Here is a 461,373-nt window from a genome sequence, read left to right on the forward strand (position 1 = left end):
TGCCGATGATCATGTTTCCCGGCCGGACCTGATCCGCATACTCGGGGCCAGGTGCCGTTTGGACGACAGGAGCCTCCAGTCCGAGATCACGAGCGGAAAGTGAGGAGGCGGCGAGGGAGAGGAGGAGTGGCAGGAACTTATGCATGCGGCAGAAAACATGGAACGCCGAACATTCAACACCGAACATGGCCTAGTGGGCAGGGCTACGCGGCTCACGCACCAAAACTCTACGCTCCATCTCAAGACAGAGAACAGATGATCTCCAGCAGATTCAGTTTTCGATTTCATGCGTAAGCCCTGGCAGAGCTACGCGGCTGATGAACCAAACGGATGTTCTGGATGTGCGCCAAAGCTTATCGAGACGTCGTTCCGCCTCTTTGGCGGCTTTGAGGCCGACTTTGGTTTCGGGCGTGGCGCAGCCATCGGCCACGTCTTCGGCGAGTGGCTGGGGGAGAAAAAGCTGCCCAAAAGGCCCTTGGGAGGCCAAAAACCGCCTCCGGCTATCAAAAATGCGATAAAACGATGCGCCGGAGCATCCCGGTGCCAGCGCTTGACCGCTGATAGGTGGACCGGAGCTGCTCCGTCTGTGCGATGGACGGCCGCGCGGTAGGCCTGGGCTTCTCCGGCTGGGCGATGGACCACCATTTGGTAAGACGGAGCTGCCCGCCTTCTCCAGAATGCGACAAAACGCTGCCCCAGAGATGCTCCGAGCCTGCGATGGGCCGTCGTTTGCTGCCACCGAGCTGCCCGTTGCCAGGTAAAAACCGTCCAGCGCAGCCTTTTTGAAGAAAAACGTGAGCAAGCAAGCCTGCGGAACTAGATACGATTGGCGCAACTTCCCCTTCGATCATGCGTTCATTAGCCTCCCCAAAGTAAACTCATGACTGCTTCCACTCTCCTGCTCCCTGCACCTGATGCCGCTTGGCGTGTCTGGAGGCCGCGTGCGAGCACGAGCAGTGGCAATGTGGACTCCCCCGTGGACGCAGCTCATTTGGCAAAGCCGCTGGTGATCGGCTTGCCCGCATCTGCCTGCCGCAGCATCGGACTCACCATCCCCCAGGCTGATCCAGATGTGATGGAGCAGCTCATCGTCACCAATCTGGAGCGCCGTGGCCTGCGCCTCGATTCCGCGAAGGGTGGAAAAAACTACCGCTGGCACCTCCTGGGCCAAGCTGCCGGACAGGCGATCATCTCTGTCGATGTACTGGCGGACCCCTTTCCTGAAAACTTAGCTGCGGAGCACGCGGGAGATTACACCGCCGCGCTACGGCTGCTGGAGCTGCCCGCAGGCCAGCTCGTCATCACGGAAGAGCAGGGGAATCTCGTCCTCGCAGCCGGCCATCAGGGGAAGCTCTTCCACAGCCATATTTTTGCCCAAAGCGGTGCCCCAGACGATGCGCTGGCACTGGAGCTCACGCTCGCACGTTTGGCGCTGGAGGCAGATCTGGGCGCAGGCAGCATCACGGGCGTGATTTTGGCTGGAAACAGCTTTGAGAGCCGCTTGGCAGATCGTCTGTCCAAGGCGCTGGATCTCCCCGTGCGGGCCGTGGCCGAGCTCTCGCCGAAAAAGGACTCAGATACCAAAAACTGGCTCAAAATGCTCCCCGCCAGCGTGCGTGAGGCACAGGCCGCACGGGCCAGCCGGAGCAAAATGCTGCGCTGGATCCTACTCGGCAGCGGATTGGCCCTTTCGCTCATCTTTTTAGGCTACGCCTATCTCGTCTCCCAGCAGCGCCGGGTGGATGAGCTGGAGCGTGAGGTGGAGCTCATCCGCGAGCCCGCCACAGCGGTGAAGGAGACGGCTGCACGCTGGAAATCCTTTGCCCCTGCGGTGGATACACAGCGCTATCCGATGTTTCTCCTCGCAGAGATCACGCGGCTCATGCCGGGCACGGGCATCGTGATCCGTGATTTTGAGTTCAAGGGCAGCTCCATCGAGCTGCGGGGTGAGGCGCGGGATGCGCAGATCGCCTTCCAGTTCATCGAAGACTTCAAAAAGAACAAAATCCTCTCCCGCTACACCTGGACCAGCCCTAGCCCCGAAGTGAAAGGCACCACCGCCACCTTCCGCGCCCAAGGCAAACTCCAGTGATACCAGATTTCTCACTCCGCAGCCTCTCACATGCCCCTCGCTCTCACCCAACGTGAAAAAAAGCTCCTCCTCGCCTGCGTGGGCTCGCTGGTGCTCGTCGGCGGCATGCTCGGTGCCAATGAGTTCCTCAATCGCCGCCGTGCCGTGCTGGAAAAGATCACCGCATTGGAGAGTGAGCTCGAAGAGCATCGCAGTTGGTTCACAGACCGCGATTTCTGGGAAAAGCGCTCCGAGTGGCTCCAGAAAAACATGCCCACCACCGAGAGCCTGGGCCAAGCCTCCGCCGTGCTGCTGGAGGATGTGGAGAACGACGCCCTCGATCTGGAATTCCAAGTCCTCAAAAAGCGCCTCGTCGAAGCTGTCAGCAATGAAAACTACAGCGAAGTCGCCGTGGAGGTCACTCTGCGTGGTGATCAGACGAATCTGCTCAGTTGGCTAGCCACGCTCCAGAGCCCCGAGCGCTTCCAAGCCATCAAAGTGCTGGAATTCGACCTCGATACGCGGGCCAAAGAAAAGACGCCTCAAGGCATCTGCAACCTCACCCTAGCCCGCTGGTTCAAACCAGCAGGCGGACTCTAAAAACTTCGCTCCTCATCTCCAGGACCCGCCACCCCACCACACTATGAAGCACCTCCTCACGCTCCTCCTCGCTTCATCGCTCTCCGCACTCGCCCAGCAGCCTGCGGCTCCCGCAGCACCTGCGCCTGCGCCAGTTCCTGCCGAGCAAGAAGCACCGCTCACCACGGCAGAGCTCTTTGGGGACGATCCTCTCGCACCAGCAGAGTCTGAGTTCGGCTCCGCCACTTCTGCCATCGGCGCACGGCCTACGGGGCCTGTCGATCCCGATTTGCCACAGCCCTTTGACCCGAGCGTGCTCACCCAGCTCGTCGATCACAGCCCTTTCACACGACTGGTCAGTGTCTCGGACTCACTCGTGCTCACGGGGGTGGCCTATGTGGATGGCAAGCCGGTCGTCACCCTCTTTGATAAAGACAAAAAGGAGTCTCTCGTCGTCACCAGCGAGCCGAACATGAAAGGCTGGACCCTGATCGAGGCCACCCAGTCCATCGACATCAAACGAGCCAGCGCCAAGATCAACATCGGCGGCGAACCCGTCAGCATCCGCTACGATGCCGCTGCACTCACGCCCGAGGCCATGAAAAAGGACAAAAAAGGTGATCGCGGTGACCGTGGTCCGCCTCCCGGTGGCCCGCCAGGCGGCGGAGATAAGTTCAGCCGCGGTGGACGCGGACCAAGCGAAGAAGACCGTAAAAAATTCGAATCCCTCTCTGAGAGTGCGAAGGATAAATTCCGCAACGGCATGCGTGAAATGTTCAACAACGACAAATTCCGCAACGCCAGCGAAGACGACCGCCGTAACGCCATCCGCAGCATGTTCGACAAGATCCAAAAAGAGGATCAGAAGCGCTAAACCGACCTATTTTCATGTCACGCCACTCCCTGTTCCTCACGACGATACTCCTTCCCGGCCTCCTGCTAGCCCAGGATGCCCCCAAGGCACCTTCGGCTCCTGTAGCACCTACACCCGCACCGGCTGCGCCTGCATCCCCAGAGGCCGCACCCGTGCCTGGCGGCCCACCCAGCGGTCCCGGCAGCTTCGGTGGTCGTGGTGGCCGCAGAGGTGGCTTCGGTGGTGGATTCGGCCCTGGTGGTGGCGAAGGTGCCGCTGGCGAAGGCGAGGCCTTCCAGATCACCGGTGAGGAAGTCATGATGCAGTTCGTGAACAATCCCGTCAGTGACATCCTCGCCATCTACGAGCGTTTGACGGGCTTTACCCTCATCAAAGACACCAGCATTCTCGAAGGAGCCACCATCAGCCTCGTCACCCCCAAGCCCGTGGCCAAAGCAGAGGCCATCAAGCTCATCGAGGCCTCCCTGATCACCAATGGCTATGCCATCATCACCGAGCCCGGCGGCAAGAGTGCCAAAATCCTCCCAGCCCGCAGCCAGAGTGCCCAGGGGGTGCAGTTCAGCCATGGTGTGAAGTTTTATACCAGCCCGCAGGACCTCCCCGATGGCGAGAGCATCATCACCTACTTCATGAAGCTGGATAATCTCTTGCCCGAAGACGCGGCAGAGATGTTCAGCGGCCATGTCGGACTCGGAGCCTACGGACGCATCACCGCCGTCACCACTCCGCCCGGCGTCCTCATCACCGAGACCGCCACTGTCGTAAAGCAGCTCATCTCCATCCGCGATACCATCGACATCGGAGACAATGGAGCCTCCCTGGTCACGAAATTCATCCCGGTTCAATACGGAGACGCAGCCACCATCGCCCAGATCATCACCGCAACACTCACCGCCCAGGCCCAGGAAAAGGAAACCAAAGGCATCAACACCATCCGTGGCAACGTCAGTGGCAATGACCGGGATCGTGACCGCAATAACAACAACGATAACAACAGCCCCAAGGTCGTTTACGTGAATGGAGCGCAGCCTCCGCAGAGCAAGCTGCCCCAGCCCAGCGCCCAAGTCGTCGCCGATACACGCCTGAATCAACTCCTCGTCGTCGCCTCGCCCGCAGATTACACCTACATCTCCAGCCTCATTGCGGAATTTGATAAACCCGTCGAGATCGAAGAGCCCTATGAGCGCAAGCTCAAATACGCCGCTGCACTTGATGTGCTCAGCGCCCTCACCGATCTGCTCCAAGATCCCGCCGCAGGCACTGTCCAGCTCCCCGGCGGTGGCACCATCCAGCAGCAGCAGCAGCGTGCCCTCGCCAGCAGCACCACCCAGCTCCTCGGTGGACGGAACACCCTCAACAGCCGTGGCGGCCAAGTCGGCAGCACCGCAGCCGCTGCTGCCACAGATGATGCCGCATCCACCACCACCAGCACGGGCTCCCGCGCAGACGTCATCAGTGGCCCCACCGTCGATAACGCACCCGTCTCCGTCCTCGTCGGCAAAACCCGCGTCATCGGTGATCCCATGGCGAACTCCATCATCGTCATCGGGCCAAAGGAGAGCATCGACAAAGCCACCATGCTCCTCGATCGCCTCGATCAGCGGCCCTCCCAGGTCTATCTCGCCACCGTCATCGGCCAGCTCACGCTCAATGATGGGCTAACCACCGGCGTGGACTATCTCAGCGGCCTCTCACGTGCTGGAGACGGCAACAATTTCAGCGCCAGCGGCATGACCGGCAGAACAGACTTCCTCGGTGGTGCCAATGGTGCCGGACGCCTCGTCAATGATCTGCGCACCAACGCCGTCACCACAGCCTTCGGCCCCTCAGCCGGACTCGGCCTCTACGGAGCCATCGGCGACAGCTTAGAGGTCTTCGTCACCGCTTTGGAGACACGGCGGAACTTCAAAGTGCTCTCCCGTCCCAGCGTCTTCGCTTTGAACAACCGCAAAGCCGTCATCACCTCTGGCAAACGTGTGCCATACCCCAACTCGACCACCAGCAACGTCAACAACCAGAACCTCGGCACCATCATCTCCACCACGAGCTACTTGGATGTCGTGCTGAAGCTCGAAGTCGTCCCCCTCATCAATCCGGACGGCGAGGTCAATCTCACCATCTCCCAGGTGAATGACACCATCATCGACGAACGCGTCATCGCTCCGAACAGCGTCCCCGTCATCGGCACCGAGCAGCTCGTCACCTCCGTCAATGTGCCAGATCGCAACACCATCGTCCTCGGCGGCCTCATTTCCGAGTCCAAGACCAAAGACACCGAAGGCCTGCCCTTCCTCGGCCGCATCCCCGGTCTCGGGAAGCTATTCCGCAACGACAGCGATGCCACTGAGCGCAAAGAGCTCATCATCTTCATCCAGCCGAAAGTCGTCAATGACAACGCCATGCTCCGTGAAGCCTCCATCCGAGAGGACATCCGCACCAAAGTCGGCTCAGACCTCTCCCAGCGCTTCCCCGAGCAGCCGCGTGAAGAGCCTGCTCCATCCAGCGTCGAGGAGCAGAAGAAAAAATGGTGGCAAGGCCTCTTCCACCGCCAAAACCAGCCCTGATCACTGCGAACAGGGAGCTTGCCCCCGCATCCGCCCTGTTCTATCGCCGCTGATGCTCGTCCTTCTCACCAATGACGACGGCATCGACGCTCCTGGGCTCGCGGCGGCTGAACAGGCCGTCCGCTCACTCGGGTGGCGTGCCGTCATCGTCGCTCCAGACACAGAAAAATCCATGTGTGGCCATCGCGTCACCACGCACAGCCCCCTCAGCGTCGAGACGCGTGCGGCGGACCGTTTTGCCGTGCAGGGCACCCCAGCCGACTGCGTGCGCATCGCCCTCTTCGCGCTCGATCTGCGGCCCGATCTCGTTTTGAGCGGCATCAATGCCGGCGGCAATATGGGGCAGGACCTCGTCATCTCCGGCACCGTCGCCGCAGCACGCGAGGCCGCCTACCATGGCCTGCCCAGCATCGCGCTCTCGCATTATCTGAAGCGCGGCCTTGAGGTCGATTGGCCGCGCACCGCCACATGGGCCGCGACCATCCTGGGCGAGCTGCATCATGCCACCAAGGCCCCACGCAGCTTCTGGAACATCAATTTCCCCCACCTCCCAGCCGGAGAGGCCGCCCTACCACCGCGCATCCGCTGTGAGCCCGCCAAATCGCCGCTCAATGTCTCCTTCGCACGTCGGGAAGACACGGGAGGCCTCTCCTTTGACTACACCGCATCCTATGCTGAGAGGCCGCGTGATCCCGGCTCCGATGTGCAGGCCTGCTTTGCCGATCAAGTCGCCATCTCGCTGATCAGCATCTGATCAAATCATGCCGCAGCACGCTGACAACGCACGCCTCTTCATCTGGTTCCGCGTGTTTTTTAACTGCCGGTTCTACTACCCGGTCTTCACGGTGCTGTTTCTCGATCTCGGACTCAGTCTGGGGGAATTCGCCGCGCTCAATGTCGTGTGGGCACTCACCAGCGTCATCCTGGAGGTGCCCAGCGGAGCCCTGGCAGATCGCTTTGGCCGTAGGCCGCTCGTCATCGCCGCCGCCGTGCTCATGCTGCTGGAAATGACTGTGCTCATGCTCATGCCAGCAGGTCGGCATGATCTCATCTGGTGGCTCTTTGTGCTCAATCGCATCCTCAGTGGCGCTGCGGAGGCCTGCGCCAGCGGCGCTGATGAAGCCCTGGCCTACGACTCACTGCCAGAGGCAGAGCGAGAGTCCCGCTGGCCGAGCATCATGTCCCATCTCTCACGGGCGATGGCTCTGGGCTTCGTCGTCAGCTCCATCACTGGCTCTGTGCTCTATGATCACATCCATCTCAGCGCCTGGATCGGTCACGCCGTGCCAAAGGAGCTCTCCATGAAGCTGCCCGTGCTGCTCTGCCTATGCAGCGCCATCGCCTGCCTCATCACCTCACTCCGCATGTCAGAGCACTGGATAGTACCTGCCAAAGCACCGCTCATGGCCTCCATCCGCCAGACATGGGGCTCGATCTGGCAGGCTGGCAGTTGGGTATGGCGCACGCAGACCGTCTTCGCCCTCATCCTCATCGGCATCGTCTTTGACAGCATCATCCGCCTCTTTTTGACCGTCACGAGCAACTTTTACCGCCTCGTCGGCATCGAGGAATATTGGTTTGGCATCATCAGCACCGCCGTCTCGCTTCTCGGGCTCCTTTCCGCCTCGTGGATGGAAAAAAGCACCCGCAGCTTCTCCATGCGGACCAATTTCACCGCACTCGCGCTCGTCGTCCTCGGTGGCCTATTCGCCGTCGCACATCCATCGCAGGGCTGGCTCGGTGTTTTGTTCGCCGTGCCGCTGCTCATGAGCATCCGCTTCCTGCACTTCTTTCTCTCGCATTATCTCAATGCCGCCGTGGACAGTGCTCGCCGCGCCACGGTGCTGAGTTTTCGCGGATTGGCCATCAATCTGGCCTACGGCGGCCTCACGCTGCTTTTTGGCTGGCACATCGGCCACCTCGCTCGCGAGAAAAATCTCCATGCAGACGATTTAGCCGTCTTTTCCGCCTCGCTGCGTTTTTGGCCCTGGTGGTTCGCAGGCACCCTCGCCGCCGCATTGGCCTTTCTGTGGCTGAAACCGAAAAAAGGCCTCAATACGCCACCAGCGCCGTGATCAGCATCAGCGCTCCGTAGCCGATCCCCGCATACACCGCCGCATTCCAGCGTGCTGGCTTTGCGCTGAGCCAGTTCACCCAATCACGCATCAAAAAGGGCATCCCCACAAAGTACATGCCCACAATGATCCACACATAGGCCAGGATCGGCAGCAATAGGCGACTCGTCTGCGGCTGCAAAAAGGCCGCATAAAGCACCGGGCTAGCCGCCAGCAGCATCAGGCAGCCCAGCGCACGCACCGCCAGGAACTCCTGCACATACACGATCATCCCGATGGTCCCCACCGCCACGATCAGCATGAACCACTTCCGCATGTTATAAAACTCCCCCATGTCCATGTTCGAGAGCAAGAACAGCGCCCACAGCAGACTCGCAGACATCAGGAGCACACCCCACTTAAAGGTACGCGGAAAAGCCTTCAGAAAAGCCTGCGTCTTCGGCCCATTCAGCATCACCCACGCGTGCGAAGCGATCAGCACCAGTCCCAGCACGATACCCGTGCCCTTCAGCGGAATGCCACCGGTGGGAGCGTCGTGGTAGAGGTAATCGTAGAGGTCGTTGAGCATGAGTTTAAAAAAGGCGCAGAAAGGGCCGGATGAGTGGCGCAAAGCCGCGCCCGGCGCAAACGCGATGTTTTCGCGGTTGCTCACTCCCTGACATGCGGCAAGTCTGCCCCTTCGTTACAGCCAGAAATACATGCTCTTTCCCTCTGAACCCGCTTGGTACGTCGTTCATTCACGCCCGAAATGCGAACACATCGCCGCCGCGCTCATGGGTGGCCTAGAGGGCGTGCAGACCTATTGCCCGCGCATTCGCTTTCAAAAAAGTACCCGCCGGGGGAAGGTCTGGTTCGTGGAGGCACTCTTCCCCAGCTACTTTTTCGCCCGCTTTAACCCCATGGAGATGCTCCGGGCCGTCAAGCACTCCCAGAGCGTCATCCGCGTCGTCTCCTTTGGTGAATCCCTCGCCCGCGTCGATGATGAGGTCATCGACTATCTCAAACAGGAGATGGCCGATGAAGATGTGTGCGTCGTGGAGGTCGGTATCCAGGTAGGCGACATCGTCGAGCTCACGGAGGGGCCCATGCGTGGCCTCAAAGGCATCGTGAATGCCAAACTCAGCGGAGCCGACCGCGTACGAGTCCTCCTCGAGTTCCTAGGCCGAGAAAACGCCGTCGAAGTCCCCGCCTCCAAGCTCCTCACCGAGCACCAGCCGCGAGTCATCATGTCCCAGAAGCGGGGCTGAGGAGACTTTCCTGCCATTGCATACGGCGCTGGATGCACTACCTCCTCCGCCCCCATGCTCACCCTACGCAACGTCACCAAGACCTTCAACGCCCGCACCCTCTTCAGCGGAGCGAACATGACGATCAACCACGGCGACCGTGTCGCCCTCGTCGGGCCAAACGGCGCAGGTAAATCCACGCTCTTCTCCCTCATCCTCAAAAGCGACACCTCAGATTCCGGTGAAGTCACCCGGGATGAATGGACCACCGTCGGCTTTCTGCCCCAGGAGTGCGAGCCCGTCGGCGAAGAGACCGTCCTAGAAGTCTCCACCGGCAAAGCGGGCGAAATCGAGCTCCTGGAGAAGCAGCTCAGCGACTTCGAGGCCGCAGGCGACGTCTCCAGCCCCGAGTACTTCGAAGCGCACGCCAAGCACGATGCCCTCCAGGACCCCCAAGCCGAAGCAAAGGCCAAACGCATCCTCAAAGGCCTAGGCTACCTGGAAAGCGACTTCAGCAGACCTGCACGCGAGTTCAGCGGCGGCTGGATCATGCGTGCCCACATGGCGCGGCTGCTCGTGATGGAGCCAGATCTGCTCCTGCTCGATGAGCCGACGAACCATCTCGACCTCATGTCCCTCATGTGGTTCCGCAATTACCTCAAAAACTACGCCGGAGCCATCCTCATGATCTCCCATGACCGCGACTTCATGGATGAGCTGGTGCAAAATGTGTACGAGATCGAAGAGAGCAAACTCATCGAATACCAGGGCAACTACAGCGACTACCTGCGCCAGCGTGAAGAGAACTACGAGCGTGCCATGGTGACCTGGAAGAACCAGCAGAAGGAAATCGAGGCCATGCAGGAGTTCATCGACCGCTTCCGCTCCGTCGCATCAAAGGCGGCGCAGGCCCAGAGCCGCGAGCGCCAGCTCGAAAAGATGGAGAAGCTCGATAAACCGCGTCCTTTGCGCAAAGGCTTCCGCTTCAACTTCCCGCAGCCGCAGCGTAGTGGACAGCGCATCATCACCCTGAGCAATATCGACCAAGCCTACGGCACCAAGCAGGTGTACAGCGGCCTGGATCTCGAAATCGAGCGCGGAGACCGCACCGTGCTCGTCGGCCCGAACGGCGCCGGCAAATCCACCCTCATCAAGCTCCTCGCTGGCGAGATTCCCTTTCAGAAAGGTGAGCGCAAACTCGGCACCAATCTCAAATTCGGCTACTTCTCCCAGCACCGCGCAGACACGCTCGACCCCGATTGCAGCGTCTTGGATGAACTCAAACGCGTCTCACCGGAAATCCGCGAGGATGAGGCCCGCAGCATCCTCGGCAGCTTTTTGTTCAAGCGTGAAGACGTGCACAAGAAGTGCAAAGTGCTCTCCGGTGGTGAAAAAAGCCGCCTCAACCTCGTGAAGTTCCTCGTCGATCCGCCGAATCTTCTGCTCATGGACGAGCCCACCACCCATCTCGACATCTGGGCCATCGAGGGCCTCATCCTCGCCCTCCAGAAGTATGAAGGCACCCTCGTCTTCATCAGTCACGACGTGCACTTCATCCGCAGCCTCGCCACCAAGGTCATCCACATCAATTCTGGCAAGCTCATCACCTACAGCGGCGACTACGACTACTACCTCGAAAAAACCGGTGCTGAAGAAAACGCCCGCGCCGCAGTCATCGCGGGATAACTTGCCGCTACGACGAGCACGCGGGCGTCAGAAAGCCTCTGGGGGCCTTATTTCAGCTCCTGGATGCGGATATTCCGCCACATCACCTCTTTGCCCACGGCCTCGGCTTTTTTGCCAATGCCATGCACCTGTAGCGCGATCACGCCCTCAGCCGTCAAATCATCCGTGAAGTCAGCCGCAGGCACACCATTGACGAAAGTCTTGATGCTGCTGCCACGGCACTCAATGCGGGCCGTGTTCCATTCTCCCTGCTTGAACGCCTTCCGAGCAGCCTCGTTATCTTTGAGGTCTTTCAGCCAGCCACGGCGGCCCTCGTCATACACGCCACCCGTATAGGCACGAGCACTCGGGTCGATCTCAAACTGATAGCCATGCACACGGTCCGCAGGAAATATCTTCATCTTGCCCGCGATCTCCACCTCCGTCTCCTGCGTGTAATAATTGCTACGGAACTGGATGCCCGAGTTCATCGACGCATCGACCTTGAACTCCACCTCCAGGATGAAATTCGAGTACTTCTTCGCCGTGCAGAGGAATGAATTGCCCGTATTCGGCACCGTTTTCCCCACGATGGCACCATCCTGCACGCGATACTCCGCCGTCCCGCTATGCTGCTCCCAGCCCGTTAGTGTTTTGCCATCAAAGAGAGTCGTCCAAGCCTCTTCAGCATGGGAGGTGAGGCAGAACGAGAAAAGAGCAGCAGAGAAAAGAAGCGTAGATTTCATAGGGCGCACTTCAACGCAGCACCGCCCCCGCCTGTTGCATGTCTTTGAGCGTCCGTTCCACATCACCCACTGTCAGATTTACGCCAGAACACCTGAACGCAAGTGGGCTTGATTGTAGGACCGAGAGAACCTTTTGAGTGTATCCACAGATTGCGCAGATTTCACAGATTGAAGCCCATCTGCGTAATCTGAGAAATCTGTGGATAAAAAATTCAGGGTATTCGGGAGCATCCAGCGTGGTGAATCAATACGGCGGCAGTAGGCGGCGGAAGCCATGCGTCAGGACGAGGGCGAGGAAACACACATTTCGCAGCAGCACGAAAGGCCAAAAGACCTTCGGCATTGGCTTGGAGGCGTCCGCCAGTGCTGCCGCGACCTCGCGGATATGCGACACACTCCGAGGCCAGTCGCAGATGCCGTCGATCCATGCATCTGAGATTCCTTCCGGGCCGGTTTCTGCTCCGCAGATGCCTCCGGTGATGGCAGCGACGGTATCGGTGTCACCTCCGCATTCGATGACAGTCCGCAAGGCTGATTGGAAATCACCGCGATGCCTCAACCACGCGTAAAGTGCCACCGCGACGGTGTTTGGCGCAAAACCGCTCACGCCGCGTCCGCAGCCGATGGACGCCGCATAATCCAGAACGGTCGTTTTTGCCTCCAAACCGCGTTTGAGAGCCTCAAAGCGGCTTTTCATCTCCGCGCTCGTAATGAGAGATTCCAGCGCGGAAATCACCCCGTCACTCGGAAGGCCATTGGCCGCCATCGCTGCGGCTTCAGCGACCAAAAGCGCGGATTCCTCTGCTCGCGGATCGGTATGCGTGATGCGGCAGGCGGCGAGAGCGAACTCTCGCCTTCTCGCCTCGTCATTAGCCCAAAAGGCACCCACGATGGCGCTGCGCATCGCCGCGCCGTTCCCGGCCGAACGCACGCCGGACTTGTGTGGCGGAAAACCGATCCAGAGCCGCAAAATCGCCTTCGCCGTGCTCAGCCCCACCCCTGCGGGCAGCCCCAGCAACCACCATCGCAGTTTCCATGCAAAAGCACGCTGAAAAGCCGCTAAGTCATTGCTGTGTGCCTTCAATGCCGCTGCCAGCATCAGCGTGTGCTCTGTGTCATCGCTGAACATGCCACGCCCCAGCACCAGCCGATGCCGGATCGCGCCAAAGACACGCACGCGGCTACGCGACAGGCCCTCATATGGAAGTCCCAACGAATCGCCGACAGCGGTGCCGAGCAGGGAGCCGAGGATGGAAAGGGAAGTCATGAGGAGTTGAGAATGAGTGAGTGGTGAATCAGTGATTTCTCCGATCAGCCCCAACGGGGCAAGGCAACAAAGCCCAGGGCAAGCGAGCGAATGCGAGCGCCGCCCTGGGGATGCCGCACGCCACAAACAGAGCCCTGAAAGGGCGAGACATCGAACGCCTCAAATCGTGATGAAGGTCAATCCCACACATAAGCCTCGTTGTAGTTGATTTGGTAGTGCTCCAGGAGCTTCCGAAACTCATCTTGAAACGTCTTTGTCCTGTGATGCTCCGCTTGGTTGCGGATGTAGTGCGTCACCGTCTCCACCTGTGACGCACTCACTGAAAAAGCACCATAACCGCCCTGCCAGGCGAAATGCGGCTCGCCGCCTTCCTGCTTCATCCATTTGGAGGACTCCACCTTCGCGGCCTTTACCGCATCCGCGAGTGTTACGGTGCGGGACAAACGAAATAGCACATGCACATGATCCGGCATGCCGCCAACGACCAGCGCTGGACAGTCGATAGCATTCAGAGTTCCTGCGAGGTATGCGTGAAGTCGAGGTTGGACCTCAGCAGATAGGCATGGTGTCCGATCCTTTGTGGAAAAGACCAGATGAAGGTAATTTTGGGCGAGCGATTGCGGCATGGTGAACTGGGCGTGTGGAGGAGGGGCGTTCGGTGTGTTGTCTCGCCCTTTCAGGGCTCATTCATCGGGTGGCGGATTACCCAGGGCGGCGCTCGCTACGCGGGCTTGCCCTGGGCTTTGTTGTGATGCCCCTTTGGGGCTGAGGCTGTCGCATGCGCATTCCAAATTAAGGTTTTCACGCGAGGCCAACCACTCGGCCGGAATGCCGGCGCGGCCGGTGGCGAGGGCGACGAGGCTGCCGATTATGGCGCAGTTGGTGTCCATATCGCCGTGGACGCTGACGGCCTGCCACAGGGCCTCGGGGTAGTCGTTGAGATGGCGGCTGGCACACCAAAGGCAGAAGGGCACGGTATCGGATGACACGACCTGCGAGCCGTTTCCGAGGATGAGTGCCGCTGTCTTAGGCGACAACTCAAGCGGGAGTGTGAGGGCCTTTTTGAGCCGCCAATACGTTTCTGTTTGCGGCAGGTTCGCGAGCACGAATTCGATCAGGCGCATGCCGGAAGCCTTGGCGGCATCGAATTGATCCACGATCCAGGCGGCTGCCAGGGCGACGGCGATGGCTCCGGTTTGCCCGTCTTCATGAGCATGAGTCACAGCGGCGGATTTCCGGGCCTCGGCGATGAGTTTTTGAAGGTCATCGGCAAAGTAAGCGCCGATGGGAGCCGCACGCATCGCGCCGCCGTTGCCGCAGGAGCCTTCGCCATCGAAAACGCGGCCCGCAGCCTCCTGCCAGGGAACGCCCTCGCCAATGGCCTGCAAGATGCCGCGTGCCGTGCCGCCATAGCCTCGATCTGTTTCACGGCGATACTCCTCGGCGAAAGCCTGGGCCAGCCACTCGCACTGGATGGACTGATGAGCATTCAGACTGCGCACGATGGATTTCGCCATGACAGTGTCGTCCGTGTAGAACCATGGCGGTGGCGGGATGAATCGTCCCTCCAGCCGCTGATCGGCGGTTACTGGCGTCACAAAGAAAAAGCTCTGCCCGAACGCATCTCCGACGGAAAGGCCGTCTAGGGATAACAAGGCTCGCTGGAGTCTCTCATTGGTTGGAGATGGATTCATGGGAATCGTTGGGTGACCTCGATGAGGCCGATGATGTGTTGATTGAACTCTTCGAGTTCTTCCGCAGGCACCCAGAGCTCTCGGTGCATGGCTCCACCCACGACTTGCTCGGTAAAGCGGCTGAGGTAGTCGGCATCGACCTCGAAACGGGTGACGAAGCCAGAGCCAGAGGCCGCCACATTCCAGTCGCGGGCGATCTGGATGGCGTAGTCCTCATTCATCACCGGATAAAAGATCGGCTGGTCGGGCAGGCGTGGTGGAAAGGCTTTCCAGCCGCTTTGCTCGATCAAGGCGAGTTCTGTGGGACCGACAGGGCGGTAGAGAGTGGTTGTTTTCATATCTCAAACAGGAAGCCCTTCTTCTTCAGCTTTTCATACTTCACGGGATCGAAGCGAAAGAGCTGCGCGGGGCGGTGGGGGCCTTCTTGATGCTTTTCTTTGAGGGGGATGAGGAGGTCGTAGCTGAGGGCTTTTTTGCGGAAGTTGCGTTTGTCGAGTTCTTGGCCGAGCACGGCCTCGTAGAGGCGCTGGAGCTGGGTGAGGGTGAATTTCGGGGGCAGGAGTTCGAAGCCAATGGGCTGGTAGGTGAGCTTGCCGCGCAGGCGGGTGAGGGCGGTGGCGAGGATGTCGGCGTGGTCGAAGGCGAGGGGCGGGAGGTCGCTGATGGGGAACCATTTGGCCTCGGCGGCATTGGTGGCGGCGGTGACGATGCTGGGTTTGACGAGGGCGAAGTAGGCGACGCTGACGACGCGTTCTCGCGGATCACGCTTCACGGTGCCGAAGGTGTAGAGCTGCTCCAAGAAGTCGGTTTTGAGGCCTGTCTCCTCCTCCAGCTCGCGGCGGGCGGCGTCATCGAGCGTTTCCTCGACGCGGACAAAGCCGCCAGGCAGCGCCCACTTGTCTTTGAAGGGCGGAAGGCCGCGACGGATGAGGAGGGCCTGCAATTCACCACCGTCGAAGCCGAAGACAACGCAATCAACGGTGAGTGCGGCGCGTGGGTATTGGTAAGTGTGAGACATACACTATTAAAGTGTGCATTTTACACGAAGGCAAGGGGGATTTTGGAGAGTTCGCGGAGAGAGGGAGATTAAGAGCGCGAGCAGGAGCAAGAATCGGGAGGCGAGGGGGAGTAAATGGATCGAGGCGGAGGCGGAGGCGGAGTAGGAGGCGGAGTAGGGGTAGGCGGCTGGAAAAGCAGGGGGTTGACGAAGGGAAGGGGATGAGGTCTGGGGAGAGGGATGAAGTTCACGATCCAGAGGTTCCGATTTTATGTGCTGCCGATGCGGACGCGTTTTCCATTTAAATATGGGATCGCGAGTATGACGGCGCTGCCGCATGTGTTTGTGAATGCGGAGATGGTGGTGGATGGCCGTGAGGTGACGGGGGTGAGTAGCGAGGGGCTGCCGCCAAAGTGGTTCACGAAAGATCCGCTGACGCCGTTCGAGCTGGATTTGGCGGAGATGGTGGCGGTGTTGCAGAATGCGTCACGCATCGGGCGACTGGCGGCGGAGCGGGAGACGGATTTTTTTGCGTGGTGGCGTGATTTGTATGCAGAGCAGCGGAGCTGGGCGGCGGTGCGGCAGTGTGCGGGGCTGCTGGCGAATCTGGGGGTGAGTATGGTGGAGCGGGCGGTGCTGGATGGGCTGTGCAAGGCGGCGCAGAGGCCGCTGCATGCGCTGATGCGTGCTGGGGAGCTGCGGATCGACCTAGGGGCGGTGCGCGGTGAGCTGAGCGGGATGCAGGTGACGGATGTGATCGAGAGGGTGCCGCTGGCGGTGGTGCAGGCGCGGCACACGATCGGGCTGGGTGATCCGCTGCGGGCCTGTGAGGTGCCGGAGGCGGAAAAAATGGCCGATGGACTGCCGCATGGGCTGGATGAGTCGATCCGGACCTATGGTTTGCGCTTTTTTAAGATCAAGGTGTGTGGTCGGCCGGAGGTGGATTTACCAAGGTTGAGGCAAATTGCGGCGATTTTGACGGAGGAGTGCCGTGAGGGCTTTTCGGCGACTTTGGATGGAAATGAGCAATTTGAGGATCTGGCGGCTTTTCGTGAGTTTTATGCGGTTTTGAGCGCGGAGGCAGCTTTGAGGCCGTTGTTCGCGAATCTGCTGTTCATCGAGCAGCCGCTGCATCGGTCGGTGGCGCTGCGGGATGATGTGGCGGCGCTGCGGGAGTGGCGTGATGGGCCAGGGGTGATCATTGATGAGAGTGATGGCTCTCTGGATGATTTACCGCGTGCGCTGGAGCTGGGCTATCGCGGTACGAGCCATAAGAACTGCAAAGGCGTCGTGAAAGGTCTGGCGAATGCGGCGCTGCTGAAGCGGCATGCGGGCTGCGTGCTGAGTGGCGAGGATCTGGCGAATCAGGGGCCAGTGGCGCTGCTGCAGGATCTGGCGGTGATGGCGCTGCTGGGTGTGCGGCATGTGGAGCGCAATGGGCACCACTATTTCCGCGGGCTGAGTATGTTTGCGCCGGAGGTGCAGGCGGCCGTTTTGGAGTCGCATGCGGGGCTGTATGGCCGACATGCGGAGGGTTTTCCCGTGCTGCGTATCGAAAAGGGTGCGCTGGATCTGCGGTCGGTGAATGCGGCTCCGTTTGGCTGCGGCTTTCCGCTTTCGATGGAGGGGTTTGAGCCGCTGGATGGGTGGATCAAGCGTGGGGGGATGGGGGAGGTGTGAGTTCGCGGTTCCCAGTTCGCGGTTCACTGTTCTCAGTTTCCTGTTGGTTGTCGATTTCGATCTCGGGGCTTGGTTCTTGGGGGATGGGGGCGGTGGCGAGGACGAAGCGGGGGATGCCGACGAGGTCGGTGGCGCTGTGGGCATCGCGGTAGCCGAGGGATTGGGCTTTGGCGATGACGGCGGGGGCTTGGTCGTGGGCGAGCTCGAGGGCGAGGAGGGCATCGGCTTCGAGATGCGCTGGGGCGGTCTCTAGGAAGCGGAAGACGATTTCGGTGCCGATGGGGCCGCCATCGAGGGCGAGGTGAGGATCACGCCGGACTTCGGGGCTGAGGGTGCGGATCTCGGCGTGGGGGATGTAGGGCAGATTGGCGATGAGCAGGTCATAGCGCCCGGTGATTTTCTCAAAGAGATCACTGCGCACGGCCTGGATGCTGTGGGTGGGAGCGAGGCGACTGACATTGAGCCGGGCGAGGTCGAGTGCGTCTTCGCTGACATCGGCGAGGGTGGTGGGAGAGCCGGTGGCGAGTGCGAGGGAGATGCCGATGCAGCCGGAGCCGGTGCCCATGTCGAGGATGCGCTGGGGGCGGCGGCCGGAGAGGGCCTTCAAGACGAGCTCGCAGAGGGTATCGGTCTCTGGGCGTGGGATGAGGGCACGGTGATCGCAGATGAAGTCATGCCCCTGGAACTCGACACTGCCGAGGAGGTGCTGGAGGGGCTCGCCCTCGCCGCGGCGGCGGAGTAGATCCCGCAGGGTGGTGAGGCTGGGCTCTGCGAGCGATTCACCAAAGCGGAGGTAGAGATCGAGCCTGCGGCATTCGAGCACATGGGCGAGGAGGTGCTCCATATTGAGCCGTGCTTCGTCGATGCCGCGCTTGGTGAGGTAGGCGGTGCCAGTCTGGAGGATTTCGAGGAGTGATTTGGCTGGGGCGGCGGCGGACACAAGGGGCTTTTCGTGTCTGTCGCAGGGGTCGTCATGCGAAATGTTTGGCCATGTGCAGGGTGGGGAGGGGGGAAGACTGCGAGAATGTGATAACGTTCTTGCGCAGCGTGTACTGTGCTCTACTATCGGCACGGCTTCGCCTAACTACCCCGTGGTGTAATGGTAACACAGGAGATTTTGATTCTCTCGTTTAAGGTTCGAGTCCTTACGGGGTAACCACAACCGCTCAAAGAGTGGATGATGAAACACCAAGTCGCAGCCTAGAGTGCTCTCACTGGCCGAGATAGCCCATGGAGCGCATCCATTCTGCGACGCGGTCGAGCCAGTCATTGACGGGCAGGTTGTTTTTCTTCATGCCAAAGCCGTGTCCGCCTTTGGCATAGATGTGGAGTTCGCAGGGGAGGCCTTGTTTTTTATACTCGATGTAGAGCAGTGCACTGGCGCTGGCGCTCCAGGAGTCGTCGTGTGCGTGGATGAGGCACATGGGTGGGGATTTTTTCGTGACAGGAAATCCGGGTAGCAGGGCATAGGGGGCATCTTTCTCGACGAGGTAGGCGGGATAGACGGGGATGGCGAAGTTCGGGGTGGCGTCCTCGACATCGAGCGCGGGATCAGCGGTGTAGGTGCGGTCATTGGCATGCAGACTGAGCATGACACTGAGGTGCCCACCTGCGGAGAAGCCGAGGACGCCGATGCGGGCGGGGTCGATGCCCCACTCGGCGGCGCGGTGGCGGAGGATGCCCATGGCACGCTGCGCATCCTGGAGGGGCTCGCGGGAAGGGTCTGCGGGATCACGGCGGGGGACGCGGTATTTGAGCAGGACACCGGTGACGCCGATGCGCTGGAGGTATTCACAGACCTGGGAGCCTTCATGCTCATAGGCCAGGATGCTGTAGCCACCACCGGGGCAGACGAGCACGGCGGCACCATTGGGCTTCTCTGGCTTGAAGAGGGTGATCATGGGCTCAGAGACATTGGTGAGCCGGACGACGCCGTCGGAGGGCTCTTTGACGATGGTTTTCTCCGGTTCGATTTTGAAGCCTGGTTTCTCTGGGGCACCTGCGGGCCAGAGTTTGACCGAAACAGGCTGCGCATTCGCTACGGCGATAGTGAGGGTGAAAAAGAGGAGGATGCGTGTCATGGCGGTGTGATTGGAGCGGAAATCGAGACGAAGCGCAACGGGTGGATTGCGCAGAATGCAGCAGAGCGGATGGCGATGGCGACTTTGTGATCAGCGACTGAGATCTTCCTGCATGAGCACTTTGAAGCCGCTTTTGCTGAGGACTTTGTGCGCGAAGTCGGGGCTATCGAGTCGGAGGATGAGCACTGGGCGGTCGCTGGGGCGGACGAGCAGCGGGTAGCTGAAGGCCACATTCACCTCGGCACTGAGGAGCGTGGCGAGGACTTGGGAAAGGGAGGTGGAGGTCTCTTGTAGCTCGACGGCGGTGACGGTGGTCACGGCGTGGGCGATGCCTTTTTCGATGCAGACCATCTGCGCATCCTCTGGTGAGCTGAGGATGAGCCGCACGAGTGCTAGCTCGGTGGTCTCCTGCATGGAGAGACCGAGTACGGCGATCTGGTGGTCACCGAGGAGCTTTACCAGTGCGAGCAGTGCGCCGACGCGATTTTCGAGGAAGACAGAGATCTGCCGCACGGGTGTGCCCTCTGGCGCGGAGGTGGCAGGCTGGAGCTGAGTCTGGGGAGCGGGCTGCATAGCGTTACCGGCTTATTAGCGCAGAAATGAGGGTTTTGCCTGCTCAAAGTGCGGCTTGGGGTGTGCCACGGACGATTTCCATCGTGGCGCGGCAGGAGCGCTCGATCTCTGGGAAGTTGCTGGCGCGGATGGAGTCGCGTTTGGCCATCCAGGTGCCACCGCAGGCGGTGACGACGGCAGAGCCGAGGAAAGTGGCCAGATTGGTGAAATTGATGCCGCCTGTGGGTAGGAAGCGCATCTCTGGAAAGGGGCCACTGAGGGCCTCGATGGCCGGTAGGCCGCCGTAGATGTTGCTGGGGAAGAATTTCACATGCCGGAGGCCGAGATTCTGAGCACGCATGATCTCTGTAGGAGTGACGGCACCGGGAATGATGAAAAGATCACGCTGCTGGCAGTGGCGGATGATTTCATCATCGAGTCCCGGTGTGACGATGAACTGCGCTCCGGCGTCGATGGCCTGCTGGAGCTGCGTCATGTTCGTGACGGTGCCTGCACCGACGAGGAGGCCTTCGATTTTCGCGAGGGAGCGGATGGCATCGAGCGCGGCGGGGGTGCGCAGAGTGACCTCGATGCAGGGGAGTCCGCCATGCTTCATGGCGAGGCCGAGCATGGTGGCCTGTGCCGCATCGTCGATGACGACAGCAGGGACGACGCGGAGATCGGAGATGATGGAGAGAGCGTTCATGGAGGTGTGTAGCATGACGTGGAATGCCCATGTCGGCGAGAAAATTGCAAATGGCAGGTTGCAAAGCACCTCGCATTCTCTAAAGGCCGCGCCGTCCAACACGAATGCCTCCGTAGCTCAGTTGGTAGAGCAGTTGACTCTTAATCAATTGGTCGAAGGTTCGAGTCCTTCCGGGGGTACCATTCCAGGCGATGCAAAGATCAGCGCCTGGAGGAGGAGACGAGAGCGGCTTCTTCGACGGTGAGTTGTCTCCATTCGCCCGGTGCGAGCTGGAGCTCACTCAAGGCTAGTCTGCCGATGCAGACGCGGATCAGGCGCAAGGTGGGGAATCCGGCAGCGGCGGTCATTTTCCTGACCTGGCGGTTTTTTCCTTCGGTGAGCGTGAGTGCGAGCCAGGAGGTGGGGATGCTGGCACGGTAGCGCACAGGCGGGATGCGTGGAGCGTGCTCGGGCGGGGGCTCCAGCCGCTGCGCCTGACAGGGGAGGGCGCGGTAGTCCTTGAGCGCGATGCCAGAGCGCAGTTTCGCCAGTGCGGCGTCGCTGATGAGGCCCTCTACTTGAGCGTGATAGGTGCGTGGGTGGCCGTGGCGCGGATGGAGCAGTAGATCCGTCCATCTGGCCTCATCGCTGAGGAGGATCAGCCCCTCCGAGTCGCGATCCAGTCGCCCGATGGGATAGACCTGCGGCGGAAAGCGGAACTCCGCCAGTGTGCGATGTGTGGGCAGCTCCTGAGTGAACTGTGAGAGGACATCAAAGGGCTTGTGAAAGGCGAGGAGCATCGTTTTCGATTTTTTCAGTCCTGCACTCCGGCTCGCAGTGTCTCCTCCAGCTTGGCGCGGTACAGCTCGAACTCTTCCTCTGTCATGCGACGTGGCACATGCACGGGTTTGTCGAAGATGAAGCTCGCTTTGGCAAAAGGCAGGGGCAGGAGGAACTCATCCCAGGTGCTGAAGCGGTATGCGCGGCTGTAATTCACATGCACAGGGATGATCGGCACGCCGGTGAGCTGCGCCAGCTTGACGATGCCGGGCTGCACGCGGTGCAGGGGGCCGCGTGGGCCGTCTGGCGTGATGCCGATCTCGAATCCCTCGCGTGCCTTTGCGGCGAGGGCGATGAGCGCACTCATGCCTTTTTCCGGCCTAGAGCTGGAGCCACGCTCTGCCTCGATGCCGAAACTGGCGCAGACATCGGCGATGATCTGCCCATCGCCACTAGGACTGGTCAAAATGGTGCCCGGCACGTGGCTGAACCACTGATCGTGCACATAGGGGATGAGGAACATGCGATTGTGCCAGAAGGCCCAGATGCAGCCCTTGCGTGATGCATCAAAGAGCGCCGCTCGGTCCTCGACTTCAAATTTCAGCGTCGCGGCGATGCCGCGCATGAGCCACGCGACGAGTTTGCCGAGATTTTTGATGCGGATGCGTGCCATCAGAGAGTCTATTTACGCTCACGCAGCCATGCGACAGCACCTGCGGCTACGGCTTGGCCACCGAGCTTGGCGAGGGTGTATTTCACGCCTTTGGCCAGCTCTGGGATGGCATAGCGCTCTACTTCTTCTTTGAGGAGCTGCAAATAGAGGCCGGGCAGCTCCTCCACGAGTCCACCACCGAGCGTGATCTGGTCTGGGGCGAAAAGATTGACCACCATGGCCACTCCCATGCCGAGGTAGCGCACGGAATTGCGGAAAAGCACCATCGTGGCCTCTTCGCCACTGCGGAAGGAGCCCGCGAGTGCTTTGCTGCGAATCTCACGCAGCGCACCCTGGGTCTTGCGGTCGAGCTCTGGAGCCTGGCCACGGTAGCAGGCCACGCCAGCGCCGGAGGCTAGGGCGAGGCGGCTGGTGAGATCTTCCAGGATGACGGTGCCGAACTCGACACTGCCAATGTGAGTGCCGGGGAGCATGACATTGCCCAGCTCCATGGCGGAGATGGTTTTGCCCATCACGAGCTTGCCATCATAGACGAAGCCTGCGCCCACTCCGGTGCCAGGGAAGACACCGAGCAGGGAGCGTGCTCCCTTGCCAGCTCCGAGCACGAATTCGCCATACGTTCCGGCATCGACATCGTTGAGGACGGCCACGGGCTTCTTGAACTCGGTTTCGAGCATTTTGCGCAGGGGCATGTTTTTCCAGCCTAAGTTCGGCGCGATGATGAGGGTGCCTTTTTCTGGATTTACCAGCCCAGGGCAGCCGATGCCGATGCCTTGCAGTCCCTTTGGATTGACGCCTGCAACCGCGATGGCCTCATGGATGGCATTGAGGATTTTTTTTCCGCCTTTGGCCTGTCCATCGCTGCCATGGGTGGATTTGCGGGCACTACCGAGCACTTTGTAGTTTTTATCGAGCACGCAGGCCATCATCTTAGTGCCTCCTAGATCGAATCCGATCCAGAAGGGCACATCGAGGACTTTTTTCTTCTTCACGGCCTGTGCGGCTTTTGCGGGAGCTTTTTTATCTGCCATGCCATAAGACACACGGGCTTGGTGAAATCGGCAAGTGACAATGTGGATTACGCTCTTTCTTCCATGCGCTCATTCTTGCCTGTCAGACGATGCAGTGGTGCGCTGCTGAGTGGAGTGTTGCTGGGGCGTGTGATTGGGCACTTGCGCGGCGGTGCATCGGCGTATTTCCTGCCAGCACCATGAAACTGAAAACTAATCTTGATGATTTCCGCGTGACCTCTGGCTCCTTCCGTATCGGAAAGGCAAAAACGAAGGTAAAGGATCTCTACAAAGATGATGCGCATTACGAAGCGCTGATCGCAGAGTTCCGCACGGAGCTCGATGAGCTCCAACAGAAAATGTATGCCCATGATCGCTATGGCATGCTGCTGGTGTTTCAGGCCATGGATGCGGCTGGGAAGGATGGCACGATCAAGCATGTCATGAGTGGCATCAATCCGCAGGGCGTGGAAGTGCATGCTTTTAAGCGTCCGAGTGAGGATGAGCTGGACCACGACTTTCTGTGGCGCACCTCCCAGAAGATGCCGCCGCGTGGTAGGGTGGGCATTTTTAACCGCAGCTACTATGAGGAGGTGCTGGTGTGTCGAGTGCACCCAGAGATCGTCACGAAGTATCAGCGTCTGCCAGCAGAGAGTACCAAGAACATGGAGAAGCTCTTTGAGAAACGGCTGGAGGATATGCGGCAGTTTGAGGCCTACAATCACCGCAACGGCATCCGTGTGGTGAAATTCTTCCTGCATGTGTCGAAGGAGGAGCAGAAGCAGCGTTTTCTGGACCGGATCAATGACCCGGCGAAGAACTGGAAATTCAATGAGGCAGATGTGAAGGAGCGTGCCTGCTGGAAGGACTACATGGCGGCCTATGAAGAGGCGATCCGCGCTACGGCAGACGAGGACCGGCCGTGGTATGTGATCCCTGCGGATGATAAGAAAAACATGCGCCTGATCGTCAGCGCGGCGATCTTGCACGAGATGCAGCGCATGGAGCTGGAGTGGCCGAAACTGCCGCCTGACCAGCTCGCGGGCCTCGCACGGTGCAAAAAAGCACTGATGGCAGAGAAGTGAGTGCCATCATGACTTGAGCGGCAGCTCTGCCTGCGCCAAAGTTCTGCCGTTCATTTAATCTCTCCCTTACTCACTCCCGTATGGATGCAGCCTGGATCGTCATTGGTCTCTTAGTCTTCGCCGTCGTCGCCTTTGCTACGGAAAAAATATCCGTGGATCTGGTCACGCTGGTGATGCTCTGCGCCCTAGTGCTGACGGGGGTGCTGCGGGTGGATCAGGCCTTCGGCGGCTTTGGTGACCGGGTGATCATCCTGCTGGCATCCATCTTTGTCATCGGTGCGGCGCTGAGGGAGACGGGCGTGCTCGATTCACTAGGGAGTGTGCTCGCTAGCAGCGTAGGCAGTGGCCGCCCGCGCTGGATGATGGCGGTGCTCATGGCGGTGGTGGCGGCCATCTCCGCTTTCATGAATAACACCACCGTGACGGCGGTGTTTTTAGGGCCGGTGATCGGTCTGGCGCGGAAGGTAGGGCTGGCTCCCTCTCGGCTGCTGATGCCGCTGGCTTTTGCCTCCATCCTAGGCGGCACCTGCACGCTCATCGGCACCTCCACGAATGTCGCGGTGAGCGGTGCCATGACAAAGCTGGGCATGAAGCCGCTAACCATGTTTGAGTTCTCAGAAATCGGCCTGGTGATCGTGGTCTCAGGCATTCTTTACATGGTCTTTATTGGTTCAAGGATGGTGCCAGAGCGTGATCGCGCAGCATCAGGGGAAGGCGATGTCCTTCGTCAATATTTGGCGGAGGTGGTGATCCTGGCGGATTCACCGCTGATCGGGCAGCGGGCCTTTGACTCAGATTTTTCTGCACTGGAGTTCCAGGTGCTGAAAATCCGCCGTAAAGGCCTCACATTGGAGGCTGGGGCTCATGATCGCTTCCAGGAGGGGGATGTGGTGCTGGTGGCCGGCAAGGTGCATAACCTCATGAAGGTGAAAAAAATCGAGGGCATCGACATCCTGGAAGATGCGAATCTACGCAGCTCGGGTGTGGCACGCAAGAATGCGCAGGTCGCAGAGGTGATCCTCACCCCGAAAAGCAGCCTCGTGGGCAAATCGGTGCGTGAGAGCGGCTTCCGCCAGCGCACGGGGCTCTCGGTGCTGGCGCTGATGCGTGGAGATAGCAGTGTGATGCATCACATGGCCGATGAGGAGCTGCAAGCTGGTGATTTGCTGCTGCTACAGGGGCCGCCAGAGAGCTTCCGTGGCTATGAGGAATCCGGTGAGATGGTGATGATGGACCGGCATCAGTTCAGCGCGGAGTTGCGGCGCAGAGGCTTCTTATTGCTGGCCTTTTTCGTGCTGGCGGTGCTCACCAGCACCCTTTGGCCAGAGCGAGTGCCGGAGACGATCGCCTTTGTCGTGGTGGCGCTGGCGGCGGTCTTCATGCGCTGCATCAGGCTGGACACAGCCTATGGGAACATCGACTGGCGGCTGCTGATCCTCATCGGCGGCATGATGGCCTTTGGGGAGGCGATGCGTAGCTCTGGTGCGGCGGATATGATCGCCACGGGGATCACCAAGAGCATGCAGGCTTATGGCGTGTATGCTGTTTTTGCGGGTTTTTGCCTTCTCACGGTTTTGCTGACACAGCCGATGTCGAATGCGGCAGCCGCGCTGGTCGTGCTGCCGGTGGCGCTCCAAACTGCGGCTGCTCTGGGGGCGAATCAGCGCACCTTTGCCATCGGGATCATGCTGAGTGCCTCTGTGAGCGTGCTGACGCCTTTTGAGCCGAGTTGCATTTTGGTCTATGGACCGGGGAAATACCGGTTTTCCGACTTTATCAAAGTGGGAGGCGGATTGACGGCGGTGATGCTGCTCGTCGTTCTGGTGATGGTGCCGATGTATTGGCCGCTAAAGTGAGCGGGAGGCCTCAATAGCCACCTGCGCCGATTTTGCCACCTGCGCCATCGAGAGAGCCTGCGGCCTCACGGCGGCGATAGTCATCCATCATGGCAGCGGTGGCTGTGGCACCGCAGCGGGTGCCACCCAGCTCACGCACGCGGATGAGACCATCGAGATCACGCACACCACCAGCGGCCTTCACTTGCACCTGGGGGCCACAACTGGCCCGCATAAGCGCCAAATCGTGCTCCGTAGCTCCTTTGTAATTGTAGCTGCCATCCGCTTGCTTCACAAAGCCGTAGCCGGTGCTGGTTTTCACCCAGTCTGCACCTGCACGCTCGCAGAGCTGGCAGAGCTTGCGCTTGAAATCATCACTGCTGAGGCCCGCGCCACCCTGGGTGAGGTAGTCGTTTTCAAAAATCACCTTCACCTTCGCACCGTGGCGATGCGCTTCATCGCAGACGACTTTCACATCTGCCTCCACGTAGTCCCAGTCGCCGCTGAGTGCCTTGCCGATATTGATGACCATGTCGATCTCTGCTGCGCCGTCTTTGCAGGCGAGCTCGGTCTCATAGCGCTTGGATTCCGATGTGCTATTGCCATGGGGGAAGCCGATCACGCAGCCGACGAGCACGCCGCTGCCTTGTAGCCACGCCACGGCTTGCTTCACGGCGTAGGGTTTGATGCAGACGGAGGCTGCTTGGTATTGCGCGGCGAGTTTGCACCCAGCCTCCAGGTCAGCATCTGTCATCGTCGGATGCAGCAGGCTATGGTCGATCATTTTGGAGAGGTCGGAGTAGCTGTATTTCATGGTGGCGGCTTACTAGCGGGCAAGTGAGCTCGATCAAGGAATCGCTGGCACCTTTGTCATTCGTCATTACATCCATGACCTGTATCCCCATGGTCCCACTCCTCGACGTCAACGCCCAGAACCACCCGCTCGAATCTGAACTCCAGGCTGCCTTTACCCAGGTGCTGAAGCATGGCCGCTTCATCATGGGGCCGGAGATGGAGACTTTTGAAAAAGAAATCGCCACCATGACGGGGGCGAAGCACGCTCTCGCCGTCTCCTCCGGCACGGATGCGCTGCTGCTGGCGCTCATGGCGCTGGACATCCGGCCTGGGGATGAGGTGCTGTGCCCTGCATTCACCTTTTTTGCCACCGCAGGTGCCGTCTCCCGCCTGGGGGCCGTGCCGGTCTTCACGGACATTTGCCCGATCTGCTTCAACATGGATGTGAATGATGCACGGGCAAAAATCACCGCCAAAACAAAGGCTCTCATCCCAGTGCATCTCTTTGGCCAATGCGCTGACATGGACCCCATCCTCGCCCTCGCCCAGGAGCATGGCCTGAAAGTCGTCGAGGACGCAGCGCAGTCCATCGGCGCAGCCTACAAAGGCCGTCAAAGCGGCACCATGGGCCACTTTGGCACGTACAGCTTCTTCCCCAGCAAAAACCTGGGCGGTTTCGGTGACGGCGGCATGCTGGTGACGAGCGACGATGAGCTCGCGGAGTTCGCCCGTGTGCTGCGGGTGCATGGCAGCAAGCCCAAGTACTATCATCACTACGTAGGCGGCAATTTCCGCATGGACACGCTGCAATGCGCCCTCCTGAGCGTGAAAGTGAAGCGCTACGCCCAATACACCGCTGATCGCCAGCGCAATGCCGCGCACTACACGGCAGCGCTCTCAAAGCTCCCCGGCGTGGTCTCCGCAGATCCTGCCCACTGCAAATGCGCTGCTGCGCAAAACGCCGCTCTAGCCGCACAAAATGCCAAGCTGGTGCTGCCCACCAGTTACAGCCACAACACACACATCTGGAATCAATTCACCCTGCGTGTCCTCGGCGGTAGGCGTGATTCCTTGCGCGATCATCTGGTGGCGAAGAAAATCGGCTGTGACATCTACTACCCGGTCACGCTGGATCAGCAGCAATGCTTTGCCAATCTGCCATCCAGCAGCCGCCAGGGCTGCGATGTGAGCCACCAACTCGCTGCTGAAGTGCTGAGCATCCCGATCTACGGCGAACTCAGTGAAGCCCAACGCGAGGAAGTCATCTCCGCCATCGCCGAGTGGCTGTGATGGGTGGGGAGCGGTGTGATTCCGCGCCGTTTTTCAGCCTCCAGAGCAAGCCAGCCCATGAAGATTCCGACGAGTCCGATAAAGATATAGCCAAGTCAAAACAGAGACGCTGTATTTACGGTTACACGGGCATCAAGCCTTCGAGTTGCTCTCGAGCTTGTCACCAAGGCATCTTGGACCAGCACCACATGGCCAGCAGGACCAAAAGTCCGCTTGAGAGGACGAGGCCTGCGATGCCGAAGGCGACTTCGAAGAACATCTGCAACCCCTCCACCCGGCTCTCGCCATTCACGGTGCTTTTTCAGTCGGAAGCTCCGGCTGAACACATAGCGCCAGCCGCCGATCACCATCTCGGCAAGGTCCGCGCCATTGATCAAATCATCGAGTGGCATAGGCAGTGAGTGTCGATGTTCCAAGTGATTGCCTCTTTCTCCTGTTTCTCGACTGACTTCTTGAGCGAATGAAGCCAGAAAACACCCGCCGCCATCAACAGCACTCCGAGAAGGATGTAAGCGGGCCGGAGATTGGTGGGGTCCATGTAGCCGACCGTATGCTCGATGAGTGTTGCGGAGACAGCTCCAGCAATGAACAAGACCACGCAGTAGCTCCAGGCCTTGTTGACGCGTGCGGCGGAGTGGAATCCATTCGCGGGGACGTTTGGTGCCCGAAAGCCACCAAAAAACGCAAAGCCGCCCAGCAGCAATGCCAGGAGCAAAAGACGCCGAAGATCGAAATCAAACTCCATCGGGTGTCGGTGCTTTGAATCGAGGAGTGCCCTTGTGAGCGCTGAAATCGATGTGTTTCATCTGGGCGAGCATCAGAATCTCACGTTCCTGCCCCGGATAGTCGTTGATGGACTGCCATTTGTTCGCCTGCCGGAGGATGCCGAGCGTGGAATGAAGCTTTTGCTCCAATCCCGTCTCGCTGGGGAGAAGCTGCTGGAAGTGACGGTAACCTCTCAAGGCGAACAAAGGCCCACCCAGGAAGATCTGGCTGAGCACATAGGCTGGGGCATTGATCCTGTGTGTTTGCGAATCAATGATTTCGCCAGCTGCTGGGCCCGTCCAGCGAGGAAGGCTCATGAAAAAGGCTGAATCCAAATAACTCTGAAAGCCTTGTCCACGCTTCCAAGTGTGAAAACCACTCCAAGTGATGCCAAGCAATCCGATAACGCCGAGCCAGATCGCCCATTCGGTCGAATAACCGAAGGAATCGAGCACCAGTGCGGTGGCGTATCGGAAGAACAACCACGCTAGCACATAGCACACAAGGCTACCCAGTAGGCAAAAGACGCCACGGATGATTTTGGAGCGATTGTAGGCGGCGATCATGCGGGAGAGGTGATCAATAATAGAACTGAAAGTCAACGTGCAGATACTTCGAGGATCCAAGCCTGCCACGCCACGAGCACAAAGGGAAACGCGAGCCACCGCAATGACAATTCAACAGGCAAGGCGGCCCAAAACAGTCCGAGCAGCCGATTGGAAGATTTCCAACGGGCTGCTCGGCGTGGTCATTTGTGAAAGTGTTAGCGGTTACACATGAATCGGATGCCCTTTGGCCACTTCGGTGGCTTCTTTGACCATCTCGCTCAGGGTGGGGTGGGCGTGGATGGTGGCTTCGATCTCGTCCCAGGTGGCTTCTAGGTTCATGGCGAGGCCGATTTCGGCGATCATCTCGGTGCTCTCGCTGCCGATGATGTGGGCACCGATGATTTCACCGTGGGGCTCGCCGTAGATGATTTTGACGAAGCCTTCGGGCTCGCCAGCGGCGAGTGCTTTGCCGCTGGCCTGGTAGGGGAATTTGCCGATCTTGAATTTGAGGCCTTTTTCCTTCGCGGCACGCTCGGTGAGGCCGATGCTGGCGACCTGCGGGTGGCAGTAGGTGCAGCCGGGGAAGACGCCGACTTTTTTGGGCTTATGCTTGGTGAACATGCCTTCGACGGCCTGCACGGCTTCGTAGCTGGCGACGTGGGCGAGCCAGGGCGGCCCGATGATGTCACCCGCGCCGTAGATGCCTTTGACGCTGGTCTGATAGCGGTCGTCGGTTTGGAGCCAGCCGCGCTCGGTGAGCTTCAAGTCGATGCCTGCGGGCAAGACGGGCTTCACGCCGATGGCGACGAGGCAGATGTCTGCTTCGAGTGTTTCATTGGCGGCACCTTCGACGGTGATTTTGACGCCTTTGCCGTCTTCGCTGGTCTTGCTGACCTTGGTGTTGGTCAAAATGCGGATTCCGGCCTTGGTGAGGCTTTTTTCCAGGGTTTTGCTCACTTCGGTGTCTTCGACGGGAAGGATGTCTGGGAGCATTTCGACGACGGTGACCTTGGTGCCGTAGGCGTTGAAGAAATAGGCGAATTCGATGCCGATAGCGCCTGCGCCGATGACGATGATGCTTTTGGGCTGTTTTTCCAAAGTCATGGCTTCTTTGCTGCCGATGACGGTTTTGCCATTGAAGGGAAATCCTGGCATGTCGCGGCTTTTGGCGCCGGTGGCGATGAGGATGTTCGCGGCGTCATGGGTCTCATGTTTGCCATCTGCGGCGGTGACTTCCACTTTGCCAGCGGCGGGGATGCTGGCGGTGCCTTTGAGGTAATCGACCTTGTTCTTCTTGAAGAGGAATTCGATGCCTTTGTTGAGCTTGTCGCTGACGCCACGGCTGCGGCCGATGACTTTGGACCAATCGTATTCGATGCTGCCGATCTTGAGACCGAACTCCTCTGCGCGGTGGGTGAGGGTGTGATAAAGCTCGGCGTTTTTGAGAAGGGCTTTGGTGGGGATGCAGCCCCAGTTGAGGCAGGTGCCGCCAGCGCGGTCGTTTTCGACGCAGGCGACTTTTTTGCCGAGTTGGGTTGCGCGAATGGCGCCGACGTAGCCCGCCGGTCCGCCGCCGATGACGATGAGGTCGTAGTTCATGAGAAAGTGGTGTTTTTTGAGATGACGAAAGGAGGGGGAGGGGATGGAAGCGCAGGCTAGAGGGGGATTCAACCTGCACGGGGCCTAATTCTCGGTGAACTGACCGAGGGCGCGGAATTTCTGGTAGCGGCCTTCGAGGAGCTGCGGGGTCTTCAATTTGGAAAGTTCCGTGATGGAGGCGAGAATGGCGCTTTTCAGTGCCTCAGCGGCAGCTGCGGGGTCATTGTGTGCGCCACCGAGGGGCTCTGGGATGACGCCGTCGATGATGCCGAGCTCTTTGAGGTCTGGGGCGCTGAGTTTGAGCGCGGTGGCGGCCTCTGGGGCGTGCTTGCGGTCTTTCCAGAGGATAGCGGCGCAGCCTTCTGGGCTGATGACGGAGTAGTAGGCGTTCTCCATCATGAGGACACGGTCTGCGATGCCGATGCCGAGTGCGCCGCCACTGCCGCCTTCACCGATGACGATGGCGATGATGGGGGTCTTGATGGTCATCATCTCTCGGAGGTTGAAGGCGATGGCTTCGGCGATGTTGCGCTCCTCTGCGCCGATGCCTGGGAAGGCACCAGGGGTGTCGATGAGGGTGATGATGGGTAGGCCGAATTTTTCTGCCATGCGCATGACGCGGAGAGCTTTGCGGTAGCCCTCTGGATGGGCGCTGCCGAAATTCCGCAGGAGGTTTTCTTTGGTATCGCGGCCTTTTTGATGGCCGAGGATGGCGACTCGCTGTCCGCCGATGGTGGCAAAGCCTGCGGGCATGGCATTGTCGTCGCCGATGTGGCGGTCGCCGTGGAGCTCGACGAATTCATCGCAGATGTGCTTCACGTAATCGAGCATGAAGGGGCGATTGAGGTGGCGGCTGATCTGCACACGCTGCCAGGGATTGAGATTGGCGTGGGTTTCGCGCTGGAGCTTGTCGAGCTTGGCCTCCAGGTCGGCGACTTGGCTAGTGAGCTTGTCACTGGGCTTGGCAGCGAGCTTTTCCTTCACGGTGTCGATTTCGTCGCGGAGCTTCTGGATGGGTTTTTCGAATTCGAGGAGCTGTTTCATAAAAGATTCCTAATTTTAGATTTTTGATTCCTGATTTGGGATGGCTCACCGCGCAACGTCGATCTTCGAGCCTTTGCGAAGCAGGGAATAGATTTCCTCTAGGTCGGCGCGGGCGAGGAAGATGCCGGTCTCGGGTGGTGGAGCAGGGACGGGGGCTGGTGCTGGGGCATTGGGGGCCACGGAGGGGGGCTGTGGAGCTGGCTCTGGTTTGGGTGGTAGCGGCACACGGAGGGAGAAGCTGCTGCCGGTGGCGTTCGGGCGGTGGGCGGGTACCCATTTGTCGGCCTGTAAGTAGCGTGGATCGGTGCTGGGGATGGCTTTCCCATCGAGCTGGGCGGATTTGGTGCCGACCTCGAAGGTGGCTGGCAGTTTCATGCTTGAGGGAAGCTGGACATCCTGCGCGGTGTAGAATTTAAAGGGGTAACTCTGCCCATCGACGACGCGGAAGAGGATGAGCTGCTTTTTACCGATGACGATGCCGAGATTGAAGTCCACGGGGGCGACCATGAGCCGGTCTCCTGGCTGGAGGGTGGTGCTCATGAGGCCGTTCAGGCGGACGATGAAGTCCACGTTGGTTAGGTGCTTGTCGGCGATGCGACCGAGGTTGTCACCGGGCTGCACGATGTATTCTTTTTTCCCGGCGGTGTATGCGGGGGAGAAGAGCTGGTCCATGTTGATCTCGCCGATGATGCGGCGAGCTTCTTCGCAGGTGGGAGACTCGGGGAATTGCTTGATGAGGGCGTAGAGGGCGTCACGTCCGGGGACGAGGCTGTCACCACGGATGAGGTCGATGGCGGCATCGAAGCGGCGTGCGCCGGGGTCGATGCGGGGGCGGTCTTTGCCCTTCATGGAGGCGAGCTCTTGTTCGACGCGTTGCTCATTGAGGTAGATGTTTTTGTAGAGCCACCATCCGCTGGCGAGGACTCCTGCAAAGAGGCCTGTCACGATGAGAAAGAGCAGGAGCTTGAACTGAGCGCGGGCCATCTAATTTTAGATTTTAGATTTCTGATTTTAGATTCAGCCGATGAGGCCGCGACGCTTGAAGTCGAAGATGTTGATCTTGGCGGATTTTTCGATCATCTCGACGGTGAATTTGAGGAGGCAGATTTCCCAGGTGTCATCCACGCCGTGGATGATGGCGAGTGCGGGGTTGCCATTGGCGCGGGCTTCTGCTTTGAGCTTGCCGCAGACTTCCTCCATGCCTTCGTGGACGAGTTGCTCCTGGATGTCGGTTTTGCGGAAATTGAAGCCGTATTTGAGGAAGGCGAGCTTGTCGATGTTCTGACGCAGGAATTCGCCAAAGGCCTCTGCCTCGGGGCTCCAGCCTTCAAAGCCAAAGTCACGCTCCATGTCGGGGCGGAGGATGAGGGGCTTTTCTGCGACGATTTTGCCTTCTCGCACACGGACGACTCCCACGCTGTCCATCGGCTCGGTGATGAGCTGGAACTGGAACTGCGTGCTGCCAAAGGTGTCGATGCGGCGGTCCGGCTCGTGGAGGACGCGGGTATTCTCCATGGCGTATTGAAAGTCGAATTCGGTAGGCATCTGGGGGCGCTGCGAGAGTAGGTGGATGCGCTCTGAGAGCTAGCTTTTTTCTGTGAGAGCGATGTAGAGAGTTTTTTGGGGGAAGAGAGGGGTTTGCGTGGCTGGGGAGCTGTTGTATGCCTGCGGCCCATTTTCTCTACTTATGCCCCGCTGGCTTCCTTTGCTGCTTTTATTCATTTTGGTGGGCTACATCGTCTATCTGGCAGATACGCGGTCTTTTCCGCTGTGGTTCTACCGGATGCAGATGGACTGGGGGGTGGATAAAATAGGCCATTTTGCCCTGATGGGTGGTCTGGCGTGGTGTGCGAATGATGCGCTGGGCTGGCGGCAGTGGCAGGTGGGCTCCATGGCGCTCTGGACGGGCTCCTGGGTCATTTTCGTGCTGGTAGCGCTGGAGGAGGCTAGTCAGCACTGGATTCCTGGCCGCAACTGCGACTGGAGGGACCTGCTCGCAGATTTTTTGGGCATCCTGGTGGCTGGGCGGCTTGCTCCCCGGAGTGTGGGGGCGTCATGATGCTGACTGGGCGGCGGCGGGGTGATCGAGCTGCCCTTCGCTGACTGTCCAGCCGCCATCGACGGCGAGGACTTGGCCGGTGATGAAGCTCGATCCTGCGGAGAGCAGCAGCAGTGCGGCGGCATCACAGTCCTGTGGGTGGCCGACACGCCCGCCATCGAGCGGTTGCTTGGTGGAGATGAAGCGCATGATCTCGCTGTCCGAGACGGCTCGCTGGGACATGGGGGTCTCGACCAAGGCTGGGGCGATGACGTTGACGCGGATGTTTTGAGCCGCGTAGTAGGCGGCGATGCTTTTGCTAAAGCCGATGATGCCTGCTTTTGCTGCTGCATAGGCATGCGAGGCGAAGAATGCGGGAGAGGGCGACCAGGCGAGCACGCTGGCCATATTCAGGATCACACCGCCGCTGCCCTGGAGGAGGAATTGCCGGATCGCGGCCCGATTGGAGTAAATGACGGAGTTTAAATTGAGATCGAGGGTGTAGCGGAGGCCTGCATCGGTCATTTCATGCAGAGGACCATCTCCGTGCCGGCGTCCACTGCCTCCAGCGACATGGTAGAGGGCATCGAGCCTGCCAAAGTGCTCTACGGCGAGGCGTACACCCTCTTCCGCTGCCTCGGGTGTGGAGGCATCTGCTGCGAATCCCCGTGCCTGAGGGCCGAGCGCTGCGAGTGCGGCGTCCACGTTCTCCTGCGAGCGGCTGGTGACGATGACGCGGGCACCGGCGGCGATGAGTTTATGCGCGGCGGAGAGCCCGAGGCCTGTCGTGCCGCCCATGATGAGGATGCTGCTACCGTGGAGTGAGGACATGGGGATCAGCGGCTGACTTTGATGAGCGGTGTGGGGAGGTGCTCGCTGGTGAGCCAGAGCGTGCGGCTGTCCGCGTCGTAGCAGACAGCTTCGAGCTGGCGGAGGAGATCTGGGACGATGCGGATGGGTTTTTCAGCAAGGGACTCTGCGAGGCTCTTTCCCGGCGATAAAGTCCACTCGTAGAGGCTGCTGTAGGTGCTGACGATGAGGTGGCGGCTATCGGGTGAAAAGTCTGCGGCGGTACACATGCGGTCGTCGATGACTCGCTTGCCGGTGTGCGGCTGGCCGGGGAAGAGCAAATCGGTGATTTTTTCGAGCATGATGGGCTCTTTTTGGCTAGTGGGGATTTTTTCTGGGAAGGCGTAGAGGGTGCTTTTGCCGTCATCACTTTTGGTGAGGATGTGGATGCGGTGGGTCTGAGGGTGAAAGAGTAAAGACTCAGCATTTTGTGCGCCACCAGGGTAGGTGGCATGCCAATGGTGGGACTCCACGGTGGTCTCGGTGACGGGCTGGCCTGCGGGGGAGATGTCTGGCTCTGGGATGTGGTAGATCTGGATGCTGCGGCGGATGAGGAGATTATCGCCGATGTCGCCGATGAAGAGGGTGGGGCGCTTTGCTTCATCGTAACCGGAGGTCATGTCTTCCCAGTCGAAGTTCACAGCCTCGCGGAGGCGGACTTTGGCGCGGGTGCGGCCCTGGAGGTCGATGGCAAATAGGCAGGGCTCACCACCGGAGTCGTTGTGCGTCCAAAAGATGCCTTCATGCCGCAGGCTGCGTGCGAGTCCGCTGCTTTCCTTGATCCGCGTGTCGGCGAGGATGGCGATGCGCTCGCTTTTCGATGGAGTGGTGCCTTCTTCCGCGATGACGGGCGTGCTCAGCAGTAGGAGGCAAAGGAGGCGCAGCATGGGGGCAGAGTCAGCTCAACCGAGCGGTGTGGCAGGGGTGCCGTTGAGGCGATTGAAGTGCATGTGGACGCGGCCTTTGAACCAGTTCCAGGTGGCACCTGGGCGACCATGGTCGAGGAGGAAGTGGGGGCAGTCTTTGTGCGCGGGATTTTGGCCCGCACGCGGCCAGTGATAGTGTGGGACGACGTGGCTGAGTGGGATGTTGTAAGCACGCATCAGATAGGCCGCGAGGCGTGCGGTGCGGTCAATGGTGGTGGCGAGGTCATTGCCACGGTGCTCGCACATTTCGATGCCGATGCTGTAGTTGTTCCCAGGGCCATCGAAGTCGGCGTGCTCACCCTGCTCGCGGCAGGGGAGGTGCTGGATGGCGATGTTGTCCTGCACGGTGAAGTGCCAGGTGAGGAAGCCGATGCGGTTCCCACCGGGGCGGCGTGTCGCACGGAGGGCACCGCGCTTGAGGGCCGTGGCGTGATTGTAGGCATCCCCCGAGTAGTTCTGTGTGCTGTGGATGGTGATGTAGCGCACATTCATCGGGCGGAAGTAGCGCCTGCCTACGGTGCCTGGGGGGATGAGGTCGATTTTGACCTGGCACTCGGCGAGAAGCTGATCTGGCGAGATGTTTTGACGCAGATCTGCATCGCTGAAGCGTGCCTCCCAGCGGCGGATGCGTGCGGCATCATGAGGCGTCCCGCATGCAGCGAGGATGATGCCGATGAGCAGCGCAAGTGGCAGGAAAAGAGGGGCGTGTTTCCGCATGGCTTACACACTAGTGCAGCGTTTGCGTGCTGGCAATGATCGGTGTGCGTTGTGATTTGTCGCGGTGTGTGAGGTGGCTGGCCTCACATCGGCTTGCTGGGCAGATCGACGAGCATCTGCGCATTGCTCGGGTAGCGCTCGGTCAGCGTGAGAATGCGCTGGATGGCATCGATGGGCTTCGACCCGGCGAGTCCGCGGCGGAGCATGTGTACTTTATCGAGCTGGAAGGACTGCATGAGCAGCTCTTCACGCCGGGTGCCGGATTTGAAGATGTTCACGGCTGGGTAGTAGAATTGCTCGGCGATTTTGCGGTCGAGCACGAGCTCCATGTTTCCAGTGCCTTTGAATTCCAGGAAGATGAGCTCATCCATTTTGCTGCCAGTCTCGATGAGGGCGGTGGCCAGGATGGTGAGACTGCCTGCGGTGCGGGTATTGCGTGCAGCGGCGAAAAGGCGACGCGGGATCTCCAGCGCTCCGACGCCGACACCACCGGACATGGTGGCGTTGGTCTTGGAGGTGTTGTTGAAGGCGCGGGCCATGCGGGTGATGCTGTCCATGAGCATGAAGACATGCTCCCCGCACTCGACGAGGCGCTTTGCTCGCTCTATGGCGAACTGGGCGATGCGGGTGTGGCTTTTGACGTCTTGGTCGTTGCTGCTGGCGAAGATTTCTGCGTTCGGAAGCGCACGCTTGAATTCGGTGACTTCTTCTGGCCGCTCATCGACGAGCAAGACCATGAGGTGCATGCCGGGATGATTGGTGGTGACGGCTTCGGCGATGTGCTGGAGCAGCGTGGTCTTGCCAGCACGCGGTGGGGCGACGATGAGGCCACGCTGGCCGCGTCCGACGGGCGTGAGCATGTCGATGATGCGAGTGGTGAGGCGGTCTTTATTGGTCTCCAGCTGGATGCGCTTGTTCGGATTGATGGCTTTGAGCTCCTCAAAGAGCGGGAGGTCGCGCATGGCCTCTGGGGCGCGGTTATTGACCTCGGTCATCTCGGTGAGCTGCGGGCCGCGTGGGCCTTTGCGCTGGACGCCGACGATGTGCATGCCCTCACGCAGGCCGAACTGGCGGATCATGTCCTGACTGACCCAGCAGTCCTGCGGGTGCTGTGCATAGGCACGATCACGCTGGCGCAGATTGCCGTAGCCTTTCGGATTGAGCTCCAAAATGCCGTTTGCGGGCTCTGGTGGGCCCAGTTCGATTTCTTTGGCTGGTTGTGGCTCGTTGTCTTGATTGCGGTCACGATCCCTGTCGCGGTCGCGATCACGGTTTTGTGGATTGGAGCCGTTGTTTTGGTATTGGCCATTGCTGCCGTTGCCTCCTTGGCCGTTCTGACGGGCTTGCTGGCGCTCCAGGGCACGCTGGCGCTGTTTTTCTTTCCAACGCTCGAATTTGGATTTCCGCTTCTCATGAGAGGTCATGGGGCGGGGCTGCGCTTCCTGATTGGGGGCGGCTGAGTCCTGATTTTGGGCCGGAGCGGGCGCAGGTGCTGGAGCTGGTGCCTCAGCCTGCACGGCAGGAGCGGGCGCTGGTGCCTCGATGACGACTGGTGCTTCGATCTGGGCTGCTGGGGCCGGAGCGGGCGTTTTTTCTTCCAGTGGCAGCTCGGGAGAGATTTCTGCAGTGGGGGCCTTTTTCTTCCGTGGAGCAGCTTTTTTGGCTGCGGGTGCCTTGGGGGCTTTTGGAGCCTTTTCGGGCTCAGGAGCAGCGACAGGAGCCGGAGCAGCGACGGGAGCAGGTGCAGGGGCCTTGGAGGGGGCTTTTTTGGCCGCTGCCTTTTTGGCCACTGGTTTCTTCACAGCGGCTTTTTTGGCGGCGGGTTTGCGCTTGGGCTTGGTTTCGGCTTCAGCGGCGGCCTGGGTGTCTTCTTCGGGCATGGTTTTGTTGGGGAAAGGGGCTTTAGTCGAGCTGATCTGCGATGGAGTCGTCGATTTCAAAATTGGCGTGGACGTTTTGGGAGTCGTCGTATTCGTCGAGCAAGTCGTAGAGATGGATGAGCGACTTGGCAGTGGCTGCATCGGTGATGGTGACGGTGGTCTGCGGTTGGTAGATGAGCTTCTGGCTTCGGGAAGTGATGTTTTTGTCACGCAGCACGTTGGAGACCTGAAAGAGCTTGTCCGTGGGGGTGTAAACGACCCAGTCGTCGCCTTCGTCCTGGATGTCATCGGCTCCAGCTTCGAGAGCATGCTCGATGAGCTGGTCCTCTGTGGCGGCAGATTTATCGAGGCGGACTTCTCCGCGGCGCAGGAACATGTAGGCGACGCTGCCGCTGTCTGCGAAGGTGCCGTTGTTTTTGGAAAGGAGGGCGCGGATGTCGTTGGCGCTGCGGTTGCGATTATCGGTGACGATTTCGATCATCATGGCGACGCCGCCGGGGCCGTAGGCTTCGTAGAGGATTTCTTCCAGCGCGGCGCTGGCCAGCTCTCCGGTGCCTTTTTTGACAGCGCGGTCGATGTTGTCATTGGGCATGTTGACGGCCTTGGCGGCATTGATGGCGCTGCGCAGGCGGGCATTCATGTCAGGGCTGCCGCCGCCGGATTTTGCGGCGAGGGTGATTTCTTTGGCGAGCTTGCTAAAGACGTTGCCGCGCTTGGCGTCGATGACCGCCTTGGTGCGCTTGATCTTGGACCATTTATTGTGGCCAGCCATTGGGGGGTGCGTTTGTCGGTGAGTTCAAAGCGGCGCGGGAAATAGCCATGAGGGCGTATCTGCCGCGTGCCTGCGGGATTTGAGGGGGAAGGAGAAAACGAAGAAGCGGCCTAGCCGCGATGCCTCCAGGAGGAATGCACATGCGCATGGGGGAAAATGCGCAGGACGTTTCAGTGACGCTCAGGTCAATAAAACAGCGGCAAACCTGCCGGTGGAACACCAGTGCCCGCATCTCCATCCAGGAGAAGTGCGAACGAGGCCGACTCTGAGGGCGGCACCGCGATCTGGCAAGAGCTTTTTCACCTGCGGGGGAGATTGCTCCCTGCCTCACACCCCACGGCGGCGCAGCCCGATGACGACCAGGACCAGCCCCAGCAGGAAATGCACCCCAAGCATGATCATGGAGATGGAGGGTGTGGCGAACCAAGTCTTGATCAGCGTGGTGATGGCTGGAAAGAGCGGATCATCATGCAGGCTGTCCAGGATGCCGGACCAGCCGTAGTGTGCGGTGATGAAGGGATGCACCAGATGCCCCAGCATGCGCGGCAGGCCCAGGATGGCGCCGCAGAAGAGCACATTGGCACAGAGGACCGTGAGGCAGAGGCTATGCGCACGCTCGGCGGCGCGGCTGTTTGCAGAGATGCCGAGGCAGATCGCGGTAAAGGCCACGCCCGTGAGTGCTGGCAGGAGCAAGCGCAGCCCGCCATTGCCAGGGAGCCCACCGGTGACCATTTCCAGGAAGATGCCCATCCAAAAGCTCTGGAGCAGGATGATGGGGAGCACAAAAACCAGCGCAGAGAGCAGTACCGCACCACGGCGCACGCCGCTGATCAGCTCGCGGTCGATGGTGGGCCGCCGTGCGGCGATCTCCCGCGCTCCGAGCCGCAGTGCCATGAACATGATGAGGAGGATTTGTACCGCGTAGATCGCCGCAGTCGTGTGCGCGGCGGGGAGCCGTGCGGAGTCATCGGTCGCTGTAGCTAGCGCTTTCAGATGTGGCAAAGAGGGCTGCGCGAGGAGCCAGACCACCACGGGGGCACCGACTAGCAAGGCGAGGTGTACCATCCACTCACGCCGTGTGCGGCGCAGCAGCGTCCATCGGCGTAGGATGAGGTGCTTCGCCTGGGCAAAGAGACCGGGTAGGCGCAGGACGGGCCGGGCGTCGGTCTCGGTGGGCTTTTCTTCTTTTGGTTCGGAGGCTTCTGCTGCTTTTTGTTTTACCAGGATGGTTTGCTCGGTGTCGCCATTTTCCTCCTCCGCAGCAGCCAGTTCCTCGGCCGTGAGGCCTAGCTTGAAGGCCGCGTAGTAGGAGTCACGGTGCCGCATCCAGGAGTCACCCCAGCGCTGTGCGGGGCGCTTGGAGAGGCGTGTATAGACCTCATCATAGGTCGGCACGGTGAAGTAGTGCGGGAGGGCCTTTGCGGGGCCGTGGTAGGCCACATAGCCCTCATGCAGCACGACGGTGGTGTCATAAGCAGCGAGGTTCGACAGGCTGTCCGTGGCGTGGATGATGATGCGGCCAGCCTGATCATTCGCGGCGAGCTTCAGCAGTGCCTCCATCTCACGCTCCGAGCGCACATCGAGCCCGGCAGTGAAATCATCGCACAAAACCACGATCGGATCTGCCACTAGGGCCAGCCCAAGCTTCAAGCGCCGCCGCTGGGCCAGTGCCAGCGTGCTGACACGCTCACTGGCGATGTTTTCCAGTCCCACGACGACCAGGATGTGTGAGACCTTGGAAACGATCTGCTCCTTGGTCAGTGCCGCGCCGCGTAGCATGAGCGCACTCATCAGGTTTTCCCGGATGGTGAGGCTTTCGTGCAGGGAGTCATCCTGCGCAGGCACCCAGCCGAGCTCATTGGGGAGGAGCGGCTTTTTGATCAAATCGCGGCCCTTCAGCGTGATGCTACCACTTTCTGCCTCATCGAGTCCGGCGATGATGCGCAGGAGCGTGGTTTTGCCACTGGCCGTCGGCCCGATCACCGCGAGCAAGTGCCCACCAGGAATCGTGAAGCTGACCTGCTCCAGCACATGGAGCGGCTCTTTGCCCTTTCGGGCGACGATATGGGCAAGGGAGTGGACTTCGAGCATGAGAGTCCAAGTAAAGCGCAGGTCGGGGCCTGCCGTCAAGGAAGCAAGCGGGTAGGCGGGATGGGCCAACATGGCCTCTGTGAGGCTTGATCGAAATTAACTGTTTACACCTGTAATCAGTTGTGTTTACATTCGTAAACATGAGCCGTTCACGACCTGCCAAAAAGCCCGAGGAAGAGTCCATCGCCATCACGGAGGCGGAGTGGCAGGTCATGGAGCTGCTATGGGAACGATCCCCACGGACATCACAGGACATTGCTGGGGAGCTGGAGGTGCAGCGCGGGTGGAAGCGTGCGACCGTGATGACGCTGCTCTCCAGATTAACCGCAAAGGGAGCAGTAGGCACGGAGCCGGAGGGGGAATCGCTTCTTATTTTCACCGCTGATCGAGCGCTCAGCCTGTGTGGCGGAGGAAACACGGAGTTTCCTGGATCGGCTCTTCGGCGGTGCTCTCCAGCCACTGGTGGCACATGTGGTGGAGCAGCAAACACTCACCCAAAAGGATGTCGCTGAACTGCGAGCCCTGCTGGATCAGATCAAACCCCAATCATGACCTCACACGATGAATACGATGCTCGAAACGCTAGAGTCTTCACTACGTGCGCTGCTGCTGCTCTCATGGAAAGGCTCCCTGTTGGCGCTGGCAGCTCTTCTTTTGCTGTGGCTGTTTCGTAGGCGTGTGGCACCAGCGTGGCGGCATGCGCTGTGGCTTTTGGTGCTACTACGCTTTGTGGTGCCAGACCTCGGAGAGAGTCGTTTTTCACTGAATCGTGCAGAGGAAGCACCCGCAGTGCCCCAAGTGGCGATTTTTCCAGAAACAGAGCGCACGGAGCCTGTAGCTGAAATGCCCCGCGAAGTGACGGATGAGCCAGTTGGGCAAGAAATACTGCCAGATCTGGCTGCGCAGACGGATGTGGCCCCAGAAGTCGTAGAGCTGCCGTGGTCGCTTTGGCAGTGGATGAGTGTGTTTTGGCTATGTGGGGTGCTGGGTATGTTGGGGACGGTTTTTGGCATGCATTTGAGGTTCCTACTCCGGCTGCGGCAGGCGGAGATCGCTCGACCGGAGGTGGAGGAAGCTTTTGCGCATGCGTGTGTGGTTGCGGGTTTGCGGCGTAGGCCGCGCCTGATGTTGACGGATGCGGTTCGCACACCTGCGGTCGCGGGGCTTTGGCGGTCCGTCGTTCTGCTCCCACGTGATCTGGCAGTGGAAGCAGATTTGGAGGCCCTGCACTTGGTGTTTATGCATGAGCTGGCGCATTTGCGGCGCGGGGACATCTGGGCGCAACTCGCGGCGACGGTCATCACCGCGCTGCATTGGTTTAATCCGCTCGTCTGGGTGTCCATGCGCTGCCTGCGCCTAGAGGCGGAGCAAGCAGCGGATGCCCGTGCTCTCTGCGGTGGGGATGCCCATCAGACGCACCAGTTTGGGGAGTTGCTGCTGCGCTTGGCGAACCATACGGCAACAGGCTGGCTGCTATGGATGGGTTCAGGCTTGAATATGGGCATCGCAGAGGGCAAAACAGACCTCCGCAAGCGGATCGAAAACCTGATGGACCAAGCTCGCGATCATCGTGCTCGCTGGGCAGCGGGCATGGCGCTTTTCATGGTTTTAGCGGTCAGTGGCCTCACCCGTGCTCCGGCACAGGAGAGCGAAAAAATGCCGCCCACTGTGAAAACGGAGCCGAAGATACCCGCAGCACCCAAACCAGGCACCGTGCGAATCACTGGCCGAGTCGTGAATGAAAACCAAAAACCGATCCCCGGTGCTAAGTGCAACCTCTCTGATGCGGAGATGATCAGGGCTGATGTCTCCAAATTCATCAAAGTGGAGCCCGTTCTGAGCGATGCCGAAGGCCGTTTTGTCTTTGAAGACGTGCCTGCTCCGCACCTCTACAGGTTGTTTGCAGAACACGAACTCCACCTACAGCCGAAGGGCGTCAAGATAGAGAAATTTAACAGTGAGCTGGTTCAGGAGCATCTGATTATTCTTCAAACCGCCAATTCCTGGCTCACAGGCAAGGTGACGAGCAAGGTAGATGGAAAACCGATCAAAGGTGCCCAAGTCTTCGTGGTGAGAGATTATACTCTCACAGATGCACTTCGGAAGAACATGCTGGCTGATTACCGCAGAACGGCGGCTCGGCAGGCGGTGACAGATGATCAGGGCACCTTTCGCGTGGCAAGTTGGAGTTCTGCTCCAAAAACGATTCAGATCATCGTCGATGCACCGGGGATGGCCTATTCAGCCACGAAGTTGAATTGGGTAGAAGATAACATCAACACGCACATCGTTTTGGAGCCCTACGATGCTCTCAGCGGCATCGTAGTGGATTCGGAAGGGAAGCCGGTGAAGGGCGCATGGATGGTGCTGACGAATCGGTTTACATTTCTGGGAGATGACAGCTTTTCTTCAAAAGAAAAGCACTGGTTGAACAACATCTGGACCGGTGTGCCAGTGACGGACGAGCACGGGCGCTTTCACGGGACTGCCTTGCTCGACAAAGGCCGTGATGAGTGGCTGCTGGCCGTCGATCCCTTACTCGGCGTGTCAAAAGCCGTGCGCTTTCAGGACTGGAAGGCAGGCGGCACGCTCAAGCTCGTACGCTGGAACAAACTGCACGGCATTTTATACGATGAAAAGGGCCGAGCAGTGCCAAATGCGAAACTGAAGATGATGGAGATGAACCACGAGAGAACCGAAGAAGCGCAGTTTTCCTTCGGTTTATCCAATACCATAGAAACGGTCACGGATTCGCAGGGGCGCTATGTATTTGGGCGCTGTCTGCCATACGGTGGGAAATGCGCTTTCTGGGTGAATGAAAAGATTTCCGGCTACCGCCACATTTTGCTGGGAGAAGGAGAATCACGTGAGCTGGACCTACACATGAGGCCGGAATCGTCACGATCACCGCCAGGGCCACAGACTCGGCAGGTAACTGGCCGGATCGATCTGCCTGAGGGGCTACAACTAAAAAATGCCGACTACAAAATGACGGTGAGCATCAGGCCCGAGGACGAGAGCGACAATCGCAGCCACACACGCTGGACAGGCAGCACGCGGGGGAATTTCACTTCGGCACCGCTAGAGCCAGGAGATTACCGCCTGCGCATATCTGTTTCACCGACTTCGCCGCAGCTTCGCTCCGCACCGGATGAAGGTCTGACGATGCGTTTCAGACTGGAGGCGGATCAAAAGTTATCACGAATGCACCTGGGGAACTTCACTTTAAAGGCAGCGGATTTTGAATTCTCTCCCTCCACTCCAAAGGTGAAACCTCTCTCAACACCCCAGGTCAAAAAGATGGACGTGAATCTGATGCGTGCAGCGGATTATGCCTCTTGGACCGCAGGTGGAGCGGGTTGGACCCTGCCTGAGGCTCCGGTGCCTGTGCACGGGCAACTCAGCGGAGAATTGCAAGTGGGCACATCAGGACTCTTTGCCATACGAGCGATGAAGACGGATGGAACGCGGCATTTTTCTTCTGCGCTACGCAGTGAGGATCGCCAAGTCAGCCTCACCCCTGGCGTGAGCCTAAAAGGCAGGCTGAAAAACCTACCTGCGAACTATGCGGGGGACGGCTGGATCATCGCGGCACCGATTCTCGAAGTGCTGCCGTCATCGGGTGAAGCCGTCCGCGGAACCATCCCGCGCATGCACTGGCACACCTGGACTCCGGTGGAGAAGGATGGATCGTTCCGTTTTGTGTCCCTGCCACGCGGTCAGGTGGAGTTGTTTGGCTTTGGGGATGGATGGATTACCGCCGGGGAGAACGAGTATATCGTCACGAGTTTTCGAATCCGACTCACAGGCGAAGAGGCGCAGGCGCAAGTGGAGATCGGCACTCGTCTTTCGCTGGAAAAGAAGCTGCGGGTGCTGCTGCCTGACGGAACACCTGCGGCGGGGGTGAAGCTGCGCATCCTGACGGAGCCGAAAGGCACGGTGGATCGTGCTCTCGGACGCTGGAGCTGCTCGCACGAGCCAGAGGACTCGGAAGCCTACCAGCACTATTACAAAACGCCCCTTCCTGGTCACCGTGCGACGACGGACTCCGAAGGACACGCCACACTGCGGAATTTACTCAGTTCCCGCATGAATTGTGAATTTGCATGGACCGATCCCGCGAGCGGGAATGAGCAAAAGATGCAGGGCTTCGTGGACCTGAACCGCGGTGGCGTGCAGGAAGTAAAGCTATTGCCAAACAAGTAACTCCTCGGCTTAGCCCAGCACCGCGAGCACCTTCGCGACGCAGTCTTCGGCGGTGAGGCCGTGTTTTTTGCGGAGGATGGGGATGGTGCCGTGCTCGACGAATTCATCTGGCCAACCAATGCGCACGACGGGTGTGCGGATGCCGGCGCTGCTGAGGTGCTCGATGACGCCACAGCCGAAGCCGTTCATGAGGACGTGGTCTTCGAGGGTGCAGACGACTTTGACCTTTTTGGCATAGGATTCGATGCAGGCACCATCGAGCGGCTTGATCCAGCGTGGGTTGATGAGGGCGACGGAGAGTCCTTTGGCCTCTAGGACGGCTTTGGCAGCCTCTGCGACGGGGAACATGTCGCCGAGGGCGATGAGGGCCACGTCGCTGCCATCGGCGACGACTTCGGCTTTGCCGATTTCGAGGAGTTGGGGCTTTTCCTTCGGGCTGATGCCTGGACCGTTGCCACGCGGGTAGCGGATGGCGATGGGGCCTTTGTTGTAGTTCGCCATGGTCCAGAGCATATCGACGAATTCATCCTCATGGCGGGGCTGCATGTGGATGAGGTCTGGCACGCCGCGTAGGTAGGCGATGTCGAATAGTCCGTGGTGAGTGGGGCCGTCGTCACCGCTGAGGCCGCCGCGGTCCATGCAGAGGCGGACGGGGAGTTTTTGCAGGGCCATGTCATGCACGATCATGTCAAAGGCACGCTGCATGAAGGTGGAGTAGATGGTGAGGAAGGGCTTCAGACCACTGGTGGCCATACCGCAGGCAAAGAGGGCCGCGTGCTCCTCTGCGATGCCGACGTCGAAGTAGCGCTCGGGGATTTCTTTCTTAAAGACACTCAAGCCGGTGCCGCCGGGCATTGCGCCGGTGATGGCAACGATTTTTTTGTCTTCTTTGGCAAAGTCGGTGACGGTGCGTGCATAGACCTGGCTGTAGGTGGGCTTGTTGAGCACGGGTGTCTCGCCGGTCTCGATGTTGTATTTGCCCAGGCCGTGGAATTTACCCGGATCTTCGAGGGCGGGTTTGTAGCCTTTGCCTTTTTCCGTGATGATGTGGAGGATGACGGGCTCGTCCTGGGTTTTGAGGAATTCAAAGGTCTGGATGAGCAGCGGGATGTTGTGCCCGTCGATGGGGCCGTAGTAGCGGATGCCGAATTCGTCAAAAAGCAGGCTGCGATTCGCCGGAGTGGAGCTCTGAGGCAGGATCATGCCTTTGGCGTGGTCCTCAGCCTTTTTGGCGAGTTTGAGGGCATCTTGGCCGAGGATGAATTCGACGAACTTGGCGGCCTTTTGGTGCAAATTGGCGAATCCAGGGTGTGTGGCGATGCTGGTGAAGTATTTCGCGATGGCTCCGACATTGCGATCAATGGACCACTCGTTGTCATTGAGCACGATGATGAGCTTTTTGGTGTGCGCGGCGACGTTGTTCATCGCCTCAAACACGGGGCCGCAGGTGAAGGCTGCATCACCCGCGACGCAGACGACGTGCTCATCGGTGCCATTGAGATCGCGTGCTGTGGCCATGCCGAGCGCGGCACCCAGGGCGGTGCCGGCGTGGCCTGCGCCATAGCAGTCGTGCTCGCTCTCAGTGCGGAGGCAGAAGCCATTGAGGCCTTCGTATTGGCGGATGGTGCCGATCTTGTCCCAGCGGCCTGTGAGCATCTTATGGACGTAGGCCTGGTGAGCGACGTCGAAGACGAAGCGGTCCTTAGGCGTGTTAAACACCCGGTGCATGGCGATGGAGAGCTCCACCACGCCCAGATTCGGTCCGAGATGGCCGCCCGTTTCGCTGAGGGTCGCGATGAGCGTGCGGCGGATTTTTTCAGCGAGGGTAGGCAGGAGCTCTACTGGCAGCGCTTTGAGATCGGCAGGAGAGTGAATGGCGGGGATGTCGGTTTCCACAGGATGAGTAGCAGGGAGCAGAGGGCTAAGGGCGGCGTGTCAGATAAATAGGAGCGATAGGTCAAAAAAGGCGGATTTCCTCGTCTGTCGCCGTTTTGCGGCGCTTCGGTGGAGATTGGCGGGGGCTGGCTTCATCCGCGTCGGGTGTTTCGTCGGCGGAATCTCCTCCAAAGGGCCGTGTCGTGGCCTTTCCGGCATCTAAATCCGCAGAGATCAGCTCCACGCGGTGGCGTGCCACCTCGATATGCTGGCGGCAGACTTTCAGTAGCTGCATGCCCTCGGAGTAGCTCTGGATCATCTCTGCCAGCGGCATGCGGTCATCCTCCATCGCTGAGATGATTTCATTCAGGCGCTGCATCGCATCCTCGAAGGAGGATTCTTCATCGGGCTGGCGCACGGGTTTGCTCATAGGGGCGGTTTGGGGGCGGGGGAGATGTCCGCCGGGGCGGAAGGGCGGCCAGTATCAAAACATCGCATCCTGCCGCAAGCACGAAAACCACTCTGGTGACAGGTTTTGCACCTCCATGCCCCCGATAGTCTCCTTACTCTTTGCTTCTTGAACTCTTTGCTCTCTACCGCTAGAAGCTCGCCGCCATGAAATTGCATCCTTCCATCATCCTCCGCTCCCTCACTCTCGCCGCCGCCGCTTTGGCGCTCAGTAGCTGTGCTGCCGTCAAAAAAGGTGGCACCATGTACGGACATGACTTCGATCCGCCCATGACAAAGCCTTCCAGCATCAGCAATGTGAAGGTGAAGGTCAGCACCGGCGCGGGCCGCATCTATGTCACCGAAGGGAATAAAGTCCTCCTCGCCTCTCCGTGCTCTGTCGGCACTGGCGGCAGCACTGGCCAGGGTAGCTACCGCATCCAGTTCAAGCAGGCGCAGAAGCGCCGCGTCAGCAATCCCGACGCTGGCTATCCTATGGCCTACTGGCAGGAGTGGAAGTCCGCCTACGGCCTCCACTGGGGTTTTGTGAAGCCTTATCCTTGCACCCACGGCTGCATCCGCCTGCCGATGAATACCGCCCGCAAGATCTTCTCCATGACCCAGGTCGGCACCCCGCTCATCATCAGCCCTTCGCACCCAGAGGATGCCACCATCGGCAAGACTCTGCCTACCATCGACGACGGCCCATTGCCTAATCCAGATCGCGGCTACCTCATGAGCAACTCCTTCTTTGAAGACGCTGCTGCAGGTCGCAAACTGCGCCTCTGATCGTCCCGCCGCCCCGCTACGCTCCTAATTTCCGGTTATCTAGCTTTCGCCCATGCCTCCACCTGCCCAACGCGTCAATGTCCGCACCCCCGAGGTCATGGAACGCGTGCAGGCGGAGGTCGAGACGCACTACCGCAGCACCATCGTCGAGCAAATCCGTGCCCGTGGCAGCATGCTGCGCATCGGCAGCACCACGGTGCGACTGGCGCGGGATTTCGGCTTCTGCTACGGCGTGGAGCGGGCCATCGACCTGGCTTACGCTGCGCGGAAGGTGTTTGCTGACCGCAAGGTCTATCTCCTCGGTGAAATCATCCACAACCAGGAGGTCAACCGCCAGCTCACCGAGATGGGCATCATCAGCATCCCCATCTCTGAGCATGAGAGCACCCTCGCCACTCTCACAGCCGAAGACGTCGTCATCGTCCCTGCCTTTGGGGCAGAGACACGGCTCATGAAGCTCATCGCCGAGCGCGGCTGCCTCACGGTGGATACCACCTGCGGCGATGTCATGAGTGTCTGGAAGCGTGTCCGCCAGTACTCCAAGACCGGCTTCACCTCCATCATCCACGGCAAAGCCACGCATGAGGAGACCCGCGCCACCTCCTCCCGCGCCATGGGGGACGATGGGATGGGAAACTACCTCGTCATCCTCACCCTCGCAGATGTGGACTACGTCTGTGACTACATCCGCCACGGCGGCGACCGCGCTGCCTTCCTCAGCCGCTTTCCTCAGTCCGCACGCTCCGTCGGCTTCGATCCAGACCTACACCTCACCCGCATCGGTGTCGCCAATCAGACGACCATGCTCAAGTCCGAGACAGAAGAAGTGCAGCGCCGCCTCCGCCAAGCCGTCATCGACCGGAATGCCGGCGACTCTGTCCCTGACGCCAATTTCCAGGTATTCGACACCATCTGCGGAGCCACCCAAGAGCGCCAAGACAGCCTCTTCGGCCTGCTCCAATTCCCGCTCGATGTGCTGCTCGTCGTCGGCGGCTACAACAGCTCCAATACCACCCACCTGGTGGAAATCGGTGAGCAGCAGCTCCCCACCTTCTTCATCCGCACGGCGGACTGTCTCACCTCCCTGGAGCAGATCGTCCATTTTGACATTCATCAAAAGACAGAGACCCAGAGCTACTCCACCAAGCTGGCCAGCAGTGAGCCCGTCACCGTCGGCATCACCGCTGGGGCCTCCTGTCCGAACAATCTCATCGAAGACACAGTGCTGCGCATCTTTTCCCTACGCGGCATCGACCCCGCGAGCGTCCGCGCCGCACTAGCCTAGCGGAAGTGGCGATCCCAGACTCGCAGGCAGGCCATGAAGCACTGCCACACACTAGATCTCGCAAAGAAGAGTGCAGCACTCACTCGCCGAGGAGCTTTTTCACGGTCGGCTCGATGGCCTCTGCCCAGATGCGGTAGCCTTTTTCGTTCGGGTGCAGGTAATCGGGCATGATGTCCTTGGTGATCAGGCCTTCTGCCGTGAGGAATTTTGACCCGATGTCGAGAAAGGTCGCGTTTTGCTGCCCGTCGAGCTTGGCGATGAGTTGATTGACGGCGGAGAGCTTTTCCCGCTGCGGGCCGGGCTTCTCACCACGGGGGAAGATGCCCAGTAGCAAGGTTTTCGACTGCGGGAGACGCTGATGCAGCTCCTGGACGATAGCGGTGATGCCCGCAGCGATTTCAGGGGCAGAGCAGTTGGCGCTATTGTTCGTGCCGATCATGAGGACGACGAGTTTCGGCGAAATACCGTCCAATGCGCCGTGCTGGAGCCGCCAGAGCACATTCTCCGTCTTGTCCCAGCCGAAGCCCAGATTCCCGGCCTTCCGCGGCGCATAAAATTCGCCCCAGGTCTGCTGTCCGCGCAGGGCATAGCTGTCGAACTGCTCGCCACCGAAAAAGTGCGTGATGGAGTCGCCGATGAAGAGGATCTGCGGCTGGATTTTTTTCACAGCGGCGCTGGTCAGTGCGTGGCGCTTTGCCCAGTCATACTGTGGCCAGCTCCGGTCCTGTGGGATGGGTACGACGGTGCTGGGTTGCGCTTTTTGACCCGACAGCGGCTCGAAGACACTCTGCACGACTTTGGCATGGGCAGTGCGGTCCTTGGTGAAGAGTGTGGCCTTCACGGTGCCGCCTCCAGGCAGGGCAAACGGTGCCAAGTAGGGGGCCGACTTCGCGGTGGGCTCCGTACCATCGAGCGTGTAAAGAATGGTGCTCTCTTTGGAAGGCAGCTTGAAGGTGATGAGGCCGCTCTGATCCCGCTCCATCGACAGTGGCGCTGGCGGTGCCTTGGTGGTCGTCTGGGCGAGGAGCGAGGAAGCTGTCAGCAGGGTGAGGAGGAGCGGGCGCATGGTGGAAAAAAGGGTCAGAGCATACCGATGGTGGAGAGGATGTCTTGCGGCGAGTAGCCAGCGAGGTGCATGCTTTCTACCGAGCGGTCATTGTCACGCTTGGCGAGCCGGCGGCCCGTTTCGTCCGTGATCAGGCGGTGATGCTGCCACAGCGGCACGGGCAGGCCCAGGAGATGCTGCAGCAGCCGGTGCAAATGCGTGGCTGGCAGCAAGTCCTCCCCGCGTGTGACCAGGGTGATGCCCTGCCGTGCATCATCGACGACGACCGCGAGATGGTAGCTGCCTGGGGTGTCCTTCCGTGCCAGCACCACATCACCAAAGACGTCTGGTTTTGCCTCCTGCGTGCCATGCGTGAGATCGGTGAAAAAAAGGGGCGCAGCGAGCTGCCGACATGCTTTTCCTACATCCAGCCGCAGGGCATAGGCCGCGCCGCTGTCCATCCGCTGGCGGCGCTGGTCGGCACTGAGACTGCGGCAGGTGCCAGGATAAAGCGGCCCATCTGGCCCCTGCGGCGCATCTCCTGCACGAGCGATCTCATCCTGTATCTCACGCCGCGTGCAAAAGCAGGGATAGAGCAAGCCGCGTGCCTCCAGCGTATCCAGAGCAGCGCGATAGTCGTGTAGGTGATCACTCTGCCGCAGCACCGGCTGCTCCCAGGTGAGCCCCAGCCATGCCAAGTCATCAAAAATGGCCGCCTCAAAATCTGGGCGTGCCCGCGTGGCATCAATATCCTCGATGCGAATGAGAAAGCGTCCTCCCAGAGCAATATGTGCTGCCCGGTGAGCGAACAGCGCCGCAAAGACATGCCCCAGATGCAGCCGCCCGGTAGGACTGGGTGCAAAGCGTGTCGTATGCGCGGTGGGCGGTGTGGACATCATTTCCATTCTTTCAGCCGCAGGGGGAAGGGGCAGTCTGCGCAGGCACTATCGTCCTCGAGGCAGAAATCCTCATAAATCTGCAACAGCCCCTGGTGATGGTGCAGCATGGTCTGGAAGTCAGCGGCGCGTGGACTCCCATCCCCAAAGAGGCGCTGTGTGGCACGGCGGACTTTTTGATTATCCAGCAGGGCAGGTAACTCCAGATACTCAGCCCATAGGCGTGTGCGTTCTGGGACGAGGAGAGGGTAGGCCACATTCGCCAGCATCTCCTGCACACGGCTCTCGCCGATCATCGCGATGGGCCGTGCAGCAGGCTCCGCCATGAGTGTGTAGTGCGTGGACCAGAAATCATGCCGCAGGGAGGTCAGTGCCGCTCGCCACGCGGGCTGTGTCCAACGTGTGGCATCTGCCAGTGGCTCGCAGATACGCTCCCAGTGCGAGAGCATCGCCGCGAGGGCTCCGAGACGCCGCTGTGGGTGATTCCCCGGTCGTGTCGCAGCCAGATTCCAGCGCGGGAGCTGTGGCGGCTCCATCCAGCGTGCGCAGGCATCACGCTGCTTCCACCATTCGGACCAGAGCTGGCGCAAATAGCCCCTGGTAGCCCCCTCGGTGTCTTCGAGCCGGATTTTTGCCAAGAAGCCACTCACACCAAAAAGCAGCGCCTCGCGCTCCGCAGCGTTTTGCTTCAAAAGCCGCTTCAAAGGCAATCGCTGGCTCAAAATGACGAATGGCACCTGATTGTTTCGGTATCCGAGTGTCTGCGCTAGAGCCTGAAAAATGGCCTGTTCGCGTCCCTGGGCCGCGACGATGCGGTGGAGCCGTGCAGACTTCTTTTCTAGGCGGAATTGAGCCGCCGCCTCGATCATCGACTGCACTCGCTGCGTCTCCATTTCCGCCAGGGGCGTGGCGCAGCGGCCCAGGCGAGCCGCAGCTAGCCCACGTTGCGGCTTGGCATCGCTAGCGAGCATCTGCGGCTGGAGCAGGATCTGTGGCACCGCTCGGTGCTGGCTCGTGCGGGTGAAAAAACGCTGCTCCGGCATGCGCAGCACCAGATGGAGCACCACACGGTCATAATCGGCATTCGCTCCGTGGTGGTGGTGCTCCCAGTCGCGTGCATCTGTATCCAGCTCGATGTCTCCACGCAGCGAAGCGCCATTCAGCGTGACCGCGCAACCCGTGAAATCAGGCCCAGGGCCAGAGTTCCAAGTGCCGAAGTCGCTGATCGTCACCTTTTCTCCATCCACTGTCACAAATTCACTGCCAAAAGCCCCCGCAAACCAAAGGCTCTGCCAGTCCAGCTCCGAAAACGCCGCATCAAAGCCCTGCAACGCCGTTTCCCCCACATGGTCGCCAAACACCTCCTCACGAAAACGTGAGTACCGATGCGCAAGCGGGAGAGGGGACGGGGCGGACATGCATCAATAGGATCAAATGACTTCCAGTGGCTTCATGGATGGTTGCCAGAGCATCAAGGGGACATCAATGGCGACAAATGCACCATCCTCAGTCGCTAACACATTTCCACCATGGGTGTCAGAGGCGATAATGCGGTCTTCCGGGCGATACCATACGACGCTATGACCCAAACGCCGCCGCTCAAACCCGGAGCTTTTAAAGAAGTAAGCAATCTCGTCCGGTTCAGCTGGCTTACCGTCCACGGCTGGCTGCTCTGTAACGACGCGAATGACCCCAGGTCGAATTTCTTCGACGCCCAAGAAAAGGATATGATCACCAAACACTTCGTTACAGAGGATCAAGCGATGCAGATAGCCTGTAGGAGAGGCTTCGCTCCCATCTGGAAGGTGTCCAAAGCAGTTTCCATAAGTTGCCTTGATCACACATTGAGGTCTTGAGTCACCTGTCCCAAACCATACCTCATGCTCATAACCGAAAGCATCTGGCGATGTCGGTAATGAGGAGAAAGATTTTAACCAGCCTGATTGAGCGGCCCACTGGCGTAGGGCCTCGCTTTCGGCCGCAAGTTGTGTTGTGCTAAAAATGCCTCCACTTCGGCGAATTGTCTCAGCGCCCGTTCGCGTGTGCGTAAGGGCGAGTTCAAGCGTGCTTGGCGCATCCGGTCGGCGAAAGTCTTCGGGTCCATCTGGCATTCTAAGGCTGGTTCCGGCTCAGTTTACTGCGCTATCCAGTAATTTGCCAAGGTTTGTTTTCGTGTGATCACGCTTGCCGTATCTCGTGAGGCATTAACAAAGGCTTTGCTCGGCCGATTTGGTTGCCCAGAAAGCCCCTTGGTTCGGCTCTATCATTTCCGCTTTCACAGCATCTTTCCACTAGCCCAAGCAAAGAGCCTGCGTGAGTTTTTCACCGCATGACTCCTGAAGAATATAATCCCTACGCCCCTCCGCAGGCTGATCTCATCCAGCGCCCGCCTAGCACAGATAGGCTGGAGCCGATCCTGGGAAATGTGGCATGGCCGCTGACGTTTCATTTCAAGTTCCTGACTTTCGCACCGAAGGTCTATGTGCGTGATGCGAATGGCCAAGAGGTCATGTTTGTGCGCCAGCGGCTCTTTAAGTTCCGTGAGCATGTGGAGCTCTTCACCGATAGCTCCAGGCAGACCAAGCTGGGTGACATCCGTGCGGATCGCATCATCGACTGGTCAGCTCGTTACTCCTTCACCGACTCTGCGGGCGAGGCGATCGGTTCCGTGGGCCGCAAGGGCTGGCGCTCCATCTGGCGGGCGCATTACGAGGTCTTTAATCCCGGTGATCAGATCGCGGACTTTCAGGTGCGGGAGGAAAACCCCATGGCGAAGGTGCTCGATGCCATCTTTGGCCAGATCCCCTTCATCGGAATGGCCACACTATGGCTCTTTCATCCGCGCTACATCGCCAACGCAGCGGAGAATGCACCTGCGATGCGTCTAACCAAGCTGCCTGCCTTTCTAGAGGGCCGCTTCAGGCTGGATCTGCTCACGCCGCTGCCCGTGCGGCAGCAGATGAACCTCATCCTCTCCTATTTCATGCTCGCACTGCTGGAGCGGCGCAGAGGGTGATCATCACTCACTTCGCCGAGATGGTGAACGCGTGGTCATCCGCGCTGATCTTCAAATCCATGAGTCCCGCCGCGTAGCGAAGCATCTCAGAGGCGCGGATGTGCCGCACATCGAGACTGCATGCGGCCTGGAGGTCTGTTCCGGGGGCGATGATGATGTTGATGCCATTTTTCGCTGGGTCGGCCTCGGCAGACTTGATTCGCACAAAGGTGGCCACTTCCTCCAGCGTGGCGTTTTGAAATTGTGCGAGAGGGAGGATGATTTTGTCTGCGCGGAGCTTTTCCGTCGCTTTGCCGAGTAGCTCGATTTTGCCGAGATCATCCTCTCTCTGGCTCAGCAGCACAGCTTCCGCCTGATAACGCAAATGGAGACCTGATAGCTCGGCGATGTAGCGGAGTGCTTCTGATTGAGGAATGTTCTTCAAATCGAGCGATAACTGGCGCTTCGAGAAAGGATCTGGAGCTTTCAGGACGATGTTGGGCATGGGCCGAGGCGGATCGACATCGCTGCGTTTCAGGCGCATGTATTCGCAGGCCTCCTCTGGGCTGGCTTTTTGAAATTGGACACTTGGAAGCAAGATGTTTTGGGCTTGGGCCTCGATCCCATGTGTGGCGATCAGTCTCGGTGGTGGATTGGTACTCTTGAAGTTCTTTCCTCCGATGACGATGGCGTATGGCTCGACGATGTAGCCCCTTCCGGTCAGCTCGGTGATGTAGCGCAGGGCTTCGCTGACCGGCGTGTTTTTGAGCTGGAGGGAGAGTTTGGCTTTGCTGCGTCCGAGGAGGACGATGTTGATGCCGCGCTTGGAGGGATCTGCTGTCGAATCGATTTGGGCGCATTTGAGGCGGAGGAACTCGATCGCCTCTTCCAGGGTGGCGTCTTGGAATGTGAGCTCCGGCAGGATGAGGGTGCGGAGCTTTTGACTGAGTGCCGCAGCACGCTGGGCAGGCAGCGGAATCTGTGCGGAGGCGGTTAGGGAGCCTAGTAGTAGAAGAGGGAGACAACAAAAGCGGATGAAGGCCTTCATGGGCAGAGTTTACCAAATTCGGAGTTACGATGTGAAGTTTTTTTTGGGTATAGTTCGTGCTGGGAGAGTCCAGCTTCTCACTGGTGGGCTGGTGGCGAGCTTGTGGCGGCCTAGTTCCTGCTTGCCGTCCAGGGTTGAAAGGCCCCGCGGCTGCGGTAGGTCTGCAGCCCTCTAAAATCCTAACATCCAAAAAAAGCACACACTATGGTCAAAATCGGCATCAATGGTTTCTGGCGCATCGGCCGCCTGGTTTTTCGCGCAATCTGTGATCAAGGCCTTCTGGGCAAAGAGATCCAGGTCGTCGCCGTGAATGACCTCGTTCCTGCGGACAATCTCGCTTACCTCGTCAAATACGACTCCACACAGGGCAAGGCGAAGGAAGAAGTGTTCTCCAAGAAAAGCAGCCCCGACGTGGCTGAAGACGACATCCTCGTGGTCGATGGCCATGAGATCAAATGCCTCGCCGTCCGCGCAGGTCCATCCGCCCTCCCTTGGAAGGAACTGGGCGTGGACATCGTGATCGAGTCCACCGGTCTCTTCACCGAGCGTAGCAAGGCCCAGGGCCACATCGACGCTGGTGCCAAGAAAGTCATCATCTCCGCTCCTGGTAAAGAAGAGGACATCACCATCGTCATGGGCGTGAACCATGAGAAATACGATGCCAGCAAGCACCACGTCATTTCCAATGCCTCCTGCACCACGAACTGCTTCGCCCCAGTCGTGCACGTGCTGCTCAAAGAGGGTTTCGGCGTCGCCGAAGGCCTCATGACCACCATCCACAGCTACACCGCCACGCAGAAGACCGTGGACGGCCCTAGCGCCAAGGATTGGAAAGGTGGCCGCAGCGCTGCCATCAACATCATCCCCAGCAGCACCGGTGCTGCAAAGGCCGTCGGTCTGGCCATCCCAGAAGTGAAGGGCAAGCTCACCGGCATGTCCTTCCGCGTGCCGACTCCGACCGTTTCCGTGGTCGATCTCACCGTGAAGACGGAAAAAGAGACCAGCTACAAAGAAATCTCCGCCGCGATGAAGAAGGCTAGCGAGACCTACCTCAAAGGCATCCTCGGCTGGACCAGCGACGAAGTCGTCAGCACCGACTTCATCCACGACAGCAGCAGCTCCGTCTTTGACGCGGGCAGCGGCATCGAGCTGAACAACAAGTTCTTCAAGCTCGTGAGCTGGTACGACAATGAGTGGGGCTACTCCAACCGCGTCGTCGATCTGGTGAAATACATCGTGAGCAAAGGCCTGTAATCCGAAACGAACACAGGAACCTTCCCAAAAACTCTGCTGGCCGACTCACACGAGTCGGCCCGCTTTGCATCCATCGGAATCGCCATTCGACATTCTGCATTCGTCATTCACACTCCGCGCCCTGCCATGTTCACCCCTCCCCATGTCTTTGATCAGCCACCGCCTGCATTTGATGTCGATGCCATCGACACACCCGCCTATGTCGTGGACTTGGGCTTGCTGAAAAAGAATCTGGAAAAGCTCGCCTTCGTGCAGCGTGAAGCCGGGGTGAAGGTGCTGCTGGCGCTGAAAGGTTTCTCCATGTTCAGCACCTTTGATTTGGTGCGGCAGTATCTCAGTGGTTGCTGCGCCAGCGGCCTGCATGAGGCACTGCTGGCCCGGCATGAGTTTGATAAAGAGGTCCACGTCTATGCGCCTGCCTTCAAGCCGCATGAGATGGAGCAGATCATCCCCATCGCCGATCACCTGAGCTTCAACTCCCTGGCCCAGTGGCGTAAATTCCGCCCCATGCTCGATGCGAACCGCGCTGCGGGTCTGCACACACCCAGCCCCGGCATCCGCGTCAATCCAGAGCACAGCGAGGTGGAGGTCTCTCTCTACGATCCGTGCTCACCTGGTTGCAGGCTCGGAATCCGCGCGGATTCGCTGGAAGGCGAGGACTTGAGCGGCATCGAGGGCCTGCATTTTCATGCGCTATGCGAGCAGGGCAGCGATGTGCTGGAACGCGTCGTCGGAGCCGTCGAAAAACGCTTCCCGAAGCTGCTGGAGCAGGTGAAATGGGTAAACATGGGCGGCGGCCACCACATTAGCCGCAACGACTACGACCTCGAGCGTCTCATCCGCCTGCTGCGCACCTTCAAAGCCCGCTGGGGCAAAGAACACGTCTATCTCGAGCCCGGCGAAGCCGTAGGCCTCAATACCGGCTACCTCATCGCTGAGGTGCAAGACATCGTCGGAGCACGCAAAACGACGGTTGGGGCATCCTGCGACATTCTCCCCACTGCCATCCTCGACCTATCGGCGAATGCGCACATGCCTGACACGATGGAGATGCCGTATCGACCGCATATTTTCGGTGGTGGTAGGCCTGGGGAGTTCCCGCATGAATACAAAGTCGGCGGGATGACCTGTCTGGCAGGGGATGTGTTGAGTGGCTTCTCATTCCCAGAACCATTGCAGATCGGGCAGAGGCTCGTTTTTGCAGATATGGCGCATTACACGATGGTGAAGACCACCACCTTCAATGGCGTGCATCATCCTGACATCGTCATTTATGACCCAGAGACGAAAAAAGACCCGAGTGGTGAAGAAATTCGGCTACGAGCACTTTCGCGACAAGTTGTCCTGATGGTGGATGCCATGGACTGTCTGCAAAACGAGCCTAACGCTCCTCCCACCGAGCTAGCAGCCACAGAACATCACTGAGACGGTTCAAAAAGCGCATCACCTCGCGGTTCGGCACCGCCTCGGGGGTGCCATCGAGGTCTGCGATGCAGCGCTCTGCGCGGCGTGCAGCGACGCGGGCCAGATCGGCATGCGCTCCTGCCATCACGCCTGCTTCGCCGGGCAGTGCCCAGCCTTTGAATTGGAGTGCGCCGCTGGCCTCCAGTATGGTGACGCATTCATCCAGCCAGAGGAGGTCTTGATCGGCAATAAGATCGCTATGGGTGGCTGAGTAGCGCTCTTCGAGGCCGGGCGGAGTCGCTAGTTCGCCCATGAGGCTGATGAGCCTGCGCTGGAGGCGTGGGAGGAAGTCCTGGGTCTCCTTTTTGGCCGCGCTGATGCGTAGGGGGCCGAGTGCGGCGTTGAGCTCATCCACCGCGCCGAGTGCGTGGATGCGAGGATGAGATTTAGCAGCGCGGATGCCGAAAAGCAGGTCGGTGCTGCCTTGATCGCCTTTGCGGGTGGTGATGGACATGGGGATAATTATTCTTCGGGTTGGGTCTCTGGGGCGACTGGGGCCACGCGGGGCGGGGGGTGTGTATCCGGGATGGTGCTGCAACCACGCACCCATAGCCCCAGCAGTAACGTGGCGAGCACGAAAAGGCCCGCGATGAGCGGAGATGGATTACGCATGGTCTTTTCCGCCCTGCTTCAGTTTTTCACTGGCTTGGCTGAGGAGCGTTTTTTCTTCAGAAGTGAGGCTATCCATGCCGTGGGCAGATATTTTTTCCAAAATGGCATCCACCAGCTCTGCGAGAGGGGACTCGGGTGGCACTGCGGCAGGCGGGGATTTGCTCTTGAGGGCGGGGGAGGGGCTCGATGGCACTTTACGGATGGCAGCGGCCTCTAGGTCCACCTCCACACGGGCATGAGCACGCGTGAGTGCGGTGCTTTTTCGCACTGTGGCTGGTTGCCACTGGCTGGCATAGGTCATGGGTTGGCCGCCATAGCCCAGCGCACGGGCATAGAACCACCCAGCGGCAGCTCCGCCGATGTGGGCGAAGTAGGCGACCCCTACGCCATACGAACGGGAGGAATGGAAGAGCACTTCATACACGCCGAGAGCGAGATTGCCGATGAAGAGCCACTTGGCCACAGTCCAGAGCCGCATCGGGATCGGGATGATAAAGAAGACGATGGCGTCCACGGGCTCATCCGGCACGAGCACGGCATAGGTCATCAAAAGGCCGAAAATGGCTGCGGAGGCACCCATCATGAGTGTGGCCTTGTCATTGAAGATGAAGGCATTCACCGCCATCTGCGCCGCCGCACCGACGAGCGCTGAGAGGATGAAAATCCGTGTGAAATGCCTGCTGCCCACCAAGCCCTGCACTCCACGGCCGACGAACCAGTAAAGTGCGATATTGAGCACGAAATGCAGCAGCCCACCATGCACCAGCATGTGTGCGGCCAGTGTCCACACATGACCAGCGGCTAGTTCCTGGATGGAAACAGCTCCCCAGGGCACGTAGCCCAGTCCTGGCACATTCTCCCCACCCAAGTGCAGGACATGCTGCATGAAGAAAATGCCCGCCATCAGCACCAAGAACACTTTGAAGGCCTGCACGCTCTGCAAGCGCCGCTGCCACGAGCCAGGTGGCGGCTGCGGAGGCTGGGGGGCGCTATCATCGCGCATGTATTCGCGGTCAGAGACTGACATGAGGCTGGAGACGGACAGGGAGGCGGAAATCTGCGACGGCACGGCGCTGGACGCGAGTTTTTTCTCTCCCCGTGATGGCAAAGCGCGGCAGCATGCGCCATTCTGGCTGCTGTTTTGCTGTTGGCTATCTTATGAGTGACTCCTCCACCGCTTCCTTGCTCGATCAGGTGCGCACTAGCGCACCTCTGGAGGCTGCCGATGCGCTAGAAGCCGCACCTGATGCTGAAGCCGCAGCCGTATTGCAGCAGCTCAATCCGATGGTGGCCCAGCAGGTGCTGCATGAATTGGGAGATGAGCGACGCTGCGCTATCCTCGCTGCTGCACCGATCGAAAAAGCTCGGCAGTGGATGCTCAATCGCGATTACCCAGAGGACAGCGTCGGCTGGCTCATGGAGCCACCAGCAGCCGTCTTTCGCCCGGCGATGAAGGTGCGTGATACCATCGAGGCGCTGCGCCGCATCACGCGGAAGGTCTTCATCACCTACGGCTATGTCACGGATGCGGCCAATAAGCTCCTCGGTGTGCTGGTAATGCGTGATCTCATGCTCGCCGCACCTGAGGCCACGCTGGCGGAGGTCATGCTGCGAGATGCATTCACTCTGCGTCCTGAGATGCCGCTGACAGAGGCCATGCGTATCGCCGTGAATCGCCACTATCCGGTCTATCCTGTGTGTGATGAAGCTGGGCTGCTGCTGGGCCTCGTGCGCGGTCAGTCTCTCTTTGAGGCACGGGCCATCGAGATCAGTGCGCAGGCGGGTAGCATGGTCGGTGTGGAGAAGGAGGAGCGGCTCGCTACGCCTGTGATGCGCAGCCTGCGCTCACGCCATCCGTGGCTTCAGATCAATCTCATCACCTGTTTCGTCGCGGCTGCCGTGGTGGCCTTTTTTCAGCACACGCTGGACCGGCTCGTCATCCTGGCCGCCTTCCTACCCGTGCTCGCAGGCCAGTCGGGTAACACTGGGTGCCAGACGCTCGCCGTCACGCTGCGGGGCATCACGCTGGGGGATCTGAAAAGCGGCAGCGAGCGTGCCCTGGTGCTCAAAGAGGGGCTACTGGGCCTTTTCAATGGCATGCTCGTCGGGCTCACGGCTGGCGCGGGCATGTACATCTATGCGCGGCTCTCTGGCAGTGGGGATGCCTTCTCACTGGCCTGCGTGGTGTGGCTTTCGATGGTGGCGAGTTGTTTCACCAGCGGCCTATGCGGAGCTCTCATCCCGCTGACGCTGCGGCGCTTCGGGGCAGACCCCGCGACGGCCTCCAGCATCTTTTTGACCACCGCCACGGATGTGGTGAGTATGGGTGTCTTTCTCGGTCTCGCGACGATCTTGGTGTGATGATTTGGACACGACAGCAATGGCATGCACGCCGGGATGCGCATCTGGAGCGCACCACAGCGCTCGCTCGTGCCTTCATGCAGCGGCGCAGTCATGGGAAAAAGCATCCGGTGGAGGATTTTCTCTTCACCTACTACCGGGTGCCGCCGACACGGCTGATGCAGTGGTCGCCACCTCTCGGTATCCGCATTGAAGTGAGCGCAGAGGACCTGCTGGCAGCTCCTTGGTTCACCGAGCCGCCTTTTCATCACGCAGATGGCTTTTGCTCTCTCGATGCCACGCAGTTGCAGCCACGCACGCGTGATCTCGCCGCATGGATCGCCCAGCTCGGGGAAAACATCCTGCAACGCCCACCTCGCCTGCGCTGCTACGGATTGCATGAGTGGGCGATGGTGTACCGCCAGACGGAGGAGCAGATCCGCCATCAGGGTTACGAGCTGCGCCTGCCGCCGGACGAGCTGGCACGCTTCGTCGATTCACAGGCCGTCTGCTGCTCGCATTACGACGCGTATCGCTTTTTTACGCCCGAGGCACGCCCTCTGAATGCCTTTGAGCCCACCTTGGAGGCGAGGCTGGAGATGGAGCAATGCGGATGCCTGCATGCGAACATGGATCTCTATAAATGGGCGGCCAAACTGATGCCCTGGATCGGCTCTGATCTGGTGGGTGAGTGTTTTGCCCTGGCCTGGGAAGGGCGGCAGCTCGATATGCGTGCCAGTCCGTATGATCTAGCCGCTCTAGGATACGACCCTGTGCGTATCGAGACGCCAGAGGGCCGTGCTGATTACGAGCAGCAGCAGCGTCACCTCGCGGAGCGCTCCACCGTGCTACGCCGCCGACTCACCGAGCAGGGGCTAGCCATCAAGCTGGCGTAAGGCGGGCTGACCGCATAAAAAAACCGCCGTGGTGCGAAGTCGCGACCACGGCGGTGTGTAAGCAGTTGCTAGATGTAGAGAACTCGAAGACTCCGAGATCAGAACTTCACAGCGATGCCGGAACTGAGGATGAAGTCGTTCTTCTTGAAGCCAGCAGCGGGCTGATTGTCGTAGTTGTTGGTGATTCCGAGGCGGAAGCTGAGGTTGTCACCCAATGCGGTGTCGAGGAACGCGGTGGCGATGAGGTAGGAGTCGCTCCAGTCGCTGACAGCGGCATTGTAATAGAGTGATTGGCCGATGGTGAAGGTGTCATTGATCTTCCAGGAGAGTTTTTCTCCGGCTTGGAAGGCGAAGTAGGAGCGGCTTTGGCCACCCTGGTTCTCAAACACGCCAGCAGGGCCAGCTTCGACACTGAGCTTCACACGGTCGTTGCGGATGAAGTAAACGCCGAGGTTCAAGCCGGGTGTGAAGCGGTAGGCGAGGTCCGCAGGCTCATTGTGCATGAAGCCGAGGGAGGCACCTGCGTACCAGCGCTCGTTGAGGAGGTGATTGTAGGCACTGTTGAGGAGGAGGGACTGCGTATTGGTCGTGCCATTGGCCTGGCCATAGATACCGATGAGGCCAAAGAGGAACTCGTCCGTGGCGGAGCGCCAGGCGGTGTCATAGTTGACCGTGAGCGCGAGGTTATCCGCATTGCCTTTGGCCATGGTGAAGCCGACAGCAGCGCTTGAGGTCCAGCCCAGTGCTGGAGCAGCGGGGAGGGCGATGGAGGGCTTCAGCGTGCGGCGTGCAGCTGGGGGCTCTGGGGCGAAGCCACCAGGTGCCCAGGTGATGCTGGAGATCAGAGCCATGTCATTGGCCTGACGACCGGCGGCTGGAGTGCTGTCATACATGTCGCGGAAGAAGACCTTCAGCGCGAGGTGGTTCGTCAGCAGGGCCTGGACGCCGATTTCGCCGACGAGGAGGTAGTTCCCGAAGTCGCCTGCCTCTGGCATGTAGCTGAGGGATTGCCAGAATTTCACGCGCTCGCTGATCTGGTTCTCATAGCGCTGGCCGAACCACAGGGCGGCGTATTCATCACGGATGCCCTGCTGCTGCCAGATGTAGGCGGGACCGAAGTCAAAGGTGAGCTTCGAGCGATCCGTCTTGAAGGCGACAAGGCCCAGCTTCGGAGCGAGGCTGAAGCGGTAGTCGATGTTCGCGATGCTGTCGGTCAGGTACTCAGCACCCAGACCCCAATACCAGCGGTCATTGATCATGTGCTTGTAGTCACCAAAGACACGGAAGAGATTGGTGTTCTTCACATTGGCGGCTTCACCGTAAAAGTAATCCGCACCGATATACGCATCCGTCTCAGGAGTGACATAGGTGGCCAGGAATTGCAGGCTATACGTGAGGCTGTTGATATTCCCGCGTGAGAAGGCCATGCCGCCCGCTGCCGTGTATTCCCAGGGGGTGGTAGGCTGTGGTGCAGGAGTGAGCGTGGCACCAGCAGCGGTGGAGGCGGCGGCTGGTTTTCCAGGTTCGAGGTTTGGCAGCACCTTAGTATCTGCGGCCATGAGGCCGGTAGAGACCAGAGCGAGGCTGGCCAGTATGCGATTGGAGCAGGATCGGAGCATGTAGTGTTGGTTGCTTGTGTGTTTAAGAATAAAAAGGCCGGGCAGTTCTCACTGCCAGGCGCGGCCATTAGAGGCACACCAGCCGCTTTTGATCAATCTTTGATTCGACGAAATCACACCCTGCGGGCTTGAGCAGGCGGCGCGGCAGTGTAAGGGAACCGCCCTCTCGCCATGATCCTGCCCATCGTCCGCTATCCAGAGCCCGTCCTCCGCGCCAAATGCCGCCCCATCACGGTCGTCACGCCCGAGGTGCAAAAACTCGCCTCCGACATGCTGGAGACGATGAAAGAGGCAAACGGCGTCGGCCTCGCGGCCCCCCAGGTGGCCGTGGACCAGCACCTCGCCGTCATCGACGTCTCGCACAACCCGCAGTGCATCTCTTTCCTCAAAATCGACGGCCAAGATGCCGATGTGATGCAGCACATGCCCATCGTCTTCATGAACGCCAAGCTCGATCTCGGTGGTGCGAAGGAAACCGGTGAGGAGGGCTGCCTCAGCTTCCCCGGCCTGCGTGGCGACATCCGCCGCTCTTCTGCGATCAAAGTGACCTTCATGGACCTCGCTGGCAAAACCCAGACCTGGGAGACCGATGGCCTGCTCGCCCGTGCTTTTCAGCATGAAATCGATCACCTCAATGGCGTCCTCTTCATCGACCGCATGTCTGCCGCTGCCAAAGTGGGGCTGAAGCGCAAGCTCTCCCGCCTCATGGCCGAGTGGGAAGAAGAGGATGAGAGCTGAGTCTCTCCTTCTGCTAAAAGCCAGGTGCCAAAGCCACACGGAGCGTATAAGATCAGGCCATGAACCCTGGTAGCACAACCCTCAGCATCCAGCGCCGCCGTGGCTTCACGCTGCTGGAGATGGCGCTGACGCTGCTACTGGTGTCCCTGCTGGTCGGTGCCGTGTTTGGTATCCTCCAGAGCTCCCTCCAGCTCGCTGATGCCATCAAAGGCGAGGCAGATCGAGAGCTGCGCCTCCAGCGCTTCATCGAGCTCTTGGAAAATACGCTCAATCGCCTCCCGCCCGATGCCGTGATCAGCATCCGCCCCTCACAGGGTCTCAGCGGTGGCTCGCAGATCATCGAGATCGCCAATGCGCGGTCGCCCTTCGATGCCGCGACGCCTGGCGTGCTCACACTCGGCACCGCGCAGGCGAAAGACGGTACCACCACGGTGGTGATGAAGTTCGAGGAGATTCCGCTGAATTTTTCGCCATCAAAGCGGCTGGATACCGCACGACCGATCGAGCTGGCACTGCTGGGCGAGATCAGCGGCATGCTCTGGCGTGTCTATGATCCCACCACCCAAAAGTGGATCGACAAATGGAATGAAAAAGTCATCGCCGCAGATTTGATCAAGAGCGGAGCACTCAATCAGACATCCCCCGCACCCATGCAGGGTGCTGGAGCCGCAGCGCAGGGGCAGAATATCCAGCTCACCACGCCAGAGGCCACTGCCGCAGCGGGGCCGGCCGGCGGGCAGACCACCAATCCGGTGCCAAACTTGACCAGCTCACTCTACCCGCGTCCACCCATGCTAGAGCTCCAAATCCAGGAGGGCAGCGTCGAGCCGCGTCCGTGGATCTTCTGGGTGCCGCCTTCGGTCGTTCCAGCAGGCGGAGCGCAGTAGATTTCTGTGATTGTCACGGCGGAGTGCCGCGCTACTCCTCCACTGCGCGGACTTCCACCGATGGGAGTCCTAGCTTTCTCGATTACGAACTCATTTTTACCCTCAAAGGCATGTTTCAACTCCCGGTGGTGCAGATAGGTCAGGTACGTATGGACGGCGCAGAGCCCGTCTTCATGCTCGGTCCGTGCGTGATCGAGAGTGAAGATTTCATCTGGGGCGTCGCGGAGCAGCTCGCTGCCATGGCCCGCCAGCATGGCTGGCGCTGGATTTTTAAAGCCTCTTATGACAAGGCCAATCGCAGCGCCATCTCCTCCTATCGTGGCCTGGGCTGTGCAGATGGGTGCAAGCTGCTCGCTCAAATCGGTGCGAAGCTCGGCGTGCCTGTCACGACCGACATCCACACTGCGGAAGAGGCACGGCTCGCCGCTGAGCACATCGACCTGCTGCAGATCCCCGCATTCCTCTGTCGTCAGACCGATCTCATCCTCGCCGCAGGCGAGACTGGCCGCGCAGTGAATGTCAAAAAAGGTCAATTCCTCGCCCCCTGGGATGTGAAGAACATCGCCGACAAGTTGGTCACCGCTGGCTGCCAGAACTTCATGTTCACCGAGCGTGGCACCACCTTCGGTTACAACAATCTCGTGGCCGACATGCGCTCACTCTACTGGATGCGGGAGCTCGGCTACCGCAGCGTCATGGATGCCACCCACAGCGTGCAGCGGCCCGGTGGACTGGGCAGTGCCACAGGTGGGGATGGCAAGCTCGCCCCCGTGCTCGCACGGGCCGCCGTCGCCGCAGGCTGCGATGGTGTTTTCATGGAGACACATCCAGATCCCGCCAAAGCACTCTCGGATGGCCCCAACCAGATCCCGCTATCACAAATCGCCTCCGTGGTCGAAAAACTCCGCAGCATCCATGCCCTCGTCCGTGACATCGACTGATCGTAGCCGCCTCCGCAGCCGATCCGTGCTCATTCTCGGCCTCTTTTTAGCCGTGAGTGGGCTGGGCTGTGCCTGGATACTCGCCCAGGAATCGAGCAACACAGACCTCGCCTCCATGCTGGCCTCCTCACTGCCCCTAGGTGTCGAGAATAAAGAGCTGCTCCTGCCGCAGTTCGATGCCCAGGGGCGCCGCAGCTCACTCCTGACTGCCGATGTCGTGCGGCGAGTCGATGACGAGCGCCTCTACGCCGAAGTTTTCTCCTGGCAGCAATTTGCCGATACAGAAGCACGCAGCCTGCGCATCGAAATGCCGACCGCCTATTTTAATCTGAAGACCAGCACCCTACGCGGCACCAGCGGCGGAAAGGTCAGCCGCAGCGACTTCCAGATCGAAGGCGAACGCATGATCTACGACACACGCACAGGGCAGGGGATGATGGAAGGAAACATCCGCATGGTCATCTTTGACACCACTGCCAAAAGAGACGACAAACCCACCGCCCCCAAGCCATGAAACGCCTCTCCCGCACCCTCATCTGCCTGCTCATCTGCGTAGGCACCGGCATGCATGCGCAAGACGCGGCCAGTGAGCCGAAAAAAAGCGGCGGAAACCTGCTCGATACGGCTAAACGCCTCCTCCAGGGCAATAAAGACCGCGTCAGTGATGAAACCCGTAAAAAGGCCGAAGAAGCCGCCCGGGCCGCCATGAATGCGGTACCGGATGACATCAAAAATAAGGCCCAAGAGCTCGTCAAAGGCCAAGGAGCCGAAGAAGCACGCAAAAAGGCCATCCAGACCGTCCAAGGCTTGGTGAAGGGGAAAAGCCAAGAGTCGCCCAATCCAGCACCCGTCACCGAAACCGTCGCAGTAGCCCGTCCGGCCAATCCGGCCGTCGCAGCCGCCGTGGGACCACAGCCGCAGAGACTCCAGCCACTCGTCTTTGAAGATCCACAGATCGCCACTCCCGCAGCTCCGACCGGCCAGACCGTCATCACCGCCACACAATCCGGCATCTTTGATGCCAATAGCAGCACCGCCATCTACCGAGGCAGCGTGAAAGCCCTCAGCCCAGACTTCAACATCGCCTGCGATGAACTGGAGATCCACATGAAGAAAAATGCCAGCGGCAACATCAATGGCAAGCCCAAGACTGCCAGTGATGCCGACATCCTCGCCACCCGTGCCGAAAAGAAAGCGACCGGCCAGCTTGGTCGTGGCTTGCCAAAGGACAGCCCCATCGACATGGCCTACGCACGCGGCACCATGGTCACCATCGAGAAAAATGATCCCGTAGGTGAACTCCAGATCGCCCATTGCAATGAAGTCGCCATCTTCGACGGCAAAACCGGCGTTTTCACCCTACGTGGTTGGCCGAGCGTGCAAAAGGGAGATACCATCATGGAAGCCACTGATCCGCGCTGCTTCATCATCATTGATTCCAATGGCAAGCTCACCGCTGACGGCGGCGCTTTCCGCACCACCCGCGCGGCCACCCCACAGGCCGCGCCACCCTCCACCTCCACGCAGCAGCAGTGAGTGTGATGCCTGAAGTGATCGACCCAACTCTCCAATTTGCGCCAGGAGCCCTCCAACAGGGTGAAAGCGATGTGCTTCTCCACACCGAGCAACTCGTCAAAATCTACGACGGCCGCACTGTCGTCAGTGGCGTCGATATCGAGGTGAAAAAGGGCGAAATCGTCGGCCTGCTCGGTCCCAATGGTGCCGGCAAGACCACCACCTTCTACATGATCGTCGGCCTCGTACGGCCAGATGGCGGAAAAGTCATGTTTGAAGGCCATGATGCCACCCATCACCCCATGTACATGCGTGCACGGCTCGGCATGGGCTACCTTCCGCAGGAGGAGAGCATCTTTCGCCGCCTCACCGTGCGGGAGAACATCCTCGGCGTCATGGAGACACAGGGCTACTCTAAAAAAGAATGCGCCGAGCAGACTCAGGCCCTCATGGAAAAATTCGGCATTGACCACGTCGCCAATAACCTCGCCATCACGCTCTCCGGTGGTGAAAAACGCCGCCTCACCATCGCCCGCAGTCTCGTCACCTCACCGAAGCTGCTCATGCTCGATGAGCCCTTCAGCGGTGTCGATCCCATCGCCGTCGGAGAGATCCAGGACATCATCCGCATGCTCCGAGAGGCCGGCCTCGCCATTCTCATCACCGATCACAACGTCCGCGAGACTCTGAACATCGTGGACCGCGCCTACCTCATCTTTGAAGGTAAAATCCTCCGCCACGGTAGCAAGGATTTCCTCGTCAATGATGAAGAGGCCCGCCGCCTCTACCTCGGCAGTAATTTCAGCATGTAACCGCGCCTTGAACTTCCAGTATTGAACGCCGAACATTCCACATCGAACCAAAGCACAGAAGCGAGAACCATCATCCCCAACACACCATGCAAGTACACAACGTCAACCTCCCCGTCGTCGTCACAGGCCGCCACATCGAGATCACCGATGCCATCCGTGAATACGCACACAAAAAGATCGACAGCCTCCACCTCGACTACCCGCGCATCATCGAGGCAAAGGTCATCTTAGACATCCAAGGGCACCACCGCCAGATGGCTGAAATCATCCTCTTCTGCGCCAATCACATCGTCATCGAAGTGAAGTCCACCACCGAGGACATCTACGCCAGCATTGACGAGAGCATCAGCAAAATCGCCCGTCGCATGCGGAAGTACAAAACCCGCCTTCTCAAGAGCCACCGCCCCCGCAAAAACGGCTCCATCCGCCACATCCAGGAGCACGTCATTCACGAAGAGTCCGTTCATCGCGAAGACGAGCACGTCACGCCAGCCTACGTACATGAAGAGTCCTATAAAATCAGACCGCTCTTCCCGGATGAAGCCATCGTCGATCTGGAAATCAGTCAGCGTCCTTTCGTGGTCTTCCACGATCAGCAGAATCATAAGCTCGCCATCCTTTTCCGTCGCAAGGACGGCGACTACAGCCTTATCCACCCAGAGGACACCGCCGCCGCGAAGTAATCGCACACGCCTGCGCATGACTCCCGCGACTCTCACACCATCTGAGCCCGCCCGGCAGCACCGGGCGGGTTTCTTCTTCCTCAAAAGCCTCGCTGCGCTCCTAGCACTCACATTGGCTGCCTGTACCTCGCCGCCCGCGCCTGTCGTGGCACCGCAGAAGCCTACACCCGCAGTCATCGCCACTCAGCATGGCATGGCCTCCATCTACACCGATCACCGCACCGCCAGCGGCGAGCCCTTCCGCGTCTCCGCTCTGGCCGCAGCGCATAAGACCTGGCCCCTGCGCTGTTTGGCACGATGCACGAACCTGCACAATGGCCGCTCCGTCATCGTGCGCATCAATGACCGCGGCCCCTACATCCGTGGTCGTGTCATCGACCTCACCCCCGCTGCCGCCAATGCCATCGGCCTCGGCAAGCGCCAGGGCATCTGCCCTGTCAAAATCGAGCGCTTGAAGTGACCGCCATCCTCAGGTCGCAGCGGTGGCTTGAGTGAGCGTCGGATACGCAGTCTTCATTCTTTATGTCACGCATCCTCGCCATCGACCACGGCACTGTCCGCATCGGGCTCGCCATCAGTGACGAGATGGAAATCATCGCCAGCCCGTTCAAGACGCTCGATGCCCATCAGCAACCAGAGCGGGCCATCGCCCAGATCGTGCGGGATCGCCAAATCGCGAAAATCGTGCTCGGTATGCCCTTTCGCATGAGCGGAGAAAAAGGCAGCGCCGCAGAGCGAGTGGAAAAATTCGCCACCAGTCTCGGCAAAGAACTGCAACATTCAGTGCCCATCGAATTCGTCGATGAACGGCTCTCCAGCGTCGAGGCAGAGGCCTCCCTCGCTCGTAGCGGCGTCACGGGGAACCAGGAGCGCAAAGCCGTCGTCGATCAGCTCGCCGCCGTCGTCATCCTCCAAGATTACCTGAACTCCCAGCGCGGGCCAGAAGGCTTCCTCCTGCCAGATGAGAGCTACGATCTGAGCTGGAGTGATGAAAAAACGCGGCGGCGACGGTGAGCGTCGGCCTCACGGCACCGGTAGTCCGCTGGGCACGCTTTTGGGCACATGCTGATCATACGCATCGCTATTCAGAGCCTCCAGAAAGGCCTGAATAGGTGCTTGATCTTGCGGGAGCATGTTCAGGTGGCGTAGCAGGGGATCGAGCGGCGGCAGAGTCGCCTGATCACCACCATCGAGAGTTTCCGCCACCTGATCCATCAGCCGATCATAAAAGAACAGCACCTCTTCCAGAGTCACATTGCCGCCGTGGTGCATGTAGGGCGCTGTGTAGCGTAAATTACGCAATGTAGGCGTGCGGAACATCTGCTGCTGCGTGCTCGCATCACTCAGGCCGATGGCATGCAGCTTGAAATCACTGAGCATGGGGCCGTTGTGACATAGGGCGCAGCCCGCCCGCTGGAAAACCTCCATGCCATGCCGCTGTGCGGGAGTCATCGCCTGCGCATCCCCGCGCATGAAGCGATCAAATGGCGTGTCCGGTGTGATGAGGGTGCGCTCATACGCAGCGATGGCCTGTGTCACTTTTTCTACACTTATGTCCTGCTCAAAGAGCCGCTGGTATTCAGGAATGGCCTTTAAGCGTGCGATCATCCCCGCAGCGGCTTCAGCCTCCGTACAGGCATCACCACGCATTTCTTCGCGAGCACGGATGGGAGCCAAAACCTGCTTTTCGAGGCCAAAAACGCGATTGTCCCAAAACATCGGTGCCTGGGCAGGATCATGTTTTTTAGCCACTTCCAGGCCGTTGAAGGCCACATTCAGGATCGTCGGCGTATTCCTCCGTGTCGGCATGAATTCGGCCCCTGGCAGCAATTTCCGCTCTGGACCGATTCCGCTGGCATGCACGCCCAGAGGCGTCGGGCGAGCATCTGCCCAGCCGAAGCGCGGATGATGGCAGCTCGCGCAGGCGACCTCTCGCGTGGCGGAGAGAATCGGGTCAAAAAACAGCAAACGGCCCAATTCCACCCGCTCTGGAGTATCGCCCGACAGCGCCGCTGTGCGTGGGAGCGCGGCCAGCTCCGTGCTCGGCAGCGGATCAGCAGCGAGGGCGCTGCTGATGAGTAGCGTGAGAGATGCGAGGAGCCATTTCATGCCTTCGGAGTGGCCCAGTGCTCGCGGTACTCGCGGCGCAGCAGTTTGGTGCTGTCTGCATCGCCCGTGAATGTCTCGCTAGCGGCATCAAAGACGAGGGCGCGGCGTGTGCGTGCGGCGATATTGCCCAGATGGCACAAAGCTGTGCTGAGGTGATTGATCGTGATGTCTGCATTCAGCGCTGCTCCAGTGCGGATGGAGTCGAAAAAGTTCGCATGATGCGCGGCTAGGTCTGGGCCTGTGCCAGCATTGAGCTCCTCGATGAGCTTGTTTTTCTCGCCGTAAATCTGCCAGCTTCCCTTGGCTTTGCCGCCTACGATCATGCCTTTTGTGCCATACCAGGCGCAGCCATTCTCGTGACTTTCCTGCACATAGGGTGACCAATCACGCTGCTCGTAGATGAGCTGCTTCGTTCTGCCGCCGATGTCGTATTCAAAGGCGCAATAAAGTGTATCTGGCCACTCTTGATCGTCATCGAAGAAGAGCTTGCTGCCTTGGCCGATGATGCGCTGCGGATGCTGCTCCACGCCGAGTCCCCAGCGTGCGATGTCGATGTCGTGCACCCCATCATTGCCGAAGTCGCCTGCTCCGAAATGGTGAAACCAGCGCCAATGTGACGGATGGTAGGTGCTTTTAAATGGCACTGGAGGCACAGGACCGAGCCATAGCTCATAGTCCAGCTCTGCGGGCGGTTGGGAGGTGGGCTGATGGCCGTGGTTTTTGCGCAGTTGGCTGTTCCATGCCTTGGCGCATAAGACCTCGCCAATGATGCCGCTGCGTAGTTTTTCGATGACTTGAGCGGTGCTAGCAGTGCTGCGGCTCTGGGTGCCGACTTGCATGCGCACTTTGTTGCGTGCGGCGGCCTCGATCATGAGTCGGCCTTCACGCAGATTATGCGAGCAGGGCTTTTCCACATAGACGTGCTTGCCTGCCTCCGCGGCGAGGATGGCACCAGGAGCATGCCAATGATCTGGCGTGGCCATCAGCACGGCCTGCACCGCTTTGTCCTCAAAGACGCGGCGCATATCTGTGGCGATCCGTGGAGTCTGCCCCGTGAGCTCCTGCACCAGGCGTGCGGCGGTCTCTGCCCGGCGGCGATCTGCATCACAGACCCAGGAAAAAACCACGTCGTCACGCTTACACATGGTCTTGATATGATTCGTTCCCATCCCACCAGGGCCGATGAAGGCCAGATGGATCTTCTCCACGCTGGTATTCGCGGCCCGGAGGATGGCTGGCGCGGCGAGGCTGGTCTTCAGAATAAAACGGCGGCGGCTAATCGTGTTCATAGCGAGTGCATAAGGAACGCTGCGAGCCCCGTACTTCACGCATGCACCCACGCATCCTGATCGCCGCCCTTTTATCCTTCGCCACCGGCTCCATGGCGGAGACGCCACTACCACTCACACTCCAGAGCCGCTCCATCACGGGGCGGACCACACTGGTGAAGGAGGCCTGGCTGCCATCACGCACCGCCGTCATCGTCTGCGACATGTGGGACCTGCATCACTGCAAAAACGCCGTCGTGCGAGAGGGCGAGATGGCTCCCCGCATGAATCAGGTGCTCGAAAAAGCCCGTGCTGCCGGTGTACTCATCATCCATGCACCGAGTAGCTGCATGAAGCCCTACGCGGGCACGCCAGCCCGTGGTCGTGCGCAGACCGCCCCGCCTGCCGCTCGACTGCCAGATCAGATCGGCGACTGGTGCAAACAAATCCCCGCCGAAGAGCACGCCATCTATCCGCTCGATCAAAGCGATGGCGGTGAAGATGATGAACCCGCTGCACACACGAAGTGGGCCGCAGAGCTCACCGCCAAAGGGCTGAACCCGCGTGCACCGTGGACTCGGCAGATCGACGTCCTGCGCATGGATCAGGAAAAAGACGCCATCAGCGACAGTGGCGTGGAGATTTGGAATCTGCTGGAAGCACGCGGCATCGAAAACGTCATCCTCATGGGCGTGCACACGAATATGTGCGTCGCGGGCCGTCCCTTTGGCCTGCGCCAGATGGCGAAAAACGGCAAGCACGTCGTCCTCATGCGTGACATGACCGATACGATGTACAATCCCGCTCGCTGGCCCTTCGTCAGCCACCCACGCGGCACGGAGTTGTTCGTCGCCCATGTCGAAAAGCACATCTGCCCGACCATTACCTCCGATCAGCTCCTCGGTGATGGGAAGCCCTTCGCCTTCACTGCCGCCACCGCAGGCCCACGCCGCGTGCAGATCCTCCTCCTCGGCGATAGCACCACAGAGGCCAGCATTCCGAAAAAGCTCGCCCCCGACGAGCCGCAGTTCGAGGACACACTGCGCGGCCTCCTCGCCTGTGAAGAGGGCTTGCCCCCCTGCGACGTTTATAATGAGGGCGTCAGTGGCGAGTACATCCGCCGCCTGCTCGATACTCGCTACGACAAAGCCGTGAAGACCAAGCCACAGGCCGACTACATCATCATCCGCTACGGCATCAATGACTCCGCCAAGCGTGAAAAATTCGCCGAGAACTTCCCCAAAGACTTCCACGAGCTGCTGGAGCGTCTGCGCAAAGATCACCCGAAGGCCGAACTCATCGCCATGACCAGCATCCCCTACTACACTGGCAAAGACCGCGAGGATGTGAACAGCCTCATCAAAAAAATCGCCGAGACGGAAAAGCTCCCGCTCTTTGACATCGCGCCGCGTTATCTCGCCGAGTTGGCCAAAGGCGGTGACATGCTCAACTACCGCCGCTTTGCTCTCTCCAAAGTGCCGGAGAAACTGCGACCCTTTGCCGCACCGTATGTACAGCCCGGCACCGATCCGCAGATCGTCGTGCTCGATAACCGGCTCGATGCCATTTTCGGCCATTTGCCCGGTTGGTTCAGTGATCGCCATCCGAACATGGCCGGATACAACGTCATCGCCCACGAGTCGGCCAAATGGCTCACTCCACGCATTCGCACACGGTATGCCCGCCCATGATTCGCATCACGGCCATCGCCCTCCTGCTCCAGGTGACTGCCCATGCGCAGCACTGGGCCTTCCAGCCGCTGAAGCCCGGCAGGGCAAAGAGCATTGACGCCTATCTCCAAACATCTTCCGCCACACAGGCCGATGCCCATACACTCATTCGCCGCGCCCACTTCGATCTCACCGGCCTCCCGCCTTATGAGTCCTATTCGTCCCATGAGAGCTATGAAGCGCTCATCGACCGCCTCCTCGCCTCTCCTCACTACGGTGAGCAATGGGCACGCCACTGGCTGGATGTGGCCCGCTACTCCGACACCAAAGGCTACGTCTATGCCCGCGAGGAAAAGAACTGGGTCCACGCCTCCGCTTACCGTGACTGGGTCGTCCGCGCTCTCAATACCGACATGCCCTACGACCGATTTTTGCTGCTGCAAATCGCCGCAGATCAAATCGTGCCGCCAAACTCGCCGGATCTCGCCGCGATGGGCTTTCTCACGCTTGGGCGGCGCTTCCTTGGCGTCACGCATGACATTATTGATGACCGTATCGACGTCGTCATGCGCGGCACGCTCGGCCTCAGCGTCGCCTGTGCACGCTGTCATGATCACAAATTCGATCCCATTCCCACCCGTGACTACTATGCGCTCTACGGCGTCTTCCAGAGCTGCGCAGAGGCGCTCGTGCCCTGCGCCAGCGGCGAAAATGCCGAGCTCACCGAGCTAAAGCAGAAAAACCGCGCTCTCATGGCCAAACGCCGTGAGGAGCAGATGAAGCGCACCCGCGACCGCGTCGCCGACTACCTCGCCGCGACTCGTGAGCTCGATAAATACCCGGAGGAGGTCTTTGGCCAGATACTCGAAGAGAAAGACCTCAATCCATTCATCGTGCATCGCTTCATCGCATGGCAGCAAAAACACCCCGGCACCGAATTGACTGAAAAAGGGCTCCTCCAGCCTGATTCGCCCGCCTTCGTGCCCGACGAGCATATCGCCAACATCGAGATGTACTTCCCCACTGGCGTCACCACTGAGCTGTGGAAGGCGCAAGCAGAGGTGGACCGCTTTCTTCTCAAAAACAGCACCGCACCAGTCCACGCCACCATTTTGACCGACCGCCCGCTGCCGAGCACGCCGCGTGTGTTCAATCGCGGCAATCCGCTCATGAAGGGGGATGCCGTGCCGCGTCAGTTTTTGAGCCTCTTCGGCCCGCAGCAGCCTTTTACGAAAGGGAGTGGCCGTCTGGAGCTCGCACAGGCCATCACCGACCCGCAAAATCCGCTCACTGCCCGCGTGATGGTCAATCGCCTCTGGCAGCACCACTTCGGACGTGGCCTTGTCGCCACACCGAGTGATTTTGGCAAGCAAGGCAGCCCACCCACGCATCCAGAGCTGCTCGACTTCCTCGCCACCGAATTCATCCGCAGCGGCTGGAGCATGAAGCAAATGCACCGGCTCATCATGCTTTCAGCAGCGTATCGCGGCTCCAGCATCACGCCCCACCGTTTGAGCTTTGAAGAAGCCCGTGATGCCTGGCTCACTGCCGCAGGCCGACTCAATCCGCGCATCGGCGGCCGTCCTGAGCCCCTCTTCGCCGCCAGCAACACACGCCGCACGCTCTATGCCTTCATCGACCGCGAAAACCTGCCCGCCGTGATGCGCACCTTCGATTTCGCCAATCCAGATCTCTCCATTCCGCAACGCACCGAGACCACCGTGCCGCAACAGGCCCTTTTTGGTCTCAATCACCCCTTCCTCGTCCAGCAGGCCAAAGCGCTCGTGAACCGTGTTTCGACCGAAAAATCACCCGAAAACCGCATCGGCCTACTTTACCGCTTTTTGTTTCAAAGAAGCCCCCAAGCCGACGAACTCGCCTCCGCGCTCGCTTTCATTTCCGTCGATGAAAAAGCCGCCACGGCCCCGAAACCGCCCCTCACCTCCTGGGAGCAGCTCGCGCAAGTGCTCATGCTCTCGAACGAGTTCATGTTTGTTGATTGAGGCGACAGCAAAGTAGCCATCTCGCTCCGCGAGATGAGCACAAGACTCTCGCTAGCTCGAAGCCTCCCCCCAACTCGCTCCTTTCCGCGCAATGAAGACGCCAGGCTCATCTCGCGGAGCGAGATGGCTACTTTGCTTCGCTCCTGCGAGGTCTGGGTGAGTATAAGCGTTTCTTTCTCATGCCTCTCCCACTCACCCGCCGTGATTTCCTTGCCCGTTCCGGGATGGGCATGGCGGCGCTGGGGCTGGCGGATTTGCAGGCAGCGAAGCCGCATTTTGCGCCGAGGGCGAAGCGGGTGATCCATTTCTTCCTCAATGGTGGGCCGTCGCATGTGGATACGTTTGATCCGAAGCCGGCGCTGGCACGCTACGCGGGCAAACCGGTGCCGAGTCATCGCATCACGGAGCGGAAGACGGGCGCGGCGTTTCCTTCGCCGTTCAAGTTTCAACGCTACGGGCAGAGTGGGATCGAGGTGAGTGAGTTGTTTGCCAAGACAGCGGCGCATATCGACGACATCGCGGTGATCCGCTCGATGCAGGTGCAGGTGCCGAACCATGAGCCGTCGCTGATGCTCATGAACTGCGGTGACTCGATCCAGCCGCGTCCAAGCCTGGGTGCGTGGCTGACGTATGGCCTGGGCAGTGCGAATGAGAATCTACCGGGCTTCATCGCGATGTGTCCCGGCGGTATGCCGATCAAAGGCGCGGAGAACTGGCAGGCGGCCTTTTTGCCGGGTGCGTTTCAGGGCACCTACGTCGATTCAAAGCACGAGGCGGTGGACCGCTTGATCGAAAATATCCGCAGTCCACACGCGGACACGAGCGTGCAGCTCCGCCAACTCGAGCTGCTGCGTCGCATTAATGCCGCGCACAAGGCGGAACGCAGCGATCCGCGGCTGGAGGCCCGCATTCAGAGCTTCGAGCTGGCTTTTCGCATGCAGATGGATGCGGCGGATGCCTTTGATGTGACGAAGGAGCCGGAGCATATCCGAAAAATGTATGGCGAGGGTGTGCATGCGCGGCAGACGCTCATCGCGCGGCGGCTGCTGGAGCGTGGTGTGCGCATGGTACAGCTCTGGCATGGCGCGGGGCAGCCCTGGGACAATCACGACAACATCGAGACGAATCACCGCAAGCTGTCGAACGACATCGACCAGCCCATCGCGGCGCTTTTGAGCGATCTGAAGCAGCGCGGCATGCTGGAGGACACGCTGGTGATCTGGGGCGGCGAGTTTGGCCGTACGCCGACGGTGGAGATGAGTGGGACCAAGTCGAAACTAGGCCGAGATCACAATCACTACGGTTTTAGTGTGTGGATGGCAGGTGGTGGTATCAAAGGCGGCACGGTGCATGGCAGCACGGATGAGTTCGGCTTTGCGGCGCAGGATGATCCGGTGAGCGTGCATGATCTGCATGCCACGATCCTGCATCTGATGGGCGTGAATCATGAGGAGTTGACGTATCGCTATGCGGGCCGCGATTTCCGACTGACGGATGTTTATGGCGAGGTGATCCGCCCGGTGGTGGCGTGAAAAAGCGGTTTGGAGCAATGCTGGATGCAGATAGAAATGCAGCCATGGAGTCTGAAAAAACCAATGACCAGCCTTTCACCCCAGTGGAGCCCCCGAAACCGAGCATGGATGTTTGGCGGAGGATGGCGGCGTGGCTGAATACAAAGTCGCAGGATTACCGGCTGACGCGTTTTGTGCTGTTGAGGGTGATGGGGCTGGTGTGGTTTGTGGCTTTCCTTTCGGCGGCGCTGCAGTTTATCCCGTTGGTGGGGCATGATGGGTTACTGCCGGCGGATCTACTGGTGAAGCGTGCGGTGGAGCAGCATGGCGGGGATGCGTGGCAGGTGTTTTGGAAAGCGCCGTCGTTTTTTTGGTTTCACATCAGCGATGAGCTGATTCTGGCGGTGACGTGGACGGGGACGGTGCTGGGCCTGATCGTGATGTGCGGCTACGCGAATGCGATCATGCTTTTTTGTGCTGTGGGCGCTGTATTTGAGCCTGCTGCCGATCGGGCAGGAGTGGCTGGCGTATGGTTGGGACACGCAGATTTTGGAAACGGGCTTTTTGGCGATGATGCTGGCTCCGCTGCTGGATGGGCGGCCTTTTCCGCGCCGTGCGCCGCCGGTGGTGATCATTTGGCTTTTTCGTTGGCTGGCGTTCCGCATCATGCTGGGGGCGGGTTTGATCAAATTACGCGGCGATGAGGTGTGGAGCATGAAGGAGCTTTCCGCGCTGGTGTATCATTACGAGACGCAGCCGGTGCCGGGGCCGTTGAGCCGCTTTTTTCACTTCTTGCCGCGGTGGTTTCATCAGGCGGGATGCTTGTTCAATCACTTCGTGGAGGTGGTGGTGCCGTGGTTCGCGTTTTGGGGCCGGTGGCCGCGTCACATCGCGGGGGTGCTGATGGTGGGATTCATGGGCGTGCTCATTTTGACGGGGAATCTGTCGTTTTTGAATTGGCTGACGATCATTCCGTGCCTGGCGTGCATGGACGATTCGCTGTGGAGGCGTGTGTTGCCGCGCTTCATCACGGCGCGGGCGGAAAAGGCCGCGCAGAGTGCGGAATCGGCCTCGAAGGGGCATTGGGTGATGGTTTTGCTCTTCACGGGCTATGTGGGCTGGTGGAGTGTGGAGCCGGTGAGGAATCTGATTTCGCCCAATCAGATGATGAACACGTCTTTTGATCCGCTGCATCTGGTGGGGAGCTATGGGGCCTTTGGCAGCATCGACAAGGAGCGCTACGAGCTGGTCTTTCAGGGGGCTTATGTGGAGGTGATCGATTTGCTGACGGACTGGAAGGACTATGAGTTCAAGGCGAAGCCCACGGACGTGATGCGGCGGCCGGTGTGGATCACGCCGTATCATTACCGCCTGGACTGGGCGGCGTGGTTCCCCTGGCATCGCTATCAGGGTGGGGCGCGTAATGCCTGGGTGCCGCATTTCCTGTGGAAGCTGCTCCAGAATGACCCTGCCACGCTGGGGCTGCTGGCACAGAATCCCTTCTCGGATCATCCGCCGAAGTATGTGCGCGTGCTGGTGTATCGCTATCGCTATGCTCCAGCGGATGATCCTTCCGGTGCGTGGTGGACGCGTGAGCGAGTGGAGACGCTGGTCCCGGCGGTGTCCCTGGAGCATGCGCAACTGCGCCAGATCATGCGAGAAAATGGCTGGATGCGGGAGGAATCTCGCTGAATCGTGCCGCTCATCATGCCTTCGAGCGATTTTCCATCGGGCCCGTGGACGGGCTATTACCAATATCCGAGCAAGGAGCGCGGAGGGCAGGATTTATGGCTGACTTTTCAGGGCGGCCAGATGAGCGGCCATGGAAATGATGAAGCAGGCACCTTTCAGGTCAGCGGAAACTACAATGAGGAGGAAAAGGAGGCCGAGTGGACCAAAAGCTATCCAGATGGGCATCGCGTCCACTACCGGGGTTTCCGCGAGGGGGCGGTGCCGGGCATCTGGGGCACCTGGAGCATCCCTGGTGACTCGTCGGGCGGTTTTCACATCTGGCCACTGCCAGGCACCGAGGTGCCGGAGGCGGTGGAGGAGCGGGAAACCATCCAAAATCCGGTTCGCCGCCGGGAGCCTGCCATGATGCCAGGATGAGGCTTTTAGACCAGGGAAGGGCAGGAGAGCAGTGGGAGTTATGCGGAGAATTGTTCACATCTTCACAATTCGGATTGTGAAGATGTTTAAGTTTCGTTAATTATTAACCTGTCATGGGCAAGAAAAACCAGCGCCGACACCGAATCGAAGCCACTACTCGTCCAGCGGGTATCAATAACCGTGCCGATGCGCAGGGAGAGGCAGCGCTACTCTTCCTCAAGCGGGTCATCGGGGCTGTGTTGCTCTTCCCCCTGGCGCTGATCACAGCCATCACGCTCTGCGTCATGCTCTGGCGGGCCTGCCGTGATCTGGAGTTCTGGCGTAGTGCGGAGCTGGTCTTTTTCGCCCTCGGTGGCCTGAGCTGGTGGGCGATCTGGCTCTGTGGCATCCGGCCCGTGACGACCTATGTTTTTGGTCACGAGATGAGCCACTACTTTGTCGCGAAGCTCTTCGGCGGAGTGATCTTTGACTGGAAGGTCGGTGCCGATGGTGGCTACGTCGAGACGAACAAATCAAACACCTGGATCACGCTCGCGCCGTATCTCTTGCCGTTTTATACCATCATCGTACTGGGGCTCTTTGGCGTGGTTGGCATCTTTCTGGATCTGCACAGCCCTGTGCGGCTAGGGCCGGTGAAAATGGTGCCCGCGCTAGTGTTTTATTACCTCGTCGGACTGACCTGGTGGTTCCACGCGACCTACACTGCACGGACCGTGCGCATCGAGCAGGGGGACCTGCGGCGCAATGGCGAGTTCTTCTCCATGATGCTCATCTTCCTGGTGAATGTGGCCCTGCTCATGCTGATGCTGCTCGCGGCATCTCCCTCGCCCGCACTGGGCCTGGGTGAAGTGGTGCGCTGCTGGTGTGGCGTGGCGGCGGAGTTCTTAGACTTCCTGCTGCCTGGGTGAGGGCTGGCTCCATCCATTGGTGGCAGAGGGGAGATTTGAACTCCCGACCAAAGGCTTATGAGTCCTCTGCTCTACCCCTGAGCTACTCTGCCGTAGATGGCTCCTGAGGTAGGGTTCGAACCTACGACCTAGTGGTTAACAGCCACCCGCTCTACCGCTGAGCTACTCAGGAATCACTTTCCCTTCCGGGGAAGGGGCGGGATGTTTAGCCGCTCTCGCTTTTGGCGCAAGCATTTTGTCTTCATTGAATGCAGCGAAAATTTTGGCAGCAATCCGGGTCCGGGGGCGATGAGCATCATCGAGTGCTATTCCGCTTTGATTCGCACAGAGGTCCGCTTTATCAGCGATCCACACACCCCATGTCCGCCGCCACCTCCAGCTCCGGCTTCTTGCTCTCCTTCGAAGGCTCTGAAGGCTGCGGCAAATCCACACAAATACGCCTGCTCCAAGCTCGACTTGAGCAGCAAGGGCACCGCGTCGTAGTCCTACGCGAGCCCGGCGGCACCGAGGTGGGTGAGAGCATCCGTCATCTCCTCCAGCATGCCAAAGAAGGGGCAGAAATGACGCCAGAGGCCGAGCTACTCCTCTTCGCTGCCAGCCGTGCACAGATCGTGCGGGAAAAAATCCGGCCGCTACTCGCTGCGGGAGTTTTTGTCATCCTGGACCGCTTTCTCGACTCCACCACCGTCTATCAGGGTCATGCACGCGGCCTGCCGCTGGAGAGCGTGCGAGCCATCAATCATTTCGCCATCGGCGGCACATTGCCCCATCTCACCGTCGTGCTGGATCTGGACACCGCTACCGCCTGGCAGCGCATCCACGCCACTGGCCGCGAACTCGATCGCATGGAGAGCCAGCCGCCCGAGTTCTTTGAAAAAGTCCGCCAAGGCTACCTCTCCCTCGCCGCCGCAGAACCAAAGCGCATGCGTGTTCTCGATGCCTCCGCAGAGCCTAGCGTCGTGCATGAAGAGGTCTGGTCACTCCTCCCCAGCCATCTTACCCACGAAAAGATGGTCGATGCGCAGTAGGTGACCGTGTTTCTCATTTGGTAGCTGGGCTCCGTAGCGAAAACTTGCTAGGCGGGCGCTTTCAGGCACCTTTGTGACGATGACATCCACTCTTTCTCGTCGCACCTTTCTTCGCTCCTCGGGGGTCTCGCTGGCGTTGCCCTTTCTCGATGCCATGTGGGGACGCAGGGTCTTGGCGGCTGAGGCGGCTCCGCCGAAGCGGCTGGTGACGATTTGTGCTTCGCTGGGCATTTATGGACCCGATTTCTTCCCGGCGACCAGTGGCGATGCTTATGCGGTCTCTCCGTATTTGAAGATGATCGAGGCGCATCAGAAGGACTTCACGGTTTTTTCCAATGTTTGCCACCCGGATCAAAATGGACGCGATGGACATGCTTCGGAGATGACTTGGCTCACTGGGGCTCGGCATCCGGGGCTCGGTGGTTTTAGGAATTCGATCTCGCTTGATCAATTCATCGCGGAGAAGATCGGCTTTGAGACTCGCTACCCCTCCCTGCAACTCAACACGGGTGGCAATAACAGCCAGAGCTACACCCGCAGCGGGGTGATGATCCCGGCGGAGTCGAAGCCTTCAAAGATTTTCGCCAAACTCTTCCTCGATGGCAGTGCCAACGAAATCTCGCAGCAGATGCGTAAGCTCCAAGAAGGTCGCAGCATCATGGATACGGTGGGTGAGGAGGCAAAGCGCCTGGAGAGGCGTTTTGGCAGTGCTGACCGGGATAAACTCGAAGAATACTTCACCAGCGTGCGTGAGATGGAGCTGCGGTTGCAAAAGGCGGAAGCCTGGGTGCAGAAACCAAAGCCCAAAGTCGATGCGCAGCCGCCGAAGGATATTCAGGATGAGAAAGACCTCATCGGACGCATGAATTTGCTCTTTGACCTGATCCCGCTCGCATTCCAGACGGATAGCACACGCCTGATCACCATGGTTGTTCAAGGGCGCGGGGATGTGCCTACTATTCCCGGCGTCAAAGCGGATCATCACAATCTCTCGCACCACGGCCAAGATCCCGAAAAGATCGCTCAACTACGGCTCATCGAAACGGCGCAGCTCAAAGCCCTGGACTCACTGATGGGGAAACTCAAAGCCAAGCGTGAGGGGGCTAAAAGTCTGCTCGACAGCACCGCGGTGCTCTATGGCAGCAACCTCGGCAATGCCAACTCGCACGACTGGCACAATCTGCCGCTGCTGCTCGCGGGTGGGGGCTTCAAACATGGTCGTCACCTCACGGGTGATGCGAAGAACAACACGCCTATGGGGAACCTCTTCGTCCGCCTCATGCAAAACATGGGTATTGAAGTGGATGCCTTTGGCTCCAGCACAGGCGTGATGACGATCTGAGGAGCTCAGGGAAGGACGAGGACGGCTTTGGTACCGCGTGCGTTTTCTCCTGGTAGGAGATCGATGGTGCAGTGTGGCGGCTTCTTTGACGAAGCAGAGACCTAGTCCGCTGCTTTTTTTGCCGGTGTCAGGGCGGGGCAGGGAGTAGAAGCGCTCGAAGACTCGCTGGCGTGCATAGTCCGGGATGCCTGGGCCTTCGTCCTCGATCTCGATGACGCAGCGCTGCTCAAAGCGGTAGGACTTGATCCGTAGCTGGCCCTCTGGCGGTGAGAAGTCGATGGCGTTCTGCATCAGATTGCAGAGTGCCAGCTCTATGAGCCAGGGATCGCCCTCGACGATGAGTTCATCAGCGAGATCCTGTTCGAGGCGGAGATTTTTCGCGGTGGCGAGTAGCGCGTGGTGATCCCAGGCACGGAGGATGACCTCACGCAGATTGACGGGCTCGCGTTTGAGCAGTGTTTTCTGTTTTTCCAGTGCGGCGAGGTGGAGTAGGCGCTCGAGCAGATCGCGCAGGCGAGCGGCTTCGGCGCCGATGTTGCCGAGGAAGCGTGTGCGCTTATCCGCAGGCACATCGCTGCCTTGGAGGATCTCGCTTGCGCCGAGGATGGCTGCCACGGGGCTTTTGAGCTCATGCGTGAGGCTCTGGACGTAGCTCTCCACGTATTCGCGTCCCTCCAGCGCATCGCGCATGTCTTCGAGTGCGCGGGCGAGGGTCTTCATCTGGTGGCCTGGCATGCGTGGTGGCGTGCTGCGCTCACCACGGCTGATGGCCAGAGCGTGCTGTGCTAGGTCATCCAGCGGGCGAGTGGCCCAGCGTGCGGAAATATAGATGCCCAGCAGCATCAGCAGGATGGTGGAGGCCACTACCCACTTCAGCCAGCGCTCTGTTTCCCAGACAAAGGCCAAGACACCGCGCTGTGGCTTTGCCACGCTGACGACGCCCAGTGTGCGTCCATCCCGCAGGATCGGTGCGGCGACATACATCACCACAGAGCGCGGATCAGCCGCATCTGTGCGGGTGCTGCGTGCACCGTATTGGCCTGCTAGAGTGAGGGTGATGTCCCGCTTGCGTGAGATGGAGCCGGGGGCCTCCAGTCCGCTCGAGTCAAAGAGCACACGGGCCTGCGGATCGGTGACGTACACCTCCAGATCGACTTTTTGCTTGGTGTGGTTGTAGATGCGGGCACTGAGCTCGCGGGAGTGAGCAGTGCGGACAGCTTGGGCGATGTCTTGAGGCTGCAAAATGCCATTTTGAGCCTGTTGGGAGAGCATTTCGGCCAAGATGTTGGCGATATCGACCAGGGGCTCCTCGGTGGCCTCCATATACTGCCGCTCCACACGCCGGATGAGCTGCGAGAAAAGGACGAAAAGCCCCACGCTGGCGACGAGCGCGAACCCGAGTAGAAAGCGTGTGGTGAGGCTCATGTGGGTGAAGAGGGGAGAGTCTCGCCTCAGAGTGACTGCGCATGGCGGAGAATCCCCGCGCAGCCATCCTCCATGAGATCGAGTACTTTTTCAAAATCCTCTGGTCCGCCGTAATAGGGATCTGGCACTTCATACATGGCATGCTCAGTGCAGAAGTCGCAGAAGAGGCGTATTTTGGATCGGTGCTGGCGCTGGCGGTCCAGGGCTTCGATGTCACGCAGGTTTTCGCGATCCATGGCGAGGATGAGGTCAAAGCGCTCGAGGTCGTCCGCGCAGATTTGGCGTGCGCAGTGATCGAGCGTGTGACCGCGCTGTTTGCCGGCTGCACGCATGCGCGGGTCTGGCAGCTTGCCACTGTGCCAGCCTGCGGTGCCTGCGGAGTCGATTTCGATTCTTTTGGACCATCCGGCCTCTGCGACGAGTGTGCGCATCACGCCATCCGCAGCGGGTGAGCGGCAAATATTGCCGAGGCAGACGAAAAGGACGCTGAAAGTGTTTTTGGCCATGGATTATAGTAGCGGGATAAAGAGTCGTGCGAAGCCGTTGCGCAGCTTTTGTGGCCATGGGGCGGCCTCTAGGCCCTCACGCGTCACTTCGCAGCTTTGGGCACGTTTTTCGGCAAAAATGGTCTTCAGTCGAGTGGCGAGCGCTGGGTCATACAGGGCCACATTGAACTCGAAATTCAGCCGCAGACTGCGTGGGTCCCAGTTCGTGCTGCCGATGAAGCTCCACACGCCGTCGATGAGGAAAACCTTCGAGTGATCGAATGGCGGGGGACTTTCAAAGATGCGCACACCGACCTGAAGGAGCTGAGGATAGAGCGTCTGCGCGGCCCAGGCGACGAAGGGGATGTTGTTGACTTGCGGCGTCACGATACGAATTTTCACACCACGGATGGCTGCGAGGCGTAGCGCGGCTAGCAGCACGGGATTGGGTAGGAAGTAGGGCGTAGCGATGAGGATTTCTTCTTTGGCTGCATTGATCGCTGCGAAAAAGGCAGCGGGCATGACCTCCATGTCCTCGTCCGGGCCATCCACGATGCCCAGGGCACTAGCGGGGCCGTTTTCGACCAAATTCGGGAACCAAGTAGCTCCATCGAGAGTCTCGCCGCAGCAAAACAGCCAGTCTTCTGCGAATACTCGTTGAATCTGTGCGACGATGGGCCCCGTGATCTCGAAGTGCAGATCCTGCACCGGGTGCTCTGGCTTGCGTGAGAGCATGTTTCCCTCGCGAATATTCATTCCGCCCGTGAAGGCACGCTCACCGTCCACCACCAAGATTTTGCGGTGGTTTCGCAGATTCATGGTGATGAGGCGCAGGAGGAAATGGTTTGGCATGAAGCGCCGTGCGGGCACGCCTGATTTTTGCAGGGAATCGACCACTGGAGGCCACGAGTACTTGGTCCCCGCATCATCCACCATCACACGCACATGCACGCCACGGCGCACGGCCGCCGTGAGCTCTGCCACAAAGTCTGCACCGATACCGAGTGCCTCGAAAATGTAGCTCGACATGGTGATGCTGGTTTTCGCTGCGCGGATGGCCGCTAGCATGCGTGGCTTTGCCTCGTCGCCATTGATGAGCACGGAGGCGGTATTGCCCTGCGTGAAGCAGAAGCGGCTGATTTTATCCAGAGTCACAGCGAGCTGCTGATGGTCGCGTGCCTCGTTGCTTTCTGGGGAGAAGGGCAGGGGATTGGCAGGCACAGGATCATGCCATGGCTCATGAATATCCCGCCGGTAGTGCTTCCCCCTCCGGCGGAGGATATTGATGCCGAGAAATAGGTAGAGCAGCGGTGCGATGAGTGGTGAGAGCACGATCAGCGCCGTCCAGAATGCCGCCGCCCGGTAGTCCCGGTGGCGGATGAGCACATGCAGGAGTGAGGCGATGCCGCCCAGCAGAGACAGGCACACAGTGAATACATTCCATTCAAAAAGGACAGCATGGGAGAGGGGGTGTATGTCGGGTTTTCTCCCCCAGGTTTCAAGTTTCCTCTTCCAGGATTAGCCCCCGAGGCCAGAAAGCACCAAGGTGAAACTTGAAACACCCTCCGCAGCCCGCTATGGCCGCGCATGCCCGCAGATACCCGTGAAATCATCCTCGAAGCTCGTGACCTCACCCGCGAGTTCGACGGCGTGCGTGCGCTGGACCGGTTTAGCTTCCAGTTGCGGCGTGGAGAGGTCCTGGGCCTGCTGGGGGCCAATGGCGCGGGCAAGACCACGGCGATGAATTGCCTACTCGGGCTCACACTGCCCACGAGTGGCGATTTGTTCGCCTTTGGCCTGCCTCTGCACCAAAACCGCATCCAGATCCTCCAACGGGCGAATTTTTCCTCCGCATACACCGCCCTGCCAGGGAATCTGCTCGTGTGGCAAAACCTGATCGTCTTTGCACGCATCTATGGCGTGGCCGATCCGAAAAAGAAGATCGCCGAGCTGATGGAGATGCTGGAGATCACTCATCTGGCGAAACGAGTCACCGGACAGCTCAGTGCGGGTGAGTCCACGCGAGTGAATCTCGTCAAAGCCTTCCTCAATGACCCCGAGCTCCTCATGCTCGATGAGCCCACGGCCTCACTCGATCCCGACATCGCGGACAAGGTGCGCAAAGTCGTCCGCCGTGTGCAGAGGGAGCGTGACATCGGCATTCTCTATACCTCGCATAACATGCGTGACATCGAGGAGGTCTGCGACCGCGTGATCTTCCTCCACCAGGGGAAAATCGTCTGCGAGGGCACTCCGACAGAAATCGTCTCGCGTAGCAGCAGTGCGACGCTGGAGGATGTCTTCATCAAAATCGCTCGCGATGGCGAGATCATCGACGAGCCGAGCAAATGCAAAGCGCCAACTGGACCCGCTTAGGCTCCTTTTTGGCCGTAGTAGGCGGAGGGGCCGTGTTTGCGGTGGTGGTGCTTTTCGAGGATGTGAGCGGGGATGGGGCTCATGGCTGGATTGAGCGATAATCCATCGAGAGCCATGCGGGCGCACATTTCCAGCGCGATGCTGTTGTGCAGGGAGTCGAGCGCATTCTTGCCAAAGGTGAACGGAGCGTGGTGGAGCTGGAGCACCGCTGGCATGTGCAGCGGATCGAGCCCCTGGCTGCGCAGGCACTGCACGATGGCGACTCCGGTGTGGTGCTCGTAATCCTCTGCGACCTCCTCTGGCGTGAGTGCCCGGACGAGCGGCACGGTGCCGTGAAAGTGATCCGCATGCGTGGTGCCGTAGCAGGGCAGATCGCGACCAGCCTGGCAGAGCGTGGTGGCAAAAGGACGGTGGGTGTGGGTGATGCCGCCGATTTGGGGGAATTCGCGGTAGAGGTGGAGATGCGTCTTGGTGTCGCTAGAGGGGCGTAGGCTGCCGGCGACGACTTTCCCCTCCAGATCGAGGAGGACGATGTCTGCGGGTGTGAGTGCCGCGTAGTCCACGCCACTGGGCTTGATGCCCCAGATGCCACTGGCGCGGTCGATGCCGCTCACATTCCCCCAGGTGAGGCGCACGAGGCCGCTGGGCACGAGTGCGCGGTTGGCTTCACAGACTTGGTGGCGGAGCTCTTCGTGGGTCATGTGGACGAGGTTGCCTTTTTGAATCAGGACTTGCCTAGGGAGCGTGCAAGGCGGGCGCGGATAGTCGCTGCGCGGTCGTTGTCATTGATCATCTCCAGCATGGCGATGTAGTCCTGGCTGGTGGCCTCAAAACTGCGTGCCTCATGCGGGAGGTGCCCCTCTAGGATGTCGAGCGCACGGTCGTAGTGCCGCAGGGCCTCCGCGTTTTCACGTAGCTCGTGACTGGCGGTGGCCAGATTGCTATGCGACTGCGCCGTGTCGCGGTGGTCTGCTCCGAGCACTTTTTCCCGCACTGCCAGAGCATCGGTGAACATGTCCTTGGCCTGATCTGGGAAGCCCGCGACGTAGTAGAGCCCCCCGAGGTTATTGAAGAGCGTGGCCACAGCTTCGGAGTCGCGGCCATGGTTTGCCTCCAGGGTATCGAGGGCGCGGAGGTAGTGCTGCTCGGCGAGGGCGTATTTTCCCATGCCTTTGTAGGACATGGCGAGGTTGTTGCGGAGCTGCGCGGCGGTTTCCTTTGTCTCGCGGGTGCCCAGGGCCTCAAAGTCGGTGATGGCGTCTTCGTAAAAGGCCGTGGCATCTCCTTCGCGGCCACTGAAGTCGAGCAGGGTCGCTAAATTCATCCGCACGGCGGCCAGGGTGCCCACGGGTAGCTCACGTCCCTCCGCGCTCGTCAGTGCCTCACGGTAGGCGGTTTCAGCGGCGGCGGGCTCGCTCTCACGCAGGGTGTCTCCCAGAATTTGGAGAGCATTCACCAGCGCAGGGAATCTGGCGGGATCGGCTGCGGCGGCTTCGCGTGCCTTTTGGGCAGTGGAACGGGCATTTTCAGGGGAGGCGGGCATGGCACTCGGAAGTCAGGCGGCCAGATAGGAACCGGAAAACGGGAAAAAGAAATCGAAAAGTAGGCGCAAGATGAGTCAGGGCCTCCTTAGCGCTGCCTGGAGTGTGCGTCAGAGGGCGAAGAGGCCTTCTTTCGACCTCAATTATTCCGGCGGCGCATTTCATCGCGACGCCCGTCTGCATAGGCGGTGAAGACGGCTTTGATCTCATCCCGCACGCGGCGGAAGACACTCATGATTTCCTCCTCGCTGCCGGTGGCGTGGGCGGGGTCGTCGAAGGGCCAGTGGTGGCGCTGGAGCTGGCCGGGATACATCGGGCAGGCCTGGTCTGCATTGCCGCAGACGGTGATGACGGTCTCCACATCGCGGACGAGGAAGTCGTTCATGTGCTTGCTCGTGTGCGCGGAGATGTCGATGCCGATTTCCGCCATCGCCTTGATGCCGAGCGGATGCACGTAGCCCGCAGGTTTCGATCCGGCGCTGGCGACTTCGAGGATGTCACCCGCGACGTGGCGCAGCAGGCCTTCGGCAAGGTGCGAGCGGCAGGAATTGCCGGTGCAGAGGATGAGAACGAGCGGTTTGTTCATGAGGGAGTGGGTTCGACAGCTTTCGCGAGCGGCACGGCAACGAATGCGCCGAGCACCGTCGCAGTTAGATATATCCAAAGGTGCTCCAGGTGGCCGGAGACGAGCGCGGGAGCCAGCGAGCGTGCGGGATTCATCGACGCTCCGCAGATAGGGCCAGCGAACATGGCCTCCAGGGCGATCACACCGCCGACTGCGATGCCTGCGGTGATGCCTTTTTCCTTCGCACCAGTGGAAACACGCAAGATCGTCAGCATGAGGATGCAAGTGAGGATGAACTCCAAAACGAAGCTCTGCATCGCCGAGCCTGCGGGGAGCGTCGCACCGAGCTTTTCGTGATTTGGGAACAAAAGTCGCAAAACGCCGCTCGCGGCCACTGCGCCAGCGATTTGGGCCAAAACATAGCCGAGCACGCTTTTCCATGCGAAACGGCCCGCGACTGCGAAACCGAGCGTCACAGCCGGATTGAGGTGCGCCCCGCTGACATCGCCAAAGGTGTAGATCATCGCCATGACCACGAGGCCGAAGGTCAGCGCGATGCCCGCGTGGCCGATCACGCCGCCGCTCACATCATTGATCACGATGGCACCAGTGCCCGCGAAGATGAGGATGAAGGTGCCGAGGAGTTCGGAGAGGAGCTTATTCATGTCAGCAGCATTTGGAGCCGGGCGTGCAGCAGGTCTGTGGCAGGATTTTCGGTGCCGGAGCACACTCGCCCGGCAGACAAATCCCGCGTGCGAGGCAATCGGTGTGCTTCCAGCCGCAGCGGAAGGTCAGCGTGCCCTCGATCACCTCAGCGCTCTCGACCGGGAACTGCGCCACGACGCCGTCTTCGTATTCGATTTCCACGGGAAGCTCGTGATGCGGCAGCACATCGCCCGCTTTGTCAAAGATGGCGGCCAGTTTGCCCGCGTGTAGGCGGTGGGCGACATCGTCATGCACCCAGGTTTGCAGCAAACAAGTCTCCAGCGTGCGCCGCGTGCCGCCGCAGTCGATGAAGCGCTTCAATACGTGGCCAACCTCAGTAATGTGGAAGTGCGCGGGGATCAGGCCACCGTCCGGCAGGATGAAAGTGAGCGGTTTGTCCGCATGCGAGCGGAGGTGAGTGAGGAGTTCAGCAATGGTCATGGGGAATTAGCAGCATTTGGTTTTTTTGCCGCCGCAGGCCAGCCGGTCCACGCAGCGGAGGAAATCGCTCAGGCAATCGCAGGCGAGCGAGTAGTAGATATTGAGTCCGCGCTTCTCGCAGTTCAGCACACCCGCCTCACGCATGAGCGTGAGATGCTTCGAGACCGTGGACATGTCCGCGCCGACGAGGTCTTTGAGGTCACAGACACACATTTCGCCCTTCATCAAAGCCTCGGCGATGAGGAGCCGCGACGGATGCCCCAGCGCCTTGATCACGGCGGCGCGGTCTTCGAGCTTTTTCTTCGTGGTGGGCATCTATTTGGCGAAATAGCCAAATAAAGCGAGCGGGCAACAAGTTTCGCTCAGTGACGGGGCTTTACTTGCTTATGAACCGGGCGAGCCTCCCTCATGAAAACCATCCAGGTCTTTGATCCGCCCATGTGCTGCTCCACCGGTATCTGCGGTCCGAATATTGATCCTGATCTCGTGAACTTCGCGGCATCGCTGTCGCAACTAGCGAACATGGGGGTCAAAATCGAGCGCCAGAACCTGGGGCAGCAGCCGATGGCCTTTGCGAAGAACGCGGCGGTGAAGGCTCTGCTGGAAAAAGAAGGCACCACCGTGCTGCCAGTCATCTTTATCGACGGCGAGGTTTATATGAAGGGCCGCTATCCGAACCATGACGAGCGTCCGGTGTTCTTCCGCACGGTGTTGGGCATCGAGGAGGCCAAATCATGAACCTGCCCACTTACCAGCCTGATGCCGCCACTTCGACACGCTTCCTCTTTTTCACCGGCAAAGGCGGCGTGGGCAAAACCTCACTCTCATGCGCCACGGCGCTGCGACTCGTCGAGGCGGGCAAACGCGTCCTTTTGGTGAGCACGGACCCGGCATCGAACCTCGATGAGGTGCTCGAAACAAAGCTCACGAACGCGCCCACGCCCATCGTGGGTGCGCCGGGCCTCGATGCGCTGAACATCAATCCCGTGGCCGCTGCGGCGGCGTATCGCGAGCGTTTGATCGGCCCCATGCGCGGCCTGCTGCCGGAGGCGGCGCTGCGCAGCATGGAGGAGCAGCTTTCCGGCTCCTGCACGGTGGAGATCGCGGCGTTTGACGAGTTCTCCGGCCTCATCGGTGATCCGAATGCCGCGAAGGCTTATGACCACGTCATCTTCGACACTGCGCCCACCGGCCACACCTTGCGGCTCATGAGCCTGGCGAAGGCCTGGGACCAGTTTCTCGACAAAAACACCAGCGGCACGTCCTGCCTCGGACCGCTGGCCGGATTGGAAAAGCAGCGCGGCATTTACGAAGCCACGGTGAACACGCTCGCCGATGCCACCGCGACCACGCTGGTGCTCGTGAGCCGTCCGCAACTCTCCGCGCTGCGTGAGGCCGAACGCACCTCGAAGGAACTGCGTGCGCTCGGCATCGCGAATCAATGCCTCGTCATCAATGGTGTGTTTGTAGGCGCAAACGCCAGTTTGCGGTCTGACGGCCCCGCGTTGCCCAAACCGCGTTCTGGCGAACGCGCCTACACGGCCGATCCCATCGCACAAGCCATGCAGCAGCGTGGTGAGGACGCCTTGAGTGCCTCGCAGCCTTTCATTGGCAGCATGCCCAGCTTTGTGGTGCCGCTGCGCTCCATCAACATCCTCGGCATCGGCGGATTGAAGGTGCTTTTGAGCGATGAAGCCGATGCGGTGGCGAATGCGGCTTTCTCATCGTGGCAGCCGCCGGAGATGCAAAGCCTCGCTGATCTCGTCAGCGGCATCGAGCAGCAAGGTCACGGCGTCATCATGACGATGGGCAAAGGCGGCGTGGGCAAAACGACCGTCGCCGCCGCCATCGCCGTGTTACTCGCGAAACGTGGTCACCGCGTGCATCTCAGCACCACCGATCCCGCCGCGCACATTGCGCAAACGCTCGCCGGACAGGTGGAGGGCCTCACGACGAGTAAAATCGATCCCGCGGCCGAAACTGCCGCCTACACTGCGGAAGTCATGGCCAATCAAGGTTCGCAAATGGATGCCGCAGGCCGCTCCTTGCTCGAAGAAGACCTGCGCTCGCCCTGCACGGAGGAGATCGCCGTGTTCCGCGCCTTTGCCCGCGAGGTGGGACAAGGCACGAAACGCTTTGTCGTGCTCGACACCGCGCCCACCGGCCACACGCTGCTGCTTCTCGATGCCAGCGAGGCCTACCAACGCGAACTTGAGCGCCAAGCCCGCAGCACACAACCCGAGGAAGTGCTGAAACTCCTCGAACACCTGCGCGATCCCGCCTTCACGCACATCCTGCTCATCACCCTGCCCGAGGCCACGCCCGTGCACGAGGCCGCCGCCCTCCAGGCCGATCTCCGCCGCGCCCGCATCGAGCCCTACGCGTGGGTCATCAATCAAAGCCTGCTCCACAGCGGCTCCTGCGATCCCTTGCTGCAACGTCGCGAGCACTCCGAGCATCGCTACATCGACGAAGTCGTCGAAAAACAAGCCACCCGCACCGCCTGGCTGCCGTGGCAGGCCGAGGAGCCCATCGGGCCGGAGGCGCTGGTGCATCTGGCAATGGCGTGCCTGCACGAAACGTCTGTTTGTTGATGCCTGCGCAGGATGACAGCAGGAAGTGACGTTTTCCTTCCGAAGCATCCACTCATCATGAACCGAATTCTTCTTTCCTACCTCGCTCTCGCCCTCCTTTTGCCTGCTTTTGCCGCTGAGCCTGTTTCGACCACACCGAAGCTCGAAATTCTGAACAAGCAGATCGAGCGTAACCCGAACGACGCCAAGGCTCATTCGAACCGCGGCTATGTGCTGGCGCTTCTTGGACGAAAAGAGGAGGCGCGGAAGGATTTAAAGAAGGCGGTCGAGTTGCAGGACGACGCACCGATGCGCAACCGCGCGGGTTGGGCGTATTTCAACATGGGCGACTACGCGGATGCGGTACGCGAGTGTGAAGCGTCAGCGAAGCTCAGCGATCACGGTGCTCATTACGACTATTACTCGCTGGTACTCGGCTACTGGGGCACGGGCGACACGAAGCGGGCGCTGGAGAACTACGCGAAGGCCGTCGAGAAAGATCCGCGCCTAGGCGAATACAAGTCACTCAACGAACGCACCGCCGAGTGGACGCCGCTGGAGCGCCAGGCTATGCACGAGACGTATGTGCTCTGGAGCAAGGCTTGGCGGCCTTGATTCATCAGCTATCCCGATGCGTCGGCGTCGGTTTGCCGGGACGGAAGTGCTCTTCGTGATCGAGCGTGGCTTTGAGGCCGAAAAATTGCGCCGCAGTCGCTTCGACGCCTGCTTTCACCGCTTCCATGAGCGACGCCGGATCTGCCTCGGCACGCAGATTGATGATGAGCTGGCCGCCAGTGCTCGGTTCGTCGAGTTCCATGCCGAGCTCGGCCACATAGTCGCTGCGCACGAGATTGATGCTCGCCAGTTCGCCCGCGATGCCATCGTCGGGGCTGAAGGTCATCTTGAAATGGGCGATCTCGATGCCTGCGAGCTGTAACCGCCCTTGAACATGCGTGGCGAGCTTTTTGAGGAAGTCGTTCGCCTCGAACTCGTCATCCGATTTCAGCGTGACGGTGGCGTTCAGCCAGCCGAGCAGCGCTTCGCCATCGGCATAGACTTCGTAATCGACGGCCATGGGATTGCGCCGCGCTTGCTCATCGGTCATGAGGCTGGCGAAAAGCTCATCGAGACCGGTTTCCTGACGTGGCGAGGCCGTGACGACCTTCGCGAGCGGGAATTCCTTCGTCAAAACGGCTCGCAGCTCCTCGCGTTGTGTGTCGTCGATGAGATCGCTTTTGCTGATGACGATGATGTCGGCCTCTTCGAGCTGCTTTTTGAAGATGTAGGCCACTTTGGAGGAGAAGGTGCCGCCATCATCGAGACCGAACACACGGCGGGCGCGGATCGGGTCCACCAGCACACTCAGCGGCGCGATGGTGAAGGCATCGCCATACATGCGGCGCAGCGGATACGTCACCGTCGCCACGAGGTCCGTGCAGCTCCCCACCGGCTCCGCGATGAAGACATCCGGCTTGGTGCTGCTCGTCAGCTTGCTGGCGGCATCGACGAGCGTGTTGAAGCGGCAGCAGAAGCAGCCGCCCGCGATTTCCTCCGTCGCATAGCCCTGGCCGCGCAGCAGCTTCGTGTCCACGAGGCCACCCGCCTGATCATTCGTGATGAGGCCGACTTTGAGGCCCTGATCGCTCAAATACCGCGCCAACCGTCCGACGGTGGTCGTTTTACCGGCTCCGAGGAAGCCTCCGATCATGATGTAGCGTGCGCGTTGGGACATGGGGTGTTTTTATTTGCCAGATGTGGCAAATAAACAAGCGCCAACCACGCATCTTGCAAAAAAATCCACCACGCTGTATTTCCGAGCCATGCCTGCCCGCAAAACCTTCGACTGCCTTAGCGCCATGCGTGCGCTGGGTGAGCCGACGCGTCTGCGCCTCGTGCGCCAACTCATCGCGGGAGCGAAGCCCGTGACCGAGCTGTGCGAAGCGCTCGAAGTCACGCCCTACAACGTTTCCAAGCACCTCCGCGTGCTGAAAGAAGCCGGACTCCTCGAAGTCGAGAAACAAGGCCAGCAGCGCATCTACGCCCTCGCCGCCGCCTTTCGTGAGAAGCTCTCGAACAACGCCAAGACGCTCGATCTCGGCTGCTGCCAGTTTCATTTCGACAAGCTGCCGGAGTAGCGAAAGCTGGCAATAATACGTTTAAAACGATGTGGTATTAAAAACATCGTATTTTACTCACAGCCATCCCATAAGGCGGCTAGGCAGAGGGGTGTGAAGTGTGCTGACTGAGGGCGAGAAGTGGTTTGATTTGGATTGCGATGTCAAAACCAAAACACACCCAAGCCACCCAGCCAGCACGCCATCACATCAACGTTCTCGGCCAGATTCTCAAGCTCATACCGCGCAGCATCATCAGCACCGCTGCCAGGGAGACCGGCGTGGACGCCAAGGCGCGGACCTTTAGTGTCATGAGCCACCTCGGCACGATGATCTTCGCCCAGGCTCGCCCACGCCCTGAGCCTCAACGACATCTGCGACTGGCTGCGGCTCAAGACCTGCGCCATCGCCGCCTTTGGCCTCACCCCGCCCTCGCGCAACAACCTCTCCCACGCCAACAAGGAGCGCGACGCTCGCTTCACCGAGCTGGTCTTCTGGCGCACGCTCGAACATCTGCATCATTGCGATGCGAGCTTTTGCTCTCAGCGGCCCGGCCGCAGTTCACGCGCTCCGCTTCACCGTTTCAAAGTGAGGATTCACGCGGTTGACTCCACTGTGATGGAACTGGTGGCCAACTGCATGGGCTGGGCCAGGCACCGCCGCCGCAAGGCCGCCGCCAAGATGCACCTGCGCCTGAGCTTGAACAGCTTCCTGCCCACCTTCGCCATCGTGGGCAGCGCCGGCGAGCATGACAACAAGCGCGCCCGTGAGCTTTGCGCCGGATTGAAAGAGGGCGAAGTGGTCGTCTTTGACAAGGCGTATGTGGACTTCGCCCACCTGCATGATCTCGATTTGCGCGGCGTGCAGTGGGTCACCCGCGCCAAGGACAACCTCCGCTACCGCGCCCTTCGCAACCTGCCGGTGGTCAAAGGCAGCGGCATTGTGAAGGATCAGATCGTCAAGCTCACCGGGACGAAGTGGAAGTCGCTCTCCGGTTGGACCGTGCGGCGGGTCGAGGCATGGGTGGAGGTCGATGGCGAGAAGCGCCTGATGGTCTTCATCACCAACAACACCCATTGGAGTCCTCGCAGCGTCTGCGACCTCTACCGCGCCCGCTGGGACATTGAGGTGTTCTTCAAACAGGTGAAGCAAACACTCCAAGCTCGGCGACTTTTTGGGGCACAACGCCAACGCGATCCGCTGGCAGGTGTGGACGGCGCTGCTGGTGTATGTGCTGCTGCGCTTCGCCGCACACATGAGCCAGTGGGGCCACAGCTTCACGCGGCTCTTTGCTGTGGCCCGCGCGTCGATGTGGGAACGGCTCGATCTGCTTGGCGTTTTACAAAGCTATGGGACAGCAGGTGGCAGTTTCAAAATACTGGGCAGTCCGCATACCTCGTGGTTGCCAGGGTTTGAGCCTGCGGGCACGCAATCTCATGGGACAGCACCCGCGTGATATGCCTGCATAACCGCGCTTTAGGCCGTAAAAACTCAACTCGCCCTGCTCCGCTTTTAAGCCGCCCTCCCTTCGCAAACCACTCGCTTGCCCGTCAGTTTCCGAGGGCTATGGGATGGCTGTGTCTCCGACATGTAATTTTGCGCAGAGGATTAGACGATCTGGATGAATCAAATTGTGACGAAGCTACGCTGGCACGGCTTATTTGTCTCGCCGAAGAAGAAGGCAATCCTTCTGATTTACTAAAACTGGCCAGAATCTACTCTTATAAGAAGGAGTGGGAAAAGCTTCTTGATGCGTTTGAAAAGTTGGTCGCATCCCGCCGAGCAACACAGGAGCAGCAAGCGACCGCAAATTTTTATGCAGGTATCGCATTTTGCGAAACTGGCAGGCTAAATGAAGCAATCTCAGCCTACAAAATATCAGTCGAGTCCACTCAACGCGAAGACCTGAAAGCCTGGGCGCACTATAATCTTGGAACCACACTCGCCCAGGCTGGCTTCACCCTTGAATCTGTCTCTGAGTTTACAAAATTGCTCGAACTGAAGTCTCCACCTCTAGATCCCTTGTATCAAGGACTGGTAAACCGAGGCAGTGCGTTGATGGACCTAGGAAGGGTGAGTGAAGCTCTGGAAGATTTTGATCGAGTGATAAATGCTGCCGATGCACCCAGAGAGCAAAAAGCGACAGCTTTAGTCAATCGCGGTGTTGTAGAAGGAACGAAGCTCGACTTGGACGCCGCCCTCAAGACTTCCTCACAGGTGCTTGCAATGCTAGGTATCCCACAGGGAATAAGGGCACGTGCAGCTTTCCTGAGTTGTATGACCTTAAATGAGTCAGGAAGGCCCAAGGAGTTTTGCAATGACCTATTTGAAGTCCTAGAAAACACGGATATGCCCACTGTCCGCGAAATCCTTGTTCCAAATCACCAAATCGTGAGCATCGCGCTGATTCGCGCTATCCATGACCAGCCAGTTCGCGCATGGCCTGTAGCGATTTCGAGAGTGATTGGCAGTTTTTCCCGCCTTGGCTATCTGCCAAGTTTAGGGCGCTCATTAATTAGCCATTTGGGCGAATTAGACTGGCTGCATCGTAGTCATGAGGCATTGGATTTCTGGATTTCGTGCTGGCGTGATGCATCTGCAAAGCTGGATGCTAGCGCCAGAGCGGTGATGGCTATCCCGTTGCGATGGCTTTCCGCAGGCATCGAATACTTGAAGGCCCACGACGAAAACATCCTCCTTTCGTTGCCCCTCGAGGAACGTCGCATCCTTCGTGCTGTCCTCAAATCCCCCCCCGAAACCCAGCCATGACCTCTGCAACTCTGCAGCGACGCCCCAGCCGCCGTTCCGTGTGCCAGATCACGCGGGAGTGGGTGCAGTTGGCGTTGGCGACGGCAGCCGGGGCTGCCTTCATCTGGCAATGCCTGCGCCCGGACTCCGACATGAGAAAATGCAGCCTCCTGCTCTTTCTCTGCCTCACCTTTTTCGGTCGCCAGACCGTATTAAGGCATCTTCTTTCATTTCTCAAGCATCGCCCCGCTGCCGTCGCACGCGAATAGCACTCTCACCCTGCAAAACCCTCGATCTCGACTGCTGCCAGTTTCATTTCGACAAGCTGCCGGAGTGATTTTTTTTGTGAACCCCAGGAAGAAAAATTTCCACAGGCGTCCCATAGAGATTTGAGTTGGAGAGTGCTGACTGAGGGCGGGAAGTGGCTTGATTTGGAGTGCGATGTCAAAATCAACACACACACACGCTACCCAGCCAGCACGTCACCACATCAATGTTCTCGGGCAGATGCTCAAGCTCATTCCGCGTGACATCATTCACAAGTCTGCCAAGGAGACTGGTGTCGATTTCAAAGCTCGCACCTACAGCGTGCTCAACCATCTCGGCACGATGATCTTTGCACAGCTGGCTCACGCTCTGAGCCTCAATGATGTGTGCGACTGGCTGCGGCTCAAGACTCGTGCCATCGCTGCCTTTGGTCTCACGCCGCCCTCGCGCACCTTCAGCATCGTGATCCAAGTTTTGGACGGCAGCGTCCCGGCGGCAGTGCCGGGCATTCGCTGCTGCATCGATTCAAAGCACGCATCCACGCCGTTGATTCGACCGTAATGGAGTTGGTTGCCAACTGCATGGATTGGGCCAAGCAAGGCCGCCGCGAAGATGCATCTGCGGCTCGGCCTCAATGGCTTTCTGCCCACCTTTGCCATCGTCGATACCGCTGGCGAGAATGACAACAAACGTGCTCGCGAGGTTTGTGCCGGGCTGGAGGAAGGCGAGATCGTCGTCTTCGACAAAGCCTATGTGGACTTCGCGCACCTGCATGATCTCGACGTGAGCGGCATGCAGTGGGTGACGCGTGCGAAGGACAACTTTTGCTACCGCACCGTGCGCAATTTTCCAGTAGAGAAGGGCGGCAAGATCGTCAAAGACCAGATGGTGAAGCTCACAGGGAGCAAATGGAAGAAGCTCGCAGGCTGGACTCTGCGCCGCGTGGAAGCCTGGGTGGAGGTCGATGATGCGGAGCGCCTGATGGTCTTCATTTGATCCGCCCCTCCGGGGGGGGGCTTCGGGCAGCCTGCGGCTTGTCTATCTCGCTCCGCTCGGTTCCAACACCACCACCTGGAGCCCAATGAGCGTGTGCGACCTCTACCGAGCCCGCTGGGACATCGAAGTGTTCTTCAAGCAAGTGAAGCAGACCCTCAAGCTCGGCGACTTCCTCGGCCACAGCGACAACGCCATCCGCTGGCAGGTATGGACGGCGCTGCTGGTGTATGTGCTGCTGCGCTTTGCCGCACACATCGGCCAGTGGGGTCACAGCTTTACGCGGCTATTCGCCGTCATGCGTGCCGCGATGTGGGTGCGGATCGACCTCGTGAGATTGCTGCGAAGTTATGGGACAGCAGGAGGCAGCTTTACGCTGCTAGGCACTCCACAAACCGCGTGGTTACCAGGGTTTGAGCCAGCACGAACGCGATCTCATGGGACAGCCCCCGCCTGATTTCGCCCACGAAGTCACGCCGTAAGACACAAAACCTCTACTCGACCCCCAGCGATTTTATCCACACTGCCTGCTCAAACCACCAGCTCGTCCTTCATTTCGGCAGGCTATGGGATGGCTGTGAAAATCATTCGAAGATGTTACGGCTAAGGTGATACTGCCGTTGCTTCCAAAAGTGGTGTCTGTGGTGCCGTCCACATTAAGGCGCGTAAGGATGGCAGGATTATTGAAGTGATTGAAAAGCGCCAGGACTTTGCCATCGGCCTGTAGAGCAGTCAGGCAGCTCGTGCGCTCCAGAACATCAAATGCCTTAATGCCTGCCAAGGCATTACCTGTGTTTAGTGATGTGTCAGGCCTGCCGTTGGCAAGATACCGTAGTACCAGTGCATTCGTATTGTATGGAGATACCTCCATGCGATTCGTCCCTGCAACCACGATCCTCCCATCTGGCATCAAGGCAAAGCTGCTTACTCTTTCATCTCCACCCAAAGCCGTAATCAGGTTCATCCGGGAAGTTGGTGCGGCATTCAAGTGCCGGTGAGTATGTCTTTTGACTCGTGGAGCGCGTAGATGCGTAGGTGGAGGAAGTCCACATCGCGGTAGCCGTAGGCTAGGCGCGTGAGGCGGCCGATTTTGTTGTTGAGGCCCTCCATGATGCCGGAGCTGATCGGATGGTCGAAGTAGCTGAGTATTTGCCGCGCGTGCGTCAGCATCGTGTTGGCGAGCTGCTTGAGCGGCCCGATGGCCGTGGCGTAGGCTTTGAGTATCCACTCTTGCAGATACTTTTGCGCTGCCTCCTTGCCCGGCTGGTTCCATAGCTGGCGTAGCTCCTCTTTGAGATAGTAGGCTTTGGAGAGCGGCTCGTTGTAGGCGAGGGCTTCCTCCAATTTCGGGCGCTTGTCCGGCGGCAGATTCTCCCTGCCGTAGAGCAGCAGGTAGCGCGTGCCTTTAATGAACTTCTGTCCGGTGAGCTCTAGTGTGCGCTGCAGACCGCGCCGTATCTCGTCGATCTTCTCGTTGGCGAGCTTGATGATGTGGAAGTGATCAAAGACAATCGCGGCGTCAGGCAGGTGCTCGTTGATGGCGCTCCAGTAAGCTCCGCTCATGTCGCAGGCCACCGCCTCAATGTGGGCACCGCTGCGCCGCAGCCGCTCCCAGAAGCCCTCCAGGGCCTCCTTGCCGCGTCCTTTGCCCACCCAAAGCACGCGTCCGCTTTCCAGATCGACCACCAGGGTGACGTATTTGGCCTTCTTGCCAAGGTAGTTTTCGTCCACGCCGATGCGCCTGACTTCGCGCATTTCCACCTTCTCAAAGCGCCGTGCCAAATCGGCCTTCACAATGCTTTTGACCGTGTCCCAACCCAGGTGTGTGAAGCGTGCCACGTCTTGCAGGCTCATGAAGCGGCTCAGGCTCGCAGACGAATCGAGCTAGGGCGCGGCTGTGGTGGCTGTAGGCGGGAGCAAAGGGGGAGTGCTCGAAGCTTTTGCCACAGCCACGACACTCGCATTTGGGCACCTCCACCACCAGCACCACTTGTTTGGGGCCGATGGGCAGGGTTTTGATGCGTCGCTGCCTTTTGCCGCGCCTCCAATACTCCCGCCCCTGGCAGTGCGGGCACTCAATGTGCTGATCCTTGACCGCTAGATGGAACTCCACCCGGCCCTCCACATACTTCGTGCTGCGATACTCGTATCCTTCGCGCACGCCAAACGCGTGATATAGCAAACTCTGGCTCATCCTGCCCTTTTGCCATCGTCACGCCCCCCTCCGCACCAACTTCCCGGATGAACCCGTAATCACCACGCCAGGTGAAAAAGTCGTATCAAACTCACCTCCTTGGCCCAGGGCAAACAAAGTGGAGCAGGCAATAATAAATCCGCACCAGCAATGGGGATTACGTCTAGACATGGTGGCTGAGTGAATAAGCCAAGACATGCTCACGGCTAGCCGAAGTTGCACACTTTTTGCCAATAATAGCGAATTTTGTCCAATAAGTAGCCCCACTAACTGCTGCTTTGGTATGACCCTGATTCCGTGAGATAATTGAGTTATCGAAGGCAGAGGTGAAAACCAGCGGGTGGACTTGGAATGCCTGATTTGAGAAGGAGATGGCTGAATTAGCTCACGGATTTGCGATGACATTAGAGCGTGAACTTCTCACACTGGCCCATGAAGGCTCGTGGATTGTCCCAGGCGACGCGTTGGATCATTTCGGGGGGCCAGCCGCGGTGGCGCATGGCTTGCATGGTCTTGGGGACGGCTAGGGGGTCGCTGATGCCCCAGTCGCAGGCGCTGTTCATCCAGATGCGCTCGGCGTGGCGGTGCTCCAGCATGTCGATGGCGCGGTGCTGGGTGCACTTGCTCTCGGGGTAGAGGGTGATGCCGGCCCAGAAGCCGTGATCGAGGACGTGATCAATGGTGTGCTCCTCGACGTGGTCGATGATGACTCGCTCGGGTTTGATCTTGGGGAAGTTTTTCAGCGCATCGACGATGAGGCGGGTGCCTTTGAGCTTGTCTTCCAGGTGCGGGGTGTGGATGAGCACGAGCTGATCGTAGTCCTGCGCCACCTGGACGTGCTGCTCGAAGATTTTGAGCTCGTTGCGGCTGTTTTTGTTGAGGCCGATCTCGCCGATGCCGAGCACGCCGGGCTTGTCGATGAACTGCGGGATGAGGGCGATGACTTCTTCGGCGAGTTTCATGTCCTCGGCCTCCTTCGGGTTGATGCAGAGCCAGCAGAAGTGCTTGATGCCGAATTTGGCGGCACGCTTGGGCTCGTACTCGGTGATCTGGCGGAAGTAGTCGTAGAAGCCGTCGGCGCTGGCGCGGTCAAAACCGGCCCAGAAGGCGGGCTCGCAGATGGCCTGGCAGCCTGCGAGTGCCATACGCTCGTAGTCGTCGGTGGTGCGGCTGACCATGTGGCCGTGGGGTTCGATGTAGTTCATGCGCTTCGCTGTTCTCGGTTCGCAGTTCTCAGTTCACGGTTTGTGAGCGCCAATGGCGCCTTGGATGGTGGCTTTGGCGATGGGGTCGGTGCTGGGATCGCTGAAGCTGAGGAGGACCTCCTTTGCACGCTGCGGTTTGTCCTGGGAGAGCAGGGCGAGGGCGTTTTTGAGGGCTTGCACGCGGAAATCGCTGTCTTGACCGGCACGTTGCACGCGGTCGAGGAAGGCGGCGAGGTCGATGAGCTTCGAGCGTGAGTCCATGAAGCCGAGATCGACCAGATTGACAGAGGATGGGGGTGTCCAATCGGGCATGAGCGCAGTTTAAGCAGCGTAAAGAGGGCCGCAACCGTCGGAATCGTTGCATGCAGGCGGGGCCGCGCCATCGTGTGGGCTGATGACAGACCTCAGTACTGACGAATTGCGCCGTTATGCGCGGCACCTCGCGATTCCCGAATTCGGGATCGAGGGGCAGCGTCGTCTGCGCGGATCGCGGGTGCTGTGCATCGGTGCAGGCGGTTTAGGCTCGCCCATCACGATGTATTTGGCGGCAGCGGGCATCGGTGGGCTAGGCCTGGTCGATCCTGATGTGGTGGAGATGAGCAATCTCCAGCGCCAGATCCTCTTCGGACAGCGTGATCTAGGTAAAAAGAAGCTGGAGGCCGCCCGCGAGCGCCTGCTGGACCTCAATCCGCATGTCGATGTGCAGCTTTACCCGGAGCGCTTCACGGCGGCCAATGCCATGCGCATCGCTGCGGACTACGATGTCATCATTGATGGCACAGACAATTTCCCCACGCGCTATCTGAGCAATGACGTGGCTGTCTGGCTGCGCAAGCCGAACGTCTATGGCAGCATCCTGCGCTTTGATGGGCAGGTGAGTGTCTTTGCTCCGCACCTGGGAGGGCCATGTTATCGCTGCATGTGTCCACAGCCGCCGCCGCCGGGTCTGGTGCCTAGTTGTGCTGAAGGGGGCGTGCTCGGGGTGCTGCCGGGTATCATCGGGAGCATGCAGGCGCTGGAGGCCATCAAGCTGCTCACCAGCACCGGCCAGCCGCTCGTGGGCAGACTGCTTCATCTCGATACTCTGAGCATGCGCACACGTGTGCTGAATCTGCGCCGTGATCCAGACTGCCCGGTCTGTGGTCAGAATCCATCCATCACCCAACCCATCGACTACGAAGGCTTTTGCGGCATTCCCAAAGTGCCTGCATCGACCTCCCCCGAACCCTCTATGACCGTTCACGAACTCAAACAGCTCCGCGATGCCGGAGACGACCATTTTCTCCTCGATGTGCGCGAGCCGCACGAGCAATCCATCTGCCGCATCGAAGGTGCCACCCTCATCCCCCTCGGAGAGCTCGATAATCGCACCGCCGAGCTGCCGAAAGGCAAGCGCATCCTCGTCCACTGCAAAAGCGGCGGACGCAGTGCCCGTGCGGTGAGCCGGCTGCGTGAGCTTGGTTTTGAAAATGTGTGGAACATCTCTGGCGGCATCATCGCCTGGGCGCGTGAGATCGACCCCAAGATGGCGGAGTATTGAATCACCGATGAACTCCACGGACTGGATCGACGACTTTCTCCCCCTCTTGCGCTGTCCTGACACGCAGCAGCCGCTACGCCGTGCTACGGCCGAGGAATGCGCCGCACAGGGCCTCCAGGCTGCTCTAGCGCGGGTAGATGGCAGTGGCTTTTTTGTCATTGATGCCGGGATTCCCATCCTACTGCCGAAAGAGCCGGTCAAAGGATGAGTTACACAGCAGCCATGCTGACCCGACTCTGCCTTTTTGCTGCTGTATTGCTCACAGTGCCGCTTTTTGCCGCGCCACCGAATGTCGTCGTGCTGCTAGCCGATGACGCAGGCTGGGGCGATTACTCCATCAACGGCAACACGAACCTCCAGACGCCGCACATCGACAAGTTGGCCCGTGGAGGGGCTAGTTTTGACCGTTTCTTCGTCTGCGCTCTGTGTGCACCGACTCGGGCGGAATTCCTCACCGGACGCTATCACAGCCGTGGTGGCGTGCTCGGTGTCTCCGAGGGCCAGGAACGACTCAATACCGATGAAAAGACCGTGGCAGACCATTTTAAGGCCAGCGGCTATGCCACGGGCATCTTCGGAAAATGGCATAATGGCAGCCAGTGGCCCTATCACCCGAACGCACGCGGTTTTGACGAATTCATCGGCTACACCAGCGGGCATTGGGGTGAGTACTTCGATCCGCCGCTGGAGAAAAATGGCACGTTGTTCAAGGCGAAGGGCTTCATCGTCGATGTGCTCGTCGAGCATGCGCTGGGCTTCTTGGAGCGGAATCGCGAGCGGCCCTTTTTTTGCTACATCCCGCTCACTACACCGCACTCGCCCTTTAGCGTGCCAGATCGGCATTGGGATAAGTTTAAAGACAGCCCTGTGAAACTGCGCGGAGCCGATGGCGATGCGGAGGACTTGCAAGTCACCCGCACCGTGCTCGCCATGCTCGACAACATCGACATGAACGTCGGTCGCGTGCTGGAAAAGCTCACGCAGCTCCAACTCACGGAAAACACCATTGTCGTGTATTTCAACGACAACGGCCCCAACAGCGCTCGCTGGAACGGCGGCATGAAGGGCAAAAAAGGCGTCACGGATGAAGGTGGCGTGCGCAGCGTTTGCTACATCCGCTGGCCCGCGAAAATCAAAGCTGGGACCCAGCTCACCCAAATCAGCGGTGCCATCGACCTGCTGCCCACGCTCACTGCCTTGGCCGGGGTGCCCGCAGAGAGTGCAAAGCCACTCGATGGCTGGGATTGGTCCCCGGAGCTGCTGGGGCTGGGCGTGCGGCGGCCCTCACGCACCATCATGAACTACAACGGCGGTCGTCTCAGTGTGCGCACGCAGTCACACCGGCTCGATGCCTCTGGGGCTCTCTTTAACATGGAGACCGATCCTTTGCAGAAGACCGACATCGCCGCTGCACAGCCTGCCATCACGGCAGAACTCAGCGCCGCAGCGACGAATTGGCACCGCGAGGTCTTTGGGCGTCCTTATGCCGCTGCACCCGCTGATGGAAAAAAGAAGGGGAAGGCCAAAGGTGGTGCCAGGATGCCCGATGACCGTCCTTATCCCGTCGGTTACGCCGAATTCCCCATCACCATGCTGCCTGCACGCGATGGCAAAGCCCACGGTGGCATCCAGCGCAGCTCAGGGGCACCGAACTGCTCCTATTTCGTGCATTGGAATTCAAAAGAGGACTCCATGACCTGGGACATCGACGTGCATACCGCTGGCGAGTACGCTGTCAGCATCGACTACGCCTGCCCAGAGGCCGATGTGGGCTCCACCATCGAGTTGAGCCTCGGAGAGGCCAAAACGAGCACTCAAGTCACTCCCGGCTGGTATCCGCCCCTGCACGACGACCAAGACCGCGTCCCGCGCAAAGGCGAAAGCATCATGCGTGACTTCAAAACGCTCACCCTACCGCCTCTGCGGCTCCCCGCAGGTCGCGGGCTGCTGACGCTGCGTGCTCTCGAGATCCCCGCTGCCAGCGTGGCGGAGATCCGCCGCGTTACACTCACGCTGAAGAAGTAGATGCAGCGCTCGATCCTGGAGAGAATAAAAATTGCGCAGCCTTGAATGTTCGATGTTCGATGTTTTAGAGAGGCTGCATGAATCACGACACACGCCTCATCCTCCCCTCCTTACTCGCCGCAGACTGGTCAAAGGTGGGAGCAGAGGTGCAGCGAGCCGAAGCTGCGGGTGCTCAGTGGCTGCACCTGGATGTCATGGATGGTAGTTTTGTCGATAACATCTCCTTTGGCCCCCAGATGGTGCAGACCGTGCGGAAAGGCACCTCCATGTATCTGGATGTGCATCTCATGATCCATCGTGCGGATCATTATCTGGAGCGCTTCCTCAAAGCTGGCGCGGATAACATCACCATCCACGTCGAGGCCGACTACGACAGCTCCGTGGCAGAGACTCTGCACCGCATCCGTGCCGCTGGGAAGCACTGCGGCATCGCCCTGCACCCCAGCACGTCTTTTGAGGCCGCGCTGCCCTTTATCCAAGACATCGACTTGCTCCTCATCATGACCGTGGTGCCAGGATTCGGCGGTCAGCCCTTCATGGAGAAGGAAACCATGCCAAAGCTCGCCGCAGCACGCGACTACCGCGCTGCACACGGCCTGAAATACCACCTGGAGGTGGATGGCGGCATCTACACTCACACAGCGCCCATCGCGCAGCAGCATGGCGCGAATCTTTTCGTCTGCGGCACATCCTCTTTTGGCCACGCAGACATGAGCACGGCTATGCGTGAGCTCGCAGCCTCCGTGGCCTGATCCACCCATCCACATGAATCTCGACCGCACCGTCAGCGAGCCCTCCAAGCTGCTCCCCCATCTCTTCACCGCCTACCCGGAGGTCCAGAAGACCAAGGTCCGCCAATGGCTGAAATTCAGTGGAGTCCACGTCAATGGACAGCCCATCACCCGTCATGATCACGAGCTGGAGAAAGGTGATCGCATCACCATCCAGCCACCTAAAGCCCCCGCGCGTGTGCAGCAGACGCCACTGCCCTCTGGCCTCAGCATCGTGCATGAGGATGATGACCTGATCGTGCTCGAAAAAGGCGCTGGATGGCTCACCATCGCCAAAGACAATGGCAAAGGCCGCAATGTGTACTCGGTGCTCACAGACTACGTGCGCTCCGTGAACCCACGGCTGAAGGTGTGGATCGTTCACCGCCTCGACCGCGATACGAGCGGCCTAATCGTCTTTGCGAAAAACGAGGAGGCCAAGCACTGGCTCCAGGACCACTGGCAGGACTTTGAAAAACGCTATCTCGCTGTCGTCGAAGGCTCCATCGCGACCCAAAGCGGCACGCTGCGCTCCTTTCTCGATGAATCGAATCCGCTCCGCGTCCGCAGTGCGCCACCTAGCGAGGAAACGCGTGAAGCCATCACTCATTACCGCGTGGTCAGGCAGTCTTCCGGCCACTCGCTCATCGAGCTGACGCTGGAAACCGGGCGCAGGCACCAGATCCGCGTGCAGCTCTCAGACGCCCGCTGCCCCGTCGTCGGGGACGAGCGCTACGGTGCGAAAAAGGACCCTCCCGCCAGCCGACTGGCCCTGCATGCCGCGCACCTGCACTTTCAGCATCCACGCGATGGTCGTGAGATGACCTTTGAGTCACCGCTGCCTGCTGAGATGGCAAAGATGATGAGTCATTAGAGGCGGAGGATTTTACTTCAGGAGTGCTTCCGCTGTCTGAATTCGACGTCTCTTTGGTGATCCATCGCGATATTGGCAGGTAGATGGCGTTTAGGACGTCTCTTCGCATGGATAGCTCTCTCCGCCCCACCCGCACCCGTCATGGCGTGATCCTTTTCGCCGTGATGCTCGGCATCATTCATTACATCGACCGCGTGTGCATCTCGAAGGCTCGGCCCTACATCCAGGAGGATCTGCGGCTCGATGACACCCAGATGGGACTCGTCTTTGCCGCCTTCACACTGGCGTATGCGCTTTTCGAGATCCCAGGAGGATGGCTGGGAGATAAATGGGGGCCACGTCGGGTGCTGCTACGCATCGTGATGTTCTGGAGCTTCTTCACCGCCGCCACTGGCTATGCGTGGAATCAGATGTCGATGATGGTGTGCCGGTTCCTCTTTGGCGCTGGGGAGGCGGGAGGCTTCCCGAATATCGCCAAGATGTTCAGCGTCTGGCTGCCAAAGCGTGAGCATGACATGGCGCAGGGCATCACCTGGCTGGCTGCACGATGGGGTGGTGCCTTCACTCCGCTGCTGGTCGTATGGGTGCTGAGCATGGTGAGCTGGCGGATGACCTTTGTGATCTTCGCCTTCCTAGGCGTGTTATGGGTGATTTTTTTCGCCCTCTGGTTCCGCGATGATCCGGCGAAACATCCGCGTGTGAATGCCGCAGAGCTCGCCTTGCTGGAGCAGTCACGGCAGAATCTGGGTGCTGGCCACGCAGCGATTCCTTGGAAGAGGCTACTGACCTCACGATCCGTGCTGCTGCTGTGGCTGTACTATTTCTGCATCAGCTATGTGTGGTACTTTTATATCACTTGGTTACCGAAGTTCATGGAGGCTGAAAACGGTCTTCACATGGACATGAAAGCCACCACCAGCTCCGTGCTCAATGGCCTGCCTCTTTTTCTAGGCGGCATCGGCTGCTTTCTCGGCGGCATACTGGCCCGGCGGCTGAGTGCTGCCACGGGACGTGTCAGCATGGCGAGGCGTGTGCTCGGCGTCACGGGCATGCTGGCGGCAGGATTGCTCATCGTGCTGGCAGCGCAGACGAAAAATGCCACCTGGGCCATGCTGGCACTGGGTATGTCGGGTTTCTTCAATGATCTGTCCATGCCCGGTGCCTGGGGTGCCTGCATGGACATCGGTGGCAAGCTCGCCGGCTCGGTCTCTGGCAGCATGAATATGATCGGGAATTTCGGCGGGGCACTGGGCAGTGTCGCGGTGCCGTGGCTGATGAAGGAATTGGGCTACGGCTGGGAAGGCGTGATGCTGGTCGCTGCCAGCACCTATCTCATCTCCGCGCTCTGCTGGGCCTTCATCGACAGTGATGAGCGATTGCAGGAATGATGCGGCATGTCCGGCCCGGTAGTTTGAGGGATGAAAGCCCTTTGTTCCTGGCAAAAAATGGTCATAGCTGCCTCATGGACGCTTTTTTTAACCAATTGGGCCGCACGGTGCTGGAGCGCTGGAAGCGTGCGAATTTTTCTCTGGAGCAGTTTCCTGCGATCGCTCAGCAAGCTCTCACCGAAAAGCCGCCGTCGAAGCATGTGAATCTCGCCACGCTGATGCGTGAATTCCTTCTCCAGGAAGAGCAGCCGCTACAGAGTCAGTCGGGCTTCGGGCAGCCAGAAATCATGGCCTACGAGCATCCGCGCTTCTACATCCAGCTACTCTTCTGGATGGATGGCACCACGGACATCCACCAGCATGAGTTCTCGGGTGCTTTCCATGTCATGCATGGCTCCAGCATCCATGCGCAGTATGGTTTTGAAAAGGCGCAGTCCATCACGCCCCATCTGCGAGTGGGAGAGGTGCGGGTGAAGAAAATCGAGCTGCTGGAGACGGGCCGCACGGTGCCGATCATCTCTGGCTCTGCCTGTATCCACGCGTTGTTTCACCTGGATACGCCCTCTGTGACCGTGGTGGTGCGCACTCAGAATGATCCGGGCACGAGGCCGCAGTTTAATTATCTGCCGCCGCACGTCGCCATTGATCCGATGCACAGTGATACACTGACGATGCGCCGGAAGCAGTTGCTCGATGTGCTAGAGCAGACAGGAGCGCCAGATTACGCCAAAATCGTGCTCCAGATGATCCGTGGCCTCGATTTTGAGCGTGGCTTTTTCATTCTGCAAAACGCCATGGCCCATCTGCATGATCTGGGGCGCTGGGAGGCTGTTTTGGCTGCTTTTAGCAAAAACATGGCTCCCTCGCTCACGGTGTGCCCGCGACCCTGCAAGAGGGTGTGCGACGTGATGTGATCAAAAATCTGCGTGGGCAGGTCACGGAGCCGGAGCACCGCTTTTTCCTGGCTTTGCTGATGAACGTGACGACGTGCAAAGACCTACTCACCCTCGTCAAACAGCGCTTTGCAGACACATCTCCCGTGGAGACGGTTTTGCGCTGGCTGGAGGAGCTAGCGATCCAGTCCGAGGACGGCGTGAGCATCCTAGACGCCTATTTCCCAGAATCCGTGCCCATCACGCCGGATGAGCAACTCAGCGTGTTGCTCGCCACCGCACGCTTCTTCATGACTGGAGGCAAAAAGATGCCTGCGCTGCTGCGCAAGATCGACCGGAGCTATATGCCCGCGCTCATTCTCACCTTCACCCGGACGAGCCTGAGCCCGCTGATGCATTCTGCCGAGTTGGCGAACCTCCAGCGAGCTCGCTGACCGTCGCATCGGTCGCACAGTGTCACGCGGCGCTGCTTTCTCCCTTGCGGGCTTGTCGCCTTGCGCGGAATGCGTGAGTGCTCCTTTCCCCCATGGCACGCGCAAAGAAGAACAATGTCCCCACGGATCAGCCCGACCTCTTTCATGAAGGGCAGGGGAATGCTGTGGCAGGGTCGCTGACACGGCGCTTCCTCGGCTGGGAGCGCTCGCTGCTGCGGGCAGTGGCGGAGCATCTCGCCGCAGAGTGGGATGGCCATGGGGCACTCGATTTGGATGGTTGGCTCATCATTGTCCCCACGCGGAATGCAGGCCGGAGACTGCGTGAGGCACTAGCCATGCTGGCGGCAGAAAAAAATGCCGCAGTGCTGCCGCCGCGAGTCGTGACGCCGGATTTCCTCACCTCGCCAGAGCGGCTGGAGGATGTGCAGACGGCTGATAGCATGCAGACCAGGCTCATCTGGGCTGCGGAGCTGCTGCGGCTGGATTTTGCGGCGCATCGCCAGCTCTTCCCGGTCGATCCGGTAGAGCGTGGCCTGAAATGGGCACTGAAAACGGCGGGCGACCTGCTGGAGCTGCGTGAGACGCTCAATGAAAAAGGCCTCTCCATGGCGGATGCTGCACGCCTCTTTGAAAACACCGCCATGGAGCCGGAGCGCTGGCTCGATCTGGCCAAAATCGAGCTCCAATGCGTGCTCGCGACTGAGCAATACGGTCTGCTAGACTGGCAAGTGGCACGCCGACGTGCTGCGGCGCTGGGAAAGCCGCCTGCGGGGCTGCGCCGTGTGGTGATGGCCGGCGTGACAGATCCCTCTGCCCTAGCGATCGAGGCGCTGCAGCGCTGGGCACGCTCCGTGCCGGTGGAGGTGCTGATCTATGCGCCAGAGGCCACGCATGGCGGATGCTATGATGCCTTTGGCAGGCCGGTGCCAGAAGTATGGCTGACACGACAAATCGTGATCCCAGAGCCCGAGTCCACTATTCACATCGCGGGCTCGCCCGTGGAGCAGGCAGATGCCGCCGCAGACATGTTACGCGGATATGATGATCCAGGCAGCATCGCCGCACTGGGTGTGGCGGATGCTGTCGTCACAGCTCCGCTGGAAAAGGCGCTGGAGGCCCGTGGCATCAACGCCTTTGATCCAGCGGGCCGTAGCATGAGCACGCATGGCATTTTTTATCTGCTGCGGCTGCTCGCACGGATCACGGACACTCGCTCCTTCCGCTCCGTGGCAGAGCTTTTGCGCTGTCCAGACATCACGGAGACGATCCGGCATCATCTCAAGAATGCAGAAGACGAAAACCCCTCGCTCTCTCGCCTTCTCGATGACTTCGACACGCTCGCAGCGGAGGCGCTGCCGGACACGCTCGATGATGCGCTGGAGCTCGCTCCGCGAGTCTTCTCTGGTCCACGCCGTGAGGGTAGCGCGGTGCCTTCGGCATTGGCGTGGATCGACTCGCGGCTGCAAAAGCTCGCTGGTGGCGATTTCGGTGCCGCATTGGCTGAATTTTTGGGTGAAATCTTCGAGCGACGCAGCTTCCGCACGGATCGGCCACAGGATGCTGTATTCGTCGAGATCGCCAAGCAGATCACCAGCGTGCTCGATACACTCGAAGGCTCTGTGGTGGAAAAAATCCCCGGTGGGCTCGATGTCGCGAGCAAGCTGGAGCTGCTCCTCCTCGCTCTGGAAGGTCAGTCCTACTATCCAGATCGTCGTGCACGAGACATCGACCTCCAAGGCTGGCTAGAGCTGCTCTGGGAGGATGCGCCGCATCTCATCATCACTGGCATGAATGATGGCAAGGCCCCCGAGTCCATACTTGGCCACGCCTTCCTACCAGACTCCGCTCGGCGTGCGCTGGGCCTACGGCACAATGACACGCGTTTCGCCCGTGATGCGGCGCTGCTCGATACACTCATCGGCAGTCGCAAAGAGCGTGGTGGGCGTGTGGATCTGCTCTTTGGTCGCACCGGTGCTGAGGACGAGCCACTGCGCCCATCTCGCCTGCTTTTCCAATGCTCCGATGCGGAGCTGGCTAGCCGCGTGCTGCATTTTTTCAAAAAGCCGCCTTCTCGTGCCGACATCGTGCCGTGGCGGCTCGCGTGGCAGCTCCAGCCGCAGCCTTTATCGGATGCGGCGTCGGTGTTTCACAAACTCAGCGTCACCAGCTTCCGCTCGTATCTCACTTGTCCATTTCGGTTCTATCTCTCGCATGGGCTGCGCATGCAGGAAGTCGGTACAGCAGGTGGCGAAATGGAGTCGATGGACTTTGGCAATCTGCTGCACGCCGTGCTGGAGGCCTTTGCCAAAGAGCCTGCTGCACGCGATTCGGAGGATGCAGAGGTCATTCGTGCAGCCTTTCATGCGCTGCTAGATCGGCATCTGCATGGCAAATACGGCGCACGCCTTACCGTGCCGGTGATGATCCAGCGTGAGGCCGCTCGGCAACGACTCGGTTGGTGGGCGGATGAAGAGGCCGCACAGCGTCGTGATGGATGGCGCATCCTAGCAGCGGAGACACCGATCAGCACCGATGAAGAGCCCTGGTTGCTCGCGGGCATGCGGATCAATGGCACGGTGGACCGCATCGAGCGGCATCCGCAGCGCGGTGTGCGCTTGATCGACTTCAAATCCTACTCGCCCTACGACGCGGTAAAGCGGACACGCCGCACCGTGGAGGAATACCACATCGCCAAACTGAAGCGTAGTGACGAACCAGCCCTCCTGCCGCCATGGCAGCTCACCACCACCTCCGAGGGCGACGCTGCACGCTGGACCGATCTGCAACTGCCGCTTTATCGTCTGGCCATGCAGCGTCGCTATGCTGGTGAGCGCCTCACCGCCGCCTACGTCACACTGGGGCGCACGCGGGCTGATTTAGGTCTCGATGAATGGCCCGCACTGGAGGGCGAGATGCTGCAAAGTGCCCAAGCCTGCGCCGAAGGCATCATCGCCGCCATCCGTGCCCGCACCTTCTGGCCACCAGCAGAAAAAATGCCCTTCAGCGACGACTTTGAGGCACTCTTCCTCGGTGATGTGCTGGCGGCCGTGGATGCCTCCGCGCTCACTTCTGTGCCCAAATGAGCTTCATCGCCTCAGCGTGAATTTTTCCGTCGAAAAGAGTCCGCAAACCACTGTTTGCAGCCGCTTTGAGGAACCAGTAAAGACACAGGCATGTCCACCGCACTCCCGAATGAAATGATCCTCGCCTCGGCGGGGTCGGGGAAGACGTGGCAGCTCACGAATCGCTTCATTGCCCTGATGGGGCAGCAGCGCATGGCTGGCGTGGATGTGACGCCGGAGCGGATCGTGGCGGTGACTTTCACGCGAAAGGCCGCTGGCGAGTTCTTTGACTCTATTTTGGTGAAGCTGGCGAAAGCGGCTGCGAGCGCAGATTTCGCCGCTGGGCTTGCTGGGGATGAAAAAGTCGATCCCGAGGCCAAAAATGATCCGTTGAGGCCCATTTTGAGAAGCCTGAGCAGCGATGATTATCGAGCGCTGCTGCGTGTCTTCATCTCGCGGATGCCACGGCTGTTTCTCGGCACGCTGGATAGTTTCTTCAGTGGCATCTTGCGCAGTTTTCCGGCGGAATTCGGCCTAGCGGGTGATTTTGAGATCCTCAGTCAGCATCAGGCCACGGTGGAGCGTGAGCGTGTGTATCAGCAGGTCTTCCAGCGAACCCTGCCGGGGCTGCAATCTCGCCCAGATGGCCTCGCGGCGCAGAAGAATTTCCTGGAGGCCTTTCGCCGCGCGACGTTCGGGCGTGAGGAGGCTGGCATCCGCTCGGTGCTGGATCAGTTTATCGAGAATCATCATGAAATCCTGCTCCACGCGGCCCGTGAGCAGTTGTGGGGCGATCCACGGGTCATCTGGCCGCAGGGCTGTCCCTGGCTGCATAGGCTCGATGACGTGGAGGCGGCTTTGGTGCGGCTTTTTGCTGAATTGGAGACTCTCAACATGGAGGAGAGTCAGCAGGCGTTCTGGGATGAATTCCGCGCAGAAGTGCCGCGCCATGTCCCAGGCTCTGCCTTGCCACGGCGGCTGCATTCCTTTCTGGAGAAGGTTTTGCCAGCCTGGAGCGAGCTGGAGGCCGGAGAGTTCACCCTCACCGTGAATCGCAAAAAGCAGAAGCTGGGCAAATCCATCTGCGCTGCCTTTTTGCCGATCCTGCGGCACATCGTGGCGGGTGAGCTCATCACACGGCTGGAGCGCACACGCGGCGTGTGGCAGGTGCTCAGTCTGTATGAGGAAAACTGGTCGCATCAGGTGCGGCGACGCGGGCGGCTGACTTTTCAGGACATGGAGCTGATCCTCGCGGGGCATGAGTTCGCAGCGGACATGCCGCGGCCCATTCTCACGCAGACTGCGGATGCAGAGGCGCGGCTGCGCATCGACTACCGGCTGGATGCACGGTATGATCATTGGCTGCTGGATGAATTCCAGGACACCAATCATGTGCAGTGGAAGGTGATCGAGAACCTGATCGACGAAGCGGTGCAGGACAGCAGTGATGAGCGCACGCTCTTCCTCGTCGGCGATGTGAAGCAGGCCATCTATGCCTGGCGCGGGGGCGATACGCGGCTGCTGGATGACATCCGTGCCCGCTACAATGCGGGAAGCCAGGATCGCATCGTCACGCGGCCACTGAACGTCTCCTGGCGCAGTGGGCATGACGTGATTGACATGGTGAACCGTGTCTTCGGTCATAATGCGGCCTTTGAGGAAGTGAAGGTTCCACTGGAGACACGCCAGCGCTGGCCATGGCGTCCTCACAGCGTCGCCGGTGTGCATGATGCGATGCCGGGCCATGCCATGCTACTGCATCCAGCGCCGCCAGAAGGCGGCAAAGTGACAGAAGAGGAGCGCTTCGCACTCACGGTGGGCATTTTGGAGGAGATCCAGCCCGTGGCACGCGGTCTGAGCTGCGCCATCCTGGTGCAGGATAATCGCACGGGCCGTGCGCTGGTCGATCACATCCGTGCACACTCGCCTTCACGCATTCCGGTGCTCTGCGAGTCGGAAATCGCCATCGCCACGGACAATGCGCTCACCTTGGCCCTACTGAGCATCATCAAAGTGGCCGCGCATCCCGGTGACACGATGGCCTGGGAGCATCTACGCATGACGCCTTTCCGTGTGGTGCTGGAGCGCATGGAGATGCCACTTGGCCGCATGGTGGATTCTGTGCTGCGGCAGATTTTTGAAGAAGGCTTCGAGGCCGTGCTACGCCGCTGGCAGCGTGAGCTGGAGAGCACGGGTGGCGTGGTGCTGGATGCCTTCAGCCTACGCCGTGCAGAGGAGCTGGCGCTGGCGGCGCGGCTCTTTGATCAGGGCGGTGGGCGTGATGCAGATGAATTCCTAGCCTATGCAGCTAGCTACACCTCGCGTGAGCCAGATACCCATGGAGCGGTGCAGATCATGACCATTCATAAGTCGAAGGGCCTCACCTTTGACTGTGTGATCCTGCCGGATGTGGAGGGGGACAAGCTCACCGATGTGCGGCGCGGCATTGGGGTGAAGCGCGGCCCCCAGCGGCAGGTGGAGTGGATCTATGATCTGCCACCTTCGGACATCGTCCGTGCTGATCCGGTGCTAAGACAATACCGCGAGGATTTGGAGGCCGAAGCTGCCTACGAGGAGCTGTGCAAATTCTACGTCGCCCTCACGCGTGCGAAGCATGCCAACTATGTCATCGCCGCTCCACGCTCTGCGACATCGAAGTCGGAAAATTTCATCAAACTCCTGGGCATCACGCTGGGTGAGGGCGGTGAAGACTGCGATGCATGCCAGTTCGGCGGAGTGGATGCCGTGATCGCGTATCAATCCGCCACGAAGGCCACTGATCCACGCTGGTTCGAGCAAGTAGCGCGTGAGTCGGCAACTCCAGAGCCCCAGGTGTCTCAAGAGATGCCCACCGTGTCTGCGCCTGGTCGCCAGCGTCCGGTGCGGCGCACGCCGAGCGGGAGCGAGAAGGCCGTCGTCACCGCCAAGCAGCTCTTCTCACGCGGTGGTGGTTTTGCGCGGGCACATGGCACGCTCGTGCATGCGCTGCTGGAGCAGATCGAGTGGCTGGATGAGATGAGTGAGGCCGATCTCGCGGCCCGCTGGGTTGCCGTGCCCTGTGCAGAGCCCAATCAGCGCCAAAGGGCGGAAGACGAGGCCCGGCGCAGCCTCTCCGTGCCTGCCATGCGTGCCGCGCTGAGTCGCCCGAGCCCGCAGGCCGTGTGCTGGCGTGAAAAGCGCTTTGAGATTCTGCTAAAGGATGAGTGGTTGAGCGGGACTTTTGACCGTGTGGTGATCGAGCCAGGCCATGCGACGATCCTGGACTTCAAAACGGATAAAACCGATTCCGATGAAGCCCTCGCCGCACGCGTAGAGGGCTACAGGCCGCAGCTTGAGACGTATCGTGAGGTGCTCAGTCGCATGACCGGCCTGTCCACCGATCAGATCGCTTGCCGCCTGCTTTTTACTCAGCGCGGCACGGTGGTGGAACTCTGAGCGGGGCTGTTTTTCAGCCGATAGAGCGTCAGATTATCACTACCGCAGACGATGTAGCATTGAGCGGCGATTTCTGGCGGAATAGGCCCATCTCCAGCACGCAAAATGTGCCGAATGCCGACATGGTGCATGAATTTCAGGCTCCACTCATGAATAGGCTCTCCTTCACGGAAGGGAACCATCTCCATCGGTAGGAAATCCATCGCTGCACGGGAGAAGCGGTTTTCAAAGTCTGCCGACTTCAGCGGCCAGAGCCGAATGCAGCGAGTATCGAGCAGCGCGGCGACGAAAGACTGCTTTGGCAGCCACCAAGCGCGATCCTTGGCGGAGAAGTAGCCGAAAGGCTCTCCCGCGAGGGCTTGTTTGATTTCGTTGAGCTGTGCGGGTGTCCATGGTGTCTTGGCCATGTCTTTTTGCTGCCGGTTCAGGGTCGTCACACCGAAGGCGGTGCATAAAACCATCGCTACAATCGCGATCCATCGCTGCCAGGCCACGCTCGCGGTAGAAAGCCGTGCGAGTCCCCAGAAGCCGATGGGCATAGCTAGGAGAGTATTGGGGAAATCGGTGAAGTGGAGCTGTTCGACGTTTTGGAAAAGATAAGTGGCCACCATGCCTCCTGTGACACCGCTGAACGCTAACCAACCGAGAAGCCGTGCACGCTGTGAAATGGCATCTTCACTGCGATTACGCACAAGTCGCAGCCATCCAGGCAGGAATAACACACACACGCCGATGCCGACGAGGGTGCTCAGACCACCATGCATGAAAGCCGTGGCAGCGTGCTTCAGGGTGATGCCTTCCTCGCCATTGCTGACGGATGTGGTGGCCCCTAGCCCTGCCTGCACGAGGATCATGGTGACTAAAATGAGTCCGACCGCCGCTGCGGCGGGCTTGTAGAGCGAGCGATCGCGCAGGAGTACACCTGCACACATCAGCACGCCCACGGCGATGCCGGCACCACCGACGAAATGTGGTGAACTGATCGTGGCGCAGACGATGAGCGCAGCCGCTAGCGCCTGCCGCCCACGCAGCCAAGAGAGCAGGATGGCGAAGACCATCACCGCCTCATAATAATAAGAGATGAAGAAGAAAAAGCTCTCTCGCGAGTGCTCCACATGCCCAAAGGGAGCGAATGCCCGCATCGCCTCCGGGTAGGGCATGGCCATCAGGGAAAGCACGGCGATGGCGAGACTGCGCAGCGGGGACCAGCCTGTGAGTGTGCGGACGATCGCTGTCACCAAAAGTAACACAATCAAGGTGGTGATGATGCCGGTAGTGACGAGCACGGCCTCGATGGAGGGCATGCCTGTGACCTTGGAGATGAGCAGGCCCATCCACATCGGCCCCCAGTGATACCAGAGGTCCTGTGAGCGGCCTGCGGCCACGGCGTGGAGCCCCGTCGTCGCGGCCCAGCCGGTGGAGACTTTTGCCTCTCCGATGCCCTTTGAAAGCATCGCGAAATATCCGTAGTCACTGTGATCGAGCCGGATCAAATCGCCCTCACCCGTCCAGTCTGCACGCCAGAGTTGATAAGCGCAGCAACCTGCGAAGGTGAGCAGCACCACGAGCCAAATACCGCGCCGCTGCTCCGCCGTTGCATGATTAGGTGCCGCCGCAGCGAACTTTCGCCGTGCCCAAAAAGCAAAGCCCAGCAACACCAGCGGCGGCATGAGATGAATGCCCGCGCGGCCAAAATAAAGCGTGATGCCGATCCCGATCGTGAAGATCATCCCGAAGACCAGATTCAGCGCTAGACGCTTCAGTGCATCTCCATCATCAAAACGCCGCGCGGTGAGCAAGTGACCGACAACAGCAAACAGGACCAAGCAGACGAGAGCCGTAAAAATGTTCGCAAATGGCTGCGCAAGGACGGTGGGATTAGAGAACATTGAGTAAGCTCGTCTCCAGAAAGGTCTTTTCAACGCATTTGGACTAAGCGGCAGCTTTGTGCTGTTTTTCTTTCCGCCACAGGCCTCGCGGCGCTCGCTCGTTCCCAATTCTGCAACCCAACAACTACAATCCTATCATGTCTGCTCCAGTTCGCTTCGCTTTCGCCGGTTTCGGCACCTGGGGAAAGTTTCAGTCTCTATCAAATCCATCCGCCAGGGAAAACCACTACCCGTGGGCGAGCTGCTGAAGTTTTAGCGCTGTTGGCCGCGTATCGTTCGCATGCGCCTCCTCGCTCTTTTTAGCATCTTCTTCATTCGGGCCGTTTTTGCGGCGGAATCTCCCACATTGCACCCGCAGGCATCTGCCCTGCATGCGGCGCATCAGGGGCCTTTTGTGACCACGGCAGATGGTGGCGTGCTCTGCATCGACTCAAAGAATGCCCTGCGCAGCGCTGATGAAGGGCGCACTTGGTCCACGAGTCCACTTTTCGCCGCTGGGGCCAAATTTGCCGTCAGCAACGAGCGGGCACTCCTGCGCACGCGTGAAGGTGTGATCATCTCTGCCTGGATGAATGGTGCAGAGAGGAAAACACCGCCCGGCTGGCACTGGGGAGAAAAAAGTGTGAAGTGGACAGATTTCATCCTGCCTACCTACAGCTGCCGCAGCACTGATGACGGAAAGACGTGGCAGACGCCAGTGAAGCTGAGTGACCCGTGGTGCGGCTGCATTCACTCAATGATCCAACTGAAGAGCGGACGCATCGTGCTTGTGGGGCAGGAAATCATCGCCCAGTGGCGTCATGCCACGGTGATGTGGGTCTCGGATGATCTCGGCCAAAGCTGGCAACGTGGTGATGTACTCGATTACGGCATCGGAGAGCATGACCACGCGGGCAGCCTCGAGGGTAGCGTGGTGGAGCGAGCCGATGGCTCACTGTATCTGCTGCTGCGCACGGAGTCTGGCTTTCTGTGGGAGGCGACCTCACGCGATGGCCTGAAGTGGGGCGGATTGAAGCAGACGGCGATCAAATCCGTTACTTGTTGCCCACAGATGGCACGCCTCTCCGATGGACGCATCGCACTGCTCTGGAATGCCTCTCCGCGCCACAATCCTAGCAGCGGCTCCAGCCGTGCGGAGCTGTCATTGGCCTTCTCCAGCGATGAGGCGGCTACTTGGAGCAAGCCCATCATCGTCGCGGCGAATTACGCCCCCGCAGGACGTGTGTCCTATCCCTATTTATATGAGAGAAAGCCCGGCGAACTATGGATCACCACCATGCAGGGCGGTCTGCGCATGCGGGTGGAGACAGCGAGCCTCAGCAAAGGCGAAATTCCCGTTTTTGTGCCCCCACCGCAGTCCGTGCCGAAGCCAGGCGGCATTTTCATGTTTGGTGACAGCACCACCGCAGCACGCGGCACTGTGAAAGTCTATGCCGAGCGTGTGAACATCATGCTCCAGAGCATCGGTTCCTCTTTGAGCGTCTATAATGCCGGGAAACCCAGCGATACCACCGCACAGGCCGTGAAGCGCCTGCAAACCGACGTTTTGGCCTACAAGCCCCGCATTGTCGTGATGCAGTTCGGTATCAATGATAGTGCGGTTGATGTGTGGAGAAAACCGCCTGCCTCCACCCCTCGCGTGAGTTTGGAGTCCTACACGTCGAATTACCGCTCGATGATTCTCGCGGCACAGAAGTCCGGGGCCAAAGTCATCCTCATGACGACCAATCCGCTGCGCTGGACCTCCAAGCTGATCGAGCTCTATGGCAAGCCGCCCTACGATCCTGAAAGTGAGGGCGGATTCGAAAAACCGCATCTGCTCGCCTACAACGATGCCGTGCGTGCCCTGGCCAAGGAACTGAAAGTCACGCTTGTCGATGTGTATGCATCTTATCCCGAGTTTACGGCGAAAAAGAAACTCACCGTCTCGGAAATGATCCCTGATGGCATGCATCCTGGTGATTCTGGGCAGGAACTCGTCTCCCAGCTCCTGCTGCCTGCGATTCGTAGCCTCCTGCGCTGAGTTTCACCCATGCAGGAAGGATCAGAGCATGCGCAGCGTTCAAAGTCCGCACTTGCAGGCCTGTTTCCGCCTGTGAATGCTCCCACTGACCATGAATCGCCGCCACTTCTTCACTACCGCCGCCGCTGCACTCGCCGCCACACGTCTCGATGCACAGAGCACCGCCAAAGCGTCTGCCGACCCTGCTTACAAGATCAAGAACAGTGGCATTAAGCACACCCTCATGGGCTGGTGCTGGAAGCCGATGGACACACTAGAGCTAGCGCGGCATGCGAAGGACATCGGTCTCATCGGTATCGAAGGCATTGATCGCAAATATTATCCCGATGTAAAGAAGCTCGGCCTCGACATCTCGCTCGTCGGTGGCCACGGCTTCGCCAATGGTCCCTGCAACCCGAAATTCCGCGATGAGGTCATCGCCAAGCTCACGGAGGGCATCGACGTGGCGAAACAGTTTGGAAGCAAAAAAGTCATCACCTTCACGGGCATGCGATTCGATGGCATGGACCGCGAAAAGGCTATCCAAGACTGTCTGGACACCTGGAAGGCCGTTCTTCCTCATGCTGAGAAAAACGGCATCACACTCGTCCTTGAGCACCTGAACTCACGAGACAGCTCCCACCCGATGAAGGGCCATCCAGGCTACTTCGGTGATGATGTGGACTTTTGCGTGGATCTCATCAAGCAGATCGGCAGCCCGAATTTCAAGCTGCTCTTCGACATTTACCATGTCAGCATCATGAATGGTGACGTCATCCGCCGACTGCGGCTGCATAAGGACTACATTGGTCACATTCACACGGCGGGCAATCCTGGGCGCTGTGAGCTCGATGAGCATCAGGAGATCAATTACCCTGCCGTCATGCACGCGCTGGTGGAGACGGGTTACCACGATTTTGTGGCTCATGAGTTCATCCCGACATGGGAGGATACGATCCTGGCCCTGCGGCATGCTGCCATGGTCTGCGATGTGTGAGCTGGCTACTTCGGCGCGTCCTTTTTCTTTACCGGATATTTGCCCGGACTTTTCTCAAAGGCGCTGAGGCAGTCCGTGCAGCAGAAAGCGACGGGACCTTCCGCTGTCTTGACGCGATAGATCGGGCGTGCTGCCTTGCCATCGACAGGGCAGACGTCATTGATCGGCCAAGCGGCGAGCACGGTAGTCGCGGCGGCGAGACTGAGGAACCAAGTGGCGAAGTGTTTCTTCATAATGTGGTGCGCAGTGGGTTGTTCGTTGGCTGCGTGTCGGAAACGTAGAAGGCCAAGCGCCTCGTAGGTCTTCGCAAGAAACGCCCTTGGATGCACAAGGAAGGGTGCCTCTGCGCTGGGCTTTCACTCCAGCGCCTAATGGATTCCATCATCAGGACGGCTCAGTTTTATGAAGGCGGCCATAGTCCACGATCACCCTGCCAGTGAAATCTTCGCAGTACGTTTTTACGAAGCGCTCTCCGAATCGGATATCCGCTGAATCGTAGCCATGCTGGCTCTGCATGGCGGCTGAGATCACTGTGTCCACACCGACCATGGATGCGACAAGGTGCATATCTGTCTTTTGGATTTCCTCCAGGGTGATGCCGTGAAGCGGGCTCGACTCATCAATCACATGCATGAGAGTGAGTGCGGAGGGGAAGAGGGGTGAGGTAGTCGAAGGTGAGCTTCAGCGAATGAAAGGTGCGGAACAAGCCGTGCTCGAGAGTCTGCTACTGGCGGTGCATCATCATGCGGAATCCGTCCCCCCCCCTGGCGGGCGTGTAGCAAACTCTTGCTGGGAGTGGCTAGCGTGGCAGGGTGAGGTATGGCCGCCACACTGCATGCTGAGACAGACTTTTCCCTGCTGGGAATGGAGACACCGATCACTCGAATCGACCGTGCCCTGAAAGCATTATGGGCGGATGACGAGGCCAAGACGCGTGCTTCGCTGATCAATCTGGTGATTTACACCGAGGACACCACACTGTTGGCCGCTGACAATGATTTACTCGGTCAAGTCGCCGCAGAGCACGCCTGCCGAGCACTGCTGGTGCTGGCGCTGCCGGATGCAGAGCCACCACGGGCACGCTCATGGATACAGGCGCTGTGCAGGCCGTATCGGGGCCGCCAGACAGTTTGCAGTGAGCAAATCAGCTTTGTGTTGGAGGGCGGGGATGCGGCCCAGGTGCAGAATGTGGTCTTTGCGCATCTGGATAGTGATCTGCCGCTGGTGGTGGCTTGGCAGTCGGACCTGACGAAGAACTTCGAGGAGCGATTCTTCAGCCGCATCGACACGCTCATCATCGACAGTAGCCGCTGGACTGATCCTGCACGCGAGCTGGATGCTCTGACGGCGATGCGAGCGGAGGGGGCAGACTTTGATCTGCGTGATCTGGCGTGGACGCGGTCGCATTTCATGCGCACAGCGCTGGCTGGCTGCTTCCAGGACGCGTCAGCTTTGCAAAAACTGCCGCTGCTTCAGGTGTTACGCATCACCTACTGCCGGGGGCAGCGCATGACGGCGCTGCTGCTGGCGGCGTGGATTCGCCAGCGGCTGAAAAATGAGCTAAAACTCGATTTGATCGAGAAAGAGGACGGCCCCGCGTTGCAAAGCATCGTGCTCGAAGGCGAAGGTGTGCGTGGGGAAGTGCGGCGTGATTGTGACTCGCGCTTTGTGCATGTTTGCACGTCTTGTGGCGGTCACTCGCACAAGGAGCTGCTGCCTGCGGATGTGGATAGCGATGCCGAGCTCATGAATGAGCAACTGAGCCGATTCGGAGGAGATACGCTGTATTCTGATATGCTGCCAGTCGTGCGTGCGATGCTGTGAGTGCTGACGAATGAATCTCTGCGTCATGAAAAACGAATCAAGTTTCTGGGCGGCGTGGCTAAAGCTGGCGCGTGTATCGAATCTGCCGACGGTTTGGACGAATGTGCTGGCCGCATGGGTGCTCTCTGGTGGCTGGTGGCGTGAGGGAGTGGTGCTAGGGCTCTTGGTAGCCGGATCATTGATGTACACGGGTGGTATGATCCTCAATGATGCTGCGGATGTGGCCTTTGATCGGCAGCACCGAGCGGGGCGGCCGATCCCGAGCGGCCAGATCAGTGCGCGTGCGGCGTGGAGTGTGGGGCTGGTGATGCTGCTGGGTGGCGCTGGTCTGGCTGTGTGGTGCGGGGCCGGGCTATGGATGACGCTGGCATTGATCGGAGCGATTTTGTTTTATGATCTGTATCACAAGCCCTGGGCTGGATCGGTGGTGGTGATGGGGGCCTGTCGCACGCTGCTGTATCTGTGTGTAGCCTCTGCGCTGGGTGGTCAGGTACTGGCGCAAAGTCTGCTGCTGGGGGTGTACATCGTGGCGCTGAGTCTGGCCGCACGCTCACGCGGTGGATGGTGGAGTGTGCTGCTATTTGCCCCGCTGGTGTGGGCGCTGGTGGTGATGGGGACGGGAGCGCTGCGGCATCTGGATGTCTTTGTGCCGGTGTGGCTGGCGCTGCTGGTGCTCGTCCTCTATGCGCTGCTGCATCTGCGAGCAGGGAAAGTCGATGACGGCGTGGGTTGGCTGCTGGCGGGCATCGTGCTGGTCGATGCGCTTTTCATCTCCAGCCGTGAGCCATGGCTGGCGCTGGCTTTTGTGGCGGTGTGTCCGCTGCTCCGTCTCTGGCAGCGCTGGGTGGCCGCGACGTGATCATTTCCAGAACACTGCCTAGAGTGGCGTTTTGGCTCCGTAGTAAGAGGGTATGTTGCGCATCTCTTTGCTCCTTTTATGCCTCTGTGGGCCAGTGCTCGCCAAGGACGCTGGTCCTAGGCCTGTGCCGTGGTCTTTCGCTCCGCTGCGGCGGACGGAGCTGCCGAGTGTGAAGAACCATGCGTGGCCACAGAGCCGCCTAGACTACTACATTTTGGCGAAAATGGAGGCCGCAGGCATGGAGCCCGCCCCGAGGGCCACAGATCGCGTCCTGCAACGCAGAATGGCCTTTGATCTCACGGGATTGCCGCCGGATGGGAGCCCGCAGTCTGCCACGGCGAATCCGCTGGAGAAATACCTCGCCTCTCCGCATTATGGTGAGCGCTGGGCGCGGCACTGGCTGGATCTAGCTCGCTACACAGACCGTACACCGGACTGGCTTGACTCGACGAAGTATGCCTACCTCTACCGCGACTGGGTGGTGAAGTCACTCAATGAAGACATGCCGTATGATCGCTTCATCCTGCGACAACTTGCGACGGATTACCTGCCGGAGTGTGGTCCTGCGGATCGCGTCGCGTTGGGTTTCATCGGCCTGAGTCCCACGTATTTTAAGGAACTGCAGCTCCCGCCAGAGATCATCAAGACCACCGTCGCAGATGAATGGGAAGAACATGTCGATGCGATCGGTCGCACGTTTTTAGGCCTCACGCTGGCCTGTGCCCGGTGTCATGATCACAAGTCCGATCCGATCTCTGCGCAGGATTATTATGCCCTGGCAGGTGTCTTCGCTTCGGTGAAGCTGGGTGAGGTGCCGACGATGGGTGATGAGATGTGGAAACCGGTCGAAAAAGCCCGCACGCAGGTCGCCGCTCTGGAAAAGCAGATCAAAGACCTCGCGAAGAAAAAGCCCCAAGATCCCGCTGCGGAAAAAAAGAGGCTAGAGGCGCAAATCGCCGCTCTGAAGGCTCAAACGCCGCACTACAACATGCTCATGGCCAATGCTGTCGAGGATGCAGCTCTCTTTGTCGTCCATAAAGAGAAGGAACATGGCTCCAAACTCGATTACAGGGCCGGTATGGCCCGCGATCTGGAAATGCAGAATCGTGGCAATCCGAACGACACCGGCGATGTGGTGCCACGGCGCTTCCTGAGCGCCTTTCCATCGAAAAGCGGGCTGCCGCGTAAGTTTTCCACCGGCAGTGGCCGATTGGAGCTGGCAAAGGCACTCATCGAAGACGCAGCGCCACTGACAGCTCGTGTGATGGTCAATCGTGTGTGGAAGCACCACTTCGGGCGGGGACTGGTCGATACACCTAGTGAGTTCGGGAATCTGGGTGAGGCACCGACGCATCCAGAACTGCTCGATGATCTGGCTGGACGCTTCATCGAGAACGGTTGGTCACTGAAATGGCTGCACCGCGAGATTTTAAATTCCGCGACGTGGCAGCAGAGCAGTGTCGCTGCGGCCTCAGAGCTGCGTGACCCCGAGAACAAGCTCTTTGCACGCATGCCGCGCCGCCGACTGGACTGGGAGGCATGGCGTGATGCCATCCTGAGTGCCACGGGCACGCTCGATCTCACTCCCGGTGGTCCCGCAGGCGACATCAGCGATCTGAAAAACCTCCGTCGCTCACTCTACGGTGCCTCAGACCGCCAGGATATGGACCCGATGCTACGCATCCATGACGTGCCAGACCCAGGTGCGCATAATCCCTGGCGTAGCGAGACGATCACGCCGCTCCAGGGCCTCTTTGCGCTCAATTCGCCCTTCATGCAGGAACAAGCTGTGGTCTTGGCCCGCTGGGCGATGAAGCGGCCATACACAGATGTTTATGCCCGCCTCTTCCAGCGTGAGCCGACTGCTATGGAGCAGCGTGTATCCCGCCAATTCCTCGCTGGTAGGGAAGGGGACATCACCGCCTGGACACACTACACACAGGCGCTGCTAGCCGGGAATGAGATGCTCTTTGTGGACTGAGTGCTCATCGCACAGCAGCTCTGCTTTGCTGAAGTGCAGCGTAGGCGGTGTCGCGCAGTAGGAGCTCGTGCTCGGTATTCCAGTTCGCGGTGCCGGTGGGATTCATGGCCCGTGCCTTCATGGCCCACAGGCAGGCCATTTCAGCCTCTTCATAGCGACGCAGGGAGTGTAGATAGATGGCCAGTGCCACACGCGGCTCCTCATACAGTGGCGCGAGGTCCATGGCGCGGTGGATGGCGGAAAGCGCCTCCTCCATGTGCCCAGTGGCACGCAGGGCATCCGATAGCGCTAGCTGGTAGAGGTATTGATGCGCATTGAGTGCGCAGGCACGGCGTAGATCCGATAGACCGGCCTCCAGCAGACGGTGGCGCTCGGATTCGCTCTTGGTCGGGCTCCACTGGTCCAGATGTGCCACGCCACGCAGGAAGAAAACCTCCGCATTATGTGGATCGATGTCTCCCGCCCGTAGCAGATGCTCCAGAGCACCTGCGGCATCTTTTTTACTCTTCAGCACCGCGGACACCCCGGCGTGGTAATCAGCTGCGCCCCAGATCAGGGAGCAAAAAACGAGCGCTAGAGATGCTGCGAGCGATGCTAGCTTCATCCCCAGTCGGGCCCATGGCATGCGCGGTCCGCGTGAGCTGTCCGCATCTGCATCGAAGCCCGGATTGGCCAAAAAACCCAGTAAAATCGCGCCCGTGACTGCCACAGCTGGGATGTGCCAGTGAAACTCCACGATCGCATGCGTGAAGGATGCTGCTAGGGCCGCTAGAGAGCCCAGAGTCAGCGCCAGTGTCGTGCCTGAGAGCTGGCCCGTGCGTATGAATTTCCGATGCGCGAACCAATGCAAAAAGCGCAGTCCTTGGATGAAATGCACTGCCACCAGTGCGGCCAGCAGTAGCAGCCCGATCCAGCCATAATCGGCGAGCATCTGAAGGTACTCATTGTGGGCAAAAAGAGCCTCTCCGTTGTAGCCCGCCATGCGTGGGTCACGGTAGCGCACACAGCCAGAGTAGAACATGCGCGAGCCCGCACCGAGGAGTGGCGCTTCTGCATTCTGCGCTACGGCAGAGGGCCAGATCACACTGCGGATGTCCTTTGTGGCGGAGTTTTCCTGGGTGCGCCGGACGAGCATCTCCTCATTCACCTTCCACAGCACTGCTGTGCCGAGTCCTAGCAGCAGCGTGCCGCCGATGAGCATCCATTTAAAGAGATGCCGCTGGGTCTGCCACACCATCCACAGCCCCAACACGCCAAAGACCGCCACCCCTGCCGCTGCACCCAGTACTGCTCCGCGGCTGACTGTCAGCGCCGTCCCCGTAGCGATGGTGAGCAGTACAAAACCCAGAAACAGCCGCATGGCCGTGCCTGCACGACCAAAGAGCATCCAGCCCGCGCACATGAATAGCACCATCGAGAGGAACGAGGCGAGGTGGTTCGCATTGTTATAAAAGCCGCCCACACGTCCAGCACCACCAGAGCCCTCAAAGCGTGCAAATCCTGGCACGATGTGGAAATCCCAATGTCCACTGAAATGAATCATGCCCACGGCCAGATTCCCCACCGTGAGTGCTAGTAGCACGTAGATCAGGCCCATGCGCACTCGCGGATGGCTGCAAGCCGTCACCGTGAGCAAATAGGCTACCAAGGCTGCGCAAAGGATGAACACATCCTCCCGCGCCCACACTGCCACAGGTGAAAAAATTGCCCGAGCCGTGATATACAGCGCAAAGAGCAGTGTCGTGGCAAGACACAGGTCCGAGGGCGGGAAGGTCAGCTTGATCCGCCACCGCACAGCCGCGAGTAGCCCCGCCAAACCCAGCAGCAGACAGCCTGGCCAGAAAAACAGCATCCGCGTCTCTGTCGCCAGCACGCCAATAACCAGCAGCGCGAAGAAAAAGAGGGCGATGATGAGTTTCGGCATGAGGGAGTTGGTTGAGTGAGCTTTGCAGTATCAAGGTGAGAAGACTCGCTGGCGGAGCATGCAGCCCACGCGCATTATCCACAATGCGGATGGCCCGCTTTTCCTGAGGTGGAGCGGTGATGGATCGGGAACATGATTTTCAATTTTCCACCTTCACCAGTGCGACACGGCGGTTTTTCGCCCGGCCTTCTTCGCTGCCATTGCTGGCGATGGGGCACTGATAGCCCACGCCGCAGGGCGTGAGTCTGGTGGCGGCAGCGGGGAGCCGCTGCGTGAGTGCGGATACCACTGCTGCTGCGCGGTTTTTAGACAGCTCGATATTGCCTTCGAATTTTCCCACGATGTCGGTATGGCCGACGACGAGCAGGCGCAGTGCGGGGTCTGATTTGAGCAGCTTCGCCACTTCATCAAGTGTGGCATCAGACTCTGGCTTCAATGTGGCGGAAGCGGTGTCGAAATGAAAGCCGTAGAGGTTTACCACACCTTGCTGGATGATCCCAGAGGCCATTTCCTCCGCTTTGACCAGCACCATCTTTTCCTCCATGTCCTTGGATTCGATCAGGTCGATAGCGATCACTGGCACTCCCGCTTTCGGTTGTAGGCTCTTGGGGTTCACGGTGCCTGCTTTGAAGTTCGCGACGAACAGCGCCAGATGGGCGCTGCCTTTCTTCGCTGCTAAATACTGGGCCCCAGGATGACTAAGGGCAAAGGTGCCACCGGGGCGATCCGCAAAAAGAGAACGAAACAGAATGCCTTTGCCAGCACTGAGTTCCTCGCCCGTGCCTGTCCATAGCGTCTCCCAGCCACCTGCGGCGAGCTCGCTCTGGTAGTTCCGAAAGACTTCCAGCGCCGTGCGATTGGGATCGTTACTGATGTAGGTGACTTTCGTCACTTTGCCCTCCAGCGCCAAACTATTGGCAAAGATGTTCACGTTCGACTTTTTCGTCAGTTTTCCCAGAGGCAGTGTGTAGCTGCCAAAGGCCTTTTCTTCAAAAAATGTTGTGCGCGTGCCCTCATAGCGTTTCAGCCCAGCGGGGTCTTTGGAGCCGGGAAGGTCCGCCGCATTTTGTGCACTCAGTAAGTGGGGGAAACTGAGGAAGAGTGAGGCAAGGACAATGAGGTTCGGTTTCATGCAATGGGATAGAGGTATGTACGAGCTGCGGTGACTGACCAGACTGACCGTCGAAGGGACTTTCACACATCCAATCCGTCAAGCATGAGTTCAAGGGCATCGCTCTAGGATTCGACCCGTGTGGCGTTTTTTGCACTGTTCAGTCAGGTGCTCTTCTTGGCGCTGCGCAAATGCAGAAAGGATTTTGCGCAACGAATGGCACCTTGGCGACGTTCTGGCCGGGCATGAATCATTCACCACCTCCGCAGCCGGGCCGTCGCCGTTTTTTAGCACTCGCGGCAGGGGCTTGTGGTGCAGCGGGGTGGTGGCGCTGGCAAGATGGGCTCAAGAAGGTCACACAGCAGTCCCAGGCACTCGGCGCTAATGTTTCGATCACGGCACTGCATGCGGATGAGGCCACCGCACAGCATGCGCTGAAAGCTGCCTTTGCCGAGCTAAAGCAGATCGAGTCGGTGATGAGCCTCTACCGGCCTGAAAGCCAGATTTGCCGACTGAATCGACATTCCGTGCTGGAAGCACCGGATGCGCAGTTTTTGGAGGTACTGCGTTTTGCGGCACAGATGGCTGAAAAGTCCGCTGGAGCCTTTGATATGACCGTACAGCCTCTTTGGGCACTGAAAGGTGCCGCAGCGGATGCGGCGGTGCTTTCCAAGGTGGGCTGGCAGCGTGTGCATATCAGCCCTGAGCGAGTGCAGATGGAAAAAGGCATGGCCATCACGCTCAATGGCATCGCCCAGGGTTACGCCACGGATGCGGCTCTGCGGGTGCTGCGGCAGCACGGCGTGCAGCATGCGCTGATCGATGCCGGCGAGCTCGCAGGCATGGGCCAGAGCCCGCGTGGTAGGCCGTGGAGCATCGGTATACAGCATCCGCGTGATCGAGCTGCCTTCGCCGCGATGGCCGAGCTGCCCGACCGTGCTCTAGCCACCTCAGGCGACTATGAGACGGCTTTCAGCGGCGATTTCAGCCGCCACCACATCATTGACCCTCACAGCGGACTGTCGCCAATGGAGCTAGCCAGTGTCTCGATTGCTGCACCGGATGCGATGACGGCAGATGCACTCTCCACGGCTATCTTTGTGCTCGGGCCACAGCGAGGGCTGGAGTTGCTGCATTCTTTTCCCGGCACGGATGCGCTATTCATCACCAAAAATGGCCGCCGCAATGCCACAGCGGGCTTTCCTTTTGCCGCCTGATCGGATGAAGACGCTCTCCATACTCCTTTTCTTAACCGTGGTGGTGGTAAGCCGTGCGGACACAATCGAGCTCATCAGTGGTGCCAAAGTAGAGGGCAAAGTGCTCGCCAATGATGCTGCTGCAAAGACCCTCACAGTGGAGTTCTTGCTCAGTGGCAAGCTGACGCAGCGCACAGTGCCGTATGCGACCGTGCGGGCCATCACCGTCGGTGGTGTGCGTAGCATGATCGGTGCAGCGGCGGCGGTCGCGGCAACTCCCACCACGCGCACTCCAGCGGAGGTGAAAGCATTCATCTCCTCAGTCGGACCCTCTGAGCCGGATTGGCTGAAATCCACAGGGCTGAATCTGCCCAAGACACTCGATCTCTCCTGGCCGGAGAAGCCACCCCAGGGCTGGAACAACCAAAAGAATGTCGGCCAATTCATCTGGGACATCATCAATCCGAACACCAACCGCTGGAAAGAAGGCGTGAAGCTCATGCACGACCTGCTCGCGACGAAGCCCGACGCTGCTCTCAAAGCCCGCGCCACCAAGGAGCTGGCGAACATGCACTTCCGCTTCTTTCAGGACTACGCCCGCGCCGCCTGGTGGTGGCAGCAGGCAGAAATCACGGCCAATGATCCGCCGGGCATCCATCTGGCCGAGTGTTATTGGCGTCTCGGTAGCAAGCAGATGGCACTCGATTTCATCGGTCGGTCGCAATATCTCACGCTCAACGCAATCAAGCTCCTCGGGGACATGCAGGAGACGGACCGCGCTCTCGAAATGGCCGATGAATATAATGACCCTGATGCATGGCTCTTAGCAGGAGATGCCTGTCGCCTCGCTGGTCGTATCCCCCAGGCGAAAGCTCTCTACGAGAAAGTGGTGAGCACTCCGCCGCCTGCGGGCCAGAAACCAGATCGCCTGAAGCGCACACAAAACCGTGCCCAGGCCAGTCTTGAGGCCCTGCGGCTCTACGAACTCTCCGACGTGTCCAAAGTGGCTGATGGCACCTACAAAGACAGCAGCCTCGGTTACGAAGGCCAAGTGGAAGTCAGTGTGAAGGTGAGTGGCAAAAAAATCGAAGGCGTCCAAATCACCCAACACAAAGAGAAGCAGTACTACTCCTCCATGCGTGATGTGCCGGAGCAGATCATCGCCAAACAAGGCGTCAAACAAGTGGATGCCACTAGCCGCGCCACTATTACCAGTGAGGCCATCATCAATGCCGTATCCAAAGCGCTCGCTCAGGAGCGAAATGAGGGGCGTTGAGCCTAGCTCATTCCCCCACATCGATCACTGTGAAATCTCCGGTTCGAGCGAGTAGGGATGGATTCGTCTCCGCTGTCAGTCGGCGCATGTGATCGAGTGCATGCTTGTCGATGATGACGCGCTGCTTCTGGAGCCCCTGCGAGATGATGGGCCCCTCGATCCAGCGTGGCTCATGGCCAAAGGGGGACTGTGAGGGAAAGTAAACGGCAGCGCGGCCTACATTCTCGTCGATGAGCTGTGAGGGGGCACCGCCAGTGAGATGGCTCACGGCGGTGATGCAGCCTAGCTCCACGGCCCGTGCGGAGGCGCAGCGGTCCACGCGCTCCACGCCCAGCAGCGTCTCGGTGGCGCTGGGCACGAGCACCACGTCCACACCGCGTCCGCGTAGCTGGGCACTGATTTCGGCGATCTCGATGTCCAAACAGATCACCACAGCGAAGCGCACTCCGCCGAAGTCAAACAGCCGCAGAGCATCTCCAGGCGTGAAAATCGACTCCCAGGGCGTGAGGTGCAGCTTGTCCTGATAAAGATCGCTTTCGTCGAGCAGGATTGGAGCACGGTTTTTCAATGCTGCGCGGTCTGCATCCCAAAAGGGAGCCGTCCCGAGGACCACGCCCTTTCCAGGCCTGCGCAGCAGGGAGCACAGGGTGGGATAGATCTCTCCCCAGAAGACACGGGCCACTCCAGCGGGCGTGGGTGGCTCCACCAGCGGCTCCAGCCCCATCCAGGTGAACTCTGGCAGCAGGACCATGTCTGCACCGCTGTCCCAAGCGGTCTCTACGCATTCCGTCACCTCCGCCGCGTAGGCTGCCGGGGATTTGGCACCGGAGCCTGGATCAAAGGTGCAAATATCGAGCGTGAGAGGCATGGGAGAGGCTCGTCAATGTGGGGGTTCGATGGCGCTATTGATCTTTTTCAGCGCTGCCCACAGGCCGGGGTCTTGCAACATGCCATTGAAGAGCACCTTGCCCTCCGGGCTCAGTAATACAGTGCGTGGCAATGTTTGGATTTCAAAGAGCTGGGTGAAGGGCCGCTCTTTGGGCTCGATGAGCCAGGGGATGTGCATGTCCTGCTCTTTGCGAATGCGCTCGGCGATGGTTTCCGCCACCTCATCATCTTTATTCATCGCGATCACTGCGATGCCGTACTTCGCCAGTTCCTCCGCCTCTTTTTTCAGGGTAGGCATGAGCTGCATGCAGGGGCCACACCACGAGGCCCAGAAGTCGATGAGCACCGCTTTTTTTCCATGCACGAGATCACCCAGCGTCGTCGTCTCTCCCATGGAGGTGACGATCGGTAGCGCCATGTCCACTTTCAGCGTGGCCATTTTGATCTCACGCCGATGCGACTCGATGGTCTGGATAAAAACGGGGGCCTGTGAGGGCTGTAGCCAGATGGCTTCGAGGATGTGTTTTTTGAATTCATCCTTGTTCCCGTCGCCCTTCGCTTTGAGTGCATGAATGTAGGCGATGAAGGACTGCACCGCCTCGGCACTAGGGATGGCCGCAGATTGAGCTGGATCGAAGTTTTTGGCCAGCACCTCCGCCTCGGGGAGGAGTTTCAGCAGATAGGGGACATTCAGGTTCCGCAGGCCATAGATCAGACGTGCTTCGATGATCTGCTGGCGTGGCACCCCCATTTTGTTCGCATCTTTGGCCAGCTTTTCGAGCTCCTCTAGGGGGATGGACGGATTAAACATCTGCTGGAGTATCTCCTGGGCGGTCTTGGTCGCCTCAGCACGGATTTGCTCGGGTGACTCGGGGGCCGACGGTGCCGTAGGTGTCTGGGCTGGAGCAGCAGGAGCGGGTGGGGCAGACGCTGGCTGTTGCGCTGGCAGATAGGAAGTCAGCGAGAGCAGCAGGTAGGCGGAAAGAGCACGGGAAGGTATTTTCATGCGTCAAAAACCTCCACGCATGGCCCCGAGGTGTCGAGAGGAAACTCTCCGCCACTCTTTCTCCTGCGGGTGAAAGATGAACACGACTTCCTCCGACTCATGCCTCGTTCTGATTCATTCCCCCATCCATGAAAACACAGCTCACCCTGCTCCTAGCTCTCGCCACGGCCTCGATTAGTGCCTTTGCGGAAAACAACACGCCTCCAGCCGGATTCACCGCCCTCTTCAATGGCAAGGACCTCGCAGGCTGGTATGGCTGGGGCACGCAAGATCCCACGGACCTCGCCAAAATGACGCCTGAGCAGCGAGCCGAATACCGGAAGCACTCCATCGAAGGCGGGCTCAAAGACGCCAAAGGCAACGACAAAGGCGACCACATCCACGCCCACTGGAAAGTCGAGAACGGCGAGCTCGTCAATGACGGCAAAGGCCTCTACCTCACCACCGACAAGGACTACGGCGACTTCGAGCTCTGGGTGGACTACAAGATGCTCCCCCTCGGCGACAGCGGCATCTACCTGCGCGGCATCCCCCAGGTGCAGATCTGGGATTTCACTGAAAAAGACGAAAAAGCACTCTCCCTGGGCAAGCAATTCGGCTCTGGCGGCCTCTGGAACAACAAGAGCCCCGAAGGCAAAAACCCGCTCAAGCTCATGGATAAGCCCATCGGCGAGTGGAACACCTTTCACGTCAAAATGATCGGCGAACGTGCCACCGTCACGCTCAATGGCGAAGTCATCGTCAAGAATGCCGTGCTGGAAAACTTCTTTGCCAATCGCAAAGCCGGCTACCTCGCCTACGGCAAAAAAGACGACAAAAAAGGAGCCGCACCCGCTGCACCTGCCAATTGGATCCCAGACCCCACCTTTGCCCGTGGCCCCATCCAGCTCCAGACCCACGGCAGCGAAATCCGCTGGCGCAACGTCTTCATCCGCGAAATCACCGCCGAAGAATCCAATACCACCCTGGGCGGCAACTGGGCGGAGGAGGGCTTCACCCGCCTCGACAACGGCATCGACCTCAGCAACTGGCAGGGAGCCGTGCAGAACTACGAAGTCGTCGATGGAGCCATCGTCTGCAAAAAAGGCAAAGGCGGCGACCTCCTCAGCAAAGAACAATACACCGACTGCATCATCCGCTTTGAAGTCCAGATCCCCGAAGGCTGCAACAACGGCATCGCCCTCCGCACCCCCGTGGGCGGGCACAGCGCCTCAGACGGCCTGGAAATCCAAGTCATCGACAACGACGGCTACAACAAAGCCCACCCCGGCAAAGAGCTGAAGGAGTATCAATACCACGGCTCCGTCTATCACCTCGTTGGAGCCAAGCCCGGCTTCCTCCGCCCCGCAGGCCAGTGGAACTTCGAAGAAATCGAAATCCGTGGCAACAAGATCAAAGTCACCCTCAACGGCACGCGTATCCTTGAGGCCGACCTCGATAAAGTCGATCTCACCGGCCACAAAGTGATCCCCAAAGGCATCGCGAACAAAACCGGCCACATCGGCTTCGCTGGCCACAACGACCCCGTCGCCTTCCGCAACTTCCGCGTGAAGCGCCTGTGACCTGACCGCCGAAAAAGCCCCCCAATCCCCCTACTTAGCCGCCGGATTCACCCCGGCGGCTTTTTGTGCCAGATTGCCTTCCGAACGACACAACGATGAAGCTGGCTCATGAATCCACCTGACTATGACATTTGGACGATCCGCCGGACGATAGGATGGCAGAGGCAGTCCAGGTCCGGCAGCGAATACCGGAAGGCATGGTGACGGCGATAACCACGCCACCCCCGAAATTTGGGAGGAAGAGCTCGCATGCCGCATGCGATGGACAAGCCGTTGCTTGCCAAAGGGAGAGCGTCTGGCTAGTCTCGGACCGGTTCGTCCGCAGATAACGGTGAACGAATCAGATCCGCCCACAGTTTATTGTGACTAAACAACGTCGGCCAACCCAAGATGATCGTAATCCATTCCAAACGTTACAGATCCCTACTCTTCGGGTGGGTATTCTCACGGGCCGCATTGGCCTTTCTTGTGCTGCGACTTTTCCTCGATCGCAACGATTTCGACCTAGCCAACTTCGCGCAGAATATCACGGGTGTCCTACTGGTTACCGGAGTGAGCGCATTTTTTGAGTGTGACTCATTGCCAAGTCGTTTTTGGTTCGAGTCAGATGTATTGTGCGTTGAGGACGCCAGCGGCAGGATTGATCGCTTTGAGAGATGGGTCATCACGAAGCCATTTGGTTTTGAGACGCTCTATGCTCAATCCTCACAGCAGAGACTTCGAATGCCTTTGTGCGGATATGTGAAAATCTCGCAGAGTTTGGAGGTCATTACAGCGAAAACCGAACAGCCAATCCAAAACGTATGAAAGCCTCTCCGATTTCGCTGCAACATTGCCCATACCAGGGCGAAATGGATACAGGCAACGGCTCGAAGGCTATCTGTCGTGTCCGCATCGTCTTGCGCTCGCCGCCGCCTGATCCGAGCCGTTAGGCCAGAAAACCACGCTACCACCAAATGATCTCAGATTCTGATAAGAAAGCCTTTTTCGATGACCATGTTCGGAGGATCGACGAGGACGGATTTTCGACCATGTCGGTAGTGGGCGATCCCCCTCAGTTTTCTTATACTACAGGTCTCTACAAGTCCTATGCTCATCCCGAGCTGATCGTATTCGGGCTTCCGCCAGCGAGAGCTGCTGGGCTACTTTCAGACATCGCCCTTAAGGCTCGTGAAGGCACGCCATTCGATCTTTCAGAACCAACCGACGAGCTTCTTGTGGACTGCGATGTCCTGTTTGTTGAGGTTCTTAGATCGACATTCGCAGAGTATTGTTTGTTAGCTATGCGATATTACGGCGAGGAAGAGTTTCCTGTCTTTCAGGTCGTATGGCCGTCTGCTTTTGATGGGTGTTATCCGTGGGATTCAGATGCCGATCCGGAGTTCGTTGCCATACAGCCCGTCCTTGGAAAGCCGAACATTAAAGCGCGGTAGCCAACCACTGTCCTCTCTTTCTTTTTTCCATGCTCACCTTAACCCGAATGATCCTCGCGCATCCACCCGCTCCCTCGGGCGACGGTGGCTACGCTTGAGTCGGCCAAGAAACAGAGTCCATTGCCGCCTGATGCACAATTTTGACGTTCAGATTGAACCTTCGATGATGAGAATCGCCTGGAGAGCGTGGTTCTTTCGCGCTCACCGTGTCGGCAGACTCGCGATAGCCTTTGGACTACTTGCCGCCGCCGTTGTTGTTGATCTTTGGTCTGGCCGATTCACCACGGTGTCGATCATCGCGCTGACGATAATGTCATTTACCATATTGATCTATGTCGGAGCCTACTTTGTAGGTCTTCGTCGTTCACAGGCTAAGTTGGCGTCGATCTCAGATGGTCGGGCCAGCTACTCACTGACAGACTCACACATTGCAGCCACAAGCCCACTCGGAACGATGTCATTGTCATGGTCTGCCATTTCAGAGTTGAGGCGCTACCGGGATCTTATGTTTATTGGATTCCGAGGATCGGCATATTCCACCATTCCATTAGCGCAAATCACTCCAGAGGCCCTAGAGTTCTTGATCGAGCGCTGTCGCTCGGCGGGTGCCAAGCTCGTTGACATATGACCCATCACCACAGACACCACGACAACAAGAGGCCGAATCGAGTGGAGTTGACAGGATTGCGCCTGTCACCCTTCCCACACCACCCTCGAAAACTTGGAAGGGAAGGCCCGCATGCCTCATGCGATGGAGAAGCCGTTGCTTGCCAAAGGAAGAGCGGCTGGCTAGTCTCGGACCGGCTCGTCCACAGATAACGGTGAAGGAATCAGATTCGCCCATAGTTTATTGTGACTAAACAACGTTAGGCCCACAAACAGTGCAATGCCCAACTATCCTGATGCAGTTGATGCCGAGAAGGTAGGTTCTTATCCTGCGACAGCGGGAGCAGGCGGTGGCTACGTTTGGGATGAGGTGCTGGAGTATCGAGTCTGGTGTCACCCTGAGCGAGGAGCACCCGACGAGGATGAAGGGAACGACTATTTCTATACCTTCGCCACCTATGAGGAAGCTTTGCAGTGCTCGGAGGCCATCACCGGGGCGGAGGAGCCATTGGTTCTCATATTGCAGCGCGAGCACATCAACGAAGTTTCTCCCGGTGAGTATGTTCATGTCACCACGGAGCGGATTGCAGAGTGGCCCGTAGAGTTCTTGAAGCGCCCACGGCGCACCCCATCGACCATCCCTGACTTTCTTGCCCCGGACGCACCACCCAATCGTCTCGACATCATCCGAGGCCATGCTACCGAGTCGCCGTAAACCGAGGGCCGAAGGCGCGGCTGGCAACCGCAGTGGCGACTTTCGCTTTTTCCATGCTTCACTCACACTTCAACCTCAACCCAGCTTCCAACGCCCTCCGCCGCCACTGCGGTGCCAGCGGTTAGTCGTTGGCCAACTAATACGCACGCCATGCTGTCAACGAAGCTCGCAACATGTTTACTGGGATTGGCATTACTGGTTCCAATCACAGTGTCTTTTTGGTTGATGATACTCTACAAGCCGCAGACCGATGCGGAGCTTCAGAACTCATTGGATGACGCTTTGGCTAGTGTGAAGGCGGACATTGATTCACAGGTTGAGCCGGGTTTTCCCGTAGCGATGGCAGCATCGGTTCAGATACACCACCAGGTTACATTGCCCATTCTTGGGCCGCGCATCTGGTTGTTGGCTCCTCGTGCGTGGGTCGGTGTTGTTGGCTTTGTTTGCTGCCTGACAATTGCCGGACTATGGATTTTCAGTTCCTTCGTTTCGTCCATCGCGGTTTCGGGTGGCTATGGCCGATCCGGCATGGATGAGGCTTCATCTCACGGGGCCAGCCCGGGCCAGATCATCATTGATGAGTCATCTGTTCCAGAGTCACGCGCCATTTACTTGGACGACCAGAAATAACACCATGGACAGCCGCCAAATCACCGCCAAGGCCCAACAAAACGGATGCAGTAAAACGGCTCGAAGGCTATCTGGCGTGTCAGCAACGTCTTGCGCTCGTCGTCGCCTGATCAGAGAGGCTATATGAGTATTGCAGTCGAGACATTTCCGGTGATGCCGACGCGTCCCTGTCACTTTTGCTTTTCTTTACAGGGCGGCAGTGTGTTCGCCGACTTCGATGCAGGCGACGAAGGATTGATTTCACTCCGGCGGATTTCCTTCGATGGCTACGGTTGCTGTCGTTTTGAGACACCTATCACGAAGATGAGTTCTGCGGATTCACGGTTACTGACTATAAACCCGGCTTATTAGTGTCGCAGAGCCCCATTTTCGAGGAAAGAGGGACTTGGAGATGGCTCTGGACGGGGGAGGCGGGCTCGAACTGGGGTCCTGGATCGCTCAGGGCATGCATTTACATGGTAGGCACAATTTTTCAGTTGAGAAGCCTGCCTCTCCATCTATAAGCCCGCCCGCGTTTCTAAGCGTCCGCTGGCTGGCGAGATTTTTTGACCCGCCACGACAGCGTGTCACTTCAACCATCTCTCCAACCCCCAAATCCCATCCAACCCCACGATCTATGATCCAGGTGAAGAATCTCCGAAAAGAGTTCGGCTCGAAGGTGGCCGTCGATGACGTGTCATTCAAAGTCGAAAAAGGCGAAGTACTCGGCTTCCTCGGCCCGAACGGCGCGGGCAAATCGACCACGATGCGTATGGTCACTGGCTATTTCCGCCCTACGGCTGGCTCGGTGAGCCTCGGTGGTATCGACATGCTGGAAGAGCCCGAGAAGGCGAAGCAAATCCTGGGCTACCTGCCGGAAAATGCGCCGCTGTACTCCGATATGACGGTTTCTAGCTTCCTGGGCTTCTGCGCGGAGCTGCGCGGCATCCACGGCGCGGCGAAGACGAAGGCCATCGACCGCGTGCTCGATCTCTGCTTCCTGGACCGCGTGCGGAATCAAAGTGTGGATACGCTTTCCAAAGGCTACCGCCACCGCACCTGCTTCGCCCAGAGCATCATCCATGACCCAGAGGTGCTCATCCTGGATGAGCCCACCGACGGCCTCGATCCAAATCAAAAGCATGAGGTGCGCAGCATGATCAAGCGCATGGGCCAGAATAAGGCCATCATCTTCTCCACCCACATCCTGGAGGAAGTCGATGCCGCCTGCTCCCGTGCGATGATCATCGACCGCGGCAAAGTGGTGGCCGATGGCACCCCCGAGCAACTCCGCAAGCTCGTCCCCGGCTGCAACAGCCTCGATGAAGTCTTCCGCAGCGTCACCCGCAGCGATACCGAGAAGAAACACGCCTGATCGTGCCTCCCTCACCGCCCACTCTTTTTTCTTTCCAACCAACCACTCCAACCCCTCGATATTCCGCTCATGACTAAACGCGACATCGACAATACCCTCGCCGTCTTCAAACGCGAGTTCCTCGGCTACTTCAATTCGCCCGTGCTCTACGTCATCGTGATCATCTTTTTGCTGACCACGATGGGCTTCACGTTCTTCTTCTCACGCATCCTCGATAGCGATGACGTCTCGCTGTCCTCCCGCTTTTTCGTGTGGCATCCGTGGATCTACACCGTGCTCGCTCCCGCTGTGGGCATGCGTTTGTGGTCGGAGGAGCATCGCCTCGGCACCATCGAGCTGCTCATGACCATGCCCGTCTCCCCCTGGCAGGCCATTTTGGGGAAATTCTTCGCGGCGGCATTTGTCTGGCTCATCGCGCTGGCCCTCACTTGCACCGTCGTGATCACCGTCTGCTGGCTCGGAGAGCCTGATACGGGCCCGATCATCAGCGGATACGTCGCCAGCTATCTGTACGCTCTGGCCTGCCTCGCAGTGACCTCCGCCATCAGCGCCATCACCCGCAGCCAGGTGGTGTGTTTCATCATCAGCGTGGCTTTCTGCCTCGGCATCGCCCTCATCGGCGATCCTGGCTTTACCCAGGCCATTGTGAACTTCGTCCCCGCTGGCTGGGAGAGTGTGGTGCGCTTCATCAGCTATTTCAGCTTCATGGATCACTTCTTTGAAATGACCAAGGGCATCTTCGTCTTCCGCGACGTGCTTTACTTCCTCTCCGTCATCATTGGTGCCCTGTTCATCACCGATCTGGGCCTCCGCTCCAAGCGTGCTTGATCGTGAACCACTCTTCGAACTTACCCTTTTTCATTCTTTAATTCTCAATCTCTCACCTGCATGAGCGCTTCCAATAAGACAGCCACTCTCGGCATCACCGCCCTGCTCGTCATCGCCGTCATCGTCGCCGTGAACTACCTCGTCGGCGGCATCGGTTTCGGAAACTTCCGCGTCGATCTCACAGAGGACGGTCTCTTCACCCTCTCCCCCGGCACAAAGAACATCCTCAGCCGCATCAATGCGGATGAGCCTGTCACCATCAAATTCTATGCGACCAATGACGACCGCGTCATGCCCAATGTGCTGAAACCCCATTCTCGCAACATCGAAGACCTGCTGCTGGAATATGAAAAACAAAGTGGCGGCAATGTCAGTCTCGAGGTCATCCACCCGAATCCAGACACGGATGATGAAGACAAGGCCAAGGAAGACGAAGTCCGTGGCATGCAGGTCAATCAAGAGGGAGATAACATCTACCTCGGCATGACCATTCAGTGCCTCGATCGGAAAGAAGTCCTCCCCTTTCTCAGCCCTGATGATGCGACCGCCCTGGAATATGAAGTCTCCCGTGCTGTCGCAAAGGTGATCAAGCCCGCCAAGACCATCGTCGGCTACATGAGTGCCATGCCCATCGGTGGCTCTCCCATGTACATGATGCAGCGCCAGCGTGGCCAAGAGCCCTGGGCCGTCATCCAGCAGCTCCGTGCCGATTACGAGGTGCGTGAGGTCCCCCTCGCCACCGACAAGGTCGACAGTGACATCACCGTCCTCATCCTCATTCACCCTGCTGACATCACGGAGAGCACCGAATACGCCATCGACCAATACCTCCTCGGCGGTGGTAACGTCATCGCCTTTGTCGATTCACAGAGTCTCCTCGCACAAGCTTACAGCGGTCAGCAGAATCCCATGACAGGTCAGCCTGGACAGATGGTCAATAACACCTCCGATTTGGCGACCCTTTTTAAAGCCTGGGGCATCAACTACAAAAAAGACCAGATCGTCGCCGACATGAACTACCGCGGCATGATCCAGGGCCGCATCAATCCTACCGCGCTCCAGATCCCCGCCAAGTCGCTGAATGCAGACGATCGCTTCACCACGGGCCTGCAATCCCTCACTCTCATGGGTGCAGGCTCCTTTGGAGTCGATAAAAAAGAAGGCATCGATGCCATCACCCTCGCCACCAGCTCGGAGACATCCGAGCTCATCGACCAAGCCGCCGCTGAAAAACTCCGCCGCGAAGATCTCACCAGCTTCACCCCCAGTGGCAAAAAGCAAATCCTAGGCGTCCGTCTCCACGGCAAATTCAAAAGCGCCTTCCCCAACGGCAAACCCGCCGCCCCCGCCGCTCCCAAAGAAACTGGCGGTGCCGAACAGGATGCTACCTCTCCTGCCGCATCCAATCCTACTCCCGCTCCGACTCCGACTCCGACTCCGACTCCGACTCCCGCTGCGGCCTCTGCTCCGGCTCCTGCAACCGCCACCACGCCCCCCGTCGCCGTTCCAGCGACATCAGCCCCAGCCGCCATCACTCCAGCTCCTGCTGCACCCGCTACACCGAAGCCCGCAGCCGCCGCCACTGAGCCTAAGAAAGACGACGGTTCCCTCAAAGAATCCAAAGACAGCGAGCGCAACGTCATCCTATTCTCCGACTCCGACATGCTCTATGATGCCTTCAGCCTGCGTCAGGGTGAGCTAGGTGTGGGACTCGTTAGCAATGGCGGCAATCTCCCCATGATTCTCAACGCCGTCGAAATCATCGCCGGTGGCGGTGACCTCGTCCAAGTCCGTAATCGCAAGTCCCCCGTCCGTCCCTTCTCCAAGCTCAAGGAAATGCGTGAGACGGTGGAAGAGAAATACCGCCCAAAACTCGTCGCACTCGAAGCGGATCGTCAAAAAATCGCCGAACAGCTCAGCAAAGCCCGTCCTCAGCTCGATCTGAAAAAAGGCCAAATCCTCATCGACAACGCCACTATGGCCAACATCAAGGAAATGGAGAAAAACTCTCGCAACATCGAGCTCGAAGTCCGCAAAATCAAAAAAGACGTCAATAAGGAAGTCGAGCAGAACAAGACCTGGCTCAAGGTGCTCAACATCATCGCTGTCCCACTTCTTTTGCTCATCATTGGTCTCCTCCTCGCCATGCAGCGCCGCGCCGCTACCGCCGCCGCCTGATCCCCAGCCAGAAGGTCCGAAAACCGAGTCACCGAGATACTCATTCCATCTCCCCCCACTCTTCGCCCTACGCCCATAGCTCTCCGCCCCCGCTTTCCGTCATGAAGAAGATACTCACCCTCCTCATCGTCCTCGCCGGCATCCTCGCCATCGCCTATTACCAGAGCAACGAGCGCAACTCACGCCTCAATCGCTCCACAGGCAGCGCCAAGCATCGCGAGCTGCTCATTGAAGAGCTCGATATCAACGGCATCAAAAAACTCCACCTCAAAGAGGACAAAAAAGAGACCACCATCGAGGTCAAAGGCGACCGCTGGGTCGTCGCCGAGCGTGGTGGCTACCCCGCCAACAAAGAGAAGCTCCAAGAGCAGCTCATGTCCCTCCGCTTTGAAAAGGTCAAAGCCGCACGTCGCGTCGGTAAAGACTCCTGGGGCAAAATCGGCGTCAACTCGCCTGGCGATGCCACAGCCTATGGTGTCGGTACACTCGTCGAGCTGCATGACGACACTGGCGGGGTGAAGCATAGCATGGTGCTCGGTGGCAAAGTCAATTCCTCCGGGGGCTCCAATGACCAAATGGCCATGTTCGGCGGTGGCCCCACTGGCAATCGCTTCATCCGCCTCAAAGACGACACAAACATCTACGAAGTCGCCAATCAATACGAAGGCCTCGCCAATGATCCCGCTGCCTGGCTTTTGAAGGACTTTGTCAACGTCGCCAATATCCAGAGCCTAGAGGTCATCGCCGCCAAACCTGAAGACTCCTGGAAAGTCTCGAAAAAGGCCGAATCCGACGCCGACTTCACCCTCGAAGGTGCCAAGGCAGGAGAGAGTCTCGACAACGGCAAAGCCTCTGTCGCCAGCTTCCTCAGTGCCCCACAGTTTGATGACGTCCAGCCGAAGGAAAAAGCCGCTGAAACCATGAAGGACTCCGTCAAAGCCGTGATCACCACCTTTGACGGCTTCACCTACACCATCCAGGCCGCCAAAAAAGCCGTCGATGGCGCGGACAAATACTTCATGATCGTCACCACCACCGCCAAGATCGCCGATAAGCGCCCCGCCGTGAAAGACGAAAAAGAAGAAGACAAAAAGAAAGCGGACGAGGCCTTCGCCAAAACCAAAAAAGAACTCGAAGACAAGCTCGCTAAAGAAAAAGGCTTCGACGGCTGGGTTTACCAAGTCAGCGAATACACCATCAATACCATCTTCAAGAAGCGCTCCGAAATCCTGACGGAGAAAAAAGACGAGTCCCCCAAAGAGCCCACCCAGCCCGTCATCCCCGGTCTCACTCCTGGTACCATTCCCGGCCTGATGCCCTCCTCTTCAGCACCACCCCCAGCGGCCCCCACTAGCTCCGTGCCGCCGCCAGCCAGCGCTACCTCCGCCCCCATCACGGTCACCACCCCGCCTGTCAGCGCCACATCCGCCGCTAATGTGATCAAGGACAAAGCCCCGCTCCCGGAGGCACCTAAAGTCGAACTCAAGCCTGCTCCTGCACCCACCTCTCCGCCCGCTGCTGAGGCGAAGAAGTAAATGCTGCCTACGATCGCATTTTTTGACTTCGTAGACTCATAGTGGGAATGGGCAGACATCGGTCATCGAGCCTTAAGATGAATCGGCGTCACTTCGCCGCGCCTCCGTCAAAAGTTCTCGATGCGGCACTTCGTGTTTCACATTAAGGCGTAGAGAAGCTGTGTTGGATGAGAAAACTGCGACCTTGTGCTCCGCACTAGGCCGCTCACACATCTCGCTTTCCGCACCACGGTTCTTCCATGCGCCTCAACCACTATCTCCCTACGCTCAAACGAGCGAAAAAGGCGGATCGCAAGCCGCCTGGGAAAGCGCGACGCATTTTAGAGCGGATCGGGCCGACGATGGCCTCCGCACCCCTACGGCGGCTGATTCAGGCGATTTGCCTCGTGACGTTCCTAGTCTCGTTTTTTTATGTATGCTGGCCCTATACGGCCAAACCAGCCTCGACAGATGAAGCGCCCGCCACTGAGTCCGCGCTGGATGCCCTGCTTGCAGGCGAAAAACCATGGCCCTCGCATTACACCGATGATTTGGCTCAAAAAGAGGCCGTACTGCCTGCAGATCTTTTTCTGCGGATCGATCCACTGGTGAGTCTGAGCACTGCCATCGCATCGCGGAGCTGGATTTACTCTCTGCTCAGTGCTGGGATCATCCTACTGGGGTGCCTAATAATCCCTCGCGGCTTTTGTGGTTACTTATGTCCATTGGGCTCGCTCATCGACTTGTTTGACTGGCTCGTCGGACGCCGCGTTCGGCGCTTTCGCGTAAAAGGGGAGGGCTGGTGGGTTCACATCAAATACTACCTCCTTTTCGGCACTCTGGTGGCAGCCGCAGGTGGTGTGCTCATCAGCGGCTTTTTTGCCGCCATTCCGGTGATCACGCGGGGCCTGCTTTTCCTCGGTGAACCATTGCAGACGGGTTTTCTACGCGGCTGGCATCTCGTGGTGCCATTTCATGCCGGGCATGGCATTTCGATTTTGCTCTTTCTCGGCGTACTCGGCTTGGGACTGCTTCGCCCGCGTTTTTGGTGCAAATACGTCTGTCCCAGCGGTGCGGTGTTTTCCGTGGCCAATCTTTTCCGTGTGACCGAGCGCAAGGTAGAGGACACCTGCATCAAATGCCGCAAATGCGTGGACATCTGCCCCTTTGACGCCATCAAGCCGGACTTCACCACACGCGTGTCCGACTGCACCCTGTGTCAGACCTGCGGCGGCGTATGCCCGAGCCTCTCGATCAAGTTCGTGGACCGCTGGGACGTGATGAACCTCAAAAATCGCAACGAACCACCCACGCACGAGACACCTCTCGGCAGACGTGGTTTTGTATCGCTCGCCACTGGCAGTGCGCTAGCCGTCACAGGCGGTGCCGCTGCAAAAGCCGCATCAGGCCTGTGGGGAGCCGATTTGGACAATCCGGCGGCGTTTCGCCCTGTGCGTCCGCCGGGCAGCGTGCCGGAAAAGGAGTTTCTGCAAATGTGCATTCGTTGTGGTGAGTGCTTCAAAGCCTGCCCGAACAACGTCCTTCACGCAGAAGGCTTCGAGCAGGGCCTGGTAGGCCTGTGGACACCCATGGTGAAGGCCGACTGGGCAGGTTGTGAGTCTAGCTGCAATGCTTGCGGCCAAGTTTGCCCCACAGGTGCCATCCAGCCACTGCCGCTAGAGGTAAAGAAGAAAACACGCATGGCTTTGGCCGAGCTGAATCTGCAAACCTGCCTGCCACATGCGGGCAAAGAGGCCTGCCAGCTCTGCGTGGACGACTGCACAGCCGCTGGCTACAACGCCATCGAGTTCGTGCAAGTCCACACCCAGATGGACGCGGCGGGCAATCCCATCGAAGACAGCGGCTTTGTCGCTCCTGTCGTCCTCGCGGACAAATGCGTGGGCTGCGGTTTATGCCAGACACGCTGCTATGGCATCAATGTCCTCGAAAAAGGCATCCTGAAGAAGTCCGCTATCAAAATCGCCGCCGGCAATGGGAAAGAGGACCGCGAAATGCCAGGTACAACTCCATCATGAAAATCACCGCCATCGAAACCCTCGTTTGCCACGCCCGGATGCGAAACTGGGTCTTCGTCAAAGTCGTCACGGATCAGCCCGGCCTCATCGGCTGGGGTGAGGCCACGCTGGAGTGGCATACGCGCAGTATTGTTGGGGCCATCGAAGACATGTCCCATCTGCTCATCGGCGAGGACCCGACTCGGGTCGAATATCTCTGGCAGGTGATGTATCGGCAGCACTTCTGGCACGGTCATGGCATCGTCCGGGCCACCGCCATCGCTGGCATCGACCTCGCGCTGTGGGACATCGTGGGCAAAGTCGCCAACATGCCACTCTCCAAGGTCTTTGGCGGTCCCGTGCGGGATTGGGTGCGCACCTATTGCCACCTCGGCGGTGGAAAGATGGAGGATTTTTACCAAACACCCGCCGACAACGCGAAACGCTTCGCCGAACTGGCACAGCAGGCCGTGGCAGATGGTTACACCGCCTTTAAAAGTATGGCCGTGCCCAGCACCATGCCCATCGAGGGCATGAAACCCATCCGCGCTGCCGCCGCAGCCGTCGCGGCCATGCGCGATGCCGTGGGGCCAGACATCGACATCATGGTCGATTGCCACGCACGACCATCACCCGCCATGGGGCTGAAGTTTGGCAAAGCGCTCGATGATTTCGGCCTCTACTTCTTCGAGGAGCCCTGCTGGCCGGAGGCGGTCGATGGTCTGGCGAAGATCAATGCCGCACTCACCACGCCCGTGGCCAGTGGCGAACGTGTGACGAACCTAGAGGCCTTCAAAGACATGTTTGAGAAGCGGGCCGTCGAGATCTGCCAGCTCGACATCACGCACTGCGGCGGCCTCAGTGCTGCGAAGCGCATCGCCGCACTCGCAGAGGCACATCGCATCGCCTTAGCCCCGCACAATCCGCAGGGGCCCGTCAGCACCGCCGCCTCTCTCGAATTCGGTTTCAGCCAGCCGAGCTACATCATCTGCGAAACCGTGCACAACGACGTGCCCTGGCGTCAGGACGTGGTCGAGGAAGGCTTCACCATCGAAAAACAAGGCCGCATTGTCCGCCCCAACACCAAACCCGGCCTCGGCATCACCATCAATGAAGCCGAGGTGAAGAAACACCCCTTCCAGCAGGAAATCGTCCTACGTGAGTTCAGCCCCGACGGTGCCGTGACGGACTGGTGAGGCCACTCAGAATCCACGGATGCTGATTTCCAAATACGCGAAATCGCTGTCACCTCGGCGCACATTCGTTTCGACAAAGCTGCCGGGCATGAAGTGCGCGTAGCCGAGAGTCGCTTCAATTTGCTGATTTACCTGCCAGCGGGCGCGGATGTCGAGCTCCTGTCCCAGGGAGCTGCCGCTAGCTCCAGTGAGATCGCGTGCATTCCGAGCACCGGGGAAGCGATCCGTCGCACTTTCCAACCAATAGGCGCTGTAACCGAAGTCGATGCGCAGATACTTACGCGGGGTGAGTTCCACTCGCAGTTTCGGTGTGCGGATGTTTTCATAGACGATGTACTCATTCGCGGACCAGGGGCGGCCAAAACCATAAAACCGCTCAAAGCGATTATCCGTGCCATCCGTGGGATCATGGTCACCCGTGGCGTGACCATAAAAAAGGCTCACTCGTGGCTTCCATGCATGCGCCCAGCTATACCCGACCTCCGCCGTCGCGGCCCAGGCCCGAATGCTTCGTGGGCCATTGCTGCCAAACTGCTGCGTGTAGCTGAAATCATAGTCGAATCCGCCCTCCAGCACTCCATAGGCCCGCAGTCCAGGGGAGTGGACGCTCCGCTCCTGCACCCCTGCATACGCAGACTGATGCAGACCGAGATAAAAGGGCTCCAGCGTCAGCTCCGGCCCAAAGCCGCGCCAGTGACCGATAGCGGCATACATCCACATCTGCTCCACGGGCCGATCCCAGTCATAAAGACTGCGTGCGAGCGGCTGCACGGCCAAAAGATCGATCTGCCAATCATTTGCCTCCTGTCCGAGTGACGCGGTGAAGCCCTGGAAGGCATTGGCAGTGTTTCGCCATTGATTGTTCCCGATCAGGCGGCGGTCCAGCAATTCAAAATTGTGAATGCCGTAGCGCAGACTCAGCGGACGCGGGTTTCCGCGTAGATCATGGCCCAGCGCCGATTTGAAATACAGCTCCACGTATAGGCGGGTGAACTCAAATTCGTTCACATCGCGGTTGTCGCGTGGATAGGCACTGCCGTAGCGGCGTGCATCCTGCATCTCCACTGCAAAGCGCAGCGGATCGATCACATCATGGACGCCCATGTATGCCCGCGTGCGGTGCAGCATCAGATCGTCCAGTCCGCCCTGTGCCCGCCGAATATCGTCATCGCGGTACTCATAGCGAAATCGGTAATCGAGGCCGAGATCCAGCCACGCTGCCTCTTTGAGCACGCCTTTTTGAGCATACTTCGGCAGATCAGGATCACGCGTCGTGCTATAGCTACGCGGCGCGGTGTAGTAGCTCTCCGCCGCGAATGCAGAAGCAGCGATAAAGATGTTTATAATCCGATAAAGGAAGGACATGTGGCCGAGCAGTCTCCACTGAACGATAAAACTGCTTTTGTCATGCTCATGGCTTGCAAAAAGGCATTCGCGGCATCGTTTGCTGCCGCCCACACATGAAACTCATTCTATCCACTCTCATCCTCAGCGCCGCAGCACTCGCGGCTGCCGATTCGAAGCCTAATACTGCTAAAGCTGCAAAAGCCGAAGATAAACCCTCCCCCATCGGCTACTCCGATACGCCCATCATTCCAGGCACGCAGTGGAAGGTGCATGACATCGATCGCCCGCGTCCCGTAGCCGTCGCTCCTGGCAAAAAAACTGGTGATGCACCCGCAGATGCCATCATCATCTTTAACGGCAAAAATAGCGACACCCTCCAAGCAAAGGAAAAAGACGCCAAAGGCAAAGAAACCGGCAAAATCATCCCATGTCCCTGGGAACTCAAAGAGGGTGAACTCCTCATCAAGGGGGGCGACTGCTGGACGAAGCAGGAATTTGCCAGTTGCCAGCTCCACCTTGAATGGATGAGCGAGCCCAACACCGCAGGCAATTCACAGAAGAAAGGCAATGCAGGCATCTTCTTCATGGACCGCTACGAGACGCAGATGCTCGACTGCCACAACAATCCCACCTACGCTGATGGCATGACCGGCGGCGTCTATGGCCAGACCCCACCGCTGGTCAATGCGGTGCGTCCCGCCGGCGAATGGCAGGTCTATGACATCATCTTCACCGCTCCGAAGCTCCAGAATGGAAAAGTCTCCGAGCCAGCCTACATCACCACCTTTGTGAACGGCATCTGTGTGCAGAACCACACCCGAATCCTAGGCCCCACCAAGCACAAACAGATCACCGATTACACCGGTGACTTCCCAGAAAAAGCCCCCATCCGCATCCAGGATCACAAAAATGAGCCCCCCGTGCGTGTGCGGAACATTTGGGTCCGTCCTATGTGAGCTAAAGTAGATCCAATAGCCATGTTCCTCACAGCTTGGCCTTTGAAACTAGGTGCCGCAGCAGAAACGCTGCGGCACTTGTCTTTTCACCCGTCTGATCCTGTATTACGATGCAGCTCACGCCATCTGCCGCGCATTCCTTAGCGATGGCACGGGCATGCTGGATGCAGTGCAGCCACTCACCGCGATTGCTCGGCGCATCGACCACCTGTGGGTTATTCAGCAGCAGAGGTGGGTCCCCCGGCGTGATCCAGCCCAGCATGTCGCACTCACGCAGGATCGCCTTGCCCTTCTCCGTCGAAAGCGCCGCGAATCCTGGCTGATGGTAAAACAAAGCTGCCTCCATCTCGCTCGTGCGGAACTCTGGCTTCGCCTTCCCGAGAAAGGTCTCCCAGCGAGTGACATCATAGGTAGCCTGCGTGGCATTGCACACCGCACAGGTGAGCCGGGAGGACTCCCGCAGCACTGGATCTGTGGCCTGTGGGTCCGCCAGATCATCCCGTGTCGCCAGCCACAGGGAGGTGCCAGCACCCGCACTACCGCCGATGGCTGCGAAGCGAGTTTTATCCAGACCCCATTCACCGGATTTGCTGCGTAGGAACTGCACCGCACGGCCGCAGTGCTTCAGGATGTCCTGGATAGGCATGTGCGTGAGGAATGGGTAATTGATCGCGGCACAGGACACTCCGCCATCCACGAGCGATGCCATGTCCCTATCCTTAGCATACTTGGACTTATCCCCATTTCGGAAGCCTCCACCGTGAATGAATACCACCACTGGCGCTGGCCCCTTGGCTGCCTTTGATGGATAAAAATCCAGTCGATCCCGCTCATGCGGTCCATACGCCACATCGGCAAATTCCGGCGTCAGAGCCGGTGCCGTCGTCGAAATAAGAAGTAGCCCGATGAGGATGCGAAAAATCATGTTCGCAATCCAACGCGGAATCACAGCAAAGGTTGTCGAAATGCCACGTTAAACCCGCATGGTCAAAACTCTCGCCCTCCTGCTCCTCAGCGCAACAGCGCTGCTCGCTGATACTCAGACACCTGCCTCCTATGTTGGAGATTTCGTCATCAAGGTGAACTACCGCTACCTCATCTCCCGCCCAGAGGGCTACGAGGCCGATCCAGCGAAAAAATGGCCCCTCATCCTCTTTTTGCACGGCTCCGGCGAGCGCGGCACCGACCTGGAGCTACTCAAAAAGCACGGCCCTCCGAAACTCATTGCCGCAGGTCAGCAGATCCCTGCCGTCATCGCCAGCCTGCAATGTGAGCCCAAGCAAATCTGGAATCCCCATGGCGTGAAAGCACTCACCGACCACCTCGTCCGCACCGAGCGCATCGACACCGCACGGATTTACCTCACAGGCCTCAGCATGGGCGGATTCGGCACCTGGGAGACCGCCTTTGAGTACCCAGATACCTACGCTGCCATCGCCCCCATCTGCGGAGGCGCAGGCGTGCGCTGGGTCATGGCAGAGCGCATCGCCCACTTGCCCTGCTGGATCTTCCACGGCGACAAAGACGCCGCCGTGCCCGTGGAGTTCAGTGTGAAAATGCACAAGGCGCTCGAAAAACTCGCAGCCCCCGTGAAGCTCACCATCTACCCCGGCGTCGGCCATGACTCCTGGACGCAGACCTATGATGACCCCGCCTTCTGGAAGTGGCTGCTTGAGCAAAAGAAACCGTGATGGTGCTCGGAGCTTTTCAATATCACACGAAAGCAGGGAATGACTCCACCCGCACCGCTGAGTGCTTGTAGCTCGGCTGGCGGCTGTGCGGATCAAAGCTGGCATGCGTCAGTTGGTTCACCCTCCCATCGTGCATCGGTAGATATACCTCACCGGGTTTCACGCACGTCGTCAATCGGGCTACGGCGTTCAATTCAGCTCGCATGGAGATCACCCGCACTTGCAGACCATCCCGAATGCACAGCTTCGCGGCATCTTCAGGGTTCAAATCCAGCATCAGCTCCTCGGGTACCATTTTCCCCAGCACCGCCGATTTCCCCGTCCGCGTCTCCGTATGCCACTGCGCACTGGTCCCTCGTCCGGTCATCAAAATCAGCGGAAACTCCGCGCTCCGCTGCTCCGGCGGCACCACCGGCTCATCAAAACAAAACTTCGCCCGCTGATCCGCCGTGTAAAACTTCCCATCCTCAAATAAACGGGACTCACGCAAAGGCGCAAAGGCGCTAAGGTTCCCAGAGCCATTCTGAACTTTGCGCCTTTGCGCCTTTGCGTGAGACTCTTCTTCAGCTTGACCACCTGAATAGGGCCATTGAATCCCACCGCTCAGGGTCACATGCGCATACCCTTCGATCCCCGTCACATCACACGGCTGTCCTTCGGAGCAGCGTTGCAGCACACGAAACACCGCCTCCGGCGTCTGCCATTCGCGAAACATCTCCCCGCAGCCCCAGTAATGCGCGATGAGCCGGAAGATGTGAAAATCCGCCAGCGCCTGCCCCGGCGCACGGCGCACCTTCGGCGAGTAACCGATGCGACGCTCCGAATTGATGAAGCAGCCTTCTTTTTCGCCACAACCCGCCGCCGGAAGCACCAGATGCGCCCGCTTCGCCGTCTCGGTGCTGCAATACATGTCCTGCACGACGAGGAAGTCGAGCTTATCGAGCACGCGGTTCATCTCGTTCTGGTCGATCCACGAGTGACTCGGATTGGTCGCCACAAACCAAATCGCCTTCACCGTACCTGCATCCGCCGCTTGGATGATCTGATCATACGCGAGGCTCGGGCGGTCTGGAATGCGTTCGACGGGGATGCCTGTCGCAGCCGCGATCTTCTCCCGATGCACCGCATTCCGAAAATCATGTCCACCGAGTAGATTCGTCGTGTTCGAGAACAACCGCGACCCCATCGCATTGCACTGGCCGGTGATCGAATTCGCTCCCGTGCCCTGTTTGCCGATGTTTCCCGTCATCAGCGCCAAATTGATGATCGCCTGCGCCGTCCGCGTGGCCTGATGCCCTTGATTCACGCCCATCGTCCACCAGAAGGACACCGCTTTGCCTTGGCGGATGGTCTTTGAAAAAAGTGCTAAGTGATCAGTGCTCATTCCGGTTTCGGCGCAGACTCGCTCCGGGGTGAAATCGGCCACAAAGCTCTCGAAAGCCTCAAAGCCATTGGTGTGAGCTTCGACGAATGCTTTATCCACTCCACCCTCACGAATGAGCAGATGCGCCAAGCCATAGAGCAGCGTCAGATCGCTCTTCGGCTTGATCGCGTAATGCTGCGTGGCCGCCATCGCGGTTTCTGTCGTGCGTGGATCAACCACGATGATCTCTGGCTGGCGTTTGTTCTTCAACACCCGCTGCCACATGATCGGATGCGCGATGCATGGATTCGCGCCCACAAAGACGAGCACATCACTCTCCTCAAAGTCCGCGTAGGTGAAGGGCGGCGCATCAAAGCCGAAGCTCTCTTTGTAAGCCGCCACCGCCGTGGCCATGCACTGACGCGTGTTGCCATCTCCATGGATCATGCCCATGCCAAACTTCGCCAGCGCCCCGAGGAAGGCCATTTCCTCAAACATGATCTGCCCCGTGCTCAAAAACGCGGCGGCCTCGGGGCCATGCTGATCGAGGATGCGCCGCATCTGATCGCAGAAGTAACGCAGCGCCGTGTCCCAATCGACCTCCTTGCCATGCAGGATCGGCATCCGTGCCCGATCCGGCGCATCCAGCACGCTCAGTGCCTCCCAGCCCTTCGGACAGGCTGCGCCGTGGTTCACTGGGTAATCTGCATCCGGCGTCAAATTGATCGCCTCGCCATCCTTGAGATGAATCGTCAATCCACAGCCCGTGGAGCAAAACCCGCAGATCGCCTTCGTCGTCGCATCCGGCACCAGCCTCTCTGGAACCTGCCCAAGTCCGAACCTCGCGGGCTCGCGCACGAGATCGGCCGTTAGCGGGCCGGTCCATTCGCGGAAGGTCAGGGCGGGTGCAGTGATCATGGTTCAGTTTCCAGGCATCTTGGAGCCTGCGGCGGCGGTGAAGAAGTAGTGACGCTCGACGAGCTGACTGGCAAACGTCAGTGCCAACGAGATGGTGAGCATCCAGGGACTTGAGGCATCTGCGGCGATTATCACAGGAATCAGCAGTCCGGTGGCGACGAGAAGCAACGCACGCAGTTCGATATGATGTGGCAGATGCTTTTGAAGAATGAGTGCGGATTTATGCCAGGGGCAGGTTTCATCCTCCAAAGCCAGACGGTAGCGCGAAATCTCCCAAATGGAGAGACTCCAGCGAAACAGCAGCGTGAATGCCATGGCCCATGAAGCGATGGCTAGCTCGGCCCAACTCCAGATGACGGCGCACAAACCAGCGCCAAGCAGCAGCATCGTGCCGAGGAACTTGCCTGCGCTAATACGCAGCGACCAGAACGGCCGGCGTGTGTCCACATACACCATCACCGAGCAAATCACGGCGGCGAAGGCGGCCAAGGCGGTGCCTGTGACGGCGAGACGCAGCCATTCCATGCTTCCCAACCACCAAGTCGCTGCAATGGCTGCTCCTCCACCAGGTAAAGCGCCGAAGGCGAGGATCTCGCGTGACAACCATGATTTTTTCCAGCCAAGAAAGGCTCGCCATGCTTTCAACGGTTGCCCGAGATGCAGAGTGCTCAAGGCGATGCCCGCCAGACCAAAAACAAGTGCTGCTGCGCTGGTAATCGCGGCCTGATTCAGCGTCAGCATGTTCATCCACATCGCTGCTGCACAGCCGATGAACGCCCCTGCGCTCATTTGCGTGAGCACGAGCATCCAAGCTAGAGGCGGATGGCCATGATCCAACTCGATACGGCCTGCATCGGCCGCTTTCGCGGCAGTGGGAATGGGCTTCGACGAGACGTACGTCGTCGTGGGGCGTGTGTAGCTCGAATCAAAGGCTCCGGTGATGATTTGGCCGTGATCCGGCACAGCGGTGAGTTTCACGACTTTGATTTTGATCGCCTCATTCGGGCAGGCTTGCACGCAGGCGGGAGCTTCGCCCTCAGCGAGGCGGCCATGGCACATGTCGCACTTACGCACGATCCCACGCTTGAGGTTAAACTTCGGTACGTCATACGGGCATTTCAGGATGCAATACGAACAGCCGATGCACTGGTCATCGAGATGCCGCACGATGCCGGTGACGGCGTCCTTATCATAGGCGAGCACCGGGCAGCCATCCGCACAGGCTGGCTCGGCGCAGTGGTGGCAGGCGGTGGTGATAGTTTGTAGGTAAGGCTGCCGCCGCGTGCCGACGAGCAGGCCCATGTCACGCCAGCTTTCGTGGTCATCGAGACCATTGAGTGAGTGACAAGCTGCCACGCAGGATTTGCAGCCCGTGCAGGCATCCAGATTGACCTCGAAGGCATACTGCTCACCAGGGTTCGGCTTGGACAGCGGGATCAGGTGTGTGAAGCGCTCCCGAACCGACGTGGCGTCGTATTCATCAGCAAACAGTGCCACGGGAGTGCGCAGTGTCTGCTGCTCACGCAGGGCCTCTGTGACGCAGTAGCTCATGAGCTGAAAGCGACTTGGAGTTCGCCCACGCTGTGTCGATTGCAAAAGCTGTGAAAGCTCTCCTCCGGCCCTTTGCGGCCTTTCAGGTAGCCTTTCAGCATGCTCTCCAGCGTTTCGCCGAGCGCTTCAAAAGCCACGCCGCTGAAGACCTGACGGCCGATCTTGCGATTCTCGCCGAAGCCGCCACCGACGGTGATGTGATAGCCTTCGCCACTTTCAGTTTTTACTTTCGTGCCGAGCAGGCCGATGTCTCCCATGAAATGCTGGGCGCAGGAATGGGCACACCCTGTGAAGTGGATGTTCACGGGCTTGTCTAGTTTCACCCGCTTGTCGAGGTACTCCATCATCGCGATGGCGTGTCCCTTCGTGTCGGTGGCTGCGAATTTGCAATACTTGTTACCGGTGCAAGCCATGAAGCCGCTCTTCAAATTCGACTGTTCACAGGGGAAGCCGAGTTTCTTCAACGACTTCGCAAGGGTGGCCGCATAGGCCGTTTTGACGTTCGGGATGATGAAATTTTGCCAAACCGTGAGCCGCACTTCACCGCTGCCATAGCTGTCCGCGAGATCGGCGATACGGTCGAGCTGATTGGCTGTCATTTGACCGACTGGAACCATGGCACCGATATACACGAGTCCTTCCTGCTTCTGCGGATAGGTGCCGACATGCGAGTGCCCTTGCTGTGAATAGGAACGATTCTCCTGAGTCGGTGAATCCGGCGCGAGTCGTGTGAGCTTAAATTTGAGATGCTTTTCAGCCTCCAGGAGCACGCCTTCGAGACCTTTGTCATCAATGACATACTTGAAGCGGGCCTTCTTGCGGTTTGTGCGATCGCCAAATTGGATGAAGACGCGGAGCAGAGCCACCATCACGTCGTTGAGTTGCTCAGGCTTGACGATGACGCCCCAATCGCTGGCGAAGGTCTGATGCCCCGTGACGCCGCCGAGTGCGATACGGAAGAAGACTTCATCGCCGATCTTCACCGCGCTGGCTCCAATGTCGTTCGTGTCTTCCACGGAGGAGATGAGGCCGCCGCCGTCGTAAGCGATGTTGAACTTGCGTGGCAGGTCGTAGAACTCCTTCGATCCGATGATGAGCGTGGCGAGTTCGTTCACCAGCGGACGCACGTCGATGAGCTCATGCGGATCATAACCCGCGCATGGGTTCATGGTGATGTTGCGGATGTTGTCAGCCCCCGCGCCTTTGGAGTGCAAGCCGCAGCCTTGGATGCGCCGGAGTACCTCTGGGCAATTCTTTGGCTCAATGAGGCGGATTTGGAAATTGTTCCGCGTGGTGATCTGGATGTAGCCGGTGGTCAGATCCCGAGCGATGGCTGCGATCTCGCGAAGCTGGTAACTCTTCACCACACCACCCGGAATGCGCAGTCGGCACATGTAGCCGTCTTTGACGGGATTCAGCCAAAACAAACCGTTCCATTTGAAGCGAAACACGGATTCCGGCTCCGGCTTCGCATTCCACCGCGCATCCATGACGAGCTGCTCGATGGCATCGAAGGGATGCAGCTCCCGTTTGATGCGCTCTTCCTTGGTTAAATCGTCGAGCGAAGGCCCTGCGGGCGCCGCAGGAGCTGGTGCGAGATCACCGAAGGTGACTCCACCTGCCGCAATGCCCGCGAAGAAGCCTTCGAGGTAACGCTTTTGCTCAGCGGAGAAGTCTTCGGTCATGGGCACCTCGGCCCTTTCTATGGCAGGAAGGGCGGCGATCATGGCTGGTGGGCGTTTTTTAGGTTCTCACGCAAAGGCGCAAAGGCACAAAGATCAGAAGGTTTGGGAACCTTTGCGGCTTTGCGCCTTTGCGTGAGACTTCTGAATGGATCTTCAATAGACATCGCGGGCATAGCGTTTGGTTTTCTTCATGTCCGCGACGTAAGCCGCAGCTTCTTCGGCACTCTTGTTGCCTTGGGTCTGGATGATCGTGTGCAGGGCTACATCGACATCCTTCGCCATGCGTTTGGCGTCGCCGCAGACGTAGAAGTGGGCGCCTTCTTGGAGCCATTGCCAGAGTTCGCTGGCGGCTTGGAGCATGCGGGTCTGGACGTAGATTTTTTCTTCCTGATCGCGGCTGAAGGCGGTGTCGAGACGGGTGAGGTGGCCGCTTTGCACCCAGGCGATGATTTGATCGTGGTAGAGGAAATCGGTGCTGCGTTTTTGGTCGCCGAAGAAGAGCCAGTTTTTGCCGGGGGCCTGGGTGGCCTCGCGTTCTTCGAGGAAGGCGCGGAACGGCGCGATGCCAGTGCCGGGGCCGACCATGATGACGGGCTTCGTGAGGTCAGGGGGAAGGCGGAAATGGTTCGCGGCGTGGAAGTAGATGCCGGTGGTCTCGCCGAGCGGCAGTCGATCCGCGAGAAAGGTGCTGGCGACGCCTTGATGCGCGATACCATCGGCGCTGTAGCGCACCGCACCAACGCAGAGATGCACTTCATCGGCATGTGCCTTGATGCTGCTGGCGATGGAGTAGAGTCGCGGCTGGAGCTTGCGCAGGTTTTCGAGGAAGGAATCGAGCGTGAGGCCAGCTTCGGGTGTTTTGCCGAGGAGATGACGGACTTCGTAATCAGTGAAAAGGGCCTCGCGAAGGGGTTTGGTGCCGACTTGGGCGTTCGGATCGAATCCATGCGCGGCGATGACGCTATCGACGACCTCCGGGCTGTTTTTCACGAAGACACCGAGGGCGTCTCCGGTTTCATAGGTGAGGCCGCTGCCAGCGAGGGAGAAAGCGATGTGGCGGGTGTCTTTGGAGCTGCCGGGGGTGTTTAGAGGAAGGTTTTGGAGGAGCTTGGCGGGGAAGGGGTTTTTCTTGGAGTAACTCAGATCCGTCTGATCAGACGGATCGGACTGATCTTTGGAGGCACCGAGGATGGTGAAAGCATTCTTCGACCACTCCTTCGCCAGCTCATCAAACTCCACATCGCAGTCCACGCGATCCACGATGCGCGTCGCGCCGAGTTCGGAGAGGCGCTCGTCGAGCTTCTTGCCGGCGAGGCAGAAGGTGTCGGCGTAGTTTTTGTCTCCGAGAGCGAGCACGCTGTACTGCACGCCGTCGAACTTGGGGCTGCTGCCGTTTTGATTGATGCTGTCCCAGAAGGACACGGCGTTGTCGGGCATGTCGCCCTCACCCCAGGTGGAGGTGATGAGGAGGACGTTCTTGTCTTGGACGAGGTCGGCTGGTTGCAGCGAGTCGAGGCCCGCAGCTCGCGCCGCGAAGCCCCGACTCGATGCTTCCCTGGCCAGCCGCTTGGCCAAACTTTCCGCGTTGCCGCTCTGACTGCCGAAGGCGATGAGCAGAGGCTTTTTCGCCGCAGACGCCGCGCTGGGTGCACTGCGTCCGAGCACTCCGGCGAGGAAGCCATTGAGCCACGCACGTTGTTCAACGTTGAACGGTGCGTTTTCGGGGATGAGCGGCGTGATCTGCATGTGAGGTGCGGTTAAAAATCGATCTGAACCTGAGCGTAACCGAAGTGTGCGTCGTCGGAGGCACCGGTCGCAGCGAGGTAGTCGCCCGCTTTGAAGTAGGAGTAACCAAACTGGAGTCCGACGTGCGGATTGAGTTTGTAGATGGCGGTGAAGTCGAGTTCCTGACCGCGGAAGGTGCTACCAGCAGCAGGTGCGATGGGGCGCACGGCGAGCACGCCATTCACACGCCGCCAGGCGTCATTGTTGGTGGCATTCCAATACAAATGGTAGTCGAGCATGATCTTGAGCTTGGCCGTGGGCGAGAAGCTCAGGTTGAGCTGCGGATTGTGCATGTTGATCCAGCCCGTGGTGTCCATGTAGCCGTAAAACAGGTGGTTCGTGGGATAGAGGTTTTGAAAGGTGCCAATGTCGCCGTCCGCCGCATTGCTGTCGCCACTGCCGTAGTTGTATTGGACGCCGAGGCGGGGCTTCCATGGATGGGTGAGCCAGTTGTAGCCGACATTCCAGTTCCCCGCGAAAGCAGCGAGGTCACGGCCAGAGACCGTGCCGGTCTGAAAGGCCATTTCGGTGCTGTAATCCCAACCGGCGAGCTTTTTGGGGTCGCCTTTCCACAGGGTGCCAAAGGTGTAGAAGTCGGTGGTCGCCGAGGCGTTAAAAAAGTCGCCGTTGCCGTCGTCACGCTTGTTATAGACGTAGAAGTCAGTGGTGAGATTGAAGGGCACGAATTGCGTGGCGAGGTAGATGCCGCTGAACATCGCGTTGAGTGACTCGTCGTTGTCGAGGAAGGGCGACTGATTCCACATGTTGTTGGTGAAGGTGACGGGCGAGGACACGAAGAAGTCGAGCGAGTACTTTTCCGCTGCGTAACGGAACTTCACGGCGTCAAAGGTGCGTGCCTGATTCAGCCATTCGAGCGGCCCGACGAGGCGCTGGTCGCCGTAACTGAGGAACTGGCGACCGATCGTCGCGCTGATGCCTTTTTTGAGATTCCCCATCTGCACATAGGCTTTGAGGATGTCGAAGACGTCGTCGCCTTCCGCGCCGAAGGTGCCGATATCGTTCGGGCGGCTGCCGCCGATCTCGCGCACGTCTTGGCCTTGCACATAAAACTTGAGCCACGGATTCACATCATAGCCGAGGCCGAGTCGGAAGCGCTGGAGCAGCCAGGAGGCGTCCTGCGGGCCATTCAGAGCGCTGTTGAAGTCGAAGTTGTTGTCGCGGATCTCGAAGCGCATCTTTTCCTGCACGTCGATGGTGAGGTTGCCATACTTGATCGGTGCATAAGGCGGTGCCGGTGGTGCGGCAGCAGCTGGCGGTGTGGTGACGGGTGTGCCAGCGAGGGCGAGGGACGAAGTCGCAAACAGAATGGGTAGCAGCCTTTTCATGGTAGTGCGGTGTTTGGGTGTGGTGTTTGGGTTTTTGGTTTTCGGCTACGCGGCGGCTGTAGGTTCCAGGGAAAGGGTGATGAAGATGACCACTGACTGAGCCAGCCCCGTGCCAAAACCCGCCTGCGGGGAAAACAACCGATTGAATCCTTTGCGTGGTTTGGATGAATTCCGTTCATGGATGAAAAACCCGATGATTGAGTGTGCGAGATTTGCTTTTGCGGCTCTCGTTAGCTGATTCATGAAGTCACTCACCCTGACCATCGACACCGCACGCCGTTTTATGCGACAGGCTACCGGACTCGACACCGCATTCGCTGATCTCGCCACTGCGCTCGATCATCTCGGCTTTGTGCAGATCGATCCCATCAACGTTTGCGGTCGCATGCACGATCACATCTTGCGCCATCGCGTGCAGGGTTATGGCGAAGGCGATCTCATGCGTCACCTGCATCGCGCAGGGCCTCGCAGCGCCTTCGAACATCATTTGCCTGACTCCAGCAACCTCGCCGCCCTGCCGCTGGATGCCTGGCCGCACCTGCAACGTGCCATGCAGGCCCGCGCCGTCAGCGAGAGCACTTGGTCAGGTAAATTGACTCCTGCGGAGAAAAAACTCGCTGCCCGCATCCTCGCCCGCATGGCGGATGAAGGACCGCTCAGCTCGCAGGACATCGAAAGCGCCCGAAAAGCCAAAACACATGCCTGGGACAGCACCACGCTCGCGAAAAGCACGCTGCATAAACTCTTCTTCCATGGTCGCGTCCTCATTGCCCGTCGCGATGGCATCCGCCGCTACTACGATCTGCCGGGTAAAGTGCTCCCCACAGCCACTTTGAATGCCTCAACGCCCTCTGCTGCCGAAACCGCCCGCTGGCTCGCTGAACTCAAACTGCGCCAACGCCGCCTCGCCATCCTCAAAAGCAGTGAAGCGCGTGCTTTGAGCGATGAAGTCGTCGCCGTGGCGATCGAGAGCCTGCCGAAGCTCAAACTGCATCTTTTGCGCCGCGATCTCTCACAGCTCGAAAAGGCTCAAAACAGCCTGCTGGGCACTTCAGAGCCGCTTTTGCTCGCCCCGCTCGATCCCATCATCTACGACCGCCGTGTCACCGAGCATCTCTGGGCCTTTGATTATCGCTGGGAAGTCTATGTGCCGCCGCAGAAGCGCCAACGCGGCTACTACGCCCTGCCGTTGCTCCACGGCACCCGCTTCACCGGCCACGCTGATCTCAAAGCCGACCGGGAGGTGGGGGAGCTACAAATCCTGTCTAGCGAAGGCCGCAGTGCTAAAACAGCCGCGAGGAGCCTGGCCTCGTTTTTGGGGCTGAAGTCAGTTTGAGTCGGCCCAGGGCAAATACTTTGTCTCACGCAAAGGCGCAAAGCCGCAAAGTTTCCCAGAGTCTCTGAAATCTTTGCGGCTTTGCGCCTTTGCGTGAGACTTGGATCGGGGGATCGAACCCGTCTGTGACGAGCGCGAACGATTCGACATCCGGTTCACGCTGCAGCAGGCATGCTGTGCGCGGCCATTTCCGCCGCCATGTCAGCGGAGGGCACGAAGGAGGCTTCGCGGCTGGGGCGGATGTGGGATTTGTCGTTGAGGAAGGTGATGAGGTGCTCGCGGAGTTCGTAGTAGCGCGGGTCTTCCATGATCTCTTTGCGGTTGCGAGGGCGCTCGAAGGGGATCTTCAAAATGTCGCCGACCTCGGCTTCGGGGCCGTCGGTCATCATGACGACGCGGTCGGAGAGGAAGATGGCCTCATCGACATCGTGCGTGACCATGAGGGTGGTGATACGATTGCGGCGCCAGAGGTCGAGGAGCACTTCTTGAAGCTCGTAGCGTGTGAGGGAGTCGAGCATGCCGAAAGGCTCGTCGAGTAGGAGCATCTTTGGCTGCAATGCGAAGGCGCGGGCGATGCCGACGCGCTGGCGCATGCCTTGGGAGAGTTCGCCGGGGTGTTTGTGCATGGCATCACCCAATCCGACGATGCTGAGGTAATACTCGGCCATCTGGCGGCGCTCGGCTTTGCTGGCGGTGAAATAGACCTGGTTCACTCCGAGCATGACGTTTTCAAAGGCGGTCATCCACGGCAGCAGGCAAGGTGATTGGAAGACGATGCCGCGATCCGGCCCCGGACCGACGGCTTCTTTGCCGGCGAGGATCATGTTTCCCTTCGAGAGATCGCTCAAACCGGCGACCATCATGAGGACGGTACTTTTACCGCATCCGCTGTGGCCGATGAGCGTGGCGAACTCGCCCTCCTTGAGCTTGAGGTTGAAGTTTTTGACGATGGTGGCTGGACCTTTGGGCGTCTCGTAGGTCTTCCAAAGACGGTCCAGTTCGAGCATGGGGAGCTTGTGCGTGCTCATGCGGCCACCTCCACTTCTTCGCGTTTTTCGGCGGTGCGGCGTTTCGGGCCGCTGCGGTTGAGGAATTGCAGGCTGTTCACGGTGGTGAGGTCTTCAGGCAGAATGTCCGGCAGCGTGAGCTTGAGGCTGGTCTTCGATTTGGTGCGGCCTTTGGCATCGAGCAGCGTGGTGATGAGCTCTGTGCGCAGTTTCTTGAATTTGGGGTCGTGATTGATCGTGCGGCGGTCGCGTGGCCGCTCGAGGTCGATGATCATCGGCTCGCCCAAGGTGGCGGGCGCGGTGGGAAGCAGCGGAATGACTTTATCCGCGACCAAAATGGCTTCATCGGGGTCGTTCGTGATCCAGATGACGGTCGTTTTGTTGTTCATCCAGATGTCGCTGATCTCGTCCTGAAGCTGCGCACGTGTGAGGGCATCGAGAGCGCTCAAAGGCTCGTCCATGAGCAGCACCTTCGGATTCATCGCCAGCGTGCGAGCGACGGAAACACGCTGCCGCATGCCGCCGGAGAGTTCTTTGGGCAGTTTGTGCGCCGCTGGCGTGAGCTTCACCATCGAGATGTATTTGGCGACGTGTGCTTTGCGCTGTTCCGACGTCCATTCTTTGAAAACCTCATCCACCGCGAGCGCGATGTTTTCTTCGACGGTGAGCCACGGAAGCAGTGAGTAGTTCTGGAAGACCAAACCACGGTCCGGGCCGGGTTCCGTGATCTTTTTGTCCTCAATGAGTGCTTCGCCCGTGTCGGGCTTCACCAAGCCGGAGATCAAATTGATGAGCGTGCTCTTTCCGGAGCCAGAATAGCCGACGATGACGACGAACTCGCCTTCTTCGACCGATAGATTGATGTCTTTGAGCACTTCGGTTCGTGAACCGTTGTAACCGAAGCCTTTGGAGGCGTTGTTGATTTGAATGAGAGACATGGCGGCGGCTTTTTTGTCTCACGCAAAGGCGCAAAGGCGCAAAGGTCTGAGGATTTGGGCTTGCGTGGTTTTGGGGTGATTGGATAGACTGGTGGAATGACGGAGAATGAAATCGCCGAGGCTGTGGTGGATGTGGCTTACAAGCTGCACACCGAACTGGGTCCAGGACTGTTGGAATCGGTCTATGAAGTGCTTCTGGAGCACGAACTGGTCAGGAGGGGTTTCCGAGTTCGTCGGCAAGTGCCGGTGCCGATCGAGTGGAATGGCGTGAAGTTCGCCGAAGGCTTCAAAGCGGACCTGATCGTGAATGATACAGTCATTGTGGAGCTGAAGTCGGTCGAATGGCTGATGCCGGTGCACTCGAAGCAGTTGCTGACCTACCTGAGGCTGATGAAGCTGCGCTTGGGGCTGCTGATCAACTTTGGCGAAGAACGTATCAAAGACGGCATCAAACGCGTCGCGAACGGCCTCCCGCAGGAAGAGGTCGATTAATTCTCTTTCTTTGCGCCTTTGCGCCTTTGCGTGAGACTTTTCTGAGTTCCTCCCGATCCAAAACTCACGCAAAGGCACAAAGGCGCAAAGCGGGGAGGCTTTGGGTGATTCTGAGGTTTGAAAGAGATTCATGACTTTGCGACTTTGCGTGAAACTCCTCAGGCTGTCTTGAAGCGGCCTTCGACGACGCTCATCAGGCGGTCGAGGATGTAGCCGATGACGCCGATGGTGAGGATGCAGAGAATGATGTGGGCGTAGCTGTTGGCGTTGTATTGCTGCCAGAGGAAGCCGCCGACGCCGGGACGGCCGGTGAGCATCTCCACAGCGACGATGACGAGCCAGGCGATGCCGAGGCTCAAACGGAAGCCGGTGAACATGTAGGGCAATGTGGCGGGCACGAGCACCTTCCAGAGCGTCTTCCACCTCGAGAGCTTGAGCACCTTGGCGACATTCAGGTAGTCCACCGGCACGGCGCGGACACCGACGGCGGTGTTCATCACGGTGGGCCACATGGCGCAGATGGCGATGGTGAAGAGCGCGGCGGCATCCGAGGCACCGAAGGTGGTGCGTCCATCCGCATCTAACACTTTGACGCCGCTAAAGAGGATCATGCCCAGCGGCAGCCAGGCGAGGGGTGAAACGGGTCGCAGCACCTGGATGATGGGATCAAAGGCCTTCGTGAACTGTTTCGAAAGGCCGAGGAAGAAACCCACGGGCGTGCCAATGATGAGCGCGATGAAATATCCCTGCGCCACGAGAACCAGCGACATCCAGGTGAAACGCAGGATGCCTTGATCGAGTTCGCCGCGCTTCGCGAAAGGTTCGACGATGTAGGGTTTGCTCGCGGTCCAGGTCTCGACGGGCGTGGGCAGATCGGCGGAGAGACCTGCTCGTTTCGTGACTTTGAATTTATCGCCGAAGTCATCGACCTTTTCTGTTACGACGGATTTTCCGGCGATGGCATACCAGAAGACGCAGGTGACGAGAATCGCCAAAAACGGTAGGAAGATGGAGTCGAGTTTGTATTTCTGGATGAGGGGATGCATGGCGGCGGCTTGGTGAGGGAAAGCGGACCGATCCGACAAATCTGACGGATCGGTCCGATGAGGAGGGTGGTTATCCTTTGATGGTTTTGACCGCGAAGGAGGCGGCGTAGGCTTCGAGGTCGGCGGTGGGGTCAAAGGTGACGCCGTCAAAGAGCGTTTCGGCCTTGGTGTCGGCACCGCCGTGGGCGTAGCCGATTTCCTTCATGGCTTCTTCGTAGATGTCGGAGCGCATGACCTGCTTCGCGACGCCTTCATAGTCGGGAGCGCCTTCGACGAAGCCCCAGCGGCGGAGCTGCGTGAGCCACCACTTGGCATACTTCGCCTGTGGGAAATTGCAGTTGCGATCGCTGAAGATCATATAGTTCGGGTCCTTGAACTTGCGGCCATCGCCCATGAGGTATTTACCCTGGAGGCGGCCGAGGATGGTTTCGGGCGGGCAGTTGATGTAGGTGGCGGCGCTGACGATATTGGCCTGCTCTTCGCGATTCTCCATTTTGTCGAGCCACACGCTGGCCTCGTGGAGGGCTTTAAGCACGGCTTTGACGGTCTTCGGATTTTTCGCGGTGAACTCCTCGGTGAAGGCGCAGACTTTTTCAGGATGATCCTTCCAGATTGCCTGCGTGGTGATGGAGGTGAAGCCGATGTCTTCAGCGATGGTTTTGGCGTTCCAAGGTTCTCCGACGCAGAAGCCGTCCATCTTGCCGACCTTCATGTTGGCGACCATTTGCGGAGGCGGCACGGTGATGAGGGAAACATCCGCGCCCGCACCAGCGGCATCGCCCGGATTGATGCCGCCCGCGGCGAGGTAATAACGAATCCACATGGCATGCGTGCCGGGCGGGAAAGTCATGGCGAAGGTCATCGGTGCTCCGGCGGCCTTTGCGGCATCGACGAAGGGTTTCAGTGCCTTCGGATCATCGGCGACCTTACCTTTGAGCGAATTCGCGAGCGTGATGGCCTGGCCGTTGCGGTTCAGGATGAAAGGAGCGACCATCGGCTTCTTCGGCGCACCGCCGAGGCCCATGGTGGAGGCGATTGGCATACCGAGAAGCATGTGAGTGGCCTGGATGTCTCCATTGGTGAGTGAATCACGAATCGCAGCCCAGCTCGCGCCTTTGCTCACGGTGGAGTTGATGCCGTATTTTTTGAAGAGACCTTTCTCGTGCGCCAGAATGATGCTGGAGCAGTCGGTGAGGGCGATGATGCCGAGTTTCACATCCGGCATCTCGGGTGAGTCATCCGCATAAGCGGAGCCGACCCAGCCGGAGGGCAGGCCGGAGAGGAGGGCGCCAAGACCAGCTTGGCGGAGGATGGAGCGACGAGTGAGGGGCGGGGCGTTGTTCATGCGTGGGCGGTTTTGAGTTTTGAGATGCGTTGCTTGGCGGATGCGGCTGGTTTTGGGGAAAGCAGTGAGCTGGTGGTCCAGCAGTGGCTCATGGCCTCGGTGGCCTCGGCGCGTTCACCGGGTGTGATGAGGCCGTGGGTGATGAATTGATCGAGCAACCAGTGCCCACGTTCTGGCGTGGGTTCATTCGCCTCGCGGCGGTAGAAGATGTGGAAGCTGGAGACGTCGAGTGACTCGCCCGTGCCGAGATCGAGTGGGCCGACGAGTGATCGAATCAGCGCCTCAGCGTGCGTGCCGTAATAGCCGGTCTTGGCCAGCAGGCGGGCGACCTCGGTGCGATTTTCCTTCGCGTCGCAAAAGGCACAGGCTTCGCGCAAAGCCGCGATGATGGCCTGAACCTCGCCAGTGTGGTGTTCGATGAAGTTTTCCGTGGTGAGCAGCACTTTTTCAGGATGCCCGGGTGCGAGCTGCTCACTGGTCGCGACGATGAAACCGAGGCCGCGAGCCACCGCGAGGCTGTTCCACGGCTCCCCGACGCAGCAGCCGTCGATGAGTGCGGCCTCGAGATTGCCCACCATCTGGGTGGGGGGCAGTACGACGATGCGAACGTCTCGATCTGGGTCTATACCGCCCGCTGTGAGCCAGGAGCGCAGGAGGAAGTAGTGTGAAGAATAGCGGGAGACTGTGCCAAAGGTGAAACGACGCCCGGCGGAGCTGCGGATGAGCTTTTTCAGGCTCGCGGCATCACGCACCCCTCTTTGAAAAAGGTCACGGCTGAGGGTAATCGCATTTCCATGCAGATTGAAGACGAATGGTGCCACCACCCGGCATGGCGGCGTGCTGAGACCTAGGCGCATGGCCAGCGCCAGACCGGCGATGGCATGGACAGCGTCCAACTGGCCATACAGCAGCTTTTCCCGGATGGTGGCCCAACCGACCTCACAACTTAATTCCACACGAACGCCATGTTTGGCGAACAACTCCAGCTCCCGCGCCACGAGCAGCGGTGCCGCATCGGTGAGCGGCTGAAAACCGATGCGCACCGGTTGGACGACTCCACCGAGAATGGTTTTTGAATGCTGGGCAGTTGGTAACATGCACCACCCACATCAGCAGCCGCAGTGCCAGCGTGCCAAAATCATCCAGAAACAACGCGCAATGTTTTTCACTCGATGTATGAATGGCATTCATGGACCACGCCATCGACTCACGCCAGCTCCGCGCCTTCATCTGCCTCGCCCGTTGCGGTAGCTTTACTCAGGCAGGCCGCGAGCTGCACCTCACGCAGAGCGCCATCAGCCATGCCATCAAGTCGCTCGAAAACGACCTCCGCACACAGCTTTTCCACCGCCAGGGCAAGAGCGTACACCTCACACATGCAGGCCGTGAGCTGCTGCCCCATGCGGAGGCCATCCTACAAAGCATGAGCGCCGCCAGGAGCATCCTCGGCACGCTCGATCAAACTCCCCGTGGCAAACTCCGCATCGGCTGCACCACCGCCGCCGCGCAGTTCATCCTGCCCACCGTCTTCCGCGAATTCAAAGAGAGCTTCCCCCTCTACGAAATCAAAGTCGTCTGCGGCGAGACCCCCGACACGATCGAGAAGCTCGAAAAAAACCAAGTCGATCTCGCCGTGAGCCTCAAACCTGCCGAGACAGCCAAACTGAGCTGCCACGCCATTTTTGATGATGAACTCGAGTTACTCGTCTCGCCATTGCATCCCTGGGCTCAAAAAGCACCGAAGCTCAAAGACGCTGCGAATGAGACCTTCATCGTCGCGAGCCGCAACAGCATGAACTTCTCACTCGTGCAGGATTATTTCATGAAGCAGGGCGTGCGGCTGATGAACTTCATCGAGCTCGGCAGCTCAGAGGCGACCAAGGAACTCGCCAAACTGGGCATTGGCGTCGCCATTGCCGCACGTTGGATCGCCAAGAATGAAATTGCTGCTGGGCAGCTCGTGCCGCTACCCCTTCCCAAAGGCAAACTGAGGCGTCGCTGGGTCGTCTCCACACTCAAAGGTCGCCCGCTGAACCTCCCGGAACGCACCTTCATCGGCCTCAGTGAGGAAGTTGGGAGAAGGATGGTGGATCCGATGCCGTAGGTGCGCTAGCTCCACCGGAAAATGAGCTGCTTTTCAATGATCAAAGTGCAAGTGCCCAAACTGGAACTCGGGGGCTCCAGGCACCTCGCCAATCCACAGTCGTTAGATCGACAATCGTCAATCGAGCGTTTCCCGCTCGTCCGCCAGCCGTGAGCATCAGTGATGAACGATTGATGGACCATCGATTGTGAGTTGCGGATGGTTGCCCGTGCTCTTCACGGATCACGCACCCAAGTGCCGCGCCATATCCTCCCGCGTCATGCGGTAGAGGAACCATTCGCTCATCCGCCTCGCACCCAGGCGCTGCTCATACACACGCTGCGCATTCACGTTCCAATCCAGCGCCGTCCACTCCATCCGGCCACAGCCTCGCTCATAGGCCAGACTCGCCGCCTTTTTCAGCAAAGCCCCGCCCACCCCAGCGCCGCGATGCTCCGGCAGCACAAACACATCCTCGATGTACAGTGTCGGAAGCGCCAGAAAGCTCGAATACGTTTCCACCAAGATCAGATAACCACACGGCACCTCCGCCCCGTCCACAAACGCCAACCACACCTCCATCCGTGGTCTTTCACTCAAAGCATCCTCCACCAGCCGCTCCTGCGCCGCCGCATCCGGCGGCACCAGCTTCTCAAACTCCGCCAAGGCGATGACGAGCTGGCAAAATGACGCCGCATGCTCGCGGGTGAGGGGCTGGAGGGAGATGGGCATGGCCCGCACATAGCCAGCATCGCCTCCAGCTCAATGCCACGGCCAATCAACCATGGACAAAATGGCAGAATCTCGGGTAAAATGCACACCATGCACCTCCTACGGCCACTTCTTCTACTGATCTGCCTCGCTGGTGGCCAAGTCGTGGCGCAGGAGTTCCAAACACGCGTTTACCATATTCCGCCAGATTTTCCCGTACCTTTCTTTGATGGGGAAATCTATGACCCTTTCACTCGTGAGCTTCCGCCTTTTCCAACCAAGGATGATTCGCAGCAGGTGCTTGAAGCAGCTGGAGTCCGTTTCCCGTCTGGATCCAGTTGTTGGTTTGATGTGATCACCGAACTGCTCACCGTTCACAACACGCGTGAGAATCTCGACCTCGTGGACAAGCATGTAGGCGTACTCATCAAGCCTCATCCACGCACGCTTCGCTGGCATTTGAGCATCGTTGAGGCACCCGTCGGCAGTATTTTGCCCAATACAGACGCCGCCGCACAGCTCTCTGCGCTGCGCAAAGCCTCTGCGCAGGCGGGCTCTGGCCTGCGCTGGCTCGCGGAAGCGTTGGTGGAGGGTAAAGGCGGCACGCGTGTGACTCATGAAGCCATCACGGAGCACGCCATCCTCACTCCGCCCCGCGCTGACAAAAAAAAGGGCGGCCATTTGGTCAGTGTGGACACGCAGCACCACGGCACCCGGCTCGAAATCGAGGGCACTGTTTCCTCGGATGGTAAAATCGTCGAAGCAGACCTCGCCGCTCAGGAAAAAGCCATTGTAGGTTTCTGTGGGCATCTGGAACCCGATGCAGACTTTTCCAAGCATTTGAAGCGGTTTGCAGCCAATCCCATCTTTCGCGGAGTGCGCTGGAGTGGCATGGCATTGAGTGATCCCTCCAAAGCGCAAGCCATACAAGCCAGTGCGCATTTGTTGGCCGATCATGGACTCCAACTCGATGTGAATGGCCCAGCGACCTCCTTGCCAGCGCTCGCAAAACTAGCGAAGGAAGTCCCCGCTCTGCGTATCGTTATCGACCATCTCGGAGCTCCTGGTGATCCGGCGTCATTGCGACCCGAGTGGAAGCCCGGCATCCTCAGCGTCGCCAAGCTCCCAAATGTTTTCATGAAGGTATCTGCACTCGTCGAGCAAGTGAAGTGTCCAGAAGGCCAGGCACCGCGTGATGCGAGCTATTACCTGCCAGTCTTGGACCACCTGTGGGAGAGCTTTGGTCCTGATCGGCTCATTTACGGGAGCAATTGGCCCGTAAGTGACAAGGGCGGGAGCTACGATGTCGTTTTCGGGATCGTGCGTGAATACTTCGGCAGCAAAGGAAGTGAAGCCTGCGAAAAATACTTTTGGAAGAACTCTCAAGGGCACCTCTGGAAACCTCCTTTCCCCAGGCAATTCATTGATCGAGAGCAACCATAGGCCATAAAAGGGGCCATGAAGCGCTACCGCAAGACAGAACGAGGCGGCGGACTGTTCTCCGCCATTGAACATGAGCAGGCCGTCGCCGCCAAAACCCTCGGCATCCTCAAGCTGCGCGACGTTATCTCTTGGGAAAGTTTCCGCCCGCTGCTCGAAGATCTCACTGGCTACGCCACCCGCGACTGGACCAAGGGCGGCAAGCCCCCGTTCGACCCCGTGCTGATGTTCAAAGTCCTTGTGCTACAGAAGTTCCACGGCCTCAGCGACGACGCCACCGAGGAGCAAATCTTTGACCGCACCAGTTTTAAAGCCTTCCTCGGCCTGCGCATCGGCGACGACATCCCTGACGCCAAAACCATCTGGGACTTTAAGCAACGCATTGAGGCAGATGGACGAGAAGGCAGTCGCAAACTCTTCGACACCTTCGGCCAGATGCTCGAAAGCAAAGGCATCGTCGCGCGAGAAGGCAGCATCGTGGACGCCAGCTTCACGGAAGCCCCACGCCAGCGCAACAGCCGCGAGGCGAACCAGCGCATCAAGCAGGGCGAACGCCCCGAAGAGTTCGACGAGAACCCCGCCGTGGGCCGCCAGAAAGACAGCGAAGCACGCTGGACGAAGAAGAACAACGAGTCGCACTACGGCTGGAAGAACCATGTGAAGGCCGACTTGAAAACCAAGATCATCATCAACTCCACCACCACGCCCGCCAGTGTCCACGACAGCCAAGTGTTTGAAGGACTGCTTGATGACAAAGATCAGGCCGTGCTCGCCGACTCGGCCTATCACAGCGCGGAGCACGAGGCGTATCTCATCAAGCTCAACGCGCAGGAGTTCCTGATGCGCAAAGCCACACGAGGTCACCCGCTGAGCGAAGCTGAAATGCAGACCAACCACACGATCAGCCGGATGCGTGTGAGGGTAGAGCACATCTTCGCGCGAATGACGCAGATGGGAGCCGATCTGTGTCGGAGCATTGGATTGAAACGAGCCACACAGCACAACCACCTCAGCAATCTGGTCTACAACATGGACCGCTATGCCTGTTTGGTTCGCTAAAGCACCCGTAAAGGGTGCTGAAAGTCAGAAAAGGCACCTGCACAGCCTCCAAAGAGCCGAATCCCAGCGCCACAAAGCGAAACAAGCCCACTGCAAAGCAAGACAGGAAGGTCGAACAATCGTTTTTTTCGCTCCCAAAAACGGACTTCAAAAAAACACCCCCTATCCAGAGGTGCCCTCAAGCTGCTTACCGCTGGGTGGAAAGGCGGGTGTAAGCTCTGACCGAATCGGACGTGCCTCCAGGAGTGCTTGAGCGCCATTACCGTAGGCGCTGGGATATCGAAAAAGAGCTTATTAATCCGGCATGAAGACAGAACATCAAATCGGCCTGTTCTCCCTGCGCGGGAGGTGCGCTATCAGTGTGCCGGATTAATAGATGCACAGTGTGTACCAGCCCATCAGCCTCGGCCCCACCATCGACGGCAAGCGCATCATCCGCAGCGGCCTCAAAGCTGGAGAAAAAATCATCATCAACGGCCAAGCCCGCCTCCCCCAGCCCGGCATGCCCGTCGCCCCCACCGCAGAGCAATGACCCTACCCTCCAGGTGTAACAATTGGCCTGGTTACTTTTTGCAAAATAAAACACAAAGTTCTTGGTTCTTCGTGCTTGGTTCTTTTCGCCCTCCAATCACCCCAAAACCGGGCCTGGCGCCTGTGAATAGCTGTTTTGGTGAACAGTGAGCGCCGGTCAGCTTCCACCACCTCGACACCCAGGTCGCCCGGCACCTCCGCCGCAGTCCATGTCACTCCCCGCACCCACTTCCCGGATGAACCGAGAAAACCGGCCCCGCCTCTGCACTCCTTTGAGAACTGGTCTAGATCTCCCGCCACCTTGATTGGTGATTCTTGGCAACAGAATGAAGACAACAGCCCACCCCTGAGGCATCAGCCGAGTCCGCGCACGCAGCGCATGAGGACCGTGCAGCCGAGAAGAGCTGCCCGCACTGCGGCAGCACACGCCTGAGCCTGGTGGATATCTACCACAAGTCGCAGCATATCCCCGCATCGCTGCTGCCCAAGCCGGTGCTGGAGGACAGCAGTTGATCCTATTAGCGATGAAGCCGTCGAAGCCATCCCTCCACCCCAGCCATGCGGCCGTGCAGACCCGCATCGAAAGTCCACATCCGCACACCCAGGCCGTGAATCAGAGAGAAGCCGAACGGCGTGAAATAACAACGGGCGCGAGCCGCGCCGCTTCCTTCGCCATGGCTTTTGCTCCCCCGAAAGCACAGCACCTCAAATCACGATACCAACCAAGGCCGAACAAAACGGATGACAGTAACGGCTCGTATAGCTATCTGTCGTGTCAGCAACGTCTTGCGCTCGTCGTCGCCTGATCCGAGACGTTGGCCACACGAGCACGCCATGAGTATTCCAGCCCTCAAACGCCTCACGGTTGCGCTCGGGGTTTTCTGCGCCGTCTTGTTTGTCGGTAGCGGCTTTCTGTTTTGGAGCTACGGATGGTCGCATGTTCAGGCGGCTTTCGCCGACGAGCAGACGCACATCTTCGATGAGATGCGGACGCGGGCACTTCAGTCCACCGCGCCACCCGACATCGCAGGCTCGCTGAAGTATGTCGTCTTTACTATCCGTCTGGCAGCAAGCAGCAGGCGGGTTCACGGCTCGACCGAGTGGTTGAGCGTCATCGCACGGCGGTTGTGCGCGACATCGTCGCGCACCTTCGCCGCACTACCGGCCAGGATTTGGGCGAGAGTCCAGAGCCTTGGATTCAGAAGTATGCACAGAGATAGACAGACCGTGTGGCCTTACCATGCACTGCTGCGAACGGCCTCTCCGCCGTCCGTTCGAGCGTCGCGGGAGTTCGTGAGCGCACCGTGCGCTCCACCCGCCCCGCCGAGGCCGTCGCCTGATCCGAGTCGTTAGGCGCATGAGCACGCTCGCCCACAAAGTACAGTTCTTCAGCGCCAAGTGCCAGGCGTGTGGTCATGGGTTTTCCATGCCCCTGCTGAGCGATTTCAGCTATGGGGAGTTCATCTTTCACGGCGAGCGCCAGTGCGTTTTTGGTTTTCTCTCGGCACAGGACGAGCCAGCGTGGGAGGATATTGAGGTGCGACTGCGAAGATCCGCACTCCTCGGCGACCGTCCTACACGACCGCAGATCGAGCGCTTGCACAGAGTCATTGCAGTCGCCGCGGATTCTATCGCCGGCCAGCGACTTGTCTCTTTCCCGGTTTGTCCTTCGTGTGGTGCGCGTTCAGTTGCTTACGGCGATTCCGATCCACAGGGCATTCACGAGATTCCGCAGGTTAGTTTTCAGCAGTATCAGTCGCTTTCCGACTCCGAGCGGTCACGGAGAGTCGAGCAGTTGTGGAGGGAGAGCAAATGCCCCTGAAGTGGAACCCAGCTTTGCCGCGATGAGCGGCGTCAACTCGGCGAAGCCAAAGCGCAGAGGCTGCGCAGCAGTAGAACCCCGGCTCTAGCTCCAGTGTGGCCTTATGCGCTGGGTGTTGCGCTGGTGGTCGCCGATTGGCTCTTGCTCTTGATCACCAATCTCTCAGCCTCTCCTCGGGTGATCTGGGGTGCAGCAGGGAGGGGGGAGGCGCGGCTTTGCGCCGGGAGTCGCTCCAACGGGCCTGTTTCCGTGCAGGTATCATCCGTTCGGCGATCTGCATGGGCTGTTGGCAACAGAGGCACTTGAGAACCGGCCTGGGCATGCAACGTGAGGCCCCGCCAAATCTTAGGTAGTCCTCATTGGAGTGTTCTAAGTGCCCGATCCGGGCCCTTGAGCAAAGGGCCAAAGGGCAGCGCCAACTCCCCTGGAAAGCACCTCGCTCCCGAACTCGGATTTGCCAAATCCGACCTCGGAAACGCCAAATCCGACCTCGGAATTCGTAAATCCGACCCCGGAATCGGCAAATCCGACCCCGGAATCGGCAAATCCGACCTCGGAAACGCTAAATCCGACCTCGGAATCGGCAAATCCGACCTCGGAACCGGTAAATCCGCCCCCGGATTGCCCACCATCCGACCCCGGATTGCCCGGTACCCGATCCCGGATTGCCCGGTACCCTACCCCGGATTGCCCGGTATCCTACCCCGGATTGCCCGGTACCCGACCCCGGATAGGCCGGTACCCGACCCCGGATTGCCCGGTATCCGACCCCGGGTTTCTCAAATCCGACCTCGAAACTGCCCTTTTCGCCCTCCAATCACCCCAAAACCGGGCTTGGAGCCTGTGAATAGCTGTTTTGGCGAACAGTAGGAGCCGATCAGCTTCCACCACCTCGGCACCCAGGTCGCCCGGCACCTCCGCCTCGGCCATATGGACTGCCGCAGCCTGCTGCCGCCGGAGTCTCCCCAGATGGACGATGAATACGGACCGTTGGCACCCATTGAGAAAGGGCTTCAGCACAGCATCCCCCATCCCATGCCCGACGGCCAGCAGGCTGGCCTCCCGAAAGCGGCAGCGGGCTGCCGCAGTCCATGTCACTACCCGCATCCACTTCCCGGATGAACCGAGCAATCGAACCGTTCGTCTGGCTGCTTAATCCCAAGACTTGACCTCTGGCGGCTTTTTCGATACAACCCGTTCATTCCTTAGAATCTTTTCTTGAACGGCCCACTTTCACCTCGCTTCACCCCTGTTATTCCACCAAAAACTGTGGGCGAATCTGATTCGCCCACAATCAAGTGTGGCTAAACAACGTTCGCCCAACAATAGCGCCACTCGCCCATGAGCAAAAATACACTTCATCCTCATTGGACACATCGCTTCTCGATTCCAGCACCCGTTTGGTGGATTATCGTTTTGTTTGCCATCGTTATTGATGTTTTCGTCGCCATCGGAGGCATTCAGGTATTCAGAGATCACTTGTCGCTGATACTTGCATTAGGACAGGACAAGAGACCATACGGTCCTTTAGGCACTCCTGAGTTGATCATTCTCTACTGGGTGACTTTCATTCTCGGGACCATCTTTTTTATACTCATCTGCCGCCGCCGCGCCAAGAACGCATACACGAACCCGACCAGATATGCCTTGTGGACAACCATTCACTTCATCGCGCTTTCCATAGTCGCGCTTCGCACAGCTTCTAAAGCGTTGGAGCTTCCGAAGCTCGCTTCACACTCGGCAGGTTTGACGAGCCTTGTCATCGACACCAGTCAGTCTTACGACAGACTGACAGCGCACCTTGTTGCAGCATCACTGATGTTGTTAGTTTGGCTTGCCACGATTGTGCTTACTCCTTGGAAGAGCATCGTCAATCCATCTAACTAAAGAATCCCCATCCGCGAACCAAGAGGGCGAACAAAACGGATGCAGGCCTCATGGGCAGTTGGAGTTGGCAAGAGTGAGGTTTTAACGATTTGCGGTCTTTTTTCACATGACTGGTGAGACGGTTAAAAGTGGGCGGGGTGCATTAAAATCTGTCCAGACGGTGTCACTGCGGTCTCTGCCGGTGGCCCGCCTTGCGGTTGGAACCTTGGCATTCCATGGTCTCATCTGGTCGCGACTTGGGCGCCGGGGCGCTTGGCCCAGGACCCTGTCGGACCCTTGTGTCGATACGACGATGCAGTGACCAGACGGCGGCGACGACCAATGTAAACGGGCGAGCGAGCGGCGTTGCAGGACTTCTGTTCTCCATCTGATGTGTTCAGCGTGACGGGGTTGTTGTCGTCTTTGCCTCGTTGACTGCGCTTTTCGGGTGCTTGGATGGTGCGAGGTGCGTGGGCGTGGACTTCCGCGAGCGCGGTGTGGAGTGCTTGGACGTGGTGGTGTTGTCCTGGCCGTTACCCTCCTCGGGTGAACTGGAGCGGCATGGAGGGTGGGCGATGATCTGCGTGGGCTGGCGAGGCGCTTATTCGGCCGCCACGGTGGCTGGTTCTGGTTTCAGCAGGCGTTTGCGGTGCATGCGGACCATGTTCATTTCCTTGAGCTTGCGCTGGAGGGTGCGGCGGCTCATGCCGAGGAGCTCGGCGGCGAGGGTGCGGTTGTTGCCGCTGCGCTGGAGGGCTTCGAGGATGAGCTGGTGCTCGGCGACGTGGACGTCGAGGTCGCTTTTGCTGGGGCTGGACGGCTCCAGGGCAGATGGGGAGGAAGTGTTTGGACTTTTGCTGCTGATGCTGCTGCTGATGGGGGCCCGTAGGCCGCTGCTGGGGTGCCGGGGATTGAGCAGGTAGCTGGGCAGGTGCTTGAGCATGACTTTGCTGCTGTTGCTCATGACGACGCCGTGCTCGATGGCGGATCGCAGCTCACGGATGTTGCCGGGCCAGTCGTAGTTCATCATGGCGGGCAGGGCATCTTCGCCGAGGGGCTTGTAGGTCTTGCCGTTGGCTTTGGCGAGCTCTTTGAGGAAGTGGTCGGAGAGGACGCTGATGTCGCTTTTGCGGTCGCGGAGGGGCGGGAGCTGGATGGTGACGACGCGGAGCCGCCAGTAGAGGTCTTCGCGGAATTTGCCTTCTTCGACCATTTTGGCGAGGTCGCGGTTGGTGGCGGCGACGACGCGGACATTGATGCTGATGGGTTTGCTGCTGCCGACGCGCTCGATGGTCTGCTCGCCGAGGGCACGGAGGAGTTTGACCTGGGTGCTGGCGTCGATTTCGCCGATTTCATCGAGGAAGAGGGTGCCGCCATTGGCTTGCTCGAAGCGGCCGATGCGCCGCTCTTGGGCTCCGGTGAAGGCTCCTTTTTCATGGCCGAAGAGCTCGCTTTCGAGGATCTGCGGGGAGAGTGCGGCGCAGTGGACGGCGACGATGTTGGCTTTGGGGCGGCCGCTGAGGTTGTGGATGGCTCTGGCGACGAGTTCTTTGCCGGTGCCGCTTTCGCCTTCGATGAGCACGGTGGCGCGGGAGGGGGCGACTTGCTGGATGGTGTCGAGGATGGGCTTCATGACCTCGGCCTGGCCGAGGATGCCTTCGATGGAGAATTTCCGCTCGACCTGCTGTTTGAGGGCGACGTTTTCGTGCTCGAGGGTGTGGCTGCGGAGGGCTCTTTTGACGAGGAGTTCCACTTCATCGAGGTTGAGCGGCTTGGTGACGAAGTGGTAGGCTCCGCGGCGCATGGCCTCCACGGCGGTGTCCACGCTGCCGTAGGCTGTCATCATGATGCAGACGGGCGGACGCGGTAGGGCGAGGGCGGCATCGAGGAGCTTCATGCCATCATCGGCCCCGAGGCGCAGATCGGTGAGCATGACGTCGATTTTGTCGTTGTGCAGGTATTCGAGTGCCTCGGCGGCATTCGAGGCGACGTAGCAGTCGAATTCATCCTCCAGCGAGAGGCGCAGGCCGTCGCGGGTGTGCTTTTCATCATCAACGATGAGGACAGTGGCTTGATCGAGCATGCTCTAGTGATGAGCGGTTCGCTGCGGGATGCAAATTGTTGTCTTCCTCAGCCGATCATGCTGCGGAAGTCGGCTTCGGTGATGATTTTGACGCCGAGTTTGGTGGCTTTGTCTAGCTTGCTGCCGGCTTCTTCGCCTGCGAGGAGGTAGGTGGTCTTGCCGCTGACGCTGCCGCTGACTTTGCCGCCGTGGCTGCGGATGGTGTCGGCGATGGTTTCACGCTCCTGGCTCAAGGTGCCGGTGATGACCCAGGTGGTGCCGGCGAGGCGGTCGCTGGCGGCTTGGACGGCTTTTTGGGTGAAATTCAGCCCGGCGTCGCGTAGGCGCTGGAGGAGGGAAAGATTGTCTGGATCACGGAACCAGGCGTGGAGGCTGACGGCGACGACTTCGCCGATGTCGGGGCAGCTTTGCAGCTCCTGGATGCTGGCGGCGGCGATGGCATCCAGGCCGCCGAAGTGCTCGATGAGCTTCCGTGCACCACCTGCGCCGACGTGGAGGATGCCGAGGCCAAAGATGAGCCGCCAGGGGTCCTGCTGCTTGCTGGTGGCGATGGCTTTGAGGTAGTTGTCGATGCTCTTGGTGCCGACGCGTTCGAGCCGGGCGAGGAGGAGCTCGTTGAGGTCGTAGAGGGAGGCGACATCGGTGACGAGCTTCAAATCGACGAGCTGGGCGACGACGCTCTCGCCGAGGCCGCTGATGTCCATGGCGCCACGGCTGACGAAGTGCTCGATGCGGCGCTTCAGCACTTCGGGGCACTTGGCGTTCGGGCAGCGGATGACGACGAGTTCGGCGTCTTTGACGACGGCGGAGCCACAAATCGGACAATGGCTGGGAGTGGCGATGTGGGCCTCTGAGCCGTCGCGGCGGTCTTTTTTGACAGAAACGACGGCGGGGATGATTTCGCCTGCTTTTTCGATGATGACGAAGTCGCCGACGCGGATGTCTTTGCGCTCGATTTCTTCAAAGTTATGCAGCGTGGCATTGCTGACGGTGCTGCCGCTGACAAAGACGGGCTCTAGCCGTGCTACGGGGGTCAATGCGCCGGTGCGGCCGACTTGGATATCGACGCTGAGGAGCTTGGTCTCGGCCTGCTCGGGCTGATATTTGTAGGCGATGGCCCAGCGCGGTGCTTTGCTGGTGACGCCGAGTTCACGCTGGTCGCTGAAGGCGTTTACTTTGATGACGGCACCATCGGTCTCGTAGGGGAGGGATTTGCGCTGCTCATCGAGCTGCTGGATGGCGTGGAGGATGCCCTCGGCGCTATCGGCATGCCAGAGGAGGCTGCTTTTCGGCAAGCCGGCACGGGTGAGTAGATCGCGGACATCGTTCTGGGAATCGACGGGTAGGCCACCGGCATCGGCGAGGCCGTAGAAGACGATGTCGAGGGGGCGCTTGGCGACGATTTTCGGATCGAGAAGCTTCAGCGTGCCTGCGGTGGAGTTGCGCGGATTGGCGAAGAGGCTCTCACCGGCTTCTTCACGCTCCTGGTTGAGTTTGGCGAAGCCCGCCTTCGGCATGAAGACCTCTCCGCGCACCTCAAAGGTCTGCGGGCCACCAGGGGGCAGGCGCAGGGGCAGGGTGCGGATGGTTTTGAGGTTGTTCGTCACGTCATCACCAGTGCTGCCATCGCCACGGGTGACGCCGTGTTTGAGGATGCCGTTTTCATAGCGCACGCTGATGGCGACGCCGTCCACCTTCGGCTCGATGACGCAGTCGATCTTTTCACGGGCGAGCCCTTTCTGCACACGGGCGAAGAAGTCGGTGAGCTCCTGGGCGGAGTAGGTGTTGTCCAGGCTCATCATGCGCACGGCATGGGCGATCTGGGTGAAGCCCTCCAGCGGGGCACCGCCGACTCTCAGCGTGGGGGAATCCGGTGTCTGGAGGTCTGGAAAGGCCGCCTCGATGTCCTGAAGCTCACGCAGCAGTGTGTCGAACTCCTTGTCACTGATCTCTGGCCGCGCCTCGATGTAGTAGAGGCGATTATGGCGATGGAGCTCGGTGCTGAGGAGTGCGGCGCGGGCGGCGGCTTCGGTGTGGGACATGGTGGACGTGCGTGGGGCGCGGACTACTTGAGTTCCTGGATGCGCAGGTTGCGGAATTTGTAGGTCTGTCCTTTTTCACCGTGGTGCTGGATGGCGATGACGCCTGCGGCATCCACGCTGTCTTGCACATCGGTGGTGAGCACACCGTTGACGAAGATCTTCAGGCTGCTGCCACGGCACTCGATGCGGTAGGTGTTCCAGTCATTGCGCTTGAAGGCATCACCAGCGCGGGCACGGAAGGCGGCTTCGCTTTCTTTGTTTCCTTTGATGGGGCTGATGAACCACATGCGGCGGCCTTCGTCGTAGAGTCCGCCGGACCATTTGCGATTGGCGTCGCCATCGACTTCTGCCTGGTAGCCGAAGACTTTGTTCTTCTCCACATGGGCGCGGAACATGAAGCCGCTGTTGGCTTGGCCTTCGGGCAGGAGGATGTCGCCTTCGAAGATGAAGTCGCCGTAGGTCTTTTCGGTGATGAGGAAGAATTTCTTCTCGGCGGTGAGATGGATTTCACCATTCACGATTTCGGTTTTGCCCCACTCGTAGGGGTTCTTCCAGCCGGTTAGTGTCTTGCCATCAAAGAGCGGCGTGAATTCCTGCGCGGTGGCGCTGAGGGTGAGTGCGAGGAGGAGGGAGCTGAGGAGTTTTTTCATGACGTGATGCTGGTGAGAGATTGGGTGCGAGTTAGCGGAGTGAGGCGATGACTTCGATCTCGATGAGAGCACCGAGTGGCAGTGCGGCGACGGCGATGGTGGAGCGTGCCGGTTTGTGCGTGCCAAAGGCCTCTGCGTAGAGCGGATTGACCTTCGGGAAATCGGCCATGCTGGTGAGGAAGACGGTGGCCTTCACGACATGCTGCATGCTGCGGCCCTGGGAGGCGAGCATGGCGGCGATGTTGCTCAGGACTTGGCGTGTCTGGCCTTCGATGTCGGTGGCGTCGATCTTGCCGGTGGCGGGATCGATGGGGATCTGGCCGGAGCAGAAGAGAAAATCGCCCTGCTTGACGGCTTGAGAGTAGGGGCCCACTGCGGAGGGCACGTTCGCGGCGTTGTTGATGAGTTCCATGCGCAGGCGAAATGGCGCGGAGCGGGGAGCTTGTCAAACCAGCGCGGCAGCCCATTCATCGGCCTTGAAACCAGTGAGGTGGATGTCTGCCTCCGCGTCGATGGCGAAGGGCCGCTTCACGAGATTGCCATTTTCGGAGAGCAGGCGCAGGGCATCGGCTGGGCTCATGGCGGGCAGTTTGTCTTTGAGCCCGAGAGCGCGGTAATCCAGCCCGGAGGTATTAAAGAGGGCACGCAGACTGCCGCGTGCGGTGAGCATGGCTTTCAGCTCGGTGAGCGTGGGTGGTGTCTCGCGGATGGCGTGGACGGTGTGCGGGATTTTCTGCTCTTTGAGCCAGCGCAGGGCATCGCGGCAGGTGGAGCAGCCTTGGTAGGCATAGACTTGGAGCATGGTGCAGTCTTTGAAGCATGGACACGCTGCGGCTGCAAATCCGTGCTTGTGAAAAGCGCCGCTCATGGCGTAGAAACGGAGCAACACCTGCCATGAAACTCGTCCCTCGCTCCCTCGCCGCACTCGTTTTGCTCGCCTCCAGTCTCTCTGCACGCGAAAAGGTCGTGGAAATGATCCGCCCGGCCATCCCTGTCGGTGCTCCAGAGGCCGCAAAAACGGCTCCAGAAGCCAAAAAGGCCGATTTGAAGCCCGCAGCGGCCAAACCTGCGCCAGAGCCGAAAAAAGCCGCTGAGGCCCCGAAAGCGCCTGAAGCCGCCAAAGCCCCTGCGAAGGCCGAAATGAAGAAATTGACGCCTGCGCTGCCGGTGGCGGCGTCTGTGGCCGATGCGATGCAGCATTTTGTCAAAGAGGGCACGCTCTCGGGTGCGGTGACGCTGGTGGCGCAACGCGGTAAGGTGCTGAGTTTTGAAGCGACGGGTCTAGCAGACATCGCGAGCAAGCGCCCGATGGAGAAGGACTCGCTGTTTTGGATCGCGAGCATGACGAAGCCGATCACGGCACTGGGCGTGATGATGCTCCAGGAAGAGGGAAAACTGAGCATCCATGATCCCGTGGAGAAACATCTGCCGGAATTCAAAAACCAACTGCTGGTGCAGGAAAAGAGTGCCGGGAAGACGGTGCTGGTGAAGCCCACACGGCCTATCACGATCAAAGACCTGCTCACGCACACGAGCGGGCTGGTGGGGAACTCGCCGCTGGATGGCGATGCGCTGGATGTGCTGACTTTGAAAGAAGCAGTGATCACCTATGCGCTGAGTCCGCTCCAGTTCGAGCCCGGTAGCAAGTGGAGCTACTGCAACCCCGGCATCAATACGCTGGGCCGCATCATCGAAGTGGTCAGCGGCATGGATTACGCACGCTTCATGGAGAAGCGCATTCTCGGCCCCGTGGGCATGCAGAACACCACTTTTTGGCCGCAGAAGAGCAAGCTGGAAAATCTTGCGACCTCCTACAAACCCGCAGCGGATGGCAAGGGGCTGGAGCCAGTGGGGATTCGCTATCTGACGCCGCCTTTCTCCAGCAAAAAACGCACGCCGCTGGCTGCGGGCGGTCTTTTCTCCACGGCGGAGGATTTGCTGAAGCTCTATCAGATGCTGCTGGATGGTGGCGTGGCGAAAAAGAAGCGCCTCATCAGTGAGGAGAGCCTGAAGCTCATGACCACAGCGCAGATCGGCGATCTGAAGGCTGGTTTTGCCGAGGGGATGAGCATGGGGCTGGGCTTTCAGCTGGTGGCGCAGCCTGCGGGACCGACCGCCGCTCTGAGTGCGGGCACCTATGGCCACGGCGGTGCTCATGGCACGCAGGGATGGATCGATCCGGTGACGGGTGCGATCCACATCCTGCTCATCCAGCGCAGTGGTCTTCAGCCGAACGGCGATTCCTCAGCGGTGCGAGCGGCCTTCCACGCGGCTGCGGCAGGCCTTTTGGCCAAGTGAAGCGCCAATTTGTGAAGCGAGACCATTTTTAGAATCCACATCATGAACACGACACCTCCTGGTCAGCACGATCTGAGCATCGAAAAAGTCACGGAACGCTCGAAGGACATCGAGAGCAAGCTGCCACGGCTGAAGCAGTTCTTTGAGATCGCGAAGGTGATGCTGGCGCTGGTGAAGGATTACTGGGCGGGCACTTACCGCGAGGTGCCGTATTGGGCCATCGGTGCCATCGCGATCGCATTGCTCTATGTGCTCAATCCGGCCGATCTCTTCCCCGACATCGTGCCTGGGCTGGGGTATCTGGATGATGCCGCGATCCTGGCTTTTTGCCTGAAGCTGGTGGAGCAGGACGTGGAGCGCTACAAGCAGTGGCTAGCAGCGAAAACGAAGGCGAAGGGCGGCGATGGGAAAGTCATCGACGTGTGAAGGCTCAGCGAGTGGTGTTGGCTTATTCATCGCCATCGCCAAAGGCTTCTTCAGCGTGGCTGTCCCCATATTCACCACCATCGAAATCAGAGTCGTCGATGGGCTCGATGGGCGGCTGAAAATTGAGTAGCTCGATTTCGACGGCGTGTTTTTTCTCTGGCTGGAGCTCGACGACGGAGATGCTGCCATCTCGATATTGAAGTGTGCCATTTTCGGCAAGGGCATGCGCAGCAGCAGGGCGAGGATGACGCGAATGATGCCGCCGTGACAAAAAATGGCGACTCGCTGATGCGGATGACCATCAAGAATCTGCTGGAGATAGGTGCCGACACGGGTGGCGATCTCGGAGGAGCTCTCTCCACCGGGGATGCCGGAGTCTTCGATGATCTCTAGCCAATCAAAGGCACTGACGCCGAAGGTGGACTGCACCTCATCCCAGCGGTGCCCCGTCCAGTCGCCGAAGTCGATCTCACGCAGACCGTCGAAATAGACTGGCGGCATTTCTTTGGCCTCGGAGGTGGGGGCGAGGGTCTGCCGCACGCGGAGCATGGGGCTGGAGTAGATGGCATCGAGCGGGGTGTCTGCGAGCCACTGGTTTACAGCCTCAGCCTGACGCAGCCCGAGCGGGGAGAGCGCCATGTCGATGCGGGAGCCACCGAAGACCTTGTGATACCGCTCTTCGACTTCGCCGTGGCGGATGAGATAGAGCTGAGTGGGATGGTCCGGTAGATGGAGCTTCATGGCGGGCGCTTTCATGCCGGAAAGGCCCGCTTCTGCAAGCATCTTAGACGAACTTCGTCTCACCTGGGCGGGGCTGAGGGCCGGGATCGAAGGTGTCGCCGAACTTTAGTGTGTCGGGGGCGAGGTCCTGCTGCGACTTCATAATGGAGGGGGCTGCGTCGTCCCAGTTGATGCGTTGGCCAGTGTAGGCAGCCTCACGGCCCATGATGGCGACGATGGTGGAGTGCATCATGCGGTCGCCATCATTGATGACCTCACCTTTGCGGATGGCGCTAAAGAGGGCCTCGTGCTCAAGGTCGTACATGTTTTTCTCCTCGCCACGCCAGCGCCAGCGTTTTTCGCCTTCGATGAAGGGTGCTGCGCCTTTGCCGATGACGAGGCGGCCTTTGGTGCCCTGGATGTAGTCGATGACTTCATTGTGGCAGCCAGTGATCTGGCGATTCGTGAGGTGGCAAATGATGCCGCCATCCCATTCGTAGGCGCAGTGGAAGTGATCGAAGATGTTTCCGCCCTCGGAGGGCCGCTGCCGACCACCGGTGGCGATGACGCTGACGGGGGGCTTGTCCTTCATGGCCCAGCAGATTTTATCGAGGCTGTGGACGGCCTGCTCGACGATGCTGTCGCCACTGAGCCAGGAAAAGTTGTACCAGTTGCGCATTTGCCACTCGACGTCGCCCATCCCTGCGGGGCGGCCACTGGCTGGCGGCATCGGTTTGACCGGGCCTGCATAATAGGTGGCGAGGATGCCGGTGATGTCACCGATCTGGCCATCATGGAGGCGCTTGTAAGCCTCGATACGGCTGGTGGCGTAGCGCCAGCAGAAGCCCGCGACGAGATTGAGCTTCTTTTGCTTGGCCTTTTCGACTGCGGCTTGGGCCACGCGGTAGCCGGCGGCATCGACGGCCATGGGTTTTTCACAAAAGATGTGTTTACCGGCCTCGACAGCCGCCGCGAGGTGCATGGGGCGGAATCCCGGTGGGCTAGCGAGGAGGACGACATCCACACCGCTGGCGAGGAGCTTCTGGTAGGCGTCGATCCCGGTGAATTTCTTGTCCGGCTGCACATCGACGCGGTCGGGGAACTGCTGGGAGAGGCTTTTGATGCTGTTTTCGATCTGAGTGTCGAAGGCATCCGCCATGGCGACGAGTTTGCCATTGTACTCGGCTTTCAAGGCCTGGGCAGCCGCTCCAGTGCCGCGCCCGCCGCAGCCGATGAGGCCGATGCGCAGCGTCTCCATCGAATCCGCCTTTTGCTGGGCTTTGAGCGTGCCCGCGGCAGTGAGGATCACTGGTGCAGCGAGGGCTCCGCTGCTGGTGTGGATAAAATGACGACGGGTAGGCTGAGGAGGAGTGATGTCAGGCATGTTGAGACGAGGGGGCTGGGAGAAGTTCGGCCCTCGGCACAGCTTCCTTTCATCGAGAGCTGATTCTTTGGCGAAGAAGGCCAAGATCAGAGCAGCGCACGGTCCGCAGCAGAGAGTGTCTGAGTGGCGGCATCGCCCAGTTCGTCCTCGGTGGGGTTTAAAACGGCTTCGATGAGTAGCTGGGTGACCTCCAGAAAGGTCGTCGCCGCACTGCGGATGAAGTCCACCTCTGCTGCATGCGTGTGGAGCACCAGCAGGGAGGTATCCCCACTGAAGAGGGCTAGGGCAAAGACACCTTCATAAGCGAACCAGAAGCTCTCAATGCCGCGATCACCACCACTGGCGAAATGCCCGCGTGCATCGAGCAACGTCTGGAGGGCACGCTCGGCACGAAAATCCTCATATGGCAGCAGATTGAGCAATGTTTGCCTGCGCCAACCGAGGAGGAGGCCGTTTACATGACCAGCATGCTTGAGGCGCTCCATAGCGGAGCGGAGGGATGGAGTGATGACGGCGGCCATGTGGAAGAAGGGAAGTGTGAGGTCTTAAAAAGGAAGGAAATGCAGGGTAGGGCAGCTCAGACGCACTCAAGGCGCGGCTTCATTGACCCGTGTGAGGAGCTCGTAGAGGGGTCTTTTTTCACCGATCAGTGCCCCAGCTCCAGGATCGAGCGATCCGGTCCCCCCATCAAAGTAGGCGAAGTTCATGGTGAAATCCTGCTCCTGAAGGGTGCCCATCCAGGGCTCTCCAAGGCCGAGCGAGTCGCCCAACTTTGCCCCAAAGTGCTTTAGCCCCTGAAAATCTGCCGCAAAGGCATCCACCAGCCCCTGGGCGGCGGAGCTGGAAACAAGACCATCACGCAAGGTGAATAAGGCGAGTGATTGAGTGGGGCTTTCCATAAGGGTGGGGGGATTGAGAGTGTCTTGGATGGTCGCGGGCTTTGTTCGTCTCAAAAATCGTCTCGAATGGCAACACAAATTCCGACCAAGGCCGAAAAACTGTTGTTTGTACTCGCGGCGTGCATGGGGAATGCTTTTTCGCAATGTCTCCCTTTGTAAAATGCGGGTTCTTAACAACTTGTTCACAGTTCAGTTGAGACTTCTCATTTTTGATTTGCAGTGCCTGAGTTCGGAAGCTGAAGCGTTGTTGGTGCGTTTGAATCACCTCACGTATTTTGATGGGGTAAAATGCGTGGAACCTCGAAAAATAGACCGAGGAACGATGCTTGTGTTACAAAATTGTCGCGTCTTTGGCAACCTAGATATATCGGCTTCAATTGGTATAAATAATAATATAACGATGAAATTGAAACAGCTTAAAACAAGCAATAATACAAATATAAACACGTTATGACGTAGTTCGTATTTCAACCGATTCCTTATCGGTAATGGAAACGCTCATGGCGAAATGATTGAGTTACAAAAGCACCCAAGTGGAGAAGTTGGTTGGCACCAACATGGATGAATCACGCTTGAAGCGTTACATTTTATGGTCTGTTGCCTACTGTTTCGTTCTTGAGTCGCAATATGGGAGCTGGTTTCGGTTTCTTGTGAAAAAACCATGGGTTTTCCGTGATTTGTTCACAATGCCCTCATGGCACTACAGTACAGGTGGAGGCTGTGTTAGCCTGTGGGGCATAGCGAGGCCCCTCCTCTTCGAAATTAGCCGTTTCCCATGCCGCCCCTACAATCCTGACCTCGTCACCATGCTGGAGGCCGATGGCGAACTTGCCTTTGATTCTTACTGCTTTCCCCTCCTTGGAATCGCAGCCAGTAAATGCCGTAAAATCAACGGCGTCGCTTGCTGCGAAGATCCCGGACGATGCCCAGCGCCAAGGTTTGCGCCCTGGCGCACCCTCATCAAGCCTCAAAAGGCCCTGGAAATCGCAAATCGGCATGAAAGCCATTTCCCAAAATGCGACGACGAGGAGAGCCTCCTCGGTCAACTTTGGCGGCTGCGGTGTCGAATTTAGGTGTACTTGAGCACTTCTTCGACGGTGGTCTCGCCATCGTAGATGCTGCGGAGGCCGTCATCGCGGAGGGAGACCATGCCGAGCTCGATGGCTTTTTGACGCAAAACGAGCGTTGGGGCACGGCTGGTGATCAGGTCGCGGAGCGGGTCTGTGATGTCGAGTAGTTCGTAGATGCCTTTGCGGCCTTTGTAGCCGCTGCCACCGCAGGTGGAGCAGCCTGAGCCGGTGAAGAAATTCCGGCCGCCGATGTCATCCCGCGTGAGTCCGAGCTGTGTGAGGATGTGTAAGCTGGGTTCATACTCGGCTTTGCAGCTTTTGCAGATGGTACGCAGGAGGCGCTGGGCGAGCACGCCTTCCAGCGTGGCCGAGACGAGGAAGGGCTCTACACCCATGTCCACGAGACGGGTGACGGCACCTGCGGAGTCATTCGTGTGCAGGGTGCTGAGGACCAAGTGGCCAGTGAGGGAGGCCTGGATGGCGATCTGTGCAGTTTCGAGGTCGCGCATCTCGCCGACCATGATGCGGTCAGGGTCTTGACGGAGGAAAGCACGTAGCGCTTTGGCGAAGGTGAGACCGACCGCCTCATTAATCGGCACTTGCATGATGCCATCCATTTCATACTCCACAGGGTCTTCTGCGGTGATGAGTTTGGCGTCGATCGTATTGATGCGGCGCAGGGCGGCATAAAGTGTGGTTGTTTTGCCTGCACCGGTGGGGCCGGTGACGATGAAGATGCCGTTGGGCTTTTGGATCGTCTCGACGATGTAATCGAAGAGTGGTTTGTTCATTCCCAGGCTCTCTAGGTCAAGATTGACGGAGGAGCGGTCCAGCACGCGTAACACCACAGACTCTCCATGCTGGGTGGGGAGGGAGTTCACACGCATATCGACGGCTTTGCCATTGACGGTGGTCATGATGCGTCCGTCCTGGGGGATACGGCGCTCCGCGATGTTCATGTTGGCCATGACTTTGACGCGGGAGATGACGGAGGTGGCCAAATGGACCGGGGGCGGGGCCATTTCATAAAGGGTGCCGTCCACGCGGTAGCGGATTTTGAATTCACGCTCGAAGGGCTCGAAGTGAATGTCTGAGGCACGCTCCTTGATGGCCTGCTGCATCACGAGATCGACGAATTTGACGATGGGGGCGGAGTTTGCCTCCTGCTCGGCGCTTTGGGCAGCGCCAGCTTTGCCTAGCTGGCCGAAGATTTCTTCGATGCTGGGGGCTCCGGTGCCGTAGTGCTTATCAATGAGTGCCTGGACCTGGGAACGGCGTGCGACGACTGGAACGATGCTTTTCCCGAGGCTGAAACGCAAATCTTCGGCAAGCTGGGGATTCAGCGGATCGGTGAATGCGACGTGGAGGCCCTGTCCATCGAGCGTGATGGGGAAGCAGCCGTAGAGGCGTGCCATGCCATTGGGGATGAGATTCACGACGGAAGGCGCGGGCTCAAAGGTGGCGAGGTCAAAGTGCTCGGCACCGAGTTCCTCCGCCACATGCTGCCAGAATTCATCTTCGTTGGTGTAGATGCCGTATTCGAGCAGGGTCTGGAGGATGTCTTTGCCATCCTGGACGCAGTCGCGTGTGAGGTCGTCCGCCACGCCCGCGTCGATGACGCCGCGGTTCTGGAGCATGTCGATGACGTTATTTACTGTCATGGTCGTGAGAGGGGGAAAAGGGTTCTAAAAGGCGAAAGGAGCGGTTAGGGCAGGGGATCAATGGGAGTCGGACATGGTGGCCTCGATGACTTCATCGGCGGTGGTCATGCCTGCGAGCACTTTGCGGATGCCATCCTCGCGTAGGGTGCGCATGCCGAGTTCGCGGGCACGCTTGCGTAGTTGGGGAGTGGTGAGCTGCTGATTGATCATGCTGCGCACTTCATCGTCGATTTTGAAGATCTCCACGAGGCTGAGACGACCGCGGTAGCCGAGGCTGCGGCACTTGTTACAGCCATTCGGGCCGTAGATCGATGCGTCGGCGATCTGGGATGCTTCGAGTCCGAGGGCACGGAGATCGTGGTCACTGAGGCTGGTGGGCGTTTTGCACTCCCCGCAGAGCTTTCGCACGAGGCGCTGGGCCTCGATGGCACGCACGGCGGAGGCGATGAGGAAGGGCTTTACGCCGATGTCTGCCATACGGGCGACGGCGCTGGGGGCGTCATTCGTATGGAGTGTACTAAAGACCAAGTGACCAGTGAGTGATGCCTGGATGGCGATCGAGGCGGTCTCCAGGTCGCGAATTTCCCCGAGCATGATGATATTCGGTGCCTGACGGAGCATGGCGCGGAGTGCTGCGGCGAAAGTCATGCCCACATCTTCCTTTACCATGACCTGATTGATGCCGGCGAGCTCGTACTCGACAGGATCTTCAACCGTGATGATCTTTTTGTCGGGGCGGTTGATGAAGTTTAGGCAGGCGTAGAGCGTGGTGGTTTTACCTGAGCCTGTGGGGCCCGTGACGAGGATGATGCCGTCTGGTAGGGTGATGAGCTGCTCGAAGGTGGCCTGATCGTCGCTGAGGAAGCCGAGATCGACCAGTCCTAGGCGCAGGCTGCTCTTGTCGAGCACACGCATGACGACAGACTCGCCGTTGCTCGTCGGGATGATCGAGACGCGCATGTCGATCTCCTTGTCGTTGAAGGCCATCTGAATGCGTCCGTCCTGTGGAACGCGTTTTTCATCCAGTTGCATGCTGCCGGTCAAAATTTTCACGCGACCGATCATGGCTGCGAGTAGGCGTTTCGGATGGTGCTCCACATCGACAAGCACGCCGTCGATGCGGTAGCGCACGCGGATGTCTTTTTCGAGCGGCTCAATGTGGATGTCGCTAGCTTTCGATTTAAAGGCCTCCATGAGCAGATTCGTCACCAGCCTGATGACGGGAGCATCGTCATCACCGCTGCCGCCGGAGTTCTTGATCGTCGCAGTGCCCATGACGGCCTCATTGCCGTAAATATTGGCCTGGAGGGTCTTGATGAGCGCAGGGGTGGAGCAATAAAACTCAATTTCTGGCTGCAACACATGGGGCAGCGCATCCAGCGTCTCGAAGTCGTATGGATCGCTCACGACGATCTGGAGAGCGGTTCCATTGGTGCCAAGCGGGGCCACTTTGTAGCGCATAGCCGTCTCTAGCGGTACGAGTGCCTTCAGTGTGGGATGCGGCTCGTAGCCATGTAGATCGACATACTCCATGCCGGAGTTCACCGCGACGTTTTGCGCTACCTGTTCGTCGGAGACGACACCCGTCTTGATCAGCGTCTCGATGACGCTTTCACCGGGTTTTTTGGTCGCTGCGACTCCTTGGACGTCGCGTTCGGTCAGCAGGCCTGCTTCTTGGAGCAGTTCGAGGACGTAATTTTCATTTTGGTACATGAATCAGGAAGCGCAGGCGCGGAAAGGGTTCGGGAATCGGGGGGGATTATTTCGGAGAAATACGAGATTAAGACTTCCCAGCTCCAAGTGTCAATGCTTCCAACTCGCGTTCCTCGAAAAAAGCGCTCGGTCATGTCTGCCGCCACGCACCGATGAGCATGCCGAGTCCCCCGGCCACGAATAGCAGCGGGAACCAAATGGTGAAAAGTGCCGCACGCGTGCCTGGAATGAGCACCGATTGCTCTGCATCGAGTGGATTGACACGGCATAAGCTCGCAGCGCCCGGTGGGAACTACAGCTGAAGCGCCTGCACCACTTCGAGATGCGCTGTGGCGGCCTTTTCCACCATGTGAATGCGTGTTGAAACATGCGATGCTCCCGCGATCTCATAGCGATAACGTATTTCAGCCCGATGCACTGGCGCTGAAGATGGTGTGAGTTTTTCTGTCACGATGCGAGAGGACTCGATGCGGCAGGCAATCTCCGGCCACGATCGGCTTGGCGCGGTCTTTTCATAGGATAGCCATAAGCGATACGCAAAAAAACTGCCCGCGATGATGAGCATAATACCCATCGTCGCGAGCCACCATCGACCTGCTTGTGTGACACTGCTGCGCATCTTTTTTCAAGTAGCTACGTAGGCGCGGAATAGCGCGGGTGAGCGATTCTTTGACTACCAGCCACGCGTGCTCCATACAAGGATCATCAACATAAATAAAGCATCAAAGAATGAATGAAAACGCACCACCCATCCAGGTCCGACCTCCGCGCTGGCTCGTCAAGCCAGCAGCGGCGAGCGCATCTGATCTGGCCGCTGAGACGGGTCTCCCGCCACTCTTAGCGCATCTCCTCGCGCAGCGAGAAATCACGACCGCCGAACAGGCTCGTGATTTCCTCGTGCCAAAGCTCGCCACTCTCGGTGATCCACTTCTTCTGCCGGAGATGCCCCTGGCTGTCGCTCGCATGCTCGAGGCTGTGGATAAATCCCAGCGTGTCGTGCTTTACGGCGACTATGATGTCGATGGTGTCACATCCATGGCTCTGCTGCACCTCATGCTGAAGGCCTATGGGCTCGATACGAAGCTCTTTCTGCCCTCTCGTATGGAGGAAGGTTACGGCCTCAGCACAGACGGATTGGCCAAGTGCTTCGAGACCTACGGTCAGCCTGATCTGCTCATCGCTCTCGACTGCGGCACCACATCGCTGAACGAGACTGCATGGCTCGCCACTCAGGGCGTGGACTGCATCATCATCGACCACCACGAGCTCTCACCCCAGGGGCGTCCTACCTGCCTCGCCCTCGTCAATCCAAAGCTCGGCACCGACTGGCATTACTTCTGCACCGCTGGACTCGTCTTCAAAGTCGCACACGCACTCATGAAGACTCGGAACCTGCCCGACTTCGATTTGAAGGAAACGCTCGACCTCGTCGCTCTCGGCACGGTCGCTGATCTCGTGCCCCTCGTGGCGGAGAATCGCCTCCTCGTCCGCCGCGGTCTGGAGGCCCTCGGGCAGACGCAGCGCCTCGGACTACGTGCTCTCAAACAAATCGCCGGAGTCGATGACCTGGTGCAGACACATCATGTCAGTTTCCGCCTCGGACCACGGCTGAATGCCGCTGGCAGGCTCGATACCGCTGCCACCGCCCTCGATCTGCTGCTCGCGCAGCACCCAGACACGGCCATGGAGCTAGCCAATCTCCTCGAAGCTCACAACAAAGACCGTCAAGGCGTCGAGCAAACCGTTCACGCAGAGGCAGAAACCATGCTCAGGCAAATGGGCGATCTCTCTGACCTCTCCGCCATCGTCCTCGGTTCACGCACTTGGCATCCCGGTGTCATCGGTATCGTCGCCTCACGGATATCCAGGCTTTGCCATCGGCCGACCATTCTCGTCTCCTTTGATGAAAACGGCATCGGGAAGGGGAGCGGGCGCAGCATCCCCGGCTTCTCCCTCGTCGAGGCCATCGACATCTGCCGCGATCACCTTCTCGGCGGTGGAGGACACGCCATGGCCGCAGGTATCTCCGTGGAGGAAGCGAAGATCGACTCCTTCCGCACCGCCTTCAGTGATGCCGCCCGTGCGGCACTCAATGAGGAGGCACTCACACCACTGCTAGAGCTCGATGCCGAGGTCAGTCTGCAAGATCTCACGCTCAATTTCCTCGAAAGCTACAAGCTCATGGAGCCCTTTGGCCAAAAGAACCCAGAGCCACTCTTCCTCTGCCGTGGAGTGCGTCCCAAGCTCCCCGGCCGCAGCATCAAAGGCAAGCACATGCGCCTCATGCTCACCCAAGATGGCGCTGGCATGGACAGCGTCTGGTTCAATGCCCCTGTCGGCAATCTCCCACCGGCACCCTGGGACATCGTCATGCGCCTCCAGCGCAGCTTCTTCCGTGGTCAGGAGCAATGGCAAATCACCATCGAATCCGTCCGCAGTAGCAGCAGCGATGTCGTGTGATGTGATCGGATCTGGTCTCTGGCACAGCTACGCACGCATGGCATACAACCAGCCGATAAAGGCACCCTACAGAGCCCCACGCCACCAAGTCGAAGTGAGTGGGCATGCACCAGAGCTACATGGACCATTGTAACCCATCACGGAGCCCAATAAGGCTCCGATGGCGATGGGAATCGGGTAAGAAGCCATGCCGAAGGTGTTTCAGGTGACCGGCAAAGTGTCTCAGCAGCACTTCCCGCCACCGCAGCAGCCTCCACCACTGCCTTTATCGCCTTTGCTACAGGTGCTGAGGCCAAGCGGGGCATACAGCGGGCAGAAACGGATGAAAGCCGTGAGCAGCGGCACCGCACCGATGGCCCCGAGCCAGCTATGGTTGACGATGCCATAAGCGATGAGGCCGAGACCGATGAGGATACGCAGTGCGCGGTCGATGCCGCCGATGTTGGGTTTCATGTTCGAGTCAGGTTTTTGGATTGGTGTTCGGTGAACGACGATTAAACAGCCGCAAGAGCCATATTCTGACTTTAGACTGACTACATATCTGCTGCGAACCGGAGTGGTTGAAGGCGCGGGGAGTCTCCCCCAAGGGCCAACCACGCTGGTTTGCCCGGTGAGGAATGCCACTCAGAGCCTAACCAGCGTGGTTGAAGCCTGGGCCCAGTGGGGAAGGGGCCTAAACAGACGGGTTGAGTGCCCCCATAGACTCCCCACTTGCCCAACCAGACTGGTTGGAGCCAGGTGCAATCTGGGCAGGTGTCCAACCAGACGGGTTGAGAGCTCTAGGATACTCCCCATTTGGCGAACCAGACCGGTGGATGCCTGCACCGAGCATGGACGGTGCCCATACAGACTGTTTGAAGCCGAGGGGAGTCTCCCCGCTTCCCGAGCTCCCACGACGCTCTTCCCGTGGCTGATCAAAGAAGAATCAAGGAGCCGCATTCGCCCTTGGCAGCACACCAGTGGGCCAAGCCGCACTTTGAGCGCCTGGAATATTCCCACATGCATTTTAGCACCCTATTTGCGCGGAAATATGCATCCATGTTGCTTTACACGCGCATGTGTCATAAAAAACTCATCATGAGTGCCCGTGCCCCTACTTTTCCAACATCCTTGTCGAAGATAAAGCTGCACAGGAAACCTCTTATCTGTTAGAAGATCAAAATTGTTAGCCAAAGAATCCCATGAGTGAAGAATTCTATGATGCAGCAACCATCGGGGAGTTGGATACCGTGCGCGCAATGGTCGCTGCCGACCCAACGCTGGTCCATTCCAAGGATCAATGGGGTTTCACCGCATTGCACGGTGTAGCAGGTGAGGAACAGCTCGAGATGGCGGAGCTTCTGTTGGACGCAGGTGCAGACCCTAATGCAAAGAACGACGAAGGCATCACACCTCTTCATCTTGCCGCTTACCCGGAGATGGCGGAGTTGCTCGTCCGCCGCGGTGCAGACATCAATGTGCGCTCCAATGATGGCCAGACGCCTTTGATTGTTCAGGCAGCTGAGGCTGAAGGATACGATGTGATGGAGACGTTGCTCCGACTGGGAGCAGATGCAATGGCCAGAGACATTCGCGGTGAAGACGCATTAGACATTGCGAGAGCACGCGAAGAGGCCGACAAAGTTGAGCTATTGGCAAAAAATGAAGAAGGCTAACAAGCCGCGTCATGCAACCACTACCAGCCGCCCAGTTTCGATGATTTCCTGTAGCTACAGCCCCAACCCCGTGATCGACCTTCGCCGCCGCTGGTAGCGGTGCATGCGCTCATCGTTCGGCCAAGAAACAGAGTCCCATGCTTGAGTCGTTAAAAAAGCTTTTTGGTCGGCGACCTGAACCACGCATGACGATTTCCGTGACTGAAACTCCAGCCCCTGAGACACCCCACCCTTCGATTACCTTGAAGTCGGGCATTCTTATCTCGCTTGTCCGACTAAATCAGTATCGAACTTATGAGGGACTCATCGAAGGTATCCCGACCAAGGAGATGAATGACCGCTTAATTGATGCAGCTCTGGAAGCTGCAAAAGAACCACACAGGCGCAACGTCAAGTTGTTAGCCCCGATTTATCGGAAGATAGAGCTGAGTCGCCCTTACCCATTCGGTGATCCTGCATCACTTCCCAGAGTGACATGTATCGGACGCTGGCAATCCCCATTTGGTCAGCGAGGGGCATTCAATGGATGGGGCGAGATGACCTTGGTTTGGTATCAGGATGACTTTGCGTTGCCCATTGACCCGACGATCATCACTGCCATCTCAGAGCTTAACTGGGAGCGAGATTCTGATTTCATCGAACTGTGAGCCATCACCCAACACCAAGGCCGAACAAAACGGATGCAGTAACGGCTCGAAGGCTATCTGTCGTGTCTGCAACGCTTCCCGCACGGCGGCTCCATGCGGGACGAAAACGTCATCACCGCCGCCAACGAGCGAAAAATGGCCATGGTCTTCACTGGCGTGCACGAGGCCGTGATTGATGCACCGAGTCATCATGATTTGTGAATTCATGACACAGCCATCCCATAGCCCTCGGAAACTGACGGGCAAGCGAGTGGTTTGCGAAGGGAGGGCGGCTTAAAAGCGGAGCAGGGCGAGTTGAGTTTTTACGGCCTAAAGCGCGGTTATGCAGGCATATCACGCGGGTGCTGTCCCATGAGATTGCGTGCCCGCAGGCTCAAACCCTGGCAACCACGAGGTATGCGGACTGCCCAGTATTTTGAAACTGCCACCTGCTGTCCCATAGCTTTGCAAAACGCCAAGCAGATCGAGCCGTTCCCACATCGACGCGCGGGCCACAGCAAAGAGCCGCGTGAAGCTGTGGCCCCACTGGCTCATGTGTGCGGCGAAGCGCAGCAGCACATACACCAGCAGCGCCGTCCACACCTGCCAGCGGATCGCGTTGGCGTTGTGCCCCAAAAAGTCGCCGAGCTTGAGTGTTTGCTTCACCTGTTTGAAGAACACCTCAATGTCCCAGCGGGCGCGGTAGAGGTCGCAGACGCTGCGAGGACTCCAATGGGTGTTGTTGGTGATGAAGACCATCAGGCGCTTCTCGCCATCGACCTCCACCCATGCCTCGACCCGCCGCACGGTCCAACCGGAGAGCGACTTCCACTTCGTCCCGGTGAGCTTGACGATCTGATCCTTCACAATGCCGCTGCCTTTGACCACCGGCAGGTTGCGAAGGGCGCGGTAGCGGAGGTTGTCCTTGGCGCGGGTGACCCACTGCACGCCGCGCAAATCGAGATCATGCAGGTGGGCGAAGTCCACATACGCCTTGTCAAAGACGACCACTTCGCCCTCTTTCAATCCGGCGCAAAGCTCACGGGCGCGCTTGTTGTCATGCTCGCCGGCGCTGCCCACGATGGCGAAGGTGGGCAGGAAGCTGTTCAAGGCTCAGGCGCAGGTGCATCTTGGCGGCGGCCTTGCGGCGGCGGTGCCTGGCCCAGCCCATGCAGTTGGCCACCAGTTCCATCACAGTGGAGTCAACCGCGTGAATCCTCACTTTGAAACGGTGAAGCGGAGCGCGTGAACTGCGGCCGGGCCGCTGAGAGCAAAGCTCGCATCGCAATGATGCAGATGTTCGAGCGTGCGCCAGAAGACCAGGCTCGGTGAAGCGAGCGTCGCGCTCCTTGTTGGCGTGGAGAGGTTGTTGCGCGAGGGCGGGGTGAGGCCAAAGGCGGCGATGGCGCGGGTCTTGAGCCGCAGCCAGTCGCAGATGTCGTTGAGGCTCAGGGCGTGGGCGAGCTGGGCGAAGATCATCGTGCCGAGGTGGCTCATGACACTAAAGGTCCGCGCCTTGGCGTCCACGCCGGTCTCCCTGGCAGCGGTGCTGATGATGCTGCGCGGTATGAGCTTGAGAATCTGGCCGAGAACGTTGATGTGATGGCGTGCTGGCTGGGTGGCTTGGGTGTGTTTTGGTTTTGACATCGCAATCCAAATCAAACCACTTCTCGCCCTCAGTCAGCACACTTCACACCCCTCTGCCTAGCCGCCTTATGGGATGGCTGTGAAGCTAATAGATATATTTGTTGTCGCGATATTTTGCCGTGGGGATTTCCCCGTTGTTTCCTCAGAAGGTGAGGGCTAGGAAAAAGGGCAGGGTCATTTCTCTGTGGTGGGGGCGACGGGCATGCCGGGCTGGGGAGGCGGGCTTGGCCGTTGATGATGATTTTTCTCCGGCTTTGAGGCCGCTGCGGATGATGCGTTTGCCGTCGATGGTGGGGCCGAGGGTGATGGGCTTGTACACGCTGAGGTTCTTTTCGTCGATGCCGAGGACGTATTTGTTGGCTTGATCGGTGAGGATGGCTTTTTCGTCGATGAGGAGGGCTTTGTGCTTGGCGGTGATGGGGATGCGTAGCCGGGCAAAGAGGCCTGGGGTGAGGAGGCCTTTGGTGTTGGGGAATTCGGCGCGGAGGAGCATGCTGCCGGTGGCGGCATCGAGGCGGTTGTTGAGGCTTTCGACGTGGCCTTGGTGGGGGTAGGTGGTTTCGTCGGAGAGCTGGGCCTGGACGGGGATGTGGCCGTCTTCGTCGGTGTGGACGGTTTTGTCGCGCTGGAGGGCTTGGAGCTTGAGGAGGCTGCTTTCGTCGATGTCGGCGTAGATGTGGACGGGATCGACGCTGACGAGGGTGGTGAGGAGGGTGGTGCCTGCGGTGACAAAGTTCCCCTGGGTGGTGATGGCGCGGCTGATGCGGCCTGCGATGGGGGCTTTGACTTCGGTGTGCTCCATTTCGATGCTGGCGCTGTGTTCGGCGGCTTTGGCGGCTTCTAGGGCGGCTTGGGCCTGGAGGTGCATGGATTCGCGTGCTTCGGCCTGCTCTGGGGAGAGAGCTTTGGCGGCGAGGAGGAGTTTTACGCGGTCGAACTCGGCCTTCATGGCTTTGGCATTGGCTTCGGCGCGGGTGACTTCGGCCTGGGCGGCTCGGAGTTTGGTCTCAAAGGCGCGGGGGTCGATGGTGAAGAGGACGGTGTCTTTGGCGATGAGGGCTCCGGCCTGAAAATGCACCTGGGTGATGTAGCCGGAGACGCGGGGCTTGAGCTCGACGGTTTCTACGGCTTCGACGCGTCCGGTGAACTCTTGCCATTCGACAAGCTCGCGCTCTTCGACGGCGGCGAGGGTGACGGGGGCCGGGGGCATGTGCATGGCTCCGCCACCTGCGCTGGGGGTGCCTGCGGGTGGTTTGTGACAGGCGATGAGGAGGAGTGCGGTGAGGACAGTGAGCGTATGCTTCATGGGGCGGGGCTGCATGGCTCAGGCTTGCTGGTATTGCAAAGCCCACTGCTTGGCAAAGTAGGTCAAAATCATGTCTGCTCCGGCACGGCGGATGCCGATGAGGGATTCGTGGACGATTTTGGCCTCATCGAGCCAGCCTGCGGCGGAGGCGGATTTGATCATGAGGTATTCTCCGCTGACCTGGTATGCGGCGAGCGGGAGCGTGGTGGCGGCTCGCAGACGTGCGAGGATGTCTAGGTAGGGCCCGGCGGGTTTGACCATGAGGATGTCTGCGCCTTCGGCTTCATCGAGTGCGGCTTCGCGCAGGGCCTCACGGGCATTGGCGGGGTCCATCTGGTAGGTTTTTTTGTCTCCAGCACGTGGGGCGGAGTCGAGTGCTCCACGGAAGGGGCCGTAGTAGGCGCTGGCATACTTGGCGGTGTAGCTCATGATCGAGACGGACTGGAAGTCTGCCTCATCGAGTGCGGTGCGCAGTGCGGCGACGCGGCCATCCATCATGTCGCTGGGGAGACGATGTCTGCGCCTGCTCGGGCGTGGCAAAGTGCCTGCTGCTGGAGCACGGCGACGGTTTCGTCATTCAAGATGCGCCCGTCGTCGCTGACGAGGCCGTCGTGGCCATCGCTGTTGTAGGGATCGAGTGCGATGTCGGTGATGACGGTGAGTGTGGGGTGGGCGCTTTTCAGAGCGCGGATGGCGCGGGGGACGAGGCCGCCATCGTCGGCGCATGCGGCGGCGTCGCGGGTTTTGAGCTCATCGGGGATGCGGGGGAAGAGCACGACAGCAGGCACGCCCAGTGCGTGGGCGGCGCCAGCTTCTCGTACGAGGCCGTCGAGGCTCCAGCGTGTGCATCCCGGCATGGAGGCGATGGGGGTGTCTTGGCTGCCTTCTTGAAAGAATAGCGGATAAATGAGGTGGCCGGGGGTGAGCTCGGTCTCGCGGACGAGGTCACGGATGGTGGGGCTTTGGCGATTGCGGCGCGGGCGGACGGGGAGGTTCATGAGCGATGTCAGGCGGGGCAGGGGATCGGGCGTGCCGATAAAGTGGCTCACTCCTTCACGATGCGCCAGCGCTTTGCCTTGAACTCATGACGCGGTAGCGAACCTGCCTCTGCTGCGATGACTGGGATGCGCAGGGAGAAGGTGTCCTTTAGCCGAGTTTCCAGTCGCTTCAGGCTGGTTTGTGGAGAGCCTGGGGCGATTTCTACGAGGACTTCGATTTCATCCATGCCATCGACTTGGCGTTGCTGGACCATGAATTCCACGACCTCTGGCAGCTCGCGCACGACGGCCTCGATTGCACTGGGATAGACATTCACTCCGCGAATGACGGCCATGTCGTCGATGCGGCTGAGGATGCCGCCCTCTAGGGTGAGGCGCTCGCGGTGGAGGCGCTTGCGGACGAGATCACCGGTGCGGTAACGGAGCAGGGGACAAGCCGTACGGTCTAGCGTGGTGAGGACGAGCTCGCCGCATTCACCATCGGCGACTTCGAGGCCGGTTTTGGGGTCCAGGACTTCCGCGAAATAGGCCTCCTCCATGACGACGAGGCTGCCGGGGGTATCCGCAGACTCGAAGCTGACAGGGCCCACCTCTGTCATTCCGTGGTGGTCGAAAACCTGTGCATCCCATTGCTTTTCTAGTCGCTCACGCACAGCGGGCACACTGCCGCCAGACTCACCTGCGACGATGATTTTCTGCACGCGGAGGCTCATGCGCTCGATGCCGGATGCGTCGCCAATGAGCTCCCCCAGGCGCATCGCATAGGTGGGCGTGCAGCAGAGCACCGTAGCGCCGTAGCGGGCCATCAGCTCCAGTCGTGCCTGGCTACTTAGGCCGCCACAGGGCAGGACCATGTAATCTTTCGCCGCTGCCTCAAAAGCCGTCCAAAACCCCAAAAATGGCCCAAATGAGAACGCGAAACAGATACGGTCGCGGCCTTTCACTAGCCCGGCAGCTTCATAAACACGCCGCCAGCATGCCAACATGGCCTCCCAGCTCTCTGGTGTGTCGATCCAGGCCATCGGCTGCCCAGTAGAGCTGCCGCTCGTCTGGCAAAAACGCGTGTATTGGCCCACCGCGCGGGTCAAATTCGTTCCAAAGGGTGGATTGGCCTCCCGATCGGCTTCGATTTCACTTTTCGAGGTCAGTGGCACGAATTTGACGAAGTCTTCCAGGCGATTCATGCCGCTGGAGCGCACGCCCTGCTCGCGGAAGCGCTTACCATAAAAACCATCTGCCGTGGCCAGATTTAAGATGATCGTTCGCAGCTTGCGCCATTGATTGGAGCGCAAACGCACACGGTCGATCAACGGTGAGTTGGGAGTGGACACGGGCGGGAGTTTTCGCTGGTGGGGGAACAAAGCGCAAGGTGGTTTTCCGGCTAAAATTCAAAAAACTTATGCATTTGGCACAATTAATTTACATAAACTACACAGTTAATATAATTTTTATATTGCGGAATTCTAAAATTTTCATTAAAGTTTCATCAATTCAGACAAAAAACAGCCATGTGTCACTCATCTTTGATCCCTTTTGGCGCCGCCGCTGCCCTCGTCCTCACTCTTTCCTCGTGCTCCATGCCGAAGGGAATCTTTGAAAACGGCGGCTTGTTCTCGAAAAAGACGGAAGTCCGTCAGGCGCAGACGTTCAAGAGCACTGGGCCACTGGTGACGGGAGTCCGCTATGAAGTACGCAAGGCCCTGGCCACGACGGTGCCTTTCCGTCCTACAGATGTGAAGCGTTACACTTTTGTGCTCGATAAGCCCAAACCGATCGAAAAAGTGCCCCTCATGCTCGCAGAGGCCGCTCGTCCGGTGCATGGCACCAGCTTGCGTGTCCGCACTACCGCTTACACGCATAGTGAGAGCGACCACATCGTGTATGGAGTGAAGAACGCCATCGGCACCAATTTGAAGTACGGCAGCCTGCGTAGTGCAGCGGCGGATTGGTCACGTTTCCCAGTGGGCACCCGTTTCTGCATCAATAGCGAGCCTGGAATCGTCTATGAAGTCGATGACTATGGCAGCGCCCTGGTCGGCACGAGCACCATCGACATCTACAAGCCCAGCCGTGGCATGATGAATGCCTGGGGAGTCCGCCATGTGGACATCAAAGTCGTCAAATGGGGTTCCTACGAGCGCAGCATGCAGCTCATGCGTGACCGCACTCGCTGGCCGCATGTGCGCCGTATGATGAACAGCATCCAGGCCCGTGTGAAGTCTGGCGGAGCCTCCTCCATGCCACTGACCGCCTCAATTTGAGGAAAAGTCCCTATTCTCGGGTTACTTTTGCCAGAGGATATTTTCGGCCGTTTTCGCCGTTCACTCGGCATCCATGCGCCTGAACCTGATTTTTGCCCTCACTGCTCTTTTCCTGCCGGGAGTTCTTTTCTCCCAGCAAGCCCAAAAGGCCTCTTCAGCCCCGTTTTCGCCCCAAAAGGCGTTTTTAGCTCTCAAAGACTTCGCTCAGGCCACCCCAGAGCAGAAAAAGTCGCTTCACCAGCAGGTGGCCCGTGTCTTTGGCCAAAAAAACCTCGCTCATGGTCGTGCCGCGCCGAAAATCGAGGGCGCTACGGTGCTGTGGGCCACACTTGATCCAAAACCGGCCCAGGTCGTGCGTGAGGATGGTATGCCGCTGGGCGAGATGATCGCCCTGGGCAGTGATGGACTCCAGGCACTGGCATTGGAGTTGCCGAATTTTTCTGAGCTACGCTACCGAATCGAGTCCGACGGCATGCCGCGCATGGCGGGTAGTGTGCGCATCGAGCACTTTCCGCCAGCGGCTGAGAGTGTGGCCCTGCCAGATGTGCCAAAGGGTAGCCTGCAAAAATTCGAGTGGGCGCAGAGCCAGGTCTTCCCCGGAACTGTCCGGGATGTGACGGTTTACTTGCCTGCTGGATTCCAGCCGGATGAAGAAACCTGCCTGATGGTCTGGCAGGACGGCTCGCGGAATGCAGATCCCACCAGCGGCATGCGGGTGCCGATCGTGTTCGATAACCTCATCCACCGCCAGGAAATGCCGCGCACCGTCGGTGTCTTCATTGATCCTGGTCGCAAGCCTAACCAGAAGCCCGGGAGCAAAGCCGCCAACCGTGGATTTGAATACGACTCTTTGGGAGATGCCTACGTGCGCTTTTTGCTCACGGAAATCCTGCCAGAGGTCGAAAAACGTTATCGCGTGAGGTTCCGCGCCGCACCCGAGGCACGGGCGATCGCTGGCGGCTCCTCTGGCGGTATTTGTGCCTTCACCGCTGCTTGGGAAAGACCAGATCAGTTTCAAAAAGTGCTCTCCTGGGTGGGTTCCTTCGTCAATCTGCGCGGTGGCCATGTCTATCCCTCCATCATCCGCATCACGGAGCGTAAGCCGCTACGCATCTATCTCCAAGATGGTCACAACGATCTGGACAACCCCTTTGGGAACTGGCCGCTGGCCAATAAGCAGATGTCCGCAGCTCTCCAGTTCATGAAATACGATCACCGGATCGACTGGAATGGCTCCTTCCACGGCAGCAAAGGCATGGCTCCGCTCCTCCCAGATGCTCTCCGCTGGCTCTGGCGTGATGTGCGCTGAGGAGCTCGCCTGGCATCGTATTGGAGAAGAAACACGCAGCATGAAGCGCCGCCACTTCCTCGCCCTCTCCTCGGTCACGCCGCTGCTGGCCGCTGGATCGCGCCGGAAAGCCCCCTTCCGCCTCCTTTACAGCAATGACCTCACCCACATCACCTCCTGTGTGAGTCCATATCACGCGGCCCGGCAGCCCTTTCGTGCGGAGATGCTCGATGCATCTATCGATGAGGTCACGGGAATCGTGGATGCGCATTTTCTCCAACCTGGACTCGGCGTGGTGCCGCTGTGGCCGAGCCGCAGCTTCGATCACCAGGTGCATTATGATTGGATCAAGAAGCGCTATGGGCAGAAGCCGGATTCCTTTGGCCAGTTTGTGCTAAAAGGGGGCGATATTGTTCAGCGCTTCATCGACCGCTGTCGTGCACAGGGGCAGGCCGCTTTCATCTCACTGCGGATGAATGATGCCCATCACAAGGAATTCACCGACCCACAGCCTGGTGATCAGCCGGGTAGCAGCATCGGCATGAGTGTGACACGCTGGTATGCAGAGCACCCAGAGTATCGCATCCAGCCTAGCTCGCGGCGTGGTGCAGACCTCGTGCTAAACTGGGCTGTGCCAGAGGTGCGGGCACAAAAGCTCCGCATGATCGGTGAGCTTTGCGAGGGCTACGAACTGGATGGCCTGGAGCTCGATTTCCTGCGATTTTACAGCTATTTCCGGGATGAAACACCGGTAGAGCAGCGCCGCGCTATCATGACCAGCTTTGTCAAAGAAGTGCGGCAACGACTCGGCCCCCAGCGTTGGCTGTGTGCTCGTGTGCCGTGCTACCTACCAGCGCTCGATGCACTGGGGCTCGATTTGAGAGCGCTCGTCGCTGCCGGGCTCGACATGGTGAATGCCTCTGCGCATTACTTCACCACGCAGCAGCATGATCTTGCCAAGATCCGCCAGCAGACGGTCGGCGCGGCGCTTTACTTTGAGCTGTGCCACACCCTTTGGAAGGGCGACAAAGTGCAGGCTGGCTACGACGTCTTCCCCTTTCGCCGTGCGACCCGCGAGCAACTCCACACCTCCGCACATCTGGCCTATGCTCGTGGTGCGGATGGCATCAGCCTCTTCAACTTTGCCTATTACCGACAGCATGGTCAGGGCGAGGGGCGTGGGCTCTTCGGCGAGCCGCCCTTTGAGGTGCTCAAAGCATTGCGAGAGCCGCAAGTGCTCGCACAGGGACCGCGGCATGCCTTCATCGCGTCAGGCTGGCGGGCGCCTGGCATGAAACCACTGCCCGTGCCGCGTAAAATCGAGCTCAACAAGCCGGCTAAGTTCCTCTTTGATCTCGCAAGTCCCCATGGCGCTGCACGCGTCCGCATCCAGGCCGGGAGCGACCTCGCTGGCACGACTTGGAGTGCTGTTTTTAATGGCGAGCCAGTGTTGGCGACCGAGGACGTTTCAGAGCCGTTTCCAGTGCCCTATCCGTCGATGCTGGCCAAGCCGGAGGAGCTGCGTGCCTGGCAAATCCCCGCAGGGAGCCTCCGCGAAGGCGTAAATAGCCTCGAAGTCACACAATTAAGCGGACGACCTGCCACTGTCCTATTCGTGGATCTAGCATGCCCCGCTGTGAGCTCGAAATAGCCTGCCCTTGCACACAGCAGTGTCTTGACCGAAGAAAAGCGCTCCAAACCCACACACTCGTGAACTCCCAACCCCAACCCAAAAAAATGGAAACCTGGATCATCTATGCGCTCCTCACTGTACTCTCCTGGGGCGTCTATGGCGTCATCTTACACAAAGGCCGTGGCTACATGCCGATGGGGCCTGAGACACCGCACGCTGGCCTGAAGGCCTTTCTCTTTGTCTGCATCGCCTATGCGATCATCGGCATCGTCGCGGCGGTGTTGCTGAAGCTGCGCGGCTCAAACTGGAGCTTCACCTCCAGCGGCATCAATTGGAGCTTCATCGCTGGTGTGACGGGTGCCCTGGGTGCCTTCACACTCGTGCTCGCGCTGGGAGCAGCGGCACAGTTTTACAAAGGCGCCGCAGCAGCAGCCGTGATGCCGATCGTCTTCGCGGGTGCCCCCATCATCAATACCATCACCGCCATGCTCATTCACCCGCCAGAGGGCTCCATTCCAAAGCCCTTCTTCCTCGGCTGCATCATGGCTGCGGTAGGTGCCTTCCTCGTCGCGAAGTATGCTCCATCGAATACGGGCGGCGCTGCTCCAAAGGCAGCCACAGCAGCCGCAAAACCTCACTGAAGGCCTGACGGATCGCCCCAATGCCCAAATTACTCCTCTTCGACATCGACGGAACGCTCATCGACAGCCACGGCGCAGGTGGAGCGGCCATTTTAGATGCTGCGGAGGCTTATTTTGGAGTCTCGCGTGAAGATCTGCCGCCGCTGCAGCTCGCAGGTGCCACGGACCCCGCCATCGCGATGGATGTCTTTGGCCACCTGGGTCGTGAGCACACGGGGGAGGCCATTTCGGCGTTTCTGGGCCATTATCTCGAAAATCTGCACCGCAGGCTGCATGCGCCCGATTTCAGTGGCTGCATGCTTCCAGGGGTGAAAGTGCTGCTCGATGCCCTAGGCGAAGAAAAAAGTGCTCACCTCGGATTACTCACTGGAAACGTTCGCCGCGGAGCAGAGATCAAACTGGGCCGCCACGGCATTTTTGACCGTTTTGTCGATGGTGCCTTTGGATGTGACCACCATGATCGGAACCAGCTCGGCCCCATCGGACGCCGGCGCATGCAGGCCGCGACAGGGGTGGAATACGATCTGAAGGACATCATCGTCATCGGCGACACACCGAAGGACATCCGCTGTGCGGCGGCATTCGGGGCCAAATGCCTCGCTGTGGCCACTGGGCAATACAGCGCGGCAGAGCTGCGTGTGCATGCTCCCTGGCGCTGCGTCGATTCCTTGGCGGAGGTGCCGGACATGATCGAGTTGCTCGTTCACTCATAAAAAATGTGTTCTCGGCGAAGCAACGCTGCCTTCTGCCACGTTCACCTTGCCCCTTTCACTCTAAAACTCTCGCTCAACTGCTCCTGAATGCCTTCTGTCACTGAGACCACACTCCGATTCACCGGCGGTTATCCGCCTTTGCCTGTGATCGCGGTGGCGCTGCTGCTCACGGTGCTGATGTGGTGGCTCTACCGGCGTGAGACCCGGCATTCTGCTGCCGCACTGAGCTGGCTGCCTGCCGCATTGCGCTCGGCGGCGGTGTTTATCCTCGTGCTGGCGCTTGCAGGGCCCGTTTTGCGCCATGTCACCACGCTACGGCAGCTCGGGCGTGTCGTCGTGGCAGTGGACAGCTCCGCCAGCATGCAGCTCACCGATAGTACGGAGGAAAAAGCGGCGGCATCATCTCCTACACGCTTTCAGCGGATCGAGACTTTGCTTTTGAAGGGCACCACGCCGCTGCTCAAAAAACTGGCGGAGACACAGGATGTCGAACTCTTCGCACTGCGGGGAAATCACACTCAGCGCCTGTGGTGGCATCGTCAGGGCGGGAAGGATGCCTCTGGTGAGCTGCCAGGGGCCTTTGAACTCGGTGCTACGGCACCTGTGACGGATCTGGATCAGACGCTCCGCGCCGCACTCGGCCCTGCGACTGCTGGCACCGCACTCGTTTTACTCAGTGATGGCCAGCACAATGCCGCGAGCGGCTCGCCGGAGGAGCTAGGAGCTGCGCTCAAGCAGGATGGCACCGCGCTTTTTACCATCGGTTACGGCACAGAGGTACCACCGCCAGATCTCTCCGTGCTCGAAGTCGCCGCACCGGAGTCCGTCTTTAGCAAAGAGAACTTCCAGGGCCGCATCACCATCCAGGATAGCATGCCGCAGGGTACGCCTGCCGTCGTGCGTATCGAGAGTCAGAAAAAAGTGCTCTGGCAGAAGGATTTTACCGCCGAGGGCAAAGGTGAGCGGGTGTTCGACTTCGTCTTCCCCGTGGCCCAGCTCCCACCGCCTGAGCCCGGTCAGCGTGATCTGACTCTGCGTAGCGTCCAAATACAGGTAGCAGCCTCAGGCAATGCTGCGGCGCTGGAAAAAACCCGCGTGAACAACAGCCGCGAGCTCAGCATCCATCTCCTAGAGAAGAAGCGCAAAGTCCTCATCCTCGATGGGCGTCCACGCTGGGAGACACGCTACATCCATAGCCACTTCGACCGTGATGAGCGCTGGCAGGCCACTCTCATCCTCGATGACATGCGGCAGGATGCCGCGCAGGGGGCCCTCCAGACCACCTTCCCGAAAACGCGAGATGAACTCCTCGCCTATGACCTCATCATCCTGGGTGATGTGGCCCCGGCTCGATTCCAGAGTGAGCACCTCGACTGGATCGTCGAATTCGTCGAAAAACGCGGTGGCGGCCTCATTCTCATCGACGGACGACGTGGAGGCTTGCGTGACTGGGCAAAAGGCAAAACCGCCGATCTCATTCCGGTGAAATTCCTCTCGTCCACCACACCCGCGACGCCAGCCCCATTGAGCATTGAAGCCGAGGGCCGCCGCTTCGATGCGCTGCGCCTCAGTGATAGCCCCAGTGCCAATGTTTCCCTATGGCCCACGCTACCGAAGGTGAACTGGCATGCCTGGATCGAGCCACAGGCGGCTGCGGTCTCGCTCGTCCGTGCAGATCGGCCCGTCGTCGTTTTCCGCCAGACGGGAGCTGGCGCAGTGCTTTATCTCGGCACCGATGAGCTCTGGCGCTGGCGCTTTCAGGTGGCGGATCTTTATCATCAGCGCTTCTGGATGCAGCTCGGAGCCTGGATCGCTGCGCCGCCCTTTCAGATCGAGGACAAAACGATCGCTATCGGCACAGATCATCTCCGCTACATGCCAGGAGAAGCCGCCGAGATCCGCGTGCGTGTGCATGACGCCGCTGGCGGTATCCTCGCAGATGCGCAGCCGCGTGCCTACCTCCTGCATGATGGTGTGGAGGTGGCCACACTCCAGCTCGAGGCTGACCCCACGCACGCTGGCATCTACCGCGCACTCACCCCACCGCTGAAAGCAGGCACTTATGAAATCGCCGTCTCAGAAAGCCCCTCCACACCGCGTGGCAGCTCGCGTCTGAGTCTGCACGTCTCAGATAGCGGCAATCCAGAATGGGCCACGCTCACCATGAATCGCCCGCTGCTAGAAACGATGGCGCAAAACAGCGGTGGCCGCTTCCTGCGTGAGGAGCAAGCCGCAACGGATCTACCTAGCCTGCTGCAAAACCTAGATCGCAAGCAAGTCATCACCAAAGAGACGATCCTGTGGAGTAGCTGGTGGTGGTTCGGCGCAGCGATCCTGCTCCTCACCGTCGAGTGGCTGCTGCGCAAGCGCTTGAAACTGGTGTGATCTTTGTGAGTTCGCTTTTGTCTCACACGAAAACCCCCAGACAGAAAGAGACCAAGCGCTCACGCATCAAAACTCTGCCATCAAGTTCAAGACTGCAAACTGCTGGTCTCCCACATTCAAGCGAATAACCCCTACCCAAAGTTCATGCCTCTCCGCGCCGTCTTTTCGCTCCTTGTTGCCCTCACACTCACCGTGCAGGCCGCTAGCACGCAATTCACCGAGGAGGATCTCGCGGCGTTGGCGGAGAAGGGCGTGATCGAGTCGCCGGACTACTGGCGTGAGAACGCCACCGAGACGGGAAAGTGCGATGGAGAGCATGTGGCGAGCTTGTTGGTGAAGATCGCCCGGCTCACGATGCCGGTGAAGACGCTCGATGAGGCGCTGGAGGTGCTCACGCGGCAGCGAGTGCTCAGCTCGCCGGACTATTGGAAGAAGACGGCCATTCCCGGTGGCGTGTGTGTCGGCAAAAACGTCGCCATCGTGCTCAGTCGGGGCGCGGCGCAGTTGCCGATTGATCCGCCGCAGTCGGTGAATGCCACGCCGTTGGAGGCGACGGACTTCAATGATCTGCGCGAGAGCTACGATGTCGTCATCGCGGGTGCGGGCACGGGCGGTGTCGGCGCGGCGGTGCAGGCGGCGCGACTCGGGGCCAGCGTGCTGCTGCTGGAGGAAACAGAGTGGATCGGCGGTCAGGCGATGGCCGCAGGCGTGACCTCAATGGACGAGGGCCGCACGCTCGTGCGCGAGCGTGGCCTGTATCGCGAGCTTTGCGGCCTCATCGCCGCGCATTACCGGCCACTCGGCGTGAACCATCTCACCGCCTACTGGCACGGCCACGTCGGCGTCGAGCCACGCGTGGGGCGTCGCTTGCTCCACGTCATGCTCGGCGATGCGAAAGGCCGTGGCGTGCTCGATCTCGCCCTGTTGGCCCGCGTTTCCAAAGTCACAAAGGAAGGCAACACCGTCACCGGCGTCGAAATCACACACGCAGGCCGCTCGCGCCGCATCGTCAGTAAAGTGCTCGTCGATGCCACCGAGTGGGGCGATGTCATCCCGCTCACCGGCGCTCGGTATCGCGTGGGCAATTGCCTCAATGACGCCATCGACCCGAAACGCCACGTGCAGTCCAACACCTGGACCGCCGTGGTGAAGCAGTATCCGCAGGGCGTGCCCGCTGAGCTGTTCCTGCGCGAAAAACCGCCCGGCTACACCGACAAGGCGCAGGTCGCGTTTTCGAAATCGCTCGTCGCCGGTGAGAAGATCGATCTAAAGGCCAAACCGTGGAACTGGGCCACCTTCATCGGCTATCGCGGCATGCCGGACAGCGCCCGTCCGGCCGACAACAGCGTCATCACGCGCACGCATCTGAACTACAACAACGACGTGCACTCCACCATCGCCGAGATCGAGGCCCCCGACGCACGTCTCGCCATGAATCGCGTCATGCAATTGAAGACGCTGCAACTGCTCTACTACATCCAGAACGTGATCGGGAAGACCGACTGGTCCGTGGCGAATGACGAAGGCTACGATACGCCCTCGCACATCGCCGCCGTCGATGCATGGATCAAAGAGCAGCCGGAGCTCGCTCCCTTCCGCCCGGTGCTCGTGCATTTCTCCATCATCCCCTACACCCGCGAGAGCCGCCGCATCATCGGCCTGCACACGCTGCGCCCCGTGGAGATCGAGCGCACGAAGGCGAAGCCGGTGCAGTTCCGCCACACCGTCGCGCTCGGCGACTACGCCATCGACCTGCACGGCTCCATGCGAAAGGAATGGCTCGAAACCGACCTCGATCTCGAAAGCGACATCCCGCACAAGTTTGGCGAACGCGGCCTCGGCCCCTTCGCCATCCCGTTTGAGTCCCTCATCCCCGAAACCATCGACGGCTTCCTACCCGCCGAGAAAAACTTCAGCCAAAGCCGCATGGTGAACGGCGCCACCCGCCTGCAACCCCACACCCTGAACATCGGCCAGGCCGTCGGCGTCATCGCCGCGCTCGCCGCGAAAGAAAACCTCGCCCCGCGTGCCGTCGATCCCGTGAAAGTCCAACGCCTCCTCCTCGAAGCCGGCGACACCCTCACCATCGACTCCGTGAAAGCCCGCCACGGCACGGAAGCTTGGCGTGAGCTTCAGATGGAGGTGCTGAGGAATGGCGGGGACGTGAAGTGAGGCTGTGGCGTGTTTGGAATGGAGGTTGACCGCGATTCACCTCACGACTTGTTGAAGCATGTCCAGCTATCCGACTTTGATCCCCTCATTCTCCTTCAGGGAGCCTGAAGACGATGGTGACGCAAAATTGCTCTCGGATGTCCGCGAGCACGGGTGGCATGTTGTGGGCGTTCCAGATGACGAAGAAGGCCCGGGATTTGCTTTCACGGTCGGCGTCTATCTTCGTACACTCCAGCCGGAGATTTTGATCATGGGATTGCCGATGGAGGTTTATAGTTCACAGAATACCCCATAAACTGACTGCATTATGACAGCCGCTCAACGACTCAAACAAGCCTTGCTGGAGACAAGAACCTATTCAACCGATTCATACAATCCTGATAGGCTTCAATATTTAATGCAGGAGTATCAGCGAGTATACGGTGGTGACTGGAGCCAAGGATGCAAAGTGATTGAAAAGGGAAATGCAGAGGGGCGGCCAACCATTTATCAAACCAGCCACTGGGCTGTTTTGGGTGGTGAGGGACTGGCGAAGGTCGAAGCCCACTTTGGCGTTCAATTGCCGGATAGTGCCCATGCATTCTACACGGAGATTCGCGAGTGTGTGCTTTCGCTTAGTGAGGTTATTATGGTTCTCACGCCAGAGCAGATCATCGCACATGAGGATGAGCATCGAGCCATCTACAAAGACATCGGTCTCGATTTGCCAGTGACCATCATCCGTTTCGCTTCATTTCCGGGGCAGCCCTTGGATTACGCATTTAGAAAAAGCTGCACAGATGGCCTGTGGCGCATCACTTTGATCGCAAGCGCGGAAGATGAACCTGAATCTGATCATTCGATAGAAGCCGATGGCTTGGAAACGGACGAAAACATAGATGCGTGGATGGAGCGACTATTGCGTACGGACGCCTATCCATTGCGACCGGGCCATGAAGAATGGGAGAAGCGTTATGCCACGCGAATCAATTAAGGGCACTGAACCAGCCCTTGATCGACAAGGTTTTGCAGTGGCGAAAACGAACTTCGCTGAAGTTGCCCTCCACACACCCACCACCTTCTCAATCAGACCTCAAAACTGCTGCCTAACTTCGGTATCCGGGGTGAACGGGCCCGTCCAATTCTCCTGTCGATACTGTCTTCCAGACTTCGTGATTCGATTTGGGTCTTTGCCTCGAAGAAGTCGTCTCAAGCCGTGAAACACCGCAAGAGATGGGATAACCGCAGAGATGAACTTTCTGGCTGACTTTCTCTACGGTTATCCATCCTCTCGCGGTGCTTTTTTCTGGCGTTCGACGGAGTCACACTGTCTAAGGAGAAGCGTTCGGCATGTTCAGTGAACGGGCCTGATCCATTCCTTCGTGATTCGATCCGGATAAGTGATAAGTTGATAAGTAGCCAGGTACAAAATTGCATATGGTATTGCCGCTGATAACCTTGCCCAATAGCCTGCATTGCTTACCTCCAATATCTGCGGTGAACCTTTGCCATTGCTTCACCATCACCGAAATGGACATCCATTCGCCATTCGACCTGAAATGGCATGCTATTGGGCCTGAAGGGGGCAGTGAGTCGGGTCGGAGTGAGGGCTCTTGCAGCTCACCCATCGCGATCTTCCGACCGCTTTGGGCGGCATTTAAGCCCGCAGGACGGGCAAAACCGCCGGTTTTCCGCGAAGAAAGACCCCGGAGGGGCCTCTGATCGAGCTCAAACAGCCCATTGGGCAGGCTCACATTCCCCGGGGTTTGACCTCGAACCGACAGCACCTTCAGCCCTCATTGGCCTCACTTGGAGCCCACAGGGCGCGATTTTCTGCCCGTTTCGTCCATTCTTTGACCTAACACTGACCATTCTTGCGGCGAAAGAATGGACCATGTCAGGCAACAGAAGCCATTCTTTCGCCGGATGAATGCATTAAGCGGGGTGAAGGAATGCATTCTGTGAGGTCAATGAATGCATTCTACCGCCAGAAGAATGCATTCCTAGAGCTCAAACAATCCATTCTTTGAGCCAACAGAAGGGTATCTGTTGGCTAACAGAACGCGTTTTCCTTCCGGAAGAATGAGAGCCATGTGGGATCAAGGAATGGTCACTGTAAGCCGACATGCCGGGCACAGTGAGCTGCAACGCCCCCTGATGCAGGGTCTAGGAACGGGTGCACTGAGCCACAACGCTCTGCGATGCGGGCTTAAAGAACCCAGGCTTTGATCCGCATCCCCGCATCGTTCGAGGCGCCATAGCGGGCTCTCAGCTCAAACACCGGGCACCTTGAGCCGCATGGATCGTCTGTTTGAGCTCAGGAAACGTGGTCAGGGTGGAGCGGGGTGCCAAAATCTGGCCAACTCACGTCGGCGTCGTTCCTGCCACTCGCGGTGGTTCCATTCGGCCCCCGAAAGACGCCCCTCAAGCGATCCAGGTCGAGCCCCGCTGCCCGGCCGCTGGGGAGCCTCGGCGGAACCGACTCTCGTTCGCGACCCTGCTTGCCCCCGAGTTCGAGCCGGGTCGCCCAAGCCGTGAAGCACCGCAAGATGGGATAACCGCAGAGATGACCTTTCTGGCTGGCTTTCTCTGCGGTTATCCAAACTCTCGCGGTGCTTCCTTCTGGTGTTTGGCGGAGTCACCGAATCCACGGAGCCTATGAACTATAGCCAATCAAAAAGCACCGCGCGAATAGGAGCCTCTTTTTGAGGGACTGGTCTATTTGGGTGTGTGCGGGACGAGAAGGTCCGGCGAGGCGGTTTGACGTGCGCGGCGGGCAGCTTCTTTGGTGAAGACTTCCTGTGATCGGAGGACTTTGGAGGCTGGGGTGGCTGGGATGACCCAGGTGCCATCGGCATGCAGGATGCGGCCACGAGCAGTGTCGCTAAAATGGGTCTCTAGGATGTGGGTGAGGCGTTTGCGGGCTTCTTTGTCTTCCACGGGTACGAGGAGCTCGACGCGGCGTGAGAGATTCCGGTTCATGAAATCGGCGCTGGCGATGAAGACGGCATTTTTTCCGCCTTGGCGGAACCAAAAGATGCGGGCGTGCTCTAGGTAGCGGTCGATGATGCTGATGACGCTGATGTTTTCACTGATGCCTTTGATGCCTGGGCGCAGGCAGCAGATGCCCCGTACATTGAGCCGCACGCGGACACCCGCGCGGGCGGCCTCGTAGAGTGCCTCGATCATCTGGCGGTCTTCGAGGGAGTTCATTTTGAGCATGATCTCCGCCGTTTCGCCCTGGCGGGCGCGATCTGTCTCACTGTGGATGAGGCCGAGGAGTCGCTCACGTAGGCCGAAGGGGGCCATGGAGATTTTTTCGAAGTGTACGAAGCGTGAGCGACCGGTGACGGTGTTGAAGAAGCTGGAGGCGTCTGAGCCGTAGTTGGCACGGCAGGTGAGGAGGCTGATGTCGGTGTAGAGGCGTGAGGTGGCCTCATTGTAGTTCCCGGTGCCGAAATGCATGTAGCGAGTGAGGCGGCCGCTCTCGCGGCGCATCACGAGGCAGATTTTGGCGTGGGTTTTGAGTCCGACGACGCCATAAATGATCTGAGCACCCGCATTGATGAGATCGCCCGCACGTTCGAGATTTCGGGCTTCGTCAAAGCGGGCTTTCAGCTCGACGAGGACCGTCACATGCTTGCCCGCCTGGGCGGCGCGGATGAGTGCTGAGATGATGCGGCTATTTTTCGCCGTGCGGTAGAGGATCTGCTTGATGGCGATGACGCTGGGATCTTCTGCGGCCTCTTCGATGAGGGCGAGTACGGGGTCAAAGCTCTCGTAGGGATGATGGAGGAGGATGTCGCCGCGTTTGATGGCATCGAAGATGCTCTCGCCGGGCTGAATGGCGGCGCTGGGGCGTGGCTCCCAGGGGGCGACATTGAGCTCATCATGATCGGGGAGTGAGGCGATCTGGAAGTAGCTGCGGAGGTCGAGCTCGCCGGGGACTTCATAGACTTGGGCGCTGCGTGCGCCGCAGAGGTCGCGGATGGTGCGGACGAGGCCGCGCGGGGCTCCGTGCTCGATTTCGATGCGGATGGTGGCGCCGGATTGGCGCTTTTCGAGGATGGCCTCCATTTCGCTGGCGAGGTCAAAGGCACTCTCATCTTCGAGCGTGATGTCCGAATTCCGGCTGACACGGAAGCGGGCGACGGCGCTGACTTTTTCTGAGGGGAAAAAGTCGGCGATGAACATGGAGACAATGTCTTCGACGTTCATGTAGTGATAGCCACCTACCTCTGGGTCTGGCACGGGGATGTGCCGTGGGATGACGGAGGGCGGCGGGAGTGTGATGAGGGCATTGCGCCGCTGGGTCTGGCCATTTTCGCCGCTCTGCACGGTGCATAGGAGGGCGATCTGGAGTGCGGGGACACTGACCTTCGGTAGCGTCTCACTGAGAGCGATGGGGGAGAGCACTGGATAGAGATGCTCAGAAAAGTAGTCGTGCAGGAAGGTGCGCTGACCACTGGTGAGGTCTGCTACGGCGAGTCTGCGGATGCCTTTTTCATGCAGGAGCGGGAGCAGGGTGCCATTGAGCAGCTCGTATTGCCGCGTCATGAAGGCTCCGGCCTGCTGCTGGATAAGATTCCAGAGCTGGGCAGGGGAGTGGCCAGCGGGGTCTTTGACTCGCTTGCTCTGCTCACGCAGGAGCTGGAGGCTGCCGACGCGGACCATGAAAAACTCGTCCTGGTTCGAGGCGGTGATGGCGAGGAATTTCACACGCTCGAGTACGGGCTGATCGGCCCTCGCGGCTTCGTCGAGCACGCGGGTATTGAACTCGAGCCAACTGAGCTCGCGATTGATGAAGTGTTCTTCGGTGAATACAGGCGTCGTAGGGGCAGGGGCGACCATCTGTGCAACATTGCGGCGGCAGGCGGAGCCCGCAAGTGACGGTTCCAAATGCCGTGAGGTGCCGATTCCGGGGGAGATGGTCGATTCGATAGGCCTTAGGACGAAAATTTTGCTGAAGGGAAGGGGATCATCCATTAATAAAGCACACCATGCTTCCGCATTTGCCCCGACTCTCTACCTTTTTAAGGACTGTCATCCTGTTCCTGTGTGCTGATGCACTGCTCCATGCGCAGGAGCCGAGCGCGAACGCGCCTGCCGGGATCGATCCGCTGAGAAGACAGCATGGTTGCACACTGGGTTTGCGCTTTGTGGCGGTGCCGGGCACGACGGTGCTCTTTTCCACCTATGAGACGCGGGTGAGAGACTGGAATAAGTTCCTCACGGCGAAAAAGTATCCGTGGAGCTTCCAGGCACATTTTAAGCAGGATGAGAACCACCCTATCGTGGGGGTGAATCTCCAGGATGTGATCACCTTCTGCAATTGGCTCACAGAAAAGGAGCGTGATGAGGGGCTGATCACGAGTGCGATGGTCTATCGCCTCCCCACGCCAGATGAGTGGGACGCGGCAGCCGGACTGGCAGTCGCACGTAAAGGAGCGGTCAAGCGGACGGCTGAGGATCAGCTTCTAGATCGACAAACGTATGCCTGGGGGCTCACATGGCCGCCACCGCCCAAGGCGGCAAACTACGCTGAGGGCGAGATCGAGGGTTACTCAGATGGCTTTCCTTTTACGGCACCGGTGGGGCAGTTCACACCGTCGCAGGAGGGGATTTTCGACTTGGCGGGCAATGTCTGGGAGTGGACTGATCAGCCCGAGGTGAAGAGTGTGCCTACCGGCACGCTGCGTGGGGGTTCCTGGGCTTATTTCCGCCGTGAGTGCCTGGTCACATCCTATCGCTACGTGGTGCCGGCGGATCTGCGCATGCCAACGATCGGTTTTCGCCTCGTTTTTGATGATAAGAGCTTCACGGCGAAATTCCTCGCGGCACGAGATAAATCCAATCAGGAAAGCCTGGACGAGCGAATCCAGCAGATGCGCTCCAAAACTGGCGCGGACGACGATGCGGTGAAGGCCCTGCGGGAAAAAATGGCAGGGGATGATGTGAGTACTTTGCCGGATGTATCGAAGCTCACCGCCGCCACAGCAGGGAATAACTACCTGAACCAATTGGGGCTACGCTTTGTGCCATTGGAGTCTGGCAGTACACGCCTCATCTGCACCACGGAAACACGCGTGCGTGATTACGAAGCATGGTTAAAGGCCAATGGCGGATCATGGAGCAAAAAACCGCCATTCCTGCTCGGTGATGTGCATCCGGCAGCGGGTGTGAGCTGGGATGATGCCCAGGCCTTCTGTCAGTGGCTCACCACCAAGGAGCGCCAGTCCGTCCTCATCCCTGAAAAAGCTGTTTATCGACTGCCGACCGATGTGGAGTGGAGTCTTGCTGCGGGCTTGAAGGATGAAAAAGGTAGCGATCCTGCGCAGCGTCACCTGGGCAATAAAGACCACTTCCCCTGGCCCACCAAGAGTCCGCAGGAGTGGTCTCCGCCGACGCTGAGTGTGAATCTCGATGGCAGTCCTGGGCGCATCGCAAACTTCATGGATAACTCCCCTTACACCTCCGCAGTGGATAAGACTCCTGCGAACTTACTAGGACTCCACGAGGTCGGAGGAAACGTCTCCGAGTGGTGCCAGGATACTTGGCCTGGAGAGCCTGATTCCCGCGTGATCCGTGGTGGAAGCTGGCTGCAATTCGCCCGCGAACGCCTGCTCACTTCCGCCCGAGATAAAGCGGCGAAGAATGCCACTCGTGCTGATCTTGGTTTCCGGCTCATGCTCGATCTCGACGGTACGGTGAAGCCCTAAAGCCCACGCTTTTTATCTAAACCCTCCAACCCACGACCCCATGCCAACCCCGATCGGCCTCCCACCGCGAGAGTCCGTCTCCGCCGAGGAATATCAAAAGGCGACCTCCACCAACTGGCTGCTGTGGGGTTTTGCCATCCTGGCGGTCATCATGGTGCTGTGGTGGCTGTTTTTCGATAGCGCGGTGCTCTCGATCAAAGGCTGGCTCGGTCGTCGGCACCTGGATGAGATGCGCCTCTTCCTCAAAGCCGAGGATTACAGCAATGCGGCACGCACGCTCAATGACGCCACCCGCTGGGCACCCAATGATCCTGAAGTGCTCCGTGCCGCCATAGAGTTTGTCGAAAAAACCGGTGGTGAGCCGCGCCTCATGATCCGCTTTCTCACAAAGCTCGATGAGGATGGGCATATCATCGACGATGAACTCTCGAAGCTAGGACGCATGCATGTGCTCCTACCCGATTTAAAGGAGGCGCGGACCATTCTCGACCGCTTTCAGGGGGATAAAGAACGCCAACGTCCCGCCTTAGAGTTGCTCTCTGCGATTCAAAAGGCTGAGGGGCTCCACGCTCGCTCCTTTCTCACTCAGCGCCAGGCCTTGCTCTCAGATCCAGACGATCCAGACAGCGTCCTCAAGCTCGCCTTATTGGATGCCTCCAGCGGTGATCCATCCCTCAGTGGTCCTGGGCGCGAGATACTATGGCCTATCGCCCACAAAGGCGGGGAGCAGGCACTGCCCGCAGTGGAGCATCTCGCCTCCCACCAGCGTCTCACAGCAGAGGAGTCGCTCGATCTCATGGTCCTCGCAGACTCCCTGCCGGATCAAGACAGCGTCAAGACGCAGACCCTGCGCTTCGAGGTGATCAGCGCCGTTTTACGACTCCACCCCCATCAGCGCCAAGATCTTATCAATGAAGAGCTGCGCCGCTGGAATGGCCGCGCCCCTGCTATCTTGCCGCCCCTCATCCAGTGGCTCAATGCAGAGAAGGAGTATGAGCGAGTGCTGCGCCTCATTTCCGCCAAGACCGCCTCCACATACTCCAGCCTACTTCCGCATTACATCATGGCCCTGCGCGGTGAGCGTAAATGGATCGAGTTAAAAGTGCTCGTCGGGAGCCGCATTGATCCTTCCTTTTCACGTGCCCAGCTCCGACTCTGGCTCGCAGAGGCAGAGAGCCATCTCAGCAGCGATCCCACTACTGCACGCCATCACATCACCACCGTTTTTGATGAGTCTGGTCGCGGAGAGCAGCTCCAAGTCGCCGTCAAAGCTGGCGAATTGGCGGAGCATCTCGGTTACTACGACATCGCACGTCAGTGCTATGAAGGAGCAGCCGCACGGCACCTCAATGCCGCCGTGCCAATGCAGTCAAAAGTCTATGACATGGCCGCCAAGGAGCTCAATGGAGCCGCCATGCTCCGTGCCAGTGAACGCCTGCGTGAGCTGCGTCAGACCGACATCGTCTTTCTAGATCGCATGAACTATCTGCGCCTCCTGCTCGGCTCAGATCTAGAGCTGGCACTCCAGACGCTCGATAATGCTCAGAACATCCCCGCGCATCACATCACAGAGGATCGACGCATCGCCCTCTCGCTGTTGCGGGCCCTGGCTGCCTTCCGCACGGGCCACAATGATGAGATCAAAGGCCATCTCGATCAGGTGCGGCAGATGGATACCTTCCCGCCTGGTCCACGTGCCGTCTATGCGGGCCTCCTAGACATCATCGGACGCCACAGCGAAGCCTATGCGATCGCAGAGAATATCCATGCGAGCATCCTCTTGCCAGAGGAGCAGCGCTTTTTCATGCGAGCACGCTTTTCACAGCCCAAAACATGATCTGGCATACTCGCCGCCGATTTGCCCATGCACATCCCCACCCTCATCGAGCGCAAGCGTGACGGACACACTCTCGGAGATGACGAGATCGCCCAGCTCATCGCTGCCTACACCACGGGTGACATCCCAGACTACCAGATGTCCGCCTTTGCCATGGCGGTCTATTTTCGCGGCATGACGGCGCAGGAGACTGCCGCGCTCACCCGTGCCATGCTACAAAGCGGTAGCCAGCTCACCTGGCCCAGTGATGCGCCATCTCGCGTGGATAAGCATTCCACCGGCGGCATCGGTGACAAGACCTCCCTCATCATCGCGCCGCTCCTCGCCTGTGATGGCCTCTGGGTGCCGATGATCTCGGGGCGGGGCCTCGGTATCACGGGAGGCACGCTGGATAAGCTCGATTCCATCCCAGGCTTTCGCACACGCATCAGTGAAGATGAGATCCACCGCTGCATCCGCCAGACTGGCTGCGCACTCGCAGGACAGACTGACTCACTCTGTCCTGCGGATAAGAAGCTCTACTCCCTGCGAGACGTCACGGCCACCGTCCCCAGCATTCCACTCATTACGGCCTCCATTCTCGGAAAAAAACTCGCTGAGGGGCTGAATCGCCTCGTTCTCGATGTCAAATACGGTAGTGGTGCCTTCATGCAAAGTGAGGCAGATGCACGTGCGCTCGCTCAGAGCATGCAGGACACGGCGGCACATCTGGGACTAGGGACAACTGTGCAGCTCCACGCCATGAATGAGCCTACTGGCCACGCTGCGGGCAATGCGCTCGAAGTCATCGAGGCCGTCGAATGCCTCCAGGGGCGCGGTCCCGCTGATCTGGAGGAAATCTGCATCGAGCTGGCTGCTGCTGTGTCCAACTCCACTCGTGAGCAGCTTCAAAAGCGGCTCCATGACGGCTCTGCCTGGGAGAAATTCCAACACATCGTCGCGGCCCAAGGTGGGAATCCCGCCGATCTCGAAAATCTCCATCAGATCCACCGCGCACCGGTGATTCGTGAACTCAAAGCTCCGCGTGCAGGCCGACTCACTCGCATGGATGCACGTCAGGTCGGGCTCGCTGTGCTGTATTTGGGCGCAGGTCGCTCCAAGGCTGCTGATCAGGTCGATTTTGCGGTGGGTTGTGACTGCATCGCTAAAACAGGCACCCAGGTGTCCACCGGAGACATTCTAGCCCGTATTCATGCCCGCAATGAATCTGCGGCATCTGCCGCTGCTACGACGCTGATGGCCGGGATCGAGCTAGACGGGGATTGTTGAGCAAAAAGCTCACTTCACCTCCAATAGCGTCGGTAGCTTATGCAGCGGATCACTCAGGGAAGAGGGCAATGCTGGAGCCGGTGACTGCGGATCGGCGGATTTCAGGAAACGAAAGAGATCGCTGTCGGTAGTGAAAATCATCTGTGTATCGGTGGTGATGAGCTTTTTGTAGGCATCCATGGTTTTGAGGAACTCAAAGAGCTGCACCGCGTCTGGGCTGGCATTGTAGGCTTTGGCGTAGATTTCGGTGGCTTTGGCATCGGCGGCACCTTCGATCTCCTGCACCTTCCGATAAGCCTCGGACTCGATACCGGCGAGATCACGCTCACGTTCACCCAGGATTTCGGCGGCTTGGCCGGCTCCTTCACTGCGGTGCATTTCAGCGATTTTTTGGCGCTCTGTGATCATCCGCTGGTGGATGGAGGTGCTGACGCTGTCGTCGTAGTCGATGCGCTTGAAGCGCACATCGAGCAGCTTCACGCCGTATTCCCGCACTTTGGTCTCGGCGCTTTTAAAAATCTCCTCCTCCAGCATCACGCGGCCTTTATTAATGGGCGGGAGACCCTGCACAGGGGCGTCTTTCGTGTGTGTGGACATGATGGCACTCATCGCCAGAGCCTCTGGGGAGACGGTGCGGTCTTTGGTCGTGCGGACGGCTTCGATAAAGTCGTGTTTGGCGATGATGTTGCGTGTTTCACTGCCCAGGATGTCATTGAGTCGGCTGAGGGCGCTACGCTCATCCCGCACCTTTTTGAAGTAGGCGGTGACGTCGTCGATCTGCCAGCGGCCGAAAGTGTCCACCATGATGAAGACCTTGTCCTTGGTAGGCATTTTCGCGGCGGGGCCGTCCCACTCCATGACGCGTTTTTCAAAGCGGTTCACGGTTTGGATAAAGGGCGTCTTCCAGTGCAGTCCAGCCTCTGTGACGGGCTCGCCTACGGGCATGCCGAACTGGGTGATGATGACCTGCTCGGTCATATCGACGGTGTAGAGCCCAGAACCGAGCAGTAGGGCGAGCGCAAGAATGGCGATGAGTGTGAGAGTGGCTTTCATGGGCTGGAGGGCGCTTACTTGGCTTGTTTGAGGTTCATCATCGGCAGAAACTGCGGAGCCTTGTCATCGAGGATGACCTTGCCAGACACTCCAGGGAGGATTTCGCTCATGGTTTCGAGGTAGATACGCTTTTTCGTGACTTCGGGTGCTTTTTTGAATTCGGTGAGCAGTGCGGTGAAGCGTGAGGCATCACCTTCAGCCTCATTGAGGCGCTTGGTGGCATATCCTTCTGCGGCGCTCATTTTTTGCTTCGCTTCGCCTCGGGCACGCGGGACGGCGCGGAAGTATTCAGCCTTCGCTTGGTTGATGGTGGACTCTTTTTCCTGCTGGGCCTTGTTCACATCGCTGAAGCTCATTTCCACGCTGCGGGGTGGATTGACGTTGCCGAGCTGGATTTGGTCGATGCGGATGCCGATGTTCAGAGTCTTCACGAGGAAGCGCAGGCGCTCGGCAGCTTTGATTTCCATCTCCTGACGGCCCACAGTGAGCACCTCATCCACGCTGCGGTCGCCTACGACCTCGCGCATGACGGACTGGGAGAGATCCCGCAGAGTCTGCAAAGGGTCACGGAAGGTGAAAAGGTAGGCTTTCGGCTCTTCGATGGTGTATTGCACCACCCACTCGACGAGAGCTGTGTTGAGATCGCCCGTGACCATGGTCTTTTCTGCCTCCTGTTCATGAGCACCTTCAGAGTATTGATAAGGATTGGTGGCACCCACAGTGGCGAAGCCGAATTCCAGCTTCTGCTGCCGATCCACCTCAAGAATGGTAATGGTGTCCACACCCCAAGGGAGCTTGAAGTGCAGTCCGGGCTTGGTGGTGTCCAGATAGGCCCCGAAGCGCTGCACCACGGCCACGGAATTCATCGGCACGGTGTAAAAGCTCGAAAACAGACCGATGAGCAAGACAAGGACGACCAAGCCGGTCAGGATCAGCTTGGCATTGATGCGAATCTGAGGAGGCGAGGGGAGAAAACGTGGATCAGCCATGCGCAGAGGCTAGGTGGTGAAGACCTCGCTGGCAATTTCCGAGCCCAACTGTTTTTCACCTCTGGTCTCAGGCCGTTACTTTCTTCACAAAGCAGGCTTTTAGGCCGATCGCGACGCCGTCCATTTTGCAGGAGATTTCGTGATCCCCGTCCACGAGCCGGATCGGCTTGGATTTGGTGCCTACTTTCAGCACGTCGGAGGAGCCCTTCAGCTTGATGTCTTTGATCATCGCCACGATGTCACCATCTGCGAGGACGTTGCCGTAGGCGTCTTTGACGACGCGTTCAGCATCTGGTGCCTCAGCGGGGGCTTCTTTTGGCCACTCATGACCACAGGTCATGCATTCAAAACGCTCTGGGTGGTCCAAAACGTCATTCATCTCGCACATGGGGCAGGCTGGTAGGCTCATATCGTGCTGCTAAAGGACAGCAGGATGAGGCGCTGCACAAGTGTGCCTCTTGGCGAAATGAAAAGGCCTCATGTTCGTAGCCATCCTGCGTGCGTGGCGCTTGCCGGGTGGACAGTGCGTGGCATGATCTGCGCCACCATCATGCCTGCCGAAGTCACTGCTTTGAAAAAATACGCCTGTCCAGCCTGTGGGGCTGAGGCGGTCTGGACGCCATCCAAGAAGGCTCTCGTATGCCCGTATTGCAGCACCATCTCGCCAGCGGAGCTGAAGGCGGATGGCTCGCTCATCGAGGAGAGTGATCTGGTATCCGCGCTGCGCTCGATCCCAGCGAATAAGCGAGGCTGGGCGGCGGTGCGTAAGACGGTGAAATGCCAGAGCTGCCACGCGATCTCAGTTTTCGATGAAAAGCGTGTGGCGCAGAGCTGTGACTTCTGTGGATCACCCTCGATCCTGGCAGTCGATGATGTGGCGGCTCCGATCCGGCCCGGTAGTGTGATTCCATTCACCGTCGCTCAGAGTCAGGTGCGTGAGGATATACGCCGCTGGTATGCCAGCCACTTCTGGGCTCCGAATGCCCTCGGGGACAAGGCGCTGACCGATACGCTGCGTGGGATGTATTTGCCCTATTGGACCTTCGATTCCCATGCGGAGTGTCCGTGGGAGGCGGAGGCGGGTTATCATTACCATGAGCGTGATAGCCAGGGCCGCACCGTGGTGCGTACTCGCTGGGAGTATGCCAGTGGGCATGTGACGGCGGATTTTGATGATATGCTGGTGCCTGCATCGAAGGGGGTGCATCCGCAGTTGCTGGAGGATTTGCAGCCCTTTCCCACGACGACGAATCTCGTGCCCTATGATCCTGGTTATCTCAGTGGCTGGGTGGTGGAGCAGTACCAGATCGACCTACTCGCCGCAGCACAGGACTCACGCGCACGCATGGAGGCACGTCTGCAGAGCCAATGCGCCGACCAAGTGCCAGGAGACACGCATCGGGGGCTACGCATCGCGCCGGAGTTCTCCGCGCAGACCTTTAAGCATGTGCTGCTGCCCGTGTGGCTGCTGACATACACCTACGGCACGCGGAACTTCCAGGTCGCCGTCAATGGCGTGACTGGCAAGATCACGGGCGAGTATCCGATCAGTTGGGTGAAGGTGATGATCGCCATTCTCATCGGTCTGATCGTGCTCTTCTTCTTCCTGGGCATGCAGGAGGGGCGATGAGTTCGCTACTTGCCTGCTTAGGGAATCCCGAATAGCATGCAGGCATGACATTGACCTGGGAACGCATTTGTGAGGGCTGCTCGCGAGGCGATCTGCCCTACTAGATCGAAACGAACCACCCAATTCTCCCATACCGATCGTCAACGACTGATTTATATGTCCTCCTCTCACGAGCCTCGCATCCCCCTGCTGCCCACGCTGATGACAGCGGGGAATCTGCTCTGCGGTTTCGCCGCCATTTTGCAAATCTGGAGCGGGCACTTCCATTACGCCATCGTGCTCATTTTGGCCGCGTGTGTCTTTGATGCCCTAGATGGCCGTGTGGCACGCATGAGCGGTGCAGAGAGCCCTTTTGGCCGTGAGCTCGATTCACTGGCGGACATTGTGAGCTTCGGCGTAGCACCAGCGCTGCTGGTGCATGAAATCGTGCTCAAGGATCTGGATCGGCCGACAGGCATGGGTTGGCTCATTTCCTGCGCTTATCTGGTCTGTGGTGCGATGCGGCTCGCGCGGTTTAATTGCCTCGCTGCGGCCGATGTGAAGTGCAGCAGCAAGAGCTTCCGCGGCTGCCCCATCCCCGCAGCAGCAGGCGTCATCTCCTCACTCACCTTACTCATTCTCTGGCTGGACAGCAGCGAGCGTGAGATCGGTGCGTGGAAATATGCCCTGGCCGTGCTCATGGCACTCCTCTCCTACCTCATGGTCAGCGATCTGGAGTATCCCAGCTTCAAAGCGGTGAACTGGCGCACGAAGCGCTCTTTTCACTGGGTGCTCGTCAGCATCTTCATGATCACCTTCACCGTGGTGAACTGGCAGTGGATGCCGAGTGTCATCTTTGTCAGTTACCTGCTCTACGGACTCATCCGCCCGTGGGTGAGTCGGAAATGGCGCCGCGAGATCGAAATCGAGCCCGAAGTGCCCGATACGGACAACGTGGACGAGCGAGCCGCCCTCGAAGGCGACGATGAGGAGGCCATCTCACGCGAAAATGCCCTTCATTGATGCGATTCCGGTTCTAACTGAACATTTCGTCACAAAAAGCATTTTCTATAAGGCGAAGCTCCGCTAAGAGCGCCGCGCCCAACTCCCATGGCAGACTTCCACCAGCACGCCCGCGTACCCACGCTGCATCATCTCGCTCACGCAGATGGTACTGAGCGTGAGGAGGAGCTCCGCGTGCTCGCCACTCAAAAGCCCGTGGCGCTGCTGCTGCCAGCGCTCTTTGCCGAGTGTGAGCGGCCCGCGCTGCCGCGCATCCTGGAGCGTGCCGCAGATATGTCTCACATCTCAGAGATCGTACTGAGCATGAATGTGATGGATGCCTCACAGCATGAGATGGCGGTGGAACTATGCCGCCGCATGCTGCGCGGGAAGCCCGCCCGCATTCTCTGGAATGATGGTCCGGGCATGCGCGGCCTTTTTGAGCGCATGGAGCAGAATGGGCTGCCCGGCTTCTTTGCTGGAAAAGGCACCAATATCTGGACCGGCATCGCCAGCCTCCACGCACGCGGCTTTAGTGGCATCGTCGTCAGTCATGACACGGACATCCTCAATTACAGCCGCGATTTGATCTCACGCCTGCTCTATCCGCTGCTGCATCCGCGCATGGGCTACCGCTTTGCAAAAGGATATTATAGCCGTGTCGCCGAGCGGCTCTACGGGCGTGTGACGCGGCTGCTGATCTTCCCCATGATCGCGGCTTGTCGCGATGTACTAGGGCCGAAACCGCTGCTCGAGCACCTAGAGAGCTTCCGCTACCCCTTGAGTGGCGAGTTCGCTGCGGAGATGGGCGCTTTGAACAGCTTTTCACTCCCCGGTGGCTGGGGCTTGGAGATCGCGATGATGTGCGAGACCTTTCATAAGCTCTCTGCGCCAGAAATCTGCCAGGTGGACCTGGGATTCCACTATGAACACCGGCATCGCAGTCTGAAACCGGCACAAAGTGGCATCCAGGAGCCCGGACTCGTCACCGCCGCAGCCGATGTGGCGCGGTGCTTAGCCTATCAAGTCCTGCGCGACACGGAGCCCCGCAGTGCAGAGGAGATGCTACGCCTCATCATCGCCCGCTACCGTGTGCGAGCCACCGAGTGGCTGCTGCGCTATGAGCATGTCGCCCTGCTCAATGGCCTGGAGCATGATCCTGATGAGGAAACTGCTGCTGTGAATGCTTTTGGCCGCGCTCTGGACCGCCTCTTGGAAAAAAACGATCCTACAAGTCTCCATGTGCCCGCTCTGCGTCCCTCGGTGCGCAGCACTCTGACGCGTATCCCAGAATTGGCCACGCTGATTGAGGACGGAACGACCATCGTGAATGCCTAGCCAGCATCAGCGCCCTGCGGATGCGAGCGCTTTTTTCTCTGCCTCCAAAATGGCTAAAGAGGCCGCTTGGCGGGCTTTTTGTTTCGCTTCGTATTCAGCCTGGGCCTGGGCACGGGCTTCTGCGCGGCGGGCTTTGGCGGCTTCCTCAGCTTGCTGTGCGGCTTGGCGTTCGGCGTCCTGTTTGGCTTTCAGGGCAGCGGCAGCGGCTTTCATGGCCTCGACCTCCTGTTGGGCCTGGAGTCGTGCGGCAGCGGCGGCTTCCTTCGCCGCTTCACGTTCGGCAAGGGCTAGCGCCTTGGCCTCAGCGGCAGCTTGGCGGGCAGCGGCCTGTTCTGCCAGCAATCGGGCTTTTTCAGCAGCCTTCTCAGCGGCGGCTTGTTCTTTAGCGAGGCGTTGAGCCTCCTTTTCCGCCATCAAATGAGCTTTCGCCTCAGCGGCAGCTTGTTTCGCGGCTTCTCTCTCCGCATCGGCTTGGGCTTTTGCGGCGGCCTTTTCAGCGGTGGCCTGTTCTTTGGCGAGCCGTTGGGCTTCTTTTTCTGCGGCTGCCGCAGCGCGGGCCTCGGCCTTTTCAGCCGCTGCCTGCTCTTTCGCGATCCGTTGAGCTTCCTTTTCGGCGAGCAGTTGTGCCTTCGCCTCAGCGGCTGCGATTTTGGCCGCTTCGCGTTCAGCTTCGGCCTGGGCCTTGGCCGCAGCTTTTTCGGCGGCAGCCTGCTCCTTCGCGAGACGCTGCGCCTCCTTCTCCTCTAGCGCAGCCGCACGGGCAGCCTCCTTCTCGAGCGCTGCCTGCTCGCGGGCACGGATCGCGGCCTCCTTGGCGGCCAGATCAGCGCTTACCCGGGCTTCTAGCGCCGTCTTCAGGCTATCCACCAGAGTGAGCAAGCGCTGGGAAAGCTCCGCAGACTCCTCCAGCAGCGACGGAGCGGCCTCATGCAGCACATGGGCCTGAAGATCGAGAGATTGGAGCTTTTGGGCGGCGTCGGTGAGCTGGGCGAGGAAGCGGGGATCTGGCTTGGTGGTCGTCATTCGATGAGTCGTGTTTTTTTCTGGAAAAGGGCCGCCATGAATGAAGACGGATACCTCGCTGTAAAGCAGATCGCGTCATCAGCTTCGGCTTCCCCATTTCAGCGGTAGCGGGATAGTCCCTCTAAATAGCGCTGAGCAGGCTCCGTGCGTGGTCGGGCAAAGAAATCCACCGCTGGCCCGCTCTCCAGGACTCGGCCCTCGGCGAGAAAGACCACCCAATCCGCCACTTTCCGCGCAAAACTAATCTCGTGCGTGGCTAGCACGATGCTCTGTCCAGCCTCCGCTAGCTCCCGGATGACATCGAGCACCTCGCCCGTCATGACTGGATCGAGCGCAGACGTGGGCTCATCCAGCAGCAATAACTGCGGACGCGGCGCGAGAGCCCGTGCGATAGCTGCACGCTGCTGCTGCCCGCCAGAAAGCTGCGCCGGGCGCTTCTGGGCATGATCTGCCAGCCCCAGACGCGTGAGCAGCTCCGTAGCACGAGCCGCAGCCGCCTCCCCGCTGAGTCCATGCACCTCACGCAGCGGGAGGCAGATGTTTTCATGCGCAGTGAGATGCGGGAAAAGATTGTAGCCCTGGAAAACAAAGCCGTTTTGTCGCCGCGCCGCCAGTGCCAGCTCTTCGTCATGGGGTAGCTCCGCACCGTCGATCCACACACTGCCCGCCTGCGGCACCAGCAGGGCACCGAGGACGCGGAGCAGGGTGGATTTCCCCCCGCCAGAGGGGCCCAGCAGTGCCACAACCCGTGCGCTGGCATCCGTGCAGAAATCCGCCCCATCCAGCGCAGGGTGCTTTCCGAAGTGCTTGGTGACCTGTCGAGCCTCAAGTTTCATATGCGAATCTCCCTTCCAAACGCCGCGCCAGCCAGGCCAACGGCAGGGTGACAGCCAGATACGCCAGCGCCAGCGGGATATACCCCTCCAGCGGCGCATAGCTCGCCGCATTCATGATGCGTACTTTTTGCACCAGCTCCTCGATGCCGATCACCGACAGTAGAGATGAATCCTTCAGCAGGGAAACCAACTGCCCAGTGCTCCCAGGCAGAGCCCGCCGCAGTGCCTGCGGCACCACGACAAAGCGGTAGGTCTGCATCCGGTCAAAACCCACCGCCCGGGCCGCCTCTAGCTGCGAGGCGCTGATACTCTCCACCGCCCCACGAAAAACCTCCGCCAGATACGCCGCATGAAACACGCCCAATAAAAAGACCCCCACCAGAACTGGCGAGCCCACCCGTAGCGCCTCCGCCACGATGTAGTAGCCGATCAAAAGCTGCACCAGCAGCGGTGAGCCGCGGATCACCGCCACCACAGCACCGCAGAGCATCCTCAGCGGCTCAGAGCCAGCCCTCCGGCCCAGCATCAGCAGGAAACCCAGCACGATACTCACCCCCATCGCCGCGACAGACACCATCAAAGTCGTGAGCCATCCATAAAGAAACTCCACGCGGTAGCGCCAAACACCTGACCAGTTCCACCGGTAATCCACCGCCAAAAACAAGCCGTATAATCCAGCCATGAGCACCAAAAACATCCCCACAACCCAGAACGGGCGATGCAGGCGGCTTGGTTGAATAAAAGACATAGTCAGCAGAGCCGTGAGTCAAAGGTCAAGCCAAGCAAAGGTCAACCATGGCTTCATACAGCCTCTATTTGCTACTTCGGTGGCCTTATTACACTGGCTCTATTCCGTGCGCTTTTCCCGTGTGATGCTGATTTGTATGAAAGTGTTCACGAATAGGAAAGATTTACATCAACTAGCATTTTGCTATTGCATTTTTGACAGAGAGTCGCAAATCTACCAATTATTCTCGAAAACGACATAACCCGCAGCGGGGAGAACTATTAAAATAATGATAATTAAGTTAGTTTAATCAGCTTCTTCCCATTCGGCCCTACTTCCCGATATCAACCACAACAAGACCTAGAAACCACTGCTCCTCTCTATTATGGCCGACACTGCCCCGCCCGAACTCATGACGGTCAAGGAAACTGCGGAATACCTCCGCATTCCTCTGCCCACAGTCTATTATCTCGTTCAGCGCGGCCAGTTGCCGGCTGTGCAAATCGGTGGCCGCTGGCGCATCAAGCGCAGCCTGCTCGACCGTGACGTCTTGCGCAAAGACGAAGAAAGCGGCGGCCAGCCCACCGTCCTCGTGGTGGATGATGACCCCGCGCTCCAGGCTCTATTCAAGCAGTTCCTCAAGCGTGCTGGCTTCGGGCGCTTGGTCGTCGGCACTGGCTCAGAGGCCGTCGCGATGGCCAAAAAGCAGAAATTCGACTTCGTCTTCCTCGACCTCAAACTGCCGGACATCCCAGGGGACGAGGTTTACTCCCAGCTCAAGGCCCTGCACCCAGACCTCCCCATTGTGGTCATCACAGGTTACCCTGATAGCGAAATCCTCAGCCGCATCCTGTCTCACGGCCCCGTCACGGTCATCAAGAAGCCCATCGAGTATGATCAGCTCAATCTCGCTGTGAAGCAGCTCGGCCACAAAGGCTTTGAAAACGCCACCGCCTCTGCCGCCCTCGCCTAAACGCGGCCGCAGACAAGAGCGCAAAAGACTCTAGCCCGTTCCACCTCCGCGTGGGGCGGGCTTTTGCATGGTCGGCCCCATATAGAGCCACGCAACACCCTGGACCGCGCATGAGCACCTTTGAGCCTGACGGCAACACGGGCTAAATGCCCAAAATCCTAGTTCTATCTGTCCACTTGCTTTTTTTAGGTGAATTAGGTAAGATAACGGCATCTATGAGCACGGACTCAAAATCGGAGACGGGCAATGCAGCGGTGCAGCGCATCCTGGCATTGGATTTGGGGATTGGTTCCTACGGGATTGCATTGCTGGAGCAGAGAGGAACAGGAAACGACCGCAGTTTCTCTTTCCCAATCGTCCGTTCTTGCACAGTGCCCGAGATGTGGGCCTCAATGGAAAATGAGCGCAAGCGCCGTCGCATGTTCCGCACACGCCTCGCCCACAAAGCTCGTGAAAAGTGGCTGCGGGAGGTTTTTGAATCAAATGGACTGAAGAACGCCGTGCTGCATGGCCGCAAGATCACTGACAACCGCGTCAAACTACCGGATGGCAGGCTGCGGTATCAGCTCGCCGAAAAAGGTGACTACAAACTCGAACGTGAGTTTCCACCTCACCTCGGTGAAAAAACGGATGATGGAGCACCCAATGATGATGTCGGCTCCAACACTGTCTATTGCGGAGCCTCTTTGAGGTGCCTGTTACTACTTGGAGGAAAAGCACAAATCGCAGTGCAGGGACGCACACTCGAAGACTGGCAGGTCTTTAAAGCTCTTCATTCCGCCATTCAGAAACGTGGCTATGATCCCAAAGTGCCTTGGGCACGGGTTCATGAGGCTCCTCTTTCAAACACACAAAACAAGCCTCGTGCTGCCAGCAAAGCGCACAGCAAAAAATCTGACGCGGCGGTCAAAGAAAGCGAAGACGGTGAAGAAACCGCTGCGATTCTCTCCGAAGAAGAGCAAAAGCAGCGAGAGGAAGAAGCTGTCAGCTTGGAGCGCGCCAAGGCCATGCGGGATGCCGTCGCCGCTATAGCCAAGGATGATCCCCTCTACATGCACCCGTGTTTCTGGGAAGCTTATCGCATGGGCTTATGGAGCCAAGATAACCCTGCAGAGATTAAACTGAGGTGCCGTCATGACGCCCGCTCCGCCAAATGGGATGATCAAAATGATCCCGGTAAGAAGCCGAAACCCGGCGGAAAAGTCATCGCCGACGCCAACAAGATGCCCGCCGTCTTTCCGCGAGACATGGTGGAGGCCGAGTTCATGGCCCTTTGCCACGCAGCAGAAACACTGCTGCCGCAGCTTGCCGGGAAAGCCCGCTTCATCGCCTACGGTCCCCCGGAAATCGCCTATCCCAACATCCCGCGTCGCGATCCCAAACTCGAAGCAGTCGAAAAACAACGCCGTGAGGCAATGCAGCACCTCGCCCGCCATAAGGGAGAGGGCGACTATGTGCGCGGCAAGGAGGCCGAATGGAATGCTGCTCTGGGCCAAAAAGCACCCACCTTTGACAATCGCTGCGTCGGCACCTGTGCCCTGCTGCCACGCTACAACGTCGCCAAATGCGACCTTGTTCGCAACAAGGTCGGCCAGTGGGATGCCGACAGCCTCCTCGCTGCCGAAGTGTCCTTCCTGCTTCAGGTTAAAAACTTCCGCTTCGTGCCCGAACTCAAGGATGGACGTGACTGGCTCAACGCGGAGGACATGCGTAAGCTTTATACGGATCACTTCCATCAAACCGTAATTCCCGGCATTGAATCTCCCGGACAAAAAGGGGCCATCACCCGCGCCAAGATGAGCGACTGGCTTGAAGAGCATTTCAACAAACCTCACACGCCCAAACCGGGGCAGGATAACAAAGTCAAAGACATCATCATCGAAAAGCCTCGCCGCACGGGGCGTTCTCGCTTTTCCCGCCCGGCTTTGCGCATCCTCCGGGCGCTGCTCTTTTCCGGCCTCTCCCCACTGGAGTTCCGCGCCAAGCTGATTGATCTCAGCAACGCCAATGAAGTGATTGCAGACTGCGCTGGCACCTGGGGCCAACTGCGCAAGGCCATCAAGCTTACCACCAAAATGGGTGAGCTTAACACGGTTCCTACCCAGGGTCTGATTACCGAAAACTTGAGCTTCTTCGAGAGCTTGGGGGCCTGCTGGGAAAAACTGTCCGTGAGAGACGAGCGCTTGGAGAAATACAACGAAGCCGCGCAGTCGAACGAAGAGCAGAGGAAAGAGGCTATCGCCGACCTCATCAACAACGAGATCAATCCCCGCATCCGCCACCGCCTACTGCTGCTCGATCAAATCCTTGAGAAGGATTTCACCAGCGAGGCCACACGTCCGAACAAGGTCGTCCTCGAATTCGCCCGCGATGAGTTCATGGGCAAAAAGAGCGACAAGAAAAAAGCTCTTATTGAATTCCAAAACCAACGGCGGGATGAGCGGCTGGAAGCCTTGTCCGAACTAGGGGCGAAAGCTTCGCCGAATGCCATCCTCAAATGGCAGCTCTGCCGCGAGCAGAAAGGCATGTGCCTATTTTGTGGAAATTGCTTTAGCGACGCCTGTGTGATCAATTCCACGCGGACAAAAGTCTCGCTCGAAAATGCCGAAATCGCTCACATCGTTGCGGACAGCATGGGCGGGCCCCGAGCCTACATGAACCTTGTTCTTGCCTGCCAGAGCTGCAATCGAGAACAAGGAACCCTCTTTCATGCGGATGCTTTTGAGCAAAAGAGGTTCGGCAGATCGTGGGATGCCTTTGTCAATGACGTGCGGTCATGCTCGCAGATGCGTCCCTTCAAGAAGAAGCTGCTCACCACCAAAAGCCTTACCGACGCGCAGGACATGGTTCAGAAGCGCACCGCGTTGCAGGAGACGGCGTGGATTGCCAAGCTTGCTCGCACGTTAATCTGCCTCAAATATGGCTGGCCGCTGGATTTCGAAGGACAGAGAAAAAGCATTGTGGTGGTGACTGGAGCCGTGACTAACCGCGTTGCCAAACGTTACAAACTCTATCGACTGCTTGGCGGAGAAGGACGAATTGAGCAGTTGGAGAAGAAGGTCGAACAATGCCTCACTGATTTGCAAACGTTGCGTGACGCGGACGCCTCCCTTTCTGACGTCCGCAAAGCACGGGAGGCTGTGACCAAGGCACAAAAGGAAGTCGAGGACAAATGCCGGGAGGACAAACGCCACCATGCACTGGACGCCATGGTTCTATCGTTCCTGCCTCATTGGGCTGGCGATCCAGGCAAGAACATCTTCTTTGGTCTTCCCAAGGCTGTCGCTAAACCCGAATTCTTCGGAGACTATCTTGACCGTGTCGCCCCGGAAGAGTTGCGCTTTGAAAGACCCGTTCTGCGCGAGACCATTTATGGATTGCGCCAAGGCAAAACGGGTGAGCTCCAAGGGGCGATTCGTCGCGAGGTGCTGGAAATGCCCTTCGAGAGCAAATCCATGGAAGGCGAACTCATCAAGTTTAGTATCAAGAAACTACGGAGCGCCATTTCAAGCGTGAGGGATAGCGTGATACGCACAGCTTTAAACACAGTAGCTATGGAAATGGATCAGATTGACGGGACTGCCGCTCAACAAATGCATTGGATGGATTTTTGCGCTGATTTCCGCCTTCGTGAGAACGGCCCCTTGATCAAGAAAGCGTCCTGCTGGTCCGACATGCCCGCCAAAGAGAATTATGAAAACCTCGCCAAGGATCAGACCCCTGAAAGCGAGGCTGAAGGACGAGGGCAATGGCGTTGTCGAAAGGGTAGTCACCAAGGGCAGCTACTTTACCTGGATCAAAAAAAGGCGCCGAGAATCAAAGCCGTCAAAGTTTTTGAGTCCCCTGCGGCAATGGAGAAAGGATTGAAAGCATCCAATGAATGTTTGGAGTTCATTGCCTTCCTCCAATCTGGATGCGTCATTGAAATCAATGAGGATGTCGTTTCTGGAAAACAAAAAATGGCTCGTGGGAGGTATCGACTGGGGGGCATACAGCAAAGCAACGGCCAATGTGATCTGCGTGCTCCTGATGGATCAGAGTTTAAGAAAATCCCGATCACAAGCCTCCTAAAAAGCGGATTCCGCAGAGTAGCGTGAATTACAGATAAAAACACTAATCACAAATCACCATGAGCTACCATGTCGTCCATATACTTACTCACGGCTGCACGATTGGGCGCGACCGTGGCATGTTGGTTTGCCGCCCACCTAAAGACTCAGAGGATGCGCAGGAGCGCAAACGCCCGCTGGAAGACATTCGCGCTTTGGTCATCGCGGCACGCGGTGTCACCCTGACCAGCAACGCCGTGGCAGGCATTCTGGAGCAGGACGGGATGATTCTGCATTGCAATGACAGCTACCAGCCCGTGGGCCTCACCATGCCGCTGCCGCGCATCATTGACACGCGGGCCTTCATGAACCAGGCGGCGCAACCCAAACGCCTAAACGATCGCATCTGGCAAAAGATTCTGCTGGGTAAAACCGCCAACCAGCAGGCTGTGCTGCGGCAGCGTGAACTCTTCAGCGCCCATTTGGAGCGGGCCATGAAGATCAAGCAGGTGGATGAAGGAAACTGCGCCAAACACTACTGGCAGCTCTACTTTCCTAGCATTGGCTGGACCGGAACGAAACGCGACCGCAAGCTCAACACCCCGCCCAACCGCATGTTGAATTACGGTTATACAGTTCTGTCGGCCCTGTGCCACCGTTCGCTCATCGTGCATGGCCTCTCCCCTCTCCTCGGAGTCGGCCATGTGCCACGCTACCGCAGTGACTCGCTGGTCTATGACATCATGGAGCCTTTCCGCCCCTTTGTGGATTGCATGCTGGCGGAGTTCATGCAGCAGGCTCCCGAAGTGACTGAGGCGGAGTGGTGCAAGCACATTGGCCGTGAGCTGCGCGAGCGCCGGGTGGAGCGCGAGCCTTTTTCCCTGAAGCTACTGGACGCCATCGACAAGAGCGCGAGCACGCTGGCGGACAGCTACAGCCACCTCACCCCGGAGCCCTTGTGGCTGCCGAGTCTCTCGCACACCAGCAGCACCTGCTGAGGTTCAAGCAGGCTGCTCCTCAAAAGACAGGACACGCTCCTCGTCATCATCCCATGACAAGCCATGCCAAAAATCAAACTCTCACCATTTCGTATGGGCTGGATGCTTGTCATGTTTGATCTCCCGGTGCTGACCAAAAAGCAGCGGAAAGCAGCGACGGACTTCCGCAATGCCCTGCTCGAAGACGGTTTTTTCATGGTCCAGTTCAGCGTCTATACGCGAGCCTGCCCGGATGTGGACCGGATGCAAAAGCATACCGACCGTATTCAAAAGATCATCCCGCCCGCTGGCAACGTGAGGACCCTATTCCTGACGGATGCACAATGGACTCGTGGAATCTGTGTGAGCGGAAGTGATTACCAGCGGAACCATCCACCGGACAAGCTGACGATTCCTGAGCAGATTGAGTTCTGGTAAAATGAAGTCCGCCACACCGCAGGTGCCTCTGAAAAGGCAGGGCTGGATGTGGCGGACTATCAGTTAAGGCTTCCTTATTCCCCGGCTTGGGATGGCTAGAAGTGTTGTTATCTTATTGATTATGAGGTGATTCGTCAATGTCCTATTCTAGCCATCCCAAGCCGGGGGGGAAGCCAAAACAAATGCTTCCGCTTGGGAAACCCCAACAACATTCTAGCCATCCCAAGCCGGGGGGGAAGCCAAAACTAGGGCCGACCGTGTAGTAACCTCCACGCAATTCTAGCCATCCCCAGCCGGGGGGGAAGCCACAACTCCTCGCCTCGCAACGTGCGCAGCTCGGAGATTCTAGCCATCCCAAGCCGGGGGGGAAGCCAAAACGACTCTGGCAAGCGCTCCATTCATGCCTGGATTCTAGCCATCCCAAGCCGGGGGGGAAGCCAAAACTCGATCCGCTGCCGCTGCTCAGGCTTCCCGATTCTAGCCATCCCAAGCCGGGGGGGAAGCCAAAACCGGTTCTCGCCTGCCTTTACGGCCCTTACGATTCTAGCCATCCCAAGCCGGGGGAAGCCAAAACCAGCATCGCCGTTAGTGCCCCTTGGCACCTATTCTAGCCATCCCAAGCCGGGGGAAGCCAAAACAAGGCCGGTTACGTCTATGTGCGACAGGGTATTCTAGCCATCCCAAGCCGGGGGGGAAGCCAAAACGGGCTTTCCGTCCTGGAATACGTTTTTCAGATTCTAGCCATCCCAAGCCGGGGGGGAAGCCAAAACAAGGCCGGTCCGTCGATGTGCAACAGGGTATTCTAGCCATCCCAAGCCGGGGGGGAAGCCAAAACTGCTCTCCAGCGCTCAATAACTTCGCGGCAATTCTAGCCATCCCAAGCCGGGGGGGAAGCCAAAACAAGCTCAAGCCTCGCCGCGTCGAAACCGATATTCTAGCCATCCCAAGCCGGGGGGGAAGCCAAAACTACTGGATTCATCTGCCAGTAGGCCCAAATATTCTAGCCATCCCAAGCCGGGGGGGAAGCCAAAACCATAGCGTAGCGTGGATTCAAAACTTTAATATTCTAGCCATCCCAAGCCGGGGGGGAAGCCAAAACGCGCTCTCGGTGACAAGGCTGCAATGGTGCATTCTAGCCATCCCAAGCCGGGGGGGAAGCCAAAACTCAGAAGATCGGCGCATGATTGACCAGCTCATTCTAGCCATCCCAAGCCGGGGGGGAAGCCAAAACAGCCACAGTGGGGCGGCCTAGGCGGCTTTGATTCTAGCCATCCCAAGCCGGGGGGGAAGCCAAAACGGGTGTTGGCGCGGCCACTAGGCTCCCCGGATTCTAGCCATCCCAAGCCGGGGGAAGCCAAAACGCATCCAAGACTCTATTTCGAGGCTGCAAAATTCTAGCCATCCCAAGCCGGGGGAAGCCAAAACATGTGGAACCGGCTTCCACAGGAAGAAAAATTCTAGCCATCCCAAGCCGGGGGGGAAGCCAAAACTGCTCTCCAGCGCTCGAGGAGGTAGCGGGAATTCTAGCCATCCCAAGCCGGGGGGGAAGCCAAAACAAGGGTCAAGTTCGCTTCTTGTATGGCAAATTCTAGCCATCCCAAGCCGGGGGGGAAGCCAAAACATAGACGTTGTGCCCGAAGCGGTAAACTCGATTCTAGCCATCCCAAGCCGGGGGGGAAGCCAAAACGCACCCTTAAAGCTGGACACCGGAACAGAGATTCTAGCCATCCCAAGCCGGGGGGGAAGCCAAAACTGAGCGGGCGCGGAGTGCGCTGACGCACTTATTCTAGCCATCCCAAGCCGGGGGGGAAGCCAAAACTGTCTTTGCCGCCTCCACAGCTAGCTTCACATTCTAGCCATCCCAAGCCGGGGGAAGCCAAAACACCCGCCGCACCTTTGATGTGCGTGAGGAGATTCTAGCCATCCCAAGCCGGGGGGGAAGCCAAAACGGATGTCGCGGAGGCAATTCGCGTAGCGCAATTCTAGCCATCCCAAGCCGGGGGGGAAGCCAAAACGCCCAGCCCGTGCCGCGCAACCAGCCACGCATTCTAGCCATCCCAAGCCGGGGGGGAAGCCAAAACGGTGCCTGAACCGGTGAGATCCATCGTGGCATTCTAGCCATCCCAAGCCGGGGGGGAAGCCAAAACATAGGCATCCAGTGAGTGACCCCGTTGATTATTCTAGCCATCCCAAGCCGGGGGGGAAGCCAAAACGAGTCGCCTAACGGTGGCTCCCCGCGCTCTATTCTAGCCATCCCAAGCCGGGGGGGAAGCCAAAACCGGGTTCCCTCGCGTTCCTTATGGACCTCCATTCTAGCCATCCCAAGCCGGGGGGGAAGCCAAAACCCCTGTTCCATCATTGAAGATAAATAACCTATTCTAGCCATCCCAAGCCGGGGGGGAAGCCAAAACGAAGTGGCTCACCACCTTCAACAAGATCATATTCTAGCCATCCCAAGCCGGGGGGGAAGCCAAAACTGGCACCGCGATGGCGAGGCAGCCACCCCTATTCTAGCCATCCCAAGCCGGGGGGGAAGCCAAAACATGGCAAGACGCTGAATGCGCTGGAGAGCAATTCTAGCCATCCCAAGCCGGGGGGGAAGCCAAAACGAGAGGATCATCCACCAGCGCATCAAAGCCATTCTAGCCATCCCAAGCCGGGGGGGAAGCCAAAACTGATTCATGTGCAGACGACTCCGACGTTTGATTCTAGCCATCCCAAGCCGGGGAGGAAGCCAAAACAGGAGTTGGAGATGGCAGTGGCTCAATGGGATTCTAGCCATCCCAAGCCGGGGGGGAAGCCAAAACGTGACGCGGGCGACTGCGTTAGAAGAGCTCATTCTAGCCATCCCAAGCCGGGGGGGAAGCCAAAACTGCAAAGGGGGCGAGCTGCTCAGCGAGGATATTCTAGCCATCCCAAGCCGGGGGGGAAGCCAAAACGCCAGTGCGCAGCTTCCAGCATGATGCGGAATTCTAGCCATCCCAAGCCGGGGGGGAAGCCAAAACGCCGACGGCGAGTGGCAACGTGTTCCGCAATTCTAGCCATCCCAAGCCGGGGGGGAAGCCAAAACTAGTGTTTCCAGTAAGAGACGTGAAGAATAATTCTAGCCATCCCAAGCCGGGGGAAGCCAAAACAATCTTTGCCCGTGATAACTTGACCGGAAGATTCTAGCCATCCCAAGCCGGGGGGGAAGCCAAAACCAGTGAACCAGGCGTCGGTCGCATCGGCGGATTCTAGCCATCCCAAGCCGGGGGGGAAGCCAAAACACAAGTTCAACGGGGCAGGGGTTAGGACATTCTAGCCATCCCAAGCCGGGGGAAGCCAAAACGTATCCGCTTCAATCAAAATTCACGGGGTATTCTAGCCATCCCAAGCCGGGGGAAGCCAAAACCAGTGAATCCATTGCTTCAAGCGAGCAGGAATTCTAGCCATCCCAAGCCGGGGGGGAAGCCAAAACCCAAAGAGAACGTACGCTGAGGGCAATCTTATTCTAGCCATCCCAAGCCGGGGGGGAAGCCAAAACTAGTGTTGCGCCACTCGTGAGGAGCCGCCCATTCTAGCCATCCCAAGCCGGGGGGGAAGCCAAAACCAATGTATGCCTCTACCAGAACTTTAACAGATTCTAGCCATCCCAAGCCGGGGGGGAAGCCAAAACGCCGCCGAGGCGCTGCCCAGCAGCTGGAAGCCAAAACGCCGCCGAGGCGCTGCCCAGCAGCACCTTGATTCTAGCCATCCCAAGCCGGGGGGGAAGCCAAAACAGGATGCTACCGGTGCTGATGGCGGTGGTGATTCTAGCCATCCCAAGCCGGGGGGGAAGCCAAAACTAGCCTGCTCCGAAGTCAGTTTGCCAGCTTATTCTAGCCATCCCAAGCCGGGGGAAGCCAAAACGGCTTTTGCGGCGATGGTGAACCAGCTACTATTCTAGCCATCCCAAGCCGGGGGGGAAGCCAAAACACATGCTAATTGTTTGGAATTCCAGCGTGAATTCTAGCCATCCCAAGCCGGGGGGGAAGCCAAAACGCCCTCATCAAGTGGGCACTCCAAACCATGATTCTAGCCATCCCAAGCCGGGGGGAAGCCAAAACGGCCATGGGGATCATTTCAGCCAAACTTCAGCGCGGATTCGACTGGAGCAATTGAAAGGCGGGGCCATGAACGCTTTGATAGTCTCCTCACGGCTCAGCTCACCTCTGCGGTAGCGGTCAATGAGTACAGGCACCTGCTCTTCGATTAGTTTCCTGCCTTTCTTAAAGGCGGCGGTCAGTTCTGGGGACATAGCCAGTGGCGTTTTTTAAGGATTCGTAAAAGAGCGGCAAAAATCCCGGGCCACTCATCAACATCAAACCTGCACAACAAATTCACGCTATCCACAAGTGGTTGCAGTTCGGCTAAAGCCTCCCCATCTCCGCTTTGCAGAGGGATCATATTCATGCAGTGCCATATTGAGAGCTGCCACGGTGTTCTTTTACAAGCCCATTGCTACTTAGCTACTTCTGATAAATCGGTAGGAAGTGGTGATGCACGGAGAGGCTGAGGAGGGCGAGGGAGGTGGCATAGACGGCACCGGCGCTTTTTTCGTTTCCGTTGCGGGGGTGCCAGCTTCCTTCGGGGCTCTGGGCGGCGACGAGGATCTGCTCGGTCCGCTGGCGGGCGGTGGCGGCGTGGTCGCCCCCTCGCTGGTACATGCCCTGGGCGTAGTAGTAGCAGCCGTAGAAGAACCAGGGCTCGGCGATTTCTGGAGGGGACTTCATGAGCCAGTTGGCGGAGCCGGTGACTTCGGGGGCTTCGTATTGACCGCATACTTGCAGGGAGAGCAGCCCTGCGGCGGTGGTGGAGAAGGTCTTGCGTCCGCCGTAGGGCTCGTAGCTGAAGGCGGCGGAGTCGGTCTTGGGATTGCCGTTGGCATCGCGCTCGGCTTGGTAGCTGCGCTTAATGTAGGCGACGGCGCGGTCGATGGCGTCTTTGGGGACGTCAAAACCGGCGTCTTTGGCGGCACGGAGTGCCATGAGGTGCCAGACGGTGACGGAGATGTCGCTGTCGCTGCTCTGGGGCTCATAGCGCCAGCCGCCGCGGTTGGCTTCGCTTTTACTGACCTGCTGGGAGCGGAGGGTGAGCTTTACGGCACCTTCGAGCATTTCACGCATGCGGCGGTCGGTGGCTTCATCGGGTGCGTGGCCGACCATTTCGGCGAGGGTGAGTGAGATGATGCCGTGGCCATACATGCGACTGCGGTCGCTGCGTCCGAGATAGCCATTTTCATCGGGCTCGATGCCTTCGACGAGAAAGCGCAGGGCTTTGGCGGCGGCATTTCCCTGTGGGGTGGGGTCATCTGGCATGTGACCGACGCTGGCCAGTCCCATGAGTGCCAGGGAGGTCATCGCCGCGCTGTGGGAGGGTAAATCGCCGCGCTTCAGCTTGCCGTTGTTTTTTTCATCAATGATGCACCCGGCCTCCCGCTGCTGGGTGACGAGCCAGTTCACGGCCTTGTCCACGGCGGATTTTACCTGCGGGGAGATGAGCTCGGCGTTCGGGGACTGGGCCTGGAGGGCTGCTGTGGTGAGCAGGGTGGCTGTGAGGATGCGGCGAGTGATTTTCATGCGTGTGCGAGGTCGAGATGGGTCCATGTGCTTACTTCATTACTCGGCGACGGCGTCTTTGTCGGCTTTGGCGTATTCGAGCATGGCGGCGTGGAGTTGGCTTACTAGAGCGGGGGAGTGGCTGGCGAGGTCATTTTTCTCCTTGGGGTCGTTGGAGATGTCGTAGAGTTCGAGGATGTCTTTTTTGTCTTTGGAGTGCTGGACGAGCTTCATGTGGCCGGAGCGGAAGGAGCGTGATTTGAAGCCTGGGGCAACGGTGTAAATGTGGCGTGGGGCAGGGGTGGTGCCTTCGGCGAGCTGGGGCCAGAGATTGACGCCATCCCACTTCAGGGGGCTCGTTGGCTTCCAACCGGCGATGGCGCAAAAAGTGGGCATCCAGTCGGTGATTTGGACGGGATGCTCATGGCGGCCTGGAGTGAGCTTTCCGGGCCAATTCACGATGCAGGGCACCCGTGTGCCGCCTTCATAGACGCTGCCTTTTTCGTTCCGAAAGGGTGTGTTGCGGCCTGGGAGCTTGCCGGGCGGATAATCGTCTGCGGGATAGGCTTGGCCCGCGTTTTCTGCAGTGCTGCCGCCGTTGTCACTGGTGAAAACGAGCATGGTATCGGCACGGCGGCCGATTTTTTCCAACGTGGCGACGATACGGCCCACGCTGTCATCCAGGTGCATGATGCAGGCAGCGTAATGGCGCTGCAAATCGCCGGTGATGGCTGCTGGCACGCGTGCGAGCCATTCGGTGGGTTCTTTGACCGGTAGATGCACGGCGGTGAATGGCACGTAGAGGAAGAATGGGCGTGCTGGATCGCGCTTTTCGAGCCAGGAGCAGGCTTCAGCGGTGATGAGGTCGGTGACGTGGCCTTTTTCCTCCAGCAGCTTCTCATTGCGATGCCAGGTGGTCTGAAAGGGGCCTTTTTTATACTGGTGATCCCAGGGGCCTACGCCGCCAGCGAGTGAGCCATAGCTGTGATCGAAGCCGAAGTGGTTCGGCCCCTCCTCGGGCTTCGATCCGAGGTGCCATTTCCCGGTGAGTGCGGTGTCGTATCCGACCTGCTTCAGCGCCGAGGGCAGAGTGATGGTGTCCCACGGCAGCGCACGGCCATTCTGCGGTGTGGTGACGCCAAAGCGGCTCCAGCAGCGTCCAGTCATGAGTCCGGTGCGTGTGGGGCTGCAAACGGGTGCGACGTAGTGCTGCGTCAGCTCCACGCCTTCATGCACGAGCTTGTCCAGATGCGGCGTGGGGGCACTCCCACCATGGAAGGCCACATCTCCCCAGCCCATGTCGTCTGCGATGATGAAGACAAAGCACGGAGCTGCTGCATAGGCGGCCTGGGTGGCGATGAGCAAAACCAAGAGAATGGTGTAAAGACGGTGTGGCATGGCAGAGTGACGTGCGAAGGGCACTCCGTCTCTCAGGCAAAAAGCTCTGGATAGCAGCGAATGGCCAGTGCGCGGCTTTTGGCGAGGATCGCGTCTGCGTCCGGGCTGCTCAGAGCCTCGCGGGCCAGAGTCTCGCACTCACGGCAGTCGAGCTGGCGGACGGCGTGCTTCACACGCGGCACCTGTGCAGCCGCGACGCTCAGTTCATTGAGCCCGAGGCCGATCATGAGCGGCGTGAGCTCCACATTGGATGCCATTTCTCCGCAGATCCCTATGCGGATGCCCGCACCGCGTGCAGCACGCACCGACATGTCCACCAGCCGCAGCACACCGGGGTGCGTGGGCTGATAGAGTGCAGAGACACGCTCATTGAGCCGATCTACGGCGATGGTGTATTGCACCAGGTCATTCGTGCCGAGGCTGAAGAAATCCACCTCAGCTGCGAGGTGATCTGCGACGAGTGCGGCGCTGGGGATTTCGATCATGGCACCGACCTCGACGCTCTCTGGCACAGGGCGGCCCTCTGCCTCCAGCTCAGCTTGGCACTCCGCCAGCAGTGCTTTGGCATCCAGCACCTCCTGCAAGCCGGAAATCATCGGAAACATGATGCCCGCACGGCCATGCACGGCTGCACGCAGCAGCGCACGTAATTGGCGGCGGAAGAGATCACGCTTGCCCAAAGTCAGTCGGATGCCACGCCAGCCGAGGAAGGGATTCGGCTCTGGTTCAGCAGCGAGGATGTCATCCACCTTGTCTCCACCGAGATCGAGGGTGCGGAAAACGACACGTTTCGGGGCGAGGGAGAGCACCACTTTGCCATAGGCCTCCGCGAGCTCGTCCTCTGTCGCATCAGGGTTCTCCAGGTGCAGGATTTCTGTGCGGAAGAGTCCAACCTCCTCCGCGCCGCTGTCCTGCACGATTTGCACTTCCTCGACGAATTCTGCATTGGCTCCGACACAGATGTCGCGACCGCAGCGTGTGGTAGTCGCATCGTGTCGGCTGTCCCAAAAGACATCCTCGCGCTTCTCCGCCTGCTCCTCACGGGCGCGGTAGCGTGCGAGAGTCTCCGCAGATGGATTTTGGATGACCAGGCCGCCTTCTCCATCGAGCAAGACGCTATCACCACTGTGCAGATGCTCGCAGATGCCATGCAGGCGCATCACAGCGGGGATAGCCAGCGACTTCGCGATGATGGCAGCGTGGGAGAGGGCGCTACCCGTCTCTAGGGCAAAGCCCAGCACCTTTGTGCGATCCAGCGCTACCGTGTCGGATGGGGTGAGATCATGGGCGACGATGATGACCTGCTCATCAAACATGGGCTGCTCCAGCAGCTCGCCGCGCAGGTGGCGCATCACTCGCTGGGTGACGTCCTTGATGTCTAGGAATCGCTCCCGCAGATACGCATCCTGCGCACCGCGCAGTCGCTCCATGTGCCGCGTCATCAGGCGGTAGTAGGCCGCATCCACGCAGACGAGCTGCTCGCGCACGGTCTTTTCCACCTGCTTTAAAATGGAGCTGTCCTGGAGGATGAGCAGATGGGTCTCAAAGATCTCACTCTCCGGCCCGCCGGCTTCGCCGCCCATGTCACACTGGAGCTGTTCGATCTCCTTTCGCGTCACATCCAGAGCGGTGTGCAGACGGGTCATTTCATGCTCCACATCGTCCGTGAGGATGCGATCCTCATCCGGCTCATCGAAGTGATCCTTCATCACATGCACCACTGCATGCGCCACACCCGCAGAGACGGCGATGCCTGTCCAAGTGCGTTGATTTTCGGGCGCGGTGAGCGTGTCTTGTGCCATGCGTCATGATTCTTCATCCAGGCAGGGCTTTTTGGCAATCTCTCACTTCTCTGAGTGGCGATTTCGGCTTATCAAATGTGCATGTCCGACTCCATCGCTGCCAAAGCTGCTCTCCGTGCCACCATGCGAGCACGCATGCGTGCCGTCACAGAGGATGAATGCGCCACGCTCATCTCTGTGGCGCAAAAATATGCCTCAGAGCATTGGAGCACATCCATGACCGTCGCGATCTATGGCGGACTGCGTGGCGAGCCGGATCTAGTGACGCATTTTTTGCCGTGGTTGACTCAGAATGGCCACCGGGCCGCCCTCTTTGCTGTAGCGGATGAAAAACTTACTCCACGGCTGATTCGTGATGCGGCGGATTATGAGCGGGGCATCCTCGGCGCATGGGAGCCAGCGGCGCATTGTCCAGAACTGGCTGTCGGAGCTCTGGATGTCATTTGGGTGCCTGGATTGGCCTTTTCACCAAAGACTGGCGCTAGGCTCGGACGCGGTGGCGGCTACTACGACCGGCTCCTGGCTGATCCAGGCTGCCGCGCACGAAAAATCACCCTCGCTCACGCCTTCCAGCTCCAAGAGGATGTGCCCGCAGAGGCCCATGATCAGCGTGTGGAGCTCATCCTGACCGCAGATGCCTGCCTCACTCCTCACGCACACGCGTGAAGCTGCCGCCAGTGATCGCGGCGACTTCCTCCAGCAGTGATTTTTCACCAAAATTCGCCGGTGGGGCCTCTCCGATGCTGATCGTGTGAAAACGAGTCTGAAAGCGCTGATGCGTGGCCCGCACGGCATCCAGCACATCCTGCGCAGAGCCATCGGAGGGCTCGCCATCACTGAGGAGGTAGATGGTATCCACCTCCGCAGCAGGGAGGATGCGCTCACGGGCGTATCGCAGCGCAGTGACCATATCGGTGCCGCCATCGGCCTGGAGCCGATCCACAAAGCGCACTGCCTTTTCATGCGCCTTTTCCTCATTCGATGAAATGCCGCCGCGTGAGAAGCAGGGCGTCACGCCATCACTGAAGGTGAGGATGCCGTAGCGAGTCGTCGCGGGCCGGTTTTGCAGCACGGTGAGCATGTTCGCCATCTGGCCGCGCAGTTTGCTGATGCGGCCATTGGTTTCCATGCTGCCACTCACATCCAGGATGAAGAGCATGCTCTTTCCACTCAGTCGCACGCCATAAAAAGCCTGCATCTCCGCCGCTACATCCTCTGCCGGTTTGAGCAGCGCTTGCGTGCGAAGGTAATTCTCCCACTCGCTAGCAGCGTGCATCTTCCAGTCGATACGCGGGTGCTCGGTGAGCCAGGTCTGCCAGCGTGTAGCGGAGTCATTCTCAAAATCCTCACCCGTGAGCCGGAAAAGCGCCCGCGCGGCATGCGCGGCCAGCGCCTCATCCTCTACCAGCGCCACCAAGGCACGCAGAGACTCGATGTGGCGCATGCCTCCCAGCGCCTCCGCCGCACTGGCCCGCAGTACATGCGGCAGGGTAGGGGAGAGCAGGCTGCGCACGCGTGTCAGCACCGGCTCCGTCACATCCTGCCAGACTCCGAGAGCCTGCGCAGAGAGCGCCACACGCACAGGCTCTCTTTTCACATCACCATGCAGCAGCAGCGTCTCGAAAAACGGCCGCGTCTCCTTCGAGGCCAGTTTTCCATAAAAAAGCAGCGTGTCCTCATCTGCGTTCGAGTGACGTGGTAGCCAATCGAGCAGGTTTTTGCGCCCAGGGGCATCTACGGGCCAGTTGGCCACGATTTCGGCCATTCTCGCCTTCATGCCACCGCCTACGTTTTTGCTGGTGATGACATCGAGCACCAGCGAAGCAGCTTTTTCATCAAATAGTGCCTTCAGCGGTGCCAGCGCCTCCTGATCGCCTGCTCGGATGCCTTTGACCACCTCCCGCAGCCCATCTGGCTCCGCGGCGAATGAGGCCGCACCGAGCCCGAGCACTGCCAGGATGGATGAGAGGAGTCGCAATCGAGTCATGATGGCGGCTATGATACGCAAAAAGCCGCCTTGGGAAGAAACACCGTGCTGTTTTCTCCGAAAGCTTGCCACGCGGGGAAATCCGCTCATGGAAGCGGCCCTCACTCGCCATCCCATGTCCATCTGGAACACCGCCAACCCGCAGCTCAAAGACCTCGTCGCTTACGAACCCGGAAAACCCATCGAGGACGTCGCTCGTGAGCGCGGCCTCCGCCCAGAGGACATCATCAAAATGGCCTCCAACGAGAATCCGCTCGGCCCCAGCCCCAAAGCCATCGAGGCCATGCAAAAAGCCGTCAGCGAAGTGAACATCTATCCAGACGGTGCCTCCTGGAAGCTGCGCAATGCCCTGGCGGAGAAATTTGGACTCGAAATGGGCAATTTCATCATGGGCTGCGGCTCCAATGAAGTCATCGAGTTCATCGGTCACGCCTTCCTCAAGCCCGGTGACAACATCATCACCGCCGAGCACGCCTTCCTCGTCTATAAGCTCATGGCGAAGGTCTTCGGCGCAGACACCATCGAAGTGCCAGATCCCGGCTACGTGCATGATCTCGATGCGATGGCCGCTGCCATCACGCCGCAGACGAAGGAGGTCTTTATCGCCAATCCGAACAATCCCACCGGCACTCTCGTCACCCAGGAGCAGATCGACCGCTTCATGGCCAAGGTGCCAGAGCATGTCGTCGTCGTCTTTGACGAGGCGTATTACGAGTTCCTCGATAATCCGCCGGACACGCTGAAATACGTCCGTGAGGGGCGCAATGTCGTCATCCTACGCACCTTCTCGAAGATCCAGGGCCTCGCGGGCACTCGCGTCGGCTACGGTATCGCGAACAAAGAGCTCATCGATGTGCTTCAGCGCACGCGGCAGCCCTTTAACCTCAATTCCATCGCTCAGGCCGGTGCCTTGGCCGGTCTGCTCGATGAGGAGCATCAGGCGAAAACCAAGCGCATCACCGATGAAGGCCGCATCTACCTCCAGGCCCAGTTTGCGGCCCTGGGGCTCGAGTACATCCCCAGCTACGCGAACTTCGTCCTCGTCAAAGTAGGTGATGGCAACGCCGTCTTCAAAGCGATGATGGACAAGGGCGTCATCGTCCGCGCCATGGCCGCCTACAAGCTACCTGAGTGGGTGCGCATCTCCATCGGCACCATGCCGCAGAATGAGCGCTGCATCGAGGTGCTGAAATCCGTCCTCGGTCGCTAAGCCGCCACGTCAAAATTCGCGAAACGGAAAACTCCCCGCCAGTGCGAGGCACTCCGCCACAGGCCGCATACCCTGGGACGGTGTGGGATGCGTCAGCGACATCGCCGCCGCACACACCGCTAGGCGCAGCCTCTCTGGCAGCGACCAGCCTTCATGCAGCCCCAGCAGCAAGCCCGCTGCAAAGGCATCTCCAGCACCCGTCGCTCCCTGGCTGAAGCCCGCAGGCAGTCGCAAAGAGCCCTGCACACCGTTGCTGCTGTCTCGCAGCACACACACACAGCCGTGCTCTGTGTGAATGGTCACACTCTGGTGCACCCCCAGTGCCATGAGCTGCCCCGCTGCATCCACCAGCGCACGCGAGTCCTGCGCTGCCAGCTCACGCCCCAGCACACGAGTAGCCTCCACTTCATTGACGATCAGATGATCCGTGAAAGGCAGTGCGCTCACGGCGATCTGGCGGAACTGCGCATGCTCCATGCTCACCATGTCCACACTGGTCTGCATGCCCACGCTTCTCGCCCGCTCCAGTAGCCTGGAGGCATACGTTCGCCCCTCCGCATCGAAGCTATCCATCCGATCCAGCAGCATCAGATAGCCAAAGTGCAAAATCCGCGCCCGGCTTGCGCTCAGGTCACAGTGCGCCACGTCGAAGTGGGCATTCGCTCCGCGTTGATGAAAAAAGGTGCGCCTTCCCGTGCTCTGCACCGTCATCGCATCCGTGTAGGAGGTGGCTAGCTCGCGGGTGCGATGCAGCAGCGTCGTGTCGATGCCGTGTGCCTCGCAGTCACTTTGAATCCAGTGACCGTTCGCGTCCTCGCCCACTAGTCCGCACGCTGCGAGGGGGAAGGGGGCCTGCATCGCCGCTAGATCTTTGAGCACGTTGTAGGGCCCGCCGCCGTTCGATTGCGACTGCACCGTGATATTTGCCAGCATGTCCTGCTGTGGCCATGCGTCGATGATCTTGACGTGATCCACGATGAAGTTACCCGCAGCAAGTAGGCCGGTGCGTGTGCTCATGATGCGTGAGGTGCGGAGTGAATTTTAAGGGAAGACGATGCTCTCATCCGCGAGGCGCAGATACTCCAGCGTGTTTGTGCCCGCGATGCGCTCCACCACCTCTGCCGAGCTGGCTCGCAGCGCCTCTAGCTCACGCTTGTAGGTGCTGATTAGCCGCACCACGGAGCCATTGATCTCTGCTGCGTAGCTGTAAAAAGGTGAGTCACTGCCCCAGAGGAATTTTTTCGGATATGCGGCTGCCAGATCCGCGATCACACGCCCAGGATCACTGTAATCCGTGTCAAAGCGCCGCGCTCGTGGCGCGATGTAAGCCATGTCCTTCGTCGCACCCTCGCAGTGAATGACGTGCGCCGAGCAGTCGAACCAGGTGTTCGGCAGCGCATTCACGCGGTCCAGGCACTCTTTGTCATAGCGGCAGGAGTGCGCTAGGCAGAAGCGCAGATGCGGATTCTCCTCTGCGATGTCCAGGATGTCGCTCGCCTGCGCCCACAGATCACTCTCCGCCACACTAGAGTGAATGAGCAAGGGCACATCCCACTCCGCCGCCAGCTCCAGAAAGACCTTTCCGCGATCCCGCAGATGCTTGATGTCCGACTGGAGGATCGTCGTCTGCATCTTGATGCCGTGGAAGCGGTATTCTTTGCGTAGCTGCCTCAATTCCTGCGCCTGGGCCGCAGTATTGCGCATCGGATCGACCATGATGAAAGGCAGCATGCGCCGCCCCTCCTCTGGGAAGAGATCATACACCTCCCGCAGCAAGCGGCGGTTCTCAAAAGCATAAGGCACATCATGTAGCCGCCCACGCTCGTCCTTGATCTCGTTCGACAAAAAGGCCGCCACATCGAGCGCTAAGTGGCTCACAAAGGGGAAGACGATCCACGCATCCACCCCCAGCGCACGGCCCTCATCATGCATCGCCACCAAATGCTGCGCATAGGGGAAATCGCCGTGCAGGTAAAAGAGCAAGTCCGTGCCCACATGGTTATGGCAGTCGATAAGCGGGATTTTACGGCTCATGGTCGTCGAGTAGGGAGGGCGGGATCACTGCCCCGCCCTCCAGATGATGGTACCGGTGGTCGGACTCGAACCGACACTCCCGAAGGAACAAGATTTTGAGTCTAGCGCGTCTACCAATTTCACCACACCGGCGTTCATCATCCTGGGCGGACGCGGCTTTTTTAGCGGTATCACGGAGAAATGCAAGAGCTTTGCCAAATCGTGCCTGCCGTTGCCAGTTTCCCAAAATCCGCCTAGCATCCCCTCCATGCTCCTTCCGCTCCTGCGTGAGATGCTCCACACACCCGTGCTGGACATTCTCCACCACCTCAAACGCTCCTCCGGCATGTCCGTCGGGGAGCTGAGCACACGGATGAAAATGAGCTACATGGGCGTCAAACAGCACTGCGACGACCTCGTCGGAAAAGGCATGCTCGATACCTTCCGCCGCCCAAAGCCCTCCGGCAGGCCCGAAAAGCTCTACCGCATCACCCACAAGCTCGATCCCATTTTTGACGACACGGGCATGTCGCTCGCGCTCGACCTCCTCGGTGCCGCTCAGCGTGTTTATGGAGAAACAGCCGCCGCCAAGCTGCTCTACACCTGGTTTCAGGCGAAAAGCGATGCCCTTTCCCCAAAAATCGACCGCACCGAGTCCCTCCTCATCCGCGCAAAGGCCCTCGCACGCCTCCGCTGCTCCGATGGCTGCATCTCCAGCGTCGTGCAGGATGAATCCACTGGGGCCATCTCCCTCGTCGAGCATCATCAGCCGCTGCGTGAGCTGCTCGAGGCCCACGACATCGTGGACGAGCTCGAATGCGAAATGATCGAGCGACTTCTCGGCTGTGGCGTCACCCGCAGTCGTGAGGAAGTCTCTGGCCTCGTCCGCGTAACCTTCACCCTGCGTGAGTGATTTCCCATCCATTCCACCAATCCTCCCCATCCCGATGAAATCCACCCTTTGCGCCACCACACTCGGCCTCGCCCTCCTCCTCGGTGCTTGCTCGACGAAAACCAAAAATGCCCTCTCCTCCGTCGGCCTCCTCACCAGCGCAGAAACAGCCTTTACCCCCGCCCGTGGTGTCCTAGAGCGCAACTGCGTCCACTGCCACGGCGACAACCGCCTCTCCACCATGCCGCCCATCCAAAGCACCCGCGGCATCGAGAACCTCATCACCGGCGGCTGGATCGTCCCCGAAAAGCCACAAGTCAGCCGCTTCTACCAAGTCATGACCTTACCAGATACAGCCCCTGGAGCCATGCCCCCCACCGGCCACGCCGTCTCCAAAGAAGAAGCCCAGATCATCCACGACTGGATCAAAGCCGGAGCCCGTATCCCATCCAAAAACACCAAACTCGTCCCCCAGGGCAAGCCACCGCGCTCTGTGTGAGCCCGCATCCGCCCGATACGTGCACTCCTACAGCGACACGAAGACATGTTGAACCGCTAACAGGTCGCTAATTTGACGCTGATAAAAGGATTCTGCATGAGCGTCTCGTCAGCGTCATATCAGCGGTTAAAAATTACCCTTCCGACGCAAAGCCCCCTTTCTACTTCATGAAGCCTCTTCAGCTCCTCCTCAGCTTACTTTGGATCGGCCAACTCTGCGCCCAGACCACCGCCGCACGCACCTGGACCAGCACCGACGGGCGCAAAATCGAAGCCATCCTCCTCAGCGCCACCGCAGACAGCGTCAAAGTCCGCCTCGCCAACGGCAGCACCTTTGACATCCCCCTCGCACGCCTCAGTGCCGAAGATCAGACTTACGTCAAAGCACAGGCCGCAGCCCCATCCGCGCCCACCACGGTCCCAGTCTCCAAAGAATGGCCGCGCACCGTCTCCCTCGATGACAAACCAGAGATCATCACCGTCACCGAGGACGAAGCGAAGCACGAATTCATCTACCGCAGCCCCCATTACGAATTCGTCTGCGACTCCAAGCTCGGAGCCAATGTCGTCCGCGAATTCGGACGCCTCTTTGAAGCCACCTACCAGCTCAACTGCGTCCTCCCCCTCGACCTCAAGCCCACCCCCGAGCGCCTACGCGAGATCTTCCAGGCCCGCCTCTTCACCGAAAAAGCCGACTACATGGACGCCGGCGGCATGGAAGGCTCCGCTGGCGTCTATACCAGCGGCAAAAAAGCCCTCATGGTCCCGCTCTCCAGCCTCGGCGTCCGCATGGTCGGCAGCCGCGTCACCCTCGAAAACAACCCCAACGCCTCCGACAACGCCGTCCTCATCCACGAGATCACCCATCAGATGATGAATCACTGGCTCCCCGTCATCCCCACCTGGTACACCGAAGGAGCCGCCGAATACACCGAGATGCTCGAATACAACAGCAACGGCAAATTTAGCCTCCTCGGCCTTGATCGCCTCATGCGTGAATACGTGCAGAGCCGCGGCGGCGCAGGCGGCAAAGCCTACACCATGGTCGATCTCGAAGAGCTCATCACCATCGACCCCGGCACATGGGCCGCCGCCCTCGCCAAAGACGGCATCGCCGCCGACAACTACGTCTCCGCCGGCCTCCTCACCTACTACTTCTACCACCTCGATGACAAAGGCGACGCCGCCCACATCATCGCCTGGCTCCGCGCCATCGAAGGCCTCCGCAACGAACAAGAAAGCATCCCCCACATGAAATCCCACCTACTCCGCGACCGCACCTACGCCCAACTCGCCGACGACGTGAAAAAAGCTTTCCGCAAAACTGGTCTCGACATCTCCTTTCATCCGCCTGGGAAGAATGGGCCAAGGACCTTAACACAGTGAAAACAAAACCGTGTTTAAATTGTATATTCTTGGGCATCAGTAGTCTTGGTCCGCATTTTTTATTGTATCTCGATTCACAGTGGGAATGTTGAACTTAGATACATAATCTTCTGCAAGCTTTGTGAGCTTGTAAGTGTGTTTTCCGGCTACCGTGGATCGATTCAGAAAACCATAGTCTAGCCAAAGTGATCTGATATCAGCGTTTGCCTGCCCATCATGCACTCCTACCTCCTTGATAATGTCTTCATGAGTGGCTTCAGAAGCATTCACTAAATATGTGATAATTCGCCTCATCGAATACTGGGAAATTGGATCTGTAGGCTTTTGTGATTTTTCAAACTGGGAGATCTTTTCTCGCGCTTCCTTTAATGCGTTCTCAAAGTCAGGCAATCTGTTGGCTTCATGTAATGTTTTCAGCCAAAGAGTCCGATATAGAAATGCTGTCCAACTTATGATTAAACCAAATAGCGCTGTAGCAAGAAGAGCTGTTCTTGCTGGGTGTGCTTTGATGTAAAATACAGCCACTCAAACACCTCGGCTTGAAAGCGCAGCAGTAGGGAAATTAAAACAAAGGCTAACAGCGCTAGAATGCCGACGCCTTTGTTTTCTTTGAGCCAGCGCATTTTTTCTAGCCACCAAGTAAGGGAGAGGAGAGTCTCGTTGAACATAGTTATTATCGGTTATGCAGTTAGGGCTATGCTTGCTTGATTGCACATCTTCCATTCTGAAAGAATGCGTGCAAGTTCGATATGAGCGGCTGTTACTCAGGCTCTTGGCCTTGGCGCATTGCGAATCGCGTGTAGCATCCGCGCCCCATGTTTCGCATCCGCTACCCAGACGACCTTCCCATCACGGCACGCCGTGAGGAGATCGTTGCGACGATTCAGCGGCATCAGGTGCTCATCCTTGCGGGGGAAACGGGCTCTGGAAAGACCACGCAGCTCCCGAAAATGTGCCTGGAGGCACTCGGTGACTTTCAGGGCACCATCGGCTGCACGCAGCCGCGTCGCGTGGCGGCGATGAGCGTCTCCAAACGTGTCGCGGAAGAGCTTGGCGTGGCGTGGGGCCGCGAGGTGGGCTGCAAGATGCGCTTCAGTGACGACACCAGCCGCGAGACCCGCGTGAAGTTCATGACGGACGGCATCCTGCTCGCGGAGATCCAGAGCGACCCGATGCTGCGGGCCTACTCGGTGCTCATACTGGATGAAGCACACGAGCGATCGCTGAATATCGACTTCCTGCTCGGCTATCTCGTCGGGTTGCTCAAAAAGCGGCCCGATCTGAAATTGATCGTCACCTCGGCTACCATCGACACGGAGGCCTTCTCGCAGGCCTTTGGCGGTGCGCCGATCATCGAGGTTTCAGGACGCACTTTCCCCGTCGAGATACGCTACATGCCGCTCGTGACCGAAGAAGACGATTTCGGCTTCATCGACGGTGCGGTGGCCGCCGTCGAAAATGCGCTGATCGAGACGAATGACGGCGATGTGCTCGTTTTCATGCCCACCGAGCGAGACATCCGCGACACGCGGGATTTGCTCGATGGCCGCCTCGGTCGCGAATTCGAGGTTTTAGCCCTTTTTGGCCGCATGGCCTCTGCGGAGCAGCAGCGCGTGTTTGAGCCGGGGCGGAAAAGACGCGTCGTCATCGCCACGAATGTCGCGGAAACCTCCATCACCATCCCGCGCATCGCCGTGGTGGTGGATACAGGCCTCGCCCGTATGAGCCGCTACAATCCACGCACGCGGACGAAGCGCCTGCCGGTGGAGGCCGTATCGCAAAGTAGCGCGAACCAGCGTGCGGGCCGTGCAGGACGTGTGCGAGATGGTTTGTGCATCCGCCTTTACGAACAGGATGATTTTGAGAAGCGGGACCGCTTCACCATGCCAGAAATCCAGCGGGCAAACCTCGCCGAGGTCATCCTGCGCATGAAAGCCTTCAAGCTCGGTGAGATCGAAGATTTCCCCTTCATCAATCCGCCCAGCAGCGCCGCCATTCGAGCCGGTTATGACCTTCTTCACGAGCTCGGCAGCCTGAGTGACACTCACGAGCTCACGCCGCTCGGACGTGAGCTCGCGAAACTCCCGCTCGATCCCACACTCGGACGTATGCTCATGCAGGCACGGGTGGAAAAAGTTTTGCCAGAGATGCTCATCATCGCCAGTGGCCTCAGCATCCCTGATCCGCGTGAGCGCCCCGAAGAGAAGAAGGAACTCGCCAATGCCGCCCACAAAGCCTTCGCCTCGCCCGACTCCGACTTTTTGAGCCTGCTCAAAATCTGGCAAGCCGCGCCCGATGGCTCCGCCAATGCGCTGAGGAAGTTCTGCAAAGCCAATTTCCTCTCCTTCACCCGCATGCAGGAGTGGCGGGATGTCTGGAGGCAGCTTTGTGATCTTTTCGCAGGCGATTTGAACAACCACAGAGATCACAGAGGAGCACAGAGTTCTGAAAAGCAAACCTCTGTGTCTCTCCGTGATCTCGGTGGTTTAAATCAAAAAGTCCAAGAGGGTATCCATCGCAGCATCCTCGTTGCGCAGCTAGGCCATATCGCCGTCAAAGAAGACAGGAACCTCTACAAGACCTCTGGAAACCGCGAGGTGATGATCTTTCCAGGCTCAAACCTTTACGAACGCCGCGAAAAGAACGCAAAACCGAAACCCGGCCAGGACAAAGCCAAACAACCCGCGTGGATCGTCGCCGGGGAGATCGTGCAAACCTCGCAGCTCTTTGCCCGCACCGTGGCGAAGGTGCAGCCTGACTGGATCGCGGAGCTGGGTGCGCATCTTTGCACCTACAAGCATAGCGAGCCGCACTGGAACGAAAAAGCTGGCCGCGTGACCTGCGTGGAAAAGGTGATGCTGCATGGCTTGGAGATCACACGGCGCAGCATCGACTTCATCAAGGTCGATCCCGTCGCTGCGACGCAGCTTTTCATCCGTGGTGCGCTCGTCGAGCACCAGGACAGTGCGATCACGCTACGCTTCTACGCGCAGAACAACGCCCTGCGGCAAAAAATTGAGACCATGCTCACGCGAGTCCGCAGCAACCGCGTGTATGCGGTCGAAGAGCGGCTGTTTCGCTATTACGATGCCCGTTTGAAGAACGTCTCGTCGATCCACGACCTCAATCGCGTCGTCAAAGAGCGCACAGAAACTGAGCCGCGCTTCCTTTGTGCCACCGAGGCCGATTTGGCCGGAGGCGAGGACTTCGAGGCCGATTTGCAGCAGTTCCCGGATCAGGTCTCGCTCGCCAACAGCGTCATTCCCATCACCTACAACTACAAACCCGGCCAGGAGCACGACGGCGTCACGGTGAAGGTGCCCGTGCAGCTCGCGGGCCATCTCACCACCGGCCAGGTGCAGTGGATGGTGCCCGGCATGAGGGAAGAAATCGCCGCCACGCTGCTGCGTGCGCTGCCGAAGTCCATTCGCCGCGATTTGATGCCCATCGACCCCAAGGCACGCGAGATCGCCGCCGAGTTCGATCCCGGCACGGGCGACTTCCTCAGCGCAATGGCCGCCTTCATCTCCAATCGCTACCGCATCCGAATCCAGGCCAGCGATTGGGCTCCCGGCAGCATCCCCGCGCATTTGCAGCCACGCATCGAGCTCCACGACACGAAGAAAAACACCGTCGTCGCTTCCAGCCGCGATCTGAGCACGCTGCACGCCGAAGTCGAAAAAGAGGCCCATCGCCGCACAGACGCCTGGGACCGTCTTTTGCCGAAATTCGAGCGTTTTGCCCTACAAAGCTGGAGCTTCGGCGATCTGCCCGAAAGCATCCTCGTCGAGCAAATCGGCCACGCGCAGGTCTTCGGCTATCCAGCGCTCGTTTTGCGCGAAAACGAAGTCGATATCCGCCTTTTCAAAACCAAGGCCGAAGCCGTCAAGGCGACTCCAGAGGCGATTCGGCACCTCGCGGAGAACCTTCTGGCCAAAGACATCGCGTGGCTGGTGAAGGAGCTGCGCACCTTCGGTCCAGCCACCAAAGCGCCCTCGGCGAATCACTTTGGTGCTCTCGGACAGCTTCAATCCGCTCCCACATCGAACAGCCTCGGCGATCAAGCCCGCGAGCACATCCTGGCGCACCTGCTGCGACTCACGCCGCTCTTTCCGCTCACGGAAAAACGCTTTCAGAACCTCGCAGAGACCTTTCGTCGGGATCTACCAGCAGTCGTGCATCGCATGCGGGCACTTCACGCGCAGGTCCAGGATGCCCGCAGCAAGCTCCTCGCCCTGCCGAAACGCTATCCAGGCCTCGAAGCCGATTTGCAGCGCCTCGTTCCACCGGATCTACTATTAAAAACCCCGCATGAGCAACTTCACCACCTGCCGCGCTTCCTAAAAGCCATCCAAGTCCGCAACGAACGCTGGATGAACAACCCCGCCAAAGACACCGACAAGCAGCAGCTCATCACCGACTTCGCGAATTGGCCCCTAGAAGTCCCCAGAGCCAACCACGAGACCTTCCGCTGGCTCTTTGAAGAGTATCGCGTCCAAATCTTCGCCCAAGAACTCGGAACATCACAGCCTGTGAGTGTTAAGCGGCTGGAGGCGTTGATGGAGGTGTGAGAGGATTTGCAGCTCTAAGTCGAATCAAGAAATCCTCCATCGAACTTGCAAGTGTCTCGGTGTTGCCGCTTTCCTCACGGTTTTCTGCGTTGCTTAGAGTAGTGAGCTAAAGTGGCTAGGAAATGAGCTTTGGCAGCCCATTTCACACGTGAAGGCGATGACTTGAGCCAAATACTGGGTGTCAGCTGCTCACAACAGCGAGCCAGACTCGGTGTTGATCGAGGATTGCGTATTTTGCGGTTACTTGTTGGCTTCGCCGCCGCCTGCGTTGGCGATCTCTGCTTCCTCGGGTGGGAGGAAGTTTTTGAAGCGCTGTTTGTCGATGGATTTCATGTAGGCCTCCATTGGGGAGACGTAGCCGTCGCGGAGTTTTTGCCAGATGGCATCGTCCATGAACTGCATGCCCTGCGCCTTGCCGCCGATGATGACGTCGTAGAGCTTTTGTGTGGCACCTTCACGGATGATGGCCCCAACGGCGGAGTTGGAGATCATGATTTCATTCACGGCGCAGCGGCCGCCGCCATCATGCCGCTTCATGAGGAGCTGGGCGACGACACCGCGCAGGGACGCAGCAAGCATGGTGCGGACCTGACTCTGCTGATCGCTGGGGAAGACGTCGATGATACGGTCCACGGTTTTGCGGGCATTGTTGGTGTGGAGAGTGCCGAAGACGAGGAGGCCAGTCTCTGCCGCTGTCAAAGCGAGGGAGATGGTCTCCAAGTCACGCATTTCACCGACGAGGACGATGTCAGCATCCTCACGGAGGGCGGCACGGAGTCCGTCAGCGAAGGATGGTGTCTGGATGGGCACTTCACGCTGGGTGATGATGCTTTTTTTGTTCCGATGGACGAACTCGATGGGCTCCTCGATCGTGATGATGTGGCGGCGGAAGTTGGTATTGATGTAGTCGAGTAGGGCGGCGAGTGTGGTGGACTTACCAGAGCCTGTGGGGCCGGTGACGAGGACGAGTCCGCTGCGCATGTGGCCGAATTCTTTGACGATGGGCGGAATATTGAGCTGCTCGAGTGAGGCGATTTTGGTCGGAATGATACGGAAGACGCAGGCGAGGCCGTGCTGCTGCTTGAGGTAGTTGCAACGGAAGCGATTATCGGCGTCCATTTCGTAAGCGAAGTCGAGATCGCCTCGCTCGACGTATTTCGCCCATGCTTTTGGGTCGCAGATTTCTTTCATCATGATCTCCATGGCTTCGCCAGAGAGAATCTCTTCGGCGATGGGCTTGATGCTGCCGTGGACGCGGACTTTGGGGGGCTGTCCCTGACTGAGGTGCAAGTCGGAGCCGCCGAGTTCGATGAGCGTGCGGAAGAAGTTGTCGATTTGTGGCATGGGGCGAAGAAACAGTGGTCTAGGGACGGAAAACTGGGAATGTGAGAAGATGGGGGCTGTGATGCCCTTTGATCGTGGCGGTTAGGACTCGAAATACTTCCTCATAAGGATTTTGTCTTCGGCACGGGATTCACATTCCTCGCGGGAGATGAGACCCTGGGAGTAGAGATTGCGCAGGGAGTCGTCCATGGTGACCATGCCGACGTTTTTCCCGGTCTGCATGACGCCGCCGAGCATGAAGGTTTTGCCTTCGCGAATGCAGTTGGACACGGCAGGAGTGTTGACGAGGACTTCGAGTGCCATAACGCGGCCTGTGCCGTCGATTTTTGGCACGAGCTGCTGGGAAAGAATGCCACGGAGGGATTCACTGACCATGATGCGGATTTGCTCACGCTGATCGATGGGGAAGACGTCAAGCACACGGTCGAGTGTGCGTGCGGAACTACCGGTGTGCAGGGTGCCGAGAACTAAGTGGCCCGTTTCTGCAGCGGTGATGGCGAGCTGGATGGTCTCAAGGTCACGCATTTCACCGACCATGATCACATCAGGGTCTTCACGGAGGGCACCGCGGAGAGCTGCGGCGAATGAGGCGGTATGGGAATGGACCTCACGCTGATTGACGTGACAGCCTTTTGGTGGGATGACGAATTCAATGGGGTCTTCCAGGGTGATGATGTGATCCTGGCGCTCGGCGTTGATGGCATCGACAAGGGCGGCGAGGGTGGTGGATTTACCACAGCCGACGGGGCCGGTGACGAGGACGAGGCCGTTGTGATAACGGATCAAGGTGCGGACGGTCTCTGGCAGGCCGAGTTGCTCGATGCTGCTTACTTGGGTCTTGATGACACGGAAAACCATGTCGATGCCGAGGCGCTGATTGACGACGGAGGAGCGAAAACGGCCATAACCGGGCGAATAGGCGAAATCGACGTCTCCACGGTCATGGAGCATGGTTTTCTGATTTTCGGTGAGGAAGCCGTGAGCGAGCCGTTTGGTGTCCTCTGGGGTCAAAATGGCAGCATTGTTCCAAATGGGCTGTAGATTGCCATAGCGACGCCAAGTGGGCTGCGAGCCAGTAGCGAGATGCAGATCCGATGCGTCATACTGCATGCAAAACTGTAAGTAGGCATCCACGCTGTCGAGCGTGGCGATGAGTTCCTCTGGAGGGGGGGCTTGGTCAGACATGAATGAAGGGAAAAAGCGATGAGAAGGGTGACTAGACTACGGTAGGGTCGGAGTCGTTCGAAGGTGATGCTTTATGGTGGCCTAACCAAGTTTGTACAAGACTGAGGCCGTAGTTAAGGACAGCTTTTTTGCCAAAGAGCATGAGTGGCAGTTTCAGTAGGCTGAGGACTCCTGGGGTAGCGATTTCCTTGTGATCCGCTTCAAAGGAATCTCTGTCCGAATCGTGTGACCCTGCGGGTAGAAGAAACTTCAGTGCAGTGAGTCCAGCGACAGCGGCACCGCCGATCCAAAGCATGCGATGCTTGGCAAAGCTACGCGTCATGACGGCTTTAGGGCTCCACTCATCTGCTAAGAGCGTGGTGCCACGAGCTAGTTCGGCCCGTGCGATTTCCAGATCGCGAAGCACCACCTGCTTTGGCGTGAGAGAGGTCAGTCGTTGGTGCTGCTGAGCCATTCGCGATCGCGGCGGAGTTGGTTGAAGGTTTCTTCAAAGAAGCGCAGGCGTGAGAAGCGCAGCTTGAGCAGAAAAAGAAGCAAAAATCCAATGACAAGGTGGAGTGCGGCTCCGCCCAAGGCTACCCTAGACCAGTGCCAGCCAAATTTTTCCGCGATGATCCAGATGAGAGCTGGGGTGGCGAGCATCCAGCCGATAATGAGGCTGCCAAGGGTGAGTACAAAATGCCCACTGACCGATGAGACACGAGTAGCTGCCTCTTGGCCTTCGATTTGAAGTAAACGACCGCGTGCCTCAATGTAGAGAGCTAAAGCCCGCAGAAAACCACCCGCGCGGGAACGAGGGGGAGGCTGCGATGGGGCTGGGAGGCCGTTTTCCATGTCTCAGCGTGACCTTGTAAAATTCAAAAGGAGAATTGAATCAGCGGCGGAGGATGAGCCCGAGTAGCAAGCCTGCTCCGAAGGCAGTGGCGAGGGCTTGGACCGGCTTTTCACGGGCGAAGTTTTCCGCTTCGGCCCGCAATTCGGCCAGGCGGTCTCCAGCTTCTTTCAGGCGCTCATCCGCGATTTGGCGGAACTCTTCGGTCTTTTCCTTTAAATCAGCGGCCGTGGAGGAGGCTGATTCGCGTAGATGCTGGACACGCTCTTGGGCGACTCCGCGGAGCTCGCCAGCCTTTTGAGAGGCGGCTTGTCGCAGCTCCTCAGCCGCTTTTAGTGCGCTGGCTTTGGCGGATTGAAAGGGGTCGAGAGTGGAGGAGGAGGCGTTGCCGCCGAACGGAGAGTCAAAAGTGGCTGAATCGGACATGGCGCGAGTAGGGGTGAAAAGGCTCGGAAAAGGCTTTTGGTAGTAGCGCAATGGCTTCTCATTGGCGAGAGGAAATTACCGTGCTGTACGCTGCGGTTGTCACTGGTTCTCGTTTCTATCATTCTCTTGCTTATGCTCTACGGTATTGCTCTCGGCTCAAATCTGGGTTCACGTCTGGAAAATCTCCAACGTGGAGTTGCGCTTCTGCTGGAGCGTTTGCCTGCTAAAGTCACAGCCCAGGCTCCAGTTTACGAAACAGCCCCTGTGGATTGTGGTCCAGAGGCAGAGTCGTTTTTGAATTCTGTAATCGAAATCGAGACGGCGTTGGAACCACACGAGTTGCACAGCCACCTCAAACGAATCGAGAATGACCTGGGGCGGCCCGAAAAGAGGGGTAGGAATGCACCCCGCACCTTGGATTTAGACATTCTCTATGCAGGGGGGCTCCAAATCGCCGATGAAATACTCACCATTCCGCACCCCCGACTGCATGAGCGGCGCTTTGTGCTTCAGCCCTTGGCCGATATCCGGCCTAATTTGGTACTGCCCGGCAGATCGCAGAAGGTAGGTGATCTGCTGAACGCCTTGCCACCTAACTCAGAGGTGAATAGGGTGTCGGAAACGATTTTGGGGTCAGAAGTTATTTGGTCATGGGAATAGCGACACGGGCAGCGTCAGGATTATTCCCGTTGATTTTGCTGATCTCACTTTGCTGCATCATGAGTTCTTGCACTTCCTTGGCGTCCCTACCGTCGAAACGATGCCGAAGAGGGTGTGTGACCATGAGAACGACACAGACCACATCAGCCACCAGAATGGCCATGGCAATGAAAATACCGTAGCGCTTGAGGGACTCATCGATCACCTTGTTTTTGTTAACGGAAAAATTTTCCGATTTGGAAAACATGGATTGGAAGAGCCTACGCCATCCACGGGGTTCGCGTGCGATGCTGAACGTCCAAAGGAATAGAGCCGTCAGGACAATGACGGCGATTTGAAGTTCAATCGGATACTTGGAGGTGTCCATGCGGTAGCTATGCGGGTGCGAGGATTAGATGGCGCGTCGTGCTCATGCAATCATAGAATTGTCATTCCTGGATGAATCGGTCCTCTGCTGCGCCGCCACCTAGCTCCGCTACACGGCAACCGCCGTTGGCAGCAAGGTGGGAGAGCATGTGCCATGCATCTTCAGGATCAATGGAGAGCCGTTTCGCTACATCGGCGGCTGTGAGCGGCTCATTAACGCTGCGCAAGACTGCACGGACGGAGCTCAGCTGCTGCAAAAACACCGTGGCGGCCTTTTTCCCGGCCTCCACCCCAGGCTGGTGGTAGGCGTTTACGTGAATCAGACTGGCATAGAATCCGACGGCACGTTCGAATAGCGCGATCAGCATCCCCAAGGTGCGGGCGCTGACTTCATCGATGGTGAGGGTGATGCTTTCCCGGCCCTTTTCAGCAAGAGCCTGGCGAGTTCCACGCAGGAATCCCTGTAAATAGTCTCCGCTGGTGAAACCTGGCTCGACTTCGATACTCGCTGTGTCTCGGGACTTCCGCACCTCAATAAAAGTGGCGAAAAAGTTATTCACACCGTCGCGGAGTTGTTGCACATAGGCATGCTGGTCCGTGCTACCTTTATTCCCATAGACGGCGATACCTTGATTGACCACGGAACCGGAGAGATCGTGTTCTTTGCCCAGGCTTTCCATGACGAGTTGCTGGAGGTATTTGCTGAAGAGCACGAGCCTATCTTTGTAGGGCAGCACGACCATGTCCTTGAGCCCTTTACCGCCACCTGCGTGGTGCCACATGAGGGCGAGTAACATCGCGGCGTTTTCACGAGCAGGGCGCCCACGTGTCTCTGCATCCATAGCCGCTGCACCATCGAGAAGACCGCGCACATCGACACCCTGGAGTGCGGCGGCGATGGTGCCGACGGTGCTCATCACGCTGGTGCGGCCGCCTACCCAGTCCCACATGGGGAAACGGGTTAGCCAACCCTGCGACAGGGCATGTTTATCGAGTTCACTGCCGAGCCCCGTGATTGCCACTGTGTGCTTTGCAAAGTCGATGCCGGCTTTTTGATAAGCGGCAGCAGCTTCCAGCATCCCGTTACGAGTCTCTTTGGTTCCGCCAGATTTTGATACGACCAGTGTGAGTGTAGTGGCTAATTCGTTGCCGATTTCCGCGAGGACTCGGTCCATGCCATCGGGGTCCGTATTGTCAAAGAAGCTAATTGCTAGCGGTGGATTCACTGGGGCGACAGCCTGCGCCACGAGTTGTGGCCCCAGGGCAGAGCCGCCGATGCCAACGACAAGAACACGGGAGAATTTCTTGCCGTTTGCAGCGTGAATTGATCCGGCATGCACCGCTGAGGCGAAGTTCAGTGCGGCTTCCAGCGTCGAATCGATTTCTTGGCGGATTGCAGCATCTGGGGCGATTTTTGAGTTGCGCAGCCAGTAGTGGCCGACCATGCGATTTTCATCGGGATTGGCGATTGCGCCTGCTTCTAGCTCTTTCATCTCTTTAAAAGCGAGATCGATTTTCCCAGCCATTTTGGTGAAAAATCCTTCCTCAAAGTTCATGCGACTAATGTCGATGGAGAATCCCAGAGAGGTATAGCGGATGAAGTATTTCTGAAATCGGTCCCAATGGCTCATAAGATGAAGATGGATAAGGTGAAGCGATCTTTACGGAGCACTGTCGGAGTCACGAGGCAACTTCTTTGCGTGCGAGCTGCTCTCTGTCTTGACGTTCGATTTTCCCTGTCTTTGACTACCGAATGATGCGAAACCGATTTTTCACCCTTCTAGCTCTTACCGTTATGATGATTTCCAATGTCGCTGCCGCCGAGGCACCTTATCGCCATGTCGTCTTTTTTAAATTCAAGGAAGGCGCTACGGCTGAGCAGGTGCAGGGGATTGAGAAAGCCTTTGGAGAGTTGGCCAAAAAGATTGAAACCGTGAAAGCTTTTGAGTGGGGGACCAATGTCAGCCCTGAGGGGCTCGCTGATGGCTTCACTCACTGCTTTTTGGTTACTTTTGCCGACAAGGCAGGTTTAGAGGCTTATTTGCCACATGCTGAGCACCAAGTCTTTGTTTCGAAGCTGAAACCGCTGCTCGATAAGGTCTGCGTCCTCGACTACGTGGCACGCTAATTAGCGCTTTAGCCGCTGGGGCTGCCCTTGCACCTTGTCGATTTCGTCACGGTTGAGTTCAACTTCACGTTCAAAGCGGGTTTTTTCTCGTCTTTGCTCACGAACTAGATCGATCGTCCAAAAAATGCCACTGAGGCTGGTCGCAAGCAGCAAGACAAAGAGAATGTAACAGACAATGGACATCTGTAATTCCTGTACACGCCGCACCTCGCGGATCTGTATCGACATCGAGCACTCCGAGCAGATCCATCCACCAAAGACGCCAAACGCGCGGATCTCGTGCGACATTTAGCGCCCAGAAGCTGGTGAATAGGGCCAGAATGGAGGCGATACAAAGACTGATAGGCATGGTTCACTCATGAATCATGAAGACCTGACTGCCAAGTGGCTGTTTTACCAGTTTTTAATCCACTTGTTGGCTGATGTTGGGCTGTCCTGTGTATCCAGAGAACGCATTGTCGTGTTTTGCTCATCATCTGCATAGGACCAGAGGTCGTAAGTGGAATTGATCGTGAGAGGCTCAGGTGCAACTCCTCCCACAGCCACGGCAGCTTTGATGTACTGGAATGGGTTGTTGAAGGCGTCAATGATCATGTAGCTCTCTCCGATTTTGCGCCACATGGCTGGTGGCATGTCTTTAAATAGCACTTGCGAGATTTCCTCTGTGGTGAAATTCCCATCAGATTGAGGGCTGGCGCCTTCTGCGGCGCTATTTTCACCACCTTTGATGGCGTCAAATCCATCTCCGCGCAATGCTTGGTAGAGGCATTTGGCTCCACCTACTGTGAAGGTTTTTCCTGGCCGCACTTCATAGGTCTCATCCGTCGAGGCTGGCTCTGGATATTCACCATATTTGTCCAGATACTCTTCGAGGGTGGACTCCACTGCGGTCATGGTGGCCTCAGTAGTTCGGCGTTTAGAGCCCTTCATGGCATAATTGTAGCCGCCAATGGTTAGCGCTGCGAGGACCATGATGATCGAGATGACGATCATCATTTCCGCAAGGGTGAAGCCGGAGTTGGTGCGTGAAGAAACACGGATTTTCATGGTAATGTTCATCCTGGGGTTAGTGGGTGTTCGTCATTTCAGGTGGGGGCGGCGTTCAAATCCAATGAGTCAAACGCCACCTACCTGATTTCTGTAGGGCTAGCCGCCGCCACCACCGCTGAGGTTCTTGATCACGTCGATGAGTGGGAGGAAGAGAGCCAGCACGATCACGCCGACGACCAGCGCCAGCACGACGATCATGAGAGGCTCCAGCATTGAAGTAAGTGCGGAAACGGAGTTATCCACCTCGTCTTCATACACATCAGCGATTTTCAGAAGCATCTCGGGGAGCTGGCCGGTTTCCTCGCCCACGTCCACCATGGAGATCACCATGGGCGGGAAAACGCCACTACCTTCCAGCGGAGCGACCATGGATTCACCTTCTTTGACGGCGTCATGCACTTTGGCAATAGCGTCAGACACGACGACGTTGCCTGCTGTATCACGCGTAATATTGAGAGCCTGGAGGATCGGCACGCCAGAGGTCACAAGTGTGCCCAGTGTGCGGGTGAAGCGGGAAATGGCCGTCTTGCGCTGGACATCGCCAAAGAGTGGCAATTTCAGCTTCATGCTATCGATCCAGCGGCGACCACCCTTTGTGGCAGCCATGGCACGCCACAGAAGGAAGATGGCGATCAGCACTGCTGAGATGTGGAAGATGTACTCATACATCCAGCGGCTGAAACCGATGACGATTTTGGTCAGTTCTGGCAGCTTGTCCTTTGAGCCGAGCATGTCCTCGAAAATGGTCTCAAAGCGCGGCACGATGACCAGCATGAGGAAGACCATGATGCCTGCTGCGATGCACATCACGATGATGGGATACACCATCGCCGCGACGATCTTGTTTTTGAGCTTCTGCGCTTTTTCTTGGTATTCTGCTAGACGGTTGAGGACGAGTTCGAGCACACCACCGAGCTCCCCGGCCTTCACCATGTTCACATAAAGCTTATTAAAGATGCGCGGGTATTGCTGGAGGCTTTCGGAGAAGGTGCTGCCGGTCTGCACATTTTCTGCCAGCGTATTGATCGTGGCCTTCATCACGGGGATGGGCTCCTGGCGGCCTAGCACGGTGAGTCCACGCAGGAGAGGCAAGCCGGAATCGATCAGTGTGGCGAGCTGTCGGGTGAATATCATCAGCACCTTGCCCTTCACGCGGGCATTGGCACCCACGCGGACGACTTTTTCCTTACCCTTCGTGGACTTGGCCTTCTTTTTGATTGCCGCAGCGGCACCTGCGCCTTCGGCGGCTACCTGTGTGGGATACAGGCCGCCAGCGCGGAGCTGATTGTAGGCGTCGGCTTCTGAGGCGGCGTCGAGATCTCCGGTAGTCTCCTGACCGTTCTGATCGAGGGCGATGTAATGGAACTTGGGCATAGATGGATGTGAAAAAGAGTCCGCAGCGCGGAAATAAGCAAAGAGGAAATCCAGATTACCGGGATGGCTGGCCTTCTGTCCAACATTTTTTCTCCTCTTATCTCTTCATTCTTCCATGAATCCACCTGGCGCAGGGTTGCACAGGCCAGGATGAGGAGTAGGACAGGCCACTGAGCGCTGTTTCGCGCTTATTTCACCCTACTCACTTCACCGCGTGCCTTTTAAAGCCGAACATGCCCTCAGCCTCCTCGCAAGAGCCCGTGACAATGGTCGTCTGGGGCATGCCTACCTCATCAGTGGTCCGAAAGAGGCACGCCTTGAGTTTTTTGCCGCTGGGGTGCTCGATATGCTTACGGGGGTAAAAAGCGGCAGCCTCGATTCCTGGGAGGGCAGGGGGGCTGTCATCCTCCGTCCTCAGAGTAAATCACGCCGCATCACCATCGGGGATGACGGTGACGATCCAGGCACGATCCGCTTTTTGGAAAAACGCATCCGCCAAGTAGCTGCCGCTGATGGTTGGAAGCTCGGCGTCATCGTCGATGCCGAGCGCATGAACGTCCAGGCGCAGAATGCCTTCCTGAAGACCCTCGAAGAGCCGCCGCCGCGCACCCTGTTGCTGCTCCTCAGCACCCAGCCCCAGCAGCTCCTTCCGACCATTCAGTCCCGCGTCATCGAAATCGCTCTCATGCCGCCGCCGGGAGCTCGCCAGTTCTCCGAGCACGAGCGAAAGCTCCTCATCGTACTCGAAAAAATGACCGCACGCTCCACTGGCTCACTTTCAGGAGCTTTGGCCGTGAAGACAGAGTTCGAGACCATTTTGGAAGAACTCCATGAGGACATCAAAAAGCGCCACGAAGCCGGATTTGAGCGCGATCAGGAACATTATGGCAAAACCACTGACGGCGTTTGGCTCCGTCAGCGTGAGGAACAAGTGGAGGCCGCCATCGAGGCCGACTACCTCCAGCACCGCACGGCTCTCATGGATCTGCTCTTGTCCTGGTTTGGCGATGTAGCACGGCAGCAAGCCGGGGCCGAGCACCTGGACCTCCCGCTGAATCAGAAAGCTACCGCTACGCTTGGCCAGCGCTGGTCGCCCGGAGAGGTCACTCGCCGCATTCAGACTCTGCGCCAGCTCGACAGCCATCTCCACACGAACGTGAATGAAGGCCTCGCCCTCGAAGTCTGCTTCATCCAGGCTTTTGCCTGATTTTCCCTCTTCAGAGGGAGGTGGCGGAGAGAGAGGGATTCGAACCCTCGGTAGCTGTTAAGGCTACGCATCTTTAGCAAAGATGTGCTTTCGACCACTCAGCCATCTCTCCAATTGCTCGGTTGGCCGTGCGACCTGCGAACGCCTCTATTTAGCGTTTGCCGCGCCGAAGCGTCAAACGAAATGTCGGCTCAATCTCAAATGAAATTCAAATCACCCATGCTTGCGTGCCTGCCGCACGGAAAAGCCCTGCTCGGACTCTCCGGCGGGCGTGATTCCGTGGCACTCCTGCACCTCCTGCTCGCTGCTGGATGCCGTGAGCTCATTCTTTGCCATCTGAATCATCATTTGCGCGGTGCGGAGTCTGATGCCGATGCCGAGTTCGTGCGTGAGCTGGCCCGAAAAATGGCCCTTCCATGCGAAATCGCCAAAACCAACGTCAAAGGGCTCGCGAAGCGGAAAAAGCTCTCGCTCGAAACCGCCGCCCGTGAGGCCCGACACGCCTTTTTTCGCCGAATGAGCCGAAAACACGGCACACAGGCTGTTTTGCTCGCTCACCATGCCGATGACCAGGCGGAGACCATTCTGGGCAATGTCCTACGGGGGTGTGGGCTCGATGGACTCGGCGGCATGCGCCTCTCCACCGTGCTGGAGGATGGACTCCTTTTGCTACGACCGCTTTTGCTCACCACGCGGGCTCAGATCGATGCCTATTTGGCTTCTCACCGCCTGAAATGGCGTGATGACAGCAGCAATGACTCTGCCGAGTACCGCCGGAATCGCCTTCGTCATGAGGCTTTGCCGTTGCTCTCGGACGTGGCGGGGCGTGAGGTCGCTCCGTTGCTCAATCGCCTGGGCAGTCTCGCGGCGCAGGACGAAGCATGCCTCAATCGCCTCGCCAGCGCTGAATTGGCCACTTTTCAGCGTCCAGATGGCCTGCACGACCTGCGGCGGCTCTCCACGCTCGATCCAGCGCTGCTCTCCCGCCTCCTCGCCATCTGGATGCGTGATTCTCTACGACTTTCAGGCATCGGATTTGATGAAATCCAGCGTGCGATGCACATGCTTGCCCCTGGTGGTCCCGCGAAGATTAATCTACCCGGCGGGCATCACTTGCGGCGCAAAGCGGGCCGCTTGTGGCTGGAGTAAAAGTGCTCACATTCCAGCCAGTGCAGAGTCCAAAGCACCCTCGATGGGCCGTGGGCCATCACCGCGCAGCTTTTCATCCAGAGCCTCCAGACGCTGAATGAGGTCTGCGACGTGTTTACGCGGATACATGCCGCCAGCCGCCTCACAGAAGTGTGTGCGGCAGCCAAATGGGCGATGCGCATACACCGTGCAGCGGCCATCCTGGCCCAGTAGCGGGCAGGCACCATCCGCATGCGGTTTGACTCGTGTGCGACCACTCGCCCGCACTCCTTTGGCCAAAAATAGAGCCTCGCCGCGTGTCAGCATTGGCGTGCGGCCTGTGATGCGGAACTGGCAACAACCCGTGCGCATCGCGCAATCACGCGGTAGGGCACGGCGCTCGATTTCGGCATAAATCGCACGGATTTCCGGTTCGTAGTCCACGGCGATCGCCGTGGTCTGGCGGCCTTTTTTCATGTTTAGCTGCGGATCTGGCCGTCGCCGTTCACGAGATATTTATAGCTGCAAAGCTCTGCCAACCCCATCGGGCCACGAGCGTGCAATTTATCCGTGGAAATGCCGATTTCGGCCCCGAAGCCGAACTCGCCGCCGTCGTTGAAACGAGTGCTCGCGTTGTGCAGCACCACAGCACTGTCCACTTCATGTTGGAAGCGTGCGGCGGCCTGTGCATCACGCGTGATGATGCTGTCCGTGTGGTGAGAGCCGTATTGATTGATGTGAGCGATAGCATCTTCCAAACCGGACACTGTTTTCGCAGAGAGGATGAGGTCGAGGTATTCCGTGCTCCAATCCTCCTCTGTCGCAGCTTTGGCAGGCACGCCGAGATGTGCTAGCGCCTCCGCATCGCCACGCAGCTCCACTTTGGCCTCTGCTAGCCGCTTTCCAGCCTGTGGATAAAATTTCGCGGCGATAGTGCGGTGCACCAAAATGGTCTCCAGTGCATTGCAGACGCCGGGTTTCTGACATTTCGCGTTTTCGATGATGCGCACGGCCATCTCCACATCCGCGTCTTCATGCACATACACATGGCAGACGCCGTCGTAGTGCTTGATGACGGGCATGCGGGCCGTGGAGACGACTTTTTCGATCAGCCCCTTCCCACCGCGTGGGATGATGAGGTCAATAAACTGGTCCATCCGTGCCATGTGCTCCACGCTGGCCCGGTCGGTAAATGGAATGAGCTGAATGCTATCCGGTGGCAGGCCGGCACGCTCACCACCGGCTTGGAGGGCTGCTGCGAGGGCTCGGTTGCTATCAATCGCCTCTGAGCCACCGCGTAGGATCGTCGCATTGCCAGTTTTGAAGCACAGGGATGCTGCATCCGTCGTCACATTCGGCCTGGACTCGAAAATGATGCCGATCACGCCGATGGGCACGCGCACTTTGCGAATGTGCAGCCCATTGGGGCGCGTCCACTCGCTTAGTTGCTCGCCTACAGGGTCAGGTAGCGCGGCGACCTCACGCACAGCCTCGGCGATGCCTTTGAGTCGCTTCGCATCGAGTGTGAGACGGTCAATCATCGCGGCGGAGAGGCCATTTTCTCGGGCTCGGGCCAAATCGAGCGCATTGGCAGCTAAGATGGCCTCTTGGCGTGCCATGATCTCATCGGCCATGGCACACAGAATCGTGTTTTTTTGGTCGCTGCTCAGATTGACGAGTCCACGAGAGGCTGCGCGGGCACGGCGGCCCATGTCATGGATGGCAGATTGGATGTCGGAGTCGGTCATAGGAAACGATGAATCGTGAAAAGCATGGGGCGCAAATCTACTCCGCGATGAAGGAGAAATCGCCCGCATTCAAGCTGGGCCTGTAAAAAACACGCATTTCTTCGCTGCCAAGCTCTGAGCGGAGCAGGCTAGCGTGGTTTTGGCACGAAGTGACTTCTGTCAGTGTTTCCTGACCACCTCCGTTTCGGAGTGTATGGCGATTCGTTACAACGTCTGATGGATGCGTCCGAGGGCCATGAGGATGTAGCTGGTGGTGAGGACGGAGTCGCTTTCCATCCAGCGGCCTTGGTCATTGATCCAGGAGCCGTCGCCTTTTTGGAGGTTGAGGAGCTTTTGGGCGATGTCGGCCCGCCAGTCGATGAGTTTGCCGTCTTTGGTCTTGATGAAGTCCACTCCGGCGATGGAGAGGGCTTTGCTCATGGTGTGGTAGTAATAGTAGAGGCCCTGGGCTCCGAGGCCGGGATTTTCCTCGACAGTGTAGTTTTTCTGGAGCCATTCGAGCACGGCTTTGACGCGGGGATCATTCTTGTCGAGTCCGGCGTAGATGAAGCTGAGCAGGCCCGCATAGCTGATGCTGCCGTAGCTGCGGAGTGAGACGGTGCCATCGGGGTTTTCCACTTTGGCACCACGGGTTTCGGTTGGGTTGTAGATGAAGCCGCCAGCGTCAGCGGGGTCTTTGCTGACCCAGGCGGATTTATTGCTTTCGGGGCGGTTTTGACAGCGCTGGATGAAGTCGATCGCGGCGGCGAAATTGAGCTGGGGCTCACCAGCGGCCTTCTCTGGCTTGTCGGCGAAGAGAGTCTGCGCGTAGTAGAGGGCTTCGAGGGCGAAGGTGGTGTTGGAAAGGTCGGCGTGGGTGGCCTTTTCTTCGCCGTAGCCGATGCCGCCGTCGGTGGGGGCGTCGTTTTTGCCTTTTTCATCGAGATCGAGCTGGCGGCTGACCAGGTAGCGGCGTGCTTTGAGCATGATTTGCTCGTTTTCAAGCTTCGGGTTCAGCAGCAGGGCCGTGAGGGCGATAGCGGTGTTGTAGGTGGCGCGGGCTTTGATGCAGATGCTGCCGTCTGGTTTGGCGTTGCTGATGAGGTAGGCGCAGGCTTTTTCGACATGGGCGGGCACGGGATCGCCAGGTTTGCGGTTCGGGTCGAGCATGAAGCTGGCGACGGCGAGGCCGGTTTGGGCGACGGGCTCGGCCTCTCCCCATTGACCTGTCTGGGGATTTTGTTTGCCAAGGAGGTAGCGTAGGCCCCTCTCGCTGGCGAGGCGTAGCTCTTGCTTGAGAGACTCGTGCCGTGGTGGCTGAGTTGTGGTCTGCGCCAATAGGGTGGTGGCCGCAGTGGCGAGGAGGAGGGTGAGGGTGGTGCGCTTTTTCATAAGATGATGGGAGATCATTGGATATAAGTGCTGCGGGTCAATGCGGAAGGCTGTCGCTGGCTGGCTCTGGGGCAGTTCTTGACCGCTCGGGCCTATACGATGAGCGTTTCTTGCCCGTTGAAGCGGCTGGGCGGCGGTCCTCCTTATGGCTGGGCGGGCTTGTAGGGCTGGAACTTCATCTTAAAAAGGCCGGGGAGCTGCGGGTCTTTTTCCAGGAGAAAATCGAGTTCATGCTGCTCTCGGTAGTATTGCCGGAGGGCGGTGGCGTATTGATAAAATTCCGCCTCTTTGGGCTGCTGGACGAAATAGACATGCGGCTGGCGTGCGATGGCAAGATAGGGGGCCTCCGCGTCGAGTCCGATGGAGGTGAGGTAGCGATGCAAGTGCGGGGACTGATTCAGCCAGCCGAGGGAGATGACTTTCGCATCGGCGAGGGGGAGCGAGTGGATGGGACGCAACGGGGAGAGGCTATCGACAGCGATGGCCCCGCCGACATTGTAGAGAACGGCATCTGGCGGGAGGTGGCGCCGCCAGGCGGCTAGGCGCTGTTCGATGCCAGTGGCATTTTTCTCAGCGAAACCCGTCCAGGCCACGCAATACAGGTGAAAGGTCTGCAATGGATAGATCAGTAAAGCGAGACCGAGCAGGCCCAGGAGCCGTCTTTTTCGGTCATCGAGAGGATACTCATCCGCACTGGCTGGGAGGCACAGGAGCAGCAGCGTGCTCCAGTTGGCAAAAAGAATGCCCACGGCCATGACTCGCAGCGGGAGGCGATTCACGATGCCATCGAGATACAGCAGGAGTAGAAAGACACTTCCCCAAACACACGCGATCACGCCGAAGCGCCGCCAACCCCACGCATGCAGCAGGAGTAAGCTAGCGGGTAAAGCCCAAAACAGCGCATGGAGCTGGATGGTCTTGCTGATTTTGGTCAAAAGATCCGCGAGCATGCTCTGACTACTCTTTGCCCCATCCGCACCTGCTCCTGGCAGCGTCAGCGCCTCCTGGACGGCAGTGGCGAGTTTTTCGGGCACGATGCGCTGGGAGTCCAGATACTGCCAGCTAGCCAGCATGTCATAATCGTTCCGTGTGATGCCATGGCGGGCAAAAACGGGCGCTGTGACCTCATTCCAGACGACGCGTTGGGTGTCGATGATTTCAGATTTTGCGGTGTTCAGCGTCTGCCACCGCTGCCAGCCCGCATCACCATAGTACAGCCCTGCTGAAAGCCGTACCAGAGCCAGCACGGCTGCCAGCGTGAGGAGGGCAGGGGCCATCCGCCGCCACGCGATGCTGCTCAGGTAAAAAACGCCGCCCCAGAGTGGCAGAGAAAGCACTGCGACCATCAGAGCACTGTCGAGACGCAGCATCGCCCCGATGAGCAGCATCACCAGAGTCACGCCACGCTCAAAAAGGCGTATGCGGCCATCCGTAGCCGGTTGGAGGACCTGTGAGAGCCCCAAGACCGTCCCCGCCGTGAAACAGAGCCCAGCGACGAGAGTAAACTGCACATTCGTCATGCAAAGCCCCGTCGCCGTCGCCACGAGCAGGATCAAAAACAGGCGCAGCATCCCTGAGCGTCGCACCCGCAGCACCGCCGCATGCAGGGATGTCAGTGCCAGCGCGGTGAGCGTGAGCAGCACCACGCCATGCCAGCCTACATCCGGCCATAAACGGTAGAGGCGACTGAGAACCTCACCATAAAGTGGATGAATGAAAAGGAGCAGCGCGGAAGGCTCAGCAGAGGACCACACACCAGCCGCGATCATGTCCATGCCCATGTCATCATTGCTCTCATAGGATGGCCTGCCGATGAAAAGAAGGAAGGCGCTAGAGCAAAGGGGCGAGGTCAGGAGTGCCTCTAGCCAGATGGATAAGCTAGAGCGCAGGGAGGGGGAGGGAGACGACATTGGCACAAAACTTACCCAACTGGCTGCCGTGAAGTCCAACGAAATTCATTTCTGTGCTCCAGATGGAGCTAGCGTATCTCCTGTAGCATAGCAGAAGACGCCTGAATCCTTGTTCCTCACAACGCCGACATGGAGTTTTTTTGCAAAGCTCCAAACCGACGTCTCAATAACTCACATCTTCCAAGAAGTCTTCACGCCACTCGTCCTCACTCTGGAACATGTGCCTTTGTAAAAACCAACTGCTTCCCCACTTGGGCATGAGAACGCTGTTGAAGTAGAAATTCCAAGGGTAGTCCTTGTCAGGGTAACTGTCTCGGCAGTCAGTCATTTTGAAAGATGCCGGGTGGGCGCTTCTAGGTTTCAGAATCACCTCAATGGCATCAAAGCCTGCGCTCCTTCACCTCCGCCGTGATCTCGTTCACGAAGTCCGCGAGCGGCTTCACACCGAGATCACCGCGTTTCGCGTGGCGGACGGCCACACTTTGCGCTGCGGCTTCTTTTTCGCCGATGACGAGCATGTAGGGGATCTTGTCGAGCTGGGCGTTGCGGATCTTGGCACCGATTTTATCGGCGGCGTTGTCGAGCGTGACGCGGAGTCCGGCGGCTTTGAGTTGGTTGAGAGCTTCGCTGGCGAATTCGTCGCTCTTTTCGCTGATGGTGAGCACGCGGACCTGCTCGGGGGCGAGCCAGGCGGGGAAGTGACCGGCGAAGTGCTCGATGAGCACGCCGCAGAAGCGCTCCATGCTGCCAAACGGCGCACGGTGGATCATGACGGGACGGTGCGGCTTGTTGTCGGGGCCGATGTAGCTGAGGTCAAAGCGCACGGGCAGGACGTAATCGACCTGCACGGTGCCGAGCTGCCATTCGCGACCGATGACGTCCTTGATGACGAAGTCGATCTTCGGGCCGTAGAAGGCGGCTTCGCCGGGTTCTTCAGTGAAGGGCACGCCGAGGGTGGCGGCGGCTTTGCGGCAGGCGTCTTCAGCCGCGTCCCACTTGGCGGGATCGCCGGTGAACTTGCTGCTGTCGGGATCGCGAAGGCCGACGCGGACGCGGTAGTCGTGCATGCCGAGGGTGTTGAGCACGATTTTGACGAGCGAGAGGCAGCCGAGCACCTCAGCGGCGACTTGTTCCTCGGTGCAGAAGAGGTGCGCGTCGTCCTGCGTGAAGCCGCGGACGCGGGTCATGCCGTTGAGCTCGCCACTTTGCTCCCAGCGATACACGGTGCCGAATTCGGCCAGGCGCACGGGCAGGTCGCGGTAGCTGCGCGGCTGGCTGTCGAAGATCTTGATGTGGTGCGGGCAGTTCATCGGTTTCAGCAGGAAGCCATCGAGCAGCTTGTCGTCGGGCAACACGCGGTCTTCCGGGACGACTTCGGTGCCGACACGCTCGTTGAGCTGGCTGCGCAGTTTCGCGGAGACGGCGCCGAGGCGTTCCATCACCTCGCAGCAGCCGCAGCCTTCTTTGATGACCTTGACGAGGTCGTCGTTCTCGATGACCGGGCTGAACTGGCTGTCTTTGTAATAGGGGAAGTGGCCGCTGGTCTTGTAGAGCACCGTTTTGCCGATGTGCGGCGTGAAGACCTGCGAGTAGCCCTGCTTGCGCAATTCCTCGCTGATGAAGTTTTGCAGTTCCTGGCGCAGCACGGCACCATTGGGCGTCCAGAGGATGAGGCCCTGGCCCACGTCTTCGTCGATGTGGAAGAGCTTCAATTCGCGGCCCAGCTTGCGGTGGTCGCGTTTTTTGGCCTCTTCGAGCTGCACGAGGTGCGCTTCGAGTTCTTCCTTCGAGGCGAAAGCGGTGCCGTAGAGGCGCTGGAGCTGCGGCTTCGTCTCGTCGCCCATGTAGAACGAGGAGCTGACCGACATGAGCTTCACGTTCTTGCACTTCGAGGTGTAGCCGACGTGCGGTCCGGCGCAGAGGTCGATGAACTCGCCATTGGTGAAGGTGCTGATCTGCTCGCCTTCGGGAATTTTTTCCAATAGGTCGAGTTTGAAGGTGCTCGGATTGCCTGGACGCTCGCTGAGGCCGCCGAGGCGACCGCTTTTTGCCATCGCGATGGCTTCTTCACGCGTGACGCCTTTCCACTCGAACTTCTGATTGTCTTTGGCGATCTTTTTCATCTCGGCCTCGATCTTCTCAAAGTCATCTGGCGTGATGCGGTGGTCAGGGAGGTCGAAGTCGTAGTAGAAGCCATTCTCCACGGGCGGGCCGTAGGCGAACTGGGCGTTCGGCCACAGGCGCAGGATGGCGGTGGCCATCACATGGGCACAGGAGTGGCGCAGACGGTCAATATCAGACATCTGGGCACGTTCTTCGAGGGTCTTGCGTTCGGCGGACATAGGGCGGCGCACTTGGCGCAAGGCGTGGGTGGTTTCAAGCCGCAAAGCGGAGTGGTGATGAGCTGCGAAAACATGGGTGGTGGTCATTCTGCCTTGGACGTTTGCGTTGCGCAGGGGGGCAGGGCATGATGTGGGGCCTGATTCCGGGCTAGATCGTCGCATGTTTTTATTCCTCCTCCGCCGCACCCTGAGCAGCATCGTTGTGGTGTTCTGCGTCGTGTCGCTGACGTTTTTGCTGATGCGCATCACCAAAGGCGGCCCCTTTGATCGCGAGAAGGAGCAACCGGCGGAGGTGAAGGAGCAGCTCATGCGCCAGTATCGGCTCGATGGCACGCTGTGGGAGCAGTATACGGCTTATTTGGGCCGTCTGGCGCAGTTAGATCTGGGTTTTTCGACCAAGTACCGCAATTGGCGTGTTTCCGAGCTGCTGGCGCAAAAGTTGCCGAACTCCATCGCGATCGGTTCGGTGGCGTTTTTGCTGGCGAGCACGCTGGGGGTGCTGCTGGGCAGTGTGGCTGCGATGCGGAAGGATTCGGCCTGGGACCGTGCGGCGATGCTGGTGGCGATTTTGGCCATTTCGGTGCCGACATTCATCACGGGGCCGTTTTTGATCGCGGTGTTCGCTTTATGGCTGGGATGGCTGCCTGTGGGTGGATGGGGCACGGTGCAGCAGATGATCCTGCCGTCGGTTTGCCTCGCGGGGCCGTATATTGCGTATGTGGCGCGGCTGATGCGCAATTCGCTGCTGGATGTGCTGCGTAGTGATTTTCTGCGCACAGCACGGGCTAAGGGCCTGGGTGAAACGGCCGTCGTCGCTCGCCATGCGGCAAAAATTGCCATTTTGCCGGTGATCACCTTCCTGGGGCCACTGGCGGCGAATTTGCTCACGGGCTCGATGGTCATTGAGAGTGTTTTCAACATCAGCGGCGCGGGCAGTCTGTTTGTGAATTCCATCCAGAATCGTGATGCCTTTCTGTTGGGCGGCGCAGTGATCGTGCTGTGCATCATGCTGATCGTCTTTAACCTCATCGTGGACGTGCTCTACACGCTGCTGGACAAACGCATCCAACTCCATGCCTGAAGCCACAGCCAGACCTGCGATGATTTCCCGGCCGAACAGCTGGGCGCTGCTGAGTAGGAATCGCGCGGCGCTTTTTTCGCTCTATGCACTGCTGCTGCTAGCACTCGTGGCGGTGGTGGTGCCGCTGTTATTGCCCGCAGAGTTGAAGACGACGAGCGATGGGCAATTTCTGCCACCGCTGACGGGAATGCACCTTTTGGGCACGGATTTGAATGGGCAGGATTTGTTTTATCGGCTGCTGGGTGGTGCGCGTGTGTCGCTGGGGATCGGGCTGGCGGGTGCCTTTATCAGTCTGGTGATCGGCACGCTCTACGGCATGATCAGTGGCTATGCGGGCGGCAAAGTGGATGGGCTGATGATGCGTGTGGTGGAGGTACTTTACAGTGTGCCGCGAATTCTTTTCATAATGATCCTGATCGCGGCGCTGGATGATCATGTGAAAGGCTGGCTGGATGCCGCGCGGCTCACTGCGCAGGAAAGCGGCTGGGGCAGCCTGGAGTCTCTGATGAGCGATCTCATTCCTTACAGTCGCATGCTGGTGATGGTGCTGTCTCTGGGACTGGTGGAGTGGCTCACCATGGCCCGCATCGTGCGTGGTCAGGTGCTGGTGCTGCGGGAGATGACCTTCGTCACAGCGGCGCGTGCGATGGGGCAGGGGAGCTGGGGTGTGCTGTGGCGGCATCTATTGCCGAATCTGAGCACGCTCATCCTCACCTACCTCACACTGACGATTCCGGCGGTGATTCTCGATGAGTCCTTCCTGAGCTTTTTAGGGCTGGGGATCGAAGATCCTGCCGCGAGCTGGGGCAGCCTGCTTAAGGATGGAGCACAGGTCATCAATCCCATCGACAGCAAGTGGTGGCTGCTGTTGTTTCCGGCGCTTTGCATGTCGCTGAGCCTGCTGGCGCTGAATTACCTCGGCGATGGTCTGCGGGACGCGTTTGACCCCAAGAGTGGGGAATAGCCATCAATGCGCTGAGGCGATGTCCACGGGCTTGTAGCCGCCTTTGGAGCGGAAATAGAGCCAGAGGCCGATGTAGCAAACCAGCATGAAGGTGGGCAGCATGGCGATGGTGATGAAGACACTGCGCTTGCTGGCGGCTTGCACCGTTTCGAGTTCCTTGGCCTGCGCCTCGGGTAGAGCCTTGATTTTGGCCTGATCCAGTGTGGGGCTAGGGCCGAACATGCTCGGCTTGGGCTCGCCTTTCACGGCGCTGTAAAGAGCGGCGTGCTCGGTGTTGTTGAGGCGCTTTTCCAGATCGCCATCTTGCTTGTAGCCGATGTAGGGACTGCCGAGGACGCCGAGAAAGAGCACGCCGACGGCAGAGACGCCATTGAGCGTCAAGGCACCGCCTTTCGGGAATTGCTCCGAGGTCATCCCCAGGGTGGTGGACCACAGGAAGGTCTTTCCAAAGGCATACACCGTGGACGCGGCCAGAATCGCCCAGCCTGTGGCATTGGAGAGATACAGCAGTCCCGCGATGGCGATCACCGCGCTGATGACCAGCAGACCGATGGGGGAAAAACGATGCACAATCGGTCCCGCGTAAAACCGCAGCACCGTCATGATCACCGAAACATAGACGAAGATCCACGTCGCGAAGTTCGGGAAGTCGGGACCACTGAGTTTCAGCAGCTCAGGCATCCATCCATCGGTGCCCAGCTCCGTGGTGGCCAGCGGCCCGATGGTGAAGAGCACGATGAGGAAGAGCCAGTTGCCAAGCGATCCAGTGTAAATGCCAGCGGCGATGCCGATCACGGCACCCACGATCAGCGAGGTGCTCAGGGTGGCCTCTTTGCCCATCATCTGCACCAGGGCGAAGTAGGACAACGTGCCCATGATGAAGAAGCCGATGCCGCCCACCTCACGCAGCATGTCGCGGTAGCTCACGCCAGAGGCCACACGCTCATTGACTGGGAAGGAGCGGGGCAGAATCAGCAGCGCATAAATAATGACTGGGATGAAGCACAGCGCGAAGCGGAACTGCCATACGGCTCCGAAAAACAGCTTCGTATCCGGCAGTAGCCCGCAGAAGAGAGCCCCCAGTGCCAAACCTGCTGGCCAGCCTGCATGCAGGATGTTGAGCCACTTGGACTTCTCTTTGCTAAAGACGGTGGCCACCACTGGATTGATAAAGGACTCCACGGTGCCATTGGCCACTGCGACGAGCAGCGTGCTCCAATAAAAGTCCTCATAGCCCGATGCACGCAATGTGAGAGCTAGAGAGACCGTGTGGCAGGCGATGGCAAAGCAGGCGACCGTTTTGTAGCCGATGTAGTCGATGACCAGACTGAAAAAGATGATCGAGATGGCAAAGGGCCACATGCCTGCGCCATTGATGTTGCCCTTTTGCTGCTCGGAGAGGTTAAAGCTGTCCTGCAGCTCGCCGATGGTATTGGCGCGGACACCGAAGATGAAGGACGTGGCGACTAGGGCGATGAAGCAGGCCCAGAAGAGTTTCATGTCGGCTTTGCCGGAGGCGGGATGGCTCATAAGTAGGAGATGCAGGAGGTGGCGAGGGCTTTCAGGATAAAAGGCGGCGGATTCCAGCAAAGCAGCGCCGATATGGCAATGCTTTTTTCCTGCGGAGTGCAGCCAATGCGTGAACGCATCGTGGACCTGACTTCATGCCCGTGAGCCTATGCTCTTGCCACGGCATTCAACCCCGCCTAACCTCTGGCTCTTCAACATGGATTCACGAGTCAAAGAACGCCTGGACGCCTACCTGGCCCAGCAGGGGCAGCGGCGGACAAAGCAGCGGGATGTCATCGTCGAGGCAGCTTTTGCTACCGACGATCACTTCAACGCGGACGAATTGCTCGAAAAGGTGCGGAAAATCGACCGCACGGTGTCGCGGGCTACAGTTTACCGCACCATCACACTCATGACCGAGTGCGGAGTGCTGCGTGAAGTCGATCTAGGGCGTGATCAGAAGTACTACGACCCGAACTTTCTCGATAAGCCGCTGCATAATCACCTCATCTGCCTGGACTGTGATCGTGTGGTGGAGTTCGAGGACGAGCACATCGCCCTGCTGCATGACTGCATCTCACGCCGACTGGGATTTAATCCCCAACTCAGCAGCATGCGGATCGAGGCGCATTGCGATGAGCTAGCGCGTGCCGGCATCTGCCCGCATAAGCAGGCTCGTGAGGCGGCGAAAAGCTGATGCGAGATGCCATTTTGGCTACTGCAAGCCTCTTGCCAGTGGAGAAACACGGTCTAGCCTCCGCGCCGTCCCAGCGCCAACACTCTTCCAACCACTACCATGAGCACTCCTGAGGCCGGAAAGCCGGTTTATAACGTCAAGAACCCCTGCATCGCCAAAGTGAAACGCATGTATGACCTCAGTGGGCCTGAGGCACCGAAGCATACAGCGCATTATGAGATCAATCTCGCGGGCAGTGGCCTAGAATACACACCGGGTGACTCTCTCGCGGTACAGCCCACGAATGATCCCCAGCTCGTTGCGGACACGCTCGCCGCTCTCGGCTTCAGCGGTGAAGAGATCGTGAAGCATCCGAAAAGCGGTGCCGAAGTGCCGATCCGTCAGGCGCTGACCGAGGCCACACTCATCACCGAAGTGGATAACAAGCTCATCAAGGCCATCGTGGAAAAAACCGGCGGTGCCACACCCCTGGCGGAGCTTTCACTGCCGGAGAAAAAAGAGGAACTCAAAAACTACCTCTGGGGCCGCTTTGTCATCGACCTGCTCTTGGAGAATCCGACGGCGAAATTCACGCCAGAGGAGTTCATGGCTACGCAGAAGAAGCTGAACATCCGCCTTTACTCCATCAGCAGCAGCCAAAAAGCCCATCCAGATGAAGTTCACCTCACCGTGGCCACCGTGCGCTACACCAGCCACGGCCGGGCTCGTAGCGGCGTATGCTCCAGCTTCTTAGCAGAGAGAGTCACCCCTGGCGTGACGCTGATCCCGTGCTTCGTGAACCACGGCAAGGGCTTCCGCCTGCCAGAGCCGCAGGAGGAGACGCCGATCATCATGTGCGGCCCCGGCACGGGCATCGCGCCCTTCCGGGCCTTTCTCGAAGAACGCAAGGCCACCGCCGCCAAGGGCCAGGCATGGCTCTTTTTCGGCGAGGTGAGTGAAAAGAGCTGCTTCTTCTACAAAGATGAATTCCAGGCCTATCTGGCCGATGGCACGCTTACGAAGCTGAGTACCGCATGGAGCCGCGATCAGGCGGAAAAAATCTATGTGCAGCACCGAATGCTCGAAAATGCCGCCGAGATCTGGCAATGGCTGGAGCGGGGAGCCATCCTCTATGTCTGTGGCGATGCCTCACGCATGGCCCATGATGTCGATAAGGCACTGCACACCATCATCGAGCAACAAGGTAGCAAAACCGCCGAAGAGGCTGCTGCCTATGTGCAGGCCATGAAGGATGCGAAGCGCTACCGCCGTGACGTGTACTGAGTTTTGGCCTAGCGCAGTCGATCTCGGTGTGATCAGTTCTTGATCACATCCGCTGATTCGGGCGGAGGGGGCATGGCGGGTGGCAGATCATCGAGAGACTCGGATTTGAAGCTCTTCACAATCTCCACGGGCAGGAGGAAATTCTCATTGCGGGAGGCTTTGGCCATTTTCATGGGGATGCTCAGGGTGCCGCGCACGAGGCGGCCACTGCGCATGACTTCGACATCGGCGTCGATGAGCACTTCTTTGTCTTTGTGCTCATTGTTGATGTTGATGTTCGTGCCAAAGACGAGCGAGGCGCGGCTGATGCCTTTGTTGGTGGTTGGGGCAAAGGTGCTTTGCCCATCAAAACCACGTTTTTCCATCGGGGCGGTCATTCGCCCCGGCACACTGAGGACGAAGCGGGTGACGCGGAACCACTGATGGCGGCCCTCCTGGCCGAAAGCATGCAGTCGGAGCTGGTAGGGGCCATTTTCCGTCACCGCAGCCCCACCGATCGCCATCGCAGAAAAGGAGAAGGGGGCATTGGAGCCCCGTGGGATGAATTCTGCCCGGAATCGGGCCCCACCGACTTCTGGAGCGGCCTGGGTGGCCTCATAGGTCTGGCTGGTGGTGCGCAGATAAAGGCAGGAGGAAAGAGGCAGACAGAGGCAGGCAGCGAGGGAGAGGCGGAGCATCAATTTCATGGGTGATAAGGGCCGACTTTGACCATCTGAGCATGAAAATGCACGGTTTTATCTGCCAGAGCAGAAATTTTCGGGCTGGGAGGCTGGGAAGGTCTGAAAAAGCGGGGGAGAGCTTGCTCCGCGTAAAGAGGTGTATTGACAATATTTTATACTTATTTCATATTTACTATACAAAATGGGGCGATTCCTCACAATTATCTTACTGACCGCTTTCTGGGTGCTGCCTGGTCGCACCCTGCTGGGGGCGAACTGGGATGAGGCCGTGAGTGGCGATCTGTCAGATGTTGGCACGGCACCGACCTTCATCAATTTCACACTCGGCTCCAACATGATCGAAGGCGAGATGGGCTGGGATGGTAGTGCCCTAGATATGGATATGTGGACTTTCACTTTAGCCTCCGGCTATGAGGTCAATCAGATCAATCTAGTGGCCTACAGTGCCGGGACACCCGCGACAAATCACTACATCGCTTTTTCAGGCTCATCGACGATCGACGATATTTTCAACACCACAAATAACCTCAGCAATGCCTACTGGACGTGGTCAGGCTCCACCATCGACATGATGGCGCTGCTCGATGCAGGACCAGTCAATGGCGGGCTGGGATTTACCCCACCCCTGGGAGCAGGCGATTACACCTTCCTCCTGAGCGAAACCTTCGGTTACGGCGGCACACAGACGATCAGCTACAGCATGGATTTTGTGGTGACAGCGGTACCAGAGCCCAGCAGCGCCATGTTGCTGCTGAGTTCTGTTTTGATGCTGAATCGCCGCCGCCGCCGCAAATGAGCGGTGGGATCAGCGATACTCGATGACATCCGCAGTGGAGAAGCGCACTTTCGGTAGATCGGCATAGCGATCGTCCGCACTGCGGTATCCTGCGGGGCAGAGCACGGCGGTGGTGAGTCCTTGAGCTTCCAGCCCGAGAGTCTCGTCATACTTCGCCGCGACAAAGCCCTCCATCGGGCAGGTGTCGATGCGCTGGAGGGCACAGGCAGTCATGAACTGCCCGAGAGCGATGTAGGCCTGCTTTTTCGCCCACTCAGTGCTCATGAAACCCTGGGCGTGTGCTCCATCGACCATCTTCCGGTAAGCCATGAGGGCATCCGCCGTGCCACCACGCACCTCCACCATCCGGGTGAAAAAGGCATCGATGTCCTGTGGGCTGAGCTGCTTGCGCACGGCCATGATCACGAGGTGTGAGCAGTCGGCGACTTGGCGCTGATTCCAGGAGTGGGCGACCAGCTTTTCCCGCAGCTCCTGATCCTGGACGATGAGGAATTTCCACGGCTGAAGCCCGAAACTCGATGGCGTGAGCACCAGGGACTCCTCCAGCCTGGACCAGGTGTCGGCGGGGATCTTTTTGGCTGGGTCAAAGGCTTTGGTGGCATAGCGCCACTGGAGGGCAGGGAGTAGATCGGTCATGATGAAGGAGTTGAAGGAGTTCTAGCTGGGTGTGTCGAGCCGCCTGCTCTGCCACCAGCTACGAAAAGGCGCAAATACCAATTCTGAGGCTGAAGATCCTGCCTCATCCAACCTTGAACCCACCCGGCAGCGCCGCTTTAGTCTGCCCCATCGTATTTCCACCGCCTACTCATGTCACAGACTCCACCGACCGCATCCCTCAGACATCTCACCGTTCTCGGAAAGGAGCATCTCCCGGCAGCGGGCTGTTTCATCGTACCGGGGCAGCTAGGTTACTTTGATCTACTGCGGCTCGTGGCCTTGCTGCCTGGGCGAGAGATTGTTTACCTCATGGATAAAGGCGCTGCACTGCATCCGCTGCTGCGGGCCCATTTGGAAAAGGAGGGCGTGCCGGCTCTCGTGGTCGATACGCACACCACCGAGCCTGCGGTGTATGCGAAAGCCGTGGCCGAGGATGTCCAGCGCGGTGCGGTGGTCATCTATCTGCCTGCACAGGCCGCCACACTCCCTGCGCCGCTCACCACCGTGCCGGGGGCACGGCTGGAGTATCTGCTAAAGGTCTCCGTCCCTGTCGTGCCACTCTACATCATGCAGCGGGCAGATGCCGCACTGCCTGTCGAGCGGCGTTACGGCGAAGACGAAACGATTTTCGCCTTCGGTGCCGCGCTGACAGGCACAGACTGCACGCTGCCCAACTATCAGCAGAGCCTCCTCGCCCTCTCAGAGCAGGCATTCGGTCAATGCTCGGGGTTAGACATGCATCTAGCCTATGCAGCCCTTTTGGGGCTCAAAAAACACGCCAGCACCAACTTCGTCGTCGATGGCAAAGACGAGCGCACCCTGCGCTTTGATCGCATCTTGCCCGCAGCCATCGCGCTCTCCCGCTTGGTGAAGCGAGAGACCTCCCAGCGCCGTGTCGGCATCATCTTGCCCCCCGGCCTCGGCGGATTGATCTGCAATCTCGCGGTGCTCTTCGCGGGGAAAATCCCCGTGAACCTCAACTTCACCGCCGGCCGTGCCGCCGTGGAGAGCGCCATCAAGCGCTCCGAAATCGACCGCTTCCTCACCGCCGATATCTTTGTGCGGAAAATGCAGTCCTTCCCATGGCCGCCCTCGAAGCAGCTCATCCTCATCGAGCGCGTGATGCCCAAGATGAAGGCCTCCACCGCCATTTGGTTCGTCCTTTCCAAGCTCCTGCCCGCATCCCTCCTCGCACTCGTCCTCGGTGTGCCGAAAAAAGGCGGGCGGCAGGAGGCCACACTGCTCTTCACCAGCGGCAGCTCCGGCGAGCCCAAAGGCGTCGTCCTCACGCATCGCAACCTCATCGCCAATGTCATCCAGTTCGGCAATCGACTCAATATGTCCAACAGCGACAGCATCCTCGGCTGTCTGCCACTCTTTCACAGCTTTGGCTGCACCGTCACCCTTTGGTATCCCATCATCTATGGCCTGCACCTCGTCACCTACCCGACACCGCTGGAGACAAAGAAGCTCGCCGAGCTCATCGAAAAGCACCGCGTCAGCCTCATGGTCGCCACGCCCACCTTCCTCCGCGGCTACCTGCGCGGCGTGCCCGCAGAATCCTCGCCAGCATGAAAATGATCGTCACCGGCGCAGAAAAGCTCCCTGCCAGCGTCGCAGATGCCTTCCAGACCAAATTCGGCAAACCCGTGCTCGAAGGCTACGGCCTCACCGAGACCTCCCCCGTCTCCAACGTCAATCTCATCGACCCACCGCCCAGCAGCAATGGCACGGATGGCCACGTCTGGCTGCCAGCGCATCGTCAGGGCAGCGTCGGGCAGATGCTCCACGGGCTCGCACTCCGCATCACAGACCCAGAGACCGGGGCACCGCGGCCCATCCACCAGAGCGGCATGATTTGGTTCAAAGGGGCCAACATCTTCGAAGGCTACCTCAATGATGAAAAACGCACCGCCGATGTCATCCAGGATGGCTGGTTCCGCACGGGCGACATCGGCCGCGTCGATCTAGATGGCTTCCTCTACATCGAAGGCCGCCTCAGCCGCTTCTCCAAGATCGCGGGCGAAATGGTGCCGCATGAAACCGTCGAAGAAGCCCTCGTAAAATCCATGGGGCTCGAAAACGAAGCCCAGCGAAAAATCGCCATCGTCGGCGTGCCAGATCTGGAGCGCGGAGAGGCCCTCATCCTGCTCACCAGCATCCCCGGTGGTCCAGAGCAGCAGGAGATCCTGGATCTACGCTACAAGCTGCTCGACAAAGGCGTCCCTCCTCTGTGGATCCCGAAAAAATGATCCGCCTCGCCGAAATCCCCATCCTCAGCTCCGGCAAGCTCGATGTGCAGTCCTGTGAAAAGATCGCTCGTGCCGCTGCGGGCATTTAAAAACTACCACGACACTTTTCATGCTGAGCACTGCCAGGAAAGCCCGTTTCCGAAATTGGGCGCGTCGGGCATCTTGAGTGTTCGTTTTTCACCCGAGTAGCCGAATGGCGCATGGAAACCGACACTTCGATGAGCCTATCCCGAGATCAGCGGCTAAAACGACAGCATGAAGCATTTGCCCCCGTACTGTCCCCACACATTGGCCGTCTATAAAGCTGCTGACAAACCGACAGAAATGTTTACCATCTAATTTGTTCGGCCAAGAAACGGAGCCCATCGCCACCCCATGAAAGAGCTTTTCATTGAAATCAGGATCACCGCGATCGCCCTTACTTTGCTGCTCATCGTCGGATGGCTCACTATGGGGCGATCATGCGCCAGCCAGCGTGCCACAGACAAGAAGGTATCCCAAGTAGCCGAGCGTCTTGACCGTCAAGTTGATCGTGGCCGCTACGTTCGAGTTGCTCCCGAGTCAGTCTCCGACCTCGATTCATGGGGACAACGTATTCGGGTCGAGTATCGCGATGAAGGTCTTTCAGAGCGTCTGCTCGTCAGCTCGTCCGGCCCGGACAAGACGTTTGGAACCGACGACGATGTTCTAACCGAGAAGATGCTTCTAAACGCGAAGGGCCTTGGTGAGAAGATCCACGACGGAGCAGCGTCCACCGCCAAAGAGGCCACGAAGGGAGTCATTGACGGAGTTGCCGAAAAGCTCAAGGGAGCCCTGAAGAAGACCAAGGAGAAGCAGCCATGAACAACAGCCGAGGACCACAAGTGGGCGAACAAAACGGATCACAGTAACGGCTCGTATGGCTATCGGTCGTGTCTGCAATGTCTTGCGCTCGCCGTCGCCTGATCCGAGTCGTTCGCCCAACCCAATACGCCACCCGCCATGACTTGGAACGATTACCAAGAAGCCACAGCGACACACTTCCGCCAGTTGGGTCATTCCGCCGAAACGAATCAGACCGTGACTGGTGTGAGAGCAACTCATGACATTGATGTTCTGGTTAGATCGAAGACCAGTGCTGTCGAGTGCCTGTGGGTCGTCGAATGCAAGCGGTGGAATCGTGCGGTTACGAAGCAGTGTGTATTGACTCTGCAGCAGGTTGTTTCCGACATCGGAGCGGACAGGGGTTTTTTGCTGTCAGAGTCAGGATTTCAGTCAGGGGCCTTGGATGCAGTTCGCAGCAGCAACATTACTCTGACCACTCTTGCTGGCTTGAGCTGCTCAGCTGAGGAGTTGTGGTTTGGTCGTCAGAGCGAGGCTGCCACAGGAATCTACAGAGCATGGTATCGTGACGACGAGGACTCTGGGAACGGTCCTGAAACCTATATATACTTAGAGCGTCGTGATGAGCCTGGCATTGGCATTGCCAATAACTTGTGCTGTTCTAATGCCTGATGGCACCGTTGCGCGTCGTGAAGTTTTACCTCGGCATTTGCCCCCAAATCGGAGACGGGTCGGGTTTCTCTTTCCGCACGATTTCAATCTCTCGTCCGACCATGGTGGATTCACATTTAGAATTGTGTGGCATACCGTTGACGGTCCCATATGCACAGAAGCACACATAGATTTATGGAAGTAGTCCGCACACGAACAACCCAAGAACAAAACGGATGACAGTAACGGCTCGTATGGCTATCGGTCGTGTCAGCAACGTCTTGCGCTCGCCGCCGCCTGATCCGAGGCGTTCGCCGCACCCATGAAGCACTTCCTCGTTACTGCTCTTTCATTTTGGCTGCTCGCGGGATGTGCGCAGCTTGAGGATCACCGACGCGAGCGTGAAGTGACGCCTCAACGGGTGGGATGTGACTACACCTTCAAGATATGGCCAGGCTCTACGACCATTTATGCCCTCACACTTCAAGGCGTGAAGGATGCTTCTGCGACCCTTGGACCAGATTTCACCGTTCACTCCTTCACCTTTGTCCCAGATGCTACTCTTGCGCTATACAATGGAGGACACCCTCGTAGCGGTGACGAGAGAGCTACGACCCGATTCCGTGCCCTATTCGGCAGCAAGCGAACGGAATGGAGATTGACGAGACGAGAGACTGGTTTTCGAGCAGAGGCCTACATTCCTGATGGTGATCATTCAGTCTGGCATGTGATCGTCATTGCACCGACCGAGCAACGAGTTCGGGAAGTGATTGGACAGTTGCGGACTTTTTCTCAACACGACAGACCCACCACCAAAACGACGAATAAAACGGATGTAGGCAACAGCTCGAAGGCTATCTGTCGTGTCAGCCACGTCTTGCGCTCGCCGTCGCCTGATCCGAGTCGTTCGCCCAAGAAACGGAGTCCAATGCCCTCAGCCCCGATTTAGGATGCCACTTGTTGCCTCAGCGTTTGGTTCCTCAATGCTCGTGATGTTGGCTGCACCATGGATTATCGGTCTTTTGGTGCTTCTCGCGATCCTTGCATCGGTCATGCTCGCTATGCGTTCTCCAGTCGCAGCTATGCGAACGCTGCTCCAAGGCGTCATGATTTTCTATGGGACACTGTTACCGTTAGCGGCGCTGGTCTGGATCATGGCACCTTCAGGGAGGGATGAGAGTCGTATTGCATGGATTCTATTGGTTGCTTCGTTTGCGCCGGCGTCCGTAGTGGTGCTTTGCAGTTTTGTCAGCCTTCGTTGGGTGGCGATCGACTCGCCGACGCGGATAAGCAGCCCAACTGGTATTTTCCTCCTTCGATCAGTCGGGTTGCTTTTGGTTTCGGCTATCATCTACTGGTTCTACCTCGAAACCATGGGTAGCGTATGATCGCGCCCTCTTACAGTCGACTTCCGCCATGAACACCTTCCACGAAATCAACGGCGAACAAAACGGATGCAGGCAATGGCTCGAAGGCTATCTGTCGTGTGAGCAACGTCTTGCGCTCGCCGTCGCCTGATCCGAGATGTTCGGCGATGCTATGCGCTTCCCGAGAACGATTGCCAACAGAAGGCGCAACTAACTCAACCCTCAAATGAAAGCGGCATCGCAAACAAAGACGGAGACACATGATCCCGACTGGTATTTGCGAGACCCACGAACTCGCAAATGGATGGTCCGGTGCATTGCCTGTCAGCGTGTTGGCTACCGTGCAGATGCGCCACCGCGCTTCTTCGGCCGCGACCACTTAGTTGCGCACCTTCATCCACTCACGCTCGACTCCGAGGGCCTTTGCGACGAGTGCCAACACGCACAGGCCTTCTCCACCGGCACAACCAACAAATGACCACAACGCCGAACAAAACGGATGCAGTAAAGGCTCGAAGGCTATCTGTCGTGTCAGCAACGTCCACTCCTCTCCGTCGCCTGATCCGAAGCGTTCGCCCAACTGACCAGCGTTCCGTAAAACCATGAAGAAGCACGTTGCGCTTATTTGCTCGATTCTACTGGCCGCAGGATTGGGGATTGCGACGACCTTGTTGTACTCTCATTCAGGCTTCGGGGCAGCAGGAGCACTCATCCTTGGTTCGATTCTCGCCACCTTCGTGTTTAGCTTCATAGGCGGACGCCTTCGGATTCCTTTAGTGCTTGTTGCAGTCTTGCCGCCACTAGCGGTGAGTACTTACGACAACTATTTATTCTACAGGGAGAACCTTGCTGCAGGAGATGCTTTGCGTCAAATCGTCCAGCCATTCGCTCTCGCATTGGGCGTGCTTGTTGCACTACCTGTCTTGGTGGTGTTCGTCGTTTCCAGGTTCATTCGCCCTGACCAAGCCACTATACCATCATGACCGGCACCACAACCACCCAAGGCCGAACATGAAAGGGTGCCTTGCTGCGAGGCTAAGCGAGCCAGCAAATGCCCCAGTCGTTGAACCCTGCTGTGCCTCGATGAGCGGCGTCAACTCGGCGAAGCCAAAGCGCAGAGGCTACGCAGCAGCATAACCCCGGCTCTAGCTCCAGTGCGGCCTTATGTGCTGGGTGTTGCGCTGGTGGTCGCCGATTGGCTCTTGCTCTTGATCACCAATCTCTCAGAGCCTATCCGGCAAAAAGTTGTAGCCAGTAAAAGCTGAAAGTGGAAGTTGGGCGATGCCAGCCAAGCCCTATCAACCAGCCGGTTACGATTCTGATCTCAGCGATGCGGAATGGGAACTCATCAAGCCTATCATCTACCCGGCTGGCGCGAAGCGTTGTCGAGGCAGGCTGCGAGCTCCCGACTCCGCCCGAATCTGTCTGGACACCATCCGCTATGTGCTCAAAACGGGCTCTCAGTGGTCGATGATCCCCAAGAACCTCGCGCCCCGCAGCACCGCTCACGACGCCTTGAGTAAATGGACCGAGCAGGGCTTGTGGCCCAAGCTCAACGACGCCCTGCGCACCCAGACACGCCTGATGCTAAAAAAACGCCATGCCCAGCGCCGCTGTCATCGACAGCCAAAGCGTCAAAGGCGGGCAGCTACCGGCTGTGAGCCTGCGGTTACGACGCGGGCAAGAAGATCAGGGGACGCAAGCGCCACGCGCTCACCGACACCAACGGCCTGCTGCTGGGCGTGGTGGTCACGCCCGCCGACGTGCAAGATCGTGACGGCGCAAAGCTGCTGTTGTGCATGTTTTGCCATGGCTTCCTGAGCCTGCTGATGATCTTTGCCGATGGTGGCTATGCCGGGAAGCTGGAGACCTTCGTGCAGAGCATGGGACAACTCTTCGGTCACGGAGCGAGTTTTGCCTTGGGGATCATCAAGAAGCTCGAAGACCAGAAGGGCTTCGTGGTGCTGCCGCGCCGCTGGGTCATCGAGCGCAGCTTTGGCTGGCTGGTGAAGCAACGCCGACTCACACGGGATCACGAGAAGAACCCGCGCCATCACGAAGCCTTTGTTTACCTCGCCTTCATCGGCATCATGGCCAGACGCCTCACCTCGTTACAACCTGTCGAACCTTTTGCCGGATAGACTCTCAGCCTCTCCTCGGCTGATCTGGGGTGCAGCAGGGAGGGGGAGGCGCGGCTTTGCGCCGGGATTCGCTCCAACGGGCCCGTTTCCGTGCAGGCATCATCCGTTCGGCGATCTGCATGGACTGTTGGCAACAGAGACACTTGAGAACCGGTCTGGGCATGCAACGTGAGGTCCCGCCAAATTTTAGGTAGTCCATATTGGAGTGTTCTAAGTGCCCGATCCCGGCCCCTTGAGCAAAGGGCCACGGGGCAGCGCCAACTCCCCTGGAAATCACCTCGCACCCGAACTCGGATTTGCCAAATCCGACCTCGGAAACGCTAAATCCGACCCCGGAATCGGCAAATCCGACCTCGGAAACGGCAAATCCGACCTCGGAATCGGTAAATCCGACCTCGGAATCGGCAAATCCGACCTCGGAATTCGTAAATCCGATCTCGGAATCGGTAAATCCGCCCCCGGATTGCCCGGTACCCGACCCCGGATTGCCCAGTACCCGATCCCGGATTGCCCAGTACCCGATCCCGGATTGCCCAGTACCCTACCCCGGATTGCCCAGTACCCGATCCCGGATTGCCCGGTACCCGCCCCCGGATTGCCCAGTACCCGTCCCCGGATTGCCCGGTACCCGTCCCCGGATTTACCAATTCCGACCCCGGATTGCTCGGTACCCGACCTCGGATTTCTCGATTCCGACCTCGAAACTGCCCTTTTCGCCCTCCAATCACCCCAAAACCGGGCTTGGTGCCTGTGAATAGCTGTTTTGGCGAACAGTGGGCACCGATCAGCTTCCACCACCTCGACACCAGGTCGCCCGGCACCTCCGCCTCGGCCTTGTCACCCCCAGCCAGTCTGAGAGTCCCAGCCGAGCGTCGAGGGCACTCCCCGCACCCACTTCCCGGATGAACCGTTTTTCATGGTGCCTGCATGAAACGCCTATGCAGGGCCGCCATACCATACAAGAGCCGCAAAGCACATCCGATGCGGCGGGAAGGTGCAATTACTGCTCTTTGCCGCAGAAGTCGCATTTGTCCCATCCCCAGCCACGAATGAAAATGCCGTCTTTTGTTTTCACTAGCTGCTTTTGGCAATGTCGGCATCGAAGTGAGTAGGCAGCAATATTGCCAACAATCACCCAAATGAGTGCCAGGGGAAATGCATAGTCTTTTAGACCTGTTGATGGGACTACCCAGGCACAGAAGAGCCCAGATATTACAATGCCGTAGAATACTTTTTTTGGTTTGCTCATCTCTGATCAGTCTTTGCCCAAGCCCGCATAATACCGTGCGATTCGCCGTGCGTGTTCGTCATAGGCGGCTTCGAAGAGTTCGGTGGCTTTGGGGGCTCCGACGAGGGCTCCGGCGGTGAGGACTTTCGGCGGCTGGCCGGCTTTGGTGAGGCGGTCGGCGACTTCGGCTTTGATGGCGTTGACGAGGAGGCAGCCGCCGACGGTGCTGCCGGGGGAGACAGGGGTTTCGAGGCCTTCGATCTTGATCATGGCATCACCGACGGGGGCACCGGTGTCGAGGACGATGTCGGAGAAATCCTGGAGCTTCTTGCCGTCGCGGTGGCGGCTGGTGCTGGCTTCGCTGTGGGTGGTGCTGATGATGGAGGCGACTTTGACGCCGCGCTTTTGGAATTCCTCGGCCATTTCGACGGGGACGACGTTGCAGCCGCTGCTGGAGATGACGAGGGCGCTATCGCCGGGTTGGAGATCGAAGTTCCGCAGGATGCGATTGGCCAAGCCGCTGACGTTTTCGAGGAACATGGCCTGACGCTGGCCGTTGGCGCCGACGACGAGGTTGTGGAAGGTCAGTGAGAGCTCGACGATGGGATTGAAGCCGGGAAAGGAGCCATATCGAGGCCACATTTCCTCGACGAGGATGCGACTGTGACCGGAGCCGAAGACGTGGACCATTTGGCCAGCGAGGATCGTTTTGGCGAAAAGATCAGCGGTTTGCTGGATGAGTGGGAGTTGGTCGCGAACGCGATGGATGAGGCCTTCGGAGGCCTGGAGGTATTGGAGGGCGGGGGGCATGGAGAGGTGGCGAGTAAGTAGTGCTCAGTTCTCAGTGCTCAGTGCTCAGTGCTCAGTGGTGATGCCGCGAGCGCTTTCTGGCGACTGAGCATTCAGATCTGAGCACTTTGCAAAAGATTAAAAACAGCCCCCAGACATCCCGCGCTATCCCCAAGCTCCGCAGGTACGATGCGGGCCTGGTTGCCGCCGGGACGCCATTCGAAGTCGTTGAGGGCTTGTTGGAGTGGTTTAAGAAGGCGGTCTTGGGCACCGGTGGCGATGCCGCCGCCGAGGATGACGATTTCGGGGTCGAGGACGTTGATGAGGGAGGCGATGGAGGCGGCGAGGTGTCGGACGGAGGTGAGCCAGACTTTTTCTGCATGGGCATCGCCTGCGGCGTAGGCATCGAGCAGGGAGTGTGTGGTGGCGTAGCGGCCCTCTCCACGCTGGGTGATGGTTTGATTGCCGATGGCGTCTTCGAGACTGCCAGGGGTGTTGAAGTCATCACGCGGGCCGTGCGTGTCGGTGCTGATGTGGCCGAGATGGCCTGCACGGCCGATTTTTCCCTTGAGAAGCCGTCCACCGCTCCAGATCGCTCCACCGACGCCGGTGCCGAGAGTGAGCATGAAGGCGTCTTGCGTGCCCTGGGCGGCTCCGGCCCAGATTTCGCCCAAAAGGGCTGCGTGGGCATCATTGAGCACGCGGCAGTCGCGGTCGAGAAATGTGGCCCAGTCGAGCTTTTCCAGTCCGTGCATGCGTCCGGGCATCCAGTCGATGTAAAGGCCGCTAGAATGGGCCAAACCGGGTGCGGAGAGGCCTACGGCGAGTTTTTGACCGACCTGGGACTCGAACTCATGGACGATCCCGCGCACGGTGTGGGCGAAGCGTGGTGTGTCGCCCTCAAATTCGCCATCGCGTGTCGGTTTGGACAGAGTCGCGAGAGTTTGCGAGGACTGAGTGTCCACGAGGGCGGCTTTGATGTTGGTGCCGCCGAGGTCGATGCCGATGGCTGGTGTCATGCACAGATGCGATAACGGAGTCAGCGGCTCTGGCAAAGAAAAATCAGGCGACACCTGCGCCGATGAGTAGGCGCACAATGGCGACGACACCGACGACGAGATTGATGGTGAGGCCGATCTTGCGCTGAGGGAAGACGCCGAAGATGACGCCGAGCACACAGCAGATGAGTGCAGGCCACTGGAAGATGCCGAGGAAGGGGATGATACCGATGGTCATCCAGGCTGCGGCGAAGAGGCCGAGGAGGACGGAGAAGAATTGGCAGAGGCTTTTCATGACGCAGGGGATCCTGAGCACGCGAGGGAAGGGGACTTACGAGATCACCGACCGCGTGTGCCGTATCGTGCAGGCCAGCGGCATCCAGACGGGCATGGCCACGGTGATGGTGCAGCATACCAGTGCTAGCTTGGTGATCTTTGAGAATGCAGATCCCTCTGCGCGGACGGATTTGCATGCGTTTTTCGATCGGTTGGTGCCGGAGGACACTCCCTACTTTGTCCATACTCACGAAGGGGCCGATGATATGCCCAGTCACTTGCGCATGGCCCTCACTCGCACGTCCGAGGTGATCCCGGTGATGCATGGCCGTCTGGCGCTGGGGACGTGGCAGGGGATTTTCCTCTTCGAGCACCGCCGTGCACCGCATACCCGCCGTATCGTGGTGAGTGTGGTGGGGGAGGGGCGTGTTCTTGGTTCGTAGTTCCTGGTTCTTGGTTCCTGGTTCGTTGTGCTTGGTTTTAGACGCCGCGCATTTTGGAGACGTCGTAGAGCGAGTACATGGACTGGAGGCAGGCATCACGCTGGCCGCCTTTGAGCATGTCAAAGGTGACGTTCTTGCCGGGCTGGAAGGTGAAGTGGCCACTGCGGGTGCGGCGCAGGGCACTGAGGTGGGCACCACAGCCGATTTTCTGGCCGATCTCATGGGCGTAGGTGCGGACGTAGAAGCCTTTGCTGCATACGACGCGGAAATCGACCTGTGGTAGCTCGACGCGGGTGATCTCGCGGTCATAGACGCGGACGAGGCGTGGCTCACGCGCCACTTCTTTGCCTTGGCGGGCGAGTTTGTACAGGGCCACACCGCCGATCTTCACGGCGCTGACCATCGGCGGAGTCTGATAAAAGTCGCCACGGAAGGCATCAAAGGCGGTTTCGATGTCTGAACGGGCGAGATCGGCTGGGAGGGGCTTGGTTTCGAGCACTTCGCCTTCGGCATCTTGGGTGCTGGTGGTGGAGCCGAGTGTGAGGGTGCCGGTGTACTCCTTGTCCTCGCTCATGAGCAGATCCTGGATGCGGGTGGCATTGCCGACGACGAGAATGAGCATGCCGGTGGCCATCGGATCGAGTGTGCCACAGTGGCCGATCTTTTTGGTGTTGAGGCAGCGGCGGGCGACTGCCACCACGTCATGGGAGGTCATGTCCTGGCCTTTATCGACCAGGAGAACGCCATTAATTGAGTCGTCGGAGGACTTCATCTTCGAGTGCGGAAAGGAAACGGGTTGAGGCTTCTGAAATGGGGCCTTTGAGGCGGGCCCCGGCGGCCATGCGGTGACCACCACCGCCGAATTGAGCACACACGTCGGACACGTTCACCCGCGTGTCTTTGGAGCGTGCGCTGACGCGGATTTTGCCGTTGTCGGCTTCTTCAAAAATGACGCAGGCCACCACGCTGTCGATCATGCGCAGGGTGTCGATGAGGCCCTCGGTATCACCGGGGAGCATGGAGATGCGCTGCATGAGCTCATGCGTGAGATTCCAGCTCACGATGCGGCCACTGGCGCGGAAGCTCATCTCATTGAGCATGGCACGCTGGAGCTCGATGCGGCGCAGCGGGTAGGACTGATAGAGCAGTGTGGCGAGCCGTGCGGTGTCGAGTCCGGCCTCCAGCATCTCCGCGACGATGCGGTGGGTGCGCGGACCGGTGCTGGAGAACTGAAAGGAGCCCGTATCGGTGGAAATGGCCGCGAAGAGATTCTGCCGCATGGCGTCATCCACAGGCAGCGCGGCCTGCTGGAGCAGATCATAGACGATCTGGCCTACGGCGGGGGCGGTGGTGTCGATGTGGTTTAGCTGGCCGTATCCGGGATTGGTGCCGTGGTGGTCGATATTGATGAGCAGCGGTGCTTTGGCGAAAATGGCGACGACGCCCTCCCCCAAGCGCTCCTGCGTGGCGGTATCGAGCGCGATGGCAAGGTCGAGCGCGGGAGGGGCTGCCTCGGTGGGCTTTTTCACCAGCTCAGAGCCGGGTAAAAAGGCCAGATGCGGCGGTGCACCGTCCTCCAGCAGCGGGAAGACTTCTTTGCCCGCAGCGCGGAGGCTGAGGGCCAATCCCATCACGGAACCCAGGGCATCACCATCCGGCCGCACATGCGCGGCGATGCCGATCCTCTGCGCGGAGCGGATGGCGTGGATGATTTCAGCAGGGATGGGCGTCATGGGCTGTCTCCCAAAGCACTGCGGGAGAGCGCTGCAAGGAAGAAGATGTGCCGGGCATGCTTACTTCGCCGGAATCTCATTGAGCGTGTAGTAGCCCACACGATGAAGGAGGGGCTCACCTGCCGCATTTTTCACGCCATCGAGATGCAGCTCGTGAATGTGGCCTTTGGTCAATGGGGTGATCGTCAGGCGCACGGATTTCCCGTCTGCGGCCACTTTTGCGGCGGTGATTTGCGGTTTGATCTCATCAATCTCATCGCCGCCGTATTGCTCGCGGTAGGCGTAGGTGAACTCGCGCATGCTGTAGCTCTGCACATCGCCAGCGCTGGCTGGATCGACCGCTTGGGTGAAAGTCAGCTCGAAGCCATCCGGCCGCGCACGCATCTCATGCACCTCAAAGGGCGTCTTGCCGGTCCACTCGCATTTTTCAAAGCAATGAGGCTTCCCGCCGCGTGCTCCCCAGCCGCGATCACTGCCACCGACGAAGACGCGGCCCTCCGCATCCATACGCCCACCGATGAGGCCGCTCTGAAAGCCACTGCGGAAGGGGAAGACCACGCCTTGCTTGATGCCGTTGATCGTTTCCAGGAATACGCGGCTCAGATTGCTGTGCGATTGGTCTGCGATGAAGAGCTGCTTGGCAAAGGGGCCGAATTTTCCTTCGCTGAGATCACAAATGATAGCGCTGGCGCTGTTGCCGATCTTTCCATGCACTAGGTAAACAGCGGGCGGCAGCAACTCCTTGATGCGAGCACGCTCTGCCACCATGCGGTCTGGGTCGCCGCCTACGCGTGCCTCTTTGCGGCCGCGATTGCCCTGAAAGGCCTCTGGGATCGGGTCGATGGGTTTTGCGCCCATGTTCGGAGCCTGATCATACCAAATATTTCCGCCGGGATGGCCTTGGAAACTGCCTGGAACCAGATGCTGGAGCGTGCATGAGCCATGCCACGGCCCCTGATTGTCACAGTAATATACCTCGCCATCGGCATCGAACCCCACGCCGCCCGGACTGCGCACACCACTGCATGTCGGCACCATTTTGCCATCTGGCTTCACTCGCAGTGCCCAGCCACGAAACGGCACCTGGCTGCTGAATGAGCCCGTGAGGCAAAGCGTGACCCACAAATCGCCCGCGCGGTCAAAGCGGCTGCCCAGTGCATACTCGTGGTAATCGCCCGAGACGCCCCAGTCGTCGCAGAAGTTATCAAAGACATCGGCGCGGCCATCGCCATCGGTGTCACGCAGCTTCGTGATCTCATAGCGAGTCGTCGCGTAGAGGCACTTTTCCTTCTCATGGTAGGCGATGCCCAGCACCTCATGCAGCCCACTCGCGAAAAGCTGGTAACTCACCGCTGCTGGATCGCTGCTGCTCGCCCCACTGACGATCCATACCTCACCGCGCCGCGTCCCCAGAGCGAGGCGTCCATCTGGCATCAAGTCGATCGAGCCCACCTCCAGCGCGGTCTGCTTTGGAGTCTCAAAGGAGGTGATTTTATAAAAATCCGCCTCCACGGGCTCTGCGGCAGGCAAATTCAGCGAACAGGCAAAGAGGGTCAGGAGGGAAGGGATCTTCATGCGGGCCGCATAAGTCGTCCTGCCCATGAGGTGCCTTTCAGCGAAAAATGGCTGACCAGGCGATTTACTCGACACTGTGCGGGTAAAACCCGTTGAGGCCTCTTTGCAGAGCATCCGCGTGGCATTTCCGCGCTCGGGCTTTTGGGAAGTGATACCTCATCCTTGCCGTGAGCGGCATGTGCGTGTTTGTTGCGCTGCCCATGAGCCAGACCCGCACCGCCAAGCAACACCGCAAGACCGCCGAGACGGACATCACCATCGAATTGAATGTCGATGGCTCCGGCGTGTCGCAAATCGACACCGGAGTGCCGTTTTTCGATCACATGTTGACCCTTTTCGCGAAGCACGGCCTCTTTGACCTCAAGGTGAAGACCATCGGCGACATCGAAGTGGACTACCATCACACCGTCGAGGACACCGGCATCGTGCTCGGCTCCTGCTTCCGTGAAGCGCTAGGCAACAAAGCGGGCATCGTCCGCTACGGCTGGGCCATGCTGCCGATGGATGAGACCCTCGCCCGCGTGGCGCTCGATCTCAGTGGCAGGCCGCTCCTCGTTTATGAGGCCCCAGATCGCGTGGAGGCCATCGGAGGCCGCTTTAGCTACCAGCTCGTCGAGGAATTCCTCCGCGCTTTCTCCTCTGCATTGCTGGCGAACGTGCATGTGGACATCCTACGTGGCAAAGACGCCCACCACATGGCCGAAGCTATCTTCAAAGGACTCGCCCGTGCCCTCGATGCCGCCACACGGCACGATCCACGCGTCACTGGCATCCCTAGCACCAAAGAAGTCCTCTAATGAAGAAACTCGGAGTGCTGGACTACGGCGCGGGGAATCTGCGCAGCGTGTTGAATGCCTTTGAGGCCATCGGCTCCCATGCAGAGCTGGTGAAAGAGCCCTCGGACTTCGACGCCATCGACATCCTCGTCTTTCCTGGGCAAGGGGCCTTCGGTGACAGTGTGCGTATCTTAAAAGAACAGGCACTCTGGGAGCCCCTACGTGCCTGGTTGGCTGCTGGACGGCCCTACCTCGGCATCTGTCTGGGATACCAGCTCCTCTTTGAAAGCAGCGAAGAATGCCCAGGCGTGGACGGACTCGGCGTCGCCCGTGGACGTGTGCGGAAGTTCGATCCCGCCAGTGGACTCAAAATCCCGCACATGGGCTGGAATACCGCCCGCTGGTCTGATCAGCACAGCACTATCTGGAGCGGGTTGACGCAGCCTGCGCACGTTTATTTCGTGCACTCTTATTACCCACAGGTGGTCGATGAGAATCTAGCCCTTTGCCGCACGGACTACGGCAGCGAATTCATCAGTGGCATCGCACGGGAAAACCTCATCGCCGTGCAGTTTCATCCAGAAAAGAGCCAAGAAACGGGCCTCACGCTGCTACGCAATGCGGTCACATATCTTGGCGCATGAGACGCAAATGAGGATGGAAAGTCAGGCATTTGCAGTTTGAACGCTTTTTCCACGGGAGTGTCCTAGTGATCCCCCTGTATTCTCTCCCTCCTCTTCCATGTCGGGCCTCCGCCAACTCTTCATAGCCCTTTTTCTCTCACTCCTCAGCGTAGCCTCGCTCGCTGTCGAGATCATCGGCTCCCCAGAAATCATCCCCGCTGACACAACGGCAACACTCCGTTGGAAAACAGATGTTGCCTGCGGCACACGTGCCCAGTTCGGACTCGATGCCTCAGCACTGAACCGCAAAGCAGAGGGCCCCGTCGCCGCCACCCACGAGCTCAAGCTGGAAAACCTCAAGCCCGGCACTCTTTACCACTTCTCCGTCGGCAGTGCCCGCGTTGATCTCGCCAAAGGCAGCTTCACCACCACGGGCGGCACGCCCAAGGCTCCCGCCGCAGCAGCCCCGCCGCCACCATCTGTCATGCGCCGCGTGCTCGATGCCCTGATCCCTGAGAAAAAAGCCCCCGCCTCTTCTTCTTCCACAGTCACGGCAAAGCCTCGTGCTCCATCCGCCAGCACCAGCACCCTCACTGCCCCGCCCACACGCAGCACCTGGGGCAGCATCGACTCCCTTCAGGATCATTTTGAACGCCACGGGCCGGACTTCCAGAGTCGCAGTGCAGATGAATATGCCGCCCAGGCCTGGACCTTTTCTCCAGCGTGCTCGGACCGAGGGCCTCCCCATGAAGATCGACGACACAGACGGCACCCTCCGCGTCTTTGATCCGAAAACACGAGCATTCGCCGCTTACACACGCTCCGGCAAAACCAAGACCTACTTCCGCCCCAACAATCCCTCCTACTGGCAGCGCCAACCCGGTCGCGCCGTCACTTCCGCAGATCTTTCCTTTCCCCCCGCACGATGACCGCCCCCAAAAAGCCCCGAGCGAAATCCACCCCCAGCACTGCCACTCCATCCGCTAAACCCGCACGCCTCCGCAAGCTCGTGCGCGTACAGCCCAAGGCCTCCAAGCGCAACAGCCAAGAGGATACCATCATGAAACTCGCCAAAGAAGTCAATTCCTGCCCCGTCTGTGGCTACGACGACCTCGCCGAGCCCGCACGCAATCGCACAGGTGGAGCCTCCATGGAAATCTGCCCCTGCTGCGGCTTCCAATTTGGTGTCACCGATGATGACGACGGCATCAGCTACGACGAATTCCGCGAAACCTGGATCAGCGGCGGCATGCGCTGGCAGAGCAAAGGCAAAAAACTCCCCCAGACTTCCATCCGCATACCCAGCTCGCCAATCTCGCCCTCCGTGTGACTTTAGCCCGCGTCAAAGGCCGTCCACCCCGGATGAAGCCCGAATACGCCTAAAAAGCGCCAGCCTGCCCATCCTCTGCTTTTCGGCTCCGCATTTGAAGGCCACACTTGCCATCACCTCCCGGCGCATGCACCTCCCCTCATGACTGAGGCAGATGAGTATTTAAAAATCGCCGCCGACTTCCAGCTCGGCAGCCTAGAGACCGAATCGCAGCATCCCCTCACCGTCGATCTGTCTCGTCAGGCACAGGAAGATCTGCCCCAGGCACTCGAAAGCCTGCGTCAGGTCGATCTCCTCGCCCTCCGCCGCATGGAGGAAAAATCCGCGCCGCTCATTGATCTCGCACGGGCCATCGCCGCCACCTTTGCCGCTGGAAAACGCATCTACCTCTGTGGCTGCGGAGCCACCGGACGCCTAGCACTCAGCATCGAGATTTTTTGCCGCCAGGGTACCCTTCCATGGCCGCGACCCGATAGCGTCCGCGCCTTCATGGCCGGTGGTGATCTCGCTCTGATCAAAGCCATCGAAACCTTCGAGGACCACCCGGAATACGGCGCACGCCAGCTCGCGGAGCTCGGATTCGAAGACGGCGACCTCCTCATCAGTGCAACCGAAGGCGGTGAAACCCCCTTCGTCATCGGTGCCACCGAGCACGCCGCCGCACACTCGCAAAACACCCCCTGGTTCCTCTATTGCAATCCAGACGATCTCCTCGCCGCAGCCGCCGAGCGCAGCCGCCGCGTCCTCGCCGACTCCCGCATCCGTAAGCTCAATCTCGCCGTCGGCCCCATGGCCATCAGCGGCAGCACACGTATGCAGTCCAGCACGGTGCTGGAGGCAGCTATCGGCTTCGCCCTCATGCATGCAGGTACGCCAGAAAGTGCTCCACAGGAGGTCTCGCGGCTGCTCCAGCTCGTCCAGGCCCACGACGGTCAATTCATCGCTCCCTTCATCGAAAAAGAAGCCGCCATCTACCAAAGCGGAGGCCACCTCATGTATCGCAGTGACGAATACGGCATCACCGTCGTCACCGACACCACTGAGCGAGCTCCCACCTTCAGCCTCGCCCCTTTTGAAAAACAGGATGATCCGGCCGCGCCGCTCTCCTGGTGCCATTTTTATCTCCCAGACCAGCCAGACGCACTTTCCGCCTGGCACGCACTCCTCGGACGTGCCCCACGCACGCTTGATTGGCCGGAAGTGCGTCATCTCGCCGGAGCGGCCATTTTGGGCTCCTACGACCTCTCACGCCAAACACGCGAAAAACGCCAAAATCGCCTCTCTGGCCCCCAGATGGCCGAATTCTCCATTTCCGGCCTCCCAGGGGCCATTTCTTGGCAAATTGACGGCTACAGGCACCTAGAGCCCATCTCCGCCCCCGCCTTCCACCGCCATCTGATGCTTAAAATGTGGATCAACATCCACTCCACCCTCGTCATGGGCCGCATGGGCCGCTACCGCGACAATCTCATGACTTTCGTCAAACCCAGCAACAACAAGCTCATCGACCGCGCCGTCCGCTACGTCCGCCTCCTCGCCAGTCATCACACCGACACCGTCCCCGACTACGAAACCGTCGTCCGCGCCCTCTTTGACCAGCGCGCGATCATGCAAGTCGGTGATGCCATCGTCCTACGCACCCTCGCCGCCGTCTGCCCCGGCATTTGACATCCAGCCGCATCCACTCTCCTTCGCTCTCGACCCATGCTCTCCGAAAACGACATCCGCACCGCTCTCGCCAACGTCCGCTACCCCGGCTTCAGCCGCGACATCCTCTCCTTTGGCCTCGTCAAAGCCATCCGTCTCGATGGCCCCGATCTTACCGTCAGCATCAGCCTCGCCACCCGCGACCCGAACATCCCCCGCCTCATCCACGAGCAGGCCATGGACGTGCTCCAGAAGCTCCCTGGCATCGGCCAAGTCCGCCTCGACTTCGACATCAAAGACCCACCCGGCACCAACACCACGGCCTCGGAGAAAATGGGCAAATCCAGCATTCCAGGCGTCAAAAAAATCATCGCCATCGCCTCTGGCAAAGGTGGCGTCGGCAAAAGCACCGTCGCCAGCAACCTCGCCGTCGCTCTCAGTCAGCAGGGACTCCGCGTCGGCCTCTGCGACTGCGACCTCTACGGCCCCAGCATCGCCCACATGTTCGGCACCGATGAGCGCCCCTATCAAAACGATGAGCAGCAGATCATCCCCATCGAAAAACACGGCCTCCAGCTCATCTCCATGGGCTTCCTTCTCGAAGACGACTCCCCGGTCATCGTCCGCGGCCCCATCGCTACCCGTTACACGCAGCAATTCCTCCGCCAAGTCGCCTGGAAAGACCTCGATGTCCTCCTACTCGACCTCCCACCCGGCACGGGCGACATCCAGCTCACCATCGTCCAAACCGTGGCCCTCGACGGTGCCATCATCGTCACCACCCCTCAAGAAGTCGCCCTCATCGACGCCCGCAAAGCCGTCGGCATGTTCCAAAAAGTCAACGTCCCCATCCTCGGCATCATTGAAAACATGAGCTACTTCCTCTGCCCCTCCGACGGCAAGGAATACGCTATCTTCGGTCAAGGCGGCGGTGAAAAAGAGGCCAAGCGCCTCGGTGTCCCCCTCCTGGGCCGCATCCCTATCGAAATGCCCCTCCGTGAGAGCGGCGACAGCGGGCAGCCCCACACCCTCCAAAACCCCAGCAGCCCCACATCCCTCCTCTTCAGCGCCATCGCTCGGTCACTCGGCTAATTCGCTTTCAGAGCCTCGTTTTTGACTGGGAGCGAGAGGAGGCGATTTGTTCCTTGGCATTCGGCATATTTCGGCGCAGGAGAAGGGCAACATGTCACACCCATTTATCGAACTCGGCGTCCCGCAGGCTATGATCCGCGCTTTGGAGGAGCTGGGCATCGTGAATCCCACACCTGTGCAGCAGCAGGTGATCCCATTTCTGATCGAAAAAGGCAGCGATCTCATCACCCAGGCGCAGACCGGCACGGGGAAGACGGCGGCCTTTGGACTGCCGCTGCTGATGCGGATGGACCCGATGCACAGGGACGTGCAGGGACTGGTCCTGGCACCCACTCGCGAGCTGGCAAAGCAGATCGGCAAGCAGCTCTTTCGATTCACGAAGTACACGGACAAAATCTTCATCGAAGTCGCCGGTGGGGTGACAATATCGACCAGCAAATCGAGCGTCTGCGCCGTCCGACGCACATCGTCGTCGCCACGCCTGGTCGCTTGCTCGATCTGCTGGAAAAAGATGCCCTCACGCTCGAATTCGTGCGCTACGTCGTGCTAGATGAGGCGGATGAGATGCTGAGCATGGGCTTTAAAAAGCAGCTTGGCGAGATTTTGAAGCTCGCGGCCATGCGTCGCAGCACTTGGCTCTTTTCTGCGACCTTCCCAGAGTCCATCGAGGCGCTGATCAAGGGCTGCATGTCTGTGAGCGCCCACCGCCTCCAGATCGACACCGCGAATGTGGTCAATCGCGACATCGACCACCGCTTCGCGATCTGTAAGCGGGCAGAAAAGACCGCTTTCATCACCAACTTCCTCAAACGCCAAAAGGAGCAACGCGGCCTCATTTTTTGCCGGACGAAGCATGGCGCGATGGATCTCTGTAACGAACTCCGTGAGCAAGGCTTCGCCGTGGAGGTGCTCCAGGGCGATCTGATGCAAAAGGAGCGAGATAAGGTGATGCGGGCCTTCAAAAAGGAGCGTGTGCAATTCGTCGTCGCGACCGATGTGGCTGCGCGTGGCATCGACGTAGCGGGCTTGAGCTTTGTCATTCACCACCAGCTCCCAGACCAGATCGAGTACTACACGCATCGGAGCGGACGCACCGCCCGCGCAGGGAACAAAGGCATGTCTTTGGCCCTGATCGAACCGACTGAGAAGGCGCAGATCACCGAGATCGAAAATAGGCTGCGGGTGAGTTTTAAACCCTATTCGACCAGAGGCTGAGCGAGCCAGCGAAAAGCCAGGATCTTTTTTTGTGCGAGTAGCCTTACTCACGACGAAACTGTATCCTGGGCGTAATTTTCACCCTTACATCCGCGTACGAGAAGAACCCCAAATTCACCGCTATGTCCCCATATCGTCATTTTTTCCTCGCAGCAGTTTGTTTTGCCACAACGGCAGTCCATGCATCCTACCCAGAGTTCAGTGGCTTGAAGCCCAATGGTGGGCAGCGGGGGACTGAGGTGAAGCTGACTCTGACAGGCAACCGCCTCGCGGATTTTGAGAGCCTCATTTTCTTCACTCCTGGCTTCACGCAAAAGAGTGTGGAGAAGGCTGAAAATGGCAAAGTGGACCTCACGCTCGCCATCGCGCCAGAGGTACTGCCAGGGAACCACTTCATGCGCATCCGCACCAAGACTGGCATCTCTCACCCACGTCAGTTTTTCGTCGGCATCTTCCCCAACGTGGACGAAAAAGAGCCCAACAGTGACTTTGAGACCCCGCAGATCATCTCCATGAATCAAACGGTCGAAGGCGTGGTGCAGAACGAGGATGTGGACTACTACCGCCTGAGCCTGAAAAAAGGCCAGCGCATCTCTGTCGAGGTCGATGGCCTGCGCCTCGGTTACACGGTTTTTGACCCCTTCCTCGCCATCATCGACAAGGAACGCTTTGAGAAGGTCATCTCCGATGACACCATCCTCCACCGCCAAGACGGCTATTGCTCCTACGTGGCCGAGGAAGATGGTGATTATACGGTCATGATCCGTGAGTCGTCCTATCGGGGCGGCGGCAATAGTTTTTACCGCCTGCATGTCGGTGGGTATCGCCGCCCAGATGTGGTTTATCCCGCCGGTGGCAAGATTGGCAGCAAGACGCATGTGCGCTTCATTGAGCGTGATGGCAGCTTTGAGGAGGAGGCGCAGCTCCCTGGGGAGGTCGATCCTTCCTTCATGCTCTATTCGAAGACGCAGGAGCCCGCTCCCAGTGGCAATCCCTTCCGCTTGGTACATTTTGACAATGCCCTCGAAGTCGAGCCGAACGAGGACCAAGCCACTGCCTCGCCTGCCGCGGGTGAGCCCATCGCCATCAATGGCATCATCGCAAAGGCTGGCGACGTCGATTACTTCAAAGTGCCTCTCAAAAAAGGCATGGCGCTGGAGATGCAGACCTTTGCCCAGAGCCTCGGCAGCCCGCTCGATAGCGTGGTCAACATCTACAATGCCAAAGGCAGCGCTCTCGCTAGCAATGACGACGGTGGTGGCCGCCGCCGCCTCGATAGCAAGGTGAAAGTAAATATCCCAGCCGACGGTGATTACTTCATCCGCGTCACCGATCACCTGGATCGCGGTGGTCCGAATTTCGTCTATCGGATCGAGCTCATCGCTGCCGAGCCAGACCTCTATTTTGCTTCGCCACAATTCACGGTGAACGACACGCACTACCGCCAATTCATCGCCGTGCCCAAAGGTGGCCGATATGCCACCCTGGTGAACATTTCCCGCAACAACGTCGGTGGTGATTTCAAATTCACCGCACCGAGCCTCCCTGCTGGCGTGAAGCTGCTCACCGAGCTAGCACCCAAAGATCTCGGCAACGTTCCGCTCCTCTTTGAAGCCGCAGCGGATGCCCCGCTCGGACACCAGACGGTCCCGCTCAAGCTCAATCCTCTCGACCCGAACACCAAAACCATCGGCAAACTGCGCCAGGAGTTTGACGTCGTGCGCAGTGGCAACGTCGTCTATTACACGGAAATCGAAGACAAATTGCCCGTCGCCGTCATTGACGAGGCTCCCTACTCCCTGGAGATCGGAAAGCCCACCACCGCGCTCGTCGCCAATGGTGTGCAGGACCTCAAAGTCACTGCGAAACGGAAAGAAGGCTTCAAAAATGCCATCCGCGTCTTCATGATCTGGAAAAGCCCCGGTGTGAGCTGCCTCGGTGAGCAAACCATCCCTGAAGGCCAAAATGAATGCGTCTTTAACCTCGATGCGAACGGCGCTGTCACCGACGGGAAATGGAACTACACCGTCATGGGCGAGGTCGATGCTGGGAATGGCCGCATCTACAACGCGAGCCCATTTACCGAGGTCACCACCACCACGGCCTACCTCACCGCACCGGCCATCCCGCTCGTGGCCGTGGAGCAGGGGAAAGAAAGCGTCATGGTCGCCAAGCTGGAGCACCTGAAGCCCTTTGAAGGCAGCGCGAAAGCCCAGGTCCTTGGCGTGCCCGACACCATCGAAATCGAAAGCGCCGAAATCACCAAGGAAACCAAAGAGGTCGCCTTTAAGGTCAAAACCACGAACAAGTCGCCGGTCGGCAAACAAGGTAATCTCTTTGTCCGAGTCGATGTCCCTGTTGCTGGTGGCACCACCACGCACCGAATCGCCCTTGGCTCCATCCTGCGGATCGACGCCCCGCGCAAGGTCGTCGCGCCACCACCTGCTGCCCCAGTGGTCGCCGCGAACAAGCCCAAGGAAGCCCCCAAGCCTGCTGCTGCCGCACCCGCTGCGAAACCACTCAGCCGCCTCGAACAGCTCCGCCAAGAAGCCGCTGGTGGGAAGAAATGAGGGCTGTAGTCACGCTGGTGACCTGCAAATAGGAGCGACGCCGATGGTCGCCCGTAGATTAGATGAAAAAAGTGCGAAAGGTGCTTAGTCTTGCCGCGTTTCGGACGCGCACTCCAGATCTACACCATGAAAACTCCCGCTTTCATCCCCGCTATTCTGCTTATTACGGCCTCCGCCCTCCCAGCTCGTGAATTCACGGATACTCAGGGGCGTAAACTCGATGCCGAGATCGTCGCTGCCGCTGCTGGGCAGGTGACGCTGCAACGTGTCACTGACAAGCGCACCTTCGCGGTCCCCGTCACCACCTTTAGTGAAGCAGATCAGAAATTCATCACCGAATGGGCTGCCTCAAACACGAAATACAGCTTCGATGTCACCTACACGAAAAAGAAGCTCAATGAGACAAAGACCCGCCGCAATAACACCACCTACGAAGAGGAAACCTGGGTCTATAAAATCAATATCAAGAACCGGCTCCCGGCGGCTGTCGGGGACTTGCGCCTCGACTACTGGTGCTTTCGCCGTGCCGACTCTGGGAAAGGCAAGGGCTCCGCTCGGATCGAGACCTCTGGCAGCTCCAATATCCCTGCCATCGCCGGGGCCAGCTCGATAACCCTCGACACCTCGGAGATCATTTTGAGCAAACAGAAGCTCGACGGCGGTTTTTACTACATCAACGGCGAGAACGCTCAACAGTCAGACGCCGTCGGTGGACTCGCCGTGCGCATCTTTGATAAAAACGGCAAGGAAGTCCATAAATGGGCCACGAAGGACGATCTCCTCGCGGCCGCTGTCGGTAAACCGACGGGTGGCGGGTCCAATTCTGAAAAACGCCCGCCTGCCCCATAAAAAGCAATCTTCGGTGGGAAGAATCCTTGGCTGTGGCCTGCGCAAATCGTAGCCATTGGCTCTTTTGGAGAATCAAATGTGCATGATTGACAAAAAAGAGTGTTTTTGGGTGCGTTTGAGTTCTCTCCTCACTCCACCATGAAAAAATACAACGTCGGCATAATCGGATACGGCTGGGCGGCCACCGCCCACATCGAAGCGATCAATAAAACCACCCAGGGCCAAGTCACCGCGATCTACTCGTCTCGTAAGCTCGATGACGCCGAGCTCAGCGCCAAATATGGGCGCCCCATGAAAAGCTACACCAGCACCGATGCCATGCTGGCAGACCCAGACATCCATGTGGTGGACATCACCAGCTATCCCAGCCAGCACCGCGATCAGGCCATCGCCGCCGCAAACGCCAAGAAACATGTCATCCTGGAAAAACCCATGGCCAATAGCCTCCAGGAAGTCCGTGAAATCGCCGCCGCTACCAAGGCCAATGGCGTGCAGGGCTGCGTCTGCTTCGAGTGCCGCTTTTCAAACCAATTCACCGTCACCAAGGCACTCATTGATGAAGGTTTGCTCGGAAAGCTGCACTACGGTGAAATCGACTACTATCATGGCATCGGCCCCTGGTACGGCCAGTTCCGCTGGAATACGGGCAAAAAGGACGGCGGCAGCGCCCTGCTCACCGCTGGCTGCCATGCCCTGGATGCCCTGCTCATGATGATGGGCAATGAAGTCGAAAGCGTCAGCTCCTTCTCCACCAAGAGCAGCAGCGACATCTTCAAACCCTACGAATACGACACCAGCAGCGTCACCATCCTGCACTTCAAAAATGGCTCGGTCGGCAAGTCCGCAGCCATCGTGGACTGCCTCCAGCCCTACTACTTCCACACCCACCTCTGTGGCAGCCAGGGCAGCCTATTGGATGATAAATTCCACTCCATGAAGCTGCACACCGATAAGCAGCACTGGAGCAAGCTCTCCATGAAAATGCTCGATAGTGGCGACGTCAGCGACCATCCCTATCAGAGCCAGTTCCAGGCCTTCTTCGACTCCCTCGATGCAGGCAAGCCCATGCCACTCACCAGCTTTGAAGAATCCCTCAAGACCTTCGAAGTCATCTTCGCCGCAGACAAGAGCGCCGAGCAGGGTGGCAAGCCGGTGAAAATCAGCGACATGCGTTGATTCCGCCGTCAGGAAGCACCCATCAGCGGCCATTCGGGTAGCGAATGGCCGCTTTTTCATGCTGCGCAAACGAGCAAAGCATGGTTGTGTAAGCGGCCATTTTCGGCTCTTTCCGCCCACTCCATGCATATCGAGGACATTTTCAACAAACAAAAGCCCACACTCTCCTTCGAGTTCTTCCCACCCAAGTCTGCGGAGGCCTCTGAGGCCCTTTTCGGCACCATTGGGGAACTAGAGGCCCATAAGCCCGATTTCGTCAGTGTGACCTACGGCGCAGGCGGCTCCACCCGCGAGCCTCACGCATGATCTCGTCGTGCGGATCAAAAAACCACCAGCCTCGATCCCGTTCCCCATCTCACCTGCGTCTGCCACAGTGAGGCAGACATCCAGTCCATCCTCGAGCGCTATGCAGAGGCCGGAGTGAGCAATATTTTGGCCCTCGGCGGTGATCCACCCAAAAACCTCGCCGGCTACGACCGCGCCAAAGATGCCTTCCAGCACGCAGCCGACCTCGTCGCCTTCATCAAGAAATTCAATGAACTCGGCGGGCATCCAGATAAGCGCGGATTCGGCATCGGCGTCGCGGGTTTCCCAGAAGGGCACCCCACCACACCGAACCGCGTCCTCGAAATGGACCACCTGAAGGCCAAAGTCGATGCCGGGGCCGATTACATCTGCACCCAGCTCTTCTTCGACAATCACGACTTCCTCGACTTCCGTGCCCGTTGCCGCCTCGCCGGAATCCATGTGCCCATCATCGCAGGTATCATGCCCATCACCAGCGCCTCAGGCATGCGCCGCATGGCCGAGCTCGCCGCCGGTGCCCGCTATCCTGCGAAGCTCCTCCGCGCCATCCAGCGCTGCGGCAATGATGAAGCCGCCGTCCAGAAAGTAGGCATCCACTACGCCACCGAGCAGTGCCACGACCTGCTCGATCACGGCGTGGACGGCATCCACTTCTATACGCTGAATAAATCCCACGCCACCCGCGAGATCTACGCCAGCCTAGGCATCCGTGACTCAGCCGCCGTCCAGAAACTGGCATGATCACCACAACTGAAAAGCCCCTCATCGCCGCCATCGAGGCCGGTGGCACCAAATTCGTCTGCGCCATCGGCACCGGCCCGGATGACCTACGCGACATCGCACGCTTTCCCACCACCACCCCAGAGGCCACACTCACAGAGGTCTGCCGCCACCTCTCCATGATGAAGTCCAAGCACGGCCCCTTCCAGGCCATCGGCATCGGCTCCTTTGGCCCCATCGACCTCGATACGAATAGCAAAACCTACGGCTACATCACCACCACCCCCAAGCCCGGCTGGCAGTTCGTCGATGTCGCCAGCATGCTCAGGACACGCTACCACGTCCCCGTCGCCCTCGATACCGATGTCAATGCCGCCGTGCTCGGCGAATACCTCTGGGGCGCGGGGCAGGGCATCGACCCACTCGTTTACATCACCGTCGGCACCGGAGTCGGCGGAGGGGCATTAGTCCATGGCCAGCTCCTCCATGGACTGCTGCATCCAGAAATGGGCCACATCATGGTCCCACCCCCATCGAACAGCAGCGCCGTGCAGGCCATCTGCCACTGCCCCTTCCACAAAAGCTGCGTCGAAGGCTACATCAGCGGCGCAGCACTCGCCGTGCGCTGGGGAGTCAAAGCAGACGCCCTGCCAGAGGAGCACCCCGCATGGGAAGAAGTCGCCGATGTCATGGCCCATGCCCTCGCCAATATCACCCTCACCCTCTGCCCACGCCGCATCATCCTCGGCGGTGGCGTCATGAGCCAGGCACACATCCTCCCGCTCATCCGTGGGAAATTCTCCAAAGTCCTCAACAACTACCTCCGCGTCCACGAAACCGGAGCCGGCTTAGACGACTTCATCCGCCCACCCGGCCTCAAAGATCAAAGCGGCATCCTCGGAGCCCTCGCACTCGGCGGCTATGCCCTCCAGGGCCGCAGGTGGTGAAGCCCCGCACCAGAATCCTCATGCGGCGAACCACCGGTTCTTGAGGAGCAGAAGGACCGAGGATCATGGAGTTTCTTGTTCCTTGTTCTTCGTGTTTGGTTCATCCGCCTCCGCCTCAGACTTGAAAGGGCTTTTATAGTCTTGCACATGCTCTTGATCTTCATTTCCCATCTCTCAAAGAAATTAAGGGCACCTGTCCGGCTGTGGGTGTGTGTCCTGTGAGTGCTGGCGATCAGCGGCTCATGGGGTTGGTTGAGGCATAGGATGGCTGGGGTTGGTGCTTTGGTCGAGTTTTTTGATGATGTCCTCCAGACGGGAGGACTCTCCGTTGGGGAGATCGGCGTAACGGGCGCGGTGCTCTTCGATGAGAGCGAGGTGCTCTTCGATGAACCTCGAGCTGAGCTTGGTGGCAAAGCTGGTTTGCGCTACGTCGAGCCCTTTGCTTTTGCACATGAGCACTTGTTTGAAGTTGGTGGTGTAGCGCAGCACGGCTTCTGGGCTGTGGTCGGTTTGCCTCGCTGCGCTCGCCCTGCGGGCAGCCTGCGGCTGGCTATCTCCCTTCGGTCGGTTCGCGGCATACGGTCTGCACGTTCTTGCCCTCGAAGATGAGCTTTTGCAGGATGATCTTCTTGTGCGTGAGCGTGGTGCCCATGTCGTGGATGCTGCCGCGGGTGGGCAGCATGCGCTGGTGCTCGTCTTCCCATTCGCGCCGGTAGATATCAACGGTGCTGGGTGAGAGTTTGAGCAACAGCGAGACTTCGGCGTTGGTGAGCACGCCGTGTTGCTCGTAGGCTTGGGAGCCGAACGGAGTGAAACAGACGCGACGAAGGAGCGCCCGCAGGGCGAGCGGGATGGGCGGCGGGAGCGAGTCAAAAGAGGCGGGCGACGGCTTCTTTTTTCACTTTGCGTAGCTTGGTGCCTTCGGCGCGGGCCTGCACTTCGCTGTTTTGCAGCAGATCGAGCACGACGGGGGTGAGCTGGCTCTGGGTGATGGTTTTACCGTAGCTACTGGTCTCGTCTTTATGCACGGCGGTCCAGCGCACTTGGCCTTGGGCCATGTGGGTGGTGCTGGGATAGTGCGCGGTGACGAGCTGGGCGATGGCTTGCATCCGGGCTTTGCGCGTGAGGAGTCCTCCGAGCTGGGGGCATTCGGCGGCGATGAAGGCGCTGAGGGCTCCTTCGAAGGTTTTGTAGCACTGTGGGCCGAAGGTGTCGCGGGCGTGTTGGAGTCGGTCGCTCATGGCTGCGTGGTTCCTATCGGCGATGAGTTGATACACTTTGTGGGTGCCAAAAGCGCCCCCGTTTTGGTATCACCACTTTCGTGGTGCGCCGTGCCGATGGCCTCGAGTTCTGCGACTCGCAGCTTGAATCCTTCTTTGCTTTTGAACTCTTGGTAGATGTCGAGGTAGGCGTGGACGGAAACGTTGCTGATGCCCAGCGCGAAGGCGGTTTGCAGTACGCTGAAGCCGTGGAGGACGCAGTAGATGACGCGGGCGAAGTGGTTGAGGTAGCGCTCGACGGCGCGCAGGGGAGTGGTTGATGGCGCGGGCGACTTCCTTCGGCTCCTTGCCCTCGAGCCAGTGGCGGATGGCTACACCTTTGTGGGTGAGTGTCGGGCCGATGTCTTTTTGCTGTCCACGCGTGGGGATGGATGCCGAGGTCTTTGAGCGCCTTGATGTCGCGGCGCACGGTTCGTGCATCGCAGGAGAGGATCTGCGCGAGGTCTTCCTGCGTGAGCAAGCCGCCCTGGTCGCGTGCCTCCTCGCAGAGGCGGCCGATGCGCCCGCAGAGTCAGCGAAAATGCCCGCTTGCCGCTTTGAGCACGATCTGGTTCAATCAGGCGCTTCAACACTCCTTTCGCCTTTTTAGCCTATGAACCAGCTTTTTCGTGCTTTGGCCGTAATCACGGTTTTGGGCTCTTTTTCGGCCCATGCGGCCTTTCCCACGCTGCACCTGAAAAACGTGTGTGATGATCAAATCCATGCTCCCACGGTCATCACCCATGCTGGGGATGGCTCTGGCCGTCTCTTCATCTGCGATCAGCCTGGGAAGATTTTCATCTTTCAAAATGGCATGCTGCTGCCCACGCCTTTTCTCGATGTGGGGCCGGAGATGACCGGTGGTTCGCCAGCCTTTAATTTTGGAACGGGTTACACCGAGCGTGGATTGCTGGGATTATGCTTCCATCCCGACTTCGAAAATAGCGCTGCCGCAGGTTACCGGCGCTTTTATGTGAACTACTCTGCGCCGAACTCGCACGCCACCCTCAATCCGGTCGATCCGAGCGGCACGACGAACAACGTGACCGTCATCGCCGAGTATCGCGTGTCTTTGACCAATCCGAACGTGGCCGATCCAGCCACCAAGCGCATCGTGCTCACTTACGGCCAGCCTCAGAGCAATCACAATGGCGGCCAGATCGAGTTCGGACCGGATGGTCTGCTCTACATCGGTGCTGGCGACGGCGGTGGCTCGATGGACAATCAACTCGGACATACTCAGGGCGTCTCATCCCAGCCTGCAGCGCCCAATCAGCGTGTGACAGGTGGTTTGGGCAATGGTCAGGACCGCCGCACGCTGCTGGGGAAAATCCTCCGCATTGATCCACTGGGTACGAATGGCCCCGGCGGTAGCTATGGCATCCCTGCGGGCAATCCCTTTGTCGGACTGACACAGGACTTCACCGATGACTCGCTCGATGGTGCCATGCGCGGAGAAATCTATGCCTACGGCATGCGCAATCCATGGAAATTCAGCTTTGACGCTAGCTTCGGCGGCTCACCACGCATGATCTGCGCGGATGTCGGCCAGGGTGATGTGGAGGAACTCGATTTCATCACCAGCGGTGGGAATTTCGGCTGGCGTATGAAAGAGGGCAGTGTCGATTTTGACACCATCACGGCCTACGGCGGCTCGCCACCATCGACGATCAGTCCTTTCGCCGAATATGCTCATCCCTCCGCCACACTCTCCGGCACCGGGCCCATGCCAAAGCTCGGCACCTCGATCACTGGTGGCTACGTGTATCGCGGCACCGAGATTCCTGACATGGAGGGGAAGTATCTCTGCGCAGACTATGCCTACAATGGCATCGGCGGCGGCAATGGCATCCTCATAGGTGTGGAGGAGACTTCTCCTGGTGTGTATAGCAGCCCCGTGCAGGTCAGCACCTATGCGGCGCTGCCCGCTGCCTCACGCATCTATACCTTCGGAGTCGATGAAGCGGGTGAGATGTATGTCGGCACCAAAGTCACCTCTGGTGTGCTGGCTCTCTCTGGTGGCAAGCCCGCAGGCACCATCTGGAAGGTGCAGGGTCTGCAAAGCGCCACGCTCGCTCTGCCCGCCAACCGTGACAATACCATCTTCCAGCAGACCACCGCACCGTGGAAGAGCAACGGCGTCGGCATCCATGCCTTCGCTGGAAAAACCGGCACCGCAGCGAATGAAGCTGTGCGCCGCACCCTCACTCGCTATGACCTTAGCTCCATCCCTGCGGGTGCCACACTCACCAGTGCCTCCGTGTCCATGACGGTGAATCTCCAGGTCGGTGAGGGATTCCCCATGAAGCTGCACAAGCTCACTGCCGACTGGGGTGAGGGCACCTCCAATGCAGGCACGAGCAAAGACGGCGCTGGGGCCAATGCGACCACCAACGATGCCACCTGGGCACATCGTTTCTATCATGCCACCACGCCGACTTCATGGACCACCGCTGGCGGTGACTATGTCGCTGCCGCCTCCTCCACCACGAACGTCGGGAACTTCCTCAACGAACCCGTCAATACCTGGAGCGGCGGCACGCTGCTGGCGGATGTACAGAGCTGGATCGCAGCTCCTGCGACGAATTTTGGCTGGATACTCATCGGTGATGAAAGCCAAGCCTACACCGCACAGCGATTCCTCAGTCGTGAAAACAGCAATGCCAGCCAGCGCCCGAAGCTACACGTCAGCTACACCAGCACTCCACCTCTCTCACCTTACGAGACATGGTATAGCACGCACTTCCCCACCGCACCTCCCGGCACCTACTTCGACCCCACCGGCGACCACGACGGCGATGGTATCAATAACCTCATCGAATACGCCTATGCCTACAATCCCACCGTGCGGAATACCACCAACGGACTGAACTTCACCATCACCGACGACACCGTCAATACCACCATCACCGCCACCTTTCGCCGTGATCCGCGTGCCACTGATCTCACCTACGAGCTCCAAGCCAGCGAGGACCTCATCACTTGGGACACCGTCGTCACCAGCGAAGGTGGCGGCACACCCATTGGGAATGCCTTTGTCAGCGAAGCCGTCATCAGTGGCGAATCTCCCATCCTTCTCGTCACCGCCTCTGGCGAGCTTGCGGGGATCGAAACACGGAATTTCATCCGACTCAAAATCACCCGCACACCGTGATTCGCGGACTTCTAGCACTCGGACTCGCTGGAATGGCCCAAGCTACCACGGTGGTCACATTGCAGCCCATCGCAGACACGCATGCCTCTGCAGCCAATGCGGTCACGAATTACGGCAGCGCAGGGGCACTGGCTGTCAGTGGCAGCGGCAATACCAAGGGTGCCTTTCAGAGTGTCCTGCGCTTTGATCTCGCCAGTGTGAAAAGCACCTTTGATGCCACCTACGGTGCGGGGAACTGGACTCTCGATAGCCTCCAGCTCCAACTCACCGCCGCCACTCCGAACAACACCATCTTCAATGCCAACGCCGCCGGTTTGATCCTCATCGAGTGGCTCGCTGACGACACCTGGCTGGAAAACAGCACCAACTGGAACTCCCTGCCTGCCGTCATCGCCGCTGGCAGCGAATCCCTGGGCTCCTTCGGCTATCTGGGAGCCAGCAGCGGCACCCAACTCGCCACCCTAACATCCAGCCTCGGCTTCAGCGCCGATCTCAGCGCTGGGAGCACCGCCAGCTTCCGCCTCGCCGCAGGTGATACGCTCGTCAGCATGGTCACGAACTCGCGGAACTTTGGCACCGTAGCCAATCGCCCCACTCTCATCCTCACCGCCAGCCCCGAGCCCTCTCGGACTTTGCTCACCCTCCTCGCCCTCAGTGCCGTGGCCCTCCATCGCCGCCGATATACAGCGCGGTGACGGTTAAAGCACATCCTCCTCCTACTCTTACTCCTCCTCTTCCTCCCGGAATCGCAGGCCTGGAGACCTTCGATCCGGGAGGAGGAGTAAGAGTAGGAGGAAGAGGAAGATTTCAGCTCGTGAGGAACATCTCCCATTCCCTCACTCGATGCGTGTTCTTGATCAGCATCGTCACCGGCACCTCACGCGGCACGCTGGGAGCACGCAGCAGCTTCAAACCGGCCTCAGTAGGCAGTTTCGCCCCTTTGCGGCTGTTCACGCGTTTGTCGGCGAGCACGCAGTTTTCCCAGGAGGTGGGTCCACCGCGAGAAAGCGGCACGACGTGATCAATGTTGCCTTCGTGCGGGCGCAGCTTGCGGCCGGTGTATTGGCACACACCGCCATCGCGCTCCCAGATGCCGCGCACGCCGAACTTCGGCCGCTTCTTCGGCACCTTGTCGAATTTCGCCAGCACGAGCACCGCAGGCACACGCACCGGCCCTTTGACGGTGCCGATGACGTTGTCGCCCTCGCGCACGGGCAGCGTGAGCCACTCCGTCCATGTCACCGGGCGGATGTGCCCGCCGGTTTCGATGTCCAGCGCTGTCGCCGCACCGCCCGCGATCATGCTGAAGGCCTCCACCGGCGTTTTCACGCCAATGGCCTGCCAGTTGCGGTTGAGCACGAGAACCGTGCTTTTGTTGAGGATGTCGTTCATAGGTTAAAAGTGGGTTTGAGGTGTTTGCGAGGTAGTTCGCGGTTCTCAGTTCCCGGTTCGCGTTTGCGTGTTCTTCGGCGACCAACCGAGAACTGCGAACCGAGAACCGGGAACACCTTTTCAGTCTTCCGCTGGCCCCTCAGGACACATTTTGACAATGCGCGGCCGAAACTCCCCCAGCACCTCCACGAGGTCCGTCTGCGCGGCCATGACGCCGTGGATGTCTTTGTACACGCCGGGCACCTCGTCGATGCCGGCGCTGAGGAGTTCGACGCCGGCGGCGGCGAGCTGCTTTTTCACGGAGCTCCAGGTGAAGCTCTGCTTCGCGGCGGAGCGGCTCATCACGCGGCCTGCGCCGTGGGAGGCGCTGTGGAGCGACTCGGGTTTCCCCTTGCCGCGCACCACGTAGCCAGGCGTCGCCATCGAGCCGGGGATGACGCCGAGCACGCCTTCACCAGCAGGTGTCGCGCCTTTGCGATGCACGATGACCTCGCGCTCCGCGCCGTTCACGACGTGCGTTTCCTTCCAGGCAAAGTTGTGATGGTTCTCGATGTCGAGCATGACATGTGCGCCGACCTTTTTCGCGATGTGCTTGTGAATGAGCGCATGATTCGCCGCGGCGTAGCGGCCCATGAGGTTCATCGCGGCCCAGTATTCCTGGCCCGCCTCTTCCTCAAAGGTCAGCCACGCGAGGTGCTTCATTTCCTTCGGCAGATCGTAGCGTCGATCCATCGCGATGCGGCTGTAGTGCTGGCAAACCTGCGCCCCCGTGCCGCGCGAGCCGCTGTGGCTCAGCAGCGCGAGGTATTCGCCTGGTGGGATGTCGAAACCGCTCTCCTTCAGCGTGGCGGACTGCTGCGCATTCACGTCCATGGCCCCGAACTCGACAAAGTGGTTCCCGGAGCCGCTCGAACCGAGCTGCGCCCAGGCCTTGTCTTTGAAGCGTCGCGTGATCGGCGAGACATCCCAGTCATCGTCCATGACCTCGTGCTGTCGCTTCACCTTGAACGCGCCGCCCATGCCAAAGCAGGTCTCGCTTTCGAGGATGTTCGCCAGCCGGTCCTTCTGACCCGCGATGGTGCCCGCCTTGCGATCATAAACCGAGAGCCGCATGCGACACGCGATGTCCACACCGACCGCGTAAGGGATCACGCAGCCTTCCGTGGCCAGCACGCCGCCAATCGGCAAGCCATACCCGATATGCGCATCCGGCATCAGCGCCCCCGCGACCGCAACCGGCAGCGCACACGCGTTCGCCATCTGCTGCACCGCTTGCGCCTCGAGGCCCGAGCCCCACTGTGCCCACGGTGCGAGCACATCGCGCTGCTTGTAAGCCGGTGCATACAGATCCCGCGCGAAGACCTCGCGCAGCGGATCGCCCAGAAACGCCTCCGGCTTCGCGATGATCGCGCCCAGCTCGTCCTCCAGCCGCGTCGAATCCCCACCCTGCGCCATGAATTTCGCGATGAAGTCCATGCCAAACTGGATCGCCGCGCCCTGCGGCACGCCGAGTTGGATGAGGTCGTTGGGTTTCATGGAGGTGAGGGGTTGGAGAGTTGGAGGAATGAAATGATGGAGTCGTGGACGACGGGAAATGGGCACGAGGTGCCCGGCAGCGGTGTTCGTTCTTGGAGTGTGAAAGAGGCGGAGAGTTTTGAGCTGAATGCGAATCACGCGATTGCGAGTTGCGCTGTATGCCGTCAGGCTGGTCGCCATGAAGCAAGACGATCTTCCTGAGAGCCTATCCGGCAAAAAGTTGTAGCCAGTAAAAGCTGAAAGTGGAAGTTGGGCGATGCCAGCCAAGCCCTATCAACCAGCCGGTTACGATTCTGATCTCAGCGATGCGGAATGGGAACTCATCAAGCCTATCATCTACCCGGCTGGCGCGAAGCGTTGTCGAGGCAGGCTGCGAGCTCCCGACTCCGCCCGAATCTGTCTGGACACCATCCGCTATGTGCTCAAAACGGGCTCTCAGTGGTCGATGATCCCCAAGAACCTCGCGCCCCGCAGCACCGCTCACGACGCCTTGAGTAAATGGACCGAGCAGGGCTTGTGGCCCAAGCTCAACGACGCCCTGCGCACCCAGACACGCCTGATGCTAAAAAAAACGCCATGCCCAGCGCCGCTGTCATCGACAGCCAAAGCGTCAAAGGCGGGCAGCTACCGGCTGTGAGCTGCGGTTACGACGCGGGCAAGAAGATCAGGGACGCAAGCGCCACGCGCTCACCGACACCAACGGCCTGCTGCTGGGCGTGGTGGTCACGCCCGCCGACGTGCAAGATCGTGACGGCGCAAAGCTGCTGTTGTGCATGTTTTGCCATGGCTTCCTGAGCCTGCTGATGATCTTTGCCGATGGTGGCTATGCCGGGAAGCTGGAGACCTTCGTGCAGAGCATGGGACAACTCTTCGGTCACGGAGCGAGTTTTGCCTTGGGGATCATCAAGAAGCTCGAAGACCAGAAGGGCTTCGTGGTGCTGCCGCGCCGCTGGGTCATCGAGCGCAGCTTTGGCTGGCTGGTGAAGCAACGCCGACTCACACGGGATCACGAGAAGAACCCGCGCCATCACGAAGCCTTTGTTTACCTCGCCTTCATCGGCATCATGGCCAGACGCCTCACCTCGTTACAACCTGTCGAACCTTTTGCCGGATAGACTCTGAGCGATGGAAAGCGAAAGTCGCCGATTGGGTTTCACGCCTTGGGCACTCAGACAATGGCCGTTTGAGTGCCATGGACTTTCCATGCTCACATTCGGTGGACATCACCTTTGAAGACGGTTCCAAAGCTTCGTTCTACTATGCGATTTTGATCGAGGCTCCTGAATTAAACGAGGTTGGCGTCTTCACGGAGCACTGCGGCTATCACATCTTCCCTCTTGGCGGCACGCATGTGGCCCGCATTGAGCAATAGATCGGGAAGGATGAGGCATCGCACCACGGGCAGACACGCTGGGATTGCGGCAGGTGATTTTTAAACCGCTAATATGACGCTGATTGGACGCTATACTCGCGTGCATCACAAACTTTCAAAACTGGATTGTGGTTTGAGATAGGGTGTTAGAGCTAGCGTTTACCATTGGTGATTGACCTCCAGCTTACAGCCCAACAGCTTCAAGACATCGGCGAAGCCCTTGAAGACAGCGACATCGAACAACGTTTTCACCACAAGCTGCTGGTGCTACGAATGCACCATGAAGGAGCAAGCCATGGCTTCATTGGGCGGTGCCTCAACATCAGCCAGCCCACCCTGCGCACCTATCTGCTAGAGTATCAGCAGGGCGGCCTTGAACGTGTGCTCGAAGATCGCAGCTACCGCCCCTCCAGCAGTCTTGAGCCCTTCTAGCAGTGTCTGAAATGCTCCTTCGCCGCCGCACCGGTGGCTAACGCCAAGATGGCTGTGCAACGCATTGAGCAACTCACCGGCATACGCCTTTCCGAGAGCCAGTGCCGCCGCACCATGAAGCGCATGGGCATGTCCTTGAAAAAGAGCGCTCCACTGCCGGGCAAGGTCGATGAGCAACTCCAGCTTGAGTTTTACACCCAGGAGATGACTCCGCGCCTTGAGCAAGCGGCCAAAGGTGAGCGCAAAGTGTTCTTCGTTGATGCCGCCCATTTTGTGCTCGGAGCCTTCCTTGGCCTCATCTGGTGCTTTGCACGCCCCTTCATCAAAACGGCCCCCGGGCGACAGCGCTACAGCGTGCTCGGAGCGGTGGACTCACACAGCAAAGAGATCATCACGCATCGGACCACGGGCAATATCAATGCGCAAAGTGTGTGTGAACTTCTTGCCACGATCCGAGAAAAGCATCCGCACATCGCCATCACTCTCATAATGGACAACGCACGCTACCAACGCTGTGAACTGGTGCGCGAGCAGTCCCAGAGACTGGATATCGAACTACTCTTCCTACCCGCCTACAGCCCCAATCTCAATCTTATCGAACGCCTGTGGAAGCTGGTCAAAAAGCGCTGCCTCACCAACCGCTACTACCCCACCTTCACCGACTTCCGCCACGCCATCGACGATTGCCTCAACACTCTAAACTCAACAACCGAGGACCTCCACTCTCTGCTCACCTTGAACTTTCAGTTCTTCTCAAAATGAAACTTCATGCTGCGTGGGAGTATAATTCAGAGTTCAGGTATCAGCGTCTCATTAGCGTCAAATTAGCGGTTAGAATGCATCCGCAACCGCCACGGACTCGGAAAAGATAACAGCGCCACGGAGATGATTGGATGTCACCGTGATGACGCTGCCTCCAGCGGCGGATTTCATCTGCCAGTGCCTGGTGTCGCAAATGGACACGGTCAGGCGTGGGTGCTGCTGCTGGAATGGAAAGGATGAATTAGTCCCGCACGAGGGCGTAGAGCGTAGCGTCGTAAAACTGGCCGTGGCGCTGGTAGGCACGTCGCAGAAGAGGGGCTTCGACGAGAAAGCCGTTTTTCTCCAGCACACGGGCTGAGGCGATGTTCAGCGCGAAGATGGGCGCGGTGATGCGCCGCACGCCGAACTCGCGGAAGGCGATTTCGACCATGGTTTTGACCACGGCGGTCATGATGCCGCGCCCCCAGTAAGGTTTTGCGAGCCAATAGCCGAGGTCAGACACATGCTCGCGAGCAGGCAAACCCGCATGCAGCTCGATTTCGCCGATCATGCGGCCCGATGCCTCCCGAATGGCCCAGATCGTTTGGCGACCGTTTCGCTGCACATCTCCTGCCGCGTGCTCGATCCACTTCCGCGCCAATTCGGGCGTGTAGGGATGCGGCAGGAGAAGCATGTGGCGGCTCACGTCGGGATCTTGCAGATGCGCTGTGAGATCGGCTTCGTCCGCCGCCGTGATGGCACTGAGATGGATTTTGGGAGTGACGCGGATGATCATGATGCGTGATGGATTTGAGAAGGGTCGCCCGTGAAGGATGTGCGCCTCCGATTTCTGGATGTAAGCCGGACGTGATGCTGTTTCACCAACAGGCGGTAAAGAGTCTGCTCTGAACTTCGGACTTCGAGATTCCTTGTTCGGCGTTCGATATTTCGCTTGGGCTTTTTGAATGTCGAATATCGAACAAGGAACTCCGAATTTCGAAGTGTTGCGAAAGTTGATTGGTGGGCCTGCAGGGACATGCACCCTGCTAAACCGGTTAAAAGCCGGTTACTTCGCTGTCTAAGTTTCAGGCCCGCGTAGAGCGGAGAACAGAGGACAGAGGTTTTGGCCCTCTGCCCTTCGCCCAGTGCTCTTCGCTTTGAAATTGGCAACCCCGGCGGGATTCGAACCCGCAGTTATCCGATAGAAAGTCGGATGTCTTGGCCAGTTAGACGACAGGGTCATGAAATGGCGGAACGTCGTGAGCCGAGTGCCCTGGCGTGGGCACGAGACAGACTGCCGCAGGCAGCCCGAAGGGTGAGCCCGCCGTGCGGCGGAGGGCGAATCAACTGTTCCTCATGCCTCGCGATGGCGGCACGATCTCGTTAGCACCGAGCCCCGGCACGCTGGTCCGGTTGACGTTCCATGATTTGAGTGGGCACTCCCGGAAGGACTTTCGCCTCCAGCCTCCGCGTTCGAAGCGCGGCGCTCTATACATTGAGCTACGGGAGCATGAAATGGTGCCCATGGCAGGACTCGCACCCGCACTGGCCCGCTTCTGAGGCGGTTGTCTCTGCGTTGGACTACATGGGCATTGAAATGGCGGCCCTGGATGGATTTGCACCATCAACTCCGCGCTTCAAAGGCGCGTGCTCTGCTGATTGAGCTACAGGGCTATCGTGATTGGTCGGTCCGGCTGAACGCCATGCGCGATAGCGCACGACCCAAAGCGAAGCCTAACTGCGTAGGCTGAGAAGCGGCCAACTTGCACCAGCATCTTCCGGGTTATGAGCCTGACGCTCTACCGCTGAGCTACGGACCAATAAAAATGGTCGGATACCCCGGTGCTGCCCCGGGCTACTCTTGCTTCCAAGGCAAGCGAGTGCTGCTGGCTCTCTCGTATCCGATGAAAAGTGGACGTGCGCCCCAGGCTCGCACTGGGTAACGCGGTTTTGCGGACCGCTGGCTCGGCTCTTTGCCTTGCGCACGATGATGAAATTGGGCTTCTCAGTCGGTTCCGCCCCGACTCTGTCTCTTCCACAAAGAGAAGTGCTGCTATTACACTATGAAAAGCGTCTGAAATGGCTCCCCCGGTGAGATTCGCGCTCACATCATCCGATTTACAAGATCGGTGCCTTTCTCAGTCGGCCACAGGGGCATGGTGAATGTGGTGCTCTCACGAGGACTTGCACCTCGAGCCTCCGCCTTCGCACGGCGGTGTGCATGACTCTTACACTTTGAGAGCTTTGAAAATGGTGCGGCATGTCGGTGCTGCCCCGACGTGATGAGTTTGGAAGACTCGCATGTTACTGTTACATCAATGCCGCTTGGGAATGTACTCATGGGCTTTAGCCCGTAGGGTGGTCTTCAGAGGGAGTCGGGTGCGAATCCTGAATTGGGAAGGGCTGCGAGCTGAAGCTCTGGACTGCTTTTTTGAAAGGGTCGCTGGAGTTGGTATCGCGCCAACCTCTGCGGATTTTCAACCCGCTGCTCATCTGTCTGAGCCATCCAGCGTTTTGGAAAATGGTCCCTCGGCGTGGTGATTCTCCACGGTCTTCCACTTATCGGGCGGGTGCTCTGCAGTTGAGCTACGGAGGGTTGAAAAGGGTGGTTCAGCCGTCTCGGCTGAGTTTGAAGATGCAGTCCAAAGCACTGTACCACACTCTTGAAATGGCTCCTCGGGTTGGGTTGCCTGCGGCTATGCCAAATGGCTTTGCTTTTTATGATGCGCTATCGCGCATGGCATTCGCACCAACGCGTCCGCTTTAACAGAGCGGCATCCTACTGTTAGATCACCGAGGATTCTGAAATGGTGGACTCGGACGGTAACGCTCCGTCGCCTGTTGTGTGCAGCGCTGAAGCGCGATAGCGCGTCGTCATGAGGTGCGGAGCAGACTTGGCCACAGCCGCCGGAGCGGCAAAACGTCCGTGCTGCCTTCTATCACTACGAGCCCTTTGAAAATGGCGGTCCGTGCGGGTTATGCTCCCGCTACCTTTCGCTCGACAGGCGAGTGCTCTGGCTGATTGAGCTAACGGACCATTTGAAAATGGATGCAGGGGTTGGAGTCGCACCAACCAAGTCGGGCATATGAAACCTGACAGAGCACTGGCTCTCCCTGCCTTTTGAAAATGAGTCATGGAGCACATGCGCTGACACGACCTACTGCGCCTAACCTGTGGCACGGTGATCCTCTGTCGTGCCGGGCATGGCGGCATGTGCTCCATGAAGAATGGCACGGCGGGTGGGTAATGCTCCCACATAGACAGGGTTTGGAGTCCTGCGCATTGCTTGTCTGCCACCGCCGTGTTTGGAAAATTTTGCGTTCTACCATCCAAGGGCACAGAGACGGCCACGCCACCACACACTCTCCCCAGAGTCAGGCCACTACTTGCCGCCCTCTGTGCCCTTGGATGGCAGATCGGCCCCATGGTGAGGGGCGATCTGCCAATAAAGAACGAACACCGCTACCACGCGCGGGATGGAGTGGAGCTCACTCGATCGCTGGCGTCGTACCCACAGGTGTTTCACGGTGGATGTTTCGGTGTTTATGGCACACCTCCCAGGAAAGCCGTTTGGTTCTGTAAAATCGGGACAATAATCCCCCTCGTTCCTCGCCTAAGCATAGGAACTTTGTGTATTCGATGGCTGTCATGGTTGACATTCGGGTGGAGGGTGCAAACCTGCGTTCAGGTTCTTGCTTGGTGTCTCGATGACGGCTCCTCCCGGAGTCAGCCTGGCGGCCTGGCCCCGGTGTCGATTGCAGTCGATGCCGGGGTTTTTTCGTGCTGTGAGGGGTGGCGGCGTCTTGGCCGCTGTTGGGTTCAAAGGGTGAGTTGCAATGGGGTTGGGGTTATTCTGCGATCTTCGAGTGGTAAAAAAGAGGAAGCCCTGCTGCCTTGGAGTGGCGAGCAGGGCTTCCTTTGGGAAAACTGGCCTTTTGAGGGCTAGGTGGGCATTAAATAGCCCTGCTCGTGATGTGGGTGGTTTATGGAAAGACTCCAATCGTTCGTCGGGTAGGCTGGCATCAGTCCTTTACCAAAGTCACACAAGTGACGACCGAGTCCGGCGACGATAATCTCTCCCTGACGCTCTTGGCGCTTGGTTGAGTTATGATGTGTCCGGTTGGTGTTCATGGCTTGTGGTGAATAGAAACGCAGTCTGTCATAGACTTATTAGGTCGTCAACAACGAAAACTAAAAAATTCTTATGGTGTCTGATTTTGATTCGTTCTTTTTGCCTAGAATGAATCACATTCAAGGGAATGCCTTTTCCAGGGCTTCCACATTGGATTTCATCACGCTAATGAAATCTCCTTTTTCAGGTACGTTGCCACAGGGGTCTATGACGACACTCTTCACGCCGATGGCTTCGAGCTTGGCGACACTCTCTTTGGCGGGCTCACCCTCCCAGAGCATCCATTTAGCGGGATGCTTGGCCAGGATGGTCTGCAAATCAGTCATCGCTTTCTCATCGGGCACCGTTTCGGGCTCCCATAGGACTGCTTGGAGGTTTAGAGCATAGCGGCGTGCAAAGTAGTGATACACGGGGTGGGAGGCTACGAGTGGCGCATTCGCGATGCGTTTGCCTACAGCCGTGAAGCGAGCATCGAGTGCTTCGAGTTCAGTCTTCAGCACGGTGAAGTTTTTCTCTGCATCAGGGTTATACTTCATGAGCGCGGATTTCACGGCATCTGCTTGTTGGATCGCTTGATGGAGATCGATCCACGTTGTGAATGCGGTGCCGCTATGACTGTGCTCGCCCCCTGGGCCGCGACTGTGTGTGCTGTCTGCTTTGATCTCGATGTATTGGGCCTGAAAGCCTGCGGATGTGTCCACGAGCGAGGATTGGGGCAGGGTGACTTTTCTGCCCACTTTGAGTAAGTGGCCCCATTCATCAGGATGACGCTAGCGTTCTGAAACTGAGCGATCTGTGCATCAGATGGTTGCCAGAATGCGGGATCTTCATCAGCAGGGGCAGGGAAGACGACATCGACGGATGCTCCACCGATGCGCTGGGCGAAGAATTGCAGCGGATAGTTGGCGACTAGGACTTGAGGCTTCGATGCGGACTTCGTTGTGTCCGTTTTGAGTGAATCACGATGGCAGGAGGCCAGGAGGAGGGCGCAGAGGAAAAGGGAGCGTTTCATGGTGTCACGCAAAGAAGCGAGAGGTAGTGCCTTTCAAAGGAGAAATGCACTGCCAATGAGTAGAAACGCGAATGTCGGACTAGCTGCTTACTTTTTGCCCTTTTGCGCTGCTGCGGTGAACCAGTCCACTCCGCCGCCACCACCACCTCCTCCGCCAAATGGATTGCCCATGCCGCCTCCAGCGGGACGAGAGGTGAATCCTGGGCGGCTTTGCCCGCCACCCTGACCACCGCCTTGACCGATGGGTTTGCCTTGGCCGACTTTTTTCTCGAAGTCGGGTTTCGCCTTCATGCTCAGAGCGATGCGTTTGCGTGGGATGTCCACCTCGGTGACGGTGACCATGACTTTTTGCGCCACTTTGACTACCTCGGCGGCGTCACGAATGAAGTGATCTGCGAGTTGGCTCACATGCACGAGGCCGTCCTGATGCACGCCGATGTCCACGAAGGCTCCAAATGCTGTGACATTCGTCACGATGCCTGGCAGCTTCATGCCGACGGTGAGGTGCTTCATCTCACTCACCCCTTCAGCGAAGTTGAAGACTTCGAACTGCTTGCGCGGATCACGGCCGGGCTTGGCGAGTTCGTTGACGATGTCTTGGAGCGTGGGTAGCCCCACATCAGCGCTAACGTATTTTTTGAGGTCGATCTTGGCCCGTAGCTCGGGTTTCTGGATCAAATCGGCGACACCGCATCCGAGATCAGCAGCCATTTTTTCTACAAGGGCATAGCGTTCTGGATGAACGGCGCTCGTATCGAGCGGATTGGGTGCGCCACGGATGCGGAGGAAGCCCGCCGCCTGCTCAAAGGCCTTTTCGCCGAGCCTTGGCACTTTGAGTATGTCTTTGCGGGATTTGAAGGCTCCGTTTTCGTTGCGGAAGGCGACGATGTTTGCCGCGTGGGCGCTGTTGAGGCCGGAAACATAGCTGAGGAGCTGCTTGGACGCAGTATTGAGCTCCACGCCGACTTTGTTCACGGTACTGATGACGACGTTGTCGAGACTGCCTTGGAGCATGGTTTGATCGACATCATGCTGATACTGGCCGACGCCGATGGATTTCGGGTCGATTTTGACCAGCTCTGCTAGTGGGTCCATGAGCCTACGTCCGATGGAGACGGCACCGCGCACCGTGACATCGTGATTGGGGAATTCCTCGCGGGCCACTTCGCTAGCGCTATAGATGGAGGCACCGCTCTCATTGACCATAATGATGGGGATGCTCTTTGGCACTCCGATTTTGTTCACAAACATCTCTGTCTCACGGCTAGCGGTGCCATTTCCGATGGCGATGGCTTCGATCTTGAAACGCTCGATCAGATTGAGGATGAGCGTCTTGGCTTGAATGAGGCTATTTCCATCACCGAGGAGGTAAATGACGTCATTGTAGAGAAGCTGGCCCTGAGCGTCGAGGACGACAGTTTTGCAGCCTGTGCGGAAACCTGGGTCGATGCCCAAAAGGCGTTTTTGACCGAGCGGAGCCGCCATGAGCAGCTCGCGTAAGTTATCGGCGAAAACCTTCACCGCTTCCGCGTCAGCTTTTTTCTTGGATTCGAGCCGTGCCTCCGTTTCCATGCTAGAGCTGAGTAGGCGCTTGAAGCTGTCTTGTGCGGCTAGTTTGACCTGTGCAGAGCAGGTATTGTTGCCCTTGACTGTGAGGCGCTCCACGAGTGCGGTGGCCTCGACTTCCGGTGGTTGGATACGCATGAGCAGGAAGCCCTCTTTTTCGCCACGGCGGATGGCGAGCATGCGGTGAGATGGGATGGACTTGAGCGGCTCTGTCCAATCGAAGTAGTCGCGGAATTTTTGTGCCTCTGGGTCTTCCTCTTTGCCGAACATGACCTTGGAAGTGACGGTGCCATTGTCGGCGAAGAGCTTGCGCAGGGCAGCACGTACCTCAGCGGTGTCGCTGATGCGCTCGGCGAGGATGTCGCGTGCTCCTGCGAGTGCCTCGGCAGCGTCTTTGACCTTCAGTTCATCTGTTTCGGCATCTAGCTTGATATATTTGGCTGCTTCGGTCTCCAGATCCACGCCTGTGGTGAGGACATTCGCGTCGATAAAGTCTGCCAGTGGTTCTAGGCCCTTCTCCTTGGCGATGGTGGCCCGTGTGCGGCGTTTCGGACGGAAGGGGGCAAAGATGTCCTCGAGAGCATTCATCGTCTCCGCTCGTTCGATTTTGGCGCGGAGCACATCGGTCATGAGCTTGCGCTCTTCCAGGGATTTGACGATGGCACCGCGTCGATCATCGAGTGCTACGAGCTGGTCCATGCGTTCTTTGATGGCCATGATTTGCACTTCATCGAGTTCGCCAGTCGCCTCTTTGCGGTAACGGGCGATGAAGGGCACCGTGGCACCATCCGCAAAGAGTTTGGCCGTGGCTCCGACCTGGATGGGCTTGAGCTTGAGTTCTCCGGCGACGCGTTCGACGTGGGCGATGTTGATGTTCAGTTCGTTGGCGGCAGACATGAATGAGACTTAGGTGTTGGGTTCCTGGTTTGGCTGCGCCGTGTTAGCGTGCGTGCCGGATGCAGCAAGCGATTGTGCAGAAGGAAAAAATTTCGTTTTTACCTGCTTATGAGCGATTTTTTCGCTGGAGTGCAGATTCTCGTATCTGAGTTTCGATCCGGGCCAAAATTTCGGCGCGGCATTCTTCAAAACTCGGCAATCGAGAAGGTCGTTTTTCGATGAGCAGGAAGATATGCCAGCCTAGCTCAGTGAGCTGAGGGGCGCTAATTTGACCTGGGCGCAAATTTCGAACAGCACCGACTAGATCGGGCGGCATCCGCTCGTGGGTGAACCAGCCCAAATCGCCAGCTAGTTGTTTGCTGCGGTCGTCTTCGGAGAATTTGGCAGCAGCACCGCTGAAGCTAATGCTGCCAGCGGTGATCTGGCGATGAATCGCGCGAATTTCGGCCTCTCGGTCAGGTTTTGTTTTCACATGCCGCGTGAGGAAGATGTGTGCCGCGTGGTAGCTCTCCGGGATACGTAGGGATTCATGATGCGACTCATACCATTGCCGTGCCTGCTCCTCGCTGGCGTGTGGCAATGTGTGTTCGATGTGTTGCTGTTCCGTGAGTGTTTTCTCGATGCGACTACGGAGCGTGCTCTCCGTCAAATGTTGAGAGCTCAGTCGCTGTTGATAATCCGTCGTGGATTGAAACTGTCGCTTTAGACCATCCAGCTCTCGCTGCACAGAAGGGGCATCTGCTCTCTGGATCGAGGATGGAGAATCATCTTCGACCGGGATTGCCTTTGGCACCGGATCAGGATTCTGATAAGCAAGCCAGACAAGATAAGCAGCGCCAGCAATGCCCAGTAAGATGATGAAGATGCTATCGAGGCAGCCTTTCATGGGATGATGCACTGGATCGCATGCGCTGTATTACCTGGTGGCATTGATCCACGATGGCAGTTTTCTCACTTCGCGTGCAGCACCCCGCGCATGATGATTCCATGGCCGGGGAAGCTACAAACGAAAGGATAGTCGCCGGGAGCAGCCAAGGTGAACTCGAGGGTTTCCTCTTTGTTCATGTCGAGGAGCTTGGTGTGATGAAGCACGTCGTCACCGGAGGGAATGAAGCCTTTTTCGAAGCCGGCGGCGCCCATGACGATGGCGGCGTTCATGACGGCGTCGGCTTTGCCGGGCTTGGTGACGAGGAGATTGTGGGGCATCACGTCGGTGTTGGCGAAGGTGAGCTTGATTTTCTTGCCGGCCTTCACGTTGAGCTCCTTCACGTCATACATAAGGCGCTCGCGGATGGTGGCGATGCGGATGGTGGTCAATTCGGGCGTGTCGCTGAGGATGCCGGATTTTTGGGCCTTCTCCTCGGCTTCTCCGGCGATGACGCCGCCTTTGGTGCTGGCTTCGACGTTGAACCAAAGTTGCTGCACGACATTCGCGGCGTTGCGGGCGTGGAGTTCGGGGCTGGTTTGCAGTTTGGCGAGCAGCGCGGTATCGCGGACGTTGTGCTGCTGGTGGAGCCAGAGGGCTTCGAGAAGGTGGTGGGCGTCTTCTTTCTTCGTGGCGTCGAACTGCTTCATCCATTCTTTCGTGGCGTCGATGACTTCGGCGGTGGGGCGCTCGCTGAGTTCGACGCGGGTGCGATGGCGCACGCTGTCGGTCGGGTGCTTGAGGTTTTCGAGCAGCGCGGGGATGGGCTGGCCGTCGATGGCGACGGGCTTTTGCAACTCGCGGTCTTTGGCGGTCATGCGGTAAATGCGGCCGTGTTTGTGGTCGCGATTTGGATCGCGCACGTTGTGCTGCATGTGGCCGATGATGACGTTGTGCCAGTCGGCGATGTAAAGGGCACCATCCTCGCCGAAGATGGCATCGCTGGGGCGGAAGTTCTTGTCGCCGCTCATGAGCAGGCCGCGGGATTTGTCCTCGGTGACGCTGCCGTCGGCTTGCGTGACTTTGACGGTGAGTTCCGCGCCCGCAGGCTCGCCCCAAACGGTGGCTTTGTCGCCATCGCGAGCGAGATCGTAGTGCTTGATGCCGAGGAAGCCGATGACGTTGCAGATGAGGAAGTCGCCCTGCATGTCTTCGGGGAAGTGGGTGCTGCTGACGACTTCGCTCGCGGTGACGGGGCGCACTTCCTTCTTGAGCAGCTCATACATTTTGAAGCCGTTGCCCTCGGGGCGGACCTGATACGCACGACCGCCGGTGCCGTCGGTGGCGTAGTGATAGCCCCAGGTGTCAAAGGCGATGCCGTGCGGATTCGGTGAGTTGTCGGCGTGCTTCGCGATGGTGAAGCGACGCGGATCGAAGCGATACATGGCGCTGCTGCCGGTTTGGAGCGATGGACCCCAAGGATGCTCGTGATTGTGCACCATGAAGACACCGCTCTGCCAGTAGATGCCGCCATCGGGGCCCATGACGAGGTTGTTTGCGCCGTGATGCGTGTCGGCGAAATCGACGCCTTGCAGCATGATGGTGCGCACGTCGGCCACGTCGTCGCCATCGGTGTCTTTGAGGAAGATGATGTCCGGGGCGCAGGTGACGATGACGCCGCCATTCCAGAACTCAAAGCCGAGCGGATTCTGCACGCGGGCGAACTCCGTGAGGCGATCTGCTTTGCCGTCTTTGTTGTCATCGTGGCAGATGACGAGAGCGTCCTTCATCTCTTTGAGAGGCTCCCACATCGGGTAGGTGTGCCACACGGCGGCCCAGAGGCGGCCTTTGGTATCGACCTGCATCTGCACGGGATTCACGAGCTGCGGGAACTGCGCTTCATCGGCAAACAGGCTCACTTCAAAGCGCGGGTCAAACGCCATGTGCTTGATCGCCTCCTGGCCGCTGATGTATTCGGTGCGGCCTTCCTTCATGGCGCTCGATGACTTGGATTTGCCACCGACATTGGAAATCACCGGCACAGGTGGCGGCACGTTGCTGTCATCCACTTTTAGATCGCCACCTTTGGATCGCGCCCACACTTTGGCATCGCGATTGCCGGTCATGACATCGAGCATCGTCAGCTCATGCTGGAGCACCACGGCGTTGGTTTGATCATCGGTAAAGGCCAGCGTCGAGCGGCCGCCCCACACGTCATTGCCATCGCGGGCACGGTAGCGGGCGTTCCAATGCACGTCCTTCTCCATCACGGCCTCACGCAGTTCTTCGAGCGAGGCGGAGGCGGTCACTTCCTTGCCGAGCAGTGCCTTCGCGATCACTTCCGCGAGCTGGCGATTGCCCTCGGCGCTGAGATGCACGCCATTGATCGTGAGCGGCTCCTTCGCGGCTTTGAAAAGATCGAGCGAGGGATGGAAGAGATCGACAAAGCCCACGCCCGCTTCCTTCGCGGCGGCCTCGGTGGCCTTTGTGTAAGCTTCGAGCTGAGGATTGTGCTCTGCGCCGTTCGGCACGTTCGGGTTCTTCGTGTCCTCATGCGCGATGGGGCTGAAGAGCACGATGCGCGGGAAGGACTGCCCGTTCGGCTTCGTGCCGCGCACATACTTCACGAAATCGACGAGCTGTTTCTTGAAATCGTCCGGCTTGTTCTCGAAGGACTCGTTGTAGCCGAAGAAGGCGAACACGACATCTGGCTTCACATGGCGCAGGTAATCCGTCATGTGCATGTGCCCGCCGCTGCGCGGGAAGGAGTTCGGGCGGTCGCCGCTGGCGCTCATGTTGCGGAAGCGCACGTTTTGCTCCGGCAGGGCGCTTTGCAGCACGGTCTCCATCCAGCCATCGTGCTGCATGCGGTCCGGCAGGCCGTTGCCGAGGATCGCCACGGTGTCGCCTTTGCTGAACGCAAACGGCAGCGTGTCTTTGTAGTCCGCAGGCACGTCAACGAGCGCAGGCTCCTTCGCCGCTGCTGGCGCGGAACGACCGCCACCACCTTTTTCCGCTGGTTTGCCGGGTTTGACTTCAAAAGTGAGGTAAGCGAGCTTGCCGCCGCTTTTGACATCCACCGTAAGCGAATCGCCCGCGGCGACATTCTTCAGCTCGAACACCGCTTTGCGCCCTTCATCGAGCAAACTCAGCGTGAAATCGCCAAGACGATCCGGGAAGCCCCGACGGCTCCACAGGCTGATCGCATCCACTTGCTGCGCGGAACCGAGATCCAGCTCCCACCAGGGATTCGGCTTGTTTTCGATGGTGTGCGTCATGCCCTTGCCGTAGTTCGGGCTCTTGTCGCCATCCATCGCGCGACTCGCGTCGCCGCCGTGACCGGTGGTCGATTGCGTGGCCTTGCCGCCCTTCGCGATGTTTTTGCCAGCGCTGAGGATTTCGATCTCGGCGATTTGCAGGCACTTTTTGTCACCGGGGATTTCGATGCGGACAAAACGAGCGGGTTTGCCGGTCGCAATGGTGGGCTTGGCCGAAACCTCGGCTTTCGCAGCCTGCTTCTCTTCCTTCTTCGGCTTCTCAGGCTTCTTCGTGTTGTTGTTCGCGGGAATCGGGCTTTCAAAGCCTGCATACATCTCGGGTTTGATGCCGCGAGCATACGCGCCGCCGCCGAAGGTGTTCGGCTTCGCCGCACCAACGAAGGCGACGTTGAGATCCGCTTTGATCGCGTCTACCAGACCCACAGCCCAGAACATGGCGTTCACCATCATGCGGCGATAGCCTTCGTTCGTGATGTCCTCTGATGTTCCGTAAAGGGAGGTGAAAACGCGGCCTACTTTGCCCGAAGCGCTTTTATAGGAGCGTGTCCATTCGCTCGGCTGCGGAGGCTGTGTCTTGGATGCAGGTGAATCCTGTGTCATGCCATCCAGGGGCTGTGCCATCGTCAAAATCTCACCATCGGTCGGCTTGCCGACGTAGCCACCTGCTTGCACCCAGATGTCCTTCACACCGCGCAGGATCGGATGCGCTGCCTTGTCCGGCACGATGGCGATGCGAGTGCTCTGCACATGATTTTTGCCGTAGTGGCCCACCCATGTCTGTCCGAGCACCTGATGGCCGAACCCGAGCTCATAATCGGTCCCTTTGTAATCATACGAGTATTTCGCGAAGGGAGTATCCTTTGGCATCTTGAAGCCATGCGTGGCCGTGCGCATACCGATCACGGGACCACCGCGATTCAGGTAGGCATCAAAGTGCTTCATCTGCTCCGCTGGGAAGTTCTGGAAGCGCAGAAACACCACCGCGAGATCGGCGGTGTCCAGCGCCTCGATCCCCGGCATGTTCGATTTATCACCCCCGACGATCTCGCCCGACTCAGGATCAATGCCAAACAGCACCGTACACTTGAAGCCCTGATGCTTCGCCAAGATGCGAGCCAACTGCGGCAACGACTCCTCCGAGCGATACTCATGGTCATCCGCCATGAAGACGATGTGCTTGCCTTTGCCAGGCCCTTCGGTGCCTTCATAGACTAGGGGCGCAGCCGTCGCGAAGGTGGCGAGCGAGAGCAGAGTGAGGAGGGTGTGTTTCATGGTTTGGAAAATCGGGGGGACTAAAATGAGGATGACGGGTGTTTCTTGCGCTCAAAGGCTCTTCAAATACGCGACGATGTCGGCGATGCTTTGAGGCGTGAGGCCGAGCATGGAGGGCTCATACATGAGGGAAGTCTTCAGTTTACTGCGGGTGGCGATGCGGCTTTTGGGGATGGTTTGGACGCCGCCGCCCATGCATTTGATGATGAGGGGATCGCTGTCGGAGAGGACCATGCCGGTGATGACGAGGCCGTCGGTGGTCTTGATCTCGCTGCCTTCAAATCCATGCGAAATGGTCTGGCTGGGCTGGGCGATGGCTTGGATGAGGATCTCGGAGGTTTGTTGCTTGCCGTAGGTGGTGAGATCGGGGCCGAAGTCCACGCCTGCGGTGCCGATGCGGTGGCAGGTATAGCAGGTGGCCACGGCGGTAGCGCCGCGTTTGGCATCGCCTTTCAGCTTGGCGATTTCTGTGAGGTCGAGCTTCGGCGCATTGGCGGGAGGCGTCGGCATGGGTGAGGCGACGAGCTTTACTTTGTCGGGATCATAAATGCCGAGGGCTTTCATGCTACCGTCGATGTCGTAGGCCTTCCAATCGTTGCCTTTGCGATTCATGAGCCACCACTTGGCGAGGTCTTGCATGGGGAAGCCCTTGGTGTGGGCGAGCTCGAGCATGGCACCGGCGGCCTCGCGTCCGGGGGCAAAGGCGATGGCGGTGAGCATGAGCTTGCGCTGATCGGGCGTGAGCTTGTCATTGAGCGCACGGGCTTTGAAATCGCTCACGGCTTCGGCAGGATGCAAACGCCAGGCGATCCACGCGAAGGCGTCGCTCCAGGTATCGCTGCCACCTTTTGCCAGTGGCTCGAAGTTCTTCCAACCTTTGGCGTGACCCGTGGTGAGAGCGCTGAAGAGTTCGCTCTCCTTGCCTTTGCTGCCGATGCCGAGAGCTTCGAGGTAGGCACGATCCTTTCCATCAAAGGAATGGGCAAGTTGCACAAGAATAGGCCCGCACTCGCCTGCGGGCATATCGCGCACGGTCAGTGCCACTTCGCGACGCACGGCGGCATCGCTGTCAGACGCCATCTTGTTGGCCATCAGGAGCACGTCATGATTGGCACGACGAAGCGCACGATAGGCGACGAGGCGCTGCGTGGCGTCTTTGGACTCCAACCAAGGCTTCACCGCAGCGATGCCTTCATCACCCATCTGAGCGAGCAACCAAGCGGCGCGGGCGGCGATGAAGGAATCCTTGTCAGTCAGCAACGCGGCCACGGCTGGCACGGCTTTGGCACCAGCGGCTTTCAGGCGGGTGAAGCCGCTGTTGCGCACGTTTACGGCGGGGCTCTTCAGCGCGGCGATTTGGCCTTCTGTCGTATCCAATTTGAGATCTGGAATTTGAGATTTGAAACCCTTCGGCGCGATGCGGTAGATGGTTCCGGTGTAGCCGTCATCGCGAGTGCCGTGACCGCCGACACCGGGATCAAACCAGTCGGCGACATACAAAGCGCCATCGGGTCCCACGCAGACATCGCTGGGGCGGAATTTGGTCTTCAGCTCGCCCGTGGGCTTGCCGCCGAGGAAGTCGCTGCCTGCCCATTCCTTCTCTTTGTTCGAGGTCATGAAATCAAAACGCTCAAGCTTAAAGCCCGCGCCATCGGGTTGGTGGCGGTAGCCGAAGACCACGTTCTTGCCTGCTTCGCAAGCGAGCAGCAGGCCGTGCCATTGCTCACCGAGCGCACCGTTTTCATAAAAGGCCACGCCGGTGGGGGAGCCGCCGCCATAGACATCGCCAGAGGGCATGGTGCCGGGGTCTTCCTGACGCCACTCGGCGGTCGGTGTGTCTTGGCCTGGGCGCTTGTCGGCACCCCAACTACGTTTGCCATCGGCACTGGCGAATCCGGCATTGCCGCCTTCCAGCACATGACTCACGCGGCAGGCAGGCGGGTCATCGTTGTCGCTTTGAAAAAGATCGCCGTAGCTGGTGAGCGCTTGCTCGAAGCTGTTGCGGTAGTTGTGCCCGATGATGTTCACATTGGTGCCGTCTGGATTCATGCGCACGCTGAAGCCGCCAATCCACACATGGCCGTCATCGCTCTTCATCCCGGCGATTTCTTGCTTCTGATAAGGGCTACCCATGCGGAAGGTTTTGCCGCTGCGGTCGGTGAATTCGGCACCCGTGTTGCCTTGATTAAAATACCACTGCCCATCAGGGCCTGCGATGAGGCTGTGCAGGCTGTGGTCATGCTGGCGACCATTGAAGCCGGTGAGCAAAACCTCGCGCTTGTCAGGAATGCGGTCGCCATTCGTATCGGTATAAACGAGCAGATCTGGCGGCTGCGACACGACGACTTTGTCATCCAGCACAGCGACACCGAGCGGTGAGGCGAGTTCCTTTTCCTGCGCGAAAACGCTGCTCTTGTCGGCTTTGCCATCGTGGTCGCTGTCTTCGAGGATCACAATGCGATCACCCTCCGCCCGGCGATTGGCTTTGCCGCGATAGTTCACGCCTTCAGCAACATACATCCGACCCTGAGCATCGAAGTCGATGTTGGTCGGATTGTGGAGCATTGGCGAGGTGGCCCACACGGTGACTTCTAGGCCCTCTGGCACGCTAAACATCTCCGCAGGCACCAGCGGTGGTCCGGCATTGAGATCGCCTTGTTGGAGCTTCGAAGGTAGTGCGGTATAAACATGGAAGCGCAATGCTGCATCGCTCGGTTTGCCAGCGCGGACCATGGCGCCGTCATCAATAGCAACCTTTGCGGTGAAGCGCTCCACACCAGCGGGTAGATCATACGCGATGGTCGATGAAGCGTGTGTGCCGATGCCGTTCGTGATCACTTTGCCTTCGACCTGGATCGGGCCACCGGCGTTGTTTTTGCCGATCTGTGTGCGGCCATAACCACGCTCCTCGCCTTTCCATTTCAAAGAGGTGACATCAATGCTCTTGCCATCCGCCAGGATAAGCCGTGGCTCGATCCACGTGGCCCAATCGCATGAGATGCTGCCCTGGTCGGAAGCGACGAGATACAGCTCCTTGGCGTTCTTGATCGCCACGTCGATCTCAATGACGCGTGGCTTTGGATTCTTCGCCGTCAACAGCGGTGTTTCAAAGACAGGCTTCGCCGTGCCAACAGGCATCGCAGTCTGCGGGCCATGCGCTTCGGCCATCATTGCGGACAGCTCGGCCTGTGTCGGTGTTTTCGAGGCAATGCCGCCCGCTGGGATCTCCAAACCAGCCACCCAAGCCACGCCATTCAGCATCGTGGTGCGGAAGCTGTCATTGGTCATGTTTGCGAAGAAATGGAAGCCGGTGAAACCGAAGCCACGACCACCTTTGGGTCGATCATAAGTCCACGCGAGATGCTGTGGCTTGCCCGCTTTCACATCTGCATAGGCTTCTGGATTGCCGCTGTGGGCATTGGGTTTGTCGCCCTCTTTAAACTTCACTGTGTTCAGTGGCGCGATGGCGCTGAGCACGGGTGTCACGCCTTTCATCTCCGGCACAAAGCGCATGTGGTAATACCATTCATCCTTGGCGGAAAAAGCCTTCACGCCATTCGACACCGGATGCTTGCCCGGCTGCACGCTGGCGTCCCAAGTCGGGTTCACGGAATAGAAGGTCTCAAAGAAGCCGCCCATCCAGTCGAGGTAGTTTTTCCCCTGCGAGCCGATCTTGGCCTCCACGCCATAATGAATCGCCGCGAAACCCGCACCGCGATCACAGGCCGCTTTGATGTTCGCATCATCCGCTGCCTTGCCGCCGTGATTGAGCAAAACGATGATCGCATCCGCCTTGCTGAGATCCTTTGGCCAGTTGTTCTCTGGATACACCACCGCAAAAGCCTGCGGATAGGTTTCATTGATGCGCCGCGCTAAATACGAGGCACCTGCGAGGAACTCATGCTGCCCGCCGCCGCCATGCGTGCCTTTGGCGGCGATGAAGACGAGGCGCTTAGTGCCAGCGGCAGCGTTGTTTTGGCCGGTGTAGTCGTAAATGTCACGCGGCTGGGCGAGCGCGGTCGTGGTGAGAATGGCAAGAGCGAGGATGGATTTCATTCAGGGGGGGCTTCTAAGTCGGTGTAGGTGGACGAAATGTTGCGACAAAGGATTTCGTGATGTGGGCTCGTCTTGACCTTCGCCTAGCTCTGCATGTGAGCGATATCTCAGCAGTAAAGCCATTTCCATCGCGCCGCTGTGGTTGGCGTATGGCGTTGCTGCTGATGCGGTGGGATCAAAGGAGTGGACAGAGGTGCATCCAGTGACCGAAGTCCTAGGGAATGAAGGGAATCGGCCCTTTGTAGTCGATGTAGCCCCTTTGTTCGGTGTAACGGCGACCCTGCAGCGCACGCAGTCACAATAGCTGAACTGCGGCTGGGAAATGGCCGGTGGGGGGCTCATTAGTGAAGCCTAGTTACTTCATCGGATGCGCCTTGAGGATCTCGTCGGAGGTGAAGAGCATCATGCGGCCTTTGTTGGCATCGCGGATGGCTTTGACCTGGGCGGGGGAGATGGGGGCGGCTTTGTTGCCGAAGGAGTTGCGCACAAAGGTGAGGACGTTGGCGACTTCTTCGTCTTTGAGCATGCCGCCGAAGGGCGTCATGGGGACCTGGCCATCAAAGCGCTTTCCTTTGACCTCGATGGGGCCCATGAGGCCGAAGAGAACGATTTTGATGAGGCGCTCGTCGTCGTCGGTGACCCAGGGGCTGGCGGCGATGGAGGGGAATGCAGGTGGGAGGCCGTTGCCATCTCCACGGTGGCAGGTCATGCAGTGCCCGTCGCGGTGATAGACCTCTTGGCCGGCCATGTATTGGGCCTGGGCGGGCTTGGAGAGGTGTTTCGGGGCGGGAAAGACGGTGTAGTCGAGGGTGACTTTTTCGGCGATGCCATTGAGGCGGTCCATGGCGGTCTTGGCGGCGTTTTTGCTCCAGTCATCGAGTGGCTTGGCGCTGGCAGCGGCGACGATTTTCTTCGCTGCGGGCACGTCTGGGAGCCAGGAGGCAGCGATGATGGCCTCCAGGCGGACGCGACCATGTTCGTCGTTGGCGGCTTTTTCCAGCAGCGCGGCGTGATCGGCGATGCGGTGGGTGTTGTAGCGCAGGACGCGGACGGCGGCGGCACGGGCGTGGAAGTCGCTGCTGGCGAGCATTTCGCGGAGGAGGCCTTCATCGGCGGCATTGAGGCCCCAGGTGGTCCAGAGGGCTTCGAGCTTAGCGTGGGCGTCTTTTTGCACGGCGGCCCAGGCTTTGACGGCGGGGAGCACTTGCTGCGGATCGCGACCACGTAGCTCGCGGCGGGTGCGGTAGCGCTGACGCAGCTCGGGTGCTTTGAGGTTCTCTAAGAGATCGGCGATGGGGGCTCCCTCGACGGGGGCTGCTTTGACGAGAGGGCGTGAGGGATAGGTGATGCGGTAGATACGGCCATGGACGTGGTCACGCAGGGGATCGCGGGCATTGTGCTGCATGTGGCCGATGAGGACGTTATGCCAGTCGATGACGTAGAGGCTGCCATCGGGTGCGAATTCGAGATCGACGGGGCGGAAGTTGCCATCGGTGCTTTGGAGCAAATTATGGCGGTGGGAGGTCTTCCAGCCGGTGTCTGCGTCTTCGATTTTGACCTGCTTGATGCCGAGGAAGCCGATGGCGTTGCAGTAGATGAGGTCACCCTGCACTTCATCGGGGAAGTGGCGGCTGCTGACGACTTCGAGGCCGCTGGTGGGGCGCACTTTGTGCTCCGTGGGCACGAGATCGGGGGTGGAGGGTGTTTTGCTGCCAAAGGCGGGCTTCACCTGCACGGGCAGGGCGTAGTTCATGGTGGTGCCGGAGGTGTGGAGGAGGAAATCCTGACCCCACTGGTCAAAGACGTAGCCCCAGGGATTCGGGATGCTCATCTGGATGGTGCGCTCGAGCTGGCCGCGCTGTGGGCTATAGCGATAGAAGCCACCATCGACGCAGCGCACGGGGCCGTAGGGGGTCTCGATATTGGAGTGGAGGAAGACGCCCTCGCACATCATGAAGGCACCGCTGGGATCGCCAGCGTAGGCGCTGATGGCGTGGTGCGTATCATGCGTGTCAAAACCACCGAGGATGATTTCCATTTTATCTGCCTTGTCGTCGCCGTTCGTGTCACGCAGGAGCACGAGGTTTGGCTCCTGACTGACATAGACACCCTCTGGGGCGAATTCGAATCCGATCGGCAGGTGGAGCTTATCAGCAAAGATGGTTTCTTTGTCCGCTTTGCCATCGCCATTGGTGTCTTCGTAGATGAGGAGCTTGTCGTTCGGCAAGGCATCACCGGGGCGGTAGTGCGGGTAGGTGGGCATCACGGCGACCCAGAGGCGGCCTTTGTCATCAAAGCTCATCTGCATGGGGTTGGCGAGATTGGGGAACTCCTTTTCGGAGGCGAACATCTCGACTTTGTAGCCCTCTGGCACGGTGAGGGTCTTCACCGCGTCTGCGCCGTAGAGGTAGTCTTTGCTGCCGTTTTTGACGCTGGGTTGGTAATTGGTGGGCACTGCGGGGAGTGCGTGAGTCTTGCTGTCATCGACTTCGAGGCTCTTTGTTTTGCCGCTGGCGATGGCGTGGATACGCTCGTCACGCAGGGCGGCCATTTCGCGGGTCTTTTTGACCTCATCGGGGTAATTCTGTGGGCCGTAGGGGTTGTAGCGTTGGCCGTGGGTGTGGACGCCGTTGAGGATGTTGTAGTCGTTGTTCCAGAACCAATCCTTTTGCTTCACAGCCTCGTGCACGAGCTTGGGGTCCGCCTTGGATTCATAGCTGGCGTGGCCGTACATGCCGGTAGCGAGGATTTTGGCCACTTCGACATATCCAGCATCTGTCGGCACAAAACCGCCAGTGGTGAAGGCTTCACCGCCTTTGGCATAAATCGCCTTCGTCGGGGTGAAGAGGTCGATGAAGGTCAGGCCGTGTTTTTTGGCGATGTTCTCGATAGCCGCCGAGTAGAGGATGATATTGGCATTTTCGGCATCTCCCTTCGGTAGATCGCGTTTCGCGCTCTGGTCTTCGTAGGCGACCGGGCTTACGAGAACGACGCGAGGGGCGGATTGGCCATTGTAGGCCTTTGAGAGTGTGTGAACGACCCATGCATCCAGCTCGGCCTCGAAATTGCCCACTTTGGAAGGACCATCAAAGGACTCATTGTAACCAAAGAAGGCGACGATGGTGTCTGCTTTCAGATGCGTGAGCCACTGATCCGGTGTGGAGTAGAAGCCTTTGCCGTTGTGGACTTTTTTATCGGGATGGAATTTCTCTGCACCTGGGAAGGCCCACTGCGAGACGCGTGCCGGATGTGGGCGGAAGCCCGGAGTATCGCCGACGTGGCCCATATTGCGCAGGAGAAGCTGCTCATTCGGGTAGCGCAGATGCAGCTCGGTCTCGATACGGCTGTACCAGGTGTCACGCTCGGCTAGACCATTGCCAATGAGCACGATGCGCTCTCCTTTGGCGGGCGGAGCACTTTTTTGAGCACGGGCAGACGTAGCCGCGATAGGCTCTGCGCTCGGTGCATGTGGTGCCACGGGATCAGCGGCGAAAAGCGAGACCGATAGGAGTAGGGGGGAGATTTTTCGGAGCATAAGCGAGAGGTCAGAAAATAGCGGGCTCCTCCATACGGAGCCGCGCACAAATTTGGAGAGAAATTTTGTGAAAATCGTGACTGAGTCTCACCCGATGGCCTACAGCCTCCGCTCCTTCACCGCATTTGGCTTTGAGGACGGCTACACTTTGCGCGGAGGATTCTTTTTACGTATTCCAAATATTTTTGCCAACGCACAATCACCACCTACTCTCGCCACGCATGAATCCCATTCAAAAAGTCCGCCGCCCATCCCATGTGACTGTGGGCGAGTTTTTCCAGGACAATCAAGAGGCGCTGAAGCTCAAGCTCATCGGCCAGGACAGTGGTTTTTCGCGTAAAATCAGTGAGCCATCTGTCAATCGGCCCGGTATGGCGCTGTGTGGATACTTCGACTACTTCGCCTACAAGCGCCTACAAGTCATCGGTAACTCGGAGCACAGCTATCTCTCTGCTTTGCTGCCGGCCTCGCGGGCGGACCGCTTCCGCCAGCTCTGTGGCTGGGACATTCCCTGCATCATCACCGCCCGCGGGCACAGCCTGGAGCCGGATCTCGTCGAAATCGCCAATTCAGTCGGCATTTCCGTCTTCCAGACCAGCATGGTGACGATGAAGTTCCTCAATCTAGCCACCATCAAACTCGAATGGGCCTTCTCCCCACGCATGAGTGCCCACGGCTGCATGGTCGATGTACAGGGTGTCGGCGTGCTCATTGAGGGCGAGAGCGGCAGCGGGAAAAGTGAGAGCGTCATCGGCCTGCTCCAGCGCGGGGCCAGCCTCGTCGCAGACGACGTGGTGCGGCTGCGTCTCTTTGAGGACCGTGAGATCAATGCCTCTGCGCCGGATAATCTGCGCGGCATGATCGAGATCCGTGGCCTCGGTGTGCTCAATGTCACAGCTCTCTACGGCGTCGGGGCACTGCGTCTCAGCAAGCGCCTCGATCTCATCGTTAGCCTCGTTCATAACCAAAAAACCGAGGAGCTAGAGCGCGTCGGCATCGCCACCCGCACGCGGGAGGTGCTGGGGCTCGATGTGCCCCACGTCATTCTGCCGCTCGCCCCCGGTCGTGATGTCGCCGCCCTGATCGAACTCGCCGCCATGAATTACAAGCTCCGCGCCTTCGGTTACAACAGCGCGGTCGATTTTGATCAAAAATTGCTCAATAACATCACCAACAACCAATTAGGTTGACCTTAGCGCCGCCCTCGGCCAATCAGGAAAAGTCCCCCCAAGCACCCTGACGCACCGCCTCATGAGCCTCGAAAAAACACTCACGATCTGCAACAAGATGGGCATGCATGCGCGTCCAGCCGCGCAGTTCGTAAAGCGAGCCAGTAAATACCAGTGCGATATCTGGGTCGAAAAAGACGATGAGCCCGTCAATGGCAAGAGCATCATGGGACTCATGATGCTCGCAGCAGGCAAAGGCGAGTGCATCAAAATCTCCACCGACGGTGCCGACGCAGAGGCCGCCATGGCTGACCTCGAAGAACTCGTCAAATCCGGCTTCGGCGACGTCGAGTGACCCTGGCATGAACAATCCACGAGGAACGATGCATGAAACGCTTCCTCCTGCTGCTCCATTTCCTCACGGCTGCCATTACCGCAGTCACCACCCACGGCGCTGAGCCGCTCACCACGACTGCGGCCATCCGTGCCCTCAGCCCTGAGCAGGCACGACTAGGCCCACCTGCTCGGCTCGAAGCAGTCGTCACCTTTTATCATGAGGACTGGGGCGTCCTCCTCATCCATGACGGGCACAATGGCATCTGCGTCGGCGTCCCTCATGACAAACGCCCCGCTCAGCCCTATCTCAAAGGCGAGCGTCTTCGCATCGAAGGCACCGTCTCGGAGGGCGAATTCCTCCCCGTCGTCCTACCAGACCAGATCGTGCAACTCGGCCCAGGCACGCCGCCCGTTTATGAAAAAATGAGCGCAGAGGCTCTCTTCGCTCCTGCCTTGGACTGCCACCCCGTCGAAGTCACCGCCGTCGTCAAAGGCACCTCCTTCCAGGAGCAGAGCCTCGTCGTCGATCTCCAAATCGACGGCTGGCAGGTCCGTGCGCTCGTCCCCCAGAGCCGCGAGCTGCGCCAGATCCCTTGGCAGCTCCTCGAGCGACGCGTCCGCGTCCACGGCGTCGCAGGCACCCACTTCAATGACCAGCGCCAGATGTCCGGCCGCTTGCTCTTTGTGCCCGATCTAGAGTCCTTCCAGATCGTCGAGGAGCCCCAAGCCAGCGACACACCGCCCCTCGCCACCGTCAGTGACCTCCTCCGCGTCCACACCGACCTACGCACCCATGTGCGCCTCCGTGGCCAATGCACCCACCTCGTCCCAGGCCGCGGCCTCTACCTGCGGGGCGAAGGCGGCAGCATGTTCATTCAGACTGCCCAGCCCCTCCAGGTGCAGCGCGGCGATGGCGTCGAGGTCGATGGCTATCCTCTCATCACCCACTTCCGTCCCAGCCTCAGCGCACGGGATGTACGGCAGCTCACTGGCGCAGACACCATCAGAAGCGCACTCATCCCACAGCCCTTTGACCCCTCTGCCCAGCGCAACAGCCGCGAGCAATGCGAACTCGTCACCCTCGATGCCGAATTCATCGAAGTCATCCGCGGTCGTGAATCCACCGCCCTCATCTGCCGTGCGGCAGGGCAAGTCTTTGAAGCACATCTCTCCCTCCCAGAGATCATCCCAGAAGACTACGCACCAGGCACCACCCTACGCCTCACTGGAATCTGCGAGCTCATCTCAGACCGCCCATTAGTCATCCCACGGAACGCCACTGGCTTCCGCATCCTCCTACGCCAGCCAGCAGACATCCTCGTCCTCGCCAGGCCCTCTTGGTGGAATGAGCAGCATGCACTCTGGGTGCTCGGCATCGTCGGCCTCCTCGCCCTCATGATCGCCGCCTGGGCTCTCGCTCTCCAGTTCATCGTCCGTAGGCAGTCACGCATGATCCGCCAGCATGCTGAAAAACAAGGCACCATGGAGGAGCGCCAGCGCATCGCCCGCGACCTCCACGACACCCTCGAACAAGAACTCGTCGGCGTGAACATGCTCCTCGACAGCACCTCCATGAAAATGAACGGCGAAAAACCCGCCGAAGCCACTGAGACACTCGATCTCGCACGCAGGCTCCTGCGCCGTGCACGTGAGGACTCACGCTCCACCATCCGTGAGCTCCGCAGCGTCACCCTGGAGCAGCGCGGCCTCTCCGCCGCCATCGAGGAACTGCTCAAACCGCTCGCCACCGCCGCCGGAGCCCGCTTCACCGTCCAAACCATCGGTCTTCCCGCACGGCTCCCCGGCACCATGGAATTGAATCTCCTCCGCCTCGCCCAAGAAGCCGTCTCCAACGCCGGAAAACACTCCGGGGCCAAAAACATCGACCTCCGGCTCCAATACACCGACAGCCAAGTCCTCCTCGAAGTCCACGACGACGGCCACGGTTTCGACCTCCACACCCTCGGAGCCGATGGCGGCCATTTCGGCCTCAGCGGCATGCGTGAGCGTGCCGAAAAGATAAATGGACAATTGCGGCTCCAATCCGAACCGGGCATGGGGACTACCGTATCCGTCACCGCACCCCGCCAACCGCGTTCAGGCCTATGAGCATGCCCAAGAAAACCCGAGTCCTCATCGTGGACGACCATTTCGCCACACGGCTCGGCCTCAGTGTCCCCATCAATGCCGAAAAAGACATGACCGTCATCGCCGAAGCCGGCACTGGCGGCAAAGCCGTCGCCCTCTACCGCGAGCACCGCCCAGACGTCGTCCTCATGGACTACGACCTCCCGGATCAAAACGGCGTCCAGACCCTCTCCATCATCCGCAACGAGTTCCCAGATGCCCGCATCCTCATGCTCACCATCTTAGAAGGTGAAGAAGACATCTGGCGGGCCGTCAGCGCCGGAGCACGCGGCTACCTCACCAAATCCAGCGAGTGTGAGCAAGTCCTCGCCGCCATCCGCGCCATCGCCGCTGGAGAGACCTACTTCCCACCCGCCATCATCGCCAAAATCAGAGCCCGTGAAAAGCGCAAGCCCCTCACCGAGCGCGAGCTAGAAATCCTCCGCCTCCTCGTCCGTGGTCACTCCACCAAAGAGATCGTGGACATGATGAAACTCAGCATGGGCACCATCCGCCTCCACATCAGCATCATCCTGGAAAAACTCGATGCCTTCGACCGCACCAATGCCGTCGCCATCGCCATCGAGCGCGGCATCGTCCGCGTCGGCGAGTAAGCACTAAGCTGCCCACTCGCTGCCATCAGTACTCCCGACCGCTCTGAATATGGGGGACATGGGGAAAGCGGCAAAATAGAGCTAAGAAGCGCAAGGGCGGGTCGTTCACGGCCTTGTAACGAGTTCTTTATACTATGAGCCCCCTCCGCATCACCTCCGCATTGGTTTTCACTCTCGGCCTCGGCACTCTCCAGGCTGCCTCCATGCCGGAAAGCCAAAAAATCGACCAACTCCTCGCCGCAGGCTGGGAAAAGGCCGGTGTGAAGGCCAATCCGCCCGCCAGTGAGGACGTGCTCGTGCGCCGTCTCTACCTGGACATCGCGGGCCGCATCCCCACCGTCGAAGAAGTCGCTGCGTATAGGCAATCGAGCGATCCGCAGAAGCGTAGCAAGCTCATCGACACGCTGCTGGCCTCCGATGGGCACACCAGCCACATGTTTAACTACTGGGCCGACATCCTGCGCCTCTCCGACAACGTCAAAGGCCGCCTCACGGCCGAGGCCTACGAGGAGTGGCTCAAAAAGCAGATCAAAGCCAATACACCCTACGATCAGATGGTGCGTAATCTCCTCACCACCGACGGCGGCGTGTGGGATAGCGGTAGTATCGGCTTCTGGCAGCGGGATGAGAACAAGCTCGACCACCTCGCCTATACCGTGCAGGTCTTTTTGGGCACCAGCATCGTCTGTGCCCAATGCCATAACCATCCCTTCGATAAATGGACGCAGATGGACTACTACCACATGGCCGCCTTCACCTGGGGCATGGACACCAAGGGCAACGGCTTCAACATCAAATCGGAGAAGCCCAAACAGCAGTTCGACAAAAAACTCCTCGCTAGCATGACGCCCAAAGAGCGGAAGGCCTACGTGCAGAAAATGCAGGCCGAGCGCAAATCCGCCGACAAGACCGAAACTGCCAGCGTCAGCCGTGAGGACATGCAGAAAGTCAAACAAGCCATGCAGGACGTGATGAAGCCCCTGCGCTATACCAGCGCGACCTGGCAGGAGGGCAAAACGCCCACCCTTCCGCATGATTACCACTACCCAGATGGCAAGCCCGGCGAAAAAGTCACGGCCAAGACCATGTTCGGCCACGAAGCCGTGCAGAAAGACGGTCAGACCACCATTCAGGGTTTTGCCGATTGGATGGCTAATCCCCAGAACCCGCGCTTCACCACCGTCATTGCCAATCGCATGTGGAAGAAGGCTTTTGGCATTGGTTTGATCGAGCCCGTCGATGAGATGACCGATAGCACCGTCGCCAGCAATCCTGCGCTGATGGATTACCTCACAGAGCTGATGGTGGAGAAGAAATACTCGCTCAAATCCTTCCTCCGCGTGATCTACAACACCGATGCCTATCAGCGTGCCGCCACGACGCAGGAGGTGCCATTGGGTGAGACTTATCACTTCACCGGCCCCATCCTCCGCCGTATGAGCGCGGAGCAGATTTGGGACAGCCTCGTCACTCTTAGCAAAGGCAATGTCGATGACAGCGTCGATGACGAAAATGTCCGCCTGAACCAGTATCTCGACGATCTGGGCATGTTCCTCGGCACCATCAAAGAAAAAGGAGCCAAGGGGCTCATCGAAATCGCCAGCAAGAATGCCGATAAGCTCTCCGCCAACCAAAAGAAGCTCGATGACATGAAGGCCCAGCTCGCGGCTGCCAAGGAAAAAGGCGGCGATACGGCCGCCGCTGCTAAAGATCTCGCTCGCCAAGCCCAGCAGCTCCGTAAAGAAACCGAGCGTGATTTCCTCATCGGACTCCTCGGTGAAGAGCGTGCCAAAGAGCTACGCCAAGGCTACGCGGCCAAACAAAACAAACAGCCCGCCAAGCAGATGCGCCCGCAGATCGACCCCAAAAAGCTCGCGAGCATGACCAAAGAGCAGCGCCGTGAATTCATCAAAAACTACCAGAAAAACAGTGGCAACAAAGACGTGAACCTTGCTACCCGCGCCAGTGAGCAGCCCAGCCCAGCTCGTCCTGGCACCTTCCTGCGCACCTTTGGTCAAAGTGACCGCGAACTCATCCAAAATGCCTCCGATGACGCCTCCGTGCCGCAGGCTCTCAGCTTGCTCAATGGCCCTGTGGCCGAAATCCTCGGCAGTCCGGCTTCCAAGCTCAATCAAGACCTCGAAAAAGCAGCGAGCACCTCACAGAAGCTCGAAACGCTCTATCTCGCCCTCCTCGGTCGTCAGCCAAACGCCGATGAAAAAGCCATCCTCAGCCAAGTCACCTCCGAGCGTGGCGAAAAAGCCGTCACCGACGTGACGCATGCGCTGATCACCGGCAGCCAATTCCTCTTCGTTCAGTGATATAGGCCCTATGAGACCTTTTTGACCTATCGCACCCATCCAACGCCACCTTTTTATGAAAACCACCACCGATCTCTCCCGCCGCGACTTTGTCGAAAACATCGCCAAAACCTGTCTCGGCGTCTCTGTCATGAATGGACTCGCGCCGCGTGGTCTTGCTGCGCCATTTGAAGGTGCTTCAAAGGCTAAGCAGGTCGCTACGGCCAAGCGTGTGATCTATTTGTACATGTCTGGTGGTATGACGCATCTGGATACTTTCGGTGTCGTCCCCGGAGCAGATACGATGGGCACCACCAAGGCCATCAAGACCAGCGCCGATGGCGTGCAAGTCAGCGAATACTTGCCTGAAACGGCCAAAATGATGCATCGCGGCGTCGTCATCAATTCGCTCACCTCCACGCAGGGTGCCCACGCTCAGGGGAACTACTTTCAGCATACCAGCTACACCATGCGCGGAGCCACACGGCACCCGACCATGGGAGCGTGGCTGCAAAAATTCCACGGCAAGGGCAATGCAGACCTCCCCGGCTCTGTCATCATCACGGGTGACTCCAAGCACCCTGGAGGCGGCTTCTTTGAGGCAGCCTTCCAGCCCCTCATCCTTAACGATCCTGCCAAAGGCCTGCAAAACAGCCACAAGCCCGACTCACTCAGCGACGGAGATTTTGATTACCGTCTCGGCCTCTCTGCCAAGCTCGATCAGGGCTTTCGCCAGGCCTACAACTACAACGGCGTCAAAGCCTACGCGGAAGTCTATAAAGACGCCATCAAGGTCATGAAGAGTGAAGACCTCGATGCCTTTGATCTCAGCAAAGAATCTGCTGAAACCCATGCTATTTATGGCGAAGGCAATTTCTCCCAGGGCTGCCTGCTCGCCCGCCGACTCATCGAACACGGCGTGAAGTTCGTCGAAGTCACCCTCGGTGGCTGGGACATGCACCAGGACATCTACGCCCGCCTGCCAGAGCGTGCCGCCGAGCTCGATAAAGCCGTCGGTGCCCTGCTCAGTGACCTGGATCGCCGTGGGCTGCTCGATGACACACTGGTCGTCCTCACCTCTGAATTCGGCCGCACACCGAAGATCAATCAAAACGACGGACGCGATCACTATCCGAAGGCCTTCAGCTCTGTCCTCTGGGGCGGTGGCGTGGCGGGTGGTCAAACCTACGGCAAAACGGACAAAGGCATCGAAGTCACCGAAAACAAAGTCAGCGTGCCCGACTTCAATGCCACCATCGCTTACGCTCTGGGTCTGCCGCTCGATCTGGTGCTCTACAGCAGCACCAAGCGTCCCTTCACCGTCACCGACAAAGGCCAGCCGCTCACCAACCTCTTCGCGTAACAAGCGTGGTCCCAAGCGGGTCTTTACTCGCACTTTACAGACGAGGGCAGACCTGCGTGGAAGCCTGTCGGTGCCATGAAAACGCACCTACTCCTTCCTATCGCTCTTTCCGCCTTCACCCTGGTCTTACAGGCCAAAAATGAAGCGGTTACTGAAACTGCCACCGCTCCCAAAGTGCCTACTGAGGCCCAAAAGCCGACTCAGGCACAAAAACGAGTCGAGGTGTGCTTCGTGCTCGATACGACGGGCTCCATGTCCGGGCTCATCGAGGGGGCGAAGCAAAAAATCTGGTCCATCGCCAATGACATCATCTCTGCAAAGCCAAAGCCGCAGGTCCGATTTGGTCTGGTCGGTTATCGTGATCGCGGAGATGCGTATGTGACGCGTCCTGTCGCACTCACGGATGATCTGGATGCGCTTTACGCCGATTTGCAGAAATTCCGTGCCGATGGTGGTGGTGATACGCCGGAGAGCGTCAGTGAGGCGCTGCATGAAGCCGTGAGCAGCATGCAGTGGAGTGATGATCCAGATACCTTCCGCGTCGTTTACCTCGTCGGTGATGCGCCGCCGCAGCAGTATGCGGATGGCAAGCATTGGCCCAAGGTCTGCAAAAAAGCCGGCAAGAAAGACATCCTCATCAATACCATCCAGTGCGGCAACATCGCTGGCACGGCGGAGGTGTGGAAGGCCATCGCTAGCAGTGCAGGCGGCGCTTTTGCGGTCATCCCACAGGACGGCAATATGCAGCATATTGCCGCACCGCAGGACAAGGAACTGATGGAACTGAACATCAAGATCGGTGCCACCCTCATCCCCTGCGGCACGGAAAGTATGCGTCAGGGCGTGCTATCCAAGCAATCTGCCGCTGAAGCTGCGGCACCTGCGGCGAATGCAAGCCGCCTAGCCTTCAACTGGAAGTCTGCCAAGACCGTGCAGGGCACGGGAGAGCTCATCGACGCCATCAAGGAGGGCAAAAAGAAGCTCGAAGAGGTCAAAGCCGATGAGTTGCCCGAAAATTTACGAAAGCTCAGTCCAGAAGATCTCAAAGCGCACGTCGCCAAACAACAGGCCGAGCGTGAAGCCATTCAGAAACGCATCGCCGATCTCGTCAAAGCCCGTGATGCCCACATTCTCGCTGAACGCCAAAAACTCGCCGCCTCTGGCAAGACAGATTCCTTTGACGAGCAAGTCACGCAGACCCTGCACAGCCAAGCCAGCTCGAAAAACATCCGCTGGGAGTGAGTGGCCCTGAGTGGCAGTTCCTCCTCGCGTAGGTTCTGACTGCGTGCTCTCTTGGGTGTGAATTGTGTATGTCCACTTCCGCACCCAAGCCCTGGCTTTTGCTTCTCTCCGTCTTCGCCATCGCGACGTGTGGGCTGGTGTATGAGCTGATCGCGGGGACGCTGGCGAGTTATTTGCTGGGAGACTCAGTGATGCAGTTTTCCACGGTGATCGGGGTTTATCTCTTCGCGATGGGTGTGGGTTCGTATTTGTCGCGGTTCATCACGGGGAATTTGATCGCCACGTTCATTCGCATCGAGTTCCTGATCGCGTTGGTGGGTGGGTGCTCGGCGGCGCTGTTGTTTCTGCTCTTTGGGTGGAGTGTTTCGTTCCGCATCCCCCTCTATGGCATGGTATTTCTGATCGGCATGCTAGTGGGGCTGGAGATTCCGCTGCTGCTGCGAGTGCTGGAGGGACGTTTCGAGTTCAAGGACCTCGTGTCGAATGTGTTCAGCTTTGATTACATCGGGGCGTTACTCGCATCACTGCTGTTTCCGTTGGTGCTGGTGCCACATTTGGGGCTGGTGCGTAGTGCGTTTCTTTTTGGGCTTATCAATGTGGGTGTCGGCATGTTGGCGTTGCGGATGTTGAGGCATGAATTGCCGCGTAAAAGCGGTCTTTGGCTCTCTGGCGGCCTTGTGGCGGCCGTTTTGATCGCTGGACTGATTTGGGGCGAAAAAATCACCCGCTTGGCTGAATACGCGGTTTTCCCTGATCCGGTGATTTTTGCCGAATCCACGCCATATCAGCGCATCGTGCTCACGGCGTCAAAAAAGTGAGCTGCGGCTCTACCTGAATGGCAATTTGCAGTTCAGCACGCGGGATGAATATCGCTATCATGAGGCCTTGGTGCATCCTGGGCTCAGCAGGCTGCCGCAGGCCAAAAAAGTGCTCATTCTCGGTGGTGGAGATGGGCTCGCGGCGCGGGAAATCCTGCGCTATCCGCAGATCGAGTCGGTCACGCTGGTGGATCTCGATCCGGCGATGACGCGATTGTTTACCCAGCAGCCACTTTTGATGCAGCAGAATGGTGGGGCGCTGGCTTCATCCCGTGTGCGGGTGGAAAATGCGGATGCCTTCATCTGGCTGGCGGAGCAGCGTGGGCCGTTCGATTTTGTGGTGATCGACTTTCCTGATCCCTCGAATTTTTCACTGGGGAAGCTCTACACGACGACTTTTTACCAGCGCCTGCGTCGCAGCATGAGTGCGGATGCAGCGGTGGTGGTGCAGAGTACATCGCCATTTGTAGCGCGGAAGTCGTTCTGGTGCGTGGAGGCCACGCTGCGTGCCTGTGGGCTGCAAACGGAGCCGTATCACGCCTTTGTGCCGAGTTTTGGCGAGTGGGGTTTCATTTTGGCCTCTGCAAAACCTCTCACCGAAGCGGCGAAACTTCCAGAAGGCCTACGCTTCATGAATGCCGCCACTCTGGAGCAACTAACGCAGTTCCCGCCAGACATCGCCCGCGTGGCGGTGGAGACGAATCATCTGAGCAACCAGGCGCTGGTGCGTTACTTTGAGGAAGAATGGAGTCAGTGAGTGGCTTTCTTTTCGCGTGCCTCTTGCAGTGCTGACTGAATGAGTGCGGCGCTGCGTTTGGTGCCATCGCTAGCCGTGGTATTGGAGACGGCTTTGAATGCTCCGCGGAAGAAGCGCACGGTGCTAGCACTGTCTGTTTTGTATTTGGAGGTGAGCCAGCGGTCGGTGAGTTTGAATACCTTTTTTTGGGCTTTGCTGCCGACGTAGTTGCCAGCGGCACCGATGAGCGCTGTGGTGATGGCGGCAGCGCTGTTGAGTCCCTGGAGCATGACCTCGCCATTGGAATCTGGCATCTCATCAGCGAGGCGCTTCATTTCATTCTGCATGGCGAGGTATTCGGGCGTTTCGGTGGCACCTGCGCCCTGCGCCTGGATCATTCGCTTCATGATTTCTCCGTAGTCGCCGATGAGAAAAAGATTCCGAGTGACCTCGCGTGTGCGCTGCTCGGTGCCTGCGATGGTGGCCTCAAGGGAGACTTCCGCGACGGAGTAGATCGTCCTTCCGGGGACTCCCTGGAGCCCCACGGCGGAGAGGATTTTGAGGACGTGCCTTTTCCCTAGCCGTTCGAGGACTTCCTGCTGCGCATTTTTGCTGAGGTAGTTGATGGAGGCCTCTTTCGCGACGCCATAGAAGAACTCTTTGCTCACTTTTTTCGCGATGGCTTCTGGGGATTCATACTCTGCTACACGTGCAGGCATGGACTGGATCTGGCTGAGGGCGAGAGCACGGGAAAGTGCGGCGGACATAGCCGCGAGCAATTGAGAGGACTGTTGATCGACGAGGCTGCGGCGTCGTCCGAGCCAGTTGGCGTTTTGGGCGTGGCTGATGATGTCGCTGGCGATGTCTGCGCGGCGCTGATCACGGTCTTTCCGTCGTTGATCGAGCTCTGCGAGCTCTTTTTCGAGCAGTCCTTTGCGCCGATTGCCCTCCATGGCCCATTCGTTGATGCGACGCATTTCGGCCTCGCTGGTGGCGGCTAGTTTGGCGGCTTCGTGTTGCGCTTTATCGGCACGCAGGGCGGCGATGCGCCGTGTCAGATCCTCCATGTCCGCAGCGTGCGTTTTTTGCTCAAAGTCGATCTGGCGTAGCTTGTCTTCGCGGTCGCGATTGGCTCGGTCGAGCTTGTCCTGTTCGCTGTCGATGTTGGCGTAGTGATTGTTGAGGACGGCGGCTTGTTTTTCGAGGTCGAGGCGGATGTCGTCGAGTTCACGTATGGCAGATGAGACCTCCGATGCAGCGGGTTGGCCGAGTTTTTCGATAGCGATGCGCAGTTGATCAAGGCCACTGCGGAAAGGGTCAGGCGTGGCGGCCTGAGCAGTGCCAAAGGCGAATGAGAGCAAAAGTAGCGTGCAGAGGAGCTTCATGATGATTCTGGATGAGTGAGCATGATGCGCAGGACTCTGCCTGAAGCGGAATCGAGTACGTAGAGTGCGCCTTCCACCAGCCTCAGATCACCACCCGCACCGAGGACGAGTGGGATGGCGATGCCTTCCTCCAGCACATAGACGGCTTTCTCCGTGGAAAAATAGAGTGTGCTCCCAGCGACGCAGATGCCGGTGATGCTGACGTCTTCCTCTGGCAGCATGAAGACCAAGGACGGCAAGTCGGTGGTGAGGAGCCGGAAGAGCGAGCCATTTTCGGAAAAGTAGGTCTGCAAGACATCGCCGCCTGCGGTGGTGAGTGGCGAGTTCGAGCCAGTGAGAGCGATAGGCTCCTGACCTGAGTGCATGGCCATGAGTGCAGGTTGGCCCGTGTTTGAATCATAGTCGCTACGCAGTAAAAGCAGCCGCGTGTGATCCGTGGTGGGCCGTAGGCGGCAGGTGGGCATGGGTGCGGGCCCTGCTAGCTCAAATCTCCCCTGTGCGAGAAACCCGAGCTCGTTTTGCATGTTCGTGATGGCCAGCACATCCTGTGCGAAGGCGAAGGACTGCACCGCAACATCCTCCGTGAAGACTTCCTCTCCGCTATGCAGTGCGACGAGTCGCGTGCCGATCAAAACGAGCACCTCGCCGTCGGGCGAGACATCAAAGGCATCAAATCGGCTCTCACGCAATGATCCCGCGGAAGAGAGGATTTCCACCTGGATGCCTGGAGCGAGTGTGAGATCACGCTCCTCCAGCTCCGATGGGCCAAAGGCGTCTGCGCGGCCCTGCCAAAACTCGCGAGCACCGCTAAAAAGCAGGAAAAGCAGCATGCACAGCCCTACGATCTCCACCACACGGCGGCCACAGCCTGGATTCGGCTCCTGGTCGGTGGCAGACATCACTCAGTGGGCGGTGGGAGGCTTTTTTTGCGCCGAAAAATTTTGCGCAGGATGTAAATAAGCAGCACCGCCAGACCGAAGAGCAGCATGAAGACATCGACATCCGATTTGGTGTAGCTTTTCCCGAGCAGATCCATGGTGGCACGGAACAGAATGTTTCCGCCGATGAAGGAGAGGACGAGAATGCCGAAAGCATAGACGAGCTCGCGGATGCACTTGAAGATGAATTTCATGGTCGTGAGCGAGTTAGGGGGCTTGGAGACGTGTTTCTACCTTGAGGCTGGATTTTGGCACGATGGCGATCACCCATGGATAGGTGAGTGCCTGGGTGACGAAGGTGTCGGGGCCGGGTTTGCCCTCGGAATAGACGACGAGGTATTTTCCATCGCTCTCGGTGGCACTGAGGATGCGTGGCTTGAATCCGCCGGTGGGACGCTCACCGAGGGTGATGAGCACTGCCATCTCACGCTTTTCATCCAGTGCCTGCGGGGCTGGCTTGCCACTGCGGAGCCAAAAGCCCGCCCAGTCGGCCTGGGTGCTGAAGACACGCGTGGAGAAATCGCCGCCGCCATCCTGCTGGCCACGCCATTGTGGTAGGTCGGGAGTTTTGGGCTCCGCCGCAGCAGCCAAGCCACAGAGGAAAGTGCAGGCGAGGAGGAAGGAAAAGCGAGAGAGGATCATGGGGATGGTGGAGGTTGTTTTTTGAAAAGGCGTGAGGCAATCAGTGTGGCGATGACGGCAAGCACGACGTAGATCAGCGTGCGATTTTGGTTCTGAGCATCACGCTCCTCTGCGCGGTGTTCGGCGGCGAGTTGTTCATCGCGTAGGCGCTGCTCGGCGGCGTCTTTTTCCTCCTGTGCACGGATTTGATCCTGGCGTGCCTGCTGCAGGCGCTTCTGTTCGGCGATTTGCTCATCCGTAGGCTGAGTTGGCGGAATGGGGTTGCCATTGCTGTCCACAGGCACCGGAGCAATGGGGATGTCTCCCAGAGTGGACTTCAGATTCTGCGCTGATAGCCTCTGGAGAGATAGTGCCGAGGCAAAACACAGCAGTGCGAGGAGAGGAGCGGCTTTCATAGGAATCTGAGGCTTTCAAAAAACTGAAGGCGTCGAATCTTGATTCAGCTCGGCAGAGCACCCTGGCGGTGTCGTGCAGAAGGAAAATCCGGCTGGTGACAAAGGATGCTGTGTGCAGTTTGCGTGGTTCGCTAGTCCTTTTTTCAGGCTCGCATTCGGCCTGTGAACGAGCAAACTCGTGGGCTGTTTGTCTCTATGCGGATGCGTTTTTTCATTCTGTTCCTCTTTCTAGCCTGTGGCGCGATTTTGCGCGGGCAGATCGTGGTCGGGGGGAAGCAGTTTGAGCGCTCAGTGGTGGAAACGGGCTCGAAAGGCGAGTGGGTGCTCTATGAGAAGCGGGCACCGAGGAATGAAGGCACGCGGCACTGGCTGACGAGGCGTGTGCGGGTGGAATTGCGGGCGGGGAAGGACATCGCGGGGCTGCGTTCCTTGCCCGGTGTGCTGAAGGTGGAAAAACGCGGTAAGTATGCCGTGGTGGATTTCGCAGGGAAAGCAGACGCGGCCCTGGGTGGAGCGGAAATGCTGCAAAAACGGCCCGAAGTGGCCTCCGCGACACCTTTGCTGGCTAGGCAGCTTTTTCGCTGCGCAGTGCCGAATGATCCGCTTTTTGACCAACAGTGGCATTTGCGCAATACGGGGCAAAATGGTGGCACGGCAGGTGTGGATGTGAATGCGGTGAATGTCTGGGACACGCGAAAAGGCAGCGGTGTGCGCATCGGCATCGTGGATGATGGGCTGGAGGTGGCGCATGCGGATTTGGCCGCGAATGTGGATCTGGTGAATGATCGTGATTTTAATGCGCTCGATGATGATCCCTCTCCAGGGGTGGAAAACTACCACGGCACTGCCTGCGCAGGGGTAGCGGCGGCACGCGGTGATAATGCCCTCGGAGTGAGTGGCGTGGCACCGCTGGCGACGCTGGTGGGGCTGAAGCTCATCGCTGCGCCGACGACGGATGCGGATGAGGCGGATGCTTTTGCCTTCAAGAAGGACATCATCGACATCAAGAGCAACTCCTGGGGCCCCTACGACAGTGCCTATGGCACGGGTGGGCCTGGGCCGCTGAGCTTAGCCGCACTCGAGGATGCTGCGACGACGGGGCGGGCAGGGAAGGGCACCGTTTTCCTCTGGGCAGCGGGGAATGGCAATGGCTCGGGCGATGACTCGAATTACGATGGCTGGGCGGCATCGCCGTATGCGATCGCTGTTTCTGCGATCAATGAAAAGGGCCGCGCCTCTTGGTATAGCGAGCCAGGGGCGAATATCCTGGTCTGTGCGCCATCGAATGGCGGTAAGCAGGGCATTACCACGACGGATCGCAGCGGTGACATCGGCTACAATGAAGATGGCGGCACGGTGGAGCATCCTGATTACCCCAATTTCGATTACACGAATACTTTTGGTGGCACTTCATCGGCCACTCCAGCGGTGGCGGGTGTGGTGGCGCTGATGCTGGAGGCGAATCCTGCGTTGAAGGTGCGTGATGTGCAGGAGATCCTGGTGCGCACGGCGGTGAAGAATGATGAATTCGATGGCGCATGGGTGCAGAACGGTGTGGGGTTTCACTTCAATGAGCGCTACGGTGCAGGCTTGGTGAATGCACAGGCCGCTGTGGCAATGGCGGCGACTTGGACGAATTTGGCGGCAAGGCAGCAGCATGTGATGACGCAGACAGCGCTGGCGCAGCCGATCCCGGATGCCGATGCTGCGGGCACCGCACGCACCTTCAGCGTGCCCTTGGCGAATAATCTGCGCTTGGAGCATGTGACGGTGCATGTGAAGGCCACGCACAGCTACGTGGGGCATCTGGAGTGGCGGCTGAAGTCGCCCAGTGGTGTGAGTGTGCGGCTGGCCAGATCCCGCTTCAATGATACGGCGGTGGATCTGGACTGGACCTTCATGACGACGCATTTCTGGGGCGAGCGCTCGCACGGAGACTGGAAGCTGGAGGTGATCGACCGCACCATCGACCACGCAGGCACGCTGGATGAGGTGACGATCACCTTTTTCGGCACACCCACGCCAGAGGCGCTGCCACTGCCGGTTTTGACATCGAGCTGGATCATCGTGGGCCGTGAGGGCTGGGAGATGAAGCATCAGATGACGGCATCGAATGCGCCGACGCTGTTTGAGGCTGGAAGATATTTTTACAGCGGCTTGCCGGCAGGATTGACCCTGAATCCCACCACTGGGCTCATCACGGGCACGCCGACAGAGACTGGGCTCACTGATGGCTATCAGGATGTGACGAATGCGAGCGGCACGAGCAGCGAGTACACCTATTTCTACATCCTTGCGGCATTGCCAGCGCTCTCCACGGCGGTGGAGCAGCCGACGGCGACAAAGATCGTGCCATTTGGCTTTGGTGATCCGATTTTGCAGACTGCCACCACGCATGATGGCGTGGATGCGATCCAGTTCGCGAATGTGGAGGATGAGGAGTACTCGGGCATGGAATTCACCGTGAATGGGCCTGCGCGGCTGGCTTTTCAGTGGAAGGTGTCTTCAGAAAAGAATTACGATTATCTCATTCTCACGGTGGATGGCTATGTGCGTGACTACCTAACGGGCGAGAAAGATTGGACGCTGAGTGAGACAGACATCGGCAGTGGCCCGCACAACATCGACATCTATTACTCCAAGGATCAGGGCGAGAAAAAAGGCCTGGATACAGGATGGGTGGATGAGATGACGATCACACCGATCACCACCGCTCCTGTCGTCCCAGCAGCGACGGTGAAGGCGTATGCGGGCATCTATTTCCGCCATGTGATCGAGGCTACGAATGCGCCTACGACTTACACTGCCAGTAATCTGCCAGCGGGACTGACACTGCATGCAGAAACGGGTCTGATCTATGGCAGCGTGGCAGCGGTGGGCAGCTATCCAGTCACGGTGACAGCGACGAATAGCTTTGGCGTAGGAACGGGCACAGTGACGATCGAGGTAGGCACGGTGGCACAGGGGCTGGCAGAGGTGCTGGATGCGCCGACACGCACCTTTGCCACTACGGGCGATAAAACATGGCTGCCGCAGTGGCTCTACGCTCGCGATGGTGAGGATGCTGCTCGCAGTGGGCCGGTCGATCACGAGGAGAGCTGCGAGATGAGCACGGAGGTCACGGGGCCGTGTAAGGTGACCTTCTACTGGGGTGTGTCTTCGGAGGAGGACTATGATTTTCTACGCTTCTACATTGATGGCGTAGAGACGGACTCGATCAGCGGCGAGGTGGGCTGGACGAGGAAGGGCTTTCTGATCCCCGCAGGCACGCATTTGCTGAAATGGAGCTACTCGAAGGACGAAGCGACTGCTTCGGGGCTCGACAGCGGTTTTGTCGATACATTTGAAGTCCACACGGATGCAGATGGCGATGGCTTCTACAGTGACTTGGAGACGTATTTTGGCACCAGTGACTCGAATGTGAATGCGCAGCCCCAAACGACGCTCAGTCGCAGCACGAGCACCGTTCTGAGTTTCCCGAGCGTGGCTGGGAACGACTACCGGATCGAGTACAGCGATGATTTGAAGAAATGGACGCCCGTAATCGTGACGGCGACGTCTGCGAGCACGACCTGGACGGATGCCAATGCGGTGAACAAGTCGAAACGCTTCTACCGGGTGGCGATCCCGTGATTTGACGTTCTCTTGCGAAACCAAACTGCGTTAGCCGGGTTTGCACCGTGCATGACACCCGCTACTCTGGTGGTCGCGATTCCCGCCTTTTTCATGCCTGAACCGGAACGGACCCAACATGCCCCTCCCGCGCCCGATTTCTCGGACGCGGTGGATGAGTCATCCGATGCGGAGAGCGTGCGTCTGATGATGCGGGTCAGGGAAGGGGATGAGCGGGCGCTGGAGGGGCTCATCGAGTTGCATCAGAATGCCATCATCGGCACGGTGTATCGCATGCTGGGGAGTATGGATGATGCGCATGACATCGCGCAGCAGGTCTTTATCCGAGTGTGGCGCAGTGCGCCGCGTTACGAGCCGACAGCGAAGTTCACGACCTGGCTCTTCACCATCATGCGGAATCTAGTCTTCAATGAGACTCGTCGGCGGGTTCGTCGCCGCATGGAAGTGAGCCTAGATGCTGTGCGTGAGGATGATGGGCCGGAGAATCAATACACGGACTCCAGTGTGCCTGGGGCGGATGAGAATCTGGCGAAGGCTGAATTTCACGATGCACTGGACCGAGCCATCGCGGCGCTGCCGGAGAAGCAGCGGCTGGCGGTGATCCTACGCGGGAAACAAGATCTGCCGTATGAGGAGATCTGCACGATCATGAAAATGTCTCTGCCCGCGCTGAAGAGCCTACTTTTCCGTGCCAGGAACGATCTGCGAAAGAATCTGGCGCAGTTCTTGGGTGAGGATGTGCCTTGAGGGGCGAAAAGGCGAGCTCGCACTCAGGCGATGAGCTTGTCGATGACTTGGCCGCCGATCTGTGAGAGCTGCTTGAAGCGTCCGCCGTGATAAAACGTGAGCTTATTGTCATCTAGGCCGAGTAGGCGCAGGAGTGTGACGTGGAGATCACGGACATGATGCACCTCTTCGATAGCCTCCATGCCACGATCATCGGTGGCACCGATGGTGTGGCCTGCTTTGCAGCCACCGCCAGCCATCCAGACGGTCATGGCTTTCGGGTTGTGATCGCGCCCATAGGCCGTGCCACCGCGCACACCATTATCAGGTGTGCGGCCAAATTCGCCGCACCAGACGATCAGAGTGTCTTCGAGCAGGCCGCGCTGCTTTAGGTCACGGATGAGCGCCGCGATAGGCTGATCGACTTGGCGGATGAGGTTGCCATGAGCCCGCTCGATGTAGTCGTGGCTATCCCAGGTGCCCGCGTAGAGTTGGACAAAGCGAACGCCTTTCTCCACCAGCTTGCGAGCGAGCAGACATTTACGGCCAAAGGCATCAGTCGCGTCTTGCCCGATTCCGTAAGCGGCTTTGAGCTGGGTATCCTCCTTTTCGATGTCGATGACCTCTGGCACCTGCATCTGCATGCGAAAAGCGAGTTCGTAATTGGCCATGCGAGCCTTCAGTTCATCATGCCAAGGGTGCTCGGAAGCGTGCTGGGCATTCAGCTTGGAGAGCAGGTCCAGATTCGCACGCTGATGATCGGCGGTGATGCCCTGCGGTGGCTTCAGATCGAGAATGGGCGATCCTTTGGCCCGCAGGGCAGTGCCCTGGAAGTGAGCGGGCAGGTAGCCGCTCCCCCAGTTCGCACTGCCCCCTTGTGGATAGCTGATTTCCGGGAGGACGAGGAAGCCCGGCAGGTCCTGATTGACCGACCCGAGGCCGTAAGAGACCCATGCACCGAGTGCGGGATCGCCGCCGAAGCGATTGCCGCAATTCATTTGATACATCGCCGTCGGATGATTGACGGAATCGACCTGACAGCCGCGAAAGAAGCACAAATCATCCGCCACCTGGCTGAGATGCTGCCAGGGCTCACTCATCCACGCGCCACTCTGGCCATGCTGGGCGAACCGGAAGGGCGAGCGCACATAGTAGCGCTTTCCGCTCTCCATCGCGGATTTCATCTTTCCTTCCCGCGTGAACTCTTTGAGGTGCAGCTTCTCCAAAGCGGGTTTTGGGTCAAAACAGTCGATATGACTCGGCCCGCCCTCCATCATGAGAAAAATGCAGTTTTTCGCCCGAGCGGGGAATTGCGGCGCTTTCGGCGAAAGCGGGCTTTTTTGCTCTGCCGCGAGCATGGAGGTCAGAGCGACACTGCCCAGCGAGGTGCCGAGTCCGTAAACAAACTCCCGCCGCGTCGGCGCATGCAGCGCCCGCGTTCCTGCGCAGGGGAAAAAGGTCGATTTCATGTCAGTGAAGTGCTCTTCAGGACTAAACGGCATTCATGCGGCAAAATAGCGCTGAAGACTGACCTTGCGCCCCGGCGCTTTCCGTCTCCTTTCCAGGCCCTCATTACAACTATGAACGAAGCATTCCCTGACATCCAAAAAATCCAGTTCGAAGGCCCTAAGAGCCGCAATCCTCTCGCCTTTAAGCATTACAACGCAGACGAAGTCGTTGGCGGTAAGAAGATGCGTGATCACATGCGTTTCGGTGTGGCTTACTGGCATGCGATGCGCAATTCGCTCTCCGATCCCTTTGGCTCTGGCACCGCGCAGCGCCCCTGGGACGATGGCACGGACTCCGTGGCCAATGCACAGCGCCGTGTGTGGGCCTGCTTTGAGTTCATGGACAAGCTGGGAGTCGATTATTACTGCTTCCACGACCGCGATGTCGCTCCAGAGCTAGGCAGCCTCTCCGAGTCGAACAAAGCCTTCGATGCGGTGGCTGATGAACTCGAAAAAGCGCAGAAACAGACCGGAAAGAAGCTCCTCTGGGGCACCGCCTGCCTTTTCTCCCATCCACGTTATTGCCAAGGAGCCTCCACCAGCCCGAACGCGAACGTTTTCGCCTATGCCGCAGCGCAGGTGAAAAAGGCTATGGAAGTCACTCACCGCCTCGGTGGTGAGGGTTACACCTTCTGGGGTGGCCGCGAGGGCTATGCCACACTTTGGAACACGGATATGAAGCGTGAGGTCGATCACCTCGCGGCCTTCCTCCACATGGCAGTCGAGCATAAGAAGAAAATCGGCTACCAAGGCCCCTTCTACATCGAGCCAAAGCCACGTGAGCCCTCCACGCATCAGTACGACTCCGATGCGGCTGCATGCCTCAACTTCCTGCGTGAGCATGGTCTGATGGAGCACTTTAAGCTGAACATCGAGACCAATCACGCCACCCTAGCTGGTCACACCATGCGCCATGAGCTGCAAGTCGCCGCTGCAGCTGGTGCACTGGGCTCCATCGACGCGAATACGGGGGATGAGCTCATCGGTTGGGACACAGATCAGTTCCCCACCAATATCTATCTCACCACGCAGATCATGCTGGAGGTGCTGAAGATGGGGGGCTTCACTACGGGCGGTCTGAATTTCGATGCCAAGACCCGTCGCGAGTCCTTTGAGCCCGTCGATCTCTTCCATGCGCATATCGGCGGTATGGATGCCTTCGCACGCGGCCTGAAGATCGCCCACGCCATCATTGAGGACGGACGCCTTGATGGCATCATCAAGCAGCGCTACTCCACCTTCGATAGCGGCATCGGGGCCAAGATCGAGAAGGGCGAAGTCGGCTTCGCTGAGCTGGAGGCCTACACGCTCGCCAATGGAGAGCCCATGATCGCCAGCGGTCGCCAGGAGATGTGCGAAAATCTCATCAACGAATACCTCTGATCGCCGATTCATTCAGGAAGCCGCCAGCAGCGATGCTGGCGGCTTTTTGTCGTTTATGAAAGCACTTCGACGGTCAATTCAAAGCGGTGCGGACTGTGCTCATTCCCCAAGATGATGGTGTTGGTGCCATTTTGCAGCGTGGAGGCGATTTTTCCGCTATCGACGGAGATGTGCTCTCCGTTGACGTAGCTGCCCAGTTTGCTGCCACGGTCACGGAGGATAAAATGACCACTCTCAAAGTCGATTTCACAGTGATTCCGAGAGAGGTGATATGGAGCCACATCGTCGATGGAGAGTTCATTCCGCGCCAGAGAGCTCACCGCAGTGTCAAAATGCGAGCGCCCGATGCGGTAGGGGAGTTTGGTGATCGTCGCGTTTATCTCGCGGTGATCATAGCCCGTCTGATCATAGAGCGAGCCGATGCGCACGCGATAGACTGGCTCATGTGCGGAGGTTCCTTTTGAGCGGGCGGTGTGGCGGCTCCGCTGATCTGGAGCAGCAGGTCGGTTTTGCGAATACGATCAAAGAGTGTGGAAAGATAGGTGTGTAGGCGAGCAGGGTTTTGGAGGAAGTAGGACTCGAATTCGCTCTCCGTGATTGTCTCCACCAGGACGCTATCGAGCGCTGTCGCCGTCGCACTACGTGGGCGGTCCATGATCATGCCCATCTCGCCAAAGATCTCTCCAGGGCCGATTTTGGCGAGAGTTTGCTTTCCATGGGGTCCGAAAATACTGATCTCGACCTCTCCTTGTACGAGGTAATAGGCATCGTGGGATTTTTCACCTTCTTTGAAGATGATCTGACCAGGTTGGAAGTGTTCGGAGGGCATGGCTGGTCGATTTTAGGGCGAAGAGATGATTGTGGCAATGGCCGGACGTCGTTTTCTAAAGGGAGGGGGTGGGCATAACTTGCACAAAGTTCCCAAAGACGCTTTCCTGAATGATATGAACAGTGCTGATGCTTTTGCGACGACGCGTTGGAGTCTGATCCTTTCTGTGGGAGCCGGGGCAGTTGGTAGCTCGGATGCGGCACTCGAGGAGCTATGTCGCAGCTATTGGAAACCATTGTATGCGTTTGCGAGACGGCGCGGCTGCTCGCCTGAAGATGCGGAGGATGCGGTCCGGGGCTTTTTAGCCGAGCTTTTGCGCGGAAGCAGCTTGGCAGCAGTGGATCGAGCGAAAGGGCGGTTTCGCTCCTTTTTACTCAACGGAATGCAAAATCATTTGGCCAGTGAATGGGCTACACAGCAGCGGCAGAAGCGTGGTGGTGGCGCTGAAATCGTACCGCTGGAATTGGTGGATGCAGAAAGTGAGTTTCTCGCCCAAACGCGGAGTGAATATGAAACGGCTGAGCATGCCTTTGACCGTGCATGGGCACTAGCGCTGCTGGGGAGGGCGCGGGGGCGGTTACGTTTAGAGTGCGTGGCATCTGGTAAAGCGGCGGTGTTTGATGCCCTATTCCCGATACAGGCGAGCGAGGCGGGTGCGGATTATGCGACGCTGGGTGCACGTTTGAGTATTCCAGAGAGCACTCTACGCTCGACCGCGATGCGGCTACGCCGGAGGTGGCGCGAGCTGATCCGTAATGAAGTGGCAGAGACGGTGACCACGGAGGAGGCACTGGAAGAGGAAATGGCGAGTCTGCGAGAGGTGCTGCGGGGCTGAAAGAGTACTATTTTGGGGCGATTCTGAATTTTTTTGCCACGCGGGTCTGCGGATGCGGATGCAGGAGGGTGAATCCACATCCTTATTTCAATGATCAAAACACATTACGACCTCCGCCTTGTTTCACTTTTTCTACTCAGTGTCGCTGTGGTGAGCATGACAACTCAGGCGGCCACGATCACGAATGGCTCCTTTGAGACGAATACCTCCAGTTCAACCTATCAGTCGCTGTATTCTGGATGGGGTGGCACAATTACTGGGTGGGATTTCTCCACCTCACCTACGGCGGTGCTGATCGGAAACACCTCAGGCTATGAATACGCTACGCCGTATGGGGACTGGCAGATCGATCTGACAGGGGCGGATAATGTCGCTGGACCATGGGCGGAGACGACCATCACAGGGCTCGATGTAGGGCAGCTTTATGATGTGAATTTCTTTTTTGGCTCAAGCACGGCATGGACGGGCGGTGGTCTGCCAGGGGTGCGTCTGACGATCGACGGTAGCTACTCACAAGACTTCACCCATAATCCCACGAGTACCATGGAGTGGGTGAGTAAGACGTATAGTTTTACCGCTTCTGCGAGCTCGCAGGCGCTACGTTTTACAAACATCTCGACCGGGTTTAATGGCCTGGCGAATATCGATAACATCAGCATTAGCGCTGCTGCCGTACCTGAGCCTGGACGAGTGGTTTTGATGATAGGTGGACTCTGTGGTGTTGCCTTGCGCCGCCGCAAGCAGGTCTAAGTTCCTTCGCGGGTGAAATTTTCGTGCTTGGCGCCGGTGCCGAGTATGCTGGAGCCTCTTCATGCTAGATGATCCTATCCACCCATGAATGCGTATGCCACACCATGCCCTGATTGTGGATCGAGCCTACCGCCTGGTATGCGCAGTGAGTTTTGTCCAGTGTGTGCTCTGACCCCTCAGGAGCCCCCCTCCGATATGGATTCAAGCATACGCGTATTGGGGGATTGTGAGTTGTTTGAAGAAATCGGTCGAGGGGGCATGGGCATAGTATGGAGAGGACGCCAGCGCACTCTGAATCGTGAAGTCGCAGTCAAAACATTGCCTGGGGGTGAGTTTGCAAGCGATGAGGCGCGTGCACGCTTCCGCCTGGAGGCGCAAGCAATCGCGAGGCTGAATCATCCGCATGTGGTTTCTGTTTATGAGGTGGGTGAGGTGGATGGCATGCCCTATCTCATCATGGAATTGGTGCGAGGGCACACTTTAGATGAGCTGACGCGCGGGAAGGGGATGCCTGCGGCAGTAGCGGCTCTGTGCGTGAGAGATGCAGCCTCAGCTCTTCAGCATGCGCATGAGCAGGGCGTATTGCACCGGGATGTGAAGCCTGCGAATCTCCTCATTGACGCAGCTGGTCGGGCTAGGCTCACGGACTTTGGATTAGCGAAGCTCAACGACACTGCGCCTGGCATACTCACGGTTCAGGGCACTGCGGCGGGATCCCCTGCCTACATGGCACCCGAGCAGGCACTGCATGGGCATGCAGAGGCCGCAGCAGACATCTATGGTGCTGGAGCCTTGCTCTATACAGCCCTGACAGGACGTCCGCCTTTTCAGGGTGGGTCAGTCGCCGCAGTGATCGCTCAAGTCACCCATAGTGAGCCCGTGCCGCCGCGCCGATTAGATACAGGTATCCCGCGTGATCTGGAAAATATCTGCCTCCGGTGCCTAGAGAAAAATCCAGCACGGCGATATACCAGCGCGGCAGCTTTGGCGGAAGACCTCACTGCTTTTCTCGAAGGACGTAGCGTTAAAGCTCGGCCCGTGGTCTGGTGGGTGCATTCTTGGCGCTGGGCACGCCGGCAGCCAGTGCAGGCGGCGGCCTTGGTTCTCTGTATCGTTGCTCCTTTGATCATCGCAGTGACGACGCTGGTTTCAGCGCAGCGCATTGATTTAGCACTGCGGCAGGCAGAGCTTTCAGCGGCTGATTTGCATGTGAGGGAGGCGAATCGTCGCGTCGAGGAGCTCGATCCACTCGCGGCTTTGCCCTCACTCGTTGCCGCATTGCAAACGGAGCAAGCAGATGTCTCCAGACGTGATATGAATCGCACACGCTTGGCCACCACGCTCCGTGCTTGTCCAAATCTACGACAACTTTGGCAGGTCGGTGGATCTCAGTATCAGGGTGATCCGCCGCTGACCTTTCCCAATCCAATCTACTTCGCCTCCTTTAGTCCAGATGGGCGCTACATAGCGGCAGCAAATGGATGGCAAGTGCATCTTTGGGATACAGAGAGTGGTCAAAGTCATCTTGCCGATCTAAGCGCAGCGGGAAACTGTCTCTATGTCGCCTACAGCCGTGATGGACGCCGTTTGATCACTGGTGATAAACAGGACTGCCTGACCGTCTTTGATGTGACTGCGGACTACAAAGTACTCCATTCTGGCTTGCGTCATGATCTAGGGGGGGCTCACCCAGCTAGCCTCATTCGACCAGTACTCGACGCGAGCGGCAGCCGACTCATATGCTCAGAGTCTGGTCCAAGAAGTACATCCATCGTCCGTTTGGTCCTACTCGATGAAAAAGACAGCTCAGGCCATCCCTGCGTGCACAGGTTGCACTCTGGCACTCGGGTGCGTAGTCTCGCTCTCGCCCCAGATAGTCAGACCGTGGCTATCGGCCTCCAGGATGGCCAAATCGTCTTTTGGGATATCAAAAGGGAGATTCCTCAGCAAATAGCCGCTTGGACTACCGGGCGCGATCCCGTGCGATTCATTGAATACAGAAAGGACGGCAAAAAAATCGCCCTCATTCGGGATGAATCGATTTTCGAGATATGGGATGTCGCCACGCAGCAGCACATAGGTCCTTCTCACCCCCATTCAGGATTCGCGTATCAGGTTCAATTCAGCGAAGACGGGGGGCTAGCCATCAGTTCAGCTTATGGACAGCTATCCAGCATTGCACTTGATACACAGACAGGTGTGCCATCCTATGTGCTGCGTGTTCCCCAGGGCTTGCGTAGCGTGCAGCAAAGCGCCGATGGTAAAAAGCTGCTCACTGCAGGATGGGATGGCACCGCGAGGCTCTGGGAGACCGCTAGTGGCAAGCCTCTAGGTATTATCTCAAGGCACGCGAGTTACCTTAGCTGCGCCCTCTTTAGTCCTGACGACAAGCTGGTCTTTTCCGGTGGTTACGATGGTCTTGGCAGGCTCTGGGAGCTCCGGCACCGGATACTCCCACGGAAAGGCCCAATACCAAAGTCAGTCCCAATTTGCGCTACCTCGCCCGGCGGCAACCAAACGCCGATCCAGAGCACCCAAATGGTGCTTTTGAAAATGATCTCGTCCTACACGACCTCTTCCTAGGCCAAGAAATGGGTAATTTGGGCACCTCGGGCAACTGTGTCGCTGTCTCTGACCAAGGCTATGTATTACTGGGTATCAATACTCGCTTTGAACTCCATAATGCCTCCTCTTCAGGAGCATCCCGCCTCCTTCTTTCCTATCGGCTCAAAGACGCACGCAATTCCTTCCTTTCCGCTGATGGGCGTGAGATCGTCCACTGGCCTGACTCGCGGGATACCCTGACCTTTCGCAGTCTCCGCACGGGTGTGCCTGTACTTGCTTCGCACAAGCTTTCAGAGCCACTCACCCAGCATGCGATCAGTCCAGATGGCACGTTCTTTGCCGCTGTGACTGGCCAGGGGGCATCATCCGCCACTCTGGCCATCACGCTTTTTGAGTTCAGCACTGGTAGGTTGCTCCAGCGTATTGCACTTCCTCAAAAATTATCCATTCTTCGTTTCAGCGCGGATAGTCGCTGGATCGCATGGGGCGGCGAGTCCTACGGGCTGAGTGGTAGTGCCGCACGTATTCATGATAGCCACACTGGTGAAGCAGTCTCACCGTATCTCAAACATGCGGATGATATACTGGCTCTTGCCTTTAGCCCGCAGGGGCGTCTAATCGCCCTGGGTGGCAAAGATACGCAGGCACGGGTTTGGAGCACTCTAGATTGGAGGCCTGTCTGTCCACTTCTAGCTCATGAGAGTGCCGTAGTTCACCTCGATTTCGACATCACTGGCACGCGGCTCATCTCCACGACCCAGCAGGGCATCATCCGCTGTTGGGATATCCTGACTGGTCAGCCACTCACGCCGCCTGCAAAGCACGGAAGCAGGGTCAATACCGCCTGCTTCGCCCACGATGGCCGCTCGTATTACAGTATCGGTGGAGGAATTAGCGGAGGTTTTAGCCACCATTTGATCGACGATCCGCGTGAGGAAAAGCTGCTCATCGCCCAGGCTGAGTTGCTCTCTGGTTTACGCAGTCACGCCACCGCTGGTAATGTGGCCATACCACCTGTGGAAATCATTCAGCTTTGGCAAAAGCATCAATCCTCCACCACCAGCCCCCGCACACGGCAGGCACTCAAGTAGGTGGCAAAACCGAGTGGTCGACAACTCTCGATGTCGCCTGGGCGGAGACTGGCCTCTCGGCCACGTAGATTCGTATTCACATAGAGCCGTCCGTCGATCCACACCTGCACTTCTTCATCACGCAGCTCGATTTTGACACGATACCAGCGTCCGTTCACGAAATCGAGATTACCACGGGTGCTGTTATTGCTCGCGTCCTCGCCGTCGATGCTGGAAAGGCCCACCAGCGAGCCTCCCCAGCCTCCTAAGATCAGCGTGAGATGATCCCTGCCACGCACAGGAAAAGTCAGTGATCCAAAAAAATCTGCCCCCTCAGTCCGCATCGTCTCAAACTCGATGCGGTAACGCTGCGTCGGGAAAGCGGGGGCCTGAAATGCCTCCATACGCATGCATGTCATCGGCTCTCCCGTACTCAGGGTCAGCTCGCCATCCACTAGCGCTGATTTTCCCTCGCCGACCACTCCGGCAGACTTCCATGCTGCCGCGTGTGGTGCATCAAAGAGCCGCCACTGGCGCTTCGCGGCTGGTTTGTCGCAATGCGTCAGTAGCACGAGGAGAATCAGAAATGGGCAGAAACGAAAAAGCCGCATGATGGTGCCCATTGAACTTCGGAGAGCGGTACATCCAAGTGCGATGTTCCAACATCTGCCCGCCCCAGCCTTGACGTCATCCCTGCCAGCCTGTCTAGGATGCAGGGAATGTCCGCCGCAGCCCCTTTCCCCGATCCTTCGCTCAAATCACTCATGAAGTGGTTTTTGCTCGTCTTGGTGGCACGGCTCGTGGTGATGTTTTTGGTGGTCCAAGGCGCGGATCTGGCTGGTGATGAGGCCTACTACTGGGATTGGGGCCGCAGGCCGGATTGGGGCTATTTCTCGAAGCCGCCCATGATCGGCTGGATGATGGGCGTGATCGGCTGGCTGACTGGGAATGCTGAATGGGGCATCCGACTCACGGCGCTGCTGCTGGGCGGTGCGACGCTGTGGCTGATTTGGCGACTCACGCGGGACCTTTTCGATGGTAGCACGGCTTTTCTCGCCGCATTGCTCATCGTCCTCACGCCGGGCAATGCTGGGCTCAGCCTGCTGCTCACCATCGACGCCCCACTGCTTCTCGCATGGACTCTAGCGCTCTGGCTGTACTGGCGAGCAGCGGAAAAACCGGACTCCTGGCCGCGCTGGCTACTCCTAGCCCTCGCGATCGGTTTTGGCTGCCTCAGCAAGCAGATGATGCTGGTCTTCCCCGCGCTCATGCTGGCCTTTGCGGCCATATCGCACCAGGATCGTGCATTGCTGCGCAATCCGCGTTTTTGGATGGCTTGCGTGATCGGCATGGCCTTCATCATTCCGGTTTTAAAGTGGAATCAAGAGCACGGTTGGATCACGCTGGAGCATACGAAGCATCACTTCGACACCCAAAGCATGAGCTGGAGCCGCTGGCTGAGCCGTGTGGGCGAAAATGTGGGCATGCAGGCGCTGATTTACACTCCCGTGCTCTTTGTCGCACTGGTGGTGGTGCTGTGGCGGAGTTTTCGCGGCTTCCGTGGCCTCACTCGGTCCCAGTGCTACCTGTGGGTCTTTGCCGGGCCTGTGTTGGCCATCTTTGTCGTGCTCGCACTACGCCAGCGCATCAATCCGAACTGGCCCGCTGCGTTCTTCGTCCCTGCGATCATTCTCACCGCCGCGTGGCTGCTGCGGGCAGAAAATGCCGCATGGAAGCGCTGGAGCCTGCGCATCGCAGCGGGCATCGCCCTCATCGTGCACTTGGCACTCGTGATCGTGATGACGACGCAGCTAAAAACGATCAACAAAGTCGCCAGCCTACGTGGATGGCGTGAAGTCGGCATCCAAGCAGATGCATGGCTGCAAAAAATGCCACGACGCGAAAACACCTTCGTCTTACCCCTGGGGCACCGCTACCACGCTGCGTGGATGGCTTTTACATGCCCAGCCATCCGCGCACCTACCGCTGGGAGTCCAGCGGCACCCCTCAGTCCCAATATGAGGTATGGCCAGGCCCGGAGGAGCACATCGGGGATGACGCACTCATCCTCATGCCGATGGAGGATTGGAATGGAGATCTCTCGCCAGAGCTCGCAGCCCACTTCTCCCGAGTCGAACGCATCGGCACCATCAGCGTGCCGATCGGCTCAGAGAAACGCGAGTTCGCCGTCCATCGCGGTGAAAAGCTACAAACCTGGAAAGCCATTCGCCCACAATGACCGCTGCATCCTGGGACATCGAGCTCCTACGGCTCCTCAATCGTGATTGGTCCGCTATTTGGCTCGACTATCTCATGCCCGCCGTCTCCGCCATCGAGGCCTGGATGCCACCGCTCGTCGTGGTGGCCTTTTTCATCGTCCTCAAAGGTGGTGTGAAGGCCCGTCGCATGTTTTTATGTGCTGCACTCGCACTCGGCATCGGTGATGCTCTCATCTCCAATACACTCAAAAAGACCATCGGCAGAGTCCGCCCACGCGATGCCATCGAAGGCGTCGTCATACGCGATCTCGGGCGTGCAGAGCCCGCGTTCATGCGCCTCTTTGTGCCGCCTGTGAGCAGCCTCAGTCAGCCAAGTGGAGCGAAAGTCGGTACATCCTTCCCCTCCAGTCATACGATCAATCTTTTCGCCCTCGCGACTGTCATGGCATGTTTTTACCGCCGTCTCGGTGTCGTCACATATGTGCTGGCATTCATCGTCGCCTACTCACGCATCTACTGTGGTGCTCACTGGCCCTCCGACATCCCGCCTAGCATCGCCATCGGCTTGCTCACCGGTTTGGGCGTCGTATGGGCCATGCGCCGACTCGCTGGCCGCGCCTGGGAGCCTGTCGTGAAATGAAGCGGATGCATCAGCGCTGAACGGCTTCCGCAGGCTGACGGGTGGAGTTTTTTTCACCCCGAGGCTGCGATGCACGTGGGAACACCGAATAGATATAGATTCCGGTGATGAAGCCGATGATCAGTACGACAGAGATATTCCCCGCTCGATAGGCGGCGAAGTCCTGGTGGAGACGCTTCTTATCTAGGCTGCGCATCAGGATGCCCGGCACCTGTAGGGCACAAGGAGTCGCCAGCCCCGCCAGCACGCAAACGAATAGATTCGGCGTGCGGGGAACGAAATGAATGAAGTGGACCATGGCCACGGCGATTCCGGCCCAAACGAGACTCTGGAAAATCACGCCAGACTCAATGGAAGAGAGACTTCTGCGAAACATGGCCATTCCATAAAGGCAAGACCTAAGGATTGCAAACGCGGCACTTCATTACGATGGGAGGAGACGATGCCGCTTTTCCCCATTCTCATCACCCTGCTTCTCGGAAGCACTCTGGCCTGGATCTTTTTTACGGAACACACGCTGCGCTCCGCGCTCGTCATTCTCATCCCGCTGCTCTGGCTGCTGCTGATGAGTCTCTGGTGGGCGCTGCGTCGGCGCGGTCAGCGACTTCGCAGGATGGGGATCATCCTGCTGGCGTGGGCGGTGCTTGCCGTCTCCTGCATCTATACGCTGCGCATTGATGGCACACAGGATGGTGCGGCTTGGCTGAGTCTGTCGTTCGTATGGCAGGAAAAAGCAGTCCATGGCCTCACCACGGCACCCCAGGCCGTTCCGACCTCCGAGCTCGCACCCACGCCTGCTGGCGTGCAGGACATGCCGCGCTTCCTCGGTGAAAAAGGGGATGGAGTGCTGCCAGCTGGGGAGTTCTCGACAGATTGGGCTGGCAGACCGCCACGGGAAGTGTGGCGGATACCGATGGGCGCTGGCTGGAGTGGATTCGCTGTGGTGGGGAATCGAGCCGTCACCCAGGAACAGCGTGGAGAGCTGGAGTGCGTGACTTGCTACGAGCTGAGTAGCGGCAGACTGCTCTGGTCTCACAGTGAAAAGGCTTTTTTCACCGAGCTGATGGGCGGAGATGGCCCGCGTGCGACTCCCACCATTCATGCTGCATCGAATGCGGTATTCACAGTCGGAGCGACGGGGTTACTCCATTGCCTGGATCTGAGCACCGGGGCGAAAAAGTGGCAGGCGCATTTGCTCAAGGACGCCGGAGCTACAAAAAATCTCGAATGGGGCAAAAGCGCCTCGCCGCTGCTCACCGCAGCGCATGTCATCTGCTCTGGCGGTGACAATGGGGCCTCACTGGTGGCTTATGATCGGAACAATGGCCAACCCGCATGGAAAGCTGGCACGGATGGCGGCAGCTACGCTTCACCCGTGCAAATGCGGCTCGATGGGCGTGAGCAAATCATCACGGTGAATCGTCACAGCGTCAGCGGACATGATCCGTCTGCTGGGACCGTGCTGTGGACATTCGATTGGTCAGAGACTTTTCCGAAAGTCGCCCAGCCAGTCGCCTTGAGCGAAAACGAGATCCTCATCACCTCCAGCTACGGTGTGAAGTCACACCGTCTCCGCCTACAAAATGGCCTCGTCACGGTGCTCTGGGCAGAGAGTACACCCCGCACGAAATTCAGTAGCGTCAGCGTCTTTGGCTCACACGCGTATGCTTTGGACGAAGGCATGTTTTGCTGCGTAAACCTGGAAAATGGCGAGCGCCTGTGGCGTGAGGGCCGCTACGGTTACGGCCAGCAAATCCTCATCGGCGAGGAGCTCATTCTCCTCCAGGCAGAAAAAGGCCCCGTAGTGCTCATCCGGCCAGATCCGGCCAAACTCATCGAAATAGCCCGCATAGAGGCACTCAGCAGTAAAACCTGGAATCCGCCCACCCTAGCAGGGCGCTGGCTCTTGCTGCGAAACGACCGCGAGGCAGTCTGCTATGAGCTACAGAGCAAGTGAGCCGAGTTTTTAATTGATCGCTCGCATGTAGCAGGCCCGCTCCTCAGGGAACATGATGGCCTGTGGGCTGATATCCTTGATGACGCCGATAGCCTGCTCTTTGAAACCGCCCGCAGCAGCGATGGCGGCGAAAACCGCACGCTGGCCCTCCGTGAGGTGATTGAGATCCATGTGCTGGAGGTATCTGGTGGCCTGCTGCTGGTCCTGGAGCCGGTAGTAGGCCAGAGAGACCAGTAGGTGGCGGTGATTGTCACTGGGCTGGTTCTGGAGCAGTTTGGCGGCTTTTTTTGAGGCTAGTTTCGATGTCGTTGCCCAAGAGAATGCTGCCGTAAAGATACTGGTCTAGAAACTGACTATCCTCTGGGAAACGAGCGATGGCGTCGCGGCAGGCATTGAAATAAGACTCAGAGTTTCCGTTCTTCTGGCTAGCTGACAGCAGGCCGATGAAGGAATCACGCTCGATGCGCGGGGAGCTGGAGGTGGCGGCAGCACGGGCTGCACGGATGGTGAGCCGGTAGGCATCCTCCGCGATGTCAAAGTGACCACGGGCGTCTGCATACTGCGCGATGCGCTGGAGTGAGTCATAACGGGAAGCCTGCTGTGCGAGGCTCTTTGCATCGATGAGTTTTGCGCGGAGCTCGTCTGCCGGCTTTTTTTCCACGAAGGCTAAATGGGCACGGAACATGGAGTGTGTCACTGGATCGAGGATTTTGGCGACCGCTGGGTTTTCGATGATGGACTCGATCTGCTTAAAACGGGCAATATCCGTCTGGCCGACGATCGTGAGGGCCGTGAGGTAGGTCTCCAGTAGCCCCTGATGGGCCATCGCCTCGGACTCAGGCAGGATATTGATGATATCGAGGAACATCTGCTCCTGCTTTAGCCAGAAGACGAAGGGGAAGAGCTGGTCACGCTTTTTGTTCTGAAAAAAGGTCCGTGCTTCACTGATGATGGCGCGTTTGCGATCTGGCTCGAGCTTCACCTCACGGGCGATGGCGGCGATGTAATGCCGCTCGTTAGCACGGGGGTGTTTTTTCAGGCGATAGATGAGCTTGCGCTGCATGTCGGGTGCCATGCTGGGGACAGAGTCGAGGAATTCGATCGCTTTGAGTCCGTCCGTATCGTCTTTTTGGGCGATCTTCCACACGTTCTCGACTGCGGAGCTGATGTTGGATGGGATGCCAGACTCTACCTGGGCACGTCCCAGTCGGATGATGTTCTCCACGTCATTGGGATTTTTTGAAACGACCTCCTCCAGCACCTTCAGGGCTAGAGCGTGCTTGCTGGTCTTGCCCCACACCTCTTCCGCCAGTTTCGCGAGCGGTAGGCTGTCCGGCTCTGTTTTGAGCAGTCGCTCCAGCTCGGCATCGGCTTCCTTATCACGTTTGAGGCTCTTGAGTGCCCGCACACGGCGCATTTTATCCTCCAGTGTCTCTGCGCCCATGTCTTTGAGTTTATCCACAAAGTAGAGAGCATGTTGCTGCCCCATCAGGGTGAAGAACTCCGCATTGATGCGCACGGCTTCTGCATTGTGTGGCGCCTTGGTGTAGGCTTCTTGGGCCTTCCAGACGGCATTCGCGATCTGGCCGTTTTCCATCAGATCTCGGGCCTCACGCACCATGCCTTCCGCCTGGCTGCTCTGGAAGGAGTCTTGGATGGGCTTAGCATACAGGATAGCGGCTACCAGCAGCGCGGCAGAGAGGCTGACGATGATGCCCACGGCCATCATACGAGCCACTGGGGACTGGCGGTCACGATCAGCCACGGAGGCTGGCACCAGCCACCGCCAAGCCCGCACAAATGGCCGCAGCAGCGGATTCCACCGCTCTGGGGTGTTTTGCCTTGTTGGATCGACTTCTTGGTTGGTGAGCATGGAGGTAGAAAGATTGACCGATGATAAGACTCCTACTTTCAGGCGTCACGTTGAAATTTCACCGTCCTCCCCCCTGGATTCGGCCCTGTGCGCCAACTGACTGCATCGGCTATGACCGCTCATTTTGGCAGATATTGCCAAAAATAGCCTCTGTTTTTGAATTCGGCGGCTTTTTGCGATGCAGGAGGCACTCTGGGGCCTAGCTCAATCCACCATGTGTAGCATGAGGTTGAGTTTCTTTCGCCACAGCACACTCGGGAGCTTTTTGGTGATGAATGATGCGCTATTCGATTTCGACAAAAACCTGGCCGTCAGAGATGACCACGTTGTGGCGGCATACGTCTTCACCAGCAATGGAGGTTTGTTCTACGCCGGTGGCGAGCTCGAATACGGCCCCGTGCCACGGGCAGGTGACGCAGCCTGCATCCACGGAGCCTTCAGAAAGTGGGCCGCCTTGGTGAGGACAAGTGTCGTCGATGGCATAGAGGGCTCCATCGGAGTTAAAGACGGCGATGCGCCGCCCGCCGACATCATAGGCACGGGCTTCGCCGGGTGGGATTTCGCTGATGGTTGAGATGTGGTGCTGTTCCATAGGTTTAGGTTGTTTGATGGTTGCTTCACGAAGGTCGTTTCAGAAGAGCTACGGGGTGAGTGCAGCTTGAGTGCCGGATGGTGCGCCTGGACGCCCGCCTGCCTCACGATCAAGCACGAGGAGGCTGGCGGGATCATCGCCAGCGAGTTTCAGGCGATCCAGCATGTCGCGCACGCTTTTCTCCTCCTGCATCTGCTCGTTCAGAAACCAGAGCAGCAGATTTTTCGAGCCATGGTCCCGCACCTTCTCAGCGACCTCATAGAGGTCATTGATCTGTGCAGTGACCTCTTTTTCCTGCTTGAGGCTGTGTGCGAAAACATCCTGCGGTGATTTGAAGTCATGCTTGGGCTTGGAGATGGGTTTCAGCTCTACCTTCGCGTCACGGTTGACGAGGTATTGATAAAACTTCAGCGCATGAAGGGTCTCCTCGCGGCTCTGGGCGAACATCCACTGGGCGAAACCTGCATACGGTGTCTGTTCGAACCATGCCGCCATCGCGAGGTAGGAGTAGGATGCGGCCATCTCGTTGTTGATTTGGTCGTTGAGGAGCTTGGAGAGGTCTGATGAGAGTTTCATGGTGGGATGGGTTTGTGCTTTTGGGGTTACTGATGTGCGGGGTGGATAGACGAGTTACTGCAGGAGGACGCCAATGCTCGGTGCACACATGCGGGCAGGGTCGAGGGCTTGATTGAGTTCGGCGGCGGTGATGCCGAGTTCAGTGAGTCGATCGAGACAGAGTTGCCTCACCGTGATACCGGTCTGGGCGCTTTCTTTGGCAATGATGGCCGCTCTGTCATAGCCAAGTAGCGGGATCAAGCCGGTGGCCATGGCGAGACTGGACTCGATGAGATCTTGGCAGCGTTCCTTCCTGGCCGTGATGCCCTCCACGCAACGCTCGCGGAAGAGCTGTGCAGAAGTAGCCAGCAATCCGATGCTCTCCAGCAACGCTGCGGCGAGGGCTGGCATCATGACGTTTAGCTCAAAATTGCTGCCCGCAGCAGCGCACCAGGTGACGGTGGCATCATTGCCAAAAACTCGTGCGCAGACCTGCATCAGGCTCTCGCTCATGACGGGATTCACTTTGCCAGGCATGATGCTGCTGCCGGGCTGGTTAGCTGGCAGGGCGATCTCGCCAATGGCGCATTGCGGACCTGAGCCGAGCCAACGAATGTCATTGGCTATCTTAAAAAGGCTGGTGGCGATGGTTTTGAGCTGACCGCTGACTTCTACGAGTGAATCCTTGGCCGACTGAGCTTCGAAGTGATCCTTTGCCTCGCGAAATGGAAGACCGGTCTTATCCGCGAGCAGTCGGATCGCCACTGTAGGGAAGTCAGGATGACGATTCAGTCCTGTGCCCACGGCAGTGCCACCGAGTGGGATCTCGGCGACAGTCTTGATGGCTTTGTGAACGCGATCCACGCTGTGCTCGATCTGCCGTGCATAGCCGTGGAACTCCTGCCCGAGCCGCACTGGCGAGGCATCCATGAGGTGCGTGCGGCCAATTTTGAGCACGTCCATGAAATCCGTGCCTTTCTGCGTGAGCGCCGCTTGGAGCATCTCCAGAGAAGGCAAAAGCTTGCCGCTGAGTTCCTGCGCAACGGCCAGATGCACGGCAGTGGGAAACGTGTCATTGGACGACTGGCCCATGTTGGCATGATCGTTCGGATGAATCGGTTCCTTTGCCCCGATGGGCTTCCCGGCAAGCTGGCAAGCGCGGTTCGAGATGACCTCGTTCACGTTCATGTTGGTGCTCGTGCCAGAGCCGGTCTGGTAGATGTCGAGCACGAAATGAGCGTCGAGCTTCCCCTCCGCGATCTCGAGCGCAGCCTGCTCGATGAGGTCGGCCTTGTTCTTTGGCAGTAGTCCTAGCTCGCCATTCGCACGAGCTGCGGCCCATTTGATGACGCCGTAGGCGTGAATGATCGAGCTTGGTATGAGTTGCCCACTCACGGGGAAGTTGAGAACTGCACGCTGCGTGGAGGCCCCGTAAAGTGCTGCTATCGGCACAGACATTTCGCCCATGCTATCGGTCTCGATGCGAGTCGTCATAGCAGATTGAAGATTGGTAACTAAAAGTGAACGCTACTTCAAAAGAAGGTTCTCGATCTGCGCATGGGTCATGTTCAACTTCTGCGCTAGGTGGGCCATGACAGCCTCATCGTGGCCGCCCTGACAAAGAAAGTCATCATCCGTCAGCTCCTTGAATGCCATCATGAGCGCTCTTTTTGTCCGTTCCCAGTCGGTTCCAGTTGGCGCAGCCTCTAGAGTGATGTGGGCCTGCTCGTGGCTCAGGCCTGCGTTCCATGACGGAGGATCGCTGGCTGGGAAAGACTCCTTCATCGCCTCGTCCACACGCTCTTGATCGGTTAAATGCACCGCCTCCTACGACATAGAAGTATCCGAATGCGCTTTCATGGTGGATGAAGCAAAAAAACGCTGAGTGCGATCCTGCCTGACTCCTTATACGCGTGTTTGCGGAGCAATACGAGACTTTATTTGGTGCCGCTGGCCTTTGTCGTCGCTGAAATATGGAGTGAATACTTTAAAAAACAGCGGAAGCTCTAACGAAGACCGGTGAAACAACCTCAACCTGATTTACCCAATATGATCCAGGTGAAACGAATCTATGAACCGCCGTCAAAGTCGGACGGCCAGCGGCTGCTGGTGGAGAGGCTTTGGCCTCGGGGGATGAAAAAAGAAGCCGCCCAACTGAGTGCATGGATACGCGATGCAGCACCCAGCACCGCGCTTCGACAATGGTTCAAGCATGATCCTGAAAAGTGGACTGAGTTTCAGCGGCGTTATCGCGAGGAGTTGGATCAACATCCTGAAGCCTGGCAACCCATTGTGACGGCTGCACGCAAGGGCAGGGTGACGCTGCTTTTCAGCTCTCACGATGCTGAGCACAACAATGTGGTGGCACTGAAGGCCTATCTTGAGCCGCATCTGCACGCGGGCTAGGAGTGCCTAGGGACGCGCTGATTTTGCAGCGAAAACCTGCGATTCAGCCTTTCAGATCCGCCACAGGCCGTGTTGATGGAGTGGGTGCGGACAGGCTTATCCGCTCCTTTGAGCAGTGTGCACCGTGATGGCGAGCAGCAGCCAGAACTAGAGTGCCAATCGGTGAACTGCATACCCTCCGCAGCGAGCTGGTCCAGGTTGGGCGTGGGTATTTTGGAGTGCTCTACGTTGTTCGCGTGCATGTCGCCAAAGCCGAAATCGTCATTGAGGATGAGGGCGATGTTCGGGGGCCTCGCTAGGAGTGCTGGGCAGAGGGACGAGGAAAAGAAGAAGGTGCTTCATGCATGTGACGGGTGATTTTGCTGGCAGCTCTGGATATGGAGTCAGGAAGCCCACATAAGTCGGATAATGCAGGGAAGGCCCAGGTTTGCGCATCGGTGTGAGCGTCATTTTGCGACTGGAACTTTCTTCTTGGCGGCGCAGAAATTCTTCGCCATTGCAGTTGGCTAATTATACACCGTCCTGCTATCGCCCACGTCATCTGATTTTTCGCTCATGGATTCTCGCACCACCCAGTCCGCTGTTCTTCTCGAAGCTCTCCCTTACATGCAGTCCTTCCGTGGCTGCACCTTCCTCATCAAAGTGGGCGGCAGTGCCATGGAGGACCCCGTGCAGGTGGATAGCTTCCTGCGTGACGTCGTCTTCCTCGAAGCCGTGGGGATCAATCCCATCATCGTGCATGGTGGTGGAAAGGCCATCTCCAAAGCCATGACCGAGTCCGGTCTCCAGGCCAAATTTATCAATGGCATGCGTGTCACCGATGACGAAACGATCAAAATCGTCGAGGAAACCCTCGCTCGTGTGATCAATCCGGAAATCGTCAGCAAGATCAACGCCTTTGGCGGCAAAGCGGTCGGTATTCCCGGCACAGAAGTCTTCACTAGCGAGAAAATGAAGGGCGACCTCGGTTGGGTCGGGGAGGTGAGCGATTGCAAACTCGGCCTCATTCAGGCTGCTGTGGCAGGTGAGTTCGTCCCAGTTGTCTCACCCGTGGCCCGTGAGCTCGCCAGTGGCAAAACGCTCAATGTGAATGCCGATCTGGCCGCCTGTGCTCTCGCCAAACGCCTGAAAGCCACGAAACTCATCTTCCTCAGCGATGTGCGTGGCGTGATGCGTGATCCGAAGGACGACTCCACACTCATTCCGAGCCTCAATGAAGCCTCCATCGCCAAACTGAAGGCCGAAGGCATCATCAGCGGCGGCATGATCCCGAAAGTGGACTCCTCACTCGACTCCCTGCGTGGCGGCGTAGGAAAGGTCCACCTCATCGACGGACGCTTGCCGCATGCGCTGATTTTGGAAATCTTTACCGATGGTGGCATCGGCACCGAGATTCATCTTTGACACACGGCCCATTCATTTTCCGCCCACAGGCTTCATCTCTTTTTTGTACACTCATTCATGTCCGCCTCCATCCATCCAGAAACTCAATGGCTCTCTCAATACGTGCTCGGCAACTACGGACGCTATGACGTGTGGCCCGTGCGTGGCGAGGGGCCGTATGTCTGGGACCGAGACGGGAAAAAATATCTCGACTTCGCAGGCGGCGTGGCGGTCTGCCCACTGGGACACTGCCCGCCACCGGTCGTGAAGGCCATCACTGAGCAGGCTAGCACGCTCATTCATGTCTCGAACTGGTATTGCATCGATAAACAAGCTGAGCTGGCTCGCATCCTCGTGGAAGAATGCGTGCAGATCCTTGGAAAGTGCTTCTTCTGCAATAGCGGCGCAGAGGCCAATGAAGGCCTCCTGAAGCTCGCTCGCAAATACGGCCAGCAGACAGGTGGACGCTACGAGATCATCACCTTCACCGGTAGCTTTCATGGCCGCACATTCGGTGCCATGACCGCCACGGCGCAGGAGAAGATCCACGGCGGATTCGGCCCACTGCCGCCAGGATTCGTCTATGTGCCCTTCAACGACCTCGAAGCCCTCAAAGCTGCGATCACCGACAAAACCGTCGCCATCCTCGTCGAGCCGATTCAGGGCGAAAGCGGTGTGAATCCGGTCACTGCCGACTTTTTGCGCGGAGTGCAGGCCTTATGCCGGAAAAACGACTTACTCCTGCTCCTAGACGAAGTGCAGGTCGGATTCGGCAGAGCAGGGGAGATGGCTGGATGGCGCAGCATCATTCCGGGCGATGAAATCCAGCCCGATGGCATCAGTTGGGCCAAAGCGATCGGTAGCGGCTTCCCGCTCGGTTCCTTCTGGGTGAATGATCGCCGTGATTTGAGCAAGTTACTGGGCCCAGGCACCCACGGCACGACGTATGGCGGCTCTCCGCTGGCTTGTGCGGTAGGTATTGCCACGCTGCGCACCATTCTGGATGAAAAACTCTGTGAAAATGCCAGGACTCGCGGTGCAGCCATCGCTGCCACCGCACGGGCATGGAAGCATCCGCTGATCAAAGATGTGCGTCAGCTCGGGCTCTTCATCGGCTGGGAACTCCAGGCCGATGCCATCGCCGCGAAGTCCGGTGGCAAAATGCCGAGCATCTATCTCGCTCAAAAACTGCTCGATGCGGGAATGATGGTCACACCTGCGGGTCCTAATGTGGTGCGGTGGCTTTCTCCGCTGAACATCACCGCTGCACACGCAGAAGAGGGGCTGCGGATATTCAAATCCGTCCTGGATGCCGTGTCGGCCTAGTCGCAGTCACCAGCCTTTGAAGAAGCTCAGTGCTGTGCGGGTCGTGGTGTCCGCTAATTCGGCGAGAGAGACATTGCGAAGGGATGCGATGGCCTTTGCCGTATCTGCGACATAGGCAGGCTCACAGCGCTTCCCTCGGTGCGGGACGGGGGCTAGGTATGGGGCGTCCGTTTCTAGCATGAAGCGATCCGCCGCGACGCTGCGGGCCGTCTCGGCAATGATGCCCGCGTTTTTGAAAGTGACGATGCCGGTGAATGAAATGAGGTGACCCGCATCGAGCAGAGGCTGCGCCTGCTCCAAGCTGCCCGTGAAGCAGTGAAAGACACCACGCAGGCGATCACTGAAGGGCAAAACGATGGCACAGAGGTCATCCCAGCTCTCCCGATTATGCAGGATGACATTCAGCCCCAGTTCCGCTGCGAGAGTGAGCTGAGCGCGGAGGCAGGTGGCCTGGTGGCTGCGCCATTGATCCTGCGACCAGCCCGTGGGCGGCGGATGGAAGTAATCGAGGCCGATTTCTCCGATGGCGCAGACTTTCGGGTGCTGAGCGAGCTGGCGCAGCTCGTCGATCCAGGATTCGCCCTGGAGGGAGTCCACATCGCAGGGATGGATACCCGCTGCGATACGCACATCTGGCTCCTGCTCGGCGATTGCGATGAGTTTGCGTGTATTCTCCAAATCGACGGCTGGAGCGATCATGCGTGTTACACCCGCCGCACGGGCACGCTCTAGCACAGCGGGGAGATCCGCGTCGAACTGGCGGCTGCCGAGATGCGTGTGCGTATCGGTGAGCATGCGTTACGGCTCAGGGGTTAGCTGCGAGAGCGCTTTTTGACGGACTGTTTTTTCGCAGTGCTTTTCTTCGCCGTACTTTTCTTCGCATTGGGGAATTTGCCCTTTTTGGCCTCGGCTTCGATTTTTTGCATCATGCGTAGGAGCTTGGGCCATTGCTTGCGCTCGACGATGTAACCGATGCAGTTTTTGCTGCCGCAGCGGCAGGGATGCTCGTCCCAGGTGTCCACATCAAAGCCGTAGTTGTAGGTCAGCTCTTCCCCGGCCTTGATCTCGCGCAGGGAGTAAATCCAGATGCGGCCGCGAATGATGTAGGCCTCACAGTTCGGCGAACATGAGTGGTTGATGTACTTGGCCGGGTTGGGGCCTTTTGCGCCGTCGATGTCGTACTTCTTATTGAGCGTGAAGACATAGACTGCGGCTCCACCTGTTTTTTTGGCCCTCGCGATGAGTGCATCACCACGGCGGCGTGATTCGGCCTTGGTGATTTTTTCGCCAATGTATTCGATGATGGGCGAATCGTTTGGAATGTCGGCTGCGGCGAAAATGCCGCGATTGTGAATGGAGGAGCTTTTGACTTTCCAGAGTCGTTTCGTGGGGGCGGTGGGCATGCGTGGATGGTTGAGGGGGCGCATGAAGTGGGCCGTGACTGCGGAAAGTCAAGGTATGGCGCGGACGGACTTCAGAGGCTAGGCACCTCAACCCAGGATCACACTGGCCGCACGCTGGTAGGCACCCCCAGTGCCGAGGGTGGCCACGACGCTGGCTAGGTCGGCCTGGAGGTCGCTGCGCTTTTGCGGATCTTGCAGCAGCTCCAGCGTGGCTCGGGCGAGCGTTTCGGGGCTGAGATCGTGCTGCACCAGCTCGCGCACGACTTCGCGCCCAGCGAGGATGTTCACCATGCCGAGGTGCTGGATTTTCACGACAGCCTTACCCACGACGTAGGTGGGCCAACTGACATTGTACACGAGTGTGTAGGGCAGGCCAAAACAGGCCGCTTCGAGCGTGGCGGTGCCACTGGCCACGGCACCAGCCTCACAGCGCTGCATGAGGTCATAGACGGTGCCGACTTCGATCCACTTTTTGGCCTCGGGCAGGCCGTGCTTGTCGGCGAGCTCGCGCATGTGGCTAGCGAGCACCTCCGTAGCGGCAGAAACGGCGAAACGGGCCTCTGGCATGGCCTCGCGGATGATTTTGGCCGCACCGAGCATGATGGGGAAGAGGCGGCGCACCTCATTGAGCCTGCTGCCGGGGAACCAGCCGCACAATCCAGTTTCACGCGGCCAATTTCGCCGCAGTTGCAGGGTGCGATCCACCATGGGATGGCCACAGAACTCGGTGCGGAGACCACTTTGCTCGTAGAAGTCTTTTTCGAAGGGGAAGATGCAGATCATGAGGTCGAGCACCTTCGCCGTGGTCTTCACGCGGCCCTTTTTCCAAGCCCAGACCTGGGGGCTGATGTAGTAGATGAGTTTTCCGCTGTAACCACCGCTGCGCAGGGCTTTGGCGAGGCGGAGATTGAAGCCGGGATAGTCCACCAGGACGACCGCATCGGGTTTTTGCTCCAAGATGAGTGTGGTCTGGGCGGTGAGCTTTTCTTTGAAGTAGCTGTACATCTTCAAGACCTCCCACAGGCCCACGACACCGGCTTTTTCGACCCAGTCCTCAATGCTGCTACCTGGCGCTGCCTCACGCATCCGCGGCCCACCCAGCCCGCTGAGTGCCAGCGTGGGCTGCCGGGCCTTCATCTCACGCAGCAAGCCCGCCGCATGCGTGTCGCCGCTGATCTCCCCTGCGATGATGTGGATGCGGGTCATGCAGATGGATCAATAACTCCGCGCAAAGACCACTCGGCGTTGGCTGGGGCGGCCGGTGAGGAAGCAGGTGCCGTTTTCGACGTATTGGTTGCCGTGCGGGATGCAGCGGATGGTGATTTTGTTTTCTTTGGCGAGCTTTTCCTCTTCTTCCATGGTGCCTGCCCAGTGCATGAGGGCGAAGCCGCCACTGCTGGCTTCATCAGCGAAGAAGGCTTTGAATTCTTCGAGCGTTTCGAGCTTTTTGGTGTGGGCATCCCGCAGGGCGGTGGCACGGTCGAGGAGGGCCTGCTGGATTTCTGCAAGTCGCTCCTGCACCTGCTGGATGAAGTCTTCTTTGCCGAGGAATTCTTTGGCCTTTGGTCCCTGATCGCGGCGGCAAACGGCGACGCTGCGGCTGGTGATGTCACGTGGGCCCATTTCGACGCGGAGAGGGACACCTTTTTTGATCCATTCCCAATTCTTCTGGCCACCGGGGAGATCCCGCTTGTCCACGAGCACGCGGATGGGCTCTCCAGCCCAAGTTTGGCTGCGGAGGGTCTGGGCGAGGGCTTCGCAGGCGTCGATGATTTCCTGTCGTGTGTCGGGCTTCGGAGTGACGGGAAGGATGACGATCTGCTGCGGTGCGACGCGTGGTGGGATGATCACGCCGTCGTCGTCGCCATGGGCCATGATGAGGGTGCCGATGAGGCGAGTGCTGACGCCCCAGCTGGTGGTGTGTGCGAATTGGCGTGTGTTGTCGCGGCCGAGGAACTGGATGCCTGCGGCTTTGGAGAAGTTTTGGCCCAGGTAGTGCGATGTGCCGGCCTGGATGGCTTTTTTGTCCTGAACCATCGCTTCGACAGTCAGGGTGCGGACGGCACCGGGGAAGCGCTCGCGCTCGGTTTTCTCGCCAGGGATGGTGGGGATGGCGAGGTGGTCACGGAGGAAGTCCTCATAGACTTTGTGCATCGTCTCGGTCTCGACGATGGCTTCTTCAGCGGTCTCATGGGCGGTGTGGCCCTCTTGCCAGAGGAACTCTGCGGTGCGGAGGAAAAGGCGGGGGCGCATTTCCCAGCGCATGACGTTGCACCACTGATTGATGAGTAGTGGCAGATCGCGGTAGCTCTCGACCCAGCGGGCAAAGGCGGCACCGATGATGGTTTCGGAAGTGGGGCGGATGACGAAGGGCTCGGCGAGTTCGCCGGTGGGGATCATCTTGGTGGTGCCATCGGGCTGCTTCTGTGCCTCTAGGCGATGATGGGTGACGACGGCACACTCGGTGGCAAAGCCTTCGGCATGCTGGGCTTCCTTTTCCAAGTAGCTCAAGGGGATGAGCAAGGGGAAGTAGGCGTTGACGTGGCCGGTGGCTTTGAATTTCGCATCGAGCTGGCGCTGGATGCTCTCCCACAGGCCGTAGCCCCAGGGTTTGATGACCATGCAGCCACGCACTTCGGAGTTCTCCGCCATGTCGGAGGCGCGGATGACCTGCTGGTACCATTCGGGGAAATCTTTTTCGCGGGTGGGGCTGATGGCGGGGGCGGCTGCGGCGTTGCTCATGGTGTTTTTTTGGAGGGGGAGAGAGTAGGGCGGATAGCAAGGTGTTCAACCCCAATGCCATGCACAAAAAAAACGGGCGACTCAGGTGAGCCGCCCGTGTGGGAGTCGGATGCTTTGTTTTCGCTCCAGATTACTTCGCGAATGGGCTAGTGATCAGCTTGCGGAAGCTTTCATTGAGCTTGGCGATGGCGTCTTTCGGGCCAGTGAGCTTGATGAAGACGTTGTTGTCATCTGCGGTGGGGACGATGGCTCCGAGGAGGGTGTAGCCCTCCTTCGGTGTCTTCGCACCCATCGGCGGGCCGTCGTTGTAGGTGCCGGTGGCCGTTACGAGTGTGACTTTTTTGCCACCTGCTTCGATCTCTTCCGTTTTAGACTCGGGCTTCGTCGCGAATTGGCCGATCCAGCGATCCACATTCGCCTGCACTCCGCCACCACCGCCTGGGAAGACGTAAAAAGCGGCTTCTAGCGGCTTTTCGACGCCTTCGGCTTTGGCGAGGAGTGTGGCGACACGCATCATACCGGGCGTCTGCGAGAGAGACCACGGTGCAGCATACGCGAAGTTGAGGCCACCAGCTTCGACTTTACCACCGTCCTCCGCACGAAGCGTGGTGGTGGCAAAGCCAGCGAGGGCCAGGAGGATGAATGAGGCACGTTTCATGTGGAGAGAATGGGTGTGTTAAAGAAGACGAGTGAATTACTTCACGATGAGCTTGCCCTTCATGAGCAGGAAGTGACCAGGGAAGGTGCAGATGTAGGGATATTCACCGGCTTCGGCAGGAGCGGTGAATTCGAGCACTTCCTTCTGACCAGGCTGCACCAGCTTGGTGTTGGCGATGATGTCGGCTGCGGCAGACTCAGGGATGTAGTTCTTGGACATTGCGGCGGGATCGGCAGCCATCTGAAGTGAGGCATTGCCCACGACAGCGTCTTTACCGGGCTTCACGAGCACCCAGTTATGCGGGAGGGGTGGGACATTTGGGATGATGGAGTTATCAAAGGTGAGTTTGACCTTCTGGCCAGGTTTGGCGGAGAGCTCGGCCAGATCAAATGTCATGCCTGTGGGGGCAGAGGGCTTGATGGTGAGTTCAGCCACGGCAGCATCCTGGGCGAATGCGGCGGCGCTGACGAGGGAGAGAGCAGTGAGGAGGATGCGTTTCATCATGATGGATGGGGATGGGATTTTTTTGTGTAGCCGGGGAGGCACTCTAATCGGGGCGCTAGCAGGAGGTTTATCAACGACTTTTTCCTGCGTGAGTCGGTGTTTTGTCGTGCGTGGGATGCTCTGACAGAGCGTTTGAGGGCGAAAAATGACCGCCGTGCCATCTTCGTTCTTCCATCCAGCGTGGGAAGCGGTATGACCAGATCCGTTTCATGAAGCCTGTGTTTGAAAAAGTGCCCAGACGCGACTGGGAGTCGTTTCACTGCGAAATCGTTCGCGGGGCAGACTACGGCACACGCTGGCATTTTCACCCTGAGTTCCAAATCACCCTGGCGGTGCGTAGCAGCGGGCACCGTGTCGTCGGCGATCACATAGGCCCGCTCACCGATGGCGACATCGTGCTCCTCGGGGCAAATCTCCCCCACGTCTGGCACCAGGATGAGGCGAGCGGCCGTGAGGTGCATGCCGTCATCGTGCGTTTTGATCCACAGATCCTCGGTGGAGATTTTTTTCGCCTACCCGAGATGGAAGGAGTACGTCGTGTGCTGGAGCGTGCCTCCCGTGGCCTGGAAGTGCGTGGAAAGACCCGCGGCCTTGTCGCTGCGCACATGAAGCGCATCGCCGAGACGGAGGGCCTAGCCCGCATTCTCGAATTACTCGCCATTTTGCATGAGCTAGCACAGGCGGGCTCCGATGTGCGGCCGCTCGCCAGCACGGGGTATTTGCCCAAGCTGGAATCCGCAGACCAGGATCGCATGCAGCGAGTGTGTGACTTTATCCACTCACGGCTCACCGAGGACATCGACCGGGCGAAGCTCGCCCGACTCGCCCACCTCAGTGAGGGAGCCTTCAGCCGCTTCTTCCACTCCCGCACAGGCAAAACAGTGCCAGAATATGTCAACGAAGTCCGTGTCGGCCGCGCCTGTCGAATGCTGGCAGAAGATGCCGCCAACATCACCGACATCGCCATGGACTGTGGCTACCGGAACCTCGCCAACTTCAATCGCCGCTTCCGTCAAGTCACTGGCATGACGCCAAGCCGCTACCGTGAGAAATTCCGTGGTGCCGCAGGTATCTAAACGGCACATCCGATCATTTTCCCCACTGACTCAATGCCCCTGGCAGAAAAACAACGTCAACTCATCGAGGATCTACTCCTCATCCCAGATGTACAGGAGCGCCTCTCAGCCCTCACCAGCTACGCCGCGCGGATGCACCTCCCCCCAGAACAGCATACAGACGCCAATCGAGTTCCTGGCTGTGTTTCCCGCGTTTGGTTGAGCGGTGAGTTACGCGGAGGCCGCACACGATTTGATTGCGAGGCCGATTCCCCGATGGTGAAGGCCTTGGTCGCCCTTTTATGCGATCTATATAGTGACGCCACTCCACAGGAGGTCAGTCTTGTTGAGCCAGAAATCTTGGAAGGATGCCATTTCACCAAAATGCTCACTCCGACACGATTAAACGGCTTAGCCCATGTTCGGGCTCGTATTCGCCAGCTCGCGCTGGAGTGGTGTGCAGCAGTGGAATGATTTTGGTACTTGAGCGGCTCTCAAAACCCAGCCGCCAAAGGTTCGATCAGCCGTCAAAGTGGTAAATCTGCACTCCAAGTCAGATGCCCCCCCCCGGCAAAGCCGGGGGTATCTGACTTTGCTGGGAACACGGAAAGGAAACGGAATCGGGTTGGGGGGGGCGGTTTGTTCGGCTGAAAGCAAAAAAGGCAGCAAGCGCTCGTGCACTTGCTGCCTGTCCAGTTAGGAATTGATGACTCAAGGCAACGGAAATCGCTGATTCGCCGCACTGACTTCTTTGCGGATCTCCGCCAAGACGGCGTCGTTTTCGCGGTTGGTGAGGGCGCGGTCGATCCAGGTGGCGATTTGGGTCATCTCGGCTTCTTTCATGCCGCGAGTCGTCACGGCAGGGGTGCCGACGCGGATGCCGCCGCCGAGGGTGATCTTCTCGGTGTCGAAGGGGATGCCGTTTTTGTTCACGGTGATGGCGGCCTTGTCGAGGGTCTCGCTGGCGATTTTGCCGTTGAGGCCTTTCGGGCGGAGATCGACGAGCATGAGGTGATTGTCCGTGCCGCCGCTGACGATGCGGTAGCCGAGGGCGGTGAGCGCGGCGGCGAGGGCCTGGGCGTTTTTGACGACCTGGGCGGTGTAGTCTTTGAAGTCAGGCTTGAGGCATTCGCCGAAGCAGACGGCCTTCGCGGCGATGACGTGCATGAGCGGGCCGCCCTGCACGCCGGGGAAGACCTGGCTCTGGATCTTTTTGAAGAGGTCTTCGTTGTTGGTGAGGATCATGCCGCCACGGGGGCCACGCAGACTCTTATGCGTGGTGGTGGTGACGAAGTCGGCGTGCTCCATGGGTGATGGATGGGCTCCACCAGCGACGAGGCCGGCGATGTGGGCCATATCGACGAAGAGGTAAGCGCCGACGCTCTTAGCGATCTCGCTCATTTTTTTGAAGTCGATGATGCGCGGGTAGGCGCTGGCACCGGCGGTGATCATCTTCGGCTTTTCACGCAGGGCGACTTCGGCGAGTTCGTCGTAGTTGATGCGTTCATCGCTCTGGCTGACGCCGTATTGGCAGAACTGGTAAAGACGGCCGCTGAAGTTGGCGGGGTTGCCGTGGGTCAAATGGCCGCCGTGGGCGAGGTTCATGCCCAGCACTTTGTCGCCGGGCTGGAGCACGCTGAAATAGACAGCGGCATTGGCCTGCGAGCCTGAATGCGGCTGCACGTTGGCGAATTTGGCACCGAAAAGCTCGCAGGCGCGGTCGATGGCGAGTTGCTCGACCTTGTCCACTTCCTCGCAGCCACCATACCAGCGCTTACCGGGGTAACCTTCGGCGTATTTGTTCGTCAGGCAGCTTCCTTGCGCGGCCATGACGGCGCGGGAGGTGAAGTTCTCACTGGCGATGAGCTCGATGTGGTCCTGCTGGCGATGCTGCTCACCCTGGATGATCTGGGCGACGGCGGGGTCCGAGGAGGCGAGGATGCTGAGGGGGTGGGCTTGGGTGTTCATTTTATCGACTCTGCGACCGTGGCGGCCACCGGCGAAGGGGGTCTTCAACCAGGTGTCCACGATTTCCATGGCGGTGGGTTCAGGGGTGGTTTTGCCGGCAAGGCAGAGAATGTTGGAGGCATTGTGCTCCCGAGTGATGGCTGCGGTGGCCACATCACTGACGAGGCTGGCCTGGATGCCTGCGTGGCGGTTCGCAGCGATGCTCATGCCGATACCGGTGGTGCAAACGAGGATGCCTGCTTCGGCACGGCCATCGAGCACACGCTCGCTGACGAGTTCTGCGTAGTCCGGGTAGTCCACAGAGGCACCATCATGGGTGCCGAGGTCGTCCACAGCATGCCCGGCGGCTTTTAGGTGTGCTACGACGGCATTTTTGAGTGTGAGGCCGCCGTGATCGGAGCCGATGGCAATGGTGGTGGGCTGTGGCATTAATCTTTAAAAGTTTGGTCGATGTAGGCGACGAGGGAAGGGAGCATTTTCTCCAGATCGGCGTGGGTGTCGTCGTAGGCGGCTCTGCCGCTGCCAAAGGGGTCGCTGACGTCTTTGCTGCGGAGGTCGTCTTCGGCGGCGAATTCGGAGACGAGATAGACTTTGTCCGCATGCTCGGGGAATTCACCCGCAATGGCGGCGATGTGATGCCCCGCCATGGCGAAGATGTGGGTGGCGGCACGCACCATGTCCTCATCGAGCATCCGACTGGAGAAGGTGTCGCTGAGGAGGCCTTTTTGCCTCAGGATGGCGAGGGTATGCTTGCTGGCGGGCATGCCGGGCGCTGCGGCGATGCCGGCGCTGGAGACTTCATAGTCGCTGCGGCCTTTCACGAGGTCACGGAACAGCGCCTCCGCAAGGGGGCTGCGGCAGGTGTTTCCGGTGCAGACAAAAAGTACTCGTTTCAAGGGGCCGCAGTGTGGCGGGACGAGCGGGCTTGTCAAAGCTCGTGGCGTGAGAAATCGCGGTTCGTTGGTCCGAGTGGCAAATGAGGCATTTGGGAGCCTGGGGCAGAGGTGGTCGCTGTGGTGAGCTGGGTGGTTAGCTGCTCAAGACGTGACATGAAGCGCTCGAGGCTGCGGGTGCAGCGGCTGCGGAAGTCGGCAGGAGTGACCTGCATGGCGCGGAGGCAGGTGCGGTGATCCCAGGAGACGATGGCGGCGCTGATGCGGTGGATGAGGCGGAACTGTACACGCCAGAGTGCCCGTGCGGCGGGTGTGAGCTCCTGGAGCCGCTCGGCGAGGAATTGGCGCTGGAATTCGAGATGCTTCATTTCATCACGAAGGAGTTTGTGTGAGACTTGGCATACGGCGGCATCGCTGGAGCGGAGGTAGAGCATGCCGAAGTACACTTCCGCGACGAGCTCGGCGGTGAGGAGGACTTGGATGTTGAATTCGAGGTTCACCAGATTGCGCAGCCAGCGGAAGATGCTGTTGGTCCACTGTTTTTTGAGCATGGGGATGCGCAGATGTCCGAGCAGGCGACCGAGGAGGGCGGCGTGGCTTTGCTCCTCTGCAACAAAGAGGTCGATGGCCCGCTGGTAGCCTGCGAATTGATCGAGTGGGGTGATTTGTCGGGCGTAGCGCTTGAGGCGTGATCCGCCGCCGCTCTCTCCGAGCTGGAAGATGGCGAGTGAGCGGCCCAGGGGGAGGCGGATGGCATCGGGGAGCTCACTGGGGCAGGCGGGGAGCTGCATGCTGTCGTTGCGGCGGGTGTTGGTTTGGAAGTGGTTGATCCAGTAGGCGGTGTTCATGGCGGTGGGTGGGTTAGTTTTTGGAGGGTTTAGTTTTGGATGGTTTTGAGGCGTTGGAGGACGGCGTGGACGGTTTCATCGAGGGTGCTGGTGCCTGCGGTGACGCCGACATTGGTGGCTGCGTGGAACCAGGTGGGATCGAGCTCGTTTTCGCTCTCGATTTGGAGCACGCGGCAGCCGAGGGCGGTGGCTTTGGCGGTGAGTTGGCGGGTGTTGTTGCTGTTTCGGCCGCCGATGACGACGATGTGGTCGCAGCGGCGGCAGAGCTCATCGAGGGCGGTCTGGCGCTGCTTGGTGGGATGACAGATGGTGTCGATGAATCGCACCTCGCTGGCGGGAAAGCGGGCTTTGATGGTGGCGACGACCCAGAGGGCGACTTCGACAGGCTGGGTGGTCTGCGAGACGATGCCGAGGCGTGGATGCGGCGGGATGTGGGCGAGATCTGCCTCATCTAGGACCACGATGGCCTGCGGGTGGTCGCCGATGAGGCCGCGGACCTCGACATGGCTGCGCTGGCCGATGACGATGGGCTGGTAGCCCTCTCGCACGAGCATGGCGAGGGCTTCGTGGGCTTTATGGACGAGTGGGCAGGTGGTGTCGGTGATTTGGCGGCCGTTTTGACTCCAGCGCTGGCGATCTGCATCGGAGGCACCGTGCGCGGTGATGACGACGTGTGGAGTGGTGGCGCTGGCTAGATCGTTCAGGTCGCTACGGCGTGCCCCGACAGCATCGAGGTGCCGATCTACGAGTGGATTATGCACGAGCTGGCCGAGGATGGTGAGCGGGCCGCGCTGGGCGGCGTCGTGGGTGGCGCGGAGGGCGTCGCGGACGCCGAAACACATGCCGTGATGTTGTGCGAGGTGGATGTTCATAGTGTTGGAGGGTGGAATCTGGATCTGGGGGGGTGGATGTTACTTTGTGGCGCAAAGTGAGTGGGCACGGCTTTCAGCCTTTGGCGGCTTTGACGATGGCTTCGAGCAGGTCGATGTGGGTCTGGAAGGCACGCCGGCCTGTGGTGGTGAGTTTGTAAGTCGTGCGTGGGCGGCTGCCGCTTTGATCGCAGTCTTCTTCGACGTAGCTGGCGTTCACGAGGGTGCGCATGTGGGTGATGAGATTCCCATCACTCATGCCGAGCTCGGTTTTGAGATCCTGGAAGGACCAGTCACCACGGGCGGAAAGCAGGGTCATGATGGCGAGGCGGCTTTTTTCGTGAATGAGCCGGTCGAGCTGGTCGAAGTCGATCATGCGGTGACCACCTCCGATTTGAGTGCCTGCGGCGGACGGCTGAGAAAGACCGCGATGGCATAAATGACGTGCAGGAGGCCAAAAGTGAGCCCCATGACGATGGAGGCCGGTCCGAGGTCACTGGAGAGATTCCGCACATCGGGATTCGCGGCCCAAAGGAGGAGTAAGAGGAGCCCCAGACTCACAAAAGCCCAACCAAGCCGTATCAACGAACGCGGCGAAAAACCCGCTGTGGCGAGCAGTGCCAGTCCGTGGCCGAGAGCCCACATCAATGCTGCGAGGGTGAGATTATGCAGAAAGATGACCAGGATGAGTGCGACCGCGCCACCGACGAGCATGGGCGGCAAAAAGGCCCGTAGGGCCATGCGCATGCCGTCTGAGACGAAGGGTTGATCCCGACGGCGTGCCTCACGGGCGAGTAGCAACATGTTCACGACCGAGGTGATGGCTAGGATGCTGTGCCAGAGGATGAGGAAGGTGCGGTTGGAGAAGAGTGCGGCTCCATCATGTTGCGCTGCGTGCCATGCTGGCCAGACAGAGGCCGTGAGGGCTAAGACACCACCTAGCAATGCGGCTGGGGCGGAGATGGCGCGGTAAATATGCGCTTTCTCCATGAGGGATCGGATGACGCGGAGGTGCTCCAGGGCGGTGTGTGCTTGGCTCATGATGTGAGTGACTTTGCGAGACAAAGTGAAGGCTGCAAGCATGAACTTTGTGCTACAAAGTGATTTCACAGAAACTTCACCCAAACCCTGCGAATGCTTCACAAACCTTAAATTCCTACTTGGCAGTTGTTTATAATTATCATAAATTGGAGCCCTGATGTCCTTACGCTCCGCATTTCTCCTGTCGGCTGCCGCGCTCGCTCTCCTGGGCGGTGGGCATCTGAGCGTGCTCGCGGCAGATCCCACGGCTGAGCAGCAGGAGTGGCTGGAGCTGATCAATCGCTTTCGTGCAGATCCGCAGGGCGAGCTAGATCGGCTCGTGAATATCACAGGGAACTCCTGGGACCCAGTCAAGGCTAGTGATCCGAATGTGGTGATCGCATTGAATTACTTCGGCACCAGTGCGGCGGATTTGGTGGCGCAATTTAGTGTGCTGAACTCTGCACCAGCGTTGGCGTGGAATAGCTCTCTACACGCCTCCTCACTGACCTACTCGAACCTGATGGTCTCACAGGACCAGCAGTCTCATACCCTAGACGGACTCACCATCGACCAGCGTATCCAGGCGGGTGGCTATGGTGCGAACTGGCTCCGAGCAGGGGAAAACCTCTTCGCCGCGACGCAAAGCACCATCCATGGACACACAGGCATGGTGATCGACTGGGGGGACCAGGATGGCAATGGCATCGCGCCATTTGGCAATGGTATCCAGAGCCCAGCCGGGCACCGCGTGGCCTTGCTGGATGCGGAGTTCAAAGAAATCGGCATCGCCTTTCAGTCCGTAGCGATCCCGGGCACGAATGTGATCGCCACCGGCCCATTGGTCGTCACTCAGCACATGGGAAGCCTGTATCGTTTTACCGGGACGAGCTACATCTCGGATGCGATCCTCACGGGCTCCATTTTTAATGACGTTATCGTCTCGGATAGCATCTACACAGCGGGCGAGGGACTGTCAGGCTTCCTCGTGCAGGTCTATGATGCCGTGACCGATGCCCTAGTAGCCTCTGGCACGACGAACAGTGCCGGTGGTTACAATATCTCCCTCCAAGACCTCATCGATGGCAGGCAATACCGCGTCGAGGCACCTAGCACGGGGGACACACCTGAGTTCTTCACCCTCACCTCCAGCGTACACGACTTCGGGGCACCAGTGACGATGTATGACAATGTGTATGCGTCATTCAATATGGTGCCGGAGCCGGGTGGTGCGGTGCTCTGCCTCGCCGCAGGTCTGTTTGTCGGAGCATCCCGTCGCCGTGTATCCTTTCCCGCCTCATGACACACCGTATTCTAGCCCTCATCCTACTCACGGCGGCGTCCACGCTGCGTGCTGGCCCACTCGGAGATGAAATCCGCAAGCAGATCGACGACTACGAGAACTCTGTCCGCGCAAACACACTGAAAATCATCCACGCCACATCCGAGGAGGAAAAGGCGAAATACCGCAGCACCATCCCCAGTGCCGAGCCCTGTGTGAAAAAACTCATGGAGCTGGTGAAGGCCAATCCTGAAGATGCGGATGCCGTCAAAGCCGTGACCTGGCTAGCCATCAGCGGTGCCAGCTATCCAGAGGGGCAAGAGGCGCTGAGACTGCTCACCGAGAAATACGCTGCCAGCGCAGGTATCGCAGAGACAGTGAAGCAATTCGAGTACCGTGGCCTGTCTGCCGAGCCGTTTTTAAAGGCGGTGGTCGAAAAAAACACGAACCGACCCGAGCTCGCAGCGGCACTCTATGCCCTCGGAGCGGTGCATTTCAAAAACTACGATACCGCGCTCGATAAAGCCACCGTGGAGGCCTCAAAGAAGACCGCGATGGAGAGCTTTCAGCGTCTGGCGGCTGAGTTCAGCGATGTCACGATCCAGGGATTCAAGCTCAACGACCAAGCCTCCAAGATGCTCTTTGAAATGGCCAATTTGCAGCCCGGCTGCGAAGCGCCCGCCATCCAGGGCAAAGACCAGGACGGCAAAGAATGCAAACTGAGTGATTACCGTGGCAAGCATGTCGTCATCGCCTTCTGGGGCGGCTGGTGCCACGCATGCCATGGACTGATGCCCATTCTCAGTGCCTATGCGCAGGAGAGCCAGGCCAAGCCCATCGCCGTCCTCGGCGTGAACACCGATCTCGAAAGCGAAGCACGCAACGCCATCGCCCAAAATGGCGCGAACTTCCGCCACATCCTCGATAACACCAACAGCGGGCCGAACACCACGCTCTACGCCCCACGGGCATTCCCCACGCTGCACCTCATCGGGCCAGACGGCATCATTTTGCTGAAAAACTCCTCTCTGGAGGCCATCCGCCAGCGCATTGAGGCGGATCTCGCGGCGAAAGCGGGTGCGGCTGGGAAATGAGGCGGCTTCTTCGCGACTTGCGCGGCAGTCACGCCTCGCTACGGACGCAGTCGCACTGACCATGACCAAAACCTTCGAAATCCTCGGAAAATTCGACACCGAAAGCGACTGCCACAAGCTCCTCTACGCTCCGCATCCGCTGCCACTCAAGTACCGCGAAGGCCGTGTCTATAAGCTCGACTTCACTGGTGATGCCGAGAAGCTCGATGCCTTCGTCCACCGCGTGCTCGTCGATCCCATCAGCCAAGAGGCCCGTACGGGCGGGGCTCCCGCTTTCGACAAAGCGGCCTTTGTGCTCGAATACGGCATGAAAGGTGCCGCTCTCGATTTGGAGAAGGAGATGATCCTGAACTACCACCGCAACACCCAGGACGCCGGCTTTGAGATCACCAAACTCGTGCTTCGCACGCGGATTTACGTCTTTGGTGAAGGCGCAGAGCCGCATCAGTTCGTCCGTGACATCGTTAATCCCGCCATCCACACCCATGAGGTGCTAAAGGCGGCCTGATCGCCCTCGGAGAACAGCAGGCATTTTCTCGACAGGGAAGGGGAATCGCGCTTTGGTAGCAGGCATGAGCGCATCCTTACGGACACCATTCTTCACCACCGCAGCCGTCCTGGCCTTGTTGCTGGGCGTCGCGGAGTTGCAGGCTGTCTCACTGAATTCTCTTTTGCATAGAGCATCACCCGCTCCAGCTGAGGCGGATGCTGCTCTGCGTGACAAAGAGTACGACCACGCAGCAAAGCTCTACGACCGCCTGCTCGAAGATGGCGCTTACGATTCCTCAGCCCGTGGGGAGCTGTTTTTTGGCCGTGGATTGGCAGAGCATCATTTGCAGGACTTTGATGCTTCGGTGCGCAGCTTCAGTGAGTCGCTGCTGAGCCAAGATGCGGATCTGCGCCTGCGTGCACACCGGGGTATCTCACTGAGTCTTTTCGAGCAAGGCGCACGCGGTCTCTCCCGCCAGCCGCAGATCACCATGAAGCGCTGGCAGGATGCTCTGAGCCACATCGACGCCGCTTTGAAGCTCGATCCCGACAACGCAGAGCTCAAAGCGAACCGTCAGCATGTCACCAAGCTCATCCAGGAACTGCGCCGCACACTGGAGCTCATGGAGCAGCAGCAAAACGGCAAAAAAGGCGACAAAGGGAAGCAGGGCCAAAAAGGAGCCAAAGGTCAAAAAGGACAAAAAGGCCAATCTGGTGAGGAGGGCGAAGGCGCAGAAGGAGAAGAAGGCGATGACGAAGGCAATGGCGCGGGCGAGCCCCAGGAGGCTGAAAAAACCGGCGAGAAAAAAGACGGCGATGATGGCATCGGTGGTAAAGACGCTAAAAACCTGCCCCAGGGCAATCTTCAGGTCGCCAAAGAGGACCCCAAGGGCAAAAAAGGCGACAAAGAGGCCTTCAAAGAGGGAGAGGGCAAAGATGGCAAAAAAGGCGATAAAACCATCGTCAAAGAAGATGGAGACAAAAAGGGCGAAAAGGACGGCAAAGGTGGCATTAGCAAAAAAGAAGTCGCCGCCAGTGGCAGTGGTGATGCACGCAGGAAAGACCAGCGGAACCAGGTGAATGAAAAAACGGGTTACAGCATCGGCCAGGCAGAATCTCTCATCGAGCACTACATGGACAAACGGGAGGTGAACCGCTACTCCAACCAATACCGCCGTCCTGCACCCAATAATAAGGACTGGTAATCTTGTCCCCTTCCTAAAAATGGCCACAGCCAGCGTGTGCGCGACGTAATTTTCATCTCCGATTTTCTCCCAACATTGAGCCTCATGCCCCGATTTCTGTTTCTCCTGCTACTTCTGATCACCCCAGCACTCCGCGCTGCCACGGTGCGTGCCTATGTGGACCCTGAGCGAGCGGCAGTCGGCCAAACCGTGCTCTACGTCATCGAGGTGCGAAATGCCGCCTCCATCCAGCCGCCGCAGCTCACCCTCCAACCACAACTCGGCCAAAACTCCGCAATCGAGCATCAGCGAGCGATACAAGTGGACGGCAATACTGGCCAGCGCAGCGTGGTGGATACCTTCACATGGCAAATCGGGGGCAATGTGCCGGATGAGTACACCATCCAGGCACATGACGTCTTCGTGGACGGTGATGTGGTGAAAACAAACCCCGTCCGCCTCATCATCACGGATGCCCCCACGCCTAGTCAGCAGGACGAGCAGACGACACCGCTCCTCCAGCTCGAAGTCGGCAAAACGGAGATGTATCAAGGCGAGGTCGTACCGCTCAAGGCCACCCTTTTGGTGCCCAGGAGCCTCAATGTGCAGAGTTTCGGCCTCATCAATGTGGAGAAGAATGATGTCGCTGTTTCCCGCTTCCCGCACGGTGCGGTGCCCTCTCAGACCGTGATCGGAGATGTGGGGTATATGGCCTACTCATATCAAACCACGCTTTCTCCCATGAAGGCGGGCCAACTGCGTGCAGGACCAGCGACGATGGAGGTGATTTTCCAGCTCATGCAGGATCCACGCGGCATGCCGGGCATGCGTTTGCCTCCAGGGTTTGCCCAGATGTTTGCAATGCCGATGGGGCCTGCGCGGCGTGAAATCATCCGCAGCAATGAAGTTAAAATCAATGTCCTGCCTCTGCCAGAAGAGGGCAAGCCAGCCTCGTTTTATGGCGTCGTGGGTGATTTCACACTCGCAGCAGGTGCTGCGCCGACCGATGTCGCAGTGGGCGACCCGCTTGAGGTCAAGCTCATGATTGAAGGCGTGGGCAACTTCGATGCAATCAATGCGCCACTCATGACCAAGCCAGATGGCTGGCGTGGCTACCCCGCCAAGCGCTACAATGTGGATGGTCCGCAAGATCCCAATCAAATCTCTTCCTACCTCCCGCCGGGTTCGCCACGGCGCATTGGGTTCATGCAGATTTTCGTGCCAGAGCGGCAACTCACGGAGATTCCACCATTTGAATTGAGCTACTTCAGTCCCACGCAGAAGCGCTACATCACAGTGAGCACGCAGCCGCTCCCGGTGAATGTGAAGCCGGGCACGGCTGCCGCCTTGGAAGGGCCCGGAACCGCGTCTGCCGCCTCAGGCCCAGCCAGTGCAGTGCCAAAGCCGCCACCTGTCTTGCAGCCGAAGCCAGAGCTCAGTGACATCCTCGTGCGTGTGCCTGCACAGCCGAGTTGGCGCTCTGCCGTACCGCAGGCCTCTCTACTGGCCAATACACGGTTCTGGGCCGCACAGGGAGTGCCAGTGGCCGCATTGGCACTGGCGCTGATGACTGCCATGTTGCGCAAACGCCGTGCGGAGCAGACCACCGGGCTGCGTGGTGAGTTGCGCTCACTTTGGGGCACCCTGGAGCAACGAGGGCTGGATGATCGCACCTTTCTGCAACGTGCGGCCTATTTCATTCAGCGCTCTCATGAGGGTGGAGAAGTGAAGGATGCAGAATTGAAGCTCATTTTGGACCGCTACGAACAAGTTAGCTTCCAAGCAGGCACGCAGGCTCCCGCACTCACGACCAAAGAGCGGCGCAATATCCTCACAGCCCTGCGCCCCTTGATGCAAGCAGCGGTCATCACCCTGCTATTCGCCGCCTCCATCCTGCCTGCGCAGGCGGCAGACCGAGGTGCTGCGCAAAAACTCTATGACCAGGCCCGTGAGCATCTGGAGAATGGTGAATTCACCAAGGCGCAATACTTCGCAGAGAACATCCTACGCCAGGATGCCCCGCTGCTGAGTGCGGATGTTTTTAACATCATCGGCCATGCACGCTTCCGGCAGAATGATATGGGCCGCGCCGCACTCTGGTATCAGCGTGCTGCCTTGCTCGATCCGCTCAATCCAGAGCTGCGGCAGAATCTGCGGCTACTGGATGAAAAGCTGCGTTTTTTTGTCGTGCCGCAGCCATCTACGCTGGGGCAGTGGAGTCTGCTGCTGCCAAAGGATACCTGGGTGCTCATCGCCACTGCGGGAGCATGGCTAGTCCTCCTCGCGCTAGCGTGGCGGGTGCTGATCGGGCGGGCATCTGCGCAGAATGCGAGGCCGAGACTGCTGGTGGTGCTGCTAGTGCTGCTCGGAGTGGGTTTATGCCTGCCATCTGCCGCACTCGCGACGCTGCGCCCCGCTGCGCCATCGCGGGTGCATGATGTGATCGTCATTACGGCGCCAGAGACGAGTCTGTATGCGGCTGCAACGCTCACCAGTGCCGCGCAGCTCGATCTACCACCTGGTAGCCAAGCACGCTTAATCCAACAGCATGAAACCTGGAGCTACATCGAGGTCGCTGGCGGTGACGAGCCTCTACGCGGGTGGGTCGAGTCCAGTGCGTGGCAAAAGCTATGGATATGGGACGAGGCAGCCCTGCCTTGAGCCCTCTTCGCATGAAACCCAGAGTCTGATTTAGGATCTACGAACCCAACCATCATGCGCCTCATCTCCGGCAGTGCAGGGGGCATCCCGCTCGAAGTCCCCAAGTCTGTCACCCGGCCCACTCAGGACCGCGTGCGACAGGCCGTGTTCTCGATGCTCGCGGAGGTGATCCCTGGTGCTCATGTGCTGGATTTATTCGCGGGTTCAGGAGCCTTTGGCCTCGAATGCCTCAGTCGTGGAGCTGCCAGTGCCATATTGGCGGATCAGGACCGCGCCGCCTGCGAGGTCATTCGCCGCAATGTGGCCAAAACACGACTCACAGGTGCCACGGTGCGTCAAAGTGATGTTTTTCGCCTCTTGGAGCTGCTGCGTGCCGATGGACGAGTTTTTGACCTCATTTTCGCAGATCCGCCTTACAAGCACCATGCGACCGATATCGACTTCACGGCTCGTTTGTTCCAAGAATCGGCCTTGAGCCAGATCGTCGTTCCTGGCGGGATTTTGCTCCTGGAAGCGCTCGATGATCGAAAGCCTCCCCAGCATGATCCGCAGCATTGGGAGCTGTTAGCAGATCGCACTTATGGAAGCACTCGCATCCTTTGCCTGCGCCGGAGGCTCACATCTCCAGAAAGTTCTTCAGCAGCTTCTTCCCATCCTGAGTGAGGATCGACTCTGGGTGAAACTGCACCCCATGGATAGGGAGTTCTTTATGCCGTAGGCCCATGATCTCGCTCTCATCATCCCCAGCGGTAGCGGTGATTTCTAGGCAGTCTGGCAGCGTGTCCCGTTTCACGAGGAGCGAGTGGTAACGCGTGGCCTCAAACGGTGCGGGCATGTTTTTGAAGACGGATTGCCCCTGGTGGCGAATCATGGAGGTCTTGCCATGCATGAGCCGTCCTGCACGGACGACATCACCGCCGAAGACATGACCGATAGCTTGATGCCCGAGGCATACACCGAGCAGTGGGGTGGTTTTGCCAAAGCGCTCGATCACTGCGCAGCTGATGCCGGCCTCCTTGGGAGTGCATGGGCCGGGTGAGATGCAGATGTGGTCCGGTTTGAGCTTGGCGATTTCCTCCAGAGTGATCTGATCATTCCGGCGGATCTCCATGACGGCTCCCATCTCGCCAAAGTACTGCACGAGGTTGTAGGTGAAGGAGTCGTAGTTGTCGATGATCAGGAGCATAAAGCGGGAGCAAGCTGGCGAGCATCGTCGCGGCTGCAACTCGGCACTAGGGCAAGAAAAACGCCATGAGGATCAAAGCTAGCTTGATGCTCATGGCGTCTGAAATGGATTCACGAGATCACTCGTGAGGCGGATCACTCTGCGGCGGCAGCAGCAGCCTCAGGGGCGGTGTCAGTCTTGGGCTTGGCGGCTTTCTTTGCAGCGGGCTTTTTGACGGCGGCCTTTTTGGCGGCAGGCTTTTCAGCTTTTGCGGCCAGACGGGACTTGCGGCTCACGCCAGCTTTGACGAGGGCGTTCTTGCGGGCGAGGTACTTCTTCCGGCGGCGGCGTTTGACGATCTTATTGAGTTGCTGTCCCATGGGGTTGTCTTGGAGGTCTGTTGGTTAGAATGGAGGGCCGTCAGACTTCCATGATTCCTCAAAGGCGCAAGGGCCAAATCACGCTCATGACAGACATATCAGGCACTTATTCCAGCAAATAGCCGGCAGCTTGTCTTTGGAAGCGCTCCACCTCATAGGCACATTTTTCTGCATTCCAGCCGAGTTCTGGCGCGATCAGCTCAGCGACAATGGGCGCAGTGCTCATGCTGGCGGCGGCATCTAGCAGTAGGCTACGGCTGCGGCGGGCGAGCACATCCCCCACGGTGCGTGCCATTTCATGGCGCACATGGAAGAGGACCTCCGCGCCCGTCAGATCGAGCCGCGGATGGAGCCGGGTGGCTAGCTCCGGTCTATTTCTGGCCAAATCACGGATGCGGGCTGCATCCGAGCCATAGACGGCGAGTGGATCGTCCGGGGAGAGCACCGTCTCTGCGCCATGCACTCGCAGCTCATGCGTCACACAGCGGCGGGGGCCCATTCCGCCCACCATCTCGGCATGATCGATGACATCCTCTGCCATGCGCCGGTAGGTCGTCCACTTCCCGCCTGTGACGGTGAGCAGCCCAGAGTCGGAAACGAGGATGGTGTGATCGCGGGAGAGTGCGGCAGTGCTCCCAGCCTCCTTGGAGGCCACGAGAGGCGCAATCCGGCAAAAACACTCAGCACATCAGTCACCTTCGGGTCACGAGTGAGATATCGTGCAGCGTGTGTCATGAGAAAGTCCACTTCCTCTGGCAAGGCGCGTGGTTCCAGGCTCACATTCGAGACAGGAGTGTCAGTGGTGCCGACGATCACGCGGTCATGCCATGGCACGGCGAAGAGCACCCGCCCATCATCCGTGCGCGGGATCATGATGGCGGTTTTGCCGGGTAAAAACTCCTTCGGCAGCACCAGATGCACTCCTTGACTGGGTGTGACGAGTCCACTAGCACCAGCTTCGTCCATTTTCCGCACTTCATCGACGAAGACGCCAGTCGCATTGATCACGCAGCGTGCACGCAGCTCATGTTGGGCACCGGTTTCCATGCACTCCACGCGGATTCCGGCGAGATGGTGGTTTTCTTTGATCAAACCTGCGCAGCGGGTGTGATTGAGCACCACGGCACCATGATTAACCGCTGTCTGTGCTAGATGCACGGCTAGACGAGCATCATCGAACTGCCCGTCGTGATACACCACGCCGCCATCCAGTCCCTCACTCTCCAGCGTGGGTAGCAGTGTCATCATTTCACTGCGACTGAGAAAGCGTGATGGCTCAAGCCCGAGTTGCCCCGCTAGGGTGTCATAAACTTTGAGCCCGATGCCGTAAAAGGGCCCTTCCCACCAGTGATAGCTGGGAATGACGAAGGGCAGACTGCGCACGAGGTGCGGTGCATTCCGGCAGAGTAGCCCACGCTCACGCAGGGCCTCTAGCACGAGGGAGACGTTCCCTTGCTTCAGATAGCGTACGCCACCGTGGACCAGCTTGGTGCTGCGGCTGGAGGTGCCTTTGGCAAAGTCTGACTGCTCCACCAGCACCACGCTATGGCCACGCGAGGCGGCATCCACAGCGGCACCGAGTCCTGTCGCACCGCCGCCGATGATTGCGATGTCCACGGGACCTCGCTGGGCACGCATCTGATCAAAAAGTCGTTCTAGGTTCATGCGGATGCAGCTTATGCCGCCAAATCACGCCTGTCGGCTAGAATTTGATGCCCCAGGGGACTTGAGCAGCGCTATCTCAGCGCTCCTCGACCCACGATGGAGCAGGGTAGCTGCCGATGACTTTGACGCTGACATTTTGTGCCTCCAGAGCACGCAGTGTGTCCTGGAGTGGGGGATCGTTGTGGTGGCCGCTGATTTCGAGGAAGAAGCGTGCCTGGCGGCCGCTTACCTCACCAGGGACGGGGCGGTTTTCGATCTGCCGCACATTGACGTTTTTGGAGGCAAAGATTTGCAGCATCTCCATGAGCGAGCCGACTCGGTCCCGTGCATCGAGCATGAGCATGGTGTTGTCATTACCCGATGGCGGGCCGCTGCGGCGGCCTAGCACGATGAAGCGTGTCTGCGTCGCATACTCGCGTGGGGAGGTGGCGAGTACGCGGAGCCCATGCAGCTCTGCTCCGAGCGGAGTGCCCAGTGCGGCGATGGCTGGATCACGAGCGGCGGCATCCGCAGCGGAGCTGGAATTGGCACTCTCGACGAGCTCTGCCCCAGGGAAGCTCGAAACGAGCCAGGGGCGGCAGTGGGCGATGAGCTGCGGATGACCGTGGATGGCGGTGATCGGCGTATGGGGGCTCTGCGCCATGACAGCGGCATCTGCCTTCCACAAAACCTCTGCGTAGATGCTCAAGTCACTGCCTGCTAGATGATCCAGTGTGTGATGCACGGCCCCCTCGGAGCTGTGTTCGATGGGTAGCACTCCGTAGTCGGCCTTTTGGGCCTGGATACGGCTAAAAACGGCCTCGGTGCTGGCTTCGGCGATGTACTCGACGCAGTGGCCGAATTTGTTCACTGCTGCCTGGTGAGTCCAGGAGCCTGCGGGGCCGAGGTAGGCGATTTTTAGGCTGTCCTCCAGTGCCAGCGCAGCGCTCATGATTTCGCGGAAAATCGCTCGGATCGCCCTCTCGGTCAGGCGGCCATTTTGTGCCGTATTGAGCTCCACCAGGCGGCGCAGGAGCTGGTCTTCACGTCCGGGGACGTAGATGTCGAGATCGTCCTTGCGCTTGATTTCGCCGACGGCGTGGACCAGCTCGGCTCGCTCATTGAGGAGTCGGAGGAGATCGCGGTCGATGTGATCGATCTTGGTGCGGACTTCAGGTAGGGAGAGCATGGCCGCAGGCGTAGGGTAGGGAAATTATTCTTCGCCAGAATCAGCGTCACTAGCCGGTGTGGCTGTGGCAGCAGGTGCGACAGGGGCGAGGGCGAGCTGCTCCTCCTGGGGCGAGGAACTGGCACCCGGCTGCTCGGACTCAGCCGCGGGGAGTTTCACTCGGCGGAGCTCCTGGGAGTTCGGCATCTCATCGAGCGATTTGACGCCAAAATGATCGAGGAAAGCCTCCGTGGTGCCGTAAAGGAGCGGGCGGCCAGGTAGATCTGCCCGGCCTTCGATTTTCACCAGACCGCGATCGACAAGCTGCTGCATCATCGCATCGACGGAGACGCCACGGACGGCCTCGACACCTGCTTTGGTGATGGGCTGGCGGTAAGCGATGATGGCCAGAGTCTCCAGCGCTGGCTGACTGAGGCGTTGGATCTTTTTACCAGGGTAGAGAGCGCGGCACCACTCGGCATATTCACCGCGTGCACAGATACGCCAGCCATTCGCCCTCTCAGCCAGGGTGAATGAATGCTTCTCCTCCTCATAGCGCAGGATTAGCGTGTCGATAGCCGCGCGGATTTGCTCCTCCGTCGTGTCCATGAGGGGTGCGACCCACTCAGGAGCGGTACAGACGCCATCTTCACCGGTAGCGGCCTCACGGATGTCTTTGGCAGTCTCTTTGACCGCCGTGCACATCTGTGGCAGGCCCAGGGGCTCCTGGGAGGCAAAAAGAAGGGCTTCGACGATCGGGGTGAGTTCCATGTTAGGGCGGGCACTCTCAAGCGAGGCATGCACGGGAGTCAAATTTTGACTCGACCTGCCAGCGGAAGGTGGAGGGCCAAAACGGGGAGTCCGGGCACCTCAGGGCTCACTTGCGGATCGACTTGAGAATCTGCGTCATCAGGCCGTCTGGTCGTCCCTGGTTGGCTTGTTGGGTGGGGGAGGCCGGTGGGAGTGGGCGGATCGCATCCAGGACAGCCTCGGCATGTGTCACTGGCAGCGAGTAGTGGCCATCTTTCTCAGACCAGTGCGTCGTGGCATGCGGCAGCAGTGAGGCTAGGCGCTGTGTGTAGGACCAGTCGATGTTTTTATCCTGCTTCCCATGCCAAAAGCGGATGGGAGCGGTGATCTGGCTGACTTCAAAGCCCCACTCATGCAGATAAATGTCTGCATCCGCGATGACATCCGCCGCAGGCCTGTCCAGCGCGGCGAGTGTGGCTGCCCGTACGACGTCAAAGATCCCAGGCAGGAGCAGCACCCGGCGGTCCTCCTCTCCGAGCATGCGCATGAGCAATGTCAGAGGGAAGCGATCTGGTCTGCCGCGTGCGATACGACCACCCAGCTTCAGGATGCCTGCGAGCACCGTGGGGAAGAGGCTGCGTAGCTGGATCATGACGCGGTAGATCCAGAACATCTCTCGGTCGCCGAGGAATTTCAGCGGAGGGGCTCCGCAGATGATGCTGACACTGAGCACGCGTTTTGGCAGCAATAGCGCTGTCGCCAATGCATAAGGCCCGCCACCAGACCAAGCGAGAACGTGCCAATTATCCGCGCCTACATGAGCCGCCAGCGCAGTGAGCGTGTGCTGCCAGTCCGTGAGTGTGCGCCCCGGCTGTGCCTCGGAGAGGCCTATACCTGGTCGATCTGGGCAGATAAGGCGGAGCCCCCTCTCTCTAGCCTGCTCATCAAAAAGGCTGCCCTGCAAACGCGAAGAAGGCCAACCGTGAAAGTAGAACACCACTTCACCGTGTGGGTCGCCGTATTCGGCGTAACCCAGCTTCCGGCCGTTTGGTAGGGTGATGATGTGATCGGACATGTGCAGGCTGGAGAAATCAGAATGGCTCCGTGATGACGAGCTCCTGCTCGCCCAGCAGTGATGAGCTGTGTGGCATGCCTCGGGCAATCGTGAGTCCAAATTGCTTCACGGCGTGCTCTTCGAGGTGGGCCACTGCTTCATCGATGTCGTCCGTCCATTTAAAGAGCTGCAAGTCCTCTGGGCTGATCGTGCCGCCCGCGAGCATCGCATCCATGAACTGCCGCATCTCTCCCCAGAACTCTGAACCCATGATGACGATGGGGAAGTTGCGGATTTTTTTGGTCTGAATGAGTGTCAGCGCCTCAAACATCTCATCCATCGTGCCAAAGCCACCGGGCAAAATAATGAAGCCGTAACTGTATTTGATGAGCAATGTTTTGCGCACAAAGAAGTGCTCCATCGTGACCCAGCGGTCGAGGTAGGGATTATGACTTTGTTCAAAGGGGAGCTTGATGTTGCAGCCGATACTCCGGCCTCGTACATCCTTCGCGCCGCGATTGGCGGCCTCCATGATCCCTGGGCCACCGCCAGTCATCACGGTGAAGCCCATTTTGGAGAGCGCGGCACCCATCTGCCGAGCCAGTTTGTAGTACCGGTGATTTTCATCGAAGCGAGCACTGCCAAAGACCGTCACGCATGGTCCCACAAAGTGCAGAGCACGGAATCCGCGCAAAAAGTCCGCGACCACACTGATGAGCAGCGAGAATTCCTTCAGTCGTGGATTCGGCCCACGCAAAAGGACGCGATCAACGAGCTCGGAGCAGTATTTATCCTCTTCACGTTTCTCCTGCGGTGTCGGTGGAGGCACCGAAGCGCCGCCGAGCGTGTGGGAGGGATCTTTCTCGCGATCTTGGATAATGGGGGGAGTCATAAAAAGCTGATGAAAGAGTAGATGCGCATCGAGTCTGCTTGTTCAGTGGAAATTACACATTCTTTTCAAGGAAATGAACCCGTGAGTAGGCGAAAAAAAGCGCAGGCCATAGTGGCCTGCGCTCGGTGTCGTTCACGAAAAAAGGAACTCTGCCATCACTTAAGCGGCAGATGCAGCTTTGGCTGCGGCCTCCTCAGCGGCTTCCACTTCGGATTCGTCGCGGTGGGACTCGCCAGCGTCATCGCGGTCAGAGCGATTGCTGGGCTTTGCACCACTGATTTGGAGCGGACGTCCCATGAATTCCTTGTTGGTAAGCTCCTGCACCGCACGGCGGGCCTCCTCCACGCTGCCCATCGTCACAAAGGCAAAGCCCTTGGAACGTTGCGTGCGGCTATGGACTACGACCTCAGCGTTTTTCACGCTGCCCACTCCCTGGAAGAGCTCAAAGAGATCACTCTCCGTAGCGTCGTAGCTCAGATTGCCCACATAGAGGCGTTCTGTGTTCACATCCGCAGGCACGGCTGGCACGTACTCACGTGGAGCACGGGGCTCACGCGGTGGACGAGGCTGCCCACCACCCTCAGCACGGGGCTGGCGTGGCGCATTGCCGGAGCTTGGACCACCTGCGGAGCTGACGATGGTAACATTCGTCTTCGGAGCCTGTTGGGGCCTGCTGGAGGTCTTTGGTTTGCAGAAGATACCGAGGCTCAGTTTGTTCATGAGCTTCTCGAAACCACTGCGTTCGTCGATGGTCTTGAAGGCAGGGCGACCACCGTTGGATTCACTGCCAGGTGAGCCGTGTCGGCTGCCGCGTCCGCGGCGGCGGCGGTTACGGTTGCGATTGCCGTTGTTTTCGTTGTTATAGGACATGTTTATCTAGGTGCTTGTATTGGGTTCGGTTGTTTAGCAGGGCCTCGGATCACGGCGGCAGGGGCTGAGGCGGGCAGCGGACAGGCATGGTAGGCCTCGTCCGCGCATGTCAGCCAGGCTCCGCAGGGGCCGATTGGGAAAAGGGGCCGGTGCGGTGCCGCAGGTGGCGGGCACAGTCTCCAGCGCCGGTGGGTACCGTCCCGGATGCTCAAATCTGTCCGTGAAGGCGGACATCACGAAGCGGCGTCCCAGCGGATCACACATCCGGGCGAGAGGGCACATCCTGCGCCGTCAGGAGAGACGAGAAGGCGCATTCAGGTTTGTTTCGCGGTCAGGGGGCGCGGCTTCGGAGCGGTAAGGGGGCTGCTCTGAAAACTGCGGGTAGATACTAGGCGCTCTTTTGCCTCTGGCAAGGTTGGTGTACACAGGAACGCCGTTTCCGAGGGGGCTCTTAATTGAAGGGTGCGTTCGGATAAGTCGGATAGGTCGAATAGGCCCCATAGGACCTATACGGCCTATTCGAACAGCTAGGAGCTTCTCGCGAGGTCGGTTTTCTCAAATTTACGAATTTATCACATTTCTATGAGAAATAGTTGATGTGGTTATTATGGAGGATATATTTTCCATAACAACGCATCTGCCATGCTCCTCCTCGCCACACCCTTCGCCTTCAGCTCTGCTCTACGCACTGCTTTCGCTGCTCTGGCCGCTTTCTGCCTCCTGCTAGTTCTGGCAGCGCCCTCTTCTTCACAGGCCCAAAACGGCTACTACGCCGCTGGCAACTACACCGCCGCTCAGGCTCAGGCTGCTTATCAAGCCCAACAACAGGCCTATGCCCAGAACCAGGCCGCTTGGGCTGCCTACCACCGCCAGCAGCAGGCTTATGCCCAGAACCAAGCCGCTTGGGCGGCTTACCATGCCCAACAGGCTGCTGCGGGCCGTGCTCCGCGTCAGCAGCAGGCTGCGGCTCCGCGTGCGGTCGCTGTTGCTCCACGCCAGGCGGCTCCCGCTCCTCGTCAGGCAGCTCCGCAGGCGGCCATCGGCGGTGGTGGCTCTTCCTCGATCCGTTTTGATGGTCGTTTTGCTTCCCTCGCCTCCGGTGCTCCTGCGGCGGTGCAGCATGCTGTGTATGCGGCTAATAAGATTCAGAACAAGCCCTACCTGCGCGGCGGTGGCCACGCCAGCGTGGAAGACAGTGCTTATGATTGCAGTGGCAGCGTCAGCTATGTGCTGATCAAAGCGGGACTGTTGCGTGCGCCTTTGGCCAGCGGTGCTTTCATGAACTATGGCGAAGCGGGTCAGGGCCGCTTCATCACGGTGTGGGTGAAGCCAGGGGAGCATGTGTTCATGACGATCTGCGGACTGCGCATGGACACCAGCGGTGGTAGCGTGGGCGAGGGCCCGAGATGGCGTGTGAAGAGCCGCAGCATGGCTGGCTTCGTTGCTCGTCATCCTGCTGGCCTTTAATTCTCACTTTTGTGACGCGATTCTCACTCTCGAAACGAACGAACGAACCGGGAATGCGAATCAGGTGAGCGGGATCGGGGCAAAGCGCTGCCCGGGAGGCGGAAAAGGGTGCGGAAGGTGCCGAAAAGGGCCTCAAAGCGGGCCAAAACGGTGATCAGCGGCCAAAATGGGCCGATGAGAATTGGGAGTCGCTCTCACGGTTGTGAGGCACATCGTTCAGCCTCAAGAAATTCTCCGTTTTTTGGCCATCTGGATGGCGGAGCGTTTACGGCGTAGCAGTGGGAATGCGAGTCCGCAGAAGATAAGGAGTCCTCGACTAGGCTCAGGTGCTGCAGTGGCCGTGAATGTGAGTCGAGCAGCGGCTAAGTAGAAGGGGTTATCAATCGAGGCGAGGGAGAAGGTAAGGGGCGTGGATGTGGCGGAGGAGGTCGCGGTGGCGGTGGCCTCTTCTCCCCAGATGCTATAGTCTTGGTAGCTATCTGCTAGCTGCTGCTGCCAGCGAAAGGTGACCCAGGAAAAGGTGGGTTCGTCGATGGATGGCACCTCTAATGTGTCGCCACGGATTACACCACCGACCGAGTCAAAGATGCCGCTGTTTGCTCGGATGCTGAGTGTGCTGGGCTCGTCTGTGCGAATGAGTAATTCCAGGACGACGTCCCCATTGCCACCAATCAAGATCGGATTGATATTGCTGAGGATATGTCCTGGTTGGGAGGCGATGACCAGCAGGTTGTCATCGATCAGAAATCGACTTTTGGGAGAGGAGCTTTGCCACCAAGGATTTGTCGTATTGTTGACGCTCGCTCCGGGGGTGACGGGTAGAAGGGAAAAGTCGGTGTCCCAAAGAACGCTTACAGCGAAGGATGGCGTCAATCCGCTGCTGAACAGGAATGTTAGTATAAGGATGAATTGGGTGAAATTGACCTGTTTAAAGTTGTAGGTGTCCAAAGGAGCGTTTCGCATTTTTGAAAATCAAGAGTGGTGAGTTGGTTCATATTTGCGAAGCGCTTAGTTTTTTCAAATATTAATTAGCTGTGAAATATTAGTTTTTGAAAAAGTCACGTTTTACGAACCAAAAGCCTTGATCCTTGGCAAGACTGGAATTTATTGAAAATATGGTTTGTTATAATTCCTCCCTCCGCGCTGCCTTTTCATTCATTGCTCTTTGCTTCCTATCGCTGGCCTCGCCTTTGCTGGCATCCACGGCTTATTTCTCGGTGAATTTGTCAATGCTGGGGCTTACCAGTTATGACTCGGACATTGATGGTTTTGGGGTGGTGGTGTCCAATTTTGATCTGGGAGCTGTCTCGACTGAGTTGGCGGGTATCCATGTCACGGTGACGGCAGAGCCTTATGGCTCAAATCCTGATTCTCGTGCGTGGGCGACGATGTCGCTGCTGCAACCCGCCGTGAGCGGTGGCCCCGTGACCTGGACCTACACCTTTGATAAGCCAGTCTTCGGACGCTGGCTGGCTCCGGCGCAGACCTTCAACAATGGTGAGCTGACGACCTTTATCGGAGAAGGGGAGCTTTCGCCCTATACGACGACATCTTGGAATCCGAATCTGGTGCTCACGGCCAACTCCATCCGCAATCCGACAACGACGGCAGTGGCGCAACCTTTTAGCTACACAGCGACGACGGCGGCCACGAGTTATGGATATCGGCAAGAGGACTTGAATGGCATCTTCAGTGGGCAGGCGATCAGTTTCGAGGTGGCTCATGCACCGGAGCCGACACGGGGAGTATTGCTGATGGCGAGTGCATTGGGACTGCTGATCAGGCGGCGCAGGTCATGCTAGGGATGGATATGGACGTGAGTGGATGATCTCTTGACCACGGCGGATCGTCCCCCTACAACCGGGGTTCACCTTTTTACGCCGCCGCATGGTCACCATCACAATCCAGGAACTCACGAAACGCTTCAGCGGCAGCACTGTGCTGAGTGGTGTGGACCTGCAAATCGCCGCAGGAGAGCTATTTTTCCTCCTAGGGCCGAGCGGCTGCGGTAAAACGACGCTGCTGCGGCATATCGCAGGTTTTTACACACCGGACAGTGGCCGTATTTTCTTCGATGAAGCGGATGTGACGCAGGTGCCTGCGCATCAGCGGGAAACGGGCATGATGTTTCAGAGCTATGCGCTGTGGCCGCATCTCAATGTGGCGCAGAATGTCGCATTCGGTCTCCAGGAGCGGCGGCGGTCGCAGCAGGAGATCGAGCACCGCGTGGCAGAGGCGCTGGATCAGGTGCAGCTCGGAGGCATGGGCTCACGGAAGATCCAGCAGCTCTCCGGTGGCCAGCAGCAGCGTGTGGCGCTGGCGCGGGCACTGGTGATCAGGCCCAAGTGCCTGCTACTCGATGAGCCACTGTCCAATCTGGATGCGAAGCTGCGCCATGAAATGCGTGCGGAGATCCGCCGCATCTGCAAGCACCACGGACTCACAGCGGTCTATGTCACCCATGATCGCGATGAGGCTCTATCCATGGCAGATCGCATGGCGGTGATGGAGGCGGGACATCTGGCTCAAGTCGGCACGCCGGAGGAAATCTACCGCCATCCCTCCTCTCGCATGGTGGCCGAGTTCATCGGTGAAACGAACATCCTCGAAGGTCGCTTCATCCGCGAGAGCAGCCGGGAGAATTTTTATGACGTGGAGACGCCCTGTGGAGTGCTGCGTGGCCGTCTGCATACCAGTGACTGGGTGCCGACAGCGGGCCAGCCGGTCATCTTGAGCATCCGGCCGGAGTCGCTGACCTTTCACCACGTCATTGATAGTCCGAATCGTCTCCCTGGCCGGATCATCGACACCACCTATCTTGGCTCCACCGCGCAGTATCAGCTCCAGATGCAAAACGGCACCGTCCTCAAAGTCTGCGAGATGAACCCCTACGCCGTGCGCACTCCATCGGATGAAGACGTGCGCGTGATGGCACCGATGTTCGATGTCGTCATCATCCGCAAGTGAACCACACAGCCATCATGAGAAAGCTGCTGGAACATCCGCTCGTGCAAAAAGCCGCCGCCTGGGTCGCCCCTCGGCGCAAAGAGGTAGGAGTAAGCATGGCGATGCTGCTGGTGCTGATCGGTCCTTTTTTGCTCAAACCGGCGGCTAGCACCTCTCCGCGCCATTTTGATCGCAGACTCGTCATCATGACGCCGCATCCGGGACTCATCCGCGATGCATTCGGGCCTGCCTTCGCCGCGAAATGGCGTGAGCGAACAGGGCAGGTGCTCTACATCGACTGGCGTGTGCCTGGCGGCACCTCAGAGATCGCTGCGCTGCTCAAGAGCGAGTACACCGCCGCCTTCCAGCAGCACTGGCAGCGTGACCTGGGCCGCGAGTGGAGCCCTGACATCGCACAGAGCTTCCTTTCTGACAAAAGTGACAGCGAGGCACGGCGGGCCTTTTTGGCCTCCAACATTGGCATCGGCGTGGATGTCTTCTTCGGGGGCGGTTCCTATGATTTCGAGTCCCAGGCCCGTGCAGGCACGCTCGTAGCTGGTGATGGCGAAAAAACCGGCCTCACCTCCCTCATGAAGAAAAATCCCGCCTGGTTCACCGATGCGGCGATTCCTGAAAATGTCAGCGGGGAGCCCTTCCGTGATCCGAAGGGCCGCTGGAGCGGTGCCTGCATCTCCAGCAGTGGTATCGTTTATAACAAAGACGTGCTCCAGCGGCTCGGAATCAAAAAGGAACCCACGGCATGGTCCGATCTGGCCGATCCGCGTTACTTTGGCCAGATCGCACTCACAGATCCCGCCAAGAGCGGTAGCGTCGCAAAGGTCTTCGAGATGCTACTCCAGCAAGAAATGCAGGCCGCCATGGCCAATGCCGCATATACAAAACTCTCCGCCGAAGGAAAACTCGCCCAGGGCTGGACGAATGGCCTCGCACTCATTCAGCGCATCGCGGCAAACGCTCGCTACTTTTCCGATACCTCCACCAAGATCCCACTCGATGTCCTGCGTGGCGAAGCCGCTGCGGGCATGTGCATCGACTTCTACGGCCGCCGGGCGCAGGAGGATGCGGGGAAGCGAGAGGACGGCACCTGTCGTATCGGCTTTATCTCACCTCAGGGCGGCACGAGCGTCAGTGTCGATCCCATCGGGATGTTTCGCGGTGCGGCAGATGCCGAGTTAGCGACGGCTTTCATCGAATTCGTGCTCAGTGATGAAGGGCAGCGGCTCTGGTGCTACCGCGCAGGTGAGCCCGGCGGCCCTGGTGCAGAGGCGCTGCGCCGTCTCAGCGTGCGGCGTGATTTTTACACACCTGAGAATCTGAAACACATGAGTGACGCAGACGAGATGCCATTTGAGAAAGCGAAATCATTCACTTACCGGCCAGAGCTGACCGCTGCGGCATTCAGTTCCATTCGTTTCCTCGTCCGCGTATTATGCGTCGATCCGCATGAGGAGCTCAAAGCCGCGTGGCAGGCCATCCACAGCCATAGCAAGCCCGCCGAGCGGGCACTCATCGTCATGCAGGACCTCTCCCGCGTGCCTTATGACAGCGCCACAGGCAGCATTCGCGCCACGCTCTCTTCCCGCGATAAAATCCAGGAGGCTCGCCTCGCCCGCCAACTCAGCGATACCTTTCGCAATCAATACGAAAAAGCACTGCAAATGGCCCTGCGCGGTGAGTGAGCAGCGGGGCGAATTTTGCGTGATACTAACAGGGGATAGGCCAGCAAGCTGTTTGGGTTTTCAAAGCCCAACCTGGCGCACTTGCTAGGGGAGCTTCAAGACGGATGATTTTGCCTGCCATTGGCCCATTCCATAAGGCTCTGAGCTTCTGCAGCAGGTTTTCCAATCACATGTTTTCGTCATGCGGTCTCTTTTCTCAAATTTACGTAATTAGCACATTTCTATGAGGGATGGTTGATATGGAATTTATGGAATATATATTTTCCATAATACGCAACAGCCATGCATCCATCCGTCGCTCCACTCGCCCTCAGCTCTGCTCTACGCACTGCTTTCGCTGCTCTGGCTTCCCTCTGCCTCCTCCTGCTCGTTCTGGCAGCGCCCTCTTCCTCACAGGCCCAAAACGGCTACTACGCCGCTGGCAACTACACCGCCGCTCAGGCTCAGGCTGCTTATCAAGCCCAGCAACAGGCCTATGCCCAGAACCAGGCCGCTTGGGCTGCCTACCACCGCCAGCAGCAGGCTTATGCCCAGAACCAAGCCGCCTGGGCGGCTTACCACGCCCAGCAGGCCGCAGCGGGCCGTGCTCCTCGTCAGCAGCAGGCTGCTCCGCGTGCGGTCGCTGTGGCTCCACGCCAGGCGGCTCCCGCTCCTCGTCAGGCAGCTCCGCAGGCGGCCATCGGCGGTGGTGGCTCTTCCTCGATCCGTTTTGATGGTCGTTTTGCTTCACTCGCTTCCGGTGCTCCTGCGGCGGTGCAGCATGCGGTGTATGCGGCTAATAAGATTCAGAACAAGCCCTACCTGCGCGGTGGTGGCCACGCCAGCGTGGAAGACAGTGCGTATGATTGCAGTGGCAGCGTGAGCTATGTGCTGATCAAAGCGGGGCTGTTGAAGGCGCCTTTGGCCAGCGGTGCTTTCATGAACTATGGCGAAGCGGGTCAGGGCCGCTTCATCACGGTGTGGGTAAAGCCAGGGGAGCATGTGTTCATGACGATCTGCGGACTGCGCATGGACACCAGCGGTGGTAGCGTGGGCGAGGGCCCGAGATGGCGTGTGAAGAGCCGCAGCATGGCTGGCTTCGTTGCTCGTCATCCTGCTGGTCTTTAATTCTCACTTTTGTGACGCGATTCTCACTCTCGAAACGAACGAACAAGCCGGGAATGCGAATCAGGGGAGCGGGATCGGGGCAAGGCGGTGCCCGGGAGGCTGAAAAGGGTGCGGAAGGTGCCAAAAAGGGCCTCAAAGCGGGCCAAAGCGGCGATCAGCGGCCAAAATGGGCCGATGAGAATTGGGAGTCGGTCTCACGATTGTGAGGCACTGTGCCCATTTTTGCGAAGGACGACCTGGACCGCTACTCACAAAATCTGTCCGATTCCCGGCGACGGGGAAGCATCCTCTCTCATTCCTTGCCACTGAGGCCGCCGCGCTCGCTGGTCATTTCAGACATTCTTTTTGAGAATGTGGTCTTGCCCTTGCCAGGCTTAGCTGTGTCGAAAGCAAGATCCTTCTAATTGCCCGACGTCCAGCGTGTGCCTTTAGCGCTGAAAGCCGCCGGTGAGTGGATCGAGGCCGAATTGGAACTCGCCGCTGGAGGAGGTGAGGGTGAGGGAAAGGGGCTCCAGGAGGCATCCTGGCAGGACGCGGAGTGATTGGCCTTCTGCTGGTGTGGTTTTTGTATCGAAATAGCGCTGGAGCGTCATTTGTGCATTGGCGGGATAGGCCACGCTGCGGATTGAGCCGCTGGCTTCATCCACGAGCTCGCAGCGGTCTTCGTGGAAGAGGATGACCTGCTGCCGCCGCGTGGTGGAGGCTCGGCGCACGGCCTCAGCCCCGAGCACTTCGATCTGCGTGACGGCTTTGTGCATCGCGTTCTCGTTCATGATGCTGGATGCCATCACCGCTCCGATACCGATGAGCAGCATGGCAATCACCAGCACGACAGCGATCTCCAGCAGCGTGAAGCCGCGTGCGGCGGAGCGTGCTGCATGTTGGAGCTTCATCCCTCGTTACCAGTTACCGATTTCATCTCCCGTGCCGTCTTGGCCATCGGGGCCGATGGACCAGATGTCGAAGCTGGTGGGATTGTGCGTGCCGGGGTAGCGGTATTGCAGAGGGTGATCCCAGGCGTCATTGAGGTCTTTTTCATTCGCGATGGACTGCACCCAGCGCTTCGGCGCGGGATCGCTGGGCTTACGATGCAGAGCCATGAGTCCCTGGCCCTGGGTGGGGTAGCTGCCGCCTTGGGTTTTGTAAGCGAGCAGCATGGAGCGCATGCCCGATACTTTGGCATCTGTGGCGGTCATTTCACCGCTGGTTTGCAGACCGGTGAGGCCACCCGCGACGACGGCGAGCAGGAGTCCGATGATGAGGAGGACGACCATGATCTCCAGCAGGGTGAAGCCACGGACGAGGAGGGAAGGGGGGAGGTGTTTGGTTTTCATAACGTGAGTGGGATGAAAAAACAGAGTTAGCGCCGGTTGCCGATTTGATTGAGGGTCGAGAACACCACATCGATGATGGCATAGACGATGGTGCCTACGACTACCGCCATGATGACGAGGATGCAAGGCTGGATGAAGGCGGTGGCACGCTCGACGAGGCGGCTGAATTGGCCATCGAGCCGCCCGGCAGATTTCGTGGCGACTTCGGCTAGGTTTCCGGTTTCTTCACCGAGGCGGATGATGTCGATGGAGCGTGGTGGGAGTGCCTGGGTGCGGCCCAGGGCTGTGCTGAGGTGCTCACCCTCCTGCACCATGTGCTCGATCACATCGAACTGCTGACGGATGAACGGATTGCTGACCGTGCCTTTGAGCAAATGCAGGGCCTGAGTGATGGCGAGGCCGCTGTGAAGCAGGGAGCCGAGTGTTTCGAGGAACTGCAGCTCATGACGTGCCCGCATGAGCTCGCCGACGACAGGGGTTTTGTAGATGAACTTATACCAGGCCAAGCGCACGGCGGGAATCTGCGCCAGTGCGAATCCCGCGAGGATGAGGATGCCCACGGCGATGAGGAGCAGCCACCATTCGTTCCGCAGGAAGTCGGAGAGCTTCATGAGGTAGGTCAGCAGCAGCGGTGGCGTCTTGCTGCTGTTGTTGATGAGCACGGAGAGCTTCGGCAGCAGGTAGGTGATCATCACGATGCCCAGGGCGAAGCCCGTGGCGGCGAGGAAGGCCGGGTAGATGAGTGCTCCGAGGAATTTCGACCGCAGTTCCTCCATGAGGCTGAGGTATTTCACCTGGCGATCAAGGATGGCATCGAGCTGGCCGCTGCTCTCTCCCGCCGCGATCATGTTGCAAAACAGCGGGCCAAAAGAGTCAGAAACCTGCGGCAGGGCATTGGAGAGCGGTACGCCGTCACGCACCAGCTCACGCAAGCGGACAGACATGGTGCGCGTGGTGATCTCACTGCTTTTCTCCATCGCTCCGAGTGCCTGATCGATCTGGAATCCTGCGGCGAGCAGGTTGGAGAGCTCGATGGTGAATGCGATGACTTGAGCGTGTTTTAAGTGGATTCGGCCATTTTCGGGCGTGCCCTTCAATTTGGAAAAAAGAGCACCCAGGGCCGATTCGGCTCCAGGAGCGGCTGAGGTGTCTTTTTTGCCACTTTTCGTGCTGGATGCCACAGGAGCCGCTGTGGACGCTCCGAGCTGGCTCAGGGCACTGGCGCGTAATCCCATGCGTGAGAGCTTCCGCACGGCCTCTCCGCGGTCATTCGCGTCGATGGAGCCCTTTTTGGACTCCCCGGAGGCAGATGTGGCGGTGTAGGTAAAGCTCGGCATGCGCGATGTGGTGGATCAAAGCAGGGCTAGGCCGTCTTGCGAAGCGAAAAATGCATCGCCGCCGTGGTTGCCACCGCTTCGTCACGGTTTATGGAGTGCGCCGCATCATGAATCCTGATCCCGCAGCCGTACCCGCCGTCGCTGAAGCACCCATGTTCGAGCCGCCGCCTCCACCGGCCTCTGCGTATGCGCCACCTCCAGCTCCAGCCATTCCAGCGAGCACTCAGATGCTCCAGAGTATCCGCAGAGCTGTGGCGCAGGTCTTTGTGGGCCAGGATGAAGTGGTGCACCAGGTGCTAGCGGCGCTGCTGGCTGGTGGCCATGTGCTGCTGGAGGGAAAGCCCGGCCTGGGCAAGACGCATCTCGTGCTGGCACTCAGTCGCACCTTTGGCGGGGCTTTTCGACGCATTCAGTTCACGCCGGATCTGATGCCGTCGGATGTGACTGGGCATACGCTCTTTGACCTTGGTAGCCAGACTTTCCGTGTCCGCCGTGGTCCGGTCTTTGCGAACCTGCTGCTGGCAGATGAGATCAATCGTGCCCCAGCCAAGACACAGTCCGCGCTGCTGGAGGTGATGCAGGAAGCGCAGGTGACGATCGATGGTGAGAGCCACGCTCTCCAGCCGCCTTTCATGTGCTTCGCTACGCAGAATCCCATCGAGCAAGAGGGCACCTATCCGCTGCCAGAGGCGCAGCTTGACCGCTTTTTGCTCAAGGTGCTCATCGACTATCCAGAGACGCAGCATGAGGCCTGGATCGTCAAAGCGGTGGCCTCGGGTGCCAGTGGCAGTGGGCTCTCTACGGGTGCTGTCCAACAGGTCTGCACTCCGCAGGACATCCTAGCCGCGCAGGCCGAGGCTGCGAACGTGCAGGCCGTGGATGCCGTGGTCGAATACGCCGTGAATCTGGTGCGTGCCACACGCCAGCACAGTGCCATCTCACTCGGTGCTGGCACGCGTGGGGCGATCAGCCTCGTGCGGGTGGCGAAGTCCTACGCCTTGCTGGAAGGTCGCACCTTCATCACGCCGTCGGATGTGAAGCGTGCCGTGCTGCCCGTGCTGCGCCATCGTGTGCAGCTCAGTCCAGAAATCGCCATCAGTGGCCAGAGTGTGGATGACATGCTCACGGCTGTGGTGAAGACCGTCGAGGCGCCGCGAGTCTGAGCGGAGTGAGCCGTGAGTGCGGCATCACTTGCTACTGCGTGTCTGAAAGCTGCGGCTGTGTTTCTGTGACGGGACGTGGATCGTGTAGCTGGCCGCATCCACACTGACGGAGCAGTGGATGGGATGCGCCACACACGCATCCCCCTGGTCGCCCTGATTGGCGATCATGAGCTTATCGGCGGTGTTTTCGGCATCCTCGCGCACATTTTCATGCACTTGATACATCGCCTGGATCGTGGAGGCGGACTTCAGCGCATCCATCGCGGATTTGCTGGTGCCTTTGCGCGGGCCGTTATTCATCACGCTGACGATGGGTTCTAGGCTGCGGATGAGCAGCGGGTTGTTGCTGGTATCGAGCCCGTGGTGATTGACCTGATAGAGATCGACCGTGCCGACGAGATTCACGGGCGAGACCAGCTTCTCCTCCACATTCCACGTCAAATCACCGCCATCAAAGAAACGAAAGCCGCCGAACTCCAGCAGCATCACCACGCTGTTCGCATTATCGCTGGTATCAGGCGCTTTCGGCGGCACTGAGCCATTCAGCGGGTTTTGCGCTGCGCCTTCGGGCGCTGGGATGAATTTCTGGTTCGCTCCGAGGCAGCGCAGCACCAGCTTCGGGCTGCCTTCTGTCTGTTTCAGCGGGATGGTGTCTCCAGCGGCTAGTGTGACGCGTTTTTCGACTTTGGCGTCGAGATACGGGCGGCTCATCAGCGTCCAGCGCATGTCCTGCGGTCTGCCATCCGGGCTGCCCTCTGGAACGCCTTTGTCATAAAGAGTGCCGACAGGAAAAGCCGCCGCCAGCTCAGCCAAGCCACCAAAGTGATCGGCATGAAAATGCGTGATGATGACGTGGTCGATGTGATCGAGCCCGGCGACTTCAGAGGCGACTTTCTGAATGCGTGCCGGATCACGACCACCGGGATTCCCCGTGTCGATGAGCACCGATTCACCTGCTGGCGTGACGATGAGGGTGGAGCCTCCGCCCTCCGAGTCGATCCAGTAAATATCCAGCGTCTTGTCACGGGCGGAAAGAGCAGTGGAGAGGCAGAGCAAGGCAGTGAGGAGCAGTTTCATAGCGTGGTGCAGTGGAAAGACGACGAGAGCAGTCTGCTTGTTGCGGTCCGAATGGACAAGAAAATCCTTCTTTAACGCAAATTACTTGCCATTTTCCGCAACGGCTGCAAAAGGCAGCGCATGGCCTTCCCAACCCGATTCTTAACACTAGCCCTGCTGGCGCAAACCTCTGTTCTGTCCGCGCAGACGCCGCAGAAGCATGATCCAGCGCACAATCACGAAGAAGAGGTCATCCCGCTCGATGAAGTCGTCATCACCGCACCGCTGGAGCGTCCGTTGCATGAGCAGGCACAGGCAGCGTCGATCATGGCCGCGACGCAGCTCACAGCTCTTCAGTGCCGCATCACTGGGCGAGACGGTCAGTCGTATGCCGGGCGTGAGTAGCACCTATTTCGGCCCTGCGGCGAGTAGGCCGGTGATCCGTGGCTTAGAGGCAGATCGCATCCGCGTGCTGCAAAATGGACTGAACACAATGGATGCCTCCAGCGCCAGTCCTGACCATGGAGTGAGCTTCGACACCTCGAACCTGAAATCCATCGAGGTCGTGCGCGGGCCCGCGACGCTGCTCTACGGCTCCAATGCCATCGGCGGCGTGGTGAATGCCCTCGATGGCCGCATCATCGACGAAAAACTCGCCGCAGGCACCGTGCGTGGCTCCATGGGTGGGCGCTTCACCAGCGTCGATCAGGGCTATCAGACGCATTTCTCGCTCGATGGCGGCTTGGGCCACGGACTCGCCGCGCATGTGGAGGGCTTCACGCGGGCGGCAGAGGACTTCCGCCTCCCCGGCGGCGAGGTCGCACCGAATACCTATCTGCGTGCGGAGGGCTTCACCGCAGGCATGAGCCACGTGTGGGATGGTGGCTACGTCGGCTTTGCCTGGACGGAATATCACTCTCGCTACGGCTCACCTGCTGCGCAGGACATCTTCATCGACCTCTATCAATCACGCCTCGATCTGCGTGGCGCCTTTTACAAGCCCACCGCTCTCATCAAAGAGATCAACTGGCGCTTCGCCTGGTCGGACTACGAGCACACGGAATTTGAAACCGGCATGGATAACACCGTTTTCAAAACCGATGGCTACGACCTGCGTATCGAGGCGAAGCACGAAAAATCGCGGGCATGGAGGGCGTCGTAGGCTTTCAGTCCGAGCGGGCAGATTTCTTCATGGACGGGGCAGAGGCCTTCATGCCATCCACGCTCACCCTGACGAACTCGCTCTTCATTTACGAGGAAATGAGTGCCGCCGAGCGCTTGCGACTGCAATTCGGTGCCCGCTATGACCACATCAGCGTCGAATCGGTGGACAATCCCACCTTTGGCCCTGCACGGAGCCGCAGCTTTGACAATCTGAGTGCCTCCGCAGGCATCGTGTGGTCGCCCACCGAGCGCTACTCCGCCGCACTGACCATGACCTATGCGCAGCGTGCCCCGAGCGGTCAGGAACTCTTCTCCAATGGCCCCCACGCTGCCACCGGCAGCTTCCTCGTCGGAGACCCATCCCTCGGAGTCGAGAATAGCCTCAGCTTTGATCTGAACCTGCGCAAGCGCACCGGCTGGCTCACCGGCAGCATCGGCGGCTACTACTCACGTTATGGGAACTACCTCGGCCTCCTGCCCACGGGAGTTGTCCGCCTCGTCGGGCCAGATGCCTTCAATGAATTCGTCTATCGCGGCATTGGAGCGGAGTTCCTCGGGGCCGAGTTGGAGGCGCAGATCCATCTGCTGCATCCTGTGCATGAGGAAAAGGACCAGCACGCACACACCAATCTGCATTGGGAAATCCGCGCCGATGCCGTCCGCGCCCGCAATGCCGATGGCGGAGGCTCACTCCCGCGCATTCCGCCTTTCCACCTCACCAATGCCCTCGTCTTCGAGCGTGGCGGCCTCACTGCAAGGCTGGAGGGCATCTACGCCGCACCGCAGCACCGCACCGCCGCCGCAGAGCTGCCCACCGACAGCTACTTTTTGCTGAATGCCTCCCTGAACTACCGCTTCCAGCTTCAAGGCACCACCTGCGACCTCTTTGTGAAAGGGGTGAACCTCACCGACACCGTCGCCCGTGAGCACACCAGCTTCCTCAAAGATCAACTCCCCCTCGCTGGCCGTGGAGTCATGCTAGGGATGAAGCTAGCCTTCTGATCTGTCAGGAGTGCGATGGGGGCATTGATGCAATGGTCGTGGATAGCTCAGGCTGGACTGCGTACGCAATTCGACGAACACATCACCTACCGTTCCCTCGTCCTTCTTTTGGTTGTTGCATTCGCGGCGCTTACCTTCGGTTTTTTATCCAAAAAAGCCGCCGATGAAATGAAATCCGGCAACCAAACCATCGAGACCAAAATCACCGAATCGCAGATCACGGAGAAGAAGGGTGAAAAGTAGTTTAGACGGCAGGATGACCTCAGTTTTGTATTTGAGGGCACTTACATCAGCTACTCCAGGCATCCGAAAGCGTTTCTGCCTGTTCCAACACGAGATCAATCGCCGCTTTCTCCAGGTCTGGCGGATATTTGTAACGGCGCAGCAGACGGCGAACCAAAATCCGCAGCCTCGCCCGCACGCTGTCTCGCACTTGCCAGTCCACTGTGGTGCTCTTGCGGAGTTGCTCGGTCAGTTCCGTGGCTAACTTCTTCAAGGTGGCGTCGCCAAGCTCTCGCACGGCGCTTTCGTTTTCGGCCAGTGCCATATAAAAAGCTACCTCATCGGGATTTAGCCCCAGCTCCTTATTGCGCTCTAGCTCGGCAGCGAAGTCCTTTGCCATCTGGATCATCTCTTCGATCACCTGCGCCGTTTGGATGGCGCGGCTGTTGTATTTTCGCAGTGTCTCCAGTAGTCGGTCACCGTACTTTTTCTCCTGCACCACGTTGGTTCTGGTGTGGGCTTTGATTTCATCGCGCAGCAGTTTCTCCAGCAGTTCGACCGCCAGATTCCGTGCTGGGGTATGGCGCAGGTCATCGAGAAAATTGTCCGACAGCAGGCCGATGTTCGGCTTATCGATCCCTGCCAGCGAGAACACATCCGCCACGCCTTCGGCCACCACAGCGTTATCGAGGATCTGCTTCAGGGCGGAGTTCTTCTCTTCTTCGGTGCGCTTGCGGTCCACCGTGGTGTATTTCACGATGGCACCACGGATAGCGGTAAAGAAAGCGATCTCCTTCCGCACTTCTGCCGCTTCATCCAGCGTGCTGCATAGGGAGTAGGCCTTGGTGATGTTCGCCATCACATCGAGGAAGCGCTTCTTCCCGTTTTCCAATCCCAGCACATGGTTGGCCGCAGGCACCAGCAGTTTCATGGCTTCCGTTTCATATTTCCGATAGTCAAAGGCGTGAAAGAGGCCGCGCAGCTGATCCATGCACTCCATCAGCTTCGCCAGCGCTTCACCGGAGCGCAGCGTGGGCTGGCCTTTGCCCTTGGCTTCGGTGTAGGTCTTGAGTGCAGCTTTCAGTGCCGCAGCAATGCCGATGTAGTCCACCACCAGCCCGCCTTGCTTGTCTTTGAAGACACGGTTCACGCGGGCGATAGCCTGCATGAGGTTGTGCGCCTCCATCGGCTTGTCGATATACATCGTGTGGCAGCATGGGGCGTCAAAGCCGGTCAGCCACATGTCACGCACGATCACCAGCTTGAGTGGATCGGCGGGGTCTTTGAAGCGGCGCTCCAGCGTCTTCTTTTGTGCCTTGGTAAAGACGTGATCTTGAATCGCTGCACGATCTGTGGCCGTGCCGGTCATCACGATGCGGATGGCTCCATCGTCCGGGTTGTAGCCGCTGGTCTTGCCATCCTTTGTTAATTTCGTTCCTGCCCATGCGGGGCGCAGTGCGATGATCTTGTCGAAAAGCTCCACACAGATGTCGCGGCTCATGCACACGATCATCGCCTTGCCTTCAATGGCGGAGGTTCGCGTTTCGTAGTGCGCCACCAGATCGGCGGCTACTTGCTTGAGGCGCGGTTCCGCACCCACCAGCTTCGCCAGCTCGGCCCACTTGCTCTTGGTCTGCTCGCGGGCGGCCACGTCCTCCTCGTCCTCGATGACCTCTTCCACTTCCTTGTTCAGCTCATCGATCTCCGCACGGTTGATGTTCAGTCGTGCCAGACGGCTCTCGTAGTAGATCGGCACCGTCGCACCATCATCTACGGCGTCTTGGATGTCATAGATGCTTACATGGCCGCCAAAGACCGCCTGCGTGTCCCGGTCCTCCGCCGAGATCGGCGTGCCGGTGAAGCCGATGAAGCTCGCTTCCGGCAGCGCATCCCGCATGTGCTTGGCATAGCCAAAGACATACTTCTTGCCGATCACTTCCTTGGTCTGCTTATCCTTCACGTCCACCAGCCGGGCACTCAGACCATATTGCGTGCGGTGCGCCTCGTCGGAGATCACCACCACATTGCCACGCTCGCAGAGCTTCGGGTGCCTCTGCTCGCCCTCCAGCAGGGAAAACTTCTGCACCGTGGTAAAGATGATCCCGCCCGCCTGCCGGGCCGCCAGCTTCTCACGGAGGTCATCGCGGCTCTCCGCCTGCTCGGGGGACTGCTTGAGCAGCTCCTGGGCACTGGCGAACTGCTGGTAAAGCTGCCCGTCCAGGTCGTTGCGGTCTGTCACCACCACCAGCGTGGGATTGTTCATCTCTGGCTGCTGGATCAGCATCCCGGCGTAGCAGACCATGGAGATGCTCTTGCCGCTGCCCTGCGTCTGCCAGAAGACGCCCGCCTTCTTGGAGCCCGGCACCACCTCCTTGCCATACACGGCCCGTTCCTCGCGGATCACACCATCCTTGTCCCGATGCGCCGCGATCAAGGTCACGCGCACCGCTTCCCGCACCCCGTGGAACTGATGGTAGCCCGCGATCTTCTTGGTGATCTTGTCGCCGTTCTGCTCAAAGAGCACAAAGAACCGGACGTAGCACAGGAACAGCTCCGGGTTGAAGAACCCGCGCACCAGCACCTCCAGCTCGTATTGCAGCTTCGGGCGGTCGTTCTCGTTGCTGATGGCCTTCCAGGGCATGAACCACTCCTTCGTCGCCGTCAGTGATCCCACCCGCGCGGTGATGCCATCGCTGGCGATGAGCGCCTGGTTGTAGATGAATAGGTCGCTGATCTCCTCCTTGTAGGTTTGCAGTTGGTCATAGGCATCCCAGAGGTCCACCTGTGCATTGCCCAGGTTCTTGAGTTCCAGGACGGAAAGCGGCAGCCCGTTGACAAAGACCACAATGTCCGGCCTGCGTGGCTGCTTGGTGCCCGTCACGGTGAACTGACTCGCCACCAGGAAGTCGTTTGCCCGCCACTCATGGAAATCAATCACCCGCACATACTCCACCACCTTCTTGTCCCCTTGGGCGAACTCCACCCGCACGCCATCCAGCAGCAGCTTGTGAAAGGCCCGGTTCCTCTGGATCAGCGAGGGATGATCCAGCGTGCAGACGCTATGCGCCGCATCCTCGATGGCGCTGGCGGGGATGCCTGGATTTAGCCGTGCCATCGCTGCCACCAGCCGCTTCCTCAGCACCACTTGGTCGTAGCCCGTCCTCTCCGGGATGGCCGCATCCGGCGACATGTCCGAGCTATTGAGGTAGCTCCAGCCAGTATCCTGAAACCATTCCAGGCAGAGGGATTCGAGTTGGGCTTCGGTGGTCATTCCTTGGGTGGTTTGGGTTTCTTGGGGCGAGGCAGCTTTTTCAGCTCCGTCACCGCTTTCTCAAAGTCAAAGTCCACGGCTCGGGGCTGGGAATCCATCAGCGAGCGATAGCGTTCGTATTCCAGCTCCGCTTTCATCTTCGCTTGCTCGGCAGAGATCTTGCCGGCGTGGCTTAGCAGTTCGTGCTCGGAGAGTTTGAGGAACTCGTCCAGCTTGGTGATCCAGTCCCGCATCGTCATCACCTTGCGTTGCAGCGCCCGCAGCTCGGCAAATTCGATGTAGGCCATCACGATCCGGTTCAGCGTGTCGAGTTCCTGGCCATCGAGATAATTCTTGGCGATGGATACGTCCTCCTTGCGGATGATGCCGCCGGGGCGCGTTGTCTGCAGGCCCATGAAGGGCAGCGCAGCATCCGCCCGGGTATGGATCACCTCCGCCGCCGTTTGCCCGTGCGCCGCCCAGTGCATCTTGTTCTGCACAGTGGCGAAGAACTGCTGGGACATCTCCGTGTTCGGCGTGTAGTCCACACTCGTCGCGTAAATATCCAACACCTTCTGGTAAAAGCGCCGTTCCGAGGAGCGGATGTCGCGGATGCGCTCCAGTTGCTCGTCGAAGTAATCCTTCTGCCCCTTGCCCGGCGGATTCTTGAGCCGCTCGTCGTCCATGGTGAAGCCCTTCACCAGATACTCGTTCAAGCGCCCGATGGCCCACTGGCGGAACTGCGTGCCCCGGTGGCTGCGCACCCGGAAGCCGACGGCCAGAATGGCATCCAGATTGTAGTGTTCGATCTCCCGCGTCACCTCCCGTTTGCCCTCGGTTCGAACTATCCGGAATTTCCGGATAGTTGCCTCCCGGCGCAATTCTCCCTCGTCGAAAATGTTCACCAGATGCTCGTTGATCGTCCGCACGTCCTTGTCGAAAAGCTCCCCGATGAGCGCCTGCGTCAGCCAGAGCGTCTCGTTTTCAAAGCGACACTGCACCCGCGTGCGGCCATCCTCCGTCTGGTAGAGGATGATTTCGGAGTTGGGCAAAGGTTCATCGCTCATGGGTTCTTCTCCCTCCAGGTTGTATATGGATGTCCTGCTTACACGTTGCCTCCGCCACGCTCAACTCCCCACTCAGCAGCTTCGGCAAAAGCGTGTCCCGCAGGTCGGCGAGGGTCCGGGATTGATGGGCAATTTGCTCTCGTTGCAGAAAAAGCGGCTGAACGAGCTCATCAAAGCGATTAGCCACGGATATTGGAGGCACGACAAGCTGGATAGCCTTCAGGCTGGTCGTCGGGCGCGAGATGGCGGGAACTCCTGTGGTGCTGGTATTGGCAAGAAGAGCTGCCTCCCCCTGCGATGAACTGAAGAACAAGTAAGCAGCCCAAGGGCTAAGCTTCTCTCGATCTACGGCGAGAAACATCTGGCTTTGAGATACAACATACCGGGGATAGCGTGCACTCATTGGAATGATGCCAACTTGTCCGAGAGTGCCGCGATGAGTGAACACAATATCCAGGGGACGAGCGACGGATGCCTTCAGGTCGTCGGCCTTGGCGTCCGTCAAAAATACAAAGTTATCATCCACAAAGCCATTGGTCAGGTTTCCTCCTCGAACTACGGGGACACCATCTGGAACAAAGTTATCTCGAGTGATTCGCGAACCGAACGGCCCCATCGCGATTCGTGACGCAACTTCACCCACTTGAGCTACGCGCCACCCCTTCGGGATTGAGCCGAGTTCGGAGTCTTGGAATGTGGCGGGGAAGAGATCGGGCGGCAGGCCAGGGGAGTTGAACCCCTCGCCTGCGGCGTTGGCCTTCACGGGATCAAAGTCCACGAACCAGCTCTGGAACAGCGCCCGCGCCATCGCCTCCAGCGTCGTATTCATCCGCCGGTTCAGCTCGATCTTGTCGTCCAGCGCCCCCAACACTCTCGCGATGCCTTTTTGCTCGGCGAGGGGTGGGAGACAAACGTGGAACGCCTTCGCCTCTGGGTAGTAAATCGTCTGGTGCGTCGTGCCGCTGGCGAAGCGCCACAGCGCCTCCGTTTCGGCAAGCAGAACATATTTCAAATAGTGAGGCTCGATCTTTGGGCCGCAGACCCAGTTCACGAAATCTTGGCTCGTGGCCATCGGGCACCCCATGACCACGACATAGCCAACGGAAGCGGTGCGAGAGAGACAAACCGTGTTGGCTGGAAGCAAACGTGCCGACGAGTTCTCGAGGCCGAGCTGGCTGACATGCTGGTTAGTGTCGAACAGAGTGCGTCCGTGATTTTCGGTTGCGTCCTTGATGCCGATCCACGGAATACCCCCATTCCAGTACTCGGTATGTTTTCGGCTGGGTGTGTGCCGCTTTCGAGCTGCGCAATGCTGCTCAGCGAAGTCCATTTCCAACCAATGGGTGGTTTAAGGTCAGGGCATCCAACTGACAGAGCTACTCGACCGGGAATCACCCCAGTCGTCGCTTCACGGCCTCCAGTGCGACCTGTTCCGAAGTCCCCTTCTTCACCCGCCATACCCAAGCCCTCCTTCCGTAGCCCCAAAGGGGCGAAATATACCAGCCCAGGGCAACGCCCTGGGTTCGGTGGCAAAAAACATTTTGAGCCCTGAAGGGGCGAAACAACGGTTGCGCCGCCCCGTCAGGGCTCTGCGAAATGACGACGCATACCCAGGGCGTTGCCCTGGGCTGGTATGGGCCGCGCCGTTGGCGCTGAAGACGGGCGGCGTTCCGCCAGCGAGAGCGTTGGCTCCAAAACTACAAGCCATACCCCAGCCCTCCCAGGTTCGCTTCGATGAGCTTTTCCAGCTTCGCCGACTCCTTGAACTGCGCACGCAACTCCGCCACGAGGCGCGGCATCTTTTCGGCAAAGGGCTCGCCGGTGTCCTCCACCTCCTCGGCTCCGACGTAGCGGCCGGGGGTGAGCACGTGGCCGTGCTTGGCGATGTCTTTCGTCTTCACCGAGGCGCAGAAGCCGGGGTGTCCGTGTAGCCTTTCCCGCGCTTCCAGGCGCGGAAGGTGTCGGTGATCTTGGCGGTGTCCTCCGGTTTGAAGTCCCGCAACACACGATCCTTCATGTAGCCGAGCTTGCGGGCATCAATGAAGAGCGTCTCGCCCCGGCGGTCGCGGAAGTCGCTGCGCTTTTTCTTGTTCTTGGTGAGGAACCAAACACAGGCCGGAATCTGCGTGTTCGTGAAGAGCTGGCCGGGCAGAGCGAGCATGCACTCGACCAGATCCGCCTCGATGAGCTTCTGCCGAATCTCGCCTTCGCCGGATTGGTTGGAGGACATGCTGCCATTGGCCAGCAGCAGGGCCATGCTGCCGTTCGGGCCCAGGTGATGGAGCATGTGCTGCACCCAGGCGAAGTTGGCATTGCCCTGCGGTGGGGTGCCGTAGTGCCAGCGGGCATCGGCTTCCAGGCTCTTGTCCCACCACTCGCTGATGTTGAAGGGCGGATTCGCCATGACGTAGTCCGCCCGCAGGTCCGGGTGTTGGTCATTGGTAAAACTGTTGGCGGGTTCCTTGCCGAAATTGAAGTCGATGCCGCGAATGGCCATGTTCATGGCGGCGAGACGCCAGGTGGTGGGATTGCTCTCCTGCCCATAGACGGAGAGCTGGCCCAGCTTCCCGCCGTGCTCCTCCACGAACTTCTCACTCTGCACAAAGAAGCCGCCGCTGCCCATGGCGGGGTCATACACGCGACCGGAATACGGCTCCAACATCTCCACGATGAGGGAGACGATGGACTTCGGCGTGAAGTATTGCCCGCCTTTCTTCCCCTCTGCCAAAGCGAACTCGCCGAGGAAGTATTCATACACATGCCCCAGGATGTCCTTCGCGTGCAGGTTGGCATGTTGAAAGGGGATGGTGGAGATGAGGTCCACCAGCCCGGCGAGCGCAGCGGGGTCGATCTGATGCTGCGTGAAGCGCTTATCGAGCACGCCTTTCAATTTAGGGTTCTCCTTCTCGATGGCCTCCAGAGCGTCATCGATCAGCTTCGCCAGTGTGGTGAACTTGTATTTCGAGGTCTTGCCATTCCGCACCTCCATGTTCGTGCCATTGGCGATGCGGGCATTCGTCTTGATGGTGTTCCACCGTGCTAGACCGGGCACCCAGAAGACATTCTCCTCGGTGTAGTAGTCCCGCTCCTCTAGCTCTAGGCGGATGTTTTCCTCCAGCTCGGCGGCGTCATCGAAACCAGCAGGATCGAGGTAATTCGCATGGTCCTTGTCCCGGAACTGGGCGGTCAGCTCCTCCTGCCGCATCTCGAAGGCATCCGAGACATACTTCAGGAAGATCAGGCCTAGCACGACATGCTTATACACGGCGGCGTCAAGATTCGCCCGCAGCCGGTCGGCGGCGCTCCAGAGCTTCTTGTCGAGTTCGTTGAGGAAATCTTGGTCACTTGCTGCGGTGGGCATCCCGCACGTTGAAGCACTTCTCGCTAGCTGTCACAACTTTTCATGCCTGCCGCCGCCCTGCATGGGGCACTCAAAAAAGCATTGCCAAGGCGGCGGGGTTTCCGGTAAAACCGCGACCTGGCTGTGTGGTGATTTTCTCGACCTTGAAAAACAAACGCATACTCAAGATGGCCGTTCCATCGGGACGGATTTGGTGGCGGGAGCAAAAGCGGCATCCACTGAACCGGCAGCTAGGGCGGGTGGTGCTGCGTCTGCGGACACGGCGGGGCTGGGCGCTGGATGATCTGGCTAAGGCGGCAGGCGTGGCCAAGTCGTACCTCTGCCAGTTGGAGCGTGGGCTGCACTCGCCGACGCTGGAGGTGCAACTGCGGCTGGAGGCGGCCCTGGGCATGGTGGTAGGCGGGCTGCTGCAACTGGCCCGTATGGAGCTGCGCCGGATGGCGTGATTTGTTCACTATTTCGAACATGTGCCGTGGTGTCGCCGTGATGGAATGCGCCCATGCCGCAACCGTTGACATGGAACTCAGGGCTGGTGTGGAACTCCTCCACACCAGGGGTGCTATGGAATGGCACGGCCAACTCAAGCAACCCACCCAATCCTATGCCCAACGACAACCGCATCAGTGCTGAAGTGACCGCAGCCAACAAGACGGCCATCATGACAAAAATCACCGAGATCGGCGCCCTACTGCCCTTCCTCATCAACCTGACGAAGGAGGAGCGCATCACGCTGCCGAAACTGGGAGCGACATCGCTGGCCTTCGATGAACAGTGCGCCAGCTACATGGCCACGGCTCCAAACTTGATCCCTCCCTTTGTGGACACGGCGGAAGTGACGAAGGACCGCAATCTGCGCGTGGTGCTGGCGGACATCCTGCGGGAAACGTGCAAGCTCTGCGAAAAACTGGATGATAGTCTGATGCTGGTGGGCAGCGAAATCTGGCTGGCAGATCTGTCCTTTTACCAAACGGTGCGCCAAGCGGCTAGGCGCGATGTGCCGGGTGCGGATACGATCTACGATGAGCCTGAAGGAGCGCTTCCCCGGCCTAGCAGGCGATCCCGAGGAACCGGAGCCTACGCCCACACCGCCGACGCCCTGATCGGGGGCCTCGAACCACCCTTTGGGGGCCATTTTTCTCAAAAATGACCGTTTTTGAGCCATTTCGGCTCCGAATACGATGCTCCAGGGGTGGTGAGGGGGACCCCCAAGGGGGGGTATCGGGGGCCTCTGGGGTGGTCCATCGACCCCTCTGGGCAGCCTGTCCGGGCCCCTGGGGCTGGTGTGCAGCGGCCCAGCAGCCCCGCGCCGGAGCCCATGTGCAGCGGGGCAGGGGCTCCAGAGGTGGTGACTCGGAGCCTCCCTGCACCGGCCCAGGGGCCCGTAGGCCGCGATCCAGCAGCCCCAGCGCACCGACCCGCCACCTCCATCCCTGCGACCGAACAGCCCCCCAGCACCGACCCGCCACCTAGAACCCCGCCACCTCCGACCCCAGCCCCAACAAAGAACCAAGCACCAAGAACCCCGAACAAAGAACCCCAAACCCCTCCCTCCCCATGTTTGACCCCACAATCCCTCAAGAAGGCACGCCACTGGATGCCGTGCAGATGCGCAATCAGTTCAATGGGCTCAAAGCGATCCTGGATGCCGCCGCGCCGATCACCGCCGCGCAGGTGGACGGCACGGCCACACTGGACCCGGGCAGTCCGGCGAACGTGAGTGTGACGGTGCAGGGCAACATGCTGCGCTTCAGCTTTGACATCCCACGCGGCATGGATGGGATCAATGGCAGCAACGGCATGGATGGCATGCCAGGCCCGCAGGGAAACAACGGCAGTGACGGTGCCCAGGGCCCACCAGGGGGCCCCGGCCCGCAAGGCCCACCCTTTGCACAGGCGGTGGTGGATGGTGTGTCCACCCTGAACCCTGGGGATAATGCGACGGTGAGTGTGAGCTTTGATGGCACGAACGTGCGTTTCCTGTTCGGAATCCCACGCGGCAGTGACGGTGCGCAGGGCTCCTCCGGTGAGGTGAGCCTGGCACAGCTCGATGCCGCGATCACTGGCACCAGTGCCAACACCAATGCTGTGGAGACGCTGGATTCCGTCTTTGCTGATCCAAACGCCGAAGCTCTGCGCCAAAAGATCAACGAGCTGATCCTCAATGGAAGGCGGTGAGTGACCCTGCGTGCGGCGGTTTTGCGCGGCACCGTCAAAAGCTGGCTATCCACGGATGCAGGGAGGGCCCCGCAAAAGCCTGAATTCCCACCGGGGTGGGATGCGCTTCACTCTTTGGTGACGACTTCATCGAGGTTGAGGAGCATGAGGCAGAGGCTGGTCCAGGCGGCGTGCTCGGTGGGGGAGAGCTGGGGGTCGGTGGGGGCTTCGCCGATGCGGAGGAGCTGGGCGGAGTCTGCGGTGCTCTGGCGGCGGAGGGTGGTGAGCTGCTGGTGGAGGATGGCGGCTTCCTCTGCCTGCGGCTGGCGGTGGGTGACGAGGTGGAAGGCCTGCTGGAGGTGTGCACGGTCGTCTCCTGGCATGTGGAGCACTTTTTGGGCGAGCACGCGGGCGGCCTCGACAAAGGTGGTGTCGTTCAGGGTGACGAGGGCGTGGAGTGGGGTATTCGTGCGGGTGGTTTTGACGGCGCAGACTTGGCGGGCGCTGGTGTCAAAGAGCATGGTGGGGCCGACGATGCGCCGCCAGAAGACGTAGAGGGTGCGGCGGTAGAGGGCGCTGCCGTGGTCCTGCTGGTAGGTCTTTTTGCCGAAGGTGGCCTCTTCCCAGATGCCTGCGGGCTGGTAGGGTCGCACGCTGGGGCCGCCGAGCTGGGCCTGGAGGAGGCCGGAGAGGGCGAGGGCCTGATCGCGGAGCATCCAGGCGGGCATGCGAAAGCGTGGGCCACGGGCGAGGAGGCGGTTTTCGGGGTCGGAGGTGGAGGCGGAGGCATCTGGGGCCTGGACGGAGCTTTGCTGGTAGGTCTGGCTGGTGACGATGAGGCGGAGGAGGTGCTTGACGTCCCAGCCGCTGTCCATGAACTCGGCGGCGAGCCAATCGAGCAGCTCGCGGTGCAGGGGGATTTCTCCCTGGACGCCGAAGTCCTCGGCCGTTTTCACCAAGCCGATGCCGAAGAGGGACTGCCAAAAGCGATTCACGGTGACGCGTGCGGTGAGGGGATGGTCACGGTGGATGAGCCACTGGGCGAGTCCGAGGCGGCTCCTGGGTGCGTCGGGGGCCAGGGGCGGGAGGACTGCGGGTGTGGTGAAGGTGACGCGGGTGGTGGTGGGCTTGTCGTAGGCTCCTTTGTCGAGGATGTAGGTCTCTCGCGGCTGGGGCAGCGTGTCCATGATCATGACTCGGGTGACGGCGGAGGCGGCGGCGAGCTTCTCCCGCTGGGCGGCGAGGAGGCGCTGGAGCAGGCGTGTGTAGGGCTGGTCTTTGTCTTTGAAGTAGCCGATGGCTTCGAGCAGTGGGTCCACGCCGCGATTGCGGGGGATGGTCTTGGCGATGTAGGCGGGTAGATTGCCTGGGAGATCGAAGGCGGCGCTTTCGGTGAGGGGCTTGCCCGCTGGGCGGGGGAATTTTTTCAGTTCAAAGGCATCGACCTCGTCAGCGATGCGATTGACGGCGGCGGTGGCGAGTCGGCTGCGATCGAGCTCGGCGGCGGTGCTCAGATCCATGGCGGGGGCGGCTTGTCCGCTGCGGCCTTTGCCGTCCTCGCTGGTCTGGTTAAAGACGTCGTAGAGGGCGTAGTAGTCCCGCATGGTGAGGGGATCGAATTTATGGTCGTGGCATTTGGTGCAGTTCAGGGTGAGGCCGAGCCAGACGGTGCCGGTGGTCTCCACTCGGTCCATGACGTTCTCGACGCGTGTCTCATCAGCGATGCGTCCGCCTTCGCCATTGATCATGTGGTTGCGGTGAAAGCCGGTGGCGAGTTTTTGCTGCGGGGTGGGCCTCGGTAGTAGATCACCCGCGAGCTGCCAGAGGGTGAACTGATCGTAGGGCATGTTGGCATTGATGGCCTGCACGACCCAGTCACGCCAGGGCCACATGGTGCGCTCGGGGTCGCCCTGGTAGCCATTGGTATCGGCGTAGCGTGCGGCATCGAGCCAGTCCCACGCCCAGCGCTCGCCGAAGTGGGGACTGGAGAGGAGTTTTTCGATGCAGGCATCCGGCGCAGAGGTCTCGTCAGGCTGCGGTGGTAGGCCTGTCAGGTCGAGCGAGAGTCGGCGGATGAGTGTCTCGCGTGGTGCGGGTGGGCTGGGCTGCAAACCGGCTGCGGTGAGTTTTTTCTGCACAAAGGCGTCGATCGGATGTGTGGCACCAGCAGGCACAGGTGGGCGCTGCACGGGCTCGAAGGCCCAGTGGCGGCCCCATTTGGCTCCTTCAGCGATCCATTGGCGTAGCGTGTGTTTTTGCGCGGTGGTGAGGCTGCGATTGCTCTTCGGAGGCGGCATGACCTCGTCTGCATCCGCTGTGTGGAGGCGTAGGATGAGGTCGCTGGCGTCTGGTTGGCCGGGAACGATGGCGGTGCCGCTTTTGGCGGCCTTTTCGTCATCGAGTCGGAGGTCGCCTTTGCGCTTGGCGGCATCGGGTCCGTGGCAGTGGAAGCAGTTCTCGCTCAGGATCGGTCGCACATCGCGATTGAAGTCGATCTGCGCCGTGCAGGGGATCACGGCGAGCAAGAAGAGCAGCAGAGCAGGGGAGAGGGAGTTCAAAGCGGGGATGATATGCACCGAGTCATCATGTTTTGTGAAATCCCAGTAGCAGATCGGCAACAGAATAACTGCATTCTGTTGCCTTCATTCTGTTGCCAATAATCACAAATCATGGAGGCAGGAAGTATAACGCCGAATGCGCTGCCTTTTGACCTGGGAGCGGGTAAATGGGTCGGATAAAGGATGCTAAGGGGCGAGAGGTGCCGTGGGGCGTTTTTGTCGCTGGTGAAAGTGAGTATCCAGCGGCATGCTGAGGGCGCTTTTATCCCTTCATGCCGCCTGCTCTCCGATCCCCCGCTGCTGCCCATATTGTGCCTTTGGCGCTGTTTATGCTGCTGGGGATGACGACGGGGCTTTTCCAGATCAAGAACTCGGAACTGCCCTGGTATGTGCGTCAGCCGGAGCTGTGGCTCTATCCGGCGCAGACGCTGATCTGTGGGGCGCTGCTGCTCTATTACCGCAGGCACTACACGCTGGTGCCGTGGCGTGGACTGGGGCTGGCGCTGGTCTTTGCTGTGGTAGGCATCGCCGCGTGGGTGCTACCTGCATGGCTGCGTGAGGCGCTGGTGGCTGCTGGGCATGCGCCGCAGGACTGGTGGGAGTGGCTGGGCATGAAGGAGCGGCTGGAAGGCTTTGATCCCACGATCGTGCGTGATTCTGGCGCTGGATATGCCTGCACGGTGCTGATGCGCTTTGCACGGATGACGCTGGTGGTGCCTTTTGTGGAGGAGCTTTTCTGGCGTGGCTTTTTGATGCGTTACCTCGTCGATCCTGATCGTGATTTTGAGAAGATCCCCTTTGGCACACATCGCTGGCGTGTTTTTTGGATCGTGACGGCGCTGGTGGTGGTGGCGCATCAGCCAGCAGACTACATCGGGGCCTTCATCTGGGCGGCGCTGATGTATGCGCTGGCAGTGCGCACACGCAGCCTCGGTGCCTGCGTGGTGATGCACGCCGCTGGGAATCTGCTGCTAGGCCTGTATGTGATGAAAACAGCCCAATGGGGCTTTTGGTGAGTTGGCGGCTTAAGCGAAGCCCTTCTGCCGTTTGGCATGCACGGCGGCGCTGTATTCGGCGCTGTTGAAATCGACGTATTCCTCCGAGAGGTCACTGGTATAGACGGTGTAGCCGCTGGTGCCGCTGTTCAGGTCGATGGTGACGGTGAATTTGTCTTCGCGGACGACTTTCTCCATCTCGGCGACGGGAGTTTTCGTGGCGAGGCCGCCCTGGCAGGCCTGGAGGCCACCGAAGTAGATGTCGATGAGTTCTTCGCGGATGCGGGCTCCGCTGTAACCGACAGCGTGGATGATGCGGCCCCAGTTCGGGTCGCAGCCGTGGAAGGAGCACTTCACGAGCAGGGACTTGGCCACGGCTTCGGCGGCTTTGCGGGCGTCGGCGAGGGTGCGGGCATTGCGGACACGGACTTCGACGAATTTGGTGACGCGTTCGCCGTCGCAGACGATCATCTTGGCGAGTTCGAGCATCACTTTGTGCAAAGCGCAGCGGAAGAGCTCGGCCTCAGGCGTGTTCTTTTTGATCACGGGCATGCCAGAGGCACCGTTGGTCATGACGATGACGGTGTCGTTGGTGGAGGTGTCGCCGTCGATGGTGATGCAATTGAAGCTCTTTTCTACGGCGTAGCGCATGCTGCGCTTCAGCTCATCTTTGCCGATCAGGGCATCGGTGGTGATGAAGCAGAGCATGGTGGCCATGTTCGGGCAGATCATGCCCGCACCTTTAGCGATGCCGCCGATGCGGAATTTATGTTTCCCACACGGCACCTCGATGGAGAAGCTCTTCGGCCGCGTGTCGCTGGTCATGATGGCACGCATGGCGTCATCGCTGCCGTTTTCGTTCAGCTTGGCGACGGCGTCGGGGATTTTCGGTAGCAGGCGCTGGATGGGCATGTTCATGCCGATGATGCCGGTGGAGCAGACGAGGACTTGGCGCATCTTGACGCCGAGTTGCTCGGCGGTGTGCTTGGTCATCGCTTTGGCGTCCTGGATGCCCTGCACGCCGGTGCAGGCGTTGGCGTTGCCGCTGTTGGCGATGATGGCGCGGGTATCGCTGTCTTTGATGTGCTGCTGGCTGACACGGACACAGGCAGCGCGGACTTTATTGGTGGTGAAGACTGCGTCGGTGACGGTGGGTGTGTCGGAGACGATGAGTGCGAGATCGAGGCGTGTGGCCTCTGGGTTCTTGATGCCGCAGTTCACCGCGCTGGCGCGGAAGCCTTTGGCCGCAGTGACACCACCTTCGATGACTTTGAAGGGAACGCGTTTGTCGCAGGGATCGATTTCTTTGGAGAGTGGCATGGGAGGGCGAGAAGGTCAGATGTTGAGGAGCCCGGTGGTGGGTGCAAATCCGCAGATGAGATTCATGTTCTGCACGGCTTGGCCAGAGGCCCCTTTGCCGATGTTGTCCTCCGTGCTCATGAGGATGAGCTGCCCAGCGCGGGCGTCATAGGACCAGCCGATATCGACGAAATTGGTACCATTGACGTTCTTGGTATCAGGCGACTGGTTTTGACCGAGCAAGCGCACAAAGGGCTGGTCTGCGTAGGCCTTTTGTAAAGCCGCACCGACTTGCTCGACGGTCACACCGGGCTGCAACTGCGCAAAGATCGTGGTGCAGATGCCAGAGTGCGTGGGCATGAGATGCGGGACAAAGGTGAGCTTCACCTCCCGGCCTGCGGCGAGGGCGAGTTCTTGGCCGATTTCGCTCAGGTGGCGGTGCAAAGGCACGCTGTAACTGCGCACGCTGTTTTGCACCTCACAGTAGAGCAGGGGGATGCTCTCTTTGCGGCCAGCGCCGCTAGCACCACTCATGCTGGCGATGCTGAGGGGCGACTCGGCGAGGAGATTGGCCTTCAGCAGCGGGATGAGCGGCAGTAGGATGCTCGTGGGGTAGCAGCCTGGGCAGGCGATGAGGCGGGAGGCCTTGATTTGCTCCTCACGGAGCTCAGGCAGCGCATAGACGGCCTCCGCGAGCAATTCGGGCGCTGGATGTGCGTGGCCGTAAAACTCCTCATACACGGCGGCACTGCGCAGGCGGAAATCCGCGCTCAGGTCGATCACTTTGATGCCCAGGGCCAGCAGCGGCTGCGCATACTCCACAGACACACCATGTGGCAGCGCCCAAAAGGCGATCTCTGCACCTGCGGCCTTCAAAGCGGCTGCATCCGGTGCCGTAAAGGTGAGCGTGTCCGCGACGCCCACGCCACGGAATCGCGGAAACTCTTTGGAGAGTGGTTTCCCCGCCAGCGAGCGGGAAGTGACCGCGACAATTTGCACATTGGGGTGACGGAGCAGCAGACGCAGGAGCTCGGCTCCTGAGTATCCACTGGCTCCGACGACGGCGACTTTGATTTTGGCGGCGGCTGACATGGCGAAGGGGGGCGGAGTCTGGAGATTAATGGATGGCTACGCAAGGCTAAAACAGCCAAGAAGGCATCCCCAGGCTCTTCAGGAACGAGTAGAACACAAAGCTGTAGAGGAACCAGATGGTGATGATGAAACAGATCAGCAATGCGATGAGAATCACCAGTCCGATGAAGAAGCGCAGTGTGCTTTTTTTCACCTCACCATGCTGGCCTGCCTGCCAAGTCTGGAGCATGGCGAGATTCCGAGAGTTGGACTTATAAAAGGCGGTCAGAAAGGGCGCAATGCCGGGGATGAGGCCGAGGAGGAAATTCACGCACATGTTCAGCGCCATGTGGAGGAAGGTACTGAAGGGAATGCCACTGCGCAGCGCATCCAGGAGGATGACCCCGCCTGCGCCAGTGACGAGCATGTCCCCGATGCCGGGAAAGAAGGCCAGGATCGGATCGAGCCCGATGCGCTTGTCCGTGCCTGGGATGCGCAGCCACTCATCCAGGTATTTGGCGAGGTATTGTGAGAGCACCTGCTTTTCGGGATCATCGCTCTGGGCGAGCTTTGCAGCGATGGGATTGAGCTCTGACGGTGATACGTTCGGCATGGAGAGGAAGGGGAAGCAAAAGCGGTGATAACCGGTTTGCGTGCTGATCCAAGACCTTTTTCACCCAGTTGAGGGCTCCAGGCAGAATCAAAAACACCACTCCCCATTGCCATCGAGCGCTTCCTCATCCAATAAACCGGCCCTTTCCCAACATACCTCTCATGTCACGTTCTTACACTCTCGCAGTTCTCCCCGGCGACGGAATCGGCCCTGAAGTCATGGCCGAGGCACTCAAAGTCCTCGATCACGTCGCCGCGAATTCCGGCATCTCTTTTCTCTACCAGCATGAGCTCGTCGGTGGTGCTGCCATTGACGCTGTGGGCAAGGCTCTGCCAGAAAAGACGATCAAAACCTGCGAAGCGGCGGATGCCATCCTGTTTGGCTCAGTGGGTGGCCCTAAGTGGGAAAAACTGCCGCCCAATGAGCAGCCAGAGCGCGGTGCTCTGCTGCCTCTGCGCAAGCATTTCGGTCTCTTTGCCAATCTGCGCCCCGGTATCTGCTACCCAGCGCTCACCAGCTCCTCTCCGATCCGGCCGGATCTGGTGGAGGGTGGCTTCGATGTGCTCTGCGTGCGTGAACTCACCGGCGGTATGTACTTTGGTCAGCCAAAAAGCCGCACCACGCTGCCCGATGGCGACATCGAGGTCATCGACACGATGGTGTATAAAAAGAGCGAGATCGTGCGCATCGCCCATGTGGCCTTCAAAGCGGCCCAGCTCCGCCGCAAGCACGTCACCAGCGTGGACAAGGCCAATGTGCTCACCAACTCCGTCCTGTGGCGTGAAACGATGGTCGAAGTGGCCAAAGAATACCCCGATGTCACTCTCGCTCACCTTTACGTCGATAACGCCGCCATGCAGCTCATCAAGGCTCCGCGCAGCTTTGACGTGCTCGTGACCGAAAACCTCTTCGGCGACATCCTCAGCGATGAAATGGCCATGATCGCGGGCTCTCTGGGTATGCTGGCTAGCGCCAGCCTGGGCAAGCCGAAGGGCGACGGCCTGTATTTCGGCCTTTTCGAGCCGAGCGGCGGCACCGCGCCAGATATCGCCGGCATGGGCATCGCCAATCCGATCGCGCAGATTCTCTCTGCCGCGCTGCTGCTGCGTTTCGCTCTGGGACTGGAAAAAGAAGCCTGCCAGATCGAGGGAGCGGTGAAAAAAGTCATCGATGCAGGCCTGCGCACCGGCGACATCTTCAGCAATGCCCCCGGCACGCGGAAGGTGAACACGAAGGAAATGGGCGAGGCGATTCTGGCGGCGATGTGAGCCGTTTGCGAGGTTCCGGCCTCAGCGAACGTTTCCGCAAAGACGCATGATGAAGAAATGGCCCGCAATCTGTCTTTTGACCGCCACCACGCTGCTGCGCGGGGTGGATCGGGATTACCGCGTCATCGACTTCCGTGCTGAACCACACAACTACGCTACCTGGCAGCCGAAGGACCGTTTTGCCGAGCTCCTGCAGCGGGTGGAGAAGGGTGAGGTCACGCTCGATACCACCGATGATCAGTCCATGCTGCGCAGCCTGCTCACGGCGCTGAAAATCCCCGTCAGCTCGCAGCTCCTGCTGTTTTCCGCCAGCAGCCTCCATAGCGAAATCATCAATCCGCGCAATCCGCGTGCCCTTTTCTTCAATGAGGACACCTACGTCGGCTATGTGCCCGGTGGCGTGCTGGAGGTCGCGGCGGCTGATCCTGAGCGCGGGCCCATTTTTTATGTGTTTGATCGCATGCAGCCCGGTGGCCCCATGCCACGCTTGGAGCGCGGCACGAAGTGCTTCAACTGCCACGGCGGAGTCGCGACCAAAGGCCTCCCAGGCCTGATCGCGGAGTCCCTGCTCGTTTCCCAAGCCGGATCGAGCCTGGAAACCTACCGCCGCGATGAGCAGGGGCACCACATCCCGCTCGAGAACCGCTTTGGCGGCTGGCATCTCACAGGTGGGCATCACATCAGCGGGCACAGGGCGAACGTCTATGGCCTCACGCGGAATGGCCGCACCGAAAAGCAAGACGTCATCCCCGGCCAGACCTGGGCACTGGAGAAGCACCTGCTGCCCACCAGCGACATCCTACCTCACCTCATCCATGAGCATCAGATCGGCTTCGAGAACCGCCTCGTGCGTGGCATTTACACCGTGCGTCAGCTCAAGCATGAGCGCAAAGGCATGCTCGGAAACACCGAGCTGACCGAGATCGATACCTGGGCACAAGAATTCGCCCGCTACGTGCTCTTTGCCGATGAGGCCAAATTTCCCTCCTCTGGCATCCAAGGTGACAGCGTCTATGCCAAAGCTTTCCAGGAAGACCGCCGCGCATCGAAGCGCGGCCTCGCGCTGAAGGATCTGGATATGAAGACCCGCATCTTCAAGCACCGCTGCAGCTACATGCTCTACACCGACACCTGGAAGCATGCCCCCAAAGAGCTCAAAGACCGCGTCTATTTCCGCATGGCAGAAGGCCTGCGTGATGCCCAGCCGAATCCCGCCTTAGCACATCTCTCCATCGAGGAACGCCGCGCTATCCGGGAGATCTTGAAAGACACCATGACCGATCTGCCCGCATGGTGGCGGTAAAAAGCGCCGCGTGATCTTTGTGATGTCTTTGGGGGGCGCTTTGAACGAAACGGCTGTCTTTCGGCTGGATGGAATCCGCTGCGCTCAAGGTGCTACTTTTAACCCCTCGGCTTTTGCCAAGTCTCTTTGTGGCTCATCAAAGGACAGCAGCGTATCGCAATGCATGTCGAGAGCACTGGCAACGTGAAGGATGTCCATCGCTCCAAAACCCTTTTGATTGTTGTGATGCTGGCTCAATCGCCTCGCGGCCGGGTAAAGTCTGCGCACCGGCACTTCCCACAGCTCGATGAAGCCTTCCAGTTGCGCCCGTTTCAGAGATTCAAGAGCGTGCAATTCTCCGGCTGCCGTCAGCTTCCGTGCGACACGCATCACGCGAATCGTGTTTTCCGCCTCAAACAGCGCCAATCGGGAAGTGAACATCGGGCGCGAATGCTGTTTCCACCACTGCCTCGCCTTGGTGCTGTGTTGATCCTCAGCACAAAAGGACACGATGAAACTGGCGTCTGCGAACGGCTTCATGCTCCCCGGCGTAGCTTGATGAGGAAATCCACCGAACCCGTGCTCGGCTGCCCCTTCCAGAAATCGCCCACTTCGTCGATGAACGCATGGATGCGTGCCCGCTGCTCCGCCGCTGGCAGGCTCGCGGAGCTTCTGCGCAGCAGTTTGGCGCTTCTTCGCCACGGTAGCGTGCGCGGTCGTTTTGCGGGGTGATGGAGCGGTCTTTGTCATGCCTCCATGATGCCATCCCCCAGCTCGGCCCGCAAGACGCAAAGCGGCCAGTCCTCACGCCTCATCCTCCCCACCCGGCCAAAGCTTCGTATCCAGACCGATCTCTTTTCCCTCGATCTTAAGCATGAGGGCAAAGGGCCCCTCGGCAGACAGCGCCGCGTAGCATGCCTTAACTTTCACCTCCGTGATCTTCTCATTGTGCCCGCGGGCCGCCCGCCCGAACTGCGGCAGATTCCGCGGCCCGTCTGTGCCCGGAGTCCGCCGGCGCCGGGATTGTTGGATGATGAATGCCTGGCGAGCACGCTTCCACCAAAGGATTGAAGATAATCCGCACCGTGCGCTGACCCGATTTTTCCGCCAGATTCTACCGGCAGGCCCGTCCCCCTCGCTGGCGCGTTGTTGCATCAGCATTCTTTCCACCTCTCGCTTGATCGCTGATTCATGCCTCGCGATGCCAAAATCTGTCTTCTCATCCACCGCTCGTTTCCGATTCGGGGGAGGCCAAACTTGTGTTTTCCCATCCTACGAAGTCTCATGTTCTCGCGCATACTTGGGCCAGATGTCCTTCGCCATCGGCCACAAGATGCCCTTCCACATCATTTCAAACGTGTGAACGTTGCGAGCGAAGTAATCAAACTGCCAGCTTAGCATACGTGCTCGAATCTCTTGGGCGGACTCTTCTGTGAGTTCATCATTTTCCAAAACGATCGCTTTCGCCCATTTCAGCATTTGCCACTCGAAAGGCTTGAGGTGAGCCAGTTCATCCTCTGGAGTCAATCTGATCTCACAAAACCTGAACTGCGCTTTGATGTAGAGGTGAAGCGCAAAGGCTGGAATCACTGCATAGTCGCTGCGATGGCTGTTATCCGACGCAGAACCTTCCATCTTGCGGCAAATGCCTCGCCGAACTTTTCGGGAGACTGGGCAATCTTCACCACGCCCTGCCCTTGAAGCTGCATCACCACATCCGCGAGAATCCTCTGTGCCTCGTTCGCGATCTCAGGTGCATTCTTGGCTGTGCGCCAGAACGAAAGAGACTGTGTTCCTCGCCTCAGAAAACGCCCGATTTCATCCAATACACGTTTAGCTCTCTCTGAGTCCTGAGCATGCAGTAAGAGCAGGCCATCGTAGGGATTGGCCGTTTCAGAGTCCGCATAGATTTCGATGGTGTCAGGACGAACGAGCCTTGCCGCTTCAAGAATGAGTTCCTCGCGTTCGCGGATCATCTTCTCTGCCGTGGATGATCCGGGCGCTGGATTCACGTTTGAACTTCTTCTTGGCTTTCGTGGCATCCCAAAACATCCGCATCACTCGGCAAGCAGCAAACACTTTGCACGGCATCCAGCGCGGCGCGGAGGCATGGAAAGACGCCTGCCGCGATGGATCGCCCACGAAGGCCGGGGAGCCTCCGCCCGGCGCGGCGGTCATCTTCAATCCAGCCTCTTTCCTTGGGAGCCAGAATGGAAAGAAGAAGCGCCCGCCCGGCCTCGGAGAGAAAGAGAGCTTCCTGTTTCTCTGAATCCCCCGCCTGCGGCCAGCATCTCCGCCATGTCCTCCCCCCCCCGCCTCAAGTTGTTGGCGTCATTGTCTTACTCCATGTCTTACCTGCCCCCTTACCGCCCCCTGAAATCCTTGGAAATCAAGGAAGTGGAGGCGAGGGGAGTTGAACCCCTGTCCGAATAACCGTTGCCCGTAGCGTCTCCATGCTCAGTCTCATCTTTGGTCTCGGTGGGAGGCGACTTGAGACGGCCTACTCTTCACCCAGCGTCCTGTTTGATCTCGTTTGTCACCCGGTCGCCCGGTGATCAAACCAGCCTGGTAGTGTCGTCAGGCAGGCTACCAGACATCGCCTGCATGACGTCGCGGGGCTTAAGCCGCGAGAGCGAGCTCGTTAGAGTTCACATTTATGTTTTTGATCCGCGATTTTAACGAGGCCAACGAATCATCCTCGGCATGCAGCTCCGAACTAAGGCTACCCGTCGAAACCAGTACGCCCCCGTTTTAGAGAGGCCTGAGCTTAAGCCCCCCCTCCGAAAGCGCAAGCTGCGGTTCAATCGGTGTTCGACTTTCCGCGTTCGTCATTCAAAATCCCCGCCCCCATGCCTGCCAATACCCTGAAACTCCATGACACCCTGACTCGCGCTGATCGTGCGCTGACGCCGCTCGATGGCAAAACGCTGCGCTTCTACTGCTGCGGGCCGACGGTGTATGGACCGGCTCATATCGGGAATTTCCGCACTTTTGTGGCGCAGGATGTGATGCGCCGCGTGGTGGAGGCTGCGGGGACTCCGACACTGCATGTGCGCAATATCACGGATGTGGATGATAAAACGATCCGCGATTCACAAAAGGCTGCGCTGAGCCTCATCGACTTCACGCGTGGCTGGACGGAGAAGTTTCACACGGACTGCACGGCGCTGAACCTTCTCCCGCCGCATGTGGAGCCCAGTGCGGTGGCGCACATCCCGCATCAGGTGGCGATGATCGAGCGGCTGATCGCGGGTGGGCATGCGTATGCGGCGGCAGATGGGAGTGTGTACTTCCGCGTCGCCTCCTTTAAAGATTACGGCAAGCTGAGTCACCTGGAGGACCGTGAGCTACGCCTCGGGGCTTCCGAGGCGGCTTCTGCGACGGATAGTGATGAGTACACAAAGGACTCGCTGACGGACTTCGCCCTGTGGAAGGCGCGGAAGGACGAGGATGGGGCTAATTTCTGGCCGAGTCCGTGGGGAGAGGGCCGCCCAGGCTGGCATCTGGAGTGCAGCGCGATGATTTTGGAGTATTTGGGCGAGGATTTTGATCTTCACAGCGGTGGTGTGGACCTGATTTTTCCCCATCATGAGAACGAGATCGCGCAGAGCTGCTGCAGCACGCATGGGGACTTTGCCCGGCACTGGATGCATGTGGCGCATCTCATGGTGGATGGCGGGAAAATGAGCAAAAGCCTGGGGAATCTGCACACGCTGGCTGATTTGGCCGCTCGCGGCTACTCGGCTGCGGAGGTGCGTTATGTGCTGATCGCGGGGCATTATCGTGCGCCACTGAATTTCACCTTCCACAGCCTCGATTCGGCACGGCAGGCACTCCAGAAGCTCGCAAAGGCCGATAAGGCGCTGGAGCGCCCAGGTGCGACTCTCGCCCCCACGGCTCCCGGTCCCTTCGCAGAGGCCTGGGAGGTGCTTTTGGATGATTTGAACGTCCCTGGGGCCCTGGGCGGCATTTTTGGTGTGCTGAACAAAATGAAGCCAGCGGCGTTGAATGACGCAGAAGCTACTGCGGCACGCAGTGGGCTGCATTTCATGCTGGGGGCTCTCGGTATCGTGCTGCCGCCAGTGGCAGAGGATGCACAGGCAGATGTCCCTGCCGAAATCCAGTCACTGGCGCAGCAGCGCTGGGATGCGAAGCAGTCGAAAGACTGGGCCGCTGCCGATGCACTGCGCCAGCAGCTCGAAGCAGCCGGTTGGATCATCAAAGACAGCAAAGAGGGCTTTAAGGTGCTGCCAAAGTGAGGCTGTGCCCCGAGATCACTCACTTATCTGGAGGCAATGCGGTGACGATAGCCTGTAGCTCGGTGCCTTGATCCTGTGGGCGTCCATTGGCCGCATTGGTGATGAGGAGCACGGTGTATTGGTTGGGGCCGATTTGACGCCCTTTGGCATCATAGATCACAGAGAATGAGCCGGAGGAACCTGGGGCGACGGTTTTTTGCCAATCCTCTGCCACAGCACAGCCACAGCCCGTTTGCACAGCGAGCAGGGAAAGTGGCTCTGTGCCGGTGTTGCGAAAATGCCAGGTGATGCGGGCCGGAGCCCCTGCGGCGACTGGTGGCGACTCCACGCGGGTCTGCTCAAATTCGATGCGGCCTTTTCCTGGGTGGCGCTCTTGTTGGACGGCTTGGATGTCAGCCTTTTGGCCAGTTTGAGTGCGCTGGAGGAGGGCTCGCAACTCCTCGACGGTGACTTCTCCGACCGTGAGCTCATGAGGCGTGATCAGCATCGGCAGACTGACGATAGGTGCACGCTTTGCTGCGGCTGCGTAGATGGCATCTCCGAGCTTGAGGAGGTTTTCCACCGCAGTGGCATACACGGGCTCGATCTGCGCCCATCGAGCCTGCGTAAAGTGGTTATGGAGTGCGGTGGAGATGGCTGCTGGCGTGGCCACCACTTCCTCACGAGAAATCTGATCCCCGAGCTGGCTGTAAGCCGCGCGATCCGCAAACCAAGCCGTGAGCATCAGTCGATGCATCTCGCGGGCATCCGCCGTCAGTGAAACAGGGATGAATAGAAGTGAGACATTCGCAGGAGCAGCGCTCTCTTGCGCAAAGGTGCTGCTAAGTCGCTGGTGCAGCACGCGACAGTGCTCGCAGCCCCAATCACCGAGCACCAGCACGGGCTGAGTCGCCACGGCTGTGAGTTCTGGCTGCTGCACGAGGATGTCCGTCGGAAACCAGCGTGCTCGGCCCAACTCTGGCAACTGATGGGATGAAATCGTGAGAGGGCTCTCCAAGAGGCGGATTTGTTCAGCAGATTGAATGACAATCCATTTACCCGCTGTGGAATGCGGCAGCGTTCCTGTTTGGCTGGATGATTGGGAGCCACGACCTCCATCCGAGCTTCTGTGGAAAGCCTGCCACGCAGCAAGTCCACCCACCGCGAGCAAAGCTGCGACTGCCTCCAGCCGCCAACTACATGCGCCAGCCAACAGCCCCAAGGCGGCTATTCCAGCCAGCGTATGACAGGCACTACACCACCAGCATAGGTGCTGAAGGTGGAAGATCTGAAGCCCCATGAACCAAACTGCGGCGAGTAGGATGATGGCGGCCCCCAGCCGCATGAGTCGGGGTGTTTTACAAAAACTAGCCACCAGTGTCAGCGCATAGCATGCCGCACCCAGCAGACTTACTGGTAGGGGGCCGATCCGCGCCCAATGACTGCTCAACACGGGATCACAACCAGTGCCTGCTGCTCCTCCGCATCCAGCCACCCCGCTATCCGACAAGCTAACCCATGCCAGCCAGCAAGAAACTGCGCTGGCGAGCAGCAAGAAGAGTTGGCTTAAGCGGACGATCATTTTTTGTGCAGGGGATGCTTCCCCATCACAGTAAGCTCGATCTCACGCTGGATCAAAATGAGAGGTGGAAGCGCTACGCGTGCAGTAACTCATGAGCAAAGACCATGGCAGATGTTCTTTGCTCACCACGCATGACGACTGCGGTGCATTGGGGGCTTAGGAGCCCTTGTGCTCGCTGTGGCAGGCTTTGCAATTCACGGCGGTTTTGTAAGCGGGGATGCCAGAGGGATCTTTGGCTTGGATCTTCTTCACGGCTCCGACGAGGGCTTGGCATTTTTTTACCCAAGCGGCTTTGTCACCTTTGGGTGGCGTAGCGGCGCAGATGTCCTGGTAGAGTTTGAGCATGGTGGCCAGTTCGGCGTCACTCGCAGTGCCTCCGGCGACTTTTTTGCACAGGGCATCCTCGGGTTTGTGGTACTGCTTCATTGCCGTTTTGATCACATCGCTGCCTGCGGGGGCTGCTTTGGTCGCTGGAGCTGCTTTTTTCGCATCGGCCTTGGCAGGTGCTGGTGGTGGGGCTGGCGGGGCAGGGGGCGGTGCGGTGAGTTTGGCGATTTCAGCTTCACTGAGGCCGATGTTGGCTTTCAGACCACTGACCTTGGCTTCGAGGGCTTTGGCACCGTTTTGGGTGACTCCGGTCTGCCAGAGGAAGAGTTTTTTCAGGGCTTTGGCGGTGGCTAGTTTGGCGATGCCGCCATCGGTGACTTTATCACCGTAGAGGTTGAGGTATTCGAGGTTCGGCAGCGCAGCGAGCTTGGCGAGGCCTGCGTCGCTGAATTTGGTGTTTTCGAGGTGGAGTCGCTCCAGATTGACCATTTTGGCGAGGGTGTCGGCAGCGGCATCGGTGATCTGGCTGCGGGAGAGATCTACCCAGGCGAGGTGCTGGGCGATGGGGGCGAGGAGGGCGAGTTCTTTATCACCAAATTTGTCGGCTGCATTGATGACGCCAAGTCGGAGCTGCTCGGTGTCTTGAGCCAGTGGCATCAAGGAGGCGTTAAGGGCGGTCATTTTGGCGCTGATTTCGGCAATTTGCTTTTTCTCAGCTTCGGAGAGGGGCTGGGCTTTGGGTTTTTCGGATTTGGCTGGGGCGGCGACTTTGGGGAGGCCTTTGGCGAGCGCGGCAGCGAGTGCGCCTTCGACTTCTGCGGTGGGCTTGGTGGCAGCGACAGTGGCGGATTCGGAGGCACCGGTCTCGATCCACCACCTGAGGATGGCGACTTCATCTTTGGTGAGCTGTGGCTCATCGCTGGGGGCATGTGCTCATCATCGTCGGTGGGGAGTGCGGCGCGTGTGAGCATGAGGCTGTCCTTGGTGTTTTTTGCGATCACGGTGTTTGGGCCGTCACCACCGCCTTTGAGGATGGCGGCAAAGGTGTGGAGCTGCAGCTTGCCCTTCTTCTTTTCCTCACCGTGGCAGCCTACGCACTTCGCCTGCATGATGGGGGCGATGACATCGCGGTAAACGATGGCTTTGGCGGCAATGGCGGGATCGAGTTTGGCGGCTGGAGCGGCTGCGGTGGTAGCTGGGGCTGCGGGTTTGGCGGCGGCGGTGGCTGTGGGTGCCGTGGCTGGTTTGGCGACAGCGGCAGGTGCGGCTGCGGCGGCGACGATGGCGGCGGGCTTGGCATCATCTTCGGCGGTCCAGCCATTGTTGATGTGTGTGTTGGGCAGTTTTGCCTTTAGAGCAGCGACTCCGGCCTTGGTGACGCCGCTTTGCCAGAGGTAGAGTGCTTTGAGCTTGCTCAGGGGGGCTAGTTTGGCGATGCCTGCATCGGTGACTTTGGTGTTGTAGAGATTGAGGTATTCGAGGGAGGCGAGTCCTTTGAGGTGATCGAGCCCTGCATCGCTGATGGCGGTATTTTCGAGGTGCAGCTCTTGGAGATTCTTCATCGCAGCGACTTTGCTGAGGCCGCCGTCGGTGACTTTGGACTTGGACAGGTCGAGTGAGGCGAGCTTGTCGGCGATGGGGGCGAGGGCATCGAGGCCGCTGTCGGCGAACTCTTTGGCGACATTCAGTGCGGTAAAGCGGTAGGTCTTGCCATCGGCTGCGGTGGGCATGAGCGAGGCACCCGTGGTGTTTACTTTCTGCATCGCGGCCTCGATGGCGGGATCGGCGGCTTTTTTGTCATCGGCGGCATGCGCAGAGAGGGCGAGCGCCAGGGGGAGGATGAGTGCGGTGGGTTTCATGGGGAAAGCGTGGAGCGTAGGGCAGGGGACGGTAGTTTTCAGAGCAAAGAAGTAAGCGATTTGTCGATCAACCTTTCACGATGGCTTCGATGGCGGCTTTGAGCTCTGCGGGAACGGTGCTGAGATCGAGTTTTTGGGAGTTGCTGGCTCCTTGAGCGACCCACCATTTTAGAATGGCGATTTCGTCAGCAGTGAGCTGTTCTTTGCCCTCTGGCGGCATGTGGCCGTCGGCATCCTCGGCAGAGACGACGGACTGGATGGTCAGGCTGTCATCGGGTTTGCCGGGGATGATGTTGGATTTGTTTTCGGCGCTATTTTCACCACCAGCCATGGTGAATTCAAAGGTGTCGAGCCGGAGGTCGCCTTTCTGTTTTTCCTCGCCGTGGCATTTGTTGCACTTGGCGGCAAAAATCGGCTGGATGACGTGCTGGAAGACCAGTTTTTCGGCGGATGCTGGGGGCGCTGGGGTGGGAGTCGGAGCGGGAGTCGGAGCGGGAGTCGGAGCGGGAGTCGGAGTAGGAGCGGGAGTCGGAGACGGAGACGGAGTAGGAGTCGGAGCGGGGGCTGGAGTCGGAGTGGGGGCCTCAGAAGGCTTGTCCTCGATTTTTTCGGGTTTGGGCTTTTCGACGAAGCTGAGCATCCATTTCTCCATGGAGATCATCTGGCTCTTCAGAGGCTCTGGGGCGAACTCAGTGAGGAATTTGCTTCCGTGGCTGATATTGCCGCCGAAGTGGGCTCCGAGGCTCATGATGCCGAAACTGAGGAAAAATAGGGCACGGTAGGCATGGAGGAGTTCGCCATTGTGTTGGCTCATGGCCATGAGGCGGACCACCAGGGCCAGTAGCACTCCGGCGGTGCCCAGGATGCCCATGGTCTGATGGAGGGAGAAATTTCCGCCCACATAGCCGCCCTCGCGTGAGAGCATGATGCCTGCGAGCACCGCGATCACTGCACCGGCTGATCCGACGATGAGTGCCAGCAGCGCGGTGTCGCCGTGTTTGGCCTCACCCCGGCGGGTCATGCAGATGAGCTCTAGAAAGGCCAGGAAAATCAGCGCCCCGATGGGCAGATGCAGCATGATGGGATGAAACCGCCCGATGAAAAGCACCCACTCGGCGGTCTCGAACTTCGGCGTTTCATACATCGGCGGGAAACACACGAGCCCCAGCACAAAGCTAATGAGCAGCAGCATCGTGATGAGCCAGGGGATGACAAAAGACTTCGGGGCGTCAGAATCGGGTGATTGGGGCATGCAGTAGAGTTTTTTGGGGTGCCAAAAAAACGGTGATCGTGACCACCTTTGTTCAGCATTCCGCTTTCGATATCTCCCCATGGCAGCAGATGGGCGGAGAAAAACAAGATTAGCCTCCCGCAAAGGCAGGATCGTCCATCATTTTGATTCCTGATTCGCCAATCCTGATTCATGAATCCCCCCCATCCATGACTCCCCCTGTTCTGCATTGGTTCCGCCGCGATCTGCGCTTGACGGACAATACCGCCCTCCACCACGCCTCCCAGGCTGCGTCGCAGGTGCTGCCCGTCTATGTCCTGAGTGATTGGAAAAAAGACCACGGCTGGACGGGGCCAAACCGCCAGTCCTTCCTCTGCGGTAGCCTGGAGTCGCTAGCGAGGAATCTCGAAGCTCTCGGCAGCAGACTGATCCTGCGCAGTGGTGCTGCGGATGCCGAGCTGGAGAGGCTCGTGCGGGAGACGCAGGCCCGTGCCATCTACCTCAACCGCGACTACGATCCCTTTGGTCGCCAGATGGAGAAAAAAGTCGCCGCCATGTGCTCACGCCTCGGCATCGAGTGCCGAGTTTTTGACGACAGTGTGCTGCATGCGCCGGAGAGCGTGCTCACCGGCTCTGGGCAGCCCTACCGAGTCTATACGCCTTACTCGAAAAACTGGCTAGGCCTGCCCAAAACTGCCCCGTGGCCGCGTGTGAGCCACCTCGGGCCACCCGCCGCAGAGGGCATCTCCAGCCTGCCTGTGCCGACGCTGGCGCATTGGCAGCTCGCAGCGCCGACGGCGCAGATTTTGCCTGCGGGCGAGCGTGCGGCGCGGGATCGCCTACGGCGCTTCATCGACAGTGGTCTGCTGAAAAACTACACCGCCCTGCGCAACACTCCCGCTGGCCAGACCACCTCGCTGCTCAGCCAGGATCTACGCCACGGCCTGATCGGCATCCGCGAGCTGTATGCACGCTGCGCCGCTGTGGAGACTGGCAGCACCTACATCAAGGAACTCGCCTGGCGTGAGTTCTACTTCGCCATTTTGTGGCATTATCCAGAGGTCTTCGAGCAGGAATTCTCCCCCGACTGGCGCGGACTGCTGTGGCCGGGCACGGAGGGGGCTTTTCAGCTCTGGGCCACTGGCACCACGGGCTTTCCCATTGTCGATGCGGGCATGCGCCAGCTCCTGAGCACCGGGCTCATGCACAATCGCCTGCGCATGATCACCGCGATGTTTCTCACCAAGGATCTGCACTGCGATTGGCGCATGGGAGAGGCATTTTTCATGCAGCAGCTCGTCGATGGTGAAAACGCCAGCAACAATGGCGGCTGGCAGTGGTCTGCGGGCACGGGCGCCGATGCCGCACCGTATTTCCGCATCCAGAATCCATGGCTGCAAAGCGCCCGCTTTGATCCGCAGGGCGAGTACATCAAAAAATGGCTCCCCCAGCTCCGCTCGGTGCCTGCTGCGCTGCTCCATGAGCCGCCGAAGCCTGGTCTGCCTCTCGCCCCTGGCTACCCGCTGCCCATGGTCGATCACCACACTGAGCGCGACCGCTGTCTCGCGATTTTTGCGAAGCATAAAGAGCAGAGAAGGTGATGGCTTTTGCGGAGTTGTACAGCCACTCCATGATGAAATACGCCATCCTCCTTCTCCTCACGCTCACCACCGCCGCCTATGCTGAGACGGTGCGACTCTTCACCGTGGGCAATAGCTTCTCACAAAATGCCACGCACTATCTCGCCGACATCGCCAAGGCAAATGGCGACACCTTGATCCTCGGCACGGCAAACATCGGTGGCTCTAGCTTTGCCGTGCATTGGAAAAAGGTGCTGGAGCATCAAAAGGACCCCAAGGCCAAAGCCGGGCTCTACACCATGGGCCGTGGGCTCAAAGAGTGGCTGCAAAGTGATGCCTGGGACTACGTCACCATCCAGCAGGCCAGCCGTCAGAGCCACGACATCGCGAACTACCGCCCCAGCGCCAAGCAACTCGCCGACTACATTCGCCAGCACGCCCCCAAGGCCAAACTCATGCTGCATCAGACCTGGGCCTATCGCGTGGATGATCCGTGGTTCACCACCAATCAACCCATCAAGGGAAACCCCACCACGCAGGATGCTATGTATCGCGGGCTGAAAAGTGCCTACGCCACCATCGCCCAAGAGCTCGGCGCGGGCCTCATCCCTGTGGGCGATGCCTTTCATCTCGCTGATACAGATGCGCAGTGGGGCTATCGTGCCGCTCCCTTTGACTCGAAAAAAGCCAAACCCGGCGTGCTGCCCGATCAATCACACTCACTGCATGTCGGCTGGAGCTGGAAAAACAACAAACTCGGCATGGACGGACACCACGCCAATGTCGCAGGCGAGTATCTCGGAGCCTGCGTGTGGTATGAGGTCTTCTTTGGCAAAAGCGCCATCGGGAACAGCTTTCTGCCAAAAGGACTCGACGCCGCTTATGCAAAATTTCTCCAGCAAGCCGCCCACCGAGCCGTCAGCAGTCCCCAGCAATGACACCTCCGCCCTCTCAGTCTCATGAAACGCCTCGCTCTCCTTCTCACCCTCGCGTTCGCTAGTTCATCGCTCCATGCCGCGCCGAATGTCATCCTCATGATGGGTGATGATCACGGCTGGGAGGAGACCGGATACCACGGCCATCCGCATGTAAAGACACCGGTGCTCGATGACATCGCCGCCACCGGCCTGCGCATGGACGCCTTTCACGCCGCGCACCCGAGCTGCTCGCCCACTCGGGCCAGCTTTCTCACCGGCAGGCACCCGAACCGCATGGGAACCTTTGCGCCGGGCTGGTCGCTTCGCCCGGAGGAAATCAGCGTCGCTCATCTGATGAGCAAAGCGGGCTACCAGTGTGCCCATTTCGGCAAATGGCATGTCGGTGCGGTCAAAGCCGGCTCGCCAGTTAATCCTGGCGCGATGGGCTTTCACACCTGGCTCTCGCATGATAATTTCTTCGAGGTTAAACCCCTCCCTCTCACGCAACGGCGGCCCACCGCAGGTCTTTGAAGGCGAAAGCTCCGACATCCTCGTGCGCGAGGCCATCCAGTTCATCGACGCGGCGCAAAAAGACAAAAAGCCCTTCTTCACGATCATCTGGTTCGGCTCGCCGCATGAGCCCTACAGCGGCCTGCCGCAGGATTTGGCGCTCTATGATGATTTGCCCGCCAAATACACAAAGAAGGTCAAACTCACCTCCAACGAGACCGGTGGTCAAACGCAGCGCCCGCAGGGCGAAGTGCTGCGCGAGCGCTACGCCGAGATCACCGCCATGGACCGCGCCATCGGCACCCTGCGCACGCATTTGAAGCAAACCGGCCTGCGGGATGACACGCTGCTCTTTTACTGCGGCGACAACGGCACCTCGCCCGAGTCCTCCGTCGCCACACCGCACCGTGGAGCCAAAGGCGTCGTCTATGACGGCGGCACACTCGTCCCCGGCCTCATCGAGTGGCCTGCGCGGATCAAATCCCCACGCAGCACCCGCGTCCGCGCTGTCACCAGCGATCTGCTGCCCACCCTCGCCGCACTCACCGGCCAGCCACTCCCACAGCGCCCGCTGGATGGCATCGACCTCACGCCGCTGCTCGATGGTAAAATGGAGACGCGTTCGCAAGCGCTGCACTTCTGGGCCTACGACACCAAGAGGCTCAATGACATGAAAAAGGAGCCCTACATCGACCCAGAGCTGCAACAAGGCACCACGCCTCTCGCCAAAAAGATGGGAGGCAAAGCCACGCGGGACTTCACCAATTTCAAACACCCACAGCCCATCATCGACGCCGACTACCTCGGCCCACGCGCCATCATTGACGGCCAGTTCAAACTCGTGATCCACGAGCAAAAACAAGGCCTGCCCCGCCACGAACTCTTCAATCTCGACGCCGATCCCGCCGAGAAAACCAACCTCATCACCCAACACCCCGAAACCGCCGTCAAACTGCAAATCCAGCTCCGCGAATGGCAACAGTCGGTGCTGAAAAGCCTCAGCGGTGCGGATTACGCGAAGTGAGTGTCTCTGATCGCTGACACGCTTCAGCGCCCCTGATTACAATTTGAGCCGAATGCTTTGCAGATTGATCGAGGAGCGTCATGGATGGCAGATGCGACGCTCACTCTGCCTTCTTTCGTTACTGGCCATCGTTTTCCCGCTCTCTGCTGCCGAGCTTCGTTTCGCAGGCACACTGGGCAACTCGGATGACTCCCAGGCAGTCTTTGCAGGCAAGTTGTTCTCCGGCATCGGTCCCGTTCTCGATGATGAGGGCACACTCTGGGAGCGCGGTGGCTCCACGCGACTGAATCGTTATGCGCTGGATGGCCGGTTGCTCGCTAGTTTTGACATCCCAGAGGGCGATGAGCGCGGTAGTGATCAGATGACTCGTGTGGGTGATGTGCTGGTGCTCAAGCTGAAAAAAGCACTCTACACGCTCCCCCTCCGCGCCGCGCCCGGCACGGCACTCACGCGACTCAAAGGCGATGCTGATGTGCTGGCATCGAATGCGCTCAAGGATCGTGTGCTCGTCATGGAAAAGGATTCGCTGGCGGCACTCGATCCGCTCACTGGCGAGCGCACCGCGATGATGCAGCCAGGCGTTCGCATCACCGCGCTGCATGTCGATGCTGATGGCTCCGTCTGTGGTTTTGGCGAGAGCAAAGTCTTCGCCTGGCAAGACAGCACGCTCAAAGAGGGCTTCCCGAAAGGCTTCCAGGGCGAGCGCCCCCAGAAGATCGGTCGCTATTGGTATTCACACTCATGGCACGGCACGATCAATCGTTTCAATGAGGCCTTTGAGCCTGATCCGGGCGTGGTTCTCGGTGGAGCCTCGGGCTCCTTCATCGGCTACATGCCCATGAGCAACGACATCGTGTCGGGTCGTGGCCTGGTGCGTGTGCGAGACGGGCTCTATGCCATCTCGGGCATGGGCGGAGTGGTGCAGTTCCTGCAATGGAACGACGCGGAGAATCGCTTCGATGTCGTGCGCCGCCTGGGTGGTTTCATCGGATTAAAAGGACTGGCGCTGGATGCCGAGGGAAACATCTGGACCACTCGTGGAAGCTGGCGCTGGCAGGACGCGCCACACACGCCGCACACGCAGGGCGATCTGGAGGCCGCGCTCTGTGCGCAGCCCGTGATGCTCGGTGGCAAGACGCTGTGCATCTTTAAAAAGCACTACAACTACCTCCAGCTCGCGCATGGACCTGTGATCGATGCGGATGGCCTCTCGCACCTCGAAACGCCAGGCATCAAGGATTTCACCGCTCCTGAAGAGGTAAGCGGAGCCGCCGCTTTCGACAAGCGCATGATCGTGACCACGCCGAATGGCACGGCCTTCGAGCTGCCCATCACGCCCGAGGGCCAACTCGCCTCCAAGCCCGTCCCCACCGCACTGCCAGATCTGAAGCACTGCACCAGTCTCGCGTTTTTCGAGGACAAACTGCTCGCCGCAGACACGGATGCCATCGTCGTCTATGAGCGCGGATGGAAGGAAGTAAACCGACTCACCGCCCACGGCGGCGCGGTCTTCATTCATAGCGATGGCCAGCGTCTCGCCGTCAGTGATCCCGCTCACGGTGCGGTGCATGTCTATGACTCGCTCAAGGACAAACCTTTGAGCTACACCGGCCTCGAATCGCCTGCGCACATCGCCATCGCAGGTGATCGTGTGATCGTGCATGAGGTGGGGAAGCAGCGACTGGTGAAGCTAGAGCTAACCGCATCGCCTGTGGCTCCGATCCTCATCACTGGCCGTGCAGGTGGTATCCCCCTCGAAGTCAATCTGACAGCCCAAATGGTCGAAATCACGACTCCAGCGAAGCAGGTGCAGCTCGGTGTCTCGAATGGCTCCCAAGTGATCCGCGCGGCGAAAGCGAGCGTCACGCTACCGAAGGGAGATGGATCAAAAATTCGCATCGCCATCGCAGTGGTGCATGAGGGCCAGCGCGAGCGTTTTGGCTTCACAGATCACCAGCCGATTCATGCGCCTTTCAATGATGATCCAGCGACTTGGGCCGAGTTTGATCTCGAATCCTATCGCGAAGCCATCACCGCGAGAGAGCAAGAGATACGCATCGAGTTCACTCAACCCCGTGAGGGCAAGGCGAGCATCGTGATCGAAAACGACAAGGGCGAGCGTGTGCGGAATCTCGTCTCAGGCCGTGCCTTCACCGCAGGCAAACATTCACTCCTCTGGGATGGGCTGGATGAGACCGGCAAGCTCGCGGCACCGGGGAGCTACACCTGGCGCGGCATCACGCATGAAGGCATCCGTCCGCGCTATGTGATGAACTTTGCCAATGGCGATGAAGCGACCACCGAGTCATGGGGACCAAATCACAGCACCCTGCACGCGGCAGCGGCCAACTCGAAGCTCGTGTTCTTCGCGGCACCTGTCACAGAAGGTGGCTGGGCACTGGTGGCGCTGAATGGCGCAGGCAAGCTCGTGCAGGGCTATGAGCACCAGCAGGGCTACGGCATCCAGCACGATGCCATCGCAGCGGATGAGGAACACCTGTATGTCGCACAGGATGGCTTTGCCTGGGGTGGTAGGCCCGATTTTGCGAAGCCTGATTGGAAGGCGACGTGGACGGTGACCATCTGCCGTTTCGACATTGCCAGTGGCAAGCTCGTCGAGTGGCCCGGCAAGGTGCGCGGCCTGCCGGTGGATACGATGGAGGTGAACGGGCAGTCTGATCTGAAGCAATTCAATCTCGGTGGGCTAGCCGTGCTCGATGGGAAGCTCTACGTGAGCTGCCGCGATAAGAAAGCCGTGCTCGTGATCGATGCGAAGACTGGCGAGCAACTCGATAAGATCGCGCTGGAGAACGTGAACCACCTCGCAGCGGGCAAAGAACTATTCGCCGCGACGGATCGCGGAGTGCTGCGAGTGCAGGATCAAAAACTGATCGTCGAAAACACCCGCATCAGCGGTCTCACCATCGCACCGAATGGCGACATCCTCATCAGCGATGCGAGCACACATCAGGTGCGCCGCTTTTCATCCACAGGCATCGAATATGCCATCACAGGCAAGCCCGGCGGGCCATATCGCGGCCCCTACGATCCGCAGCGCATGGTGAATCCAGCGGGGCTCGCCGTCGGCCCTGATGGCAAGCTATGGGTCACGGAGAGGCGTTGGAACCCGAAGCGCGTCCTCGCCTGGGACACCACGAAGAACGAGGTCGTGGTGGAGAAGTTCGGTATGCCTCACTACGGCGGTGATGGCAGTGGTTTTGATCCTGAGAACCCGCGCCGCTGGATCGGCCTCGGCTGCTTCTGGGATGTCGATCTGGAAAAGAAGACCGCTCGGCCCACGCATGTCCTGAGTGTCGATGAGGGCCACCTGGGGCACTTCGAGCCGCATAGCTACTCCTTCTTCCGTGAAGCAGGTCGCACCTTTGTCGCCGCGCGTGGCAAGCTGGCCCTCATCAGCGAAGTGCTGCCGGATGGCACCCTGCGCGACATCGCGGCCACTGCGGGCACGCATCACTTTGGCTACGCCTTCAACTGGCAGCCACCCCAGGCCTACATCGACGCCTTTTATGCGAAGTGGCCAGAAAAACGCTCCGGCGAGAAACCAGGCAAAAAAGGCGAGGGCAAGCCCTGGTCACAGCGCGGCATGGGCGTGCTCTGGGTGGACCGCAATGGCGATGGCGAAGCGCAGCAGGCCGAGTTCGACTTCTGCGGCGATCAGATCGACTACGCAGGCGGCCCGTGGGGGCACATGCAGAGTTCGCTCACATTTTACATGCCCGTATCGGACAAAATACAGGTCAAAGTCGCCGCAATCAAGCCCCTGGGCTTCCTTGCCAACGGCGTGCCAGATTATCCCACGCTCGATGGCGCCATCGCGCAGGCCGTGCCAGTGAGCCTCACGCCGGGGAACAAGCGCAGCGGTGTGGCCACGGTGCGAGACCGCTTTGGCCGCTTCCTCTTCAACTCCGATCCCGAGATGAATGCGTATGCCAGCGATGGACGCCACCTGTGGAGCATCGCGAATCAGTGGAGCGATGTGCATGGCAGTCATGATGCGCCGCTGCCCGAGCCCGGTGTCATGCAGGGAGTGATGGCCTTCCTCGGCATCGCGCCGCTCGATGACAGCGCGGATGTCTGTTTTGTGAATGGCAATCACGGGCGCTGCTTCCTGCTCAGTAGCGATGGCATCTATCTCGATGAGGCCTTTGTCGATGTGCGTGTGAGCTATCTGAAAAACGAATACCGGCTCGGCGGTGAGATCTTCGGTGGCAGCTTCGGTCGTGATGCACAGAGCGGCAAATACTACGTCCAAATCGGCCACGGTCCCTACCGCATCTATGAGGTCATGGGCCTCGATCAAGTGAAGCGCATCAAAGGCCAACTCACCGTGACGAAGGCACAAATCGCCACTGCCGAACGCCAGAGCATCCGCCACGTCGCTGCCAAGCAACAATCCAAGGAAGCGACCCTCCCCGGCAGCATCGCCTGGGACAAGAGCGGCAAATTCAAAGCCCAGCTCGACCTCGCTACCGATGCCACCCATCTGCACCTCACCTGGCGCGTGCAGGATGCCTCCCCATGGATCAATCAGGGTCGTGACTGGACCAAGCTCTTCGCCACTGGGGATACGGTGGACTTCCAGTTCGCCTGCGACGCTCAAGCCGATCCGAAGCGCCGCGAACCGGTGATCGGTGACAAGCGTCTCCTCATCGCCTCGCATGAAGGCAAGCCACTCGCTGTGCTGTATGAGCATCGCAAACCTGGCGGTAAAAATCCCATCGAATTCACCAGCCCCTGGCGTGGGGCGAAGGTGGATGACGTGCGCCAGCTCCCCGAGGCCATCATCAAGGTCAAGACCGATACGAATGGCTACACCGTCACCGCGAGTGTCGCCCTCAGTGATCTCGGTTTGACGCTGAATCCCGGCCAGAAGCTCCGCGCTGACTTCGGCATCACCTTTGGCGATGCCGCAGGCACCGACACCAATCTGCGCTCCTACTGGTCCAATCAAAGCACCGGCCTCGTCGATGACATCCCCGGTGAGATCATGCTCTCGCCGAGCCTATGGGGCGTGCTCCAAGTGCGATAACA

General features: G+C 58.9%; 394 protein-coding genes, 13 tRNA genes, 1 other RNA gene, 13 pseudogenes and 2 CRISPR repeat arrays. Of the genes and pseudogenes, 208 read left to right on the top strand and 213 right to left on the bottom strand.

Annotation, left to right across the window (positions count from 1 at the left end; translation table 11 throughout):
* Positions 1-145 (bottom strand): hypothetical protein (locus IPK32_17020; protein ID MBK8093625.1); only part of this gene is annotated, 145 nt, incomplete at its 3' end.
* A 126-nt stretch (positions 146-271) separates the two neighbouring features.
* A complete protein-coding gene (locus IPK32_17025; GenBank protein ID MBK8093626.1) occupies positions 272-487 on the bottom strand; it encodes a hypothetical protein in 216 nt (71 codons plus the stop codon).
* A gap of 393 nt (positions 488-880) precedes the next feature.
* Here IPK32_17025 and IPK32_17030 point away from each other — a divergent pair, with 393 nt between their 5' ends.
* From IPK32_17030 to IPK32_17055, 6 genes are read left to right on the top strand one after another with little or no spacing between them, the layout of a single operon-like run.
* Complete coding sequence (locus tag IPK32_17030; protein ID MBK8093627.1) at positions 881-2,092, top strand: hypothetical protein; 1,212 nt, start codon at positions 881-883, stop codon at positions 2,090-2,092.
* Between the two features lie 30 nt (positions 2,093-2,122).
* The gene (locus tag IPK32_17035; protein MBK8093628.1) at positions 2,123-2,671 is read left to right on the top strand and encodes a hypothetical protein; all 549 of its coding nucleotides are present in this window, start codon (positions 2,123-2,125) and stop codon (positions 2,669-2,671) included.
* A gap of 43 nt (positions 2,672-2,714) precedes the next feature.
* Entirely contained in the window at positions 2,715-3,524 is an 810-nt protein-coding gene (locus tag IPK32_17040; GenBank protein MBK8093629.1) for a hypothetical protein, read from the top strand.
* 14 nt (positions 3,525-3,538) lie between these two features.
* Complete coding sequence (locus IPK32_17045) at positions 3,539-6,088, top strand: hypothetical protein (GenBank protein ID MBK8093630.1); 2,550 nt, start codon at positions 3,539-3,541, stop codon at positions 6,086-6,088.
* Positions 6,089-6,140: 52 nt separating this feature from the next.
* The gene (gene surE / locus IPK32_17050; GenBank protein MBK8093631.1) at positions 6,141-6,842 is read left to right on the top strand and encodes a 5'/3'-nucleotidase SurE; all 702 of its coding nucleotides are present in this window, start codon (positions 6,141-6,143) and stop codon (positions 6,840-6,842) included.
* Between the two features lie 7 nt (positions 6,843-6,849).
* On the top strand, positions 6,850-8,163 hold the full coding sequence (locus tag IPK32_17055) for an MFS transporter (protein ID MBK8093632.1): 1,314 nt from the start codon (positions 6,850-6,852) through the stop codon (positions 8,161-8,163).
* On the opposite strand, the gene IPK32_17060 is transcribed toward IPK32_17055, so the two are convergent.
* Positions 8,141-8,731, bottom strand: coding sequence for a hypothetical protein (locus IPK32_17060; protein ID MBK8093633.1), 591 nt, complete (start codon positions 8,729-8,731; stop codon positions 8,141-8,143). The genes IPK32_17055 and IPK32_17060 overlap by 23 nt on opposite strands.
* Before the next feature lie 130 nt (positions 8,732-8,861).
* Here IPK32_17060 and IPK32_17065 point away from each other — a divergent pair, with 130 nt between their 5' ends.
* A complete protein-coding gene (locus IPK32_17065) occupies positions 8,862-9,410 on the top strand; it encodes a hypothetical protein (protein MBK8093634.1) in 549 nt (182 codons plus the stop codon).
* 54 nt (positions 9,411-9,464) lie between these two features.
* Positions 9,465-11,075 (top strand): ABC-F family ATP-binding cassette domain-containing protein, encoded by a 1,611-nt coding sequence (locus IPK32_17070; protein MBK8093635.1) that lies wholly within the window; start codon positions 9,465-9,467, stop codon positions 11,073-11,075.
* A gap of 47 nt (positions 11,076-11,122) precedes the next feature.
* Here IPK32_17070 and IPK32_17075 read toward each other — a convergent pair whose 3' ends face one another.
* The 6 genes from IPK32_17075 to IPK32_17100 form a co-directional block, all read right to left on the bottom strand.
* On the bottom strand, positions 11,123-11,800 hold the full coding sequence (locus tag IPK32_17075) for a DUF1080 domain-containing protein (protein ID MBK8093636.1): 678 nt from the start codon (positions 11,798-11,800) through the stop codon (positions 11,123-11,125).
* Positions 11,801-12,044: 244 nt separating this feature from the next.
* Positions 12,045-13,067 carry an ADP-ribosylglycohydrolase family protein gene (locus IPK32_17080; GenBank protein MBK8093637.1) on the bottom strand — a complete coding sequence of 341 codons (1,023 nt, stop codon included), beginning with the start codon at positions 13,065-13,067 and terminating at the stop codon, positions 12,045-12,047.
* Positions 13,068-13,243: 176 nt separating this feature from the next.
* The gene (gene tnpA / locus IPK32_17085; GenBank protein MBK8093638.1) at positions 13,244-13,693 is read right to left on the bottom strand and encodes an IS200/IS605 family transposase; all 450 of its coding nucleotides are present in this window, start codon (positions 13,691-13,693) and stop codon (positions 13,244-13,246) included.
* Between the two features lie 57 nt (positions 13,694-13,750).
* Positions 13,751-14,761 (bottom strand): ADP-ribosylglycohydrolase family protein, encoded by a 1,011-nt coding sequence (locus IPK32_17090; GenBank protein ID MBK8093639.1) that lies wholly within the window; start codon positions 14,759-14,761, stop codon positions 13,751-13,753.
* Positions 14,758-15,099 carry a hypothetical protein gene (locus tag IPK32_17095; protein MBK8093640.1) on the bottom strand — a complete coding sequence of 114 codons (342 nt, stop codon included), beginning with the start codon at positions 15,097-15,099 and terminating at the stop codon, positions 14,758-14,760. The genes IPK32_17090 and IPK32_17095 overlap by 4 nt, the downstream gene beginning before the upstream one ends.
* Positions 15,096-15,779 carry an NUDIX hydrolase gene (locus IPK32_17100; protein ID MBK8093641.1) on the bottom strand — a complete coding sequence of 228 codons (684 nt, stop codon included), beginning with the start codon at positions 15,777-15,779 and terminating at the stop codon, positions 15,096-15,098. The genes IPK32_17095 and IPK32_17100 overlap by 4 nt, the downstream gene beginning before the upstream one ends.
* A gap of 261 nt (positions 15,780-16,040) precedes the next feature.
* On the opposite strand from IPK32_17100, the gene IPK32_17105 reads away from it, so the two are divergent.
* Positions 16,041-17,438, top strand: a complete 1,398-nt coding sequence (locus tag IPK32_17105; GenBank protein ID MBK8093642.1) for a mandelate racemase/muconate lactonizing enzyme family protein — start codon at positions 16,041-16,043, stop codon at positions 17,436-17,438.
* Here the strand turns inward: IPK32_17105 and prmC are convergent.
* Positions 17,410-18,378 (bottom strand): peptide chain release factor N(5)-glutamine methyltransferase, encoded by a 969-nt coding sequence (gene prmC / locus IPK32_17110; protein ID MBK8093643.1) that lies wholly within the window; start codon positions 18,376-18,378, stop codon positions 17,410-17,412. The genes IPK32_17105 and prmC overlap by 29 nt on opposite strands.
* A 145-nt stretch (positions 18,379-18,523) precedes the next feature.
* On the opposite strand from prmC, the gene IPK32_17115 reads away from it, so the two are divergent.
* Positions 18,524-18,597 (top strand) — tRNA-Gln (locus IPK32_17115).
* A 52-nt stretch (positions 18,598-18,649) separates the two neighbouring features.
* On the opposite strand, the gene IPK32_17120 is transcribed toward IPK32_17115, so the two are convergent.
* The 3 genes from IPK32_17120 to eda all read right to left on the bottom strand — a co-directional run bounded on the left by IPK32_17120 (position 18,650) and on the right by eda (position 20,777).
* Positions 18,650-19,519: an alpha/beta hydrolase gene (locus IPK32_17120; protein ID MBK8093644.1), complete on the bottom strand. Its 870-nt coding sequence runs from the start codon at positions 19,517-19,519 to the stop codon at positions 18,650-18,652.
* A gap of 90 nt (positions 19,520-19,609) precedes the next feature.
* Positions 19,610-20,092: an acetolactate synthase gene (locus IPK32_17125; protein MBK8093645.1), complete on the bottom strand. Its 483-nt coding sequence runs from the start codon at positions 20,090-20,092 to the stop codon at positions 19,610-19,612.
* Between the two features lie 43 nt (positions 20,093-20,135).
* A complete protein-coding gene (eda, locus tag IPK32_17130) occupies positions 20,136-20,777 on the bottom strand; it encodes a bifunctional 4-hydroxy-2-oxoglutarate aldolase/2-dehydro-3-deoxy-phosphogluconate aldolase (protein MBK8093646.1) in 642 nt (213 codons plus the stop codon).
* A gap of 106 nt (positions 20,778-20,883) precedes the next feature.
* On the opposite strand from eda, the gene IPK32_17135 reads away from it, so the two are divergent.
* Positions 20,884-20,959, top strand: a tRNA-Lys gene (locus tag IPK32_17135).
* Positions 20,960-20,977: 18 nt separating this feature from the next.
* Here the strand turns inward: IPK32_17135 and IPK32_17140 are convergent.
* The 3 genes from IPK32_17140 to IPK32_17150 are packed head-to-tail and all read right to left on the bottom strand — an operon-like array spanning position 20,978 to position 23,240.
* Positions 20,978-21,556, bottom strand: a complete 579-nt coding sequence (locus tag IPK32_17140) for a pseudouridine synthase (GenBank protein MBK8093647.1) — start codon at positions 21,554-21,556, stop codon at positions 20,978-20,980.
* 14 nt (positions 21,557-21,570) lie between these two features.
* Positions 21,571-22,209 carry a lysophospholipid acyltransferase family protein gene (locus IPK32_17145; protein ID MBK8093648.1) on the bottom strand — a complete coding sequence of 213 codons (639 nt, stop codon included), beginning with the start codon at positions 22,207-22,209 and terminating at the stop codon, positions 21,571-21,573.
* A gap of 8 nt (positions 22,210-22,217) precedes the next feature.
* Positions 22,218-23,240 carry an ROK family protein gene (locus IPK32_17150; GenBank protein ID MBK8093649.1) on the bottom strand — a complete coding sequence of 341 codons (1,023 nt, stop codon included), beginning with the start codon at positions 23,238-23,240 and terminating at the stop codon, positions 22,218-22,220.
* Positions 23,241-23,419: 179 nt separating this feature from the next.
* On the opposite strand from IPK32_17150, the gene IPK32_17155 reads away from it, so the two are divergent.
* Positions 23,420-24,304: a polyphosphate kinase 2 family protein gene (locus tag IPK32_17155; GenBank protein ID MBK8093650.1), complete on the top strand. Its 885-nt coding sequence runs from the start codon at positions 23,420-23,422 to the stop codon at positions 24,302-24,304.
* An 80-nt stretch (positions 24,305-24,384) separates the two neighbouring features.
* On the top strand, positions 24,385-26,160 hold the full coding sequence (locus tag IPK32_17160; GenBank protein MBK8093651.1) for an SLC13 family permease: 1,776 nt from the start codon (positions 24,385-24,387) through the stop codon (positions 26,158-26,160).
* A 10-nt stretch (positions 26,161-26,170) separates the two neighbouring features.
* Here IPK32_17160 and deoC read toward each other — a convergent pair whose 3' ends face one another.
* The gene (gene deoC, locus IPK32_17165) at positions 26,171-26,953 is read right to left on the bottom strand and encodes a deoxyribose-phosphate aldolase (GenBank protein MBK8093652.1); all 783 of its coding nucleotides are present in this window, start codon (positions 26,951-26,953) and stop codon (positions 26,171-26,173) included.
* A gap of 74 nt (positions 26,954-27,027) precedes the next feature.
* Between deoC and IPK32_17170 the strand changes: the two genes are divergently transcribed.
* Positions 27,028-28,224, top strand: coding sequence for a DegT/DnrJ/EryC1/StrS family aminotransferase (locus tag IPK32_17170; protein MBK8093653.1), 1,197 nt, complete (start codon positions 27,028-27,030; stop codon positions 28,222-28,224).
* A gap of 373 nt (positions 28,225-28,597) precedes the next feature.
* On the opposite strand, the gene IPK32_17175 is transcribed toward IPK32_17170, so the two are convergent.
* From IPK32_17175 to IPK32_17200, 6 genes are all read right to left on the bottom strand, one after another.
* Positions 28,598-28,939 (bottom strand): hypothetical protein, encoded by a 342-nt coding sequence (locus tag IPK32_17175; GenBank protein ID MBK8093654.1) that lies wholly within the window; start codon positions 28,937-28,939, stop codon positions 28,598-28,600.
* A 19-nt stretch (positions 28,940-28,958) separates the two neighbouring features.
* The gene (locus IPK32_17180) at positions 28,959-29,555 is read right to left on the bottom strand and encodes a hypothetical protein (GenBank protein ID MBK8093655.1); all 597 of its coding nucleotides are present in this window, start codon (positions 29,553-29,555) and stop codon (positions 28,959-28,961) included.
* A gap of 204 nt (positions 29,556-29,759) precedes the next feature.
* Positions 29,760-31,136 (bottom strand): dihydrolipoyl dehydrogenase, encoded by a 1,377-nt coding sequence (gene lpdA, locus IPK32_17185; GenBank protein ID MBK8093656.1) that lies wholly within the window; start codon positions 31,134-31,136, stop codon positions 29,760-29,762.
* Between the two features lie 84 nt (positions 31,137-31,220).
* Positions 31,221-32,180 (bottom strand): acetyl-CoA carboxylase carboxyltransferase subunit alpha, encoded by a 960-nt coding sequence (locus IPK32_17190; GenBank protein MBK8093657.1) that lies wholly within the window; start codon positions 32,178-32,180, stop codon positions 31,221-31,223.
* Between the two features lie 45 nt (positions 32,181-32,225).
* On the bottom strand, positions 32,226-33,164 hold the full coding sequence (locus tag IPK32_17195; GenBank protein MBK8093658.1) for a LysM peptidoglycan-binding domain-containing protein: 939 nt from the start codon (positions 33,162-33,164) through the stop codon (positions 32,226-32,228).
* 33 nt (positions 33,165-33,197) lie between these two features.
* Positions 33,198-33,725 carry a hypothetical protein gene (locus IPK32_17200; GenBank protein MBK8093659.1) on the bottom strand — a complete coding sequence of 176 codons (528 nt, stop codon included), beginning with the start codon at positions 33,723-33,725 and terminating at the stop codon, positions 33,198-33,200.
* Positions 33,726-33,867: 142 nt separating this feature from the next.
* Here IPK32_17200 and vanZ point away from each other — a divergent pair, with 142 nt between their 5' ends.
* Positions 33,868-34,239, top strand: a complete 372-nt coding sequence (gene vanZ, locus IPK32_17205; protein ID MBK8093660.1) for a VanZ family protein — start codon at positions 33,868-33,870, stop codon at positions 34,237-34,239.
* On the opposite strand, the gene IPK32_17210 is transcribed toward vanZ, so the two are convergent.
* The 6 genes from IPK32_17210 to IPK32_17235 all read right to left on the bottom strand — a co-directional run bounded on the left by IPK32_17210 (position 34,234) and on the right by IPK32_17235 (position 41,453).
* Entirely contained in the window at positions 34,234-35,049 is an 816-nt protein-coding gene (locus IPK32_17210) for an SDR family oxidoreductase (GenBank protein ID MBK8093661.1), read from the bottom strand. The two genes, vanZ and IPK32_17210, sit on opposite strands and share 6 nt — an antisense overlap.
* A 5-nt stretch (positions 35,050-35,054) precedes the next feature.
* The gene (locus tag IPK32_17215; protein MBK8093662.1) at positions 35,055-35,954 is read right to left on the bottom strand and encodes a hypothetical protein; all 900 of its coding nucleotides are present in this window, start codon (positions 35,952-35,954) and stop codon (positions 35,055-35,057) included.
* A 15-nt stretch (positions 35,955-35,969) separates the two neighbouring features.
* Positions 35,970-36,710, bottom strand: coding sequence for an N-acetylmuramoyl-L-alanine amidase (locus IPK32_17220; protein ID MBK8093663.1), 741 nt, complete (start codon positions 36,708-36,710; stop codon positions 35,970-35,972).
* Between the two features lie 83 nt (positions 36,711-36,793).
* Positions 36,794-38,590, bottom strand: a complete 1,797-nt coding sequence (rho, locus tag IPK32_17225; protein ID MBK8093664.1) for a transcription termination factor Rho — start codon at positions 38,588-38,590, stop codon at positions 36,794-36,796.
* 22 nt (positions 38,591-38,612) lie between these two features.
* On the bottom strand, positions 38,613-39,362 hold the full coding sequence (locus IPK32_17230) for a YebC/PmpR family DNA-binding transcriptional regulator (GenBank protein MBK8093665.1): 750 nt from the start codon (positions 39,360-39,362) through the stop codon (positions 38,613-38,615).
* 327 nt (positions 39,363-39,689) lie between these two features.
* Positions 39,690-41,453, bottom strand: a complete 1,764-nt coding sequence (locus IPK32_17235; GenBank protein ID MBK8093666.1) for an ATP-binding cassette domain-containing protein — start codon at positions 41,451-41,453, stop codon at positions 39,690-39,692.
* A gap of 140 nt (positions 41,454-41,593) precedes the next feature.
* Between IPK32_17235 and IPK32_17240 the strand changes: the two are divergent.
* Together IPK32_17240 and IPK32_17245 are read left to right on the top strand one after the other, a co-directional pair.
* Positions 41,594-42,005, top strand: a pseudogene (locus IPK32_17240) (BlaI/MecI/CopY family transcriptional regulator).
* Positions 42,006-42,014: 9 nt separating this feature from the next.
* Positions 42,015-45,659 (top strand): hypothetical protein, encoded by a 3,645-nt coding sequence (locus tag IPK32_17245; GenBank protein ID MBK8093667.1) that lies wholly within the window; start codon positions 42,015-42,017, stop codon positions 45,657-45,659.
* A 9-nt stretch (positions 45,660-45,668) separates the two neighbouring features.
* Here the strand turns inward: IPK32_17245 and IPK32_17250 are convergent, their stop codons facing one another.
* Both IPK32_17250 and xseB read right to left on the bottom strand, forming a co-directional pair.
* Positions 45,669-47,555, bottom strand: a complete 1,887-nt coding sequence (locus IPK32_17250) for a 1-deoxy-D-xylulose-5-phosphate synthase (protein MBK8093668.1) — start codon at positions 47,553-47,555, stop codon at positions 45,669-45,671.
* A 61-nt stretch (positions 47,556-47,616) separates the two neighbouring features.
* Positions 47,617-47,964 carry an exodeoxyribonuclease VII small subunit gene (xseB, locus tag IPK32_17255; protein MBK8093669.1) on the bottom strand — a complete coding sequence of 116 codons (348 nt, stop codon included), beginning with the start codon at positions 47,962-47,964 and terminating at the stop codon, positions 47,617-47,619.
* 185 nt (positions 47,965-48,149) lie between these two features.
* Between xseB and IPK32_17260 the strand changes: the two genes are divergently transcribed.
* Both IPK32_17260 and IPK32_17265 read left to right on the top strand, forming a co-directional pair.
* The gene (locus tag IPK32_17260) at positions 48,150-48,770 is read left to right on the top strand and encodes a L,D-transpeptidase family protein (GenBank protein ID MBK8093670.1); all 621 of its coding nucleotides are present in this window, start codon (positions 48,150-48,152) and stop codon (positions 48,768-48,770) included.
* Between the two features lie 52 nt (positions 48,771-48,822).
* Positions 48,823-50,055 (top strand): 4-hydroxy-3-methylbut-2-enyl diphosphate reductase, encoded by a 1,233-nt coding sequence (locus IPK32_17265; GenBank protein ID MBK8093671.1) that lies wholly within the window; start codon positions 48,823-48,825, stop codon positions 50,053-50,055.
* Positions 50,056-50,134: 79 nt separating this feature from the next.
* Here IPK32_17265 and IPK32_17270 read toward each other — a convergent pair whose 3' ends face one another.
* The 4 genes from IPK32_17270 to IPK32_17285 are packed head-to-tail and all read right to left on the bottom strand — an operon-like array spanning position 50,135 to position 54,107.
* Positions 50,135-51,121 carry a chitobiase/beta-hexosaminidase C-terminal domain-containing protein gene (locus IPK32_17270; protein ID MBK8093672.1) on the bottom strand — a complete coding sequence of 329 codons (987 nt, stop codon included), beginning with the start codon at positions 51,119-51,121 and terminating at the stop codon, positions 50,135-50,137.
* 14 nt (positions 51,122-51,135) lie between these two features.
* Positions 51,136-51,996: a tRNA glutamyl-Q(34) synthetase GluQRS gene (gene gluQRS / locus IPK32_17275; GenBank protein MBK8093673.1), complete on the bottom strand. Its 861-nt coding sequence runs from the start codon at positions 51,994-51,996 to the stop codon at positions 51,136-51,138.
* On the bottom strand, positions 51,996-53,414 hold the full coding sequence (locus tag IPK32_17280) for a DUF2851 family protein (protein ID MBK8093674.1): 1,419 nt from the start codon (positions 53,412-53,414) through the stop codon (positions 51,996-51,998). Before IPK32_17280 ends, gluQRS begins: the two co-directional genes overlap by 1 nt.
* A gap of 12 nt (positions 53,415-53,426) precedes the next feature.
* Positions 53,427-54,107 carry a hypothetical protein gene (locus IPK32_17285; GenBank protein MBK8093675.1) on the bottom strand — a complete coding sequence of 227 codons (681 nt, stop codon included), beginning with the start codon at positions 54,105-54,107 and terminating at the stop codon, positions 53,427-53,429.
* Between the two features lie 218 nt (positions 54,108-54,325).
* Between IPK32_17285 and IPK32_17290 the strand changes: the two genes are divergently transcribed.
* A complete protein-coding gene (locus tag IPK32_17290) occupies positions 54,326-55,012 on the top strand; it encodes a hypothetical protein (protein ID MBK8093676.1) in 687 nt (228 codons plus the stop codon).
* Between the two features lie 7 nt (positions 55,013-55,019).
* Here the strand turns inward: IPK32_17290 and IPK32_17295 are convergent, their stop codons facing one another.
* Positions 55,020-56,039, bottom strand: a complete 1,020-nt coding sequence (locus IPK32_17295; protein ID MBK8093677.1) for a hypothetical protein — start codon at positions 56,037-56,039, stop codon at positions 55,020-55,022.
* A 204-nt stretch (positions 56,040-56,243) separates the two neighbouring features.
* Between IPK32_17295 and gap the strand changes: the two genes are divergently transcribed.
* Positions 56,244-57,293, top strand: a complete 1,050-nt coding sequence (gene gap, locus IPK32_17300) for a type I glyceraldehyde-3-phosphate dehydrogenase (GenBank protein ID MBK8093678.1) — start codon at positions 56,244-56,246, stop codon at positions 57,291-57,293.
* Positions 57,294-57,419: 126 nt separating this feature from the next.
* Positions 57,420-58,641 (top strand): annotated as a pseudogene (nspC, locus tag IPK32_17305) (carboxynorspermidine decarboxylase).
* Positions 58,642-58,674: 33 nt separating this feature from the next.
* Here nspC and IPK32_17310 read toward each other — a convergent pair.
* The 3 genes from IPK32_17310 to IPK32_17320 are packed head-to-tail and all read right to left on the bottom strand — an operon-like array spanning position 58,675 to position 60,396.
* A complete protein-coding gene (locus IPK32_17310) occupies positions 58,675-59,211 on the bottom strand; it encodes a cob(I)yrinic acid a,c-diamide adenosyltransferase (GenBank protein ID MBK8093679.1) in 537 nt (178 codons plus the stop codon).
* A gap of 8 nt (positions 59,212-59,219) precedes the next feature.
* Positions 59,220-59,369 carry a hypothetical protein gene (locus tag IPK32_17315; GenBank protein ID MBK8093680.1) on the bottom strand — a complete coding sequence of 50 codons (150 nt, stop codon included), beginning with the start codon at positions 59,367-59,369 and terminating at the stop codon, positions 59,220-59,222.
* Positions 59,362-60,396, bottom strand: coding sequence for a rhomboid family intramembrane serine protease (locus IPK32_17320; protein ID MBK8093681.1), 1,035 nt, complete (start codon positions 60,394-60,396; stop codon positions 59,362-59,364). The genes IPK32_17315 and IPK32_17320 overlap by 8 nt, the downstream gene beginning before the upstream one ends.
* A 131-nt stretch (positions 60,397-60,527) precedes the next feature.
* Here IPK32_17320 and IPK32_17325 point away from each other — a divergent pair, with 131 nt between their 5' ends.
* Positions 60,528-61,730 carry a magnesium transporter gene (locus IPK32_17325; GenBank protein ID MBK8093682.1) on the top strand — a complete coding sequence of 401 codons (1,203 nt, stop codon included), beginning with the start codon at positions 60,528-60,530 and terminating at the stop codon, positions 61,728-61,730.
* Positions 61,730-62,605 carry a hypothetical protein gene (locus IPK32_17330; protein ID MBK8093683.1) on the top strand — a complete coding sequence of 292 codons (876 nt, stop codon included), beginning with the start codon at positions 61,730-61,732 and terminating at the stop codon, positions 62,603-62,605. The genes IPK32_17325 and IPK32_17330 overlap by 1 nt, the downstream gene beginning before the upstream one ends.
* A gap of 98 nt (positions 62,606-62,703) precedes the next feature.
* Here the strand turns inward: IPK32_17330 and IPK32_17335 are convergent, their stop codons facing one another.
* Entirely contained in the window at positions 62,704-64,224 is a 1,521-nt protein-coding gene (locus IPK32_17335; GenBank protein ID MBK8093684.1) for a DUF481 domain-containing protein, read from the bottom strand.
* A 171-nt stretch (positions 64,225-64,395) separates the two neighbouring features.
* Between IPK32_17335 and def the strand changes: the two genes are divergently transcribed.
* From def to ruvX, 9 genes are all read left to right on the top strand, one after another.
* Positions 64,396-64,962, top strand: a complete 567-nt coding sequence (def, locus tag IPK32_17340) for a peptide deformylase (protein MBK8093685.1) — start codon at positions 64,396-64,398, stop codon at positions 64,960-64,962.
* Between the two features lie 59 nt (positions 64,963-65,021).
* Positions 65,022-65,849 (top strand): prepilin-type N-terminal cleavage/methylation domain-containing protein, encoded by an 828-nt coding sequence (locus tag IPK32_17345; protein ID MBK8093686.1) that lies wholly within the window; start codon positions 65,022-65,024, stop codon positions 65,847-65,849.
* Positions 65,850-65,959: 110 nt separating this feature from the next.
* Entirely contained in the window at positions 65,960-66,790 is an 831-nt protein-coding gene (kdsA, locus tag IPK32_17350) for a 3-deoxy-8-phosphooctulonate synthase (GenBank protein ID MBK8093687.1), read from the top strand.
* Complete coding sequence (locus IPK32_17355; protein ID MBK8093688.1) at positions 66,777-67,304, top strand: hypothetical protein; 528 nt, start codon at positions 66,777-66,779, stop codon at positions 67,302-67,304. Before kdsA ends, IPK32_17355 begins: the two co-directional genes overlap by 14 nt.
* Entirely contained in the window at positions 67,301-68,326 is a 1,026-nt protein-coding gene (locus tag IPK32_17360) for a hypothetical protein (GenBank protein ID MBK8093689.1), read from the top strand. The genes IPK32_17355 and IPK32_17360 overlap by 4 nt, the downstream gene beginning before the upstream one ends.
* Before the next feature lie 5 nt (positions 68,327-68,331).
* The gene (lptB, locus tag IPK32_17365) at positions 68,332-69,117 is read left to right on the top strand and encodes an LPS export ABC transporter ATP-binding protein (protein MBK8093690.1); all 786 of its coding nucleotides are present in this window, start codon (positions 68,332-68,334) and stop codon (positions 69,115-69,117) included.
* Between the two features lie 86 nt (positions 69,118-69,203).
* Complete coding sequence (raiA, locus tag IPK32_17370) at positions 69,204-69,800, top strand: ribosome-associated translation inhibitor RaiA (GenBank protein ID MBK8093691.1); 597 nt, start codon at positions 69,204-69,206, stop codon at positions 69,798-69,800.
* Positions 69,801-69,816: 16 nt separating this feature from the next.
* Positions 69,817-70,260 (top strand): septal ring lytic transglycosylase RlpA family protein, encoded by a 444-nt coding sequence (locus IPK32_17375; protein MBK8093692.1) that lies wholly within the window; start codon positions 69,817-69,819, stop codon positions 70,258-70,260.
* 62 nt (positions 70,261-70,322) lie between these two features.
* Positions 70,323-70,814 carry a Holliday junction resolvase RuvX gene (gene ruvX / locus IPK32_17380; GenBank protein ID MBK8093693.1) on the top strand — a complete coding sequence of 164 codons (492 nt, stop codon included), beginning with the start codon at positions 70,323-70,325 and terminating at the stop codon, positions 70,812-70,814.
* Between the two features lie 9 nt (positions 70,815-70,823).
* Here the strand turns inward: ruvX and IPK32_17385 are convergent, their stop codons facing one another.
* Both IPK32_17385 and IPK32_17390 read right to left on the bottom strand, forming a co-directional pair.
* Positions 70,824-71,909 (bottom strand): cytochrome-c peroxidase, encoded by a 1,086-nt coding sequence (locus tag IPK32_17385; protein ID MBK8093694.1) that lies wholly within the window; start codon positions 71,907-71,909, stop codon positions 70,824-70,826.
* The gene (locus IPK32_17390) at positions 71,906-73,198 is read right to left on the bottom strand and encodes a Gfo/Idh/MocA family oxidoreductase (GenBank protein ID MBK8093695.1); all 1,293 of its coding nucleotides are present in this window, start codon (positions 73,196-73,198) and stop codon (positions 71,906-71,908) included. Before IPK32_17390 ends, IPK32_17385 begins: the two co-directional genes overlap by 4 nt.
* 41 nt (positions 73,199-73,239) lie before the next feature.
* On the opposite strand from IPK32_17390, the pseudogene IPK32_17395 reads away from it, so the two are divergent.
* The 6 genes and pseudogenes from IPK32_17395 to IPK32_17420 all read left to right on the top strand — a co-directional run bounded on the left by IPK32_17395 (position 73,240) and on the right by IPK32_17420 (position 81,378).
* Positions 73,240-74,103, top strand: a pseudogene (locus IPK32_17395) (isochorismatase family protein).
* Positions 74,104-74,825: 722 nt separating this feature from the next.
* Positions 74,826-76,850 carry a DUF1553 domain-containing protein gene (locus IPK32_17400; protein MBK8093696.1) on the top strand — a complete coding sequence of 675 codons (2,025 nt, stop codon included), beginning with the start codon at positions 74,826-74,828 and terminating at the stop codon, positions 76,848-76,850.
* A gap of 179 nt (positions 76,851-77,029) precedes the next feature.
* Complete coding sequence (locus IPK32_17405; GenBank protein MBK8093697.1) at positions 77,030-78,382, top strand: DUF1501 domain-containing protein; 1,353 nt, start codon at positions 77,030-77,032, stop codon at positions 78,380-78,382.
* Positions 78,383-78,835: 453 nt separating this feature from the next.
* Positions 78,836-80,053: a lipase maturation factor family protein gene (locus IPK32_17410; GenBank protein MBK8093698.1), complete on the top strand. Its 1,218-nt coding sequence runs from the start codon at positions 78,836-78,838 to the stop codon at positions 80,051-80,053.
* Positions 80,054-80,068: 15 nt separating this feature from the next.
* Positions 80,069-80,470, top strand: a complete 402-nt coding sequence (locus IPK32_17415) for a hypothetical protein (protein MBK8093699.1) — start codon at positions 80,069-80,071, stop codon at positions 80,468-80,470.
* A gap of 113 nt (positions 80,471-80,583) precedes the next feature.
* Positions 80,584-81,378, top strand: coding sequence for a hypothetical protein (locus IPK32_17420; GenBank protein MBK8093700.1), 795 nt, complete (start codon positions 80,584-80,586; stop codon positions 81,376-81,378).
* Positions 81,379-81,395: 17 nt separating this feature from the next.
* On the opposite strand, the gene IPK32_17425 is transcribed toward IPK32_17420, so the two are convergent.
* Both IPK32_17425 and IPK32_17430 read right to left on the bottom strand, forming a co-directional pair.
* Positions 81,396-81,470 (bottom strand) — tRNA-Met (locus tag IPK32_17425).
* Positions 81,471-81,475: 5 nt separating this feature from the next.
* Positions 81,476-81,550, bottom strand: a tRNA-Asn gene (locus tag IPK32_17430).
* A 187-nt stretch (positions 81,551-81,737) separates the two neighbouring features.
* Between IPK32_17430 and tmk the strand changes: the two genes are divergently transcribed.
* Together tmk and IPK32_17440 are read left to right on the top strand one after the other, a co-directional pair.
* Entirely contained in the window at positions 81,738-82,406 is a 669-nt protein-coding gene (gene tmk, locus IPK32_17435; protein MBK8093701.1) for a dTMP kinase, read from the top strand.
* Between the two features lie 79 nt (positions 82,407-82,485).
* Positions 82,486-83,748: a DUF1552 domain-containing protein gene (locus tag IPK32_17440; protein MBK8093702.1), complete on the top strand. Its 1,263-nt coding sequence runs from the start codon at positions 82,486-82,488 to the stop codon at positions 83,746-83,748.
* Positions 83,749-85,199: 1,451 nt separating this feature from the next.
* Here the strand turns inward: IPK32_17440 and IPK32_17445 are convergent.
* On the bottom strand, positions 85,200-85,679 hold the full coding sequence (locus IPK32_17445; GenBank protein MBK8093703.1) for a low molecular weight phosphotyrosine protein phosphatase: 480 nt from the start codon (positions 85,677-85,679) through the stop codon (positions 85,200-85,202).
* Positions 85,680-85,682: 3 nt separating this feature from the next.
* The gene (locus IPK32_17450; protein ID MBK8093704.1) at positions 85,683-87,086 is read right to left on the bottom strand and encodes a PLDc N-terminal domain-containing protein; all 1,404 of its coding nucleotides are present in this window, start codon (positions 87,084-87,086) and stop codon (positions 85,683-85,685) included.
* A gap of 159 nt (positions 87,087-87,245) precedes the next feature.
* On the opposite strand from IPK32_17450, the gene IPK32_17455 reads away from it, so the two are divergent.
* Positions 87,246-88,034, top strand: a complete 789-nt coding sequence (locus tag IPK32_17455) for an ABC transporter ATP-binding protein (GenBank protein MBK8093705.1) — start codon at positions 87,246-87,248, stop codon at positions 88,032-88,034.
* Here the strand turns inward: IPK32_17455 and araD are convergent.
* The 6 genes from araD to IPK32_17485 form a co-directional block, all read right to left on the bottom strand.
* On the bottom strand, positions 88,031-88,735 hold the full coding sequence (gene araD, locus IPK32_17460; protein ID MBK8093706.1) for an L-ribulose-5-phosphate 4-epimerase AraD: 705 nt from the start codon (positions 88,733-88,735) through the stop codon (positions 88,031-88,033). The genes IPK32_17455 and araD overlap by 4 nt on opposite strands.
* A gap of 23 nt (positions 88,736-88,758) precedes the next feature.
* Positions 88,759-89,577, bottom strand: coding sequence for a tetratricopeptide repeat protein (locus IPK32_17465; GenBank protein MBK8093707.1), 819 nt, complete (start codon positions 89,575-89,577; stop codon positions 88,759-88,761).
* 137 nt (positions 89,578-89,714) lie between these two features.
* A complete protein-coding gene (locus IPK32_17470; protein MBK8093708.1) occupies positions 89,715-90,161 on the bottom strand; it encodes an arsenate reductase ArsC in 447 nt (148 codons plus the stop codon).
* Positions 90,158-90,805, bottom strand: a complete 648-nt coding sequence (locus tag IPK32_17475) for an aquaporin (protein ID MBK8093709.1) — start codon at positions 90,803-90,805, stop codon at positions 90,158-90,160. Before IPK32_17475 ends, IPK32_17470 begins: the two co-directional genes overlap by 4 nt.
* A gap of 1 nt (position 90,806) precedes the next feature.
* Complete coding sequence (locus tag IPK32_17480; GenBank protein ID MBK8093710.1) at positions 90,807-91,286, bottom strand: hypothetical protein; 480 nt, start codon at positions 91,284-91,286, stop codon at positions 90,807-90,809.
* 6 nt (positions 91,287-91,292) lie between these two features.
* Positions 91,293-91,601 (bottom strand): winged helix-turn-helix transcriptional regulator, encoded by a 309-nt coding sequence (locus IPK32_17485; GenBank protein ID MBK8093711.1) that lies wholly within the window; start codon positions 91,599-91,601, stop codon positions 91,293-91,295.
* A gap of 93 nt (positions 91,602-91,694) precedes the next feature.
* Here IPK32_17485 and arsD point away from each other — a divergent pair, with 93 nt between their 5' ends.
* The 3 genes from arsD to IPK32_17500 are packed head-to-tail and all read left to right on the top strand — an operon-like array spanning position 91,695 to position 94,474.
* Complete coding sequence (gene arsD / locus IPK32_17490; protein MBK8093712.1) at positions 91,695-92,024, top strand: arsenite efflux transporter metallochaperone ArsD; 330 nt, start codon at positions 91,695-91,697, stop codon at positions 92,022-92,024.
* Positions 92,021-93,880: an arsenical pump-driving ATPase gene (arsA, locus tag IPK32_17495; protein MBK8093713.1), complete on the top strand. Its 1,860-nt coding sequence runs from the start codon at positions 92,021-92,023 to the stop codon at positions 93,878-93,880. Before arsD ends, arsA begins: the two co-directional genes overlap by 4 nt.
* Before the next feature lie 57 nt (positions 93,881-93,937).
* Positions 93,938-94,474, top strand: coding sequence for a tetratricopeptide repeat protein (locus tag IPK32_17500; GenBank protein MBK8093714.1), 537 nt, complete (start codon positions 93,938-93,940; stop codon positions 94,472-94,474).
* A 4-nt stretch (positions 94,475-94,478) separates the two neighbouring features.
* On the opposite strand, the gene IPK32_17505 is transcribed toward IPK32_17500, so the two are convergent.
* Positions 94,479-95,567 carry a cobalamin biosynthesis protein P47K gene (locus tag IPK32_17505; protein MBK8093715.1) on the bottom strand — a complete coding sequence of 363 codons (1,089 nt, stop codon included), beginning with the start codon at positions 95,565-95,567 and terminating at the stop codon, positions 94,479-94,481.
* Positions 95,568-95,679: 112 nt separating this feature from the next.
* Between IPK32_17505 and IPK32_17510 the strand changes: the two genes are divergently transcribed.
* The 5 genes and pseudogenes from IPK32_17510 (at position 95,680) to IPK32_17530 (ending at position 100,438) form a co-directional block, all read left to right on the top strand.
* Positions 95,680-95,994: a winged helix-turn-helix transcriptional regulator gene (locus tag IPK32_17510; protein MBK8093716.1), complete on the top strand. Its 315-nt coding sequence runs from the start codon at positions 95,680-95,682 to the stop codon at positions 95,992-95,994.
* A gap of 140 nt (positions 95,995-96,134) precedes the next feature.
* Positions 96,135-97,429 (top strand): annotated as a pseudogene (locus IPK32_17515) (IS4 family transposase).
* 110 nt (positions 97,430-97,539) lie between these two features.
* Complete coding sequence (locus IPK32_17520; GenBank protein MBK8093717.1) at positions 97,540-98,742, top strand: tetratricopeptide repeat protein; 1,203 nt, start codon at positions 97,540-97,542, stop codon at positions 98,740-98,742.
* Positions 98,739-98,990, top strand: coding sequence for a hypothetical protein (locus tag IPK32_17525; protein ID MBK8093718.1), 252 nt, complete (start codon positions 98,739-98,741; stop codon positions 98,988-98,990). The genes IPK32_17520 and IPK32_17525 overlap by 4 nt, the downstream gene beginning before the upstream one ends.
* A gap of 172 nt (positions 98,991-99,162) precedes the next feature.
* Positions 99,163-100,438: pseudogene (locus IPK32_17530) on the top strand (IS4 family transposase).
* A gap of 57 nt (positions 100,439-100,495) precedes the next feature.
* Here IPK32_17530 and IPK32_17535 read toward each other — a convergent pair.
* The 5 genes from IPK32_17535 to IPK32_17555 all read right to left on the bottom strand — a co-directional run bounded on the left by IPK32_17535 (position 100,496) and on the right by IPK32_17555 (position 103,692).
* Entirely contained in the window at positions 100,496-100,969 is a 474-nt protein-coding gene (locus IPK32_17535) for a hypothetical protein (protein MBK8093719.1), read from the bottom strand.
* Entirely contained in the window at positions 100,966-101,835 is an 870-nt protein-coding gene (locus IPK32_17540; GenBank protein ID MBK8093720.1) for an ISL3 family transposase, read from the bottom strand. The genes IPK32_17535 and IPK32_17540 overlap by 4 nt, the downstream gene beginning before the upstream one ends.
* Positions 101,747-102,142 carry a transposase family protein gene (locus IPK32_17545; GenBank protein ID MBK8093721.1) on the bottom strand — a complete coding sequence of 132 codons (396 nt, stop codon included), beginning with the start codon at positions 102,140-102,142 and terminating at the stop codon, positions 101,747-101,749. Before IPK32_17545 ends, IPK32_17540 begins: the two co-directional genes overlap by 89 nt.
* Positions 102,143-102,579: 437 nt before the next feature.
* On the bottom strand, positions 102,580-103,380 hold the full coding sequence (locus IPK32_17550; protein MBK8093722.1) for a TatD family hydrolase: 801 nt from the start codon (positions 103,378-103,380) through the stop codon (positions 102,580-102,582).
* 33 nt (positions 103,381-103,413) lie between these two features.
* Positions 103,414-103,692 (bottom strand): hypothetical protein, encoded by a 279-nt coding sequence (locus IPK32_17555; GenBank protein ID MBK8093723.1) that lies wholly within the window; start codon positions 103,690-103,692, stop codon positions 103,414-103,416.
* 82 nt (positions 103,693-103,774) lie between these two features.
* Here IPK32_17555 and moeB point away from each other — a divergent pair, with 82 nt between their 5' ends.
* From moeB to IPK32_17605, 10 genes are all read left to right on the top strand, one after another.
* Entirely contained in the window at positions 103,775-104,920 is a 1,146-nt protein-coding gene (gene moeB, locus IPK32_17560) for a molybdopterin-synthase adenylyltransferase MoeB (protein MBK8093724.1), read from the top strand.
* 7 nt (positions 104,921-104,927) lie between these two features.
* Positions 104,928-105,128, top strand: coding sequence for a hypothetical protein (locus tag IPK32_17565; GenBank protein MBK8093725.1), 201 nt, complete (start codon positions 104,928-104,930; stop codon positions 105,126-105,128).
* 14 nt (positions 105,129-105,142) lie between these two features.
* The gene (locus IPK32_17570; protein ID MBK8093726.1) at positions 105,143-106,945 is read left to right on the top strand and encodes a sulfatase-like hydrolase/transferase; all 1,803 of its coding nucleotides are present in this window, start codon (positions 105,143-105,145) and stop codon (positions 106,943-106,945) included.
* 77 nt (positions 106,946-107,022) lie between these two features.
* Positions 107,023-107,697, top strand: a complete 675-nt coding sequence (gene rpe / locus IPK32_17575; protein MBK8093727.1) for a ribulose-phosphate 3-epimerase — start codon at positions 107,023-107,025, stop codon at positions 107,695-107,697.
* A gap of 13 nt (positions 107,698-107,710) precedes the next feature.
* Entirely contained in the window at positions 107,711-108,589 is an 879-nt protein-coding gene (locus tag IPK32_17580) for an RluA family pseudouridine synthase (protein MBK8093728.1), read from the top strand.
* 83 nt (positions 108,590-108,672) lie between these two features.
* Positions 108,673-109,977 carry an MFS transporter gene (locus IPK32_17585; protein MBK8093729.1) on the top strand — a complete coding sequence of 435 codons (1,305 nt, stop codon included), beginning with the start codon at positions 108,673-108,675 and terminating at the stop codon, positions 109,975-109,977.
* A 74-nt stretch (positions 109,978-110,051) separates the two neighbouring features.
* The gene (locus IPK32_17590) at positions 110,052-110,891 is read left to right on the top strand and encodes a hypothetical protein (GenBank protein MBK8093730.1); all 840 of its coding nucleotides are present in this window, start codon (positions 110,052-110,054) and stop codon (positions 110,889-110,891) included.
* Entirely contained in the window at positions 110,852-111,304 is a 453-nt protein-coding gene (locus IPK32_17595; GenBank protein MBK8093731.1) for a hypothetical protein, read from the top strand. Before IPK32_17590 ends, IPK32_17595 begins: the two co-directional genes overlap by 40 nt.
* Before the next feature lie 92 nt (positions 111,305-111,396).
* The gene (locus IPK32_17600; protein MBK8093732.1) at positions 111,397-114,387 is read left to right on the top strand and encodes a PD-(D/E)XK nuclease family protein; all 2,991 of its coding nucleotides are present in this window, start codon (positions 111,397-111,399) and stop codon (positions 114,385-114,387) included.
* 90 nt (positions 114,388-114,477) lie between these two features.
* Positions 114,478-117,801, top strand: coding sequence for a UvrD-helicase domain-containing protein (locus IPK32_17605; protein MBK8093733.1), 3,324 nt, complete (start codon positions 114,478-114,480; stop codon positions 117,799-117,801).
* On the opposite strand, the gene IPK32_17610 is transcribed toward IPK32_17605, so the two are convergent.
* On the bottom strand, positions 117,774-119,690 hold the full coding sequence (locus IPK32_17610) for a hypothetical protein (GenBank protein ID MBK8093734.1): 1,917 nt from the start codon (positions 119,688-119,690) through the stop codon (positions 117,774-117,776). The genes IPK32_17605 and IPK32_17610 overlap by 28 nt on opposite strands.
* Before the next feature lie 280 nt (positions 119,691-119,970).
* On the opposite strand from IPK32_17610, the gene IPK32_17615 reads away from it, so the two are divergent.
* Both IPK32_17615 and IPK32_17620 read left to right on the top strand, forming a co-directional pair.
* A complete protein-coding gene (locus IPK32_17615; protein MBK8093735.1) occupies positions 119,971-121,713 on the top strand; it encodes an exo-alpha-sialidase in 1,743 nt (580 codons plus the stop codon).
* A 91-nt stretch (positions 121,714-121,804) separates the two neighbouring features.
* Positions 121,805-122,689 (top strand): TIM barrel protein, encoded by an 885-nt coding sequence (locus IPK32_17620; GenBank protein ID MBK8093736.1) that lies wholly within the window; start codon positions 121,805-121,807, stop codon positions 122,687-122,689.
* Between the two features lie 5 nt (positions 122,690-122,694).
* Here IPK32_17620 and IPK32_17625 read toward each other — a convergent pair whose 3' ends face one another.
* Together IPK32_17625 and IPK32_17630 are read right to left on the bottom strand one after the other, a co-directional pair.
* On the bottom strand, positions 122,695-122,922 hold the full coding sequence (locus tag IPK32_17625; GenBank protein ID MBK8093737.1) for a hypothetical protein: 228 nt from the start codon (positions 122,920-122,922) through the stop codon (positions 122,695-122,697).
* Between the two features lie 151 nt (positions 122,923-123,073).
* Complete coding sequence (locus tag IPK32_17630) at positions 123,074-123,322, bottom strand: hypothetical protein (GenBank protein ID MBK8093738.1); 249 nt, start codon at positions 123,320-123,322, stop codon at positions 123,074-123,076.
* 186 nt (positions 123,323-123,508) lie between these two features.
* Between IPK32_17630 and IPK32_17635 the strand changes: the two genes are divergently transcribed.
* The 3 genes from IPK32_17635 to IPK32_17645 are packed head-to-tail and all read left to right on the top strand — an operon-like array spanning position 123,509 to position 127,353.
* On the top strand, positions 123,509-124,513 hold the full coding sequence (locus IPK32_17635; GenBank protein MBK8093739.1) for a glucose-6-phosphate dehydrogenase assembly protein OpcA: 1,005 nt from the start codon (positions 123,509-123,511) through the stop codon (positions 124,511-124,513).
* Positions 124,514-124,538: 25 nt separating this feature from the next.
* Positions 124,539-125,372, top strand: a complete 834-nt coding sequence (locus tag IPK32_17640) for a UbiA family prenyltransferase (protein MBK8093740.1) — start codon at positions 124,539-124,541, stop codon at positions 125,370-125,372.
* A 52-nt stretch (positions 125,373-125,424) separates the two neighbouring features.
* Positions 125,425-127,353 (top strand): DUF1553 domain-containing protein, encoded by a 1,929-nt coding sequence (locus tag IPK32_17645; GenBank protein MBK8093741.1) that lies wholly within the window; start codon positions 125,425-125,427, stop codon positions 127,351-127,353.
* A gap of 4 nt (positions 127,354-127,357) precedes the next feature.
* Here IPK32_17645 and IPK32_17650 read toward each other — a convergent pair whose 3' ends face one another.
* Positions 127,358-129,277 (bottom strand): O-antigen ligase family protein, encoded by a 1,920-nt coding sequence (locus IPK32_17650; GenBank protein MBK8093742.1) that lies wholly within the window; start codon positions 129,275-129,277, stop codon positions 127,358-127,360.
* A 139-nt stretch (positions 129,278-129,416) separates the two neighbouring features.
* A complete protein-coding gene (locus IPK32_17655) occupies positions 129,417-130,409 on the bottom strand; it encodes an OmpA family protein (GenBank protein MBK8093743.1) in 993 nt (330 codons plus the stop codon).
* A gap of 224 nt (positions 130,410-130,633) precedes the next feature.
* Between IPK32_17655 and IPK32_17660 the strand changes: the two genes are divergently transcribed.
* A complete protein-coding gene (locus IPK32_17660) occupies positions 130,634-131,605 on the top strand; it encodes an FAD:protein FMN transferase (protein ID MBK8093744.1) in 972 nt (323 codons plus the stop codon).
* 4 nt (positions 131,606-131,609) lie between these two features.
* A complete protein-coding gene (locus IPK32_17665) occupies positions 131,610-132,860 on the top strand; it encodes an FMN-binding protein (GenBank protein MBK8093745.1) in 1,251 nt (416 codons plus the stop codon).
* A gap of 7 nt (positions 132,861-132,867) precedes the next feature.
* On the opposite strand, the gene IPK32_17670 is transcribed toward IPK32_17665, so the two are convergent.
* Both IPK32_17670 and IPK32_17675 read right to left on the bottom strand, forming a co-directional pair.
* The gene (locus IPK32_17670) at positions 132,868-133,728 is read right to left on the bottom strand and encodes a hypothetical protein (protein MBK8093746.1); all 861 of its coding nucleotides are present in this window, start codon (positions 133,726-133,728) and stop codon (positions 132,868-132,870) included.
* A 12-nt stretch (positions 133,729-133,740) separates the two neighbouring features.
* Entirely contained in the window at positions 133,741-134,754 is a 1,014-nt protein-coding gene (locus IPK32_17675; protein MBK8093747.1) for a TlpA family protein disulfide reductase, read from the bottom strand.
* Positions 134,755-134,882: 128 nt separating this feature from the next.
* On the opposite strand from IPK32_17675, the gene IPK32_17680 reads away from it, so the two are divergent.
* The 10 genes from IPK32_17680 (at position 134,883) to IPK32_17725 (ending at position 148,785) form a co-directional block, all read left to right on the top strand.
* The gene (locus IPK32_17680) at positions 134,883-136,316 is read left to right on the top strand and encodes a DUF1080 domain-containing protein (protein MBK8093748.1); all 1,434 of its coding nucleotides are present in this window, start codon (positions 134,883-134,885) and stop codon (positions 136,314-136,316) included.
* 956 nt (positions 136,317-137,272) lie between these two features.
* Positions 137,273-137,749 (top strand): DUF4262 domain-containing protein, encoded by a 477-nt coding sequence (locus IPK32_17685; protein MBK8093749.1) that lies wholly within the window; start codon positions 137,273-137,275, stop codon positions 137,747-137,749.
* Positions 137,750-138,635: 886 nt separating this feature from the next.
* A complete protein-coding gene (locus IPK32_17690; GenBank protein MBK8093750.1) occupies positions 138,636-139,070 on the top strand; it encodes a GCN5 family acetyltransferase in 435 nt (144 codons plus the stop codon).
* Positions 139,071-139,295: 225 nt separating this feature from the next.
* Entirely contained in the window at positions 139,296-139,700 is a 405-nt protein-coding gene (locus IPK32_17695; protein ID MBK8093751.1) for a hypothetical protein, read from the top strand.
* A gap of 616 nt (positions 139,701-140,316) precedes the next feature.
* Positions 140,317-141,054, top strand: coding sequence for an ATP-binding cassette domain-containing protein (locus IPK32_17700; protein ID MBK8093752.1), 738 nt, complete (start codon positions 140,317-140,319; stop codon positions 141,052-141,054).
* Between the two features lie 69 nt (positions 141,055-141,123).
* Entirely contained in the window at positions 141,124-141,882 is a 759-nt protein-coding gene (locus IPK32_17705; protein MBK8093753.1) for an ABC transporter permease subunit, read from the top strand.
* Between the two features lie 60 nt (positions 141,883-141,942).
* Positions 141,943-144,060: a GldG family protein gene (locus tag IPK32_17710; GenBank protein ID MBK8093754.1), complete on the top strand. Its 2,118-nt coding sequence runs from the start codon at positions 141,943-141,945 to the stop codon at positions 144,058-144,060.
* Positions 144,061-144,161: 101 nt separating this feature from the next.
* Entirely contained in the window at positions 144,162-145,595 is a 1,434-nt protein-coding gene (locus tag IPK32_17715) for a hypothetical protein (protein ID MBK8093755.1), read from the top strand.
* Between the two features lie 239 nt (positions 145,596-145,834).
* Positions 145,835-147,610, top strand: coding sequence for a 4Fe-4S binding protein (locus tag IPK32_17720; GenBank protein ID MBK8093756.1), 1,776 nt, complete (start codon positions 145,835-145,837; stop codon positions 147,608-147,610).
* On the top strand, positions 147,607-148,785 hold the full coding sequence (locus IPK32_17725) for a D-galactonate dehydratase (GenBank protein ID MBK8093757.1): 1,179 nt from the start codon (positions 147,607-147,609) through the stop codon (positions 148,783-148,785). The genes IPK32_17720 and IPK32_17725 overlap by 4 nt, the downstream gene beginning before the upstream one ends.
* Before the next feature lie 6 nt (positions 148,786-148,791).
* Here IPK32_17725 and IPK32_17730 read toward each other — a convergent pair whose 3' ends face one another.
* A complete protein-coding gene (locus IPK32_17730; protein MBK8093758.1) occupies positions 148,792-150,150 on the bottom strand; it encodes an alginate export family protein in 1,359 nt (452 codons plus the stop codon).
* A gap of 95 nt (positions 150,151-150,245) precedes the next feature.
* On the opposite strand from IPK32_17730, the gene IPK32_17735 reads away from it, so the two are divergent.
* Complete coding sequence (locus IPK32_17735; GenBank protein ID MBK8093759.1) at positions 150,246-151,088, top strand: DUF1080 domain-containing protein; 843 nt, start codon at positions 150,246-150,248, stop codon at positions 151,086-151,088.
* A 28-nt stretch (positions 151,089-151,116) separates the two neighbouring features.
* Here IPK32_17735 and IPK32_17740 read toward each other — a convergent pair whose 3' ends face one another.
* A complete protein-coding gene (locus IPK32_17740; protein MBK8093760.1) occupies positions 151,117-152,013 on the bottom strand; it encodes an alpha/beta hydrolase in 897 nt (298 codons plus the stop codon).
* Positions 152,014-152,071: 58 nt separating this feature from the next.
* Between IPK32_17740 and IPK32_17745 the strand changes: the two genes are divergently transcribed.
* Positions 152,072-152,779 carry a prolyl oligopeptidase family serine peptidase gene (locus tag IPK32_17745; GenBank protein ID MBK8093761.1) on the top strand — a complete coding sequence of 236 codons (708 nt, stop codon included), beginning with the start codon at positions 152,072-152,074 and terminating at the stop codon, positions 152,777-152,779.
* A gap of 22 nt (positions 152,780-152,801) precedes the next feature.
* Here IPK32_17745 and IPK32_17750 read toward each other — a convergent pair whose 3' ends face one another.
* From IPK32_17750 to IPK32_17770, 5 genes are all read right to left on the bottom strand, one after another.
* On the bottom strand, positions 152,802-155,060 hold the full coding sequence (locus tag IPK32_17750) for a molybdopterin-dependent oxidoreductase (GenBank protein MBK8093762.1): 2,259 nt from the start codon (positions 155,058-155,060) through the stop codon (positions 152,802-152,804).
* Positions 155,061-155,063: 3 nt separating this feature from the next.
* The gene (locus IPK32_17755; protein ID MBK8093763.1) at positions 155,064-156,611 is read right to left on the bottom strand and encodes a dimethyl sulfoxide reductase anchor subunit; all 1,548 of its coding nucleotides are present in this window, start codon (positions 156,609-156,611) and stop codon (positions 155,064-155,066) included.
* Positions 156,608-158,338 carry a NirA family protein gene (locus tag IPK32_17760; GenBank protein MBK8093764.1) on the bottom strand — a complete coding sequence of 577 codons (1,731 nt, stop codon included), beginning with the start codon at positions 158,336-158,338 and terminating at the stop codon, positions 156,608-156,610. Before IPK32_17760 ends, IPK32_17755 begins: the two co-directional genes overlap by 4 nt.
* Positions 158,339-158,449: 111 nt before the next feature.
* A complete protein-coding gene (locus tag IPK32_17765; protein ID MBK8093765.1) occupies positions 158,450-160,042 on the bottom strand; it encodes a flavodoxin domain-containing protein in 1,593 nt (530 codons plus the stop codon).
* 11 nt (positions 160,043-160,053) lie between these two features.
* Positions 160,054-161,427, bottom strand: coding sequence for an alginate export family protein (locus IPK32_17770; protein ID MBK8093766.1), 1,374 nt, complete (start codon positions 161,425-161,427; stop codon positions 160,054-160,056).
* 241 nt (positions 161,428-161,668) lie between these two features.
* Here IPK32_17770 and IPK32_17775 point away from each other — a divergent pair, with 241 nt between their 5' ends.
* Positions 161,669-162,763 carry a YcaQ family DNA glycosylase gene (locus tag IPK32_17775; GenBank protein MBK8093767.1) on the top strand — a complete coding sequence of 365 codons (1,095 nt, stop codon included), beginning with the start codon at positions 161,669-161,671 and terminating at the stop codon, positions 162,761-162,763.
* A 155-nt stretch (positions 162,764-162,918) separates the two neighbouring features.
* Here the strand turns inward: IPK32_17775 and IPK32_17780 are convergent, their stop codons facing one another.
* Both IPK32_17780 and IPK32_17785 read right to left on the bottom strand, forming a co-directional pair.
* On the bottom strand, positions 162,919-163,791 hold the full coding sequence (locus tag IPK32_17780) for an ABC transporter ATP-binding protein (GenBank protein MBK8093768.1): 873 nt from the start codon (positions 163,789-163,791) through the stop codon (positions 162,919-162,921).
* On the bottom strand, positions 163,788-164,708 hold the full coding sequence (locus tag IPK32_17785; protein ID MBK8093769.1) for an ABC transporter ATP-binding protein: 921 nt from the start codon (positions 164,706-164,708) through the stop codon (positions 163,788-163,790). The genes IPK32_17780 and IPK32_17785 overlap by 4 nt, the downstream gene beginning before the upstream one ends.
* Before the next feature lie 96 nt (positions 164,709-164,804).
* On the opposite strand from IPK32_17785, the gene IPK32_17790 reads away from it, so the two are divergent.
* Positions 164,805-165,200 (top strand): GxxExxY protein, encoded by a 396-nt coding sequence (locus IPK32_17790; GenBank protein ID MBK8093770.1) that lies wholly within the window; start codon positions 164,805-164,807, stop codon positions 165,198-165,200.
* A gap of 158 nt (positions 165,201-165,358) precedes the next feature.
* Here the strand turns inward: IPK32_17790 and ntrB are convergent, their stop codons facing one another.
* The 3 genes from ntrB to IPK32_17805 form a co-directional block, all read right to left on the bottom strand.
* Positions 165,359-166,246, bottom strand: coding sequence for a nitrate ABC transporter permease (ntrB, locus tag IPK32_17795; protein MBK8093771.1), 888 nt, complete (start codon positions 166,244-166,246; stop codon positions 165,359-165,361).
* 70 nt (positions 166,247-166,316) lie between these two features.
* On the bottom strand, positions 166,317-167,591 hold the full coding sequence (locus tag IPK32_17800) for an ABC transporter substrate-binding protein (GenBank protein ID MBK8093772.1): 1,275 nt from the start codon (positions 167,589-167,591) through the stop codon (positions 166,317-166,319).
* Positions 167,588-168,688, bottom strand: coding sequence for an ABC transporter substrate-binding protein (locus IPK32_17805; protein ID MBK8093773.1), 1,101 nt, complete (start codon positions 168,686-168,688; stop codon positions 167,588-167,590). The genes IPK32_17800 and IPK32_17805 overlap by 4 nt, the downstream gene beginning before the upstream one ends.
* A gap of 92 nt (positions 168,689-168,780) precedes the next feature.
* Here IPK32_17805 and IPK32_17810 point away from each other — a divergent pair, with 92 nt between their 5' ends.
* On the top strand, positions 168,781-169,695 hold the full coding sequence (locus tag IPK32_17810) for a LysR family transcriptional regulator (protein MBK8093774.1): 915 nt from the start codon (positions 168,781-168,783) through the stop codon (positions 169,693-169,695).
* A gap of 222 nt (positions 169,696-169,917) precedes the next feature.
* Here IPK32_17810 and IPK32_17815 read toward each other — a convergent pair whose 3' ends face one another.
* The gene (locus IPK32_17815) at positions 169,918-170,406 is read right to left on the bottom strand and encodes a GNAT family N-acetyltransferase (GenBank protein ID MBK8093775.1); all 489 of its coding nucleotides are present in this window, start codon (positions 170,404-170,406) and stop codon (positions 169,918-169,920) included.
* Positions 170,407-170,736: 330 nt separating this feature from the next.
* Between IPK32_17815 and IPK32_17820 the strand changes: the two genes are divergently transcribed.
* From IPK32_17820 to IPK32_17840, 5 genes are all read left to right on the top strand, one after another.
* Positions 170,737-171,828: an amidohydrolase family protein gene (locus tag IPK32_17820; GenBank protein ID MBK8093776.1), complete on the top strand. Its 1,092-nt coding sequence runs from the start codon at positions 170,737-170,739 to the stop codon at positions 171,826-171,828.
* Between the two features lie 15 nt (positions 171,829-171,843).
* The gene (locus IPK32_17825; protein ID MBK8093777.1) at positions 171,844-172,884 is read left to right on the top strand and encodes an IS5 family transposase; all 1,041 of its coding nucleotides are present in this window, start codon (positions 171,844-171,846) and stop codon (positions 172,882-172,884) included.
* A 385-nt stretch (positions 172,885-173,269) separates the two neighbouring features.
* Entirely contained in the window at positions 173,270-173,416 is a 147-nt protein-coding gene (locus IPK32_17830; protein MBK8093778.1) for a hypothetical protein, read from the top strand.
* A 1,356-nt stretch (positions 173,417-174,772) separates the two neighbouring features.
* On the top strand, positions 174,773-175,237 hold the full coding sequence (locus tag IPK32_17835; protein ID MBK8093779.1) for a hypothetical protein: 465 nt from the start codon (positions 174,773-174,775) through the stop codon (positions 175,235-175,237).
* A 1,341-nt stretch (positions 175,238-176,578) separates the two neighbouring features.
* A complete protein-coding gene (locus IPK32_17840) occupies positions 176,579-177,124 on the top strand; it encodes a hypothetical protein (GenBank protein MBK8093780.1) in 546 nt (181 codons plus the stop codon).
* Between the two features lie 580 nt (positions 177,125-177,704).
* Here IPK32_17840 and IPK32_17845 read toward each other — a convergent pair.
* Genes IPK32_17845 through IPK32_17865 form a run of 5 tightly spaced genes read right to left on the bottom strand, consistent with a single transcriptional unit; the run spans position 177,705 to position 182,680 of the window.
* Positions 177,705-179,186 carry a sigma-54-dependent Fis family transcriptional regulator gene (locus tag IPK32_17845; protein MBK8093781.1) on the bottom strand — a complete coding sequence of 494 codons (1,482 nt, stop codon included), beginning with the start codon at positions 179,184-179,186 and terminating at the stop codon, positions 177,705-177,707.
* A gap of 47 nt (positions 179,187-179,233) precedes the next feature.
* Positions 179,234-181,228 carry an NAD-dependent DNA ligase LigA gene (gene ligA, locus IPK32_17850; protein ID MBK8093782.1) on the bottom strand — a complete coding sequence of 665 codons (1,995 nt, stop codon included), beginning with the start codon at positions 181,226-181,228 and terminating at the stop codon, positions 179,234-179,236.
* Positions 181,229-181,251: 23 nt separating this feature from the next.
* Positions 181,252-181,878, bottom strand: coding sequence for a DUF1080 domain-containing protein (locus tag IPK32_17855; GenBank protein MBK8093783.1), 627 nt, complete (start codon positions 181,876-181,878; stop codon positions 181,252-181,254).
* Between the two features lie 31 nt (positions 181,879-181,909).
* Positions 181,910-182,290 carry a RidA family protein gene (locus IPK32_17860; protein MBK8093784.1) on the bottom strand — a complete coding sequence of 127 codons (381 nt, stop codon included), beginning with the start codon at positions 182,288-182,290 and terminating at the stop codon, positions 181,910-181,912.
* Positions 182,291-182,323: 33 nt separating this feature from the next.
* Positions 182,324-182,680, bottom strand: a complete 357-nt coding sequence (locus tag IPK32_17865; GenBank protein ID MBK8093785.1) for a Spx/MgsR family RNA polymerase-binding regulatory protein — start codon at positions 182,678-182,680, stop codon at positions 182,324-182,326.
* Positions 182,681-182,772: 92 nt separating this feature from the next.
* Here IPK32_17865 and IPK32_17870 point away from each other — a divergent pair, with 92 nt between their 5' ends.
* Both IPK32_17870 and IPK32_17875 read left to right on the top strand, forming a co-directional pair.
* Positions 182,773-184,176, top strand: coding sequence for a beta-lactamase family protein (locus IPK32_17870; GenBank protein MBK8093786.1), 1,404 nt, complete (start codon positions 182,773-182,775; stop codon positions 184,174-184,176).
* Positions 184,177-184,218: 42 nt separating this feature from the next.
* Entirely contained in the window at positions 184,219-184,602 is a 384-nt protein-coding gene (locus IPK32_17875; GenBank protein MBK8093787.1) for a DUF1232 domain-containing protein, read from the top strand.
* Here the strand turns inward: IPK32_17875 and IPK32_17880 are convergent.
* The 6 genes from IPK32_17880 to tadA form a co-directional block, all read right to left on the bottom strand.
* Positions 184,549-185,358 (bottom strand): histidine phosphatase family protein, encoded by an 810-nt coding sequence (locus tag IPK32_17880; protein ID MBK8093788.1) that lies wholly within the window; start codon positions 185,356-185,358, stop codon positions 184,549-184,551. The genes IPK32_17875 and IPK32_17880 overlap by 54 nt on opposite strands.
* A 28-nt stretch (positions 185,359-185,386) precedes the next feature.
* Entirely contained in the window at positions 185,387-186,706 is a 1,320-nt protein-coding gene (locus IPK32_17885; protein MBK8093789.1) for a Gfo/Idh/MocA family oxidoreductase, read from the bottom strand.
* Positions 186,707-186,792: 86 nt separating this feature from the next.
* On the bottom strand, positions 186,793-187,227 hold the full coding sequence (locus IPK32_17890) for a hypothetical protein (GenBank protein ID MBK8093790.1): 435 nt from the start codon (positions 187,225-187,227) through the stop codon (positions 186,793-186,795).
* Positions 187,228-187,293: 66 nt separating this feature from the next.
* A complete protein-coding gene (locus IPK32_17895) occupies positions 187,294-187,605 on the bottom strand; it encodes a hypothetical protein (protein ID MBK8093791.1) in 312 nt (103 codons plus the stop codon).
* A gap of 1,069 nt (positions 187,606-188,674) precedes the next feature.
* Positions 188,675-190,336, bottom strand: coding sequence for a type II/IV secretion system protein (locus tag IPK32_17900; protein ID MBK8093792.1), 1,662 nt, complete (start codon positions 190,334-190,336; stop codon positions 188,675-188,677).
* Between the two features lie 57 nt (positions 190,337-190,393).
* On the bottom strand, positions 190,394-192,049 hold the full coding sequence (gene tadA, locus IPK32_17905; GenBank protein MBK8093793.1) for a Flp pilus assembly complex ATPase component TadA: 1,656 nt from the start codon (positions 192,047-192,049) through the stop codon (positions 190,394-190,396).
* A 158-nt stretch (positions 192,050-192,207) separates the two neighbouring features.
* Here tadA and IPK32_17910 point away from each other — a divergent pair, with 158 nt between their 5' ends.
* A complete protein-coding gene (locus tag IPK32_17910) occupies positions 192,208-192,351 on the top strand; it encodes a hypothetical protein (GenBank protein ID MBK8093794.1) in 144 nt (47 codons plus the stop codon).
* Here the strand turns inward: IPK32_17910 and IPK32_17915 are convergent.
* Positions 192,342-192,668 (bottom strand): DUF3592 domain-containing protein, encoded by a 327-nt coding sequence (locus IPK32_17915; GenBank protein MBK8093795.1) that lies wholly within the window; start codon positions 192,666-192,668, stop codon positions 192,342-192,344. The genes IPK32_17910 and IPK32_17915 overlap by 10 nt on opposite strands.
* Before the next feature lie 110 nt (positions 192,669-192,778).
* Here IPK32_17915 and recJ point away from each other — a divergent pair, with 110 nt between their 5' ends.
* Positions 192,779-194,509 (top strand): single-stranded-DNA-specific exonuclease RecJ, encoded by a 1,731-nt coding sequence (recJ, locus tag IPK32_17920; protein ID MBK8093796.1) that lies wholly within the window; start codon positions 192,779-192,781, stop codon positions 194,507-194,509.
* Positions 194,510-194,731: 222 nt separating this feature from the next.
* On the opposite strand, the gene IPK32_17925 is transcribed toward recJ, so the two are convergent.
* The gene (locus IPK32_17925) at positions 194,732-194,962 is read right to left on the bottom strand and encodes a DUF2892 domain-containing protein (protein MBK8093797.1); all 231 of its coding nucleotides are present in this window, start codon (positions 194,960-194,962) and stop codon (positions 194,732-194,734) included.
* A 728-nt stretch (positions 194,963-195,690) separates the two neighbouring features.
* Here IPK32_17925 and IPK32_17930 point away from each other — a divergent pair.
* Together IPK32_17930 and IPK32_17935 are read left to right on the top strand one after the other, a co-directional pair.
* On the top strand, positions 195,691-196,164 hold the full coding sequence (locus IPK32_17930) for an ankyrin repeat domain-containing protein (GenBank protein MBK8093798.1): 474 nt from the start codon (positions 195,691-195,693) through the stop codon (positions 196,162-196,164).
* A gap of 137 nt (positions 196,165-196,301) precedes the next feature.
* The gene (locus tag IPK32_17935) at positions 196,302-196,811 is read left to right on the top strand and encodes a hypothetical protein (GenBank protein ID MBK8093799.1); all 510 of its coding nucleotides are present in this window, start codon (positions 196,302-196,304) and stop codon (positions 196,809-196,811) included.
* Between the two features lie 333 nt (positions 196,812-197,144).
* On the opposite strand, the pseudogene IPK32_17940 reads toward IPK32_17935, so the two are convergent.
* The 4 genes and pseudogenes from IPK32_17940 to IPK32_17955 form a co-directional block, all read right to left on the bottom strand.
* A pseudogene (locus IPK32_17940) lies at positions 197,145-198,437 on the bottom strand (IS4 family transposase).
* Positions 198,438-198,579: 142 nt separating this feature from the next.
* Positions 198,580-199,743, bottom strand: coding sequence for an efflux RND transporter periplasmic adaptor subunit (locus tag IPK32_17945; protein MBK8093800.1), 1,164 nt, complete (start codon positions 199,741-199,743; stop codon positions 198,580-198,582).
* Positions 199,744-199,761: 18 nt separating this feature from the next.
* Positions 199,762-200,741, bottom strand: a pseudogene (gene hemB, locus IPK32_17950) (porphobilinogen synthase).
* 47 nt (positions 200,742-200,788) lie between these two features.
* Positions 200,789-202,051 (bottom strand): AMP-binding protein, encoded by a 1,263-nt coding sequence (locus tag IPK32_17955; protein MBK8093801.1) that lies wholly within the window; start codon positions 202,049-202,051, stop codon positions 200,789-200,791.
* 267 nt (positions 202,052-202,318) lie between these two features.
* Between IPK32_17955 and IPK32_17960 the strand changes: the two genes are divergently transcribed.
* From IPK32_17960 to IPK32_18000, 9 genes are all read left to right on the top strand, one after another.
* Entirely contained in the window at positions 202,319-203,002 is a 684-nt protein-coding gene (locus IPK32_17960; protein MBK8093802.1) for a 3D domain-containing protein, read from the top strand.
* A gap of 73 nt (positions 203,003-203,075) precedes the next feature.
* Entirely contained in the window at positions 203,076-204,311 is a 1,236-nt protein-coding gene (locus IPK32_17965; protein MBK8093803.1) for an enterochelin esterase, read from the top strand.
* The gene (locus IPK32_17970; GenBank protein ID MBK8093804.1) at positions 204,232-205,941 is read left to right on the top strand and encodes a hypothetical protein; all 1,710 of its coding nucleotides are present in this window, start codon (positions 204,232-204,234) and stop codon (positions 205,939-205,941) included. The genes IPK32_17965 and IPK32_17970 overlap by 80 nt, the downstream gene beginning before the upstream one ends.
* A gap of 59 nt (positions 205,942-206,000) precedes the next feature.
* Positions 206,001-206,564, top strand: coding sequence for a hypothetical protein (locus tag IPK32_17975; GenBank protein ID MBK8093805.1), 564 nt, complete (start codon positions 206,001-206,003; stop codon positions 206,562-206,564).
* Positions 206,565-206,584: 20 nt separating this feature from the next.
* Positions 206,585-207,277 carry an HAD family hydrolase gene (locus tag IPK32_17980; GenBank protein ID MBK8093806.1) on the top strand — a complete coding sequence of 231 codons (693 nt, stop codon included), beginning with the start codon at positions 206,585-206,587 and terminating at the stop codon, positions 207,275-207,277.
* A gap of 87 nt (positions 207,278-207,364) precedes the next feature.
* Entirely contained in the window at positions 207,365-209,662 is a 2,298-nt protein-coding gene (locus tag IPK32_17985) for a hypothetical protein (GenBank protein ID MBK8093807.1), read from the top strand.
* A gap of 144 nt (positions 209,663-209,806) precedes the next feature.
* Positions 209,807-211,834, top strand: coding sequence for an FAD-dependent oxidoreductase (locus tag IPK32_17990; protein ID MBK8093808.1), 2,028 nt, complete (start codon positions 209,807-209,809; stop codon positions 211,832-211,834).
* A 58-nt stretch (positions 211,835-211,892) separates the two neighbouring features.
* Positions 211,893-212,129 carry a DUF4262 domain-containing protein gene (locus IPK32_17995; protein MBK8093809.1) on the top strand — a complete coding sequence of 79 codons (237 nt, stop codon included), beginning with the start codon at positions 211,893-211,895 and terminating at the stop codon, positions 212,127-212,129.
* Positions 212,130-212,141: 12 nt separating this feature from the next.
* Complete coding sequence (locus IPK32_18000) at positions 212,142-212,807, top strand: SMI1/KNR4 family protein (protein ID MBK8093810.1); 666 nt, start codon at positions 212,142-212,144, stop codon at positions 212,805-212,807.
* A 1,724-nt stretch (positions 212,808-214,531) separates the two neighbouring features.
* Here the strand turns inward: IPK32_18000 and ppk1 are convergent.
* Positions 214,532-216,664: a polyphosphate kinase 1 gene (ppk1, locus tag IPK32_18005; protein ID MBK8093811.1), complete on the bottom strand. Its 2,133-nt coding sequence runs from the start codon at positions 216,662-216,664 to the stop codon at positions 214,532-214,534.
* A gap of 161 nt (positions 216,665-216,825) precedes the next feature.
* On the opposite strand from ppk1, the gene IPK32_18010 reads away from it, so the two are divergent.
* Genes IPK32_18010 through IPK32_18020 form a run of 3 tightly spaced genes read left to right on the top strand, consistent with a single transcriptional unit; the run spans position 216,826 to position 221,638 of the window.
* Positions 216,826-218,532: an SUMF1/EgtB/PvdO family nonheme iron enzyme gene (locus tag IPK32_18010; GenBank protein MBK8093812.1), complete on the top strand. Its 1,707-nt coding sequence runs from the start codon at positions 216,826-216,828 to the stop codon at positions 218,530-218,532.
* A 40-nt stretch (positions 218,533-218,572) separates the two neighbouring features.
* Positions 218,573-220,369, top strand: a complete 1,797-nt coding sequence (locus IPK32_18015; protein MBK8093813.1) for a hypothetical protein — start codon at positions 218,573-218,575, stop codon at positions 220,367-220,369.
* A gap of 27 nt (positions 220,370-220,396) precedes the next feature.
* Positions 220,397-221,638, top strand: a complete 1,242-nt coding sequence (locus IPK32_18020) for a thymidine phosphorylase (protein ID MBK8093814.1) — start codon at positions 220,397-220,399, stop codon at positions 221,636-221,638.
* Between the two features lie 9 nt (positions 221,639-221,647).
* Here the strand turns inward: IPK32_18020 and hflC are convergent, their stop codons facing one another.
* From hflC to IPK32_18035, 3 genes are all read right to left on the bottom strand, one after another.
* Positions 221,648-222,691, bottom strand: a complete 1,044-nt coding sequence (gene hflC / locus IPK32_18025; GenBank protein ID MBK8093815.1) for a protease modulator HflC — start codon at positions 222,689-222,691, stop codon at positions 221,648-221,650.
* 14 nt (positions 222,692-222,705) lie between these two features.
* On the bottom strand, positions 222,706-223,680 hold the full coding sequence (gene hflK / locus IPK32_18030) for an FtsH protease activity modulator HflK (protein ID MBK8093816.1): 975 nt from the start codon (positions 223,678-223,680) through the stop codon (positions 222,706-222,708).
* Positions 223,681-223,747: 67 nt separating this feature from the next.
* Entirely contained in the window at positions 223,748-224,089 is a 342-nt protein-coding gene (locus tag IPK32_18035) for an alkylphosphonate utilization protein (protein MBK8093817.1), read from the bottom strand.
* 141 nt (positions 224,090-224,230) lie between these two features.
* Here IPK32_18035 and IPK32_18040 point away from each other — a divergent pair, with 141 nt between their 5' ends.
* The 3 genes from IPK32_18040 (at position 224,231) to IPK32_18050 (ending at position 227,629) form a co-directional block, all read left to right on the top strand.
* Positions 224,231-225,310: a zinc ribbon domain-containing protein gene (locus tag IPK32_18040; GenBank protein MBK8093818.1), complete on the top strand. Its 1,080-nt coding sequence runs from the start codon at positions 224,231-224,233 to the stop codon at positions 225,308-225,310.
* 201 nt (positions 225,311-225,511) lie between these two features.
* Positions 225,512-226,312, top strand: coding sequence for a CDP-diacylglycerol--serine O-phosphatidyltransferase (gene pssA, locus IPK32_18045; GenBank protein MBK8093819.1), 801 nt, complete (start codon positions 225,512-225,514; stop codon positions 226,310-226,312).
* An 87-nt stretch (positions 226,313-226,399) separates the two neighbouring features.
* On the top strand, positions 226,400-227,629 hold the full coding sequence (locus IPK32_18050; protein ID MBK8093820.1) for a hypothetical protein: 1,230 nt from the start codon (positions 226,400-226,402) through the stop codon (positions 227,627-227,629).
* Between the two features lie 6 nt (positions 227,630-227,635).
* On the opposite strand, the gene IPK32_18055 is transcribed toward IPK32_18050, so the two are convergent.
* The 3 genes from IPK32_18055 to IPK32_18065 all read right to left on the bottom strand — a co-directional run bounded on the left by IPK32_18055 (position 227,636) and on the right by IPK32_18065 (position 230,170).
* Positions 227,636-228,652, bottom strand: coding sequence for a hypothetical protein (locus IPK32_18055; GenBank protein MBK8093821.1), 1,017 nt, complete (start codon positions 228,650-228,652; stop codon positions 227,636-227,638).
* Between the two features lie 98 nt (positions 228,653-228,750).
* Complete coding sequence (locus IPK32_18060) at positions 228,751-229,488, bottom strand: amino acid ABC transporter ATP-binding protein (protein ID MBK8093822.1); 738 nt, start codon at positions 229,486-229,488, stop codon at positions 228,751-228,753.
* Positions 229,478-230,170 carry an amino acid ABC transporter permease gene (locus IPK32_18065; protein MBK8093823.1) on the bottom strand — a complete coding sequence of 231 codons (693 nt, stop codon included), beginning with the start codon at positions 230,168-230,170 and terminating at the stop codon, positions 229,478-229,480. The genes IPK32_18060 and IPK32_18065 overlap by 11 nt, the downstream gene beginning before the upstream one ends.
* 430 nt (positions 230,171-230,600) lie before the next feature.
* On the opposite strand from IPK32_18065, the gene IPK32_18070 reads away from it, so the two are divergent.
* The 4 genes from IPK32_18070 to cas2 all read left to right on the top strand — a co-directional run bounded on the left by IPK32_18070 (position 230,601) and on the right by cas2 (position 236,652).
* Entirely contained in the window at positions 230,601-231,188 is a 588-nt protein-coding gene (locus IPK32_18070; protein ID MBK8093824.1) for a response regulator, read from the top strand.
* A 146-nt stretch (positions 231,189-231,334) separates the two neighbouring features.
* Positions 231,335-235,285 (top strand): HNH endonuclease, encoded by a 3,951-nt coding sequence (locus tag IPK32_18075; protein ID MBK8093825.1) that lies wholly within the window; start codon positions 231,335-231,337, stop codon positions 235,283-235,285.
* A gap of 32 nt (positions 235,286-235,317) precedes the next feature.
* On the top strand, positions 235,318-236,235 hold the full coding sequence (gene cas1, locus IPK32_18080) for a type II CRISPR-associated endonuclease Cas1 (GenBank protein MBK8093826.1): 918 nt from the start codon (positions 235,318-235,320) through the stop codon (positions 236,233-236,235).
* 63 nt (positions 236,236-236,298) lie between these two features.
* On the top strand, positions 236,299-236,652 hold the full coding sequence (gene cas2 / locus IPK32_18085) for a CRISPR-associated endonuclease Cas2 (GenBank protein ID MBK8093827.1): 354 nt from the start codon (positions 236,299-236,301) through the stop codon (positions 236,650-236,652).
* 144 nt (positions 236,653-236,796) lie between these two features.
* Positions 236,797-240,307: direct repeats of the CRISPR family, unit length 36 nt; unit sequence ATTCTAGCCATCCCAAGCCGGGGGGGAAGCCAAAAC.
* A 67-nt stretch (positions 240,308-240,374) separates the two neighbouring features.
* Positions 240,375-240,737: direct repeats of the CRISPR family, unit length 25 nt; unit sequence ATTCTAGCCATCCCAAGCCGGGGGG.
* Positions 240,738-241,139: 402 nt separating this feature from the next.
* Here cas2 and IPK32_18090 read toward each other — a convergent pair.
* From IPK32_18090 to ptsP, 3 genes are read right to left on the bottom strand one after another with little or no spacing between them, the layout of a single operon-like run.
* On the bottom strand, positions 241,140-242,249 hold the full coding sequence (locus IPK32_18090) for a hypothetical protein (GenBank protein ID MBK8093828.1): 1,110 nt from the start codon (positions 242,247-242,249) through the stop codon (positions 241,140-241,142).
* Between the two features lie 39 nt (positions 242,250-242,288).
* Entirely contained in the window at positions 242,289-243,626 is a 1,338-nt protein-coding gene (locus IPK32_18095) for a sulfatase-like hydrolase/transferase (protein ID MBK8093829.1), read from the bottom strand.
* A gap of 32 nt (positions 243,627-243,658) precedes the next feature.
* Positions 243,659-245,428: a phosphoenolpyruvate--protein phosphotransferase gene (ptsP, locus tag IPK32_18100; GenBank protein MBK8093830.1), complete on the bottom strand. Its 1,770-nt coding sequence runs from the start codon at positions 245,426-245,428 to the stop codon at positions 243,659-243,661.
* 81 nt (positions 245,429-245,509) lie between these two features.
* On the opposite strand from ptsP, the gene IPK32_18105 reads away from it, so the two are divergent.
* Positions 245,510-246,094, top strand: coding sequence for a 5-formyltetrahydrofolate cyclo-ligase (locus tag IPK32_18105; protein MBK8093831.1), 585 nt, complete (start codon positions 245,510-245,512; stop codon positions 246,092-246,094).
* Here IPK32_18105 and IPK32_18110 read toward each other — a convergent pair.
* Positions 246,072-247,415, bottom strand: a complete 1,344-nt coding sequence (locus IPK32_18110; GenBank protein MBK8093832.1) for a VWA domain-containing protein — start codon at positions 247,413-247,415, stop codon at positions 246,072-246,074. The genes IPK32_18105 and IPK32_18110 overlap by 23 nt on opposite strands.
* Positions 247,416-247,530: 115 nt before the next feature.
* Here IPK32_18110 and IPK32_18115 point away from each other — a divergent pair, with 115 nt between their 5' ends.
* Positions 247,531-248,625, top strand: coding sequence for a histidinol-phosphate transaminase (locus IPK32_18115; GenBank protein MBK8093833.1), 1,095 nt, complete (start codon positions 247,531-247,533; stop codon positions 248,623-248,625).
* Positions 248,626-248,634: 9 nt separating this feature from the next.
* Here the strand turns inward: IPK32_18115 and IPK32_18120 are convergent, their stop codons facing one another.
* The 3 genes from IPK32_18120 to IPK32_18130 form a co-directional block, all read right to left on the bottom strand.
* Positions 248,635-249,642 (bottom strand): carbohydrate kinase family protein, encoded by a 1,008-nt coding sequence (locus tag IPK32_18120; protein ID MBK8093834.1) that lies wholly within the window; start codon positions 249,640-249,642, stop codon positions 248,635-248,637.
* A gap of 24 nt (positions 249,643-249,666) precedes the next feature.
* Entirely contained in the window at positions 249,667-250,659 is a 993-nt protein-coding gene (locus IPK32_18125; GenBank protein ID MBK8093835.1) for an amidohydrolase family protein, read from the bottom strand.
* Positions 250,660-250,706: 47 nt separating this feature from the next.
* Positions 250,707-250,791, bottom strand: a tRNA-Leu gene (locus tag IPK32_18130).
* A gap of 115 nt (positions 250,792-250,906) precedes the next feature.
* On the opposite strand from IPK32_18130, the gene IPK32_18135 reads away from it, so the two are divergent.
* The 3 genes from IPK32_18135 to IPK32_18145 all read left to right on the top strand — a co-directional run bounded on the left by IPK32_18135 (position 250,907) and on the right by IPK32_18145 (position 253,414).
* The gene (locus tag IPK32_18135; GenBank protein MBK8093836.1) at positions 250,907-251,551 is read left to right on the top strand and encodes a hypothetical protein; all 645 of its coding nucleotides are present in this window, start codon (positions 250,907-250,909) and stop codon (positions 251,549-251,551) included.
* A gap of 34 nt (positions 251,552-251,585) precedes the next feature.
* Positions 251,586-252,029 carry a hypothetical protein gene (locus IPK32_18140; protein MBK8093837.1) on the top strand — a complete coding sequence of 148 codons (444 nt, stop codon included), beginning with the start codon at positions 251,586-251,588 and terminating at the stop codon, positions 252,027-252,029.
* A gap of 167 nt (positions 252,030-252,196) precedes the next feature.
* Positions 252,197-253,414 (top strand): hypothetical protein, encoded by a 1,218-nt coding sequence (locus IPK32_18145; protein ID MBK8093838.1) that lies wholly within the window; start codon positions 252,197-252,199, stop codon positions 253,412-253,414.
* 36 nt (positions 253,415-253,450) lie between these two features.
* On the opposite strand, the gene IPK32_18150 is transcribed toward IPK32_18145, so the two are convergent.
* Positions 253,451-253,939, bottom strand: coding sequence for a hypothetical protein (locus IPK32_18150; protein MBK8093839.1), 489 nt, complete (start codon positions 253,937-253,939; stop codon positions 253,451-253,453).
* A 290-nt stretch (positions 253,940-254,229) separates the two neighbouring features.
* Between IPK32_18150 and hrpA the strand changes: the two genes are divergently transcribed.
* Positions 254,230-257,985, top strand: coding sequence for an ATP-dependent RNA helicase HrpA (gene hrpA, locus IPK32_18155; protein ID MBK8093840.1), 3,756 nt, complete (start codon positions 254,230-254,232; stop codon positions 257,983-257,985).
* Positions 257,986-258,225: 240 nt separating this feature from the next.
* Here hrpA and IPK32_18160 read toward each other — a convergent pair whose 3' ends face one another.
* From IPK32_18160 to IPK32_18180, 5 genes are all read right to left on the bottom strand, one after another.
* The gene (locus IPK32_18160) at positions 258,226-259,329 is read right to left on the bottom strand and encodes a type IV pilus twitching motility protein PilT (protein MBK8093841.1); all 1,104 of its coding nucleotides are present in this window, start codon (positions 259,327-259,329) and stop codon (positions 258,226-258,228) included.
* 81 nt (positions 259,330-259,410) lie between these two features.
* The gene (locus IPK32_18165) at positions 259,411-260,514 is read right to left on the bottom strand and encodes a type IV pilus twitching motility protein PilT (GenBank protein MBK8093842.1); all 1,104 of its coding nucleotides are present in this window, start codon (positions 260,512-260,514) and stop codon (positions 259,411-259,413) included.
* Positions 260,515-260,545: 31 nt separating this feature from the next.
* Complete coding sequence (locus IPK32_18170; protein ID MBK8093843.1) at positions 260,546-260,968, bottom strand: hypothetical protein; 423 nt, start codon at positions 260,966-260,968, stop codon at positions 260,546-260,548.
* A complete protein-coding gene (locus tag IPK32_18175) occupies positions 260,944-261,348 on the bottom strand; it encodes a phage holin family protein (GenBank protein MBK8093844.1) in 405 nt (134 codons plus the stop codon). Before IPK32_18175 ends, IPK32_18170 begins: the two co-directional genes overlap by 25 nt.
* A 40-nt stretch (positions 261,349-261,388) precedes the next feature.
* Positions 261,389-261,772: a hypothetical protein gene (locus IPK32_18180; protein MBK8093845.1), complete on the bottom strand. Its 384-nt coding sequence runs from the start codon at positions 261,770-261,772 to the stop codon at positions 261,389-261,391.
* Positions 261,773-261,904: 132 nt separating this feature from the next.
* Here IPK32_18180 and folK point away from each other — a divergent pair, with 132 nt between their 5' ends.
* Positions 261,905-262,432, top strand: coding sequence for a 2-amino-4-hydroxy-6-hydroxymethyldihydropteridine diphosphokinase (folK, locus tag IPK32_18185; protein ID MBK8093846.1), 528 nt, complete (start codon positions 261,905-261,907; stop codon positions 262,430-262,432).
* On the opposite strand, the gene IPK32_18190 is transcribed toward folK, so the two are convergent.
* Both IPK32_18190 and IPK32_18195 read right to left on the bottom strand, forming a co-directional pair.
* The gene (locus IPK32_18190; GenBank protein MBK8093847.1) at positions 262,413-262,799 is read right to left on the bottom strand and encodes a hypothetical protein; all 387 of its coding nucleotides are present in this window, start codon (positions 262,797-262,799) and stop codon (positions 262,413-262,415) included. The genes folK and IPK32_18190 overlap by 20 nt on opposite strands.
* 61 nt (positions 262,800-262,860) lie before the next feature.
* Positions 262,861-264,429 (bottom strand): glucose-6-phosphate isomerase, encoded by a 1,569-nt coding sequence (locus IPK32_18195; GenBank protein ID MBK8093848.1) that lies wholly within the window; start codon positions 264,427-264,429, stop codon positions 262,861-262,863.
* 125 nt (positions 264,430-264,554) lie between these two features.
* On the opposite strand from IPK32_18195, the gene IPK32_18200 reads away from it, so the two are divergent.
* Positions 264,555-264,926, top strand: a complete 372-nt coding sequence (locus IPK32_18200; GenBank protein ID MBK8093849.1) for a Dabb family protein — start codon at positions 264,555-264,557, stop codon at positions 264,924-264,926.
* On the opposite strand, the gene IPK32_18205 is transcribed toward IPK32_18200, so the two are convergent.
* The 3 genes from IPK32_18205 to IPK32_18215 form a co-directional block, all read right to left on the bottom strand.
* Positions 264,927-265,214: a hypothetical protein gene (locus IPK32_18205; GenBank protein ID MBK8093850.1), complete on the bottom strand. Its 288-nt coding sequence runs from the start codon at positions 265,212-265,214 to the stop codon at positions 264,927-264,929. It abuts the gene before it with no gap.
* 105 nt (positions 265,215-265,319) lie between these two features.
* The gene (locus IPK32_18210; GenBank protein ID MBK8093851.1) at positions 265,320-265,922 is read right to left on the bottom strand and encodes a hypothetical protein; all 603 of its coding nucleotides are present in this window, start codon (positions 265,920-265,922) and stop codon (positions 265,320-265,322) included.
* 150 nt (positions 265,923-266,072) lie between these two features.
* Positions 266,073-267,350: a type II secretion system F family protein gene (locus tag IPK32_18215; GenBank protein ID MBK8093852.1), complete on the bottom strand. Its 1,278-nt coding sequence runs from the start codon at positions 267,348-267,350 to the stop codon at positions 266,073-266,075.
* Between the two features lie 214 nt (positions 267,351-267,564).
* On the opposite strand from IPK32_18215, the gene IPK32_18220 reads away from it, so the two are divergent.
* Positions 267,565-268,557, top strand: coding sequence for a hypothetical protein (locus IPK32_18220; protein ID MBK8093853.1), 993 nt, complete (start codon positions 267,565-267,567; stop codon positions 268,555-268,557).
* A gap of 21 nt (positions 268,558-268,578) precedes the next feature.
* Here the strand turns inward: IPK32_18220 and IPK32_18225 are convergent.
* Positions 268,579-268,669: transfer RNA gene (locus IPK32_18225), tRNA-Ser, on the bottom strand.
* A gap of 107 nt (positions 268,670-268,776) precedes the next feature.
* On the opposite strand from IPK32_18225, the gene tilS reads away from it, so the two are divergent.
* Positions 268,777-269,706, top strand: coding sequence for a tRNA lysidine(34) synthetase TilS (gene tilS, locus IPK32_18230; GenBank protein ID MBK8093854.1), 930 nt, complete (start codon positions 268,777-268,779; stop codon positions 269,704-269,706).
* A gap of 6 nt (positions 269,707-269,712) precedes the next feature.
* Here the strand turns inward: tilS and IPK32_18235 are convergent, their stop codons facing one another.
* From IPK32_18235 to IPK32_18255, 5 genes are all read right to left on the bottom strand, one after another.
* On the bottom strand, positions 269,713-270,162 hold the full coding sequence (locus tag IPK32_18235; protein ID MBK8093855.1) for a YkgJ family cysteine cluster protein: 450 nt from the start codon (positions 270,160-270,162) through the stop codon (positions 269,713-269,715).
* 2 nt (positions 270,163-270,164) lie between these two features.
* Positions 270,165-271,433 carry a glutamate-5-semialdehyde dehydrogenase gene (locus tag IPK32_18240; protein MBK8093856.1) on the bottom strand — a complete coding sequence of 423 codons (1,269 nt, stop codon included), beginning with the start codon at positions 271,431-271,433 and terminating at the stop codon, positions 270,165-270,167.
* A 204-nt stretch (positions 271,434-271,637) separates the two neighbouring features.
* On the bottom strand, positions 271,638-272,804 hold the full coding sequence (locus IPK32_18245) for a terpene cyclase/mutase family protein (protein ID MBK8093857.1): 1,167 nt from the start codon (positions 272,802-272,804) through the stop codon (positions 271,638-271,640).
* Between the two features lie 143 nt (positions 272,805-272,947).
* Complete coding sequence (locus tag IPK32_18250; GenBank protein MBK8093858.1) at positions 272,948-274,714, bottom strand: hypothetical protein; 1,767 nt, start codon at positions 274,712-274,714, stop codon at positions 272,948-272,950.
* 380 nt (positions 274,715-275,094) lie between these two features.
* Complete coding sequence (locus IPK32_18255; protein ID MBK8093859.1) at positions 275,095-277,143, bottom strand: threonine--tRNA ligase; 2,049 nt, start codon at positions 277,141-277,143, stop codon at positions 275,095-275,097.
* Between the two features lie 73 nt (positions 277,144-277,216).
* Here IPK32_18255 and IPK32_18260 point away from each other — a divergent pair, with 73 nt between their 5' ends.
* Positions 277,217-278,137, top strand: coding sequence for an ABC transporter permease (locus tag IPK32_18260; protein MBK8093860.1), 921 nt, complete (start codon positions 277,217-277,219; stop codon positions 278,135-278,137).
* Positions 278,130-279,101 (top strand): ABC transporter permease, encoded by a 972-nt coding sequence (locus tag IPK32_18265; GenBank protein MBK8093861.1) that lies wholly within the window; start codon positions 278,130-278,132, stop codon positions 279,099-279,101. Before IPK32_18260 ends, IPK32_18265 begins: the two co-directional genes overlap by 8 nt.
* A 3-nt stretch (positions 279,102-279,104) precedes the next feature.
* On the opposite strand, the gene IPK32_18270 is transcribed toward IPK32_18265, so the two are convergent.
* Complete coding sequence (locus IPK32_18270) at positions 279,105-280,631, bottom strand: MFS transporter (GenBank protein ID MBK8093862.1); 1,527 nt, start codon at positions 280,629-280,631, stop codon at positions 279,105-279,107.
* 196 nt (positions 280,632-280,827) lie between these two features.
* On the opposite strand from IPK32_18270, the gene IPK32_18275 reads away from it, so the two are divergent.
* On the top strand, positions 280,828-281,307 hold the full coding sequence (locus tag IPK32_18275) for a transcriptional repressor (protein MBK8093863.1): 480 nt from the start codon (positions 280,828-280,830) through the stop codon (positions 281,305-281,307).
* A gap of 99 nt (positions 281,308-281,406) precedes the next feature.
* Complete coding sequence (locus IPK32_18280) at positions 281,407-282,570, top strand: hypothetical protein (protein MBK8093864.1); 1,164 nt, start codon at positions 281,407-281,409, stop codon at positions 282,568-282,570.
* A gap of 32 nt (positions 282,571-282,602) precedes the next feature.
* Here the strand turns inward: IPK32_18280 and IPK32_18285 are convergent, their stop codons facing one another.
* Positions 282,603-283,247, bottom strand: coding sequence for a hypothetical protein (locus IPK32_18285; GenBank protein MBK8093865.1), 645 nt, complete (start codon positions 283,245-283,247; stop codon positions 282,603-282,605).
* Positions 283,248-283,431: 184 nt separating this feature from the next.
* Here IPK32_18285 and IPK32_18290 point away from each other — a divergent pair, with 184 nt between their 5' ends.
* Complete coding sequence (locus IPK32_18290; GenBank protein ID MBK8093866.1) at positions 283,432-284,046, top strand: PEP-CTERM sorting domain-containing protein; 615 nt, start codon at positions 283,432-283,434, stop codon at positions 284,044-284,046.
* A gap of 9 nt (positions 284,047-284,055) precedes the next feature.
* Here IPK32_18290 and IPK32_18295 read toward each other — a convergent pair whose 3' ends face one another.
* Positions 284,056-284,682, bottom strand: coding sequence for an NAD(P)H-dependent oxidoreductase (locus IPK32_18295; protein ID MBK8093867.1), 627 nt, complete (start codon positions 284,680-284,682; stop codon positions 284,056-284,058).
* A gap of 171 nt (positions 284,683-284,853) precedes the next feature.
* Between IPK32_18295 and IPK32_18300 the strand changes: the two genes are divergently transcribed.
* From IPK32_18300 to IPK32_18335, 8 genes are all read left to right on the top strand, one after another.
* Complete coding sequence (locus IPK32_18300) at positions 284,854-286,278, top strand: AMP-binding protein (GenBank protein MBK8093868.1); 1,425 nt, start codon at positions 284,854-284,856, stop codon at positions 286,276-286,278.
* On the top strand, positions 286,275-286,955 hold the full coding sequence (locus tag IPK32_18305; protein MBK8093869.1) for an AMP-binding protein: 681 nt from the start codon (positions 286,275-286,277) through the stop codon (positions 286,953-286,955). Before IPK32_18300 ends, IPK32_18305 begins: the two co-directional genes overlap by 4 nt.
* Before the next feature lie 375 nt (positions 286,956-287,330).
* The gene (locus tag IPK32_18310; GenBank protein MBK8093870.1) at positions 287,331-287,798 is read left to right on the top strand and encodes a hypothetical protein; all 468 of its coding nucleotides are present in this window, start codon (positions 287,331-287,333) and stop codon (positions 287,796-287,798) included.
* Between the two features lie 138 nt (positions 287,799-287,936).
* Positions 287,937-288,449 carry a restriction endonuclease gene (locus tag IPK32_18315; protein ID MBK8093871.1) on the top strand — a complete coding sequence of 171 codons (513 nt, stop codon included), beginning with the start codon at positions 287,937-287,939 and terminating at the stop codon, positions 288,447-288,449.
* Between the two features lie 968 nt (positions 288,450-289,417).
* A complete protein-coding gene (locus IPK32_18320) occupies positions 289,418-289,816 on the top strand; it encodes a hypothetical protein (GenBank protein MBK8093872.1) in 399 nt (132 codons plus the stop codon).
* Positions 289,817-290,397: 581 nt separating this feature from the next.
* Positions 290,398-290,778 carry a hypothetical protein gene (locus tag IPK32_18325; GenBank protein ID MBK8093873.1) on the top strand — a complete coding sequence of 127 codons (381 nt, stop codon included), beginning with the start codon at positions 290,398-290,400 and terminating at the stop codon, positions 290,776-290,778.
* A 298-nt stretch (positions 290,779-291,076) separates the two neighbouring features.
* Complete coding sequence (locus tag IPK32_18330; protein ID MBK8093874.1) at positions 291,077-291,616, top strand: transposase; 540 nt, start codon at positions 291,077-291,079, stop codon at positions 291,614-291,616.
* Positions 291,541-291,936 carry a transposase gene (locus tag IPK32_18335; protein MBK8093875.1) on the top strand — a complete coding sequence of 132 codons (396 nt, stop codon included), beginning with the start codon at positions 291,541-291,543 and terminating at the stop codon, positions 291,934-291,936. The genes IPK32_18330 and IPK32_18335 overlap by 76 nt, the downstream gene beginning before the upstream one ends.
* A 1,255-nt stretch (positions 291,937-293,191) precedes the next feature.
* Here the strand turns inward: IPK32_18335 and IPK32_18340 are convergent.
* The 3 genes from IPK32_18340 to IPK32_18350 form a co-directional block, all read right to left on the bottom strand.
* Complete coding sequence (locus IPK32_18340; GenBank protein ID MBK8093876.1) at positions 293,192-293,974, bottom strand: SIS domain-containing protein; 783 nt, start codon at positions 293,972-293,974, stop codon at positions 293,192-293,194.
* A gap of 92 nt (positions 293,975-294,066) precedes the next feature.
* On the bottom strand, positions 294,067-294,972 hold the full coding sequence (locus IPK32_18345) for an ROK family protein (GenBank protein ID MBK8093877.1): 906 nt from the start codon (positions 294,970-294,972) through the stop codon (positions 294,067-294,069).
* A gap of 43 nt (positions 294,973-295,015) precedes the next feature.
* Entirely contained in the window at positions 295,016-295,246 is a 231-nt protein-coding gene (locus IPK32_18350) for a hypothetical protein (protein MBK8093878.1), read from the bottom strand.
* Here IPK32_18350 and IPK32_18355 point away from each other — a divergent pair.
* Positions 295,245-295,670 carry a YjbQ family protein gene (locus IPK32_18355; GenBank protein MBK8093879.1) on the top strand — a complete coding sequence of 142 codons (426 nt, stop codon included), beginning with the start codon at positions 295,245-295,247 and terminating at the stop codon, positions 295,668-295,670. The genes IPK32_18350 and IPK32_18355 overlap by 2 nt on opposite strands.
* Before the next feature lie 37 nt (positions 295,671-295,707).
* On the opposite strand, the gene truB is transcribed toward IPK32_18355, so the two are convergent.
* The 3 genes from truB to IPK32_18370 are packed head-to-tail and all read right to left on the bottom strand — an operon-like array spanning position 295,708 to position 298,978.
* A complete protein-coding gene (truB, locus tag IPK32_18360; protein ID MBK8093880.1) occupies positions 295,708-296,442 on the bottom strand; it encodes a tRNA pseudouridine(55) synthase TruB in 735 nt (244 codons plus the stop codon).
* Positions 296,417-297,403, bottom strand: a complete 987-nt coding sequence (locus tag IPK32_18365; GenBank protein MBK8093881.1) for a bifunctional oligoribonuclease/PAP phosphatase NrnA — start codon at positions 297,401-297,403, stop codon at positions 296,417-296,419. Before IPK32_18365 ends, truB begins: the two co-directional genes overlap by 26 nt.
* 60 nt (positions 297,404-297,463) lie before the next feature.
* The gene (locus tag IPK32_18370) at positions 297,464-298,978 is read right to left on the bottom strand and encodes a hypothetical protein (GenBank protein ID MBK8093882.1); all 1,515 of its coding nucleotides are present in this window, start codon (positions 298,976-298,978) and stop codon (positions 297,464-297,466) included.
* A gap of 200 nt (positions 298,979-299,178) precedes the next feature.
* Here IPK32_18370 and hisB point away from each other — a divergent pair, with 200 nt between their 5' ends.
* From hisB to IPK32_18435, 13 genes and pseudogenes are all read left to right on the top strand, one after another.
* The gene (gene hisB, locus IPK32_18375) at positions 299,179-299,775 is read left to right on the top strand and encodes an imidazoleglycerol-phosphate dehydratase HisB (GenBank protein MBK8093883.1); all 597 of its coding nucleotides are present in this window, start codon (positions 299,179-299,181) and stop codon (positions 299,773-299,775) included.
* Entirely contained in the window at positions 299,775-300,398 is a 624-nt protein-coding gene (hisH, locus tag IPK32_18380) for an imidazole glycerol phosphate synthase subunit HisH (GenBank protein ID MBK8093884.1), read from the top strand. Before hisB ends, hisH begins: the two co-directional genes overlap by 1 nt.
* A gap of 97 nt (positions 300,399-300,495) precedes the next feature.
* Positions 300,496-301,164, top strand: a complete 669-nt coding sequence (locus tag IPK32_18385; protein MBK8093885.1) for a fibronectin type III domain-containing protein — start codon at positions 300,496-300,498, stop codon at positions 301,162-301,164.
* Entirely contained in the window at positions 301,124-301,306 is a 183-nt protein-coding gene (locus tag IPK32_18390) for a hypothetical protein (protein ID MBK8093886.1), read from the top strand. Before IPK32_18385 ends, IPK32_18390 begins: the two co-directional genes overlap by 41 nt.
* Entirely contained in the window at positions 301,303-301,707 is a 405-nt protein-coding gene (locus tag IPK32_18395) for a hypothetical protein (protein ID MBK8093887.1), read from the top strand. The genes IPK32_18390 and IPK32_18395 overlap by 4 nt, the downstream gene beginning before the upstream one ends.
* Positions 301,708-301,848: 141 nt before the next feature.
* A complete protein-coding gene (locus tag IPK32_18400; protein MBK8093888.1) occupies positions 301,849-303,375 on the top strand; it encodes an SIS domain-containing protein in 1,527 nt (508 codons plus the stop codon).
* A gap of 36 nt (positions 303,376-303,411) precedes the next feature.
* On the top strand, positions 303,412-304,446 hold the full coding sequence (locus IPK32_18405) for an Mrp/NBP35 family ATP-binding protein (GenBank protein MBK8093889.1): 1,035 nt from the start codon (positions 303,412-303,414) through the stop codon (positions 304,444-304,446).
* A 91-nt stretch (positions 304,447-304,537) separates the two neighbouring features.
* Positions 304,538-305,661, top strand: a pseudogene (locus tag IPK32_18410) (DEAD/DEAH box helicase).
* Positions 305,662-305,783: 122 nt separating this feature from the next.
* Complete coding sequence (locus tag IPK32_18415) at positions 305,784-308,231, top strand: PPC domain-containing protein (protein ID MBK8093890.1); 2,448 nt, start codon at positions 305,784-305,786, stop codon at positions 308,229-308,231.
* 126 nt (positions 308,232-308,357) lie between these two features.
* On the top strand, positions 308,358-309,080 hold the full coding sequence (locus tag IPK32_18420) for a hypothetical protein (GenBank protein ID MBK8093891.1): 723 nt from the start codon (positions 308,358-308,360) through the stop codon (positions 309,078-309,080).
* Positions 309,081-309,218: 138 nt separating this feature from the next.
* Positions 309,219-310,256 (top strand): Gfo/Idh/MocA family oxidoreductase, encoded by a 1,038-nt coding sequence (locus IPK32_18425; GenBank protein MBK8093892.1) that lies wholly within the window; start codon positions 309,219-309,221, stop codon positions 310,254-310,256.
* Between the two features lie 123 nt (positions 310,257-310,379).
* A pseudogene (gene metF, locus IPK32_18430) lies at positions 310,380-311,303 on the top strand (methylenetetrahydrofolate reductase [NAD(P)H]).
* Positions 311,300-312,229 carry an ROK family protein gene (locus IPK32_18435; protein ID MBK8093893.1) on the top strand — a complete coding sequence of 310 codons (930 nt, stop codon included), beginning with the start codon at positions 311,300-311,302 and terminating at the stop codon, positions 312,227-312,229. Before metF ends, IPK32_18435 begins: the two are co-directional and overlap by 4 nt.
* Before the next feature lie 240 nt (positions 312,230-312,469).
* Here the strand turns inward: IPK32_18435 and IPK32_18440 are convergent, their stop codons facing one another.
* From IPK32_18440 to IPK32_18455, 4 genes are all read right to left on the bottom strand, one after another.
* Positions 312,470-312,718 (bottom strand): hypothetical protein, encoded by a 249-nt coding sequence (locus tag IPK32_18440; protein MBK8093894.1) that lies wholly within the window; start codon positions 312,716-312,718, stop codon positions 312,470-312,472.
* 61 nt (positions 312,719-312,779) lie between these two features.
* Positions 312,780-313,004 carry a DUF1670 domain-containing protein gene (locus IPK32_18445; protein MBK8093895.1) on the bottom strand — a complete coding sequence of 75 codons (225 nt, stop codon included), beginning with the start codon at positions 313,002-313,004 and terminating at the stop codon, positions 312,780-312,782.
* Positions 313,005-313,098: 94 nt separating this feature from the next.
* A complete protein-coding gene (locus IPK32_18450) occupies positions 313,099-313,470 on the bottom strand; it encodes a DUF1670 domain-containing protein (GenBank protein MBK8093896.1) in 372 nt (123 codons plus the stop codon).
* A gap of 13 nt (positions 313,471-313,483) precedes the next feature.
* Positions 313,484-314,008, bottom strand: coding sequence for a DUF1670 domain-containing protein (locus tag IPK32_18455; GenBank protein MBK8093897.1), 525 nt, complete (start codon positions 314,006-314,008; stop codon positions 313,484-313,486).
* 93 nt (positions 314,009-314,101) lie between these two features.
* Here IPK32_18455 and IPK32_18460 point away from each other — a divergent pair, with 93 nt between their 5' ends.
* Both IPK32_18460 and IPK32_18465 read left to right on the top strand, forming a co-directional pair.
* Positions 314,102-316,642: a PQQ-dependent sugar dehydrogenase gene (locus IPK32_18460; protein ID MBK8093898.1), complete on the top strand. Its 2,541-nt coding sequence runs from the start codon at positions 314,102-314,104 to the stop codon at positions 316,640-316,642.
* Entirely contained in the window at positions 316,639-317,337 is a 699-nt protein-coding gene (locus IPK32_18465) for a hypothetical protein (GenBank protein MBK8093899.1), read from the top strand. Before IPK32_18460 ends, IPK32_18465 begins: the two co-directional genes overlap by 4 nt.
* Before the next feature lie 112 nt (positions 317,338-317,449).
* On the opposite strand, the gene IPK32_18470 is transcribed toward IPK32_18465, so the two are convergent.
* Both IPK32_18470 and IPK32_18475 read right to left on the bottom strand, forming a co-directional pair.
* Entirely contained in the window at positions 317,450-318,034 is a 585-nt protein-coding gene (locus IPK32_18470; protein MBK8093900.1) for an HNH endonuclease, read from the bottom strand.
* Between the two features lie 120 nt (positions 318,035-318,154).
* Positions 318,155-319,570 (bottom strand): RtcB family protein, encoded by a 1,416-nt coding sequence (locus IPK32_18475; GenBank protein ID MBK8093901.1) that lies wholly within the window; start codon positions 319,568-319,570, stop codon positions 318,155-318,157.
* Positions 319,571-319,826: 256 nt separating this feature from the next.
* Here IPK32_18475 and IPK32_18480 point away from each other — a divergent pair, with 256 nt between their 5' ends.
* From IPK32_18480 to IPK32_18500, 5 genes are all read left to right on the top strand, one after another.
* Positions 319,827-320,207 carry a transposase gene (locus IPK32_18480; GenBank protein MBK8093902.1) on the top strand — a complete coding sequence of 127 codons (381 nt, stop codon included), beginning with the start codon at positions 319,827-319,829 and terminating at the stop codon, positions 320,205-320,207.
* A gap of 1 nt (position 320,208) precedes the next feature.
* Positions 320,209-320,685, top strand: coding sequence for a transposase (locus IPK32_18485; GenBank protein ID MBK8093903.1), 477 nt, complete (start codon positions 320,209-320,211; stop codon positions 320,683-320,685).
* Between the two features lie 101 nt (positions 320,686-320,786).
* Complete coding sequence (locus IPK32_18490) at positions 320,787-320,942, top strand: hypothetical protein (protein ID MBK8093904.1); 156 nt, start codon at positions 320,787-320,789, stop codon at positions 320,940-320,942.
* 168 nt (positions 320,943-321,110) lie between these two features.
* On the top strand, positions 321,111-321,374 hold the full coding sequence (locus IPK32_18495; protein ID MBK8093905.1) for a helix-turn-helix domain-containing protein: 264 nt from the start codon (positions 321,111-321,113) through the stop codon (positions 321,372-321,374).
* A 48-nt stretch (positions 321,375-321,422) separates the two neighbouring features.
* Complete coding sequence (locus IPK32_18500) at positions 321,423-322,136, top strand: IS630 family transposase (GenBank protein ID MBK8093906.1); 714 nt, start codon at positions 321,423-321,425, stop codon at positions 322,134-322,136.
* Between the two features lie 241 nt (positions 322,137-322,377).
* Here IPK32_18500 and IPK32_18505 read toward each other — a convergent pair whose 3' ends face one another.
* From IPK32_18505 to IPK32_18575, 15 genes are all read right to left on the bottom strand, one after another.
* Positions 322,378-322,911: a GNAT family N-acetyltransferase gene (locus IPK32_18505; GenBank protein ID MBK8093907.1), complete on the bottom strand. Its 534-nt coding sequence runs from the start codon at positions 322,909-322,911 to the stop codon at positions 322,378-322,380.
* Positions 322,912-323,133: 222 nt separating this feature from the next.
* A tRNA-Lys gene (locus IPK32_18510) sits at positions 323,134-323,208 on the bottom strand.
* Positions 323,209-323,279: 71 nt separating this feature from the next.
* Positions 323,280-323,356, bottom strand: a tRNA-Glu gene (locus IPK32_18515).
* A gap of 196 nt (positions 323,357-323,552) precedes the next feature.
* Positions 323,553-323,625 (bottom strand) — tRNA-Arg (locus IPK32_18520).
* A gap of 6 nt (positions 323,626-323,631) precedes the next feature.
* Positions 323,632-323,706: transfer RNA gene (locus IPK32_18525), tRNA-Leu, on the bottom strand.
* Positions 323,707-324,195: 489 nt separating this feature from the next.
* Positions 324,196-324,272 (bottom strand) — tRNA-Thr (locus IPK32_18530).
* Positions 324,273-324,637: 365 nt separating this feature from the next.
* A tRNA-Ile gene (locus IPK32_18535) sits at positions 324,638-324,711 on the bottom strand.
* Positions 324,712-325,075: 364 nt separating this feature from the next.
* Positions 325,076-325,152 (bottom strand) — tRNA-Asp (locus IPK32_18540).
* Positions 325,153-326,367: 1,215 nt separating this feature from the next.
* Complete coding sequence (locus IPK32_18545; protein ID MBK8093908.1) at positions 326,368-326,799, bottom strand: zinc ABC transporter substrate-binding protein; 432 nt, start codon at positions 326,797-326,799, stop codon at positions 326,368-326,370.
* A complete protein-coding gene (locus IPK32_18550; GenBank protein MBK8093909.1) occupies positions 326,796-327,260 on the bottom strand; it encodes a zinc ABC transporter substrate-binding protein in 465 nt (154 codons plus the stop codon). The genes IPK32_18545 and IPK32_18550 overlap by 4 nt, the downstream gene beginning before the upstream one ends.
* 87 nt (positions 327,261-327,347) lie before the next feature.
* The gene (locus IPK32_18555) at positions 327,348-329,699 is read right to left on the bottom strand and encodes an RNA-binding transcriptional accessory protein (GenBank protein ID MBK8093910.1); all 2,352 of its coding nucleotides are present in this window, start codon (positions 329,697-329,699) and stop codon (positions 327,348-327,350) included.
* A gap of 130 nt (positions 329,700-329,829) precedes the next feature.
* Positions 329,830-330,609, bottom strand: coding sequence for a peptidylprolyl isomerase (locus IPK32_18560; GenBank protein ID MBK8093911.1), 780 nt, complete (start codon positions 330,607-330,609; stop codon positions 329,830-329,832).
* A gap of 65 nt (positions 330,610-330,674) precedes the next feature.
* Positions 330,675-335,138 (bottom strand): ThuA domain-containing protein, encoded by a 4,464-nt coding sequence (locus IPK32_18565; protein MBK8093912.1) that lies wholly within the window; start codon positions 335,136-335,138, stop codon positions 330,675-330,677.
* Positions 335,139-335,189: 51 nt separating this feature from the next.
* The gene (locus IPK32_18570; protein ID MBK8093913.1) at positions 335,190-339,194 is read right to left on the bottom strand and encodes an NPCBM/NEW2 domain-containing protein; all 4,005 of its coding nucleotides are present in this window, start codon (positions 339,192-339,194) and stop codon (positions 335,190-335,192) included.
* 355 nt (positions 339,195-339,549) lie between these two features.
* Positions 339,550-342,729 carry a c-type cytochrome gene (locus tag IPK32_18575; GenBank protein ID MBK8093914.1) on the bottom strand — a complete coding sequence of 1,060 codons (3,180 nt, stop codon included), beginning with the start codon at positions 342,727-342,729 and terminating at the stop codon, positions 339,550-339,552.
* Positions 342,730-342,950: 221 nt separating this feature from the next.
* On the opposite strand from IPK32_18575, the gene hprK reads away from it, so the two are divergent.
* From hprK to IPK32_18615, 8 genes and pseudogenes are all read left to right on the top strand, one after another.
* Positions 342,951-343,919 (top strand): HPr(Ser) kinase/phosphatase, encoded by a 969-nt coding sequence (hprK, locus tag IPK32_18580; protein MBK8093915.1) that lies wholly within the window; start codon positions 342,951-342,953, stop codon positions 343,917-343,919.
* Positions 343,920-343,980: 61 nt separating this feature from the next.
* Complete coding sequence (locus IPK32_18585; GenBank protein ID MBK8093916.1) at positions 343,981-344,253, top strand: HPr family phosphocarrier protein; 273 nt, start codon at positions 343,981-343,983, stop codon at positions 344,251-344,253.
* A gap of 32 nt (positions 344,254-344,285) precedes the next feature.
* Positions 344,286-346,343 carry a sensor histidine kinase gene (locus tag IPK32_18590; protein ID MBK8093917.1) on the top strand — a complete coding sequence of 686 codons (2,058 nt, stop codon included), beginning with the start codon at positions 344,286-344,288 and terminating at the stop codon, positions 346,341-346,343.
* 2 nt (positions 346,344-346,345) lie between these two features.
* Positions 346,346-346,975 (top strand): response regulator transcription factor, encoded by a 630-nt coding sequence (locus tag IPK32_18595; protein MBK8093918.1) that lies wholly within the window; start codon positions 346,346-346,348, stop codon positions 346,973-346,975.
* Between the two features lie 134 nt (positions 346,976-347,109).
* Positions 347,110-349,296 carry a DUF1549 domain-containing protein gene (locus IPK32_18600; GenBank protein MBK8093919.1) on the top strand — a complete coding sequence of 729 codons (2,187 nt, stop codon included), beginning with the start codon at positions 347,110-347,112 and terminating at the stop codon, positions 349,294-349,296.
* Positions 349,297-349,351: 55 nt separating this feature from the next.
* Complete coding sequence (locus IPK32_18605) at positions 349,352-350,638, top strand: DUF1501 domain-containing protein (protein MBK8093920.1); 1,287 nt, start codon at positions 349,352-349,354, stop codon at positions 350,636-350,638.
* A 75-nt stretch (positions 350,639-350,713) separates the two neighbouring features.
* On the top strand, positions 350,714-351,880 hold the full coding sequence (locus tag IPK32_18610) for a VWA domain-containing protein (GenBank protein MBK8093921.1): 1,167 nt from the start codon (positions 350,714-350,716) through the stop codon (positions 351,878-351,880).
* A gap of 68 nt (positions 351,881-351,948) precedes the next feature.
* Positions 351,949-353,455: pseudogene (locus IPK32_18615) on the top strand (polyamine aminopropyltransferase).
* Here IPK32_18615 and IPK32_18620 read toward each other — a convergent pair.
* From IPK32_18620 to IPK32_18640, 5 genes are read right to left on the bottom strand one after another with little or no spacing between them, the layout of a single operon-like run.
* Positions 353,449-354,819: a hypothetical protein gene (locus IPK32_18620; protein MBK8093922.1), complete on the bottom strand. Its 1,371-nt coding sequence runs from the start codon at positions 354,817-354,819 to the stop codon at positions 353,449-353,451. The pseudogene IPK32_18615 and the gene IPK32_18620 sit on opposite strands and share 7 nt — an antisense overlap.
* On the bottom strand, positions 354,816-355,718 hold the full coding sequence (locus IPK32_18625; protein MBK8093923.1) for a hypothetical protein: 903 nt from the start codon (positions 355,716-355,718) through the stop codon (positions 354,816-354,818). The genes IPK32_18620 and IPK32_18625 overlap by 4 nt, the downstream gene beginning before the upstream one ends.
* Positions 355,718-355,951 carry a hypothetical protein gene (locus IPK32_18630; protein ID MBK8093924.1) on the bottom strand — a complete coding sequence of 78 codons (234 nt, stop codon included), beginning with the start codon at positions 355,949-355,951 and terminating at the stop codon, positions 355,718-355,720. The genes IPK32_18625 and IPK32_18630 overlap by 1 nt, the downstream gene beginning before the upstream one ends.
* Positions 355,952-355,964: 13 nt before the next feature.
* Positions 355,965-356,399: a protease complex subunit PrcB family protein gene (locus tag IPK32_18635; protein MBK8093925.1), complete on the bottom strand. Its 435-nt coding sequence runs from the start codon at positions 356,397-356,399 to the stop codon at positions 355,965-355,967.
* Positions 356,396-356,794: a hypothetical protein gene (locus tag IPK32_18640; protein ID MBK8093926.1), complete on the bottom strand. Its 399-nt coding sequence runs from the start codon at positions 356,792-356,794 to the stop codon at positions 356,396-356,398. Before IPK32_18640 ends, IPK32_18635 begins: the two co-directional genes overlap by 4 nt.
* A 201-nt stretch (positions 356,795-356,995) precedes the next feature.
* Here IPK32_18640 and IPK32_18645 point away from each other — a divergent pair, with 201 nt between their 5' ends.
* Positions 356,996-360,427, top strand: a complete 3,432-nt coding sequence (locus IPK32_18645) for a S8 family serine peptidase (GenBank protein ID MBK8093927.1) — start codon at positions 356,996-356,998, stop codon at positions 360,425-360,427.
* A 93-nt stretch (positions 360,428-360,520) separates the two neighbouring features.
* Positions 360,521-361,174: a sigma-70 family RNA polymerase sigma factor gene (locus IPK32_18650; protein MBK8093928.1), complete on the top strand. Its 654-nt coding sequence runs from the start codon at positions 360,521-360,523 to the stop codon at positions 361,172-361,174.
* Between the two features lie 23 nt (positions 361,175-361,197).
* Here the strand turns inward: IPK32_18650 and IPK32_18655 are convergent, their stop codons facing one another.
* Entirely contained in the window at positions 361,198-362,622 is a 1,425-nt protein-coding gene (locus tag IPK32_18655; protein ID MBK8093929.1) for a DUF1501 domain-containing protein, read from the bottom strand.
* A 111-nt stretch (positions 362,623-362,733) separates the two neighbouring features.
* Here IPK32_18655 and xylA point away from each other — a divergent pair, with 111 nt between their 5' ends.
* Entirely contained in the window at positions 362,734-364,044 is a 1,311-nt protein-coding gene (gene xylA / locus IPK32_18660; protein MBK8093930.1) for a xylose isomerase, read from the top strand.
* A 53-nt stretch (positions 364,045-364,097) separates the two neighbouring features.
* On the opposite strand, the gene IPK32_18665 is transcribed toward xylA, so the two are convergent.
* On the bottom strand, positions 364,098-364,472 hold the full coding sequence (locus tag IPK32_18665) for an FHA domain-containing protein (protein ID MBK8093931.1): 375 nt from the start codon (positions 364,470-364,472) through the stop codon (positions 364,098-364,100).
* Positions 364,421-364,873: a cyclic nucleotide-binding domain-containing protein gene (locus tag IPK32_18670; protein MBK8093932.1), complete on the bottom strand. Its 453-nt coding sequence runs from the start codon at positions 364,871-364,873 to the stop codon at positions 364,421-364,423. Before IPK32_18670 ends, IPK32_18665 begins: the two co-directional genes overlap by 52 nt.
* A gap of 382 nt (positions 364,874-365,255) precedes the next feature.
* Between IPK32_18670 and IPK32_18675 the strand changes: the two genes are divergently transcribed.
* From IPK32_18675 to IPK32_18690, 4 genes are all read left to right on the top strand, one after another.
* Positions 365,256-365,708: a hypothetical protein gene (locus tag IPK32_18675; GenBank protein ID MBK8093933.1), complete on the top strand. Its 453-nt coding sequence runs from the start codon at positions 365,256-365,258 to the stop codon at positions 365,706-365,708.
* Positions 365,709-365,798: 90 nt separating this feature from the next.
* Positions 365,799-366,458: a PEP-CTERM sorting domain-containing protein gene (locus tag IPK32_18680; GenBank protein MBK8093934.1), complete on the top strand. Its 660-nt coding sequence runs from the start codon at positions 365,799-365,801 to the stop codon at positions 366,456-366,458.
* Between the two features lie 258 nt (positions 366,459-366,716).
* Positions 366,717-369,041, top strand: coding sequence for a protein kinase (locus IPK32_18685; GenBank protein ID MBK8093935.1), 2,325 nt, complete (start codon positions 366,717-366,719; stop codon positions 369,039-369,041).
* An 8-nt stretch (positions 369,042-369,049) separates the two neighbouring features.
* A complete protein-coding gene (locus IPK32_18690; GenBank protein MBK8093936.1) occupies positions 369,050-370,114 on the top strand; it encodes a hypothetical protein in 1,065 nt (354 codons plus the stop codon).
* Here the strand turns inward: IPK32_18690 and IPK32_18695 are convergent.
* Positions 370,069-370,704 (bottom strand): hypothetical protein, encoded by a 636-nt coding sequence (locus tag IPK32_18695; GenBank protein ID MBK8093937.1) that lies wholly within the window; start codon positions 370,702-370,704, stop codon positions 370,069-370,071. The genes IPK32_18690 and IPK32_18695 overlap by 46 nt on opposite strands.
* A gap of 108 nt (positions 370,705-370,812) precedes the next feature.
* Between IPK32_18695 and IPK32_18700 the strand changes: the two genes are divergently transcribed.
* Positions 370,813-372,378, top strand: a complete 1,566-nt coding sequence (locus tag IPK32_18700; protein ID MBK8093938.1) for a glycosyltransferase family 39 protein — start codon at positions 370,813-370,815, stop codon at positions 372,376-372,378.
* On the top strand, positions 372,329-372,952 hold the full coding sequence (locus IPK32_18705) for a phosphatase PAP2 family protein (protein MBK8093939.1): 624 nt from the start codon (positions 372,329-372,331) through the stop codon (positions 372,950-372,952). Before IPK32_18700 ends, IPK32_18705 begins: the two co-directional genes overlap by 50 nt.
* Before the next feature lie 10 nt (positions 372,953-372,962).
* Here IPK32_18705 and IPK32_18710 read toward each other — a convergent pair whose 3' ends face one another.
* The gene (locus IPK32_18710) at positions 372,963-373,334 is read right to left on the bottom strand and encodes a hypothetical protein (GenBank protein MBK8093940.1); all 372 of its coding nucleotides are present in this window, start codon (positions 373,332-373,334) and stop codon (positions 372,963-372,965) included.
* 60 nt (positions 373,335-373,394) lie between these two features.
* Here IPK32_18710 and IPK32_18715 point away from each other — a divergent pair, with 60 nt between their 5' ends.
* The gene (locus tag IPK32_18715; GenBank protein ID MBK8093941.1) at positions 373,395-374,909 is read left to right on the top strand and encodes a PQQ-binding-like beta-propeller repeat protein; all 1,515 of its coding nucleotides are present in this window, start codon (positions 373,395-373,397) and stop codon (positions 374,907-374,909) included.
* Between the two features lie 9 nt (positions 374,910-374,918).
* Here the strand turns inward: IPK32_18715 and IPK32_18720 are convergent, their stop codons facing one another.
* From IPK32_18720 to IPK32_18740, 5 genes are all read right to left on the bottom strand, one after another.
* Positions 374,919-375,080, bottom strand: a complete 162-nt coding sequence (locus tag IPK32_18720; GenBank protein MBK8093942.1) for a hypothetical protein — start codon at positions 375,078-375,080, stop codon at positions 374,919-374,921.
* 79 nt (positions 375,081-375,159) lie between these two features.
* A complete protein-coding gene (locus tag IPK32_18725; GenBank protein ID MBK8093943.1) occupies positions 375,160-376,782 on the bottom strand; it encodes a hypothetical protein in 1,623 nt (540 codons plus the stop codon).
* Positions 376,783-377,065: 283 nt separating this feature from the next.
* Entirely contained in the window at positions 377,066-377,374 is a 309-nt protein-coding gene (locus IPK32_18730) for a Rieske 2Fe-2S domain-containing protein (protein ID MBK8093944.1), read from the bottom strand.
* Positions 377,375-377,422: 48 nt separating this feature from the next.
* On the bottom strand, positions 377,423-377,950 hold the full coding sequence (locus IPK32_18735) for a ferritin (protein MBK8093945.1): 528 nt from the start codon (positions 377,948-377,950) through the stop codon (positions 377,423-377,425).
* A gap of 54 nt (positions 377,951-378,004) precedes the next feature.
* Entirely contained in the window at positions 378,005-379,423 is a 1,419-nt protein-coding gene (locus IPK32_18740) for a class II fumarate hydratase (protein ID MBK8093946.1), read from the bottom strand.
* 555 nt (positions 379,424-379,978) lie between these two features.
* On the opposite strand from IPK32_18740, the gene IPK32_18745 reads away from it, so the two are divergent.
* Positions 379,979-380,335, top strand: coding sequence for a DUF488 domain-containing protein (locus tag IPK32_18745; GenBank protein ID MBK8093947.1), 357 nt, complete (start codon positions 379,979-379,981; stop codon positions 380,333-380,335).
* Here the strand turns inward: IPK32_18745 and IPK32_18750 are convergent.
* On the bottom strand, positions 380,332-380,577 hold the full coding sequence (locus tag IPK32_18750) for a sulfatase-like hydrolase/transferase (GenBank protein MBK8093948.1): 246 nt from the start codon (positions 380,575-380,577) through the stop codon (positions 380,332-380,334). The two genes, IPK32_18745 and IPK32_18750, sit on opposite strands and share 4 nt — an antisense overlap.
* A gap of 313 nt (positions 380,578-380,890) precedes the next feature.
* Between IPK32_18750 and argB the strand changes: the two genes are divergently transcribed.
* A complete protein-coding gene (argB, locus tag IPK32_18755) occupies positions 380,891-381,739 on the top strand; it encodes an acetylglutamate kinase (GenBank protein ID MBK8093949.1) in 849 nt (282 codons plus the stop codon).
* Positions 381,740-381,796: 57 nt separating this feature from the next.
* A complete protein-coding gene (locus IPK32_18760; protein ID MBK8093950.1) occupies positions 381,797-383,044 on the top strand; it encodes an acetylornithine/succinylornithine family transaminase in 1,248 nt (415 codons plus the stop codon).
* A 6-nt stretch (positions 383,045-383,050) separates the two neighbouring features.
* Here IPK32_18760 and IPK32_18765 read toward each other — a convergent pair whose 3' ends face one another.
* The 6 genes from IPK32_18765 to IPK32_18790 form a co-directional block, all read right to left on the bottom strand.
* Entirely contained in the window at positions 383,051-383,839 is a 789-nt protein-coding gene (locus IPK32_18765) for a TatD family hydrolase (protein ID MBK8093951.1), read from the bottom strand.
* Between the two features lie 17 nt (positions 383,840-383,856).
* Positions 383,857-384,447: an SET domain-containing protein-lysine N-methyltransferase gene (locus IPK32_18770; protein MBK8093952.1), complete on the bottom strand. Its 591-nt coding sequence runs from the start codon at positions 384,445-384,447 to the stop codon at positions 383,857-383,859.
* An 87-nt stretch (positions 384,448-384,534) separates the two neighbouring features.
* Positions 384,535-385,653, bottom strand: coding sequence for a lipid-A-disaccharide synthase (gene lpxB / locus IPK32_18775; GenBank protein ID MBK8093953.1), 1,119 nt, complete (start codon positions 385,651-385,653; stop codon positions 384,535-384,537).
* Positions 385,654-385,662: 9 nt separating this feature from the next.
* Positions 385,663-387,189 (bottom strand): proline--tRNA ligase, encoded by a 1,527-nt coding sequence (locus tag IPK32_18780; protein ID MBK8093954.1) that lies wholly within the window; start codon positions 387,187-387,189, stop codon positions 385,663-385,665.
* A gap of 130 nt (positions 387,190-387,319) precedes the next feature.
* Positions 387,320-387,847, bottom strand: a complete 528-nt coding sequence (locus IPK32_18785) for a hypothetical protein (protein ID MBK8093955.1) — start codon at positions 387,845-387,847, stop codon at positions 387,320-387,322.
* Between the two features lie 36 nt (positions 387,848-387,883).
* Positions 387,884-388,351, bottom strand: coding sequence for a hypothetical protein (locus IPK32_18790; protein ID MBK8093956.1), 468 nt, complete (start codon positions 388,349-388,351; stop codon positions 387,884-387,886).
* 209 nt (positions 388,352-388,560) lie between these two features.
* Between IPK32_18790 and IPK32_18795 the strand changes: the two genes are divergently transcribed.
* On the top strand, positions 388,561-389,427 hold the full coding sequence (locus tag IPK32_18795) for an AraC family transcriptional regulator (protein MBK8093957.1): 867 nt from the start codon (positions 388,561-388,563) through the stop codon (positions 389,425-389,427).
* A gap of 33 nt (positions 389,428-389,460) precedes the next feature.
* Positions 389,461-389,880 carry a SufE family protein gene (locus tag IPK32_18800; GenBank protein ID MBK8093958.1) on the top strand — a complete coding sequence of 140 codons (420 nt, stop codon included), beginning with the start codon at positions 389,461-389,463 and terminating at the stop codon, positions 389,878-389,880.
* A gap of 237 nt (positions 389,881-390,117) precedes the next feature.
* On the opposite strand, the gene rpiB is transcribed toward IPK32_18800, so the two are convergent.
* The 6 genes from rpiB to IPK32_18830 all read right to left on the bottom strand — a co-directional run bounded on the left by rpiB (position 390,118) and on the right by IPK32_18830 (position 395,025).
* The gene (rpiB, locus tag IPK32_18805; protein MBK8093959.1) at positions 390,118-391,803 is read right to left on the bottom strand and encodes a ribose 5-phosphate isomerase B; all 1,686 of its coding nucleotides are present in this window, start codon (positions 391,801-391,803) and stop codon (positions 390,118-390,120) included.
* A complete protein-coding gene (locus IPK32_18810; protein ID MBK8093960.1) occupies positions 391,803-392,270 on the bottom strand; it encodes a low molecular weight protein arginine phosphatase in 468 nt (155 codons plus the stop codon). The genes rpiB and IPK32_18810 overlap by 1 nt, the downstream gene beginning before the upstream one ends.
* 32 nt (positions 392,271-392,302) lie before the next feature.
* Positions 392,303-393,115: a hypothetical protein gene (locus IPK32_18815; protein MBK8093961.1), complete on the bottom strand. Its 813-nt coding sequence runs from the start codon at positions 393,113-393,115 to the stop codon at positions 392,303-392,305.
* A gap of 29 nt (positions 393,116-393,144) precedes the next feature.
* Positions 393,145-393,987 (bottom strand): 4-hydroxy-3-methylbut-2-enyl diphosphate reductase, encoded by an 843-nt coding sequence (gene ispH, locus IPK32_18820; protein MBK8093962.1) that lies wholly within the window; start codon positions 393,985-393,987, stop codon positions 393,145-393,147.
* Positions 393,988-394,060: 73 nt separating this feature from the next.
* Positions 394,061-394,360: a transcriptional regulator gene (locus IPK32_18825; GenBank protein ID MBK8093963.1), complete on the bottom strand. Its 300-nt coding sequence runs from the start codon at positions 394,358-394,360 to the stop codon at positions 394,061-394,063.
* Positions 394,357-395,025 (bottom strand): hypothetical protein, encoded by a 669-nt coding sequence (locus IPK32_18830; protein MBK8093964.1) that lies wholly within the window; start codon positions 395,023-395,025, stop codon positions 394,357-394,359. Before IPK32_18830 ends, IPK32_18825 begins: the two co-directional genes overlap by 4 nt.
* 157 nt (positions 395,026-395,182) lie before the next feature.
* Between IPK32_18830 and IPK32_18835 the strand changes: the two genes are divergently transcribed.
* The 6 genes from IPK32_18835 to rsmD all read left to right on the top strand — a co-directional run bounded on the left by IPK32_18835 (position 395,183) and on the right by rsmD (position 402,377).
* The gene (locus IPK32_18835) at positions 395,183-396,307 is read left to right on the top strand and encodes a hypothetical protein (protein MBK8093965.1); all 1,125 of its coding nucleotides are present in this window, start codon (positions 395,183-395,185) and stop codon (positions 396,305-396,307) included.
* On the top strand, positions 396,304-397,380 hold the full coding sequence (locus IPK32_18840) for a TlpA family protein disulfide reductase (GenBank protein MBK8093966.1): 1,077 nt from the start codon (positions 396,304-396,306) through the stop codon (positions 397,378-397,380). The genes IPK32_18835 and IPK32_18840 overlap by 4 nt, the downstream gene beginning before the upstream one ends.
* A gap of 61 nt (positions 397,381-397,441) precedes the next feature.
* Positions 397,442-397,888 carry a hypothetical protein gene (locus tag IPK32_18845; protein ID MBK8093967.1) on the top strand — a complete coding sequence of 149 codons (447 nt, stop codon included), beginning with the start codon at positions 397,442-397,444 and terminating at the stop codon, positions 397,886-397,888.
* A gap of 64 nt (positions 397,889-397,952) precedes the next feature.
* Positions 397,953-399,074, top strand: coding sequence for a hypothetical protein (locus tag IPK32_18850; protein ID MBK8093968.1), 1,122 nt, complete (start codon positions 397,953-397,955; stop codon positions 399,072-399,074).
* Between the two features lie 84 nt (positions 399,075-399,158).
* On the top strand, positions 399,159-401,714 hold the full coding sequence (locus IPK32_18855; protein ID MBK8093969.1) for a BatD family protein: 2,556 nt from the start codon (positions 399,159-399,161) through the stop codon (positions 401,712-401,714).
* Positions 401,715-401,768: 54 nt separating this feature from the next.
* Positions 401,769-402,377 carry a 16S rRNA (guanine(966)-N(2))-methyltransferase RsmD gene (gene rsmD / locus IPK32_18860; GenBank protein ID MBK8093970.1) on the top strand — a complete coding sequence of 203 codons (609 nt, stop codon included), beginning with the start codon at positions 401,769-401,771 and terminating at the stop codon, positions 402,375-402,377.
* Here the strand turns inward: rsmD and IPK32_18865 are convergent.
* From IPK32_18865 to IPK32_18900, 8 genes and pseudogenes are all read right to left on the bottom strand, one after another.
* The gene (locus tag IPK32_18865) at positions 402,331-402,900 is read right to left on the bottom strand and encodes an aminodeoxychorismate/anthranilate synthase component II (protein ID MBK8093971.1); all 570 of its coding nucleotides are present in this window, start codon (positions 402,898-402,900) and stop codon (positions 402,331-402,333) included. The two genes, rsmD and IPK32_18865, sit on opposite strands and share 47 nt — an antisense overlap.
* A gap of 134 nt (positions 402,901-403,034) precedes the next feature.
* Entirely contained in the window at positions 403,035-403,259 is a 225-nt protein-coding gene (locus tag IPK32_18870; GenBank protein ID MBK8093972.1) for a hypothetical protein, read from the bottom strand.
* Between the two features lie 106 nt (positions 403,260-403,365).
* Positions 403,366-404,924, bottom strand: a pseudogene (locus IPK32_18875) (glycerol-3-phosphate dehydrogenase/oxidase).
* Between the two features lie 76 nt (positions 404,925-405,000).
* A complete protein-coding gene (locus IPK32_18880) occupies positions 405,001-406,092 on the bottom strand; it encodes a chorismate mutase (GenBank protein ID MBK8093973.1) in 1,092 nt (363 codons plus the stop codon).
* A gap of 24 nt (positions 406,093-406,116) precedes the next feature.
* The gene (gene scpB / locus IPK32_18885) at positions 406,117-406,680 is read right to left on the bottom strand and encodes an SMC-Scp complex subunit ScpB (GenBank protein MBK8093974.1); all 564 of its coding nucleotides are present in this window, start codon (positions 406,678-406,680) and stop codon (positions 406,117-406,119) included.
* Between the two features lie 268 nt (positions 406,681-406,948).
* Entirely contained in the window at positions 406,949-407,896 is a 948-nt protein-coding gene (locus tag IPK32_18890) for an alpha/beta hydrolase (protein ID MBK8093975.1), read from the bottom strand.
* 16 nt (positions 407,897-407,912) lie between these two features.
* The gene (locus IPK32_18895) at positions 407,913-408,767 is read right to left on the bottom strand and encodes a TIGR00730 family Rossman fold protein (GenBank protein ID MBK8093976.1); all 855 of its coding nucleotides are present in this window, start codon (positions 408,765-408,767) and stop codon (positions 407,913-407,915) included.
* A 159-nt stretch (positions 408,768-408,926) separates the two neighbouring features.
* A complete protein-coding gene (locus tag IPK32_18900) occupies positions 408,927-409,487 on the bottom strand; it encodes a hypothetical protein (GenBank protein ID MBK8093977.1) in 561 nt (186 codons plus the stop codon).
* A gap of 792 nt (positions 409,488-410,279) precedes the next feature.
* Here IPK32_18900 and IPK32_18905 point away from each other — a divergent pair.
* Positions 410,280-411,104 (top strand): hypothetical protein, encoded by an 825-nt coding sequence (locus IPK32_18905; GenBank protein ID MBK8093978.1) that lies wholly within the window; start codon positions 410,280-410,282, stop codon positions 411,102-411,104.
* A 222-nt stretch (positions 411,105-411,326) separates the two neighbouring features.
* Here the strand turns inward: IPK32_18905 and IPK32_18910 are convergent, their stop codons facing one another.
* Positions 411,327-412,067 (bottom strand): hypothetical protein, encoded by a 741-nt coding sequence (locus IPK32_18910; protein ID MBK8093979.1) that lies wholly within the window; start codon positions 412,065-412,067, stop codon positions 411,327-411,329.
* Positions 412,068-412,192: 125 nt separating this feature from the next.
* Here IPK32_18910 and IPK32_18915 point away from each other — a divergent pair, with 125 nt between their 5' ends.
* The 4 genes from IPK32_18915 (at position 412,193) to IPK32_18930 (ending at position 416,857) form a co-directional block, all read left to right on the top strand.
* Positions 412,193-412,906: a PEP-CTERM sorting domain-containing protein gene (locus IPK32_18915; GenBank protein MBK8093980.1), complete on the top strand. Its 714-nt coding sequence runs from the start codon at positions 412,193-412,195 to the stop codon at positions 412,904-412,906.
* A gap of 85 nt (positions 412,907-412,991) precedes the next feature.
* On the top strand, positions 412,992-414,071 hold the full coding sequence (locus IPK32_18920; protein MBK8093981.1) for an ABC transporter ATP-binding protein: 1,080 nt from the start codon (positions 412,992-412,994) through the stop codon (positions 414,069-414,071).
* 14 nt (positions 414,072-414,085) lie between these two features.
* Complete coding sequence (locus IPK32_18925; GenBank protein ID MBK8093982.1) at positions 414,086-415,750, top strand: extracellular solute-binding protein; 1,665 nt, start codon at positions 414,086-414,088, stop codon at positions 415,748-415,750.
* Between the two features lie 282 nt (positions 415,751-416,032).
* Positions 416,033-416,857: a hypothetical protein gene (locus IPK32_18930; GenBank protein MBK8093983.1), complete on the top strand. Its 825-nt coding sequence runs from the start codon at positions 416,033-416,035 to the stop codon at positions 416,855-416,857.
* A 428-nt stretch (positions 416,858-417,285) separates the two neighbouring features.
* Here IPK32_18930 and IPK32_18935 read toward each other — a convergent pair whose 3' ends face one another.
* From IPK32_18935 to IPK32_18945, 3 genes are read right to left on the bottom strand one after another with little or no spacing between them, the layout of a single operon-like run.
* Positions 417,286-417,750 (bottom strand): prepilin-type N-terminal cleavage/methylation domain-containing protein, encoded by a 465-nt coding sequence (locus tag IPK32_18935; GenBank protein MBK8093984.1) that lies wholly within the window; start codon positions 417,748-417,750, stop codon positions 417,286-417,288.
* A 6-nt stretch (positions 417,751-417,756) separates the two neighbouring features.
* Positions 417,757-418,191 (bottom strand): type II secretion system major pseudopilin GspG, encoded by a 435-nt coding sequence (gene gspG / locus IPK32_18940; protein ID MBK8093985.1) that lies wholly within the window; start codon positions 418,189-418,191, stop codon positions 417,757-417,759.
* A 26-nt stretch (positions 418,192-418,217) separates the two neighbouring features.
* Entirely contained in the window at positions 418,218-419,528 is a 1,311-nt protein-coding gene (locus tag IPK32_18945; GenBank protein ID MBK8093986.1) for a type II secretion system F family protein, read from the bottom strand.
* Positions 419,529-419,680: 152 nt separating this feature from the next.
* Here IPK32_18945 and IPK32_18950 point away from each other — a divergent pair, with 152 nt between their 5' ends.
* Positions 419,681-420,691, top strand: a complete 1,011-nt coding sequence (locus IPK32_18950) for a MoxR family ATPase (protein MBK8093987.1) — start codon at positions 419,681-419,683, stop codon at positions 420,689-420,691.
* Between the two features lie 24 nt (positions 420,692-420,715).
* Here the strand turns inward: IPK32_18950 and IPK32_18955 are convergent, their stop codons facing one another.
* Positions 420,716-421,768, bottom strand: coding sequence for an MBL fold metallo-hydrolase (locus tag IPK32_18955; GenBank protein MBK8093988.1), 1,053 nt, complete (start codon positions 421,766-421,768; stop codon positions 420,716-420,718).
* Positions 421,769-421,888: 120 nt separating this feature from the next.
* On the opposite strand from IPK32_18955, the gene IPK32_18960 reads away from it, so the two are divergent.
* Genes IPK32_18960 through IPK32_18975 form a run of 4 tightly spaced genes read left to right on the top strand, consistent with a single transcriptional unit; the run spans position 421,889 to position 424,156 of the window.
* Positions 421,889-422,152: a hypothetical protein gene (locus IPK32_18960; GenBank protein ID MBK8093989.1), complete on the top strand. Its 264-nt coding sequence runs from the start codon at positions 421,889-421,891 to the stop codon at positions 422,150-422,152.
* Positions 422,136-422,909, top strand: a complete 774-nt coding sequence (locus IPK32_18965; GenBank protein ID MBK8093990.1) for a TonB-dependent receptor plug domain-containing protein — start codon at positions 422,136-422,138, stop codon at positions 422,907-422,909. Before IPK32_18960 ends, IPK32_18965 begins: the two co-directional genes overlap by 17 nt.
* Positions 422,894-423,913 (top strand): TonB-dependent receptor, encoded by a 1,020-nt coding sequence (locus IPK32_18970; GenBank protein MBK8093991.1) that lies wholly within the window; start codon positions 422,894-422,896, stop codon positions 423,911-423,913. The genes IPK32_18965 and IPK32_18970 overlap by 16 nt, the downstream gene beginning before the upstream one ends.
* A 27-nt stretch (positions 423,914-423,940) precedes the next feature.
* Positions 423,941-424,156 (top strand): hypothetical protein, encoded by a 216-nt coding sequence (locus IPK32_18975; protein ID MBK8093992.1) that lies wholly within the window; start codon positions 423,941-423,943, stop codon positions 424,154-424,156.
* Positions 424,157-424,202: 46 nt separating this feature from the next.
* Here IPK32_18975 and IPK32_18980 read toward each other — a convergent pair whose 3' ends face one another.
* The 4 genes and pseudogenes from IPK32_18980 to IPK32_18995 form a co-directional block, all read right to left on the bottom strand.
* Complete coding sequence (locus IPK32_18980) at positions 424,203-427,406, bottom strand: type I restriction endonuclease subunit R (GenBank protein ID MBK8093993.1); 3,204 nt, start codon at positions 427,404-427,406, stop codon at positions 424,203-424,205.
* The gene (locus IPK32_18985; GenBank protein MBK8093994.1) at positions 427,403-428,452 is read right to left on the bottom strand and encodes a virulence RhuM family protein; all 1,050 of its coding nucleotides are present in this window, start codon (positions 428,450-428,452) and stop codon (positions 427,403-427,405) included. The genes IPK32_18980 and IPK32_18985 overlap by 4 nt, the downstream gene beginning before the upstream one ends.
* The gene (locus tag IPK32_18990) at positions 428,442-429,782 is read right to left on the bottom strand and encodes a restriction endonuclease subunit S (GenBank protein ID MBK8093995.1); all 1,341 of its coding nucleotides are present in this window, start codon (positions 429,780-429,782) and stop codon (positions 428,442-428,444) included. Before IPK32_18990 ends, IPK32_18985 begins: the two co-directional genes overlap by 11 nt.
* A gap of 367 nt (positions 429,783-430,149) precedes the next feature.
* Positions 430,150-431,813 (bottom strand): annotated as a pseudogene (locus tag IPK32_18995) (type I restriction-modification system subunit M).
* Positions 431,814-431,956: 143 nt separating this feature from the next.
* Here IPK32_18995 and IPK32_19000 point away from each other — a divergent pair.
* The 3 genes from IPK32_19000 to IPK32_19010 all read left to right on the top strand — a co-directional run bounded on the left by IPK32_19000 (position 431,957) and on the right by IPK32_19010 (position 433,988).
* Positions 431,957-432,259: a helix-turn-helix transcriptional regulator gene (locus IPK32_19000; protein ID MBK8093996.1), complete on the top strand. Its 303-nt coding sequence runs from the start codon at positions 431,957-431,959 to the stop codon at positions 432,257-432,259.
* 155 nt (positions 432,260-432,414) lie between these two features.
* Positions 432,415-432,960, top strand: coding sequence for a hypothetical protein (locus IPK32_19005; protein MBK8093997.1), 546 nt, complete (start codon positions 432,415-432,417; stop codon positions 432,958-432,960).
* 407 nt (positions 432,961-433,367) lie between these two features.
* Complete coding sequence (locus tag IPK32_19010) at positions 433,368-433,988, top strand: hypothetical protein (protein MBK8093998.1); 621 nt, start codon at positions 433,368-433,370, stop codon at positions 433,986-433,988.
* 107 nt (positions 433,989-434,095) lie between these two features.
* Here IPK32_19010 and IPK32_19015 read toward each other — a convergent pair whose 3' ends face one another.
* Positions 434,096-436,543: a PSD1 domain-containing protein gene (locus IPK32_19015; protein ID MBK8093999.1), complete on the bottom strand. Its 2,448-nt coding sequence runs from the start codon at positions 436,541-436,543 to the stop codon at positions 434,096-434,098.
* Between the two features lie 254 nt (positions 436,544-436,797).
* Here IPK32_19015 and IPK32_19020 point away from each other — a divergent pair, with 254 nt between their 5' ends.
* On the top strand, positions 436,798-437,541 hold the full coding sequence (locus tag IPK32_19020) for a CAAX prenyl protease-related protein (GenBank protein ID MBK8094000.1): 744 nt from the start codon (positions 436,798-436,800) through the stop codon (positions 437,539-437,541).
* A gap of 9 nt (positions 437,542-437,550) precedes the next feature.
* On the opposite strand, the gene argJ is transcribed toward IPK32_19020, so the two are convergent.
* From argJ to IPK32_19035, 3 genes are read right to left on the bottom strand one after another with little or no spacing between them, the layout of a single operon-like run.
* The gene (gene argJ, locus IPK32_19025; GenBank protein MBK8094001.1) at positions 437,551-438,840 is read right to left on the bottom strand and encodes a bifunctional glutamate N-acetyltransferase/amino-acid acetyltransferase ArgJ; all 1,290 of its coding nucleotides are present in this window, start codon (positions 438,838-438,840) and stop codon (positions 437,551-437,553) included.
* A gap of 15 nt (positions 438,841-438,855) precedes the next feature.
* Positions 438,856-439,911: an N-acetyl-gamma-glutamyl-phosphate reductase gene (locus IPK32_19030; protein MBK8094002.1), complete on the bottom strand. Its 1,056-nt coding sequence runs from the start codon at positions 439,909-439,911 to the stop codon at positions 438,856-438,858.
* 46 nt (positions 439,912-439,957) lie between these two features.
* Positions 439,958-440,503 carry a DUF4112 domain-containing protein gene (locus IPK32_19035; GenBank protein MBK8094003.1) on the bottom strand — a complete coding sequence of 182 codons (546 nt, stop codon included), beginning with the start codon at positions 440,501-440,503 and terminating at the stop codon, positions 439,958-439,960.
* Between the two features lie 161 nt (positions 440,504-440,664).
* Between IPK32_19035 and leuB the strand changes: the two genes are divergently transcribed.
* Positions 440,665-441,771 carry a 3-isopropylmalate dehydrogenase gene (gene leuB, locus IPK32_19040; GenBank protein ID MBK8094004.1) on the top strand — a complete coding sequence of 369 codons (1,107 nt, stop codon included), beginning with the start codon at positions 440,665-440,667 and terminating at the stop codon, positions 441,769-441,771.
* A 46-nt stretch (positions 441,772-441,817) separates the two neighbouring features.
* Positions 441,818-443,074 carry a hypothetical protein gene (locus IPK32_19045; GenBank protein MBK8094005.1) on the top strand — a complete coding sequence of 419 codons (1,257 nt, stop codon included), beginning with the start codon at positions 441,818-441,820 and terminating at the stop codon, positions 443,072-443,074.
* 84 nt (positions 443,075-443,158) lie between these two features.
* On the opposite strand, the gene IPK32_19050 is transcribed toward IPK32_19045, so the two are convergent.
* Positions 443,159-443,593 carry a type II toxin-antitoxin system VapC family toxin gene (locus tag IPK32_19050; protein MBK8094006.1) on the bottom strand — a complete coding sequence of 145 codons (435 nt, stop codon included), beginning with the start codon at positions 443,591-443,593 and terminating at the stop codon, positions 443,159-443,161.
* An 18-nt stretch (positions 443,594-443,611) separates the two neighbouring features.
* On the opposite strand from IPK32_19050, the gene IPK32_19055 reads away from it, so the two are divergent.
* On the top strand, positions 443,612-443,785 hold the full coding sequence (locus IPK32_19055; GenBank protein MBK8094007.1) for a hypothetical protein: 174 nt from the start codon (positions 443,612-443,614) through the stop codon (positions 443,783-443,785).
* Positions 443,786-444,325: 540 nt separating this feature from the next.
* Here IPK32_19055 and IPK32_19060 read toward each other — a convergent pair.
* Both IPK32_19060 and IPK32_19065 read right to left on the bottom strand, forming a co-directional pair.
* Positions 444,326-444,643: a hypothetical protein gene (locus IPK32_19060; GenBank protein ID MBK8094008.1), complete on the bottom strand. Its 318-nt coding sequence runs from the start codon at positions 444,641-444,643 to the stop codon at positions 444,326-444,328.
* Positions 444,640-445,029: a hypothetical protein gene (locus IPK32_19065; protein ID MBK8094009.1), complete on the bottom strand. Its 390-nt coding sequence runs from the start codon at positions 445,027-445,029 to the stop codon at positions 444,640-444,642. Before IPK32_19065 ends, IPK32_19060 begins: the two co-directional genes overlap by 4 nt.
* A gap of 59 nt (positions 445,030-445,088) precedes the next feature.
* On the opposite strand from IPK32_19065, the gene IPK32_19070 reads away from it, so the two are divergent.
* On the top strand, positions 445,089-445,322 hold the full coding sequence (locus IPK32_19070; GenBank protein ID MBK8094010.1) for a hypothetical protein: 234 nt from the start codon (positions 445,089-445,091) through the stop codon (positions 445,320-445,322).
* A gap of 126 nt (positions 445,323-445,448) precedes the next feature.
* Here the strand turns inward: IPK32_19070 and ssrA are convergent.
* Positions 445,449-445,801: a transfer-messenger RNA gene (gene ssrA / locus IPK32_19075) on the bottom strand.
* Positions 445,802-445,902: 101 nt separating this feature from the next.
* On the opposite strand from ssrA, the gene IPK32_19080 reads away from it, so the two are divergent.
* A complete protein-coding gene (locus tag IPK32_19080; GenBank protein MBK8094011.1) occupies positions 445,903-447,312 on the top strand; it encodes a cysteine--tRNA ligase in 1,410 nt (469 codons plus the stop codon).
* A gap of 19 nt (positions 447,313-447,331) precedes the next feature.
* Here IPK32_19080 and IPK32_19085 read toward each other — a convergent pair whose 3' ends face one another.
* From IPK32_19085 to IPK32_19100, 4 genes are all read right to left on the bottom strand, one after another.
* Positions 447,332-448,873 (bottom strand): DUF1573 domain-containing protein, encoded by a 1,542-nt coding sequence (locus IPK32_19085; GenBank protein ID MBK8094012.1) that lies wholly within the window; start codon positions 448,871-448,873, stop codon positions 447,332-447,334.
* Between the two features lie 156 nt (positions 448,874-449,029).
* Positions 449,030-449,881 carry a hypothetical protein gene (locus tag IPK32_19090; protein MBK8094013.1) on the bottom strand — a complete coding sequence of 284 codons (852 nt, stop codon included), beginning with the start codon at positions 449,879-449,881 and terminating at the stop codon, positions 449,030-449,032.
* A complete protein-coding gene (locus tag IPK32_19095) occupies positions 449,878-451,059 on the bottom strand; it encodes a hypothetical protein (GenBank protein MBK8094014.1) in 1,182 nt (393 codons plus the stop codon). The genes IPK32_19090 and IPK32_19095 overlap by 4 nt, the downstream gene beginning before the upstream one ends.
* A 67-nt stretch (positions 451,060-451,126) precedes the next feature.
* Positions 451,127-452,311: a hypothetical protein gene (locus IPK32_19100; GenBank protein ID MBK8094015.1), complete on the bottom strand. Its 1,185-nt coding sequence runs from the start codon at positions 452,309-452,311 to the stop codon at positions 451,127-451,129.
* Between the two features lie 188 nt (positions 452,312-452,499).
* Here IPK32_19100 and IPK32_19105 point away from each other — a divergent pair, with 188 nt between their 5' ends.
* The 4 genes and pseudogenes from IPK32_19105 (at position 452,500) to IPK32_19120 (ending at position 461,371) form a co-directional block, all read left to right on the top strand.
* Entirely contained in the window at positions 452,500-453,891 is a 1,392-nt protein-coding gene (locus tag IPK32_19105; protein MBK8094016.1) for a deoxyribodipyrimidine photo-lyase, read from the top strand.
* Positions 453,892-453,923: 32 nt separating this feature from the next.
* Entirely contained in the window at positions 453,924-454,808 is an 885-nt protein-coding gene (locus IPK32_19110; GenBank protein MBK8094017.1) for a DUF4886 domain-containing protein, read from the top strand.
* A 21-nt stretch (positions 454,809-454,829) separates the two neighbouring features.
* Positions 454,830-456,321, top strand: a pseudogene (locus IPK32_19115) (sulfatase-like hydrolase/transferase).
* 91 nt (positions 456,322-456,412) lie between these two features.
* On the top strand, positions 456,413-461,371 hold the full coding sequence (locus IPK32_19120) for a hypothetical protein (GenBank protein ID MBK8094018.1): 4,959 nt from the start codon (positions 456,413-456,415) through the stop codon (positions 461,369-461,371).
* The last annotated feature ends 2 nt before the right edge of the window (positions 461,372-461,373 follow it).

Source organism: Verrucomicrobiaceae bacterium, from assembly GCA_016713035.1.
Lineage (GTDB): Bacteria > Verrucomicrobiota > Verrucomicrobiia > Verrucomicrobiales > Verrucomicrobiaceae > Prosthecobacter.

Excerpts from the sequence above, each read along its gene's own strand:
- IPK32_18645 (MBK8093927.1), top strand. The coding sequence starts at position 356,996 with ATGCGTTTTTTCATTCTGTTCCTCTTTCTAGCCTGTGGCGCGATTTTG.
- IPK32_18635 (MBK8093925.1), bottom strand. The coding sequence starts at position 356,399 with ATGATCCTCTCTCGCTTTTCCTTCCTCCTCGCCTGCACTTTCCTCTGT.
- IPK32_18630 (MBK8093924.1), bottom strand. The coding sequence starts at position 355,951 with ATGAAATTCATCTTCAAGTGCATCCGCGAGCTCGTCTATGCTTTCGGC.
- IPK32_17990 (MBK8093808.1), top strand. The coding sequence starts at position 209,807 with ATGCCTCTCCGCGCCGTCTTTTCGCTCCTTGTTGCCCTCACACTCACC.
- IPK32_18250 (MBK8093858.1), bottom strand. The coding sequence starts at position 274,714 with ATGTCGTCTCCCTCCCCCTCCCTGCGCTCTAGCTTATCCATCTGGCTA.
- IPK32_17455 (MBK8093705.1), top strand. The coding sequence starts at position 87,246 with ATGCCCGCAGATACCCGTGAAATCATCCTCGAAGCTCGTGACCTCACC.
- IPK32_18680 (MBK8093934.1), top strand. The coding sequence starts at position 365,799 with ATGATCAAAACACATTACGACCTCCGCCTTGTTTCACTTTTTCTACTC.
- IPK32_17800 (MBK8093772.1), bottom strand. The coding sequence starts at position 167,591 with ATGAACAACGCCCCGCCCCTCACTCGTCGCTCCATCCTCCGCCAAGCT.
- IPK32_18370 (MBK8093882.1), bottom strand. The coding sequence starts at position 298,978 with ATGAAGATCCCTTCCCTCCTGACCCTCTTTGCCTGTTCGCTGAATTTG.
- IPK32_18070 (MBK8093824.1), top strand. The coding sequence starts at position 230,601 with ATGGCCGACACTGCCCCGCCCGAACTCATGACGGTCAAGGAAACTGCG.
- IPK32_17040 (MBK8093629.1), top strand. The coding sequence starts at position 2,715 with ATGAAGCACCTCCTCACGCTCCTCCTCGCTTCATCGCTCTCCGCACTC.
- IPK32_17825 (MBK8093777.1), top strand. The coding sequence starts at position 171,844 with ATGAAGCGCTACCGCAAGACAGAACGAGGCGGCGGACTGTTCTCCGCC.
- IPK32_18050 (MBK8093820.1), top strand. The coding sequence starts at position 226,400 with ATGGCAGACTTCCACCAGCACGCCCGCGTACCCACGCTGCATCATCTC.
- IPK32_17770 (MBK8093766.1), bottom strand. The coding sequence starts at position 161,427 with ATGAAAAGGCTGCTACCCATTCTGTTTGCGACTTCGTCCCTCGCCCTC.
- IPK32_18240 (MBK8093856.1), bottom strand. The coding sequence starts at position 271,433 with ATGACCGACTCCGACATCCAATCTGCCATCCATGACATGGGCCGCCGT.
- IPK32_18685 (MBK8093935.1), top strand. The coding sequence starts at position 366,717 with ATGGGCATAGTATGGAGAGGACGCCAGCGCACTCTGAATCGTGAAGTC.
- IPK32_17610 (MBK8093734.1), bottom strand. The coding sequence starts at position 119,690 with ATGTTCTCTAATCCCACCGTCCTTGCGCAGCCATTTGCGAACATTTTT.
- IPK32_17960 (MBK8093802.1), top strand. The coding sequence starts at position 202,319 with ATGCCGAAGGGAATCTTTGAAAACGGCGGCTTGTTCTCGAAAAAGACG.
- IPK32_18040 (MBK8093818.1), top strand. The coding sequence starts at position 224,231 with ATGCCTGCCGAAGTCACTGCTTTGAAAAAATACGCCTGTCCAGCCTGT.
- IPK32_18425 (MBK8093892.1), top strand. The coding sequence starts at position 309,219 with ATGAAAAAATACAACGTCGGCATAATCGGATACGGCTGGGCGGCCACC.
- IPK32_18310 (MBK8093870.1), top strand. The coding sequence starts at position 287,331 with ATGAAAGAGCTTTTCATTGAAATCAGGATCACCGCGATCGCCCTTACT.
- IPK32_18835 (MBK8093965.1), top strand. The coding sequence starts at position 395,183 with ATGTCCTTACGCTCCGCATTTCTCCTGTCGGCTGCCGCGCTCGCTCTC.
- hflC (MBK8093815.1), bottom strand. The coding sequence starts at position 222,691 with ATGAAAGCCACTCTCACACTCATCGCCATTCTTGCGCTCGCCCTACTG.
- IPK32_18780 (MBK8093954.1), bottom strand. The coding sequence starts at position 387,189 with ATGAGCAACGCCGCAGCCGCCCCCGCCATCAGCCCCACCCGCGAAAAA.
- IPK32_18935 (MBK8093984.1), bottom strand. The coding sequence starts at position 417,750 with ATGAAGCTCCAACATGCAGCACGCTCCGCCGCACGCGGCTTCACGCTG.
- IPK32_17935 (MBK8093799.1), top strand. The coding sequence starts at position 196,302 with ATGCTTGAGTCGTTAAAAAAGCTTTTTGGTCGGCGACCTGAACCACGC.
- gspG (MBK8093985.1), bottom strand. The coding sequence starts at position 418,191 with ATGAAAACCAAACACCTCCCCCCTTCCCTCCTCGTCCGTGGCTTCACC.
- IPK32_17895 (MBK8093791.1), bottom strand. The coding sequence starts at position 187,605 with ATGGAAAGCCCCACTCAATCACTCGCCTTATTCACCTTGCGTGATGGT.
- IPK32_17235 (MBK8093666.1), bottom strand. The coding sequence starts at position 41,453 with ATGCTCGAAGTCCACTCCCTTGCCCATATCGTCGCCCGAAAGGGCAAA.
- surE (MBK8093631.1), top strand. The coding sequence starts at position 6,141 with ATGCTCGTCCTTCTCACCAATGACGACGGCATCGACGCTCCTGGGCTC.
- IPK32_18920 (MBK8093981.1), top strand. The coding sequence starts at position 412,992 with ATGGTCACCATCACAATCCAGGAACTCACGAAACGCTTCAGCGGCAGC.
- IPK32_17980 (MBK8093806.1), top strand. The coding sequence starts at position 206,585 with ATGCCCAAATTACTCCTCTTCGACATCGACGGAACGCTCATCGACAGC.
- IPK32_17925 (MBK8093797.1), bottom strand. The coding sequence starts at position 194,962 with ATGAAACCCAACATCGGCGGCATCGACCGCGCACTGCGTATCCTCATC.
- gluQRS (MBK8093673.1), bottom strand. The coding sequence starts at position 51,996 with ATGTCCACACCGCCCACCGCGCATACGACACGCTTTGCACCCAGTCCT.
- IPK32_18110 (MBK8093832.1), bottom strand. The coding sequence starts at position 247,415 with ATGACTCGATTGCGACTCCTCTCATCCATCCTGGCAGTGCTCGGGCTC.
- IPK32_17080 (MBK8093637.1), bottom strand. The coding sequence starts at position 13,067 with ATGACTTCCCTTTCCATCCTCGGCTCCCTGCTCGGCACCGCTGTCGGC.
- IPK32_18950 (MBK8093987.1), top strand. The coding sequence starts at position 419,681 with ATGTTCGAGCCGCCGCCTCCACCGGCCTCTGCGTATGCGCCACCTCCA.
- IPK32_18305 (MBK8093869.1), top strand. The coding sequence starts at position 286,275 with ATGAAAATGATCGTCACCGGCGCAGAAAAGCTCCCTGCCAGCGTCGCA.
- ppk1 (MBK8093811.1), bottom strand. The coding sequence starts at position 216,664 with ATGGTCGCCCCTGCCCCTACGACGCCTGTATTCACCGAAGAACACTTC.
- IPK32_18470 (MBK8093900.1), bottom strand. The coding sequence starts at position 318,034 with ATGAACGACATCCTCAACAAAAGCACGGTTCTCGTGCTCAACCGCAAC.
- IPK32_19055 (MBK8094007.1), top strand. The coding sequence starts at position 443,612 with ATGAGGAAATCCACCGAACCCGTGCTCGGCTGCCCCTTCCAGAAATCG.
- IPK32_17325 (MBK8093682.1), top strand. The coding sequence starts at position 60,528 with ATGAGTGACTCCTCCACCGCTTCCTTGCTCGATCAGGTGCGCACTAGC.
- IPK32_17415 (MBK8093699.1), top strand. The coding sequence starts at position 80,069 with ATGCCTTCGAGCGATTTTCCATCGGGCCCGTGGACGGGCTATTACCAA.
- ruvX (MBK8093693.1), top strand. The coding sequence starts at position 70,323 with ATGTCACGCATCCTCGCCATCGACCACGGCACTGTCCGCATCGGGCTC.
- pssA (MBK8093819.1), top strand. The coding sequence starts at position 225,512 with ATGACAGCGGGGAATCTGCTCTGCGGTTTCGCCGCCATTTTGCAAATC.
- IPK32_18195 (MBK8093848.1), bottom strand. The coding sequence starts at position 264,429 with ATGAGCCATTGGGACCGATTTCAGAAATACTTCATCCGCTATACCTCT.
- IPK32_17675 (MBK8093747.1), bottom strand. The coding sequence starts at position 134,754 with ATGAAAATACCTTCCCGTGCTCTTTCCGCCTACCTGCTGCTCTCGCTG.
- IPK32_17670 (MBK8093746.1), bottom strand. The coding sequence starts at position 133,728 with ATGCCTCTCACGCTCGATATTTGCACCTTTGATCCAGGCTCCGGTGCC.
- IPK32_17585 (MBK8093729.1), top strand. The coding sequence starts at position 108,673 with ATGGCGTTTAGGACGTCTCTTCGCATGGATAGCTCTCTCCGCCCCACC.
- IPK32_17075 (MBK8093636.1), bottom strand. The coding sequence starts at position 11,800 with ATGAAATCTACGCTTCTTTTCTCTGCTGCTCTTTTCTCGTTCTGCCTC.
- IPK32_18115 (MBK8093833.1), top strand. The coding sequence starts at position 247,531 with ATGTCCATCTGGAACACCGCCAACCCGCAGCTCAAAGACCTCGTCGCT.
- tadA (MBK8093793.1), bottom strand. The coding sequence starts at position 192,049 with ATGTACCAAAATGAAAATTACGTCCTCGAACTGCTCCAAGAAGCAGGC.
- IPK32_18700 (MBK8093938.1), top strand. The coding sequence starts at position 370,813 with ATGTCCGCCGCAGCCCCTTTCCCCGATCCTTCGCTCAAATCACTCATG.
- IPK32_17070 (MBK8093635.1), top strand. The coding sequence starts at position 9,465 with ATGCTCACCCTACGCAACGTCACCAAGACCTTCAACGCCCGCACCCTC.
- IPK32_17500 (MBK8093714.1), top strand. The coding sequence starts at position 93,938 with ATGAACCGAATTCTTCTTTCCTACCTCGCTCTCGCCCTCCTTTTGCCT.
- araD (MBK8093706.1), bottom strand. The coding sequence starts at position 88,735 with ATGACCCACGAAGAGCTCCGCCACCAAGTCTGTGAAGCCAACCGCGCA.
- IPK32_19030 (MBK8094002.1), bottom strand. The coding sequence starts at position 439,911 with ATGTCAGCCGCCGCCAAAATCAAAGTCGCCGTCGTCGGAGCCAGTGGA.
- IPK32_17875 (MBK8093787.1), top strand. The coding sequence starts at position 184,219 with ATGAACACGACACCTCCTGGTCAGCACGATCTGAGCATCGAAAAAGTC.
- IPK32_17880 (MBK8093788.1), bottom strand. The coding sequence starts at position 185,358 with ATGAAAGCGCCCGCCATGAAGCTCCATCTACCGGACCATCCCACTCAG.
- IPK32_18725 (MBK8093943.1), bottom strand. The coding sequence starts at position 376,782 with ATGCTCACCAACCAAGAAGTCGATCCAACAAGGCAAAACACCCCAGAG.
- IPK32_18095 (MBK8093829.1), bottom strand. The coding sequence starts at position 243,626 with ATGCCACACCGTCTTTACACCATTCTCTTGGTTTTGCTCATCGCCACC.
- IPK32_18585 (MBK8093916.1), top strand. The coding sequence starts at position 343,981 with ATGAGCCTCGAAAAAACACTCACGATCTGCAACAAGATGGGCATGCAT.
- IPK32_18210 (MBK8093851.1), bottom strand. The coding sequence starts at position 265,922 with ATGATGATCGTCATCTCGATCATCATGGTCCTCGCAGCGCTAACCATT.
- IPK32_17985 (MBK8093807.1), top strand. The coding sequence starts at position 207,365 with ATGCCTTCTGTCACTGAGACCACACTCCGATTCACCGGCGGTTATCCG.
- IPK32_18965 (MBK8093990.1), top strand. The coding sequence starts at position 422,136 with ATGCCGGGCGTGAGTAGCACCTATTTCGGCCCTGCGGCGAGTAGGCCG.
- IPK32_19105 (MBK8094016.1), top strand. The coding sequence starts at position 452,500 with ATGACTCCCCCTGTTCTGCATTGGTTCCGCCGCGATCTGCGCTTGACG.
- IPK32_17520 (MBK8093717.1), top strand. The coding sequence starts at position 97,540 with ATGGGATGGCTGTGTCTCCGACATGTAATTTTGCGCAGAGGATTAGAC.
- IPK32_18355 (MBK8093879.1), top strand. The coding sequence starts at position 295,245 with ATGACGCAGGGGATCCTGAGCACGCGAGGGAAGGGGACTTACGAGATC.
- hrpA (MBK8093840.1), top strand. The coding sequence starts at position 254,230 with ATGTTTCGCATCCGCTACCCAGACGACCTTCCCATCACGGCACGCCGT.
- IPK32_19095 (MBK8094014.1), bottom strand. The coding sequence starts at position 451,059 with ATGAAACCCACCGCACTCATCCTCCCCCTGGCGCTCGCCCTCTCTGCG.
- IPK32_17715 (MBK8093755.1), top strand. The coding sequence starts at position 144,162 with ATGAAGAAGATACTCACCCTCCTCATCGTCCTCGCCGGCATCCTCGCC.
- IPK32_18925 (MBK8093982.1), top strand. The coding sequence starts at position 414,086 with ATGAGAAAGCTGCTGGAACATCCGCTCGTGCAAAAAGCCGCCGCCTGG.
- IPK32_18560 (MBK8093911.1), bottom strand. The coding sequence starts at position 330,609 with ATGAAAGGCTGCCTCGATAGCATCTTCATCATCTTACTGGGCATTGCT.
- IPK32_17915 (MBK8093795.1), bottom strand. The coding sequence starts at position 192,668 with ATGCGCAGCAGTGTCACACAAGCAGGTCGATGGTGGCTCGCGACGATG.
- moeB (MBK8093724.1), top strand. The coding sequence starts at position 103,775 with ATGACAGACCTCAGTACTGACGAATTGCGCCGTTATGCGCGGCACCTC.
- IPK32_17385 (MBK8093694.1), bottom strand. The coding sequence starts at position 71,909 with ATGAAATGGCTCCTCGCATCTCTCACGCTACTCATCAGCAGCGCCCTC.
- IPK32_18400 (MBK8093888.1), top strand. The coding sequence starts at position 301,849 with ATGACTGAGGCAGATGAGTATTTAAAAATCGCCGCCGACTTCCAGCTC.
- IPK32_18290 (MBK8093866.1), top strand. The coding sequence starts at position 283,432 with ATGGGGCGATTCCTCACAATTATCTTACTGACCGCTTTCTGGGTGCTG.
- IPK32_18120 (MBK8093834.1), bottom strand. The coding sequence starts at position 249,642 with ATGAGCACACGCACCGGCCTACTTGCTGCGGGTAACTTCATCGTGGAT.
- IPK32_17405 (MBK8093697.1), top strand. The coding sequence starts at position 77,030 with ATGCCTCTCCCACTCACCCGCCGTGATTTCCTTGCCCGTTCCGGGATG.
- IPK32_17805 (MBK8093773.1), bottom strand. The coding sequence starts at position 168,688 with ATGTTACCAACTGCCCAGCATTCAAAAACCATTCTCGGTGGAGTCGTC.
- IPK32_17780 (MBK8093768.1), bottom strand. The coding sequence starts at position 163,791 with ATGAGCACGCACAAGCTCCCCATGCTCGAACTGGACCGTCTTTGGAAG.
- IPK32_18655 (MBK8093929.1), bottom strand. The coding sequence starts at position 362,622 with ATGAAATCGACCTTTTTCCCCTGCGCAGGAACGCGGGCGCTGCATGCG.
- IPK32_18450 (MBK8093896.1), bottom strand. The coding sequence starts at position 313,470 with ATGAGCGACCGACTCCAACACGCCCGCGACACCTTCGGCCCACAGTGC.
- IPK32_18385 (MBK8093885.1), top strand. The coding sequence starts at position 300,496 with ATGTCGGGCCTCCGCCAACTCTTCATAGCCCTTTTTCTCTCACTCCTC.
- IPK32_17120 (MBK8093644.1), bottom strand. The coding sequence starts at position 19,519 with ATGACACGCATCCTCCTCTTTTTCACCCTCACTATCGCCGTAGCGAAT.
- IPK32_17525 (MBK8093718.1), top strand. The coding sequence starts at position 98,739 with ATGACCTCTGCAACTCTGCAGCGACGCCCCAGCCGCCGTTCCGTGTGC.
- IPK32_17700 (MBK8093752.1), top strand. The coding sequence starts at position 140,317 with ATGATCCAGGTGAAGAATCTCCGAAAAGAGTTCGGCTCGAAGGTGGCC.
- IPK32_17650 (MBK8093742.1), bottom strand. The coding sequence starts at position 129,277 with ATGCCGAAACTCATCATCGCCCTCTTTTTCTTCGCGCTGCTGGTTATT.
- IPK32_17140 (MBK8093647.1), bottom strand. The coding sequence starts at position 21,556 with ATGCTCCTCGCCTTTCACAAGCCCTTTGATGTCCTCTCACAGTTCACT.
- IPK32_17445 (MBK8093703.1), bottom strand. The coding sequence starts at position 85,679 with ATGGCCAAAAACACTTTCAGCGTCCTTTTCGTCTGCCTCGGCAATATT.
- IPK32_17970 (MBK8093804.1), top strand. The coding sequence starts at position 204,232 with ATGGCTCCTTCCACGGCAGCAAAGGCATGGCTCCGCTCCTCCCAGATG.
- IPK32_17620 (MBK8093736.1), top strand. The coding sequence starts at position 121,805 with ATGAATCGCCGCCACTTCTTCACTACCGCCGCCGCTGCACTCGCCGCC.
- IPK32_17475 (MBK8093709.1), bottom strand. The coding sequence starts at position 90,805 with ATGAATAAGCTCCTCTCCGAACTCCTCGGCACCTTCATCCTCATCTTC.
- IPK32_18605 (MBK8093920.1), top strand. The coding sequence starts at position 349,352 with ATGAAAACCACCACCGATCTCTCCCGCCGCGACTTTGTCGAAAACATC.
- IPK32_17550 (MBK8093722.1), bottom strand. The coding sequence starts at position 103,380 with ATGAACTACATCGAACCCCACGGCCACATGGTCAGCCGCACCACCGAC.
- rpiB (MBK8093959.1), bottom strand. The coding sequence starts at position 391,803 with ATGCCACAGCCCACCACCATTGCCATCGGCTCCGATCACGGCGGCCTC.
- IPK32_18140 (MBK8093837.1), top strand. The coding sequence starts at position 251,586 with ATGAAATCCACCCTTTGCGCCACCACACTCGGCCTCGCCCTCCTCCTC.
- IPK32_17655 (MBK8093743.1), bottom strand. The coding sequence starts at position 130,409 with ATGAAACCGAACCTCATTGTCCTTGCCTCACTCTTCCTCAGTTTCCCC.
- IPK32_18160 (MBK8093841.1), bottom strand. The coding sequence starts at position 259,329 with ATGCCACAAATCGACAACTTCTTCCGCACGCTCATCGAACTCGGCGGC.
- IPK32_17335 (MBK8093684.1), bottom strand. The coding sequence starts at position 64,224 with ATGCTCCGATCCTGCTCCAATCGCATACTGGCCAGCCTCGCTCTGGTC.
- IPK32_19065 (MBK8094009.1), bottom strand. The coding sequence starts at position 445,029 with ATGATCCGCGAACGCGAGGAACTCATTCTTGAAGCGGCAAGGCTCGTT.
- IPK32_18990 (MBK8093995.1), bottom strand. The coding sequence starts at position 429,782 with ATGGACTTCGCTGAGCAGCATTGCGCAGCTCGAAAGCGGCACACACCC.
- IPK32_17625 (MBK8093737.1), bottom strand. The coding sequence starts at position 122,922 with ATGAAGAAACACTTCGCCACTTGGTTCCTCAGTCTCGCCGCCGCGACT.
- IPK32_18575 (MBK8093914.1), bottom strand. The coding sequence starts at position 342,729 with ATGCTCCGAAAAATCTCCCCCCTACTCCTATCGGTCTCGCTTTTCGCC.
- IPK32_17125 (MBK8093645.1), bottom strand. The coding sequence starts at position 20,092 with ATGCAGCCCGCTCCCCAGACTCAGCTCCAGCCTGCCACCTCCGCGCCA.
- IPK32_18365 (MBK8093881.1), bottom strand. The coding sequence starts at position 297,403 with ATGACGCCCATCCCTGCTGAAATCATCCACGCCATCCGCTCCGCGCAG.
- IPK32_18055 (MBK8093821.1), bottom strand. The coding sequence starts at position 228,652 with ATGACGACCACCAAGCCAGATCCCCGCTTCCTCGCCCAGCTCACCGAC.
- IPK32_18890 (MBK8093975.1), bottom strand. The coding sequence starts at position 407,896 with ATGTCCGATCACATCATCACCCTACCAAACGGCCGGAAGCTGGGTTAC.
- IPK32_18590 (MBK8093917.1), top strand. The coding sequence starts at position 344,286 with ATGAAACGCTTCCTCCTGCTGCTCCATTTCCTCACGGCTGCCATTACC.
- IPK32_18715 (MBK8093941.1), top strand. The coding sequence starts at position 373,395 with ATGCCGCTTTTCCCCATTCTCATCACCCTGCTTCTCGGAAGCACTCTG.
- IPK32_18105 (MBK8093831.1), top strand. The coding sequence starts at position 245,510 with ATGTCCGACTCCATCGCTGCCAAAGCTGCTCTCCGTGCCACCATGCGA.
- IPK32_17860 (MBK8093784.1), bottom strand. The coding sequence starts at position 182,290 with ATGGAACTCATCAACAACGCCGCGAACGTGCCCTCCGCAGTGGGCCCC.
- IPK32_18705 (MBK8093939.1), top strand. The coding sequence starts at position 372,329 with ATGACCGCTGCATCCTGGGACATCGAGCTCCTACGGCTCCTCAATCGT.
- IPK32_18905 (MBK8093978.1), top strand. The coding sequence starts at position 410,280 with ATGCTCCTCCTCGCCACACCCTTCGCCTTCAGCTCTGCTCTACGCACT.
- IPK32_17565 (MBK8093725.1), top strand. The coding sequence starts at position 104,928 with ATGAACTCCACGGACTGGATCGACGACTTTCTCCCCCTCTTGCGCTGT.
- IPK32_17470 (MBK8093708.1), bottom strand. The coding sequence starts at position 90,161 with ATGAACAAACCGCTCGTTCTCATCCTCTGCACCGGCAATTCCTGCCGC.
- IPK32_18970 (MBK8093991.1), top strand. The coding sequence starts at position 422,894 with ATGGAGGGCGTCGTAGGCTTTCAGTCCGAGCGGGCAGATTTCTTCATG.
- IPK32_17150 (MBK8093649.1), bottom strand. The coding sequence starts at position 23,240 with ATGGCAGATAAAAAAGCTCCCGCAAAAGCCGCACAGGCCGTGAAGAAG.
- ptsP (MBK8093830.1), bottom strand. The coding sequence starts at position 245,428 with ATGGCACAAGACACGCTCACCGCGCCCGAAAATCAACGCACTTGGACA.
- IPK32_17690 (MBK8093750.1), top strand. The coding sequence starts at position 138,636 with ATGCCCAACTATCCTGATGCAGTTGATGCCGAGAAGGTAGGTTCTTAT.
- IPK32_18500 (MBK8093906.1), top strand. The coding sequence starts at position 321,423 with ATGGCTGTGCAACGCATTGAGCAACTCACCGGCATACGCCTTTCCGAG.
- IPK32_18945 (MBK8093986.1), bottom strand. The coding sequence starts at position 419,528 with ATGCCGAGCTTTACCTACACCGCCACATCTGCCTCCGGGGAGTCCAAA.
- IPK32_19010 (MBK8093998.1), top strand. The coding sequence starts at position 433,368 with ATGTTTGACCCCACAATCCCTCAAGAAGGCACGCCACTGGATGCCGTG.
- IPK32_18625 (MBK8093923.1), bottom strand. The coding sequence starts at position 355,718 with ATGTCTGCCACCGACCAGGAGCCGAATCCAGGCTGTGGCCGCCGTGTG.
- IPK32_17835 (MBK8093779.1), top strand. The coding sequence starts at position 174,773 with ATGAGCACGCTCGCCCACAAAGTACAGTTCTTCAGCGCCAAGTGCCAG.
- IPK32_17590 (MBK8093730.1), top strand. The coding sequence starts at position 110,052 with ATGGACGCTTTTTTTAACCAATTGGGCCGCACGGTGCTGGAGCGCTGG.
- IPK32_19035 (MBK8094003.1), bottom strand. The coding sequence starts at position 440,503 with ATGCCGAACGTATCACCGTCAGAGCTCAATCCCATCGCTGCAAAGCTC.
- IPK32_17855 (MBK8093783.1), bottom strand. The coding sequence starts at position 181,878 with ATGAAAAAACTCCTCAGCTCCCTCCTCCTCGCACTCACCCTCAGCGCC.
- eda (MBK8093646.1), bottom strand. The coding sequence starts at position 20,777 with ATGAACGCTCTCTCCATCATCTCCGATCTCCGCGTCGTCCCTGCTGTC.
- xseB (MBK8093669.1), bottom strand. The coding sequence starts at position 47,964 with ATGAGCAAACCCGTGCGCCAGCCCGATGAAGAATCCTCCTTCGAGGAT.
- hprK (MBK8093915.1), top strand. The coding sequence starts at position 342,951 with ATGAATCCCATTCAAAAAGTCCGCCGCCCATCCCATGTGACTGTGGGC.
- IPK32_17360 (MBK8093689.1), top strand. The coding sequence starts at position 67,301 with ATGAAACGCCTCTCCCGCACCCTCATCTGCCTGCTCATCTGCGTAGGC.
- IPK32_17785 (MBK8093769.1), bottom strand. The coding sequence starts at position 164,708 with ATGTCTCTCATTCAAATCAACAACGCCTCCAAAGGCTTCGGTTACAAC.
- IPK32_19085 (MBK8094012.1), bottom strand. The coding sequence starts at position 448,873 with ATGATCGTCCGCTTAAGCCAACTCTTCTTGCTGCTCGCCAGCGCAGTT.
- IPK32_17035 (MBK8093628.1), top strand. The coding sequence starts at position 2,123 with ATGCCCCTCGCTCTCACCCAACGTGAAAAAAAGCTCCTCCTCGCCTGC.
- IPK32_17245 (MBK8093667.1), top strand. The coding sequence starts at position 42,015 with ATGAATACGATGCTCGAAACGCTAGAGTCTTCACTACGTGCGCTGCTG.
- ntrB (MBK8093771.1), bottom strand. The coding sequence starts at position 166,246 with ATGCATCCCCTCATCCAGAAATACAAACTCGACTCCATCTTCCTACCG.
- scpB (MBK8093974.1), bottom strand. The coding sequence starts at position 406,680 with ATGGACACGACGGAGGAGCAAATCCGCGCGGCTATCGACACGCTAATC.
- IPK32_18350 (MBK8093878.1), bottom strand. The coding sequence starts at position 295,246 with ATGAAAAGCCTCTGCCAATTCTTCTCCGTCCTCCTCGGCCTCTTCGCC.
- IPK32_17030 (MBK8093627.1), top strand. The coding sequence starts at position 881 with ATGACTGCTTCCACTCTCCTGCTCCCTGCACCTGATGCCGCTTGGCGT.
- IPK32_17680 (MBK8093748.1), top strand. The coding sequence starts at position 134,883 with ATGAAAACACAGCTCACCCTGCTCCTAGCTCTCGCCACGGCCTCGATT.
- IPK32_19045 (MBK8094005.1), top strand. The coding sequence starts at position 441,818 with ATGATGAAGAAATGGCCCGCAATCTGTCTTTTGACCGCCACCACGCTG.
- IPK32_18910 (MBK8093979.1), bottom strand. The coding sequence starts at position 412,067 with ATGCGAAACGCTCCTTTGGACACCTACAACTTTAAACAGGTCAATTTC.
- IPK32_17510 (MBK8093716.1), top strand. The coding sequence starts at position 95,680 with ATGCCTGCCCGCAAAACCTTCGACTGCCTTAGCGCCATGCGTGCGCTG.
- IPK32_18265 (MBK8093861.1), top strand. The coding sequence starts at position 278,130 with ATGCCTGAAGCCACAGCCAGACCTGCGATGATTTCCCGGCCGAACAGC.
- IPK32_18690 (MBK8093936.1), top strand. The coding sequence starts at position 369,050 with ATGGGTAATTTGGGCACCTCGGGCAACTGTGTCGCTGTCTCTGACCAA.
- IPK32_18060 (MBK8093822.1), bottom strand. The coding sequence starts at position 229,488 with ATGAAACTTGAGGCTCGACAGGTCACCAAGCACTTCGGAAAGCACCCT.
- IPK32_18565 (MBK8093912.1), bottom strand. The coding sequence starts at position 335,138 with ATGAAACACACCCTCCTCACTCTGCTCTCGCTCGCCACCTTCGCGACG.
- hflK (MBK8093816.1), bottom strand. The coding sequence starts at position 223,680 with ATGGCTGATCCACGTTTTCTCCCCTCGCCTCCTCAGATTCGCATCAAT.
- arsD (MBK8093712.1), top strand. The coding sequence starts at position 91,695 with ATGAAAACCATCCAGGTCTTTGATCCGCCCATGTGCTGCTCCACCGGT.
- IPK32_17345 (MBK8093686.1), top strand. The coding sequence starts at position 65,022 with ATGAACCCTGGTAGCACAACCCTCAGCATCCAGCGCCGCCGTGGCTTC.
- IPK32_17090 (MBK8093639.1), bottom strand. The coding sequence starts at position 14,761 with ATGAATCCATCTCCAACCAATGAGAGACTCCAGCGAGCCTTGTTATCC.
- IPK32_18830 (MBK8093964.1), bottom strand. The coding sequence starts at position 395,025 with ATGAGCCAAGCACACACCGCCCTGGAGCACCTCCGCGTCATCCGATCC.
- IPK32_17180 (MBK8093655.1), bottom strand. The coding sequence starts at position 29,555 with ATGATCGCCGCCTACAATCGCTCCAAAATCATCCGTGGCGTCTTTTGC.
- IPK32_18330 (MBK8093874.1), top strand. The coding sequence starts at position 291,077 with ATGCCAGCCAAGCCCTATCAACCAGCCGGTTACGATTCTGATCTCAGC.
- IPK32_17145 (MBK8093648.1), bottom strand. The coding sequence starts at position 22,209 with ATGGCACGCATCCGCATCAAAAATCTCGGCAAACTCGTCGCGTGGCTC.
- IPK32_17600 (MBK8093732.1), top strand. The coding sequence starts at position 111,397 with ATGGCACGCGCAAAGAAGAACAATGTCCCCACGGATCAGCCCGACCTC.
- IPK32_18980 (MBK8093993.1), bottom strand. The coding sequence starts at position 427,406 with ATGACCACCGAAGCCCAACTCGAATCCCTCTGCCTGGAATGGTTTCAG.
- IPK32_17840 (MBK8093780.1), top strand. The coding sequence starts at position 176,579 with ATGAGCAAAAATACACTTCATCCTCATTGGACACATCGCTTCTCGATT.
- IPK32_18900 (MBK8093977.1), bottom strand. The coding sequence starts at position 409,487 with ATGAACAAACTGAGCCTCGGTATCTTCTGCAAACCAAAGACCTCCAGC.
- cas2 (MBK8093827.1), top strand. The coding sequence starts at position 236,299 with ATGCCAAAAATCAAACTCTCACCATTTCGTATGGGCTGGATGCTTGTC.
- truB (MBK8093880.1), bottom strand. The coding sequence starts at position 296,442 with ATGAAGTCCTCCGACGACTCAATTAATGGCGTTCTCCTGGTCGATAAA.
- IPK32_17420 (MBK8093700.1), top strand. The coding sequence starts at position 80,584 with ATGGGCAAGAAAAACCAGCGCCGACACCGAATCGAAGCCACTACTCGT.
- IPK32_17640 (MBK8093740.1), top strand. The coding sequence starts at position 124,539 with ATGAAAAACGAATCAAGTTTCTGGGCGGCGTGGCTAAAGCTGGCGCGT.
- IPK32_18270 (MBK8093862.1), bottom strand. The coding sequence starts at position 280,631 with ATGAGCCATCCCGCCTCCGGCAAAGCCGACATGAAACTCTTCTGGGCC.
- IPK32_18675 (MBK8093933.1), top strand. The coding sequence starts at position 365,256 with ATGCAAAATCATTTGGCCAGTGAATGGGCTACACAGCAGCGGCAGAAG.
- IPK32_18275 (MBK8093863.1), top strand. The coding sequence starts at position 280,828 with ATGGATTCACGAGTCAAAGAACGCCTGGACGCCTACCTGGCCCAGCAG.
- IPK32_18145 (MBK8093838.1), top strand. The coding sequence starts at position 252,197 with ATGAAGCCTCTTCAGCTCCTCCTCAGCTTACTTTGGATCGGCCAACTC.
- IPK32_18015 (MBK8093813.1), top strand. The coding sequence starts at position 218,573 with ATGCCAACCCCGATCGGCCTCCCACCGCGAGAGTCCGTCTCCGCCGAG.
- IPK32_17735 (MBK8093759.1), top strand. The coding sequence starts at position 150,246 with ATGAAACTCATTCTATCCACTCTCATCCTCAGCGCCGCAGCACTCGCG.
- IPK32_18930 (MBK8093983.1), top strand. The coding sequence starts at position 416,033 with ATGCATCCATCCGTCGCTCCACTCGCCCTCAGCTCTGCTCTACGCACT.
- argB (MBK8093949.1), top strand. The coding sequence starts at position 380,891 with ATGGATTCTCGCACCACCCAGTCCGCTGTTCTTCTCGAAGCTCTCCCT.
- IPK32_18975 (MBK8093992.1), top strand. The coding sequence starts at position 423,941 with ATGCAATGGTCGTGGATAGCTCAGGCTGGACTGCGTACGCAATTCGAC.
- IPK32_17465 (MBK8093707.1), bottom strand. The coding sequence starts at position 89,577 with ATGCCCGCCTCCCCTGAAAATGCCCGTTCCACTGCCCAAAAGGCACGC.
- IPK32_17870 (MBK8093786.1), top strand. The coding sequence starts at position 182,773 with ATGAAACTCGTCCCTCGCTCCCTCGCCGCACTCGTTTTGCTCGCCTCC.
- IPK32_18170 (MBK8093843.1), bottom strand. The coding sequence starts at position 260,968 with ATGGCTCAGCAGCACCAACGACTGACCTCTCTCACGCCAAAGCAGGTG.
- IPK32_17390 (MBK8093695.1), bottom strand. The coding sequence starts at position 73,198 with ATGAACACGATTAGCCGCCGCCGTTTTATTCTGAAGACCAGCCTCGCC.
- IPK32_18770 (MBK8093952.1), bottom strand. The coding sequence starts at position 384,447 with ATGCCCACCGCCCCCACGAAACGACTCTGGAAAGTCAAAAGCTCCTCC.
- IPK32_17930 (MBK8093798.1), top strand. The coding sequence starts at position 195,691 with ATGAGTGAAGAATTCTATGATGCAGCAACCATCGGGGAGTTGGATACC.
- IPK32_18550 (MBK8093909.1), bottom strand. The coding sequence starts at position 327,260 with ATGAAACGCTCCCTTTTCCTCTGCGCCCTCCTCCTGGCCTCCTGCCAT.
- IPK32_18670 (MBK8093932.1), bottom strand. The coding sequence starts at position 364,873 with ATGCCCTCCGAACACTTCCAACCTGGTCAGATCATCTTCAAAGAAGGT.
- IPK32_18595 (MBK8093918.1), top strand. The coding sequence starts at position 346,346 with ATGCCCAAGAAAACCCGAGTCCTCATCGTGGACGACCATTTCGCCACA.
- xylA (MBK8093930.1), top strand. The coding sequence starts at position 362,734 with ATGAACGAAGCATTCCCTGACATCCAAAAAATCCAGTTCGAAGGCCCT.
- IPK32_18340 (MBK8093876.1), bottom strand. The coding sequence starts at position 293,974 with ATGCCCCCCGCCCTCCAATACCTCCAGGCCTCCGAAGGCCTCATCCAT.
- IPK32_17750 (MBK8093762.1), bottom strand. The coding sequence starts at position 155,060 with ATGATCACTGCACCCGCCCTGACCTTCCGCGAATGGACCGGCCCGCTA.
- IPK32_17845 (MBK8093781.1), bottom strand. The coding sequence starts at position 179,186 with ATGCTCGATCAAGCCACTGTCCTCATCGTTGATGATGAAAAGCACACC.
- IPK32_18315 (MBK8093871.1), top strand. The coding sequence starts at position 287,937 with ATGACTTGGAACGATTACCAAGAAGCCACAGCGACACACTTCCGCCAG.
- IPK32_18180 (MBK8093845.1), bottom strand. The coding sequence starts at position 261,772 with ATGTCCGATTCAGCCACTTTTGACTCTCCGTTCGGCGGCAACGCCTCC.
- IPK32_17660 (MBK8093744.1), top strand. The coding sequence starts at position 130,634 with ATGAATCATTCACCACCTCCGCAGCCGGGCCGTCGCCGTTTTTTAGCA.
- IPK32_17865 (MBK8093785.1), bottom strand. The coding sequence starts at position 182,680 with ATGCTCCAAGTCTATGCCTACCAAGGCTGCTCCACCTGCCGCGATGCC.
- IPK32_18880 (MBK8093973.1), bottom strand. The coding sequence starts at position 406,092 with ATGCTCTCCCTACCTGAAGTCCGCACCAAGATCGATCACATCGACCGC.
- tnpA (MBK8093638.1), bottom strand. The coding sequence starts at position 13,693 with ATGCCGCAATCGCTCGCCCAAAATTACCTTCATCTGGTCTTTTCCACA.
- IPK32_18570 (MBK8093913.1), bottom strand. The coding sequence starts at position 339,194 with ATGAAATCCATCCTCGCTCTTGCCATTCTCACCACGACCGCGCTCGCC.
- vanZ (MBK8093660.1), top strand. The coding sequence starts at position 33,868 with ATGCCCCGCTGGCTTCCTTTGCTGCTTTTATTCATTTTGGTGGGCTAC.
- IPK32_17310 (MBK8093679.1), bottom strand. The coding sequence starts at position 59,211 with ATGTCCATCACCACCCGCAAAGGCGATCAAGGCAGCACCGACCTGCTT.
- IPK32_18420 (MBK8093891.1), top strand. The coding sequence starts at position 308,358 with ATGAAAACTCCCGCTTTCATCCCCGCTATTCTGCTTATTACGGCCTCC.
- IPK32_17745 (MBK8093761.1), top strand. The coding sequence starts at position 152,072 with ATGGTCAAAACTCTCGCCCTCCTGCTCCTCAGCGCAACAGCGCTGCTC.
- IPK32_18000 (MBK8093810.1), top strand. The coding sequence starts at position 212,142 with ATGACAGCCGCTCAACGACTCAAACAAGCCTTGCTGGAGACAAGAACC.
- IPK32_19080 (MBK8094011.1), top strand. The coding sequence starts at position 445,903 with ATGCCTGCCAATACCCTGAAACTCCATGACACCCTGACTCGCGCTGAT.
- IPK32_18730 (MBK8093944.1), bottom strand. The coding sequence starts at position 377,374 with ATGGAACAGCACCACATCTCAACCATCAGCGAAATCCCACCCGGCGAA.
- argJ (MBK8094001.1), bottom strand. The coding sequence starts at position 438,840 with ATGCCACTCTCCAAAGAAATCGATCCCTGCGACAAACGCGTTCCCTTC.
- IPK32_18165 (MBK8093842.1), bottom strand. The coding sequence starts at position 260,514 with ATGTCTGACCAAGCCCCCCCTCCAGAGGAACTCATCGCCACGCTCGAC.
- IPK32_18710 (MBK8093940.1), bottom strand. The coding sequence starts at position 373,334 with ATGGCCATGTTTCGCAGAAGTCTCTCTTCCATTGAGTCTGGCGTGATT.
- rsmD (MBK8093970.1), top strand. The coding sequence starts at position 401,769 with ATGCGCCTCATCTCCGGCAGTGCAGGGGGCATCCCGCTCGAAGTCCCC.
- IPK32_18840 (MBK8093966.1), top strand. The coding sequence starts at position 396,304 with ATGACACACCGTATTCTAGCCCTCATCCTACTCACGGCGGCGTCCACG.
- IPK32_18720 (MBK8093942.1), bottom strand. The coding sequence starts at position 375,080 with ATGGATCTCAATCACCTCACGGAGGGCCAGCGTGCGGTTTTCGCCGCC.
- IPK32_17290 (MBK8093676.1), top strand. The coding sequence starts at position 54,326 with ATGACTCCTGAAGAATATAATCCCTACGCCCCTCCGCAGGCTGATCTC.
- IPK32_17190 (MBK8093657.1), bottom strand. The coding sequence starts at position 32,180 with ATGAAACAGCTCCTCGAATTCGAAAAACCCATCCAGAAGCTCCGCGAC.
- IPK32_17645 (MBK8093741.1), top strand. The coding sequence starts at position 125,425 with ATGTTGCGCATCTCTTTGCTCCTTTTATGCCTCTGTGGGCCAGTGCTC.
- IPK32_18035 (MBK8093817.1), bottom strand. The coding sequence starts at position 224,089 with ATGAGCCTACCAGCCTGCCCCATGTGCGAGATGAATGACGTTTTGGAC.
- IPK32_18390 (MBK8093886.1), top strand. The coding sequence starts at position 301,124 with ATGAAGATCGACGACACAGACGGCACCCTCCGCGTCTTTGATCCGAAA.
- cas1 (MBK8093826.1), top strand. The coding sequence starts at position 235,318 with ATGAGCTACCATGTCGTCCATATACTTACTCACGGCTGCACGATTGGG.
- IPK32_17760 (MBK8093764.1), bottom strand. The coding sequence starts at position 158,338 with ATGATCGCCGCCCTTCCTGCCATAGAAAGGGCCGAGGTGCCCATGACC.
- IPK32_17810 (MBK8093774.1), top strand. The coding sequence starts at position 168,781 with ATGGACCACGCCATCGACTCACGCCAGCTCCGCGCCTTCATCTGCCTC.
- IPK32_17215 (MBK8093662.1), bottom strand. The coding sequence starts at position 35,954 with ATGCTGCGCCTCCTTTGCCTCCTACTGCTGAGCACGCCCGTCATCGCG.
- arsA (MBK8093713.1), top strand. The coding sequence starts at position 92,021 with ATGAACCTGCCCACTTACCAGCCTGATGCCGCCACTTCGACACGCTTC.
- IPK32_18345 (MBK8093877.1), bottom strand. The coding sequence starts at position 294,972 with ATGACACCAGCCATCGGCATCGACCTCGGCGGCACCAACATCAAAGCC.
- IPK32_17695 (MBK8093751.1), top strand. The coding sequence starts at position 139,296 with ATGATACTCTACAAGCCGCAGACCGATGCGGAGCTTCAGAACTCATTG.
- IPK32_18325 (MBK8093873.1), top strand. The coding sequence starts at position 290,398 with ATGAAGAAGCACGTTGCGCTTATTTGCTCGATTCTACTGGCCGCAGGA.
- IPK32_19120 (MBK8094018.1), top strand. The coding sequence starts at position 456,413 with ATGCGACGCTCACTCTGCCTTCTTTCGTTACTGGCCATCGTTTTCCCG.
- IPK32_17730 (MBK8093758.1), bottom strand. The coding sequence starts at position 150,150 with ATGTCCTTCCTTTATCGGATTATAAACATCTTTATCGCTGCTTCTGCA.
- IPK32_18620 (MBK8093922.1), bottom strand. The coding sequence starts at position 354,819 with ATGAAGCTCCTCTGCACGCTACTTTTGCTCTCATTCGCCTTTGGCACT.
- IPK32_18790 (MBK8093956.1), bottom strand. The coding sequence starts at position 388,351 with ATGATGAAACGCATCCTCCTCACTGCTCTCTCCCTCGTCAGCGCCGCC.
- tmk (MBK8093701.1), top strand. The coding sequence starts at position 81,738 with ATGTCCGCCGCCACCTCCAGCTCCGGCTTCTTGCTCTCCTTCGAAGGC.
- IPK32_17605 (MBK8093733.1), top strand. The coding sequence starts at position 114,478 with ATGTCCACCGCACTCCCGAATGAAATGATCCTCGCCTCGGCGGGGTCG.
- IPK32_18865 (MBK8093971.1), bottom strand. The coding sequence starts at position 402,900 with ATGCTCCTGATCATCGACAACTACGACTCCTTCACCTACAACCTCGTG.
- IPK32_17220 (MBK8093663.1), bottom strand. The coding sequence starts at position 36,710 with ATGCGGAAACACGCCCCTCTTTTCCTGCCACTTGCGCTGCTCATCGGC.
- IPK32_17480 (MBK8093710.1), bottom strand. The coding sequence starts at position 91,286 with ATGACCATTGCTGAACTCCTCACTCACCTCCGCTCGCATGCGGACAAA.
- IPK32_18740 (MBK8093946.1), bottom strand. The coding sequence starts at position 379,423 with ATGACGACTCGCATCGAGACCGATAGCATGGGCGAAATGTCTGTGCCG.
- IPK32_18850 (MBK8093968.1), top strand. The coding sequence starts at position 397,953 with ATGAGCGCATCCTTACGGACACCATTCTTCACCACCGCAGCCGTCCTG.
- IPK32_18065 (MBK8093823.1), bottom strand. The coding sequence starts at position 230,170 with ATGGCTGGATTATACGGCTTGTTTTTGGCGGTGGATTACCGGTGGAAC.
- IPK32_18600 (MBK8093919.1), top strand. The coding sequence starts at position 347,110 with ATGAGCCCCCTCCGCATCACCTCCGCATTGGTTTTCACTCTCGGCCTC.
- gap (MBK8093678.1), top strand. The coding sequence starts at position 56,244 with ATGGTCAAAATCGGCATCAATGGTTTCTGGCGCATCGGCCGCCTGGTT.
- IPK32_17910 (MBK8093794.1), top strand. The coding sequence starts at position 192,208 with ATGCCGAGTCCCCCGGCCACGAATAGCAGCGGGAACCAAATGGTGAAA.
- hisH (MBK8093884.1), top strand. The coding sequence starts at position 299,775 with ATGAAGAAACTCGGAGTGCTGGACTACGGCGCGGGGAATCTGCGCAGC.
- IPK32_17995 (MBK8093809.1), top strand. The coding sequence starts at position 211,893 with ATGTCCAGCTATCCGACTTTGATCCCCTCATTCTCCTTCAGGGAGCCT.
- IPK32_17155 (MBK8093650.1), top strand. The coding sequence starts at position 23,420 with ATGAAACTGAAAACTAATCTTGATGATTTCCGCGTGACCTCTGGCTCC.
- IPK32_19020 (MBK8094000.1), top strand. The coding sequence starts at position 436,798 with ATGCCGCCTGCTCTCCGATCCCCCGCTGCTGCCCATATTGTGCCTTTG.
- IPK32_17555 (MBK8093723.1), bottom strand. The coding sequence starts at position 103,692 with ATGCCCGATTGGACACCCCCATCCTCTGTCAATCTGGTCGATCTCGGC.
- raiA (MBK8093691.1), top strand. The coding sequence starts at position 69,204 with ATGCAAGTACACAACGTCAACCTCCCCGTCGTCGTCACAGGCCGCCAC.
- IPK32_17060 (MBK8093633.1), bottom strand. The coding sequence starts at position 8,731 with ATGCTCAACGACCTCTACGATTACCTCTACCACGACGCTCCCACCGGT.
- IPK32_18765 (MBK8093951.1), bottom strand. The coding sequence starts at position 383,839 with ATGCTCACCGATACGCACACGCATCTCGGCAGCCGCCAGTTCGACGCG.
- IPK32_17485 (MBK8093711.1), bottom strand. The coding sequence starts at position 91,601 with ATGCCCACCACGAAGAAAAAGCTCGAAGACCGCGCCGCCGTGATCAAG.
- IPK32_19050 (MBK8094006.1), bottom strand. The coding sequence starts at position 443,593 with ATGAAGCCGTTCGCAGACGCCAGTTTCATCGTGTCCTTTTGTGCTGAG.
- IPK32_17775 (MBK8093767.1), top strand. The coding sequence starts at position 161,669 with ATGAAGTCACTCACCCTGACCATCGACACCGCACGCCGTTTTATGCGA.
- IPK32_18235 (MBK8093855.1), bottom strand. The coding sequence starts at position 270,162 with ATGAAAAAAGGCCGCCAGACCACGGCGATCGCCGTGGACTACGAACCG.
- IPK32_17665 (MBK8093745.1), top strand. The coding sequence starts at position 131,610 with ATGAAGACGCTCTCCATACTCCTTTTCTTAACCGTGGTGGTGGTAAGC.
- IPK32_18280 (MBK8093864.1), top strand. The coding sequence starts at position 281,407 with ATGAGCACTCCTGAGGCCGGAAAGCCGGTTTATAACGTCAAGAACCCC.
- IPK32_18745 (MBK8093947.1), top strand. The coding sequence starts at position 379,979 with ATGATCCAGGTGAAACGAATCTATGAACCGCCGTCAAAGTCGGACGGC.
- IPK32_17170 (MBK8093653.1), top strand. The coding sequence starts at position 27,028 with ATGACCTGTATCCCCATGGTCCCACTCCTCGACGTCAACGCCCAGAAC.
- IPK32_17265 (MBK8093671.1), top strand. The coding sequence starts at position 48,823 with ATGCCTCCACCTGCCCAACGCGTCAATGTCCGCACCCCCGAGGTCATG.
- IPK32_17100 (MBK8093641.1), bottom strand. The coding sequence starts at position 15,779 with ATGTCTCACACTTACCAATACCCACGCGCCGCACTCACCGTTGATTGC.
- folK (MBK8093846.1), top strand. The coding sequence starts at position 261,905 with ATGCTCTACGGTATTGCTCTCGGCTCAAATCTGGGTTCACGTCTGGAA.
- leuB (MBK8094004.1), top strand. The coding sequence starts at position 440,665 with ATGTCACGTTCTTACACTCTCGCAGTTCTCCCCGGCGACGGAATCGGC.
- IPK32_18300 (MBK8093868.1), top strand. The coding sequence starts at position 284,854 with ATGTCACAGACTCCACCGACCGCATCCCTCAGACATCTCACCGTTCTC.
- IPK32_18475 (MBK8093901.1), bottom strand. The coding sequence starts at position 319,570 with ATGAAACCCAACGACCTCATCCAACTCGGCGTGCCGCAGGGCGCGGCG.
- IPK32_17230 (MBK8093665.1), bottom strand. The coding sequence starts at position 39,362 with ATGGCTGGCCACAATAAATGGTCCAAGATCAAGCGCACCAAGGCGGTC.
- IPK32_17710 (MBK8093754.1), top strand. The coding sequence starts at position 141,943 with ATGAGCGCTTCCAATAAGACAGCCACTCTCGGCATCACCGCCCTGCTC.
- IPK32_17200 (MBK8093659.1), bottom strand. The coding sequence starts at position 33,725 with ATGCCTACCGAATTCGACTTTCAATACGCCATGGAGAATACCCGCGTC.
- IPK32_18285 (MBK8093865.1), bottom strand. The coding sequence starts at position 283,247 with ATGCTCCGCCTCTCCCTCGCTGCCTGCCTCTGTCTGCCTCTTTCCTCC.
- IPK32_17615 (MBK8093735.1), top strand. The coding sequence starts at position 119,971 with ATGCGCCTCCTCGCTCTTTTTAGCATCTTCTTCATTCGGGCCGTTTTT.
- lpxB (MBK8093953.1), bottom strand. The coding sequence starts at position 385,653 with ATGACCCGCATCCACATCATCGCAGGGGAGATCAGCGGCGACACGCAT.
- IPK32_17790 (MBK8093770.1), top strand. The coding sequence starts at position 164,805 with ATGACGGAGAATGAAATCGCCGAGGCTGTGGTGGATGTGGCTTACAAG.
- IPK32_18245 (MBK8093857.1), bottom strand. The coding sequence starts at position 272,804 with ATGAAAAAGCGCACCACCCTCACCCTCCTCCTCGCCACTGCGGCCACC.
- IPK32_18760 (MBK8093950.1), top strand. The coding sequence starts at position 381,797 with ATGTCCGCCTCCATCCATCCAGAAACTCAATGGCTCTCTCAATACGTG.
- IPK32_17295 (MBK8093677.1), bottom strand. The coding sequence starts at position 56,039 with ATGAAGGCCTTCATCCGCTTTTGTTGTCTCCCTCTTCTACTACTAGGC.
- IPK32_17375 (MBK8093692.1), top strand. The coding sequence starts at position 69,817 with ATGACTCCCGCGACTCTCACACCATCTGAGCCCGCCCGGCAGCACCGG.
- IPK32_18895 (MBK8093976.1), bottom strand. The coding sequence starts at position 408,767 with ATGACTCCCCCCATTATCCAAGATCGCGAGAAAGATCCCTCCCACACG.
- IPK32_18985 (MBK8093994.1), bottom strand. The coding sequence starts at position 428,452 with ATGAGCGATGAACCTTTGCCCAACTCCGAAATCATCCTCTACCAGACG.
- IPK32_17965 (MBK8093803.1), top strand. The coding sequence starts at position 203,076 with ATGCGCCTGAACCTGATTTTTGCCCTCACTGCTCTTTTCCTGCCGGGA.
- IPK32_17815 (MBK8093775.1), bottom strand. The coding sequence starts at position 170,406 with ATGCCCATCTCCCTCCAGCCCCTCACCCGCGAGCATGCGGCGTCATTT.
- IPK32_18125 (MBK8093835.1), bottom strand. The coding sequence starts at position 250,659 with ATGAGCCGTAAAATCCCGCTTATCGACTGCCATAACCATGTGGGCACG.
- IPK32_19100 (MBK8094015.1), bottom strand. The coding sequence starts at position 452,311 with ATGCCCCAATCACCCGATTCTGACGCCCCGAAGTCTTTTGTCATCCCC.
- IPK32_18175 (MBK8093844.1), bottom strand. The coding sequence starts at position 261,348 with ATGGAAAACGGCCTCCCAGCCCCATCGCAGCCTCCCCCTCGTTCCCGC.
- IPK32_18640 (MBK8093926.1), bottom strand. The coding sequence starts at position 356,794 with ATGAAAGCCGCTCCTCTCCTCGCACTGCTGTGTTTTGCCTCGGCACTA.
- deoC (MBK8093652.1), bottom strand. The coding sequence starts at position 26,953 with ATGAAATACAGCTACTCCGACCTCTCCAAAATGATCGACCATAGCCTG.
- IPK32_18075 (MBK8093825.1), top strand. The coding sequence starts at position 231,335 with ATGCCCAAAATCCTAGTTCTATCTGTCCACTTGCTTTTTTTAGGTGAA.
- IPK32_18090 (MBK8093828.1), bottom strand. The coding sequence starts at position 242,249 with ATGAAAATCACTCGCCGCATCCTCACAGCCACCCTGCTCACCACAGCA.
- IPK32_18460 (MBK8093898.1), top strand. The coding sequence starts at position 314,102 with ATGAACCAGCTTTTTCGTGCTTTGGCCGTAATCACGGTTTTGGGCTCT.
- tilS (MBK8093854.1), top strand. The coding sequence starts at position 268,777 with ATGCTTGCGTGCCTGCCGCACGGAAAAGCCCTGCTCGGACTCTCCGGC.
- IPK32_18415 (MBK8093890.1), top strand. The coding sequence starts at position 305,784 with ATGTCCCCATATCGTCATTTTTTCCTCGCAGCAGTTTGTTTTGCCACA.
- IPK32_18405 (MBK8093889.1), top strand. The coding sequence starts at position 303,412 with ATGCTCTCCGAAAACGACATCCGCACCGCTCTCGCCAACGTCCGCTAC.
- IPK32_17630 (MBK8093738.1), bottom strand. The coding sequence starts at position 123,322 with ATGCATGTGATTGATGAGTCGAGCCCGCTTCACGGCATCACCCTGGAG.
- rpe (MBK8093727.1), top strand. The coding sequence starts at position 107,023 with ATGAATCACGACACACGCCTCATCCTCCCCTCCTTACTCGCCGCAGAC.
- IPK32_18295 (MBK8093867.1), bottom strand. The coding sequence starts at position 284,682 with ATGACCGATCTACTCCCTGCCCTCCAGTGGCGCTATGCCACCAAAGCC.
- IPK32_18785 (MBK8093955.1), bottom strand. The coding sequence starts at position 387,847 with ATGAAACGTGCCTCATTCATCCTCCTGGCCCTCGCTGGCTTTGCCACC.
- IPK32_18750 (MBK8093948.1), bottom strand. The coding sequence starts at position 380,577 with ATGCACGCGAACAACGTAGAGCACTCCAAAATACCCACGCCCAACCTG.
- lptB (MBK8093690.1), top strand. The coding sequence starts at position 68,332 with ATGCCTGAAGTGATCGACCCAACTCTCCAATTTGCGCCAGGAGCCCTC.
- IPK32_17440 (MBK8093702.1), top strand. The coding sequence starts at position 82,486 with ATGACATCCACTCTTTCTCGTCGCACCTTTCTTCGCTCCTCGGGGGTC.
- IPK32_18020 (MBK8093814.1), top strand. The coding sequence starts at position 220,397 with ATGCACATCCCCACCCTCATCGAGCGCAAGCGTGACGGACACACTCTC.
- IPK32_18845 (MBK8093967.1), top strand. The coding sequence starts at position 397,442 with ATGACCAAAACCTTCGAAATCCTCGGAAAATTCGACACCGAAAGCGAC.
- IPK32_17105 (MBK8093642.1), top strand. The coding sequence starts at position 16,041 with ATGCGGACGCGTTTTCCATTTAAATATGGGATCGCGAGTATGACGGCG.
- IPK32_17400 (MBK8093696.1), top strand. The coding sequence starts at position 74,826 with ATGGCTCACTCCACGCATTCGCACACGGTATGCCCGCCCATGATTCGC.
- lpdA (MBK8093656.1), bottom strand. The coding sequence starts at position 31,136 with ATGAACTACGACCTCATCGTCATCGGCGGCGGACCGGCGGGCTACGTC.
- IPK32_17685 (MBK8093749.1), top strand. The coding sequence starts at position 137,273 with ATGATCTCAGATTCTGATAAGAAAGCCTTTTTCGATGACCATGTTCGG.
- IPK32_17540 (MBK8093720.1), bottom strand. The coding sequence starts at position 101,835 with ATGAGCCTGCAAGACGTGGCACGCTTCACACACCTGGGTTGGGACACG.
- IPK32_19110 (MBK8094017.1), top strand. The coding sequence starts at position 453,924 with ATGAAATACGCCATCCTCCTTCTCCTCACGCTCACCACCGCCGCCTAT.
- IPK32_18505 (MBK8093907.1), bottom strand. The coding sequence starts at position 322,911 with ATGATCATCCGCGTCACTCCCAAAATCCATCTCAGTGCCATCACGGCG.
- IPK32_18215 (MBK8093852.1), bottom strand. The coding sequence starts at position 267,350 with ATGCCCAAGTTCCATTACATCGCCCTCGATCAGAACGGTCAGGAGACT.
- IPK32_18255 (MBK8093859.1), bottom strand. The coding sequence starts at position 277,143 with ATGACCACCACCCATGTTTTCGCAGCTCATCACCACTCCGCTTTGCGG.
- IPK32_17330 (MBK8093683.1), top strand. The coding sequence starts at position 61,730 with ATGATTTGGACACGACAGCAATGGCATGCACGCCGGGATGCGCATCTG.
- IPK32_18190 (MBK8093847.1), bottom strand. The coding sequence starts at position 262,799 with ATGGACACCTCCAAGTATCCGATTGAACTTCAAATCGCCGTCATTGTC.
- IPK32_17900 (MBK8093792.1), bottom strand. The coding sequence starts at position 190,336 with ATGACAGTAAATAACGTCATCGACATGCTCCAGAACCGCGGCGTCATC.
- IPK32_18435 (MBK8093893.1), top strand. The coding sequence starts at position 311,300 with ATGATCACCACAACTGAAAAGCCCCTCATCGCCGCCATCGAGGCCGGT.
- IPK32_18205 (MBK8093850.1), bottom strand. The coding sequence starts at position 265,214 with ATGTCGCACGAGATCCGCGCGTTTGGCGTCTTTGGTGGATGGATCTGC.
- IPK32_19005 (MBK8093997.1), top strand. The coding sequence starts at position 432,415 with ATGCCCAACGACAACCGCATCAGTGCTGAAGTGACCGCAGCCAACAAG.
- kdsA (MBK8093687.1), top strand. The coding sequence starts at position 65,960 with ATGTTTCAACTCCCGGTGGTGCAGATAGGTCAGGTACGTATGGACGGC.
- IPK32_17945 (MBK8093800.1), bottom strand. The coding sequence starts at position 199,743 with ATGAAGCATACGCTCACTGTCCTCACCGCACTCCTCCTCATCGCCTGT.
- IPK32_18610 (MBK8093921.1), top strand. The coding sequence starts at position 350,714 with ATGAAAACGCACCTACTCCTTCCTATCGCTCTTTCCGCCTTCACCCTG.
- IPK32_17635 (MBK8093739.1), top strand. The coding sequence starts at position 123,509 with ATGGCCGCCACACTGCATGCTGAGACAGACTTTTCCCTGCTGGGAATG.
- IPK32_17320 (MBK8093681.1), bottom strand. The coding sequence starts at position 60,396 with ATGTCAGTCTCTGACCGCGAATACATGCGCGATGATAGCGCCCCCCAG.
- IPK32_18815 (MBK8093961.1), bottom strand. The coding sequence starts at position 393,115 with ATGAACACCGCCTACTGGATCAACCACTTCCAAACCAACACCCGCCGC.
- ligA (MBK8093782.1), bottom strand. The coding sequence starts at position 181,228 with ATGTCCCACACCGAAGCCGCCGCCCGCGCCGCACTCCTCAGCACCGAG.
- IPK32_18260 (MBK8093860.1), top strand. The coding sequence starts at position 277,217 with ATGTTTTTATTCCTCCTCCGCCGCACCCTGAGCAGCATCGTTGTGGTG.
- IPK32_18955 (MBK8093988.1), bottom strand. The coding sequence starts at position 421,768 with ATGAAACTGCTCCTCACTGCCTTGCTCTGCCTCTCCACTGCTCTTTCC.
- IPK32_17315 (MBK8093680.1), bottom strand. The coding sequence starts at position 59,369 with ATGCGTAATCCATCTCCGCTCATCGCGGGCCTTTTCGTGCTCGCCACG.
- IPK32_17765 (MBK8093765.1), bottom strand. The coding sequence starts at position 160,042 with ATGCAGATCACGCCGCTCATCCCCGAAAACGCACCGTTCAACGTTGAA.
- IPK32_17095 (MBK8093640.1), bottom strand. The coding sequence starts at position 15,099 with ATGAAAACAACCACTCTCTACCGCCCTGTCGGTCCCACAGAACTCGCC.
- IPK32_18650 (MBK8093928.1), top strand. The coding sequence starts at position 360,521 with ATGCCTGAACCGGAACGGACCCAACATGCCCCTCCCGCGCCCGATTTC.
- IPK32_17195 (MBK8093658.1), bottom strand. The coding sequence starts at position 33,164 with ATGGCCCGCGCTCAGTTCAAGCTCCTGCTCTTTCTCATCGTGACAGGC.
- IPK32_19090 (MBK8094013.1), bottom strand. The coding sequence starts at position 449,881 with ATGACCGCCCTTAACGCCTCCTTGATGCCACTGGCTCAAGACACCGAG.
- IPK32_17065 (MBK8093634.1), top strand. The coding sequence starts at position 8,862 with ATGCTCTTTCCCTCTGAACCCGCTTGGTACGTCGTTCATTCACGCCCG.
- IPK32_17740 (MBK8093760.1), bottom strand. The coding sequence starts at position 152,013 with ATGATTTTTCGCATCCTCATCGGGCTACTTCTTATTTCGACGACGGCA.
- IPK32_18735 (MBK8093945.1), bottom strand. The coding sequence starts at position 377,950 with ATGAAACTCTCATCAGACCTCTCCAAGCTCCTCAACGACCAAATCAAC.
- IPK32_17285 (MBK8093675.1), bottom strand. The coding sequence starts at position 54,107 with ATGCCAGATGGACCCGAAGACTTTCGCCGACCGGATGCGCCAAGCACG.
- IPK32_17045 (MBK8093630.1), top strand. The coding sequence starts at position 3,539 with ATGTCACGCCACTCCCTGTTCCTCACGACGATACTCCTTCCCGGCCTC.
- IPK32_17580 (MBK8093728.1), top strand. The coding sequence starts at position 107,711 with ATGAATCTCGACCGCACCGTCAGCGAGCCCTCCAAGCTGCTCCCCCAT.
- IPK32_18480 (MBK8093902.1), top strand. The coding sequence starts at position 319,827 with ATGCCAGCCAAGCCCTATCAACCAGCCGGTTACGATTCTGATCTCAGC.
- rho (MBK8093664.1), bottom strand. The coding sequence starts at position 38,590 with ATGCCCGAAGAAGACACCCAGGCCGCCGCTGAAGCCGAAACCAAGCCC.
- IPK32_18870 (MBK8093972.1), bottom strand. The coding sequence starts at position 403,259 with ATGGGACAGCAACTCAATAAGATCGTCAAACGCCGCCGCCGGAAGAAG.
- IPK32_18135 (MBK8093836.1), top strand. The coding sequence starts at position 250,907 with ATGCTCCTTCCGCTCCTGCGTGAGATGCTCCACACACCCGTGCTGGAC.
- IPK32_17270 (MBK8093672.1), bottom strand. The coding sequence starts at position 51,121 with ATGCGCCCGCTCCTCCTCACCCTGCTGACAGCTTCCTCGCTCCTCGCC.
- IPK32_17260 (MBK8093670.1), top strand. The coding sequence starts at position 48,150 with ATGAAATTGCATCCTTCCATCATCCTCCGCTCCCTCACTCTCGCCGCC.
- IPK32_17280 (MBK8093674.1), bottom strand. The coding sequence starts at position 53,414 with ATGTCCGCCCCGTCCCCTCTCCCGCTTGCGCATCGGTACTCACGTTTT.
- IPK32_18800 (MBK8093958.1), top strand. The coding sequence starts at position 389,461 with ATGCCCCTGGCAGAAAAACAACGTCAACTCATCGAGGATCTACTCCTC.
- recJ (MBK8093796.1), top strand. The coding sequence starts at position 192,779 with ATGAATGAAAACGCACCACCCATCCAGGTCCGACCTCCGCGCTGGCTC.
- IPK32_17705 (MBK8093753.1), top strand. The coding sequence starts at position 141,124 with ATGACTAAACGCGACATCGACAATACCCTCGCCGTCTTCAAACGCGAG.
- IPK32_17890 (MBK8093790.1), bottom strand. The coding sequence starts at position 187,227 with ATGGCCGCCGTCATCACTCCATCCCTCCGCTCCGCTATGGAGCGCCTC.
- IPK32_17720 (MBK8093756.1), top strand. The coding sequence starts at position 145,835 with ATGCGCCTCAACCACTATCTCCCTACGCTCAAACGAGCGAAAAAGGCG.
- IPK32_17160 (MBK8093651.1), top strand. The coding sequence starts at position 24,385 with ATGGATGCAGCCTGGATCGTCATTGGTCTCTTAGTCTTCGCCGTCGTC.
- IPK32_18960 (MBK8093989.1), top strand. The coding sequence starts at position 421,889 with ATGGCCTTCCCAACCCGATTCTTAACACTAGCCCTGCTGGCGCAAACC.
- IPK32_17210 (MBK8093661.1), bottom strand. The coding sequence starts at position 35,049 with ATGTCCTCACTCCACGGTAGCAGCATCCTCATCATGGGCGGCACGACA.
- IPK32_18825 (MBK8093963.1), bottom strand. The coding sequence starts at position 394,360 with ATGATCGACTTCGACCAGCTCGACCGGCTCATTCACGAAAAAAGCCGC.
- IPK32_18795 (MBK8093957.1), top strand. The coding sequence starts at position 388,561 with ATGAAGCCTGTGTTTGAAAAAGTGCCCAGACGCGACTGGGAGTCGTTT.
- IPK32_17755 (MBK8093763.1), bottom strand. The coding sequence starts at position 156,611 with ATGAGCTACTGCGTCACAGAGGCCCTGCGTGAGCAGCAGACACTGCGC.
- IPK32_18395 (MBK8093887.1), top strand. The coding sequence starts at position 301,303 with ATGACCGCCCCCAAAAAGCCCCGAGCGAAATCCACCCCCAGCACTGCC.
- IPK32_18855 (MBK8093969.1), top strand. The coding sequence starts at position 399,159 with ATGCCCCGATTTCTGTTTCTCCTGCTACTTCTGATCACCCCAGCACTC.
- IPK32_17505 (MBK8093715.1), bottom strand. The coding sequence starts at position 95,567 with ATGATCGGAGGCTTCCTCGGAGCCGGTAAAACGACCACCGTCGGACGG.
- IPK32_18695 (MBK8093937.1), bottom strand. The coding sequence starts at position 370,704 with ATGCGGCTTTTTCGTTTCTGCCCATTTCTGATTCTCCTCGTGCTACTG.
- IPK32_17885 (MBK8093789.1), bottom strand. The coding sequence starts at position 186,706 with ATGCCTGACATCACTCCTCCTCAGCCTACCCGTCGTCATTTTATCCAC.
- IPK32_18200 (MBK8093849.1), top strand. The coding sequence starts at position 264,555 with ATGCGAAACCGATTTTTCACCCTTCTAGCTCTTACCGTTATGATGATT.
- hisB (MBK8093883.1), top strand. The coding sequence starts at position 299,179 with ATGAGCCAGACCCGCACCGCCAAGCAACACCGCAAGACCGCCGAGACG.
- IPK32_17725 (MBK8093757.1), top strand. The coding sequence starts at position 147,607 with ATGAAAATCACCGCCATCGAAACCCTCGTTTGCCACGCCCGGATGCGA.
- ispH (MBK8093962.1), bottom strand. The coding sequence starts at position 393,987 with ATGAACATCCACCTCGCACAACATCACGGCATGTGTTTCGGCGTCCGC.
- IPK32_17055 (MBK8093632.1), top strand. The coding sequence starts at position 6,850 with ATGCCGCAGCACGCTGACAACGCACGCCTCTTCATCTGGTTCCGCGTG.
- IPK32_17570 (MBK8093726.1), top strand. The coding sequence starts at position 105,143 with ATGCTGACCCGACTCTGCCTTTTTGCTGCTGTATTGCTCACAGTGCCG.
- def (MBK8093685.1), top strand. The coding sequence starts at position 64,396 with ATGATCCTGCCCATCGTCCGCTATCCAGAGCCCGTCCTCCGCGCCAAA.